General features: G+C 55.9%; 429 protein-coding genes, 8 tRNA genes, 3 pseudogenes, 1 riboswitch and 1 other annotated feature (1 of these 442 cut by a window edge). Of the genes and pseudogenes, 265 read left to right on the top strand and 175 right to left on the bottom strand.

Translation table 11 applies throughout. The annotated features are described in order from the left end of the window. Window positions 1-622: the 3' portion of an MFS transporter gene (locus A3466_RS09780; protein WP_063450419.1), read on the top strand. Its footprint begins 557 nt before the window's first position; only the last 622 of its 1179 coding nucleotides appear in the window; the start codon falls outside the window, past its left edge; it ends in the stop codon at window positions 620-622. 89 nt (window positions 623-711) lie between these two features. Here A3466_RS09780 and flk read toward each other — a convergent pair whose 3' ends face one another. Next, window positions 712-1716 carry a flagella biosynthesis regulator Flk gene (gene flk / locus A3466_RS09775; protein ID WP_063450418.1) on the bottom strand — a complete coding sequence of 335 codons (1005 nt, stop codon included), beginning with the start codon at window positions 1714-1716 and terminating at the stop codon, window positions 712-714. Window positions 1717-1827: 111 nt separating this feature from the next. Here flk and pdxB point away from each other — a divergent pair, with 111 nt between their 5' ends. The 15 genes from pdxB (at window position 1828) to hisP (ending at window position 15896) form a co-directional block, all read left to right on the top strand. Then, complete coding sequence (pdxB, locus tag A3466_RS09770; protein ID WP_063450417.1) at window positions 1828-2964, top strand: 4-phosphoerythronate dehydrogenase PdxB; 1137 nt, start codon at window positions 1828-1830, stop codon at window positions 2962-2964. Window positions 2965-3028: 64 nt separating this feature from the next. Continuing rightward, window positions 3029-4042 (top strand): aspartate-semialdehyde dehydrogenase, encoded by a 1014-nt coding sequence (locus A3466_RS09765; protein WP_063450416.1) that lies wholly within the window; start codon window positions 3029-3031, stop codon window positions 4040-4042. Next, on the top strand, window positions 4042-4854 hold the full coding sequence (gene truA, locus A3466_RS09760) for a tRNA pseudouridine(38-40) synthase TruA (protein WP_063450415.1): 813 nt from the start codon (window positions 4042-4044) through the stop codon (window positions 4852-4854). Before A3466_RS09765 ends, truA begins: the two co-directional genes overlap by 1 nt. A gap of 28 nt (window positions 4855-4882) precedes the next feature. Further along, complete coding sequence (locus A3466_RS09755; RefSeq protein ID WP_063450414.1) at window positions 4883-5542, top strand: DedA family protein; 660 nt, start codon at window positions 4883-4885, stop codon at window positions 5540-5542. A 154-nt stretch (window positions 5543-5696) separates the two neighbouring features. After that, a complete protein-coding gene (accD, locus tag A3466_RS09750) occupies window positions 5697-6602 on the top strand; it encodes an acetyl-CoA carboxylase, carboxyltransferase subunit beta (RefSeq protein ID WP_003861408.1) in 906 nt (301 codons plus the stop codon). A gap of 70 nt (window positions 6603-6672) precedes the next feature. Further along, window positions 6673-7941, top strand: a complete 1269-nt coding sequence (gene folC, locus A3466_RS09745) for a bifunctional tetrahydrofolate synthase/dihydrofolate synthase (protein ID WP_063450413.1) — start codon at window positions 6673-6675, stop codon at window positions 7939-7941. After that, on the top strand, window positions 7931-8626 hold the full coding sequence (dedD, locus tag A3466_RS09740; RefSeq protein WP_063450412.1) for a cell division protein DedD: 696 nt from the start codon (window positions 7931-7933) through the stop codon (window positions 8624-8626). The genes folC and dedD overlap by 11 nt, the downstream gene beginning before the upstream one ends. 223 nt (window positions 8627-8849) lie before the next feature. After that, window positions 8850-9338: a colicin V production protein gene (gene cvpA / locus A3466_RS09735; protein WP_063450411.1), complete on the top strand. Its 489-nt coding sequence runs from the start codon at window positions 8850-8852 to the stop codon at window positions 9336-9338. A 33-nt stretch (window positions 9339-9371) separates the two neighbouring features. Then, window positions 9372-10889 carry an amidophosphoribosyltransferase gene (purF, locus tag A3466_RS09730; protein ID WP_008502595.1) on the top strand — a complete coding sequence of 506 codons (1518 nt, stop codon included), beginning with the start codon at window positions 9372-9374 and terminating at the stop codon, window positions 10887-10889. Between the two features lie 89 nt (window positions 10890-10978). Then, the gene (locus A3466_RS09725) at window positions 10979-11548 is read left to right on the top strand and encodes a UbiX family flavin prenyltransferase (protein ID WP_063450410.1); all 570 of its coding nucleotides are present in this window, start codon (window positions 10979-10981) and stop codon (window positions 11546-11548) included. Between the two features lie 290 nt (window positions 11549-11838). Next, a complete protein-coding gene (gene argT, locus A3466_RS09720; protein WP_006811405.1) occupies window positions 11839-12621 on the top strand; it encodes a lysine/arginine/ornithine ABC transporter substrate-binding protein ArgT in 783 nt (260 codons plus the stop codon). Window positions 12622-12845: 224 nt separating this feature from the next. Then, window positions 12846-13628, top strand: a complete 783-nt coding sequence (gene hisJ / locus A3466_RS09715; RefSeq protein ID WP_063450409.1) for a histidine ABC transporter substrate-binding protein HisJ — start codon at window positions 12846-12848, stop codon at window positions 13626-13628. Between the two features lie 88 nt (window positions 13629-13716). Next, complete coding sequence (locus A3466_RS09710; RefSeq protein WP_006811404.1) at window positions 13717-14403, top strand: histidine ABC transporter permease HisQ; 687 nt, start codon at window positions 13717-13719, stop codon at window positions 14401-14403. Next, complete coding sequence (locus A3466_RS09705; RefSeq protein WP_063450408.1) at window positions 14400-15113, top strand: ABC transporter permease; 714 nt, start codon at window positions 14400-14402, stop codon at window positions 15111-15113. The genes A3466_RS09710 and A3466_RS09705 overlap by 4 nt, the downstream gene beginning before the upstream one ends. A 9-nt stretch (window positions 15114-15122) precedes the next feature. Next, a complete protein-coding gene (hisP, locus tag A3466_RS09700; RefSeq protein ID WP_063450561.1) occupies window positions 15123-15896 on the top strand; it encodes a histidine ABC transporter ATP-binding protein HisP in 774 nt (257 codons plus the stop codon). 87 nt (window positions 15897-15983) lie between these two features. On the opposite strand, the gene A3466_RS09695 is transcribed toward hisP, so the two are convergent. From A3466_RS09695 to yfcG, 4 genes are all read right to left on the bottom strand, one after another. Beyond that, window positions 15984-16493: a GNAT family N-acetyltransferase gene (locus A3466_RS09695; protein ID WP_063450407.1), complete on the bottom strand. Its 510-nt coding sequence runs from the start codon at window positions 16491-16493 to the stop codon at window positions 15984-15986. A gap of 44 nt (window positions 16494-16537) precedes the next feature. Beyond that, window positions 16538-17431 (bottom strand): TIGR01777 family oxidoreductase, encoded by an 894-nt coding sequence (locus tag A3466_RS09690; RefSeq protein ID WP_063450406.1) that lies wholly within the window; start codon window positions 17429-17431, stop codon window positions 16538-16540. Window positions 17432-17444: 13 nt separating this feature from the next. Then, window positions 17445-17813 carry a dihydroneopterin triphosphate 2'-epimerase gene (gene folX, locus A3466_RS09685; RefSeq protein ID WP_003861432.1) on the bottom strand — a complete coding sequence of 123 codons (369 nt, stop codon included), beginning with the start codon at window positions 17811-17813 and terminating at the stop codon, window positions 17445-17447. Between the two features lie 75 nt (window positions 17814-17888). Then, on the bottom strand, window positions 17889-18518 hold the full coding sequence (yfcG, locus tag A3466_RS09680; RefSeq protein WP_063450405.1) for a GSH-dependent disulfide bond oxidoreductase: 630 nt from the start codon (window positions 18516-18518) through the stop codon (window positions 17889-17891). A 140-nt stretch (window positions 18519-18658) separates the two neighbouring features. Between yfcG and yfcF the strand changes: the two genes are divergently transcribed. The 3 genes from yfcF to yfcD are packed head-to-tail and all read left to right on the top strand — an operon-like array spanning window position 18659 to window position 20533. Next, the gene (yfcF, locus tag A3466_RS09675; RefSeq protein WP_063450404.1) at window positions 18659-19303 is read left to right on the top strand and encodes a glutathione transferase; all 645 of its coding nucleotides are present in this window, start codon (window positions 18659-18661) and stop codon (window positions 19301-19303) included. 56 nt (window positions 19304-19359) lie between these two features. Next, window positions 19360-19911: a phosphodiesterase gene (gene yfcE / locus A3466_RS09670; RefSeq protein ID WP_063450403.1), complete on the top strand. Its 552-nt coding sequence runs from the start codon at window positions 19360-19362 to the stop codon at window positions 19909-19911. A gap of 55 nt (window positions 19912-19966) precedes the next feature. Then, window positions 19967-20533, top strand: a complete 567-nt coding sequence (gene yfcD, locus A3466_RS09665) for an NUDIX hydrolase YfcD (RefSeq protein ID WP_063450402.1) — start codon at window positions 19967-19969, stop codon at window positions 20531-20533. A gap of 3 nt (window positions 20534-20536) precedes the next feature. On the opposite strand, the gene A3466_RS09660 is transcribed toward yfcD, so the two are convergent. Next, on the bottom strand, window positions 20537-21556 hold the full coding sequence (locus A3466_RS09660) for a LacI family DNA-binding transcriptional regulator (protein WP_063450401.1): 1020 nt from the start codon (window positions 21554-21556) through the stop codon (window positions 20537-20539). Window positions 21557-21791: 235 nt separating this feature from the next. Here A3466_RS09660 and A3466_RS09655 point away from each other — a divergent pair, with 235 nt between their 5' ends. The 5 genes from A3466_RS09655 to A3466_RS09635 all read left to right on the top strand — a co-directional run bounded on the left by A3466_RS09655 (window position 21792) and on the right by A3466_RS09635 (window position 25773). After that, window positions 21792-22235, top strand: a complete 444-nt coding sequence (locus tag A3466_RS09655; protein WP_063450400.1) for a PTS sugar transporter subunit IIA — start codon at window positions 21792-21794, stop codon at window positions 22233-22235. A gap of 79 nt (window positions 22236-22314) precedes the next feature. Further along, a complete protein-coding gene (locus A3466_RS09650) occupies window positions 22315-22587 on the top strand; it encodes a PTS sugar transporter subunit IIB (RefSeq protein ID WP_063450399.1) in 273 nt (90 codons plus the stop codon). Window positions 22588-22608: 21 nt separating this feature from the next. After that, window positions 22609-24000 (top strand): PTS ascorbate transporter subunit IIC, encoded by a 1392-nt coding sequence (locus A3466_RS09645; RefSeq protein ID WP_063450398.1) that lies wholly within the window; start codon window positions 22609-22611, stop codon window positions 23998-24000. After that, window positions 23997-24827, top strand: a complete 831-nt coding sequence (locus A3466_RS09640; protein WP_063450397.1) for a transketolase — start codon at window positions 23997-23999, stop codon at window positions 24825-24827. The genes A3466_RS09645 and A3466_RS09640 overlap by 4 nt, the downstream gene beginning before the upstream one ends. Further along, window positions 24820-25773, top strand: a complete 954-nt coding sequence (locus A3466_RS09635; RefSeq protein WP_063450396.1) for a transketolase family protein — start codon at window positions 24820-24822, stop codon at window positions 25771-25773. The genes A3466_RS09640 and A3466_RS09635 overlap by 8 nt, the downstream gene beginning before the upstream one ends. 112 nt (window positions 25774-25885) lie before the next feature. On the opposite strand, the gene pta is transcribed toward A3466_RS09635, so the two are convergent. Both pta and ackA read right to left on the bottom strand, forming a co-directional pair. After that, window positions 25886-28027, bottom strand: coding sequence for a phosphate acetyltransferase (gene pta / locus A3466_RS09630; RefSeq protein WP_063450395.1), 2142 nt, complete (start codon window positions 28025-28027; stop codon window positions 25886-25888). A gap of 75 nt (window positions 28028-28102) precedes the next feature. Further along, a complete protein-coding gene (gene ackA / locus A3466_RS09625) occupies window positions 28103-29305 on the bottom strand; it encodes an acetate kinase (protein ID WP_063450394.1) in 1203 nt (400 codons plus the stop codon). A 336-nt stretch (window positions 29306-29641) separates the two neighbouring features. Here ackA and yfbV point away from each other — a divergent pair, with 336 nt between their 5' ends. From yfbV to A3466_RS09605, 4 genes are all read left to right on the top strand, one after another. Continuing rightward, window positions 29642-30097, top strand: coding sequence for a terminus macrodomain insulation protein YfbV (gene yfbV, locus A3466_RS09620; protein WP_059312846.1), 456 nt, complete (start codon window positions 29642-29644; stop codon window positions 30095-30097). A gap of 92 nt (window positions 30098-30189) precedes the next feature. Then, window positions 30190-30684 carry a YfbU family protein gene (locus A3466_RS09615; protein WP_023617380.1) on the top strand — a complete coding sequence of 165 codons (495 nt, stop codon included), beginning with the start codon at window positions 30190-30192 and terminating at the stop codon, window positions 30682-30684. Window positions 30685-30695: 11 nt separating this feature from the next. Further along, window positions 30696-31355 carry a sugar phosphatase gene (locus A3466_RS09610; protein WP_063450393.1) on the top strand — a complete coding sequence of 220 codons (660 nt, stop codon included), beginning with the start codon at window positions 30696-30698 and terminating at the stop codon, window positions 31353-31355. A 75-nt stretch (window positions 31356-31430) separates the two neighbouring features. After that, window positions 31431-33263 carry an SLC13 family permease gene (locus A3466_RS09605; protein WP_063450392.1) on the top strand — a complete coding sequence of 611 codons (1833 nt, stop codon included), beginning with the start codon at window positions 31431-31433 and terminating at the stop codon, window positions 33261-33263. 77 nt (window positions 33264-33340) lie between these two features. Here A3466_RS09605 and yfbR read toward each other — a convergent pair whose 3' ends face one another. Both yfbR and alaA read right to left on the bottom strand, forming a co-directional pair. Next, window positions 33341-33940, bottom strand: a complete 600-nt coding sequence (yfbR, locus tag A3466_RS09600; RefSeq protein WP_063450391.1) for a 5'-deoxynucleotidase — start codon at window positions 33938-33940, stop codon at window positions 33341-33343. A gap of 117 nt (window positions 33941-34057) precedes the next feature. Continuing rightward, window positions 34058-35272, bottom strand: a complete 1215-nt coding sequence (alaA, locus tag A3466_RS09595) for an alanine transaminase AlaA (protein WP_003861471.1) — start codon at window positions 35270-35272, stop codon at window positions 34058-34060. Between the two features lie 936 nt (window positions 35273-36208). On the opposite strand from alaA, the gene lrhA reads away from it, so the two are divergent. The 14 genes from lrhA to nuoN all read left to right on the top strand — a co-directional run bounded on the left by lrhA (window position 36209) and on the right by nuoN (window position 52720). After that, the gene (gene lrhA, locus A3466_RS09590; RefSeq protein WP_063450390.1) at window positions 36209-37147 is read left to right on the top strand and encodes a transcriptional regulator LrhA; all 939 of its coding nucleotides are present in this window, start codon (window positions 36209-36211) and stop codon (window positions 37145-37147) included. Between the two features lie 631 nt (window positions 37148-37778). Beyond that, window positions 37779-38219 carry an NADH-quinone oxidoreductase subunit NuoA gene (gene nuoA / locus A3466_RS09585; protein ID WP_003861475.1) on the top strand — a complete coding sequence of 147 codons (441 nt, stop codon included), beginning with the start codon at window positions 37779-37781 and terminating at the stop codon, window positions 38217-38219. Between the two features lie 15 nt (window positions 38220-38234). Continuing rightward, complete coding sequence (gene nuoB / locus A3466_RS09580) at window positions 38235-38909, top strand: NADH-quinone oxidoreductase subunit NuoB (RefSeq protein WP_003861482.1); 675 nt, start codon at window positions 38235-38237, stop codon at window positions 38907-38909. Between the two features lie 89 nt (window positions 38910-38998). Then, window positions 38999-40801: an NADH-quinone oxidoreductase subunit C/D gene (nuoC, locus tag A3466_RS09575; RefSeq protein ID WP_003861484.1), complete on the top strand. Its 1803-nt coding sequence runs from the start codon at window positions 38999-39001 to the stop codon at window positions 40799-40801. Window positions 40802-40803: 2 nt separating this feature from the next. Then, window positions 40804-41304, top strand: coding sequence for an NADH-quinone oxidoreductase subunit NuoE (nuoE, locus tag A3466_RS09570; protein ID WP_006176513.1), 501 nt, complete (start codon window positions 40804-40806; stop codon window positions 41302-41304). Next, a complete protein-coding gene (nuoF, locus tag A3466_RS09565) occupies window positions 41301-42638 on the top strand; it encodes an NADH-quinone oxidoreductase subunit NuoF (RefSeq protein WP_063450389.1) in 1338 nt (445 codons plus the stop codon). Before nuoE ends, nuoF begins: the two co-directional genes overlap by 4 nt. A 55-nt stretch (window positions 42639-42693) precedes the next feature. Beyond that, complete coding sequence (gene nuoG, locus A3466_RS09560) at window positions 42694-45417, top strand: NADH-quinone oxidoreductase subunit NuoG (protein ID WP_063450388.1); 2724 nt, start codon at window positions 42694-42696, stop codon at window positions 45415-45417. Continuing rightward, window positions 45414-46391 carry an NADH-quinone oxidoreductase subunit NuoH gene (gene nuoH, locus A3466_RS09555; RefSeq protein ID WP_048219735.1) on the top strand — a complete coding sequence of 326 codons (978 nt, stop codon included), beginning with the start codon at window positions 45414-45416 and terminating at the stop codon, window positions 46389-46391. The genes nuoG and nuoH overlap by 4 nt, the downstream gene beginning before the upstream one ends. Before the next feature lie 14 nt (window positions 46392-46405). After that, window positions 46406-46948 (top strand): NADH-quinone oxidoreductase subunit NuoI, encoded by a 543-nt coding sequence (gene nuoI / locus A3466_RS09550; RefSeq protein WP_002913152.1) that lies wholly within the window; start codon window positions 46406-46408, stop codon window positions 46946-46948. 10 nt (window positions 46949-46958) lie between these two features. Next, window positions 46959-47513: an NADH-quinone oxidoreductase subunit J gene (nuoJ, locus tag A3466_RS09545; protein ID WP_063450387.1), complete on the top strand. Its 555-nt coding sequence runs from the start codon at window positions 46959-46961 to the stop codon at window positions 47511-47513. Beyond that, window positions 47510-47812: an NADH-quinone oxidoreductase subunit NuoK gene (gene nuoK, locus A3466_RS09540; RefSeq protein ID WP_003861496.1), complete on the top strand. Its 303-nt coding sequence runs from the start codon at window positions 47510-47512 to the stop codon at window positions 47810-47812. The genes nuoJ and nuoK overlap by 4 nt, the downstream gene beginning before the upstream one ends. After that, on the top strand, window positions 47809-49650 hold the full coding sequence (gene nuoL, locus A3466_RS09535; protein WP_063450386.1) for an NADH-quinone oxidoreductase subunit L: 1842 nt from the start codon (window positions 47809-47811) through the stop codon (window positions 49648-49650). Before nuoK ends, nuoL begins: the two co-directional genes overlap by 4 nt. Window positions 49651-49726: 76 nt before the next feature. Next, window positions 49727-51256, top strand: coding sequence for an NADH-quinone oxidoreductase subunit M (gene nuoM, locus A3466_RS09530; RefSeq protein WP_063450385.1), 1530 nt, complete (start codon window positions 49727-49729; stop codon window positions 51254-51256). A 6-nt stretch (window positions 51257-51262) separates the two neighbouring features. Next, window positions 51263-52720: an NADH-quinone oxidoreductase subunit NuoN gene (nuoN, locus tag A3466_RS09525; protein WP_063450384.1), complete on the top strand. Its 1458-nt coding sequence runs from the start codon at window positions 51263-51265 to the stop codon at window positions 52718-52720. Window positions 52721-52819: 99 nt separating this feature from the next. Here nuoN and A3466_RS09520 read toward each other — a convergent pair whose 3' ends face one another. Beyond that, complete coding sequence (locus tag A3466_RS09520) at window positions 52820-53824, bottom strand: chemotaxis protein (RefSeq protein ID WP_063450383.1); 1005 nt, start codon at window positions 53822-53824, stop codon at window positions 52820-52822. 64 nt (window positions 53825-53888) lie between these two features. Further along, window positions 53889-54806 carry a ribonuclease BN gene (gene rbn, locus A3466_RS09515; RefSeq protein WP_063450382.1) on the bottom strand — a complete coding sequence of 306 codons (918 nt, stop codon included), beginning with the start codon at window positions 54804-54806 and terminating at the stop codon, window positions 53889-53891. Window positions 54807-54877: 71 nt separating this feature from the next. On the opposite strand from rbn, the gene A3466_RS09510 reads away from it, so the two are divergent. From A3466_RS09510 to menE, 8 genes are all read left to right on the top strand, one after another. Beyond that, window positions 54878-55342 carry a GNAT family N-acetyltransferase gene (locus A3466_RS09510; RefSeq protein ID WP_063450381.1) on the top strand — a complete coding sequence of 155 codons (465 nt, stop codon included), beginning with the start codon at window positions 54878-54880 and terminating at the stop codon, window positions 55340-55342. Window positions 55343-55392: 50 nt separating this feature from the next. Further along, window positions 55393-55698 (top strand): stress response protein ElaB, encoded by a 306-nt coding sequence (gene elaB, locus A3466_RS09505; RefSeq protein WP_063450380.1) that lies wholly within the window; start codon window positions 55393-55395, stop codon window positions 55696-55698. Window positions 55699-55784: 86 nt separating this feature from the next. Next, window positions 55785-57080, top strand: a complete 1296-nt coding sequence (gene menF, locus A3466_RS09500) for an isochorismate synthase MenF (protein WP_063450379.1) — start codon at window positions 55785-55787, stop codon at window positions 57078-57080. Between the two features lie 88 nt (window positions 57081-57168). After that, window positions 57169-58839: a 2-succinyl-5-enolpyruvyl-6-hydroxy-3-cyclohexene-1-carboxylic-acid synthase gene (gene menD / locus A3466_RS09495; RefSeq protein ID WP_063450378.1), complete on the top strand. Its 1671-nt coding sequence runs from the start codon at window positions 57169-57171 to the stop codon at window positions 58837-58839. Next, entirely contained in the window at window positions 58836-59612 is a 777-nt protein-coding gene (gene menH, locus A3466_RS09490) for a 2-succinyl-6-hydroxy-2,4-cyclohexadiene-1-carboxylate synthase (protein ID WP_063450377.1), read from the top strand. Before menD ends, menH begins: the two co-directional genes overlap by 4 nt. Further along, window positions 59609-60466, top strand: coding sequence for a 1,4-dihydroxy-2-naphthoyl-CoA synthase (gene menB / locus A3466_RS09485; RefSeq protein ID WP_013098093.1), 858 nt, complete (start codon window positions 59609-59611; stop codon window positions 60464-60466). Before menH ends, menB begins: the two co-directional genes overlap by 4 nt. Beyond that, window positions 60466-61431, top strand: coding sequence for an o-succinylbenzoate synthase (menC, locus tag A3466_RS09480; RefSeq protein ID WP_063450376.1), 966 nt, complete (start codon window positions 60466-60468; stop codon window positions 61429-61431). The genes menB and menC overlap by 1 nt, the downstream gene beginning before the upstream one ends. After that, window positions 61428-62789 carry an o-succinylbenzoate--CoA ligase gene (gene menE, locus A3466_RS09475; RefSeq protein WP_063450375.1) on the top strand — a complete coding sequence of 454 codons (1362 nt, stop codon included), beginning with the start codon at window positions 61428-61430 and terminating at the stop codon, window positions 62787-62789. The genes menC and menE overlap by 4 nt, the downstream gene beginning before the upstream one ends. Here menE and A3466_RS09470 read toward each other — a convergent pair whose 3' ends face one another. From A3466_RS09470 to A3466_RS09460, 3 genes are read right to left on the bottom strand one after another with little or no spacing between them, the layout of a single operon-like run. After that, window positions 62790-64304, bottom strand: coding sequence for a tripartite tricarboxylate transporter permease (locus A3466_RS09470; RefSeq protein WP_063450374.1), 1515 nt, complete (start codon window positions 64302-64304; stop codon window positions 62790-62792). Window positions 64305-64315: 11 nt separating this feature from the next. After that, window positions 64316-64747 carry a tripartite tricarboxylate transporter TctB family protein gene (locus A3466_RS09465; protein WP_063450373.1) on the bottom strand — a complete coding sequence of 144 codons (432 nt, stop codon included), beginning with the start codon at window positions 64745-64747 and terminating at the stop codon, window positions 64316-64318. 11 nt (window positions 64748-64758) lie between these two features. Beyond that, on the bottom strand, window positions 64759-65739 hold the full coding sequence (locus A3466_RS09460) for a Bug family tripartite tricarboxylate transporter substrate binding protein (protein WP_063450372.1): 981 nt from the start codon (window positions 65737-65739) through the stop codon (window positions 64759-64761). Window positions 65740-65891: 152 nt separating this feature from the next. Between A3466_RS09460 and tctD the strand changes: the two genes are divergently transcribed. The 4 genes from tctD (at window position 65892) to A3466_RS09440 (ending at window position 69925) form a co-directional block, all read left to right on the top strand. Beyond that, window positions 65892-66566, top strand: coding sequence for a transcriptional regulator TctD (gene tctD / locus A3466_RS09455; RefSeq protein ID WP_063450371.1), 675 nt, complete (start codon window positions 65892-65894; stop codon window positions 66564-66566). Further along, window positions 66553-67962 (top strand): sensor histidine kinase, encoded by a 1410-nt coding sequence (locus A3466_RS09450; RefSeq protein WP_063450370.1) that lies wholly within the window; start codon window positions 66553-66555, stop codon window positions 67960-67962. The genes tctD and A3466_RS09450 overlap by 14 nt, the downstream gene beginning before the upstream one ends. Window positions 67963-68091: 129 nt before the next feature. Further along, a complete protein-coding gene (locus tag A3466_RS09445; RefSeq protein WP_063450369.1) occupies window positions 68092-68631 on the top strand; it encodes a YfaZ family outer membrane protein in 540 nt (179 codons plus the stop codon). 94 nt (window positions 68632-68725) lie between these two features. Next, window positions 68726-69925, top strand: a complete 1200-nt coding sequence (locus A3466_RS09440; RefSeq protein WP_063450368.1) for a nicotinamide mononucleotide deamidase-related protein YfaY — start codon at window positions 68726-68728, stop codon at window positions 69923-69925. Window positions 69926-69956: 31 nt separating this feature from the next. Here the strand turns inward: A3466_RS09440 and glpC are convergent, their stop codons facing one another. From glpC to glpA, 3 genes are read right to left on the bottom strand one after another with little or no spacing between them, the layout of a single operon-like run. Beyond that, window positions 69957-71147, bottom strand: coding sequence for an anaerobic glycerol-3-phosphate dehydrogenase subunit GlpC (glpC, locus tag A3466_RS09435; RefSeq protein ID WP_063450367.1), 1191 nt, complete (start codon window positions 71145-71147; stop codon window positions 69957-69959). Continuing rightward, on the bottom strand, window positions 71144-72361 hold the full coding sequence (gene glpB, locus A3466_RS09430; RefSeq protein ID WP_063450366.1) for a glycerol-3-phosphate dehydrogenase subunit GlpB: 1218 nt from the start codon (window positions 72359-72361) through the stop codon (window positions 71144-71146). The genes glpC and glpB overlap by 4 nt, the downstream gene beginning before the upstream one ends. After that, window positions 72351-73979 (bottom strand): anaerobic glycerol-3-phosphate dehydrogenase subunit A, encoded by a 1629-nt coding sequence (gene glpA, locus A3466_RS09425; RefSeq protein WP_063450365.1) that lies wholly within the window; start codon window positions 73977-73979, stop codon window positions 72351-72353. The genes glpB and glpA overlap by 11 nt, the downstream gene beginning before the upstream one ends. A gap of 250 nt (window positions 73980-74229) precedes the next feature. Between glpA and glpT the strand changes: the two genes are divergently transcribed. Next, window positions 74230-75582 (top strand): glycerol-3-phosphate transporter, encoded by a 1353-nt coding sequence (glpT, locus tag A3466_RS09420; protein WP_039274182.1) that lies wholly within the window; start codon window positions 74230-74232, stop codon window positions 75580-75582. 11 nt (window positions 75583-75593) lie between these two features. Further along, complete coding sequence (gene glpQ, locus A3466_RS09415) at window positions 75594-76646, top strand: glycerophosphodiester phosphodiesterase (RefSeq protein WP_063450364.1); 1053 nt, start codon at window positions 75594-75596, stop codon at window positions 76644-76646. A 23-nt stretch (window positions 76647-76669) separates the two neighbouring features. Here glpQ and yfaE read toward each other — a convergent pair whose 3' ends face one another. The 4 genes from yfaE to ubiG form a co-directional block, all read right to left on the bottom strand. Next, on the bottom strand, window positions 76670-76924 hold the full coding sequence (yfaE, locus tag A3466_RS09410) for a class I ribonucleotide reductase maintenance protein YfaE (RefSeq protein ID WP_063450363.1): 255 nt from the start codon (window positions 76922-76924) through the stop codon (window positions 76670-76672). Further along, window positions 76924-78054, bottom strand: coding sequence for a class Ia ribonucleoside-diphosphate reductase subunit beta (gene nrdB / locus A3466_RS09405; protein ID WP_063450362.1), 1131 nt, complete (start codon window positions 78052-78054; stop codon window positions 76924-76926). Before nrdB ends, yfaE begins: the two co-directional genes overlap by 1 nt. An 81-nt stretch (window positions 78055-78135) precedes the next feature. Continuing rightward, complete coding sequence (gene nrdA, locus A3466_RS09400; RefSeq protein WP_063450361.1) at window positions 78136-80421, bottom strand: class 1a ribonucleoside-diphosphate reductase subunit alpha; 2286 nt, start codon at window positions 80419-80421, stop codon at window positions 78136-78138. A 348-nt stretch (window positions 80422-80769) separates the two neighbouring features. Beyond that, a complete protein-coding gene (ubiG, locus tag A3466_RS09395; RefSeq protein ID WP_063450360.1) occupies window positions 80770-81498 on the bottom strand; it encodes a bifunctional 2-polyprenyl-6-hydroxyphenol methylase/3-demethylubiquinol 3-O-methyltransferase UbiG in 729 nt (242 codons plus the stop codon). 146 nt (window positions 81499-81644) lie between these two features. Between ubiG and gyrA the strand changes: the two genes are divergently transcribed. Together gyrA and rcsC are read left to right on the top strand one after the other, a co-directional pair. Then, window positions 81645-84281: a DNA topoisomerase (ATP-hydrolyzing) subunit A gene (gene gyrA / locus A3466_RS09390; RefSeq protein WP_063450359.1), complete on the top strand. Its 2637-nt coding sequence runs from the start codon at window positions 81645-81647 to the stop codon at window positions 84279-84281. Window positions 84282-84415: 134 nt separating this feature from the next. After that, a complete protein-coding gene (gene rcsC / locus A3466_RS09385; RefSeq protein WP_063450358.1) occupies window positions 84416-87259 on the top strand; it encodes a two-component system sensor histidine kinase RcsC in 2844 nt (947 codons plus the stop codon). An 87-nt stretch (window positions 87260-87346) separates the two neighbouring features. Here the strand turns inward: rcsC and rcsB are convergent, their stop codons facing one another. After that, window positions 87347-87997: a response regulator transcription factor RcsB gene (gene rcsB, locus A3466_RS09380; RefSeq protein WP_003859405.1), complete on the bottom strand. Its 651-nt coding sequence runs from the start codon at window positions 87995-87997 to the stop codon at window positions 87347-87349. A gap of 16 nt (window positions 87998-88013) precedes the next feature. Continuing rightward, window positions 88014-90686, bottom strand: coding sequence for a phosphotransferase RcsD (rcsD, locus tag A3466_RS09375; protein WP_063450357.1), 2673 nt, complete (start codon window positions 90684-90686; stop codon window positions 88014-88016). Between the two features lie 746 nt (window positions 90687-91432). Between rcsD and A3466_RS09370 the strand changes: the two genes are divergently transcribed. The 6 genes from A3466_RS09370 (at window position 91433) to mgtE (ending at window position 98772) form a co-directional block, all read left to right on the top strand. After that, entirely contained in the window at window positions 91433-92524 is a 1092-nt protein-coding gene (locus A3466_RS09370; protein WP_063450356.1) for a porin OmpC, read from the top strand. A gap of 114 nt (window positions 92525-92638) precedes the next feature. Beyond that, complete coding sequence (gene apbE, locus A3466_RS09365; RefSeq protein WP_063450355.1) at window positions 92639-93694, top strand: FAD:protein FMN transferase ApbE; 1056 nt, start codon at window positions 92639-92641, stop codon at window positions 93692-93694. A 72-nt stretch (window positions 93695-93766) separates the two neighbouring features. Continuing rightward, window positions 93767-94825, top strand: coding sequence for a bifunctional DNA-binding transcriptional regulator/O6-methylguanine-DNA methyltransferase Ada (ada, locus tag A3466_RS09360; RefSeq protein ID WP_063450354.1), 1059 nt, complete (start codon window positions 93767-93769; stop codon window positions 94823-94825). Then, a complete protein-coding gene (alkB, locus tag A3466_RS09355; protein WP_063450353.1) occupies window positions 94825-95475 on the top strand; it encodes a DNA oxidative demethylase AlkB in 651 nt (216 codons plus the stop codon). Before ada ends, alkB begins: the two co-directional genes overlap by 1 nt. A 76-nt stretch (window positions 95476-95551) precedes the next feature. Then, window positions 95552-97195: a multidrug ABC transporter permease/ATP-binding protein gene (locus tag A3466_RS09350; RefSeq protein WP_063450352.1), complete on the top strand. Its 1644-nt coding sequence runs from the start codon at window positions 95552-95554 to the stop codon at window positions 97193-97195. A gap of 140 nt (window positions 97196-97335) precedes the next feature. Then, window positions 97336-98772 (top strand): magnesium transporter, encoded by a 1437-nt coding sequence (gene mgtE / locus A3466_RS09345; RefSeq protein ID WP_063450351.1) that lies wholly within the window; start codon window positions 97336-97338, stop codon window positions 98770-98772. Here mgtE and A3466_RS09340 read toward each other — a convergent pair. After that, window positions 98735-99976 (bottom strand): SulP family inorganic anion transporter, encoded by a 1242-nt coding sequence (locus A3466_RS09340; RefSeq protein ID WP_063450350.1) that lies wholly within the window; start codon window positions 99974-99976, stop codon window positions 98735-98737. The genes mgtE and A3466_RS09340 overlap by 38 nt on opposite strands. Before the next feature lie 241 nt (window positions 99977-100217). Between A3466_RS09340 and mqo the strand changes: the two genes are divergently transcribed. Beyond that, window positions 100218-101867, top strand: a complete 1650-nt coding sequence (gene mqo, locus A3466_RS09335; RefSeq protein WP_058646988.1) for a malate dehydrogenase (quinone) — start codon at window positions 100218-100220, stop codon at window positions 101865-101867. Between the two features lie 43 nt (window positions 101868-101910). On the opposite strand, the gene eco is transcribed toward mqo, so the two are convergent. Beyond that, complete coding sequence (eco, locus tag A3466_RS09330; RefSeq protein ID WP_063450349.1) at window positions 101911-102420, bottom strand: serine protease inhibitor ecotin; 510 nt, start codon at window positions 102418-102420, stop codon at window positions 101911-101913. A gap of 203 nt (window positions 102421-102623) precedes the next feature. On the opposite strand from eco, the gene A3466_RS09325 reads away from it, so the two are divergent. Next, complete coding sequence (locus A3466_RS09325) at window positions 102624-102884, top strand: DUF2534 family protein (RefSeq protein WP_063450348.1); 261 nt, start codon at window positions 102624-102626, stop codon at window positions 102882-102884. 67 nt (window positions 102885-102951) lie between these two features. Here the strand turns inward: A3466_RS09325 and A3466_RS09320 are convergent. The 3 genes from A3466_RS09320 to A3466_RS09310 all read right to left on the bottom strand — a co-directional run bounded on the left by A3466_RS09320 (window position 102952) and on the right by A3466_RS09310 (window position 105109). Next, window positions 102952-103028, bottom strand: a tRNA-Pro gene (locus A3466_RS09320). 73 nt (window positions 103029-103101) lie between these two features. After that, the gene (yejM, locus tag A3466_RS09315; RefSeq protein WP_063450347.1) at window positions 103102-104862 is read right to left on the bottom strand and encodes an LPS biosynthesis-modulating metalloenzyme YejM; all 1761 of its coding nucleotides are present in this window, start codon (window positions 104860-104862) and stop codon (window positions 103102-103104) included. A gap of 19 nt (window positions 104863-104881) precedes the next feature. Beyond that, window positions 104882-105109, bottom strand: a complete 228-nt coding sequence (locus tag A3466_RS09310) for a YejL family protein (RefSeq protein WP_063450346.1) — start codon at window positions 105107-105109, stop codon at window positions 104882-104884. A gap of 134 nt (window positions 105110-105243) precedes the next feature. Between A3466_RS09310 and yejK the strand changes: the two genes are divergently transcribed. After that, window positions 105244-106251, top strand: coding sequence for a nucleoid-associated protein YejK (yejK, locus tag A3466_RS09305; protein WP_028016284.1), 1008 nt, complete (start codon window positions 105244-105246; stop codon window positions 106249-106251). Between the two features lie 51 nt (window positions 106252-106302). On the opposite strand, the gene rplY is transcribed toward yejK, so the two are convergent. Together rplY and A3466_RS09295 are read right to left on the bottom strand one after the other, a co-directional pair. Then, on the bottom strand, window positions 106303-106587 hold the full coding sequence (rplY, locus tag A3466_RS09300; RefSeq protein WP_063450345.1) for a 50S ribosomal protein L25: 285 nt from the start codon (window positions 106585-106587) through the stop codon (window positions 106303-106305). A gap of 125 nt (window positions 106588-106712) precedes the next feature. Next, on the bottom strand, window positions 106713-108473 hold the full coding sequence (locus tag A3466_RS09295) for a DEAD/DEAH box helicase (RefSeq protein WP_063450344.1): 1761 nt from the start codon (window positions 108471-108473) through the stop codon (window positions 106713-106715). Between the two features lie 151 nt (window positions 108474-108624). Between A3466_RS09295 and rsuA the strand changes: the two genes are divergently transcribed. From rsuA to A3466_RS09280, 3 genes are all read left to right on the top strand, one after another. Continuing rightward, window positions 108625-109332 (top strand): 16S rRNA pseudouridine(516) synthase RsuA, encoded by a 708-nt coding sequence (gene rsuA / locus A3466_RS09290; protein WP_063450343.1) that lies wholly within the window; start codon window positions 108625-108627, stop codon window positions 109330-109332. Window positions 109333-109347: 15 nt separating this feature from the next. Beyond that, window positions 109348-110547 carry a Bcr/CflA family multidrug efflux MFS transporter gene (locus A3466_RS09285; RefSeq protein WP_063450342.1) on the top strand — a complete coding sequence of 400 codons (1200 nt, stop codon included), beginning with the start codon at window positions 109348-109350 and terminating at the stop codon, window positions 110545-110547. A 276-nt stretch (window positions 110548-110823) separates the two neighbouring features. Next, complete coding sequence (locus tag A3466_RS09280; protein ID WP_003859372.1) at window positions 110824-111168, top strand: YejG family protein; 345 nt, start codon at window positions 110824-110826, stop codon at window positions 111166-111168. A gap of 3 nt (window positions 111169-111171) precedes the next feature. Here the strand turns inward: A3466_RS09280 and yejF are convergent, their stop codons facing one another. The 9 genes from yejF to A3466_RS09235 form a co-directional block, all read right to left on the bottom strand. Continuing rightward, window positions 111172-112761 (bottom strand): microcin C ABC transporter ATP-binding protein YejF, encoded by a 1590-nt coding sequence (gene yejF, locus A3466_RS09275; protein WP_063450341.1) that lies wholly within the window; start codon window positions 112759-112761, stop codon window positions 111172-111174. Between the two features lies 1 nt (window position 112762). Beyond that, window positions 112763-113788 (bottom strand): microcin C ABC transporter permease, encoded by a 1026-nt coding sequence (locus A3466_RS09270; protein WP_063450340.1) that lies wholly within the window; start codon window positions 113786-113788, stop codon window positions 112763-112765. Further along, window positions 113788-114882, bottom strand: coding sequence for a microcin C ABC transporter permease YejB (locus A3466_RS09265; RefSeq protein ID WP_063450339.1), 1095 nt, complete (start codon window positions 114880-114882; stop codon window positions 113788-113790). Before A3466_RS09265 ends, A3466_RS09270 begins: the two co-directional genes overlap by 1 nt. Before the next feature lie 9 nt (window positions 114883-114891). Continuing rightward, on the bottom strand, window positions 114892-116697 hold the full coding sequence (locus A3466_RS09260; protein ID WP_063450338.1) for an extracellular solute-binding protein: 1806 nt from the start codon (window positions 116695-116697) through the stop codon (window positions 114892-114894). 75 nt (window positions 116698-116772) lie between these two features. Next, window positions 116773-118326 (bottom strand): cyclic di-GMP phosphodiesterase, encoded by a 1554-nt coding sequence (locus A3466_RS09255; RefSeq protein ID WP_063450337.1) that lies wholly within the window; start codon window positions 118324-118326, stop codon window positions 116773-116775. Window positions 118327-118454: 128 nt separating this feature from the next. Next, window positions 118455-119024 (bottom strand): bifunctional murein DD-endopeptidase/murein LD-carboxypeptidase, encoded by a 570-nt coding sequence (mepS, locus tag A3466_RS09250; RefSeq protein ID WP_003859364.1) that lies wholly within the window; start codon window positions 119022-119024, stop codon window positions 118455-118457. Window positions 119025-119439: 415 nt separating this feature from the next. After that, on the bottom strand, window positions 119440-120153 hold the full coding sequence (locus A3466_RS09245; RefSeq protein ID WP_063450336.1) for a phosphatase PAP2 family protein: 714 nt from the start codon (window positions 120151-120153) through the stop codon (window positions 119440-119442). A 33-nt stretch (window positions 120154-120186) separates the two neighbouring features. Beyond that, window positions 120187-121173 (bottom strand): CobW family GTP-binding protein, encoded by a 987-nt coding sequence (locus tag A3466_RS09240; protein ID WP_063450335.1) that lies wholly within the window; start codon window positions 121171-121173, stop codon window positions 120187-120189. 123 nt (window positions 121174-121296) lie between these two features. After that, window positions 121297-122763: a mannitol dehydrogenase family protein gene (locus A3466_RS09235; RefSeq protein ID WP_063450334.1), complete on the bottom strand. Its 1467-nt coding sequence runs from the start codon at window positions 122761-122763 to the stop codon at window positions 121297-121299. A 205-nt stretch (window positions 122764-122968) separates the two neighbouring features. Here A3466_RS09235 and uxuA point away from each other — a divergent pair, with 205 nt between their 5' ends. Then, on the top strand, window positions 122969-124159 hold the full coding sequence (uxuA, locus tag A3466_RS09230; protein WP_063450333.1) for a mannonate dehydratase: 1191 nt from the start codon (window positions 122969-122971) through the stop codon (window positions 124157-124159). A gap of 116 nt (window positions 124160-124275) precedes the next feature. On the opposite strand, the gene yeiP is transcribed toward uxuA, so the two are convergent. Beyond that, window positions 124276-124848 (bottom strand): elongation factor P-like protein YeiP, encoded by a 573-nt coding sequence (gene yeiP / locus A3466_RS09225; RefSeq protein ID WP_014884579.1) that lies wholly within the window; start codon window positions 124846-124848, stop codon window positions 124276-124278. Window positions 124849-125013: 165 nt separating this feature from the next. Between yeiP and A3466_RS09220 the strand changes: the two genes are divergently transcribed. After that, window positions 125014-125268 carry a YkgJ family cysteine cluster protein gene (locus tag A3466_RS09220; protein WP_063450332.1) on the top strand — a complete coding sequence of 85 codons (255 nt, stop codon included), beginning with the start codon at window positions 125014-125016 and terminating at the stop codon, window positions 125266-125268. Here A3466_RS09220 and setB read toward each other — a convergent pair. Beyond that, window positions 125265-126446: a sugar efflux transporter SetB gene (gene setB / locus A3466_RS09215; protein ID WP_063450331.1), complete on the bottom strand. Its 1182-nt coding sequence runs from the start codon at window positions 126444-126446 to the stop codon at window positions 125265-125267. The genes A3466_RS09220 and setB overlap by 4 nt on opposite strands. Before the next feature lie 358 nt (window positions 126447-126804). Here setB and fruB point away from each other — a divergent pair, with 358 nt between their 5' ends. Genes fruB through fruA form a run of 3 tightly spaced genes read left to right on the top strand, consistent with a single transcriptional unit; the run spans window position 126805 to window position 130575 of the window. Beyond that, window positions 126805-127935, top strand: coding sequence for a fused PTS fructose transporter subunit IIA/HPr protein (gene fruB, locus A3466_RS09210; protein WP_063450330.1), 1131 nt, complete (start codon window positions 126805-126807; stop codon window positions 127933-127935). After that, on the top strand, window positions 127935-128873 hold the full coding sequence (gene fruK, locus A3466_RS09205; RefSeq protein ID WP_063450329.1) for a 1-phosphofructokinase: 939 nt from the start codon (window positions 127935-127937) through the stop codon (window positions 128871-128873). Before fruB ends, fruK begins: the two co-directional genes overlap by 1 nt. A gap of 16 nt (window positions 128874-128889) precedes the next feature. Next, window positions 128890-130575 (top strand): PTS fructose transporter subunit IIBC, encoded by a 1686-nt coding sequence (gene fruA / locus A3466_RS09200; RefSeq protein WP_063450328.1) that lies wholly within the window; start codon window positions 128890-128892, stop codon window positions 130573-130575. Window positions 130576-130649: 74 nt separating this feature from the next. Here the strand turns inward: fruA and nfo are convergent, their stop codons facing one another. Continuing rightward, window positions 130650-131507, bottom strand: coding sequence for a deoxyribonuclease IV (gene nfo / locus A3466_RS09195; protein WP_063450327.1), 858 nt, complete (start codon window positions 131505-131507; stop codon window positions 130650-130652). Between the two features lie 64 nt (window positions 131508-131571). Beyond that, window positions 131572-132618, bottom strand: coding sequence for a YeiH family protein (locus tag A3466_RS09190; RefSeq protein WP_063450326.1), 1047 nt, complete (start codon window positions 132616-132618; stop codon window positions 131572-131574). A gap of 97 nt (window positions 132619-132715) precedes the next feature. Here A3466_RS09190 and yieE point away from each other — a divergent pair, with 97 nt between their 5' ends. After that, complete coding sequence (gene yieE / locus A3466_RS09185) at window positions 132716-133582, top strand: DNA-binding transcriptional regulator YeiE (RefSeq protein WP_063450325.1); 867 nt, start codon at window positions 132716-132718, stop codon at window positions 133580-133582. Window positions 133583-133762: 180 nt separating this feature from the next. Continuing rightward, the gene (locus A3466_RS09180) at window positions 133763-135232 is read left to right on the top strand and encodes an amino acid permease (RefSeq protein ID WP_063450324.1); all 1470 of its coding nucleotides are present in this window, start codon (window positions 133763-133765) and stop codon (window positions 135230-135232) included. A 54-nt stretch (window positions 135233-135286) separates the two neighbouring features. Here the strand turns inward: A3466_RS09180 and A3466_RS09175 are convergent, their stop codons facing one another. Together A3466_RS09175 and fghA are read right to left on the bottom strand one after the other, a co-directional pair. Then, window positions 135287-137272 carry a ligand-gated channel protein gene (locus tag A3466_RS09175; RefSeq protein WP_063450323.1) on the bottom strand — a complete coding sequence of 662 codons (1986 nt, stop codon included), beginning with the start codon at window positions 137270-137272 and terminating at the stop codon, window positions 135287-135289. Between the two features lie 268 nt (window positions 137273-137540). Next, a complete protein-coding gene (gene fghA, locus A3466_RS09170) occupies window positions 137541-138368 on the bottom strand; it encodes an S-formylglutathione hydrolase (RefSeq protein ID WP_063450322.1) in 828 nt (275 codons plus the stop codon). A gap of 137 nt (window positions 138369-138505) precedes the next feature. On the opposite strand from fghA, the gene A3466_RS09165 reads away from it, so the two are divergent. From A3466_RS09165 to mglC, 7 genes are all read left to right on the top strand, one after another. Beyond that, on the top strand, window positions 138506-139654 hold the full coding sequence (locus A3466_RS09165) for a YbfB/YjiJ family MFS transporter (RefSeq protein WP_063450321.1): 1149 nt from the start codon (window positions 138506-138508) through the stop codon (window positions 139652-139654). 102 nt (window positions 139655-139756) lie between these two features. Further along, a complete protein-coding gene (folE, locus tag A3466_RS09160; RefSeq protein ID WP_063450320.1) occupies window positions 139757-140425 on the top strand; it encodes a GTP cyclohydrolase I FolE in 669 nt (222 codons plus the stop codon). Window positions 140426-140443: 18 nt separating this feature from the next. Further along, a complete protein-coding gene (gene yeiB, locus A3466_RS09155) occupies window positions 140444-141601 on the top strand; it encodes a DUF418 domain-containing protein YeiB (protein ID WP_063450319.1) in 1158 nt (385 codons plus the stop codon). A 155-nt stretch (window positions 141602-141756) separates the two neighbouring features. Then, window positions 141757-142779: an HTH-type transcriptional regulator GalS gene (gene galS / locus A3466_RS09150; RefSeq protein ID WP_063450318.1), complete on the top strand. Its 1023-nt coding sequence runs from the start codon at window positions 141757-141759 to the stop codon at window positions 142777-142779. A 294-nt stretch (window positions 142780-143073) separates the two neighbouring features. Then, complete coding sequence (mglB, locus tag A3466_RS09145; protein ID WP_063450317.1) at window positions 143074-144072, top strand: galactose/glucose ABC transporter substrate-binding protein MglB; 999 nt, start codon at window positions 143074-143076, stop codon at window positions 144070-144072. Window positions 144073-144151: 79 nt separating this feature from the next. After that, window positions 144152-145672 (top strand): galactose/methyl galactoside ABC transporter ATP-binding protein MglA, encoded by a 1521-nt coding sequence (mglA, locus tag A3466_RS09140; RefSeq protein WP_063450316.1) that lies wholly within the window; start codon window positions 144152-144154, stop codon window positions 145670-145672. A gap of 15 nt (window positions 145673-145687) precedes the next feature. Beyond that, on the top strand, window positions 145688-146698 hold the full coding sequence (gene mglC, locus A3466_RS09135) for a galactose/methyl galactoside ABC transporter permease MglC (RefSeq protein ID WP_003859318.1): 1011 nt from the start codon (window positions 145688-145690) through the stop codon (window positions 146696-146698). 127 nt (window positions 146699-146825) lie between these two features. Here the strand turns inward: mglC and sanA are convergent, their stop codons facing one another. The 4 genes from sanA to A3466_RS09115 form a co-directional block, all read right to left on the bottom strand. Further along, a complete protein-coding gene (gene sanA, locus A3466_RS09130; protein WP_063450315.1) occupies window positions 146826-147536 on the bottom strand; it encodes an outer membrane permeability protein SanA in 711 nt (236 codons plus the stop codon). Between the two features lie 126 nt (window positions 147537-147662). Next, window positions 147663-148547, bottom strand: coding sequence for a cytidine deaminase (gene cdd, locus A3466_RS09125; protein WP_063450314.1), 885 nt, complete (start codon window positions 148545-148547; stop codon window positions 147663-147665). Window positions 148548-148675: 128 nt separating this feature from the next. After that, the gene (locus A3466_RS09120; RefSeq protein ID WP_063450313.1) at window positions 148676-149371 is read right to left on the bottom strand and encodes a CidB/LrgB family autolysis modulator; all 696 of its coding nucleotides are present in this window, start codon (window positions 149369-149371) and stop codon (window positions 148676-148678) included. Then, window positions 149368-149763 (bottom strand): CidA/LrgA family protein, encoded by a 396-nt coding sequence (locus A3466_RS09115; RefSeq protein WP_063450312.1) that lies wholly within the window; start codon window positions 149761-149763, stop codon window positions 149368-149370. The genes A3466_RS09120 and A3466_RS09115 overlap by 4 nt, the downstream gene beginning before the upstream one ends. A gap of 168 nt (window positions 149764-149931) precedes the next feature. On the opposite strand from A3466_RS09115, the gene dusC reads away from it, so the two are divergent. The 3 genes from dusC to A3466_RS09100 all read left to right on the top strand — a co-directional run bounded on the left by dusC (window position 149932) and on the right by A3466_RS09100 (window position 153434). Then, window positions 149932-150867 (top strand): tRNA dihydrouridine(16) synthase DusC, encoded by a 936-nt coding sequence (gene dusC / locus A3466_RS09110; RefSeq protein WP_063450311.1) that lies wholly within the window; start codon window positions 149932-149934, stop codon window positions 150865-150867. Window positions 150868-151200: 333 nt separating this feature from the next. After that, window positions 151201-152619: a multidrug resistance outer membrane protein MdtQ gene (gene mdtQ / locus A3466_RS09105; RefSeq protein ID WP_063450310.1), complete on the top strand. Its 1419-nt coding sequence runs from the start codon at window positions 151201-151203 to the stop codon at window positions 152617-152619. Between the two features lie 50 nt (window positions 152620-152669). Further along, window positions 152670-153434: an SDR family oxidoreductase gene (locus A3466_RS09100; RefSeq protein ID WP_074160988.1), complete on the top strand. Its 765-nt coding sequence runs from the start codon at window positions 152670-152672 to the stop codon at window positions 153432-153434. Window positions 153435-153484: 50 nt separating this feature from the next. On the opposite strand, the gene A3466_RS09095 is transcribed toward A3466_RS09100, so the two are convergent. Next, a complete protein-coding gene (locus A3466_RS09095) occupies window positions 153485-154057 on the bottom strand; it encodes a DedA family protein (RefSeq protein WP_063450308.1) in 573 nt (190 codons plus the stop codon). 157 nt (window positions 154058-154214) lie between these two features. Here A3466_RS09095 and A3466_RS09090 point away from each other — a divergent pair, with 157 nt between their 5' ends. Next, on the top strand, window positions 154215-154802 hold the full coding sequence (locus A3466_RS09090) for a Yip1 family protein (RefSeq protein ID WP_063450307.1): 588 nt from the start codon (window positions 154215-154217) through the stop codon (window positions 154800-154802). Between the two features lie 167 nt (window positions 154803-154969). Then, the gene (pbpG, locus tag A3466_RS09085) at window positions 154970-155893 is read left to right on the top strand and encodes a D-alanyl-D-alanine endopeptidase (protein WP_063450306.1); all 924 of its coding nucleotides are present in this window, start codon (window positions 154970-154972) and stop codon (window positions 155891-155893) included. Window positions 155894-155992: 99 nt separating this feature from the next. On the opposite strand, the gene A3466_RS09080 is transcribed toward pbpG, so the two are convergent. Beyond that, window positions 155993-156547 carry a GNAT family N-acetyltransferase gene (locus A3466_RS09080; protein WP_063450305.1) on the bottom strand — a complete coding sequence of 185 codons (555 nt, stop codon included), beginning with the start codon at window positions 156545-156547 and terminating at the stop codon, window positions 155993-155995. Window positions 156548-156649: 102 nt separating this feature from the next. Beyond that, window positions 156650-158407, bottom strand: coding sequence for a D-lactate dehydrogenase (dld, locus tag A3466_RS09075; RefSeq protein ID WP_063450304.1), 1758 nt, complete (start codon window positions 158405-158407; stop codon window positions 156650-156652). 189 nt (window positions 158408-158596) lie between these two features. Between dld and bglX the strand changes: the two genes are divergently transcribed. The 5 genes from bglX to A3466_RS09050 all read left to right on the top strand — a co-directional run bounded on the left by bglX (window position 158597) and on the right by A3466_RS09050 (window position 164782). Then, on the top strand, window positions 158597-160894 hold the full coding sequence (gene bglX / locus A3466_RS09070) for a beta-glucosidase BglX (protein ID WP_063450303.1): 2298 nt from the start codon (window positions 158597-158599) through the stop codon (window positions 160892-160894). Between the two features lie 136 nt (window positions 160895-161030). After that, the gene (gene osmF, locus A3466_RS09065) at window positions 161031-161948 is read left to right on the top strand and encodes a glycine betaine ABC transporter substrate-binding protein OsmF (protein ID WP_063450302.1); all 918 of its coding nucleotides are present in this window, start codon (window positions 161031-161033) and stop codon (window positions 161946-161948) included. A gap of 12 nt (window positions 161949-161960) precedes the next feature. Then, a complete protein-coding gene (locus A3466_RS09060; RefSeq protein ID WP_063450301.1) occupies window positions 161961-163118 on the top strand; it encodes an ABC transporter permease in 1158 nt (385 codons plus the stop codon). Continuing rightward, window positions 163111-164061 (top strand): ABC transporter ATP-binding protein, encoded by a 951-nt coding sequence (locus A3466_RS09055; protein ID WP_063450300.1) that lies wholly within the window; start codon window positions 163111-163113, stop codon window positions 164059-164061. The genes A3466_RS09060 and A3466_RS09055 overlap by 8 nt, the downstream gene beginning before the upstream one ends. After that, window positions 164045-164782 carry an ABC transporter permease gene (locus A3466_RS09050; RefSeq protein WP_063450299.1) on the top strand — a complete coding sequence of 246 codons (738 nt, stop codon included), beginning with the start codon at window positions 164045-164047 and terminating at the stop codon, window positions 164780-164782. The genes A3466_RS09055 and A3466_RS09050 overlap by 17 nt, the downstream gene beginning before the upstream one ends. Here A3466_RS09050 and A3466_RS22290 read toward each other — a convergent pair. Both A3466_RS22290 and mlrA read right to left on the bottom strand, forming a co-directional pair. Further along, entirely contained in the window at window positions 164757-164870 is a 114-nt protein-coding gene (locus A3466_RS22290; protein ID WP_017383372.1) for a protein YohO, read from the bottom strand. The genes A3466_RS09050 and A3466_RS22290 overlap by 26 nt on opposite strands. A 69-nt stretch (window positions 164871-164939) precedes the next feature. Continuing rightward, a complete protein-coding gene (mlrA, locus tag A3466_RS09045) occupies window positions 164940-165680 on the bottom strand; it encodes an HTH-type transcriptional regulator MlrA (RefSeq protein ID WP_063450298.1) in 741 nt (246 codons plus the stop codon). Between the two features lie 218 nt (window positions 165681-165898). Here mlrA and A3466_RS09040 point away from each other — a divergent pair, with 218 nt between their 5' ends. From A3466_RS09040 to A3466_RS09030, 3 genes are read left to right on the top strand one after another with little or no spacing between them, the layout of a single operon-like run. Next, window positions 165899-167584 (top strand): sensor histidine kinase, encoded by a 1686-nt coding sequence (locus A3466_RS09040; RefSeq protein ID WP_063450297.1) that lies wholly within the window; start codon window positions 165899-165901, stop codon window positions 167582-167584. Continuing rightward, the gene (gene btsR / locus A3466_RS09035; protein ID WP_063450296.1) at window positions 167578-168297 is read left to right on the top strand and encodes a two-component system response regulator BtsR; all 720 of its coding nucleotides are present in this window, start codon (window positions 167578-167580) and stop codon (window positions 168295-168297) included. Before A3466_RS09040 ends, btsR begins: the two co-directional genes overlap by 7 nt. 46 nt (window positions 168298-168343) lie before the next feature. Beyond that, complete coding sequence (locus tag A3466_RS09030) at window positions 168344-168814, top strand: DUF1456 family protein (protein WP_063450295.1); 471 nt, start codon at window positions 168344-168346, stop codon at window positions 168812-168814. A 108-nt stretch (window positions 168815-168922) separates the two neighbouring features. On the opposite strand, the gene metG is transcribed toward A3466_RS09030, so the two are convergent. Next, window positions 168923-170956, bottom strand: coding sequence for a methionine--tRNA ligase (metG, locus tag A3466_RS09025; protein ID WP_063450294.1), 2034 nt, complete (start codon window positions 170954-170956; stop codon window positions 168923-168925). A gap of 137 nt (window positions 170957-171093) precedes the next feature. Between metG and apbC the strand changes: the two genes are divergently transcribed. Next, window positions 171094-172203: an iron-sulfur cluster carrier protein ApbC gene (apbC, locus tag A3466_RS09020; RefSeq protein WP_022648674.1), complete on the top strand. Its 1110-nt coding sequence runs from the start codon at window positions 171094-171096 to the stop codon at window positions 172201-172203. A gap of 95 nt (window positions 172204-172298) precedes the next feature. Here the strand turns inward: apbC and A3466_RS09015 are convergent, their stop codons facing one another. Then, complete coding sequence (locus A3466_RS09015) at window positions 172299-172775, bottom strand: GNAT family N-acetyltransferase (RefSeq protein WP_063450293.1); 477 nt, start codon at window positions 172773-172775, stop codon at window positions 172299-172301. Beyond that, window positions 172726-173058, bottom strand: a complete 333-nt coding sequence (locus tag A3466_RS09010; protein WP_063450292.1) for an RcnB family protein — start codon at window positions 173056-173058, stop codon at window positions 172726-172728. The genes A3466_RS09015 and A3466_RS09010 overlap by 50 nt, the downstream gene beginning before the upstream one ends. 455 nt (window positions 173059-173513) lie before the next feature. Between A3466_RS09010 and A3466_RS09005 the strand changes: the two genes are divergently transcribed. The 3 genes from A3466_RS09005 to A3466_RS08995 are packed head-to-tail and all read left to right on the top strand — an operon-like array spanning window position 173514 to window position 177291. Beyond that, complete coding sequence (locus A3466_RS09005; RefSeq protein ID WP_063450291.1) at window positions 173514-174644, top strand: polysaccharide export protein; 1131 nt, start codon at window positions 173514-173516, stop codon at window positions 174642-174644. Further along, window positions 174644-175093, top strand: coding sequence for a protein tyrosine phosphatase (locus A3466_RS09000; protein ID WP_063450290.1), 450 nt, complete (start codon window positions 174644-174646; stop codon window positions 175091-175093). Before A3466_RS09005 ends, A3466_RS09000 begins: the two co-directional genes overlap by 1 nt. After that, the gene (locus A3466_RS08995) at window positions 175093-177291 is read left to right on the top strand and encodes a polysaccharide biosynthesis tyrosine autokinase (RefSeq protein ID WP_063450289.1); all 2199 of its coding nucleotides are present in this window, start codon (window positions 175093-175095) and stop codon (window positions 177289-177291) included. Before A3466_RS09000 ends, A3466_RS08995 begins: the two co-directional genes overlap by 1 nt. 44 nt (window positions 177292-177335) lie before the next feature. On the opposite strand, the gene A3466_RS08990 is transcribed toward A3466_RS08995, so the two are convergent. The 6 genes and pseudogenes from A3466_RS08990 to A3466_RS08970 all read right to left on the bottom strand — a co-directional run bounded on the left by A3466_RS08990 (window position 177336) and on the right by A3466_RS08970 (window position 182180). Then, on the bottom strand, window positions 177336-178802 hold the full coding sequence (locus A3466_RS08990) for a pyridoxal phosphate-dependent decarboxylase family protein (RefSeq protein WP_063450288.1): 1467 nt from the start codon (window positions 178800-178802) through the stop codon (window positions 177336-177338). Window positions 178803-178820: 18 nt separating this feature from the next. Beyond that, a complete protein-coding gene (locus A3466_RS08985; protein ID WP_014884533.1) occupies window positions 178821-180197 on the bottom strand; it encodes a diaminobutyrate--2-oxoglutarate transaminase in 1377 nt (458 codons plus the stop codon). A 316-nt stretch (window positions 180198-180513) separates the two neighbouring features. Continuing rightward, a pseudogene (locus A3466_RS23810) lies at window positions 180514-180809 on the bottom strand (hypothetical protein); the annotation flags it as partial. 62 nt (window positions 180810-180871) lie between these two features. Further along, window positions 180872-181318, bottom strand: a complete 447-nt coding sequence (locus A3466_RS08975; RefSeq protein WP_063450286.1) for a hypothetical protein — start codon at window positions 181316-181318, stop codon at window positions 180872-180874. 2 nt (window positions 181319-181320) lie between these two features. Next, on the bottom strand, window positions 181321-181686 hold the full coding sequence (locus A3466_RS22285) for a tlde1 domain-containing protein (RefSeq protein WP_074160987.1): 366 nt from the start codon (window positions 181684-181686) through the stop codon (window positions 181321-181323). Beyond that, entirely contained in the window at window positions 181686-182180 is a 495-nt protein-coding gene (locus tag A3466_RS08970; RefSeq protein WP_063450285.1) for an Hcp family type VI secretion system effector, read from the bottom strand. Before A3466_RS08970 ends, A3466_RS22285 begins: the two co-directional genes overlap by 1 nt. A gap of 358 nt (window positions 182181-182538) precedes the next feature. Further along, window positions 182539-182635, top strand: a riboswitch (TPP riboswitch). A 35-nt stretch (window positions 182636-182670) separates the two neighbouring features. Between A3466_RS08970 and thiM the strand changes: the two genes are divergently transcribed. The 3 genes from thiM to A3466_RS08955 are packed head-to-tail and all read left to right on the top strand — an operon-like array spanning window position 182671 to window position 185027. Further along, entirely contained in the window at window positions 182671-183441 is a 771-nt protein-coding gene (thiM, locus tag A3466_RS08965; protein WP_063450284.1) for a hydroxyethylthiazole kinase, read from the top strand. Further along, a complete protein-coding gene (thiD, locus tag A3466_RS08960) occupies window positions 183438-184238 on the top strand; it encodes a bifunctional hydroxymethylpyrimidine kinase/phosphomethylpyrimidine kinase (protein WP_063450283.1) in 801 nt (266 codons plus the stop codon). The genes thiM and thiD overlap by 4 nt, the downstream gene beginning before the upstream one ends. A gap of 42 nt (window positions 184239-184280) precedes the next feature. Continuing rightward, complete coding sequence (locus A3466_RS08955; protein ID WP_063450282.1) at window positions 184281-185027, top strand: GntR family transcriptional regulator; 747 nt, start codon at window positions 184281-184283, stop codon at window positions 185025-185027. On the opposite strand, the gene A3466_RS08950 is transcribed toward A3466_RS08955, so the two are convergent. The 3 genes from A3466_RS08950 to A3466_RS08940 are packed head-to-tail and all read right to left on the bottom strand — an operon-like array spanning window position 185001 to window position 188229. After that, window positions 185001-185954, bottom strand: a complete 954-nt coding sequence (locus A3466_RS08950) for a PfkB family carbohydrate kinase (protein WP_063450281.1) — start codon at window positions 185952-185954, stop codon at window positions 185001-185003. The two genes, A3466_RS08955 and A3466_RS08950, sit on opposite strands and share 27 nt — an antisense overlap. Beyond that, window positions 185951-186955 (bottom strand): ADP-ribosylglycohydrolase family protein, encoded by a 1005-nt coding sequence (locus tag A3466_RS08945; protein ID WP_063450280.1) that lies wholly within the window; start codon window positions 186953-186955, stop codon window positions 185951-185953. The genes A3466_RS08950 and A3466_RS08945 overlap by 4 nt, the downstream gene beginning before the upstream one ends. Beyond that, window positions 186952-188229 carry a nucleoside permease gene (locus A3466_RS08940; RefSeq protein ID WP_063450279.1) on the bottom strand — a complete coding sequence of 426 codons (1278 nt, stop codon included), beginning with the start codon at window positions 188227-188229 and terminating at the stop codon, window positions 186952-186954. Before A3466_RS08940 ends, A3466_RS08945 begins: the two co-directional genes overlap by 4 nt. 248 nt (window positions 188230-188477) lie before the next feature. On the opposite strand from A3466_RS08940, the gene fbaB reads away from it, so the two are divergent. The 7 genes from fbaB (at window position 188478) to A3466_RS22830 (ending at window position 196197) form a co-directional block, all read left to right on the top strand. Beyond that, complete coding sequence (gene fbaB, locus A3466_RS08935; protein WP_022648654.1) at window positions 188478-189530, top strand: class I fructose-bisphosphate aldolase; 1053 nt, start codon at window positions 188478-188480, stop codon at window positions 189528-189530. 311 nt (window positions 189531-189841) lie between these two features. After that, window positions 189842-190996, top strand: coding sequence for a mandelate racemase family protein (locus A3466_RS08930; protein WP_063450278.1), 1155 nt, complete (start codon window positions 189842-189844; stop codon window positions 190994-190996). Between the two features lie 33 nt (window positions 190997-191029). Next, window positions 191030-192646, top strand: a complete 1617-nt coding sequence (locus tag A3466_RS08925; protein WP_063450277.1) for an ABC transporter substrate-binding protein — start codon at window positions 191030-191032, stop codon at window positions 192644-192646. Continuing rightward, window positions 192643-193680, top strand: a complete 1038-nt coding sequence (locus A3466_RS08920; protein WP_063450276.1) for an ABC transporter permease — start codon at window positions 192643-192645, stop codon at window positions 193678-193680. Before A3466_RS08925 ends, A3466_RS08920 begins: the two co-directional genes overlap by 4 nt. Continuing rightward, window positions 193677-194582, top strand: coding sequence for an ABC transporter permease (locus A3466_RS08915; protein ID WP_063450275.1), 906 nt, complete (start codon window positions 193677-193679; stop codon window positions 194580-194582). The genes A3466_RS08920 and A3466_RS08915 overlap by 4 nt, the downstream gene beginning before the upstream one ends. Continuing rightward, window positions 194554-195414 (top strand): ABC transporter ATP-binding protein, encoded by an 861-nt coding sequence (locus tag A3466_RS22835; RefSeq protein WP_063450560.1) that lies wholly within the window; start codon window positions 194554-194556, stop codon window positions 195412-195414. Before A3466_RS08915 ends, A3466_RS22835 begins: the two co-directional genes overlap by 29 nt. A gap of 9 nt (window positions 195415-195423) precedes the next feature. Beyond that, the gene (locus A3466_RS22830) at window positions 195424-196197 is read left to right on the top strand and encodes an ABC transporter ATP-binding protein (protein ID WP_063450274.1); all 774 of its coding nucleotides are present in this window, start codon (window positions 195424-195426) and stop codon (window positions 196195-196197) included. A gap of 48 nt (window positions 196198-196245) precedes the next feature. On the opposite strand, the gene yegS is transcribed toward A3466_RS22830, so the two are convergent. From yegS to yegD, 9 genes are all read right to left on the bottom strand, one after another. Continuing rightward, window positions 196246-197145: a lipid kinase YegS gene (gene yegS, locus A3466_RS08900; RefSeq protein WP_063450273.1), complete on the bottom strand. Its 900-nt coding sequence runs from the start codon at window positions 197143-197145 to the stop codon at window positions 196246-196248. A gap of 248 nt (window positions 197146-197393) precedes the next feature. Continuing rightward, window positions 197394-198755: a tRNA 5-hydroxyuridine modification protein YegQ gene (gene yegQ, locus A3466_RS08895; protein ID WP_063450272.1), complete on the bottom strand. Its 1362-nt coding sequence runs from the start codon at window positions 198753-198755 to the stop codon at window positions 197394-197396. A gap of 168 nt (window positions 198756-198923) precedes the next feature. Continuing rightward, window positions 198924-199646 (bottom strand): two-component system response regulator BaeR, encoded by a 723-nt coding sequence (baeR, locus tag A3466_RS08890; RefSeq protein WP_063450271.1) that lies wholly within the window; start codon window positions 199644-199646, stop codon window positions 198924-198926. Further along, entirely contained in the window at window positions 199643-201046 is a 1404-nt protein-coding gene (gene baeS / locus A3466_RS08885) for a two-component system sensor histidine kinase BaeS (RefSeq protein WP_063450270.1), read from the bottom strand. The genes baeR and baeS overlap by 4 nt, the downstream gene beginning before the upstream one ends. After that, a complete protein-coding gene (locus A3466_RS08880; RefSeq protein WP_063450269.1) occupies window positions 201043-202458 on the bottom strand; it encodes an MFS transporter in 1416 nt (471 codons plus the stop codon). Before A3466_RS08880 ends, baeS begins: the two co-directional genes overlap by 4 nt. After that, a complete protein-coding gene (gene mdtC / locus A3466_RS08875) occupies window positions 202459-205536 on the bottom strand; it encodes a multidrug efflux RND transporter permease subunit MdtC (protein WP_063450268.1) in 3078 nt (1025 codons plus the stop codon). Next, window positions 205537-208659 carry an MdtB/MuxB family multidrug efflux RND transporter permease subunit gene (locus A3466_RS08870; protein ID WP_063450267.1) on the bottom strand — a complete coding sequence of 1041 codons (3123 nt, stop codon included), beginning with the start codon at window positions 208657-208659 and terminating at the stop codon, window positions 205537-205539. Next, entirely contained in the window at window positions 208659-209861 is a 1203-nt protein-coding gene (locus A3466_RS08865; RefSeq protein WP_063450266.1) for an MdtA/MuxA family multidrug efflux RND transporter periplasmic adaptor subunit, read from the bottom strand. Before A3466_RS08865 ends, A3466_RS08870 begins: the two co-directional genes overlap by 1 nt. A gap of 209 nt (window positions 209862-210070) precedes the next feature. After that, the gene (gene yegD, locus A3466_RS08860; RefSeq protein WP_063450265.1) at window positions 210071-211423 is read right to left on the bottom strand and encodes a molecular chaperone; all 1353 of its coding nucleotides are present in this window, start codon (window positions 211421-211423) and stop codon (window positions 210071-210073) included. 130 nt (window positions 211424-211553) lie between these two features. Here yegD and alkA point away from each other — a divergent pair, with 130 nt between their 5' ends. Beyond that, entirely contained in the window at window positions 211554-212426 is an 873-nt protein-coding gene (gene alkA, locus A3466_RS08855; RefSeq protein WP_063450264.1) for a DNA-3-methyladenine glycosylase 2, read from the top strand. Here alkA and A3466_RS08850 read toward each other — a convergent pair. Next, window positions 212391-215720, bottom strand: coding sequence for a diguanylate cyclase (locus A3466_RS08850; RefSeq protein ID WP_063450263.1), 3330 nt, complete (start codon window positions 215718-215720; stop codon window positions 212391-212393). The two genes, alkA and A3466_RS08850, sit on opposite strands and share 36 nt — an antisense overlap. 342 nt (window positions 215721-216062) lie before the next feature. Between A3466_RS08850 and udk the strand changes: the two genes are divergently transcribed. The 3 genes from udk to asmA all read left to right on the top strand — a co-directional run bounded on the left by udk (window position 216063) and on the right by asmA (window position 219251). Next, window positions 216063-216704, top strand: a complete 642-nt coding sequence (udk, locus tag A3466_RS08845; protein ID WP_000130320.1) for a uridine kinase — start codon at window positions 216063-216065, stop codon at window positions 216702-216704. A gap of 91 nt (window positions 216705-216795) precedes the next feature. After that, window positions 216796-217377 carry a dCTP deaminase gene (gene dcd / locus A3466_RS08840; protein ID WP_006811250.1) on the top strand — a complete coding sequence of 194 codons (582 nt, stop codon included), beginning with the start codon at window positions 216796-216798 and terminating at the stop codon, window positions 217375-217377. Between the two features lie 23 nt (window positions 217378-217400). Beyond that, window positions 217401-219251: an outer membrane assembly protein AsmA gene (asmA, locus tag A3466_RS08835; RefSeq protein ID WP_063450262.1), complete on the top strand. Its 1851-nt coding sequence runs from the start codon at window positions 217401-217403 to the stop codon at window positions 219249-219251. 90 nt (window positions 219252-219341) lie between these two features. On the opposite strand, the gene A3466_RS08830 is transcribed toward asmA, so the two are convergent. Next, a complete protein-coding gene (locus A3466_RS08830) occupies window positions 219342-220925 on the bottom strand; it encodes a TerC family protein (RefSeq protein ID WP_063450261.1) in 1584 nt (527 codons plus the stop codon). A 693-nt stretch (window positions 220926-221618) separates the two neighbouring features. Here A3466_RS08830 and A3466_RS08825 point away from each other — a divergent pair. The 30 genes from A3466_RS08825 (at window position 221619) to ugd (ending at window position 255096) form a co-directional block, all read left to right on the top strand. Then, window positions 221619-222755 carry a polysaccharide export protein gene (locus tag A3466_RS08825; RefSeq protein WP_003862079.1) on the top strand — a complete coding sequence of 379 codons (1137 nt, stop codon included), beginning with the start codon at window positions 221619-221621 and terminating at the stop codon, window positions 222753-222755. A 6-nt stretch (window positions 222756-222761) separates the two neighbouring features. Next, entirely contained in the window at window positions 222762-223205 is a 444-nt protein-coding gene (gene wzb, locus A3466_RS08820; protein ID WP_063450260.1) for a low molecular weight protein-tyrosine-phosphatase Wzb, read from the top strand. 2 nt (window positions 223206-223207) lie between these two features. Then, complete coding sequence (gene wzc, locus A3466_RS08815) at window positions 223208-225370, top strand: tyrosine-protein kinase Wzc (RefSeq protein ID WP_063450259.1); 2163 nt, start codon at window positions 223208-223210, stop codon at window positions 225368-225370. Between the two features lie 89 nt (window positions 225371-225459). Then, the gene (gene wcaA / locus A3466_RS08810; protein ID WP_063450258.1) at window positions 225460-226302 is read left to right on the top strand and encodes a colanic acid biosynthesis glycosyltransferase WcaA; all 843 of its coding nucleotides are present in this window, start codon (window positions 225460-225462) and stop codon (window positions 226300-226302) included. Beyond that, entirely contained in the window at window positions 226302-226793 is a 492-nt protein-coding gene (wcaB, locus tag A3466_RS08805; protein WP_063450257.1) for a colanic acid biosynthesis acetyltransferase WcaB, read from the top strand. The genes wcaA and wcaB overlap by 1 nt, the downstream gene beginning before the upstream one ends. Beyond that, window positions 226790-228007 (top strand): colanic acid biosynthesis glycosyltransferase WcaC, encoded by a 1218-nt coding sequence (wcaC, locus tag A3466_RS08800; RefSeq protein WP_063450256.1) that lies wholly within the window; start codon window positions 226790-226792, stop codon window positions 228005-228007. Before wcaB ends, wcaC begins: the two co-directional genes overlap by 4 nt. Further along, a complete protein-coding gene (gene wcaD / locus A3466_RS08795) occupies window positions 227982-229202 on the top strand; it encodes a colanic acid polymerase WcaD (protein WP_063450255.1) in 1221 nt (406 codons plus the stop codon). Before wcaC ends, wcaD begins: the two co-directional genes overlap by 26 nt. Before the next feature lie 16 nt (window positions 229203-229218). Next, window positions 229219-229965 (top strand): colanic acid biosynthesis glycosyltransferase WcaE, encoded by a 747-nt coding sequence (wcaE, locus tag A3466_RS08790; RefSeq protein WP_063450254.1) that lies wholly within the window; start codon window positions 229219-229221, stop codon window positions 229963-229965. A gap of 16 nt (window positions 229966-229981) precedes the next feature. Then, window positions 229982-230536 carry a colanic acid biosynthesis acetyltransferase WcaF gene (gene wcaF / locus A3466_RS08785; protein WP_063450253.1) on the top strand — a complete coding sequence of 185 codons (555 nt, stop codon included), beginning with the start codon at window positions 229982-229984 and terminating at the stop codon, window positions 230534-230536. Between the two features lie 21 nt (window positions 230537-230557). Further along, the gene (gene gmd / locus A3466_RS08780) at window positions 230558-231679 is read left to right on the top strand and encodes a GDP-mannose 4,6-dehydratase (RefSeq protein ID WP_063450252.1); all 1122 of its coding nucleotides are present in this window, start codon (window positions 230558-230560) and stop codon (window positions 231677-231679) included. Window positions 231680-231681: 2 nt separating this feature from the next. After that, complete coding sequence (gene fcl, locus A3466_RS08775; RefSeq protein ID WP_063450251.1) at window positions 231682-232647, top strand: GDP-L-fucose synthase; 966 nt, start codon at window positions 231682-231684, stop codon at window positions 232645-232647. 2 nt (window positions 232648-232649) lie between these two features. After that, on the top strand, window positions 232650-233129 hold the full coding sequence (locus A3466_RS08770) for a GDP-mannose mannosyl hydrolase (protein ID WP_074161004.1): 480 nt from the start codon (window positions 232650-232652) through the stop codon (window positions 233127-233129). After that, window positions 233126-234349 (top strand): colanic acid biosynthesis fucosyltransferase WcaI, encoded by a 1224-nt coding sequence (wcaI, locus tag A3466_RS08765; protein ID WP_063450249.1) that lies wholly within the window; start codon window positions 233126-233128, stop codon window positions 234347-234349. Before A3466_RS08770 ends, wcaI begins: the two co-directional genes overlap by 4 nt. A 3-nt stretch (window positions 234350-234352) precedes the next feature. Further along, on the top strand, window positions 234353-235789 hold the full coding sequence (gene cpsB / locus A3466_RS08760; protein WP_063450248.1) for a mannose-1-phosphate guanyltransferase: 1437 nt from the start codon (window positions 234353-234355) through the stop codon (window positions 235787-235789). Between the two features lie 109 nt (window positions 235790-235898). Continuing rightward, window positions 235899-237269, top strand: coding sequence for a colanic acid biosynthesis phosphomannomutase CpsG (gene cpsG, locus A3466_RS08755; RefSeq protein ID WP_063450247.1), 1371 nt, complete (start codon window positions 235899-235901; stop codon window positions 237267-237269). A 114-nt stretch (window positions 237270-237383) separates the two neighbouring features. After that, window positions 237384-238778 (top strand): undecaprenyl-phosphate glucose phosphotransferase, encoded by a 1395-nt coding sequence (wcaJ, locus tag A3466_RS08750; RefSeq protein WP_063450246.1) that lies wholly within the window; start codon window positions 237384-237386, stop codon window positions 238776-238778. Between the two features lies 1 nt (window position 238779). Beyond that, a complete protein-coding gene (gene wzxC, locus A3466_RS08745; protein ID WP_063450245.1) occupies window positions 238780-240258 on the top strand; it encodes a colanic acid undecaprenyl disphosphate flippase WzxC in 1479 nt (492 codons plus the stop codon). Between the two features lie 15 nt (window positions 240259-240273). Next, complete coding sequence (gene wcaK, locus A3466_RS08740) at window positions 240274-241554, top strand: colanic acid biosynthesis pyruvyl transferase WcaK (RefSeq protein ID WP_063450244.1); 1281 nt, start codon at window positions 240274-240276, stop codon at window positions 241552-241554. Continuing rightward, the gene (gene wcaL, locus A3466_RS08735) at window positions 241551-242771 is read left to right on the top strand and encodes a colanic acid biosynthesis glycosyltransferase WcaL (protein ID WP_063450243.1); all 1221 of its coding nucleotides are present in this window, start codon (window positions 241551-241553) and stop codon (window positions 242769-242771) included. Before wcaK ends, wcaL begins: the two co-directional genes overlap by 4 nt. Before the next feature lie 12 nt (window positions 242772-242783). Next, a complete protein-coding gene (wcaM, locus tag A3466_RS08730; RefSeq protein ID WP_063450242.1) occupies window positions 242784-244175 on the top strand; it encodes a colanic acid biosynthesis protein WcaM in 1392 nt (463 codons plus the stop codon). 174 nt (window positions 244176-244349) lie between these two features. Continuing rightward, window positions 244350-245246 carry a GalU regulator GalF gene (gene galF, locus A3466_RS08725; protein WP_048244533.1) on the top strand — a complete coding sequence of 299 codons (897 nt, stop codon included), beginning with the start codon at window positions 244350-244352 and terminating at the stop codon, window positions 245244-245246. Between the two features lie 332 nt (window positions 245247-245578). After that, complete coding sequence (locus A3466_RS08720; RefSeq protein WP_063450241.1) at window positions 245579-246856, top strand: WzyE family oligosaccharide polymerase; 1278 nt, start codon at window positions 245579-245581, stop codon at window positions 246854-246856. Further along, window positions 246834-247895, top strand: coding sequence for a glycosyltransferase family 4 protein (locus A3466_RS08715; protein ID WP_245167741.1), 1062 nt, complete (start codon window positions 246834-246836; stop codon window positions 247893-247895). The genes A3466_RS08720 and A3466_RS08715 overlap by 23 nt, the downstream gene beginning before the upstream one ends. After that, complete coding sequence (locus A3466_RS08710) at window positions 247886-249106, top strand: hypothetical protein (protein ID WP_063450240.1); 1221 nt, start codon at window positions 247886-247888, stop codon at window positions 249104-249106. The genes A3466_RS08715 and A3466_RS08710 overlap by 10 nt, the downstream gene beginning before the upstream one ends. Further along, window positions 249090-249590 carry a PssD/Cps14F family polysaccharide biosynthesis glycosyltransferase gene (gene pssD / locus A3466_RS08705; protein WP_063450239.1) on the top strand — a complete coding sequence of 167 codons (501 nt, stop codon included), beginning with the start codon at window positions 249090-249092 and terminating at the stop codon, window positions 249588-249590. The genes A3466_RS08710 and pssD overlap by 17 nt, the downstream gene beginning before the upstream one ends. Then, window positions 249587-250054 (top strand): PssE/Cps14G family polysaccharide biosynthesis glycosyltransferase, encoded by a 468-nt coding sequence (pssE, locus tag A3466_RS08700; RefSeq protein WP_063450238.1) that lies wholly within the window; start codon window positions 249587-249589, stop codon window positions 250052-250054. The genes pssD and pssE overlap by 4 nt, the downstream gene beginning before the upstream one ends. A 173-nt stretch (window positions 250055-250227) precedes the next feature. After that, entirely contained in the window at window positions 250228-251634 is a 1407-nt protein-coding gene (gndA, locus tag A3466_RS08695) for an NADP-dependent phosphogluconate dehydrogenase (protein WP_063450237.1), read from the top strand. 88 nt (window positions 251635-251722) lie between these two features. After that, window positions 251723-252808, top strand: coding sequence for a dTDP-glucose 4,6-dehydratase (gene rfbB / locus A3466_RS08690; RefSeq protein ID WP_063450236.1), 1086 nt, complete (start codon window positions 251723-251725; stop codon window positions 252806-252808). Continuing rightward, window positions 252809-253690 (top strand): glucose-1-phosphate thymidylyltransferase RfbA, encoded by an 882-nt coding sequence (gene rfbA / locus A3466_RS08685; protein WP_063450235.1) that lies wholly within the window; start codon window positions 252809-252811, stop codon window positions 253688-253690. It abuts the gene before it with no gap. Window positions 253691-253929: 239 nt separating this feature from the next. Further along, window positions 253930-255096: a UDP-glucose 6-dehydrogenase gene (gene ugd, locus A3466_RS08680; RefSeq protein WP_063450234.1), complete on the top strand. Its 1167-nt coding sequence runs from the start codon at window positions 253930-253932 to the stop codon at window positions 255094-255096. 47 nt (window positions 255097-255143) lie between these two features. Here the strand turns inward: ugd and A3466_RS08675 are convergent, their stop codons facing one another. Continuing rightward, complete coding sequence (locus A3466_RS08675; RefSeq protein WP_063450233.1) at window positions 255144-256148, bottom strand: NAD-dependent epimerase; 1005 nt, start codon at window positions 256146-256148, stop codon at window positions 255144-255146. Between the two features lie 191 nt (window positions 256149-256339). Here A3466_RS08675 and wzzB point away from each other — a divergent pair, with 191 nt between their 5' ends. Beyond that, on the top strand, window positions 256340-257320 hold the full coding sequence (gene wzzB / locus A3466_RS08670) for an LPS O-antigen chain length determinant protein WzzB (protein ID WP_063450232.1): 981 nt from the start codon (window positions 256340-256342) through the stop codon (window positions 257318-257320). Window positions 257321-257358: 38 nt separating this feature from the next. On the opposite strand, the gene hisIE is transcribed toward wzzB, so the two are convergent. The 9 genes from hisIE to hisL all read right to left on the bottom strand — a co-directional run bounded on the left by hisIE (window position 257359) and on the right by hisL (window position 264575). Next, window positions 257359-257970 carry a bifunctional phosphoribosyl-AMP cyclohydrolase/phosphoribosyl-ATP diphosphatase HisIE gene (gene hisIE, locus A3466_RS08665; RefSeq protein ID WP_063450231.1) on the bottom strand — a complete coding sequence of 204 codons (612 nt, stop codon included), beginning with the start codon at window positions 257968-257970 and terminating at the stop codon, window positions 257359-257361. Continuing rightward, window positions 257964-258740 carry an imidazole glycerol phosphate synthase subunit HisF gene (gene hisF / locus A3466_RS08660; protein ID WP_063450230.1) on the bottom strand — a complete coding sequence of 259 codons (777 nt, stop codon included), beginning with the start codon at window positions 258738-258740 and terminating at the stop codon, window positions 257964-257966. The genes hisIE and hisF overlap by 7 nt, the downstream gene beginning before the upstream one ends. Further along, window positions 258722-259459: a 1-(5-phosphoribosyl)-5-[(5-phosphoribosylamino)methylideneamino]imidazole-4-carboxamide isomerase gene (gene hisA, locus A3466_RS08655; RefSeq protein WP_063450229.1), complete on the bottom strand. Its 738-nt coding sequence runs from the start codon at window positions 259457-259459 to the stop codon at window positions 258722-258724. Before hisA ends, hisF begins: the two co-directional genes overlap by 19 nt. Continuing rightward, window positions 259459-260049, bottom strand: a complete 591-nt coding sequence (gene hisH / locus A3466_RS08650; protein WP_063450228.1) for an imidazole glycerol phosphate synthase subunit HisH — start codon at window positions 260047-260049, stop codon at window positions 259459-259461. Before hisH ends, hisA begins: the two co-directional genes overlap by 1 nt. Then, on the bottom strand, window positions 260049-261116 hold the full coding sequence (hisB, locus tag A3466_RS08645) for a bifunctional histidinol-phosphatase/imidazoleglycerol-phosphate dehydratase HisB (protein WP_063450227.1): 1068 nt from the start codon (window positions 261114-261116) through the stop codon (window positions 260049-260051). Before hisB ends, hisH begins: the two co-directional genes overlap by 1 nt. Next, the gene (gene hisC / locus A3466_RS08640) at window positions 261113-262174 is read right to left on the bottom strand and encodes a histidinol-phosphate transaminase (protein ID WP_063450226.1); all 1062 of its coding nucleotides are present in this window, start codon (window positions 262172-262174) and stop codon (window positions 261113-261115) included. Before hisC ends, hisB begins: the two co-directional genes overlap by 4 nt. Continuing rightward, window positions 262171-263475, bottom strand: coding sequence for a histidinol dehydrogenase (gene hisD / locus A3466_RS08635; RefSeq protein WP_063450225.1), 1305 nt, complete (start codon window positions 263473-263475; stop codon window positions 262171-262173). The genes hisC and hisD overlap by 4 nt, the downstream gene beginning before the upstream one ends. Before the next feature lie 5 nt (window positions 263476-263480). After that, window positions 263481-264380, bottom strand: coding sequence for an ATP phosphoribosyltransferase (hisG, locus tag A3466_RS08630; RefSeq protein ID WP_006811208.1), 900 nt, complete (start codon window positions 264378-264380; stop codon window positions 263481-263483). A gap of 45 nt (window positions 264381-264425) precedes the next feature. Further along, window positions 264426-264549: a sequence feature (His leader region), on the bottom strand. After that, window positions 264525-264575 carry a his operon leader peptide gene (gene hisL / locus A3466_RS23120; protein WP_099516347.1) on the bottom strand — a complete coding sequence of 17 codons (51 nt, stop codon included), beginning with the start codon at window positions 264573-264575 and terminating at the stop codon, window positions 264525-264527. Its footprint overlaps the feature before it by 25 nt. A gap of 173 nt (window positions 264576-264748) precedes the next feature. Between hisL and A3466_RS08625 the strand changes: the two genes are divergently transcribed. The 4 genes from A3466_RS08625 to plaP all read left to right on the top strand — a co-directional run bounded on the left by A3466_RS08625 (window position 264749) and on the right by plaP (window position 268174). Then, a complete protein-coding gene (locus A3466_RS08625; RefSeq protein WP_063450224.1) occupies window positions 264749-265573 on the top strand; it encodes an SDR family oxidoreductase in 825 nt (274 codons plus the stop codon). 41 nt (window positions 265574-265614) lie between these two features. After that, window positions 265615-266544 carry a LysR substrate-binding domain-containing protein gene (locus A3466_RS08620; protein WP_063450223.1) on the top strand — a complete coding sequence of 310 codons (930 nt, stop codon included), beginning with the start codon at window positions 265615-265617 and terminating at the stop codon, window positions 266542-266544. 219 nt (window positions 266545-266763) lie between these two features. After that, window positions 266764-266826: a membrane protein YoeI gene (yoeI, locus tag A3466_RS23115; protein ID WP_099458931.1), complete on the top strand. Its 63-nt coding sequence runs from the start codon at window positions 266764-266766 to the stop codon at window positions 266824-266826. After that, window positions 266816-268174, top strand: a complete 1359-nt coding sequence (gene plaP, locus A3466_RS08615) for a putrescine/proton symporter PlaP (protein ID WP_003859499.1) — start codon at window positions 266816-266818, stop codon at window positions 268172-268174. The genes yoeI and plaP overlap by 11 nt, the downstream gene beginning before the upstream one ends. Window positions 268175-268296: 122 nt before the next feature. On the opposite strand, the gene sbcB is transcribed toward plaP, so the two are convergent. Further along, complete coding sequence (gene sbcB / locus A3466_RS08610) at window positions 268297-269733, bottom strand: exodeoxyribonuclease I (RefSeq protein ID WP_414627565.1); 1437 nt, start codon at window positions 269731-269733, stop codon at window positions 268297-268299. 191 nt (window positions 269734-269924) lie between these two features. Here sbcB and dacD point away from each other — a divergent pair, with 191 nt between their 5' ends. The 4 genes from dacD to A3466_RS08590 all read left to right on the top strand — a co-directional run bounded on the left by dacD (window position 269925) and on the right by A3466_RS08590 (window position 273321). After that, window positions 269925-271097: a serine-type D-Ala-D-Ala carboxypeptidase DacD gene (gene dacD / locus A3466_RS08605; RefSeq protein ID WP_165602752.1), complete on the top strand. Its 1173-nt coding sequence runs from the start codon at window positions 269925-269927 to the stop codon at window positions 271095-271097. Window positions 271098-271214: 117 nt separating this feature from the next. Continuing rightward, window positions 271215-271688: a DNA gyrase inhibitor SbmC gene (gene sbmC, locus A3466_RS08600; RefSeq protein ID WP_063450220.1), complete on the top strand. Its 474-nt coding sequence runs from the start codon at window positions 271215-271217 to the stop codon at window positions 271686-271688. A 91-nt stretch (window positions 271689-271779) separates the two neighbouring features. Further along, complete coding sequence (locus A3466_RS08595) at window positions 271780-272838, top strand: FUSC family protein (protein ID WP_063450219.1); 1059 nt, start codon at window positions 271780-271782, stop codon at window positions 272836-272838. Between the two features lie 147 nt (window positions 272839-272985). Continuing rightward, window positions 272986-273321: a DUF496 family protein gene (locus A3466_RS08590; RefSeq protein WP_063450218.1), complete on the top strand. Its 336-nt coding sequence runs from the start codon at window positions 272986-272988 to the stop codon at window positions 273319-273321. A 139-nt stretch (window positions 273322-273460) separates the two neighbouring features. Here A3466_RS08590 and A3466_RS08585 read toward each other — a convergent pair. After that, window positions 273461-273536, bottom strand: a tRNA-Asn gene (locus A3466_RS08585). Window positions 273537-273726: 190 nt separating this feature from the next. Between A3466_RS08585 and emmdR the strand changes: the two genes are divergently transcribed. Continuing rightward, the gene (gene emmdR, locus A3466_RS08580) at window positions 273727-275181 is read left to right on the top strand and encodes a multidrug efflux MATE transporter EmmdR (RefSeq protein ID WP_245167743.1); all 1455 of its coding nucleotides are present in this window, start codon (window positions 273727-273729) and stop codon (window positions 275179-275181) included. Window positions 275182-275284: 103 nt separating this feature from the next. Then, window positions 275285-275360: transfer RNA gene (locus A3466_RS08575), tRNA-Asn, on the top strand. 122 nt (window positions 275361-275482) lie between these two features. Here A3466_RS08575 and A3466_RS08570 read toward each other — a convergent pair. After that, the gene (locus A3466_RS08570; protein ID WP_063450216.1) at window positions 275483-276937 is read right to left on the bottom strand and encodes an AMP nucleosidase; all 1455 of its coding nucleotides are present in this window, start codon (window positions 276935-276937) and stop codon (window positions 275483-275485) included. Between the two features lie 81 nt (window positions 276938-277018). After that, entirely contained in the window at window positions 277019-278329 is a 1311-nt protein-coding gene (gene shiA, locus A3466_RS08565; RefSeq protein WP_063450215.1) for a shikimate transporter, read from the bottom strand. A gap of 256 nt (window positions 278330-278585) precedes the next feature. Between shiA and pagP the strand changes: the two genes are divergently transcribed. Beyond that, a complete protein-coding gene (gene pagP, locus A3466_RS08560; RefSeq protein ID WP_063450214.1) occupies window positions 278586-279161 on the top strand; it encodes a lipid IV(A) palmitoyltransferase PagP in 576 nt (191 codons plus the stop codon). Here the strand turns inward: pagP and A3466_RS08555 are convergent. From A3466_RS08555 to A3466_RS08545, 3 genes are read right to left on the bottom strand one after another with little or no spacing between them, the layout of a single operon-like run. After that, window positions 279158-280081 carry an acyltransferase gene (locus A3466_RS08555; protein ID WP_165602751.1) on the bottom strand — a complete coding sequence of 308 codons (924 nt, stop codon included), beginning with the start codon at window positions 280079-280081 and terminating at the stop codon, window positions 279158-279160. The two genes, pagP and A3466_RS08555, sit on opposite strands and share 4 nt — an antisense overlap. 38 nt (window positions 280082-280119) lie before the next feature. After that, on the bottom strand, window positions 280120-283182 hold the full coding sequence (locus A3466_RS08550) for an efflux RND transporter permease subunit (protein WP_063450212.1): 3063 nt from the start codon (window positions 283180-283182) through the stop codon (window positions 280120-280122). Then, the gene (locus A3466_RS08545) at window positions 283182-284267 is read right to left on the bottom strand and encodes an efflux RND transporter periplasmic adaptor subunit (protein ID WP_063450211.1); all 1086 of its coding nucleotides are present in this window, start codon (window positions 284265-284267) and stop codon (window positions 283182-283184) included. Before A3466_RS08545 ends, A3466_RS08550 begins: the two co-directional genes overlap by 1 nt. A 473-nt stretch (window positions 284268-284740) precedes the next feature. On the opposite strand from A3466_RS08545, the gene A3466_RS08540 reads away from it, so the two are divergent. The 3 genes from A3466_RS08540 (at window position 284741) to ldtA (ending at window position 288900) form a co-directional block, all read left to right on the top strand. Then, window positions 284741-285172, top strand: a complete 432-nt coding sequence (locus tag A3466_RS08540) for a universal stress protein (protein WP_063450210.1) — start codon at window positions 284741-284743, stop codon at window positions 285170-285172. A 47-nt stretch (window positions 285173-285219) separates the two neighbouring features. Next, a complete protein-coding gene (locus A3466_RS08535) occupies window positions 285220-287913 on the top strand; it encodes a cation-transporting P-type ATPase (RefSeq protein WP_063450209.1) in 2694 nt (897 codons plus the stop codon). A gap of 63 nt (window positions 287914-287976) precedes the next feature. Then, window positions 287977-288900 carry a L,D-transpeptidase gene (gene ldtA / locus A3466_RS08530; protein WP_063450208.1) on the top strand — a complete coding sequence of 308 codons (924 nt, stop codon included), beginning with the start codon at window positions 287977-287979 and terminating at the stop codon, window positions 288898-288900. Between the two features lie 85 nt (window positions 288901-288985). Here ldtA and A3466_RS08525 read toward each other — a convergent pair. Continuing rightward, a tRNA-Asn gene (locus A3466_RS08525) sits at window positions 288986-289061 on the bottom strand. Window positions 289062-289381: 320 nt separating this feature from the next. Here A3466_RS08525 and nac point away from each other — a divergent pair. Beyond that, on the top strand, window positions 289382-290299 hold the full coding sequence (gene nac / locus A3466_RS08520) for a nitrogen assimilation transcriptional regulator NAC (RefSeq protein ID WP_063450207.1): 918 nt from the start codon (window positions 289382-289384) through the stop codon (window positions 290297-290299). Window positions 290300-290395: 96 nt separating this feature from the next. Continuing rightward, the gene (gene cbl / locus A3466_RS08515) at window positions 290396-291346 is read left to right on the top strand and encodes an HTH-type transcriptional regulator Cbl (protein WP_063450206.1); all 951 of its coding nucleotides are present in this window, start codon (window positions 290396-290398) and stop codon (window positions 291344-291346) included. Window positions 291347-291445: 99 nt separating this feature from the next. On the opposite strand, the gene A3466_RS08510 is transcribed toward cbl, so the two are convergent. From A3466_RS08510 to A3466_RS08485, 6 genes are all read right to left on the bottom strand, one after another. Further along, window positions 291446-291521: transfer RNA gene (locus A3466_RS08510), tRNA-Asn, on the bottom strand. Between the two features lie 167 nt (window positions 291522-291688). Further along, the gene (locus tag A3466_RS08505) at window positions 291689-293878 is read right to left on the bottom strand and encodes a TonB-dependent siderophore receptor (RefSeq protein WP_063450205.1); all 2190 of its coding nucleotides are present in this window, start codon (window positions 293876-293878) and stop codon (window positions 291689-291691) included. 26 nt (window positions 293879-293904) lie between these two features. Further along, the gene (locus A3466_RS08500) at window positions 293905-295230 is read right to left on the bottom strand and encodes a lysine N(6)-hydroxylase/L-ornithine N(5)-oxygenase family protein (protein ID WP_063450204.1); all 1326 of its coding nucleotides are present in this window, start codon (window positions 295228-295230) and stop codon (window positions 293905-293907) included. Then, complete coding sequence (iucC, locus tag A3466_RS08495; RefSeq protein WP_074160985.1) at window positions 295227-296969, bottom strand: IucA/IucC family protein; 1743 nt, start codon at window positions 296967-296969, stop codon at window positions 295227-295229. The genes A3466_RS08500 and iucC overlap by 4 nt, the downstream gene beginning before the upstream one ends. Then, entirely contained in the window at window positions 296966-297913 is a 948-nt protein-coding gene (locus A3466_RS08490; RefSeq protein WP_063450203.1) for a GNAT family N-acetyltransferase, read from the bottom strand. Before A3466_RS08490 ends, iucC begins: the two co-directional genes overlap by 4 nt. After that, window positions 297913-299655, bottom strand: coding sequence for an IucA/IucC family protein (locus A3466_RS08485; RefSeq protein ID WP_063450202.1), 1743 nt, complete (start codon window positions 299653-299655; stop codon window positions 297913-297915). The genes A3466_RS08490 and A3466_RS08485 overlap by 1 nt, the downstream gene beginning before the upstream one ends. Before the next feature lie 138 nt (window positions 299656-299793). Between A3466_RS08485 and A3466_RS08480 the strand changes: the two genes are divergently transcribed. After that, window positions 299794-300993 carry an MFS transporter gene (locus tag A3466_RS08480; protein WP_063450201.1) on the top strand — a complete coding sequence of 400 codons (1200 nt, stop codon included), beginning with the start codon at window positions 299794-299796 and terminating at the stop codon, window positions 300991-300993. A gap of 3 nt (window positions 300994-300996) precedes the next feature. Here A3466_RS08480 and mtfA read toward each other — a convergent pair whose 3' ends face one another. After that, entirely contained in the window at window positions 300997-301794 is a 798-nt protein-coding gene (mtfA, locus tag A3466_RS08475; protein WP_003859539.1) for a DgsA anti-repressor MtfA, read from the bottom strand. 265 nt (window positions 301795-302059) lie between these two features. On the opposite strand from mtfA, the gene A3466_RS08470 reads away from it, so the two are divergent. Then, window positions 302060-302962 carry a LysR family transcriptional regulator gene (locus A3466_RS08470; protein ID WP_063450200.1) on the top strand — a complete coding sequence of 301 codons (903 nt, stop codon included), beginning with the start codon at window positions 302060-302062 and terminating at the stop codon, window positions 302960-302962. Here A3466_RS08470 and A3466_RS08465 read toward each other — a convergent pair. The 3 genes from A3466_RS08465 to A3466_RS08455 all read right to left on the bottom strand — a co-directional run bounded on the left by A3466_RS08465 (window position 302934) and on the right by A3466_RS08455 (window position 306587). Next, the gene (locus A3466_RS08465; protein ID WP_063450199.1) at window positions 302934-303725 is read right to left on the bottom strand and encodes a substrate-binding domain-containing protein; all 792 of its coding nucleotides are present in this window, start codon (window positions 303723-303725) and stop codon (window positions 302934-302936) included. The genes A3466_RS08470 and A3466_RS08465 overlap by 29 nt on opposite strands. Before the next feature lie 3 nt (window positions 303726-303728). Continuing rightward, complete coding sequence (locus tag A3466_RS08460; RefSeq protein WP_063450198.1) at window positions 303729-305030, bottom strand: MFS transporter; 1302 nt, start codon at window positions 305028-305030, stop codon at window positions 303729-303731. Window positions 305031-305291: 261 nt separating this feature from the next. After that, on the bottom strand, window positions 305292-306587 hold the full coding sequence (locus tag A3466_RS08455; protein ID WP_063450197.1) for a serine hydrolase domain-containing protein: 1296 nt from the start codon (window positions 306585-306587) through the stop codon (window positions 305292-305294). A 107-nt stretch (window positions 306588-306694) separates the two neighbouring features. Between A3466_RS08455 and A3466_RS08450 the strand changes: the two genes are divergently transcribed. Beyond that, window positions 306695-307588, top strand: coding sequence for a LysR family transcriptional regulator (locus A3466_RS08450; RefSeq protein WP_063450196.1), 894 nt, complete (start codon window positions 306695-306697; stop codon window positions 307586-307588). Here the strand turns inward: A3466_RS08450 and fumA are convergent. Together fumA and A3466_RS08440 are read right to left on the bottom strand one after the other, a co-directional pair. Next, window positions 307577-309226 carry a class I fumarate hydratase FumA gene (gene fumA / locus A3466_RS08445; protein WP_063450195.1) on the bottom strand — a complete coding sequence of 550 codons (1650 nt, stop codon included), beginning with the start codon at window positions 309224-309226 and terminating at the stop codon, window positions 307577-307579. The genes A3466_RS08450 and fumA overlap by 12 nt on opposite strands. Before the next feature lie 55 nt (window positions 309227-309281). After that, window positions 309282-310790 (bottom strand): anion permease, encoded by a 1509-nt coding sequence (locus A3466_RS08440; RefSeq protein ID WP_074160984.1) that lies wholly within the window; start codon window positions 310788-310790, stop codon window positions 309282-309284. Window positions 310791-311394: 604 nt separating this feature from the next. On the opposite strand from A3466_RS08440, the gene A3466_RS08435 reads away from it, so the two are divergent. Together A3466_RS08435 and A3466_RS08430 are read left to right on the top strand one after the other, a co-directional pair. After that, complete coding sequence (locus A3466_RS08435) at window positions 311395-314175, top strand: flavocytochrome c (protein WP_063450194.1); 2781 nt, start codon at window positions 311395-311397, stop codon at window positions 314173-314175. A gap of 58 nt (window positions 314176-314233) precedes the next feature. Beyond that, window positions 314234-315196, top strand: a complete 963-nt coding sequence (locus A3466_RS08430) for an FAD:protein FMN transferase (protein ID WP_063450193.1) — start codon at window positions 314234-314236, stop codon at window positions 315194-315196. On the opposite strand, the gene dcuR is transcribed toward A3466_RS08430, so the two are convergent. Together dcuR and A3466_RS08420 are read right to left on the bottom strand one after the other, a co-directional pair. Continuing rightward, window positions 315177-315896, bottom strand: coding sequence for a two-component system response regulator DcuR (dcuR, locus tag A3466_RS08425; RefSeq protein WP_006811173.1), 720 nt, complete (start codon window positions 315894-315896; stop codon window positions 315177-315179). The two genes, A3466_RS08430 and dcuR, sit on opposite strands and share 20 nt — an antisense overlap. Continuing rightward, window positions 315893-317509 (bottom strand): sensor histidine kinase, encoded by a 1617-nt coding sequence (locus A3466_RS08420; protein WP_063450192.1) that lies wholly within the window; start codon window positions 317507-317509, stop codon window positions 315893-315895. The genes dcuR and A3466_RS08420 overlap by 4 nt, the downstream gene beginning before the upstream one ends. A 153-nt stretch (window positions 317510-317662) precedes the next feature. On the opposite strand from A3466_RS08420, the gene A3466_RS08415 reads away from it, so the two are divergent. Continuing rightward, the gene (locus A3466_RS08415) at window positions 317663-318526 is read left to right on the top strand and encodes an N-acetylmuramic acid 6-phosphate etherase (protein WP_063450191.1); all 864 of its coding nucleotides are present in this window, start codon (window positions 317663-317665) and stop codon (window positions 318524-318526) included. A 40-nt stretch (window positions 318527-318566) separates the two neighbouring features. Here A3466_RS08415 and ompC read toward each other — a convergent pair whose 3' ends face one another. Next, complete coding sequence (ompC, locus tag A3466_RS08410) at window positions 318567-319733, bottom strand: porin OmpC (RefSeq protein WP_063450190.1); 1167 nt, start codon at window positions 319731-319733, stop codon at window positions 318567-318569. A gap of 283 nt (window positions 319734-320016) precedes the next feature. Here ompC and A3466_RS08405 point away from each other — a divergent pair, with 283 nt between their 5' ends. The 3 genes from A3466_RS08405 to A3466_RS08395 are packed head-to-tail and all read left to right on the top strand — an operon-like array spanning window position 320017 to window position 322667. Continuing rightward, complete coding sequence (locus A3466_RS08405) at window positions 320017-320718, top strand: phosphohydrolase (protein WP_063450189.1); 702 nt, start codon at window positions 320017-320019, stop codon at window positions 320716-320718. 43 nt (window positions 320719-320761) lie between these two features. Further along, a complete protein-coding gene (locus tag A3466_RS08400; protein WP_102751002.1) occupies window positions 320762-322195 on the top strand; it encodes a DNA cytosine methyltransferase in 1434 nt (477 codons plus the stop codon). Further along, window positions 322176-322667 (top strand): very short patch repair endonuclease, encoded by a 492-nt coding sequence (locus tag A3466_RS08395; protein WP_063450187.1) that lies wholly within the window; start codon window positions 322176-322178, stop codon window positions 322665-322667. The genes A3466_RS08400 and A3466_RS08395 overlap by 20 nt, the downstream gene beginning before the upstream one ends. Here the strand turns inward: A3466_RS08395 and yedA are convergent. Next, on the bottom strand, window positions 322639-323553 hold the full coding sequence (yedA, locus tag A3466_RS08390) for a drug/metabolite exporter YedA (protein ID WP_063450186.1): 915 nt from the start codon (window positions 323551-323553) through the stop codon (window positions 322639-322641). The genes A3466_RS08395 and yedA overlap by 29 nt on opposite strands. 175 nt (window positions 323554-323728) lie before the next feature. On the opposite strand from yedA, the gene A3466_RS08385 reads away from it, so the two are divergent. The 3 genes from A3466_RS08385 (at window position 323729) to dgcQ (ending at window position 326688) form a co-directional block, all read left to right on the top strand. Then, the gene (locus tag A3466_RS08385; protein WP_432416607.1) at window positions 323729-324643 is read left to right on the top strand and encodes a DUF808 family protein; all 915 of its coding nucleotides are present in this window, start codon (window positions 323729-323731) and stop codon (window positions 324641-324643) included. Window positions 324644-324721: 78 nt separating this feature from the next. After that, window positions 324722-324904, top strand: a complete 183-nt coding sequence (locus tag A3466_RS08380) for a YodC family protein (protein WP_063450184.1) — start codon at window positions 324722-324724, stop codon at window positions 324902-324904. Between the two features lie 83 nt (window positions 324905-324987). Continuing rightward, window positions 324988-326688, top strand: a complete 1701-nt coding sequence (gene dgcQ, locus A3466_RS08375; RefSeq protein WP_063450183.1) for a cellulose biosynthesis regulator diguanylate cyclase DgcQ — start codon at window positions 324988-324990, stop codon at window positions 326686-326688. Here dgcQ and A3466_RS08370 read toward each other — a convergent pair. Both A3466_RS08370 and yodD read right to left on the bottom strand, forming a co-directional pair. After that, window positions 326673-327473 carry a mannosyl-3-phosphoglycerate phosphatase-related protein gene (locus A3466_RS08370; RefSeq protein WP_063450182.1) on the bottom strand — a complete coding sequence of 267 codons (801 nt, stop codon included), beginning with the start codon at window positions 327471-327473 and terminating at the stop codon, window positions 326673-326675. The two genes, dgcQ and A3466_RS08370, sit on opposite strands and share 16 nt — an antisense overlap. A 297-nt stretch (window positions 327474-327770) precedes the next feature. Further along, a complete protein-coding gene (gene yodD / locus A3466_RS08365) occupies window positions 327771-327998 on the bottom strand; it encodes a YodD family peroxide/acid resistance protein (RefSeq protein WP_017383339.1) in 228 nt (75 codons plus the stop codon). A 128-nt stretch (window positions 327999-328126) separates the two neighbouring features. On the opposite strand from yodD, the gene dsrB reads away from it, so the two are divergent. Further along, the gene (gene dsrB / locus A3466_RS08360) at window positions 328127-328315 is read left to right on the top strand and encodes a protein DsrB (protein ID WP_003859583.1); all 189 of its coding nucleotides are present in this window, start codon (window positions 328127-328129) and stop codon (window positions 328313-328315) included. Window positions 328316-328414: 99 nt separating this feature from the next. Here dsrB and rcsA read toward each other — a convergent pair whose 3' ends face one another. From rcsA to fliF, 14 genes and pseudogenes are all read right to left on the bottom strand, one after another. After that, window positions 328415-329038 (bottom strand): transcriptional regulator RcsA, encoded by a 624-nt coding sequence (rcsA, locus tag A3466_RS08355; protein WP_006811161.1) that lies wholly within the window; start codon window positions 329036-329038, stop codon window positions 328415-328417. Window positions 329039-329325: 287 nt separating this feature from the next. Continuing rightward, a pseudogene (gene fliR / locus A3466_RS08350) lies at window positions 329326-330121 on the bottom strand (flagellar biosynthetic protein FliR). A 6-nt stretch (window positions 330122-330127) separates the two neighbouring features. Then, window positions 330128-330397, bottom strand: coding sequence for a flagellar biosynthesis protein FliQ (gene fliQ, locus A3466_RS08345; RefSeq protein WP_003859587.1), 270 nt, complete (start codon window positions 330395-330397; stop codon window positions 330128-330130). A 10-nt stretch (window positions 330398-330407) separates the two neighbouring features. Then, entirely contained in the window at window positions 330408-331145 is a 738-nt protein-coding gene (fliP, locus tag A3466_RS08340; protein ID WP_003859589.1) for a flagellar type III secretion system pore protein FliP, read from the bottom strand. Then, the gene (gene fliO, locus A3466_RS08335; RefSeq protein WP_063450180.1) at window positions 331145-331519 is read right to left on the bottom strand and encodes a flagellar biosynthetic protein FliO; all 375 of its coding nucleotides are present in this window, start codon (window positions 331517-331519) and stop codon (window positions 331145-331147) included. The genes fliP and fliO overlap by 1 nt, the downstream gene beginning before the upstream one ends. Window positions 331520-331521: 2 nt before the next feature. Then, window positions 331522-331935, bottom strand: coding sequence for a flagellar motor switch protein FliN (gene fliN / locus A3466_RS08330; protein ID WP_003859592.1), 414 nt, complete (start codon window positions 331933-331935; stop codon window positions 331522-331524). Then, window positions 331932-332936 carry a flagellar motor switch protein FliM gene (gene fliM, locus A3466_RS08325; RefSeq protein WP_063450179.1) on the bottom strand — a complete coding sequence of 335 codons (1005 nt, stop codon included), beginning with the start codon at window positions 332934-332936 and terminating at the stop codon, window positions 331932-331934. Before fliM ends, fliN begins: the two co-directional genes overlap by 4 nt. Before the next feature lie 4 nt (window positions 332937-332940). Then, window positions 332941-333411, bottom strand: coding sequence for a flagellar basal body-associated protein FliL (gene fliL, locus A3466_RS08320; RefSeq protein ID WP_032103821.1), 471 nt, complete (start codon window positions 333409-333411; stop codon window positions 332941-332943). 106 nt (window positions 333412-333517) lie between these two features. Continuing rightward, window positions 333518-334732 (bottom strand): flagellar hook length control protein FliK, encoded by a 1215-nt coding sequence (fliK, locus tag A3466_RS08315; protein WP_063450178.1) that lies wholly within the window; start codon window positions 334730-334732, stop codon window positions 333518-333520. Beyond that, window positions 334729-335172, bottom strand: a complete 444-nt coding sequence (gene fliJ, locus A3466_RS08310; RefSeq protein ID WP_006811155.1) for a flagellar export protein FliJ — start codon at window positions 335170-335172, stop codon at window positions 334729-334731. Before fliJ ends, fliK begins: the two co-directional genes overlap by 4 nt. A 21-nt stretch (window positions 335173-335193) precedes the next feature. Continuing rightward, entirely contained in the window at window positions 335194-336564 is a 1371-nt protein-coding gene (fliI, locus tag A3466_RS08305) for a flagellar protein export ATPase FliI (protein ID WP_063450177.1), read from the bottom strand. Then, a complete protein-coding gene (gene fliH, locus A3466_RS08300; RefSeq protein WP_063450176.1) occupies window positions 336564-337271 on the bottom strand; it encodes a flagellar assembly protein FliH in 708 nt (235 codons plus the stop codon). The genes fliI and fliH overlap by 1 nt, the downstream gene beginning before the upstream one ends. Next, a complete protein-coding gene (fliG, locus tag A3466_RS08295; RefSeq protein WP_003859608.1) occupies window positions 337264-338262 on the bottom strand; it encodes a flagellar motor switch protein FliG in 999 nt (332 codons plus the stop codon). The genes fliH and fliG overlap by 8 nt, the downstream gene beginning before the upstream one ends. Next, window positions 338255-339937: a flagellar basal-body MS-ring/collar protein FliF gene (gene fliF, locus A3466_RS08290; RefSeq protein WP_063450175.1), complete on the bottom strand. Its 1683-nt coding sequence runs from the start codon at window positions 339935-339937 to the stop codon at window positions 338255-338257. The genes fliG and fliF overlap by 8 nt, the downstream gene beginning before the upstream one ends. Window positions 339938-340165: 228 nt before the next feature. Here fliF and fliE point away from each other — a divergent pair, with 228 nt between their 5' ends. Together fliE and yedD are read left to right on the top strand one after the other, a co-directional pair. Then, the gene (fliE, locus tag A3466_RS08285; RefSeq protein WP_063450174.1) at window positions 340166-340480 is read left to right on the top strand and encodes a flagellar hook-basal body complex protein FliE; all 315 of its coding nucleotides are present in this window, start codon (window positions 340166-340168) and stop codon (window positions 340478-340480) included. A gap of 75 nt (window positions 340481-340555) precedes the next feature. Continuing rightward, on the top strand, window positions 340556-340969 hold the full coding sequence (yedD, locus tag A3466_RS08280) for a lipoprotein YedD (protein WP_063450173.1): 414 nt from the start codon (window positions 340556-340558) through the stop codon (window positions 340967-340969). An 81-nt stretch (window positions 340970-341050) separates the two neighbouring features. Here yedD and amyA read toward each other — a convergent pair whose 3' ends face one another. The 4 genes from amyA to fliD form a co-directional block, all read right to left on the bottom strand. After that, window positions 341051-342559, bottom strand: a complete 1509-nt coding sequence (amyA, locus tag A3466_RS08275; protein ID WP_063450172.1) for an alpha-amylase — start codon at window positions 342557-342559, stop codon at window positions 341051-341053. Window positions 342560-342657: 98 nt separating this feature from the next. After that, entirely contained in the window at window positions 342658-343029 is a 372-nt protein-coding gene (gene fliT / locus A3466_RS08270; protein WP_006811148.1) for a flagella biosynthesis regulatory protein FliT, read from the bottom strand. Continuing rightward, complete coding sequence (gene fliS / locus A3466_RS08265) at window positions 343029-343439, bottom strand: flagellar export chaperone FliS (RefSeq protein WP_063450171.1); 411 nt, start codon at window positions 343437-343439, stop codon at window positions 343029-343031. Before fliS ends, fliT begins: the two co-directional genes overlap by 1 nt. Window positions 343440-343469: 30 nt before the next feature. Then, window positions 343470-344882 (bottom strand): flagellar filament capping protein FliD, encoded by a 1413-nt coding sequence (gene fliD, locus A3466_RS08260; RefSeq protein WP_063450170.1) that lies wholly within the window; start codon window positions 344880-344882, stop codon window positions 343470-343472. A gap of 269 nt (window positions 344883-345151) precedes the next feature. Here fliD and A3466_RS08255 point away from each other — a divergent pair, with 269 nt between their 5' ends. The 8 genes from A3466_RS08255 (at window position 345152) to sdiA (ending at window position 352451) form a co-directional block, all read left to right on the top strand. Beyond that, window positions 345152-346600 carry a flagellin gene (locus tag A3466_RS08255; RefSeq protein WP_063450169.1) on the top strand — a complete coding sequence of 483 codons (1449 nt, stop codon included), beginning with the start codon at window positions 345152-345154 and terminating at the stop codon, window positions 346598-346600. Window positions 346601-346763: 163 nt separating this feature from the next. Then, on the top strand, window positions 346764-347483 hold the full coding sequence (locus A3466_RS08250; RefSeq protein WP_003859623.1) for an RNA polymerase sigma factor FliA: 720 nt from the start codon (window positions 346764-346766) through the stop codon (window positions 347481-347483). 54 nt (window positions 347484-347537) lie between these two features. Continuing rightward, window positions 347538-348089, top strand: a complete 552-nt coding sequence (fliZ, locus tag A3466_RS08245) for a flagella biosynthesis regulatory protein FliZ (protein WP_063450168.1) — start codon at window positions 347538-347540, stop codon at window positions 348087-348089. 86 nt (window positions 348090-348175) lie between these two features. Continuing rightward, complete coding sequence (gene tcyJ, locus A3466_RS08240; RefSeq protein WP_063450167.1) at window positions 348176-348976, top strand: cystine ABC transporter substrate-binding protein; 801 nt, start codon at window positions 348176-348178, stop codon at window positions 348974-348976. 103 nt (window positions 348977-349079) lie between these two features. Then, entirely contained in the window at window positions 349080-350066 is a 987-nt protein-coding gene (dcyD, locus tag A3466_RS08235; protein WP_063450166.1) for a D-cysteine desulfhydrase, read from the top strand. A 21-nt stretch (window positions 350067-350087) separates the two neighbouring features. After that, on the top strand, window positions 350088-350756 hold the full coding sequence (gene tcyL / locus A3466_RS08230; RefSeq protein ID WP_003859632.1) for a cystine ABC transporter permease: 669 nt from the start codon (window positions 350088-350090) through the stop codon (window positions 350754-350756). After that, on the top strand, window positions 350753-351505 hold the full coding sequence (gene tcyN, locus A3466_RS08225) for an L-cystine ABC transporter ATP-binding protein TcyN (RefSeq protein ID WP_063450165.1): 753 nt from the start codon (window positions 350753-350755) through the stop codon (window positions 351503-351505). Before tcyL ends, tcyN begins: the two co-directional genes overlap by 4 nt. A 223-nt stretch (window positions 351506-351728) precedes the next feature. After that, the gene (gene sdiA / locus A3466_RS08220; protein WP_063450164.1) at window positions 351729-352451 is read left to right on the top strand and encodes a transcriptional regulator SdiA; all 723 of its coding nucleotides are present in this window, start codon (window positions 351729-351731) and stop codon (window positions 352449-352451) included. 64 nt (window positions 352452-352515) lie between these two features. Here the strand turns inward: sdiA and A3466_RS08215 are convergent, their stop codons facing one another. Together A3466_RS08215 and A3466_RS23805 are read right to left on the bottom strand one after the other, a co-directional pair. After that, the gene (locus A3466_RS08215) at window positions 352516-352740 is read right to left on the bottom strand and encodes a DUF2594 family protein (RefSeq protein WP_003859644.1); all 225 of its coding nucleotides are present in this window, start codon (window positions 352738-352740) and stop codon (window positions 352516-352518) included. Next, window positions 352727-352807 carry a hypothetical protein gene (locus tag A3466_RS23805; protein ID WP_418235935.1) on the bottom strand — a complete coding sequence of 27 codons (81 nt, stop codon included), beginning with the start codon at window positions 352805-352807 and terminating at the stop codon, window positions 352727-352729. Before A3466_RS23805 ends, A3466_RS08215 begins: the two co-directional genes overlap by 14 nt. A 397-nt stretch (window positions 352808-353204) precedes the next feature. Here A3466_RS23805 and uvrY point away from each other — a divergent pair, with 397 nt between their 5' ends. The 7 genes from uvrY to A3466_RS08180 all read left to right on the top strand — a co-directional run bounded on the left by uvrY (window position 353205) and on the right by A3466_RS08180 (window position 357922). Next, window positions 353205-353861: a UvrY/SirA/GacA family response regulator transcription factor gene (uvrY, locus tag A3466_RS08210; RefSeq protein ID WP_063450163.1), complete on the top strand. Its 657-nt coding sequence runs from the start codon at window positions 353205-353207 to the stop codon at window positions 353859-353861. Then, window positions 353858-355690 (top strand): excinuclease ABC subunit UvrC, encoded by a 1833-nt coding sequence (gene uvrC, locus A3466_RS08205; protein ID WP_063450162.1) that lies wholly within the window; start codon window positions 353858-353860, stop codon window positions 355688-355690. The genes uvrY and uvrC overlap by 4 nt, the downstream gene beginning before the upstream one ends. Window positions 355691-355746: 56 nt before the next feature. Next, window positions 355747-356295: a CDP-diacylglycerol--glycerol-3-phosphate 3-phosphatidyltransferase gene (gene pgsA, locus A3466_RS08200; RefSeq protein WP_003859652.1), complete on the top strand. Its 549-nt coding sequence runs from the start codon at window positions 355747-355749 to the stop codon at window positions 356293-356295. A 152-nt stretch (window positions 356296-356447) separates the two neighbouring features. Further along, window positions 356448-356523: transfer RNA gene (locus A3466_RS08195), tRNA-Gly, on the top strand. 51 nt (window positions 356524-356574) lie between these two features. After that, window positions 356575-356648 (top strand) — tRNA-Cys (locus A3466_RS08190). An 11-nt stretch (window positions 356649-356659) separates the two neighbouring features. Continuing rightward, window positions 356660-356746 (top strand) — tRNA-Leu (locus A3466_RS08185). A gap of 249 nt (window positions 356747-356995) precedes the next feature. Next, window positions 356996-357922 (top strand): LysR substrate-binding domain-containing protein, encoded by a 927-nt coding sequence (locus A3466_RS08180; protein WP_063450161.1) that lies wholly within the window; start codon window positions 356996-356998, stop codon window positions 357920-357922. A 5-nt stretch (window positions 357923-357927) separates the two neighbouring features. Here the strand turns inward: A3466_RS08180 and A3466_RS08175 are convergent, their stop codons facing one another. From A3466_RS08175 to A3466_RS08150, 6 genes are all read right to left on the bottom strand, one after another. Continuing rightward, window positions 357928-358398 carry a hypothetical protein gene (locus tag A3466_RS08175; RefSeq protein WP_063450160.1) on the bottom strand — a complete coding sequence of 157 codons (471 nt, stop codon included), beginning with the start codon at window positions 358396-358398 and terminating at the stop codon, window positions 357928-357930. Between the two features lie 162 nt (window positions 358399-358560). Further along, window positions 358561-359277 carry an ABC transporter ATP-binding protein gene (locus A3466_RS08170; protein ID WP_063450159.1) on the bottom strand — a complete coding sequence of 239 codons (717 nt, stop codon included), beginning with the start codon at window positions 359275-359277 and terminating at the stop codon, window positions 358561-358563. Further along, window positions 359274-360149, bottom strand: a complete 876-nt coding sequence (locus tag A3466_RS08165) for an ATP-binding cassette domain-containing protein (RefSeq protein WP_063450158.1) — start codon at window positions 360147-360149, stop codon at window positions 359274-359276. The genes A3466_RS08170 and A3466_RS08165 overlap by 4 nt, the downstream gene beginning before the upstream one ends. Beyond that, window positions 360146-361420: a high-affinity branched-chain amino acid ABC transporter permease LivM gene (livM, locus tag A3466_RS08160; RefSeq protein WP_063450157.1), complete on the bottom strand. Its 1275-nt coding sequence runs from the start codon at window positions 361418-361420 to the stop codon at window positions 360146-360148. The genes A3466_RS08165 and livM overlap by 4 nt, the downstream gene beginning before the upstream one ends. Window positions 361421-361431: 11 nt before the next feature. Then, window positions 361432-362346: an ABC transporter permease subunit gene (locus tag A3466_RS08155; RefSeq protein WP_063450156.1), complete on the bottom strand. Its 915-nt coding sequence runs from the start codon at window positions 362344-362346 to the stop codon at window positions 361432-361434. A 68-nt stretch (window positions 362347-362414) separates the two neighbouring features. Continuing rightward, the gene (locus A3466_RS08150) at window positions 362415-363536 is read right to left on the bottom strand and encodes a branched-chain amino acid ABC transporter substrate-binding protein (RefSeq protein ID WP_063450155.1); all 1122 of its coding nucleotides are present in this window, start codon (window positions 363534-363536) and stop codon (window positions 362415-362417) included. Between the two features lie 411 nt (window positions 363537-363947). Between A3466_RS08150 and A3466_RS08145 the strand changes: the two genes are divergently transcribed. After that, window positions 363948-364616, top strand: a complete 669-nt coding sequence (locus A3466_RS08145; protein ID WP_063450154.1) for a YecA family protein — start codon at window positions 363948-363950, stop codon at window positions 364614-364616. A 28-nt stretch (window positions 364617-364644) separates the two neighbouring features. Here A3466_RS08145 and tyrP read toward each other — a convergent pair whose 3' ends face one another. Further along, complete coding sequence (gene tyrP, locus A3466_RS08140) at window positions 364645-365856, bottom strand: tyrosine transporter TyrP (RefSeq protein ID WP_063450153.1); 1212 nt, start codon at window positions 365854-365856, stop codon at window positions 364645-364647. 191 nt (window positions 365857-366047) lie between these two features. Here tyrP and A3466_RS08135 point away from each other — a divergent pair, with 191 nt between their 5' ends. Continuing rightward, window positions 366048-366284: a YecH family metal-binding protein gene (locus tag A3466_RS08135; protein ID WP_063450152.1), complete on the top strand. Its 237-nt coding sequence runs from the start codon at window positions 366048-366050 to the stop codon at window positions 366282-366284. 37 nt (window positions 366285-366321) lie between these two features. On the opposite strand, the gene ftnA is transcribed toward A3466_RS08135, so the two are convergent. Next, entirely contained in the window at window positions 366322-366819 is a 498-nt protein-coding gene (gene ftnA, locus A3466_RS08130; RefSeq protein ID WP_063450151.1) for a non-heme ferritin, read from the bottom strand. Window positions 366820-367019: 200 nt separating this feature from the next. Then, on the bottom strand, window positions 367020-367358 hold the full coding sequence (gene yecR / locus A3466_RS08125) for a YecR family lipoprotein (RefSeq protein ID WP_063450150.1): 339 nt from the start codon (window positions 367356-367358) through the stop codon (window positions 367020-367022). 245 nt (window positions 367359-367603) lie between these two features. On the opposite strand from yecR, the gene A3466_RS08120 reads away from it, so the two are divergent. Beyond that, window positions 367604-368242, top strand: coding sequence for an RpiB/LacA/LacB family sugar-phosphate isomerase (locus tag A3466_RS08120; RefSeq protein WP_003859680.1), 639 nt, complete (start codon window positions 367604-367606; stop codon window positions 368240-368242). Between the two features lie 43 nt (window positions 368243-368285). Here A3466_RS08120 and A3466_RS08115 read toward each other — a convergent pair whose 3' ends face one another. After that, complete coding sequence (locus tag A3466_RS08115) at window positions 368286-369704, bottom strand: MFS transporter (protein ID WP_063450149.1); 1419 nt, start codon at window positions 369702-369704, stop codon at window positions 368286-368288. A 214-nt stretch (window positions 369705-369918) separates the two neighbouring features. Between A3466_RS08115 and azuC the strand changes: the two genes are divergently transcribed. Continuing rightward, window positions 369919-370002, top strand: a complete 84-nt coding sequence (gene azuC, locus A3466_RS23110) for a stress response protein AzuC (protein WP_003859682.1) — start codon at window positions 369919-369921, stop codon at window positions 370000-370002. Window positions 370003-370108: 106 nt separating this feature from the next. Continuing rightward, window positions 370109-370360: a DUF2766 family protein gene (locus A3466_RS08110; RefSeq protein WP_003859683.1), complete on the top strand. Its 252-nt coding sequence runs from the start codon at window positions 370109-370111 to the stop codon at window positions 370358-370360. Window positions 370361-370440: 80 nt separating this feature from the next. On the opposite strand, the gene A3466_RS08105 is transcribed toward A3466_RS08110, so the two are convergent. Then, a complete protein-coding gene (locus tag A3466_RS08105) occupies window positions 370441-371784 on the bottom strand; it encodes an anaerobic C4-dicarboxylate transporter (RefSeq protein ID WP_063450148.1) in 1344 nt (447 codons plus the stop codon). A gap of 141 nt (window positions 371785-371925) precedes the next feature. Next, on the bottom strand, window positions 371926-372429 hold the full coding sequence (locus tag A3466_RS08100) for a non-heme ferritin-like protein (RefSeq protein WP_063450147.1): 504 nt from the start codon (window positions 372427-372429) through the stop codon (window positions 371926-371928). A gap of 504 nt (window positions 372430-372933) precedes the next feature. Here A3466_RS08100 and A3466_RS08095 point away from each other — a divergent pair. The 6 genes from A3466_RS08095 (at window position 372934) to otsA (ending at window position 379734) form a co-directional block, all read left to right on the top strand. Further along, the gene (locus A3466_RS08095; protein ID WP_063450146.1) at window positions 372934-373491 is read left to right on the top strand and encodes a DJ-1/PfpI family protein; all 558 of its coding nucleotides are present in this window, start codon (window positions 372934-372936) and stop codon (window positions 373489-373491) included. A 316-nt stretch (window positions 373492-373807) separates the two neighbouring features. After that, a complete protein-coding gene (gene araF, locus A3466_RS08090; protein WP_063450145.1) occupies window positions 373808-374797 on the top strand; it encodes an arabinose ABC transporter substrate-binding protein AraF in 990 nt (329 codons plus the stop codon). A 71-nt stretch (window positions 374798-374868) separates the two neighbouring features. Continuing rightward, complete coding sequence (araG, locus tag A3466_RS08085) at window positions 374869-376383, top strand: L-arabinose ABC transporter ATP-binding protein AraG (protein WP_063450144.1); 1515 nt, start codon at window positions 374869-374871, stop codon at window positions 376381-376383. 14 nt (window positions 376384-376397) lie between these two features. After that, complete coding sequence (gene araH, locus A3466_RS08080; RefSeq protein WP_063450143.1) at window positions 376398-377378, top strand: L-arabinose ABC transporter permease AraH; 981 nt, start codon at window positions 376398-376400, stop codon at window positions 377376-377378. 153 nt (window positions 377379-377531) lie between these two features. Beyond that, entirely contained in the window at window positions 377532-378335 is an 804-nt protein-coding gene (gene otsB / locus A3466_RS08075) for a trehalose-phosphatase (RefSeq protein ID WP_063450142.1), read from the top strand. Further along, the gene (gene otsA, locus A3466_RS08070; RefSeq protein ID WP_063450141.1) at window positions 378310-379734 is read left to right on the top strand and encodes an alpha,alpha-trehalose-phosphate synthase; all 1425 of its coding nucleotides are present in this window, start codon (window positions 378310-378312) and stop codon (window positions 379732-379734) included. Before otsB ends, otsA begins: the two co-directional genes overlap by 26 nt. Before the next feature lie 15 nt (window positions 379735-379749). Here the strand turns inward: otsA and uspC are convergent, their stop codons facing one another. Then, window positions 379750-380178 carry a universal stress protein UspC gene (gene uspC, locus A3466_RS08065; RefSeq protein WP_063450140.1) on the bottom strand — a complete coding sequence of 143 codons (429 nt, stop codon included), beginning with the start codon at window positions 380176-380178 and terminating at the stop codon, window positions 379750-379752. A 797-nt stretch (window positions 380179-380975) separates the two neighbouring features. On the opposite strand from uspC, the gene flhD reads away from it, so the two are divergent. The 6 genes from flhD to cheW all read left to right on the top strand — a co-directional run bounded on the left by flhD (window position 380976) and on the right by cheW (window position 386381). After that, on the top strand, window positions 380976-381326 hold the full coding sequence (gene flhD, locus A3466_RS08060) for a flagellar transcriptional regulator FlhD (RefSeq protein WP_003859693.1): 351 nt from the start codon (window positions 380976-380978) through the stop codon (window positions 381324-381326). Window positions 381327-381328: 2 nt separating this feature from the next. Beyond that, on the top strand, window positions 381329-381907 hold the full coding sequence (gene flhC / locus A3466_RS08055; RefSeq protein WP_003859695.1) for a flagellar transcriptional regulator FlhC: 579 nt from the start codon (window positions 381329-381331) through the stop codon (window positions 381905-381907). 123 nt (window positions 381908-382030) lie between these two features. Then, window positions 382031-382918, top strand: a complete 888-nt coding sequence (gene motA / locus A3466_RS08050; protein ID WP_063450139.1) for a flagellar motor stator protein MotA — start codon at window positions 382031-382033, stop codon at window positions 382916-382918. Continuing rightward, on the top strand, window positions 382915-383844 hold the full coding sequence (gene motB, locus A3466_RS08045; RefSeq protein WP_022648511.1) for a flagellar motor protein MotB: 930 nt from the start codon (window positions 382915-382917) through the stop codon (window positions 383842-383844). Before motA ends, motB begins: the two co-directional genes overlap by 4 nt. A gap of 4 nt (window positions 383845-383848) precedes the next feature. Next, window positions 383849-385858, top strand: coding sequence for a chemotaxis protein CheA (cheA, locus tag A3466_RS08040; protein ID WP_063450138.1), 2010 nt, complete (start codon window positions 383849-383851; stop codon window positions 385856-385858). A gap of 19 nt (window positions 385859-385877) precedes the next feature. Next, window positions 385878-386381, top strand: coding sequence for a chemotaxis protein CheW (cheW, locus tag A3466_RS08035; RefSeq protein WP_003859699.1), 504 nt, complete (start codon window positions 385878-385880; stop codon window positions 386379-386381). Between the two features lie 97 nt (window positions 386382-386478). On the opposite strand, the gene A3466_RS08030 is transcribed toward cheW, so the two are convergent. Beyond that, the gene (locus A3466_RS08030; RefSeq protein ID WP_063450137.1) at window positions 386479-387738 is read right to left on the bottom strand and encodes a dicarboxylate/amino acid:cation symporter; all 1260 of its coding nucleotides are present in this window, start codon (window positions 387736-387738) and stop codon (window positions 386479-386481) included. 426 nt (window positions 387739-388164) lie between these two features. Here A3466_RS08030 and A3466_RS08025 point away from each other — a divergent pair, with 426 nt between their 5' ends. The 11 genes from A3466_RS08025 (at window position 388165) to cheZ (ending at window position 399784) form a co-directional block, all read left to right on the top strand. Next, window positions 388165-388737 (top strand): spore coat protein U domain-containing protein, encoded by a 573-nt coding sequence (locus A3466_RS08025; protein ID WP_063450136.1) that lies wholly within the window; start codon window positions 388165-388167, stop codon window positions 388735-388737. 7 nt (window positions 388738-388744) lie between these two features. Further along, window positions 388745-389293, top strand: a complete 549-nt coding sequence (locus A3466_RS08020; RefSeq protein ID WP_063450135.1) for a Csu type fimbrial protein — start codon at window positions 388745-388747, stop codon at window positions 389291-389293. Between the two features lie 16 nt (window positions 389294-389309). Further along, the gene (locus A3466_RS08015; protein ID WP_063450134.1) at window positions 389310-390071 is read left to right on the top strand and encodes a fimbrial biogenesis chaperone; all 762 of its coding nucleotides are present in this window, start codon (window positions 389310-389312) and stop codon (window positions 390069-390071) included. Next, window positions 390047-392431 carry a fimbria/pilus outer membrane usher protein gene (locus A3466_RS08010; RefSeq protein ID WP_063450133.1) on the top strand — a complete coding sequence of 795 codons (2385 nt, stop codon included), beginning with the start codon at window positions 390047-390049 and terminating at the stop codon, window positions 392429-392431. The genes A3466_RS08015 and A3466_RS08010 overlap by 25 nt, the downstream gene beginning before the upstream one ends. After that, window positions 392428-393390, top strand: coding sequence for a Csu type fimbrial protein (locus tag A3466_RS08005; RefSeq protein ID WP_063450132.1), 963 nt, complete (start codon window positions 392428-392430; stop codon window positions 393388-393390). Before A3466_RS08010 ends, A3466_RS08005 begins: the two co-directional genes overlap by 4 nt. Before the next feature lie 86 nt (window positions 393391-393476). Next, the gene (gene tar, locus A3466_RS08000) at window positions 393477-395144 is read left to right on the top strand and encodes a methyl-accepting chemotaxis protein II (RefSeq protein WP_063450131.1); all 1668 of its coding nucleotides are present in this window, start codon (window positions 393477-393479) and stop codon (window positions 395142-395144) included. A 44-nt stretch (window positions 395145-395188) separates the two neighbouring features. Then, entirely contained in the window at window positions 395189-396790 is a 1602-nt protein-coding gene (tap, locus tag A3466_RS07995) for a methyl-accepting chemotaxis protein IV (protein ID WP_063450130.1), read from the top strand. A 19-nt stretch (window positions 396791-396809) separates the two neighbouring features. Next, window positions 396810-397676, top strand: a complete 867-nt coding sequence (gene cheR / locus A3466_RS07990; protein ID WP_063450129.1) for a protein-glutamate O-methyltransferase CheR — start codon at window positions 396810-396812, stop codon at window positions 397674-397676. Continuing rightward, window positions 397673-398722, top strand: a complete 1050-nt coding sequence (locus tag A3466_RS07985) for a protein-glutamate methylesterase/protein-glutamine glutaminase (protein ID WP_003859716.1) — start codon at window positions 397673-397675, stop codon at window positions 398720-398722. The genes cheR and A3466_RS07985 overlap by 4 nt, the downstream gene beginning before the upstream one ends. A 17-nt stretch (window positions 398723-398739) precedes the next feature. Continuing rightward, window positions 398740-399129 (top strand): chemotaxis response regulator CheY, encoded by a 390-nt coding sequence (cheY, locus tag A3466_RS07980; protein WP_000763862.1) that lies wholly within the window; start codon window positions 398740-398742, stop codon window positions 399127-399129. A 10-nt stretch (window positions 399130-399139) separates the two neighbouring features. Then, window positions 399140-399784, top strand: a complete 645-nt coding sequence (gene cheZ, locus A3466_RS07975; RefSeq protein WP_063450128.1) for a protein phosphatase CheZ — start codon at window positions 399140-399142, stop codon at window positions 399782-399784. A 42-nt stretch (window positions 399785-399826) separates the two neighbouring features. On the opposite strand, the gene A3466_RS23535 is transcribed toward cheZ, so the two are convergent. Both A3466_RS23535 and A3466_RS07965 read right to left on the bottom strand, forming a co-directional pair. Next, the gene (locus A3466_RS23535; protein ID WP_209445938.1) at window positions 399827-400579 is read right to left on the bottom strand and encodes a hypothetical protein; all 753 of its coding nucleotides are present in this window, start codon (window positions 400577-400579) and stop codon (window positions 399827-399829) included. After that, complete coding sequence (locus A3466_RS07965; RefSeq protein ID WP_063450126.1) at window positions 400542-401990, bottom strand: deoxyguanosinetriphosphate triphosphohydrolase family protein; 1449 nt, start codon at window positions 401988-401990, stop codon at window positions 400542-400544. The genes A3466_RS23535 and A3466_RS07965 overlap by 38 nt, the downstream gene beginning before the upstream one ends. Window positions 401991-402226: 236 nt before the next feature. On the opposite strand from A3466_RS07965, the gene flhB reads away from it, so the two are divergent. The 7 genes from flhB (at window position 402227) to A3466_RS07930 (ending at window position 409846) form a co-directional block, all read left to right on the top strand. Beyond that, the gene (gene flhB, locus A3466_RS07960) at window positions 402227-403375 is read left to right on the top strand and encodes a flagellar biosynthesis protein FlhB (protein WP_063450125.1); all 1149 of its coding nucleotides are present in this window, start codon (window positions 402227-402229) and stop codon (window positions 403373-403375) included. Further along, window positions 403368-405446 carry a flagellar biosynthesis protein FlhA gene (gene flhA, locus A3466_RS07955; protein WP_063450124.1) on the top strand — a complete coding sequence of 693 codons (2079 nt, stop codon included), beginning with the start codon at window positions 403368-403370 and terminating at the stop codon, window positions 405444-405446. Before flhB ends, flhA begins: the two co-directional genes overlap by 8 nt. Next, entirely contained in the window at window positions 405446-405838 is a 393-nt protein-coding gene (flhE, locus tag A3466_RS07950) for a flagellar protein FlhE (protein ID WP_063450123.1), read from the top strand. Before flhA ends, flhE begins: the two co-directional genes overlap by 1 nt. Window positions 405839-406099: 261 nt before the next feature. Continuing rightward, window positions 406100-407683: an MFS transporter gene (locus A3466_RS07945; RefSeq protein ID WP_063450122.1), complete on the top strand. Its 1584-nt coding sequence runs from the start codon at window positions 406100-406102 to the stop codon at window positions 407681-407683. Between the two features lie 4 nt (window positions 407684-407687). Further along, window positions 407688-408827 (top strand): glycoside hydrolase family 88/105 protein, encoded by a 1140-nt coding sequence (locus A3466_RS07940; RefSeq protein ID WP_063450557.1) that lies wholly within the window; start codon window positions 407688-407690, stop codon window positions 408825-408827. 242 nt (window positions 408828-409069) lie between these two features. Continuing rightward, complete coding sequence (locus A3466_RS07935) at window positions 409070-409360, top strand: hypothetical protein (RefSeq protein ID WP_028013637.1); 291 nt, start codon at window positions 409070-409072, stop codon at window positions 409358-409360. Window positions 409361-409405: 45 nt separating this feature from the next. Next, window positions 409406-409846, top strand: coding sequence for a DUF3421 domain-containing protein (locus A3466_RS07930; protein WP_063450121.1), 441 nt, complete (start codon window positions 409406-409408; stop codon window positions 409844-409846). Between the two features lie 45 nt (window positions 409847-409891). Here the strand turns inward: A3466_RS07930 and argS are convergent, their stop codons facing one another. After that, window positions 409892-411625 (bottom strand): arginine--tRNA ligase, encoded by a 1734-nt coding sequence (gene argS, locus A3466_RS07925; RefSeq protein WP_063450120.1) that lies wholly within the window; start codon window positions 411623-411625, stop codon window positions 409892-409894. A gap of 237 nt (window positions 411626-411862) precedes the next feature. On the opposite strand from argS, the gene A3466_RS07920 reads away from it, so the two are divergent. Continuing rightward, window positions 411863-412423 (top strand): VOC family protein, encoded by a 561-nt coding sequence (locus tag A3466_RS07920; protein ID WP_063450119.1) that lies wholly within the window; start codon window positions 411863-411865, stop codon window positions 412421-412423. Window positions 412424-412492: 69 nt separating this feature from the next. Further along, complete coding sequence (gene cutC, locus A3466_RS07915; protein ID WP_063450118.1) at window positions 412493-413236, top strand: copper homeostasis protein CutC; 744 nt, start codon at window positions 412493-412495, stop codon at window positions 413234-413236. A gap of 175 nt (window positions 413237-413411) precedes the next feature. On the opposite strand, the gene cmoB is transcribed toward cutC, so the two are convergent. Genes cmoB through A3466_RS07890 form a run of 5 tightly spaced genes read right to left on the bottom strand, consistent with a single transcriptional unit; the run spans window position 413412 to window position 416992 of the window. Beyond that, window positions 413412-414383 (bottom strand): tRNA 5-methoxyuridine(34)/uridine 5-oxyacetic acid(34) synthase CmoB, encoded by a 972-nt coding sequence (gene cmoB / locus A3466_RS07910; protein WP_063450117.1) that lies wholly within the window; start codon window positions 414381-414383, stop codon window positions 413412-413414. Then, window positions 414380-415123, bottom strand: coding sequence for a carboxy-S-adenosyl-L-methionine synthase CmoA (gene cmoA, locus A3466_RS07905; RefSeq protein ID WP_063450116.1), 744 nt, complete (start codon window positions 415121-415123; stop codon window positions 414380-414382). The genes cmoB and cmoA overlap by 4 nt, the downstream gene beginning before the upstream one ends. Before the next feature lie 40 nt (window positions 415124-415163). After that, complete coding sequence (locus A3466_RS07900) at window positions 415164-415559, bottom strand: MAPEG family protein (RefSeq protein WP_063450115.1); 396 nt, start codon at window positions 415557-415559, stop codon at window positions 415164-415166. 51 nt (window positions 415560-415610) lie between these two features. After that, a complete protein-coding gene (locus A3466_RS07895) occupies window positions 415611-416429 on the bottom strand; it encodes a DUF72 domain-containing protein (RefSeq protein ID WP_063450114.1) in 819 nt (272 codons plus the stop codon). Beyond that, the gene (locus tag A3466_RS07890; RefSeq protein ID WP_063450113.1) at window positions 416426-416992 is read right to left on the bottom strand and encodes a hydrolase; all 567 of its coding nucleotides are present in this window, start codon (window positions 416990-416992) and stop codon (window positions 416426-416428) included. Before A3466_RS07890 ends, A3466_RS07895 begins: the two co-directional genes overlap by 4 nt. A gap of 263 nt (window positions 416993-417255) precedes the next feature. On the opposite strand from A3466_RS07890, the gene aspS reads away from it, so the two are divergent. The 6 genes from aspS to ruvB all read left to right on the top strand — a co-directional run bounded on the left by aspS (window position 417256) and on the right by ruvB (window position 422512). Beyond that, on the top strand, window positions 417256-419028 hold the full coding sequence (gene aspS / locus A3466_RS07885; RefSeq protein WP_063450112.1) for an aspartate--tRNA ligase: 1773 nt from the start codon (window positions 417256-417258) through the stop codon (window positions 419026-419028). A gap of 1 nt (window position 419029) precedes the next feature. Beyond that, the gene (nudB, locus tag A3466_RS07880; RefSeq protein ID WP_063450111.1) at window positions 419030-419473 is read left to right on the top strand and encodes a dihydroneopterin triphosphate diphosphatase; all 444 of its coding nucleotides are present in this window, start codon (window positions 419030-419032) and stop codon (window positions 419471-419473) included. Window positions 419474-419500: 27 nt separating this feature from the next. Next, on the top strand, window positions 419501-420241 hold the full coding sequence (locus A3466_RS07875; protein WP_006176049.1) for a YebC/PmpR family DNA-binding transcriptional regulator: 741 nt from the start codon (window positions 419501-419503) through the stop codon (window positions 420239-420241). A gap of 34 nt (window positions 420242-420275) precedes the next feature. Continuing rightward, entirely contained in the window at window positions 420276-420797 is a 522-nt protein-coding gene (gene ruvC, locus A3466_RS07870) for a crossover junction endodeoxyribonuclease RuvC (RefSeq protein WP_003859749.1), read from the top strand. A gap of 81 nt (window positions 420798-420878) precedes the next feature. After that, window positions 420879-421493, top strand: a complete 615-nt coding sequence (gene ruvA / locus A3466_RS07865) for a Holliday junction branch migration protein RuvA (protein WP_023312236.1) — start codon at window positions 420879-420881, stop codon at window positions 421491-421493. Between the two features lie 8 nt (window positions 421494-421501). Then, complete coding sequence (gene ruvB / locus A3466_RS07860; RefSeq protein ID WP_003859753.1) at window positions 421502-422512, top strand: Holliday junction branch migration DNA helicase RuvB; 1011 nt, start codon at window positions 421502-421504, stop codon at window positions 422510-422512. A 64-nt stretch (window positions 422513-422576) separates the two neighbouring features. On the opposite strand, the gene znuB is transcribed toward ruvB, so the two are convergent. Both znuB and znuC read right to left on the bottom strand, forming a co-directional pair. Further along, entirely contained in the window at window positions 422577-423362 is a 786-nt protein-coding gene (gene znuB, locus A3466_RS07855) for a zinc ABC transporter permease subunit ZnuB (RefSeq protein WP_063450110.1), read from the bottom strand. After that, the gene (gene znuC / locus A3466_RS07850) at window positions 423359-424114 is read right to left on the bottom strand and encodes a zinc ABC transporter ATP-binding protein ZnuC (RefSeq protein ID WP_063450109.1); all 756 of its coding nucleotides are present in this window, start codon (window positions 424112-424114) and stop codon (window positions 423359-423361) included. Before znuC ends, znuB begins: the two co-directional genes overlap by 4 nt. Window positions 424115-424191: 77 nt before the next feature. Here znuC and znuA point away from each other — a divergent pair, with 77 nt between their 5' ends. From znuA to lpxM, 3 genes are all read left to right on the top strand, one after another. Continuing rightward, window positions 424192-425136 carry a zinc ABC transporter substrate-binding protein ZnuA gene (gene znuA / locus A3466_RS07845; RefSeq protein ID WP_063450556.1) on the top strand — a complete coding sequence of 315 codons (945 nt, stop codon included), beginning with the start codon at window positions 424192-424194 and terminating at the stop codon, window positions 425134-425136. Between the two features lie 15 nt (window positions 425137-425151). Beyond that, a complete protein-coding gene (gene mepM, locus A3466_RS07840; protein ID WP_006811031.1) occupies window positions 425152-426471 on the top strand; it encodes a murein DD-endopeptidase MepM in 1320 nt (439 codons plus the stop codon). Window positions 426472-426590: 119 nt separating this feature from the next. Further along, window positions 426591-427562: a lauroyl-Kdo(2)-lipid IV(A) myristoyltransferase gene (gene lpxM / locus A3466_RS07835; protein ID WP_063450108.1), complete on the top strand. Its 972-nt coding sequence runs from the start codon at window positions 426591-426593 to the stop codon at window positions 427560-427562. Between the two features lie 35 nt (window positions 427563-427597). On the opposite strand, the gene pyk is transcribed toward lpxM, so the two are convergent. Continuing rightward, window positions 427598-429040, bottom strand: coding sequence for a pyruvate kinase (pyk, locus tag A3466_RS07830; protein ID WP_010432595.1), 1443 nt, complete (start codon window positions 429038-429040; stop codon window positions 427598-427600). A gap of 114 nt (window positions 429041-429154) precedes the next feature. After that, on the bottom strand, window positions 429155-430024 hold the full coding sequence (locus tag A3466_RS07825; protein WP_063450107.1) for a MurR/RpiR family transcriptional regulator: 870 nt from the start codon (window positions 430022-430024) through the stop codon (window positions 429155-429157). Window positions 430025-430380: 356 nt separating this feature from the next. Here A3466_RS07825 and zwf point away from each other — a divergent pair, with 356 nt between their 5' ends. The 3 genes from zwf to kdgA all read left to right on the top strand — a co-directional run bounded on the left by zwf (window position 430381) and on the right by kdgA (window position 434579). Then, window positions 430381-431856: a glucose-6-phosphate dehydrogenase gene (zwf, locus tag A3466_RS07820; RefSeq protein ID WP_003859771.1), complete on the top strand. Its 1476-nt coding sequence runs from the start codon at window positions 430381-430383 to the stop codon at window positions 431854-431856. Window positions 431857-432086: 230 nt separating this feature from the next. Further along, window positions 432087-433898, top strand: a complete 1812-nt coding sequence (gene edd, locus A3466_RS07815) for a phosphogluconate dehydratase (protein WP_063450106.1) — start codon at window positions 432087-432089, stop codon at window positions 433896-433898. A 39-nt stretch (window positions 433899-433937) separates the two neighbouring features. Further along, on the top strand, window positions 433938-434579 hold the full coding sequence (kdgA, locus tag A3466_RS07810; protein WP_063450105.1) for a bifunctional 4-hydroxy-2-oxoglutarate aldolase/2-dehydro-3-deoxy-phosphogluconate aldolase: 642 nt from the start codon (window positions 433938-433940) through the stop codon (window positions 434577-434579). Between the two features lie 42 nt (window positions 434580-434621). Here kdgA and purT read toward each other — a convergent pair whose 3' ends face one another. After that, window positions 434622-435800 carry a formate-dependent phosphoribosylglycinamide formyltransferase gene (gene purT / locus A3466_RS07805; RefSeq protein ID WP_063450104.1) on the bottom strand — a complete coding sequence of 393 codons (1179 nt, stop codon included), beginning with the start codon at window positions 435798-435800 and terminating at the stop codon, window positions 434622-434624. A gap of 170 nt (window positions 435801-435970) precedes the next feature. On the opposite strand from purT, the gene A3466_RS07800 reads away from it, so the two are divergent. Then, on the top strand, window positions 435971-436621 hold the full coding sequence (locus A3466_RS07800) for a tellurite resistance TerB family protein (protein ID WP_063450103.1): 651 nt from the start codon (window positions 435971-435973) through the stop codon (window positions 436619-436621). A 75-nt stretch (window positions 436622-436696) separates the two neighbouring features. Next, window positions 436697-438772 carry an oligopeptidase B gene (ptrB, locus tag A3466_RS07795; RefSeq protein ID WP_063450102.1) on the top strand — a complete coding sequence of 692 codons (2076 nt, stop codon included), beginning with the start codon at window positions 436697-436699 and terminating at the stop codon, window positions 438770-438772. On the opposite strand, the gene exoX is transcribed toward ptrB, so the two are convergent. From exoX to A3466_RS07780, 3 genes are all read right to left on the bottom strand, one after another. Further along, window positions 438754-439416 carry an exodeoxyribonuclease X gene (exoX, locus tag A3466_RS07790; protein ID WP_063450101.1) on the bottom strand — a complete coding sequence of 221 codons (663 nt, stop codon included), beginning with the start codon at window positions 439414-439416 and terminating at the stop codon, window positions 438754-438756. The genes ptrB and exoX overlap by 19 nt on opposite strands. A 24-nt stretch (window positions 439417-439440) precedes the next feature. Further along, a complete protein-coding gene (locus A3466_RS07785; RefSeq protein ID WP_063450100.1) occupies window positions 439441-440091 on the bottom strand; it encodes a carbon-nitrogen hydrolase family protein in 651 nt (216 codons plus the stop codon). A 111-nt stretch (window positions 440092-440202) separates the two neighbouring features. After that, entirely contained in the window at window positions 440203-440433 is a 231-nt protein-coding gene (locus A3466_RS07780) for a DNA polymerase III subunit theta (protein WP_003859784.1), read from the bottom strand. Between the two features lie 137 nt (window positions 440434-440570). Between A3466_RS07780 and yobA the strand changes: the two genes are divergently transcribed. From yobA to A3466_RS07765, 3 genes are read left to right on the top strand one after another with little or no spacing between them, the layout of a single operon-like run. Beyond that, window positions 440571-440942: a CopC domain-containing protein YobA gene (gene yobA / locus A3466_RS07775; RefSeq protein ID WP_063450555.1), complete on the top strand. Its 372-nt coding sequence runs from the start codon at window positions 440571-440573 to the stop codon at window positions 440940-440942. 1 nt (window position 440943) lies between these two features. Further along, complete coding sequence (gene copD / locus A3466_RS07770) at window positions 440944-441813, top strand: copper homeostasis membrane protein CopD (protein ID WP_063450099.1); 870 nt, start codon at window positions 440944-440946, stop codon at window positions 441811-441813. 16 nt (window positions 441814-441829) lie between these two features. Beyond that, window positions 441830-442168: a YebY family protein gene (locus tag A3466_RS07765; RefSeq protein WP_063450098.1), complete on the top strand. Its 339-nt coding sequence runs from the start codon at window positions 441830-441832 to the stop codon at window positions 442166-442168. A 374-nt stretch (window positions 442169-442542) separates the two neighbouring features. Here the strand turns inward: A3466_RS07765 and A3466_RS07760 are convergent, their stop codons facing one another. From A3466_RS07760 to A3466_RS23435, 6 genes are all read right to left on the bottom strand, one after another. Further along, a complete protein-coding gene (locus A3466_RS07760) occupies window positions 442543-443622 on the bottom strand; it encodes a tyrosine-type recombinase/integrase (protein ID WP_063450097.1) in 1080 nt (359 codons plus the stop codon). Next, the gene (locus A3466_RS07755) at window positions 443600-443860 is read right to left on the bottom strand and encodes an excisionase (RefSeq protein ID WP_063450096.1); all 261 of its coding nucleotides are present in this window, start codon (window positions 443858-443860) and stop codon (window positions 443600-443602) included. Before A3466_RS07755 ends, A3466_RS07760 begins: the two co-directional genes overlap by 23 nt. A gap of 53 nt (window positions 443861-443913) precedes the next feature. Continuing rightward, complete coding sequence (locus A3466_RS07750; RefSeq protein WP_131797713.1) at window positions 443914-444216, bottom strand: hypothetical protein; 303 nt, start codon at window positions 444214-444216, stop codon at window positions 443914-443916. Then, window positions 444206-446314 carry a hypothetical protein gene (locus A3466_RS07745; protein ID WP_063450094.1) on the bottom strand — a complete coding sequence of 703 codons (2109 nt, stop codon included), beginning with the start codon at window positions 446312-446314 and terminating at the stop codon, window positions 444206-444208. Before A3466_RS07745 ends, A3466_RS07750 begins: the two co-directional genes overlap by 11 nt. Window positions 446315-446554: 240 nt before the next feature. Continuing rightward, window positions 446555-446830 (bottom strand): hypothetical protein, encoded by a 276-nt coding sequence (locus A3466_RS23100; RefSeq protein ID WP_131797712.1) that lies wholly within the window; start codon window positions 446828-446830, stop codon window positions 446555-446557. Window positions 446831-446850: 20 nt separating this feature from the next. Beyond that, window positions 446851-447003, bottom strand: coding sequence for a hypothetical protein (locus A3466_RS23435; protein WP_165602749.1), 153 nt, complete (start codon window positions 447001-447003; stop codon window positions 446851-446853). Window positions 447004-447387: 384 nt separating this feature from the next. Between A3466_RS23435 and A3466_RS22270 the strand changes: the two genes are divergently transcribed. Then, window positions 447388-447642 carry a hypothetical protein gene (locus tag A3466_RS22270; RefSeq protein WP_074160979.1) on the top strand — a complete coding sequence of 85 codons (255 nt, stop codon included), beginning with the start codon at window positions 447388-447390 and terminating at the stop codon, window positions 447640-447642. Here the strand turns inward: A3466_RS22270 and A3466_RS23345 are convergent. Beyond that, window positions 447614-447814 carry a hypothetical protein gene (locus tag A3466_RS23345; RefSeq protein WP_032620621.1) on the bottom strand — a complete coding sequence of 67 codons (201 nt, stop codon included), beginning with the start codon at window positions 447812-447814 and terminating at the stop codon, window positions 447614-447616. The two genes, A3466_RS22270 and A3466_RS23345, sit on opposite strands and share 29 nt — an antisense overlap. 264 nt (window positions 447815-448078) lie before the next feature. Further along, window positions 448079-448474 carry a hypothetical protein gene (locus A3466_RS23680; RefSeq protein ID WP_023311188.1) on the bottom strand — a complete coding sequence of 132 codons (396 nt, stop codon included), beginning with the start codon at window positions 448472-448474 and terminating at the stop codon, window positions 448079-448081. 94 nt (window positions 448475-448568) lie between these two features. On the opposite strand from A3466_RS23680, the gene A3466_RS07720 reads away from it, so the two are divergent. The 13 genes and pseudogenes from A3466_RS07720 (at window position 448569) to A3466_RS07665 (ending at window position 455275) form a co-directional block, all read left to right on the top strand. Next, complete coding sequence (locus A3466_RS07720; RefSeq protein WP_023311189.1) at window positions 448569-448826, top strand: transcriptional regulator; 258 nt, start codon at window positions 448569-448571, stop codon at window positions 448824-448826. Beyond that, a complete protein-coding gene (locus A3466_RS07715; protein WP_062936211.1) occupies window positions 448826-449278 on the top strand; it encodes a hypothetical protein in 453 nt (150 codons plus the stop codon). The genes A3466_RS07720 and A3466_RS07715 overlap by 1 nt, the downstream gene beginning before the upstream one ends. 22 nt (window positions 449279-449300) lie before the next feature. After that, window positions 449301-450218: a helix-turn-helix domain-containing protein gene (locus A3466_RS07710; RefSeq protein WP_082830920.1), complete on the top strand. Its 918-nt coding sequence runs from the start codon at window positions 449301-449303 to the stop codon at window positions 450216-450218. Window positions 450219-450220: 2 nt separating this feature from the next. Further along, window positions 450221-450961 carry an ATP-binding protein gene (locus A3466_RS07705; RefSeq protein WP_063144598.1) on the top strand — a complete coding sequence of 247 codons (741 nt, stop codon included), beginning with the start codon at window positions 450221-450223 and terminating at the stop codon, window positions 450959-450961. A gap of 17 nt (window positions 450962-450978) precedes the next feature. Further along, on the top strand, window positions 450979-451635 hold the full coding sequence (locus A3466_RS07700) for a DUF1627 domain-containing protein (protein WP_063450091.1): 657 nt from the start codon (window positions 450979-450981) through the stop codon (window positions 451633-451635). A 201-nt stretch (window positions 451636-451836) separates the two neighbouring features. After that, a pseudogene (locus tag A3466_RS07695) lies at window positions 451837-452175 on the top strand (class I SAM-dependent methyltransferase); the annotation flags it as partial. Window positions 452176-452641: 466 nt separating this feature from the next. Continuing rightward, window positions 452642-452998: a hypothetical protein gene (locus A3466_RS07690; protein ID WP_063450089.1), complete on the top strand. Its 357-nt coding sequence runs from the start codon at window positions 452642-452644 to the stop codon at window positions 452996-452998. A gap of 90 nt (window positions 452999-453088) precedes the next feature. Further along, window positions 453089-453223 (top strand): hypothetical protein, encoded by a 135-nt coding sequence (locus tag A3466_RS23780; RefSeq protein WP_280730296.1) that lies wholly within the window; start codon window positions 453089-453091, stop codon window positions 453221-453223. 192 nt (window positions 453224-453415) lie between these two features. Further along, the gene (locus A3466_RS22815; RefSeq protein ID WP_063450088.1) at window positions 453416-453739 is read left to right on the top strand and encodes a hypothetical protein; all 324 of its coding nucleotides are present in this window, start codon (window positions 453416-453418) and stop codon (window positions 453737-453739) included. 175 nt (window positions 453740-453914) lie between these two features. Further along, window positions 453915-454133 (top strand): hypothetical protein, encoded by a 219-nt coding sequence (locus A3466_RS07680; protein ID WP_063450087.1) that lies wholly within the window; start codon window positions 453915-453917, stop codon window positions 454131-454133. A gap of 144 nt (window positions 454134-454277) precedes the next feature. After that, window positions 454278-454574, top strand: a complete 297-nt coding sequence (locus A3466_RS07675; protein WP_063450086.1) for a Ref family recombination enhancement nuclease — start codon at window positions 454278-454280, stop codon at window positions 454572-454574. Beyond that, window positions 454567-454935, top strand: a complete 369-nt coding sequence (locus A3466_RS07670) for a RusA family crossover junction endodeoxyribonuclease (RefSeq protein ID WP_063450085.1) — start codon at window positions 454567-454569, stop codon at window positions 454933-454935. Before A3466_RS07675 ends, A3466_RS07670 begins: the two co-directional genes overlap by 8 nt. Continuing rightward, window positions 454928-455275, top strand: coding sequence for an antiterminator Q family protein (locus A3466_RS07665; RefSeq protein ID WP_063450084.1), 348 nt, complete (start codon window positions 454928-454930; stop codon window positions 455273-455275). Before A3466_RS07670 ends, A3466_RS07665 begins: the two co-directional genes overlap by 8 nt. Here the strand turns inward: A3466_RS07665 and A3466_RS07660 are convergent. The 3 genes from A3466_RS07660 to A3466_RS07650 are packed head-to-tail and all read right to left on the bottom strand — an operon-like array spanning window position 455264 to window position 457408. Then, entirely contained in the window at window positions 455264-455902 is a 639-nt protein-coding gene (locus A3466_RS07660) for a hypothetical protein (protein WP_063450083.1), read from the bottom strand. The genes A3466_RS07665 and A3466_RS07660 overlap by 12 nt on opposite strands. Further along, window positions 455895-456323, bottom strand: coding sequence for a hypothetical protein (locus A3466_RS23095; RefSeq protein WP_063450082.1), 429 nt, complete (start codon window positions 456321-456323; stop codon window positions 455895-455897). The genes A3466_RS07660 and A3466_RS23095 overlap by 8 nt, the downstream gene beginning before the upstream one ends. Then, on the bottom strand, window positions 456320-457408 hold the full coding sequence (locus A3466_RS07650) for a hypothetical protein (protein ID WP_063450081.1): 1089 nt from the start codon (window positions 457406-457408) through the stop codon (window positions 456320-456322). Before A3466_RS07650 ends, A3466_RS23095 begins: the two co-directional genes overlap by 4 nt. Window positions 457409-457958: 550 nt before the next feature. Here A3466_RS07650 and A3466_RS07645 point away from each other — a divergent pair. From A3466_RS07645 to A3466_RS07630, 5 genes are all read left to right on the top strand, one after another. Next, window positions 457959-458363: a putative holin gene (locus tag A3466_RS07645; RefSeq protein ID WP_063450080.1), complete on the top strand. Its 405-nt coding sequence runs from the start codon at window positions 457959-457961 to the stop codon at window positions 458361-458363. Further along, window positions 458360-458656 (top strand): phage holin family protein, encoded by a 297-nt coding sequence (locus A3466_RS07640; RefSeq protein WP_044489029.1) that lies wholly within the window; start codon window positions 458360-458362, stop codon window positions 458654-458656. Before A3466_RS07645 ends, A3466_RS07640 begins: the two co-directional genes overlap by 4 nt. After that, on the top strand, window positions 458653-459285 hold the full coding sequence (locus tag A3466_RS07635; protein WP_063450079.1) for a glycoside hydrolase family 19 protein: 633 nt from the start codon (window positions 458653-458655) through the stop codon (window positions 459283-459285). Before A3466_RS07640 ends, A3466_RS07635 begins: the two co-directional genes overlap by 4 nt. A gap of 82 nt (window positions 459286-459367) precedes the next feature. Continuing rightward, a complete protein-coding gene (locus A3466_RS23430) occupies window positions 459368-459505 on the top strand; it encodes a hypothetical protein (protein ID WP_165602748.1) in 138 nt (45 codons plus the stop codon). 22 nt (window positions 459506-459527) lie between these two features. After that, window positions 459528-459800 (top strand): hypothetical protein, encoded by a 273-nt coding sequence (locus A3466_RS07630; protein ID WP_063450078.1) that lies wholly within the window; start codon window positions 459528-459530, stop codon window positions 459798-459800. Window positions 459801-460261 lie beyond the last annotated feature (461 nt).

Below are 460261 nucleotides of genomic sequence, written 5' to 3'. Positions count from 1 at the left end.
TTTACCGCTGCTGGCGTGGGCGTTTAACGGTTCGGTACGTAAGGTGCCCGCCCATAAAGGCGAACGTCCTTCGCTGTGGAGCGTGGTGGGGCAAATCTGGCAGCCAGGGATGGGGCTGGCGCTTCAGGGAGTAGGCTTCGCGGTTATTGGCACCTTCGTCTCTCTCTATTTTATGAGCCGCGGCTGGGCGATGGCGGGCTTTACGCTGACGGCCTTTGGTGGCGCGTTTGTATTAATGCGCGTGCTGTTTGGCTGGATGCCGGATCGCTTTGGCGGCGTGAAGGTGGCCGTGGCGTCACTGGTTATTGAGACGGTAGGTCTGGTGCTGCTGTGGCAGGCTCCGTCCGCCTACGTTGCGCTACTGGGTGCGGCATTAACCGGCTGCGGCTGCTCGCTGATCTTCCCGGCGCTGGGCGTTGAGGTGGTGAAGCGTGTCGCACCGCAGGTGCGCGGCACGGCGCTGGGCGGCTATGCGGCGTTTCAGGATATCTCCTACGGAATAACCGGACCGCTGGCGGGCGTGCTGGCGACGTCGTTTGGCTATCCTTCCGTATTTCTCGCCGGCGCGGTTTCTGCGGTGGTGGGGATCGTGGTGACGCTGGTGGCGTTTCGCAGAATTTAACTGTTGTTGCCGGGTGGCGGCTGCGCCTTACCCGGCCTACGGTTCGAGCCGTTGTAGACCCGGTAAGCGTAGCGCCACCGGGCAAATCCTCAGGCAACCAGCCAGAAAATCGCCAGCGCAATCATCAGCGCGATAAACATCAATCCCGGACGGGCAGAGAGCGTTTTATACGTGTCGACGATCGGGGCAAACAGCGGGCTGTAGATGGGCTGAACGTTACGCACTTCCGGCACGCCGCCTTCCCGCTCGGCGCGGCGAATAAAGATTTGATTCAGTAAATCCTGTACCTGCGCGGTGGTCAGCACCGTTTGCGGCGTGGCCTGCCAGGCCTGCTGGGCATATTCCCGAACAGCTTCAAATTCTTGCCGCTCAAGCGGCTGCTTAAGCGACGCCTGCACCGTATGCAGCGTCGGGGCAGTCTGGGCACTGAGCGTCTGACGCGCCTGGAGCCAGGTGACCAGATGGGTAAACTGTTTTGCCGGGATCAGCTCGCCCGCTTTCACGCCGGAAAGTTCCAGCATGGATTGCCAGATGAGCTTTGTCGGTTCGCCAGTGGCGGCAGCCAGCTTTGTGACCATCTGCTTGAGCGTATTATGCTCCGCTGGCTGCAATGGCCGTTCTGTCGACGGGCGCTGTTGCGGCTGCGGAATTGAAAGCTGGTTGCTTTGCAGCAGGGTCAGCACGGTTTTCAGCTGTTCCGGCGAAAGCTGGCTCAGGGCGGTATGACCGTACTGTTGACGGATAAAATCACTCACCGCCTGGCGATTATTCCCCTGTCCCAACAGCTCGGTCAGCTGCGAGACAATCTGGCGGGTAGTATGTTGCTGCTGTGCGCTGGTAAGACGCTGGTTCAGGTTTTGTTCAGCGGCAGGGAAATGGCGCGACTGGAGCGGCGCATCGTTTCTGACGCCCAAATCGTGCTTAACGCCGGCCCATACCTCTGCGTTTTGCTGCGAGGTCAACGCAATAAGGCGCGTGATCAGACGCTCCAGCACGGTGCGCTGTTGCGTGGAGAGCGGCTGTTCGCCTGGCGTGTTGGGCGCTACGGGGCCTTCACCCGGAGGGCGCGGAGGCGTACCTGAAATGGGCTGCATCGTCAAAAATCCTTAAAGTCAAACTCTGCGTAACCGGGCGGAGATATATGCCCGGCGGCGAGATTATGGCACACTTGGCAGGTTTACTTCCTCTCAAACAGGTACTCAGACGTGAAAATCCTCGTTGATGAAAATATGCCTTACGCCCGTGAGCTGTTCAGCCGCCTGGGCGAGGTTAAGGCTGTCCCTGGTCGCCCGATTCCGGTCAGCGAACTGGACGATGCAGACGCCCTGATGGTGCGCTCGGTGACCAAAGTAAATGAGGCACTGCTCACCGGCAAAGGGATTAAATTTGTCGGGACGGCAACGGCCGGGACCGATCATGTGGATGACCAGTGGCTTAAGCAGGCAGGGATTGGTTTTTCAGCGGCGCCAGGTTGTAACGCCATTGCCGTCGTGGAATACGTGTTTTCCGCATTATTGATGCTGGCCGAGCGCGATGGGTTTACGCTGAAAGACCGCACCGTAGGTATTGTTGGCGTAGGCAACGTCGGCGGACGTCTGCAAAAGCGTCTGGAAGCCTGGGGCGTTCGCACCTTGCTGTGCGATCCGCCGCGCAAGGATAACGGCGATGAAGGCGATTTCCGCACGCTGGACGAACTGGTCGACGAGTGCGACGTCATCACCTTCCACACGCCGCTTTTCAAAGAGGGGCTGTACCGGTCTCTGCACCTGGCCGACGAGACGCTAATCCGCCGTCTGAAGGCTGGCACTATTCTGATAAATGCCTGCCGCGGTCCGGTGGTGGATAACACGGCGCTGCTGAAATGTCTCGACGAGGGACAAGATCTGAACGTTGTGCTGGACGTCTGGGAGCCCGAGCCGGATCTTAACGTCGCATTGCTGAATAAGGTGGACGTGGGGACCGCGCATATTGCGGGCTATACCCTCGAAGGCAAGGCGCGCGGCACGACTCAGGTATTTGAGGCCTACAGCGCCTTTATCGGCCATCCGCAACAGGTGGCGCTGGATACGCTGCTTCCCGCACCGGAATTTGGTCGCATCACCCTTCATGGCCCGCTGGATGAGGCAACGCTAAAAAGACTGGTGCATTTGGTGTATGATGTGCGCCGCGATGACGCGCTGCTGCGTAAAGTGGCGGGTATTCCGGGTGAGTTTGACAAGCTGCGCAAAAATTACCTTGAGCGCCGCGAGTGGTCCTCCCTGTATGTGATGTGCGATGACGCCCCCGCGGCGGCGCTGCTGCATCAGCTGGGATTTAACGCCGTTCACCACCCGGCACGTTAATGTCTTTCTGCTCCCTGTTGGAAACGCCGACAGGGACGCGTTTTTATTTCTGGAGTAAACCACCATGTCTGAAGGCTGGAACATTGCCATTTTGGGCGCCACTGGCGCCGTGGGCGAAGCCCTGCTTGAAACCCTTGCTGAGCGCCAGTTCCCGGTGGGCGAAATTTACGCGCTGGCGCGTACCGACAGCGCGGGTGAACATCTGCGTTTCGGCGGAAAATCCGTGATGGTGCAGGATGCCGCCGCATTTGACTGGACCCAGGCTCAGCTGGCGTTTTTTGCCGCAGGTGCAGAGGCGACGGCGTCTTACATTGAAGAGGCGACCAATTCAGGCTGTCTGGTGATCGACCTGAGCGGCCTGTTCTCCCTTGAGCCGGATGTGCCGCTGGTGGTGCCGGACGTTAACCCGTTTGTGCTGGCTGATTACCGCAACCGCAATATCATTGCGGTACCAAACAGCCTCACCAGTCAGCTGCTGACCGCGCTGAAGCCGCTGATTGACGACGGTGGCCTGTCGCGCATTACCGTGACCAGCCTGCTGTCGGCTTCGGCAAATGGCAAAAAAGCCGTAGACGCGCTGGCAGGGCAGAGCGCGAAGCTGCTGAACGGTATCCCGATCGACGAAGATGATTTCTTTGGCCGCCAGCTGGCGTTCAACATGCTGCCGCTGCTGCCGGATCGTGAAGGTTCGGTGCGCGAAGAGCGTCGTATCGTCGATGAAGCGCGCAAAATTTTGCAGGATGACGGGCTGATGATCTCCGCGAACGTCGTACAGTCTCCGGTCTTTTACGGCCATGCGCAGATGGTCGGCTTTGAAGCCCTGCGTCCATTGGCGGCTGAAGAAGCGCGCGACGCGTTTGGCCGCGGCGAGGACATTGTCCTTTCCGAAGAGAGCGAATTCCCGACGCAGGTGGGCGATGCCACCGGCAGCGCGCATCTCTCCGTGGCCTGCGTGCGTAACGATTACGGTATGCCGGAGCAGGTGCAGTTCTGGTCCGTTGCCGACAACGTGCGTTTTGGCGGCGCGCTGATGGCGGTCAAAATCGCGGAAAAACTGGTGCAGGAGTATCTGTACTGATGTCAGACGTGGAGCAAAAGCCGGTCCACAGAATTGCCCTCGGCATTGAGTACGATGGCAGTAAATACTATGGCTGGCAGCGTCAGAATGAGGTGCGCAGCGTCCAGGAAAAACTGGAAAAAGCGCTCTCTCAGGTAGCGAACGAACCGATCAGCGTCTTCTGCGCGGGCCGCACCGATGCCGGGGTTCACGGCACGGGGCAGGTGGTACACTTTGAAACCTCTGCGGTGCGCAAAGATGCGGCCTGGACGCTGGGTGTAAATGCGAATTTACCTGGTGACATTGCCGTGCGTTGGGTGAAAGCTGTGCCGGATGATTTTCACGCGCGCTTCAGCGCGACGGCGCGGCGCTACCGTTATGTCATCTACAACCAGCGCCTGCGCCCGGCCGTGTTAAGCCAGGGCGTGACGCATTTTTATGAACCGCTGGATGCAGAACGTATGCATCGCGCGGCGCAGTGCCTGATTGGAGAAAATGATTTTACGTCGTTTCGTGCGGTGCAGTGTCAGTCCCGTACGCCGTGGCGTAACGTCATGCACATTAACGTCAGTCGTTATGGCGCGTATGTGGTGGTGGATATCAAAGCCAATGCCTTTGTACATCATATGGTGCGGAATATCGTGGGCAGCCTGATGGAAGTGGGCGCCGGACACCAGCCGGAGAGCTGGATTGCAGAACTGCTGGCGGCGAAGGACAGAACGCTTGCGGCAGCAACGGCGAAAGCGGAAGGGCTGTATCTGGTTTCGGTGGATTATCCGGACCGGTTCGACCTGCCAAAACCGCCAATGGGCCCGCTGTTTTTAGCGGACTAAACAAAGGCGCAATTAAGGCTTAGACAATATGGACGTAATACGTTTTCTGATTGATTTCATCCTGCACATTGATGTTCACCTGGCGGAGCTGGTCGCGCAGTACGGCGTCTGGGTATACGCCATTCTGTTCCTCATTCTGTTCTGTGAAACCGGCCTTGTGGTTACGCCGTTCCTGCCGGGAGATTCACTGCTGTTCGTGGCCGGTGCGTTATCTGCACTGCCAACCAATGACCTGAACGTCCATCTGATGGTCGTCCTGATGATCGTCGCGGCGATTGTTGGCGATGCGGTCAACTACACCATCGGGCGGGTGTTTGGCGAGCGGTTGTTCAGTAATCCGGACTCGAAGATTTTCCGCCGCAGTTATTTAGACAAAACCCATGCGTTCTATGAACGTCATGGCGGAAAAACCATTATCCTTGCCCGTTTTGTGCCTATTGTGCGCACATTTGCACCGTTTGTGGCGGGAATGGGCCACATGTCCTATCGTCATTTTGCAATGTACAACGTGGTGGGTGCACTGCTTTGGGTGTTGCTCTTTACCTATGCGGGCTACCTGTTTGGCGATCTGCCTGTGGTTCAGGAAAACCTTAAGTTACTGATTGTAGCGATTATTGTGCTTTCCGTTCTGCCGGGTGTTATCGAAATCATTCGTCACAAACGCGCGGCAGCAAAACAAGCGAAGTAAATGCACGCTGGCGGTTCGACCACTTTTTTATCCAAAGTTTCGGGCTGTTATGTTTTAATGTGCAACATTCATGGTCTGTTGGAGGCAAAAATGGCATTATTCGCCTCTTACAGCAAAACTGGCATACGACCAGGTTCAGGCAGAAAGGTTATCAATGAGCTGGATTGAACGAATTAAAAGCAACATTACCCCGACGCGTAAAGCGAGCATTCCTGAAGGGGTATGGACGAAGTGTGATAGCTGCGGCCAGGTTCTGTATCGTGCAGAGCTGGAACGCAATCTTGAGGTGTGTCCTAAGTGTGACCACCACATGCGTATGTCGGCGCGCAACCGCCTGCATAGTCTGCTGGATGAAGGTTCTCTGGTAGAACTGGGCAGCGAACTGGAGCCAAAAGATGTGCTCAAGTTCCGCGACTCCAAAAAATACAAAGATCGTCTGGCCTCTGCACAGAAAGAGACCGGCGAGAAAGACGCGCTGATCGTCATGAAGGGCACCCTGCATGAAATGCCGGTGGTTGCCGCTGCGTTTGAGTTCTCCTTTATGGGCGGCTCAATGGGCTCCGTGGTCGGCGCGCGTTTCGTGCGTGCCGTTGAGCAGGCGCTGGAAGACAACTGCCCGCTGATCTGCTTCTCCGCCTCCGGTGGTGCGCGTATGCAGGAAGCGCTGATGTCCCTGATGCAGATGGCGAAAACCTCCGCTGCGCTGGCGAAAATGCAGGAGCGCGGTCTGCCGTATATCTCGGTACTGACCGACCCAACCATGGGTGGCGTCTCCGCAAGCTTCGCGATGCTGGGTGACCTGAACATCGCCGAGCCAAAAGCGCTGATCGGCTTTGCCGGTCCTCGCGTTATCGAACAGACCGTACGTGAGAAACTGCCGCCGGGCTTCCAGCGCAGTGAGTTCCTCATTGAGAAAGGCGCTATCGATATGATCGTCCGCCGTCCGGAAATGCGCCTGAAACTGGCCAGCATTCTGGCGAAGCTGATGAATCTGCCAGCGCCTAACCCGGACGAGCCGCGCGAAGGCGTGGTCGTACCGGATCAGGAACCCGAGGCCTGATAACTGAAAAGGGCAGGGCCGAATGGCGCTGCCCTTTTGCTTTCTAAACCGTTAATGACAACCGGGCATCATGGAAAATAAAAGTATTCCTCAAGCCACGTCGCCCCTGGCCGCGTGGCTTTCTTATCTGGAAAACCTGCACAGTAAAACCATCGACATGGGCCTTGAGCGCGTAAGCCAGGTTGCCGCGCGTCTCGACGTGCTGAAACCCGCGCCGTTCGTGTTTACCGTCGCCGGCACTAACGGGAAAGGCACCACCTGCCGCACGCTGGAATCTGTCCTGATAGCTGCCGGCTATAAGGTCGGCGTTTACAGCTCTCCGCATCTGGTGCGCTATACCGAGCGCGTGCGGGTGCAGAACGCCGAGCTGGCGGAATCTGCCCACACGGCATCGTTTGCCGCTATTGAAGCGGCGCGCGGCGAGACTTCACTAACCTATTTCGAATACGGCACCCTGTCGGCGCTGTGGCTGTTTAAGCAGGCACAGCTGGACGTGGTGATCCTGGAAGTCGGGCTGGGTGGGCGACTGGACGCGACAAACATGGTGGATGCGGATGTCGCGGTTGTGACCAGCATCGCGCTGGATCACACCGACTGGCTGGGGCCAGACCGCGAAAGCATTGGCCGCGAGAAGGCCGGTATTTTCCGGGTGAATAAGCCCGCCGTGGTCGGCGAGCCTGACATGCCTCACACCATTGCCGACGTGGCGAAAGAGAAGGGCGCCCGGCTGCTGCGTCGTGGCGTGGACTGGCAGTATGAGGTTCAGGGTCACAGCTGGCGCTTTAGCGATGCGCAGGGCGTGCTGGAGAATCTGCCGCTGCCGCAGGTGCCACAGCCTAACGCAGCGACCGCGCTGGCCGCACTGCGCGCCAGCGGATTAATGGTGAGCGAGCAGGCGATCCGCGACGGTATTCAGAACGCGCTGCTGCCAGGGCGTTTCCAGATTGTGAGCGAGTCACCGCGTCTGATCCTGGATGTGGCGCATAACCCGCACGCGGCGGCGTACCTCGCAGGATGTCTCAAATCGTTACCAAAAACCGGGCGGGTGCTGGCGGTTATCGGTATGCTTCATGATAAAGATATCGGCGGCACGCTGGCCTGCATGGAGAGTGTGGTCGATAGCTGGTATTGTGCTCCTCTGGAGGGGCCGCGTGGCGCGACTGCTGAGCAATTAATGGAACATCTCGGCAAAGGCGAAATCTACGACAGCGTGGTTTCGGCCTGGCGCGCCGCGATGGCGGAAGCTAAACCAGAAGATACCGTGCTGGTGTGTGGGTCATTCCACACGGTGGCACATGTCATGGAAGTGATGGAGGCGGGGAGAACCGGTGGCGAGTAAGTTTCAGAACCGTTTAACAGGAACCATTGTGCTGGTCGCGCTCGGGGTGATTATTCTCCCGGGTCTGCTCGACGGGCAGAAAAAGCATTACCAGGATGAATTTGCGGCTATTCCGCTGGTGCCGAAACCGGGCGACCGCGACGAGCCCGACATGCTGCCCGCGGCAACGCAGGCGCTACCTGCCCAGCCGCCTGAAGGCGCAGCGGAAGAGGTGCGTGCAGGCGATGCAGCCGCGCCGTCTCTAGACCCGTCGCGTCTGGCTGCGAACAATAACGTTGAAATCGATCCCGTACCGGTAGAGCAACCTAAACCGGTTGAAAAACCGAAGCCGGTAGAGAAAACGCAGCCTAAACCGCAGCGTGACAAAGCGGACGAGCAACTGGCGGCGGCAACGGAAACACCACCACCGGCCAGACAGGCCCAGCAGGAGCCTGCCCCGACGGGCAAAGCCTATGTCGTTCAGCTGGGTGCGTTGAAAAATGCTGATAAGGTCAATGAGATCGTGAGTAAACTGCGCGGCGCGGGATACCGTGTTTATACTTCACCCACCACGCCGGTGCAGGGTAAAATTACCCGTATCCTCGTGGGGCCGGATGCGTCTAAAGATAAGCTCAAAGGTTCGCTTGGCGAGCTGAAGCAGATCTCCGGCCTGAGCGGCGTGGTGATGAACTACAGCGCAAACTGATAAGATCTTCCCCCCTCACCCCGGCCCTCTCCCCAAAGGGGAGAAGGTTTGGGTGAGGGGGAATGGCAGACGTCCAAAGAGACGTAATAAGCCAACGGCGTTGAGCATTTTTTCAGCGCCTTTTTTATTTACGCATGGGAAGGAAATCCCTACGCAAACGTTTTCTTTTTCTGTTAGAATTCGCCCCGAACTGGATGACAGGGCGTTAAATCGTGGGACACATATGGTCTGGATTGATTACGCCATCATTGCGGTGATTGGTTTTTCCTGTCTGGTTAGCCTGATCCGTGGCTTTGTTCGTGAAGCGTTATCGCTGGTAACCTGGGGTTGTGCTTTCTTTGTTGCCAGTCATTACTACACTTACCTGTCTGTCTGGTTCACGGGCTTTGAAGATGAACTGGTCCGAAACGGAATCGCTATCGCGCTGCTGTTTATCGCGACGCTGATTGTCGGCGCTATCGTCAACTATGTGATAGGCCAGCTGGTCGAGAAAACCGGTCTGTCAGGGACGGACAGGGTGCTCGGCATCTGTTTCGGTGCGTTGCGAGGCGTGCTGATTGTGGCCGCGATCCTGTTCTTCCTGGATACCTTTACCGGGTTCTCCAAAAGTGAAGACTGGCAGAAATCGCAGCTCATTCCAGAGTTCAGCTTCATCATCAGATGGTTCTTTGACTATCTGCAAAGCTCGTCGAGTTTCTTGCCCAAGGCATAAACCCTGAGATGTGGCTTAACGAGGAAAAGACGAATGTGCGGTATTGTCGGTATCGCCGGTTTCATGCCGGTAAACCAGTCGATTTATGACGCGTTAACGGTGCTTCAGCACCGTGGGCAGGATGCTGCGGGTATCATCACCATTGATGCAAACAACTGCTTCCGTTTACGTAAGGCGAACGGCCTGGTAAACGATGTGTTTGAAGCCCGCCATATGCAGCGTCTGCAAGGTAATATGGGGATCGGTCACGTTCGTTATCCTACTGCTGGCAGTTCCAGCGCCTCTGAGGCTCAGCCTTTTTATGTTAACTCCCCGTATGGCATCACGCTTGCCCACAACGGCAACCTGACCAATGCCCACGAGCTACGTAAAAAGCTGTTTGAAGAGAAACGTCGCCACATTAACACCACCTCTGATTCTGAAATCCTGCTCAATATCTTTGCCAGCGAGCTGGATAACTTCCGCCATTACCCGCTGGAAGCCGATAACATCTTTGCCGCCGTTGCCGCGACGAACCGCCAGATCCGCGGCGCGTACGCCTGCGTGGCGATGATTATTGGTCACGGCATGGTGGCCTTCCGCGATCCAAACGGGATCCGCCCGCTGGTGCTTGGCAAGCGCGACCTCGGCGATGGCCGTTCTGAATACATGGTGGCCTCCGAAAGCGTGGCGCTGGATACGCTGGGCTTCGAGTTCCTGCGTGACGTTGCGCCGGGCGAAGCGGTTTACATCACCGAGAAGGGCCAGCTGTTTACCCGCCAGTGCGCCGACAACCCGGTGAGCAACCCGTGCCTGTTCGAATACGTCTACTTCGCTCGTCCGGACTCGTTCATCGACAAGATTTCCGTTTACAGCGCGCGCGTCAACATGGGCACGAAGCTGGGCGAGAAGATTGCCCGCGAGTGGGACGATCTCGACATCGATGTGGTTATTCCGATTCCGGAAACCTCCTGCGACATCGCGCTGGAGATCGCCCGCATTCTGGACAAGCCGTACCGTCAGGGCTTCGTGAAAAACCGCTACGTTGGCCGTACCTTCATCATGCCGGGCCAGCAGCTGCGCCGTAAGTCCGTACGTCGCAAGCTCAACGCTAACCGTGCCGAGTTCCGCGACAAGAACGTGCTGCTGGTGGATGACTCCATCGTGCGCGGCACGACGTCTGAGCAAATCATCGAGATGGCGCGCGAAGCCGGCGCGAAGAAAGTGTATCTCGCCTCTGCGGCACCGGAAATCCGCTTCCCGAACGTGTACGGTATTGATATGCCAACCGCCAACGAGCTGATTGCTCACGGTCGTGAAGTGGACGAAATCCGTCAGATCATCGGGGCCGACGGCCTGATTTTCCAGGATCTGAACGATCTGATCGACGCGGTGCGCGCCGAGAACCCGGACATCCAGCAGTTCGAATGCTCGGTGTTCAATGGGATCTACGTGACGAAAGACGTTGACCAGCAGTATCTCGACTACCTTGATTCGCTGCGTAACGACGATGCGAAAGCCGTCCAGCTGCAAAACGATCTCGAAAGCTTAGAGATGCATAACGAAGGTTGATGCCTGTGCAAGTGAGGGCGCTCGCCCTCACTTGCAACTCCCCGTAAAATCCTGCACAGTCTGCCCTGAAATCAGCAAGGGCAAAAATCATGAAACGACTCATTGTAGGGATCAGCGGCGCCAGCGGCGCGATTTACGGCGTCCGGCTGTTACAGGTGCTGCGTGACGTTGCAGGCGTAGAAACTCATCTGGTCATGAGCCAGGCGGCGCGCCAGACCCTCTCTCTTGAAACCGATCTCTCTCTGCGCGACGTTCAGGCCCTGGCTGACGTTGTGCACGATGCTCGCGATATTGCCGCCAGCATCTCTTCAGGCTCGTTTAAAACGGCCGGCATGGTTATTTTACCCTGTTCGATCAAAACCCTTTCCGGCATTGTAAACAGCTATACCGACACGCTGGTGACGCGTGCGGCAGACGTGGTGCTGAAAGAGCGTCGCCCTCTGGTGCTGTGCGTGCGCGAAACCCCGCTGCACCTGGGACATCTGCGCCTGATGACGCAGGCAGCCGAACTGGGCGCCGTGATTATGCCCCCGGTTCCTGCGTTCTATCATCGCCCGCAGACGCTGGACGATGTCATCAATCAGACCGTTAACCGCGTACTGGATCAGTTCGATATTGACCTGCCTGAAGATCTCTTTGTCCGCTGGCAGGGGACGTGAAGCCGTGCACAACCAGGGTGCATGAAAAGCCAATTTGCCCTGTTTCAGGGCAAATCTGCAACCGCGATCATATCCTCGACATTTAATTCGCTTTTTCCCTTTTTCTCTTTCCGGTTCGTTCGGCAGACCTGCTATCTTTCACCATTAAGGCAGTATCGCAACGTTTTATTAACATATTTAACGTCGTAGTCTTGACCCGACGACAATGTGGCATAAGACCTGCAAGAGCAGCCTGCAACACAACACACAACATAAACCATAATAAAATCACGGTTCTTGAGGGTAAATGTATGAAGAAGACGGTTCTGGCTCTGTCTTTGCTCGTGGGCTTGAGTGCAGCAGCAGGCAGCTATGCAGCGCTTCCACAGACGGTTCGTATCGGTACAGACGCAACCTACGCGCCATTCTCATCCAAAGATGCGAAGGGCGATTTCGTGGGGTTTGATATCGATTTGGGAAATGAGATGTGCAAACGCATGGAAGTGAAGTGCACATGGGTGGGCAGTGACTTTGACGCGCTGATCCCGTCGCTGAAAGCCAAGAAAATTGATGCCATTATCTCTTCTCTCTCCATCACGGAAAAACGTCAGCAGGAGATCGCCTTCTCTGAGAAGCTCTACGCTGCCGATTCACGTCTGATTGCCGCTAAAGGCTCTCCAATCCAGCCGACTATCGACTCGCTGAAAGGTAAGCATGTTGGCGTGCTTCAGGGCTCAACCCAGGAAGGCTACGCGAACGCCAACTGGCGCGAGAAGGGCGTCGATGTGGTCGCCTACCAGAACCAGGATCTGATCTACTCTGACCTGGCGGCGGGCCGTCTGGATGCCGCGTTCCAGGATGAAGTTGCCGCGAGCGAAGGCTTCCTGAAGCAGCCAGCGGGTAAAGAGTACGCCTTTGCTGGCCCGTCGGTTAAAGACAAGAAATACTTTGGCGACGGCACCGGTATTGGCCTGCGTAAGGATGATACCGAGCTGAAAGCCGCCTTCGACAAAGCGTTTAACGAGCTGCGTAAAGACGGTACCTACGACAAACTGGCGAAGAAATACTTCGATTTCAACGTCTACGGTGATTAATGCCTGAACGGGGTGCACTGATGTGGTGCATCCCACGAGCTAATGTTCCAGTATGGTGCGGAGAGTGCACCGTATTGGATCGCTGTGTGCATAGTTAAGCATTCAAAATGCAAAAATTCCCGTTCAGAGGCATTAATCTTTGCCTGAATGAGGGAATTAATGGCACATTAACGGCACCCCGTGGTCGTAAAATCTCGTATTAAGACAGTTTGTTGAGGACAGATATGAAAAAACTGGTGTTGTCACTTTCTCTGGTACTGGCCTTTTCCAGCGCCACCGCGGCATTCGCAGCAATTCCGCAGAAAATTCGTATTGGAACTGATCCAACCTATGCCCCTTTTGAATCGAAGAATGCGAAGGGGGAACTGGTCGGTTTTGACATCGATCTGGCTAACGAGCTGTGCAAACGCATTAAAGCGCAATGTACCTACGTTGAAAACCCGTTGGATGCGCTGATCCCGTCCCTGAAAGCGAAAAAAATCGACGTGATCATGTCCTCCCTTTCTATCACTGAAAAACGTCAGCAGGAGATTGCCTTCACCGACAAACTCTACGCGGCTGATTCACGTCTGGTGGTGGCGAAATCCTCTGACATTCAGCCAACCCTTGAGTCTCTGAAAGGCAAGCGCGTAGGCGTGTTGCAGGGGACCACGCAGGAAATCTACGGCAACGAGCACTGGGCGCCTAAGGGCATTGAAATTGTCTCTTATCAGGGCCAGGAAAATATCTACGCAGACCTGACGGCAGGCCGCATTGATGCCGCATTCCAGGATGAAGTGGCGGCAAGCGAAGGCTTCCTGAAGCAGCCTGTGGGTAAAGATTACAAGTTTGGCGGTCCGTCCATTAAGGATGAAAAACTCTTTGGGGTGGGCACCGGTATGGGCCTGCGTAAAGAAGACAACGAACTGCGTGAAGCCCTGAACAAAGCGTTCGCCGAGATGCGCGCGGACGGCACCTACGACAAGCTGGCGAAAAAGTACTTCGATTTTAACGTCTACGGCGGCTAATCGCCCCGTCTGATAACGTGCGGCCCCTCCCCTTGCGGGAGGGGAAAAGACACGGTTCCACCACTCACGAGACGACAGGGCACGCGGTATGCTGTACGGATTTTCTGGCGTTATTTTACAGGGCGCGCTTGTCACCCTTGAGCTGGCCATCAGCTCCGTGGTGCTGGCGGTGCTGATAGGCCTGGCGGGCGCGGGGGCAAAGTTATCCGCCAACAGACCGCTGGCGCTGATCTTTGAAGGCTATACCACGCTGATTCGCGGCGTGCCTGACCTGGTGCTGATGCTGCTGATCTTTTACGGCCTGCAAATCGCGCTCAACGGCGTGACGGACGCCATCGGCATGGATCAGATCGATATCGACCCGATGGTGGCCGGTATCATCACCCTTGGTTTTATCTACGGCGCCTACTTCACCGAGACCTTTCGCGGCGCGTACATGGCCGTGCCGAAGGGACACATTGAAGCGGCGACTGCCTACGGTTTTACCTCCTCACAAACGTTTCGCCGGATCATGTTCCCGGCCATGATGCGTTACGCGCTGCCGGGTATCGGCAACAACTGGCAGGTTATTCTCAAGGCGACGGCGCTGGTCTCCCTGCTGGGTCTGGAAGACGTGGTGAAGGCCACGCAGCTGGCGGGTAAGAGCACCTGGGAACCGTTCTACTTTGCGGTGGTTTGCGGCGTGATTTATCTGGTCTTTACGACCGTCTCCAATGGTGTGCTGCTTCTGCTCGAACGTCGCTACTCCGTGGGTGTGAAGAGGGCTGACCTGTGATTGATATTATTCAGGAGTACTGGAAATCCCTGCTGTGGACGGACGGCTACCGCTTCACGGGCGTGGCGATCACGCTGTGGCTGCTGATTTCCTCGGTAGTAATGGGCGGCATTCTGGCGGTGTTTTTGGCCATTGGCCGCGTGTCGAACAATAAATTTATCCAGTTCCCGATCTGGCTGTTTACCTACGTGTTTCGCGGTACGCCGCTGTACGTACAGCTGCTGGTGTTCTATTCGGGGATGTACACGCTTGAGATCGTGAAAGGCACCGAGATGCTGAACGCGTTCTTCCGCAGCGGCCTGAACTGTACGGTGCTGGCGCTGACGCTCAATACCTGCGCCTATACCACCGAGATCTTCGCCGGTGCCATTCGTTCCGTGCCGCACGGAGAGATCGAGGCGGCGCGCGCGTACGGCTTCTCCTCCGTGAAGCTTTACCGCTGTATTATTCTGCCTTCAGCGCTGCGTATTGCGCTGCCGGCGTACAGCAACGAAGTGATTTTAATGCTGCATTCAACGGCACTGGCCTTTACCGCCACGGTACCGGATCTGTTAAAGATTGCGCGCGATATTAACTCTGCGACCTATCAGCCGTTTACGGCGTTTGGCATTGCGGCAGTGCTCTATTTGATCATTTCTTACGTCCTGATCAGCCTGTTCCGTAAGGCTGAAAAACGCTGGTTGCAGCATATAAAACCGTCGACGCACTGAGAATTTATGATGGCTGAGAACAAATTAAACGTAATTGATTTGCACAAGCGCTACGGCGAACATGAAGTGCTGAAAGGGGTGTCGCTGGAAGCTAACGCGGGCGACGTGATCAGTATTATCGGTTCATCAGGTTCGGGTAAAAGTACCTTCCTGCGCTGCATCAACTTCCTCGAAAAGCCGAGCGAAGGTTCGATTGTGGTGAGCGGACAGAACATTAATATGATTCGCGATAAAGATGGGCAGCTTAAAGTGGCGGATAAAAACCAGCTGCGCCTGCTGCGTACGCGCCTGACGATGGTATTCCAGCACTTCAACCTCTGGAGCCACATGACGGTGCTGGAGAACGTGATGGAAGCGCCGGTTCAGGTGCTCGGCTTAAGCAAGCAAGAGGCCCGCGAGCGTGCGGTGAAATACCTTGCGAAAGTAGGTATTGACGAGCGTCAGCAGATCAAGTACCCGGTGCACCTGTCAGGTGGTCAGCAGCAGCGCGTCTCCATCGCCCGCGCGCTGGCGATGGAGCCGGAAGTTTTGCTGTTTGACGAACCGACCTCCGCGCTGGACCCGGAACTCGTTGGCGAAGTGCTGCGCATCATGCAGAAGCTGGCTGAAGAGGGCAAAACGATGGTGGTGGTGACGCATGAGATGGGCTTCGCCCGTAACGTCTCGAACCACGTTATCTTCCTGCATCAGGGCAAAATTGAGGAGCAGGGGCATCCTGACGAGGTGCTGGCGAACCCGCAAAGCCCCCGCTTGCAGCAGTTCCTGAAGGGATCTCTGAAATAAAGAGGGCATCATACGGCGGTGCAGCTTAATCGCCCGGTGGCGCTTCGCTTACCGGGCCTACAAAAACCGTAGGCCGCCGCCACGCATTCAGGGCGCAACACGCTCCAGCCGGTACACCCAGTCGTCATACCGCACCCCGTTAATCTCGTATGCCTTCTCCAGCACCTGCGTGCGCACAAAACCGGCCTTCTCCAGCACGCGTACCGAACCGCCGTTATCCGCCAGTACATACGCATTAATCGCCTTCACGCCGATCTGGTTAAAGGCGTAATCACATATCGCATGCAGCGCCTCGCTGGCAATACCTTTTCCCTGCGCGGCAGGCACCACGGTATAGCCAATATCCGCCTCTTCACGGTTCGCCGCGCTGATTTGCAGCCCGATATCTCCGAGCGGCGTATCGTCATTATGCAGACGGATCACGAAGACATGCTCCGCCATCAGGCGTGCGGCAAATACGCGGCGCGTCTCTTTTTCCGGCGTGATGGCAGCCATGTAGCGCATGACGGTGGGATCTTCACGCAGTGAGCGGAAGAACGCCCAGTCAGAGGGTTTGAAAGGAGAGAGGTGAAGCCGGGTTGTGGTGAGGGTTGCCATAGTTACGCCATATCATCCAGACATGGCGTATGACTGTAACATATTCACCGCACTACATCCCCCAGCGCCTCTTCTAAATCATACCAGCGGAACGTAAATCCGGCCGCTTCCAGCCGTTTTGGCAGCGCGCGCTGGCCGCCCAGCACCAGCACCGACGATTCACCCATCAGCAGCCGAATCGCCGTTGCAGGCACGCGCAGCACCGCCGGGCGATGCAGGGCATGACCCAGAGCATGAGCAAACTGCTCATTACGTACCGGATACGGAGACACCATGTTAAACGGCCCGCGCAGGTCGTTATCCAGCAGCCAGAGAATGCCGTTGACCATATCGTCGATATGGATCCACGCCAGATACTGCCGTCCGTTACCGATAGGACCGCCAAGCCCCATTTTAAACGGCGGCAGCATTTTACCGAGGATACCGCCTTTCGGGGCAAGCACCACGCCGGTGCGCAGCAGGCAGACGCGTGTCTTATCGCTCTGCGCCGCGCAGGCGATACGCTCCCACTGGGCGCAGAGTTTATGGGTAAACTCGTTGTGCGGTGGCTCCTCTTCGGTCACCACCACTTCACCAAGATCGCCATAGTAGCCTGTAGCAGAACCGGAAATCAGCACCGAAGGCGGCGTCTCGCTGTTGCGAATCAGCTCAACCAGCTTTTCGGTCATGTTCCAGCGGCTGCTGCATAAACGCTGCTTTTGCTCTTCGGTCCAGCGTTTATCGGCAATAGGTTCACCCGCGAGATTAATGACGGCGTCAAAGCCGTCCAGATTCTGCCGTTCCGCCAGGCCTTTCCAGATCTCAACGCCGGCACCCAGCACCTGACGGGCTTTATCCGGACTGCGCGTAACCACGGTGATGTCGTGATGCAACGCCTGCAAGCGTGGAATGAGATGGCGACCAATCAGGCCCGTACCGCCGGTGAGCAGAATCTTCATACAACCTCCAGGTTTACGCCTGGCGCTGCCAGCTTAACGTCATCGAGACGGAGTCGGCGTAGCGCAGGGCGTGAAGTTTATCGATCTCTACTTCAGCATAAGTGACCCAGTGGTGTTCGCGTGCGATATCGAGCACATCCTGAGTTAATTTTTCCAGTAGCGCAAAACGGTTGTTCTCAACGTACTGGATGATGCTTTTGGTGATCGTGCGATAGTTCAGCGCGTCGTTGATATCCTCGCTGGCGCGCGCCTTGTCTGCCGGGTAATGGATCACCACATTCACCACGATATCCTGGCGATTAGCGATCTCCTCCTCTTTAATACCGATGAACGTGCGTAAGCGTAAGTTTTTTATACGAATAATAGCGTCATGCTGGGACATTGCAGGTCTTCTCCGTGTCAGTATTTCTGCCTCATCATACATGAGGAGAACACCTGTACCCAACGGGGCGCAGGCTCAAATCTGATGGATTTTTTGCATCGCGCGTTCGGTGGCCGGTCGGGTCCTGATGCGCTCAAACCAGTTGTTCACCGCCGGATAAGAGGCCAGGTCGATCCGGTGGCGTTCGTGGGTGTTAATCCATGGCCAGCAAGCGATATCGGCGATGCTGTAATGCTCACCACCGAGCCACGGTGATTTTTCCAGCCGACGGTTCAGAACACCGTACAGACGCTGGGTTTCGACCTGATATCGCTCAATGGCGTAAGGGATAGTCTGCGGCGCATAGGCGGTAAAGTGGTGGTTCTGCCCCAGCATGGGCCCCAGGCCGCTTGACTGCCAGAATAGCCACTGAAGGGTCTGGTGACGCTCGCGCAGTTCACCGCTCAGGAGCTTGCCGGTTTTCTCCGCCAGATAGAGCAATATCTCTCCGGACTCAAACAGGCTTAACGGTTTGCCGCCGTCAGAGGGCAGGTTATCAATAATGGCCGGAATTTTATTGTTGGGCGATATGGCCAAAAAAACGGGGCGGAACTGGTCCCCTTTACTGATATCCACGCGAACGATCCGGTACTCCACTTCGGCTTCTTCGAGAAAGAGGGTGATCTTATGGCCATTCGGGGTGGGGGCATAATAGAGATCGATCATTCTCAACTCCTGTCAGTGTGAAGAGTGTTGCCATGAAAAAACAGTATAGGTGCTGGCAGAAAATCGTGAGTTTTCATCAGGTGACAGCGAGGCAAAGAGATTATATGTTGAGTGAAAACCAATCAGTTAATGAGGATGTCATGAGCCAGCCTGTAATAACGTTGTGGTCCGATGCGAACTTCTTTTCTCCTTATGTTATGAGCGTTTACGTGGCGCTGGCTGAAAAGGGGCTCGCCGTGAGTCTGAAAACTATTGACCTGGACAGCGGCGAACATCTGAAGCCCCAGTGGCAGGGCTACGCGCTTACCCGACGGGTTCCCGTGCTGGAGATTGACGGCTTTGAGCTGAGCGAATCCTCGGCGATTGACGAGTACCTGGAAGATCGCTTTGCTCCGCCAGAGTGGGAACGCATCTATCCTCACGATTTGCAAAAGCGCGCCCGCGCCCGTCAGATCCAGGCGTGGCTGCGCAGCGATCTGGTGCCGATTCGCGTCGAGCGCTCCACGGACGTGGTCTTCGCCGGCGTCAAAAAGCCGGCGCTCAGCGCGGAGGGAGCAGCCAGCGCGCAAAAGCTGATTGAGACGGCCTCCTCGCTGCTGGCTCACGGCAGTCCGAACCTGTTTGGCGAGTGGTGTATTGCCGACGCCGATCTGGCGCTGATGCTCAATCGCCTGATCCTCAACGGGGATGCCGTCCCGCAGCTGCTGGTGGATTATGCCGGGTTCCAGTGGCAACGCGCCTCGGTGCAGCGCTATGTGGCACTCTCCGCTAAGCGCGCGGGCTGATCGGACGGGGCGCTTGAGGTATGATAGGGGCAGTCTGATTGTCGGAGGAGTAACTGATGAAACTGATGTTTGCGTCGGATATCCATGGATCGCTGCCCGCGACCGAACGCGTGCTTTCGCTGTTTGCCCAAAGCGGGGCGCAATGGCTGGTCATCCTGGGTGATGTATTAAACCATGGCCCGCGCAATGCGCTGCCGGAAGGCTATGCCCCGGCGCAGGTGGCGGAAAAATTGAATCAGCACGCTTCGCGCATCATTGCCGTGCGCGGCAACTGTGACAGTGAAGTTGACCAGATGCTGCTGCACTTTCCCATCACCGCTCCCTGGCAGCAGGTGCTGATGGAAAACAGCCGTTTGTTCCTGACCCATGGGCACCTGTTCGGCCCGGATAACCTGCCGTCACTCGCTGCTGGCGATGTCCTGGTTTCTGGCCATACTCATATTTCGGTGGCGGAAAAACGTGAAGGCATTTATTACTTCAACCCCGGGTCCGTCAGCATTCCAAAGGGCGGTTACCCGGCAAGCTATGGCATGTACGAAGATGGTACATTAAGCGTTATAGCACTTAATGATCAGCAAGTTATTGCACAGATAGCGATTAATCCGTAAGTTACACCTCAACTGCAAACGCGCCGAAAGAGCGCTTAGACGAGAAGGTTTCCCGATGGTGGAGCAGAATCATTTGGCAAGTACTGAATGGGTTGACATTGTCAGCGAAGAAAATGAAGTGATCGCGCAGGCCAGCCGCGAACAAATGCGTGCGGAGCGTCTGCGTCACCGCGCGACGTACATCGTTGTTCATGACGGCATGGGCAAGATTCTGGTTCAGCGTCGCACCGACACCAAAGATTTTCTTCCTGGTATGCTGGATGCCACAGCGGGTGGCGTCGTGCAGGCCGATGAAGTGCTGCTGGATTCCGCGCGTCGTGAAGCGGAAGAAGAGTTAGGTATCGCTGGCGTGCCGTTTGCCGAGCACGGCCAGTTTTATTTTGAAGATGAGCATTGCCGCGTCTGGGGCGGGCTGTTTAGCTGCGTTTCCCATGGGCCTTTCGCCTTGCAGGAAGAGGAAGTGAGCGAAGTCAGCTGGATGACGCCGGAAGAGATCACCGCGCGTTGCGACGAGTTCACGCCGGATTCCTTAAAAGCACTGGCGCTGTGGATGACCCGCAACGCCAAAAACGAATCCGCTAAACCGGAAAATAGAGCGGAGAAAGAGGAAGAGGCTGAGTAAGCCTCAACAGCTTTCCCGCAGGCACAGGCTGGACGCGATGGGCTTATGGTCGCGCCAGCCCCCGTCGTTCAGTCGTTCCAGTAACGCTTTCCCGGCTTCAATACCAATCTTGCGATGCGGCACCGCCATCGTCGTCAGCGGCGGCTGACAGACGCGGCTGACGTCGCTATCGCCAAAGCCCACCACCGCTAAATCGTCCGGCACTTTGATGCGCCGACGCTGGCACTCATACAGCGCGCCGCAGGCCAGCTCATCGGACACGCACACCAGCGCGTCCAGCTCTGGCCACGCCAGCAGGAACTCGGGCAGTTGCGCCGCGCCGGTAGAGAAGTTTGGCGGCATGGCGGCATTAATCACCCTGTTCGGCGACATGTGGTGGCGCAGCATCGCCTTGTACCAGCCCTGCAAATGCTGCTGAAAAATCCACTGCTCCTGGTTGGCACACAGCAGGCCGATATTCTGGTAGCCGCGCTGGATCACCATTTCTGTGAGTTCATACATGGCGGCGACATTATCAATCCCGATATTCATATCAATCGGATCGGCACGCATCGCACCCATTTCCATCACCGGGATAGAGGCGTTTTTAAGCCAGTGCCGCACGGTATCGGAGTGTTCAACGCTGAGCAATATCGCCGCGGCGATGTTCGATGCCAGCAGCGTTTCGAGCAGTTTCTCTTCCTGTTCAAGCCGGTGCTGAGATTCCGCCAGCATGATCTGGTAGCCCGCAGGCTGGAGCACCTGCTGTAGCCCGGCGAACATCTCGGAACATCCAGCTTCGGAAAGATTGGGAACAACCATCGCAATCGTCCATGACGACGCAGATGCCAGGGCGCTGGCGGCAAGATTGGGCATGTAACCCAGCTCCTGCACCGCAGCTTCAATTTTTTCACGCAGTTTATCGGAAACTTGTTCGGGCGTGCGGAGAGCACGGGAAACGGTCATCGTGCCTACGCCGGCAAGCTGCGCGACATCCGCGAGCGTTACTTTTCCGGTACTACGGCGTTTTCGGGTTAAAGACATACATCTTCCTGCTGACAGGCCGTGAGTCAGTTTCATCCTTATTTTACGTGACAGGCAGTATACGCCTTAAATCCCTTTTTTTGCTGTGATTTCACACCATGATAGCAAATTGATAGCGCTATCACAGTTCTGCATGTTAGTCATTGGTAGCGCTATCTTTGTGATCGCGATCGCAGTCATTGATTGATGGGTTGAATAGAGTTTGCCCATGTCTGGGCTTTAGCGGGAGTGAAAAGTGCTCAAAAAGTGGATATATGATACAACCATAACGCTACAGGATAGCGTTGAAAACTGGCCTCAGGCGCTGGAACTTTGCGCGAAACCGCTGCTGGATTTGCAGGTGATTGTGCCGGAATACGTCACGGCGATCATCGAGCAGCACCACGCGCTAGGACCCTACTATGTACTGGCTCCCGGCCTGGCAATGCCGCATGCAAGGCCGGAAGAGGGGGCGAAAGGTCTCGGTCTGTCCTTATTAAAACTGAAACAGGGCGTCTCTTTTGGTGCCGGTGAGTTTGACCCCGTCGATGTGATTGTAATGCTGGCGGCGCCGGACAAACATAGTCATATCGAAATGATTTCGGCGTTAGCGGAATTATTTTCCAGCGACGAGGATATGGCTGAATTACACCGGGCGAACACGCTGGAGGAGATAAAAATCATCATCGACCGCTTCTGATTTAATTTTTTAATCCGTTTCATCTCAACATTACGCGCCAGCGTGATGGGACGTACTCTACTCAAAAAAGGGGATAACAATGAAAATTATGGCTATTTGCGGCTCCGGCCTGGGCAGCAGTTTTATGGTCGAAATGAATATTAAAAAGGTGCTCAAAAAACTGGAGGTTGAGGCCGAGGTGGAACACTCCGACCTCTCCTCGGCCACGCCGGGCGCGGCGGACCTGTTTGTGATGGCGAAAGACATTGCGGCCAGCGCCAGCGTGCCGGAAAGCCAGCTGGTGGTCATCAACAATATTATCGATATCAACGAACTCGAAGCGCAGCTGCGCGCCTGGTTCGAAAGACAATAATCCTGATTAGGCGAGGTGGATATGTTTATCCTTGAAACGCTGAATTTCGTTGTTGATATTTTAAAAGTCCCTTCAGTCCTGGTAGGGTTAATTGCCTTAATTGGTCTTGTCGCGCAAAAAAAAGCCTTTTCTGATGTGGTAAAAGGCACGATTAAAACCATTCTTGGCTTTATTGTACTGGGCGGTGGCGCCACCGTGCTGGTAGGCTCTTTAAATCCGTTAGGCGGTATGTTTGAGCACGCTTTTAATATTCAGGGCATTATTCCCAACAATGAAGCGATTGTATCCATTGCCCTGGAAAAATACGGTGCCTCGACTGCGCTAATTATGGCCTTCGGGATGGTGGCGAATATTATCGTCGCGCGCTTTACCCGCCTGAAGTATATCTTCCTGACCGGGCACCACACCTTCTACATGGCGTGCATGATCGGCGTGATCCTGACGGTCGCAGGCTTCGAGGGAGTAGGGCTGGTCTTTACCGGTTCGCTGATCCTCGGCCTGATTATGGCCTTCTTCCCGGCGATTGCGCAGCGCTATATGAAGCGTATTACCGGCAACGATGAGATCGCCTTCGGTCATTTCGGTACGCTGGGCTACGTGCTGTCCGGCTGGATTGGCAGCAGGGTCGGCAAAGGCTCGCGCTCCACCGAAGAGATGAACCTGCCGAAGAACCTCAGCTTCCTGCGTGACAGCTCGATCTCAATTTCCCTGACCATGATGATTATCTACCTGATCATGGCGGTGAGCGCCGGGCGCGAGTACGTGGAGTCCACCTTCAGCGGCGGGCAAAACTACCTGGTGTACGCCATTATCATGGCGATCACCTTCGCAGCAGGCGTATTCATCATCCTGCAAGGCGTACGCCTGATTCTGGCGGAAATCGTCCCGGCCTTTACCGGCTTCTCTGAAAAACTGGTGCCGAACGCGCGGCCTGCGCTGGACTGCCCGGTGGTCTACCCGTATGCGCCTAATGCGGTGCTGATTGGCTTCCTGTTCAGCTTCCTCGGGGGAATTGTGGGCTTGCTGATATGCGGCCAGTTTAGCTGGGTGCTGATACTTCCGGGCGTGGTGCCGCATTTCTTCACCGGTGCGACGGCGGGCGTGTTTGGGAACGCCACCGGCGGACGTCGTGGGGCGATGATTGGCGCGTTTGCCAACGGCCTGCTGATCACCTTCCTGCCGGTACTCCTGCTGCCTGTTCTGGGCGCGATTGGCTTTGCGAATACCACCTTCTCGGACGCTGATTTTGGTGCGGTCGGGATTGTGCTCGGCAATCTTGCGCGCTTCCTGTCGCCGCTTGCCATCACCGGACTGGTTGTTGTGTTGTTCGCGCTGCTGGTGGCTTACAACATCTTCGCTAAAAACAAACCTGCGGGCGGTAACGCGCAGGAAAACCCCGGAGCCAAATCATGAATGAGAATGAGATAACCGAACTGGCGCGTCAGATCCGTCTTGAGACCCTGAAATCCCTGACGCAGCTGGGCTTTGGCCACTACGGCGGCAGCATGTCAGTCGTTGAAACGCTGGCGGTACTGTACGGCGCGGTGATGAAAATAGACCCGGCCGACCCGGACTGGCCAGAGCACGATTACTTTGTGCTGTCGAAAGGCCATGCGGGCCCGGCGCTCTACAGCACGCTGGCGATTAAGGGCTACTTCCCGGTTGAAGAGCTGAGCACGCTGAACCAGAACGGAACGCGTCTGCCCAGCCACCCGGACCGCCTGAAAACCCGCGGCGTGGATGCCACCACCGGTTCGCTGGGGCAGGGGATCTCGATTGCGGGCGGCATGGCGCTGTCGCACAAGCTGGCAGGAAGGCCAAACCGCGTGTTCTGCATCGTCGGTGACGGGGAGCTAAACGAAGGCCAGTGCTGGGAAGCCTTCCAGTTTATCGCTCACCATCGACTGAACAACCTGACCGTGTTCGTGGACTGGAACAAACAGCAGCTCGACGGTGAACTGGACGAAATCATCTGTGCCTTCGACCTTGAGGGCAAATTCCGCGCCTTTGGCTTTGACGTGGTGACGGTCAAAGGGGATGACATTCCGGCACTGCTGAAGGTGACTTCACCGATCCCTGAGGCCGATGCGCGTCCGCGGGTGGTGATCCTCGACAGCATCAAAGGGCAGGGGGTGCCGTACCTGGAACAGCTCAGTAATTCGCATCACCTGCGATTAACCGAGGAGAGCAAAGCGGCGCTCAACGAGACGATTCGCCAACTGGAGGCTTCACATGATTAAGGTTGCACCGGCAGGACAGAAAGATTCGGTTGAGATGCGTAAGGTCTACGCGGGCTTTGTGGCCAGGCAGATTGAGGCCGGGAGCGAGATCGTTGCGCTCGAGGCGGACCTGATGAGTTCGATGGCGATGGACGGCGTAGCGCGGGATTATCCACAGCACGTCATCAACTGCGGCATTATGGAGGCCAACGTGATCGGAACGGCCGCCGGGCTGTCGCTCACCGGCCGTAAGCCGTTCGTGCACACCTTTACCGCCTTCGCCAGCCGTCGCTGCTTCGATCAGCTGTTTATGTCCCTGGACTACCAGCGCAATAACGTGAAGGTGATTGCCTCGGATGCGGGCGTGACGGCCTGCCACAACGGCGGGACGCATATGTCGTTCGAGGATATGGGCATCGTGCGCGGTCTGGCGCACTCCGTGGTGCTGGAGGTGACCGACGCGGTGATGTTCGAGAACGTGCTGCGTCAGCTTATCGACCTGGAAGGCTTCTACTGGGTGCGTACCATCCGCAAGCAGGCGCCGAGCGTCTATGCCCCTGGGTCAACCTTCACCATCGGCAAGGGCAACGTGCTGCGCGAGGGAAGCGATATCACCCTGATTGCCAACGGCATCATGGTGGCGGAAGCGCTGGAGGCGGCGCGTCAGCTCGAACAGGAGGGGGTAAGCGCAGCGGTCATCGACATGTTTACCCTGAAGCCCATCGATCGGATGCTGGTGAAAAACTATGCAGAGAAAACCGGGCGTATTGTGACCTGCGAAAACCACAGCATTCATAACGGGCTGGGATCGGCAGTGGCGGAAGTGCTGGTGGAAACCTGTCCGGTGCCTATGCGTCGGGTAGGTGTGAAGGAGCGTTATGGCCAGGTGGGCACGCAGGACTTCCTGCAAAAAGAGTACGGCCTGACGGCGCATGACATTGTGTCGGCGGCGCGGGAGCTGCTGTAATAAAAAAAGGCGACCGGTTACGTGGTCGCCTTTCTTGCCGGATGGCGCTTCGCTTATCCGGCCTACAAAACCGTAGGCCCGGTAAGCGCTAGCGCCACCGGGCTTTTTAACATTACTGCTGCTGCGAAGACTGGATCGCCGTCAGCGCGATGGTGTAGACGATATCGTCAACCAGCGCGCCACGGGACAGGTCGTTCACAGGTTTGCGCATACCTTGCAGCATTGGCCCGATGGAGATCAGGTCTGCTGAACGCTGTACCGCTTTATAGGTGGTGTTACCGGTGTTCAGATCCGGGAAGATGAACACGGTAGCGCGACCTGCAACCGGAGAGTTTGGCGCTTTGGATTTCGCCACGTCAGCCATGACGGCAGCATCGTACTGGAGCGGACCGTCGATCATCAGATCTGGACGTTTTTCCTGCGCAATGCGGGTTGCTTCACGGACTTTCTCAACGTCGCTGCCTGCACCAGAGGTACCGGTGGAGTAAGAGAGCATCGCTACGCGCGGTTCAATACCAAAGGCAGTTGCGGAGTCCGCAGACTGGATAGCGATTTCTGCCAGCTGCTCTGCGGTTGGATCCGGGTTGATCGCGCAGTCGCCGTAAACGTAAACCTGTTCAGGCAGCAGCATGAAGAACACGGAGGAAACCAGAGAGCTGCCCGGTGCGGTTTTGATCAGCTGCAACGGTGGACGGATGGTGTTCGCGGTGGTGTGAACCGCACCGGAAACCAGACCGTCAACTTCGTCCTGCTCCAGCATCAGCGTGCCCAGCACGACGTTGTCTTCCAGCTGCTCGCGCGCAACGGCTTCGGTCATGCCTTTGTTCTTACGCAGCTCAACCAGACGGGCAACGTAGCTTTCGCGCACCACTTCCGGGTCAACGATTTCGATGCCAGCACCCAGCTCAACGCCCTGAGACGCCGCAACGCGGTTGATCTCGTCCGGGTTACCCAGCAGCACACAGGTCGCGATACCGCGCTCTGCACAGATGGCCGCCGCTTTAACGGTACGTGGTTCGTCGCCTTCTGGCAGAACCACGCGTTTGCCCGCTTTACGCGCCAGCTCGGTCAGCTGGTAGCGGAAGGCTGGAGGAGACAGACGACGGCTGCGCTCGGAGGTCGCAGTCAGGGATTCAATCCAGTCTGCGTCGATGTAGCCCGCAACGTATTCCTGAACCTTCTCAATACGCTCGTGGTCATCAACCGGCACTTCCAGGTTGAAGCTTTGCAGGCTCAGGGAGGTCTGCCAGGTGTTGGTGTTCACCATGAAGACCGGCAGGCCGGTCGCGAACGCACGTTCGCACAGCTTGCTGATACGCGCGTCCATTTCATAGCCGCCGGTCAGCAGAATTGCACCGATTTCCACGCCGTTCATCGCCGCCAGGCAGGCAGCAACCAGCACGTCCGGACGGTCTGCGGAGGTCACCAGCAGGGAACCTGCGCGGAAGTGCTCCAGCATGTGCGGAATGCTGCGCGCACAGAAGGTCACCGACTTCACGCGGCGGGTGTTGATATCGCCTTCGTTGATCACGGTAGCGTTCAGGTGACGCGCCATATCGATTGCGCGGGTGGCAATCAGATCGAAGCTCCATGGCACCGCGCCCAGAACAGGCAGTGGGCTGGAATCTTGCAGTTTAGCCGGGTCAACCTTGATAACTTTCGCTTTGGATGAGTCGTCAAAGATTTCGGACAGGTCAGGACGCGTACGGCCCTGTTCATCAACCGGTGCGTTCAGTTTGTTAACGATAACGCCGGTGATGCTGGTATTTTTCGCACCGCCGAAGCTGCTGCGCGTCAGTTCGATACGCTCTTTCAGCTGCTCTGGGGTATCAGTACCCTGGGACATCACGAAAACGATCTCTGCGTTCAGGGTTTTCGCGATTTCAAAGTTCAGGGACTGGGCAAACTGGTGTTTACGGGTCGGGACCAAGCCTTCAACCAGCACCACTTCCGCGTCCTGCGCGTTAGCGTGGTAGTTGGCAATGATCTCTTCCATCAGCACGTCTTTCTGGTTGCTGGAGAGCAGAGACTCAACGTGGCTCATCTTCAGCGGTTCAGCCGCAGGAAGATTGGAATTCTTACGCACAATGGTGGTGGTCTGGTCTGGCGCATCGCCACCGGCACGAGGCTGGGCGATAGGCTTAAAGACGCTCAGACGAACGCCTTTGCGTTCCATAGCGCGGATCACGCCGAGGCTGACGCTGGTCAGGCCGACGCTGGTTCCGGTAGGGATCAGCATAATAGTACGGGACACGGTTTATCCTCTTTCGTTACCGCCGCGTTGGGCGGGCTACAAAACAGCACCGCCAGCATTGCTGGCGGTGTGGAATCAGGCAGTCAGGCGGCACGCGTCTTGCGCGATGACCAGCTCTTCGTTAGTTGGGATAACGATAGCCGGGCGGGTGCCTTCTTTGTTGATGAAGCCAGACTTGCCGAAACGGGCAGCCAGGTTACGCTCGTGATCGACTTCGAAGCCCAGTACGCCCAGTTTGCCCAGGGACAGCTCACGTACCATTGCCGCGTTCTCACCGATGCCGCCGGTGAAGATAACCGCGTCCAGACGACCGTCCATCAGCGCGGTGTAAGAACCGATGTACTTCGCCAGACGGTGGCAGTAAACGTCCATTGCACGCTTAGCGTCTTCTTTGCTGTCGTAGTTGTCTTCAACGTAACGGCAGTCGCTGGTGACTTCGGTCAGACCCAGCAGGCCAGACTCTTTGGTCAGCATTTTGTTGATGTCGTCAACGCTCATGCCCAGAGTGTCGTGCAGGTGGAAGATGATCGCCGGGTCGATGTCACCGGAACGGGTACCCATCACCAGACCTTCCAGCGGGGTCAGACCCATTGAGGTGTCAACACACTTGCCGTTGCGGATAGCAGAAACAGAACCACCGTTGCCCAGGTGGCAGGTGATGATGTTGACTTCTTCAACCGGCTTGTTCAGTACTTTTGCGGCTTCCTGAGTCACATAGAAGTGGCTGGTGCCGTGTGCGCCGTAGCGACGTACGCCGTGCTCTTTGTACAGGCTGTATGGCAGGGCATAGAGGTAAGACTCTTCCGGCATGGTCTGATGGAACGCGGTGTCAAATACGGCCACGTTTTTATCTTTCAGATGCGGGAAGGATTTCAGTGCTTCAGCGATACCGATCAGGTGAGCCGGGTTATGCAGCGGTGCGAAAGACGCAGAGTCTTTGATGCCCTGGATCACAGAGTCGTCAATCACCACGGAACTGGTGTATTTTTCGCCGCCGTGGACGATACGGTGACCAATCGCAGTCAGCTGAGCAGACAGTTCTGGTTTTTGTGCCAGAATAGTGTTAACGATAAAGTTCAGCGCTTCACTGTGAGCGGCGCCTGCACCTAAAGCCGCTTCTTGTTTGCTGCCGTCCATCTTCCACTTGATACGTGCTTCAGGCAGATGGAAACATTCGGCCAAACCAGAGAGGTACTCGTCACCGTTGAGCGCATCGATGATGGCGAATTTCAGTGAAGAGCTACCGCAGTTCAGAACCAGTACTAACTTACTCGACATGGAAGTACCTATAATTGATACGTGGCTAAAAAAACGTCAATGAGCCTAAAAGCGTAACGCAAGCTGACCCAGACGTTTATGATTAACATCATGCCAAACGAACATTCTGGCAGGATGGAAGAAATACCTATGATTTTAAGCCATTTTGAACATTTTTCAGACAATGGCATAATATGCGATAATTTGACGAGTTAACGCTTCTCGTCTACGGCCTATCAGGCTGGCACAGGATACCCGATACGGGGTAGCGATGACAAAATATTTTGAACGTTGTCATAGCCTGTTGTGGTTTTGCACGAAAATTTTAATTTTTATATGTGAAGTTGAGGTACAGCCATGTCGACACCCGAAATCCCGTCCGTAAATTTTTTTAGTCTGTTTCGTCGGGGACAGCATTACGCTAAGACGTGGCCGATGGAAAAGCGCCTGGCACCGATGTTTATTGAGAACCGTACCATCCGCGCCACGCGCTATGCGATCCGCTTTATGCCTCCTGTTGCCGTCTTTACCCTGTGCTGGCAGATAGCTTTAGGTGGACAGCTTGGGCCTGCCGTCGCGACAGCGCTCTTTGCGCTAAGCCTGCCGATGCAGGGGTTGTGGTGGTTAGGCAAACGTTCCGTCACGCCACTTCCGCCTTCTATTTTACACTGGTTTTATGAAGTGCGTGGAAAACTGGAGGAGGCCGGGCAGGCGCTCGCCCCGGTTGAAGGCAAGCCGGACTATCAGGCGCTGGCGGACACGTTAAAGCGCGCGTTTAAACAGCTTGATAAAACATTCCTCGATGACTTGTGATTGATCATCGAAACGACGATCAAAAGAAGGCACAGTAACAGTCAGTTACCGTGTCTTTTTTTTACAGTGCAATGCGCTACAGGAGTCGAAAGATGGAAATGACCCATGCTCAACGTCTGATTTTGTCTAACCAGTACAAGATGATGACTATGCTTGATCCCGATAACGCTGCGCGCTACAGCCGCCTGCAAACCATTGTCGAACGTGGCTTTGGCTTGCAAATGCGCGAACTGGATCGCGAATTTGGCGAGCTGAAAGAGGAAACCTGCCGTATCGTTATCGACATCATGGAGATGTACCACGCGCTGCATGTGTCCTGGACCAACCTGAAAGATCGGCAATCCATTGACGAGCGCCGCGTGACATTCCTGGGCTTTGATGCCGCGACGGAAGCGCGCTATCTGAGCTATGTGCGCTTTATGGTGAATACCGAAGGGCGCTATACCCATTTTGATGCGGGTACGCACGGCTTCAACGCCCAGACTCCCATGTGGGATAAATATCAACGTATGCTGAGCGCGTGGCACGCCTGTCCGCGTCAGTACCATTTAAGCAGCAACGAAATTCAACAAATCATTAATGCCTGACGGAGGTGCGTGTGCAGTGTAAAGGTTTTCTGTTTGATCTGGACGGTACGCTGGTGGATTCGCTGCCGGTGGTGGAACGCTCATGGTGCCACTGGGCCGACCGGCACGGCATCGACCATCAGGACGTACTGAATTTTATCCATGGCAAACAGGCCATTACCTCATTGCGCCACTTCCTGGCGGGACGTTCTGAGGAAGAAATTCAGGCGGAGTTCAGCTATCTGGAGCAGATAGAAGCCACCGACACCGACGGCATTACCGCGCTGCCCGGTGCGCGCGAACTGCTTGAGCACCTGAATGAAGCGCAGATCCCGTGGGCTATCGTCACCTCCGGCTCGATTCCCGTCGCGCATGCCCGTCATAAGGCGGCCGGTTTACCGACGCCGGACGTGTTCATTACCGCTGAGCGCGTGAAGCGCGGCAAGCCTGAACCGGATGCGTTTCTGCTCGGCGCTGAACTGCTGGGCCTTGCCCCTGCGGAGTGCGTGGTGGTGGAAGACGCGGCGGCAGGCGTTCTGGCCGGTCTGAATGCCGGGAGCCACGTCATTGCCGTTAACGTGCCGGCGGGTTCCCCCCGGCTGGAGGAGGCGGATTTTGTGATTAACACCCTGACCGCCATCGACGTCTCGAAGGCCTCTGACGGAATCGTAACCGTCTCGCTAAAAATGTAATCCCATGATTTAGCCCCGCATTACCGGGGCTTTTTTTATGGCAGAATGGCTTCTCTCCACTGACAAGGACATGTTGTGAACGGTGAACTGATTTGGGTCCTGAGCCTGCTGTTAATCGCCATCATTCTGTTTGCTACGGGCAAGGTGCGCATGGATGCCGTCGCCCTGTTTGTGATCGTTGCGTTTGTTCTGAGCGGTACGCTATCCCTGCCGGAAGCCTTTTCCGGGTTTAGCGACCCCAACGTCATTCTGATTGCCGCCCTGTTTATCATTGGCGACGGGCTGGTCCGCACCGGCGTAGCGACGATGATGGGGGCGTGGCTGGTTAAAGTAGCGGGCAGCAGCGAAACCAAAATGCTGATTTACCTGATGCTGACGGTTGCCGGGCTGGGCGCGTTTATGAGCTCAACGGGCGTTGTGGCCATCTTTATTCCGGTAGTGCTGAGCGTCTGCATGAGAATGCAGATCTCTCCGTCGCGGCTGATGATGCCGTTAAGCTTCGCCGGGCTCATCAGCGGCATGATGACGCTGGTCGCGACGCCGCCGAACCTCGTCGTGAACAGCGAGCTGATCCGTGAGGGGCTTGAAGGATTTAGCTTTTTCAGCGTCACGCCGATCGGCCTGGTGGTGCTGGTGATGGGCATTATCTATATGCTACTGACCCGTTTCGCGCTGAAAGGGGAGAAGCAGGACAAAGCCAAAGAGGGCTGGAAGCGGCGCTCTTTCCGCGATCTGATTAAAGAGTACCGTCTGACCGGGCGCGCCCGGCGTCTGGCCATCCGCCCGGGGTCGCCGATGGTGGGGCAGCGGCTGGATGACCTCAAGCTACGCGAACGCTACGGCGCGAACGTCATCGGGGTTGAGCGCTGGCGTCGTTTTCGTCGGGTGATCGTTAACGTGAACGGGGTATCGGAGTTCCGCGCGCGTGACGTCCTGCTGATTGATATGTCCACTGCGGACGTGGATCTGCGGGAGTTCTGTAGCGAAAAGTTGCTGGAACCGATGGTGCTGCGCGGAGAGTATTTCTCCGACCAGGCGCTGGATGTGGGCATGGCCGAAGTTTCACTGATCCCCGAATCAGAATTATTGGGCAAAACCGTGCGCGAAATCGGCTTTCGTACCCGCTACGGGTTGAACGTGGTGGGCCTGAAGCGCGATGGCGTGGCCCTTGAAGGGGCGGTCGTGGACGAGCCGATCCTGCTGGGAGATATCTTCCTCGTGGTCGGCAACTGGAAGCTGATTAGCCAGCTCGGGCAGAAAGGCCGCGACTTTGTGGTGCTGAATATGCCGATTGAAGAGAGCGATGCATCCCCGGCGCACAGCCAGGCGCCCCACGCGATTTTTTGTCTGGTGCTGATGGTCGCGCTGATGCTGACCGACGAGATCCCTAACCCGGTGGCGGCGATTATTGCCTGTCTGCTGATGGGCAAATTCCGCTGTATCGACGCCGAAAGCGCTTACAAGGCGATTCACTGGCCGAGCATTATTCTTATTGTCGGGATGATGCCGTTTGCCCTGGCGCTTCAGAAAACCGGCGGGGTCGATCTGATCGTTAAAGGCTTGATGGATGCGGGCGGGGGATATGGCCCGTACCTGATGATGATTTGCCTGTTCGTCATGTGTGCCACCATTGGTTTGTTCATCTCCAATACCGCCACGGCGGTGCTGATGGCGCCTATTGCGCTGGCGATGGCGAAATCCATGGGCGTTTCGCCGTATCCGTTTGCGATGATGGTGGCGATGGCGGCGTCCGCGGCGTTTATGACGCCGGTCTCTTCTCCGGTCAATACCCTGGTGCTGGGGCCGGGGAACTATAAGTTCAGCGACTTCGTGAAGATTGGCGTGCCGTTCACCGTGCTGGTGATGCTGGTATGCGTGGTGCTGATTCCGGTGTTATTCCCGTTCTGAGCGCCGGGTGGCGGCTACGCCTTACCCGGCCTACGTGATTCGTAGGCCCTGCAAGCGCAGCGCCTCTGGGCGAAAAACTACAGCGGCGAATCCTGGCTAATCTCATCCAGCGACAGATGGAAGCTTGGCACAAACACGCGCATAAAGTAGTCCATCTCCTCGCTGCGGCGGGATTCCAGCGTTTTCTCCAGGCGCGATTTGGCCAGCAGAAACTCATTATTCCCGGCGGACAGCTCTTCCAGACATTTCAGGTAGGCGCACAGCGCATCGGCCTGCTTGACCAGGGATTTTTCCTCATCCGTGTACTGATTCTCGTCGATCAGCGGCTCGAAGATATCGCGCAGCTCTTCGGGTACCATGTCGATCAGCTTCTGCTGGGCAATCTTCTCGATGGCCTTATATTCCTGCGCAATCTGTGAGTTGAAGTATTTTACCGGCGTGGGCAGATCCCCGGTCAGCACTTCCGAGGCGTCGTGGTACATCGCCAGCAGGGCGATACGCTCGGCATTCACCTGCCCGTTGAATTTGCGGTTTTTAATCGCGGCCAGCGCGTGCGCGACCATGGCAACCTGCAAACTGTGCTCTGATACGTTTTCAGTACGTACGTTGCGCATCAGCGGCCAGCGGTTGATGAGTTTCAGGCGGGAGAGGTGGGCAAAAAAATGACTCTGACTCATAGGTTACCTTATGTCTTCACTGCGACAGACTTCATTGTGCTGGGAGGGGAGGGAAGATGCAAATGTGCGGATGGTGCAGGCCGGGCAGGCGCAGCGCCACCCGGCAGAACGGCAACGTTACTGATGATACCCGGAGAGGAAGCGCCCGAAGCGGCTGATGGCCATCTCAAGATCGTCTTCGCGCGGCAGGGTCACGATACGCACGTGATCCGGCCACGGCCAGTTAAACGCCGTACCCTGAACCAGCAGCACTTTTTCCTGCAACAGGAAGTCGAGCACCATTTTCTGGTCGTCGTGAATATTAAAGCGCTTCGCGTCGATTTTCGGGAACATATACAGCGCGCCGTTAGGCTTCACGCAGGAGACGCCCGGAATATCGTTAATCAGTTCCCATGCGCGGTTGCGCTGTTCATACAGACGGCCGCCCGGGACGATGAACTCGCTGATGCTTTGATAGCCACCGAGCGCCGTCTGGATCGCATGCTGTGCTGGTACGTTGGCGCAAAGACGCATCGACGCCAGCATCTCCAGCCCTTCAATATAGCCTTTTGCGTGCTTTTTCGGGCCGTTCAGCACCATCCAGCCCTGACGGAAACCGGCCACGCGGTAGGTTTTAGACAGTCCGTTAAAAGTGACGGTCAGCAGATCGGGTGCCAGCGCGGCGATAGAGTGGTGCTGCGCCGCGTCGTACAGGATCTTGTCGTAGATTTCATCAGCGAAGATGATCAGGTTGTGCTGGCGGGCGATCTCGACGATCTCCATCAGCAGCTCTTTTGAATAGACCGCGCCCGTCGGGTTGTTCGGGTTGATGATCACAATCCCACGCGTGCGAGGCGTGATTTTCGCGCGAATGTCGTCCAGATCCGGGAACCAGTCAGAGGATTCGTCGCAAAGATAATGTACCGCTTTACCGCTGGAGAGCGATACGGCAGCGGTCCACAGCGGATAGTCCGGCGCGGGAACCAGCATTTCGTCACCGCTGTTCAGCAGCGCCTGCATCGCCTGAACGATCAGTTCCGAGACGCCGTTGCCAATGTAGATATCTTCAACGGTGACGTCGCGCATTCCACGAGCCTGATAGTGCTGCATAATGGCTTTGCGAGCGGAGTAAAGGCCTTTTGAATCACAATAGCCTTGTGCCGTTGGCAGGTTACGGATCACATCCACCAGGATCTCATCCGGCGCTTCAAAACCAAATGGCGCGGGGTTGCCGATGTTGAGTTTCAGAACCTTATTGCCTTCCTCTTCAAGGCGTTTTGCCTCTTTGAGTACCGGGCCACGGATGTCGTAACAGACGTTGTCGAGCTTGCTGGATTTTTCGATAGGGGACATGAACCTTTAACCTTTTCGCTATTATTGCCACTTCCTGCCGTGGAAGCAGCACGGAACAATGTACTCCCACCGCGCCTCGTTTTGAAGGGCACACAGAAGAAGATTTTGTCCAGCCGGGCAGCGCCGCTGCGATCGCTTAATCTAATAACGGAGTGATTTTGTGCCTGAAATCACCGTGATTGCGGTTATTAATGGGTTTTTTATGCTGAAAGTATCATGTAAGTGTCAATATTATTCTGAGGTAAATAAAAAGACGATCCGGGCTGAGGCAGTAGTCCCCCTGAGTGACCATTCGTAAAACCTGAATGCTCAGATACAGATTGCCATATTAGCAAAGCCAGGTTAAAAGTTACTCATGTGAAATTAATGTTAAGGGTTATTAATGATTGGCCTGAATCTAAATTAAACTTTATTTATTATTAACGACGAAAATGCAACTTTCGTTAATTTTAATAAAAAGAGTGTAGTTGCTTATCATTGGCGTTAAATCCGTATTAGTGCAATAAGACTTATAAATATAGTGGATTTGGGTTAAGATGTGATTCAGGAATGCAGCAGAGCGATAGGCCTGTTACGTATATCGGATTCTGCTTTCCTGTATTAATCGATTGTTATTGTTAAAGTTATCTCTGGCCGATTGGGTAAGTCACATCTTGCGACGTTGGCAACGCTGCGATATAGATGGCAGAAAACATGTCTTACTCTTTATGGAATTTACATCTACCTGCACACAATGAAATAACCTGAACGCAAGAGAATAAAAATAACGTCATGAAACGTGATTTCTGACTGTTGATATACCACAGTACAATAACTATCTGTCAGGCAGTCTGCCGGGCCGGGATGCGAGGGAAACACTTCAGAAGGAATTGCTTAACCGTTACACACAGCTTCAACCCGGGCAGCTCCGCACGAGCAACCTGAAAGTGAAAAGATATGATAAATGCAAATCGTCCGATAATGAATCTCGACCTCGATCTGCTGAGAACGTTTGTTGCGGTCGCCGATCTCAACACTTTTGCAGCAGCTGCTGCCGCAGTATGCCGTACCCAGTCCGCCGTAAGTCAGCAAATGCAGCGACTGGAACAACTGGTTGGTAAAGAGCTTTTTGCGCGCCATGGACGTAATAAGCTTTTAACAGAACATGGTATTCAGCTTCTGGGTTATGCCAGGAAGATACTGCGCTTTAATGATGAAGCCTGTATGTCATTAATGTTTAGCAACCTTCAGGGAGTGTTAACATTAGGGGCGTCAGATGAATCAGCAGATACCATTTTACCTTTCCTTCTCAATCGAATTAGCTCGGTTTATCCGAAGCTTGCCCTGGACGTTAGCGTTAAACGCAATGCCTTCATGGTTGAGATGCTGAAAGAGAATGAGGTTGACCTGGTGGTCACCACGCATCGACCCGGCCTGTTTGACTGCCTGACGCTGCGTACTTCTCCTACGCACTGGTACTGTGCCGCGGAGTACGTATTGCAACAAGGTGAGCCAATACCCCTGGTTCTGCTGGACGATCCCAGTCCGTTCCGCGATATGGTGCTGGCTGCCCTCAACGAGGCCAGTATCCCCTGGCGTCTGGCGTACGTGGCGTCCACGTTGCCCGCAGTGCGAGCGGCGGTGAAGGCCGGGCTTGGCGTAACGGCCCGTCCGGTTGAGATGATGAGCCCCGACCTGCGCGTGCTGGGCAAATCAGAGGGGCTTCCCTCGCTACCGGATACGGAGTACATGCTGTGCCATAACGCCGGCAGCAACAACGAGCTGGCAAAGGTGGTATTCGAAGCAATGGAAAACTACCACAATCCATGGCAGTACGCGCATGTTACTCCTGAAGGAGGGGATGACTCGCTGATCGTGGAAGGGGATTTTGAGTGATCGTTTCCTCAAAATTCTCGTAACAAAATGTAAGTGTAAAAAAGAGCCACTCGCATGATTTTTTCATGCGAGTGGTTTTTTTTGCTATTCATAACCGCGAAAGGAGTGTGGATAAGTGAAATAGTGCTTATTTATCAATGAGCCAAATGCTTTTGATTAATATGTGAACAATAGCTGTTCTATCTTCCCTCATACCCTGCCGATGTTAAAAAAACAGGAAATATGTTGCTGTTTTTTTGATTGAATTAACAAAAGCGTGTCTCAGATCAAGAAAATACTCCTATTTAGGGGGAGGAATCGTTGGCAAATCCTGTCAAAATAGGAGGGTTATTTTTTTTACTTCCAAAACGGACACGATTCAACAAGATGCATTTGACGTAAAGTCACCTGGCCACCAGGGTTAAAGGGCACCAAATGTTAATGAGAATCGCTCGATGTAATTTAATGTGAAGAAACCTTTGTTAAAGTTGACAAAAGGTTATAGATAGGAGTAAAAAAACCCATCATTTTGCTGTCTATGTCTCATTTCTGACAGTTAGTGTAAGGTTATTTTGTTCCTCCCCATGAATCGATGTGATGCCCATCTGCCAGCAAGAGCAGTGTCGTCGGTATCACTTTTGATGAGTAAGCAATGAGTATGTCAACATCCACAGAAGTCATCGCTCATCACTGGGCATTCGCAATCTTTCTTATTGTAGCCATTGGCCTGTGCTGCCTGATGTTAGTCGGCGGCTGGTTCCTGGGCGGTCGCGCCCGCGCAAGGCACAAAAACACACCTTTCGAATCAGGTATTGATTCCGTAGGTACCGCTCGCTTACGCCTGTCTGCCAAGTTCTACCTGGTAGCCATGTTCTTCGTCATTTTTGACGTGGAAGCGCTTTACCTCTTCGCGTGGTCTACCTCCATTCGCGAAAGTGGTTGGGTGGGCTTTGTCGAGGCCGCAATTTTCATTTTAGTGTTACTGGCCGGTCTGGTTTATCTGGTGCGTATTGGCGCGCTGGACTGGACACCTGTGCGTTCACGTCGTGAACACATCAACCCGGAAAACAGTATCTCTAATCGTCAGCAGTAACAGCGAGGCAATAAGATGGATTATACGCTCACCCGCATAGATCCTAACGGTGAGAATGACCGTTACCCCCTGCAAAAACAGGAGATCGTAACTGACCCCCTGGAGCAAGAAGTCAACAAAAGCGTGTACATGGGCAAGCTCGAGCATGCCATGCACGATATGGTCAACTGGGGTCGTAAGAACTCCATCTGGCCCTACAACTTTGGCCTTTCTTGCTGCTACGTTGAAATGGTGACGTCATTCACTGCGGTGCATGACGTTGCGCGTTTTGGGGCCGAGGTACTGCGTGCTTCTCCACGTCAGGCTGACCTGATGGTGGTGGCCGGGACCTGCTTTACCAAAATGGCACCGGTTATTCAGCGTCTTTATGACCAGATGCTGGAGCCAAAATGGGTTATCTCCATGGGTGCATGTGCAAACTCCGGCGGTATGTACGACATTTATTCCGTTGTGCAGGGCGTTGATAAGTTCATTCCGGTGGACGTTTACATCCCGGGCTGCCCGCCGCGTCCAGAGGCCTACATGCAGGCGCTGATGCTGCTCCAGGAGTCAATCGGTAAAGAACGCCGCCCACTTTCATGGGTTGTTGGCGATCAGGGTGTCTATCGCGCGAACATGCAGTCCGAGCGCGAGCGTAAACGTGGTGAACGAATTGCCGTCACCAATCTGCGTACGCCTGACGAAATTTAATTTGCGCCTGTGGGCCTGGAGAACACCTTCGCATATCACTACTCAAATAGCGCGAAGCCAGGCTTAACAGTCACCACGGACCATTTGCAATGGTGAACAATATGACCGACTTAACCGCGCAAGAAGCTGCCTGGCAGACCCGGGATCATCTCGATGACCCCGTCATTGGCGAACTGCGCAACCGTTTTGGGCCGGATGCCTTTACTGTTCAGGCCACCCGCACCGGGGTACCCGTTGTTTGGGTGAAGCGTGAGCAATTACTGGAAGTTGTCGATTTCCTCAAGAAATTGCCAAAACCTTACGTCATGCTGTTTGACTTACACGGCATGGACGAACGTCTGAGAACGCACCGCCAGGGCCTCCCTGCTGCGGATTTTTCCGTTTTCTACCACCTGATATCAATAGACCGCAACACGGATATTATGCTCAAGGTGGCATTGTCTGAAAACGACATGCATCTGCCGACGATCACCAAACTTTTCCCTAACGCTAACTGGTACGAGCGTGAAACCTGGGAAATGTTCGGCATGACCTTTGACGGCCACCCGCACCTGACGCGCATCATGATGCCGCAGACCTGGACCGGCCACCCGCTGCGTAAAGACTACCCGGCACGTGCCACCGAATTCGACCCGTTTGAGTTGACCAAAGCCAAGCAGGATCTGGAGATGGAAGCGCTGACCTTCAAGCCGGAAGACTGGGGCATGAAGCGCGGTACCGAAAACGAGGACTTCATGTTCCTCAACCTTGGTCCGAACCACCCGTCTGCGCACGGTGCATTCCGTATTATTCTTCAGCTTGACGGCGAAGAGATTGTCGACTGCGTCCCTGACATCGGCTACCACCATCGTGGTGCTGAGAAGATGGGCGAGCGTCAGTCCTGGCACAGCTACATTCCGTATACCGACCGTATCGAGTACCTCGGCGGCTGCGTAAACGAAATGCCATACGTGCTGGCCGTTGAGAAACTGGCAGGCATCACCGTACCGGATCGCGTTAACGTGATCCGCGTGATGCTGTCAGAACTGTTCCGTATTAACAGCCACCTGCTGTACATCTCCACGTTCATTCAGGACGTCGGCGCGATGACCCCGGTCTTCTTCGCCTTTACCGATCGTCAGAAAATCTACGATCTGGTGGAAGCGATTACCGGCTTCCGTATGCACCCGGCCTGGTTCCGTATCGGCGGTGTGGCGCACGATCTGCCGCGCGGCTGGGACCGCCTGCTGCGTGAATTCCTCGACTGGATGCCGAAACGTCTGGCGTCTTACGAGAAAGCCGCGCTGCGTAACTCCATCCTGAAGGGCCGTTCCCAGGGCGTTGCGGCCTACGGTGCGAAAGAAGCACTGGAGTGGGGGACCACGGGTGCAGGCCTGCGCGCGACCGGTATTGACTTCGACGTGCGTAAAGCCCGTCCTTACTCTGGCTACGAGAACTTCGATTTTGAAGTCCCGGTGGGCGGCGGCGTTTCCGACTGCTACACCCGCGTGATGCTGAAAGTGGAAGAGCTGCGCCAGAGCCTGCGCATTCTTGAGCAGTGCCTCAACAACATGCCGGAAGGCCCGTTCAAGGCGGATCACCCGCTGACGACGCCGCCACCGAAAGAGCGCACGCTGCAACATATCGAAACCCTGATCACCCACTTCCTGCAAGTTTCCTGGGGCCCGGTCATGCCGGCACAAGAATCCTTCCAGATGATTGAAGCGACCAAGGGTATCAACAGCTACTACCTCACCAGTGACGGCAGCACCATGAGCTACCGTACCCGCGTGCGTACGCCAAGCTTCGCGCACTTGCAGCAGATCCCGGCCGCCATTCGCGGCAGTCTGGTCTCCGACCTGATTGTGTATCTGGGTAGTATCGATTTTGTTATGTCAGATGTGGACCGCTAATTATGCACGAGAATCAACAACCACAAACCGAGGCTTTTGAGCTGAGTGAAGCAGAGCGTGCCGCCATTGAGCACGAGATGCACCACTACGAAGACCCGCGTGCGGCGTCCATTGAAGCGCTGAAAATCGTACAGAAACAGCGTGGTTGGGTGCCGGATGGGGCGATCTACGAGATCGCAAAAGTGCTGGGCATTCCGGCAAGTGACGTAGAGGGAGTAGCCACGTTCTACAGCCAGATCTTCCGTCAGCCGGTAGGCCGCCATGTGATCCGCTACTGTGACAGCGTCGTCTGCCACATTACCGGCTATCAGGGCATTCAGGCTGCGATTGAGAAAAAGCTCAATATCAAGCCGGGCCAGACCACGTTCGATGGACGCTTTACTCTGCTGCCAACCTGCTGCCTGGGTAACTGCGACAAGGGGCCGACCATGATGATTGATGAGGACACTCACAGCCATCTGACGCCGGAAGCGATTCCTGACCTGCTGGAGCAGTACAAATGAAAACTGTAATTCGTACTGCTGAGACGCATCCGCTGACCTGGCGTCTGCGCGATGATAAACAGCCGGTATGGCTCGACGAATATCAGAGCAAAAACGGCTACGCCGGCGCGCGTAAGGCCCTTGGCGGCATGGCGCCGGATGAGATCGTAAACGCAGTAAAAGACGCTGGCCTGAAAGGGCGAGGCGGTGCGGGCTTCTCCACTGGTCTGAAGTGGAGCCTGATGCCCAAAGATGAATCCATGAACATCCGTTACCTGCTGTGTAACGCCGATGAAATGGAGCCGGGCACCTATAAAGACCGTCTGCTGATGGAGCAGCTGCCGCACCTGCTGGTGGAAGGCATGCTGATTTCCGCGTTCGCGCTGAAAGCGTACCGTGGCTACATCTTCCTGCGCGGTGAGTACATCGAAGCGGCTGAAAACCTGCGTCGCGCCATTGCCGAAGCCACCGAAGCCGGCCTCCTGGGTAAAAACATCCTGGGTACCGGGTTTGACTTCGAACTGTTCGTGCACACCGGTGCCGGGCGTTATATCTGCGGGGAAGAAACCGCGCTGATTAACTCCCTGGAAGGTCGCCGTGCGAACCCGCGTTCCAAGCCACCTTTCCCGGCAAGCTCCGGCGTGTGGGGTAAACCGACCTGTGTCAACAACGTCGAAACCCTGTGTAACGTCCCGGCTATCCTCGCGAACGGCGTGGAGTGGTATCAGGGCATCTCCTCAAGCAAAGATGCCGGTACCAAGCTGATGGGCTTCTCCGGGCGCGTGAAGAACCCTGGCGTCTGGGAACTGCCGTTTGGCACCACCGCACGCGAAATTCTTGAAGACTACGCAGGCGGCATGCGCGATGGACTGAAATTCAAAGCCTGGCAGCCGGGCGGGGCGGGGACGGACTTCCTGACCGAAGCCCACCTTGATCTGCCGATGGAGTTCGAAAGCATCGGTAAAGCAGGCAGCCGTCTGGGGACGGCGCTGGCGATGGCCGTCGACCACGAGATTGGCATGGTATCGCTGGTGCGTAACCTGGAAGAGTTCTTCGCCCGTGAGTCCTGCGGCTGGTGTACACCGTGCCGTGACGGTCTGCCGTGGAGCGTGAAGATCCTGCGTGCTATCGAGCGTGGCGAAGGTCAGCCGGGCGATATCGAGACACTTGAGCAACTGTGTCGATTCCTGGGGCCAGGTAAAACCTTCTGCGCCCACGCACCGGGTGCCGTCGAGCCACTGCAAAGCGCGATTAAATATTTCCGCGACGAATTCGAAGCAGGCATCAAGCAGCCGTTCAGCAATACCCATTCGATCAATGGTATTCAGCCGAACCTGCTGAAAGCGCGCTGGTAACGACAAGAATTTTGATTAACGCTCGGTTTCGACTGAGCCAACTGGAAGCATGCTAATGGCTACGATTCATGTAGACGGCAAAGAATACGAAGTCAACGGGGCGGACAACCTGCTGGAAGCTTGTCTGTCGCTTGGCCTCGATATTCCGTACTTTTGCTGGCATCCGGCGCTGGGCAGCGTCGGTGCTTGCCGCCAGTGTGCGGTGAAGCAATATCAAAACGCGGAAGACACGCGTGGTCGCCTGGTGATGTCCTGTATGACGCCAGCCGCCGAAGGTACCTTTATTTCGATTGATGACGAAGAAGCCAAACAGTTCCGTGAAAGCGTGGTGGAGTGGCTGATGACCAACCACCCGCACGACTGTCCGGTTTGTGAAGAGGGCGGTAACTGCCACCTTCAGGATATGACCGTGATGACCGGTCACAGCTTCCGTCGCTATCGCTTTACCAAGCGTACCCACCGTAACCAGGATTTGGGGCCGTTCATCTCGCACGAAATGAACCGCTGCATCGCCTGCTACCGCTGCGTGCGTTACTACAAAGACTACGCAGACGGTCAGGATCTGGGCGTGTATGGCGCGCACGACAACGTCTACTTCGGTCGTCCGGAAGACGGTACGCTCGAGAGCGAATTCTCCGGTAATCTGGTAGAAATCTGTCCGACCGGCGTATTCACGGATAAAACCCACTCCGAGCGCTACAACCGCAAATGGGACATGCAGTTTGCGCCAAGCATCTGCCAGCAGTGTTCCCTCGGCTGTAACACCAGCCCGGGCGAGCGTTACGGCGAACTGCGTCGTATCGAAAACCGTTACAACGGTACCGTTAACCACTACTTCCTCTGCGACCGCGGTCGTTTCGGCTATGGCTACGTGAACCTGAAAGACCGTCCGCGTCAGCCGGTTCAGCGCCGTGGCGACGACGTCATCACCCTCAACGCCGAGCAGGCGATGCAGGGCGCGGCAGATATTCTGCGCCAGTCGAAGAAAGTGATCGGCATCGGCTCCCCGCGCGCCAGCATCGAAAGCAATTTCGCTCTGCGCGAGCTGGTGGGTGCGGAAAACTTCTATACCGGTATCGCTCAGGGCGAGCAGGAACGTCTTCAGCTGGTGCTGAAGGTGCTGCGTGAAGGCGGCGTTCATACGCCAGCGCTGCGCGAAATCGAATCCTATGATGCGGTTCTGGTGCTGGGTGAAGACCTGACGCAGACCGGCGCCCGCGCGGCTCTGGCGGTTCGTCAGGCGGTGAAGGGTAAAGCACGTGAAATGGCAGCGGCGCAGAAAGTGGCTGACTGGCAGATTGCGGCGATTCTGAACATCGGCCAGCGCGCGAAACATCCTCTGTTTGTGACTAACGTCGACAACACCCGTCTGGACGATATCGCCGCGTGGACCTACTGCGCGCCGGTGGAAGACCAGGCGCGCCTGGGCTTTGCCATTGCCCACGCGCTGGACAGCAACTCTCCGGCCGTTGAACTGGATCGCGACCTGCAAAACAAGGTCGACGTGATTGTTCAGGCCCTTGCAGGTGCGAAGAAACCGCTGATCATCTCCGGTACCAACGCCGGTAGCGCTGAAATCATTCAGGCCGCCGCGAACGTTGCCAAAGCCCTGAAAGGCCGCGGCGCTGACGTCGGTGTGACCATGATTGCCCGTGCTGTAAACAGCATTGGTCTGGGCATGATTGGCGGCGGCTCGCTGGAAGAAGCGTTAAGCGAACTGGAATCCGGTGCCGCTGACGCCGTTGTGGTGCTGGAAAATGACCTGCATCGCCACGCGTCTGCCGCACGCGTTGACGCAGCGCTCTCCAAAGCGCCGCTGGTGATGGTCATTGACCATCAGCGCACCGCGATCATGGACAAAGCGCACCTGGTACTCTCTGCGGCAAGTTTTGCAGAAAGTGACGGTACGGTTATCAATAACGAAGGCCGCGCACAGCGTTTCTTCCAGGTTTATGACCCGGCGTACTACGACAGCAATACCGTGATGCTGGAAAGCTGGCGCTGGCTGCACTCCCTGCACAGCACCGTGCAGAGCCGTGAAGTGGACTGGACGCAGCTCGACCACGTTATCGACGCGGTTGTTGAGAAACTGCCTCAGCTGGCGGGCATTAAAGACGCCGCGCCTGACGCAAGCTTCCGCATTCGCGGTCAGAAACTGGCGCGTGAACCGCACCGCTACAGCGGTCGTACCGCGATGCGCGCAAACATCAGCGTGCACGAACCGCGTCAGCCGCAGGATAAAGACACCATGTTTGCCTTCTCGATGGAAGGGAACAACCAGCCGTCTGCGCCGCGTTCGCAAATCCCGTTTGCATGGGCACCGGGCTGGAACTCCCCGCAGGCATGGAACAAGTTCCAGGCTGAAGTGGGTGGCCACCTGCGCCACGGCGATCCGGGTGTACGTCTGATTGAAGCCTCCGAAACCGGGCTGGACTTCTTCACCACCGTTCCGGCGAGCTTCCAGGCTCAGGAAGGTCAGTGGCGTATTGCGCCGTACTACCACCTGTTCGGTAGCGATGAAATGTCTCAGCGTTCTCCGGTATTCCAGCAGCGTATGCCGCAGCCGTACATCAAGCTCAACCCGGCGGATGCTGCGAAGCTTGGCGTGAACGCGGGTGCGAACATTGCCTTTAGCTACGACGGCCAGACCATCAGCCTGCCGCTGATTATCTCTGAACGTTTGTCAGCAGGGCAGGTGGGTCTGCCGATGGGGATGCCTGGCATCGCGCCGGTTCTGGCGGGTGCGCATCTTGATAACCTTCAGGAGGCAAAAGCATGAGTTGGTTAACGCCGGATCTTATCGATATCCTGCTGAGCATTCTGAAAGCGGTTGTGATTCTGCTGGTAGTCGTCACCTGCGGCGCGTTCATGAGCTTTGGTGAACGTCGTCTGCTTGGTCTGTTCCAGAACCGTTACGGACCGAACCGCGTGGGCTGGGGTGGTTCACTCCAGCTGGTGGCGGACATGATCAAGATGTTCTTCAAAGAGGACTGGGTTCCGCGCTTCTCGGACCGCGTGATCTTTACGCTGGCACCGATGATCGCCTTCACCTCGCTGCTGCTGGCGTTTGCTATTGTTCCCGTCAGCCCGACCTGGGTTGTCGCTGACCTGAACATCGGCATTCTGTTCTTCCTGATGATGGCAGGCCTCGCGGTTTACGCGGTGCTGTTTGCAGGCTGGTCCAGTAACAACAAATACTCGCTGCTGGGCGCGATGCGTGCTTCCGCGCAGACGCTGAGCTACGAAGTGTTCCTGGGGCTCTCCCTGATGGGCGTGGTGGCGCAGGCCGGTTCATTTAACATGACCGACATCGTCAACAACCAGGCCGACATCTGGAACGTTATCCCGCAGTTCTTTGGTTTTGTGACCTTTGCTATCGCGGGCGTGGCGGTGTGTCACCGTCACCCGTTTGACCAGCCGGAAGCCGAACAGGAACTGGCCGACGGTTACCACATTGAATATTCCGGCATGAAGTTCGGTCTGTTCTTCGTGGGTGAGTACATCGGTATCGTCACCATTTCCGCGTTGATGGTAACGCTGTTCTTCGGTGGCTGGCATGGCCCGTTCTTACCGCCGTTCATCTGGTTCGCGCTGAAAACCGCGTTCTTCATGATGATGTTCATTTTGATTCGCGCAGCGTTACCGCGTCCACGTTATGACCAGGTAATGTCCTTCGGCTGGAAAGTGTGCCTGCCGCTGACGCTCGTCAACTTGTTGGTAACGGCGGCTGTCATTCTCTGGCAGCAGCCATAAGGGGCTTTGAGATCATGACCTTAAAAGAATTATTGGTAGGTTTCGGCACCCAGGTACGCAGTATCTGGATGATCGGCCTGCACGCGTTTGCTAAACGCGAAACCCGGATGTACCCGGAAGAGCCGGTATATTTACCGCCGCGCTACCGTGGCCGTATCGTGCTGACGCGCGACCCGGACGGTGCCGAGCGCTGCGTTGCCTGTAACCTGTGTGCGGTAGCGTGTCCGGTGGGCTGTATCTCTCTGCAAAAAGCGGAGACGGTAGACGGCCGCTGGTATCCGGAATTCTTCCGCATTAACTTCTCACGCTGCATTTTCTGCGGTCTGTGTGAAGAAGCGTGCCCAACCACGGCGATTCAGCTGACTCCGGACTTCGAGCTGGGTGAGTACAAGCGTCAGGATCTGGTGTACGAGAAAGAGGATCTGCTGATTTCCGGTCCGGGCAAATACCCGGAATATAACTTCTACCGGATGGCGGGTATGGCAATCGACGGCAAAGATAAAGGCGAAGCAGAGAACGAAGCTAAGCCTATCGACGTCAAGAGCCTGTTACCGTAAGGAGAGGGCAATGGAATTCGCTTTTTATATCTGTGGCCTTATCGCCATCCTGGCTACGCTGCGAGTGATCACGCACACCAATCCGGTGCATGCGCTGCTGTACTTAATCATTTCGCTGCTGGCCATTTCCGGGGTGTTCTTTGCGCTGGGCGCGCACTTCGCCGGTGCGCTGGAAATCATCGTCTACGCCGGGGCCATCATGGTGCTGTTCGTGTTTGTGGTGATGATGCTGAACCTGGGCGGCTCTGAAATTGAGCAGGAACGTCAGTGGTTGAAACCGCAGGTGTGGATCGGCCCGGCAATTTTGTCGGCCATTATGCTGGTGGTCATTGTTTACGCCATTCTGGGCGTTAACGACCAGGGGATCGACGGGACGCCAATCAGCGCGAAAGCCGTGGGTATCACCCTATTTGGTCCGTACGTTCTGGCGGTTGAGCTGGCCTCAATGCTGCTGCTGGCGGGTCTGGTTGTGGCCTTCCACGTTGGCCGCGAAGAGCGTGCTGGCGAGGTGCTGAGCAACCGCACTGACGACCGCGCGAAAAGAAAAACGGAGGAACGCGCATGATCCCCTTAACACATGGACTGATCCTCGCTGCGATTTTATTCGTTCTGGGCTTAACCGGTCTGGTTATCCGCCGCAATCTGCTGTTTATGCTGATCGGTCTGGAAATCATGATCAACGCTTCCGCGCTGGCCTTCGTGGTCGCCGGCAGCTACTGGGGCCAGACCGATGGTCAGGTGATGTACATTCTCGCCATCAGCCTCGCGGCTGCTGAAGCGAGTATTGGCCTGGCGCTGTTGCTACAGCTCCATCGTCGCCGCCAGAACCTGAACATCGATTCAGTAAGTGAGTTGCGTGGATGAACATGCTTGCCTTAACCATTATTTTTCCGCTGATTGGCTTCGTGCTGCTGGCATTTTCTCGCGGCCGCTGGTCTGAGAATCTGTCCGCGACCGTAGGCATTGGCGCTATCGGCCTGTCGGCGCTGGTCACAGCGTATGCGGGTATCGACTTCTTTAACAACGGGCGTCAGGCCTACAGCGTACCGCTGTGGAACTGGATGTCGGTCGGTAACTTCAACATCGGTTTTAACCTGGTGCTGGATGGTCTGTCTCTGACCATGCTCTCCGTGGTCACCGGCGTGGGCTTCCTGATCCACATGTTCGCCTCCTGGTATATGCGCGGTGAAGAGGGATACTCCCGCTTCTTCGCCTACACCAACCTGTTTATCGCCAGCATGGTCGTTCTGGTGCTGGCCGATAACCTGCTGCTGATGTATCTGGGCTGGGAAGGCGTGGGCCTGTGCTCTTACCTGCTGATCGGTTTCTACTACACCGATCCGAAGAATGGCGCAGCGGCCATGAAAGCGTTCGTCGTGACCCGCGTGGGTGACGTGTTCCTCGCTTTCGCGCTGTTCATTCTCTACAACGAACTGGGCACGCTGAACTTCCGCGAAATGGTGGAACTGGCGCCGGCGCACTTCGAAGCAGGCAACAACATGCTGTGGTGGGCAACGCTGATGCTGCTGGGCGGCGCTGTGGGTAAATCCGCGCAGCTGCCGTTGCAGACATGGCTTGCCGACGCGATGGCGGGTCCAACCCCTGTCTCCGCGCTGATCCACGCCGCGACCATGGTTACCGCCGGTGTCTACTTGATTGCGCGTACCCATGGCCTGTTCCTGATGACCCCGGAAATTCTGCATCTGGTGGGTATCGTCGGTGCGGTTACGCTGGTGCTGGCAGGCTTTGCCGCGCTGGTGCAGACCGACATCAAACGCGTTCTCGCGTACTCCACCATGAGCCAGATTGGTTACATGTTCCTGGCGCTGGGCGTTCAGGCGTGGGACGCAGCCATTTTCCACCTGATGACACACGCGTTCTTTAAAGCGCTGCTGTTCCTCTCATCCGGTTCGGTGATCCTGGCCTGCCACCACGAGCAGAACATCTTCAAAATGGGCGGACTGCGTAAGTCCATCCCGCTGGTCTATGTCTGCTTCCTGGTGGGCGGCGCGGCGCTGGCGGCACTGCCGCTGGTTACCGCGGGCTTCTTCAGTAAGGACGAAATCCTTGCGGGCGCCATGGCGAATGGTCATATCAATCTGATGGTTGCGGGTCTGGTCGGTGCGTTCATGACCTCCCTGTACACCTTCCGTATGATTTTCATCGTCTTCCACGGTAAAGAACAAATTCACGCTCATGCAGGGAAGGGCATCACCCATCACCTGCCGCTGATTGTGCTGCTGGTCCTCTCCACCTTCGTTGGCGCGATGATTGTGCCACCGTTGCAGGGCGTACTGCCGGCGACAACCGAGCTTGAGCATGGTCGCGTTCTGACGCTTGAAATTACCTCTGGCGTGGTCGCAATTGCGGGCATTCTGATTGCCGCATGGCTGTGGCTGGGCAAACGCACGCTGGTGACGGCCGTTGCCAACAGCGCGCCGGGCCGTCTGCTGGGCACCTGGTGGTACAACGCGTGGGGCTTCGACTGGCTGTACGACATGATCTTCGTGAAGCCGTTCCTGGGCATTGCGTGGCTGCTGAAGCGCGATCCCCTGAACAGCCTGATGAATATCCCGGCGATCCTCTCTCGCTTTGCAGGTAAAGGCCTGCTGTTCAGCGAGAACGGTTATCTGCGCTGGTATGTGGCGTCCATGAGCATCGGTGCGGTTGTTGTACTGGCGCTGCTGATGATGTTGCGTTGATCGTTAAGTGAATTTTATTCGAATTCGTTGAAAATCAGGCCCCTGCTGGGGGCCTTAAAAAGGAATGTAAATCGCCATGTTACTACCCTGGCTAATATTAATTCCCTTCATCGGCGGCTTCCTGTGCTGGCAGACTGAACGCTTTGGCGTGAAGATGCCGCGCTGGATCGCGCTGATCACCATGGGATTGACGCTCGCGCTTGGCCTGCAACTGTGGTTGCAGGGCGGTTACTCATTGACCCAGTCTGCGGGCCTTCCGCAGTGGCAGTCTGAGTTCATTCTGCCGTGGATCCCCCGTTTCGGTATCACGATCCACCTTGCGATTGACGGTTTGTCGCTGCTGATGGTGGTACTGACCGGTCTGCTCGGCGTTCTGGCGGTACTGTGTTCCTGGCGAGAAATCGAAAAATACCAGGGCTTCTTCCACCTGAACCTGATGTGGATCCTGGGCGGCGTAATCGGCGTGTTCCTGGCCATCGACATGTTCCTGTTCTTCTTCTTCTGGGAGATGATGCTGGTGCCGATGTACTTCCTGATCGCGCTGTGGGGCCACAAGGCCTCCGACGGTAAAACGCGTATCACGGCGGCCACCAAGTTCTTCATCTATACCCAGGCGAGTGGTCTGGTGATGCTGATTGCCATCCTGGCGCTGGTGTTTGTGCATTACAACGCCACCGGCGTCTGGACCTTCAACTATGAAGATCTGCTGAAGACCCCGATGTCCCACGGCGTGGAATACCTGCTGATGCTGGGCTTCTTCATCGCCTTCGCGGTGAAAATGCCGGTAGTACCGCTGCACGGCTGGCTGCCGGACGCGCACTCACAGGCGCCAACGGCGGGTTCCGTTGACCTGGCGGGTATCTTGCTGAAAACCGCGGCCTACGGTTTGCTGCGCTTCTCCTTGCCGCTGTTCCCGAATGCCTCAGCAGAGTTCGCGCCGATTGCCATGTGGCTGGGCGTGATCGGTATCTTCTACGGCGCGTGGATGGCCTTCACGCAGTACGACATCAAACGTCTGATTGCGTACACCTCCGTTTCCCACATGGGCTTCGTGCTGATTGCCATCTACACCGGCAGCCAGCTGGCGTACCAGGGCGCGGTGATCCAGATGATAGCGCACGGCCTGTCCGCAGCCGGTCTCTTCATCCTGTGCGGTCAGCTCTACGAGCGTCTGCATACCCGCGACATGCGCATGATGGGCGGCCTGTGGGGCAAAATGAAATGGCTGCCTGCGCTCTCCATGTTCTTCGCGGTGGCAACGCTGGGTATGCCGGGTACCGGTAACTTCGTCGGCGAGTTTATGATCCTGTTCGGCAGCTTCAAGGTGGTTCCGATGATTACCGTCATCTCTACCTTCGGTCTGGTGTTCGCTTCCGTGTACTCACTGGCGATGCTGCACCGCGCGTACTTCGGTAAAGCGAAGAGCGAAATTGCTGCACAAGAACTGCCGGGGATGTCGCTGCGCGAGCTGTTCATCATCCTGCTGCTGGTCGTACTGCTGGTGCTGCTGGGCTTCTATCCGCAGCCGATTCTGGATACCTCGCACTCCGCGATGGGTAACATCCAGCAGTGGTTTGTTAATTCTGCTTCTACTACAAGGCCGTAATTCGCCATGACAATAACTCCACAACAACTGATCGCGCTGCTACCGCTGCTGATCGTCGGATTGACGGTGGTGGTTGTGATGCTCTCCATTGCGTGGCGACGCAATCACTTCCTGAATGCGACCCTGTCCGTTCTGGGTCTGAACGCTGCGTTAGTCTCCCTCTGGTTTGTTGGCCAGGCGGGCGCGATGGACGTCACCCCGCTGATGCGCGTTGACGGCTACGCCATGCTCTACACCGGTCTGGTGCTGCTGGCGAGCCTGGCAACCTGTACCTTTGCCTACCCGTGGCTCGAAGGTTACAACGACAACAAAGAAGAGTTTTACCTGCTGGTACTGATTGCCGCGCTGGGCGGCATTCTGCTGGCGAACGCGAACCACATGGCCGCGCTGTTCCTCGGTATTGAGCTGATCTCACTGCCGCTGTTCGGCCTGATTGGCTACGCCTTCCGCCAGAAACGCTCGCTGGAAGCGGCAATCAAGTACACCATTCTGTCTGCTGCCGCGTCGTCGTTCCTGCTGTTCGGTATTGCGCTGCTGTACGCGCAGACGGGTAACCTCTCGTTCATGGCGCTCGGCAAGAGCCTGGGCGACGGCATGATGCACGAGCCGCTGCTGCTGGCAGGTCTGGGCATGATGATTGTTGGTCTTGGCTTCAAGCTTTCTCTGGTGCCGTTCCACCTGTGGACGCCAGACGTATACCAGGGTGCGCCTGCACCGGTCTCTACCTTCCTGGCGACGGCGAGTAAAATCGCTATCTTCGGCGTGGTTATGCGTCTGTTCCTGTACGCGCCGGTGGGTGACAGCGAAGCGGTTCGCGTGGTGCTGGGCATTATCGCGTTCGTGTCCATCATCTTCGGTAACCTGATGGCGCTGAGCCAGACCAACATCAAGCGTCTGCTGGGCTACTCCTCTATCTCCCATCTGGGCTACCTGCTGGTGGCGCTGATTGCGCTGCAAAGCGGTGAGATGTCGATGGAAACCGTGGGTGTATATCTGGCCGGTTACCTGTTTAGCAGCCTAGGCGCCTTCGGCGTGGTGAGCCTGATGTCCAGCCCGTACCGTGGCCCGGATGCCGATTCCCTGTTCTCCTACCGTGGTCTGTTCTGGCACCGTCCGATCCTGTCGGCGGTAATGACCGTGATGATGCTCTCGCTGGCGGGTATTCCGATGACGCTGGGCTTTATCGGTAAGTTCTACGTGCTGGCCGTCGGTGTGCAGGCGGGTCTGTGGTGGCTGACTGCCGGTGTCGTTATCGGCTCCGCGATTGGTCTCTATTACTACCTGCGCGTAGCGGTAAGCCTGTACCTGAGCGCGCCTCAACAGCTCAACCGCGATGCACCATCCAACTGGCAGTACAGCGCCGGCGGGATTGTGGTGCTCATCTCCGCGCTGCTGGTGCTGATCTTCGGTATCTATCCGCAGCCGCTGATTGAGATTGTTCAGCGCGCGATGCCCCTGATGTAAAAACAAAAAACCCGCCTCGGCGGGTTTTTTATTGCCCAGCGGCGCTACGCTTGCAGGGCCTACGGGTTTTGTAGGTCGGGTAAGCGTAGCGCCACCCGACTAAGCCAGCTGCTTCCGGCTAATCAACGGCCCGTCAATTTTCTTCATCGACCGCTCCAGCACTTCTTCAATCACCGACGACAGCTCGTTCAGCTCAAACTTCGCCACATAGCCGTCCGCCTTCACTTTGCGAATATGATCTTCGTTGGCGTTGCCGGAAAGGGACGAGTGGATCACCACCGGAATATCTTTCAGTACCGGGTCGGTTTTGATTTTGCGCGTCAGCGTAAAGCCATCCATCTCCGGCATTTCGAGGTCGGTTAATACCAGAGCGATCTTGTCGGTGACGGGGACGCCCTCAGCCTGCGCCTGCGCGGCCAGCTGGGTGATTTTCTCCCATGCGTCTTTGCCGGTGATATGCAGCTGAGCCGGGATCTCCATCGCCTGCAATCCCTTCTCCAGCATCGAACGCGCCACCTTTGAGTCTTCTGCAACAATCGCAACAGAGCCTGGCTTGATGTTGAATGTGGTGGTTTCCAGATGGGTGGCGTGCAGATCGTGATTCGCCGGGGTGATGTCATACAGGATCTGTTCCACGTCCAGCACCATCGCCAGATCGTTGGTGTCGGTCTTGTCATCCAGGCAGGCAATGCTGGTGATGTAGCGACCACTGACGGCGGTTTCGGCGGCGTGCACCTGCTTCCAGTCCAGACGCATGATGTTCTCCACCGATTCCACTGCGAAGGCCTGCACGCTGCGGGCATATTCGGTGATCAGCAGAATGTTCAGCCCGGTGGTTGGCTTGCAGCCAGCGACGGCGGCCAGATCGATCACCGGGATCACCTGGTCGCGAATGTTTACCATCCCCATTAGCGGCGACTTCATGCCCGCCGGTTTGGTGAAGGTCGGCATCGGCACAATTTCGCGCAATTTGAACACGTTGATGCCGAACAACTCGGATTTATTTTCGTTCAGAGAGGTGCCAAGACGGAACAGCAACAGTTCAAAACGGTTGGACAGGGTGAGATTCGCCCTGTCATCAATATCTTTCTGGAAATTATCCATTCTACCCTCAAGAGAAATGCTGGCCTTTTAATCGTTATCGGCATCCTGAGGGAAAAATAAAGGACTAAACGCTGACCTGAGCGAAATCTTCCGCCAGCTCGCAGGCGGGAAACACTTCCCGACACTCTGCCAGCAGGCTTTCACAGCCGCGGACGTCATAGCGTGAACTGACGTGCGTGACAATCAATTTCCCAACGCCAGCCTCACGCGCCAGCCGTGCCGCCTGACGCGTTGAGCTGTGCCCCCGGCTGTTGGCTTTCTCTTCCATCGCCGCTTCCAGCGTCGCCTCGTGCACCATCACGTCCACGCCCCCGGCAAGCCGAAGCGCCGAAGGGCAGGGGGCGGTATCACCAAAAATAGCCAGTTTCTTGCCCGGCTGCGGCGGCGCGAGGTAATCCTGACCGTTAATGACGCGCCCGTCTTCCAGCGTGACGGTTTCACCAAGCTTAAGGCGCTGGAACAGCGGGCCGGGCCTGACGCCATCGGCCCGCAACGCGGCGGCGTTCAGCGCGCCGGGCTTATCGTGCTCCTCAATGCGATAGCCGTAGCATTCCACCGGATGGTTAAGCGGGTAAGCGTGCACCCGATAATCACCGTCGTCGAACACCTGGCCTTCGGCTATCTCAGTCACCTCCAGCGGATAGTCGGTCCACGAGCCGCTCAGGCGCAGCGTGGTTTCAACAAATTCCTGAATGCCCGCAGGGCCATAAATCGTTAGCGGGTTGGCGTTACCCGCCATTGAACGGCTGCACAACAGGCCCGGCAGGCCGAAAAGATGATCGCCGTGCAGATGCGTAATAAATATTTTATCCACTTTCCCCGGGTGATATGAGGTGTGCAGCAGCTGGTGCTGCGTGCCCTCACCGCAGTCAAACAGCCACAGCCCACCCCGGGTAGGATGCTTAAGATCCAGCAGAATTGCCGTCACGTTTCGTGAGCGGGTTGGCACGCCGGCGGACGTACCCAGAAAAATCAGTTCCATAACGCAATCAGCCCTTTGCCCGATGGGAAGAGGTTTAGTATAACGTGATGAACCCCAGGAAGGAGAAACACATGATCCAGTGGCAAGATCTACACCACAGCGAACTGACCGTGCAGTCACTCTACGCCCTGCTCAAACTGCGCTGTGAAGTCTTCGTGGTTGAACAAACCTGCCCGTATCAGGATATCGACGGCGATGACTTAATCGGCGAGAACCGGCACATCCTCGGCTGGCGGAATAACGAGCTGGTGGCGTATGCGAGGATTCTGAAAAGCGACGACGACTTTGACCCTGTCGTCATTGGCCGCGTCATCGTCAGCGGCAGCGCGCGCGGTGAAAAGCTGGGCTATCAGCTGATGGACAAAACGCTGGAAGCATGCCAAAAACAGTGGCCGGACAAGGCGTTATACCTGGGCGCACAGGCGCATTTGCAATCTTTCTATGCCCATTTTGGCTTTAGCGCGGTCACCGGGGTTTATGACGAAGATGGCATCCCCCATGTCGGCATGGCGCGCGAAGCGAAACAGGCGCAATAGCGAGACGTTGTCTATAGTTATCGGACTGGTGTACTAACATGGAGAAAAATATGTCATTTCAATCCTGGGAAACCCGAGCAGACGACGACCTGACGCTGCTAAGCGAAACGCTGGAAGAAGTGCTTCGCTCTTCAGGCGATCCTGCCGATCAGAAGTACATTGAGCTCAAAGCTCGCGCCGAGCAGGCGCTGCATGACGTCAAAAACCGCGTCAGTAACGCGTCCGACAACTACTACTACCGCGCCAAACAGGCGGTGTATCGTGCCGACGATTATGTGCATGAAAAACCGTGGCAGGGTATTGGCGTCGGTGCAGCCGTAGGGCTGGTGCTGGGTCTGCTGCTAGCCCGCCGTTAAGCCGCTAAACCCCTCCCTACACGTGGGTACTGCTATTTATTGTCAGTACCCCGTATAATATAAGGTTTTAACAGGGAGAGGTTCGCGTGCACTCGATTTTCCTCGCGCTGCAAAGCCTGCGCACCCAGCTTGCGCAAGCGTTGCCTGATACACCCGGTTTCCGTCATTTCGACGTCTCTTTCCCGTTAAACGATGCCTTCGATCCCCTGGCCTGGCTGGGTGCGCAGCGAAGCTATCCCCAGTTTTACTGGCAACAGCGCAGCGGTGATGAAGAACTTGCCGCGCTCGGAAGCCTCGTCCATTTTGATTCTCTGGCCTCGGCTTCCCGGTTCCTGCACACCCATGCCGTGGCAAATGACACCCGTATCTGCGGCCTGAACGCCTTCAATCCGACTCAGGGCTCGCTGTTTTTACCGCGTCTTCTCTGGCGACGGTCTGCCGGGGTCGCCACGCTGCGCCTGCAACTATGGAGCGAAACCTCGCTGCGCGAAGATGCCCGTGTGGCATTGTATTTTGTCGATAACCTGCGCGATGCCGCGCCGATCCGCCCGCTGTCCGTTCAGATTGAGCAGGAAACTCATCAACCAGAAAAACCGGAATGGCTGGCGCTGATCCGTCAGGCAACGGATACCATTGCTCGCGGCGACGTCGAGAAAGTGGTGCTCGCACGCGCCACCGATGTGCAGTGCCGGCAGCCCGTGGACGCCATTGCGCTGATGACCGCCAGCCGCGCGCTGAACCTCAACTGCTACCATTTTTGCATGGTCTTCGATGCCGACAACGCGTTTCTTGGCTCGACCCCCGAGCGCCTGTGGCGGCGACGCGGCACGCTGCTGCGCACCGAAGCGCTGGCAGGCACCGTTGCCAGCCATTCTGACGATAAGCAGGCCCAGCGTCTGGGGGACTGGCTGATGAACGACGACAAAAATCAGCGGGAAAATATGCTGGTGGTGGAAGATATCTGCCAGCGTCTTCAGCACCAGACCCGGACGCTGGAAATCCTGCCTGCGCAGGTGCTGCGTCTTCGCAAGGTGCAGCATTTACGCCGCTGTATCTGGACCGAACTCAAACACGCTGACGACGAGCAGTGTTTGCATATTCTGCAACCGACGGCGGCGGTGGCCGGGCTGCCGCGTCAGGCGGCGCGAGAATTTATTGAGAAAGTGGAGCCGTTTGACCGGGAGTGGTACGCGGGATCGGCGGGCTATTTGTCGGTCGATCAAAGTGAATTCTGCGTGGCATTACGCTCCGCCCGCGTTCACGACGCCGCGCTGCGTCTTTATGCGGGGGCGGGCATCGTCAGCGGCTCCGATCCGGAACAGGAGTGGCAGGAGATCGAAAACAAAGCCGCCGGGCTGCGTTCCCTTCTCCTGAAGGATTAATACTGATTCGTGCAATCCCGATTCATATCAAAATTCTGACTTTTTCTATTATTTATACTGTGTCGTATTCTTGATACTGGACAATCTCATGTCAGTAAGTTCTTTTAACCGACGCTGGGCGACGGTGATCCTTGAAGCCCTGACCCGGCATGGCGTCAGGCACGTGTGTATTGCCCCGGGCTCTCGCTCCACGCCGCTCACCCTTGCTGCGGCGGAAAACCGGGCTTTTATTCATCACACCCATTTTGACGAGCGTGGACTCGGTCATCTGGCGCTCGGCCTGGCGAAAGTCAGCAAAGCGCCCGTGGCGGTGATAGTCACCTCCGGCACGGCGGTGGCGAACCTCTATCCGGCGCTGATTGAAGCGGGGTTAACCGGCGAAAAGCTGATTTTACTCACCGCCGATCGTCCTCCTGAACTTATTGACTGCGGCGCTAACCAGGCGATTCGTCAGCCCGGCATGTTTGCCTCGCATCCGTCACGGACGGTTTCGCTGCCGCGCCCCACGCAGGATATTCCCGCCAGTTGGCTGGTCTCCACCCTCGACCACGCCATGAACGCGCTTCGCAGCGGCGGGCTGCACATCAATTGCCCGTTTGCCGAGCCGCTGTACGGCGAAATGAACGATACCGGCCTCGCCTGGCAGCAGCAGCTCGGCGACTGGTGGGAAAGCGAAAAACCGTGGCTGCGTGAGCAGACGCATCTGGAAAGCGCGAAACAGCGCGACTGGTTCTTCTGGCGTCAGAAGCGCGGCGTGGTCATTGCCGGGCGGATGAGCGCGGCGGAAGGCAGGCTGGCGGCAGAGTGGGCACACACGCTTGGCTGGCCGCTGATTGGCGACGTGCTTTCCCAGACGGGCCAGCCGCTGCCCTGTGCAGACCTCTGGCTGGGGAACGCGAAAGCGGTCACCGAGCTTGCGCAGGCGCAGATTGTCGTCCAGCTGGGATCGAGCCTGACGGGCAAGCGCCTGCTCCAGTGGCAGGCCACCTGCACGCCGGAAGAGTACTGGCTGGTGGATCCGCTCGAAGGACGCCTTGACCCGGCGCACCATCGCGGTCGCAGGCTGGTCAGCGACGTAGAGCGCTGGCTGGAGCTTCATCCGGCAGAAAAACGTAAGCCCTGGGCGGTTGAGATCCCCGAACTTGCGCGTCAGGCGTGGGAGCTCACCAAAGCGCAGTGCGAGACGTTTAGTGAAGCCGGTCTGGCGCACCGTATCCGCAAATACCTTCCCGAGCAGGGGCAACTTTTTGTCGGCAATAGCCTGGTGGTGCGCCTGATTGACGCCTTCTCGAAGCTGCCGACGGGATATCCGGTGTACAGCAACCGGGGGGCGAGCGGCATTGACGGTCTGATCTCCACCGCGGCGGGCGTACAGCGGGCCAGCGCGAAATCCACGCTGGCGATAGTGGGCGATCTCTCAGCCCTCTACGATCTCAATGCGCTGGCGCTCCTGCGTCAGGCGTCGGCCCCTTTTGTGCTGATTGTGGTTAACAACAACGGCGGGCAGATTTTCTCCCTGCTGCCGACGCCGCAAAGCGAACGTGAGCGCTTCTATCTGATGCCGCAAAACGTGCAGTTCGAACACGCCGCCGCCATGTTCAGCCTTAAGTACCATCGCCCGGAAAGCTGGGACGCGCTGGAAACGGCGCTGAACGCCGCCTGGCGACAGCCCGGCGCAACGCTGATTGAGCTGGTGGTTAACGATTCGGACGGCGCGCAGAAGCTGCAACATCTGCTGGCGCAGGTGAGCCACCTGTGATCCTCGCAGGCGTCACTCAGCGCGGAAAACCAGGCTACCCCTGGCTGGTTTTCCTGCACGGCTTTTCCGGCGACTGTCACGAGTGGCAGACCGTTGGGGCGTCGCTGGATGACTATCCCCGGCTCTACCTTGACCTGCCCGGACACGGTGGTTCAGCGGAGACGGGCGTGGCGGGGTTTGCAGAGATGAGCCAGTTGCTCATGCATACTCTTATTAGTTACAACATACTAAACTACTGGCTGGTGGGGTACTCCCTCGGCGGCCGCATTGCGATGTTTCATGCCTGCCAGCACCCTGCGGGGTTAGACGGGGTGATTGTGGAAGGTGGACACCCGGGCCTGCAAGATATCGATGCGCGTCAGGCGCGACAGATCTCTGACCGACGCTGGGCGTCACGTTTTCGCAGTGAGCCGCTGGAAACCGTCTTTGCCGACTGGTATCAACAGCCGGTCTTTGCCTCTCTTACGGAGGAACAGCGCAAGGTGCTGATCGCGCTGCGCAGCCGGAACAACGGCCCGAGGCTGGCTGATATGCTGGAAGCCACCTCGCTTGCCGTTCAGCCTGATTTACGTCCCGCGCTCACCGCGCGTGATTTTCCTTTTTACTTTCTCTATGGCGAACGTGATGAGAAGTTCAAAGCCCTTGCCGCTGAACTCAACGCCACGCGCCATGCTATACCCCATGCCGGACACAACGCCCACCGGGAGAACCCGGATGCGGTTGCCGCGAGTCTGGCTCAGATACTGCGTCATCGAACAAAGGACACGCTATGATCTATCCTGATGAAAACATGCTCTACGCGCCGGTTGAATGGCAGGACTGCTCCGAAGGCTACACCGACATTCGTTACCACAAATCCGCCGACGGTATCGCTAAAATCACCATCAACCGTCCGCAGGTGCGCAACGCGTTTCGTCCTCTGACCGTCAAAGAGATGATCCAGGCGCTGGCGGATGCCCGCTACGACGACAATATCGGCGTTATCGTTCTGACCGGTGAAGGCGAGAAAGCCTTCTGCTCCGGCGGCGATCAGAAAGTGCGTGGCGACTACGGCGGATACCAGGATGATGCGGGCACGCACCACCTGAACGTGCTGGATTTCCAGCGCCAGATCCGCACCTGTCCGAAACCGGTCGTGGCGATGGTGGCAGGGTATTCCATCGGTGGCGGTCACGTGCTGCACATGATGTGTGACCTGACTATCGCGGCGGAAAATGCCATCTTCGGCCAGACCGGCCCGAAAGTGGGCTCTTTCGACGGCGGCTGGGGCGCTTCCTACATGGCGCGCATCGTCGGCCAGAAAAAAGCCCGCGAAATCTGGTTCCTGTGCCGTCAGTACAACGCCCAGGAAGCGCTGGATATGGGGCTGGTTAACACCGTGGTGCCGATCGCCGATCTTGAAAAAGAGACCGTGCGCTGGTGTCGCGAAATGCTGCAAAACAGCCCAATGGCGCTGCGCTGCCTCAAGGCGGCCCTGAACGCGGACTGTGACGGTCAGGCGGGTCTTCAGGAGCTGGCGGGTAACGCCACCATGCTGTTCTACATGACCGAAGAGGGTCAGGAAGGGCGCAACGCGTTCAACGAAAAACGCCAGCCAGACTTCAGCAAATACAAACGGAACCCGTAATGCGTCGCGCGCAGGTTTACCGCTGGCAGATACCGATGGACGCGGGCGTGGTGCTGCGTGAACGGCGGTTAAAAACCCGTGACGGCCTTTTTGTGCATCTCCGGCAGGGCGAGCGGGAAGGGTGGGGCGAAATCGCCCCGCTTCCGGGCTTTAGCCTGGAAACGCTGGACGAGGCGCAGGCGGCGCTGATGGCCTGGATGCACCAATGGCGCGAGGGGGTGGCTCCGGCACTGCCGGACGTTCCTTCCGCCGCGTTCGGCATCAGCTGTGCGCTGGCAGAGCTGGACGGCAGTTTGCCGGACGCGGCGAACTATCGCGCCGCGCCGCTCTGTACCGGCGATCCGGATGAACTCTTCGCGCTGCTCTCCGCGATGCCGGGCGAGAAGGTGGCGAAAATTAAGGTCGGCCTGTACGAAGCGGTGCGCGATGGGATGGTCGTCAACCTGCTGCTGGAGGCCTTTCCCGATCTTCACCTGCGCCTGGACGCCAACCGCGCCTGGACGCCGCTGAAGGCGCAGCAGTTTGCGAAGTACGTCAATCCGGCGTACCGCAGCCGCATCGCGTTTCTCGAAGAGCCGTGCAAAACGCGCGACGAGTCCCGCGCCTTTGCCCGGGAAACCGGCATTGCTATCGCCTGGGATGAGAGCCTGCGCGAAGCCGATTTCACGTTTGCCGCCGAGCCGGGCGTCAGCGCCGTGGTGATTAAGCCAACGCTGACCGGCAGCCTCGGCAAGGTGCGCGAGCAGGTTGCAGCGGCCCATGCGCTGGGGATGACGGCGGTGATCAGCTCGTCCATTGAATCGAGCCTCGGGCTGACGCAGCTGGCGCGCATTGCCGCCTGGTTAACGCCCGAGACTGTACCTGGCCTTGATACGCTGAGCCTGATGCAGGCGCAGCTTCTTCGCCCGTGGCCGGACAGCACCTTACCGTGCCTTGACGTCGGGGCGCTGGAGCCGTTGCGATGAGCTTTAACGACTGGCCGTGGCGTCACTGGCGCGCCCGGAGTGGTGATAAACCCGCGCTGCGTTTAGACGATGTCACGCACAGCTGGTCTCAGCTGTGCGAGCGTATCGATCGTCTTACCGCCGGTTTTCAGGCTCAGGGCGTCAGGGAGGGCGACGGCGTCATGCTCCTCGCGCACAACCATCCGCGGACGCTGCTGGCCTGGCTGGCCCTGCTTCAGTGCGGCGCCCGCATTTTGCCGGTAAACCCTCAGCTTCCCCGTCCGCTGCTGGACGTTCTCCTGCCGCAAATGACGCTGCGCTTTGCGCTGGTGCTTAACGGTGAGTATGACGGTCTGCCCGCGCTGGCGCTGAGAGAGGGCGAGGAGCTTGCCAGCGTGACGTGGCGGGCTGAACGTCTGGCCTCAATGACGCTCACCTCCGGCTCCACCGGCCTGCCAAAAGCGGCGGTGCACACCTGTGCCGCCCACCTTGCCAGCGCACGAGGCGTGCTGTCCCTGATGCCTTACGGCGGTGATGACGACTGGCTGCTGTCCCTGCCGCTGTTTCACGTCTCCGGTCAGGGGATTCTGTGGCGCTGGTTGCAGGGCGGAGGCCGCCTCACCGTACGCGAAAAACAGCCCCTGGAGCAGGCGCTCCAGGGCTGCACCCACGCCTCGCTGGTGCCGACGCAGCTGTGGCGGCTGCTCAATTCACCCCATCCCGTCGCGCTGAAGGCCGTGCTGCTCGGGGGGGCGGAAATCCCCGTTGAGCTGACCGAACAGGCGCGCGAGCAGGGTATTCGCACCTACTGCGGCTATGGCCTGACCGAGTTCGCCTCCACCGTCTGCGCCAAAGAGGCCGACGGCGCGCCGGACGTGGGCCGCGCGCTGCCGGGCAGAGAGGTGCAGGTGGTGAACGGTGAAATCTGGATCCGGGCAGAAAGCATGGCGGCGGGCTACTGGCGGGACGGCGCCTTACTGCCGCTGGTCAACGAGCAGGGCTGGTTCGCCACCCGCGATCGCGGTGAGTGGCATAACGGCCGCCTGGCCGTTCTGGGCCGCATGGACAATCTCTTTTTCAGCGGCGGAGAAGGGATCCAGCCGGAAGCGCTGGAGCGCGTCATCGTTACGCATCCGCAGGTAAGCCAGGCGTTTGTCGTTCCGCTGGACGATGCCGAGTACGGGCAGCGGCCGGTGGCGGTAGTGGAATGTGAGCCGGGCACGGATATCACGCTGTTGCCAGAGTGGGTTCAGGGCAGGTTGGCGCGCTTTGAGCAGCCGGTGCACTGGCTGGCGCTGCCGTCAGAACTGAAAACTGGCGGGATTAAAATCTCCCGCCAGGCGTTAAAGCAGTGGGTCAATGCCCTGTTGAGGGGGTAATCAGCCGATATCCGGCTGCGGTTTGTGCTGGCGTCGACGGACCCAGCGCAGTACCGGCGGCACGACAATCACCATAATCGCCATTGCCAGCAGGATCTTCGTCACGTTGCTCTCCCACAGGATCGCCATGTTGCCGTTACTGATGGAGAGCGCGCGGCGCAGGTTCTGCTCCAGCATTTCCCCCAACACAAACCCTAAAATCAGCGGCGACATCGGGAAGTGCATCTTGCGCAAGATGTAGCCCAGGATCCCCAGCAGCACCATCAGCACCAGGTCGAAGGTGGTGCTGTGCACCGCGTACACCCCAACCGCAGAGACGGCGGCGATGGCAGGAACCAGGAACCACAGAGGAATGGTCAGCATGCGCGTAAACAGGCCGATCAGCGGGATGTTCATCACCAGCAGCATCACGTTGGCGATCAGCAGTGCCGCAATCAGGCCCCAGACGATATCCGGCTGCTCGGTGAACATCGCCGGACCCGGGGTGATGTTATAGAGCGTAAGCGCGCCCATCATCACCGCTGTGGTGCCCGAACCCGGCACGCCGAGGGTCAGCATCGGGATGAACGACCCACAGGCCGAAGCGTTATTGGCCGCCTCCGGCGCCGCCACGCCGCGAATATCGCCTTTGCCGAAGCCGTCGCTGTTACCGCTCAGCTTCTTCTCGGTCATGTAGGTGATGGCGCTGGCGATGGTTGCCCCGGCGCCTGGCAAAATGCCGACAAAGAAACCGATCACCGACGACCGCAGTGTGGCACCCACGCACTGCGCCCCCTCTTTGGCATTGAACAGCATACGTCCGGTTTTACGCACCAGCGTTTGCCCGCTGCTGGTATGCTCCAGCATCAGCAAGATTTCTGAGACGGAGAACAGACCAATCACCACGACGATAAACTGCACGCCGTCGGAGAGGTGAACGCTGTCGAAGGTAAAGCGGTAAACCCCGGTGTTGGCATCCACGCCGACGGTGGCTAACCCCAGGCCAATCAGCGCCGACAAAAACGACTTCAGCGGGTTTTGCGCCATCATGCTGCCAAGGCAGGCAATGGCGAACACCATCAGCGCGAAATACTCGGCAGGACCAAACGCCAGCGACCACTGGGCCAGCGCCGGCGCGAACAAAATGATGCCGCCAATGGCGATCAGGGAGCCAAAGAACGAGCTGACGGCGGAAATTGAGAGCGCCACGCCGCCGCGTCCCTGCTGCGCCATCGGGTAGCCGTCCAGCGCGGTCATAATGGCGGCGGCATCGCCGGGCACGTTAAGCAGTATCGACGATATTCGTCCGCCGTACTCGCAGCCGATATACACCGTCGCCAGCAGGATCAGCGCCGACTCCGCAGGCAGGTGCAGGGCAAAGGCCAGCGGCAGTAAAATCGCCACGCCGTTGATCGGGCCAAGGCCCGGCAGCAGGCCGACGATGGTCCCGACGAAGCAGCCGATCAGGGCGATCACCAGGTTTTCCGGGGTCATCGCTACCGCGAACCCCTGAGAGAGATAGATCCAGGTATCCATAGCGTGCTCCGTTAGTTAAACCATGCGCCAAGCGGCAGCGTCACGTCCAGCAGGCGGTCGAAGGCGTACCAGAGCAAAATGCCCAGTACGACCCCAGAGATCCCCGCCGCGGGCAGCGAGGCGTTAAACAGCATGCCAATCACCATCGTCAGCAGGGCAGTGGCAATCGGGAAGCCGAGCCACTCAAAGCCCCACGCGTACATCAGCAGGACAATCACCATCACCAGCAGACGTTGCAGGGTGCGGCGTGGCGGCCACTCTACAGTATCCGGATGGCGCAGCAGTAGCGCCACCGAGCAGAGCAGCATCAGGCCGACAATGCCGACGGGGAAGGGGCGTGGCCCTACGGGTTCATAGCTGTATTCGCTGTGGATCTGCCAGGCGACGAACAGCCCGCCAATGCAGAGCAGCAGCCATATCCCGGCAAAAATGCGATCGCTCATAGCGCCTCCGGTTATTTCGCCAGGCCAAAGGCTTTCGCCTGTTCGCGGTAGTCATTCACCTGTTTTTTCACGTACTCGTCCAGCTGCTTGCCGTTCAGGTTGAACTCAAACAGCCCGCGCAGATCGCGCTGTTTTTTGAACTCGTCGGTTTGCTGGAGTGTTGTGAAGGTATCCACCCACCACTGGTACTCGGCGTCGGTCACTTTTGGCCCGACGAAGAAGCCGCGGATGATCGGCCAGACCAGGTTATAACCCTGCTCTTTGGCGGTTGGGACGTCTGCCAGCTGGCCCGGCAGACGGTTTTCCGAGAAGACCGCCAGCACGCGGATCTTATCTCCGCTCAGGTAGGGCACCATTTCGCTGAGATCGCCCGATACCGCCTGCACGTGATTGCCCATCAGCGCCGTCACCGGCTCGCCGCCGCCTTCAAAGGCCACGTAGCGCATCTTATGCGGATCCACTTTGGCCTGCTGCGCGAGCAGCGCGGCTTTCATCCAGTCCTGGCTACCGATAGACGCGCCCGCGCCAATCACCACGCTGTTCGGATCTTTTTCCATGGCGGTCAGCAGATCTTTCAGGGACTTCCAGGGAGAGTCGGCGCGAACGGCAATCATGCCGTAATCGGTGCCTACGGTGGCGAGCCAGCGCACATCATCCACGTCATAACGACCAAATTTCCCCTGCGACAGGTTCAGCAGCGAGCCGCCGGAGAAGGCCACGACGGTACCGGGTTCGGCAGGGCGCTGCGCGACAATGGCGTTATAGGCTACCGCGCCCACGCCGCCGGGCATGTAGGTGACGCGCATCGGTTTTTCGATGGCCTTCGTCTCCAGCAGGCTGACCTGAATCAGCTTGCAGGTCAGGTCGAAGCCGCCGCCGGGTTTGGCCGGGGCGATACATTCGGTGCGGGACGGCGCCTCCTGCGCCTGCACGACAGAGGCACTCAACAGCAATACGCTTGCAGCAACAGTAGAAAGTAGTTGTTTTTTCATCGTTTATCCTCACGCCGGAGAACCGGGAGTACGGGTACGGGTGTCTTTTTTCTGATTATGTGAACCACCTTGTAGCGGTTCCGTTGCGTGATTGTTAAAACAATAACCTTTCATTTCCCTTTCACTGCGACACCAACTTTACAGGATGTGATATGCGTCTCTTACTGGCGGAAGATAATCGTGAGCTGGCTCACTGGCTGGAGAAAGCGCTGGTACAGAACGGATTTGCCGTGGATTGCGTCAATGACGGGCGGGCAGCCGACCACCTTTTGCAGGGGGAAAACTATGCCGTCGCCATTCTTGATATCGGCATGCCCGGCTTCGACGGGCTGGAGGTGGTATATCGCCTGAGAAAGCGCGGGCAGACGCTTCCCGTGCTGTTTCTTACCGCCCGCAGCAACGTGGCGGACAGGGTGAAAGGGCTGAATGCTGGGGCGGATGACTATCTGCCGAAGCCGTTCGAGCTGGAAGAACTTGATGCCCGCCTGCGCGCGCTGCTGCGCCGCAGTGAAGGGCGAACCCAGGAGCGCCAGCGGCTGGGGGAGCTGGAATACGATGATGAAGGCTTTTTTCTGCTGCGCGATGAACCCCTTTCCCTCACGCCGCGCGAGCTCTCCCTGCTAAAGGTGCTGATGCACCGCCGGACCCGTCCCGTTTCCCGACAGCAGCTCTTCGACCAGGTGTTCAGCCTGAACGACGACGTGAGCCCCGAGAGCATCGATCTCTATATTCACCGCCTGCGCAAGAAGCTGACCGGCAGCGGCGTGCGGATCACCACGCTCCGTGGGCTGGGCTACGTGCTGGAGTGCGGCGATGAAGTGGGTTAAGCCGCAGTCGCTTTACCTGCAACTTTTGCTCTTTCTGGGGTTGCCGCTGCTGCTGTTATGGGGGCTGTCGGCCTTTAACAGCTACGTTAGCGCGCTACAGGCGGCAACGCAGGCCTATGACCGTACGTTGTTATCCTCGGCGCGCACGGTGTCAGAGCGGCTGGTGGTACACAACGGCAAGCTCCAGGTGAACGTGCCCTGGGTGGTGCTCGACAGCTTTGAGCTGAACATGAACGATCGCCTCTATTACAAGGTCGTTGATCCTGACGGGCGGACGATCTCCGGCTATGACGATCTGCCGAAAATGCCACCCTCCACGTCGCGCACCACCCACTATCCTGCGCTGGCCTGGTTTTATCATACCGAGTATCGCGGGCAGGCGATCCGCGTGGCGAAGCTGCTCCAGCCGGTTAACGAAGACAGCGTGTTCGGCATGGCGGAGATATACGTCGCCGAAACCTTGCAGTCGCGGCGCTATCTCGCCACTCAGCTATTGTTTTCCTCGCTCGTGTCGCAGGGGCTGCTGGTGCTGCTGACGCTGATCTTAACCGCCTGGCTGCTTCGCCGCGTGCTGCGCCCGATGCGCCAGCTCTCCTCGCTGATGGTGCGCCGTGAGCCCGGGCTGCTGACCCCGCTGCCGGAGCTGTTGCCCTGGTCGGAAACGCGGCTGCTGATTGTGGCATTTAACCGCTATATCGACAGGTTACGCGGCGTACTTTCGCGGCAGGCGCGATTCAATGCCGATGCCTCACACCAGCTCAAAACGCCGCTGGCGGTGCTGAAAACCCAGGTCTCCGTTGCCCTGACGCGTAACGATCCGGCGCTATGGCAGGAAAGTTTACGGGCAATGAACGTGACGCTGGATAACACCATCGTGCTGACCGAGAGGCTGCTACAGCTTTCAGCGGTGAAGCGAAAAGAGCAGGGTGAGCGACAGTTTGCCCCTGTCGATCTGGTTCAGGTGGTGCAAAACAGCTGCTTTTCCCGGCTGGCGCAAGCGCGTAGCAAGGCTATTGACCTCGGTTATGACGGCGTACAGCAGCCGGTAATGATTGAGGGAGATGACGTGCTGCTGGGCGAACTCTGCGCCAACCTGCTGGAGAACGCGATCAAATACACGCCGGAGCAGGGCATCGTCACGGTGTACCTGCGCACGGATAACGATGCCGTTGAGCTGAGCGTGGAGGATAGCGGACCGGGGATTGCCGAAGATCAGATCTCGCAGGCCATGCTGCCGTTTCATCGGCTGGATAACGTGGGCGATGCCGCCGGGTCCGGCATTGGTCTGGCGCTGGCCAACGACATTGCCCGTCTTCACCGCAGCCATCTCCAGCTGATGCCCAGTGAAAATCTGGGCGGGCTGTGCGTGAAAATGCGCTTTTTGTTGATGATGTAAATGTCGATATTATCAAATCGTTACAAACTAATTGCCCGACGCACGCAGAGTCCATTGATCCCCCTGAAAGTCAGGTTAAAATCTCGCGGTTTTTGGACATCTCTGAATAAATTGTGCGGGATCACGACAATGAAAAAAGTGGCATTAATGGGCTTAGGCCTGATGTGTGTATCGGCGGCGGCCAACGCTATTTCCTTCAACGGCTCGGCGGGCGAGGACTATACCCACCTGGGCTTCGGTCTTGGCACGGACAGCGCAGGCCTGGCAATGACCGGCGGCTGGACGCATAACGACGACGACGGCGATGCGGCAAGCCTGGGTCTCGGCTTCAACGTTCCTCTCGGCCCGTTCCTGGCGACCGTCGGCGGTAAAGGGATCTACACCAACCCGAACGACGGTGACGAAGGTTACGCGGCGGCAGTGGGCGGCGGCTTGCAGTGGAAAATTGGCGACAGCTTTGGCCTGTTCGGTGAGTACTACTACTCTCCGGATTCCCTCTCCAGCGGTATCGACAGCTATCAGGAAGCTAACGCCGGCGCGCGCTGGACCATCATGCGTCCGATCACCATCGAAGCGGGCTATCGCTATCTGAACCTGGCCGGTAAAGACGGCAACCGCGACAACGCCCTGGCAGACGGCCCGTACGTTGGCGTTAGCGCAGGTTTCTGATCCTCTCGGCGCGGCGTTCTGTCGCGCCAGTTTCTCTCTTCCCCCGGTCTTCTATTGCGCTATAGTGTTTTGACCATTGAAATGGGAGAACACAATGATAAACGTGGAAATGTTATCCACTGGCGACGAAGTGCTGCATGGGCAAATCATCGATACCAATGCCGCCTGGCTCGCCGATCTCTTCTTTGAGCAAGGATTACCGTTAACGCGCCGCAACACCGTGGGTGACAATCTTGAGTCGCTGGTCAACGTTCTGCGCGAGCGCAGCGAACGCTGCGACGTGCTGATTGTGAACGGCGGGCTGGGACCGACCAGCGACGATCTCAGCGCGCTGGCTGCCGCCACCGCCAAAGGCGAAGGCCTGGTTCTCCACGACGCGTGGCTGACGCAGATGGAGCGTTTCTTCTCCGATCGTGGCCGCGTGATGGCCCCCAGCAACCGCAAGCAGGCCGAGATCCCCGCCAGCGCGGAGCTGATTGATAACCCGGTCGGCACCGCCTGCGGGTTTGCCGTTCAGCTGAACCGCTGCCTGATGTTCTTCACCCCGGGCGTGCCGTCGGAATTTAAGGTGATGGTCGAGCAGCAGATCCTGCCGCGCCTGCGCGCGCGCTTCACCCTACCTGAACCGCCGCTGTGCCTGCGTCTGACCACGTTTGGCCGCTCGGAGAGCGATCTGGCCCAGAGCCTGGATCATCTGCAATTGCCTCCCGGCGTGTCGATGGGCTATCGCTCCTCCATGCCGATTATTGAACTGAAGCTGACCGGACCGGCGACGGAGAAAGCCGCCATGCTGGCGCTGTGGCCCGAGGTGCAGCGCGTCGCCGGGGAAAGCCTGATTTTCGAAGGCACGGAAGGGCTGCCGGCGCAGATCGCCCGGCATTTGCAGTCTCGTCAGCTGAGCGTGACGCTAAGCGAGCAGTTTACCGGCGGGCTGCTGGCGCTCCAGTTGACCCGGGCGGGTGCGCCGCTGCTGGCCAGCGAAGTGGTGCCATTCCAGCAGGAGACGCTCGCGCAGACCGCGCGCTGGGCGTCCGAGCGCAGAGTGAAGCATTTCGCGGGGCTGGCGCTGTTTGTTGGCGGGCTGGATGAAGAGCATCTCAACTTCGCCCTGGCAACTCCGGAAGGAACGCACGCCCTGCGGGTGAAGATGAGTATTACCCGCCACAGTCTGGCCGTGCGTCAGGAGGTGTGCGCGATGATGGCCCTGAATATGCTGCGCCGCTGGCTGAACGGCAAAGAGGTCGCCAGCGAGCACGGCTGGATCAACGTCGTCGAGTCGCTGTTCGTGGAATGAGAGACTGCCGGGGCGGTGGCCCCGGCAACGGTTACGCCAGCGCGTTTGCCAGCAGGGTAATGGGATGTTCGCAGCGTTTGCTGGTGGACATCTCAATCTGCCATTTACAGGTTTCACAGTCGGTCACGACGATATCCGCGCCGCTCTCTTCAATTTGCCGGAACAGCGGCGCGCCAATTGCCTGTGACGTTGGGTAGTTTTCGCGCTTAAAGCCGTAGGTGCCTGCGATGCCGCAGCAGCGTGAATCCAGCACCGTCAGCTCCAGCCCCGGGATCAGCCGCAGTAGCTCAAGCGTATAGAGCGACCAGCCCATCTTTTCCATATGACATGGCGTGTGATAGACCACTTTCAGCGGCAATTTGCCCAGCGGTAACGCCTGCCCGCCGTCCAGTTTGCGCCAGAGAAAACGGGTCGCCAGCTCAATGTGCTCGCGCAGGACGGTGTTATCCACATCCAGCAGATGCGGATATTCATCGCGCAACGTGAAGGTGCAGGTTGACGAAGTTGCCAGTACCGGTATGCCTTTGTCGACGATCGCTTCGCGTAAAGCGGTGACGTTGCTTTTCGCTTGCCTGCGCGCTTTGTCGGTAAAACCGTTGGCAATCAGCGGAACGCCGCAGCACTTCTCTTTGCTCAGCAGCTGAACGCCCGTTCCCATGGCGTTCAGCACTTTCAGCAGATCTTTCCCCAGCTGCGGATGGTTGTAGTTCACGTAGCAGCCGTGGAAGAAGGCGACCTGCTCGGCGAACCGCGCCTGTTCTGCCGCCACGGATTTATACCAGCGGCGGAAAGTGCCGTGAGAATATTTCGGCAGGCTGCGGTGATGGTCGATTTTGAGCGTTGCATCCAGCAGCTTGCGCACCGGCTTCAGGGCGGTGGCGGCATTGACGACCGGCGCGAAAGGGGTCGAGATGCTGCCCATCAGATCGGTATGGCTCAGTATCGCGTCACGCAGCGTCGGTTTCTGCGTGCTGTAGCGCGCGCGGGCGCGCTGGATGATATCGCCAATTTTCACGTCCGACGGGCAGGCAACTTCGCAGCGCTTGCAGTTGATACAGTATTTCAGCGCCTCGTCGTAAAGCGCTCCGTCCTTCAGGCGCAGACGTTCTCCGTCGGGACCGGCCTGCTTCGGGCCGGGATAGCGCGGATCGACGCCGCTGACCGGGCAAACCGTGGTACAGACCGTGCATTTGATACAGTTTTCAAACCGGGTGTCGTTCATTGTGCTGCCTCCCTGCGCTGAATAATCTGCTCCGCAACGTGCAGCGCGGTGACGGCGCAGACGCCGCCGCCGCAGCCCTGCGCCACGGGATCGTACCCGCCCAGAACCGAGCCGATGGCATAAAGGTTTTCATTCGGTTGCCCGTTCAGCCGTGGGCGCAGCTGGGCGTCGACAATCACCCCGAACTGCTGCCAGGGCTGCGGAGTGAAAAAATCGCTCTGATACCAGTCCGCGCGGGAGGCGCTTTGCCGGACGTCCAGCCCGAGGATCGCCTCACGCACGCCCTCCCGACTGCTCAGCAGACCGTTACTGAAGAAGCTGCCGCTTGCCAGCACCGTATAGCGTGCGCGAAGCGGGATGTCGCCGTGGTTGCGGGTCCAGATTTCGCTTGCCGCGCCTTCTGCCAGGGTGATTTTTTTCACCTCGTCGCCTGCCATCCAGACGCCACCCTGGGCGACAAACTGACGCTGAAGCTGGGTATGCAGACGGATGCCGGGCACGGAAGGGGGAAGCGTCGGCAGTAAACCGAGCGAACAGGGCAGACGCACCGAGAGCCAGCGCCAGAGCCGGTTATCCGTTAAGCCAAAGCAGGCGGGCATAAACAGGGCGTCGCAGGTCTCGCCGAGCGGTCGAAGCGCCGCGTACAGCTGCGGCCAGTAACGTTCATTATCCAGCAGGCGGGCAATGTTCACCGCCCGAAACTCGCTGGGGTTTTCGCGCAGCACGTCGAGTTCAGGGAGGTCAATCTCCGCGGTATCTGTCTGAACACCCTGTTGCCTGAGAGATGCGGCGGCCAGATGCGGCTGAAAGTCGAGGAATCCGCTGATCCCCACCACCAGCACGCGTTCCGCAGTGATGGGGGCGACAGGCACCTCTTCCGGGCTAAGCCAGGCGGCGCGCAGGGTGCCGAGCGGCGTGACGCGCTGATGGTTTTGCTCCGCGTCACCCTGCATGTGTGCGCCGCAGGTGATTAGCAGATATTCAGTTTCACAGGCAAAGCGGGCCATATTCTCTGCGCCCGTCAGCCGGTAGGGATGTTCAGGCGGCAGATCTTCGAACGTCAGCGCGCCCAGTAAATCCAGCGATCCGGAGGAGAAGTGGAGGGCGCTCTGACCACGAGTCACAATGGCGCAGCGCAGACCGCGCTGCGTCAGCTTAATGCCGCACAGCAGGCTCGCCAGCCCACCGCCGACAATCACGGTATCAAATTTCATGGGTGTGCTCCTTCTCCAGACCGCAAAGCCCCTGATAGACCCAGCGGGTAAACTCGCTTTCGCGCAGGGCATCGCCCCAGGCGACGGGCTGAATGCCTTTCCAGCGCTCGTTTAAAAAATCGCTGAGCTGGGCAAGCGACTGGGTTGACGTGGTGGCGTGAAAACGTTGCAGCAGCCCGGCGGCACGGCAGGCGCACAGCTCCCCCTGACAGGTGCCCATCCCGACGCGCGTGCGGCGGCGTAAATCAAGCAGGCTGTTCACCGTCAGGTTTTCCACGGCATATTGCACCTCGCCTGCGGTCACGGCTTCGCATTCGCACACCAGGCTTCGGCTGAGTCGCCCTTCGCCAAGCCAGGTCGGAGTGCGGTCGCCGTGGCGGTAAATCGCCGAGCCGCGAAGCGGTGCGGGGAGCGAGATGATTTTGTGCAGCGTTTTTTCTGTCGAGTGCTGCGAGCCGGGCAGGGCCCGCTCCGCCGTCACGCACGGCGTGGTATTGCCGAGCTTACGGCAGACGGCATCCGTGGCCCACTGCGCCATCAGCCGGTAGGTCATCAGCTTGCCGCCGGTAATGGTGATAAACCCGTCCATGCCGTCACGTTCGGCGTGATCGAGCAGCACGATGCCGCGGCTGACGTTACGCCCGCTCGGATCGTTATCGCTGGCGACGAGGGGACGCACGCCCGCGTAGGCACGCAGGATACGGGTCTGCGCCATCACCGGGGCCAGCTTTTCCCCTTCGCGCAGCAGAATATCCACCTCTTCGGCGGTAACCCGGTTGACGTCAATGTCGCTGTAGTCGACGTGCGTTGACGTCGTACCGATGAGCGAAATGGTGTCGCCCGGCACCAGAATGTCGGCATCGGACGGTTTGCGGCAGCGGTTGATGACGTGGTTATTGATGCGGTGATCGAGGATCAGCAGCGAACCTTTGGCCGGGAACATGCGGATGGATAAATCGGCATATTCCGCGATGCGCTGGCCCCAGATCCCCGCCGCGTTAATCACCACGGCGGCATACAGCTCGCGGTGTTCGTTGTACTGCGCATCAAACACGCGCACGCCGCGCACGGTATTGCCTTCACGAATAAGCCCGGTAACGTGGTGCCCGGTCAGGATATGCGCCCCGTGTTCCCGCGCGTCGAGCATATTGGCGGCGGTCAGGCGGAAGGGATCAACGGTTCCGTCAGGCACCTTCACCGCGCCAAGTAACGCCGGGTTCACCGAGGGTTCAATACGGCGCGCCTGCGCCGGATCGATCGCCTCAGCCTGAATGCCTGCCGCCGTGCAGGCGGTGATAAAGGTTTGCTGAAAGTCGAGGTCGTCTTCGGGAAGGGTGATAAAAAGGCCGTTGGTGGGTTCAACGCAGTGGCGGGCGATGCGCCTGAGGATCTGGTTTTCAGCGATACATTCGCGCGCGGATTCAGCGTCAGTGACCGCATAGCGGGCGCCGCTGTGCAGCAGGCCGTGGTTACGCCCCGTCGCGCCAGTGGCGATATCGTGGCGTTCCAGAAGCGTGACGCTCAGCCCCCGCAGGGCGCAGTCGCGTGCGATGCCGGCACCCGTCGCGCCACCGCCAATGATAATCACATCGCTAGAGCGTGGATCGTGAATTGTCATTGCCTTTCCTCTATGTTCGTTTTTTAGCATTTAGCCACAGCGATCGTGTGGTTTGTTTGATTTCGAACATAAACGCGCGAAATTCGAAAATGAAACGTGATTTCATGCGCTTTTTTGCGCATCCTGTCATATTTCTGTAACAATCTGTGCGTTGATTCACAGTAACATTCACCGTGATTTCTTAACATCGCCGCCTCTGTAGCCGGGCGCGAGATGCCCGGTCATTATTTGAAAGGCCACGGAGGCTGTTATGCTCAGTATCTTTAAACCTGCGCCACACCGGGCGCGACTGCCAGAGGCAGAGATCGATCCTCTCTACCGCCGTCTGCGTTGGCAAATCTTCCTCGGGATCTTCTTCGGGTATGCGGCGTACTATCTGGTACGTAAAAACTTTGCGCTCGCCATGCCGTATCTGGTGGAGCAGGGCTTCTCTCGCGGCGATCTGGGGTTCGCGCTGTCGGGGATCTCCATCGCGTACGGTTTTTCGAAATTCATTATGGGATCAGTGTCGGATCGTTCGAATCCGCGCGTATTCCTGCCTGCCGGTCTGATCCTCGCGGCGGCGGTTATGCTGTTTATGGGTTTCGTGCCATGGGCGACTTCCAGCATTGCCATCATGTTCGTGCTGCTGTTCCTCTGCGGCTGGTTCCAGGGGATGGGGTGGCCGCCGTGCGGACGCACCATGGTTCACTGGTGGTCACAGAAGGAGCGTGGCGGCATTGTGTCGGTCTGGAACTGCGCGCATAACGTCGGCGGCGGGCTTCCGCCGCTGCTGTTCCTGTTGGGGATGGCCTGGTTCAACGACTGGCATGCCGCGCTCTATATGCCGGCCTTTGGGGCGATCCTGGTGGCGATTATCGCCTTTGCGCTGATGCGCGACACGCCGCAGTCCTGCGGCCTGCCGCCAATCGAAGAGTACAAAAACGACTACCCGGATGATTACAGCGAGAAGCACGAGGAAGAGCTGACGGCAAAGCAGATCTTCATGAAGTACGTGCTGCCAAACAAGCTGCTGTGGTACATCGCGGTGGCGAACGTCTTCGTTTACCTGCTGCGCTACGGCATCCTCGACTGGTCGCCGACCTACCTGAAAGAGGTGAAGCACTTCGCGCTGGATAAGTCCTCCTGGGCCTACTTCCTGTATGAATACGCGGGCATTCCCGGCACGCTGATCTGCGGCTGGATGTCGGATAAAGTGTTCAAAGGTAACCGTGGCGCGACGGGCGTGTTCTTTATGACCCTGGTGACCATCGCGACGGTCGTTTACTGGCTTAACCCGCCGGGTAATCCAGGAGTAGACATGGCCTGTATGATCGTTATCGGCTTCCTGATTTACGGTCCGGTGATGCTGATTGGCCTGCACGCGCTGGAGCTGGCGCCGAAGAAAGCGGCAGGCACGGCGGCTGGCTTTACCGGTCTGTTTGGCTACCTCGGCGGTTCAGTGGCGGCAAGTGCCATCGTCGGTTACACCGTCGACTTCTTCGGCTGGGACGGCGGCTTTATGGTGATGATTGGCGGCAGCGTGCTGGCGGTTCTGCTGTTGATCGTCGTGATGATCGGTGAAAAACGTCACCACGCTGAAGTGCTGGCGCGTCGTCAATAAGGAGCCTTGTCATGAAATTCACTCAACGTGCAGCTTGCCTGCTGCTGGCCGGTGTGATGACCGGCTCCGCGCTGGCGGCGGATAAAATCGTGATTGCCCATCGCGGCGCCAGCGGCTATCTGCCTGAGCATACGCTGCCAGCGAAGGCGATGGCCTATGCGCAGGGCGCGGATTATCTGGAGCAGGATCTGGTGATGACGAAGGATGACCGGCTGGTCGTTCTGCATGACCACTATCTTGACCGCGTCACGGACGTGGCGGAACGCTTCCCGGATCGCGCCCGTAAAGACGGTCGTTATTACGCCATCGACTTTACGCTGGAGGAGATCCGCTCGCTGATGTTTACCGAGGGCTTCGAGATTGAAAACGGCAAGAAGGTGCAGGTCTATTCGGGACGTTTCCCGATGGGCAAATCTGACTTCCGAATTCACACCTTCGAAGAGGAGATCGAGTTTGTTCAGGGGCTGAACCACTCGACTGGCAAAAATATCGGTATCTATCCGGAAATCAAAGCGCCCTGGTTCCACCATCAGGAAGGAAAAGACATCGCCGCTAAGACGCTGGAGGTGCTGAAAAAGTATGGCTACACCAGCAAGCAGGACAAGGTTTTCCTGCAATGTTTCGATGCGGCGGAGCTGAAGCGCATCAAAACCGAGCTGGAGCCGAAGATGGGGATGGATCTCCATCTGGTGCAGCTGATTGCCTACACCGACTGGAACGAAACCCAGGAGAAACAGCCGGACGGGAAGTGGGTGAACTACAGCTACGACTGGATGTTCAAGCCGGGCGCGATGAAGCAGATTGCGCAGTACGCCGACGGCATTGGGCCGGATTATCACATGCTGGTGGCGGAAGGCTCAACGCCGGGTGACGTGAAGCTGACGGCGATGGTGAAAGAGGCGCACGCGAGCAACATGCAGGTGCATCCGTACACGGTGCGTGCAGACCACCTGCCGCCATATGCCACCGATGTGAATCAGCTTTACGAGGTGTTGTATAAGCAGGCGGACGTGGACGGGCTGTTTACGGATTTCCCGGATAAAGCGGTGACGTTCTTAAAATAGAAAAAGGGCCGTAAGGCCCTTTTTTACATCTCGATCTCTATATCGCCTCTTGCCCGGCAGCAGCAGGGCAAAATTTCCCCTTCACTGATAAAGGCCAGCGGTTCGGTCAGCCAGTCCACCTGGCCTGCGACCAGACGGCAGCGGCAGGAGCCGCAATAGCCTTCACGACACTGGTACTCTACCTCCACCTGATGCGCTTCAAGCGCCACCAGCAGGGAAGGGTGCTCTTCCTGGCACAGCACTTCGGTGCCAGAAAGGCTCAGCGTTACGCGCGTCATCAGAGCTGGAAGTCGCTCAGGTCGTCGGTGTTGACTTCAGAGTCAATCTGACCGACCAGATACGAACTCACTTCCACTTCCTGCGGCGCCACCTGCACGTTATCGGACACCAGCCAGGTGTTGATCCACGGAATCGGGTTAGAGCGCGTCTGGAACGGCAGGTCCAGACCAACCGCCTGCATGCGGATGTTGGTGATGTACTCAACGTACTGGCAGAGAATATCTTTGTTCAGGCCAATCATGGAGCCGTCGCGGAACAGGTAGTCTGCCCACTCTTTCTCCTGCTGAGCCGCCAGCACGAACAGGTCGTAGCACTCCTGCTTGCACTCTTCGGCGATTTCCGCCATTTCCGGATCGTCCGTACCGCTGCGCAGCAGGTTCAGCATGTGCTGGGTGCCGGTCAGGTGCAGGGCTTCGTCACGAGCGATCAGACGGATGATTTTGGCGTTGCCTTCCATCAGTTTGCGCTCGGCAAAGGCAAAGGAGCAGGCGAAGCTCACGTAGAAGCGGATTGCTTCCAGGGCGTTGACGCTCATCAGGCACAGATAGAGCTGTTTTTTCAGCGCGCGCAGGTTCACGGTGACGGTTTTGCCGTTTACGGTGTGCGTACCTTCGCCCAGCAGATGCCAGTAGCTGGTCATCTCGATCAGCTCGTCGTAGTAGTGCGCAATGCCTTCGGCGCGCTTCTGGATCTGCTCGTTGGTAACGATATCGTCAAACACCACCGCCGGATCGTTCACGATGTTGCGGATGATGTGGGTATAAGAGCGGGAGTGGATCGTTTCAGAGAACGCCCAGGTTTCTACCCAGGTTTCCAGCTCAGGAATCGAGATCAGCGGCAGCAGCGCCACGTTCGGGCTGCGACCCTGAATGGAGTCCAGCAACGTCTGATATTTTAGGTTGCTGAGGAAGATGTGCTTTTCGTGTTCCGGCAGCGCCTGGAAATCGATACGGTCGCGGGAAACGTCCACTTCTTCCGGACGCCAGAAGAAGGAGAGTTGCTTTTCAATCAGCTTTTCGAAGATGTCATATTTTTGCTGATCGTAGCGTGCCACGTTGACCGGCTGGCCGAAGAACATCGGCTCTTTGAGCTGGTCGTTTTTCGTCTGTGAAAAGGTGGTATATGCCATGAGTGTGTCCTGTGAGAGATTTTGTCAATCGGGCAAACAAAATCGTAGGCCGGGTAAGCGGAGCGCCACCCGGCATTTACATTAGATCTTACATGCGCCGCTTTCGCAGCCGTCGTCCTGAATTGACGGGGCCAGGTCGTCCTGTGCGTCTTCCGCACCGTCACGGGTGTTGTGATAGTACAGGGTCTTCACGCCAAATTTGTAGGCGGTGAGCAGGTCTTTCAGCAGTTGCTGCATCGGAACCTTGCCTGACGGGAAGCGCGTCGGGTCGTAGTTAGTATTGGCAGAGATCGACTGGTCGATAAACTTCTGCATGATACCCACCAGTTGCAGGTAGCCGTCGTTGTTTGGCATTTCCCACAGCAGCTCGTAGTTATTGCCCAGCGTTTCGTAGTCCGGCACTACCTGACGCAGCACGCCATCTTTCGACGCTTTGATGCTGACGTGGCCGCGCGGTGGCTCAATACCGTTGGTGGCGTTGGAGATCTGCGAAGAGGTCTCGGACGGCATCAGGGCAGAGAGCGTGGAGTTACGCAGGCCGTGCGTTTTAATGGACTCGCGCAGGCCTTCCCAGTCGAGGTGCAGCGGCTCGCTGACGATCGCATCCAGGTCTTTTTTGTAAGTGTCGATCGGCAGAATGCCTTTCGCGTAGGTGGTTTCGTTGAACCACGGGCACGCGCCTTGCTCTTTCGCCAGCTCGTTGGAGGCTTTCATCAGGTAGTACTGAATCGCTTCGAACGTCTGGTGGGTCAGGTTGTTGGCGCTGCCGTCGGAGTAACGCTTGCCGTTTTTCGCCAGCCAGTAGGCGAAGTTGATCACGCCGATACCCAGGGTACGACGGCCCATTGCGCCGCGTTTTGCTGCCGGGATTGGGTAATCCTGGTAGTCCAGCAGGGCGTCGAGCGCGCGAACCGCCAGCACGGCCAGCTCTTCCAGCTCGTCCAGGCTCTTAATCGCACCCAGGTTGAACGCGGAGAGCGTACACAGGGCGATTTCGCCGTTTTCGTCGTTCACATCGTCCAGCGGTTTGGTCGGCAGGGCGATCTCCAGGCACAGGTTGGACTGGCGCACTGGCGCAACGACCGGGTCGAACGGGCTGTGGGTGTTGCAGTGGTCAACGTTCTGGATGTAGATACGACCGGTAGAGGCACGTTCCTGCATCATCAGGGAGAACAGGTCTACCGCCTTCACGCGCTGCTTGCGAATGCTGTCGTCTTTTTCGTATTTGGTGTACAGACGCTCGAACTCGTCCTGATCGGCGAAGAACGCGTCGTACAGGCCCGGGACGTCGGACGGGCTGAACAGGGTGATGTCTTCCCCTTTCAGCAGACGGGTGTACATCAGCTTGTTGATCTGCACGCCGTAGTCCATGTGACGCACGCGGTTGCCTTCAACGCCACGGTTGTTCTTCAGCACCAGCAGACTTTCCACTTCCAGGTGCCACATTGGATAGAACAGGGTGGCTGCGCCGCCGCGCACGCCGCCCTGAGAGCAGGATTTTACCGCCGTCTGGAAGTGCTTGTAGAACGGAATACAGCCGGTGTGGAACGCTTCGCCACCGCGGATCGGGCTGCCCAGCGCGCGGATACGGCCAGCGTTAATGCCGATACCGGCACGCTGGGAAACGTATTTTACGATGGCGCTGGAAGTGGCGTTGATGGAATCCAGGCTGTCACCACACTCGATCAGAACGCAGGAGCTGAACTGACGGGTAGGGGTGCGCACGCCAGACATGATTGGCGTAGGCAGAGAAATTTTGAACGTTGATACCGCATCGTAGAAACGCTTCACGTAGTCCAGACGGGTGTCGCGCGGGTAGTTTGAGAACAGGCAGGCGGCCACCAGAATATAGAGGAACTGGGCGCTCTCGTAGATTTCGCCCGTCACACGGTTCTGAACCAGGTATTTGCCTTCGAGCTGCTTCACCGCCGCGTAGGAGAAGTTCATGTCGCGCCAGTGATCGATAAACCCGTTCATCTGCTCGAACTCTTCTTCCGTATAGTCTTCCAGCAGATGCGTGTCGTATTTGCCCAGCTCGACCATTTTCACCACGTGATCGTAAAGCTTCGGCGGCTCGAACTGGCCGTAGGCTTTCTTGCGCAGGTGGAAAATCGCCAGACGTGCAGCGAGGTACTGATAATCCGGTGCGTCGCGGGAGATCAGATCCGCCGCTGCTTTGATAATGGTTTCGTGGATATCAGACGTTTTAATGCCGTCGTAGAACTGAATGTGAGAACGCAGTTCAACCTGGGAGATAGATACGTTGTTCAGTCCTTCTGCTGCCCAGTCGAGAACTCGATGGATTTTGTCCAGATTGATACGCTCGGTGGTACCGTCGCGCTTTGTCACCAGCAGACTCTGATTCATGTGGGTTTTTACCTGTCCGTGAAATAAAAAATATCCCCCGCTTATCCACAGATCCGTCTTGTGACTAACTCTGTGGATAAATACTACATATAGGGGTTTTGCGATAAGAATAACGCTATATGGTGAGTATTCTAGTAAGGATTCTTTTCAGTACAAGGGTTGATTTTGACGTTAAATTGAGGTTGTGAAAGGGTAAAAAAGGCTAAGTCCTCGTGCCATAAGGCCTGGAAGAGATGTCAATATTCCAGAAAAAAAATTCAAAATTTGATCGAGTGCTGATTTCTTCAACGGGAGGTCAGAATTGCGCAACATGATGTCGCGCAATCATTATAAGAATAACGGATGACGTTAGTCGTTTTTGGCGGTTGTATGCAACATATAGTTAACATCCACGCCCGGGGCAAGTTTGAATTTATCCGTTAGCGGGTTGTAGTGCAGGCCGGTGATGTGCTGCTCTTTAAGCCATGTCTGGTCAACCCAGCCCAGCAGTTCGGCAGGCTTGATAAACTTCTTCACGTCGTGCGTCCCTTTCGGCACCATGCGCAACACATATTCCGCGCCCACCACGGCCATCAGCCAGGCTTTGCCGTTGCGGTTGATGGTCGAGAAGAAGACCTGGCCGCCCGGCTTCACCAGTTTTGCACAGGCGTTGACCACCGACTGCGGATCGGGAACGTGCTCCAGCATCTCCATGCAGGTCACCATGTCGTACTGGTGCGCATGGTTTGCCGCGTGCTCTTCCACGGTTTCCTGAACGTATTCTACCTGTACGCCCGACTCGAGCGCGTGAAGACGGGCAACCTGTAGGGGTTCGAAGCCCATGTCCAGGCCGGTGACGGTGGCCCCTTCGCGCGCCATGCTTTCCGCCAGGATGCCGCCGCCGCAGCCGACGTCGAGCACTTTTTTACCGAACAGACCGCCGGAACGCTCCGCGATATAGCCCAGACGCAGCGGGTTAATACGATGCAGAGGTTTGAACTCACCTTCGAGATCCCACCAGCGGGACGCCACCGCTTCAAATTTGGCAATCTCTTCGTGGTCAACGTTGTGAGCCACCGGGGATTTTTCGGCATTCATGGGCGCTTTTACTCCTTATTTAGCAAGACAAATGAGTATATCAGGCAATCCCTGTGAATAAAGCGTATAGGTTTACCTGTATCACCGCGGCTGTGTTATAATTTGCGACCTTTGAATCCGGGATACAGTAGAGGGATAGCGGTTAGATGAGCGACCTTGCGAGAGAAATTACACCGGTTAACATCGAGGAAGAGCTGAAAAGCTCCTATCTGGACTATGCGATGTCGGTCATTGTTGGCCGTGCGCTGCCGGACGTCCGCGATGGCCTGAAGCCGGTACACCGTCGCGTACTATACGCCATGAACGTATTGGGCAATGACTGGAATAAAGCCTACAAAAAATCTGCCCGTGTCGTTGGTGACGTAATCGGTAAATACCATCCCCATGGTGATTCCGCGGTGTACGACACCATTGTCCGTATGGCGCAGCCGTTCTCGCTGCGTTACATGCTGGTAGATGGTCAGGGTAACTTTGGTTCTATCGACGGCGACTCCGCCGCGGCAATGCGTTATACGGAAATCCGTCTGGCGAAGATTGCCCATGAGCTGATGGCCGACCTGGAAAAAGAGACGGTTGATTTCGTTGATAACTACGACGGCACGGAAAAAATTCCTGACGTTATGCCAACGAAGATCCCAAACCTGCTGGTGAACGGTTCGTCCGGTATCGCCGTCGGTATGGCAACCAACATTCCGCCGCATAACATCACGGAAGTGATCAACGGCTGCCTGGCCTACATCGACGATGAAGACATCAGCATTGAAGGGCTGATGGAACACATCCCGGGCCCGGACTTCCCGACGGCGGCGATCATCAACGGTCGTCGCGGTATTGAAGAAGCGTACCGCACCGGTCGCGGCAAGATTTACATCCGTGCCCGCGCCGAAGTGGAAGCGGACGCCAAAACCGGCCGTGAAACCATCATTGTTCACGAGATCCCGTATCAGGTGAACAAAGCGCGTCTGATTGAAAAAATCGCCGAGCTGGTAAAAGAAAAACGCGTTGAAGGCATCAGCGCGCTGCGTGACGAGTCTGACAAAGACGGTATGCGCATCGTGATTGAAATCAAGCGCGACGCGGTAGGTGAGGTAGTGCTGAACAACCTGTACTCCCAGACTCAGCTTCAGGTCTCCTTCGGTATCAACATGGTTGCGCTGCACCACGGTCAGCCGAAGATCATGAACCTGAAAGAGATCCTGAGCGCGTTCGTGCGTCACCGCCGTGAAGTGGTGACTCGCCGTACCATCTTTGAACTGCGCAAAGCGCGCGATCGTGCTCATATTCTTGAAGCACTGGCCGTTGCGCTGGCGAACATCGACCCGATCATCGAGCTGATCCGCCGTGCGCCAACCCCGGCAGAAGCGAAAGCCTCGCTGGTTGCGCGTCCATGGGATCTGGGCAACGTGGCGGCGATGCTGGAACGTGCCGGCGACGACGCCGCGCGTCCTGAGTGGCTGGAACCGGAATTCGGCGTGCGTGACGGTCAGTACTACCTGACTGAACAGCAGGCCCAGGCGATTCTGGATCTGCGTTTGCAGAAACTGACCGGCCTTGAGCATGAAAAACTGCTCGACGAGTACAAAGAGCTGCTGGAACAGATTGCCGAGCTGCTGCATATCCTGGGCAGCGCAGAGCGCCTGATGGAAGTGATCCGCGAAGAGCTGGAGCTGGTTCGCGATCAGTTCGGCGACGAGCGTCGTACCGAAATCACGGCCAACAGCTCTGATATCAACATTGAAGATCTGATCAACCGCGAAGACGTGGTAGTGACCCTGTCTCACCAGGGCTACGTGAAGTATCAGCCGTTGACCGACTACGAAGCACAGCGTCGTGGCGGTAAAGGCAAATCTGCGGCACGTATTAAAGAAGAAGACTTCATTGACCGTCTGCTGGTGGCTAACACCCACGACACGATCCTCTGCTTCTCCAGCCGGGGCCGTCTGTACTGGATGAAGGTCTATCAGCTGCCGGAAGCGAGCCGTGGCGCGCGGGGACGTCCAATCGTCAACCTGCTGCCGCTGGAAGCGAACGAACGTATCACCGCCATCCTGCCGGTACGCGAGTACGAAGAGGGCGTGAACGTCTTTATGGCGACCGCGAGCGGTACCGTGAAGAAAACCGCACTGACCGAGTTCAGCCGTCCACGTTCCGCCGGGATTATCGCGGTGAACCTGAACGAAGGCGACGAACTGATCGGCGTGGATCTGACGTCCGGTTCTGATGAAGTGATGCTCTTCTCTGCGGCCGGTAAAGTGGTGCGCTTTAAAGAGAACGCCGTTCGCGCCATGGGCCGTACGGCGACCGGCGTGCGTGGTATCAAGCTGGCGGGTGAAGACACCGTTGTTTCCCTGATCGTTCCTCGTGGCGAAGGCGCAATCCTGACCGTCACCCAGAACGGCTACGGTAAGCGTACGGCGGAAAGCGAATACCCGACCAAATCACGCGGCACGCAGGGCGTTATCTCCATCAAGGTCACCGAGCGCAACGGTTCCGTTGTGGGCGCGGTGCAGGTGGACGACGCGGACCAGATCATGATGATCACCGATGCCGGTACGCTGGTGCGTACGCGCGTGTCTGAGATCAGCGTGGTGGGTCGTAACACCCAGGGCGTTATCCTCATCCGTACGGCGGAAGATGAAAACGTTGTCGGTCTGCAACGCGTTGCTGAGCCGGTGGATGACGAAGAGCTTGACTCTATCGACGGCAGCGTCGCGGAAGGGGATGACGAAATCGCCCCGGAAGCGGACACCGATGATGACGCAGCAGACGACGCTGACGAGTAACGTCTCCTGACGCATAAAGGGCCGGTTTCCGGCCCTTTTGTTTTGCGTAAGCAGACAAGTGAACGTTGCGACAAGCCGCGTTTACCGCTACCTTAACCACATTCTTTTTTCCCCGATGGCGGAGCCTCGCCCCTTTGAAATACCTCGTTTCCTTTCGTACCACGCTAAAAGTCTCTCGCTATCTGTTTCGGGCGCTTGCGCTGCTGCTCTGGTTGCTGGTGGCGCTGCTCTCGGTGTTTTACATCGTTAACGCGCTGCACCAGAAAGAAGCGGAGATCCGTCAGGAGTTTAACTTAAGCTCGGATCAGGCTCAGCGCTATATCCAGCGCACGTCTGACGTGATGAAAGAGCTTAAGTACATTGCCGAAAATCGACTGACGGCGGAGAACGGCATTCTGGCCCTTCGTGGACGAGATGAAAAAACCGAAGTACCTGATTTCGAACCGCTCTTCCCGGACTCCGATTGTTCAGCCATGGGCAAAGCCTGGCGTGGCTCGCTGGAGTCGCTTTCATGGTTTATGCGCTACTGGCGCGATAACTTTTCCGCCGCCTACGATCTGAACCGCGTCTACCTGATTGGCAACGAAAACCTCTGCATGGCGGATTTCGGCCTGCGGGATATGCCCGTCGAACGCGAAGACGCGCTGAAAAGCCTGCATGAGCGCATCGTGAAATACCGTAATGCGCCTCAGGAAGAGCGTGGAAACAACATCTTCTGGATAAGCCAGGGGCCGCGCATGGGCGTCGGCTATTTCTATGCCCTGACTCCGGTTTATCTCGGCAACCGCCTGCAAGCGCTGCTGGGTATTGAACAAACCATCCGCATGGAAAACTTCTTCACGCCGGGCAGCCTGCCGATGGGGGTGACCATTCTGGATGAAAACGGCCACCCGCTCATCTCCCTTGCCGGGCCTGAAAACCGCCTGAAGGTGGAGCCCAGCTGGATGCAGGAGCGGTCATGGTTTGGCTATACCTCCGGTTTCCGCGAGCTGGTGCTGAAGAAAAGTTTGCCGCCGTCGTCGCTGAGCATCGTCTACTCGCTGCCGGTGGACAAGGTGCTGGAGCGCATTCGCATCCTGATCCTTAACGCCATTTTGCTGAACATCGCGGTAGGCGTGGCGCTGTTTATGCTGGCGAGAATGTATGAGCGGCGGATCTTTATTCCGGCGGAAGCGGATGCGCAGCGTCTGGAGGAGCACGAGCAGTTTAACCGTAAGATTGTCGCCTCGGCGCCAGTGGGGATCTGTATCCTGCGTACTCAGGACGGGACGAATATCCTCAGTAACGAGCTTGCCCATAACTACCTGAACATGCTCACGCATGAAGACCGCCAGCGGTTAACGCAGATCATCTGCGGTCAGCAGGTTAACTTTGTGGACGTGCTGACCAGTACCCACACCAATCTGCAAATCAGCTTCGTCCATTCGCGCTACCGCAATGAAAACGTGGCGATTTGCGTGCTGGTGGATGTTTCTGCGCGCGTGAAGATGGAAGAGTCATTGCAGGATATGGCGCAGGCGGCGGAGCAGGCCAGTCAGTCCAAGTCGATGTTCCTCGCGACCGTTAGCCATGAGCTGCGTACGCCGCTGTACGGCATTATCGGTAACCTCGATCTGCTTCAGACCAAGGAGCTGCCGAAAGGGGTCGACCGGCTGGTGACGGCCATGAACAACTCCTCCAGCCTGCTGCTGAAAATCATCAGCGATATTCTCGACTTCTCTAAAATTGAGTCTGAGCAGCTGAAAATAGAACCGCGTGAGTTCTCCCCGCGCGAGGTGATGAACCATATCAGCGCCAACTATCTGCCGTTGGTGGTGCGCAAGCAGCTGGGGCTGTACTGCTTTATTGAGCCGGATGTGCCGCTGACGCTGCATGGCGATCCGATGCGTCTGCAACAGGTCATTTCGAACCTGCTGAGCAACGCCATCAAATTCACCGATATCGGCTGTATTGTGCTGCATGTCTGTCGGGCAGGGGAGTACCTGACCATTCGCGTGCGCGACACGGGGGTCGGCATCCCGGCGAAAGAGGTTGTTCGCCTGTTCGATCCGTTCTTCCAGGTGGGAACGGGCGTACAGCGCAACTTCCAGGGGACCGGGCTGGGCCTGGCGATCTGTGAGAAGCTGATCAGCATGATGGACGGGGATATCTCCGTCGATACCGAGCCGGGTATGGGCAGCCAGTTCACCATCCGTATTCCGCTCTATTCGGCACACTATCCGGCGAAAGCCACGGTCGACGGGCTGAGCGATAAGCACTGCTGGCTGGCGGTGCACAACGCCTCCTTACACGATTTCCTGACCTCGATGCTGACCAGCAGCGGCGTGCGGGTCTCACGCTATGAAGGCCAGACGCCGGACGCGGATGACATGCTGATCACCGACGTTGAGCCAGACCAGGCGTGGGCGGGACGCGGGGTGGTGATGTTCTGCCGCCGCCATATCGGTATTCCGATTGAGCGTTCGCCTGGGCTGTGGGTGCACAGCGTGGCGACACCGCACGAGCTGTTGGGCCTGCTGGCACGCATTTACAGCGTACAGCTTGAGGACAGCGATGGCGCGACCGCGCTGGCCTCCCCTGATGAGCTGGCGTCGGTGAACGACGATATGATGATTCTGGTTGTCGACGATCATCCGATTAACCGTCGTCTGCTCGCAGACCAGCTTGGCTCTCTGGGCTATCAGTGTAAAACGGCCAATGATGGCGTGGATGCCCTGAACGTTTTAAGTAAGAACCATATTGATATTGTGCTCAGCGATGTGAACATGCCTAACATGGACGGCTACCGTCTGACACAGCGTATCCGACAACTGGGGCTGACGCTGCCGGTGGTCGGGGTGACAGCCAACGCCCTGGCAGAGGAGAAACAGCGCTGTCTGGAGTCCGGGATGGACAGCTGTCTGTCGAAGCCGGTCACGCTGGATGTCCTGAAGCAGACCCTATCCGTGTATGCGGAGCGGGTACGAAAAGCGAGATAATAAAAAAGGCCCGAAAGGGCCTTTTTTATTTCTCCGGCGGCTGTAGGCCGGGTAAGCGCGAGCGCCACCCGGCGTAAACAGCGAAGATCAATCTTTGTCCGTTGCGCTCAGCGTCACGGAAGAGAGATAGTTCAGAAGGGCGATATCGTTATCCACACCCAGCTTCATCATCGCGGATTTTTTCTGGCTACTGATGGTTTTAATACTGCGGTTCAGCTTCTTGGCAATTTCAGTGACCAGGAAACCTTCAGCAAACAGACGCAGAACCTCACTCTCTTTTGGCGAAAGACGCTTGTCGCCATAGCCACCCGCGCTGATTTTTTCGAGCAGGCGTGAGACGCTTTCAGGGGTGAATTTCTTCCCTTTCTGTAGCGCCGCCAGCGCTTTTGGCAGATCGGTAGGTGCGCCTTGTTTCAGTACAATCCCTTCAATATCGAGATCCAGAACGGCGCTCAGGATCGCCGGGTTATTGTTCATGGTCAGAACAATGATCGAAATGTCCGGGAAGTGGCGCTTAATGTATTTGATGAGCGTAATGCCGTCACCGTATTTATCTCCAGGCATGGAGAGATCGGTAATGAGCACGTGCGCATCAAGTTTAGGCAGGTTGTTAATGAGAGCTGTGGAATCTTCAAATTCACCGACTACATTCACCCACTCGATTTGCTCAAGTGATTTGCGAATACCGAACAGTACAATCGGATGGTCATCGGCAATAATTACGTTCATATTGTTCATGTATAAGGCTACCTTGCTACAGCAAGCTCTTGACGTAAGCGTCAATGTCGCTGATGTATTTTTCAATGCCAGAGGCATCTTTCTCACGAATTAGATGTTCCAGCGTTTCACATAACTGCTTGCCGGGAACCAGATTAAGCATGGCAAACACCCCTTTAAGCCGGTGTGCTGTCTGTGCCAGCGCTGCAAAATCCTGCGCAGCGGACTCAGTATACAACCGCTTAACATCATCTGGTACTGTATCAACGAAGAGCGAATAATATCCGCTGGCATGGAGTTCTGCATTTTCATCGCCGCCTAACGGTGACTCCAGGATCTCTTCCTGCGCCAGATTCTCTTCAATCAGTTGTAATACAGCTTCCTGCATTGCATTGCTCATATTAAAGTTGACGCGCAGCTGCCCAGGGCCAATTTTCCGCACGCCTGGCTCATCATCGCTTAAAAGCAAGCCTGAGGCAGTAAGATTAGACGGATTATCAGTTAAAAATAGATCAAATTCTTGACTCGCGAGCCTTTCGTCCGGGGTGATGCAGGACGCGCCCCAGTTTTCTAACTGACGAACGACGATATTACGGATCTCGCTGGAGGTCACATCCACCATCACGACCACATCATCCAGCAGACGCTCTTCATCCTCTTCCTGTGGATTCGCCGCCATTTTGACGTGTAAGGAGTAGCGGGTACCGAGGGATTCACGGGCCTTGATGTTCAGATGACCGCCCAGCTTGCGCGCCAGCTGATCGCAGAGCCAGAAGGTGAGGGCATTCGCCTTACCGTAGTGATCACGCTGGGTATCGTTCAGGAACGGGAAGTGCAGGTTATCGATTTCGCTGACGGTCACGCCTTCGCCCGTATCCAGAATGCGGAACGTCAGGCGATCGTCGGTGGATTCATCGGTGCTGACTTCAAGGGTAATCTTGCCGATCTGCGTTGTGGTGACGGCATACTGGATCAGCATCATCAGAATGCGGCGCAGGGCGTCACGATCGCCGTGACGCTCGTCGTTGGCCGGCAAATGGTTGTTGATCAACAGCTGGAGTCCCTTGCGCTTGATCACCGGCAGCACTTCCGGTACCACCTCATCAATCAGATCCTGGATAGAGAAGAGCGTCGGGGTGCCCTTCCAGATGTCGTTCTCCAGCATATTCGCCAGCTGGATTTCGTCTACCAGACGAACCAGCGAGTCGGCCTGGCTGCTCAGCTGTCGGCTTTCCGGCGTGCTTAAATCAGCAATCTGCGTGGCGAGTGACTTCAGCGGTTGTTTAAAGGCATCGCCGATATTTTGCATAAACGCGGCGCGGCCGTGCTGGTTCTTCTCGTACAGCCTTTGCGCCTGCTTGAGCTTTTTATTTACCAGCACTTCGCGGTCCTGATCGCGAATGATGAAGATTTGCGTGCGCGAGGCGACCTGACTGCGGAACTGACGGATCTCATACAGTTCATTATTAATGGTGGCCTGGATAACGCCCTGATGCTGGTCCGCCATGGCCGTAATATTTTGCAGGTTAAGGTGCGGCAGAAGGTGGTCGGCAATTTTATTGCTCATGACCGTGCGGTTTGCTTCCTGATCGTGAACGAGCACCCCCAGCGGCAGCACGGAAATAATCTCTTCGTTTAAGGCACGCAGGACGCGCAGTTCGTTGCTGGTTCCTGAGGATACCGATGTCGAGTCGCTCTGGCGGCCCGACTGGAAACGGAAGGTGCTGTAGCCAAACAGCGCCAGCGCCAGCAGGCCGATATTCAGCAGCAGCGGCAGGAGAATGTTTTGCAGGGTATCAAGCATCAGGGTGCCAAAAGGCACCTGCCACACCAGCCGCATACCGGTTGAATTGAGCGATGAGGCAATCTCAATTTTTGAGCCATTGAAGGAGATCGCGACGCTGTCCGCGCCTTCTTTGTCCGACGGCGTGCGCATATTCTGGGTGCTGTTGTCTGGCTCCAGACGGAAACTGTCCAGCGGCATATCCGGCGGGATGAGATCGTTAATAGGCAGATCGAAGGCAACCACGGTCGCCAGATGGCCCGGCTGGTTAAAGGTGGTGCGCAGCGTAAAGTAATGGCCGTTCTGCCAGGCCAGGCGGCGTAGCGAAGAAAAACTTTCGCGTTCGTCCAGCGCGTTGGCCTGTTGCAACATTTCTGCCCGACGGGAATCCACAATACTGCCAACGGTGGTCTCTTTAAAGCCGGACGAGAGATCCTTAAGCGGCAGGGTAGAGACCAGGATCATGCTGTTGTCCTGGCCGTTCAGGTAATACATGGACCACGGTACGGTCTCGGCGCCCCACAGGGTGTCCAGATAGGAGGAGATCCGCTGCGTCATCTCCAGCGTTGCGCTGTCGTGCGAACCGAAAATCAGGGCTTCAGTTTTGCGCTGCGGTTTTTCAAGGTAATAAACATCCTGCTTAAGGCGCGTTTCCTGCAATCCTTCGCCTGACGAGGTGGCAGGCGCGGCGGCGATATTGTCGTAGATTTGCCAGGTCGCATAGCGCCACGTATCAATGCGCTTATGCACCGCGTGGGTGATATCGACAATTTGATAGCTTTTATCTTTAAGCCAGGTGTTCACGGCGCTCTGGACCATCACCCCCATTGTGACTAACAGCACAACGATCAACAGAAGAAAGAAACGGGTGATGCTGCCCGGTAGAAGGGAGAATTTGCTCGGGGCGGTAGTTTCTGTCTGACTCATTGATGTGTTTAACCCGTAATGGCCGCGCGGTAATGGGATAGGGCAGTATAAAGGGTAATAACCGAATTTCCAGCGTCGTTATCGGCATGACCTTGACTTTTTATCTGTCGCAACCCGCTTCAACGACATCCGGGTAAAAGATGTACAAAACCCAGTCAAATGTACAAATACGCCGTCACAACGGCTGAAAAATAGCACGAATTAACAAGAAATTAATTGCGGCTACAAAAAGAGGAATTCTGTAAACGCCAACGCTGAATTTAGTTAATAGTCGTTATCATTACAGGCGGGTAGCACATAAAATGTCTGCTGACGTAAAGAAAGGTAAAAAAAAACCGAATGCGAAGCATCCGGTTCAATTAGGGATAAACAGACATTCAGAACTGAATGACGGTAATAAATAAAGTTAATGATGATAGCGAGAGTTATTTTAGTGGTGTTGACGGGAATTTTTTTGTCATTCAGTGCGGTACTGTTTTTTAAGTTAATATATTGAAATTTATACGATATATTTTTGTTTTGATTATCTGTGCTATATTTTTAAACTTTTTGATGCTCTGTGAAAGTTCCTTGATATTTACAAACTGAAACATCTTGATGGTAAAGTGAAACATCTTCAAAGTTTTCGTATCATATTCCTGTTGGATTATTCTGCATTTTTGAGGAGAATGAACTTGCCGACTGGTTAAGAGGGTTGACCAGTAAGCAGTGGTAAATAATAAGGCATATAACAGAGGGTTAATAAAATGAAAGTTAAAGTACTGTCCCTCCTGGTACCAGCTCTGCTGGTGGCAGGCGCAGCAAATGCGGCTGAAATTTATAACAAAGACGGCAACAAATTAGATCTGTACGGTAAAGTGGATGGCCTGCACTATTTCTCCGATGACGACGGTGCAGACGGCGACCAGACCTACATGCGTCTGGGCTTCAAAGGCGAAACTCAGGTTAACGATCAGCTGACCGGTTACGGCCAGTGGGAATACCAGATCCAGGGCAACTCTGGCGAAAACGAAAACAACTCATGGACGCGTGTAGCGTTCGCTGGTCTGAAATTCGCTGATGCGGGTTCATTCGACTACGGTCGTAACTACGGCGTTGTTTACGATGTCACTTCCTGGACCGACGTTCTGCCGGAATTCGGCGGTGACACCTACGGTTCTGACAACTTCATGCAGCAGCGCGGTAACGGCTTCGCGACCTACCGTAACCAGGACTTCTTCGGTCTGGTTGATGGCCTGAACTTTGCGTTACAGTACCAGGGTAAAAACGGCAGCCCAAGCGGTGAAGGCCAGACCAATAACGGTCGTGACGCGCTGCGTCAGAACGGTGACGGCTACGGCGGCTCTCTGACCTACGATCTGGGCGAAGGCTTCGCACTCGGTACGGCTGTCACCAGCTCTAAACGTACTGATGACCAGAACGCGCCAAACTACTTCGGTAACGGCGATCGTGCTGAGACCTACACCGGCGGTCTGAAATACGACGCGAACAACATCTACTTGGCTGCACAGTATTCTCAGACCTACAACGCGACCCGCGTTGGCGATCAGGGCTGGGCTAACAAAGCACAGAACTTTGAAGTGGTTGCTCAGTATCAGTTCGACTTCGGTCTGCGTCCATCCGTGGCTTACCTGCAATCTAAAGGTAAGGACATCGAAGGCTATGGCGATCAGGATATCCTGAAGTATGTTGACGTGGGCGCGACTTACTACTTCAACAAAAACATGTCCACCTACGTTGATTACAAAATCAACCTGCTGGATGAAAACGACTTCACTCGCCGCACCAGTATCAGCACCGACGATATCGTAGCGCTGGGTCTGGTTTACCAGTTCTAATTGCTCATACTGCAACAAAGGGGCCATCAGGCCCCTTTTTTCATGCTTTTTTAGGGTCTTACAAATACGCTGTTTTAGTGTACTCTTGCCGCCCTGGCATGAGGATAATAACCAATGGAAATGACTTTTTTGCGCGCCAGCTTTCTGGCGACTGTTTTACTCCTGACCGCGTGTGACTCTTCTACGCAGCCCGCAAAAATCGAGGCGCCAGCCGCGACGGTGCTGGAAGGGAAAACCATGGGGACCTTCTGGCGCGTCAGCGTGATGGATATTGATAAATCCCGCGCTGAAGAATTACGCGGAAAAATTCAGGCGCAGCTGAATGCCGACGATCAGCTGCTCTCGACGTATAAAAATGACTCAGCGCTGATGCGTTTCAATCGCTCCAGCAGCACCTCTCTGTGGCCGGTGAGCGAAGCGATGGCCGATATCGTCACGGAATCTATGCGCGTGGGCTACAAAACCAACGGCGCAATGGATGTGACCGTGGGGCCGCTGGTCAATCTGTGGGGATTTGGCCCTGACAAACAGCCGGTGGCTACCCCCGATCAGGCCGCCATCGACGACGCCCGCGCCCGTACAGGGTTACAGCATCTGTCGGTGATCGGCCAGTACGGTCAGCAATACCTGCAAAAAGATATTCCCGATCTGTTTGTGGATCTCTCTACGGTAGGCGAGGGGTATGCGGCGGACCATCTTGCGGCCCTGATGGCGCAGGAAGGCATTCCCCGCTACCTGGTTTCCGTAGGGGGCGCGCTTGTCAGCCGGGGCATGAACGCCAGCGGCAGGCCGTGGCGGGTGGCTATCCAGAAACCAACCGACCAGCAGAACGCGGTGCAGGCGATTGTCGACATCAACGGGCACGGTATCAGCACCTCCGGCAGCTACCGCAATTATTACGAACTGGACGGCAAACGTATTTCGCACGTTATTGATCCGCAAACCGGACGCCCCATTACCCACAATCTGGTGTCCGTTACGGTGATAGCCCCAACCGCGCTGGAAGCGGACGCCTGGGATACCGGACTGATGGTGCTCGGCACGGAGAAAGCGAAAGAAGTGGTGCGACAGGAAGGGCTGGCCGTCTATATGATCACCAAAGAGGCTGACGGGTTTAAAACCTGGAGTTCTCCGCAGTTTAACAGCTTCCTGGTGAGCGAGAAAAATTAAAAAGCAAGGTTGCGGGTTTTTGTTCGGTGGCGTTCAGGCAGGCTGGGCGTATGCTTGTAAGAGGAGCCGATGATGAAAAACACAACCTATCTCACCGATGAGGATCGCTGGCAGGCCGTTCTCGCCCGCGATCCTCAAGCGGATAACCAGTTTGTCTTTGCCGTGCAGACGACCGGCATTTATTGCCGCCCGTCCTGCCGCGCCCGCCACGCGCTGCGTAAAAATGTCTGCTTCTATCCTGATGCTCACCAGGCCGGGCTGGCGGGCTACCGTCCCTGTAAGCGCTGTTTGCCGGACCAGGACGATCCTATGGCGCAGAAAAAGGCCCGCATTGCGCTGGCCTGCCGGCTGCTTGAGCAGGATGCCGCGCTGAACCTTGACGCGCTGGCGCAGCAGGTTGCCATGAGTCCGTTCCATTTCCACCGCTTGTTTAAATCCGTTACCGGCATGACGCCGAAAGCCTGGCAGCAGGCCGCGCGAGAACAACGCCTGCGCAGCACGCTGGCGCAGGGCGGTAAAATCACCGATGCCGTTCTGGCCGCCGGGTTCCCGGACAGCAGCAGCTACTACCGTAAAGCCGATGGCGCGCTGGGCATGACGGCCAGACAGTACCGCAACGGGGATGCCGCGGTTCGCTATGCGATCAGCGACTGCTCGCTGGGCCGCTGTCTGGTGGGGGAAAGCGAGCGCGGGATCTGCGCGATACTGCTGGGGGATGACGACGCCGCGCTGACGGCCGAACTGCTTTCACTGTTTCCGCTTGCCGTCCGTGAACCGATGGAAGGCGCGTTTGCCGGGCGGATCCGTCAGGTGATTACCTCTGTCGACAGTCGCGCGACGCCCCTGACGCTGCCGCTGGATATTCGCGGTACCGCCTTCCAGCAGCAGGTCTGGCAGGCGCTACGGGCTATCCCCTGCGGTGAGACGGCAAGCTATCAGCAGGTGGCAAAGGCCATTGGCAAACCCAACGCCGTGCGCGCCGTGGCGGGGGCCTGCGGCGCCAATAAACTGGCGATTGTGATCCCCTGTCACCGCGTGGTGCGTAACGACGGTGCGCTCTCGGGCTATCGCTGGGGGGCAGCGCGTAAGATACTATTATTAAAACGTGAGGCGAATAAACAGGAGGGATAATGCTCGATCTTTTTGCGGAGGCTGAACCCTGGCAGGAGCCGCTCGCGCCCGGGGCGACGATCCTGAGACGCTTCGCGCTTTCCCGCGCGGCGGCGCTGTTCGACGGTATTGATGCCGTCACCGCCCGTTCGCCGTTTCGCCATATGGTTACGCCGGGCGGGTATACCATGTCCGTGGCGATGACCAACTGCGGCGAACTGGGATGGGCGACGAATGCGCGGGGCTATTTATATGCGCCGAACGATCCGCTGACGGGTCAGCCGTGGCCCCCAATACCGGAGGTGTTTCAGGCGCTATGCCATGATGCCGCCGTCGCGGCCGGCTATCCTGATTTTCGACCCGACGCCTGTCTCATCAACCGCTATGCCGTCGGGGCAAAACTCTCCCTGCACCAGGATAAGGACGAGCCGGATCTGCGCGCGCCGATTGTCTCGGTATCCCTTGGGCTGCCCGCTGTCTTTCAGTTTGGCGGGCTGCGGCGCAACGACCCGCTAAAACGGCTGATGCTGGAGCATGGCGATGTGGTGGTCTGGGGCGGTGAGTCACGGCTTTTTTACCATGGTATTCAGCCGCTTAAAAATGGCGAACACCCGGTGGCGGGGGCGTTTCGCTACAACCTCACGTTCCGGCAGGCAGCGTACAAAGAATAAAAATAAGAATTATTCTTGATGTGTGTGAAAGGCAGTTTACACTGCTGGCTGATTTTTCTTGTCCGGATTGCTCTGCATGCAACTACTTCTTCTTGTCTGGCGGCAGTACCGCTGGCCTTTTATCGCGGTAATGGCGTTAAGCCTTGCCAGCGCGGCGCTGGGGATTGGCCTGATTGCCTTCATTAATGTGCGTTTGATCGAAATGGTCGACACGTCACTCTCCGTCCTGCCGGAATTTCTGGGATTACTGCTGCTGCTGATGGCGGTCACGCTCGGATCGCAGCTGGCGCTGACTGCGCTCGGCCACCATTTCGTTTTCCGTCTGCGCAGTGAATTCATCAAACGTATTCTCGACACCCAGGTTGAGCGCATCGAACAGCTGGGAAGCGCCTCTCTGCTGGCGGGGCTGACCAGCGACGTGCGCGCCATTACCATCGCGTTTGTACGCCTGCCGGAGCTGGTGCAGGGGATCATCCTGACCTTTGGCTCGGCGGCCTATCTCGCCTGGCTCTCCAGCAAAATGCTGGCCGTGACGGCGCTGTGGATTGCCATCACCATCTGGGGCGGGTTCCTGTTGGTTTCCCGTGTCTATAAGCACATGGCGGTGCTGCGCGAAACGGAAGACAAGCTCTATAACGACTACCAGACGGTGCTGGAAGGGCGCAAAGAGCTGACGCTAAACCGCGAGCGCGCCGAGCACATCTTCAACAACCTCTATATTCCTGACGCGCACGAATATCGTCATCATATTATTCGCGCCGATACCTTCCACCTGAGCGCCGTGAACTGGTCCAACATTATGATGCTGGGCGCCATTGGCCTGGTGTTCTGGATGGCGAATAGCCTGGGGTGGGCGGATACCAACGTGGCGGCCACGTATTCCCTTACGCTGCTGTTTTTACGCACGCCGCTGCTGTCGGCCGTTGGCGCACTGCCGACGCTGCTGAGTGCTCAGGTCGCCTTTAACAAGCTGAAGAAGTTTGACCTTGCGCCGTTTAAGGCTGAGTTCCCGCGTCCGCAGGCCTTCCCGAACTGGCAAACGCTTGAGCTGCGTAACGTTACCTTCCGCTATCAGGAGAGCGCGTTCTCCGTAGGGCCGATAAACCTGACCCTTCACCGTGGCGAGCTGCTGTTCCTTATCGGCGGCAACGGCAGCGGCAAATCCACTCTGGCGATGCTGTTGACGGGGCTCTATCAGCCGCAGTCGGGTGAAATTTTGCTGGATGGCAACGCGCTGAGCGCGGAGAAACCGGAGGACTACCGCAAGCTCTTCTCGGCGGTATTTACCGACGTCTGGCTGTTCGATCAGCTGCTGGGTCCGGAAGGGCAGCAGGCCGATCCGGCGCTGGTGGAGAAGTGGCTTGCGCACCTGCAAATGTCACACAAGCTGGAGCTACAGGACGGCAAAATCCTCAATCTCAGGCTGTCGAAAGGGCAGAAGAAACGCGTGGCGCTGCTGCTGGCGCTGGCCGAAGAGCGTGACATCATCCTGCTGGACGAGTGGGCAGCCGATCAGGACCCGCACTTCCGCCGCGAGTTTTATCAGGTGCTGCTGCCGCTGATGCAGGCGATGGGGAAAACCATTTTTGCCATCAGCCATGACGATCACTACTTCATTCACGCCGACCGTCTGCTGGAGATGCGCGACGGCAAGCTGAGCGAGCTGACCGGCGACGAGCGCGATGCTGCGTCACGGGATGCGGTGGCGCGTACGGCCTGAGTGCGATTGTGCCGGGTAGCGCCCGGCACGCTAATTTTTCATATATGCCGATTTTTTCTCCATCCCGACACGCCGTTTATTCTTATTTACATATCCCCGCGCTATGCTTAAAGCCAACCTATTTCATGGATTTATGATTAATGTCGTTATTAAAGAAAAACAGCGCAAGGCAGCGTGACCAGGAGCGTGCGCGCCTCATCTGGCTCCTGACGACCGATAAAGCGGTGACGTCAACGTTATTGGGTAAGCTGACCCTGGCTGAGCAATATGATGTCGGCACGCTGGCCGACGATATTGCTGAGGTAGGTGCGCTGGTAGCACATTTACCACCTCCGGATCTGGCGGATACGCTGGAGGCACTGCCTTCCGAGGAGCGCCACGCCCTGTGGCGGCTGGTGCAGGATCACGAGCGCGGTCAGGTGCTGCTTGAAGCCTCTGAAAACGTCTGGGATGACCTTATCGATGAAATGAGCGACCGGGACATTCTCGACGCCCTGCAAACGCTGGATATCGACGAGCAGATCTACCTTGTACAGCACCTTCCGCGAAACCTGACCGGTCGCCTGCTGGCTTCCCTGCCAGCCGAGGAACGGGCGCGCGTGCGTCAGGTGATGCACTACGAGAAAAACAGCGTCGGCGCAATCATGGAGTTTGGCGTCATCACCGTGCGTCCGGACGTCACCCTGGGCACGGTGCAGCGCTACCTTCGTCGGCTCGGCAGCATGCCGGACAACACCGACAAACTGTTTGTCACCTCGCGGGACAAAACCCTGCTCGGCGAGCTGGAGCTTAAAACGATCCTGCTGAACAGCACCCAGCAGCGGGTGAGTGAGGTGATGGAAACCGAGCCGATGGTGTTTTCGCCGGAAGACGATGCCGAAAAAGCGGCGCGTACCTTCGAACGTGATGACCTGGTGAGCGCCGCGGTGGTGGATTCTGTGGGCAAACTGATGGGGCGTCTGACCATCGATGAGATCGTTGATGTGGTCTATGAAGAGACCGATAACGACCTGCGAGCCCTTGGTGGGATCAGTGCCGAAGATGACGTTCACGCCTCCGTCGGCAAGGCCGTCAAAACGCGCTGGGCGTGGCTCGCCATCAATTTATGCACCGCGTTTGTCGCCTCCCGCGTCATCGACGGCTTCGAACATACCATTTCCCAGCTGGTAGCACTGGCTTCTCTGATGCCTATTGTGGCGGGGATCGGGGGGAATACCGGTAACCAGACTATCACCATGATCGTTCGCGCCCTGGCGCTGGAAAATATTCAGCCGGGTAATTTTTCGTGGCTGATCTTCAGGGAGATGGGCGTTGCGCTGATTAACGGCCTGGTCTGGGGCGGCATCATGGGCGGCATCACCTGGTGGCTGTACGATGATATGGCGCTCGGCGGGGTCATGATGCTGGCGATGGTGCTGAACCTGCTGGTGGCGGCGATGATGGGCGTGATTATCCCGCTGACGATGACCCGTCTGGGGCGCGACCCCGCAGTGGGGTCGAGCGTGATGATCACTGCTATTACCGATACCGGCGGTTTCTTTATTTTTCTTGGACTGGCGACGATTTTTCTTCTGTAGCCAGCGCCTTTTGCTTCAGTCGGGCAGGGAGGATGAACATCATCGCAATCCCGCCCAGCACGCCAATCGCCAGGTTACCGGTGGAAACCGTTGCCACAACCGTCACCAGCATCACGACGGTTTCCGCCACCGGCGCGTTTTTCAGCGTTCCGGGCTGAACGCTATGCCAGCTAAAGGTCTTGACGGCCACAATTGCCATAATACCCGCCAGTACCGCCATCGGGATTTTAGCCATTACCTCGCTGAGTGCCGTGACCAGTACCAGCAGCACAACGCCTGCCGCAAGGGTGGAGATACGGCTTCTGCCTTTGCCCATCTCCACGTTAACGATGGTCTGCCCAATCATCGCGCAGCCCGCAATGCCGCCGTAAAACCCGGCCATGATATTTCCTACGCCCAGCCCGATGCTCTCGCGGCGCTTGCTTGAAGGGGTCACGGTTAGTTCATCCACCAGCTTAGCCGTCAGTAGCGATTCCAGCAGGCCAACGAAGGCGATACTCAGCGCGCACGGCCAGATGATGCTCAGCGTCTCCAGGTTGAGCGGCACCAGCAGTTGCGTAAAGCCAGGCAAACCGCCGCTCATGGAGCCTTCATCACCCACCGTTGGCAGAACTTGTCCGCTGGTGACGGTAAACAGCGTCAGCACCACAATGGCAATCAGCGGGGAGGGGACGCTTTTGATGTAGCGTGGCACCCACAGCACAATCAGCAGCGTCAGCACGAACAGGCCCACAATCAGCGGGCTTCGGCTCCAGAAATGGGGAACCTGGGCAAAGAAAATCAAAATGCCAAGGGCGTTAACAAACCCGGTCATCACCGACTGGGGAATAAAGCGCATCAGCCGCGCCATACCCAGCGCGCCGAACAGGATCTGAATCACGCCCGCCATCACTACCGCAGGCAGAATGTACTGTACGCCATGTTGATGAACCATCGGACCAATAACCAGCGCGACGGATCCCGCCGCCGCCGTCACCATGGCCGGACGCCCGCCGAGCAGGGAAAGGGCAAAGCAGAGCACCACGGAGGCGATAAGGCTCACTTTCGGGTCCACGCCCGCAACCACGGAAAAGGAAATCACTTCCGGGATCAGCGCCAGCGCGGTAATCACGCCGGCCAGGGTTTCGCGCATCAGACGTTGAGGCGAACGTAAAACGGTGGCGACGTGGCCTTCGTGGGGTACAGACGAGTGGGGTAATGACATAAGAATTCGCTAGTTGGGGCAGGCTTCCGTGCGCGCGATCACAAAGTGCAGCATAATAGCCAGGAAAATCGCCTGGTGCCAGCCTGCCTGTCAAAACCCCACAAACAATCCATCATTAAATTTCACAATTACAATAATTTCGTAACCTTTAAACAATATTTAAAAGTTGTTACCGTGCCCCCGCAGCGTGTTTCACCTGTAATTTCTACGCATCAAGCACTATTCAACTAAGGCATAAATGATGAAAAAAATGACTGCCGTGCTCTTTTCACTGGCCGTGGGGCTGAACGCCGTCTCGCTGGCGGCGAAAGCTGACGCACCAAAAGAGCAGGAAACGGATGTCCTTTTAATTGGTGGCGGCATCATGAGCGCTACGCTGGGCACGTATCTTCAGGAATTAGAGCCGAACTGGTCCATGACCATGGTCGAGCGCCTTGATGGCGTGGCGCAGGAAAGCTCTAACGGCTGGAATAACGCCGGGACGGGGCACTCGGCACTTATGGAACTGAACTATACGCCGCAGAAAAAGGACGGTTCCATTAGTATCGAGAAGGCGGTAGAGATCAACGAAGCGTTCCAGATCTCACGCCAGTTCTGGTCTCACCAGGTGAACAGCGGCGTGTTGCACAATCCGCACTCCTTCATCAACACCGTACCGCACATGAGCTTTGTGTGGGGCGATCAAAACGTCAATTTCCTGCGCGCGCGCTACGCTGCCTTGCAACAGAGCACGCTGTTCCGCGGAATGAAATATTCTGAAGATCACGCTCAAATCAAAGAGTGGGCACCGCTGGTCATGGAAGGACGCGATCCGAACCAGAAAGTGGCGGCGACCCGCACTGAAATTGGTACTGACGTTAACTACGGTGAAATCACCCGTCAGCTGGTGGCCTCTCTGAAGAAAAAAGAGAACTTCAACCTGCAACTCAGCTCTGAAGTGCGTGGTTTTAAGCGCAACGCCGATAACAGCTGGAGCGTGACCGTTGCCGATCTGAAAAACAACGAAGCCGAGCATGTCATTAAGGCGAAGTTCGTGTTTATCGGTGCGGGCGGCGCGGCGCTGAAACTGTTGCAGGAGTCCGGTATTCCGGAAGCTGACGACTACGCGGGCTTCCCGGTCGGCGGCCAGTTCCTGGTATCGGAAAACCCGGAAGTGGTTAACCGTCATCTGGCTAAAGTGTACGGTCAGGCCTCCGTTGGTGCGCCACCGATGTCGGTTCCCCATATCGACACCCGTATGCTGGACGGTAAGCGCGTGGTGCTGTTCGGGCCGTTCGCTACCTTCTCTACCAAGTTCCTGAAAAACGGTTCCCTGTGGGATCTGCTTAGCGCGACCACGACGTCGAACGTCAAACCCATGATGGACGTTGGGCTGGATAACTTTGATCTGGTGAAATACCTGATTAGCCAGGTGATGCTCTCGGATGAAGAACGCTTCGAGGCGCTGAAAGAGTACTATCCGCAGGCGAAGAAAGAAGACTGGCGTCTGTGGCAGGCGGGTCAGCGTGTACAGATCATCAAGCGCGATCCGAAAGAGGGCGGCGTACTGCGTCTGGGTACCGAAGTGGTGAGCGATAAGGATGGCACCATTGCCGCGCTGCTGGGGGCATCCCCGGGTGCGTCTACCGCTGCGCCAATCATGCTGCACCTGATGGAAAAAGTGTTTAAGGATAAAGTGTCCAGCCCGGAATGGCAGGCGAAGCTGAAAACCATTATTCCATCTTACGGTACGAAGCTGAACGGTAACGTTGACGCCACGGAACAAGAGCTGGAATACACCAGCCGCGTTCTGCAACTGCAATACGTCAAACCGCAGGCTGCGGATGCGGCTCCTAAGGCAGAGCTGAAGCCTCAGGCGGAAAACAAGCCGGTAGCGGATATCGCGCTGTAGCGTAAAAAAGCCGGGTAAGCGTGAGCGCCACCCGGCTTTTTTTTTAACGAACTACCGCCTGCCCGACAGTCTCATCTGCCTTCCACACGCGATATTTCACATCTACGTTTTCCGGCGTATAGACGACAATTGGCAGCTTGCTGTTATAGCGCAGCAGACTGTTATCACCCAGATACGCGGTAATAAATTTCTTCTCTTTCTTGCCGTCCGGACACGCCATCATGGTGGAGACCGGCGACGTTACTTTGTCGAAGACATAGTAGTCATAACCCCAGCCTTCCAGCGTTTTGCTTTCCAGCTTTCCACCCAGACGATGCTGGTTGCAGTCCACCTCCAGCGTCTGGCCGATTAACAGCTCAACTTTGAAATTTGCTTCATCCTGCTGGGCCGGGAGCTGAATAACCTGGCGCTTCATCCCTTTGTCCGCTTGCGGATACGGGGCAACTTTTTCCAGCGGCTGCTCTTTCTGGGTTTCGCTGGCAAAAGCGCTGGTGCTGGCGCACGCAGCGGCGAGGAGGGCGATGGCAAATTTAGGTGCGTTTTTCACTGTCATTCCTTTTTTGTCAAAACGATCCGGTAAAGACTAACATAATGTACGTGAATGGTTGGCGCAATTTACTCATGTTTTCAATTTAAATGGAGTAATGCACTGCTTTAGTGTTCTTTTTGTGGTGTTTAATTCTGCGTTGGAGTCGGGGCGGCGATCGTGTTATTTTACGCGTTAATTATTGTTATTTATCTGTAAAGGGAGGAGAGATGGTAGGGGAAAAACTGAAGACACCTGAAGGCCGCAAGTTCCTGCTGGCGTTACTGGTTGTATTTATGATTGCTGCCGCATGCGTGGGGCGAGCAACCATTGTCGGTGTGATTGAGCAGTACAACATTCCGCTCTCTGCGTGGACAACCAGCATGTTTGTCCTGCAATCGGCGATGATCTTTGTTTACAGTCTGGTGTTCACCGTCCTGCTTGCAATTCCGCTGGGGATTTTCTTTCTCGGTGGGCGTGATAAGCACTGACCCTGCTGCATGTGGGTACAGGCAATAAAAAACCAGCCATAAGCGGCTGGTTTTTTTTGTGTATTTTTGGTCGGCACGAGAGGATTTGAACCTCCGACCCCCGACACCCCATGACGGTGCGCTACCAGGCTGCGCTACGTGCCGACGCATAAAAGGAATACTACTCGATTCCTTTTTGATTGCAAGGGGAAAGCAGCGCTAACTGATTCATAAATAATCAGTTAGCGATAAAGCGCTTCTCGTCTGTCAGCACCTGCAACAGCAAGCTGAGCTGCGGTTTCTGATCTTTCAGCTTCTCACCTTCGAGATTATACGTCTGGTAATTTCCGTTGCTGTTCAGCACCAGGGACAGCGTCGGCGTGGTCACTACCAGCGTATTTCCGCCGGCAGCCGTGACCCAGTTATGACGGCGCGTGGCGCTAAAGAGGTCCTGTCCCTGCGAGTACTCATTCGCCGGCGTGCTGACGTGCAGCAGCCGTTGCATTAGTGTGGTCATGACGTCTTTATGGTCGGTCAGCATGTTGATGCGCTGCGCGGGCGTGCCCGGCCAGTGGATCACCAGGGGAACATGCAGGTTGGGACGCGACCATTCCATGCCCTTCGCCTCGTCGCCGAGCGGCACGCCGTGTCCCGCCGTGATAATGACGACCGTATTGTCCAGCTTGCCCGCGTCGCGCAGGGCGGTCAGTACGCGGCCGATCTGCGCATCGACGTCACCCGCCGCACGGCTATAGCGGCGCGCGAAGCCTTTCTGATTGCTGTCATCAAGCGTTGTGCCGTTAAACGCAACCCAGGAGAACCAGCGGTTATCTTCCTGCGCATAGCGCTTCAGCCAGTCTATCCACTGGTCAGCGGTCCGATCGTCAGACTGGCTCTGCGCGGCAGGCAGTGAGAAATCAGACAGCAGCGCCTGGCGGTACAGCGAGCTGTTGAAGCCATCGGAGGCGAACAGTCCCAGCTGGTAGCCCTGCTGATTAAGCCCGGTAATCAGCGCGGCCGGAATACGGGCAGACAGCACGCCGTCCATATAGCTTGGTGAAATGCCGTAGAACAGGCCAAAAATACCCGCGTCGGTTGAATTACCGGAGCTCATATGCTGAGTGAATGCGATGTTGTTCTGCGCGAATTCAGCCAGGGCTGGCATCTGTTTCTCATAGCGAGAATAGTTCAGGCCATCAACGGTAATCAGCAGCACGTTCTGACCGCGGCCCATGTCGCGATATTTCAGATCGCTCAAAGGATACTGCACGCTAACCGCTTCCGGATTACCCTGTTCCACCAGACGACGCTGGTACTCCTGCGCATCCAGCAGGCCGTGTTTTTCCAGGAAACGACGCGCCGTCATCGGATAGGAGAGCGGCAGATTCGCGCGCTGCATGGTAATCGGGCGGTAGAAGTTCGCATCTGCCCAGATATACATCAGATGCGAACCGATAAATGAGGCGAAAAAGAGCGCCGCGACGGGCTTCGCGTAATGGCGGCGTCGGGTCAGACTGCGGAGCTTTTGCCAGCTCCACGTGGCGAACAGCATTTCAATCAGCAGGATAATCGGCACGCTGATAAACATCAGCTGCCAGTCGCGCGCGGTCTCGTTCTGATCCGGGTTAATCACCAGCTCCCAGACGATAGGGTTCAGGTGCAGGTGGAACCGGGTGAAGACTTCGCTGTCGATAAGCAACAGGGTCATGCCCGCCGTCGCAAGGATAGCGGACAGGAAGCGCATCAGCCGTTGCGACATGACGATAAACGTCAGAGGGAACAGGATCAGCAGATAGGTGGCGAAAACCAGAAAGCTAAAGTGACCAACAAGGCTCATCCACGAGTAGACTCGCCCGGTTAACGTGGTTGGCCAGTCCGCCACGAACAGATAACGGCAGCCGAGCACCATCGCCAACAGAATGTTGAACAGGGCAAACCAGTGCCCCCAGCTGACCATCTGGGAGACTTTTTCACGGTAGCGCTGACGATTCGTCACCATAAACTGTTGTTCGTTTCCCTTAGTGTGCCTGGTCGTCGCTAACGGAGGACTGCAATGCCTGGGCGAAAGATTTGGCGATCGCCTGACGCTGAGCCGGAGCAACGCTGGTATTAATCAGATTGGTAACCATATTTCCCAAAACCATCAGGGAGAGATCGGTTGGCGTTTTATGTTTTTCCAGTACGTTGACCAGCTCACCGAGCAGTTGTTCAACGTGTTCGTCACTGTAGCGGGAATGTTGTGGCATAAATCAAAATCAGTTTGTTGAGAGAAGGGCGACATATTACCGTAGCAACAGCTTTTTTTCCCCTTTTTTATCTTCTGTTGCACACATGCGTTGGTGGTGGTTGAATACCGCCCGGTCTAAAAGGAGAGTTTATCATGAGTCTGGAAATCAACCAGATTGCCTTGCACCAGCTTATCAAGCGTGATGAGCAAACCCTTGAAGTGGTGCTGCGCGATTCGTTACTGGAACCAACGCCTACCGTTGTCGAGATGATGGCGGAGCTGCATCGCGTCTACAGCGCGAAAAATAAAGCCTATGGCTTGTTCAGCGAAGAGAGCGAGCTGGCGGATAGCCTGCGCCTGCAACGTCAGGGCGAAGAGGATTTCCTGGCGTTCAGCCGCGCTGCCACGGGCCGTCTGCGTGACGAACTGGCGAAATATCCCTTCGCCGATGGCGGTATCGTCCTGTTCTGCCACTACCGTTATCTGGCGGTAGAGTATCTGCTGGTGACCGTGCTGAATAACTTAAGCAGCATGCGCGTGAACGAGCAGCTGGATATCAGCTCAACGCACTATCTGGATATCAACCATGCGGATATCGTGGCGCGTATCGATTTAACCGAATGGGAAACCAACCCGGAATCGACGCGCTACCTGACCTTCCTCAAAGGCCGCGTGGGCCGCAAAGTGGCGGATTTCTTTATGGACTTCCTCGGCGCCAGCGAAGGGCTGAACGCCAAAGCGCAGAACAAAGGTCTGCTCCAGGCGGTGGATGACTTTACGGCTGAGGCGCAGCTTGATAAGTCTGAGCGTCAGAACGTGCGTCAGCAGGTTTACAGCTACTGCAACGAGCAGTTACAGGCCGGGGAAGAGATTGAGCTGGAGTCGCTATCCAAAGAGCTGGCGGGCGTCAGCGAAGTCAGCTTCCAGGAATTTACTGCGGACAAAGGCTATGAGCTGGAAGAGAGCTTCCCGGCGGATCGCAGCACCCTGCGTCAGCTGACGAAATTTGCCGGCAGCGGCGGTGGGTTAACCATTAACTTTGATGCCATGCTGCTCGGGGAACGTATCTTCTGGGATCCGGCCACCGACACGCTGACCATTAAAGGCACGCCACCGAACCTGCGCGATCAGCTCCAGCGTCGCACCTCAGGCGGTAAATAACGGCCATAAAAAAACCCCGCAGAAGCGGGGTTTTTCTCGACAGGTTTGCGATTACGCGCGAACGAAGTCGATGTGAGACAGTTTTGGCTTGAACGGGTGACGCTGAACAGCCTGAACTTTCACTTTTTCTTCTTTACCGCCAACAACGATGGTCAGAACTTCGCTGTAGAATTCAGCTTTAGTCTGCATGTTCCATACTTTGTCGTGATCCAGTTCGATAGCAACTGGAGCAGCTTCGCCACCGTAAACGATAGCCGGGAACTTGTTAGCGGTACGCAGGCGGCGGCTCGCACCCTTACCCTGCACGTTACGTACTTCTGCTTCGATAGTGAACATTGATTTCTCTCTGTATTTAAAACCCTGCTACAGGCGACCCAGCAGCAGGTGAGTGTTCTGCCTCACGGATGTGAAGCGGGCGGCATTTTATACTCAAATGGCGCGCGCATCAACGAAAAGTCCCGCTAACCGCGTAATTCGTTTGCCCGCCGGAAGCGCCCTTCATAGTCAAAGACCTTCTCACGCACCTGCCAGAACTGGCCTTTTTTGCGGGCGACAACGAAATCGGGATGGCGCAGCAGCACCTGCTGGTGCACGATATCCGCCACGGTTATCCAGCGCAGCGGCACGCCGGGCGTGCGGGTATGCGGGCGGATAAAAAGCTGTTCGAACGCGGTTCGCTGGGCGGGCGTCTGAACCCTGAACCGCTCGCTGACGTCTGCGCCGTCCTCGTCGTAATAGGTAATCTTTAGCCACTCGCCTTTTTCATCCGCGCCGGGCTGTAGCGCCATGCCGGAACAGCGCAGCACCAGCGCATCCTTCAGCTTCAGCGCCGCTTTCAGCATGTCGTCCGGGTCGACCAGCACCGTGTCACACTCCCGACAACGGCGGGCAGCGATGTCGTTCTCGGCGTTGCACTGCGGGCAGTTTTTGAAGCGGAAGCGGAAGTCGCACTGCTCGCGATGACCGTCGTCGTCTTCAAACCAGCCCTGACAGCGGCGGCCAAAGTGCTCAATCAGCGTGCCGTCGGCGGTGGTTTTGCCCCAGAAGGTGTTGGCAAACCCGCAGGCCGGGCAAAATACCTGTACCGGCACGTTGTCGCTTTTGCCTTTTGGCGTGCCCACTTCCGGGGAGTAGAGATCGTGCGGGTTACCGGCGTAATCGAGGATCAGGCAGTCGGTTTTGCCCGGCGCCAGGCGCAGCCCGCGCCCGACAATCTGCTGATACAGGCTGACGGATTCGGTCGGGCGCAGAATCGCAATCAGGTCGACGTGCGGGGCGTCAAACCCGGTGGTTAATACGGAGACATTCACCAGGTAGCGGAACTGCTGGGCTTTGAAGGCCTCAATCAGGCTGTCGCGCTCCGGCCCGGGGGTTTCACCGGTAATTAACGCCGCGTCGTCGGCGGGCAGCAGCCCCGTGATTTCGCGCGCGTGTTCGACGGTGGCAGCAAAAATCATCACCCCTTTACGCGTTTGCGCGAACTCTTCAATCTGGCTGATGATATGCGGCGTGATACGCTTCTGTTTTTTCAGCTCATGGTTAAGATCCGCCTCGCTGAACAGCCCGTTGCTCTGCGCCTGTAAGCGGCTAAAATCGTACTGCACGACCGGCATATCCAGCCGCTCCGGGGGCGTCAGGTAGCCGTGTTTGATCATGTAGCGCAGCGGAAGCTCATAGATACAGTCGCGGAACAGGGCCTTTTCGTCGCCACGCACCATCCCGTGATAATGGAACTGATAAATCCAGCCCTTGCCCAGACGAAACGGCGTGGCGGTCAGGCCGAGCAGGCGTAAGTGAGGGTTCACCTCTTTCAGGTGAGTAAGGATTTGCTGATACTGGCTGTCATCGTCATCGCTGATGCGGTGACACTCGTCGACAATCAGCAGGGAAAACTCGCTGCGAAACAGGTCCAGGTTGCGGGCCACCGACTGTACGCTGCCAAACACCACTTTTCCGTGGCTCTCTTTGCGCTTCAGCCCGGCGGCAAAAATGTCGGCCTCCAGGCCGAGCGCACAATATTTGGCGTGGTTTTGCGCCACCAGCTCTTTGACGTGCGCCAGCACCAGCACGCGCCCGCGGGCCAGGCGCGCCAGTTCGGCGATCACCAGGCTTTTACCTGCTCCGGTCGGGAGCACGATGGCGGCGGGTTCCCGGTGTTTGCGAAACCAGGCGAGGGTGGCATCAACGGCTTCCTGCTGATAGGGGCGTAGTGTGAAAGTCATGGCTTCTCTATTCAGTTAACTCGCATATAGTATGCCACGAAACTTTTTCCCTTGAGTGGCGCAACCAGACCATTATACTGAACTGTTTCTGACTGCTTCTTTTTCGGACGCGTAGTCCGACTTCCAGCACCATTAAGGCTAAAAAGATTTCATGCGACTTGATAAGTTTATCGCTCAGCAACTCGGCGTAAGCCGCGCTATTGCCGGGCGTGAAATTCGCGCCAGCCGCGTAACCGTGGACGGCGACATTGTGAAAGACAGCGCTTTTAAACTCCAGCCCGACCACGAGGTGGAGTATGACGGCAACCCGCTGACCCAGCAGAATGGCCCGCGCTACTTCATGCTCAACAAACCGGAAGGGTACGTCTGTTCAACGGACGATCCGGATCACCCGACGGTGCTCTACTTCCTGGATGAGCCTGTGGCGCACAAGCTGCATGCGGCAGGGCGTCTGGATATTGATACCACCGGCCTGGTGCTGATGACCGACGACGGGCAGTGGTCGCACCGCATCACCTCCCCGCGCCATCACTGTGAGAAAACCTATCGGGTGACGCTGGAGTCGCCGGTCTCGGATGACACGGCAGAGCAATTCGCGAAAGGCGTTCAGCTGCATAATGAAAAAGATCTGACCAAACCAGCGGTGCTGGAAGTCATCACCCCAACAGACGTCCGTCTGACCATCAGTGAAGGCCGCTACCACCAGGTGAAACGTATGTTTGCCGCCGTGGGCAACCACGTGGTGGGGCTGCATCGTGAACGTATCGGCGCGATTGAGCTCGATCCAGACCTTGAGCCAGGGGAATATCGCCCGCTGACGGTAGAAGAGATCGCCAGCGTCGGGCTGCCTTCACGCTAAATTCAGGAGAACCCTGTGACCACCAGGCCACACTCGTCGTTTAAAATTGTGTTTATCCTTGGCCTGCTGGCCATGCTGATGCCGCTGTCTATCGATATGTATCTGCCCGCGCTGCCAGTGATTTCCGCGCAGTTTGGCGTACCGGCAGGCAGCGCGCAGATGACGCTCAGCACCTACATTCTTGGTTTTGCCCTCGGTCAGCTCTTTTATGGCCCAATGGCCGACAGCCTGGGGCGTAAACCGGTTATCCTGGGCGGGACATTGATATTTGCCGCGGCGGCGGTGGCCTGTGCGCTGGCGCAGAGTATCGATCAGCTTATCGTGATGCGTTTCTTCCATGGCCTGGCGGCGGCTGCGGCAAGCGTGGTGATTAACGCGCTGATGCGCGACGTCTACCCGAAGGAAGAGTTCTCGCGCATGATGTCGTTCGTCATGCTGGTCACGACCATTGCGCCGCTGGTCGCCCCCATGGTGGGCGGGGCGGTGCTGGTGTGGTTCAGCTGGCATGCGATTTTCTGGATCCTGGCGATTGCTGCGCTGCTGGCCTCGGTGATGATCTTCGTCTTTATCGATGAAACGCTGCCGGTCGAGCGCCGTCAGAAGTTTCACGTCCGCACCACGCTTGGCAACTTTGCCTCGCTGTTTCGCCACAAGCGCGTGCTGAGCTATATGCTGGCCAGCGGCTTTAGCTTTGCCGGGATGTTCTCGTTTCTGAGCGCGGGGCCGTTTGTGTACATCGAACTGAACCACGTGTCACCTCAGCACTTTGGCTACTATTTCGCGCTGAATATCGCGTTCCTGTTTGTGATGACCATTATCAACAGCCGCTTTGTGCGGCGGGTCGGGGCGCTGAATATGTTCCGCGCCGGGCTGTGGATCCAGTTCGTGATGGCTATCTGGCTGGTATTGAGCGCGTTGCTGGGCGTCGGCTTCTGGGCGCTGGTGGTGGGCGTGGCGGCGTTTGTCGGCTGCGTGTCGATGGTTTCATCCAACGCGATGGCGGTGATCCTCGACGAATTCCCGCATATGGCGGGCACCGCCTCGTCGCTGGCAGGGACGTTCCGTTTCGGAATTGGCGCGATAGTCGGAGCGCTGCTCTCAATGGCGACGTTTAATACCGCCTGGCCGATGCTGTGGGCGATCGCCCTCTGCGCGACCAGCTCCATCCTCTTCTATCTGTATGCCAGTCGGCCGCGTAAGACGGCGCATAAATGACCACTTAAGGCCCGAGACGGGCCTTTTTGTTGACCCATATCAACCAACCCTTCGTTCGTTTACCCTGTGTTTGTTTCTTTTATGTAAAATCTATTTATGTAAAAAGTCACATCATTGTATTTAAAAAGGTTGAGTTAGATCGCAGAAACGGGTACATATAGCGCCGACGTGAGCCTGCAACGCCTATAAAATCCGCTAAACAGTGCAGGTTGGCGATGATGTGTTACTATAAATGTAAATAAATTGTGAAGTAAATTTGCTTCCGGGGATCTGAACGTGAATACATTACAACTCTCCATTGTCCATCGCTTGCCCCAGAGCTATCGCTGGTCGACGGGTTTTGCAGGTTCGAAAGTTGAACCGATTCCGCAAAGCGTTGCCGGGGAGGATAATTGTCTGGTGGCGCTCAAGCTGCTCAGCCCGAGCGATGAAAACGCGTGGCCGGTTATGGAACGTCTCAGCCAGGCGCTGACGGACATCGAAGTAGACAGCTCCGTTCTGGAATGCGAAGGTGAGCCGTGCCTGTTTGTTAACAGCCAGGATGAATTTGCCGCGACCTGCCGCCTGAAAAACTTCGGCGTGGCCATTGCCGAGCCGTTCTCTGGTCAATATCCTTTCTGAGTGCTAGTCAGCGGACAATAGCTGGCGCGTGTAATCCTGCGTCGGCGCGGTAAATACGCGCTGGCACTCTCCTTGCTCAACAACCTCTCCCTGCCGCAATACCACTACCTGATGGCAAAGCGCACGCACCACCTGTAAATCGTGGCTGATAAAGATATAGGCCAGCCGATGCTTTTCCTGTAGCCCCTTCAGCAGCGTCAGGATCTGCGCCTGTACGGTGCGGTCCAGCGAGGACGTCGGCTCGTCCAGCACGATCAGCTCCGGTTTCAGGATCAGCGCGCGGGCAATCGCGATACGCTGGCGCTGACCGCCTGAAAACTCTGCCGGGTAGCGGTGGCGGGTTTCGGGATCTAACCCGACTTCCGCCAGCACCCGCTTCACCTCACTTTCGCGCTGCTGTGCCGTCAGCGCGGGCTGGTGGACGCGCAGGCCCTCCTCGACAATCTGCAACACGCTTAGCCGCGGGTTCAGCGAAGAGTTCGGATCCTGAAATACCACCTGCATGCGCGGGCGGACGGGCAGCATTTGGCGGCGGCTCAGGTTTTGCAGCGGCATGCCGTCAAAGAGAATGTCTCCCTGCGAGGCAATCAGGCGAAGCAGGGCCAGGCCGGTGGTGCTTTTGCCCGAGCCGGATTCGCCCACAAGCCCAAGCGACTCACCCGCACGCAGAGAGAAGCTCATGTTTTTCAGGACATGATTATGATCAACCACGCGGCGCAAAATGCCCTTGCGGATCGGGAATAACACCGACAGCCCCTCAACCTTCAGCAACGGCGCGCTGTCGGCGTTAAGCGGAACCGGGTCGCCAGAAGGTTCGCTGTCCAGCAGGCGCCGGGTATACGGGTGCTGAGGCGCGCTCAGCAGGGCGGATGCCCAGTTCTGTTCCACGCAGCGGCCGTTTTGCATCACGGCCACCGCGTCAGCGAGCTTTTTCACGATGCTCAGGTTGTGCGTAATAAACAGCAGGCTCATGTTCAGCTCGTCGCGAAGCTCGCGCAGCAGTTGCAGAATTTGCGCCTGCACCGTGACGTCCAGCGCAGTGGTGGGTTCATCCGCAATCAACAGCTCGGGGCGCGTCAGCAGGGCCATCGCGATCATCACGCGCTGGCGCTCGCCGCCGGAAAGCTGGTGCGGGAAATCGTTCAGTCGTTTCGCCGCATGACGAATGCCGGTGCGCTCCAGGCAGTCCAGAATTTCTCCCCGCGCCGCCTCTTTACGCATCCCCCGATGAAGTGACAGCACTTCATAAAGCTGTTTTTCCAGCGTATGCAGTGGGTTAAGCGACACCATCGGCTCCTGGAAAATCATGGCAATTTTATTGCCGCGAATGCCGCGCAGGGTTTGCTCATCCGCATTCAGCAGCGATTGCCCATGGAACAGAATGTCTCCCTGCGGATAGCTGACCGGCGGGGAAGGGAGCAGGCGCAGCACCGAAAGCGCCGAGACGCTTTTACCGGAACCGGATTCCCCGACCAGCGCCAGCGTCTCTCCGCGTTGGATCTGCAACGATAAATCCGTCACTACCGTGCGGGATTCGCCCTGCTTTGAAAACGCAATCGACAGGTTTTCTATGCTCAGAAGAGGCCGGGTCATGTCATACCGCCTTGTTGGGATCGAAGGCATCGCGCACGGCTTCGCCAATAAAAATCAGCAGGGAAAGCAGCACCGCCACGGAAAGGAATGCGGCGATGCCCAGCCAGGGGGCCTGAAGGTTGTTTTTGCCCTGTAACAGCAGTTCGCCAAGAGACGGTGAGCCCAACGGCAAACCGAAGCCCAGAAAATCGAGCGACGTCAGGGTGGTGATGGAGCTACACAAAATAAACGGCAGGAAGGTGAGGGTCGCTACTACCGCATTGGGAAGCATATGGCGGAAGATGATTGCGCGATCGCTCACGCCTAACGCCTGTGCGGCGCGAATATAGTCGTAATTTCGCGTGCGCAGAAACTCCGCGCGCACCACGCCGACCAGCGCCATCCAGCCGAACAGGACGGTGATCCCGAGCAGCCACCAGAAGCCAGGCTGAACCACGCTGGAAAGCAGGATTATCAAAAACAGCGTCGGCATACCGGACCAGACTTCAATCACGCGCTGCCCCCACAAATCGATTTTTCCACCGTAATAGCCCTGCACGGCGCCCGCTACGACGCCCATGATGCTGGAAAAGAGCGTCAGCATCAGTCCAAACAGGAGCGAGATGCGGGTGCCGTAAAGAATGCGCGCCAGCACATCGCCGCCGTTCGCGTCCGTTCCCAGCCAGTTCTGCGAGGAAGGTGGGGAAGGGAAGGGGGTGGAGGTGGCATAGTTTATGCTGTTCGCGCCAAAGCGAATCGGTGCCCAGAGCGCCCAGCCGTGCTGCGCGATCTGTTCACGCAGCCAGGGATCCTGATACTCGGCTGGCGTCGCAAACGGGCCGCCAAAATCGCTTTCGCTATAGGTAGTAAGTACCGGCACGTACCAGCGGTCTTTGAAATGCACCAGCAGGGGTTTATCGTTGGCAATCAGTTCCGAACACAAACTTAAGACGAACAGGACGGCGAAGATCCACAGCGACCAGTAGCCGCGACGGTTGTGGCGAAAGCGAGCCCAGCGGGCCTGATTGACGGGGCTTAAACGCGACATCAGCGGCCCTCAAAATCGATACGGGGATCGACCAGCGTATAGCTGATATCGCTGATGATATTCAGCAGCAGGCCGATCAGGGTGAAAATATACAGTGTGCCAAACATCACCGGATAATCACGGGAGACGGTGGCCTCATAGCCCAGCAGCCCTAATCCGTTGAGAGAGAACATCACTTCTATCAGCAGCGAGCCGGTAAAAAACATACTGATGAACGTGGCGGGAAAACCGGCAATCACCAGCAGCATGGCGTTGCGAAAAACGTGCTTCCACATAATCTGCTTTTCACCGACGCCTTTGGCGCGGGCGGTGACCACGTACTGTTTGCGGATCTCATCGAGAAAGGCGTTTTTGGTGAGCATCGTAAGCGCCGCAAAGCCACCAATAACCGTCGCCAGCACCGGAAGCGTGATATGCCAGAAGTAGTCGGTGATTTTTTGATACCACGGCAGCGTGCTGAAATCCGCGGAGACCAGTCCGCGCAGCGGGAAGAGGTCGAAATAACTGCCGCCGGCAAAAAAGACAATCAGCAGCACGGCAAACAGAAACGCCGGGATAGCGTAGCCAATAATAATGAACGTGCTGCTCCAGATATCGAAACGGCTTCCGTTGTGGACCGCTTTGCGGATCCCCAGCGGAATGGAGACCAGATAGATTATCAGCGTTCCCCACAGCCCGAGCGTAATGGACACCGGCAGGCTTTGTTTGATCAGGGTTAACACCGAGGCGCTGCGAAACAGGCTGTCGCCAAAATCGAAACGGACGTAATCCCAGAGCATGTAGAAATAACGCTCGTGCAGCGGCTTATCGAAACCATAGCGGTGGGTGATCTCGGCGATCACCTCCGGATCCAGTCCACGGCCGCCCCGGTAGTGGCTTTCGCTGATATTGCCCACGCCCGTCCGGGCATGGCTGGCGCCCATCCCTTCGCCGCCGCCGCCCGGCATGCCGCCAGCGTGACCAAATTCTATTGCCGCAATCGCCTGGTCCACCGGGCCGCCGGGAGCAATCTGCACGATAAAAAAGTTAATGGTGATGATGGCCCACAGGGTTGGGATCACCAGCAGCAGTCGGCGGATAAGATAAGCGCCCATCGTCACTCCTTAACGCCGCGCTGCGGGCAGTTTTGCGGCTTTATTCACGTCATACCACCACGTATCAAAACCAAGCGTATAAACCGGGCGAACGGCGGGCAGGGAGAATTTGTCCCAGCGGGCCACGCGATCTTCACCCATGTACCACATCGGCAGCATGTAATAGTTCCAGGTTAACACCCGATCAAGCGCGCGCCCGAGCGGCAGAAGTTTCTCTTTATCGCCCTGAGCGGCCACGATTTTCGCAATCAGCGCATCAATCACCGGGCTCTTGACACCCGGTGCGTTGTAAGAGGAGTTGATATAGCCCGATGCCCAGGAGATTTGCAGATCGGAGCTCGGCCACGGCTGCGCGGCCCACAGGCTCTGCATCATGTCGTAATCGCGGCTGCGCTTGCGGTTGGTAAGCTGCGCGATATCCACCTGGCGAATATTCATGATCACCCCAAGCCGGGCAAGGTTCTTCTTAAAGGGCAGCACCCACTGGTCGTTCGCGCCGGAGGCAATCAGCAGTTCGAAGATCAGGGGTTTACCGGTTTTGGCATTGACCCGCTGCTGGTTTTTCAGCACCCATCCGGCGTCATCCAGCAGCTTGCTGGCTTTCAGCAGATTTTCACGGTCGAACCCGTTTCCGTCGGATTTGGGCGGTTCAAATACACGGGTGAACACCTCCGGCGGTAGCTGCGCTTTCATCGGAGCCAGCAGAACCAGTTCATCCGCGTGGGGATAATCACGGGCGGCGTATTCGGTATTCTGGAAATAGCTGTTTGCCCGGCTGTAGGCTCCGTAGAACAGCGCTTTGTTCATCCATTCAAAATCAAACGCCAGGGTAATGGCTTCACGCACCCGACGATCGGAAAACACCGGACGCTGGATGTTAAATGCCAGCCAGCGCGTATCCTGCGCAGATTCATTTTTGTGTTCGTCTTTAACGATATAGCCTTTCGCGAAGTTTTTTCCGATATACCGGGTAGCCCAGTTTTTGGCGCTGTTCTCGACACGTAAATCAAACGCGCCTGCCTTAAACGCCTCGAAGGCCACGTTGTCATCAAGGTAGTAGTCGTAGCGGAGGCTATCGAAATTCCAGCGGCCACGGTTTACCGGCAGTGAGGCAGCCCAGTAATCTTTTACGCGGGAATAGATCACATACTGGCCCATGCGCCAGGCAGTAATGCGATACGGTCCTCCGGCCAGCGGCGGGGTAGAAAGGGGATCGCTCAGCTTATGGTTTTTCCAGAACGATTCAGGCATGACGGGCAGGGAGAACAGGCTTAGCATGCTCTCTTTGTTTGGCTCACTCAGTTCGATTCGCACGGTCAGCGGGGCGATGGCTTTCACCGTGGTGCCCTTGTACACCAGACGAAACTGCGGCACGCCCTCGGTCATAAATTTATGAAAGGTGAACGCCACGTCGCGGGCGCTAACCTGGGATCCGTCATGAAAACGCGCCTGCGGATTGATCGCGATTTCTGCCCAGCTAAAATCATCGGCGTAACGCACGTTCTCGGCAACCAGGGGATAATAGCTGCCGGGCTCGTCGTCGGAGGTGACGAACAGCGTGTCATAGAGGGATTCGGTTCGGGCTGCCGCCACGCCGCGAAGGGCAAAGCGGTTAAAGTTATCAAACGTTCCCGTGGCGGAAAGCGTCACGTTCCCGCCTTTAGGTGCGGCGGGGTTCACGTAATCGTAGTGAGTAAAGTTGACCGCGTATTTCGGCTCGCCTATGACGGCAAAGGCCGTGCTTTCTTTGATGGACTGCGCCTGGCTCGATAGACTCACCAGCGCAAACAGCATCACTACAACGCGCATAATCATCGTGCGGCGGATCCCTTTGTTCACAGGCAGGCTCGGTTGAGGAGAATAATAAGTGACTGCGCTGCGATTGTGAAATTATTCCCCGAGCGTGACGTCGGGCTGCCACGTCTTAAACTCCTCCAGCGGCATCGGGCGACCGATCCAGTAGCCCTGAAGATAGTTCACGCCATGCTCGCGCAGCCACGTCGCCTGCTCAGGCGTTTCAACGCCCTCGGCGACGGTTAACATATTCAGGCGTCCCGCCAGCGTTAGCACCGCATCAAGCACCGGCGAGGTGACGGTCTCCGTCCCGATGGCGTTCACGAAACCGCGATCTATTTTCAGGTAATCCATGGTGAAGCGTTCAAGATAGATCAGCGCGCTGTGGCCGGTGCCAAAATCATCGATGGCAATTTCAAAACCTTCATCGTGCAGCCATTCGAACAGCTGATTAGCCTCGCGGTGGTTAATCATGTCGCGCTCGGTTATTTCCAGCACTATCTGGAAGTGATCGGGCGGCAGGGCAGCGGCAAAGGCGAGCATATCCTCTTTAAAGCTTTCCGCATGCAGATGACCGGGCGCAATGTTTATCCCGAACTTGGCGCCGGGCGGAAGCCGCGTTTGCAGAACCGGGGCATCGCGAACGATCAGGTCAAAAAGGTGCAGCGTCAGCGGAACAATAAGTTTCTGCGCTTCGGCGAAGGTGATAAAAGCATCCGGTGGGATTTCACCCATCACCGGATGCTTCCAGCGCATCAGGACTTCCAGCCCGGTCATTTTGAGCGACTGCGCATTCACAACGGGTTGATAGACCACGTAAAACTGGTCGCGCTTGATGGCCGTGAGGATCTCTTTCCCAGGATTCAGACGGATAGTGAGGATATAAAAGTTCAACAGACCCGCCGCGATGCCGCAGACCAGACCGAAAAATACGGCGTATAGCACCTCATCAGTCGTCCATGCCTGCGCATAGACGTTAACGGTCAGAGGAATATTTTTCAGCGTGGCGGTGCGGGCAGGGACGTCAGGCAAATCACTCGCCTGAACCAGCATTTCGGACCGGGTGGATAACGCAGAATCGCCTATGACGATGGCAATGCCGGCAAACTCATCCTGGCGCGAGGTGTAGAGAAGGTATGGCGACAGGTTGAGGTTGACGGAGGTAAACACGCCGCCGTCTTTCACCAGCGGATTGCGATACCAGATGGCAATCGCGGGCTTATCCGGCAGCATGGGCGTGCCCGGCAGGAGCGCGATATCAACAGGTTTGCTGATATGTAATTGAGGAATAAGCGTTTCCATCGGGGTATTCATCGGACCTGTTGCCGAAGAGCAGAAGGCCTGTTTATCCCTGACCAGCAAAAAGGCGCGCACGTTAATGCTGAAGGCCGCGCGTGAGGTCAGCGCCGCGCTGACTTCGTCACAGCTGTTCAGCGTGAGCGGCTGGAGCGTATCAATAGAGGTTTTGAGCTCGTCAAAATAGCCCTCCATATAGACGCTTAAATCCGTAATGAGGGTATCGAACCTGACTTCTCGCTTGTGATAACTCCAGTAAAACTGTAACGCACCCAGAAGCAGGGCGGTGAATAACCCCGTAAGAAAACTGAGAAACAGTATCTTACGGTTGCTGGAGAAGTAGCGGGTAAACATAGATGTCGTAATTCCTGAAATGCCGCTGGATGTCTATCAGTGTAACGGGCAAAAAAAAACACTGCCGGAGCAGTGCTTTTTTTTATCGTATCGCCAGCCAAGGGATAACCCACGATACGACAGCAAGATTAACTACGGCTCAGAACGCGGCGAGCTTCGTTGTAGCGCTTTTTCCAGTAAGGTTCGTTCATGCTGGAAATCGTCACGCCGCTGCTGGTGGAAGCATGGACAAACTGATCGTTACCGATATAGATGCCAACGTGCCGACCGGTTGAACCCGCTCTGAACAGGACTAAATCTCCCGTGCGCAGTTTAGTACGCGAAATGGACTTGCCCATTTCCTGCTGTTCATAAGTAGAACGCGGAAGGTCTAACCCAAACTGCTCGCGGAACGTACGCTGTACGAACGCAGAACAATCGATGCCTTTCTTGGTGCTGCCGCCCAGACGGTAACGCACGCCTTTCCAGTCAGCATACTGATCCATAATGCGCGACTTAACGTCGAGATTACGTACCATATTTTCAAATTCATCCTGAGAGGCTTGCAGTGAAGAGGAATCTTCCATTCCCACAACACGCGTCTCAGGATGCATATTCTTCGCGGTGTTCGTTGTGCTACATGCCGAAAGCAGAACCGCCACTGCAATCGCCGGGATCCCCCGCAAGATATATCTCAAGATTGGTTGAGATTTGACCATTTTGTTTGTTTTCCCTTGAAGTCCTTAACGAAAATATCGTTATAAAAATGCCAACCGTGACGAGACTAATTATCTGTTCACAATGAGACAATTCTTTATAGTGAAAACTGTGGCGCAACGCACAAAATTATTTACCACGATAATAATTGTCTCAGTGGGGCAAAACGAGTTCGAGGTTAACCGATTGCTCAGGGTATTGCGAGCAAAAAAGTCCGTTTTTTTATAAGAAATTGTGATACACAACGTTACAGCGTGGAAATGCTCAAAACGCCGCCATTCCTGACGCTAATCCCTGCAATTGCTTCATTTTTATCACGAATAGAATGACGGGATGATGACAGGGGGGAATGGCGCCGGTAAGAAGGGAGACAGGGATCGAAAACAATCCCTGATGAATGGTGTTAATTTGCGTTATTTATTTGTTTCCGACTTGTTTAAATTTGCCGGGAAGATAGCGATCAAAAATACCTATTAAGCGATCGCTCAACGGGGTCATCAGTACCCAGGGTAAGCCAATCAACACCGCCGTGAATGAACCCACGGCGATATCGGTCAGCCAGTGCGCGCCAATCATTACCCGCGGGAATGCGAATACCACAACAATAACCAGGGCAATGGCGAAGGCTTTTTTACCGAAATAGCGCAGCATAAAGCCAGCAAAAATCAGCAGCATCATACCGTGGTCGCCCGGGAAACTGTCCTTCGAGGCATCTTTGGTTGGAATATGCAGCAGCTCGCTGACGCGGTTAATGTTCGGGAAAGAGAGCGACGGACTGGCGCGTTTAACCGGCATCAGATGCTGCGCCAGCTGGTTGATAATCACAGCGGTCAGCAACATCACCAGGCCGATAATCAGAATACGGCGACGACCCGTTTTGTCTTCTTTCAGCCAGAAGGAGAGCATCAGGCAGCCCATTGCCAGCAACGAACAGCCGTCAAAGGCGCGGTTGTTGGTGATCGCGACCAGCCACAGGAAGGCCTCGCTCTTCGCCAGCGCCTGATTAAAGAAGTGGAAAAGACCGGAATCCAGCGGGAACCAGAAACCGTGATCCACCGGAAGATACCAGGAGAAAAAGATCGCCAGGCCGGCAGCATTAAGCAATAAAATAGCAGGAAGTCGAGTCGTCATAGTCTTCAGCACTGAATAAAACCAGCGGCAACGTTAGCCGCCCAAACTTAAACGAAGCTTCAACAGGCTTGACTGGAGGGCATTCCAGTCGGTATTAACCGCACTAATTAACTCTATCCGGCTGTCGGGCGGTGCGACGTTCTGGGTTTCTATGAAGAAATCCTCGCCCTGACGGTTAATGCGAACCAGACCATCCGGGGTGCGCATGATCCCTTTTACCCGCTCAACCGGAGCCAGTCTCGACCACTCCAGTATACCAATGGTGTCGAAAACCGTATCGGCATCGAAGATCCATCCGCACGCCTGGTGCCCCTGGCCGCTGTTCAGGTTTCGGCGCCAGCGCTGATGTTCCGGCAGGCTCAGTGCAGCCAGTCCTTGCTTCGCGCCGTGGCTGTGCGAATGCTCTGCGCTGGCGGGCAGTTGCGTCTGGTTGAGGCGGGGAAAGTCTAGCAGGGCGCCGTCAATATTGCCCTGGGTGGTCTGAACATACCGACGACCACCGCCAGCCTGCTGCCACCAGGACTCGAACGCGGCCTGGCTCTCGGCCGTCGCACGATCGGATTTATTCGCCACGATAATGTCTGCCGAGGCGAGCTGATCGCGGAAATTGTCGTTACCGATCGCTTTTTCATCCAGCAGCTGGCGGGGATCAAGCAGGCAAAGCGTCGCACGCAGCTCAAGCCATGGCTCGTATACTGGAGCGGTCAGTAGATCAAGGATTTGCTTCGGATGACCCAGGCCGGTGGGCTCAATCAGCAGACGGTCCGGCTTGCCCTGGCGCAGCAGCGTATTCAGGCCGACCTGCATCGGCAGACCATTCACGCAGCACATGCACCCGCCCGGGATCTCTTTCACCATTGCGCCGCTGTCGGCGAGCAACGCGCCGTCGATCCCCACTTCGCCAAATTCGTTGACCAGCACGGCCCACTTTTCCGCCGGATCTTTATTGGCCAGCAAATGCAGAATGGACGTAGTTTTACCGCTGCCGAGAAAACCGGTGATCAGGTTGGTTTTGGTCACGTGCGCTCCGATAGATAATTGTGATGTCGTAACAATTATCTATCATCCTGACGAAAAAAACGGGCATTGAGAAGAGGGAGGGCGAACGGAGCGCATAACCGTTCGCTTTAAACGCAATAATCGCTAAATTTTTAACGTTTCGATAACGGCCTGACGCGCGCCGAGCCGGACGAGGCGCTGGTACGCTTCGGTTATCGCCTCGACAAAGGCCGGATTTTGCGGCAGGTCATCGCCAAAGATTTCTTTAAGCGCCAGCAGGGCGTTAACGCGTTCCGCGTCGCTGCTGGCTTCAGCAAGCGCGTGAAATTTTTCGTTCAGAGGGTCGCGCACGTCAATGGCGTTGCCCTGTTCATCCGTACCGCTGACGTAGCGCATCCAGCCCGCCACCCCCAGCGCCAGAAGTGGCCAGGCGGTCTTACGTTCAAGATGGACGCGGATCCCATCCAGCATGCGTTGAGGCAGCTTCTGGCTGCCGTCCATGGCGATTTGCCATGTACGGTGTTGTAGCGCCGGGTTGGCGAAGCGGTCAAGCAGGCTGTCGGCATACGCCGTCAGATCGACGTTGGTGATGCGTAGCGTAGGGGCCTGCTCATTCAGCATCAGTCTGCGGGCTGCCTCGCGGAAACTGTCGTCCTGCATGCATTCATTAATGTGTGCGTAACCGGCAAGGTAGCCCAGATAAGCGAGGAAGGAATGGCTGCCGTTCAGCATCCGCAGCTTCATCTGCTCCCAGGGCAGGACGTCGTCAACCATCTGTACGCCTGCAACCTCCCACTCCGGACGCCCGGCGACAAAGTTATCTTCCACCACCCACTGAATGAACGGTTCACAGCTGATGGCGCAGGGATCGTCAACCCCCAGCTCCCGGGTGATTTCCGCGAGCGAGGCGTCGGTGGCGGCGGGCACGATTCGGTCGACCATGGTGCCGGGGAAGCTCACGTGCGTCTCTATCCATTCGGCCAGCTCTGCGGAACGCTTTGCGGCCATGCCGAGTACGGCGTTTTTCACTACATGACCGTTATCGGGGATATTATCGCAGGAGAGCACGGTAAACGCCGGCAGGCCCCGTTCGCGGCGGCGATCAAGTGCTTCGACCAGAATTCCCGGCGCGGAATGCGGCTCAGACGGGTGCTCCAGATCGTGAAGGATGCGGCTGTTTTGCATATCCAGCTTTCCCGTCGCCGGATCGATGCAGTAGCCTTTTTCGGTTATGGTGAGGGAGACAATTGCTACCTGCGGTTCGCAGAACTTCTCAATAATGGCCGCCAGCGAGTCGAGTTTTGCGTTCAGGCACGCTTTTACCGCACCAATAATAATCGGCTGGTTGCCTTCGGCACCTTTCTCCAGCACGGTAAAAAGATGATCCTGCGCCCGGAGCTGGCTCATGAGGACATCGCCGCTAAAGAGGCTAATCTCACATATTCCCCAGTCGCCCCCTTTGGCGTTCAGCACCCGGTTTGTTAACAACGCCTGATGCGCCCGGTGGAACGCGCCAAAGCCGAAATGGACGATGCGGGAGCGTAACTGCTGGCGATCGTAGCGGGGCTGCTGGACATGAGCAGGAAGCGCGGTGGAGGCAATAGTCTTCATGTAGTACACACCTGATTAACCATTAATTAACAACGCCAGTGTAAAGTTATATGACAACAAATTAAATTGGTAAGCCGTAAATATCCCCGTTATGTGAGTTTGATCAATCAATGTCGCGCGCTGTGTTGACCACTCCAATTAAACATGTATGGTAGTCGTCATTGTGTTAACTTGTATTGGTATAACAACTTGAGAGGGTGGGGCAATGGAACAAACCTGGCGTTGGTACGGGCCGAACGATCCGGTTTCTCTTGATGATGTGCGTCAGGCTGGCGCAACGGGTGTGGTCACGGCGCTGCATCATATTCCGAACGGTCAGGTGTGGCCGGTTGAGGAAATTCAAAAGCGTCAGGCACAGCTGGCTGAGAAGGGGTTAACCTGGTCTGTCGTGGAAAGTATTCCGGTTCACGAAGACATTAAAACCCGCTCCGGCGAGTGTGAAACCTGGATTGCGAATTATCAGCAGAGCATTCGTAACCTGGCGGCCTGCGGTATTGATACCGTCTGCTATAACTTTATGCCGATTCTGGACTGGACGCGTACCGACCTGGAATATGAAATGGCCGATGGTTCGAAAGCGCTGCGCTTCGATCAAATCGCGTTTGCGGCTTTCGAGCTGCATATTCTGAAGCGTCCAGGCGCGGAAGCCGACTATACCGCCGAAGAGCAGCAGCAGGCGCTGGCGTGGTTTAAAGCCGCCAGTGAAGCGGACGTAGACAAGCTGGTCCGCAATATTATCGCGGGCCTGCCGGGGGCGGAAGAAGGATACACCCTCGACCAGTTCCGCGCGCGCCTGGCGGAATACGGCGATATCGATAAAAACCAGCTGCGTGAAAACATGGCGCACTTCCTGCGCGCTATCGTGCCGGTGGCCGAAGAAGCGGGCGTGCGCCTGGCGGTCCATCCGGACGATCCTCCGCGCCCTATCCTTGGTCTGCCACGTATCGTGTCGACAATCGACGATATGCAGTGGCTGAAGGAGACGGTGGATAGCATCTACAACGGCTTTACCATGTGTACGGGCTCTTATGGTGTGCGTGCGGATAACGATCTGGTGAGGATGATCGAAACCTTCGGCGATCGCATTCACTTTACCCACCTGCGCGCAACCTGCCGGGAAGAGAACCCGAAAACCTTCCACGAAGCCGCGCATCTTGGCGGTGACGTGAATATGGTTGCAGTGGTAGATGCCATTCTGGCTGAAGAAGTACGGCGTAAACAGGCGGGCGATGTGCGTCCTATCCCGTTCCGTCCGGATCACGGGCACCAGATGCTGGACGATCTGCGCAAGAAAACGAATCCGGGCTATTCGGCGATTGGTCGTCTGAAGGGCATGGCGGAAGTGCGCGGTATTGAGCTGGCGCTGAAAATGACGAAATATCCTGAGCTTCTGTAGACGGAATTACCCGGTGGCGCTCCGCTTACCGGGCCTACGAAAAACCGGCTCTGAAGCCGGTTTTTGTGTATTTGTAGGCCGGGTAAGGCAAAGCCGCCACCCGGCAAACGCCACTATCAGTCAGCGCGACCCATATAGCGTTTTTCTTCGATATGGATGCGGATCTTCTCGCCCGCTGACAGGTATTCAGGCACCTGTACGACCAGACCGGTCGTCAGGGTTGCCGGTTTGTTCCGCGCGCTTGCAGATGCGCCTTTGATGCCAGGCGCCGTTTCCACGATTTCCAGATCAACGGTCTGCGGCAGCTCCAGCGCCAGCAGCACGCCATCCCAGGTCAGCACCTGCATGTCCGGCATTCCACCTTCAGGAATAAACAGCAGCTCTTCTTCGATCTGGTCTTTGGTGAAGATATACGGGGTGTAATCTTCTTTATCCATGAACACGTATTCGTTACCGTCGACATACGAGAAATCAACGTAGCGGCGAGTCAGGGTCACGGTATCCACGATATCGTCACCTTTGAAACGTTCTTCCACTTTCAGGCCGGTACGGACGTCGGCGAAACGCATTTTATACAGCGTTGCTGCGCCACGGGCGCTTGGGGCCTGAATGTCGATATCTTTCACAATCAGCAGTTTGCCGTTGTAATTCAGTACCATACCTTTCTTAATTTCGTTCGCTCTTGGCATTGCAGTAATCCTGTATACGGGAGGTAAAAAATATCGCGCCAAATTACTCGCGCGCGGCCTTTCAGGCAAGCGGAATTCGTGGCTTTTGCTATCAATACATAAAAGGTGTTACTGTGCGCGCAAATGCCCGACCGCGCGGGCATTTGCCACCCACAGAGAGCATGTATGGATTGTCGTTCCGATTGTGGCGCGTGCTGTACCGCACCGTCCATCTCAAGTCCCATTCCAGGCATGCCGGACGGCAAGCCTGCCAATACCCGCTGCGTTCAGCTCTCGGAATCCAACCTGTGCATGATCTTTGGTTCGCCGTTACGCCCGAAGGTGTGCTCCGGGCTACAGCCAACCGCCGAAATGTGCGGCAGTACGCGCCAGCAGGCCATTACTTATCTGCTTGAGCTGGAAGCGCTCACCGCGCCTTAAACATCTTTTATGCGCGTCAGGCAGCTCAGCGTCAGGACGCACATCACCAGCGCAATCCAGAACACCGTGTGATAGTTCCAGATTTCAGCCACCACGCCCGCCAGCGAGCCTGCAATAATCCAGCCCACGCGGGTGGTATTCGTATAAAGGGTGGTGGCAGAGCCCGCCTGACCCGGCATCAGATCCTGGAAATAGAGCATGCCTATACCGGCCAGAATGCCAATGTAAATAGCGTTCAGCAGCTGTAAAGCAAGAAGCAGCGCTGGCGTATGGACCGTCAGCATACCGACATAAAACAGCAGCCCGGCAGCGGCGGCGATGCGCATCAAAAAGCGCTTGCCGAAGCGCTTCGCGTAATAGCCCGCAATCAGCATGGTTGGGATTTCAAGCCCTGCGGCGGTTCCCATCATGATCCCGGCCAGCTTCTCCGGCAGATGCAGCTCATCAATAATAAACAGCGGCATATTAATGATATAGAGGCTGTTCGTTCCCCACATCAGGGTACAGATAATGAATAACAGCAGCGCGTCGCGCCGGTTACGTCGCGGTGCCTCCAGCGTGCCGGTCGCCACTTTCGGCTCTTTACGCATGGAGGGCAGGAAGAACCAGACCATCGCGCCGCATACCACGAAGGCCACGGCTGCGCTCAGGTACATCACCGTAAAGCCAAAACCCATCGCCAGCGCGTAGGCGAGCGGGGGGCCAATTACCCAGGCCAGCGACACCTGAGCACGCAGTATTGAGCTGAACATCACCGCTTCCCGCCCGGTGCGGTCCGCGTGCTCGCGGGCAAGGGCGAACATCTGCGGGTTGGCGGTAGAGCCGAAGCTGCTCAGGAAGACGCCCACAAACAGCAAAATGAAGTAGTTACGGTTCCAGGCAAACAGCAGACAGGCAAACACCCCGAGCAGGCAGCAAAAAACGATCAGGCTTTTGCGATCGCCTTTTCTGTCCGAGCGACCGGCAAGAAACTGGCTGACGAAAATGCCAATGATGGCGCTCCCGGTAAAGAAGAAGCCGACCATCGCCGGACGGGCGTGAACTTCGTTGGTCAGAAACAGGCTCAGCGTAGGCGTTTGTAACGCACCGGCAATACCGGTGAGGAAAGCAACAATCAAAAACGCCGTTGACGTCAAATCAAAGGGCTTTGGTGAGGCGGCAGCGGGGGTGTTATGCATGTTCAGTCTTTGCGAGTAACAGAGAGAGGCGGAGTTTACGCCGCCCGTCATTAAATAAACAGAGGGTAAAGTCAAGATTGCTACAAAAAATCAAAATGGCATTTCACTTTCACGCCGCCTCGCTGAAGCGTGCTGAACCTGTTTACTGAACATCAGCAAAATCCCCTGAGCTGAAGAAGAAATGTGCTGCACTTCTAAATTCTGCAACAAGAAATGTAACTTTTCTTGCAACCTGTTGTAGAAAAGACAAGACTTCTTGAAACGTTTCAGCGCTATCTTGCACGTCGAGATGATGCAGTTTAGCGCTTATTTTCTCAGTTAAGCTGAAACGATTCAATTTCAGCAGGAGAGGAGAATCATGTTCCAGTTATCTGTTCAGGATATCCACCCGGGCGAACAGGCCGGGAATAAAGAAGAGGCTATTCGCCAGGTTGCTGCTGCGCTCGTGCAAGCAGGCAACGTGGCTGACGGCTACGTCAACGGCATGCTGGCGCGCGAGCAGCAGACGTCCACGTTCCTCGGTAACGGTATTGCTATCCCACATGGCACCACCGACACCCGCGATCAGGTGCTGAAAACCGGCGTGCAGGTCTTCCAGTTCCCGCAGGGCGTACTGTGGGGCGAGGGTCAGGTGGCTTACGTGGCGATCGGCATCGCGGCCAGCGGTGATGAACACCTGGGCCTGCTGCGTCAGCTGACGCACGTGCTGAGCGATGATGCCGTGGCGGAACAGCTTAAATCTGCGACCACGGCTGAAGAGCTGCGTGCTTTGCTGATGGGCGAAAAACAGAGCGAAGCGCTGAAACTGGACAATGAAACCCTGACGCTGGACGTCGTGGCGTCCGATCTGGTGACGCTCCAGGCGCTGAACGCGGCTCGCCTGAAAGAGGTGGGGGCGGCGGATACCGCTTTTGTGACGCGCACCATCAATGATAAGCCTTTAAACCTGGGGCAGGGCATCTGGCTGAACGACAGTGCTGAAGGCAACCTGCGTAGCGCTATCGCCGTCAGCCGGGCGGCTGTTGCCTTTGAGACAGCCGGCGAGCGCGCCGCGATGCTGGTGACCGTCGCCATGGCTGACGACCAGCCGGTTGCCGTGCTGAAGCGTCTGAGCGATCTGCTGCTGAACAATAAAGCTGAAAAACTGCTGAACGCCGACGCGGCGACGGTGCTGGCCCTGTTGACCAGCGACGATGCGCTGACGGACGACCTGCTGAGCGCAGAGTACGTGGTGCGTAACGAACACGGCCTGCATGCCCGTCCGGGCACCATGCTGGTGAATACCATCAAACAATTTGAAAGTGAGATCACCGTGACCAATCTGGACGGTTCGGGTAAACCTGCCAACGGGCGCAGCCTGATGAAAGTTGTCGCGCTGGGCGTGAAGAAAGGCCATCGTCTGCGTTTCACCGCGCAGGGTGCAGATGCTGAACAGGCGCTGAAGGCAATTGGTGATGCCATCGCGGCCGGTCTGGGGGAGGGCGCATAATGAGCAGACGTGTTGCAACCATTACGCTGAACCCGGCTTACGATCTGGTGGGCTTCTGCCCGGAAATTGAGCGTGGCGAAGTCAACCTCGTTCGGACTACCGGCCTGCATGCCGCAGGGAAAGGCATTAACGTGGCGAAAGTGCTGAAAGATCTCGGCATCGACGTCACCGTTGGCGGCTTCCTCGGCAAAGATAACCAGGACGGCTTTCAGCAGCTGTTCAGCGAGTTGGGTATCGCCAACCGTTTTCAGGTTGTGCAGGGCCGTACCCGCATCAACGTTAAGCTGACCGAGAAAGACGGTGAAGTGACCGATCTGAACTTCTCCGGCTTCGAAGTGACGCCGGCTGACTGGGAGCGCTTCGTTGCCGATTCCCTGAGCTGGCTGGGCCAGTTTGACATGGTGTGCGTCAGCGGCAGCCTGCCGTCCGGCGTCAGCCCGGAAGCGTTCACCGACTGGATGACGCGCCTGCGCAGCCAGTGCCCGTGCATTATTTTCGACAGCAGCCGCGACGCGCTGGTCGCCGGTCTGAAAGCCTCTCCGTGGCTGGTTAAGCCTAACCGCCGTGAACTGGAGATCTGGGCGGGCCGTAAGCTGCCAGAATTAAAAGATGTGATTGAAGCTGCCCATGCGTTGCGCGAGCAGGGTATTGCTCACGTGGTAATTTCGCTTGGCGCAGAAGGTGCCCTGTGGGTGAACGCCTCCGGGGAGTGGATTGCCAAACCGCCGTCAATGGAAGTGGTCAGCACCGTGGGTGCCGGGGATTCGATGGTTGGCGGCCTGATCTATGGCCTGCTGATGCGCGAATCCAGCGAACACACCTTACGTCTTGCTACCGCCGTGGCGGCCCTGGCCGTGAGCCAGAGCAACGTGGGCATTACCGATCGTACCCAGTTAGCCGCGATGATGGCGCGCGTTGACTTAAAACCTTTTAACTAACAGCAGGAGAGGAATAATGAAAACGCTGCTGATCATTGACTCCGGTCTCGGACAGGCTCGTGCCTACATGGCGAAGACCCTGCTGGGCGCGGCGGCACAAAAAGCGCACCTGGATATCATTGATAACCCGGGTGATGCCGAAATGGCGATTGTTCTGGGTGACAAAATCCCCGCTGACAGCGCCCTGAACGGCAAAAAGGTGTGGCTGGGCGATATTAATCGCGCGGTGGCTCACCCTGAACTGTTTTTGAGCGAAGCAAAAGGCCATGCGACGGTTTACAGCGCCCCCGTTGAGGCGGCGCCGGTTGCAGCCACTGGCCCGAAACGCATTGTCGCGGTGACGGCGTGCCCGACAGGCGTGGCTCATACCTTTATGGCGGCTGAAGCCATTGAAACCGAAGCGAAAAAACGCGGCTGGTGGGTGAAGGTTGAAACCCGCGGCTCCGTGGGTGCAGGCAATGCCATCACGCCGGAAGAGGTGGCAGAAGCCGATCTGGTGATTGTGGCGGCCGATATCGAAGTGGATCTGGCGAAGTTTGCCGGTAAGCCGATGTACCGCACCTCTACCGGCCTGGCGCTGAAGAAAACCGCGCAGGAGTTTGATAAAGCGCTGGCGGAAGCCAAACCTTATCAGGCAACCGGTGCGGCAAAAACGCCGACCGAAGGCAAGAAAGAGTCTGCCGGTGCCTATCGTCACCTGTTAACGGGCGTGTCTTACATGCTGCCGATGGTAGTGGCGGGCGGCCTGTGCATTGCGCTCTCCTTCGCCTTTGGTATCGAGGCGTTTAAAGAGCAGGGCACGCTGGCGGCAGCGTTGATGCAGATTGGCGGCGGCTCCGCGTTCGCGCTGATGGTGCCGGTGCTGGCGGGCTTTATCGCCTTCTCCATTGCTGACCGTCCGGGCCTGACCCCGGGTCTTATCGGCGGTATGCTGGCCGTGAGCACCGGTTCTGGCTTTATCGGCGGTATCATTGCCGGTTTCCTTGCGGGTTACGTGGCGAAGCTGATCAGCTCGAAGCTGAAGCTGCCGCAGAGTATGGAAGCGCTGAAACCTATCCTGATCATTCCGCTGATCTCCAGCCTGGTGGTGGGCCTGGCGATGATCTACCTGATTGGTAAACCGGTCGCGGGCATTCTGGAAGGCTTGACCCACTGGTTGCAAACCATGGGAACGGCGAACGCGGTTCTGCTGGGCGCTATCCTCGGCGGTATGATGTGTACCGACATGGGTGGTCCGGTAAACAAAGCGGCATATGCCTTTGGCGTTGGCCTGTTGAGTACCCAGACCTACGCGCCGATGGCGGCGATCATGGCGGCAGGTATGGTGCCACCGCTGGCGCTCTGCCTGGCGACACTCATTGCCCGTCGTAAGTTCGATAAAGCGCAGCAGGAAGGCGGCAAAGCGGCGCTGGTGCTGGGCCTGTGCTTCATCACCGAAGGCGCAATCCCGTTTGCGGCGCGCGATCCAATGCGCGTTCTGCCCTGCTGTATCGTGGGCGGCGCGGTCACTGGCGCTATCTCCATGGCGGTTGGCGCGAAGCTGATGGCACCGCACGGCGGTCTGTTCGTTCTGCTGATCCCTGGTGCGATTACTCCGGTACTGGGTTATCTGCTGGCGATTGTCGCCGGTACGCTGGTGGCGGGTCTGTCTTACGCGGTGCTGAAGCGTCCGGAAGCGGAAGCGGTAGCAAAAGCAGCCTGAATGAGGTGTCGGGTGGCGGCTTCGCCTTACCCGACCTACAAAAAAGCCGGGTCGCGTTAAGCGCCCGGCTTTTTTTATGCCGCCTGTTCAGCGGTTTGCTGGGCCTTCAGCCAGGCAATCTCTTCCGCCCAGATGTCCGGATTGATGGTTTCCAGCACCATCGGAATGCCGTCGAAGCGGGCGTCCTGCATGATGAAGCGGAACGCATCGTGGCCGATATTGCCTTCGCCCAGGCTGTGGTGACGGTCAACGCGGCTGCCGAATGCACTTTTCGCATCGTTTAAGTGCATACCGCGAAGATATTTAAAGCCAACAACGCGCTCGAACTCCTCGAAGGTATTTTTCGTGGCCTCGGTGGTGCGCAGGTCATACCCGGCGGCAAACGCGTGGCAGGTATCAATGCACACGCCCACGCGGGATTTATCTTCCACGCCGTCGATGATCGCCGCCAGATGCTCAAACTTAAAGCCGAGGTTGCTACCCTGACCGGCGGTATTCTCGATCACCGCCGTCACGCCCTGGGTTTTATCCAGCGTCATGTTGATGGATTCGGCAATGCGCGCCAGACAGGCGTCTTCGTCGATTTGCATCAGATGGCTTCCGGGATGGAAGTTCAGCAGCGTCAGCCCGAGCTGTTCGCAGCGCTGCACTTCATCAAGGAACGCCTCGCGGGATTTATCCAGCGCTTCCTGAACCGGATGCCCAAGGTTGATCAGATAGCTGTCGTGGGGAAGGATTTGGCCCGGCCCGTAATGGTATTTTTCACAGGCGGCTTTGAAATCGTCAATCACCTCGGGGGTGAGCGGCGCTGCGCGCCACTGGCGCTGATTTTTGGTGAACAGGGCGAAAGCGGTCGCCTCGATTTCGGCGGCGCGAATGGCGGCATTCGCAAGGCCACCGGCAGCGCTAACGTGCGCTCCAACATATTTCATGAAAAGACTCCTGTTAACCCGAAACGCCTATGATAACGGGTTAACAGGAGAAGGACGAGATGGTTTATGCCATCAGGCTGTGCACGGCAAGGTTAATCGCGCCGCCGCCCACAATCAGCCAGATGAAGAGCACCAGCGCCATCAGCAGCGGTTTCGCACCGGCTTTTTTCAGCGCGCTGACGTGAGTGGTCACCCCCAGCGCCGCCATCGCCATCGCCAGCAACACCGTATCGAGCGTCACCAGCATCTCCACCACCGCGTTTGGCAGCAGGTGGAAGGAGTTGAAGATAGCGACCACGATGAACAGGATCGCAAACCAGGGGATGGTGATTTTGCTTTTCTCGCTGCCGCCTGCCGGAGCCAGTTGCTTAACCCGCGCCGCGAGGAAAATCAGGAACGGAGCCAGCATCATCACGCGCAGCATTTTGGCGATGACCGCCGCGTTTTCCGCTTCCGGATTGATGGCGTGACCTGCCGCCACCACCTGCGCCACTTCGTGCATGGTTGAACCAATATAGATGCCGTAGGTTTCCGGGCTGAACCAGTGCGCCACCAGCGGGTACATGGCCGGATAGAGGAAGATCGCCAGCGTACCGAAGATGACCACCGTTGCGACGGCGACCGTCACTTTACTGGCTTCAGCCTTAACGACCGGCTCCGTCGCCAGCACCGCGGCGGCGCCGCAGATGCTGCTGCCCGCACCGATCAGCCAGCTGGTCTGTTTGTCCAGCCCAAAGATCTTCTGGCCAATGAAGCACGCCAGTAAAAAGGTGCTCGTAAGGGTCAGGACGTCAATGGCAATCCCGCTGACGCCCACGTCCGCAATCTGCGAAAAGGTGAGACGGAAGCCGTAAAGGATAATACCGAGACGTAATAAATGCTGCTTGGCGAAAATCACGCCGCCGTCGCAGGATTTCCAGAGGTGCGGATAAACGGTATTCCCCACCACCATGCCGAGCAGAATGGCCAGCGTTAAGGCGCTGAACCCTGCGCCGGCAACCGCCGGTATACTGCCGCCCCATAAGGCAACCCCGGTAACCACGGCGCTGAGCGCGAGACCCGGCACGAAGTGCCACACTGTACGATGATGTTGTAAGGTGATTTCTGACATAACCTTCTCCTTTGTCTGGCTAAAGGTTACGGCGCTCTGGCTTAAAAATAAAATTGATTATATATTTATAATCAATCTTTATAAGTGGTAAGCAACCATGCACATTACATTGCGTCAGCTGGAAGTTTTTGCCGAAGTGCTCAAAAGCGGCTCGACGACCCAGGCGTCACAAATGCTGGCGCTCTCGCAGTCTGCCGTCAGTGCGTCCTTGACCGATCTGGAAGGACAGCTGGGCGTCCAGCTTTTCGACAGGGTAGGGAAGCGGCTGGTGGTGAACGAACATGGCCGACTGCTGTACCCGCGCGCGCTGGCGCTGCTGGAGCAGGCGACGGAGATCGAGCAACTGTTCCGCGAGGACAACGGCGCTATTCGCGTTTTTGCCAGCAGCACGATCGGTAACTACATTCTGCCGGAAGTGATAGCCCGCTACCGCCGTGATTTTCCGACCCTGCCGCTGGAGATGAGCGTCGGCAACAGCCAGGACGTCATTAACGCGGTCATTGATTTCCGCGTGGACATCGGGCTTATCGAAGGGCCATGCCACAACGTGGATATCATTGCGGAACCCTGGCTGGAGGATGAGCTGGTGGTATTCGCTTCCCCGGCCTCTTCTCTGTTACAGGGCGAGGTCACGCTGGAACGGCTGGCGCAGGCCCAGTGGATCCTGCGCGAGCAGGGCTCCGGTACGCGTGAAATCGTCGATTATCTGCTGTTGTCCCATCTGCCGCAGTTCCAGCTGGGGATGGAGCTAGGTAACTCGGAGGCCATCAAGCACGCCGTGCGTCATGGTCTGGGCATCAGCTGTCTCTCCCGTCGGGTGATTGCCGAACAGCTGGAAACCGGCTCGCTGGTTGAGATCCCCGTTCCGCTGCCGAAGCTGGTGCGTACGCTGTGGTGCATCCATCATCGTCAGAAACACCTTTCCAGTTCGCTCCAGCGTTTTCTGCGCTACTGCGCCATTTAACATTTCCCGGTGGCGCTTCGCTTACCGGGGCTACGTGCGCTTACCACCCCACATTTTTATGCTTTACTTATAATCCTGGCCGAGTCATGAAGCTCTCTTATAACTGAGCATTTCTGCCGGAAGGAACGCGGATCGTCTGCTACAATCGCGCCTCATTTATTGAATGGACAGCATTTTCACATGGTTTCAGAAACTAAAACCACAGAAGCGCCCGCGCTACGTCGCGAACTCAAGGCGCGTCACCTGACGATGATCGCCATTGGCGGCTCCATCGGTACAGGTCTTTTCGTTGCCTCTGGCGCAACGATTTCGGCAGCCGGCCCGGGTGGGGCACTATTCTCTTATATCCTGATTGGCCTGATGGTTTACTTCCTGATGACCAGCCTGGGCGAACTGGCGGCCTACATGCCGGTATCGGGGTCGTTTTCGACCTATGGACAAAAATACGTTGAGGAAGGCTTCGGCTTCGCGCTGGGCTGGAACTACTGGTACAACTGGGCGGTGACTATCGCCGTGGACCTCGTCGCCGCACAGCTGGTGATGACCTGGTGGTTCCCGGACACGCCAGGCTGGATCTGGAGCGCGCTGTTCCTGGCCGTTATCTTCCTGCTGAACTACATCTCCGTGCGCGGGTTCGGCGAAGCGGAATACTGGTTCTCTTTGATTAAAGTGGCAACCGTCATCATCTTTATCGTCGTCGGTGTGGCGATGATCGTTGGTATTTTCAAAGGGGCCGAACCGGCGGGCTGGAGTAACTGGACCATCGGCGACGCGCCGTTTGCCGGGGGCTTCTCGGCGATGATTGGCGTGGCGATGATTGTCGGCTTCTCCTTCCAGGGCACGGAGCTGATTGGTATTGCGGCCGGTGAATCCGAAAACCCGGAGAAGACCATACCGCGCGCGGTGCGTCAGGTGTTCTGGCGTATTCTGCTGTTCTACGTGTTCGCGATCCTGATTATCAGCCTGATCATTCCGTATACCGATCCAAGCCTGCTGCGTAACGACGTGAAAGACATCAGCGTCAGCCCGTTCACCCTGGTCTTCCAGCATGCGGGCCTGCTCTCTGCGGCTGCGGTGATGAACGCGGTGATCCTGACGGCGGTACTGTCTGCGGGTAACTCCGGCATGTACGCCTCCACCCGTATGCTCTATACCCTGGCCTGCGACGGCAAAGCGCCGCGTATTTTCTCGAAACTGTCTCGCGGTGGCGTGCCGCGCAACGCGCTGTATGCGACCACGGTGATTGCGGGTCTGTGCTTCCTGACCTCCATGTTCGGCAACCAGACGGTGTACCTGTGGCTGCTTAACACCTCCGGTATGACGGGCTTTATCGCCTGGCTGGGCATTGCCATCAGCCACTACCGTTTCCGTCGCGGCTACGTCATGCAGGGTCATGACCTGAATAACCTGCCGTACCGTTCAGGGTTCTTCCCGCTGGGGCCGATTTTCGCCTTCGTTCTGTGCCTGATCATTACTCTGGGTCAGAACTATGAGGCCTTCCTTGCGGACACCATTGACTGGGGCGCCGTTACGGCCACCTACATTGGTATCCCGCTGTTCCTGCTCATCTGGTTTGGCTACAAGCTGACGAAAGGAACACGCTTCGTTCGCTACAGTGAAATGGATTTCCCGGAACGATTTAAGCAATAACCGTACTTCCTCTCTTTAAGCCCGCTCAACCGAGCGGGCTTTTTTATGGGCAGATCAGAAGCTGTAGGTCATGCCAACCGTATAGCGACGCCCGTCCAGCACGGTGTCATACGTGTCGTAGTCAATCTGCTTATCCAGCACGTTATACACACCGGCGGTAACCAGCAGGTTTTTGTTCGCGTTGTAGCGCAGACCGACATCAACCTGAGTGTAGGACGGTGTGCCCTGGGACATTGACGTGCGGCTCAGGTACTCAGACGTTTTACCGCGAAGGTTCAGACGGCTCCAGAAACCGACGTCGGGCGTCGCCTGCCAGTCCAGGGTGGTGTTGAACATGTGCTTCGGCATCTTGTTCAGCGGCTTGCCTGAGAACTGACCGCTCTTCTGCTCAGATTCGGTATAGGTATAGTTTGCGGTCCAGTTTACATCGCGCGAGATTTTCCAGCCGAAGGAGGACTCCACGCCGCGCATGTTGGCTTTGTCCACATTAACGCGGTCGCTCACAAAATCATAGCTGTGATCGCCAATCGTACAGGCGGGATCGGCGCTGCTGTTACAGCGGCGAACTTCCGTAATCTTGTCCTTGAAGTCGGTATTAAACAGCGTCACGCCGGCATTCAGGTTATCGTTGTTATCCCAGAGCAGGGCGAGCTCTTCGCTCAGGCTCTTCTCTGGTTTCAGATCCGGGTTGCCGACGATGATACCGTCAAGACGGCCGCCACCCGTTACCTGGCCCCAGCTGGCAGACGACTGACGCAGATCCGGCGCACGATAGCCAGCCGAAACCCCGCCCTTCAACGTCCAGTGATCGGCCAGGTGCCATACGCCGTAACCGCGCGGCGTCCAGTTCGTCCCGTAGTTTTGGTCTTTGTCCATACGCAGGCCGCCGGTCAACGTAAAGCTTTCCGTCATTGACCATTCATCTTCGGCAAACAGGGCCCAGCTCCAGCGCGTCAGTTTGTTCAGGCCGTCCGCCGCTTCCAGCTGATTGCCCTTGTCGCGCAGTTTCTCATACCGATACTGTCCGCCGAGGGTCAATGTATGATCGCCGAGGAAAATCTGGTTCTGGTTGTTGAAGGTGGTGTTATAGGAGCGCATTTCGCGACCTGGATTATTGGTCTCTTCCTGCTGGATATAGCTGGTGGTATTGAAGTCGTCGTAATACCCGCTGTGGGTTAACGAGTAGGTCGTGTGCTCATAGCGCGAGTCGCTTTTGGTATTTGGCGTACAGGTTGTTCCCCGGCAGGTTTCAGCCGCTTTCGACATCCCTGGCGTGCTGTTTCTGTCCTGAAGCTCGCGAGCAAAGTCGAGGTCGAAATCGTTCTTCTCGTCCGGCGTGAAGTTCAGGGTAATGCCACCGTTACGCATTTTCTGCTCGTTATACCCGTTCACGATTTTATCTTCGGCGCGGCGTGACAACAGCCCCGTCACTTTTGCGCCAAGCAGACCGTCAATCAGGGGACCAGAAGCGTAGGCGTTGGTCTGGAAGATATCGCCGGAATCATGGTTTTCCTGGAAGGTTGCATCGCCGTGCAACGAACCGGTCCAGGCTTTAGTGTTTGAGGCTTTTTTGGTAATGACGTTGATGACGCCACCCATCGCATCGGAGCCGTAAAGTGAGGACATCGGGCCGCGGATAACCTCAATGCGCTCAATGGACTCCAGCGGCGGCAGCCAGCCTTGTTCTATACCCGAGTTGTCGCTGTTTGGGCGGGTGCTACGCGTACTGACGCGTTTGCCGTTCACGAGGAACAAGGTGTACTGAGATGCCATGCCGCGAATGCTGATATCACTGCTACTCCCGCCGCCGGTGACGACCACGCCCGGGACGTCTCTTAGGGCATCGGTAACATCACGGTAGGCTTTATCTTCAATCTGCTGTTTCGAAATAACAGAGATGGAGGCGGGGGCATTCTGGATCTTTTGTTCAAAACCCGTCGCGGTGACGACAACGGTGTCCTGATCGGCTGCGTGAACGAGAGGGGTGAATGTGGCAGCGCCAACGGCGACGGCCAGGAGCTTAATGCGGGGTATTGTCATTTGTACATTCCGTATAAAAATGAATAAAACTCCATCGGGATAACCCTGAGAACTGTATGTTTTTGTCTTTTAAGAACTCTTTAAGATGGAGAAGAGCCTGGAATTGTACAAAAGAATGTAGAATTGTAAACACAAATGATAATTGAAATCATTTTTGTTTGACGAAGATGAAAGGAAACCAGCCTGGATTCAAGCGGATAGAATTATGTAAATGAGGGGGAGGGGAAAGGCCCGGTATGCAGGAGGCTACCGGGCAAAAAGGCTGAACTTACCTGAACAGATGTTCCGCGTGGAAGCGGAGATGATCTTCAATAAAGGACGCCATAAAGTAATAGCTGTGATCGTATCCCGCCTGAATGCGCAGCGTCAGCGGCCAGTCCTTCTGGCGCGCCGCTTCCGCCAGAACCGCAGGCTGTAACTGTCCGGCGAGGAACTGATCCGCATCACCCTGGTCGATAAGCATCGGAATCGCATCTTCCGTCCGGCTTGCCAGCATCAGCGCGCAGCTATCCCATTCCTGCCATTTTTGACTGTCGTCACCCAGATAGTGTGTGAAGGCTTTTTGCCCCCACGGCACCTGCGTTGGGTTCACAATCGGTGCGAATGCCGACACGCTGACGTACTTACCCGGATTTTTCAGCGCCATGATCAGCGCGCCGTGGCCGCCCATCGAATGCCCGCTTATCGCGCAGCGCTCGCTGACCGCAAACTGAGACTGCACCAGCGCCGGCAGTTCGTCGCGAATGTAGTCATACATGCGGTAATGGCTCGCCCACGGCTGCGCGGTGGCGTTGAGATAGAATCCGGCACCTTTACCCAAATCGTATCCGGCATCGTCGGCCACGTCATCGCCACGCGGGCTGGTGTCTGGCATCACCAGGGCAATGCCCAGCTCAGCGGCAATACGTTGTGCTCCCGCTTTGGTGGTGAAGTTTTCGTCGTTACAGGTCAGGCCTGAAAGCCAGTACAGCACCGGTGGATTTTCCGCAGGGGGCAGGAAAATGCTGAACGTCATTGCACAATTCAGCGTGGTGGAGTCGTGCCGCCAGCGCTGCTGTCGACCTTCAAAACAACGATGCTCTTCGAGCAGTTCCATGCAGGGCTCCTTAAAGGTAAGACGATTCATTAAACGCATAATACAGCGTTTTCATTGACCTGTGAGCAACTTTCACTTTCGCAGGACGACGAGATGTTGCATCATAAATTTACTTTTCTTTAACAATTGGAGCGATCATGGCGCTGCGTATCGCGCTCAGCGGATTTGTGGTTCTGGTCGTGGCAATGGGGATAGGGCGCTTTGCCTTCACGCCTCAGGTGCCGCTGATGATTGCCGCCGGGCAACTCACGCTCACCAGCGCGGGTCTGGTGGCGGCGATGAACTATCTGGGCTATCTGGTCGGCGCATGGGATGCCATGCGCGCCCATCGCTTCGTTGAAACGCGTCTCTGGCTGGGGATTGTCGGCGCGGTGGCGCTGACGCTGCTCTCCGCAGCGGCAGATAACGCCGTCGTTCACGGCCTGCTGCGCTTCGTGATTGGCTGCATGAGCGGCTGGTCGATGGTGCTGATTGCCGCCTGGACCAACGAGCGGCTGGGGCAGTTGGGCAAGCCGGGGCTCAGTGCGGCGGTCTTTGCCGGACCCGGTGCAGGCATCGCGCTGAGCGGCCTGCTGGCGGTCTATATTCAGGCCAAATCCCTGTCCGCCGGGGCGGCATGGCAAATCTACGGCGTCCTCGCGCTGGTGCTGATTGCGCTGGTGGCGCGGTATCTTCCGCGCGCGGGTCAGCTTCATCGCCCGGGGTCCGCTCCTGAGCCGCTGCTGCTAACCGCAGATTTAAGGCGTCTGGTCTGGAGCTACAGCCTGGCGGGTTTTGGCTATATCCTCCCGGCGACCTTTTTATCGCAAATGGCGGCGGTGCGTTTTCCCGGCAGCCTGTTTGCGCAGTTTGTCTGGCCGATATTTGGCGCCGCTTCAGTGGTGGGAATTGTGCTCAGCATTGCCCTGCGGCATACGTCAAGCGCTAACCGCAGGCTGGCGATTGTCCTTTGGCTACAGGGGATTGGCGTGCTGGCGGCCTGGCTGCTGCCGGGCATTGGCGGTTTGCTGACGGGGGGGATGCTGGTGGGCGGCGGGTTCCTCTGCGCCGTGCAGCTCTCTCTGCTTTACGGTCGCGAGCTGGCGCCCGACCACGCGCGCTATATGGCGGGACTGCTCACTACTGGTTATGCCATTGGTCAGTTGGTGGGGCCGGTCACGTCGGCGCTGTCAACCTGGCTCACGCACCGGCTGGAACCTGCGCTGGGGCTGGCGGGGATCGCGCTGTTCATTGGCGGGGCGTTAGTCTGGAACCGTCAGGCTGAAAGGCAACAGCAATTGCAATAATTATCGTCGTGAATACTGGATTATGTGCGTCGCCTCACGCACAATGAGCGCACACTTTTGCCACAACGAGGGCAAAAGACGCCACACCTGCAGGAGAAAAGAATGCCATCACTCAGTAAAGAAGCAGCCCTTGTCCATGAAGCGCTGGTTGCGCGCGGTCTTGAAACGCCACTGCGCCCGCCCGTGCAGGAGATGGACAATGTCACCCGCAAAAGCCTGATCGCCGGCCATATGACGGAGATCATGCAACTGCTGAATCTCGATCTGAGCGACGACAGCCTGATGGAGACGCCGCACCGCATCGCGAAAATGTACGTCGACGAAATTTTCTCCGGCCTGGATTACGCGAACTTCCCGAAAATTACCGTCATTGAAAACAAGATGAAGGTCGATGAGATGGTGACGGTACGCGATATCACGCTGACCAGCACCTGCGAGCATCACTTTGTGACGATCGACGGTAAAGCGACGGTGGCCTACATTCCAAAAGATACGGTTATTGGCCTGTCCAAAATCAACCGCATCGTGCAGTTCTTCGCCCAGCGTCCGCAGGTGCAGGAACGTCTGACGCAGCAGATCCTGATCGCGCTACAAACCCTGCTGGGTACCAACAACGTGGCGGTGTCCATCGACGCGGTGCACTACTGCGTGAAAGCGCGCGGTGTGCGTGATGCCACCAGTGCGACCACCACCACCTCGCTGGGCGGCCTGTTCAAATCGAGCCAGAACACCCGCCAGGAGTTCCTGCGCGCCGTGCGTCACCACAACTAATCAGACAGGGCAGGGACCATGGAGCGAAACGTCACGCTCGATTTTGTTCGCGGCGTCGCCATTCTCGGTATCCTGCTGCTGAATATCAGCGCCTTCGGTCTGCCGAAGGCCGCCTATCTGAATCCTGCGTGGTATGGTGACATCACGCGCAGCGATGCCTGGACGTGGGCAATTCTCGACCTCTTCGCTCAGGTGAAATTCCTGACCCTCTTTGCGCTCCTTTTTGGCGCGGGACTTCAGCTTCTCCTCAAACGCGGTACGCGCTGGATCCAGTCGCGCTTAACGCTGCTGGTTATCCTCGGCTTTATTCACGGGCTGCTTTTCTGGGACGGCGATATTCTGCTCGCGTATGGCCTGGTAGGCCTTATTTGCTGGCGGCTGATCCGCGACGCGCCCGGCGTAAAAAGCCTGTTTAATACCGGCGTGATGCTCTATGTCATGGGGCTGGCCGTGCTGCTGCTGCTCGGCATGATTGCCGATGACGCCACCAGTCGTTCGTGGATCCCGGATGCGGCCAACCTGCAATATGAGCAGTTCTGGAAGCTGAAGGGCGGCATGGAGGCGATCGGCAACCGGGCCGATATGCTCGGCGATAACCTGCTGGCGCTGGGCGCGCAATACGGCTGGCAGCTGGCGGGAATGATGCTGATGGGCGCAGCCTTAATGCGCACCGGCTGGCTGAAAGGGGAGTTTAGCCTGCGACACTATCGTCGAACGGGGGCAGGGCTGGTGCTGCTCGGCGTGATCGTCAACCTCCCGGCGGTAATTATGCAGTGGCATCTTCACTGGGATTACCGCTGGTGCGCGTTCCTGCTTCAGGTGCCGCGCGAGCTGAGCGCGCCGTTCCAGACTATCGGCTATGCGGCGCTGATTTACGGCTTCTGGCCGCGACTCTCCCGCCTGTGGATCGTCAGCGCGGTGGCCTGCGTTGGACGGATGGCGTTAAGCAATTACATTCTGCAAACCCTGATCTGCACCACGCTTTTCTACCGATTCGGCCTGTTTATGAAATTCGACCGCCTGACGCTGCTGGCGTTTGTTATTCCGGTCTGGATTGTTAACGTGGTGTTTTCCGTTGTCTGGCTGCGCTATTTCCGCCAGGGCCCGCTGGAGTGGGCATGGCGCCAGTTAACCGCCCTTGCGTCGGGCGCATCATTACGTAAAACATCCAGATAACGATCTGGATCACAATCATTAACAAAACGGATGTAAGCGTTTTCATCTGTGTGAGCTTCTTCACGTAGTCTCCTCTCTCTCGCTGCCAGAATAGCCACCTTGCTAAACACAGGGGGTGTCTGTGAGTTGCTGCAATCCTTTAAAGGATGGTGAATATGATCACCATTCGTGACGTCGCCCGCCAGGCGGGTGTTTCTGTTGCTACCGTCTCCCGCGTGCTGAACAACAGCGCGCTGGTCAGCCCTGAAACGCGTGAAACCGTAATGAAAGCCGTGACCCAGCTGGGGTACCGGCCAAACGCCAACGCGCAGGCGCTGGCGACGCAGGTCAGCGATACCATTGGCGTAGTGGTGATGGACGTGTCGGACGCCTTCTTCGGTGCGCTGGTCAAAGCGGTGGACGTTGTTGCCCAGCAGCACCAGAAATACGTGCTGATTGGCAACAGCTATCACGAGGCTGAGAAAGAGCGCTATGCCATTGAGGTACTGATCCGCCAGCGCTGTAACGCCCTGATTGTGCACTCTAAAGCCCTGAGCGATGAGGAGCTGGCCGGGTTTATGGAGCAGATCCCCGGTATGGTGCTGATCAACCGCATCGTCCCCGGTTACGCGCATCGCTGCGTTGGTCTGGATAACGTCAGCGGCGCAATGATGGCGACGCGGATGCTCATCAGTAACGGCCATCAGCGCATTGGCTATCTGGCTTCCAGCCACGGTATTGAAGACGACATGATGCGCCGTGAAGGCTGGCAAAATGCCCTGAAAGAGCAGGGCATTGCTCCCCTGGAGAGCTGGGTAGGCACCGGTTCGCCGGACATGCAGGGCGGTGAAGCGGCAATGGTTGAACTGCTGGGGCGTAACCTTCAGCTATCAGCCGTGTTTGCCTATAACGACAGCATGGCGGCAGGTGCGCTTACCGCGCTGAAAGACAATGGCATTGCGGTGCCACAGCATTTATCGCTGATCGGTTTTGATGATATCCCCATTGCCCGTTACACCGATCCGCAGCTGACAACGGTACGTTATCCCATTGCGTCGATGGCGAAACTGGCGACAGAGCTGGCGTTACAGGGGGCGGCCGGGCTGTTAGATCCTGACGCAACGCATTGTTTTATGCCGACTTTAGTACGCCGCCATTCGGTCGCTATTCGGCAAACTGTGGCTCCGATCACTAACTGATAACATCACGTGATGTAACCGTTTTCAATCTGTGAGTAAATTCACAGTATCTTAACAAGCCGCTGTCTATGATGTCAGCGTTTTAGGGGCTGAAACTCAATGTAACGGTGATTATTCACTTTTACCGTTGCCATAACGCCTCAGACAACGAATAAAACGCATTTCTGGAGCGTTACCGAACACGGAAGCTGGACATTTTATAAGTGAACGTCGGCGATCAGTAACGTTTTATTAACATCTGCCCGCCTGCCGTTTTTCACCAGAACTACCCTGCATAAAAAAACCGGAGATACCATGAATAAGAAGGTGTTGACTCTGTCTGCTGTCATGGCAAGCATGCTTTTTGGCGCAGCAGCCCACGCTGCGGATACCCGTATTGGCGTGACTATCTATAAATACGACGACAACTTTATGTCCGTTGTGCGCAAAGCAATTGAAAAAGATGCTAAATCAGCGCCAGACGTACAGCTGCTGATGAATGACTCCCAGAACGACCAGTCCAAACAGAACGATCAGATTGACGTTCTGCTGGCAAAAGGCGTGAAAGCGCTGGCTATTAACCTGGTTGACCCGGCCGCAGCAGGCACGGTTATCGAGAAAGCGCGCGGCCAGAACGTGCCAATCGTCTTCTTCAACAAAGAACCTTCCCGTAAGGCGCTGGACAGCTACGATAAAGCGTATTACGTGGGGACTGACTCCAAAGAGTCCGGTATTATCCAGGGCGATCTGATTGCGAAACACTGGGCGGCAAACCCGAACTGGGACCTGAACAAAGACGGTCAGGTGCAGTTCGTTCTGCTGAAAGGCGAGCCAGGCCACCCGGATGCTGAAGCCCGTACCACTTACGTCATCAAAGAGCTGAACGACAAAGGCCTCAAAACCCAGCAGCTGGCGTTAGATACCGCGATGTGGGACACCGCTCAGGCGAAAGATAAGATGGACGCGTGGCTCTCTGGCCCGAACGCGAACAAAATTGAAGTGGTCATCGCCAACAACGACGCGATGGCTATGGGCGCCGTTGAAGCGCTGAAGGCACACAACAAATCCGCCATTCCTGTCTTCGGCGTGGATGCTCTGCCAGAAGCGCTGGCGCTGGTGAAATCTGGCGCAATGGCCGGTACTGTGCTGAACGATGCTAACAACCAGGCGAAAGCCACCTTCGATCTGGCGAAAAACCTGGCCGATGGTAAAGGTGCCGCTGACGGAACCAACTGGAAAATTGAAAATAAAATCGTTCGCGTTCCTTACGTGGGCGTAGACCAGTCCAACCTGGCTGAGTTTATCGGTAAATAAGATTTTCGTTTTGTCTTCACTGGGCGCAATTCGTTGCGCCCTTTTATAACGCGATATGCGAGGCCAACAAGGTATAATTATGGTCAGCACAACTACTCAGCCGTCCGGTGAATACTTACTGGAAATGACCGGTGTCAACAAGTCATTCCCCGGGGTTAAGGCACTCGATAATGTTAATTTAAAAGTTCGTCCTCACTCTATTCATGCGTTAATGGGTGAAAACGGTGCGGGTAAATCAACATTATTAAAATGCCTTTTTGGGATCTATCAAAAAGATTCTGGCAGTATTCTTTTTCAGGGAAAAGAGATCGATTTCCATTCAGCGAAAGAAGCGCTGGAAAACGGTATTTCAATGGTTCACCAGGAATTAAACCTGGTTCTGCAACGTTCGGTTATGGATAATATGTGGTTGGGGCGCTATCCAACCAAAGGTGTCTTTGTCGATCAGGATAAAATGTATCGCGACACCAAAGCCATTTTTGATGAGCTGGATATTGATATCGACCCGCGCGCACGCGTCGGGACATTATCGGTTTCCCAGATGCAGATGATCGAAATTGCCAAAGCGTTCTCCTATGATGCAAAAATCGTGATCATGGATGAACCGACGTCGTCATTAACGGAAAAAGAGGTTAATCACCTTTTTACCATTATTCGTAAACTGAAAGATCGCGGCTGCGGCATTGTCTATATCTCACACAAAATGGAAGAGATCTTCCAGCTGTGCGATGAAATCACCATTCTGCGCGACGGCCAGTGGATTGCTACCCAGCCGCTGGAAGGGCTGGACATGGACAAGATCATCGCCATGATGGTCGGTCGTTCTCTGAACCAGCGCTTCCCGGATAAAGAAAACAAGCCAGGCGAAGTGATACTGGAGGTGCGTAACCTGACCTCGCTGCGTCAGCCGTCCATTCGTGATGTCTCTTTCGATCTGCACAAGGGCGAGATACTGGGCATCGCAGGGCTGGTAGGCGCGAAGCGCACCGATATCGTAGAAACCCTGTTTGGTATCCGTGAAAAGTCGGGCGGCACCATTACGCTTCACGGCAAGAAAATTAATAACCACAACGCTAACGAAGCCATTAATCATGGTTTTGCGCTGGTGACGGAAGAGCGCCGCTCGACCGGCATTTATGCGTATCTCGATATTAATTTTAACTCGTTGATTTCGAATATCCGTAACTATAAAAGTAAAATCGGCCTGCTGGATAATTCCCGTATGAAGAGCGATACCCAATGGGTTATTGACTCCATGCGCGTGAAAACGCCGGGGCACCGGACGCAAATCGGTTCACTCTCGGGAGGGAACCAGCAGAAGGTCATTATCGGCCGTTGGTTATTGACCCAGCCTGAAATCCTGATGCTGGATGAACCTACGCGCGGTATCGATGTTGGTGCAAAATTTGAGATTTACCAGCTGATCGCGGAGCTGGCCAAAAAAGATAAAGGGATCATTATTATTTCTTCCGAAATGCCGGAATTGTTAGGGATCACAGACCGTATTCTGGTTATGAGCAATGGTCTCGTTGCCGGTATTGTTGACACCAAAACGACAACGCAAAACGAAATTTTGCGTCTTGCGTCTTTGCACCTTTAAGATCAGGGGCTCCTCATGAGTGCGTTAAATAAAAAAAGTTTTCTCACTTATCTGAAAGAAGGCGGTATTTACGTTGTTCTTTTAGTCTTGCTGGCAATTATTATTTTCCAGGACCCTACGTTCTTGAGTCTGCTGAACTTGAGTAACATTCTGACCCAGTCTTCCGTACGTATTATTATCGCGTTGGGCGTGGCGGGGCTTATCGTTACCCAGGGGACTGACCTTTCGGCAGGGCGCCAGGTCGGTCTGGCGGCGGTCATTGCGGCGACCCTGTTGCAGTCGATGGAAAACGCCAACAAGGTGTTCCCGGAGATGGCGACCATGCCGATTTTCGTGGTGATCCTGATTGTGTGCGCCATCGGCGCAGTGATCGGCCTGATTAACGGCATCATCATTGCTTACCTGAACGTGACGCCATTTATCACCACGTTGGGTACGATGATCATCGTTTACGGTATTAACTCCCTCTACTACGATTTCGTCGGCGCGTCCCCGATCTCTGGCTTCGACAGCGGCTTCTCGACCTTCACGCAGGGGTTTGTTGCGCTGGGCAGCTTCCGCCTTTCTTATATCACCTTCTATGCGCTGATTGCGGTGGCGTTCGTCTGGATCCTGTGGAACAAAACCCGCTTCGGTAAAAACATTTTCGCCATCGGCGGCAACCCGGAAGCGGCGAAAGTCTCCGGGGTCAACGTTGCGCTGAACCTGCTGATGATTTATGCCCTGTCCGGTGTGTTCTACGCCTTCGGCGGGATGCTGGAAGCGGGCCGTATCGGCTCTGCGACCAACAACCTCGGCTTTATGTACGAACTGGATGCGATTGCGGCCTGCGTGGTCGGCGGCGTCTCCTTCAGCGGCGGCGTGGGCACCGTGCTGGGCGTGGTAACCGGTGTGATCATCTTCACCGTAATCAACTATGGCCTGACCTACATCGGCGTGAACCCGTACTGGCAGTACATTATCAAGGGCGCGATCATCATCTTCGCGGTTGCCCTGGATTCACTGAAGTACGCGCGTAAGAAGTAAGTTTTTCAGAATGAAAAGGCCCGCTCACGTAGCGGGCCTTTTTTTGCCCGGTGGCGCAATGCTTACCGGGCCTACAAAATCGCGATCGTAGGTCGGGTAAGGCGAAGCCGCCACCCGACATCAGTTATTACTTCTTCTGCATTTCCAGCAGCTGCTCCGGCGTCACCGCCGGATAACCTTGCGCATTCTCAGGCACTTCATGCATCGCCGGGATTGGCACCAGCGGGCCTAAGAAGCGCGGTTCACGCTTGAACAGGTACAGGTCAGCCAGCGCGCCAAAACGGGCGCCAAACTCACGTACGCGTACGCTCAGCATATCTTTTGGCGACGGCACGGCGTAGCACTGGGCCTGTATCCCCATATGGAGGGCGATAAACAGCGCCCGCTCGCAGTGGAAACGCTGGGTGATGATGATGAAATCGTTGGTGTCGAACACCTTGCGGGTACGCACGATGGAATCAAGGGTGCGGAATCCGGCGTAGTCGAGCACGATATCGGCCGGGTCGACGCCTGCGGCAATCAAATCTTTGCGCATCGTCACCGGTTCGTTATAGCTTTGCAGGGCGTTATCGCCGCTCAACAGCAGATAGTTCACCTTACCGCTGTTATAGGCGTTCAGTGCGCCCTGAATACGATATCGGTAATACTGATTGATGACGCCGGTGCGGTAATACTTGGCGGTACCAAGCACGACGCCAACCTGACGGTAGGGGAGGTCCTGAAGATCGTCAAAAATGTAGGGGGCTGTTTTCCAGCTCATCCAGCGGTCGAGACCCAGCACGATCAACAGCAGTATGCCGACCAGGACAGACAGGCTGTAAAACACGCGCTTTAACATGCAGATGGCTCGTACCGATGATGAAATTTCCCTCAGGCTACTGTACCCGCCTGGTTAGCGCAAGAAACAGCGAATCAACTGAGGGGTTTTTCGTCAGACTGGCGGGCATTTTGCCCGCCGGGACGATCAGGCAAGCAGCACGCGGTCGATGGTTGTACAGCCCAGCGCTTTCAGCGTGGCTGCGGTTGCGTCCCACTGGATCAGCGGCGCATCAGCAATTTCAGCCAGGATCGCGCGCTGAATATCCGGATAGTCATACCCGTTCAGGCTGAGCAGGTTCAGTGCGCCCTGTAGCGGAGGCAGCGTCGGGTTGAACGCGGCATTCTCAGCATAGCTTCCGGTGAAGATGCGACCGTCGCGGCACTGAAGGGCGACGCCGCTTGGGGATTTACTGTACGGCGTGTGGCTTTTGTTGGCGGCAGCAATGGCCGCTTCGCTGAGCGCATCCCCAGAGAGCGCATAACCGTGATCCTGCTCGTCCATCAGCAGGGTTTTGATCTCAAGATCTTTCGGGCCGAAAGCGTCGGGCAGGTAATCGCCCAGCGTATGCGGCGCGCGGCCCGGCAGGTTGATACGCAGTTCCAGTCCGCTGTTCAGCTCATTCATAAACTGGCGGCAGTGGCCGCAAGGGGTGTAGTTGACGGTGATGGCGCGCAGGGCTTTTTCACCGCGCAGCCAGGCGTGACTGATAGCGCTCTGCTCCGCGTGAACGGTTTGCTGCATGGTCGCACCGAGAAACTCCATATTCCCGCCGAAGTACCAGGTCCCGCTTACGCCGCGCGCAATCGCGCCTACGTTAAAATGGGAAAGGTCAGCGCGGGCGCAGGCAGCCGCCAGCGGCAGCAGGGCGAAAGCCAGCGCGTCTTCGTCCAGCCCCGTTGCCTGCTTAAGCGTCGTGACCTGATCTGCCATCAGCAGGGCGGGGAAATGCGCATCCGCCAGAACCGGAGCCAGGGCTGATTGCAAATTCTCTGCAAGCTGAGAGAAAGCAGCTTGAAAACGTGGATGCATGACGTTGCCTCATCAAGGTTAATGGATCGGTAGTGTACGGAGCCGAACGGCCTTTATATGTGATCCAAATCTCATTATGTGTGCAACTTATGAAATGAAAATGAAATTTGCGCGACGCATCGCAAATTTTAGCCCATTACGGCCAGAATAATCGGGAAGATGAACGGCGCGACCAGGGAGGTAATAATCCCGCAAATCACCAGCGCCAGCGAGCTGAATGCCCCTTCCTGATAATCCAGTTCCGCACAGCGCGCGGTGCCCAGCGCGTGCGAGGCGGTACCCATCGCCAGACCGCGCGCCGCTTTGGTGCGTATTTTCATGATGTTCAGCAGCGTATGCCCAAACACCGCCCCCAGGATGCCGACAAAAATCACGCATACGGCGCTAATGGCCGGAATGCCTCCGATGCTGCCGCCCACGGCCATGGCGATCGGCGTGGTCACGGATTTCGGCAGGATAGAGGCGGCAATCTGCGGCGACGCGCCCATCAACAGGGCCACTGACGTGCCGGTGATCATCGCCACCAGGCTACCCACAAAGCAGATGGTGATGATGGACTTCCAGCGCGCGCGGATCTGATGCAGTTGCTCATATAAAGGAAACGCCAGCGCCACCACGGCAGGCTGCAATAAATCGTTGAGGATTTTGCTCCCGGCGAAGTAACGTTCATAAGGAATGCCGGTGAACAGCAGAAAAGGAATGATCACCACCATGGCGACCAGCAGCGGGTTCAGCAGCGGCATTTTAAAACGAACCGCAAGCTTACGGGCAGCGAAGAACACTGCCAGGGTTAACGGCAGGGACCACCAGATATTTTCCATCATTTTTTTGTTTTCTCCCCAACCACTTTACGTTCGCCATGCACAATATGTGAGCTCCAGCTGACCACCAGAAAAACCACCAGCGTACTGATGGCGCAGGAGACGACTATCGGGCCGAATTGCGCTTTAAGCACATCGTAATACTGCATAACCCCAACGCCGATAGGCACAAAAAGCAGGGCCATATAGCGAATGAGAACGAAGCATCCCGGGTTGACCCATTTCGCGGGCAGCACCTGTAATGCCAGCAGCACAAAGAGGATCAGCATGCCGATAATGCTGCCGGGTATGGTAATCGGCAGCAGCGACGCGATAAAAATGCCGGCGTACAGGCAGGCATAAATCAGGACGAAGGCCCGAAGGTATTGCCAGAGAGTATTCAGTGATTTGCTCATGGTGAAAGTCCTTGCTGAGACGTATTCATCATACAATTAAACCTGAAAATGTGCCACGGATCACAACATGAATTTTGAGCATAACAGACATTCCTGAATGGAACGCCGGGCTTTCCACAGTCATAGAGAGCAGCTACTATAGCGCGTCTTTTTTCACAGGTACTCAGAATGCGTGTTTTACTGGCCCCGATGGAAGGCGTGCTCGACTCGCTCGTGCGCGAGCTGCTGACCGAGGTGAACGATTACGATCTCTGCGTGACGGAGTTCTTGCGCGTGGTCGATATGTTGCTGCCAGAAAAATCATTTTATCGCCTCTGTCCGGAGCTGCATCGGCAGAGCCGCACCCCCTCCGGTACGCTGGTGCGCATTCAGCTGCTCGGTCAGTATCCGGAGTGGCTGGCTGAAAACGCCGCCCGCGCGGTCGCGCTTGGCTCGTACGGCGTCGACCTTAACTGCGGCTGTCCGTCAAAGCTGGTTAACGGCAGCGGCGGCGGGGCAACGTTGCTAAAGGATCCGGAGCTGATTTATCGCGGCGCAAAGGCCATGCGTGAGGCGGTGCCATCGCATCTGCCGGTGACGGTCAAAGTGCGTCTGGGATGGGACAGCGGGGATAAGCAGTTTGAAATTGCCGATGCGGTGCAGCAGGCGGGCGCCACCGAGCTGGTGGTGCACGGGCGTACCAAAGAGGATGGCTACAAAGCCGAGCGCATTAACTGGCAGGCGATTGGCGAGATCCGCAAACGTCTTACCATTCCCGTTATCGCCAACGGCGAAATCTGGGATTACGAGAGCGCGCAGGCGTGCCTGAAAGCCACCGGCTGCGATGCGGTGATGATTGGACGCGGCGCGCTGAACGTGCCGAACCTCAGCCGGGTGGTGAAATATAATGAGCCGCGTATGCCGTGGGCTGAGGTGGTGAAACTCCTGCAAAAATACACGCGGCTGGAAAAGCAGGGCGATACCGGGTTGTATCACGTTGCGCGTATTAAACAGTGGCTGAGCTATTTGCGCAAAGAGTACGGCGAAGCGCTGGGGTTATTTCAGGAGATCCGTACGCTACAGACGTCTGCGGATATTGCCCGCGTCATCCAGTCGAAGGGCTGAGCCAGGCGTGAATACCTATGCCCGGCGCGCAGCCGGGCAGAAGAATCAGAAAATCATCTTGAATACGCCGGTTACCACCAGCAGCCCTATCAGAAATATAATCAAAATAACCCACAATAATATTTTCATTCGCCTCTCCTGCGTATGTCTGTCGTGAGTAAGTGTAGCAGCCAATTCATAATTAGCTTGAATGCATGAAATTAAATCATTGTCTTGGGGAATAAATTTCCGGATATGAAAATGTATAACATTATGCGGATTGCCACGCGTTACTAAAAAACGGAACGCCAGTAAGCGTAAGTTGCGCCTTTATTTTTTTGAGTGCATGGCGTAATGAAACGTTCCCTTACTTTATCTCTGAGTGCTCCCCTGATTTTTATGCTGGCCGCCTGTGCGCCAGAACATGCCACGGTGTCACCAATTAAAACGCAAGCCACCGCCGCCGCTGTAAATACCCAGCTGAACCATGCCGACTGGCCGAAAAGCGAATGGTGGAAAGATTATAATGACCCCCAGCTCAACTCGCTTATCGCCAAAGCGATAGCGGATGCGCCGGATATGGAAATTGCCCGGCAGCGTATCACCCTGGCGGAAGCGCAGGCGAAAGCCGCTGTCGCCGCTGATGGCCCACAGCTGGACTTTTCCGCAGATGTTGAACGGCAAAAGATGTCGGCAGAGGGGCTGATGGGACCGTTCGCCCTGACCGACCCGGCGGCGGGGACAACCGGCCCCTGGTATACCAACGGCACCTTTGGCCTGACGGCGGGTTGGGATCTGGATTTATGGGGGAAAAATCGCGCCCAGATTGAGGCCCGCATCGGTAAAGTGAATGCGCAAAAAGCGGAGCTGGAGCAGACCCGCCAGCTTCTCGCCAGCAGCGTCGCGCGGCTGTACTGGGAATGGCAGACCAAGGCCGCCGTGGGTGATGTGCTCGCGCAGATCAAACAGGAGCAGGAAAATATCATCGGCGCCGATCGTGAACTCTATCAGCACGGGATCACCTCCTCCGTAGAGGGCGTTGAAACGGATATCAATGCCAGCAAAACCGATGAACAGCTCGCTGACGTGCACGGCAAAATGAAGGCCATTGAAGCGCGTCTGAATGCGTTGACCAATACCCCTTCGATCACGCTCGCCCGGCATGCACTACCTGACGTAGAGGCGTCGCTGCCGTCAACGCTCGGCTATGAGCTGCTGGCTCGCCGCCCGGATTTGCAGGAGGCGCACTGGTATATCGAAGCGTCCATGAGCGAAGTAGAGGCCGCCAAAGCTGCGTTCTATCCCGACGTCAATTTGATGGCGTTCTTGCAGCAGGATGCGTTGCACCTGAGCGATCTGTTCCGCTCTTCCGCGCAGCAAATGGGCGTGACCGCGGGTCTGACCCTGCCAGTCTTTGACAGCGGTCGGTTAAATGCGAACCTGGATATCGCCCAGGCGCAGAACAACCTCTCCGTGGCGAACTACAACAAGGCCGTGGTGGAGGCGGTAAACCAGGTCGCCCGGACGGCGAGTGAAGTGGAAACCCTGACCGCCAAAAATCAGCACCAGCGGAAGGTCGAAAAAGACGCCGCACGCGTCGTTGGACTGGCGCAGGCGCGCTTCAGCGCGGGGATCATTGCCGGCTCCCGGGTGAGTGAAGCAAAAATTCCGGCGCTGAAAGAACAGATTGCCGGATTAATGCTGCAAGGCCAGTACGTGGACGCCACGCTACAGCTCACGTCCGCGCTGGGCGGTGGATATCACCACAGCTAAAATCGCGCATTATCTATACTTACCTCTTTGCAGATTTTCAGGAGGTGAGTATGACGCGAGTCGCAATTGTTACCGCATCGGATTCAGGTATTGGTAAAACGACGGCCCTGATGCTGGCCGAACGCGGGTTTGATATCGGGGTGACCTGGCATTCAGATGAAAAAGGGGCGCTGGAAACCTGCCGTGAGGTTGAAGCGCGCGGTCAGCGTGCCGAGGCCATCCATCTCGACCTGGGTGCTCTGCCGGAAGGCGCAAAGGCCATTGAAACGCTGATTTCCCGCTTCGGGCGGCTGGACGTGCTGGTTAACAATGCCGGGGCGATGAACAAAGCGCCTTTTCTGGAACTGTCATTTGATGACTGGCGAAACATTTTCACCGTTGACGTGGACGGCGCGTTTCTCTGCTCGCAAATCGCGGCGCGTCAGATGGTGAAGCAGGGGGAAGGGGGGCGAATCGTGAACATCACCTCGGTTCATGAACATACGCCGCTGCCGGATGCCAGCGCCTACACCGCCGCAAAGCACGCTCTGGGCGGGTTAACCAAATCAATGGCGCTGGAACTGGTGCAGCATAAGATCCTGGTGAACGCCGTCGCCCCCGGTGCGATTGCCACGCCGATGAACGATATGGACGACAGTGAAGTAAAAGAGGGAGCTATGCCGTCAATTCCGCTGGCGCGCCCCGGCCACACCAAAGAAATTGCCAGCCTGGTGGCCTGGCTATGCGACAGCGACGCCAGCTATACCACCGGACAGTCGTTTATCGTCGATGGGGGTTTTATGCTGGCGAACCCGCAGTTTAAGCCAGCGGAATAAGCATTCCCTTCACCCCGGGAGAGGGCCGGGGTGAGTACCGCAGGCCGCACTCACCCTTCATCCCGGCGCTTTTCACGATGCTTCAGCCACAGCCGCACCCCAATCACCGCCACAACCACCAGGATCAACCACGCCCAGTGCTTCAGGTGCTGGTCAAGATTATGCAGCCATGGGCCAATCACTTCGCCACCCGCGTAGCCAAGCGTGGTGAAAATCAACGCCCAGGCAATTGCCCCGATAATGTTCAGAGGCAGGAAAATTTTCGGCGGTAAGCGGCTCGCGCCAATCAGTATCGGCCCAATGATGCGAAAACCGTACATAAAGCGGGTGCCAATCACAAACAGATAAGGATGTCGCTGGATCAGCCGCTGGGCGCGGCGAATTTTCTTCTGATGTTTAGCAAAACGGTGCAAAATCGTCGGGCCAAAACGCAGCCCCAGAAAATAGAGCAGCTGATCGCCAATCATACCGCCTAATGCGACAGCGGCGACCACCAGCGGAAATTTCAGCAATCCCTGATGTGCGGCCACCCCGCCCAGCAGCGTGATGGTTTCGCCCTCTGCCACGCTGCCGATCACCAGCGCGGCGTATCCATATTGTTCAATAAGACCGTTGATATCCATTAAGTAAACGTCGTCTCCCTTACTGTGCCTGCGTTAATCATATACCCCATCCATCAACCGCGCGGCAATCAACGGAAATTTCCCACTGTACATAAAATAATCTAAAGCCTGCATTATACTTAAGCTATTGCTGACGGGCCGACAACAAGGGGGCGTTATGAACCATGTCTGGGGACTTTTCTCCCATCCCGATCGTGAAATGCAGGTGATCCGTAACGAGAACGAAACGGTCGCGCATCACTATACCCACCATGTCCTGCTGATGGCAGCGGTGCCGGTGGTTTGCGCGTTTATAGGTACTACGCAAATCGGCTGGAACTTTGGTGACGGCACCGTGGTTAAGCTTTCCTGGTTTACCGGACTGTGCATGGCCATTCTGTTCTATGGCCTGATGCTGGCCGGGGTAGCGGTGATGGGGCGGGTCATTCACTGGATGGCGCGTAACTATCCGCAGCGCCCGTCGCTGGCACACTGTATGGTCTTCGCCGGATACGTCGCGACCCCGCTGTTCTTAAGCGGTATTGTCGCGCTCTATCCACTGGTCTGGCTGTGCGCGCTGATCGGTACGGTAGCCCTCTTTTACACCGGTTATCTGCTGTACGTGGGGGTTCCCACCTTCCTGAATATCAATAAAGAAGAGGGCCTGAGCTTCTCCAGTTCAACGCTTGCCATCGGCGTGCTGGTCCTGGAGGCGCTACTGGCCCTGACGGTTATTCTCTGGGGTTATGGATACCGTCTCTTCTGAGTTCCCTGCATTGCTGGCGTAAATGCCAGCAATGCAGCATCTGGTCACGATTCTCCGCTGGCGACAACGCACAGTGGCCGCTATGATGCCAAAGCCAGCCTGCGTTTATACGTCGACGCAGGCGGTGTACGTCATCACGTGCGTGAATCATTATCAGAAGTCTCATCATGCTGAAATTCCGAGTGTCACTCCTTAGTCTTGCGCTACTGTTCGGCGTGTCCCCTACCGCGCCAGCCATCGCCAAAACGCCCGCAGTCGCAACAACCGCTGCGCAACCCCAGATTGCCTCCGGCAGTGCGATGATCGTTGATCTGAACACCAACAAGGTCATTTACGCCAGCCACCCGGATCTGGTGCGCCCGATAGCTTCCATAACCAAAGTCATGACCGCGATGGTGGTGCTGGATGCACGACTGCCGCTGGACGAAAAGCTGAAAGTGGATATCAGCCACACGCCAGAGATGAAAGGGATCTACTCTCGCGTGCGACTGAACAGTGAAATCAGCCGTAAAAATATGCTGCTGCTGGCGCTGATGTCCTCAGAGAACCGCGCGGCGGCGAGCCTCGCCCACCATTATCCAGGCGGCTACGACGCGTTTATCCGCGCGATGAACGCGAAAGCGAAATCGCTGGGGATGAAAAATACCCATTTCGTGGAGCCAACCGGCCTGTCGATCCATAACGTCTCGACGGCGCGTGATTTAACAAAGCTGTTGATCGCCAGTAAGCAATACCCGCTGATTGGTCAGCTCAGCACCACGCGTGAGGAGATGGCGACCTTCTCAAGCCCGGCGTATACGCTGCCGTTCCGCAACACTAACCATCTGGTGTATCGCGATAACTGGAATATTCAGCTAACCAAGACCGGATTCACCAATGCCGCAGGGCACTGCCTCGTGATGCGCACCGTGTTTAACGGTAAGCCGGTGGCGCTGGTGGTGATGGATGCCTTCGGCAAATACACCCACTTTGCGGATGCGAGCCGCCTGCGAACCTGGATTGAAACCGGGAAAGTGCAGCCGGTGCCGGCTTCAGCGCTGGCGTATAAGAAGCAGAAAGCGGAACAGATGGCGACGGCGCAGAACGACTGAGCCATTAGCGTGTGCCGGGTGGCGGCTTCGCCTTACCCGGCCTACAGCGGCCTCGACACGTAGGCCCGGTAAGGCGAAGCGCCACCGGGCGAAAGCGCCTTACTCAGGCAGCGTCCAGTCACCGTCGTTGAGCGGGCGCTGCATCATCACCGTATCCCGCCAGTCGCCTTTTTTATATCCCACACTTCTGAGCTGACCCACAATGTCGAAACCGTGCTTTTTATGCAGCCGCAACGACCCGGGGTTATTTTGCCCGTCGCCGACCACGGCAATCATCTGCCGCCACGGTCCTTGTTCACACCGGGCGATCAGCGCCTGGAGTAAGATCGAACCAAACCCGCGGCCGGTAGTGCTGGCATCCACATAAATGGATTCTTCAAGGGTATATCGATAAGCCTGGCGCGGACGATAAAACGTGGCGTAGCAGTAGCCGACGACGATGCCGCGATATAGCGCGACCAGCCACGGTAACCCGCTGTCGGTCACGTTTTTTATCCGCTGGCGCATCTCATCGACGGTTGGTGGAACTTCCTCAAAGGAGGCACGTCCATGAAGCACGTGCCAGGCGTATATTGCTGAGATAGCATGCGCATCGTCAGGAAGGGCGTCGCGCACCTCGATTTCGGTTTCGGGTAAAATTTCTACAGCCGACATGTTCTGCCCGCTCCTCGTTTGGCAAGCCAGAGAAACGTTTCTCTGGCAATAAGCCGTTACTCTAGTACGTTTGAGGAGCGCTTAACAATCTCTTAATTTTGGCTAGAGGCGTTCATCAGAGGATGGCGTAATGTGCTGCGCTGGTTCGGGATTCTCTTTCCAGTATTTCTTCCGCGTTGTCTTACCAATGCCGGGGTTCATACTGTTTGTCGGGTCATTTTTGCGATAAAACTGTGTAAGCGTCTCCGGCGCTTTATACAGATGCCCCACGTTGTGCTCGGCAGGATACTGTGCGCCACGCGCGTGCAGCAGCGCGAGCATCTGCTCTTTCAGCGCATGCGCATCAACGCCTTTTTTGACGATGTAATCCTGGTGGAAGACATAGCACATAAAGTGGCCGTAGTAGAGCTTATGCACCAGCTTGCTGTCGATCTCCGGCGGCAGGTGTTCAAACCACTCGGTGTCGTTGCGACGCAGCGCGATATCCAGCGCCAGAATATCTTCCACCTCTTCAGAATGGACGGCCTGATAACGGATAGCGGCACCCGCCGCGGCGAAGCGATGCAGGAAGGCTTTGCTGCCTTCTTCCGGCGTACAGGCGAAGAAATCCCCGTCGGCGGTTTTGAAGAACTCGGTAAGCCAGCTCTGCGCTTCGGCAATGCCGTCCCCGGCCATTTTCAGCAGCAGGTGGTGCTCATACTTGTCGCGCCAGGTCTTCATCCGCTCAGGTAAATGCGCCGGGAAGACGTTGCCCAGCTTCTGCATAAAGCGGTCGGTAAAGTGCGGCTTGAACAGCGACACTTTCTCCAGCATCGCGTCGGTGCGGCCCTTCATGGTGAAGAAGAATGGCATTTTGTCGGTGCCGAGCTTGTCGATCATCAGGAAGGTGTCTTTGCCGTAGCGTTCGGCGATGTCGTAAATGTCCCGGTGCATATACTCGCCCGCCACCGGCAGGTGCGTGAATTCGGCCAGAATATGACGGCGGATCTCCGTCAGCACCTCCGGCTGATTGGTGCCGATGTAAAACACCTGCTGCTTTTTCTCTGCCGGGAAGGTATCAAGGCGCACCGCAAACACGGCCAGCTTGCCCGCGCAGCCGGAGGATTCAAACAGGCGATCCGGATCGGCGTTATAGCGCGCCGGCGTATCGGCGTCGATATCACGCACACGGGTGATGTAATCGTGGTCATGCGCGTGGCGGCCATCGTGCTGAACGTCTTCATCCCTCACGCGGTCATCGTCGAGCTTGCTGAGGATCTGCTCTGGCGTTACGCCCAGATCGATGCCCAGATGGTTTACCAGCGTCAGCTTGCCGTTTTCATCGATACGGGCAAAGAGCGACATTTCCGTGTACGCCGGGCCGCGCTGCACCAGCGAGCCGCCGGAGTTGTTGCAGATCCCGCCGATCACCGAGGCGCCAATGCACGACGAGCCGATCACTGAGTGCGGTTCGCGTCCCAGCGGCTTAAGCGCTTTTTCCAGCGAGTAGAGCGTGGTGCCGGGGAAGGCGAGCACCTGTTCGCCTTTGTCCAGCAGGTGCAGCTTGTCGAGGCGCAGGGTGCTAATAATCACGATGTCACGATCGTAATCGTTGCCGTTGGGCGTGGAGCCTTCGGTCAGGCCGGTATTCGCAGCCTGCATTAAAATAATCTTGTCTGCCGCAACGCAGGCGCTCAGCACGCGCCACAGTTCGAGCAGCGTGCCGGGGAAGACCACCGCCAGCGCGTCGCCCTGTCCGGAGCGAAAGCCCTTACGGTAGCGGGCGGTTTTGGCCGGGTCGGTAAGCAGGTGAGAGTGACCCACCAGGCGCGACAGTTCGTTAATAAAAGTAGTGTTATCGTCAGTTCGAACAGAAGACATCTTCCACTCCTTGTGGTGGGGCAAATTTCTCGCTGTAAAGCATAGCGCGATTAGCCGTTAAGCGGTCGGGTATTCATGAGAAAAATCAGAGAATAACCCTGCACGGGTTTACGGGTTTGTGGCACACTGCGATTTTCGTACGGTCTGGCCGGGTGCTTCCCGCGGTTATTGATGAGAGAGAATAACAACATGAAATGGCTATGTTCTGTAGGTGTCGCCGTCAGCCTGGCGCTGCAACCTGCGATGGCAGAGGATTTGTCTGGTAATCACCCGCTCACGCCTGAAGCCCGCGACGCCTTTGTCACGGATTTACTCAAAAAGATGACGGTCGATGAGAAAATCGGCCAGCTGCGCCTGATCAGCGTCGGCCCGGATAACCCGAAAGAAGCGATCCGCGAGATGATCAAAGAGAGCCAGGTCGGAGCGATTTTTAACACCGTTACCCGTCAGGATATCCGCGCCATGCAGGATCAGGTGATGCAGCTCAGCCGCCTGAAAATTCCTCTCTTCTTCGCCTATGACGTCGTGCACGGCCAGCGTACCGTCTTCCCGATCAGCCTTGGCCTGGCCTCCTCGTTTAATCTTGATGCGGTGAAAACCGTCGGGCGCGTATCGGCATATGAAGCCGCAGACGACGGCCTGAACATGACCTGGGCGCCGATGGTTGACGTCTCTCGCGATCCGCGCTGGGGCCGCGGCTCGGAAGGCTTTGGTGAAGATACCTTTTTAACCGCTACGATGGGCAAAACCATGGTGGAAGCGATGCAGGGCAAAAGTCCGGCAGATCGTTACTCGGTGATGACCAGCGTCAAGCATTTCGCCGCCTACGGCGCGGTGGAGGGCGGCAAAGAGTACAACACCGTCGACATGAGCCCACAGCGTCTGTTCAACGACTATATGCCGCCGTATAAAGCGGGGCTGGACGCGGGCAGCGGCGCGGTGATGGTGGCGCTGAATTCCCTCAACGGTACGCCTGCGACCTCCGATTCCTGGCTGCTGAAAGACGTCCTGCGGGACCAGTGGGGCTTTAAGGGCATCACCGTTTCCGACCACGGCGCGATTAAAGAGCTAATCAAGCACGGCACGGCGTCCGATCCGGAAGACGCCGTGCGCGTGGCGCTCAAGTCCGGCATCAACATGAGCATGAGCGACGAGTACTACAGCAAATACCTGCCGGGGCTGGTGAAGAGCGGCAAGGTAACGATGGCGGAGCTGGACGATGCCGCGCGCCACGTGCTGAACGTGAAATATGACATGGGGCTGTTTAACGATCCGTACAGCCACCTGGGGCCGAAAGATTCTGACCCGGTGGATACCAATGCCGAAAGCCGCCTGCACCGCAAAGAAGCGCGCGAAGTGGCGCGCGAAAGTCTGGTGCTGCTGAAAAACCGTCTCGAGACGCTGCCGCTGAAAAAATCCGGCACCATTGCCGTGGTCGGCCCGCTGGCCGACAGCAAGCGTGACGTGATGGGGAGTTGGTCTGCTGCGGGCGTGGCCGATCAGTCCGTCACGGTGCTGACCGGCATCAAGAGCGCCGTCGGTGAAAACGCCAAAGTGGTGTACGCCAAAGGGGCGAACGTCACCGATGATAAAGACATCGTTACCTTCCTTAATCAGTATGAGGAAGCGGTGAAGGTCGATCCGCGCACGCCGAAGGAGATGATTGACGAAGCGGTAAACGCCGCGAAGCAGTCTGACGTGGTGGTCGCCGTGGTGGGGGAAGCGCAGGGGATGGCGCACGAAGCCTCCAGCCGTACCGACATCACCCTACCGCAAAGCCAGCGCGACCTGATCGCGGCCCTTAAAGCCACCGGCAAGCCGCTGGTGCTGGTGCTGATGAACGGTCGTCCGCTGGCGCTGGTGAAAGAAGACCAGCAGGCTGATGCCATTCTGGAAACCTGGTTCGCCGGTACCGAAGGGGGTAACGCCATCGCCGACGTGCTGTTTGGCGATTACAACCCGTCAGGCAAGTTGCCGATGTCCTTCCCACGCTCCGTCGGGCAGATCCCGGTTTACTACAGCCACCTGAACACCGGCCGCCCGTACAACGCCGACAAGCCGAACAAGTACACGTCTCGTTATTTCGATGAGGCGAACGGCCCGCTGTATCCGTTTGGCTATGGCCTCAGCTACACTACGTTTAAGGTCTCTGACGTGAAAATGTCGGCTCCGACCCTGAAGCGTGATGGCAGCGTGACCGCCAGCGTGGATGTGACCAACAGCGGCAAGCGCGAAGGCGCGACGGTGATCCAGATGTACGTGCAGGACGTTACGGCCTCCATGAGCCGTCCGGTGAAACAGCTGCGCGGCTTCGAGAAGGTCAACCTGAAGCCGGGCGAAACCAAAACGGTCAGCTTCCCGATTGACGTGAATGCGCTGAAGTTCTGGAATCAGCAGATGAAATACGATGCCGAGCCGGGCAAATTTAACGTCTTCATCGGCGTGGATTCCGCCCGCGTGAACAAAGCCGAATTCGAACTGCAATAATCCTACCTTCCTTCCCATCCCCCGCCCGGCGGGGGATGCCTCTCATCTTGTACTAAAAACGGTTAAATTCCCTATTTTAAGCTACGCTTTTCTCTCAAGCCTATGAAAAAGGCCGCAAAATAATGAGGAAAGTAGAATGACGATGATTAAGGGGATAACAGGATCGGCAGTGATTCTGGCGGCGCTAAGCCTGCCGCTACAGGCCGCAGAGCCGGTTAAAGTGGGGTCCAAAATTGATACCGAAGGCGCGTTGCTCGGCAATATCATTTTGCAGGTGCTCGACAGTCACGGCGTAAAAACGATCGATAAAGTTCAGCTTGGCACCACCCCTGTCGTGCGCGGTGCCATCACTTCCGGCGAGCTGGATATCTACCCCGAATACACCGGCAATGGGGCATTCTTCTTCAAGGATGAAAATGATCCGGCCTGGAAAAATGCCAAAGCCGGGTACGAAAAAGTCAAAAAGCTGGATGCGGAAAAAAACAGGCTGGTCTGGCTCACGCCGGCACCCGCTAACAACACCTGGACCATCGCGGTGCGCAAAGATATCGCCGAGAAAGGCAAGCTCACCTCGCTTGACGATCTCAGCCGCTACCTGAAAGAGAAGGGCGAATTTAAGCTCGCGGCCTCGGCCGAGTTTATCGAGCGCGCGGATGCCCTGCCGGCGTTTGAAAAAGCCTATGATTTCAAGCTCGATCAGGCGCAGCTGCTCTCCCTGGCGGGCGGCGACACGGCGGTAACCATTAAGGCCGCAGCGCAGCAAACCTCCGGCGTCAACGCGGCGATGGCCTACGGCACCGACGGCCCGGTCGCGGCGCTTGGCCTGCAAACCTTAACCGACCCGAAAGGCGTTCAGCCGATTTACGCCCCAACCCCGGTCGTGCGTGAGGCGGTCCTGCAAGCCTACCCGGATATCGACAAATGGCTGAAACCGGTGTTTGAAAAACTGGATGCGAAAACGCTGCAACAGCTGAATGCCAGCATTGCCGTTGAGGGGCTGGATGCCAAAAAAGTGGCCGCCGACTTCCTGAAACAACAAGGGCTTGTGAAGTAACGGGATAAGGCTGTGCCAATAAAATGTCATAACCGCGTTCTGCTGCTGTTGGCCTGCGTGGCCATCGCGGCGGTCGCGTTACCTTTTGTCAATGTCGCACCAAACCGCCTGGTGTCAGGCGAACCGCACGCGCTCTGGCAGATGTGGTCGTTTACGCCGCTGCTGCTGGGCGCGGCGCTGGCGAGCGCGCTGGTATTATCGTTCTCGCCAGGACGTGCCGCACTCTGGCTGACGCTGCTTCTCTGTGAAGCGTTGTTTATCGTGCTGTTCTGGAGCGCAGGGCAGGCGGCAACGCTGATGGCCTCGGTTGAAAGCCCGCTTGCGCGCACGTCGATTGGCAGCGGCCTGTGGCTGTGGCTGGCGCTCTGCCTGCTGGCCTGTAGCGACGCCATTCGCCGTCTGACGCCGCAGCCCGTCTGGCGCTGGCTGCTGAATGCGCAATTCTGGATTATTCCTCTGCTGATCCTCTTCAGCGGCGATCTGAATCAGCTCTCGCTGTTAAAAGAGTACGTCAACCGCCAGGAGGTGTTTGACAACGCGCTGGTGCAACATCTGACGATCCTGTTCGGGACGCTGATCCCGGCCCTGCTGCTGGGCGTGCCGTTGGGCATGTGGTGCTACCGGCATCCCAGCCGTCAGGGCGCCGTCTTTACCGTCCTCAACGTGATTCAGACCATCCCCTCCGTTGCCCTGTTTGGCCTGCTGATTGCCCCCCTTGCCGGTCTGGTGAAATCCTTCCCGGCGTTGGCCGCGGCGGGCATTGCCGGAACCGGGCTGACGCCAGCGCTCATCGCCCTTGTGCTGTATGCGCTATTGCCGCTGGTGCGCGGGGTGGTGGCGGGGTTAAGCCAGGTCCCGCCCGACGTGCTGGAAAGCGCCCATGCGATGGGGATGAGTGCGCGCCAGTGTTTCTGGAAAATTCAGCTGCCGCTTGCGCTTCCGCTGCTGGTGCGCAGCCTACGGGTAGTGACGGTGCAAACCGTAGGGATGGCGGTGATTGCAGCGCTGATCGGTGCGGGCGGTTTTGGAGCACTGGTCTTCCAGGGGCTGCTCAGCAGCGCGCTGGATCTGGTGTTGCTGGGCGTCGTACCCACGATTGCGCTGGCGGTTGTGCTGGATGCCTTATTTGCCCTGTGGCTCGCGCTGCTCGGGAGAAGAGCCAATGATTGAATTTCATGATGTCAGTAAAACCTTTGCGGGCCGTCCGGCGGCAAGCCACCTTAATCTGCACTTTGCCGAAGGGGCGTTCTCGGTACTGATCGGGACGTCGGGGTCGGGAAAATCCACGACGCTGAAGATGATCAACCGGCTGGTGGAACACGACAGCGGGACGATTCGCTTTGCCGGAGAGGAGATCCGCAGCCTGCCGGTGCTGGAGCTGCGGCGTCGTATGGGCTACGCCATTCAGTCCATCGGCCTGTTTCCCCACTGGACGGTGGCGCAGAACATTGCCACCGTGCTACAGCTGGAAAAATGGTCCCGGGCGAAAATCAACGCGCGCGTCGACGAACTGATGGCGCTGCTGAGCCTGGACACGTCGCTTCGCGACCGCTACCCGCACCAGCTTTCCGGCGGGCAGCAGCAGCGAGTCGGGGTGGCGCGCGCGCTGGCCGCTAACCCGCAGGTCCTGCTGATGGATGAGCCCTTCGGCGCGCTGGATCCGGTCACCCGCGGCGCGCTTCAGGCCGAGATGAGCCGCATCCACCGCATTCTTGGGCGCACGATCGTGCTGGTGACGCATGATATCGACGAGGCGCTGCGGCTGGCCGATCGCCTGGTGCTGATGGATCACGGTGAAGTCGTCCAGCAGGGTACGCCGCTTGAACTGTTAACGTCACCGGCAAACGATTTTGTACGTGAGTTTTTTGGCCGCAGCGAGCTGGGCGTCAGGCTGCTTTCTCTGCGCACCGTCAGAGATTATATGCGTCCGCAGGATGGGCCGGTCAACGGCGAACCGCTGCACGATGGGATGAGCCTGCGCGATGCCCTGTCGGCGTTTGTCGCCCGGCAGTGCGAAGTATTACCCGTAGCGGACGGGCAGGGAACGCCTTGCGGGACGATCCATTTTCGCGATCTGCTGGCGGGGGAGGTGACGCGTGAAGTGGGTTCGTGATCCGTTACTCTGGCTGACAGGGCTGTTTATCGCCTTACTCTACCTGATGCCGCACAGCGCGGCGCTGTTTAATACGCTCTTCCCTGGGCTACCGCGTCCGGTATACCAGCAGGAGAGCTTTGTTAATCTCACCCTGGCACACTTCTGGCTGGTGGCGGTGTCAAGCGTGATTGCCATCGTGCTCGGCGTTGGCGCCGGTATTGCGGTGACACGGCCAGCGGGCAGGGAGTTTCGCCCGCTGGTGGAGACCATCGCCGCAACGGGGCAGACCTTCCCGCCGGTGGCCGTGCTGGCGATTGCCGTACCGGCGATCGGTTTTGGGCAGGAGCCTGCCATCATTGCGCTGATTTTGTACGGCGTGTTGCCGATTCTGCAAGGGACGCTGGCGGGCATTGCGGCGGTGCCGGCATCGGTGCTGAGCGTAGCGGAAGGGATGGGGATGAGCGCCTGGCAGCGGCTGGTTAAGGTAGAACTGCCGCTGGCCGCACCGGTGATTATCGCTGGCGTACGCACGTCCGTGATTATCAACATTGGTACGGCAACCATCGCCTCGACGGTCGGGGCGAACACGCTGGGGACGCCGATCATCATCGGACTAAGCGGATTTAATACGGCTTACATTATTCAGGGTGCGGTGCTGGTTGCGCTGGCGGCGATTGTGGTGGATCGCCTGTTTGAACGCCTGGCTGGATACCTCAGCCAACACCGCCGCGAACAATAAAGGAATACCCTGCCAGCATAACGCCACCGATACCGCTGATGGCCATCAGTGCAAAAAGGGTAATTACGGCCAGTTTCGTTGCCTTCATCATGTGCTCCTCTTGTTAACGGAACAATTATACGGTGAAGCGCAGCTGTTAATGAACCATTAAATGCCTTTACGACGCATTTGGCCCCAGCGGGTAAACGGGATAACCGTGTTCGCGCCATTCCGTCAGGAGCTGCTGCTGGGAAGCGGAGGGGGCTTCGCCGCACCAGACCAGCAGCGTCTGTCCCTCAAACAGTTCCGGCCTGAGCTGGGCCAGCGAGTGGGCGAGGACGTCAACCCGCCAGCCCTGCTGGGTGGCAATCCAGGCTTCGAGCCACAGCCTGGTGGTATCGTGCACGTTCCAGCCGATCACCAGCGCGTCTTTACCGTTTTTATTCCGCGCCGAGGAAAGACAGACGGAAATATAGTTAATCAGCACGCCGTCAAGCATGCTGAGTAGCGCCTGTAAGGTGGTTTGCTGACACTGGAGCCGGCGCCGTAAGGGGATAAAAAGATGGGCGATCAGGGTTTGTGCGGGGTAGACGCGACCCTGTTCTTTGATCCAGCCGCGCAGACGCTGCACATTGCCGGTCTGCAATAGCCTAAGCAGCGTTTCCTGCCGCTTGCGCCAGATATGCTGGATGTCAGGATCGTCCTCGCACAGAAGCGATTTTACCTTGCCGACCTGCACGCCGTTGTCGATCCAGCTTTTGATCTCGCGGATCCGGTCAATGTCTGCATCGTTAAACAGGCGGTGCCCGCCGTCCGTTCTTTGCGGTTTAAGCAATCCGTACCGTCGCTGCCACGCCCGTAGCGTAACGGGATTGACATCACACAGGAGTGCCACTTCACCTATCGTGTAAAGCGCCATTTTCGCCCCCAGGCTTGCGCGTGCCCAGCTTAACTTTAGACCCACTTTGCTGAACCGGGAAAATTTGATTCTTTTTCGTACAGATTATGGGAGGAACAGCTTATCTCCGGCAAAAGGTGTGATGGCGGGCACGAATTATCGCTTTTATGGCACGTTTCAAAGAAAGTTAAACGCCATCAGTGTATGTTACGCGTTTTTAGAATATGCGGTTTGTGAGTATGTACGAGTTTAATCTGGTGCTGCTGTTGCTTCAGCAGATGTGCGTGTTCCTGGTCATCGCCTGGCTGATGAGCAAAACGCGCCTGTTTATTCCGCTGATGCAGGTTACCGTACGTTTACCGCACAAGCTGCTCTGCTACGTCACCTTCTCCATTTTCTGCATTATGGGCACCTATTTTGGTCTCCATATCGAAGACTCTATCGCCAATACGCGCGCCATCGGCGCGGTCATGGGCGGGCTGCTCGGTGGCCCGGTCGTGGGCGGTCTGGTGGGGTTAACCGGCGGCCTGCATCGTTATTCCATGGGCGGTATGACGGCGCTGAGCTGCATGATTTCCACCATTGTCGAAGGGCTGCTGGGTGGCCTCGTCCACAGCTATATGATTAAGCGCGGTCGCCCGGATAAAGTGTTCAGCCCCTTTACCGCCGGGGCGATCACCTTCGTGGCGGAAATGGCGCAGATGGCGATCATCCTGCTGATTGCGCGCCCGTTTGACGATGCGTTACACCTCGTCAGCAACATTGCCGCACCGATGATGGTGACCAATACCGTAGGCGCCGCGCTGTTTATGCGCATTCTGCTCGACAAGCGCGCCATGTTCGAAAAATACACCTCGGCTTTTTCTGCCACCGCCTTAAAAGTTGCGGCGTCGACGGAAGGGATCCTGCGCCAGGGATTCAACGAAGAGAACAGTATGAAGGTGGCGCAGGTGCTGTATAAAGAGCTGGATATCGGGGCCGTGGCGATTACCGATCGCGAAAAGCTGCTGGCGTTTACCGGCACCGGCGACGACCACCATCTGCCGGGTAAACCCATCTCCTCGACCTATACCCTGCGCGCCATTGAAACGGGTGAAGTGGTGTATGCCGACGGGAATGAGGTGCCGTACCGTTGTTCCCTGCATCCGCAGTGCAAACTCGGCTCGACGCTGGTCATTCCCCTGCGGGGTGAAAACCAGCGCGTGATGGGCACCATTAAGCTTTACGAAGCCAAAAATCGCCTGTTCAGCTCCATCAACCGCACGCTGGGGGAGGGGATCGCCCAGCTGCTTTCGGCGCAAATCCTTGCGGGGCAGTATGAACGGCAAAAAGCGCTGCTGACGCAGTCAGAAATTAAGCTCCTGCACGCCCAGGTGAATCCGCATTTCCTGTTTAACGCGCTCAATACGCTGAAAGCGGTGATCCGCCGCGACAGCGATCAGGCCGCGCAGCTGGTGCAGTTTCTGTCGACGTTTTTCCGCAAAAATCTGAAGCGGCCTTCGGAGATCGTCACCCTCGCGGACGAGATTGAACACGTCAACGCCTATCTGCAAATCGAGAAAGCGCGCTTCCAGTCACGTTTACAGGTGTCATTATCCGTCCCGGGCGAGCTGGCGTATCAGCATCTTCCGGCCTTTACCCTGCAACCGATTGTAGAGAATGCCATTAAGCATGGGACATCGCAGCTGCTGGGCACGGGGGAGATTGTGATTTCCGCGTCCCGTTTTAACCACCATCTGGTGCTGGATATTGAAGATAACGCGGGGCTGTATGAAGCCTCTGCGTCAGGCGGTCTGGGCATGAGCCTGGTGGATAAACGCCTGCGCGCGCATTTCGGAGACGACTGCGGAATAACCGTGGCCTGTGAGCCAGACCGCTTTACCCGAATTACCTTACGATTGCCGCTAGAGGAGAACGCATGTTAAGAGTGCTGATTGTTGATGATGAGCCGTTAGCACGGGAAAACCTGCGTGTCCTGTTGCAGGAGCAGAGTGACATTGAGGTCGTGGGTGAATGTGCCAATGCGATTGAAGGCATCGGCGCGGTGCATAAGCTGCGTCCGGACGTCGTATTCCTTGATATTCAGATGCCGCGCATCAGCGGGCTGGAGATGGTCGGCATGCTCGACCCGGAGCACCGTCCCTATATCGTTTTTCTGACGGCCTTTGACGAGTACGCCGTAAAGGCGTTTGAAGAGCACGCGTTCGATTATCTCCTGAAACCGATTGAGGAGAAACGGCTCGAAAAGACCCTGCTCCGTTTGCGGCAGGAACGTACCGTACAGGATGTGTCGCTCCTGCCGGACCATCAGCAGCCCCTGAAGTTTATCCCCTGCACCGGACACAGCCGGATTTACCTCCTGCAAATGGACGACGTTGCCTTTGTCAGCAGCCGTCTGAGCGGGGTGTACGTTACCAGTGCCGAAGGCAACGAAGGTTTTACCGAGCTGACGCTGCGCACGCTGGAGAGCCGCACTCCGCTGATCCGCTGCCACCGTCAGTATTTGGTGAACATGGCGCACCTGAAGGAGATCCGTCTGGAAGATAACGGCCAGGCCGAGCTGGTGCTGCGCGCCGGACAGACCGTGCCCGTCAGCCGTCGCTATCTGAAAAGTTTGAAAGAGGCGATTGGCCTGTAAAACTGGTACACTGCGCGCCATTGCATCATCGACATTCGAAGGCTCTATGCTAAGTAACGATATTCTTCGTAGCCTGCGCTACACCCTGAAGGCGAACAACAATGACATGGTGCGCATACTTGCGCTTTCCGATATGGAATCCACGTCCGCCAGTTTCGACACCTGGATGACCAAAGAAGATGAAGAGGGCTTCGTTCGCTGCCCGGACATTATTCTGTCGGGCTTTCTGAATGGCCTGATTTACGACAGGCGCGGTAAAGATGCGTCTGCGCCCGAGCTGGCGCTGGAGCGTCGGGTGAACAACAACACGGTGCTGAAAAAACTGCGTATTGCGTTCTCTCTGAAAACTGACGACATCCTGGCGATCGTGACCGAGCAGAAATTTCGCGTGTCGATGCCGGAAATCACCGCCATGATGCGCGCGCCGGATCATAAGAATTACCGCGAGTGTGGGGATCAGTTTCTGCGCTATTTCCTGCGTGGGTTGACGCAGCGGATGCACAGCACGAAGGCGTGATTTTAGCCGGGTGGCGGCTTCGCCTTACCCGCCCTACATAACCCGTAGGCCCGTGCAAGCGTAGCGCCGCCGGGCAAAAAAAAGCCGGATTCTCATCCGGCTTTTTTATTATTTCACCTGCTGACCCGGCTTCGCGCCTTCGTCAGGGCTTAACAGGAAGATGTCTTTTCCGCCCGGGCCTGCGGCCATCACCATCCCCTCAGAGATGCCGAAGCGCATTTTACGCGGCGCCAGGTTTGCCACCATCACGGTCTGACGACCAATCAGCACCTGCGGGTCAGGATACGCGGAGCGAATGCCGGAGAAGACGTTACGCTTCTCACCGCCCAGATCCAGCGTCAGACGCAGCAGTTTGTCAGAACCTTCCACGAACTCCGCGTTTTCGATCAGCGCCACGCGCAGGTCGACCTTGGCGAAATCATCAAAGGTGATGGTCTCCTGAATCGGATCGTCAGCCAGCGGGCCGGTCACCGGTGCGGCGGCCGCTTTCACCTCTTCCTTAGAGGCTTCCACCAGGGCGTCAACCTGCTTCATCTCAATGCGGTTGTACAGCGCCTTGAAGGTATTCACCTTGTGGCCGAGCAGCGGCTGCTGGATGGCATCCCAGGTTAATTCGGTATTCAGGAACGCTTCCGCGCGGGCTGCCAGCTGCGGCAGAACCGGCTTCAGCCAGGTCATCAGCACGCGGAACATGTTCAGACCCATGGTGCAGATCGCCTGCAAGTCGGCGTCGCGGCCTTCCTGTTTCGCCACCACCCACGGTGCCTGCTCGTCTACATAGCGGTTGGCCACGTCTGCCAGCGCCATGATTTCGCGAATGGCTTTACCGAATTCACGGCTTTCCCAGGCTTCGCCAACCGCTGCGGCGGCGTCGGTGAAGGTTTTGTACAGTTCAGGATCGGCCAGCTCGGCAGAGAGCACGCCGTCAAAGCGTTTGGCAATAAAACCCGCGTTACGTGACGCCAGGTTCACCACCTTGTTGACGATGTCCGCGTTCACGCGCTGGACGAAATCTTCCAGGTTCAGGTCGATATCGTCGATGCGGGAAGAGAGCTTCGCGGTGTAGTAGTAGCGCAGGCTGTCCGCGTCAAAGTGATTCAGCCAGGTGCTGGCCTTAATAAACGTCCCGCGAGATTTAGACATCTTCGCGCCGTTCACCGTGACGTAACCATGTACGAACAGGTTAGTCGGCTTGCGGAAGTTGCTGCCTTCCAGCATCGCTGGCCAGAACAGGCTGTGGAAGTAAACGATGTCTTTGCCGATGAAGTGGTAAAGTTCGGCATCGGAATCTTTCTTCCAGTATTCGTCGAAGCTTACCGTGTCGCCGCGCTTGTCACACAAGTTCTTGAACGAACCCATGTAGCCGATTGGCGCATCCAGCCAGACGTAGAAATATTTGCCCGGCGCGTTCGGGATTTCAAAGCCAAAGTAGGGCGCATCGCGGGAGATATCCCACTGTTGCAGACCGGACTCGAACCACTCCTGCATTTTGTTCGCAACCTGTTCCTGCAACGCACCGCTGCGGGTCCACGCCTTCAGCATTTCACTGAAGGACGGCAGGTCGAAGAAGAAGTGCTCGGAGTCACGCATCACCGGCGTCGCGCCGGAAACCACGGATTTCGGTTCGATAAGCTCGGTCGGGCTGTAGGTCGCGCCGCACACTTCGCAGTTATCGCCGTACTGGTCCGGGGATTTACATTTCGGGCAGGTGCCTTTGACGAAACGGTCCGGCAGGAACATGCCTTTTTCCGGATCGTACAGCTGAGAAATGGTGCGGTTTTTAATGAAACCATTCTCTTTCAGACGGGTGTAGATCAGCTCCGACAGCTCGCGGTTTTCGTTGCTGTGCGTGGAGTGATAATTGTCATAGCTGATGTCAAAGCCAGCGAAATCGGTCTGATGCTCCTGACTCATTTCGGCGATCATCTGCTCCGGGGAGATCCCCAACTGCTGTGCTTTCAGCATGATCGGCGTGCCGTGGGCATCGTCCGCACAGATGAAGTTCACCTCGTGGCCGCGCATTCGCTGGTAACGGACCCAGACATCAGCCTGGATATGCTCCAGCATGTGGCCGAGGTGGATTGAGCCGTTGGCGTACGGCAGGGCGCACGTTACCAGAATTTTCTTCGCGACTTGAGTCATAGTAGGCATTACTTCTTTTAACTGTGAAAAGGGTTTTCGATATTACCAAAAGGGGCATTATTAAGTAAGCACAAACCGCGGCCTTTCAGGTAAACTTGTTGGCCTAAGGTCTTATTCACAAGAACAAAGGAGTCGGGATGAGTTCTCAATCCCAGGCCAAATCACCGGAAGCCTTACGAGCAATGGTCGCCGGGACGCTGGCTAATTTTCAGCATCCAACCCTGAAGCACAATCTCACGACGCTGAAAGCGCTTCACCACGTCGCATGGCTGGACGATACGCTGCACATCGAGCTACAGATGCCGTTCGTCTGGACCAGCGCTTTTGATGCCCTGAAAGAGCAAACCAGCTCTGAGCTGCTGCGCATAACCGGGGCAAAAGCGATTGACTGGAAGCTGAGCCACAGCATCGCCACGCTCAAGCGCGTGAAAAATCAGCCGGGGGTTAACGGGGTGAAGAACATCATCGCCGTGAGCTCTGGCAAGGGTGGGGTGGGTAAATCCTCAACCGCCGTTAACCTGGCGCTTGCGCTGGCGGCAGAGGGGGCGAAGGTCGGCATTCTGGATGCAGATATTTACGGCCCGTCCATCCCTAACATGCTGGGGGCGGAAAACCAGCGTCCAACGTCGCCGGACGGCACCCACATGGCGCCGATTGTAGCGCACGGCCTGGCGACCAACTCCATTGGTTACCTGGTGACGGACGATAACGCGATGGTCTGGCGTGGCCCGATGGCCAGCAAAGCTCTGCTACAAATGTTGCAGGAGACAATGTGGCCTGACCTTGATTATCTGGTGCTGGACATGCCACCGGGCACCGGTGATATCCAGCTGACGCTGGCGCAGAATATTCCGGTCACCGGCGCCGTGGTGGTCACCACGCCGCAGGATATCGCCCTAATCGACGCCAAAAAAGGCATTGTCATGTTTGAGAAAGTGGAGGTGCCGGTCCTGGGCATCGTCGAGAACATGAGCATGCACATTTGCAGCAACTGCGGTCATCACGAGCCTATCTTTGGCACCGGCGGTGCGGAAAAGCTGGCGGCGCAGTACCATACGCAGCTGCTTGGGCAACTGCCGCTGCACATCACGCTGCGTGAAGATCTCGATAGCGGCAAACCGACGGTGGTCAGCCGTCCGGACAGCGAATTTACGGAAATCTATCGCCAGCTGGCAGGGCGCGTTGCGGCGCAGCTGTACTGGCAGGGTGAAGTGATCCCGAGCGAGATTGCCTTCCGCGCGGTGTAAATCCTTCGCGTCGAATTGCCGGGTGGCGCTTCGCTTACCCGGCCTCCAAATGGCACCATCATGCAGGTCGGGTCCGGTGAAGCCGCGACCCGACGTTAACCCAACCGATAGTGCATCAAATAATACTCTCCATCCGGAGAATCCCCCGTCGCCTCAATGTGCCAGCCGTGGCGTTGGTAAAACGCAACCGCCCGCGCATTCTTCACCAGACACTTCAGAGCGCCTGTACTGGTAAACGTCTTCTGAACCTGTTCAAGAAGCCGACTCCCAACCCCGAGACGTTGATACTGCGGGTCGACAAACAGGTTGTGCAGAAAATTATCGTTTACCCAGACGGAGGCAAAACCCACTCTGTGACCGTCGTGGATCGCAACCCAGATCTGCTCGTCACGCGTTGCGGCGTCAAAATCCTCAAGCTGCCATTCAGAACCGTCCAGCCATGGCCAGGCAGCGCGTCGTGCATGCAGGTACAGCGTGCGCAGAAACGGCCAATCGTCTTCCTGCCAGGGCCGGATCATCGTATCAGCGGTGATAGAAGATATCTCCGTTATAAGCTTTATGGATTTTTCCATCCGCATCGCCAATCAGAACGTAGTTCTCGCCCATATAGGTCCAGTGCGTACCAGCTTCCGGCGCGGGAAGGTTACGCAACTGGTACTGTTTGATGGTGTACTCAGGCGTCTGATATTGCGCGGGCGCCGTATCGCCAATCTTAAATTTGGTGAAGTCGGCGATGAACTCCTGCTCTTCATAAGCCTTAATACCGGAAGGCGCGGTGGCCGTTTGCGGGGCTGCGAATGCGGAGCCCGCCAGAGACAGTAATACACCCAGAAGCACCAATTTACGCTTAGCCATTTTTTCTCCAGTGATATCGTTACGGATACGCTTGTCTGCGGGGGACAGTGCGGCAGACAGCCCATTTTAAGTATCAAAACAGGGTGTGTTTGAAAAAAAATGTAACAAAAGTGAACGGTTTTGTGTAGTGCCAGCAGTAGTGAGTATTATTGATATGAATACATGCTGGTGGGAATAATTCATTGTAATTATCGTTTTGCTGAATTAATTCTGAAAATACATTTTTGCCGTAATTTTATAAACTGTAGATCGTGCATTTTTTTACAGCAGGCTTTAAGATTTTCAGGAAGATTATATTTTAATTAATTGCCCGTTACGGACCGGGCAATTCGTTACTTCACTTTTAGATTACGTTTAAGTATTCCCTTGAAAAGACAGTTATTTCAAGTGTGGGTTAGCGCAGAGCTGCGCCCCGTCGGGCGTTCGGCACGAGCAGGGATGATAAGTTTATATAAATGAAAAACACAACAGCATTATCTGTAATATTCTTAGCAATAAGTCAGTTGGCGGGATGCGTAATTTCTCCTGGCCAAACGTTAAGTTCCGCAGGCAAAAAAATAATCGCACCGGCCGACCTCAATAATAGCTTAGATAAACAAATCGAAATTTATCCACTTACGCCCGGATTGATTGAGAAACTGCGTCCCGCAGCGGCTAAATCTCAGGCAAATCCTAATCTTGATGAGCAGGTTAAAAACTGGGAATACCGTATTGGAATCGGTGACATCCTGACGGTCACCGTCTGGGATCACCCGGAGCTTACTACGCCCGCAGGACAATATCGCAGCGCAAGCGATGCTGGAAACTGGGTCAATGCCGACGGCACGGTCTTTTATCCTTACGTGGGTAAACTGCACGTGGCGGGAAAAACGGTTTCCGAAGTGCGCGAGGAGATCACCGCGCGTCTGGATAACGTCATAGAAAGCCCCCAGGTGGATGTCAGCGTTGCTGCTTTCCGTTCGCAAAAAGCCTACGTTACGGGAGAAGTGGCGAAATCTGGCCAGCAGGCCATTACCAACATTCCGCTGACGGTAATGGACGCCGTCAATGCCGCAGGTGGGCTTACTGCCGATGCGGATTGGCGGAACGTGGTGCTGACTCACAACGGTCAGGATTCCCGAATTTCCCTGTACGCCCTGATGCAGCATGGCGATTTAACCCAGAATAAGCTGCTCAACCCTGGCGACATCCTTTTTATTCCCCGCAACGATGCGCTGAAAGTATTTGTGATGGGCGAGGTTGTTAAACAGAGCACGCTGAAGATGGATCGCAGCGGCATGACGCTGGCCGAAGCGCTCGGCAATGCCGGTGGCCTGGACCAGAATATGGCCGATGCCACGGGTATTTTTGTTATCCGCTCGGTACGCGAGTCCGGGAAAATCGCGAATATCTATCAGCTGAATGCAAAAGACGCTTCGGCCATGGTGCTGGGCACAGAGTTTCAGCTTGAGCCTTATGACATTGTATATGTCACTACCGCACCACTCTCCCGCTGGAATCGCGTGATAACACAGCTTGTACCAACGATTAGCGGGGTGCATGACCTTACCGAAACGGTTCGTTACATCAGATCGTGGCCGCAATAATGTTCAGATCAATACTGGTGGTTTGCACCGGAAATGTCTGCCGTTCCCCAATTGGAGAACGGCTTTTACGCCAGTCCTTGCCCGACAGACACATCACCTCGGCGGGAATATTCGGCCTTGAGGGCTGCCCGGCAGATGACTGTGCCCAGGACGTAGCCCGGCGACACGGAATTTCCCTGGACGGCCATGTGGCACGCAAGTTGACGCCCGGCCTGATGCAGGGATCCGATCTCATTCTGGTTATGGAGCCGAAACACCTTCACTTTATTTCCGCCATGGCACCGGAGATCAGGGGCAAGTCGCTGCTATTCGGGCAGTGGCTGGAGCCGCAGGATATCCCCGATCCCTACCGTAAAAGCCGTGAAGCGTATGAATATGTGTTCGGACTCTTGGGTAAAGCCAGCCAGGAATGGGCACGTCGATTGGGTCAGAAAGGAATGAAGCATTAATGTCGTCTTACACAACAGACAATTATGGTGCAGCGGCACCGCAACAAAGTGAAATCGATCTTGTTCGATTGCTCGGCGAAATGATCGACCACCGTGCGATGATTATGTGCGTGACTTTCATTTCCATCTTATGCGCAGGCCTCTATGCCTGGGTTACGCCACCTGTTTATCAGGCGGATGCCATGGTGCAAATAGAAAGCAAACAGGATAACAGCCTGCTCAAAGGGTTGAGCCAGCTGGGCTCCGCTGTTTCACCGGATGTTGCCCCTGAAATTTTACTGCTGAAATCACGCATGATCCTCGGCGAGACCGTCGACAAATTAGGTCTGACGTTCCAGGCAAATCAGCGCGTTTTGCCTGTAGTAGGGCGACTCTGGCAACGCCTGCAAGGGCGGGAGGAGGGCAAAATAACCTTAGGCGAACTCCAGATCCCGCAGGTGGAGGGCAAAGCGCAAGAACTCATGCTGACCGTACAGGAAGCGGGAAGATATCACCTGACGGGTGATAACATTGACGCTGATGGTTCGGTCGGGAAAATGCTCGTTACGCAAGGGATCGTTTTGCTGGTGACCTCGATTGAGGCGGAGCCAGGCACGCAGTTTTCGCTAAAGACGCTGACGCGCCTGGAGACGATCACTGCGCTGAAGAAGAGCCTCACGGTTGTGGAGTCGGAGAAACAGAGCGGTATCGTAACCTTAACCCTGACGGGCGAAGATCCTGACAAAATTGCCAGGGTGCTGAATACGATTACTGAGAATTATCTCCAACAAAATATCGCCCGTCAGGAGGCCCAGGATTCTCGTAGTCTGGCTTTTTTACAGGAGCAGTTGCCGAAAATCAGAACGGAACTGGATCAGGCTGAAGCGCGGCTGAATGCCTACCGGGCGCAGCGCGACTCGGTGGACCTGTCTTTAGAGGCAAAATCCATACTGGATCAGGTTGTGAACGTTGAGAATCAGCTAAATGAGCTGACGTTCCGTGAGGCAGAAATCTCCCAGCTCTTTAAAAAGAATCACCCCACCTACCGTGCATTGCGTGAAAAGAGACAAACCCTTGAGCGGGAACGCGAACGTCTTAATCAGCGGGTATCAGCAATGCCTTCCACGCAGCAGGAGATTTTACGCCTGAGCCGGGACGTTGAGTCGGGCCGCACGATCTATTTACAACTACTGACGCGCCAGCAGGAGCTGAATATTTCCCGCTCCAGCGCTATCGGGAACGTGAGGATCATTGATAAGGCGGTAACGCTCCCGGATCCAATAAAGCCGCGAAAAGCGTTAATCATCGTCCTGGGCACGCTGTTTGGGCTCATGCTCTCAATGGGCGGAGTGCTGGTACACATGGCGTTCAAACGTGGGATCATGCTTTCCGAACAGCTGGAAATGTATGGGATCCCGGTTCTGGCTACGTTGCCTCGTTCCCAGTGGCTGTGGAAAAAAACGCATCTGCGCAGAAAAATTCCGTTTACCCCTCACTGGAAGCACAAAACGCTGGACGTGCCGTTCCTGCCTGTCGATCGGCCTGCTGATATGTTTGTCGAAGCGGTTCGGGGGCTGCGCACCAGCTTGCATTTCTCCATGATGGAGGCTGAGAATCGTATCGTGATGATTTCTGGCCCGACTCAGGACTGCGGTAAAACGCTGGTGGGGACGAACCTGGCGGCCATTGCCGGACAGAGTGGCCAGCGGGTGCTGTTTATCGATGCGGATATGCGTCAAGGCTATGTTCATAACATTTTTGGCCTGGATAACCGCCATGGGCTGTCCAGCGTGCTTGAAGGTAAATGCGACTGTACAGAGGTAATTCAGCGCTTTGAGAAGGGGGGAATCGACGTCATTACCTGCGGCCCGGAACCCGCGCGACCGCTGGAGATGCTGTTAAGCGAACGGTTCCAGGCCGTTATGTCATGGGTTAACGAGCATTATGACATCGTCATCATCGATACTCCGCCAGTGCTGGCCGTCACCGATGCAGCGCTGGTTGCCAGAGCAGCCGGAACGACGCTGATGGTGGCCCGTTTCGATAAAACCAGCGTGAAAGAGATGGAGAATACCATTAAACGTCTGCATCGCGTTGGCGTAAAGGTCAGCGGAACCATTCTTAACGATATTGTTAAGTCCGCAGCGCTGTTTTACGGCTCTGAGTGTAGCCAGTATGAATATGGTTATGGTTCGAAGAAAAAGCGGGGCGAGCATTAAGGCAGGGAAAATAATCCCTCTCCCGGGCGGGAGAGGGAGACGTATTATTTAGCCAGGACTTCCTCTGCGGTACGCTCAACCAGAGACAGCAGGACTTTGATGTCCTCCAGCGTCACGGTTGGGTTCAGCAGGGTCAGCTTCAGGCAGGTGACGCCGTTATGCTCGGTCACACCGACGTTTGCACGGCCAGACTCCAGCAGCGCGTCACCAATTTTCTGGTTCAGCAGGGCGATACCCGCATCGTCCATCTGCACCTGTCCACGGAAGCGGAACAGAACGCTTGCCAGCTGAGGCTGCATCACCAGTTCCAGAGCAGACTGCTCTTTCACGTAAGCCGCAACCTGCTGTGCCAGCGTCACGCCGTGATCGATGATGGCCGCGTATTGCTCCTGACCCAGCGCTTCCAGGCTCATCCACAGTTTCAGCGCGTCGAAACGGCGCGTGGTTTGCAGAGATTTGGAGACCAGGTTAGGCACACCCGCTTCTTCATCGAACTCAGAGTTCAGATAAGCCGCCTGATAGCGCATCAGCTCATAGTGACGCGCTTCTTTCAGCAGGAACGCGCCGCAGCTGATGGTCTGGAAGAACTGCTTGTGGAAGTCCAGGGTTACGGAATCCACCAGCTCAATGCCGTCCAGGTAGTGGCGATACTGCTCAGACATCAGCAACGCGCCGCCCCAGGCCGCATCAACGTGCACCCAGATATTCTGCTTCGCCGCCAACTCAGCAATGGCTCGCAGCGGATCGATAGCGCCCGCATCGGTCGTGCCGGCGGTGGCTACAATCGCCAGGATCTGCTCGCCGTTCGCGTTGCACTGCTCAATTTTCGCCGCCAGATCGGAGAGATCCATGCGGGAGAATTCGTCCGTTTTCACCTGCACCACGGACTGGTAGCCCAGCCCCATCAGCGCCATGTTTTTCTGCACGGAGAAGTGTGCGTTTTCCGAGCACAGCACGCGGATTTTACGCAGATCGCCTACCAGACCGTCCTGCTGAACCGAATGGCCCTGACGGGCGAAGAACGCGTCGCGCGCCAGCATCAGGCCCATCAGGTTGCTCTGGGTGCCGCCGCTGGTGAAGACGCCCGCGTCGCCAGCCTGATAACCCACGCGGGTACGCAGCCATTCGATCAGTTTGATCTCAATAATGGTTGCGGACGGGCTTTGATCCCAGGAGTCCATACTCTGGTTGGTGGCGTTAATCAGCACTTCCGCCGCCTGGCTAACCACCAGGCTTGGGCAGTGCAGGTGCGCCACGCATTGCGGGTGATGAACGGACAAACTGTCTTTCAGGAAGAACTCCACAGCGCGTTCAATCGCCGCTTCGTTGCCCAGCCCTTTCGGGTTGAAATCCAGCTTAATACGGTCGCGCAGCTCCGCGACCGTTTTGCCCTGATACATCTCAGGCTGTTTCAGCCACTGCATCACAGCCTGAGTGCTTTGTTCAACCGCCTGCTGGTAAGCTTCAATGCTCTGCGCAGAGGAGAACAAAATTGGGTTTGAATCAGACATCGTATTCAACAACTCCGGTTACGCCGGGCGAACGCCCGCAGCAAGCAGTGCCTGCTCGAATTTATCCAGGAAGATTTTCAGCTCTTCGTCGCTGATCAGCAGAGAAGGCAGCAGACGCAGAACGATACCGTTACGGCCGCCACGCTCCAGAATCAGCCCGGCTTCGAAGCACTTCTTCTGGATCAGCGCAGACAGTTCGCCGTCGCCCGGGAAGCAGCCCATGTGGTCAGCGGCTTCATGTGGCTTAACGATCTCGATACCGATCATCATGCCCAGACCGCGAACGTGGCCGATGACCGGATAACGTTTCGCCATCTCTTTCAGCTGGCCCTTCAGCCATTCGCCCTGTGCGGCCACTTTGCCCGCGATGTTCTGGTCTTTCAGGATCTTCAGCGTCGTCAGGCCAGTTGCCATTGCCAGCTGGTTACCGCGGAAAGTGCCGGTGTGGTGACCAGGCGCCCATGCATCGAACTGCTTCTTGATGCCAAGTACAGCCAGTGGCAGACCGCCGCCAACCGCTTTAGACATCACGATGATGTCTGGCTCGATGCCTGCGTGTTCGAAGGCGAAGAATTTACCGGTACGGGCAAAGCCAGCCTGAACTTCGTCGAGGATCAGCAGAATGCCGTGTTCCTGAGTCACTTTACGAATGCGCTGCAACCACTCAGCCGGAGCCGGGTTCACGCCGCCTTCACCCTGAACGGCTTCCAGGATCACCGCAGCAGGTTTACGCACGCCGCTTTCGACGTCGTTAATCAGGTTATCGAAGTAGTAGGTCAGCGCCTTCACGCCCGCTTCACCACCGATACCCAGCGGGCAGCGGTACTCGTGCGGGTAAGGCATGAACTGGACTTCAGGCATCATGCCGTCAACCGCTTCCTTCGGAGAAAGGTTACCGGTGACGGACAGTGCGCCGTGGGTCATACCGTGGTAACCACCAGAGAAACTGATGATACCGCTACGACCGGTCACTTTTTTCGCCAGCTTCAGCGCCGCTTCAACGGCGTCAGCGCCGGATGGGCCAGTGAATTGCAGGCAGTACTCTTTGCCCTGACCAGGCAACAGAGAGAGAAGATATTCTGAAAACGCGTCTTTCAACGGCGTGGTCAGATCCAGGGTATGTAACGGCAAGCCGCTGGTAATGACATTTTGGATGCTTTTCAGCACATCAGGATGATTGTGGCCAAGCGCGAGGGTGCCTGCGCCTGCTAAACAGTCAAGGTATTCTTTATTATCTGCATCGGTGATCCACACGCCTTCTGCTTTCGTGATGGCTAAAGGCAGTTTGCGCGGATAACTCCTGACGTTAGATTCAAACTCGGCCTGACGGGCCAGATAGGTTTCGTTGCTTTTGTGGGCATCTACGGTGTCAATACGGACTTTATCCGTCATCATATCACTCCTACAACCGCCGCTTCGTTATGAGCAACGATTGAATAAAAAGTTAAAAAACAGATGGGGCCTGAAAAAAACGCCGCCAATATAGAGCCTTTTGTCACCGGGCTCAATGGTTAATTTGTTTACTGTTTTGTGACACAGGGCACAGGGGAGGGGGTAACCTCATTTTCTGGCAAAAATTTGCAGTTTATAGCGAGTAAAAACAGCAGCTTAGGTATGAATTGTCAGCATTGTAAAATCAGACAAAAGAGTGTGGCAAATTGTGCGACTGGCAGGCTAAAAGGAGGCGGGGAGCCTCTTTACGCTGTTTATTTCTGGCTAACGCTAAAACGCCGTGTTCGCGTCCCTTCGTTTTATTCCACGACGCGTCCGTAATGCCGTTTTCATCCAGGCTAAGCGATAACACAAAACCATTACCGTGAATCTCATAAAAATTGGCGTTCAGGCGTTTAACGCTGGCTTTTGTGCCGCATTTTCCGCTTTGGTTTTGCTGATACCACATGAGCCATTGCCAGCGCTCATTTGCGTGCACCCCGAGCGCTCTAACTGAGCACGATAGTATGCGTTAATGGCGTGTGCAGGCGAAACTGCCTTTAAAGACTTATGCATAGTCAGGAAGTTGTTTTATGAAGTATAGAGTTTAGAAGAGGGGCCATGATAGCCCCTAAGGCTTAGAATTGTCGTGAGAGAATGATGTAACCGTTAAATCTAATGCTACATTCATCCTTGTTCATTAAACTGGATGCAATGAATACATCCTTTTTAGCATCCTTATTGATATATGTGTATTTTGCTGTAATTGTTTTCACGTTGTTTTCAAAATAACTGGATAAGTAAATTTTTTTATATATAGCTAATGTTTTCTCCTTGTTATGATCTTTAGCATAATCAATTTTTGCTAAAGATTCTGCATAAATTTTTGAGGCTGGGGAAATGTCTATCAGTTCTACCTTTGCTTTGGTTTCATCAACAGTACTTGTATCAATTTTTAACTCATTTGATAGAGCATTAAACAAGGTTGATTCCATAAACAAGCCAATTGCAGCACAACCAGGAGATTTGGCATGGACTAAAATAGGTAGTAACATTAATGAAAATATTAACTGTTTTTTGAACATAGTTAATCTTCCACTACTATTTTATCTTTGCTTGCTGCAATAATTTTTCTGTACGGAAGATTTAAAACGATACAACCATCTGAGGCTTCTCCCGGATGCGCTGAGCTATCGCCGTGTATCATGAACCCATCACGCCCACACATCTGATTTTCTACATAGGGTGTAAGTCTCATTCTCCAGCCTTTGGTTTTGCGGTGATAGAAAGCCGATCCGATGGTATACGTGCCCCTGGGTAATGGACCTTTTCCCTTAACACATTCTGTAGTCGAGTCATCCTTAAAACCCGGTCTGCCTGAATAGTTTGCATTGAACTGATGAGTACCATTTAAATAAAAACTATGTGTGCTTACTTTATAAACCCATGTCATTATGCAGCCTCCTTTTTGCGATTCCATGAATCAGAATGAACTATATTTCCATCAAGATAGTGCCAGGTGATTTTTTCATAAGCTAAATAAAAAGCTTCAAGGTGATTATGCTTTTCAAATGTGGGATGCTTGATATCAAACATGAAAGGTTCAATTTCATTTATTCTGACATTATCCATTGTTACACGGAAATATTCCTCCTTCTGTCCATTGTAATTGATGCGATAAAATTTCAAAACGGCTTGCTTAAATTTTCTGCCAGTCGAAACACCATGATAGAGGTAAGGAGAGGAACAGTCTAACTCTTTGATTAGAGCATAATCTCCGTGATGGCATTTGCTAGTATTCTTGCCTGTAAGATCATCCGTTGGTAATTCTACATTATGCATAAGTTCTATGATTTCAATCGAACCCTCCCGATCTTTTACATCAACAGAGCCTTTAATCTTATTTCCAGTATCGTCTGTTAACCATAGATAAACAGGTACAGCCATTTAAAATTCCTCTTGCTTTGTATTGATATTAAACGCCAATCGTACAGCGCGTGACAGAAGGGAGGAAGTAATTTATTCAGGAAAGCATTTAAAATCAAAAGAATGGCTGAATATATCAAGCTTCGATTTAGATCATAAATTGAATAGGCCGAGAAGTAAGGTTAAGTGAATAAGTAAACGATAAAGGACATGCATTAAATACTTTCAACAATATTTTAGTACATTGTTATATGTTTTAATTATCTATCGCATCCTAACTGCCTTGCGTAAATCATTTCAAAAAATCTTGCACCCTACCTGCGGCCCCGGTTACACTAAACACCTAAAATTATTTATGATTAAATGATTGTTTTATAAGTAATTTGACTCGGGGTGCCCTTCTTTGTGAAGGCTGAGAAATACCCGTATTACCTGATCTGGATAATGCCAGCGTAGGGAAGTCAGATGCCTACCCGGTCATCGCTTCTTCACGTACGGCAGGAGCGAAACCATGCAGCCTGACCTGCTCGATTCACACGTTTTATATCAATTCCGAACCCGTTCCCCGCTCACGCACTGTATGACTAACGATGTCGTGCAGGCCTTCACCGCCAACGTTCTGCTCGCGCTCGGTGCGTCCCCGGCAATGGTGATCGAAGCCGAGGAAGCGGAACCGTTCGCCGCGCTTGCCGATGCTCTGCTCATCAACGTTGGCACGCTCACCGCGCCGCGCGCCGAGTCGATGCGTCGGGCCATTGAAAGTGCGGTTGCTGCGGGCACCCCCTGGGTTCTGGACCCGGTCGCGGCTGGCGCGCTTACGTTCCGCACCCGTTTTTGCCAGCAAATCGTATCGCTTAAACCTGCGGCCATTCGCGGCAATGCCTCCGAAATCCTGGCCCTTGCCGGGATGAGTGCGGGCGGTCGCGGGGTCGACACTACCGATACGGCTGTAAGCGCCTTGCCCGCCGCGCAGGTGCTCGCCCGCCAGACCCACGCCGTTGTGGTGGTCACAGGGGAAGTGGATTACATCACCGACGGGCAGCGAACCCGTACGGTCGCGGGCGGCGACCCGCTGATGACCCGCGTGGTGGGAACAGGCTGCGCGCTCTCGGCGGTCGTCGCCGCCTGCTGCTCATTGCCTGGCGACAGGCTTGATAACGCGACGGCAGCCTGCCGCTTTATGAAGCGTGCAGGATCGGCGGCTCTGTCTCAGAGCCGGGGGCCCGGCAGCTTTGCCTCTGCGTTTCTGGATGCGCTTTACGCGCTGGAGGCACAGGCATGATACGCATCAATGCCCTGACTATTGCGGGAACCGATCCAAGCGGCGGAGCGGGGATCCAGGCAGACCTGAAAACTTTCTCTGCACTCGGCGCTTACGGCTGCTCGGTTATCACCGCGCTGGTGGCGCAAAACACGCGCGGCGTACAGTCGGTGTATCGCATTGAGCCGGATTTTGTCGGCGCGCAGCTGGATTCGGTATTCAGCGACGTACGTATCGACACCACCAAAATCGGCATGCTGGCAGAAGCAGACATTGTTGAAGCGGTTGCTGAACGTCTTAAACATTACCGGATAAAAAACGTAGTGCTCGATACCGTAATGTTAGCCAAAAGCGGCGATCCGCTGCTCTCCGCTTCTGCTGTCGACACGCTGCGAAAAAAGCTGCTGCCGCAGGTGGCGCTGATCACGCCAAACCTGCCCGAAGCCGCGGCGCTTCTGGAAGCGCCGCACGCGCACAACGAACGTGAAATGAAAGAGCAGGGGAATGCGCTGCTGGCGATGGGGTGTAGCGCGGTGCTGATGAAAGGCGGTCATCTTGATGATGTCGAAAGCCCGGACTGGCTCTTCACCCGCGATGGCGCGCAACGTTTCACCACGCCGCGCATACAGACTAAAAACACTCACGGCACGGGCTGTACGCTCTCTGCCGCGCTGGCGGCGCTGCGTCCCCGTCACGCGAACTGGGCGGATACGGTGCAGGAAGCGAAGGTCTGGCTCTCGGGCGCGCTGGCAAAAGCCGATTCTCTGGAAGTGGGTCACGGTATTGGGCCGGTTCACCATTTTCATGCATGGTGGTAAGCCGTATACTGGCATGAAACCTCATGCCAGAGAAAAACAGAGATGGAACAATCGCATACCCGGTTAATTGCCCAGCTCAAGGAACGAATTGCCGCACCGGACAACACGCCGCTGTATCTGAAATTTGCCGAAACGGTCAAAAACGCGGTGCGCAGCGGCGTGCTCGCTCACGGGAATATTTTGCCCGGCGAACGTGACCTGAGCCAGCTTGCCGGCGTATCGCGCATTACGGTGCGTAAAGCGATGCAGGCGCTGGAGGAGGCCGGGGTCGTCACCCGGGCGCGCGGCTACGGCACGCAAATCAACAATATCTTTGAATATTCGCTGAAAGAGGCTCGGGGGTTTTCCCAGCAGGTGGTGCTGCGGGGCAAAACGCCCAACACGCTGTGGGTGAATAAACGCGTGGTGAAGTGCCCGGAAGAGATCGCCCGCCATCTTTCCCTAGCGCCGGAAAGCGACGTGTTTCTGCTTAAGCGCATCCGCTATGTGGACGACGATGCGGTATCCATTGAGGAGTCCTGGGTACCGGTAGGGTTAATTCCCAACCCGGACGATATTGGCGTCTCGCTTTATGATTACTTTCGCAGCCAGAATATCTTTCCGCAGCGCACCCGTTCCCGCGTTAGCGCCCGGATGCCGGACAGCGAGTTTCAGACGCATATAAAGATGGACGATAAGATACCGGTGCTGGTGATCAAGCAGGTCGCGCTCGATCAACAGCACCGTCCCATTGAGTACAGCATCAGCTACTGCCGCAGCGATCTATACGTCTTTGTGTGCGAGGAGTAGTGCGTCGCGCGTGGGGGCGCAGTCTCCACCGCGATGGCTGACGACCCAGGCGGCTACGGCATTGCCAAGCTGCACCGACTCCGGCAGTGACCATCCCGCTGCCAGTCCGGCAAGGGTGCCTCCCGCATGGCTGTCACCCGCGCCGATGGTATCGACCACGTCAGCAGGAAACGCCGGAACGTGTCCGGAGGCGTCACCGTCATACCAGATCGCACCGTCTTTATCCTGGCGCACGATCAGCGCAGCGCTAAAACGCTGCTGCCACTGTGTGCCAAGCTGCTCCACGTTCACGCCAAGCCATTCAGCGGCAAGCTCTGCCTCCTGACGATTAAGCGAGACAATCGGTTTGCAGGCCATCATCCGCGCCATCAGCGGGTCGGGGATATCCGCAATACGCGGACCGAAATCAATAAAGAGCGTCACATCCTGAAGACTTTCCACCCAGGCCGTCAGCAACTCGCCGCTGGGCGACGCCAGCTGGTAGCCGGACAAATAGATCAGGCTTTTTTCCGGCACGCTTAACCCGTCCAGCCAGCGCTGCTGCCACTGATTCTCCACTCCGCTGAACGACATAAAGGTGCGTTCACCGTCAGGCTCCACCAGCGCCAGACACCAGCCGTTATCGCCCGTTTCCGCTTCCACGGTGCTGTGCAGGTCCTGCTTCGCCATGGCGTTACGGATAATATCGGCCCATACGCCGTGGCCCACGGGAAGCGCGTTTTGCGCAGCAATGCCGAGCCGCTTGAGGGCGATGGCGATATTCAGCGCGCAGCCGCCAATATTCACGCCCTGTTGCTTCAGCTGGATATCACATCCGCGCCAGGGCAGGGCATAGGCGTCGGCAATCACGTCGATCACCGCCGCGCCCAGCACCGTTACCGGACGCGTGGCGTGAAGCGTTTCAAGACGGTGGGCAAAAGCACTCATACACCCTCCCTTTGCTCCCGGAAGTGCAGCAGCTTGTCGCAGTAGTGGCCGAAATCAAGCCGGTTGACGGCATCCAGTTCGCGCCTGAGCGCCGGGTCAATGGCCTGTATACCGTGCAGCGCGCCGCAGATGGCGGTTGCCATCGCGCCGATAGTGTCGGTGTCACCCCCCAGGTTGGCGCATAAAAACGCGCAGCGGTTCGGGTCGGTTCCCGCCAGTTCGACCATCGCAATGGCCGCCGGAACGGACTCCAGGGTACTCGTGCCCGCGCCAATAAGCTGATAGATCTGCTCGCTGGCGGATTCCGTACCGTTGGCTTCGCGCACGGTTTTCAGGGCCAGCTCAATGCGTGCCGAAAGCGATGCGCTGAAGGTGGTCGTGTTGGCTTCCTGCGCTGCGCGGGCAATACCCGGCAGGGCATCAGCGATGTTCTGCCAGCGCTCGCCGTCGATAGCGCGCGAAACCGCCCACGCGATGACCACCGCACCGGCGATGGCGAGATCCGATTTATGGGTCGGGCTGGAGGCTAACGCAACCTGTTCCACAAAGTGCGTCAGACGCGTAGCCGGCAGCAGGCAGCCCAGCGGGGAGGCGCGCATCGCGGCCCCGTTGGTGACGCCGTTATTTTCCAGCTCGCTCACCGGCCTGCCGTCACGGATGGCGTTCAGGGCAATTTTGGAGGTCGGGCCAAGCACATTCTTATTGAACGCGTCGAAATCCAGCGCCCAGTTCAGAATATGCTTACCGATAACGTCAGGATTTATGTCCCCGTCGCATTCGATAATCGCATCGGCCAGGCACAGCGCCATGGATGTATCATCGGTAAACTCCGCCTGCCTGAAGTAGCAGGCGGCATTATTCTCGGCCGGGCCGGGTAAGAAACGGTCGATCCAGCCGAAGTGTGCTTTTACCCGCTTGCGCGGCCACAGCTCCGACGGCATTCCCATCGCATCCCCTAACGCCTGCCCGTAAAGGGCACCGAGAATACGGTCTTGTTTCATTTAACTTCCCCTCGTGTCAGCGCGGTATCGCCATCAACCACCTCAATTGCGGTGATCTCTTTATCCGATTCGCGGAAAAACAGCATAAACAGCACGGCAATCACCACAATCATGATTGCACCAAACGTCCACATTCCGGCCCAGTTGAAGGTCAGCCCATTCACCGGCTCTTTATATGCGAACATTTTTTCCATCATCACGCCGCCGAGACGGTAACCCAGCAGGCTACCAAAGCCCTGACAGCACAGCGTGATCAAACCCTGCGCCGCGTTGCGCATATGCACCGGCGCTTTTTTATCCACGTAGATGTACGCGGTGACGTAATAGAAGTCATAGCTCACGCCGTGCAGCAGAATGCCGAGGAACAGCAGGGCGTAGGTGAAGTATTGCTCGGCACCACCGTAGACAAAGAAGCCGTAGCGAATGGCGGCGGTGATCAGGCCGAGCAGTAAGACCTTCTTAATACCAAAGCGTTTGGTAAAGAACGGCAGGGCGAGCATGAAGAAGATTTCAGAGAACTGGCCGAGGGTCATCCAGCCGGTAGCGTTTTTCATCCCCACTTCGGTGAGATAGCCGTTGGCAAAGATGTAGTAGAAGGCCAGCGGCATGGCGAACAGGAACGAGCAGAAGAAGAACACCAGAAAGTTTTTGTCGCGCAGCAGGATCAGCGCGTCCAGCCCCAGCATGACTTTGAAATCCAGCTTGCCGGTGCTCTTCGGCGGGGTATTCGGCAGGAACAGCGCGAAGATGCCGAGCAGAAGGGAGCTGGCTGCGGTCATCAGCAGGGGAATATTGGTATCGGAGATGTCGCTATAGCCCATCATCTGCGGCAGGAAGCCGCATGCCAGGCCGGAGGCAATCCAGCCGATGGTGCCCATCACGCGGATGCGCGGAAAATCGGCCTCCACGTCATCGACGTTCGCGAAGGCGATACTGTTGGTCAGCGCGATGGTCGGCATATAGGTCAGGGAGTAGGCCAGCAGCAGCGGGAAGAAGGTGCTGAACTGGCTTTGCTGTGCGGCGAAGTACATCAGGATCGCGCCGGCGAACATCAGCACCGCCAGCACCTTCTGGGCGGCGAAGAAGCGGTCCGTCAGCGAGCCGACCAGGATGGGCGAGAGGATCGCGGCGATGGCGGTACAGGCATACGACCAGCCGATTTCGCCGGCAGTAAACCCGCTCTTGCTCAGCCACAGCCACAATGGCACAAACCACGCGCCCCAGATAAACCATTCAACGAACATCATGAATGACAGTTGGACTTTCGTTTTCATTTTTTAATCCTGCATGTCAGAGGTACGCGGTTAACATACCATGTGATAATACCTTTTAAATACCTTTAAGGCGATTGTTTGATCAGTGTAACAAAAATGTTGTACACGAAACGAGCCAGCAGATTGTGCTTAAAAAAGTTGCAAATGGTGGAAAATAGAGTAAGTCGGTACCAGGCTTAGTCTGCCTGCAAAAACGTGGGTTTGGATCACACGCTCCGACATCAAGTCGGACTTACGGGAGCATCACTATGACTGATATTGCGCAGTTGCTTGGCAAAGACGCCGACAGCCTTTTACAGCATCGTTGTATGACCATTCCAGCCGACCAGCTTTACCTGCCTGGCCATGACTACGTTGACCGCGTCATGGTCGACAACAACCGTCCGCCTGCCGTACTGCGAAACATGCAGACGCTTTATAATACCGGACGCCTGGGCGGAACCGGGTACCTCTCTATTCTGCCCGTTGACCAGGGCGTTGAACACTCTGCGGGGGCGTCGTTTGCCGCGAACCCGCTCTACTTCGATCCGAAAAACATCGTCGAGCTGGCGATTGAGGCGGGCTGTAACTGCGTGGCCTCCACCTACGGCGTGCTGGCTTCCGTGTCGCGTCGCTATGCCCACCGCATTCCGTTCCTCGTCAAACTGAACCATAACGAAACCCTGAGCTACCCAACCGAATACGACCAGACGCTGTACGCCAGCGTCGAGCAGGCGTTCAATATGGGCGCAGTGGCGGTCGGGGCGACGATCTATTTCGGCTCTGAACAGTCGCGTCGTCAGATAGAGGAGATCTCCGCAGCGTTTGAGCGCGCCCACGAGCTGGGCATGGTGACCGTGCTGTGGGCCTATCTGCGCAACGGGTCGTTCAAGAAAGACGGCGTGGATTACCACGTGTCTGCGGATCTGACCGGTCAGGCCAACCACCTGGCAGCGACCATCGGCGCGGACATCGTGAAGCAGAAAATGGCCGAGAATAACGGCGGCTATAAGGCGGTGAATTTTGGCTATACCGACGACCGGGTCTACAGCAAGCTGACCAGCGATAACCCGATCGATCTGGTGCGTTACCAGTTGGCGAACTGCTACATGGGCCGCGCCGGGCTGATTAACTCCGGCGGTGCGGCAGGCGGTGAAACCGACCTGACCGATGCGGTGCGCACGGCTGTGATTAACAAGCGCGCAGGCGGCATGGGGCTGATCCTCGGCCGTAAGGCGTTCAAAAAATCCATGGCCGACGGCGTGAAGCTGATCAACGCGGTTCAGGATGTCTATCTGGACAGTAAAGTCACGATCGCTTAAGTCTTTTTCCCCTCACTCTAACCCTCTCCCCAAAGGGGAGAGGGGACCGTAAGGTGCGAGCCCCCTCGCCCTTTTGGGAGGGGCCGGCGTCAGGGGTGTTCATACCCGCAGTTTGTTTCTCCCGATCCACCTCACACTTCCTCCCTCTTTTGTGAAAACTGTCACTCTTCCCCGTGCATATGCACAAAAAATGGTCAGTGCTTAGCGGAATTTGTCTAAGGCTACGGATGAATTTTGAGCTTAAAGTTAGTTTCGAAACGGCTTTTCAAAATACACGCTGCTTTGAACTTTCGTAGCGCTAAGGACTGATAATGAAAATTGAATCTGTAAACGTCAGTGTTTTCCAGTACCCGACGCGTCGGGTTTCCGACAGCGCCGGGCATTCGCATCCGGGGCCGGAGAGCCTGGCAAAAATGGCGATGCTCACCATCACGGCTGACGATGGCACGCAAGGGTACGCGTTCGCGCCGCCGGAGGTGGTGCGCCCCTTCGTGGTCAACACCTTCTTTCGCAAGGTGATGGTCGGCCAGGACGCGTTTAACCGCGAGCGCATCTGGCAGGAGCTGGCTCACTGGCAGCGGGGAAGCGCACATCAGCTGACCGAGCGGGCGCTGGGCTTCGTTGAACAGGCGCTGTGGGATCTGATTGGCCGCAAGCTCAACCTGCCGGTCTGGAAACTGCTCGGCGGCTATCGTGATAAGGTTCCGGCCTACGGCAGCACCATGTGCGGCGACGATCTGCCGGGCGGGCTGTCCACGCCGGACGAGTACGCCAGCTTTGCCGAGACGCTGGTGGCGCGCGGCTATAAGGCCATCAAGCTGCACACCTGGATGCCCCCGGTCTCGTTCGCGCCCAACCCAAAAATGGACGTCAAAGCCTGCGCCGCCGTGCGTGAGGCGGTAGGGCCGGATATCGACCTGATGATTGACGGATACCACTGGTACAGCCGTACCGAGGCGTTGTACATCGGTAAAGAGCTGGAAAAACTCAATTTCGCCTGGTTCGAAGAGCCGATGGAAGAGGAGAGCATGGCCTCCTACGCGTGGCTGGCCGAAAACCTGTCGATTCCGGTTATCGGGCCGGAAAGCCTCGGCGGGAAACACCACAGCCGTGCGGACTGGATCAAGGCCGGGGCGTGCGACATCCTGCGCGCCGGGTCGAACGGCGTAGGCGGCATCTCGCCGACGCTGAAGGTAGCGAACCTGGCGGAATCGTTCGGCATGGACTGCGAAATCCACGGCAACGGCGCGGCAAGCCTGGCGGTTATCGGCGCGATCAAAAACTGCCGCTGGTACGAGCGCGGCCTGCTGCATCCGTTCCTCGACTACGACGAACCGGCGGCGTACCTCAACAGCCTGGTGGACCCGATGGACGAAAACGGCATGGTCAGCCTGCCGACCCGCCCGGGGCTGGGCGAAGACATTAACTTTGCATATATCGAAGCCAATACCGTCAGCCACGACTGACAACTAAAAACGTACCCTACAGGCGATATATACATGAAACGATCTCCCTTGGCCGGGGCGTGCTTGCTCGCGCTCTCGCTGATGATGGGGAGCGGTGCGGCGTACGCAAAAACGCCGCCCGACCAGCTCATCATCGGCATGAATATGAATAACCTCTTGTCCCTCGATCCGGCGGCCATGACCGGTAACGAAGTGGTTGGCATTGTGGTGAATCTTTACGACTCGCTGGTGGAGCTCGACCCGAACGAGTTGACCAACGTCAGGCCCGCGCTGGCGACGTCCTGGGATATTTCTCCGGATCGTAAAACCCTGACCTTCCACCTGCGCGACGACGTGAGATTTCATTCCGGTAACCCGCTGACGGCGGAGGACGTGATCTGGTCGATGCGGCGCCTGCTGCACCTTAACCTCGCCCAGGCCTCGGTGTGGAAGTCGTATGGTTTTTCTAAGCAAAACATCGACAGCCTAATCAGCGCGCCGGATGCGTACACGGTACAGATTGTTCTGCCTAAGCCTAACGATCCGCAGCTGGTGATTTACTCCCTCGGCGCGCTCGGCAACCTCGGGGTGCTCGACAGCAAAACGGTGCAGCAGCATGCGGTCAATAACGACTGGGGCAACCGCTGGCTCACCACCAACGAGGCTGGCTCCGGCCCGTTTAAGCTGGAAACCTGGCAGGCAAAGGACGTGCTGCGCATGCAGCGAAATCCGCATTACTGGCGGGATGCACCGAAGATGAACCGCGTGGTGCTGCGCCATTTTCAGGAGTCGCAAACCCTGCGCCTGATGATTGAGAAAGGCGACCTCGATATCGCTAACAACATGGCAGTGTCGGACATTAACGCTCTGCGCAACGATCCGCAGCTCACCGTCGAAGCCGTGCAGAAGGGGACAGTTTACTACGTGGCGATGAGCATGAAGGAGCCGCATTTCGCCAACCCGAAGGTGCGCGAAGCGGTGCGCTATCTGATTGACTATCAGGGCATCAATAAAGCGCTGATGCCAGGCTACGGTGTGCTGCACCAGCGCCCGATCAAGGCCGGTATGCCGTCCACGCTGCCGGACCCGGGCTATAAGCTCGATATCCCGCGCGCCAGAAAGCTGCTGGCGGAGGCGGGCTACCCGGACGGGTTTGATACCACCCTGCGGGTGCTGGCGGATCAGCCGTTCCTCAATATCGCAATCGCCGTACAGTCGACGCTGATGCAGGCGGGCATTAACGCCAAAATCATCACCGGCACCGGCAACCAGATTTACGGCGCTATGCGCGAGCGGAAGTTCGACATGCTGGTGGGGCGCGGCGGAAGCGGGGTAGAGCCGCACCCGCACTCCAGCCTTCGTGCGCTGGTCTACAACCCTGACAACAGCGACCAGGCGCGGCTGACCAACTTCCAGGGCTGGCGCACCAGCTTCTACGACAGGCCGCTCAACGAGATGATCGACAGCGCCCTGCTGGAGCGCGACCCCAAAAAACAGATCGCCGATTACCAGCAGATCCAGCTCCGCTACGACGCGCTGATCCCGGCGATGATCCCCCTGTCGCAGATGGTCGATTCAGTGGTGGTGCGCAACGAAGTGAAGAATTTCCAGTCGCACCCGTCAGCCACTACTTTCCTGCGCGATGTCTACAAAACCGGAGGTGAACAATGAGCGTGGCGATCCTCGCGCCCGGCTCCCGGACACGGCGCTTCTCGAAGCGGTTAACGCAGGTGGTGGTGACGCTGTTCGGCCTGCTGCTGCTGACCTTTTTTATTGGCCGCGTGATGCCCGTCGACCCGGTGCTGGCGATTGTCGGGCCGGATGCCGACCACAGCACCTACCAGCAGGTGTATCACCAGCTGGGGTTCGATCGGTCTCTGCTGGCCCAGTTCGGCATCTACCTCAGCAATTTGCTGCACGGCGATCTGGGTAACGCCCTGCTGACCGGCAAGCCGGTCATCGACGACATCCTGCGCGTCTTCCCGGCGACGCTGGAGCTGGCGACGATGGCGATTATCGTGGGCGCGGGCTTGGGCATTCCGCTGGGCGTGCTGGCGGCGGCGCGGCGTAACAGCGTTTCCGACTATGTCGTGCGTATCATCAGCCTGGCGGGCTACTCCACGCCTATCTTCTGGGTCGGGATGATGGGGCTGCTGCTGTTCTACGCCTGGCTCGGCTGGGTGGGCGGGGCTGGCCGTCTGGATCTGGGGCTCGACGGTCTCGTGCCGCGCCGTACCGGGCTGATGACCGTCGATGCGCTGTTGGCCGGCAACAGCGCCGTGTTCTGGAACGCCATTAACCATCTGGTGCTGCCCGCGTCGCTGCTTGGCTTCCATTCTCTGGCCTACATCAGCCGCATGACCCGCAGCTTTATGCTGGCGCAGCTGTCCCAGGAGTTCATCCTCACCGCGCGGGTGAAGGGCTTAACCGAGCGGCAGGTGATCTGGAACCACGCGTTTCGCAACATCCTCGTGCAGCTCCTGACGGTGGTGGCGCTGGCCTACGGTTCGCTGCTGGAAGGGGCGGTGTTGATTGAAACCGTCTTTTCCTGGCCGGGCTTCGGCTCGTATCTCACCGGCAGCCTGCTGCTCGGAGATATGAACGCGGTGATGGGCTGCGTGCTGCTGGTGGGGATCATCTTCGTGATGCTCAACCTGCTCTCCGACATGCTGTATCAACTCTTTGACCCGAGGACGAAATCATGACCGTTTCTCTGGATACGCCGCTGGGGGCGAGGCACGCCGAAACCCGCCAGCGTATCAGACGCACGCTGGGCCGTGCCGCTGGCTTTATCGGCAAGATGGCGCGCAATCCACTTACCGCCATCGGCGGCGGGATCGTTCTGTTGCTGCTGGTTGTCGCAGCCTTCGCCCCGCTAATTGCGCCATATAACCCCCTGGTACAGGACCTCAACAACGCGCTGGCCGCTCCGAACGCACAGCACTGGTTCGGCACCGACGAGTTTGGCCGGGATATCTTCAGCCGCCTGGTATACGGCGCGCGCATCACGCTCTACATCGTGCTGCTGGTTTCCGTGACCGTAGGTCCGCTCGGGCTGCTGCTGGGCGTAACCGCAGGGTATTTTGGCGGTAAGGTTGATGCGGTACTGATGCGCGTCACAGATATCTTTATCTCCTTCCCGAGCCTGGTGCTGGCGCTCGCGTTTGTCGCGGCGCTTGGCCCGGGGCTGGAGCACGTGGTGATTGCGATTACGCTCACCGCGTGGCCGCCGATTGCCCGTCTGGCGCGCGCCGAAACGCTCTCCCTGCGCCAGGCTGATTTTATCTCCGCCGTGCGTTTGCAGGGGGCGTCGCCCGCACGCGTGCTGTGGCGTCACATCGTCCCACTGTGCCTGCCGTCGGTGATCATCCGTATCACCATGAACATGGCCGGGATCATTCTCACCGCCGCCGGGCTTGGCTTCCTCGGCCTTGGCGCGCAGCCGCCTGAGCCGGAGTGGGGGGCGATGATCTCCAGCGGTCGCACCTACATGATGGAGTGCTGGTGGGTGGTAACTATTCCGGGGCTGGCGATCCTGATCAACAGCCTGGCGTTCAATTTCTTAGGAGATGGCCTACGTGACATCCTCGATCCTCGCAGCGAATAACCCCCTGCTCGACGTGTGCGATCTCCACGTCGATTTTATCAACGGCGGCGCGGTCACGAATGCGGTGCGCGGCGTCTCTTTCCAGCTAGGGCGGGAAAAGCTGGCGATTGTTGGCGAATCCGGCTCCGGTAAATCCACCGTCGGGCGGGCGCTGCTGCGCCTGCACCCGGCTAAAGCGCAAATCCGCGCCGCGCGGATGCAGTTTTGCGACGTCGATTTACAGGCCGTCAGCGAGGCGCAGATGCGCGGCATTCGCGGCAAGCGCATCTCGATGATCATGCAGGACCCGAAGTACTCCCTCAATCCGGTGGCCTGCGTGGGGGATCAGATTGCTGAAGCCTGGCTGACCCATCACCCCGGGCGCAAGGCTGAAGCGAAAGCGAAGGTGCTGGAGATGCTCGACGTGGTGCGCATCCGCCAGCCGGAGCGGGTTTACCATCTTTACCCGCACGAGATATCCGGCGGGCAGGGGCAGCGTATCATGATCGCCATGATGCTGATCACCGATCCGGAGCTGGTCATTGCCGATGAACCGACCTCGGCGCTGGACGTGTCGGTGCGTTTGCAGGTACTGGGGCTGCTCGACGATTTGGTGCAGTCTCGCGGGCTGGGGCTGATTTTTATCAGTCACGACATCAACCTGGTGCGCAGCTTCTGCGACCGGGTGCTGGTGATGTACGCCGGAAGAGTGGTGGAGTCGATTGCCGCGAAAGATCTGCACAACGCGAAGCATCCCTATACCCAGGGCTTAATCAACGCGCTGCCGGAAATCAACCATCGCCGCCCGACGCTGCCGGTATTACAGCGTCAGGCCAGCTGGCTCACCGAGTAAGGAGCAGAGATGATCGAGATAAACCACCTCAACCTGACGTTTGGCGAGGGCGAGAAGCGCAGTCAGGTGCTGAACGACGTGAACATTCGCGTGGCGGAAGGGGAGATTTTCGGCCTGGTGGGGGAGTCCGGCTCGGGCAAAACCACGGTGCTGAAATGCCTTGCCGGGCTGTTTACCCACTGGGAGGGCGAGCTGGCGATTGACGGCAAGCCGCTGGACAAGCGAATCAGCCAGGCGCGCTGCCGCCTCGTGCAGATGGTGTTTCAGGATCCGTACGGCTCGCTGCATCCGCGGCATACCATTGGCGATATTCTGGAAGAGCCGCTGCACATTCACGGTATAAAAGATCGGGATCGGCGCGTTCACGCCCTGCTGGATAAAGTGGGGCTGAACCGGGCATTTCGCGATCGCTATCCGCACCAGCTGTCCGGCGGCCAGCGCCAGCGCGTGGCGATTGCCAGGGCGCTGATTCTGGAGCCGCAGGTGCTGCTGCTGGATGAACCCACCTCGGCGCTGGACGTCTCCGTACAGGCGGAAATCCTTAACCTGCTGGCGGAACTTCAGCGAGAGTCGAACCTGACCTACCTGATGGTGACCCACGATCTGGGCGTGATTGCTCATCTATGCCAGAAGGTGGCGGTAATGCAGTATGGCAAAATCCTTGAAACCCTGACGGTGGACGAGCTGGTCGCCGGGAAAGCGAAGACCGACTATACGCGGATGCTGGTCAACGCCTCGCAGCAGTATTCCCGTGAGATGGCGCGGGAGGTGTCGGTGTATTAAAGAGGGCGATACTGTAGGCCGGGTAAGCGAAGGCCACCCGGCAATACATCAGCGCAAAAGTTGACAGTCCGGCGGCAACCGGCACTGTAACGCGCCGGGCAAAACTTCGATGCGGAATCGCTCGCCGCTGAGCGGCTCTCCGTCAAGATTAAAGGTCATGCCGTGGGGGGCGATCACCTCAAACCACGCGGAGGTGCCGTCGATGATGTTAGGGCTCTCCTCCGGCTGCGTCAGCGTCGTAAACAGTGCGGGCAGCAGCCCGTCGCCGGTAAAAATGCGCAGCTGTAGCTGACCGTCATTAATCAATGCTTCCGGGCAAAGCTGCTGTCCGCCGCCCGCCTGCCGCCCGTTGCCGATGCCAATCACCAACGCATTGCCCTGCCAGTGGAAGTTCTCACCGTTGATTTCACAGCTGTCGGGCTTGAGCGTGTCCATGCGCATCAGGCCGTGTATGAGATACGAGACGCCGCCCAGCGCGGCCTTCAGCTTTTCCGGTGTTTCGCTGGTGATCCGCGTGCCGAAACCGCCCGTCGCCATATTGATAAAGCAGGTTTTTTCATTCACCTGAGCGATATCGACGGGGGTCGCTTTACCGAGGATGGCCAGTTGCAGCGCTTTTCCTAAATCCTCAGGTATGCCGGCGCTGGTGGCAAAATCATTGGCAGTACCGAGCGGTAAAATGCCCATCACCGGGCGTTCTGCTGTGTTGAGATCAATCAGCGCGCCGGCGATTTCGTTGATCGTTCCGTCGCCGCCGCCGGAAATAATGGTTTCAGCGCCTAACCTGATGCCCTCGTCGATATAGCGTGCTGCATCGCCTTTTTCAAAGGTCACCCGCACGTGAATGCGCGCGCCATCTTCACGCAATTCGGTAATCGCCTGGCGCAACAGATCGTTGCCTGCACTTTTGCCGTTGAGAATTAATAAACTGTCTGGATAGGTTGCCATCCGGTTTGCTCCCTTTTTTAACTATAGAAAGAGTGTATCCCAGAGAAGAACAAAGCGGGTAAGAACAGGATGAAAGGCAAAAAATAAGCCCGCGTAAGGGAGATTACGCAGGCTAAGGAGGTGGTTCCTGGTACAGCTAGCATTTATGGGTTATGTTTTTCAGCGGGGGGATAATACCCGTATTGAACGAAGCGGTATGTGATCCGATTCTAAGAATTATCCCAGCGTGAAAAAATCCCGTTGATTGACTATTTGCCGTGTGGATTTCGGGTATTTTCACCTTCAAAATTACGCATCAGCAGCGCAAACTCCAGCTCTACCTCTTCAGGAACCGGCAGCCAGACCACATGGCCATCGCCCGGTGCGACCTCAATCGCCTCACCTTTTTTGTTTTCCAGGTGCTCCAGGCGGAAGTTCATGTTGCCCTGCGGCGTCATCAGCTCCAGGCTGTCGCCTTTGTTGAATTTGTTTTTTACGGCGACGGCAGCCAGCGGGCCTTTACGCTCGCCGGTGAAGTCACCGACAAACTGCTGGCGTTCAGAAATCGAGTAGCCATGCTCGTAGTTCTGGTAGTCGTCGTGGGTGTGACGACGCAGGAAACCTTCGGTATAGCCGCGATGCGCCAGGCCTTCAAGCGTTTCCAGCAGGCTGGTGTCGAACGGTTTACCGGCGGCGGCATCGTCGATGGCTTTGCGATATACCTGCGCGGTACGGGCGCAGTAGTAGTAGGACTTGGTGCGGCCTTCGATTTTCAGGGAGTGCACGCCCATCTGGGTTAAACGCTCCACGTGCGCGATGGCGCGCAAATCCTTCGAGTTCATGATGTAGGTGCCGTGCTCGTCTTCAAAGGCGGTCATGTACTCGCCCGGACGTTTGGCTTCTTCAATCATAAACACGCTGTCGGTCGGCGCACCGATACCCAGCGTTGGCTCAACGTTGGTGACCGGGATCGGCTCGTGTTTATGCACGATGTTCCCAATCTCATCCTCTTTGCCTTCCTGAACGTTATATTCCCAGCGGCAGGCGTTGGTGCAGGTGCCCTGGTTCGGATCACGCTTGTTGATATAGCCAGAGAGCAGGCAGCGGCCGGAGTAGGCCATGCACAGCGCGCCGTGGACGAAGATTTCGATCTCCATATCTGGCACCTGGGTGCGGATCTCTTCGATCTCTTCGAGAGACAGCTCGCGAGACAGAATGACGCGGGTCAGCCCCATCTGCTTCCAGAATTTCACCGTTGCCCAGTTGACGGCGTTAGCCTGCACCGAGAGGTGAATGTCCATCTCCGGGAAGTTCTCCCGAACCAGCATGATTAAACCCGGGTCCGACATGATCAGCGCGTCCGGCCCCATCTCCACGACCGGCTTCAGGTCGCGAATGAACGTTTTCAGCTTGGCGTTGTGCGGCGCGATGTTCACCACCACGTAGAATTTTTTGCCCAGGGCATGCGCTTCGTTAATGCCGAGCTGAAGATTCTCGTGGTTGAATTCGTTATTACGCACGCGCAGCGAGTAGCGCGGCTGGCCCGCGTAGACGGCGTCGGCGCCATAGGCGAAAGCGTAACGCATATTTTGCAGCGTTCCCGCCGGGGAAAGAAGTTCCGGTTTAAACATGTTTGTTCTCGTTCTGATGACAGGTCAGATCCGCATACACCTGGTGCAGCGGTAAGGGGAGATCCCCCACTTTAAGGGCGGGCATTGTAGCGCTGCGGGGCGGGGAGGTAAAGTTCTTGTGCCGTGTGACGGTTTCGCCTTACCCGGCCAGTATTGTCCCGCAGCTGACTAGGCAATCCTGCACGCGTCCGCTTCCCACCGATACCCCACGCCGTACACCGCACGAATAAACGACTGGTCGGCATCCAGCGACTCCAGCTTGCGGCGCAGGTTTTTGATGTGGCTGTCGATGGTGCGGTCCGTCACCACGCGGTAATCGTCATACAGATGATTGAGCAGTTGTTCGCGGGAAAACACTTTCCCCGGCTCGTGGGAGAGCGTTTTCAGCAGGCGGAACTCCGCAGGGGTGAGGTCCAGCAGCTTGTTGCGCCAGCTCGCCTGGAAGCGGCTTTCGTCGACAATCAGCGGGCTTTGCGCATCCAGCACCTGCAATTCACGCTGCGGCTTGCAGCGGCGGAGGATAGTTTTCACGCGAGCAACCACTTCGCGGGGGCTGTAAGGCTTGCAGATATAATCGTCGGCGCCGATTTCAAGCCCCAGCAGGCGGTCGATCTCTTCGATTTTGGCCGTCACCATCACGATGGGTACGTCGGAGAAGCGACGAATTTCACGGCACAGGGTCAGGCCGTCAGTACCCGGGAGCATCAGATCCAGCAGGATCAGATCCGGCGGCGTCTGGCGCACGTAGGGCAGCACCTGGTCGCCGTGGCTGATAAGCGTTGGCGCGTAGCTCGCGGTACGCAAATAGTCGATCAGCAGTTGCCCCAGTTTAGGCTCGTCTTCCACGATCAAAATGCGCGGTGTGTTGTCGTCAATCGGTAACTCGGTCATGCTTCCCTCGATAAATCCCGTTCCAGAGGTAACTCTACTGTAATGCTAACCCCGCCAAAAGGCGAATGAGCGGCGCGGATGGTGCCGCCGTGGGCTTCCACTATGTTAACGCAAATCGCCAGCCCAAGGCCGGAACCGCCGCTGGCGCGGTTGCGGGAACCTTCGGTGCGATAGAAGCGCTCGAACAGTTTTTCCAGCTGCGCATCCTTCACGCCAGGGGCGGAGTCCGCGAAGGTCAGGGCAAAGCGCCCGTTTTCCTGCTTGCCGGAGATATGCAGCGCGCCGCCGCCGTCGGTATAGCGAAGGCTGTTCTCCAGCAGATTATTGAATAGCTGCATCAGGCGATCTTTGTCGCCAAACACCACCGCGCTGTCCGGCAGCGAGAGGTTGATTTTCAGGTCACGGCTGGCGAAGCGTTCGCGGAATGCGCCGGTCACGACTTCAAGAATATTGATCACGTCGATTGGGGCTTTCTGGTAGGCCAGGGCGCCTTCGTCGGACATGGAAAGCTGATGCAGATCGTCCACCAGCTTGGTCAGCGTACCGACTTCCGCCTGTAGCGAGGCCACGGACTCGGGAGTGAACTGCCGCACGCCGTCCTGAATCGCCTCCAGCTCGCCGCGCAGCACCGCCAGCGGGGTGCGCAGCTCGTGCGAAATGTCGGCCATAAAGTCGCGGCGCATCTGCTGGTTTTTCTCCAGCGTGCTGGCGAGCTGGTTAAAGTCCTGCGCCAGCTTGCCCAGCTCGTCCTGGCTGCGGGTGTCCACGCGGGTCGAGAAGTCACCCGCCGCCAGCTTGTGTGTGCCCTCAACAAGGCGCTTAACCGGCGCCAGCAGGCCCCGTGCCAGCGGGAAGGTGGCGAGCGCGGCAAGCAGGGTTGAGAGCGCGACAATCAGCCAGCTGGTCTGACGCTGCTGGCGGTCAAAGTTGATGTCGGTGTTGCGCGTCAGCCGCTCGACCGGCGAGGCGATAACCCAGCCCACCGTGGCGCCGTTCGAGGTGATGGCGCGCTTTGTGCCGTCCGGCGGTACCGGCGAGCGTGGGCCAACGAGCACGCGCATCTCCTGATCAATCACCCAGAACTGGGTGCGCCAGCCGTGCGGCGGCATGCCCGGCCCCGGGCGGTCGTCGTCATTATCGTGCTCCAGCGAGCGCAGGATTTGAAATATAAAGCGGTCATTATTGCGCAGAAAACGCCAGTTACCGTGCAGGCTGTACTGCTCGCCCAGCGCGTCGCTTAAGCCCTGTAAGCGTTGTTCGTTACCATGCTTGATGTAATCAATAAAACCGCGCTCAAAACTGACCCGCACCGCCCAGTGCATGGTTATCAGCAGGACAATACAGGTGGCGAAAATCGCCACAAAAAGCTTACCGGTGATCCCCGGACGCCAGAATTTCATGGTGCACTCCTTTTGCCGCGTCGGAGCACGACATTTTTGGTCGTGTCATTCGGTACTCTGGCAAAGATAAAAGCGGGCAGGGCGACGATCGCCGCCATGCTGAGGTAAGTGTATAAAAAGACCTGATGCGCGACGGGGGTGTCGACGCTGAGATGGTGCTGGCCGTACATGCCGAGCAGCAAGCCGGCCACCGTGACCCCTACGCTCATGGAGAGCTGCATGATCATCGACAGCAGGCTGTTACCGCTGCTCGCCAGCTCGTCCGGCAGATCTTTCAGCGTGAGGGTGTTCATCGACGAGAAGCGCATGGAGTTGACGATCCCCTGGCAGAACAGCACCAGCGGCAGGACGTAGTACCAGCCCATCAGCGCCACGGTCATAAACAGCAGGGTGACGAGCGCCAGCCCGAGCGTGGCGGCCACCAGCACGCGGCGGTAGCCAAAGCGGTTTACCACCTGCACCACTATACGCTTCATCCCCATGCTGCCGAGCACCATCGGGATCATCATCAGCCCCGCGTGGAACGGCGAAAAGCCCATCCCAATCTGTAAAAATACCGGCGTCATAAACGGCAGCATGCCGCTGCCGATACGTCCGGCGAAGCTGCCCAAAAGCCCCAGACGGTAGGTTGGTGTGTTAAACAAGTTCAGGCTGAACAGCGCCCTGTCGTTGCCTCTGGCATGCCAGAGATACCAGAGAATAGCGGTGACACCCAGCGCCACCAGCAGAGCGAGCGACAGGGACGAAATCCCCAGCCCTTTTTGCCCGTCCAGCGCCAGGGTGAGCGTCGCCATGCCGGCGGCCAGCAGGATGAAGCCAAAGAAATCAAAGCGTCGGGTCTGCATTTTATAGTTCGGCATCAGCGTCAGGGTGGCAATCGCGCCGATGATACCGACCGGCAGGTTAATCAGGAAGATCCAGTGCCAGGAAGCGTACTCCACCAGAATACCACCCAGCGCCGGGCCAAGCAGCGGGCCGACCTGACCGGGCAGGGTGACAAAGGTCATCGCCGCCATATACTGCGCGCGCGGAACAATTTTCATCACCGTTAGCCGCCCGACGGGCACCATCATTGCGCCGCCGACGCCCTGTAGCACGCGCGCCATCACCAGCTGGTCAAGAGTATTGGCCTGAGCGCAAAACAGAGACCCGGTGGTAAACAGCACGATGGCGGTGAAGAAGATGTTCCGCACGCCGACCTTATCCGCCAGCCAGCCGCTGGCGGGCAGCATCACGGCGACCGTCAGCACGTAGGCGACAATCACCATATGCATGTGCAGCGGGCTCTCCCCCAGGCTTTTTGCCATTGAGGGGAGGGCGGTGTTCACGATAGTCGTGTCCAGCGACTGCATAAAGAAGCCGAACGCGACTATCCACAACTGCCAGCGAACGTTACCGGGAAGGTCGGTCATTTACTCGGTCACCGTGGTTCTCTTTTTACGTGAAAAACGCAGCCGCAGCCGGTCAAAGAACAGATAGACCACCGGCGTGGTGTAGAGCGTCAGGAGCTGGCTCATTACCAGGCCACCGACGATCGTGATCCCCAGCGGCTGGCGCAGTTCAGAGCCGTCACCGCCGGAAATGACCAGCGGCAGCGCGCCGAAGAGTGCGGCCAGCGTGGTCATCATGATCGGGCGAAAACGCAGCAGACAGGCCTGGAATATCGCCTCGTCCGGCGTCAGGTTGCCGTTGCGCTGGGCGTCCAGCGCAAAGTCGACCATCATTATCGCGTTTTTCTTCACGATGCCAATCAATAGCATGATCCCGATGAGCGCGATAAGACTGAATGGGGCACCGAACAGCTCCAGCGCCAGCAGCGCCCCCACGCCCGCAGAGGGCAGCGTGGAAAGAATGGTCAACGGATGCACGTAGCTTTCATACAGCACGCCCAGCACGATGTAAACCGTGGCAATGGCCGCCAGAATCAAAATGACCTGCGAATTCATGGTGTCCTGGAACACCTGCGCCGTACCGGCAAAACTGCCGCGCACGGAGGAGGGCACCCCGAGCTGGGTCATGGCGCGGTTAATGGCATCGCTGGCCTCAGACAGCGACGAGCCGGTTGCCAGGTTAAACGAGACGGTCGAGGCGGCGGAAAGCCCCTGGTGGTTCACCGACAGCGGGGCGTTCGACGGCTGCCAGCTGGCGAAGTACGACAGCGGAATCGCCTTACCGTCATCATTGATCACAAACATCTTGTCCAGCGCGCTGATGTCCTGGGTGTAGCGCGGATCCACCTCCATCACCACCTTGTACTGGTTCATCGGCTGATAGATGGTAGAGACTTCACGCTGCCCGAAGGCGTTGTTCAGCAGGCTGTTGGCCGCCTCCACGTTAATGCCCAGGCGGGCCATGGTTTCACGATCGTAGGTGAGCGCCATCTCCGCACCGTTGTTTTGGCTGTCAGAGTTCACGTCAGCCAGCTGCGGCAGAGCGGCCAGCGCTTTTCGGATCTTCGGCTCCCACTCGCGCAGGGCAGCTAAATCGTCCGAGAGCAGGGTGTACTGATAGCTGGCGTTGGCCTGTCGTCCGCCGACGCGGATATCCTGAACGGCCATCAAAAAAAGGTTTGCCCCCGGCTCTTTGGCGAGCTTCACCCGCAGGCGGTCAATGATTTGCTGCGCCGTTTCGTGACGTTCACCGCGCGGCTTAAGGGTAATAAACATCATCCCGCTGTTAACGCGCGAGCCGCCGGTAAAGCCGGTGACGTTGTCCACGGCCGGATCCTCACGGATGATTTTCATAAAGTCCTGAAGCTTGCCGCGCATCGCCTGGAACGAAATGCTCTGGTCCGCCTGAATACCCCCCATCAGCACGCCGGTATCCTGCTCCGGGAAAAAGGTTTTCGGGATGGTGATGTACATCCAGACGTTGAGCACGATGGTGCCCATCAGCACCAGCCCGACAATACGCGTGTGGTTCAGCACCCATTTCAGCGATTTGCCATAGCCTGACTGCATTGCCATCAGGACGCGACCAAAGCCTTTCCGGCGCGGCTGCGAGTGCGGCTGGCTGCGCTTGAGCATCCAGCCGCACATCATTGGCGTCAGCGTCAGCGAAATCACCAGTGAGATACCAATGGCGACGGAAAGCGTGACGGCAAATTCGCGCAGCAGTCGTCCCGGCAGGCCGCCCATCAGCAGCAGCGGCAGGAACACCGCCACCAGCGACAGGCTCATGGACAGTACCGTAAAGCCCACTTCACGCGTACCCTGAAGCGCCGCCTGGAGCGGCTTCATGCCCGCTTCCAGATGGCGCGAGATATTTTCCAGTACTACGATGGCGTCATCCACCACAAACCCGGTGGCAATTGTCAGCGCCATCAGCGACAGGTTGTTAAGGCTGAAGCCGCACAGGTACATGGCGGCAAAGGTGCCAATCAGCGACACCGGGACCGCCACCGCCGGGATCAGCGTGGCGCGACCCGATCGCAGGAACAGGAACACCACCAGGATCACCAGCGCGACGGAAATAATCAGCGTTTGCTCCACCTCTTCGAGCGAGGCGCGGATGGTAGGGGAGCGGTCCTGCGCAATCTGGAGATCGATTGCCGCCGGAATGGTTTCCTGAAGCTCCGGCAGCCGCTCGCGGATGCTGTTCACCGTCTGGATGATGTTGGCTTCCGGCAGCTTGCGGATCATCAGCAAAATGGCCGGTTTGGCATTGGTCATCCCGGCGTTGCGCACATCCTGCACCGAATCGGTAACGCTGGCGACGTCGCTCAGGCGCACCGCCGCGCCGTTGTTGTAGTGAATAATCAGCGGCTGATACTCGGCGGCGGTTTTCAGCTCGTCGTTGGTCTGGATCTGCCAGCGGTGGCTGCTGTCCTCAATCGCCCCCTGCGGTTTACGCACGTTGGCGTTACTGATGGCGGAACGCACGTCGTCGAGCGATACGCCCTGGTTAAACAGCGCCTGCGGATTCAGGCCCACGCGCACGGCGGGCAGGGAGCTCCCGCCGACGTCTACGTCGCCCACGCCGTCAATCTGGGCAATGGTCTGCGCCAGCTGCGTGGAGGCAAAATCGTACAGCTCGCCCTGAGAGTAGGTCTCCGACGTGAGCGTCAGGATCATGATCGGCGCATCGGACGGGTTGGCCTTGCGGTAGGTCGGACGGCTCGGCATGCCGCTCGGCAGCAGGCTTTGGGCGGCGTTAATCGCGGCCTGCACGTCACGCGCCGCGCCGTTGATGTCCCGGTCGAAGTTAAATTCCAGAATAATGCGCGTGCTGCCCAGTGAACTGCTGGAGGTCATCTCGTTAACCCCGGCAATTCGCCCAAGCGATCGCTCAAGCGGCGTCGCCACCGATGAGGCCATGGTTTCCGGCGATGCGCCCGGCAGCGAGGCGCTGACCATGATCACCGGGAAATCCACCTGCGGCAGTGGCGCCACCGGCAGCAGGCGGAAGCCCAGCACGCCGCACAGGGTGATGGCGACGGAGAGTAAAATCGTCGCCACCGGACGGTAAATGAAGAGGGCGAAAAACTTCACTTACGCCTCCTCTTCACGTTTCGGGAAGCGGCTTTTCGTCCACAGCGCCAGACGGTCGAACAGCAGGTAGATTACGGGCGTGGTAAACAGCGTCAGCACCTGGCTGACCAGCAGGCCGCCCACCATGCCGATACCCAGCGGACGGCGCAGCTCTGCCCCCACGCCGGTGCTCAGCATCAGCGGCAGGGCGCCTAACAGGGCAGCCAGGGTGGTCATCAGGATCGGACGAAAACGCAGCAGGCAGGCCTGGTAAATGGCCTCGCGCGGCGCCATACCCTGCTCGCGCTCGGCGGCCAGCGCAAAGTCGATCATCATGATGGCGTTTTTCTTCACGATCCCGATAAGCAGGATGATGCCAATTATTGCAATCACGTCCAGCTCGCTCCCCGCCAGCATCAGCGCCAGCAGCGCCCCCACGCCCGCCGTCGGCAGGGTGGAGAGGATGGTGATCGGGTGGATAAAGCTTTCATACAGCACGCCAAGCACGATATACATCGCCACCACCGCCGCGACGATCAGCCAGACGGTGCTGCCCAGCGCGGCCTGGAACGCCAGCGTACTGCCCTGGAACTGGGTCTGAATATCGGACGGGAAGCTCAGTTCCTTCTCCGCGCCCAGAATGGCCTCCACCGCTTCGCCCAGGGAATAGCCGTCCGGCACGTTGAACGAAATGGTGGTGGACGGGAACTGATCGAGATGGTTAATCGACAGCGGGGCGTGGCGCTCTTCCACCGTAGCAATCGCACTGAGCGGAACAATACCGCCGTCTTTGCTGGTCAGGCGCACCGAGTCCAGGGCAGCCAGCCCCGGCGTGTTCTCGGTGTTGTGTTCCAGCACCACGCGATACTGGTTCGCCTGGGTGTAAATGGTGGAGATCAGACGCTGGCCAAAAGCGTTATACAGCGCATTATCCACGTCGGACATGGTAATGCCCAGACGGCTGGCGGTGTCGCGGTTGACGTTTACGTACGCCGCCAGCCCTTTGTCCTGCCAGTCGCTGCTGACGTCAGAAACCTGCGGCAGCGCTTTCAGCTTGTCCACCAGCTGCGGCACCCAGGTGCTGAGCGCATCAAGCGAGGTGGCCTGGAGGGTGAACTGGTACTGCGTGCGGCTCACCTGCGTATCAATGGTTAAATCCTGAATCGGTTGCAGGTACAGCTCAATGCCCGGCACGCGCGCCACGGCGCGTTGCAGGCGCACGATCACCGCGTTGACGCGATCGTCGCGGTCATCAAGCGGTTTGAGGTTAATTTGCAGGCGGGCGCTGTTGAGCGATGGGTTGGTGCCGTCCACGCCCACGTAGGCGGTCAGGCTTTCCACCGCCGGATCTTTCATGATGATCTCCGACACCTGCTGCTGGCGCTGCGCCATATTTGCGAAGGAGACCGACTGCGGTGCCTGGAGCGTGCCCTGAATAATGCCGTTGTCCTGAATCGGGAAGAAGCCTTTCGGAATGAAAATCCACAGCATGACGCTGAGCGCCAGCGTGCCGAGGGCCACGCCGAGCGTCGCCCACGGATGGTTCAGCACTTTTGCCAGCACGCGACCGTAGGCGGCAATGATGCGCTCGAACATCCGCTCGGAGGCGCGGGAGAAGCGGTTTTGCTTGCGCAAGGATTCGTGGCTCAGCATGCGGGCGCACATCATCGGCGTCAGCGTCAGCGACACCACGGCAGAGATCAGAATGGCGACGGCCAGCGTCACGGCAAACTCGCGGAACAGGCGCCCGACGATATCGCCCATAAACAGCAGCGGGATCAGCACCGCAATCAGCGAGAAGGTCAGCGAGATGATGGTAAAGCCAATTTCTCCCGCGCCCTTCAGCGCGGCGGCTAACGGCTTTTCACCTTTTTCGATATAGCGCGAGATGTTCTCGATAACCACGATGGCATCGTCCACCACGAAGCCGGTGGCGATGGTGAGCGCCATCAGCGTCAGGTTGTTGATCGAAAAGTCGAGAAATACCATTACCGCGAACGTTCCCACCAGCGAGAGCGGCACGGCAACGGCGGGAATGATGGTTGCCGGAACGTTGCGCAGGAACAGGTAGATAATCATAACCACCAGAGCAATCGCCAGCATCAGCTCGAACTGCGTGTCCGATACCGAGGCGCGAATGTTGGTGGTGCGATCCGAAAGCACCTTCACGCTGACCGATTTCGGCAGGCTTTCCACCAGCTGCGGCAGCATGGTGCGAATGCTGTCGGCGGTATCAATAATGTTCGCGCCCGGCTGGCGCTGAACGTTCATGACGATCGCCTGCTGCTTATTGGCCCACGCCCCGAGCCAGCTGTTTTCAGCCCCTTGCTCAACGGTGGCAACGTCGCCGAGGCGGATCGGCGCACCGTTTTGATAGGCCACAATCAGCTGGCGGTATTCATCGGCGGACTGCATCTGGTCGTTGGCGGAGAGGGTGACCGCGCGGGTTGGGCCGTCCAGCGAGCCCTTCGCTGAGTTAACGTTGGCGCTGCTGATGGCGGTGCGAATAGTTTCGCTGGTTAACCCCAGTGCGGCAATGGCCTGGGCATTGAGCTTAACGCGCACGGCGGGGCGTTGTCCCCCTGCGAGCGTTACCAGCCCGACGCCGGTCACCTGCGAAATCTTTTGCGCCACGCGGGTTTCGACCATGTCTTCCACCTGCGTCATCGGCATGGCGGACGATGTCACGGCAAGGGTCATGATCGGCGGATCTGCCGGGTTCACCTTGCTGTAAACCGGCGGGTTCGGCAGGTCAGACGGCAGCAGGTTGGTGGCAGCGTTAATGGCGGCCTGCACCTCCTGTTCTGCGACGTCCAGCGACAGCGCGAGCTGGAACTGAAGCGTGACGACCGAGGCGCCGCCCGAGCTTTGGGAGGACATCTGCTTCAGGCCAGACATCTGGCCGAACTGCCGCTCCAGCGGGGCGGTGATTGCGGACGTCACCACGTCCGGACTGGCGCCCGGATAGAGGGTGACAACCTGAATCGTCGGGTAGTCTACTTCCGGCAGCGCCGACACGGGCAGAAAACGGTAGCCAATGATCCCGGCCAGCAGGATCGCCACCATCAACAGGGTCGTCGCAACCGGACGTAAAATGAACAGGCGTGATGGCCCACCTGTAGAGCTCGGCGGCATCACCTGCATCAGGCTTTTGCTCCTGTAGTCTGAGCTTCCACCACCTCGACCTGCGCCCCTTCGGTCAGACGGTCAATACCGTCGGTCACGACGCGGTCGCCTGCGGACAGTCCGGCGTCGATCACCACCGTCTGGCTGTCCTGGATGCCGGTTTTCACCAGGTGTTTGCTGACCTTGTTTTCACTGTTCAGCACCCAGACAAAGTTGCCTTCACTGCCCATTTGCAGAGCCGCCGTCGGGATCACCACCGCATTTTCTTCGGTCGCGACCAGCATACGCGCGTTGACGAACTGATTCGGAAACAGGGCATCGTCCTGATTGTTGAAGCGCGCCTTCAGCTTGATGGTGCCGGTGGTGGTGTCGATCTGGTTATCCAGGCTCAGCAGCGAACCTTCGCTCAGTTTCTGCTTGTTGGTGCGATCCCAGGCCTCCACGACCAGCCCTTTACCGGCTTTCTGCGCCTGGACCACCGTCGCAATGTCGCTTTCCGGCAGGGTAAAGACGAGATCGATAGGGTGCGTCTGGGTGATCACCACAATGCCCGTGGTGTCGCCGCTCGAGATTTGGTTGCCGATGTCCACCTGCCTGAGGCCGACGCGCCCGTCGATGGGGGCAACGATCCGGCTCCAGTCCAGCTGGAGCTGGGCGCTGGCGACCGCGGCTTCGTCGGCTTTAATGGTGCCCTGCGATTCGCTGACCAGCGACTGCTGGGTATCCAGCTCCTGGCGCGACACGAGGTTGGTTTTTACCAACTGCTGATAGCGGGCTAAATCGCGGCGGGCGTTGGCGAGGGTGGCTTTGTCTTTTGCGAGCTGCCCCTGCGCCTGCGCCAGGGCCACCTTAAACTGGCTTGGGTCGATTTCCGCCAGCAGATCGCCGGCTTTGACCTGCTGCCCTTCCTGGAAATGAATGGCCATCAGCTGACCGTCCACGCGGCTGCGCACCGTCACGGTGTTGGCGGCGGTGATGGTTCCCAGCCCGGAGAGATAACGAGGTACCGCTTTAGTCACCGCCGTTGCCGCCTGTACCGGCGCCAGCGCGCCGCCGCGCATGCCGTGGCGACCACTGCCCGCAGGGCGCTGTGAGGAGCTACTGGCGCCAGCCGGTGCCGGGGAATTCGCAGACTGGCTGTGCCAGTACCAGGCGGCGGCAAGGACCACCACAATCAGACCAGCGGCGATTGCCCAGCGGGATTTGTTACTGCCTTTCATCGTTATACGTTCTCATCCTGAAACTCTTTCGGGGAATGATACTAGTTTAGTCAGCTAACACAGCGGAAAAATGAAGGAAATATGGAAGACTGTCAGGAATGGTCTGAGTGTGGCGCGCTGTTTCGCCGGGTGGCGGCTTCGCTTTACCCGGCCTACAAGATCCTCGAACCGTAGGCCGGGTAAGCGCAGCGCCACCCGGCACAACCGCATTAGCTAAACACCACCTGCGCCCAGCGCGCCAGCCCTGCCGTAACGGAGCCAAAGTCATCGCCGCCGGCAATGGGGATCCCCGGCAGTTGTTCCGCCAGCGCCTTCTTGATCAGCGGTGAACGAGCGCTACCGCCGGTCAGGTAAATCACGTCCGGTTTCTCTTTGCCGTTCTCCAGCGCCAGCTGTACCTGCTCCAGAATACGCTGTAGCGGCTGGGCCAGCGCCAGTTCCAGCCCTTCCCGGGTAATGGTCGTTGCCAGATTGTCGCTAATAAACGGCAATGAAACGGCCTGCTCCGGACGATCGGAAAGGGCAATTTTGCTCTCTTCGGCGGTGCGCACGACCCGATAGCTCAGGCGCTGGCGCCACACTTTATAGAGCAGGGCGACTTTCCCGGCATCCTGTGCGTCGCGCACCAGATCGTTGAGGAAACGGCCATTTGCGGTGCTGTAAAAATCACTCTGCGCAGGGACGTCGTTGATGGCAATCGCGTTCCACCACGGCAGGATCGGCAGGGCGATGCCTTTCTCGGTTTGTCCGCCCATGCCGAGCAGCGGCATCAGGCTCTTGAACGCCAGGGCAATATCCAGATCGTTACCGCCGACGCGGCAGCCGCTGTGCCCCAGCAGGCTGTTTTCACGATCGCGACGGTGATGCCATTGCGGCCCCATCAGCAGCAACGAACAGTCCGTCGTACCGCCGCCGATGTCCACTACCAGCACCCGCTTCTCTTCCGTCAGCGTGGCTTCAAAATCCAGCCCCGCCGCAACCGGCTCATACTGGAACACCACGTCGCTAAAGCCCGCCCGGTGCGCCGCACGCTCGAGGATCCCCTGCGCCTGCTGGTTGGCTTCATCACCGCCCAGCCCCTGGAAGTTGATCGGGCGACCAATCACCGCCTGGGTGATGGTCTCCGGCACCTGCGACTGCGCCTGATTACGGATATGCAGCATCATCGCGCAGACCAGATCTTCAAACATCGCCACCTGCTGCGGCTTCAGGCCGCTGGCGCCGAGGAAGGATTTAGGCGATTTAACGAAGTAAACCTCTTCCGGATCGTCAATGTACTGCCCGAGCGAAGCGAGTCCGAACTGCACGCTGGAAGGGATAACGTCGATATCTTCCTCGCGGTTAAAACTGACCGCACGGCGCAACAGCGCCTGCGATTCTGCCGCCGTGGCCGGAACCTGATGATGGCGGAACAGCCACTCGCTCACCGCTTCACGCGTGGGCGCACAGAGCATTGACGGCAACAGCGTACTGCCGTTTTCCATTTTCAGGAGCTGCGGTTGTCCGTTTTGCATTATCGCAACCGAGCAGTTTGCGGTGCCGTAGTCGAATCCAATAAACACAATAAATCCCCATGCCGGTGAGAAGGGGCGAGACTTTAGCGAAATGTCTGCCAGGCGACAACAGGAATATGAAAGCAAGGCGCAACGCTATCTTTCGGTTTATGCTGAGATAAATAAAAAAGGAGAGACAATGTACACCCTGAACTGGCAACCGCCCTACGACTGGCAGTGGATGTTTGGCTTTCTTGCCGCGCGTGCGGTCACCGGGGTAGAGACCGTCACGGAGGATTACTACGAGCGCAGTTTTGGCTATGCGGGGCAGCAGGGCGTTTTTCGGGTTACGCCGGACAGCGCAACCCATACGCTGGCGGTGTCGCTCAGCCCTGGCCTGATCCCGGTGGCGGACATCTGCCTCGACCGCATCGCCCGCCTGTTCGATCTTGATTGCGATCCGCAGCAAATTGCGCAGACGCTGGGCGATCTCGGCGCGGCGCGTCCGGGGTTACGTTTGCCGGGGGCGATGGATGCATACGAACAGGGCGTACGCGCCATTCTCGGGCAGCTGGTGAGCGTGGCGATGGCGGCAAAACTGGCGTCACGGGTGGTGGCGCTGTGCGGTGAACCCATCGAGGATGCGCCGGGCTACCTGTGCTTTCCTCCGCCAGACGTGCTGGCCGCGGCGGATCCGCTGGCGTTAAAAGCCCTCGGGATGCCGCTCAGGCGTGCGGAGTCGCTGATTCATCTGGCGCAGTCGGTGGTGGACGGTGAATTCCCGCTGTTCCCGCCTGCGGACGTGGAGGCCGGGATGAAGGCGCTACAGCAGCGGCCCGGCATCGGACGCTGGACCGCTAACTATCTGGCCCTGCGCGGCTGGCAGGCAAAGGACGTTTTCCTGCCGGATGATTACCTGATTAAGCAGCGTTTTGCCGGCATGACGCCCGCGCAGATCCGTCGCTATGCCGAGCGCTGGCAGCCGTGGCGCTCGTACGCGCTATTACATATCTGGTACACCGACGGCTGGTCGCCGTCAGTTGATGGCGAAATAGCTGGTATTCAGCAGTAAATCGAGCGGCTGGGCTTCCCCGATGGTATCGCCGTAAATAAAGTCAACGCCGATGCCCGACAGCGTATCCATCATGATCGACTGGTGGCACGGCCCGGCAATGGTTTTTAATCCCAGACGCCGGGCGTGGCCCTGGATGATGGTCACCATCATCTCGTCCATCAGATTGCCGTGGACGTTGGTCACCACGTCTGCATCCAGCAGCAGATAATCAGCGGTGGTGGCGCTGAGCTGACTGAAGACGTTCATGTCGCGTCCGACGCGGGTCAGCACCACGCGGCAGCCGGCATGACGAAGCTTTTGCAGACCCTGCTGCACGTTTTCGTCCGTGTTGTTCAGCACATCGACGGCGATCGCCAGATGCAGCAGCCGCGCCGGCAGCGGGCCTTTGGTAATCAGGTCGAGCAGTTCATCCACCAGCGTGACGCTGGCTAACCCTGCCTCTGAGAGCGGCAGCGCGACACCCATACCTTTGGCCGCCACCTGTGCGGCATAGGCACGGAAAAACTCGCTGAATATCCGTCGGTCAAGGGCGTGCAGCAGCTCCGCTTCTCCGAGCCCGGCGCGGAAGGCATGCTCCTCCAGCACTTCCCCCTGGCTGGTCCACAGCCGCAGGGAAATCAGCCAGAAGCTGCTGCTCTCGGGAATGCGCGGCGAGGCGACGCTGCGGGCGATCATCAGCAGATGATTATCTTTAATCATGTGCCACTGCTCATCCAGCGACATCATGCTGCGCGTGCTGTGGATCCGCTCCTGCTGGGGTTCATAGACGGTGACCACGCCGCGCCCGCTGTTTTTCGAGGCGTAACAGGCAATGTCGGCCTGAGACATCACTTCCGCAGCCTGATAATTGCTGTCGTCAATCAGCGTGATCCCCGCGCTGGCGCCAATACGGTGCAGGCGTCCTTCCCAGGAAAAATGGTAACTGTTGATGGCGTCAATCAGCCGGCCCGCAATGTAGCGTGCGCTTTCGACGTTGCAGTCCGGCAGTAGCAGGCCAAACTCATCGCCGCCCAGACGCGCCAGCACGTCGCTGGAGCGCAGCATGGTCAGCATTAGCGAAGAAAGCTCGCGCAGGAGAGCGTCGCCCGCCGCGTGTCCTGCCGTATCGTTCACCGCCTTAAAGCGGTCAAGGTCGATAAGGACCAGCGCGTGACGCTGATGGGTCTCCTGGACCATCTGCAACAGGCGCTTCAGGTGATTTTCGAAGCTGACGCGGTTCGCCAGGTGGGTAAGGGCGTCATGGGAGGCGCTGTAGCTCAGCTGGCGCAGCATTTTTCGTGATTCGGTTACATCCTGAATCACCAGCACCGAGCCGATAGTATGACCGTCCAGGGTGCTGAGCGGGGTAATGCTGTAATGAATGTCGAAACTGCCACCGTTCCGGCAGTTAAGCACCACGTCCTGTTCGATATCGGTACGGGACATGTCGCCGCTGTGGATGTTTTCCATTAACGGTCCCTTCTCGCCGAAGGTAATGTGCAGCACCTCCAGAACGGGCTGACCCAGCGCTTCGCTTTGCGACCAGCCGCTCATCTTCTCGGCGACCGGGTTCATAAAGGTGATGTTCATGTCGACGTCGGTACACAGCACCGCTTCGCCGATGGAGTCGAGGGTGATATGCAGGCGCTCTTTTTCCTGGAACAGCGCCTCGTTCAGCTGCTTCACCTCGGTCATATCCATGTTGATGCCTAACAGCCGCTCCACTTCGCCCTGTTTGTTCAGCACCCGGTTTGCCAGGGAACGAATGTGGCGAATGCCATCCTTGACGCGAATGCGAAATTCCAGCTTGAAGGGCACCCTGGCCTGGAGTGATTCACGCAATACCCGTTCGGCGTTCGCGCGATCTTCAGGCACGATGGCGTCATGCCAGAGCTGCCAGGAGGGCTTTATGTGCGCAGGGATCTCGTACAGCTCAAACATTCGTTTATCCCAGCTAATCACGTCTGGCTCAAGATCCCACTCCCAGATGCCAATCCCACCGGCTTCGTTAGCGAGAGTGATACGCTCCATCAGGCGCTTATTCACCCACTCGGTCTGCTTCAGGTCGTTGATGTCTTCAATCTGAGCAATAAAGTAGAGCGGCGTACCGTCGGCATGACGCACGACGGAGACGGCCAGCAGCGCCCAGACCACCTCGCCGTTGCGGGTGTAGTAGCGTTTTTCGAGGCTGTAGGTGTTAATCTCGCCGTGGATCAGCTGTTCGAGCTGTTCCAGGTCGGTATTTAAATCTTCCGGCCAGGTTAACTGCTGGAACGTGAGCGACTGGAGCTCCGACTGGCTGTAACCGAGGAAATTGCACAGCGCCTTGTTGGCCTGAAGCCACTGGCCCTCAATGCTCACCAGCGCCATGCCTATCGCGGAATATTCCATCGCATTACGAAAACGCTCTTCGCTTTCCGTGATGTGTTTACGCTCGGCCCGGAAGGCATACATCACCATCGTCATAATGTTGGCGGGGAGCAGCATCATCAGGAAGGGAAGCCACGGTGCGTTGAAGGTGACGATCATGCTGGAGGGCGTCATGGAAAGCGGGTTTCGCGCCATCATCAGGGACACCATCATGATGGTGAATAAAAAGATCAGGAATGCTTCCATACGCGGCAGGCGCACCGCGCTCCACATCAAAAGAACGATGATGCAGGTGAACGGCCACGGCAGCCAGGTAATTGCTGTCCAGCTCAGAACCAGCGTAACGACCAGGGTCAACAGCGTTTCCAGCAGCAGTTTCGGGTTGCGATGGCGCAGCAGATAATGCGGCTTAAACAGCAGACCTAACGGCACCAGCGCCAGTGCGCCAATGGATTCTGACAGAACCCAGAAAAGAAAATTACGCAGCGGCTCCGCGCTCGGCACCAGAAAATGCACCAGAATGCCGCCCACCAGCGGCGGCACCACGGCACTGCCGAGGGCGAGTCGGACCCAGTCGTTGAGGTTTTGCAGCGGGTTATACCACGGGAGAAGCTTACGCAGTAACAGCGCGCCGATTGTGGCCTCAATGATATTGATCGCCGTGTAGGTGATGCTGATCGATTCCCATGAGAACAGCATCCACGAGGCAAAAATATTGCCAAAGGAGCAGGCGAGCGCAATGCCGGGCCACATTTTTCCCGCGTGGCGGTAAAACGCCACCATCATGATCGAGGTCGGAAACCACAATGGCGCCAGCAGCGTACCGAAGCGAGTCAGCTCAAGGGAAAATAAGGTGAAGACGAACGTGACCAGACCCAGACAGACAAGCCGCAGTAAAGGATGTGGGGTAGTGACCAAAACCCGCTGGTATTGTTTATTCATTACCGCTCTATCCAGGGACGCCGTGTTGTCAGGAGCCAGGTCCGGACGCGTAAAAGTAATAATTTGGTTTATGCTAGTACAAACATTTTACAATTCATATGCTGAGTGCTCAGATTTTGACTTCATAGACTTATAAAATAGTGACTCTGCGAAGAAGGGTGTGGAAATGGCGAAAAAGCGCGCATAAAAATTTCGCTATAGGCGAGAAGGGGCGCTTTTCAGCCCGCCTCGCATAAGCTGCGCATTCGACTGGTATCACGCCCCCGAAATCCCTATAATTGCCGCGTTTGACGCTCCGGCGTCGTCCTTCCTTACATCCAGGTTAATCAGGTCGCTAAATTTATGACTGATAAGTCTCATCAGTGCGTCATCATAGGCATCGCCGGCGCATCGGCTTCAGGTAAAAGTCTTATTGCCAGTACGCTTTATCGCGAACTGCGTGAACAAGTGGGTGATGAGCATATCGGTGTTATTCCCGAAGACAGCTATTACAAAGATCAATCCCATCTTTCGATGGAAGAGCGCGTAAAAACTAACTATGACCATCCCAGTGCGATGGATCACAGCCTGCTGTTCCAGCATCTGGAAGCGCTGAAGCGCGGCGAGGCGATTGAACTGCCCGTGTACAGCTACGTGGAACATACCCGCACTCAGGAAACGATCCGCATCGAGCCCAAGAAAGTGATTATCCTTGAAGGGATTTTGCTGCTCACCGACGCCCGTCTGCGCGAATCAATGAACTTCTCGATTTTCGTCGACACCCCGCTGGATATCTGCCTGATGCGGCGTATCAAACGCGACGTTAACGAACGCGGCCGCTCCATGGACTCGGTGATGGCGCAGTATCAGAAAACCGTTCGCCCGATGTTCCTGCAATTTATTGAGCCTTCAAAACAATACGCCGATATTATTGTTCCTCGCGGCGGTAAAAACCGTATTGCCATTGATATCTTAAAAGCGAAAATCAGTCAGTTTTTTGAATAAGCCGCGTGAATTGTGTACCGTTCAGAGATAACCTGGTTTTGCCCTGACGCCGTAAAGCTTCAGGGCGCGATGCACGAAAGGAGAAAGTGCCATGCGTCTTTGTGACCGCGATATAGAAGCCTGGCTGGATGAAGGCCGCCTGTCTATCACCCCGCGTCCGCCGGTTGAGCGTATCAACGGCGTGACCGTCGATGTGCGTCTGGGGAATAAATTCCGCACCTTCAGCGGCCACACGGCACCGTTTATCGACCTCAGCGGGCCGAAAGACGAAGTCAGTGCGGCGCTGGATCGCGTCATGAGTGACGAAATCGTCATTGAAGAAGGCGAGGCGTTTTATCTCCATCCTGGCGAACTGGCGCTGGCGGTGACCTTTGAGTCCGTCACCCTGCCGGCGGATCTGGTGGGCTGGCTTGACGGACGCTCTTCCCTGGCGCGTCTGGGCCTGATGGTGCACGTTACCGCGCACCGTATCGATCCGGGCTGGTCTGGCCGTATCGTGCTGGAGTTCTTTAACGCCGGTAAACTGCCTCTGGCGCTTCGCCCGGGAATGATGATTGGTGCGTTGAGCTTCGAACCGCTGACCGGCCCGGCAGACCGTCCTTATAACCGCCGTCAGGACGCAAAATATCGCGACCAGCAGGGTGCGGTTGCCAGTCGTATCGATAAAGACTGATCTGTGAGGTCACTGAGGAAGCCATGAGAAGAGTTCTGACAACGCTGATGATTTTGCTGGTGGTGCTGGTGGCTGGCCTTTCAGCGTTGGTGCTGCTGGTTAACCCGAACGACTTCCGGGCCTATATGGTGCGACAGGTTGAAGCGCGCAGCGGGTATGAACTCAAGCTGGACGGGCCGCTGCGCTGGCACGTCTGGCCTCAGCTCAGCATTCTCTCCGGGCGCATGTCACTTACCGCGCCGGGCGCCGCGCAGCCGCTGGTGACCGCGGATAACATGCGTCTTGATGTCGCGCTCATCCCGCTCTTATCCCATCAGCTCCAGGTCGAACAGGTGATGCTGAAGGGCGCGGTGATCCAGCTTACGCCACAAACTGAAGCCGTTCGTCAGGCGGATGCCCCGGTCGAACCGCATGAAAATACCTTGCCTGACGTCCCGTCTGACGCTGGCTGGTCGTTCGATATTGGTAGTCTGAAGGTCGCTGACAGCGTGCTGGTTTTCCAGCATGAGGACGACGAGCAGATCACCGTACGCAATATCAACCTCAGGATGGAGCAGGACGCCAGCCATCACGCCACCGTGGAGTTCTCCGGGCGGATCAACCGCAATCAGCGCGATCTCAACCTGTCGATGAACGCGAACGTAAACGCTTCGGACTACCCGCATCAGCTGACGGCTGATATTCAGCAGCTCAACTGGCAGCTTACCGGCGCGGATTTACCCACAAAAGGGATCGCTGGCCAGGGTACGATGCAGGCGGTCTGGCATGAAGAGCGCAAACAGCTGGAACTGAACGCGCTAAACCTCCAGGCAAACGACAGTACTCTTAAAGGACAGGCGAGCGTCACGCTTGATGAAAAACCTAAGTGGGTGCTGGATCTGCAATTCGACAGGCTTAACCTTGAGAATCTGCTTCCGTCGCAACCGGTGAACGCAGCCGATGAGGGGGTCACGCAGGTAGGGCAAAGCCAGGTTACTCAAACGCGTCCGGTGATCTCCTCCAATCTCGATCGGCCTGACTACAACGGCCTGCGAGGCTTTACCGCCGACATCTTGCTGAAAGCGAACAGCGTGCGCTGGCGTGGGATTGATTTTACCGACGTCAGCAGCCAGATGTTCAACCACAATGGCCTGCTGGTTATCTCTGAGCTCAGCGGAAAAATGGGGGCAGGGAATCTCTCCCTGCCGGGCACGCTGGACGTACGCAAAGACGTTGCCAGCGCCGCGTTCCAGCCGCGTCTGGAAAACGTTGAGATTGGCACCATCCTGAAAGCCTTTAACTATCCGATTGCCCTGACGGGGCAACTGTCGCTGGCGGGGGATTTCTCCGGCACGAAGATTGATGCGGACGCCTTCCGCCGGAGCTGGCAGGGGCGGGCGCACGTTGAGCTGAACGATTCGCGCATGGAAGGGCTGAACTTCCAGCAACTGGTGCAGCAGGCGGTAGAACGCAGCAGCAGCGTGAAGGCGAAAGAAAACTACGACAGCGCCACCCGCCTCGACAGCTTTACCAGCGAGCTTGCCCTCGACAACGGTCAGCTCTCGCTCGACGAGATGCAGGGAACCTCGTCTCTGCTGGCGCTGACCGGAAACGGTGCGCTGGATCTGGTGAAAGAGACGGCTGATACCCGCTTTAACGTCCGCGTGAAGGCCGGCTGGGAAGGTGAAGGCCAGCTTGTTGAGTTCCTGAAAGAGACGCCAATACCGCTGCGCGTCTACGGAAAGTGGCAGGCGCTGAATTACAGTTTGCAGGTCGATCAGATCCTCCGTAAGCATCTTCAGGATGAAGCGAAACGTCGGCTGAATGACTGGGCGGACCGCAATAAAGAGTCCCAGTCAGGTAAAGACGTAAAAAAACTGCTCGATAAGCTCTGATGCCTGTTGTGCCGGGTGGCGGCTTCGCCTTACCCGGCCTACAAAAGCCAGACACCGTGGGCCGGGTAAGCGAAGCATTACCCGGCTTTTTTACACCTCAAAATCTATCTCATCGTCACCGCGCAGCGGGATCAGCTGCACCTTCTGCACGCGATGGCTCTCCACCTGCAAGGTTTTAATCATATAATCCCCCACCTGAACCTCTTCGCCCGGCTGCGGGATACGTTGCAGATATTCCATCAGCAAACCGGCGATGGTGTGGTATTCGCGCTTCTCGTCCAGCGGAAGCGGAACGAACTGCACCAGATCTTCAAGCGGCATGTGGCCGTTAGCGGTCCAGCTGCCGTCGGCGTTTTTCTGAATATCGTGGCGCGCGTCGATCTCATCCACCTCATTAGGCAGATTCCCGGCGATGGTTTCCATAACGTCGCTGAGCGTCACCAGCCCTTCCACAGAGCCAAATTCATCCACGACAAACGCGAAGTGGGTACGCGCGTTACGGAACTGCTCCAGCGCGGAGAGCAGCGGCAGCGCTTCCGGGAAAACCAGCGGCTGGCGCACCAGCGCGCGCAGGTTGAGCGGCTCACCGTGCAGCTGCTGTTGCAGCAGGTCGATCACGTGCACCACGCCCAGCAGCTCTTCTTCCTCGTCCCCGCCGGTGACGACCACGCGGGTGTGCTGGTTTTTATCCAGCAGGGCGCGGATCTGCTCTTCCGGCGCCGTCAGGTCTATATGCTCAATGTCGTGACGGGAGGTCATGATGCTGCTGACGGAGCGCTGGTTGAGATTGAGCACGCGCTCTATCATCCGGCGCTCCTGCGGGTTGAAGATCTGCCCGTCGCTGTGGTCGGCAAGCATCGCCGCGGACTCGGCGTCCAGCTCGGCATCCTCTTTCCTGCCGCTCAGCAGGCGCATCACCGTATCGGCTGTGCGCTGTCGCAGCGTCTGGTTCGCGGAGAGAAAACGGCGGCGGTTGAAGATGGCCAGCTGGTTGAGGAACTCAATCAGCACCGAGAAGCCAATCGCGGCGTACAGATAGCCTTTCGGGATATGGAAGCCGAAGCCATCCGCAACGAGGCTAAAGCCAATCATCAGCAGGAAGCTGAGGCACAGGATCACGATGGTCGGGTGGCTGTTTACAAACCGCGTCAGGGCCTTGCTGGCGAGCACCATCAGGGTGATGGCGATGATCACGGCGGCCATCATCACGGCCAGGTGGTCAACCATCCCGACGGCGGTGATCACCGAGTCGAGAGAGAAGACGGCGTCCAGCACCACGATTTGCGCGACCACCGGCCAGAACTTAGCACCGCGTCGCTGGGTGGGATTTTCGCTGTCTTTCCCCTCCAGCCGCTCGTTAAGCTCAACGGTGGCCTTGAACAGCAGGAACAGCCCGCCGAAAAGCATGATCAGATCGCGGGCGCTAAAGCTCAGGCTCTGAACGGTGAAGAGGGGTTTGGTCAGCGTGACCAGCCAGGATATAGAGGCCAGCAGCAGCAGACGCATCACCATGGCGAGCAGAAGGCCCGTCACGCGGGCGCGGTCGCGCTGCGAGGGAGGCAATTTATCCGCAAGGATGGCGATAAACACCAGGTTATCAATCCCGAGCACTAATTCAATGACGACGAGCGTCACCAGCCCGGCCCAGATTGATGGATCGGCAATCCATTCCATAGTAAACGCAATACCTTCTGTTATATGACGAATGTCACACTTCGATCATGGATAAAGCCGACGAAAATTGCAATGCCGGGGTGAGATTTCTCTTAATGCTACACTGAGGTAAAACCGATTTAGGGCGCGCTGTAAATAAGTTAATTGCGAAGATTTAATTACACTGAACGATATTTAGGATATATCGCAGGAAATGGTTTGGCGCGCAATTTTGTCAATATAAAGAAAATCCGAAAACCTCAAAACTTTGCTCTTAATATTAATCTTAAAAACGAATATTAGGACGGTTGTCTCCTTGCCTGCTATTAGGTTAGCTGCAACAATTCTCCCAGCATCAAATGTTAAATTTCCTTGTTGCTATTTTTGTTTCGGTCTTTAGTGAAGGTAATTCATTATCAACCGTGCCTTTGACGTGGTTGATATATTCTACAAAAGGCCATGTTCAGAAGGGTGTCTATCCATAACGCATTGTTTAGTCAGTGTATTGGTAACTGAAAGCCAAGGGCGGTAGCGTGCCTGAAAGCGTGTGAATCAGCCTCAATTATTCTGTCAATAGCCAACAGATGAATAAGCTTACTTTAGGACTGATGCCAGTTATATTGCTAAATGATTAACTGCATTCTGATTGTCACCACGACCCGCGCTTATTTAAATTGCACAGGATAATTACTCTGCCAAAGTGATAAATAATCAATGATGAAATCCAAAATGAAATTGATGCCATTATTGGTGTCTGTGACCTTGATGAGTGGTTGCACGGTCTTTCCCGGCAGCAATATGTCAACAATGGGTAAGGATGTGATTAAGCAGCAGGACGCTGATTTTGATCTCGACAAAATGGTGAATGTTTACCCATTAACCCCACGTCTGGTAGAACAATTGCGCCCGCGTCCAAACGTTGCTCAGCCAAATATGTCGCTGGACCAGGAAATTGCCTCTTACCAGTACCGCGTGGGGCCGGGTGACGTTATTAACGTGACCGTCTGGGATCACCCGGAACTGACCACGCCTGCGGGCCAATACCGCAGCTCAAGCGACACCGGTAACTGGGTCCAGTCCGATGGCACCATGTTCTATCCGTACATTGGTAAAGTGCACGTTGCGGGCAAAACGCTTGCTGAGATCCGTAGTGATATTACCGGCCGCCTGGCGCAGTACATTGCTGACCCGCAGGTGGACGTTAATATCGCCGCGTTCCGCTCCCAGAAAGCGTATATCTCCGGTCAGGTTAACAAATCCGGCCAGCAGGCTATCACCAACGTACCGCTCACCGTTCTGGACGCGATCAACGCCGCGGGTGGTTTAACCGACGGCGCCGACTGGCGCAACGTGGTGCTGACCCACAACGGCAAAGAGCAGCGCATTTCGCTTCAGGCGCTGATGCAAAACGGCGACCTGACCCAGAACCGCCTGCTTTATCCGGGCGATATTCTTTACGTGCCGCGCAATGACGATCTGAAAGTGTTCGTGATGGGCGAAGTGAAGAAACAGAGCACCCTCAAGATGGACTTCAGCGGTATGACCCTGACCGAAGCGCTGGGCAATGCGGAAGGCATCGATCTGACCGCCTCCAACGCCAGCGGCATCTTCGTGATCCGTCCAATCAAAGGCGAGAACGCGAAGGGCAAGATTGCCAATATCTACCAGCTGGATATGTCCGACGCGACGTCTCTGGTCATGGCAACGTCGTTCCGTCTCCAGCCGTACGATGTGGTCTACGTCACCACCGCACCGGTTGCCCGCTGGAACCGTCTGATCAACCAGTTGCTGCCTACCATCAGTGGCGTTCGCTACATGACGGATACGGCGAGCGACGTTCATAACTGGTAAGCCGCGATGTTTAACAAAATTCTGGTGGTGTGCGTGGGGAACATTTGCCGTTCCCCCACGGCTGAAAGGCTGCTGAAAAATTACCAGCCTGCGTTAACGGTCGACTCCGCAGGGCTGGGCGCGCTGGTTGGAAAAGGTGCCGACGAGCGTGCTTCAAGCGTAGCCCTTGAACATAACCTCTCACTCGACGGGCACGTTGCCCGTCAGGTCTCCGGCCGGATGTGCCGGGAATATGACCTGATCCTCGCGATGGAAAAACGCCACATTCACGCGCTGTGCGATATCGCACCGGAGATGCGCGGCAAGGTGATGCTGTTTGGTCACTGGGATGGTGAGCGCGAAATTCCCGATCCGTATCGCAAGAGCCGCGAGGCCTTTGAGGCGGTATACACCTTACTAGACCAGTCTGCCCGCCAGTGGGCGCAGGCACTGAAAGCTCAGCAGGGATAACAATGACAGAAAAAACAAAACCTTCTGCCGCCCCGATGTCGGGCAGTGATGAAATCGATATCGGTCGCCTTGTCGGGACCGTTATTGAAGCGAAATGGTGGGTGCTGGGTATTACCGCCATTTTTGCCGTGGCGGCGATCGTTTATACGCTGTTCGCGACGCCGATTTACAGCGCCGATGCGCTGGTGCAGATCGAACAAAACACCGGTAACTCACTGGTTCAGGATATCGGCTCGGCGCTGGCCAATAAGCCACCGGCGTCGGAAGCCGAAATTCAGCTGATCCAGTCGCGCCTGGTTCTGGGCAAAACGGTTCACGATTTGGGGCTGGATATTGCGGTCACCAAAAATACCTTCCCGGTGTTTGGCGCAGGCTGGGATCGCCTGATGGGGCGCAGTAACGATACGGTAAAAGTCACCGACTTCGTGATTCCCAAAGGGGCAGGGGATCAAACCTTTACCCTGACCGTGCTGGGACCGAAACAGTATCAACTGACCAGCGACGCGGGCTTGAGCGTGCGCGGTGAGGTGGGGCAGATGCTGACCAAAGACGGCGTGAGCATCAGGGTTGGCGCCATCCACGCGCACGAGGGCGGTGAGTTTACAGTCACCAAGTTCTCCACGCTCGGGATGATCAACAATCTGCAAAACAACCTGACCGTTACCGAAAACGGCAAGGACACCGGCGTTCTGAGCATGACCTTCACCGGTGAAGATAAGGATCAAATCCGCGACATCCTGAACAGCATCACCCGCAACTATCTTGAGCAGAATATCGAGCGCAAGTCTGCGGAAGCCGCGAAAAGCCTGGCGTTCCTCAGTAAACAGCTGCCGGAAGTGCGCGCCCGTCTGGACGACGCCGAGAACAAGCTGAACGCGTACCGTCAGGATAAAGACTCCGTCGACCTGCCGCTGGAGGCGAAATCGGTTCTCGACTCCATGGTCAATATCGACGCGCAACTGAACGAGCTGACCTTCAAAGAGGCGGAAATTTCCAAGCTCTACACCAAGCGTCACCCGGCGTACCGCACGCTGCTCGAGAAACGCCGCACGCTGGAAGAAGAGAAGGCGAAGCTGAACGACCGCGTGACCGCGATGCCGAAGACGCAGCAGGAAATCGTGCGCCTGACGCGTGACGTGGAATCTGGCCAGCAGGTGTATATGCAGCTGCTGAACAAACAGCAGGAGCTGAAAATCACCGAAGCCAGCACCGTCGGCGACGTGCGTATCGTTGACCCGGCGATCACCCAGCCGGGCGTGCTGAAGCCGAAGAAGGCGCTGATTATCTTCGGCAGCATTATTCTCGGCCTGATGCTCTCCATCGTCGGCGTGCTGCTGCGCTCCCTGTTCAACCGCGGTATCGAAAGCCCGCAGGTGCTGGAAGAGCACGGTATCAGCGTTTACGCCAGCATCCCGCTTTCCGAGTGGCAGAAGTCGCGTGACAACGTCAAAACCGTTAAGGGCGTGAAGCGTTACAAACAGAGCCAGCTGCTGGCCGTGGGTAACCCGACCGACCTGGCGATTGAAGCGGTGCGCAGCCTGCGTACCAGCCTCCACTTCGCCATGATGCAGGCCAAAAACAACGTCCTGATGATGACCGGCGTGAGCCCGTCAATCGGTAAAACCTTCGTCTGCGCCAACCTGGCGGCGGTGGTGAGCCAGACCAACAAGCGCGTGCTGCTGATCGACTGCGATATGCGTAAGGGCTACACCCATGAGCTGCTGGGGACCAACAACGTTAACGGCCTGTCCGAAATCCTGCTCGGGAAAGGGGAAATCAGCGAGAGCGCCAAGCCGACGTCGATTCCAAAATTTGACCTGATCCCGCGCGGTCAGGTGCCGCCGAACCCGTCTGAACTGCTGATGAGCGAGCGCTTCACGCAGCTGATCGAGTGGGCGAGCAAAAACTATGACCTGGTGCTGATCGATACCCCGCCAATTCTGGCCGTCACCGACGCCGCCGTCGTGGGGCGTCATGCGGGCACCACGCTGATGGTTGCACGCTATGCGGTGAACACCCTGAAGGAAGTGGAAACCAGCCTGAGCCGCTTCGAGCAGAACGGCATCGAGGTGAAAGGGGTCATCCTGAACTCCATCTTCCGCCGCGCGACCGGGTATCAGGATTACGGCTATTACGAGTACGAATACAAGTCTGACTCTAAATAACAAAACACACCCCACACCCCACACTCCTCACCCCGGTCCTCTCCCCTCAGGGGGAGGGTTAGGGTGAGGGGTGGGGGCAGGAGGAATACATGAGCACACAACGCCCTTTGATTTCTATCTATATGCCGACATGGAATCGTCAGCAGCTGGCGATCCGCGCGATTAAATCGGTCCTGCGTCAGGATTACGATAACTGGGAACTGATTATCGTGGATGACTGTTCCTCCGCTTACGAACAGCTGCAAAAATTTGTTGAAGACCTTAACGATCCGCGCGTGGTGTACACGCACAACGCCATCAACTCCGGGGCGTGCGCGGTGCGCAATCAGGCGATTATGCAGGCGAAAGGGCAGTATCTCACCGGTATCGACGACGATGATGAATGGACGCCAAACCGTCTGTCGATCTTTCTGTCGCACAAGGCGCAGCTGGTGACCCACGCGTTTCTCTATGCCAACGACTACGTCTGTCAGGGCGAGGTGTATTCGCAGCCGGCCAGCCTGCCGCTGTATCCGAAATCACCCTATTCCCGCCGCCTGTTCTACAAGCGCAACATTATCGGTAATCAGGTGTTTACCTGGGCCTGGCGCTTTAAGGAGTGCCTGTTCGATACCGAGCTGAAGGCCGCGCAGGATTACGACATCTTCCTGCGCATGGTGGTGGAGTACGGCGAGCCGTGGAAGGTGGAAGAGGCCACGCAGATCCTGCACATCAACCACGGGGAGATGCAGATCACCTCGTCACCGAAAAAATTCTCGGGCTACTTCCATTTTTACCGCAAGCACAAGGACAAGTTTGACCGTGCCAGCCGGAAGTATCAGCTCTTTACCCTCTATCAGATCCGCAATAAGCGCATGAACTGGCGCACGCTGCTGACGCTGCTGTCGGTGCGTAACGGCAAGCGTCTGGCTGACGGGCTTCGGGGGAAATAATGTTTCTGGAAGATTGCCGCGCAAACAGCTGGAGCCTGCGTCCGTGCTGCATGGTTCTGGCCTACCGTATTGCGCACTTTTGCTCGGTGTGGCGCAAGAAAAACGTACTGAACAATATCTGGGCCGCGCCGGTGCTGGTGCTGTATCGCATCATCACCGAATGCTTTTTTGGCTATGAAATTCAGGCCGCTGCCACCATTGGTCGCCGCTTTACCATTCATCACGGCTATGCGGTCGTCATCAACAAATTCGTGGTCGCGGGTGATGATTTCACCATTCGCCACGGGGTGACGATCGGCAACCGCGGGCCGGACAACCTGGCCTGCCCGGTCATCGGCAATAACGTCGAGCTGGGGGCGAACGTGGTGATGATTGGCGATATTAGCGTAGGCAATAACGTGACGATTGGCGCAGGCAGCGTGGTGCTGGACAGCATTCCGGACAACGCGCTGGTGGTGGGTGAAAAAGCCCGCGTGAAGGTGATTAAATGAACATTCTGCAATTTAACGTGCGCCTCGCAGAGGGCGGGGCGGCAGGCGTAGCGCTGGATCTGCACCAGCGTGCGCTGCAAAAAGGACTCCAGTCGCGCTTCGTTTACGGTTACGGCAAGGGCGGCAAGAAAAGCGTCAGCCATGATAACTATCCGCAGGTGCTGAAGCAGACGCCGCGTCTGACCTCCATCGCCAATATTGCGCTGTTCCGCCTGTTTAACCGCGATCTGTTTGGCAACCTGAATAATCTTTACCGCACCGTCACCCGCACCAGCGGCCCGGTTGTGCTGCACTTCCACGTGCTGCACAGCTACTGGCTGAATCTGGATGAGGTGGTGGCGTTTTGCGGCAAGGTGAAGGCGCACAAGCCGGATACCCGGTTCGTCTGGACGCTGCACGACCACTGGAGCGTGACCGGACGCTGCGCGTTCACCGACGGATGCGAGGGCTGGAAAAACGCCTGTCAGAAATGCCCTACGCTCAGCAACTACCCGCCGGTGAAGGTGGATCGCGCGCATCAGCTGGTTGAGGGCAAGCGTCAGCTGTTCCGCGACATGCTCTCGCTCGGCTGCACGTTTATCTCTCCAAGCCAGCACGTGGCGGATGCTTTCAATAGCCTTTACGGGGCAGGGCGCTGCAAGATCATCAACAACGGTATTGATGTGGCGACGGAAGAGATCCTGGCCGAACTGACGCCCGTGGCCGTTACCGCCGGCAAGCCGAAAATTGCGGTCGTCGCCCATGACCTGCGCTACGACGGCAAAACCAACCAGCAGCTGGTGCGCGACATGATGGCGCTCGGCGACAAAATCGAACTGCATACCTTTGGCAAATTCTCGCCGTTCGAAGGCGCTAACGTGGTGAATCACGGGTTTGAAACCGACAAGCGCAAGCTGATGAGCGCCCTCAACGGCATGGACGCGCTGGTGTTCAGCTCCCGCGTGGATAACTACCCGCTGATCCTGTGCGAAGCGCTCTCCATTGGCGTGCCGGTGATTGCCACCCACAGCGACGCGGCGCGTGAAGTGCTGGAGAAATCGGGCGGTAAAACGTTCGCAGAGCAGGAGGTGCTGCCGCTGGTGCAGCTGTCGAAGGCCGACATTGCGCAAGCCGTTTTTGGCACGGACCTGGAATCGTTCCGCAACCGCAGCCGCAAAGCATACAGCGGACAACAGATGCTGGAGGAGTATGTCTCGTTCTATCAGAATCTGTAGTTATCTGCTACTGCCGCTGATCTACCTGCTGGTCAACGTTAAGATTGCCCAGCTCGGTGAAAGCTTCCCGATCACCATCGTCACCTTCCTGCCGGTTCTGCTGTTGCTGTACGTTGACAAGCTTAACCTCAAAAAGCTGATGATTGCGCTGGGGATCGGGTTTGGCCTGACGGCGTTTAACTACATCTTTGGTCAGTCGCTGGATGCCAGCAAATATGTCACCTCCACCATGCTGTTTGTTTATATCGTTATCATTATTGGCATGGTATGGAGTATTCGCTTTAAAACTATTTCTCCGCACAATTATCGGAAAATCCTCAGGTTCTTTTATATTGCCGTTGGGCTGATTGTTATGCTTGCGGCAATGGAGATGGCGCAAATTATTCTCACGGGCGGCAGTAGCCTGATGGAAATAATTTCGAAATATCTTATATACAGTAACAGCTATGTACTGAACTTCATTAAGTTTGGTGGCAAGCGTACTACCGCGCTCTATTTTGAACCGGCGTTTTTTGCTCTGGCATTAATCTCAATTTGGCTCAGCATCAAACAGTTCGGTATCAAAACCCCCAAGACCGATGCTATGATTCTTGCAGGAATCGTTCTGTCTGGGTCGTTCTCAGGGGTAATGACGTTTATCCTGTTTTACCTGCTTGAATGGGCGTTCCAGTACCTGAACAAAGAGGCGATTAAGAAAAAACTGCCGCTGGCGATAATCTCTCTGACGGTATTTTTAGTGGGCGTCATATTCGCGTTTCCGTACATTTCAGAACGTCTGGGTGATTTGGGAACGGAAGGTTCGTCGTCCTATTATCGCATCGTGGGTCCACTGGTGATGGTGGGTTATTCCTTAACCCATATTGATGGCGTAGTAAGATTCGGCTCACTTTACGAATATGTTGCATCATTCGGAATCTTTAACGGTGCGGACGTCGGAAAAACCATAGACAATGGTTTGTATCTGTTAATTATTTATTTTTCCTGGTTCGCCGTACTATTGACACTGTGGTATCTGTTTAAAGTTTTCAAAATGATGATTAACGCGTTTGGTGATAACCAGAACTTTCGCGTGCAACTTTATCTGTTCACACCGGTGTCGCTGTTTTTTACCGGGTCAATATTTAGCCCGGAATATGCTTTCTTAATTGTCTGTCCGTTTATTTTGCGCAAAGCGCTCAATATTACGCGCGTATGACGAAATGAGGTGATTTATGTTTCTTAGCGTCATTACTGTCGCCTTTCGTAACTACGAAGGGGTGGTAAAAACCTGGCGCTCGCTGCGCAACCTGGCGCGCGATCCGAGCCTCACGTTTGAGTGGATCGTGGTCGATGGCGGCTCGAACGACGGCACGGCGGAGTTCCTGGAAAAACTCAACGGTGAATTTAACTTACGTTACATCAGCGAGAAAGATAAAGGCATTTACGATGCGATGAATAAAGGCATCAGCATGGCGCAGGGGCGCTACGCCATCTTCCTCAATTCCGGCGACGTGTTCCATGAGGATGTGGCGCTGTTTGCCCGCCAGCTGGCGCGCCAGAAAGAAGATGCGATGTTTATCGGCGATGCGTTGCTTGATTTCGGTGAAGGAAAAAAAGTGCTGCGCGGCGCGAAGCCAGGCTGGTATATCTACCACAGCCTGCCGGCCAGCCATCAGGCTATTTTCTTCCCGATGAGCGGCCTGAAAAAACAGCCTTACGATTTGCGCTATAAAGTGTCATCAGATTATGCCCTGGCCGCCAGCCTGTACAAATCCGGCTACCCGTTCCGTCGAATTAAAGGACTGGTATCTGAATTTTCAATGGGCGGCGTGTCAACTTCAAATAATCTGGAATTGTGTCAGGATGCCAAAAACGTGCAGCGTAAAATATTACGCGTGCCGGGGTTCTGGGCGGAATTATCTTATTTCTTACGTCTGAAAACGACGGGTAAAGCGAAAGCCTTATATAACAAAGCCTGAGATATAAGGAAACGTAATGCAGGAATTAAATGGATTCTCCGTGCCGAAAGGTTTTCGGGGCGGGAGCGGTATTAAGGTTCAACTGTGGTGGGCCGTTCAGGCAACGTTATTTGCCTGGTCCCCGCAAATACTGTACCGCTGGCGCGCATTTTTACTGCGCCTGTTTGGGGCAAAAATAGGAAAAAACGTAGTCATTCGTCCTTCGGTGAAAATTACCTATCCCTGGAAATTAACGCTTGGGGATTACGCCTGGGTAGGGGATGACGCAGTGTTATATACCCTTGGCGAGATTACGATTGGCGCAAATTCGGTGGTGTCACAGAAGTGTTATTTGTGCACCGGCAGCCACGATTTTATGAGCCCGCATTTTGATATTACCGCTACGCCTATTGTAATCGGTGAAAAATGCTGGCTGGCAACGGATGTTTTTGTTGCACCCGGTGTTTCTGTTGGCGATGGCACGGTAGTCGGTGCCCGCAGCAGCGTTTTTAAATCGCTACCGGCAAATAAAGTTTGCCGTGGCAACCCCGCAGTGGTGATACGCGAACGCGTTGAAACTGAAAAACTTTGATAAGTACAGAGGAATATAAACATGTCTAAAGTCGCTCTCATCACCGGCGTTACCGGACAAGATGGTTCTTACCTGGCAGAATTGCTGCTGGAAAAAGGGTATGAAGTTCACGGTATTAAGCGTCGTGCCTCTTCATTCAACACCGAGCGTGTCGATCACATTTACCAGGATCCGCATGCGGCAAACCCGAAATTCCATCTGCATTACGGCGACCTGACCGATACCTCCAACCTGACCCGCATCCTGCAAGAAGTGCAGCCGGATGAAGTGTACAACCTGGGGGCGATGAGCCACGTTGCGGTTTCTTTCGAGTCCCCGGAATACACCGCCGACGTGGATGCGATGGGTACGCTGCGTCTGCTGGAAGCGATTCGCTTCCTCGGTCTTGAGAAGAAAACCCGCTTCTACCAGGCATCCACCTCCGAGCTGTACGGCCTGGTGCAGGAAATCCCGCAGAAAGAGACCACACCGTTCTACCCGCGTTCCCCGTACGCTGTGGCGAAACTGTACGCTTACTGGATCACCGTGAACTACCGTGAATCCTACGGCATGTACGCCTGTAACGGCATTCTGTTTAACCATGAATCTCCGCGTCGCGGCGAAACCTTCGTGACCCGCAAAATCACCCGCGCAATCGCCAACATCGCTCAGGGCCTGGAGTCTTGCCTGCACCTCGGCAACATGGATTCCCTGCGTGACTGGGGCCATGCAAAAGACTACGTGAAAATGCAGTGGATGATGTTGCAGCAGGAGCAGCCAGAAGACTTCGTGATTGCGACCGGCGTGCAGTACTCCGTTCGTCAGTTCGTTGAGATGGCTGCGGCACAGCTGGGCATCAAGCTGCGCTTCGAAGGCACCGGCGTGGAAGAGAAGGGCATCGTTGTTTCCGTGACCGGCCACGACGCACCGGGCGTGAAGCCAGGCGACGTGATTGTCCAGGTTGATCCGCGCTACTTCCGTCCTGCTGAAGTGGAAACCCTGCTGGGCGACCCAACCAAAGCGCACGAGAAGCTGGGCTGGAAACCAGAAACCACCCTGCAAGAAATGGTATCCGAGATAGTGGCCAAAGATCTTGAAGCAGCGAAAAAACACTCCCTGCTCAAGTCTCATGGCTACGAGGTTGCCATCGCGCTGGAGTCCTGAGAATGACAAAACAACGTATTTTTGTCGCCGGTCATCGCGGAATGGTGGGTTCCGCGATTGTTCGCCAGCTGGAACAGCGCGGCGACGTCGAGGTGATTGTTCGCACCCGCGACGAGCTGAACCTGCTTGACAGCAAAGCGGTGGAGGATTTCTTCGCCAGCGAACGTATCGACCAGGTGTATCTGGCGGCGGCGAAGGTGGGCGGCATTGTCGCTAACAACACCTACCCGGCGGATTTCATCTACGAGAACATGATGATTGAGAGCAACATCATTCACGCGGCGCATCTGCACAACGTGAACAAGCTGCTGTTCCTCGGTTCATCCTGTATCTACCCGAAGATGGCGAAGCAGCCGATTGCCGAAAGCGAACTGTTGCAGGGCACGCTGGAAGCCACTAACGAGCCGTATGCGATTGCCAAAATTGCCGGGATCAAGCTGTGTGAATCCTACAACCGTCAGTATAACCGCGACTATCGCTCGGTGATGCCGACCAACCTGTACGGACCGCACGATAACTTCCACCCGAGCAATTCCCACGTGATCCCGGCGCTGCTGCGTCGCTTCCACGAGGCGACTGCCGAAAACGCCCCGGACGTGGTGGTGTGGGGCAGCGGGACGCCAATGCGCGAGTTCCTGCACGTGGACGACATGGCGGCTGCCAGCATTCACGTGATGGAGCTGGATCGCGAGGTGTGGCAGGAGAACACCGAGCCGATGCTGTCGCACATTAACGTCGGGACCGGCGTGGACTGCACCATTCGCGAGCTGGCGCAGACCATCGCGCAGGTGGTGGGCTACAAGGGCCGCGTGGTGTTTGACGCGACCAAACCGGACGGCACGCCGCGCAAGCTGCTGGACGTGACCCGTCTGCATCAGCTGGGCTGGTATCACGAGGTCTCACTGGAGCAGGGGCTGGCCAGCACCTACCAGTGGTTCCTGGAAAACCAGCACCGCTTCCGGGGGTAATGATGTTTTTAAGTCAGGAAGATTTTGCCACGGTGGTGCGTTCCACTCCACTCATCTCAATTGATTTGATCGTGGAGAACGAACGCGGCGAGTTCTTGCTGGGGAAACGAACCAATCGTCCTGCACAGGGCTTCTGGTTCGTGCCCGGCGGGCGCGTGCAGAAGGATGAGACGCTGGCAAATGCCTTCGGGCGTCTCACTCTGGCGGAACTGGGCCTGCAACTGCCGATGGCAGCGGGCCAGTTTTACGGGGTTTGGCAGCACTTCTATGACGATAACTTTTCGGGCACCGGGTTCAGCACGCACTACGTCGTGCTGGGGTTCCGCCTGAAGGTGAGTGAGGCAGACCTGCGTCTGCCTGATTCTCAGCATGACGATTACCGCTGGTTAATGCCAGAGGCGCTGCTGGCAAGCGACAACGTTCACGACAACAGTCGGGCGTATTTCCTCGCGGAACGTCAGGCCGAGGTGCCAGGCCTATGAAAATCCTCGTCTACGGAATTAACTACTCGCCGGAATTAACCGGTATCGGGAAATACACCGGCGAGATGGTCGAGTGGATGGCGAGCCAGGGACATGACGTGCGGGTGATTACCGCCCCGCCGTACTATCCGGAGTGGAAGGTAGGCGAACGCTATTCCAGCTGGCGCTATCGCCGCGAAGAGGGGGCCGCGACCGTCTGGCGCTGCCCGCTCTACGTGCCGAAACAGCCCTCGACGCTGAAACGTTTAATTCATCTGGGCAGCTTTGCCCTGAGCAGTTTCTTCCCGCTGATGGCGCAGCGTCGCTGGAAGCCGGATCGCATCATTGGCGTGGTGCCGACGCTGTTCTGCACGCCGGGCATGCGCCTGCTGGGAAAACTCTCCGGCGCGCGCACCTTGCTGCATATTCAGGATTATGAAGTGGACGCTATGCTCGGTCTGGGTATGGCCGGAAAAGGCAAGGGCGGCAAGGTGGCGAAGCTCGCCAGCGCCTTTGAGCGCAGCGGCCTGCACAACGTGGATTATGTTTCGACCATCTCGCGTTCGATGATGAACAAGGCGCAGGAGAAGGGCGTCCCGGCGGAAAAGGTGATCTTCTTTCCGAACTGGTCCGAAGTGGCGCGCTTCCGCGATGTAACAGAACACGATGCGCAGGCGCTGCGCGCGCAGCTCGGCTTGCCTGCGGAACAAAAAATCATTCTTTACTCAGGCAACATCGGTGAAAAACAGGGGCTGGAGAGCGTGATTGACGCCGCGCTTCAGCTGAGCGAACACCCGTGGATGTTTGTGATTGTCGGGCAGGGCGGCGGTAAGGCGCGGCTGGAGAAAATGGCCAGCGAGCGCGGACTGACCAACATCCGCTTCTTCCCGCTTCAGTCTTATGACGCGCTGCCCGCGCTGCTGAAAATGGCGGATTGCCATCTGGTGGTGCAAAAACGCGGCGCGGCGGATGCGGTACTGCCGTCCAAGCTGACCAATATTCTGGCAGTGGGCGGAAACGCGGTGATTACGGCAGAAGCCGGAACAGAATTAGGCCAGCTGTGCAACAGCTACCCGGGCATTGCCGTTTGCGTGGAGCCGGAATCGGTCCCTGCGCTGGTAACCGGAATTGAGCAGGCACTCGCCATGCCAAAAGAGAACACGGTGGCACGTGAATATGCCGAACGCACGCTCGAGAAAGAGAACGTGCTGAGCCAATTTATTGCAGATATACGGGGATAAATCATGAGTCAAACCACTTTGTATCCGGTCGTAATGGCGGGTGGATCCGGGAGCCGGTTGTGGCCACTGTCCCGCGTGCTTTATCCAAAACAATTTCTGTGCCTGAAGGGCGACCTCACCATGCTGCAAACGACGGTTAACCGTCTGCACGGCGTGGAGTGCGAAAGTCCGGTGGTGATCTGCAACGAACAGCACCGCTTTATCGTTGCCGAGCAGCTGCGCCAGCTGAACAAACTGACCGAAAATATCATTCTGGAGCCTGCCGGACGTAACACCGCGCCCGCTATCGCCCTTGCGGCGCTGGCGGCGAAACGCAGCAGCCCGGACTGCGACCCGCTGATGCTGGTGCTGGCGGCTGACCACGTTATCCAGCAGGAAGACGCCTTCCGCGACGCGGTTCGGGCGGCCATTCCTTATGCAGAAGACGGCAAGCTGGTGACCTTTGGCATCGTGCCGGACCTGCCGGAAACCGGCTATGGCTACATTCGCCGCGGCAGCGTAACGCCGGGCGAGGGCGACAGCGTGGCCTTTGACGTGGCGCAGTTTGTCGAGAAGCCTAATCTGGAAACCGCGCAGGCGTACGTGGCCAGCGGTGAATACTACTGGAACAGCGGCATGTTCCTGTTCCGCGCCGGGCGCTATCTGGAAGAACTGGAAAAATACCGTCCGGATATCTTAAGCGCCTGCGAAAAAGCGATGGCGGTGGTGGATCCGGATCTTGATTTTATCCGCGTGGATGAAGACGCCTTCCTCGCCTGTCCGGAAGAATCCATCGACTATGCGGTGATGGAACGCACGGCAGATGCGGTAGTGGTGCCGATGGATGCGGGCTGGAGCGACGTTGGCTCCTGGTCATCACTGTGGGAGATCAGCGCACACACCCCGGAGGGTAACGTCCATCACGGTGATGTCATCAGCCACAAAACGGAAAACAGCTACGTTTACGCCGAGTCTGGCCTCGTCACCACGGTCGGGGTGAAAGATCTGGTCGTGGTGCAGACCAAAGACGCGGTGCTGATTGCCGACCGTAACGCCGTGCAGGACGTGAAAAAAGTGGTGGAGCAGATCAAGGCCGACGGCCGTCACGAGCACCATATCCACCGGGAAGTCTACCGTCCGTGGGGGAAATATGACTCCATCGACGCGGGCGAACGTTACCAGGTGAAGCGCATCACCGTGAAGCCGGGTGAGGGGCTGTCGGTGCAGATGCACCATCACCGCGCCGAACACTGGGTCGTTGTGGCGGGTACCGCCAAAGTGACCATCGACGGTGAAGTGAAGCTGCTCGGCGAAAACGAGTCCATTTATATTCCGCTGGGGGCAACGCACTGCCTGGAAAACCCGGGGAAAATTCCGCTCGACTTAATTGAGGTGCGCTCCGGCTCCTATCTGGAGGAGGACGACATCATCCGCTTCCAGGATCGCTACGGGCGCGTGTAGCACTCCGCATCATGCCCGGTGGCGCTGCGCTTACCGGGCCTACGAATGACAAAAATAAATTTGGCCATTAATTGGTCAGGGCCAACTGTTGCCTGAAAAAGGGGTCATCATGGAAAAATTAACCTGTTTTAAAGCCTACGACATTCGCGGCAAGCTGGGCGAAGAGCTGAATGAAGACATTGCGTGGCGCATCGGCCGCGCCTACGGCGAATACCTGAAGCCACAAACTATCGTGCTGGGCGGCGACGTGCGTCTGACAAGCGAATCCCTGAAGCTGGCGCTGGCGAAAGGGCTACAGGACGCGGGCGTGGACGTGCTGGACATCGGCCTTTCCGGTACCGAAGAGATCTATTTTGCCACCTTCCACCTCGGCGTGGACGGCGGTATCGAAGTGACGGCCAGCCATAACCCGATGGACTACAACGGCATGAAGCTGGTGCGCAAGGGCGCGCGTCCTATCAGCGGCGACACCGGCCTGCGCGATGTGCAGCGTCTGGCCGAGGCCAACGACTTCCCGCCGGTGAATGAAGCCAGCCGCGGCAGCTATAAGCAGATCAACCTGCAAAAAGAGTACATCGACCACCTGCTGGGCTACATCAACGTGGCAAACCTCAAGCCGCTGAAGCTGGTGATCAACTCCGGCAACGGCGCGGCAGGCCCGGTTGTCGATGCACTTGAAGCCCGCTTCAAGGCGCTGAACGTGCCGGTAACGTTCGTCAAAGTGCACAACACGCCTGACGGCAACTTCCCGAACGGTATTCCTAACCCGCTGCTGCCGGAGTGCCGCGACGACACCCGCAACGCGGTGATCGAGCACGGTGCCGATATGGGTATCGCCTTTGACGGCGACTTCGACCGCTGCTTCCTGTTCGACGAGAAAGGGCAGTTTATCGAAGGCTACTACATCGTTGGTCTGCTGGCGGAAGCGTTCCTTGAGAAAAACCCGGGCGCGAAGATCATTCACGATCCGCGTCTTTCCTGGAACACCGTTGACGTGGTGAAGGCCGCGGGCGGCGAGCCGGTGATGTCCAAAACCGGTCACGCGTTTATCAAAGAGCGCATGCGCGAGGAAGACGCCATCTACGGCGGCGAGATGAGCGCGCACCACTATTTCCGTGATTTTGCCTACTGCGACAGCGGGATGATCCCGTGGCTGCTGGTGACCGAACTGCTGTGCCTGAAAGGGCAGAGCCTGGGTGAGCTGGTGCGCGACCGCATGGCGGCATTCCCGGCCAGCGGCGAGATCAACAGCAAGCTGGCACAGCCCGCCGAGGCCATCGCCCGCGTTGAACACCACTTTGCCCTTCACGCGCTGGAGATTGACCGTACCGACGGTATCAGCATGGCGTTCCCGCAGTGGCGCTTCAACCTGCGCTCCTCAAACACCGAGCCGGTGGTGCGCCTGAACGTGGAATCCCGCGCTGACACGGCGCTGATGGAAGCCCGAACGAAGGACATTCTGGCGCTGTTGAATCAGTAAAAACTGCCCCTCACCCCAGCCCTCTCCCCAAAGGGGAGAGGGTGTTCAAGTTCCCTCTCCCCTTTGGGGAGAGGGGTAGGGTGAGGGGAAAGGTTTAGAACTAAAGGAACAACGATGACAAATCTAAAAAAGCGCGAACGAGCGAGAACGAATGCATCGTTAATCTCAATGGTGCAGCGTTTTTCTGATATCACCATCATGGTCGGCGGACTGTGGGCGGTGTGTTGGGTCAGCGGGCAGTCGTTCTTCTACATGCATTTGCTGATGGCGTTGATCGCGCTGGTGGTGTTTCAGATGATTGGCGGCATGACCGATTTCTATCGTTCATGGCGCGGCGTCAAAATGACCACCGAACTGATGCTGCTGCTCCAGAACTGGACCTTAAGCCTGATTTTCAGCGCAGGCCTGGTGGCGTTCAGCCATGATTTTGATAACCGCCTTGTGACCTATCTCTGCTGGTATCTGTTGACCAGCGTTGGCATGGTGGTTTGCCGCTCGCTGATCCGCTTCGGCGCGGGCTGGCTGCGCAACCGCGGCTATAACCGCCGCTTCGTTGCCGTGGCGGGGGATCTGCCGGTCGGGCATGTGCTGCTCGACAGCTTCCGCAAAGAGCCATGGTTAGGTTTTGAAGTGGTCGGGATTTATCACGACGCGAAGCCCGGCGGTGTGCCGTCCGACTGGGCGGGTAACTACGAACAGCTTATTGACGACGCCAAAGCCGGCAAAATTCATAACGTCTACATCGCCATGCAGATGAAGGATGAATCCCGCATCAAGAAACTGATGCGCGAGCTGGCGGATACCACCTGCTCGGTGATCCTCATCCCGGACGTGTTCACCTTCAACATTCTCCACTCCCGTATTGAAGAGGTAAACGGGGTGCCGGTTGTACCGCTGTATGACACGCCGCTGTCGGGGATCAACCGCGTGCTGAAGCGCGTGGAAGACATTGTGCTGTCGTCCCTGATCCTGCTGCTGATCTCCCCTGTGCTGTGCTGCATTGCGCTGGCGGTGAAGATCAGCTCGCCGGGGCCGATCATCTTCCGTCAGACCCGCTACGGCATGGACGGTAAGCCGATCATGGTGTGGAAGTTCCGCTCCATGAAGGTAATGGAGAACGACAAGGTAGTGACCCAGGCGACGCAGAACGATCCGCGCGTCACCCGCGTGGGCAACTTCCTGCGCCGTACCTCGCTGGATGAGCTGCCGCAGTTCATCAACGTATTCACCGGCGGGATGTCCATCGTCGGGCCACGTCCTCACGCCGTTGCCCATAACGAGCAGTACCGTACCCTGATTGAAGGCTACATGCTGCGCCATAAGGTGAAGCCAGGCATTACCGGCTGGGCGCAGATCAACGGCTGGCGCGGCGAGACCGACACGCTGGAAAAAATGGAAAAACGCATCGAGTTCGACCTGGAGTACATCCGCGAGTGGAGCCTCTGGTTCGATATCAAGATTGTTTTTCTGACCATTTTCAAAGGCTTCGTGAATAAAGCGGCGTACTAAGATGAGCTTACGAGAAAAAACCATCAGCGGCGCGAAATGGTCAGCCATGGCCACCATCGTCATCATCGGCCTCGGGCTGGTGCAGATGACGGTGCTGGCGCGCATAATCGATAACCACCAGTTTGGCCTGCTGACCGTCTCGCTGGTGATTATCGCGCTGGCCGATACGCTGTCTGACTTCGGTATCGCCAATTCCATTATCCAGCGCAAAGAGATCAGCCATCTGGAGCTGACCACGCTCTACTGGCTGAACGTCGGGCTGGGCATCTTCGTCTTTGTGCTGGTCTTCCTTCTGAGCGACGTGATTGCCAACGTGTTGCATAACCCGGACCTGGCGCCGCTGATGCGCACCCTGTCGTTTGCTTTTGTGGTGATCCCGCACGGGCAGCAGTTCCGCGCGCTGATGCAAAAAGAGCTGGAATTCAACAAGATCGGCATGATTGAAACCAGCGCCGTGCTGGCGGGCTTTACCTTCACCGTGGTTAGCGCTCATTTCTGGCCGCTGGCGATGACCGCCATTCTTGGCTACCTCGTTAACTCTGCCGTGCGCACGCTGCTGTTTGGCTTCTTTGGCCGCAAGATTTATCGCCCGGGGCTGCACTTCTCGCTGGCGTCTGTTTCGTCCAATCTGCGCTTTGGCGCATGGCTGACGGCAGACAGCATCATCAACTACGTGAATACTAACCTCTCCACGCTGGTGCTGGCGCGCATTCTGGGCGCGAGCGTCGCGGGCGGTTATAACCTGGCGTACAACGTCGCGGTTGTCCCGCCGATGAAGCTCAACCCAATCATTACCCGCGTGCTTTTTCCGGCGTTTGCCAAGATTCAGGACGATACCGAGAAGCTGCGCGTGAATTTTTACAAGCTGCTCTCCGTGGTGGGGATCATCAACTTCCCGGTGCTGCTGGGGCTGATGGTGGTCTCCAGCAATTTCGTGCCGCTGGTGTTTGGCGAGAAGTGGAACAGCATTATCCCGATCCTGCAACTGCTGTGCGTCGTGGGGCTGCTGCGTTCGGTGGGGAACCCGATTGGTTCGCTGCTCATGGCGAAAGCGCGCGTGGATATCAGCTTCAAGTTCAACGTGTTTAAAACCTTCCTGTTTATTCCGGCAATTATTGTGGGCGGTCACACGGCGGGCGCCATTGGCGTGACGCTCGGCTTCCTGCTGGTGCAGATCGTCAATACCGTGCTGAGCTACTTCGTGATGATCAAACCGGTGCTGGGCTCCAGCTACCGTCAGTACATTCTCAGCCTGTGGCTGCCGTTTTATCTCTCATTACCGACGCTTGCGGTGAGCTACGGTCTGGGCGTGGTGCTCAATGGGCATCTGCCGCTGGCGGCGCTGCTGGCGGTGCAGGTAGCAGCAGGCGCGCTGGCGTTCGGCGTGATGATTGTGTTGTCACGCAATGCGCTGGTGGTCGAGATGAAGCGCCAGTTTTGCCGTAACGAAAAAATGAAAACGCTGCTTCGCGCAGGCTAATTTTACGAGGCCATTATGAAATTACTTATTCTTGGCAACCATACCTGCGGCAACCGTGGCGACAGCGCCATCCTGCGCGGTTTACTGGATGCAATTAACACCCTTAAGCCTGAGACAGAAGTGGATGTGATGAGCCGTTATCCGGTCAGCTCATCCTGGTTACTCAACCGCCCGGTGATGGGCGACCCGCTCTACAGCCAGATGAAACAGCACAACAACGCTGCGGGCGTGATGGGGCGCGTGAAGAAAGTGCTGCGTCGTCGCTACCAGCACCAGGTGCTGCTTTCCCGCGTCACCGATACCGGCAAGCTGCGCAACATTGCCATCGCGCAGGGCTTTACCGATTTCGTGCGTCTGCTGTCCGGCTATGACGCCATTATTCAGGTGGGCGGCTCGTTCTTCGTCGATCTGTACGGCGTGCCGCAGTTTGAGCATGCGCTTTGCACCTTTATGGCGAAAAAACCGCTGTTTATGATCGGCCACAGCGTCGGGCCGTTCCAGGATCCGCAGTTTAACCAGCTGGCCAACTATGTCTTCGGCCACTGCGACGCGCTGATCCTGCGTGAATCGGTCAGCCTCGACATGATGAAGCGCAGCGAAATCGACACCACCAAAGTGGAGCACGGCGTAGACACCGCCTGGCTGGTGGATCATCAGGATGACAGCTTCCAGGCCAGCTACGCGGTGCAGCACTGGCTGGACGTGGCGGCACAGCAGAAAACCGTCGCTATTACCCTGCGTGAACTCGCCCCGTTTGATAAACGCCTCGGCACGACCCAGGCGGCGTACGAAAAAGCCTTTGCCGACGTAGTCAACCGCGTGCTGGACAGCGGTTACCAGGTGCTGGCGCTTTCCACCTGTACCGGTATCGACAGCTACAACAAGGATGACCGCATGGTGGCGCTGAACCTGCGCAACCTGGTGAACGATCCGTCCCGCTATCACGTGGTGATGGACGAGCTGAACGACCTGGAGATGGGCAAGCTGCTCTCCGCCTGCGACCTGACCGTGGGCACGCGTCTGCACTCGGCGATTATCTCGATGAACTTCGGCACGCCGGCCATCGCCATCAACTACGAGCACAAGTCCGCGGGCATTATGCAGCAGCTCGGTATGCCGGAAATGGCCGTTGATATTCGTCATCTGCTGGACGGATCGCTGGGTGCAATGGTGGGCGACACGCTCGGCCAGCTGCCTGCGATCAACGCGCGTCTGGCGGTGGCGGTAAAAGCCGAACGCGAAAAAGGCATTGGGATGGTGAAATCCGTCCTCGACCGCGTCCGGGAGGGGAAATGAAGGTTGGTTTCTTCTTACTGAAATTCCCGCTGTCGTCTGAAACTTTCGTGCTGAACCAAATCACCGCGTTTATCGATATGGGATATGACGTGGAGATTATCGCCCTGCAAAAGGGCGATACGCAGAACACCCATGCAGCGTATACCCAGTATGGGCTGGAGGCGAAAACCCGCTGGTTGCAGGACGAACCCGCCGGACGGATGAACAAACTGCGCCATCGCGCCGGCCAGACGCTGCGCGGCCTGCATCGCGCGTCGACCTGGCGGGCGCTGAATATGTCGCGCTACGGGGCGGAGGCCCGCAACCTGATCCTCTCCGCCATTTGCGGGCAAACGGCCCAGCCTTACCGCGCCGACGTATTTATCGCCCACTTCGGACCGGCAGGCGTAACCGCCGCGAAACTGCGTGAGCTGGGGGTGATTGAGGGCAAAATCGCCACCATTTTCCACGGTATCGACATCTCCAGCCGGGAAGTGCTGAACCACTACACGCCGGAATATCAGCAGCTGTTTCGCCGTGGCGACATGATGCTGCCGATAAGCGATCTGTGGGCCGGACGCCTGAAAACCATGGGCTGCCCGAGCGAGAAAATCACCGTTTCACGCATGGGCGTGGACATGGAACGCTTCACCCAGCGACCGGTCAAGGTGCCGGGCAAGCCGCTGCAAATTATCTCTGTGGCCCGTCTGACCGAAAAGAAAGGGCTGCACGTGGCCATCGAGGCCTGTCGCCAGCTGAAGGCGCGCGGCGTGGACTTCCACTACCGCATCCTGGGTATCGGACCGTGGGAGCGTCGTCTGCGCACGCTGATTGAGCAGTATCAGCTGGAAGACGTGGTCGAGATGCCCGGCTTTAAGCCGAGCCACGAAGTGAAGGCCATGCTTGATGACGCGGATGTGTTTCTGCTGCCCTCCGTAACCGGTGCCGACGGTGATATGGAAGGCATTCCCGTGGCGTTGATGGAGGCGATGGCGGTCGGCATTCCGGTGGTTTCGACGCTGCACAGCGGGATACCGGAGCTGATCACCTCTGAGCATTCCGGCTGGCTGGTCCCCGAAAACAACGCGCTGGCGCTGGCGGACCGTCTGGCCGCGTTCAGTAATATCGATCGGCAGACGCTGATCCCCGTGCTGGAAAATGCGCGGCAAAAAGTTGAAGCAGAATTCAATCAGCAGGTGATTAATCGCCAGTTAGCGAGCCTGCTGCAAACGCTGTAACGCTGAGGTTGTATGCTGAAAAAGATTACCCGACGCCGATTTGTCTCGTCTTTATCCGTCCTGGCCGCCATGCCGCTGTTGTCGCCCCGCGCTGCGCGGGCGGCGATCGGGAGGACGGTTTCTGTCGATCGCTACAACAATCACGACTGGATCGCCGCCTTTAAGCAGGCCTTTACCGAGGGCGATACCGTTGTTGTTCCCGCCGGGTTAACCTGTGAAAACATCAATACCGGCATCTTTATTCCTGATGGCAAAACTCTGCTGATCCGCGGCGCGCTGAAGGGCAACGGGCGCGGGCGGTTTGTGCTCCAGGAAGGCTGCAAGGTTATTGGGGAAGGAGAAGGGCGCACGCATAACATCACGCTGGACGTGCGTGGCTCCGACTGCGTCATTAAAGGGCTGGCGATGAGTGGCTTCGGCCCCGTCACCCAGATCTACATTGGCGGCAAAAAGCCGAGAGTGATGCGTAACCTGCTTATCGATCGCCTCACCGTCAGCCAGGCGAACTACGCCATTCTGCGGCAGGGATTCCATAATCAGGTGGACGGCGCGCGCATTACCAACAGTAAGTTCAGCCACTTGCAGGGTGATGCGATAGAGTGGAACGTGGCCATTAATGACCGCAACATCCTGATCTCTGACCATGTCATCGATAACATCAACTGTACCAACGGCAAGATCAACTGGGGCATAGGTATTGGGCTTGCCGGCAGCACCTACGATAACGACTATCCGGAAAAACAGACCGTTAAAAACTTTGTGGTGGCAAATATCACCGGCAGCAACTGTCGGCAGCTTGTCCATGTCGAAAACGGTAAACATTTTGTGATCCGCAATATCAAGGCCAGCAATATCACTCCTGACTTCAGTAAAAAGGCCGGAATTGATAACGCGACGGTAGCTATTTATGGCTGTGATAATTTCGTTATTGATAATGTCGATATGGTAAACAGCGCCGGAATGTTAATCGGGTATGGCGTGATTAAGGGCGATTATCTGTCGATACCGCAAAACTTCAAGCTTAACGATATTCGCCTGGATAACCGACAGCTTGCCTATAAGCTGCGCGGGATCCAGATTTCTTCAGGCAATGCCACGTCGTTTGTCGCCATTACCAACGTTGAGATGCAACGGGCCACGCTGGAACTGCACAACAAGCCGCAGCACCTTTTCTTGCGGAACATCAAGGTGATGCAGGAGTCGACAACGGGCCCCGCTCTGAAGATGAACTTCGACTTGCGCAAAGACGTGCGCGGGAAGTTTATGGCTAAAAACGATACGCTGCTGTCGCTCGCGAACATTCACGCGGTTAATGAAAAGGGGCAGAGCTCAGTGGATATTGATCGGGTCGATCAACATGTGGTGAATACGGAACGGTTGAATTTTGCGCTGCCGCACAGGTAATCACACAGACTATTTTGCGACTATTCCTGGAACAGAATCGCGATCTATTCAGATTACAACTACTGTAATTTGTGGTGGGGTGACCTAGGATTACGTCATATTTACGGCAAAACATGCTGGCGAAAACAGGTTTAAAAGCTATAATTCGTCAACCATTTTAAGGTGGAAGAAATAATGATTAATTTGAAAGCAGTCATACCGGTAGCGGGTCTGGGCATGCACATGTTGCCCGCCACAAAGGCCATTCCTAAAGAGATGCTGCCGATCGTTGACAAGCCGATGATTCAGTACATCGTCGACGAGATTGTTGCTGCGGGGATCAAAGAAATCGTTCTGGTAACGCACTCTTCTAAGAATGCGGTAGAGAACCACTTCGACACCTCTTATGAACTCGAAGCGCTGCTTGAGCAGCGCGTTAAGCGTCAGCTTCTGGCGGAAGTTCAGTCTATCTGTCCTCCAGGCGTGACCATCATGAACGTGCGTCAGGCACAGCCGCTGGGCCTGGGACACTCCATCCTGTGCGCGCGCCCGGTGGTGGGTGATAACCCGTTCATTGTGGTTCTGCCGGATATCATCATTGATACCGCCTCTGCCGATCCGCTGCGTTACAACCTGGCGGCAATGGTGGCACGCTTCAACGAAACGGGCCGCAGCCAGGTGCTGGCGAAACGTATGAAGGGCGATCTCTCTGAGTACTCTGTCATCCAGACTAAAGAGCCGCTGGAGACGGAAGGGCAGGTGAGCCGTATCGTTGAGTTTATCGAAAAACCCGATCAGCCGCAGACCCTGGACTCCGACCTGATGGCGGTAGGCCGTTATGTGCTGAATGCGGATATCTGGGCTGAGCTGGAAAAAACCGAGCCGGGCGCCTGGGACCGTATCCAGTTGACCGATGCGATTGCCGAGCTGGGGAAAAAGCAGTCCGTTGATGCCATGCTGATGACCGGTGACAGCTATGACTGTGGTAAGAAAATGGGGTATATGCAGGCGTTTGTGAACTACGGTCTGCGTAACCTGAAGGAAGGGGCGAAGTTCAGAAGCCGGATTGAGAAGCTGCTTAAAGAGCACTAAACCTTCGGTATACTCCCGCATAGTATGAATCTAAGGTGGTAAGCGTTCGGAATGGATAGAACGCTACCACCTTTTAATGTTTCTGACACAGGCAAGGGCGTTTTAGTACGATCGTCTATAACTTTTTGCTTGTTTCTAAACGAGATACGTCAGACAATTATCCGCATATTTTTAGGAACCGAAACTGCGTATTCGGCGTTCAAAAATTTGTTATAGAATATAAGCATGTTGGTAGCTTAGGAGCCAAGGGCGGTAGCGTGGCCCGACCATGTTGAGCGTTGTGGCTCATTCCCTTTATTAGTAATGCTAATATTTTACCTAAAGGCAGATTGATGGCATCTCTGTATTTTTTACTTCCACTTTTATATATTATTTGCACCATATACTTTATAAAAGGCGTATATATTCGCGTTTTTACTATTTTCTACTTTGTGGTGAATTTTGTATATTATCTTTCTGTCTGGATACAGGGTATTCCGCTGGAGGAGGGATATACTCAGGTATTCTGGTTCTCATTCTTAAGCTTATTCGCAATCCATTTATCGTATTTTATAACACCAATAAAAGTGTCCTCACGGTATAATAATCATTCAGATGACTTATCTAACTTATGGTTCAAAAGCATTAACTCAAGAATATTTGTCGTTTGTGGTCTGATTTTATATATTTTTGCATTGATGATCTATGTGAAAAATAATGGTGTAGCATTTGGCGGTGGTTACGAAGCTCGTCTTGAACAAAATTCTGGTGGCGGCCTTTCGATTATTCTAATGTACGCATTTGTGCCTTCCTCAATTGTATTCTTTCTTCGTAAGCCATCTAAGCTACGTTTTATATTGGCAACCGCATTGGCTATTTTCTGCGGTTCTGTTTATTACTACGTTATAGGCGGCTCAAGAAATGTAATGGGCGCAGCGGTTCTTGCTATAACTTATTTTGCCTATGAGAGAAAAGTACTTCGTATAAATGAAATAGCAATACTATCAGCATGTTGCTGTGTAGCTTTAATTGTATTAGGTGCTTTACGTTATGGGTCCAGTCTTGATGATGTCATTAGTATGATCCTGTCTGGTTCATCGGTCATGATTTCATTCGCGCTGGATTCTTTCTCTCCGATTTATGCAATAAAAGATATTATTGAATATATTGATAAAACAGGGAATATTCAGTACTTTTCCACCTTCTTCAATGAGTTTGCGATTATTGTTCCTCGTTTTTTATGGGAGTCAAAACCGATTAACTTTTTGAATAACGGCTATTTTTATACAACCTATATCCTGAATATGGATACGCAGTTGACCATATCACCAACGATTGTAGGTAGCTTTATCATTATGTTTGGCACAACTTGGTTTTGGCTTTGGGGACTTATTACAGGAAGTACATTAAAACTCATTGACGCAGTAACCAAAAAAACCAGGATGATTACGATAAAGATCACCTTTATAACCTGCATTGGCTACTGCTTCTTTTGGGTGCGTGACGGTTTAGAAGTGTTTATGTATATCTCATTTAAATTCTTTTTATGCGTAATGATCATTAAAGCGATTAGCACTATAGTTGGTTGTTTATTGAAAAGGCCTTCGAATGAAAATTTTGCTCATAAGTAATATGTATCCTGGTCCGGATACGCCATATCTTGGCGGGTTCGTTAAAAACGCAGCTGATTCGTTGCGTAATAATGGACATGAGATTGAATTATGTGTTCTTAATAAAATTTCTAAAAGCAAATTTACTAAAATTTATAACTACCTTATTTTTTATATCTCCATTTTGACTAAAGTTCTTTTGACCAAAAGTGATTGTCTTTATTTACACTATGCGTCTCATTGCTATCTGCCGGTAAAAATTGGAAATTGCGTAAGAAGAAAAAAAGTTGTGGTGCACGTCCACGGTGGTGACGTTAAGCGGCTTAACGGAACCAGCGGCATTTTCTTTCGTATAAAGAAGGCAATTGTTTCCAACGCGTTGAAAAATGCGGTAAAGATAGTGTTTCCCTCAAAGTCTTATCTGGACTTTACCAAAAAAGAGTATCAACTCGATGAACTTAAATGTGCAATAAGCCCCTCTGGCGGCGTTAATACCCAACTCTTTACGTTCAAAAACCGTGAATTCGGTGTTCCACTTAAACTGCTTTTTGCTGGACGACTCATCAAGAGTAAACGTGTGGATCTGGCAATACAGGCAATCGAAAACCTGTCCGACGACGATAAAGGGAAAATTCACTTAACTGTTGTTGGTGATGGTCCAGAACTGAGTTCGTTAGTGAAAAGTGCAGCTCATTTACCAAATATTCAATTTTCGCCTGCCGTAGGGCACGTTCGCTTGGCTGAAATTTTTCAGGAACATGATGTGCTGATCTATCCTTCAGAAAGTGAAAGCCTCGGATTGGTTCCTTTAGAGGCGATGGCTACGGGGATGATTCCACTTTTAAGTAATATCCCCTCTTTCAACGAGTTTGTCGATAATAACCAAAATGGTTTTATTGTTTATGAGGAGGGACACTATAAAAATAAAATTGAGCAAATGCTCAATATGTCATCACAAACGCTTCAAGAGATGTCTCATCAGGCTCAGCAAACTGTCTTAAACAGCTATACGAAAGAAATAGCGCAAACAAAGCTGCTTGAGGCGTTTAAATGTCTGTAATTAATAAATTGATTTGGCTTGGATATACTGTATCTTCTGGAGCAGCAAGAGTTGTAATCTTCTTCTTATTGACTCTTGTGTTTGTCCAAAAAGACATCGCGCTCTTTGCCGTTTACTATTCATTTTTAACTGTTGCAGTGATTTTCCTCGGCCAGGGACTTGGTACAACGCTTATTAAAGACGGCTCTGAAGTGAGCATGAAATACTTTAATTACGTTTTACTCCTTACTATTGCAGCAGCCTCTATTATTACCTTAGCGTTGGCGACTCCAACGCTAGGCTTAAATTCAATTGATACTTTAATATTTGCGGGCTCTCTTGCATGTCTGGCTATCAACCAAATCTATCGTTATTATTATATTTATTATAAAAAAGCACTGCCTGGCTTAATTTATGATTCGCTAGCGTTGGTTCTTTTCGCGGCAGGAATGCTGCTATGCAAACTACATCTTGTCTCTTTAAAACCTCTTGATATTTTCTTCCTGGCTTACTTCATCGCGACAATCATTAATCAAATTATTTACCATGTATATGTTAAGCGAGCGTGGATAACCGTATCTGATAGCAAGGCTTTTAATGGACTGGAATGGAAGTTCTCCCTAAATGTTGGCTTCGTGGGGCTCATTTCTACAGGAATCGTTTTTCTATTACCTTACTTTTCGCGAGAGATACTTCCCGATGAATTAATGTCGGTTTTGGGTCTTACTATTAGCATAATTGGGATTATATCTGTCTTTTCACGCGCATACATGAACTACTTTTATCGAGAGTTGGTGGAGTGTGCTAAGTCCAAAGAAGAAAAAGTTTATCAAGCGATCAATAAAAAAGTTATCATCATATCAGCGCTTGTATGCTTTGGTAGTATTCTGCCATTAATCTTTTATGTTAAATTATCGCTTTCCTACGTAACCTTTAATGAAATATTGGCAATCGTTGTGCCTGTAATGCTTTTTACTCTCTCTTCACAACTATCATTAGTTCAGTCGAATATAATCTTATTCCTTGGCAAAGAAAAAATCTCATTGATATTTAACTTTTTTGTATTTATTGTGATTTTGTCATTGTTTTTAGTATGGCAGTACTTCATTAGTATTTCGGTGATGTATCTTATCCCAATAATGTCTTTATTCCTAATGGTTTTATATTTAATCAGATACGCTTATTTTAAAACCCTGATCAGGACGGCTTTTAAGAATGGAGAAGCAGTTTAACATGAACAAAGAGGATAGCGCTTTATTCATTTATGGCGAGGGAGGACACCGAGCCCAGATGAATAGATTGATGAAAAGAATTGGTGAAGACATAAATAAAAATAAAATCAGTCTCTCAGATTATAAAATTAAGGAAGAGTGGTCTGATAAGCATTATGTCACTCGTGAATTTAGAAATAAATACTCAACGTTCACTAGTGTGCTTCGCTTCAATCAGTTACATCAGATCAAGGTCTGCCTACAGATCCACAAAACTCATCGGATAAAAGTGGTTGTTTCAACGGGACCCGGTGTAGCTCTTATTCCCGCTTTTTATTTTAAATATATCGTCGGCGCAAAAATAATTCATCTCGAAACATGGTCCAGATTCGAAACGAAGTCCTTCACTGGTAGAATCATGTCTTTAATTGCGGATGAGTTTTATGTGCAGCATAAGACGCTTTTAAAACAGTATAAAAAAGCCAAATTTTCCGGAGTGCTATGAAAATTTTAGTGACCGTAGGCACGACTCGGTTTGATAAACTTATCAAGCAAATTGCATCAATTTCAGCGCTTCCACATATGGCCAATCATTTTTTTATGTGTCAAAAGGCGAATGGCCTGTCAAACCCGGAAACCAAAAATTACAAGGAAGTTGAATTTATTCAGTCTATTGAAAATGAATATTCTAAATACGATCTTGTAATCAGTCATGCAGGCGCTGGATCAATATTTTCTCTATTAGATCATGAGAAAAAAATCATCATTGCCCCAAATTTAGATCGTTTAGATAAGCATCAGTCTGATATTGCTAAGTATATGGGTGAAAAGGAGTTTGCAATGATTTGTTGGGATATCGAAGATCTCGAAAATCTAATCATTAATGCAAGTTTCTTCCAGCCAAAGAAATTTGAATTAGTGCGATTTTTCAAGAATGATGAGTTTATTGACCATATAAATAACGCGTGATAGTGCTCGTTCGCTACAGCCATTTAATAAAATTTGCAGGTAACTTTTGATCATAAAAAATAGTTAATGCTTTTTGAAATTATTTGATAACGACTTTAGTATTGTTTAGAGTTATGAGAAGTGATTCCCAAGCCGCTATCATTCGCGGCGACCACACCTGACAGGAGTATGTAATGTCCAAGCAACAGATCGGCGTTGTCGGTATGGCAGTGATGGGGCGCAACCTGGCGCTCAACATCGAAAGCCGTGGTTATACCGTCTCCGTTTTCAACCGCTCCCGTGATAAGACCGAAGAAGTCATCGCTGAGAATCCAGGCAAGAAACTGGTTCCATTCTATACGGTTAAAGAGTTCGTTGAGTCTCTGGAAACACCTCGTCGTATCCTGTTAATGGTGAAAGCGGGTGCAGGTACCGATGCAGCCATCGACTCCCTTAAACCTTATCTGGATAAAGGCGACATCATTATTGATGGCGGTAACACCTTCTTCCAGGACACTATTCGTCGTAACCGTGAACTGTCTGCTGAAGGCTTCAACTTCATTGGCACCGGTGTATCCGGCGGTGAAGAGGGCGCTCTGAAAGGTCCATCCATCATGCCTGGCGGTCAGAAAGAAGCGTACGAACTGGTCGCGCCAATCCTGACCAAAATCGCGGCAGTTGCTGAAGATGGCGAGCCGTGCGTAACCTACATCGGTCCTGACGGTGCTGGTCATTATGTGAAGATGGTTCACAACGGCATCGAATACGGCGATATGCAGCTGATTGCTGAGGCATACTCCCTGCTGAAAGGTGGCCTGAATCTCTCCAACGAGGAACTCGCAGAGACCTTCACCGAGTGGAATAAAGGCGAGCTGAATAGCTACCTGATCGACATCACCAAAGATATCTTCACCAAGAAAGATGAAGAGGGTAAATACCTGGTTGATGTGATTCTGGATGAAGCGGCGAACAAAGGCACCGGTAAATGGACCAGTCAGAGCTCTCTGGATCTGGGCGAGCCGCTGTCCCTTATCACGGAATCCGTCTTCGCGCGTTATATCTCTTCTCTGAAAGAGCAGCGCGTTGCGGCATCCAAAGTGCTGTCCGGCCCGCAGGCTAAACCCGCTGGTGATAAAGCGGAGTTCGTAGAAAAAGTCCGTCGTGCACTGTACCTGGGTAAAATCGTCTCTTACGCGCAGGGCTTCTCTCAGCTGCGCGCAGCGTCAGATGAGAACAACTGGGATCTGAACTACGGTGAGATCGCGAAGATCTTCCGTGCCGGCTGCATCATTCGCGCACAGTTCCTGCAAAAAATCACCGATGCGTATACTGAGAATGCGGGCATCGCCAACCTTCTGCTGGCGCCTTACTTCAAGCAGATTGCAGACGACTATCAGCAGGCGCTGCGTGATGTTGTTGCGTACGCCGTGCAGAACGGTATTCCGGTTCCGACCTTCTCCGCTGCGGTGGCGTACTACGACAGCTATCGTGCTGCCGTACTGCCAGCAAACCTGATTCAGGCACAGCGCGACTACTTCGGTGCGCACACCTATAAGCGTACCGATAAAGAAGGTGTGTTCCACACCGAATGGCTGGATTAATATACGGTTAGCCATGCCATCAAGCCCGGTAGCGATACCGGGCTTTTTTATCTTGCCTGTCCACCTACTGTTTAATGGAATAGATTGCGTGAAAATTCTCGTTACTGGAGGCGCCGGTTTTATCGGTTCCGCGGTTATCCGACATATTATTAGCAATACTCGGGATAGCGTTGTTAACGTTGATAAATTGACCTATGCCGGTAATCTGGAATCCTTGCATGAAGTGAGCGATAGCGAGCGCTATGTTTTTGAGCATGCAGATATATGTGATAAAGAGGCAATGGCGCGTATTTTTGCTACCCATCAGCCTGATGCGGTAATGCACTTGGCTGCCGAGAGCCATGTCGATCGTTCTATTACCGGGCCCGCTGCGTTTATTGAAACCAATATCGTTGGCACGTATATCCTGTTAGAAACAAGCCGTGCTTACTGGTCTTCACTGGACGAGGCAGCAAAATCTACCTTCCGTTTCCATCACATTTCAACTGATGAAGTTTACGGCGATCTGCCTCATCCCGATGAATGTCATGATTCTTCCCCTTTACCGCTGTTTACCGAAAAAAGTGCATACCAGCCAAGTAGCCCTTATTCAGCGTCAAAAGCGTCCAGCGATCATTTAGTTCGTGCCTGGATACGCACCTATGGTTTACCCGGGATTGTAACGAATTGTTCAAATAACTACGGACCCTTCCACTTTCCTGAAAAGCTGATTCCTCTCGTCATTTTGAATGCGCTGGAAAATAAATCATTACCGATTTACGGTAAGGGCGATCAGATCCGTGACTGGTTATACGTTGAGGATCATGCTCGTGCGCTGTATACAGTTCTGACCAAGGGTAAACCGGGAGAAACGTATAATATCGGCGGCCATAACGAGAAAAAAAATATTGAGGTCGTCGAGACCATTTGCGATCTGTTAGACGAAATGGTACCGAAAGAAACATCTTACCGCGCGCAAATTACCTATGTGGCGGACCGTCCTGGACACGACAGACGTTATGCAATTGATGCCCATAAAATTAGCGACGAGCTCGGATGGACTCCTGTGGAAACCTTTGACAGCGGCATTCGTAAAACGGTTGAGTGGTATTTGAATAACCAGGAGTGGGTTTCGAACGTGAAAAGCGGCGCCTATAAGAGCTGGATTGAGCAAAATTATGGGGAGCGGAACTGAATGAAGAAACGTAAAGGTATTATATTAGCTGGCGGATCGGGTACACGTCTTTATCCCGTCACAATGGCCGTAAGTAAGCAATTGTTGCCAATTTACGATAAGCCAATGATCTATTATCCGCTCTCTACGCTCATGCTGGCAGGTATACGGGATATTCTGATTATCAGCACGCCTCAGGACACTCCCCGTTTTGAGCAACTGCTCGGAAACGGTAGCCAGTGGGGATTGCATATCCAGTACAAAGTGCAGCCGAGCCCGGATGGCCTTGCTCAGGCGTTTATTCTGGGTGAAGAGTTCATCGGTGAGGATAATTGTGCGTTGGTATTAGGCGATAACATTTTCTACGGACATGATCTTCCTCGCCTGCTTGAAGGCGCTGCAAGCCAGCAAGAGGGGGCGACCGTCTTCGCCTATCACGTCAGCGACCCCGAACGCTATGGCGTCGTTGAGTTTGATAAAGACGGTACCGCGATTGGCCTTGAGGAAAAACCTCAACAGCCCAAGAGTAATTATGCAATAACCGGTCTCTATTTTTACGACAACGATGTTATTGAGATGGCCAAAAGTTTAAGCCCGTCCGATCGTGGTGAACTGGAAATTACCGACATCAATCGCATCTATATGCAGCAGGGACGATTGTCCGTCGCGATGATGAGACGCGGTTACGCCTGGCTGGATACCGGAACGCATCAAAGTATGATCGAGGCGAGCAATTTTATTGCCACTATCGAAGAGCGACAGGGTCTCAAGGTTTCTTGCCCTGAAGAGATCGCATTCCGTCGAGGTTTTATCAATGCTGAACAACTTCGTGTGCTTGCTGAGCCACTGAAGAAGACCGGATATGGTCAATATTTGCTGAATCTGACCAAGGGATTAGTCTGATTTGACGCAGTAAGCATTATTCATTTGATGACTGCCAAGTGTCCTTTAAGGTCTTATTGTCGCTGAAAAACAGGTGCTTTGTTTAGTGTGGCGATAAGCCGTTTTGGTGAGCAAAAACATTTTTCAAAAATCCTGAAACCTTGACAGTGAATGAGTATTAGCGCTAAAAAACTCCTAGTTAATCATTGTGGTGGCCGTTTTATGGCTATCAAAAACTCAAACGTGTAGAAGTCAAACAAATGAAAATAACCATCTCCGGAACAGGCTATGTTGGTCTTTCAAACGGTATCCTGATTGCACAGAACCATGAAGTGGTTGCGCTGGATATCGTGCAGGCAAAAGTGGACATGCTTAACCAAAAAAAGTCCCCAATCGTCGATAAAGAGATTGAAGAATACCTGGCGACCAAATCGCTGAACTTCCGCGCTACCACGGACAAAGAAGACGCATACCGCGATGCGGATTTCGTCATCATTGCCACCCCTACAGACTACGATCCTAAAACCAACTACTTCAATACCTCTACCGTTGAAGCGGTGATTAAAGACGTTACGGAAATCAACCCTAACGCAGTGATGATCATCAAGTCGACGATTCCAGTGGGCTTCACCAAATCGATTAAAGAAGAGTTGGGTATTGATAATGTCTTCTTCTCGCCGGAATTTCTCCGCGAGGGCAGGGCGTTATACGATAACCTGCACCCATCCCGTATCGTGATTGGCGAGCGTTCCGAGCGTGCGGAGCGTTTTGCTGCATTACTTCAGGAAGGCGCAATCAAAAAAGATATTCCGGTGCTGTTCACCGATTCCACTGAGGCAGAGGCGATTAAGCTTTTCGCTAATACCTATCTGGCCATGCGCGTGGCTTACTTCAACGAGCTGGACAGCTATGCTGAGAGCTTAGGTCTGAACACCCGTCAGATCATCGAAGGCGTGTGTCTTGACCCGCGTATCGGTAACCATTACAACAACCCTTCATTTGGCTACGGCGGTTACTGCCTGCCAAAAGATACCAAGCAGCTGCTGGCAAACTATCAGGCGGTCCCGAACAACCTGATTTCTGCTATTGTAGACGCGAACCGCACGCGTAAAGATTTCATCTCGGATTCCATTCTCGCGCGTCAGCCGAAAGTGGTGGGCGTGTATCGCCTGATCATGAAGAGCGGTTCCGATAACTTCCGCGCCTCTTCCATTCAGGGGATCATGAAGCGTATTAAGGCGAAGGGCGTGCAGGTCATTATTTATGAACCGGCGATGCAGGAAGACGAGTTCTTCCACTCTCGCGTCATTCGCGATCTGGATGCGTTCAAGAAAGAAGCGGACGTGATTATCTCTAACCGCATGGCGGAAGAGCTCGCGGACGTGAAAGATAAAGTCTATACGCGCGATTTGTTCGGCAGTGACTGAGTAAAACGGTGATACAAAAAACCCGGCATTTTGCCGGGTTTTTTGTTTTAAACGTTATAGAAGTTGCGGTACCAGTCGACGAAGTTTTTCACGCCTTCTTTCACGGAGGTCTGTGGTTTAAACCCAATGACGTCGTACAGCGCTTTAGTATCCGCACTGGTCTCCAGTACGTCACCCGGCTGGATCGGCATCATATTTTTCACCGCTTCTTTGCCCAGCGCCTCTTCAAGCGCGGTGATGTAATCCATCAGTTCGACAGGTGAACTGTTACCGATGTTATATACGCGATACGGGGCAGAGCTGGTTGCCGGCGAACCGGTTTCGACTGTCCAGTCGGCATCGGCCTGAGGAATGACGTCCTGCAAGCGAATAATTGCCTCTGCAATATCATCGATATAGGTGAAGTCACGTTTCATCTTACCGTAGTTGTATACGTCGATGCTGTTGCCTTCAATCATGGCTTTGGTGAATTTGAACAGCGCCATATCCGGGCGTCCCCACGGGCCGTAGACGGTAAAGAAGCGCAGGCCAGTGGTCGGCAGGTTGTACAGATGCGAATAGGTATGCGACATCAGCTCGTTAGCTTTTTTGGTTGCCGCATACAGGGATACCGGGTGGTCCACGGAGTCGTCAGTAGAAAACGGCATCTTACGGTTGAGCCCGTATACAGAGCTGGATGACGCATACAGAAGATGTTGAACCTTGTTGTGGCGACAGCCTTCCAGCACGTTCAGGTGACCTACCAGGTTAGCATCCGCGTAGGCATGCGGGTTTTCCAGCGAGTAACGCACGCCCGCTTGGGCGGCAAGATGGATCACGCGATCAAATTTCTCAGTAGCGAAAAGCGCAGCCATGCCTTCGCGGTCCGCTAAGTCCAGCTTGTGGAAGGTGAAATTCTCGGATTTGAGCAGTTCGAGGCGAGCGAGCTTGAGGTTAGGGTCATAATAATCATTCAGGTTATCAATTCCAACAACCTTATGTCCTGCATCAAGCAGGCGCTTGCTGACATGAGAACCGATAAAGCCCGCCGCGCCAGTTACCAGAATTTTCATAGCTTCCCTCATTCACAGTGTTCTTGTTGATGCCCCAGACATCAGAATCCGACTATGATAGCGCGTCGCCTTGAACTTACATAACCCATCTTTCCGATATAACTCATCGGATTCTTATAGAAAATTCCGCAGCAACAGATACACTAAGGGAACAAGATTATTTTTGCCCTTTTTCATCTGTTAGGGATTGTATGACGCAAAACAACAATAACCTGGTCGCACGTAACAATGACCCGGAGCAAATTGATTTACTTGATGTAATGTTACAGCTGTGGCGTGGTAAGTGGGTGATAGGGGCTTTTATTGCTGCTTTTATCGTTCTTGCTGGGGTTTACATCACTGTAGCTAAAGAGAAATGGACGTCATCTGCCATCATAGCCCAGCCTGATGCGGCTCAAATTGCCACCTATGCCAATGCATTGAATATCCTTTATGGCGGGGCAGCTCCTTCAATGTTGGACATTCAGAATCGTGCTATTGGACGTTTCAATTCCTCTTTCTCGGCATTAGCTCAGGCGCTGGAGAATCAGGAAGATCCGGAAAAACTGACTATTGAACCTACCGTTAAAGGACAAAGTTTGCCTTTAACCGTAAGCTATCAAGGTGAATCCGCTGAAGCCGCTCAAAAGCAGTTGGCTCAGTACATTCAGCAGGTTGACGAGCAGACGGCAAAAGAATTGACGCTTGACCTCAGAGATAACCTCAAGCAGCAGATCACCACCTTGAACGACTCCCTCCAGAACCAGGAGAAAGTCGCTCAGGAGCAAAAAGACCTGCGTATCAAGCAGATTACCGAGGCGCTGAAGAACGCAGAAGCTGCGAAGATCAGCACACCGCAGCTTCAGCAGACTCAGGATGTTACTCAGGAAACCATGTTCCTGTTAGGTACCGTAGCGCTTAAATCAATGGTTGATAACGAAGCGTCTCGCCCGCTGGTGTTCTCAGGCGCTTACTACCAAACCAAACAGAATTTACTGGATATTCAGAACCTCAACGTTAACCCAGAGACTATTCACGTCTATCGTTACGTTATGAAGCCAAATCTGCCTATCCGACGCGACAGCCCGAAAATTGCTATTACCCTCATCCTTGCCGTTCTCCTCGGTGGGATTATCGGTTCTGGTGTCGTCCTTGGCCGTAACGCGCTGAGAAACTACAAACCAAGAGCCTGATTTACACACAAAAAAAGACCGGGTTTCCCCGGTCTTTTTTATTTATGCCGTTTCCGCAAATTCTCAATCACCGTCGTTAAATCCAGCTCCTGGTCCTGAAGCAGCACCAGCAGATGATACATCAAATCAGACGCTTCGTTCGTCAGCTCCTCACGGTCATGCACGGTGGCCGCCAGCGCCGTTTCAACGCCTTCCTCACCCACTTTCTGCGCAATCCGTTTGGTGCCGCTGGCGTACAGCTTCGCCGTATAGGAGCTCTCAGGATCCGCAGATTTACGCTCTGCCAGCAATTGTTCCAGCTGATAGAGGAACAGCCACTGGTGGCTCGCCTCGCCGAAGCAGCTGCTGGTGCCTTTATGGCAAGTTGGCCCAATCGGGTTGACCAGTACCAGCAGGGTGTCGTTGTCGCAATCTGGCGTCATGCTGACCACGTTCAGGAAGTGACCCGAGGTTTCCCCTTTCGTCCACAGGCGCTGTTTGGTGCGCGAGAAAAACGTCACCTTGCCGCTGTCGATGGTTTTCGCCAGCGCCTCCTGGTTCATGTATCCCAGCATCAGCACTTCGCCTGAGACGGCATGTTGTACAACCACCGGCAGTAATCCGTCAGTTTTTTCCCAGTCCAGCTGCGCCTGTTGTTGCTCTGTTAGCATACCCTGATCTCCACGCCCTGGTCGGCCAGGTACGTTTTTAACTCACCAATATTGATAATCTGTTTGTGGAACACGGAGGCCGCCAGCGCGCCGTCCACGTTCGCATCGCGGAAGGCTTCCAGGAAGTGTTCCATGGTGCCCGCGCCGCCGGAGGCAATCAGCGGCACCTGGCACACCGCACGCACTTTTTTCAGCTGCTCCAGGTCGTAACCGTTACGTACGCCGTCCTGGTTCATCATGTTCAGCACAATCTCACCCGCGCCGCGTTGTTGCACTTCCTGCACCCAGTCCAGCGTCTCCCACTGGGTTACGCGCGTGCGGCTTTCGTCGCCGGTGTACTGGTTGACGTGATATTTGCCCGTCGCGGCATCAAACCAGGTGTCGATCCCCACGACGATGCACTGCACGCCAAAGCGATCCGCCAGACGCGTAATCAGCTCCGGGTCGGCCAGGGCAGGGGAGTTAATGGAAATTTTGTCTGCACCGAAAGAGAGAATTTTCGCCGCATCGTCAGCGGATTTAATCCCGCCCGCCACGCAGAAGGGAATATCAATTACCTCTGCCACGCGCGCCACCCAGCTTTTGTCCACCACGCGGCCATCGCTGGAGGCGGTGATATCGTAAAATACCAGCTCGTCTGCGCCTTCATCGGCATAGCGTTTAGCCAGCGGAACAATGTCGCCAATGATCTCGTGGTTGCGGAACTGCACGCCTTTCACAACCTGACCGTCGCGCACGTCCAGGCAGGGAATTATCCGTTTTGCCAGCATTGAATCGCCTCCTTCACCGTAAATTTGTCTTCAAGCAGCGCACGGCCTACGATCACGCCGCGCACGCCGGTTCCGCGCAGAGCGGCGATATCCGCCAGGTCGCCGATACCGCCAGAGGACTGAAACGCCACCTGCGGATAACGCGCGCAAACCTCTTCATACAGCGAGACGTTCGAGCCTGCGAGCGTACCATCGCGTGAAATATCCGTGCATAGCACGTGCTTCAGCCCCACGGGGAGATAAATTTCGACCAGCTCTTCCAGCGTGACGCCGGAGTTTTCCTGCCAGCCGCTGACCGCGACCTGCTTGTTGCCCTGCTCGTCGATGCGCACATCCAGCGCCAGCACCAGCGCATCCGCACCGAAGCGGCGGAACCAGCCCTTGACCATTTCAGGATCTTTTACGGCAGTCGAGCCGACCACCACGCGCGCTACGCCCGCGTCCAGTAAAGCTGCAACATCGGCTTCCGTACGTACGCCGCCGCCCACCTGCACCGGGACGTCGACGCCAGCCACCAGCTTTTTGAGCAGTGGGATCTGGCGCTTCGCCGGATCTTTCGCGCCGGTGAGATCGACCAGGTGCAACACCTCAGCGCCCTCGGCGGCGTAAGCCTGTAATCGCGTCAGCGGGTCGTTGCCGTAGTCGCGCTGCTGCCCGTAATCGCCCTGATGGAGACGAACAACCGTGCCGTCAATCAAATCTAAAGCGGGAATTATCATCACATCTCCAGGAAATTTTTCAGCAGCTGCGCGCCGGCGGCGCCAGAGCGTTCCGGGTGAAACTGCACGCCGTAAAAGTTATCTTTTTGCACCGCGGCGGTGAACGCCTCGCCGTAATTGCACTGGGCGATGGTGTAGGTATTCACGGGCATGGCGTAGCTGTGGACGAAGTAGAAGTACGCGCCGTCTTCAATACCCTGGAACAGCCTGTTGCCCGCCTTCGGGTAAACGCGGTTCCAGCCCATGTGCGGCAGTGGCAGGCCGTGGTCGGTCATTTTCGGCACGTCTTCTTCTATAATGCCCAGCAAATCAACGCCGTTGTTCTCTTCGCTGCGGCGACCAAGCAGCTGCATGCCGAGGCAAATGCCCAGCACCGGTTGAGTACAGGCTTTGATGAGATCCACCAGCTCGCGCGCGTGGATCTGATCCATTGCCGCCTGAGCGGTGCCCACGCCCGGCAGAAAAAGTTTATCCGCGCGCAGCACCACGTCCGGGTCACGGCTCACTACCGGCTCGTAGCCGTGGCGCATAATCGCCGACCGTACGGAGTTCAGGTTGGCGCATCCGGTATCCAGAATCACCACGTTCATTACAGCACTCCTTTCGACGAGGGAAGGGCATCACCTTCAACGCGGATCGCCTGGCGCAGGGTACGGCCAAAGGCTTTGAACAGGCTCTCGACGCGGTGGTGATCGTTTTTGCCTTTGGTTTTCAGGTGCAGCGTCAGGCCCATGGTGTAAGAAAGCGAGCGGAAGAAGTGCTCCACCATTTCGGTGCTGAGATCGCCCACGCGCTGGTAGGTAAAGTCGGCTTTGTATTCCAGGTGCGGACGCCCGGAGATATCCATCGCGCAGCGCGCCAGGCATTCGTCCATCGGCAGGACAAATCCAAAGCGGTTGATGCCGCGCTTGTCGCCGAGCGCCAGCTTCAGGGCTTCGCCCAGCGCCAGGCCGGTATCTTCTACGGTGTGGTGATCGTCGATATACAGGTCGCCCTTAACGGCGATCTCCATGCGGAAGCCGCCGTGGGTGGCGATTTGATCCAGCATGTGGTCGAAGAAACCGACGCCGGTGTGGATCTTGCTACCGCCTTCGCGATCGAGCCAGACCTTCACGTCGATCTGCGTCTCTTTCGTGTTGCGTTCCACGTGCGAATAGCGGTCGCGTTTGGTCAGCTGCTCGCCAATCATCGCCCAGCTAAGCGCGTCCCGGCTGTAGCGCAGGCCCGCAATGCCCATATTTTCCGCCAGCGTGATGTCCGTGACGCGATCGCCAATCACATAGCTGTTGGCTTTATCCAGCGCCTCTTCCGCCAGATAGCGCTCAACAAGCTTCACTTTTGGCTTACGGCAGTCGCATTCGTCGGCAGGCATGTGCGGGCAGATCAGGACCTCGTCGAAGGCGATGCCCTGAGAGGTCAGTACCTGCATCATCAGGTTGTGCGGGCCGTCAAAGTCTGCCTGCGGGAAACTGTCGGTGCCCAGACCATCCTGGTTGGTGATCATCACCAGCTTATAGCCCGCTTGCTGAAGCTTCAGCAGCACCGGGATCACGTCGGGTTCAAACGCCAGCTTGTCGAAACGATCGACCTGATAATCGCTGGGTGGCTCCGATATGAGGGTGCCGTCACGATCGATAAAGAGATACTTCTGACTCATACTTTCTCCGCTTTCAGGGCGTCAATCACGCGCTGGCTCTCCGCGCGGGTGCCGACGGTAATACGCAGGCAGCCGCTCAGGGTAGGTTGTTTATTCTGGTCTCGTAAGATAATGCCCTGATCCCACAACGATTTAAATATCGCGCTTGAGGCGGTGAAGCGTACCAGGATGTAGTTGGTTTCCGACTCGAACACCTGCTCCACGCACGGAATCGCTTTCAGGGCATCAACAAGATACTGACGCTCTTCCAGGATCTGCGCCACCCGCTCGCGCATCGCGCTGATGCCCTGCGGGGCCAGCGCCTGTGCCGCAATATCGGCAACCGGCGTCGAGAGCGGATACGGGGCGATCACTTTCAGCAGCAGGTCGATAACCGCTTTATTCGCCAGCGTAAACCCGCATCGAAGGCCTGCGAGGGCGAATGCTTTCGACAGGGTACGCAGCACGACGAGATGCGGATACTCTTCAAGCCAGCCAGCAAGCGTGGCCTGCGGACAGAACTCAATATAGGCTTCGTCGGCCACGACCAGCGCTTTGCCGCGCGTCATTTCCAGCAGGGCACGAATATCCTGCGGATTGATAATCTGCCCGGTCGGGTTGTTCGGGCTACAGACAAACACCACCTTCACCCCGTCGAGGTTATTGGCGATGCCCTGCAAATCCAGCTGCCAGTTGTCCAGGGCCTGCACGTTGCGGCAGGCCACGCCGAAGGTTTCGGCGCTGACGCTGTACATGCCGTAGGTCGGCTGGCAGTACATCACCGCATCTTTACCCGGCTCGCAGAACGCGCGTATCAACAGCTCGATCCCTTCATCCGCCCCGCGGCTGACCAGCACCTGCTCAGGCTTCACGCCCGCGTACTGCGCGTAGTTCTCGATCACCGTTTTCGGCTGACACTCCGGGTAGCGGTTCAGCGTCTGCTGCGACAGCTCAAAGGCCACCGCCGTGGGATATTCGTTGGCGTTCAGCCAGACGTCGCCGTTCCCGCCCAGACGACGCGCAGACTGATAGGGCGTCAGGCGACGGACATTTTCGCGGGCTAATTCTTCGATGTTCATGCTTGCTCCTTCAGGGCGGCAACGCGCAGCGTCACGGCATTTTTGTGGGCAGCCAGGCGCTCGGCGGCGGCAAGGGTTTCAATGGTCGACGCCAGCGAGGCAAACCCTTCGCGGGAGAGTTCCTGCACGGTCATGCGCTTCTGGAAATCCGCCAGCCCCAGGCTGGAGCAGGTTGAGGTATAGCCATACGTCGGCAGCACGTGGTTGGTGCCGGAGGCGTAATCCCCGGCCGATTCCGGCGACCAGTCGCCGAGGAATACCGAGCCTGCGCTGGTAATGCTGTCGACCAGATCGCGCGCGTTGCGGGTCTGAATGATCAGGTGCTCGGGGCCGTACTGATTAGAGATGGCGATGCACTGGTCGAGATCGCGGGCCACAATCAGGCGGCTGGCAGACAGCGCCTGACGCGCTGTTTCCGCGCGGGGCAGGTCGGCTAGCTGGCGCTCAACGGCTTCGCCCACGCGTTTTGCCATGTCGGCATCCGGCGTCAGTAAAATCACCTGTGAGTCCGGCCCGTGCTCGGCCTGCGAGAGCAGGTCAGAGGCGACGAAATCCGGCGTGGCGCCGCTGTCGGCAATCACCAGCACCTCAGACGGACCGGCAGGCATATCAATGGCCGCGCCGTCCAGACGCTGGCTGACCTGGCGCTTCGCTTCGGTCACATACGCGTTGCCCGGACCAAAAATTTTGTCGACTTTTGGAATGGATTCGGTCCCAAACGCCAGGGCGGAAATCGCCTGCGCGCCGCCGACTTTATACACCGCCTGCACGCCGCAGAGTTTTGCCGCGTATAAGATCTCATCGGCGATCGGTGGCGGAGAGCAGAGCACCACGTTCTGACAGCCGGCAATGCGCGCCGGGGTAGCCAGCATTAATACGGTCGAAAACAGTGGGGCGGAGCCGCCGGGAATATACAGGCCGACGGACGCCACCGGGCGCGTCACCTGCTGGCAGCGCACGCCGGGCAGGGTTTCCACATCCACCGTCTGCAATGTCTGCGCGGTGTGGAAGGTATCTATATTTTTCACCGCGACGGCCATCGCCTGCTTGATGTCATCACCCAGACGATTGCTGGCATCAATGATTTCCTGCTCGGTAACCTGTAAAGCGCCGACTTCCGTCTTGTCAAACTTCGCGCTGTATTCACGCAGGGCGTCATCGCCACGGGCCTTGACGTTATCGAGGATCTCCGCCACGGTGCGGGTGATGCTCTCCGAGGCGGAGATGGCCGGGCGCATCAGCAGTTCGCGCCGTTGCGCGTCGCTACAGCTATTCCAGTCGATGATTGTGTTAAAGCTCATGGTCGTTACTCCATCATCTTCTCAATTGGCAGCACCAGAATGGAGCTTGCGCCCAGCGCCTTCAGTTTTTCCATGGTTTCCCAGAACAGGGTTTCGCTGCTGACCATGTGCATCGCCACGCGCTGCTGGTCACCCGCCAGCGGCAGAATGGTGGGGCGCTCTGCGCCCGGCAGCAGGGCAATGACTTCCTCGAGACGCTCGGTTGGCGCATGCATCATGATGTATTTGGATTCACGCGCCTGAATCACGCCCTGAATGCGGGTCAGCAGTTTATCGATGAGCTGCTGTTTGGCCTCTGCCATCTCACCGTCGCGCTGGATAAGGCACGCTTTGGAGCGGTAAATCACCTCCACTTCGCGCAGGCCGTTCGCTTCCAGCGTGGCACCGGTAGAGACGAGGTCACAGATGGCATCGGCCAGGCCCGCGCGCGGCGCCACTTCAACGGAGCCGTTCAGCAGACAGGATTTGAACTGCACGCCTTTTTGATCGAGGTAACGCTTCAGCAGGTGAGGATAAGAGGTGGCGATACGTTTGCCGTTCAGCGCGGCCGGGCCGTCCCAGGCTTCATCGACCGGCGTGGCCAGCGACAGGCGGCAGCCGCCGAAGTCCAGACGACGCAGGGTAAAGTAGCGCGGATCTTCGCCCTGCGCGCGGCGGGTTAATAGCTCTTCTTCCAGTACGTTTTCGCCGATGATACCGAGGTCAACGACGCCATCCATCACCAGGCCCGGGATATCGTCATCACGTACGCGCAGAATGTCGATCGGCATATTTTCAGCCAGGGCAATCAGGCGCTGGGTGTGCAGGTTGATTTTAATCCCGCAGCGTGCCAGCAGTTCGCGTGAATCGTCGCTTAAACGGCCTGATTTCTGAATAGCTATGCGTAAACGTGAGTTATCTAACATTCTGTGTTCCTCGTTAACCTGTTTTAACCTGTCTGAATGCGGTCCAAAAAAAAGCCCCCGGAAGATGATCTTCCGGGGGCTTTTTCATGCGTTCATGCACCACTGGAAGATCCAAACGTCTTCCAGCACACATCGCCTGAAAGACTAGTCAGGATGATGGTGATGATGGTGGTTTTTAAAAGGAACGCGTGTCATATAAATTCTCGTTGAATGCTTATGCATTTGATGTCTTTTAACCTAAACCAGTTATACGCCATAAAGCAAGGGCTTTTTTTGATCATTAATTCATTTCATATTGATGGTATGAATTGTGCGTTCCACCAGGCTGGCGTAGCCTTATAACAGGGGTAGTTAAGCGGAGAATGTACATGAAAAAGGTCGCGATTGTCGGGTTAGGGTGGTTAGGAATGCCGCTGGCGATGTCATTAGCCGCGAAAGGCTGGCAGGTGACAGGGAGTAAGACCACCCGAGATGGGGTTGAAGCGGCACGCATGTGCGGCATTGACGGTGTCGAGCTGCGCCTCGAACCCGAGCTTATCTGCGATACCGACGAGCTGGACGAACTGATGAATGTGGATGCGCTGGTCATAACCTTACCGGCGCGACGCAGCGGGCCGGGCGAGACGTTTTACTTGCAGGCGGTGCAGGAGATTGTCGACAGTGCCCTGGCGCATCATATTCCGCGTATCATTTTTACCAGCTCGACCTCCGTCTATGGCGATATCGACGGTACGGCGAAGGAGAACACCGAGCGCCGTCCGGTGACCGCCAGCGGTCGGGTACTGAAAGAGCTGGAAGACTGGCTGCACAATCTGCCCGGCACGCAGGTGGATATTTTACGTCTGGCCGGGCTGGTGGGACCGGGGCGCCATCCGGGGCGCTTCTTTGCCGGTAAATCCGCGCCGGATGGTCAGCACGGGGTTAACCTTGTGCATCTTGAAGATGTTGTCGGCGCAATAGAACTGCTTTTACAGGCTCCGAAAGGGGGGCACATCTATAATATATGTGCGCCTTCGCACCCGCCGCGCAGCACCTTTTATCCGCTGATGGCCCGCCAGCTTGGCCTGGCGCCGCCGGTGTTCAGTGATGCGCAGGGGGAACGCAAAGGCAAAATTATTGATGGCAATCGTATTTGCCATGAACTGGGATTTGAGTATCAGTATCCCGATCCGCTGGTTATGCCCATGGAATAACTGCATCAGCGGAGACAGTCGCACACCGCAAGGGGGCGAAGATGAAACCGCTGCTGGATGTTCTTGTTATTCTGGATGCGCTTGAAAAAGAGGGGAGCTTTGCCGCCGCCTCGGCGAAGCTCTATAAAACGCCTTCGGCTCTGAGCTATACCGTGCAAAAGCTTGAGAGCGATCTTAATATCCAAATCCTTGACCGTTCCGGGCATCGCGCGCGATTCACCCGTACAGGGCAGATGCTGCTGGAAAAAGGGCGTGACGTGCTGCATGCGGTGCGCGAGCTGGAAAAGCAGGCCGTTAAGCTTCACCAGGGCTGGGAAAACGAGCTGGTGATTGGGGTTGATGATACTTTCCCATTTTCACTGCTTACCCCGCTTATCGAGGCGTTTTATCAGCGCCATAGCGTCACGCGCCTGGTTTTTATCAACGGCGTGCTGGGCGGTTCATGGGACGCCCTGACCCAGGGCAGGGCGGATATTATCGTTGGAGCCCTGCACGAGCCTCCTCAGCTGAGTGAATTTGGTTTCGCCCGGCTGGGCGTACTGGAGCAAATTTTTGCCGTTGCGCCTCATCATCCGCTGGCAAATGAACCGGAGCCAGTGTCAAGACGCGTCATCAAAAACCATCGCGCCATTGTGGTGGGCGACAGCGCTCGTCCCGAGTGCGGTATTTCATCGCAGCTTCTGGATGAGCAGGAGGCCATCACCGTTTTTGATTTTAAAACCAAGCTGGAGCTGCAAATAAGCGGCCTCGGGTGCGGTTACCTTCCCCGTTATTTAGCCCAGCGGTTTATTGAAAGCGGCGCGCTGGTGGAAAAAAAGGTTTTAGCGCAGAGCAGTAACGAATCGGTATGGGTAGGCTGGAATGAACAGACCGCCGGGCTTGCCAGCGCCTGGTGGCGAGACGAAATTTTAGCAAATAGTGCTATCGCGACAGTTTACACTCAGGCAGATGATGGTAAATCAACCAGTTAGAAAAATTATTTTATGGGCTCGTTTCTCAATGTATTGCCTTTTGTATCTTGAATAGGGCAAAATGCCGCCGCTGCAAACAAATAAATAATCGACGATATAAAAGGCGTCGGTTATTTTTTTTTGCATGTACGAAACGAAACTAAAAACCAAGAGGCCGGGCTTCGTACCGGATAGATACTTACTAAAATCCGACAGTTGTTGTCGCTGAGGAAGAAAGAAATGGGGCAATTTTTCGCTTACGTGGCGGTTATCACCGTAAAGGAGAATAACTATGTCGCATAACGCAACTCCAAACACCTCTCGCGTGGAATTACGTAAAACGCTTACGTTGATTCCGGTTGTCATGATGGGCCTTGCCTATATGCAACCGATGACGCTGTTCGATACATTCGGTATCGTATCAGGCCTCACGGACGGTCATGTGCCGACGGCTTACGGCTTTGCACTGATTGCGATCCTCTTTACCGCGCTCAGCTACGGTAAACTGGTGCGCCGCTATCCGTCTGCCGGTTCCGCCTACACCTATGCCCAGAAATCCATCAGCCCGACGGTCGGCTTTATGGTGGGCTGGTCTTCGCTGCTCGACTATCTGTTCGCGCCGATGATCAACATTCTGCTGGCAAAAATCTATTTTGAAGCGCTGGTGCCATCGATTCCATCCTGGATGTTCGTCGTGGCGCTGGTGGCCTTTATGACGGCCTTCAACCTGCGCAGCATCAAGTCCGTTGCCAACTTTAACTCCGTTATCGTTGTGCTTCAGGTTGTATTGATTGCCGTGATCCTCGGCATGGTGATTTACGGTGTGTTCCACGGCGAAGGCGCGGGCACTCTGGCGAGCAGCAAGCCGTTCTGGTCTGGTGATGCGCATGTGATCCCGATGATTACCGGGGCGACGATTCTGTGCTTCTCCTTTACCGGTTTTGACGGTATCAGCAACCTGTCTGAAGAAACGAAAGATGCAGAGCGCGTGATTCCGCGTGCAATCTTCCTGACGGCGCTGATTGGTGGCCTGATCTTTATTTTCTCGACCTATTTCCTCCAGCTGTACTTCCCGGATATCTCTCGCTTCAAAGATCCGGATGCTTCTCAGCCGGAAATTATGCTCTATGTGGCGGGTAAAGCGTTCCAGGTCGGCGCGCTGATCTTCTCCACCATCACCGTACTGGCGTCCGGTATGGCCGCGCATGCAGGCGTTGCGCGTCTGATGTACGTTATGGGCCGCGATGGCGTATTCCCGAAAAGCTTCTTCGGCTACGTGCATCCAACATGGCGTACCCCGGCGATGAACATCATTCTGGTCGGTGCGATCGCGCTTCTGGCGATTAACTTTGACCTGGTGATGGCAACGGCGCTGATTAACTTTGGTGCGCTGGTGGCGTTCACCTTTGTTAACCTGTCGGTGATCTCTCAGTTCTGGATCCGTGAAAAGCGTAACAAGACGCTGAAAGACCACTTCCAGTATCTGTTCCTGCCGATGTGTGGTGCTATGACCGTGGGCGCGCTGTGGGTTAACCTGGAAGAGAGTTCAATGGTGCTTGGCCTGATTTGGGCAGGTATCGGCCTGGTTTACCTGGCCTGTGTGACGAAGAGCTTCCGCAACCCGGTTCCTCAGTACGAAGACGTCGCGTAAGTCTGTGTCGGGTGGCGGCTACGCCTTACCCGACCTGAATACCCTGTAGGCCCGCGTAAGCGAAGCGCCACCGGGCAAAAAAAACCGGAGACGATGGTCTCCGGTTTTTTTATCTCTGCATTTCAGACGAGCTCTTGCGCGTACTGGAACAGGGATTTCAACAGCGCCTGTTTCTCAGGATTCCCTTCATACTGGCCGTAAAGCATCTCCAGCTCCTGAGCGTAGCTGTTGAGAAACTCCGGGGTAAAGACGTTGCGTCGATGCTGTAGCCAGCGCTCCTGCTCAGCCTCATCCAGCGTACCGGGATAGTTGCGCGCACGGTAGTTAAACAGCAGCTTCTCAATGCGCGTGTCCGCAAAGGTGATATCCAGCGCGGGCAGATTACGCGGGTCGGTTTGCAGCACGATATTCATCGCCGCGCGGTCGGCGTCGCTGAAGAAGCCGTTATAAAGCTGCGCATCCACGTTTTCAGACGGCACGAACGGCTCTGCTTCGGCAAAAATGGCGACAACTTTCTCGCGCACCTGTGGGTTCTCACGCAGTACTTTCAGGTTGTCGAGGCAGTGTTGACGGTTAATCCCCAGCCGGTCGGCGTCTTCCGGGCGCAGCGTATTGGCCTGGGCAAGCACCGGACATTTATTAATATGCACCAGTTTAACCGGTACAGCGGGCAGGTCACCCAGCGCCTCTTTCGGCGTATACAGCCGTTCACGCAAGGTGTCGCTGTCAAGCTCAAGCAGCGGGGAGATATCCCCGGCAAGGTCCACCATGATGACGGCGTTACGGTTATCCGGGTGCCAGGCGAGGGGCGCCACCCAGCTCGTGTTCCCGCGCCACGCCCCGAACATCCCTGAAATATGCACCAGCGGTTTCATCTGTGGCACATCAATCAGCGTCATCAGCTTCTGCTTGCTGCGGTGGCTCAGCAGATACTCAAACAGGCGCGGCTGCGCGGTTTTAACGAGTTTCGCCATAGCGATGGTCGCGTAAACGTCAGCCATCGCGTCGTGGGCATTGCTGTGCTCGATGCCGTTGGCGCGCGTCAGGTGCTCGAGCCTGAAGCTCGGCAATCCATCGTCGTTCTCCGGCCAGTTAATCCCTTCCGGGCGCAGCGCATAACAGGCGCGCATAATATCCAGCAAATCCCAGCGTGAATTGCGGTTCTGCCAGCTCCAGGCGTACGGATCGTAGAAGTTGCGGTAGAAGATATTACGCGTCACTTCATCGTCAAAGCGGATGTTGTTGTAACCCACCACGCAGGTATTGGGCACCGTGAACAGATCGTGGATGCGACGGGCAAATTCCGCTTCGCTGACGCCTTTATCCCGCGCTTCCTGAGGCGTGATGCCTGTCACCATCACCGCGCCCGGCTGCGGCAGATAGTCATCGGCGGGCTTGCAGTAAAATACCTCGGGTTCGCCGATGATGTTAAATTCGTCATCGGTACGGATAGCCGCAAACTGCGCCGGTCGGTCCAGCGCCGGATGGGTGCCAAAGGTTTCGTAATCGTGGAACAAAAAAGTCGGGCGCGCGGCAGAGTCAGACACCAGTAATCTCATCCTGTTAAAAATTGACGTCTCTATGGTAAACGATTGGGGTGAGCAGTCCGAATAAAAAGCACGGTCAGGAAAGAAATTTGCGAGATTTGTTCCAGAAAAATTTGCGCGTTGTCACATTTTTTTGCAATTAAGGCAGGTAACGACATCAGAACTGCCGTAAAAAGGTCATCGATTTTTACTGACCTGAGGATATACCGTTGAAACGCCGTCTGTTTATTGCTGTTTCTTTACTCGCTTCGAGTATTTCATCCGCGCTGGCCGCCGAGCCGCTGGATTTTTCACCTCAGCCGCCTGCCATTCAGGCAGGATCCTGGGTACTGATGGATTACACCACGGGTCAAATTTTAACGGCGGGCAACGAACATCAGCAGCGCAATCCGGCGAGCCTGACCAAACTGATGACGGGGTACGTTGTCGATCGCGCCATTGACAGCCACCGTATCAGCCCCGATGACATTGTGACGGTCGGACGTGACGCCTGGGCAAAAGGCAATCCGGTCTTTGACGGTTCATCGCTGATGTTTCTGAAGGAGGGCGACCGGGTTTCCGTGCGCGATCTCAGCCGCGGCCTGATTGTTGATTCCGGCAATGATGCCTGCGTAGCGCTGGCGGATCACGTGGCGGGCGGTCAGCCGCAGTTCGTCAGGATGATGAATGACTACGTCGAAAAGCTGAACCTGCGCGATACCCACTTCGAAACCGTACACGGGCTGGATGCACCGGGTCAGCACAGCTCCGCTTACGATCTCGCCGTGCTTTCCCGTGCCATCATTCACGGCGAACCTGAGTTCTACCACATGTACAGCGAGAAAAGCCTGACCTGGAACGGCATTACCCAGCAGAACCGTAACGGGCTGCTGTGGGATAAGACCATGAATGTGGATGGCCTGAAAACGGGGCACACATCGGGCGCGGGCTTCAACCTGATTGCCTCCGCGGTGGACGGTCAGCGTCGGCTGATTGCGGTGGTGATGGGCGCAGACAGCCCGAAAGGGCGTGAAGATCAGGCGCGCAAGCTGTTGCACTGGGGACAGCAAAATTTCGATACGGTGCAGATCCTGCATAACGGCAAAAAAGTAGGTACTGAACGCATCTGGTACGGCGATAAAGAGCAGATCGCACTGGGCACGGATCAGGACTTCTGGCTGGCACTGCCCAAAACGGAAGTGCCGAATATTAAGGCAAAATACGTGATGGATAAAAAAGAGCTGGAAGCGCCAATTGCCGCGCACCAGCGGGTAGGGGAGATCCAGCTGTACGATCGCGACAAGGTGGTTGCGCACTGGCCTCTGGTTACGCAGGAAAGCGTTGAAAAGGGCGGCCTTTTCTCCCGTCTCGGTGATTATCTGCATCATAAGCTCTAACCTTTCGGGCAGACTGGCAGTGTTGCGAGTCTGCTCGCATAATAAACACTCCCGGTTTGCCGATAATCGCGATTCTGTTTTATGGTGTATGTATATACAGTGATAAACGGAGGCAGCATGGACTACAGCGTCAGGCAGCAACAGAAACGTAAAATTGCAGGTTTTCATCTCGTGGGGCCGTGGGAAAAAACGGTCAAGCAGGGGTTCGAACAGCTTGTCATGTGGGTAGACGGGCGTCATATTCAGCCGCAGGAATGGGTAGCCGTTTATTACGACAACCCGGATGACGTGCCGGCGGAAAAGCTCCGCTGCGATACCGCCGTCACGGTCCCTGATGATTTCACTGTACCTGAGAACAGCGAAGGGGTGATGATGACCGAAATCGCTGCCGGGGATTATGCTATCGCCGCTGCCCGTGTGGAAAATCATGATTTTGCCACCCCCTGGAACCAGTTCTTCAACTCCCTTCTCCAGGACAACGCCTACCAGATTGCGCCAAAACCGTGCTTCGAACGTTATCTGAATGATGGCAATGCAGACGGCTACTGGGACATTGAGATGTTTGTACCGGTAGAACACAAGGTGGGATAAACCTGCGAAACGCAGGGTTTTTGAGGCGGGTGCGATCCACCCGCCTCAAAACACAGTACAATTGTGGTTTGCCGTAAAGCTGGAGACGGGTGTGCGCCCCGACAAGTCATTAACCCCATTTGAAATTCGGTTATACAAACATTATCGCGTGGTGCACGGTTGCCGCATTGCGCTGGCGTTTGTGTTGACCTTCGTACTGGTTCGTTTGCTGGATATCCCGGAAGGAACGTGGCCGCTGATCACGCTGGTGGTGGTGATGGGGCCGATCTCATTCTGGGGGAACGTGGTTCCTCGTGCCCTCGAACGCATAGGCGGCACCGTTTTAGGCTCGGCGCTTGGGCTTATCGCCCTGAAGCTGGAGCTGATTTCATTCCCGATCATGTTGCTATGGTGCGCGGGGGCGATGTTTCTTTGTGGGTGGCTGGCGCTGGGCAAGAGGCCGTATCAGGCGTTGTTGATTGGCATTACGCTTGCTGTTGTGGTCGGCGCGCCGGCGGGTGATATGACCACCGCACTGTGGCGAAGCGGGGACGTTATCCTCGGCTCGTTGCTCGCCATGCTGTTTACCGGCATCTGGCCGCAGCGCGCCTTCCTGCACTGGCGCATTCAGATGGCAAACTACGTCACGGCATTTAACCGCGTCTACCAGGCCGGGTTTTCGCCGAATCTGATCGAACGCCCGCGGCTGGAAAAGCACCTGCAAAAAATCCTCAATGACGTGGTCAAAATGCGCGGGTTGATTACCCCGGCAAGCAAAGAAACGCATATCCAGAAAGCCATTTTTGAAGCCATTCAGACGGTCAGCCGTAATCTGGTCTGTATGCTTGAACTGCAAATCAATGCCCACTGGGCTTCACGCCCCAGTCACTTTCTGATGCTCAACGCGCATACGCTGAAAGAGACGCAGCAGATGACGCAGCAAACCCTGTTGACCATCGCCCATGCGCTCTACGAAGGGAATCCACAGCCGATACGGGCAAACAGCGAGCGGCTGAACGAAATCGTCGCCGAGCTGAAACAGCTGATGAATGAGCGTCAGGCCGACAATGTGGCGGAAACGCCGATCCACGGCTATGTCTGGCTGAGTATGGAGCTGGCACGACAGCTGGAATTATTATCGCAGCTGATTTGCCGGGCACTGCGCAAATAAAAAGCGTACGTGATGCCTGCTGCTTCGATTCAGCAGCAATTAGGGTTATGATGGTTTTAAACGATATACTCATTGTCATTCGCAGCCGCTGTCTGTTAAAACGGTTGCCTTAACGAATCCGAATCTCACATTATCAGGGGTGTAAAAATGGAAACTATTAAGCCTTCGTTCCAGGATGTTCTGGAGTTCGTCCGCCTGTTCCGCCGTAAAAACAAGCTACAGCGTGAAATCCAGGACGTAGAGAAGAAGATCCGTGACAACCAGAAACGTGTCCTGCTGCTGGACAACCTGAGCGACTACATCAAGCCGGGGATGAGCGTTGAAGCTATTCAGGGCATCATCGCCAGCATGAAGAGCGATTACGAAGATCGCGTTGATGACTACATCATCAAAAATGCTGAGCTGTCCAAAGAGCGTCGCGATATCTCCAAAAAGCTGAAGGTGATGGGCGAAATCAAAAACGTCGACGCTAAAGGCGAGTAATCGCGCAATCTGTTGCCCGGTGGCGTTGCGCTTACCGGGTCTGCGATTCCGTAGGTCGGGTAAGGCGTAGCCGCCACCCGACAATTTTACCGAACGCAGAAAAGCAAAAAGCCTGCTTTGAAAGCAGGCTTTTTAAATGTGGCTCCTCTGACTGGACTCGAACCAGTGACATACGGATTAACAGTCCGCCGTTCTACCGACTGAACTACAGAGGAATCGTTGTGGAGGCTTATCTTAGCGGCGAAAAAACTTTTGTCAAACCTCATCTTAGGCAAAAGTGACTGATTGATGATTCTGTCGTCATTTTGTTGCCATTTCAGACATAATTTAATGGAAAATACTTTGCAGGATATGCATTTCTGCCCCATCATTTGAAATGGAGTTTCAACTTTCTCGCTAAGGTCCATTTTGAACGTCACCGCACCCATACGCCAGGCGATTATGCGCACGCCCTGGTATGCCAAACGTAAAAGTTATCGAGTTCTGTTCTGGCGTGAAATCACCCCCCTTGCCGTGCCTATTTTCCTGGAGAATACCTGTGTCCTGCTGATGGGCGTTCTCAGCACCTTCCTGGTGAGCTGGCTCGGCAAAGAAGCGATGGCCGGGGTAGGGCTGGCGGACAGTTTCAACATGGTGGTGATGTCCTTCTTTGCCGCCATCGATCTTGGGACGACGGTTGTGGTAGCGTTTAGCCTCGGCAAACTCGATCCGAAACGCGCCCGGGAAGCGGCCAGACAGTCGCTGATGATCATGACGATTTTCTCGATCGTTCTTGCGGCTGTTATTCATTACTACGGGAAAGAGATCATCGATATCGTCGCCGGCGAAGCGACCGGTGAGGTGAAGGCGCTGGCGCTCACCTACCTTGAACTGACGGTGCTAAGCTATCCGGCGGCAGCCATCGCGCTGATTGGCAGCGGCGCGCTTCGTGGTGCGGGCAATACCAAAATTCCGCTGCTGATAAACGGTGGGATGAACATCCTGAACATTATCATCAGCAGTATTTTGATTTACGGCGTCTTCTCCTGGGATGGCCTGGGCTTTGTCGGTGCCGGTTTAGGGCTGACGATTTCCCGCTATATTGGTGCGGCGGCGATAATTGGCGTCCTGATGGCAGGCATCACGCCGTCGCTGCGCCTGACGCTAAAAAGCTATTTCCGTCCGCTTAATTTCGCCATTATCTGGGAAGTGATGGGTATTGGGATCCCAGCCAGCATCGAATCCGTGCTGTTTAACGGCGGGAAACTGCTGACGCAGATGTTTGTTGCCGGGATGGGCACGGACGTCATCGCCGGCAACTTTATAGCCTTCTCCATCGCCTCGCTGATTAACCTGCCGGGTAACGCGCTGGGCTCGGCGTCGACCATTATTACCGGTAAACGCCTCGGCAAGGGGCAGATAGGGCAGGCGGAACGGCAGCTTCGCCACGTCTTCTGGCTTTCAACCATCGGGCTGACCGCGATTGCGTGGGGCACCGCGCCGTTTGCCGGACTGATGGCCTCGTTTTATACCCACGAAAACGACGTAAAAGAGGTCGTGAAGGTGCTGATTTGGCTCAACGCGGCGTTTATGCCGATCTGGGCCGCGTCCTGGGTACTTCCTGCCGGGCTGAAAGGGGCGCGCGACGCCCGCTTTGCCATGTGGGTCTCTATGCTCGGCATGTGGGGCTGCCGCGTCGTGGCGGGCTATACGCTGGGGGTGATGCTAGGCATGGGCGTGGTCGGCGTCTGGCTGGGAATGTTCCTTGACTGGGCCGTGCGCGGCGCGCTGTTCTACTGGCGCATGGTGAGTGGACGCTGGCTGTGGAAATATCCGCGAAAAAAAGCAGAACAGGCGGTTTCGGAAAGCGCAAACGCCTGACAAATGCGCGAAGTGGAGAATAAATCGGCAAACGATTGAAAATCTGCATTCACCCTTTGACATCCTCAGGGCGCATCGATAATATGCGCCCCGTTCACACGATTCCTCTGTAGTTCAGTCGGTAGAACGGCGGACTGTTAATCCGTATGTCACTGGTTCGAGTCCAGTCAGAGGAGCCAAATTTGAAAAGCCTGCTTTTATAGCAGGCTTTTTGCTTTTCTGCGTTCGGTAAGTTTGTCGGGTGGCGCTCCGCTTACCCGACCTACGAATCCCAGGCCGGGTGAGTGGTGTGTCCTTGTTATCAGCGGAACGGTGGCTCATTAAAGGTGCGCAGCTTGCGGGAGTGCAGTTTATCGCCCTCGGCACGCAGTAAATCTATAGCGCGAATACCAATCTGAAGATGCTCTGAGATCGCCCCTTCATAAAAACGGTTCGCCTGGCCCGGCAGCTTGATCTCGCCGTGCAGCGGTTTATCGGACACGCACAGCAGCGTGCCGTAAGGCACGCGGAAGCGGTAGCCCTGCGCCGCAATGGTGGCACTTTCCATATCGATCGCCACCGCGCGGCTGAGGTTAAAGCGCAGGGCGGAGGCGGAATAACGCAGCTCCCAGTTACGATCGTCGGTAGTGACCACCGTGCCGGTGCGCAGGCGCTGCTTCACCTCTTCACCCGGCATACCGCTCACCTCTTTAGTGGCGTCATACAGGGCGCGCTGGACTTCTGCGATGCTCGGGATAGGAATGTCCGGCGGCAGAACCGCGTCAAGGACGTGGTCGTCGCGCAGGTACGCGTGGGCGAGAACGTAATCCCCAATCAGCTGGCTTTCTCGCAGGCCGCCGCAGTGGCCAATCATCAGCCAGACGTCCGGGCGCAGAACCGCCAGGTGGTCGCAGATGGTTTTCGCGTTCGACGGCCCAACGCCAATATTAATCAGCGTAATGCCCTGGCCGTCGGCGGTGATCAGGTGCCAGGCCGGCATCTGGTGCTTTTTCCACGCCAGGTCAGAAATGGCCTGCTCCGGCGCTTCGGTTTCAGCGGTGATCCAGATCCCGCCCGCGCAGGAGAGGGCGACGTAAGGGCTGTCCGGATCGAGGATCTGGCTACAGCCCCAGCGAACAAACTCGTCCACGTAGCGGGTGTAGTTGGTAAACAGCACGAACGGCTGGAAATGCTCGGCTGGGGTGCCGGTGTAGTGGCGCAGGCGCGCCAGCGAAAAATCCACGCGGCGGGCGTCAAAGTGTGAGAGCGGCGAGAATTCTGCCGGGTGATAAATTCCGTCCGCCGTCTCGTCGCCAATCTGCGAAAGCTCGGTGGTCGGGAAGTGGCGCGTCAGCCCCGCGCTCATGGAGCGGTCCAGCGTCAGCGCCGAGCCGTCAATCACGTACGGGTAAGGGATTTCGTGCAGCGACGGTTCCACGGATATATGCGCGCCGTAATCCTGATACAGCAAAGTGAGCTGTTCTTCCAGGTAGGGGCGGAACAGCGCAGGGCGCGTGATGGTCGTGCTGTAACAGCCGGAGTGGGTAAAACGTGCATAGGCGCGGGTTTTCGGATTGCTGCTGGCGCTGCCGTCCCAGGTGACAGAGAGCGATGGATAAACGAAAAGGCCCTGAGTTCTGGCCTTTTCATCGGGAAGTTTCCCTGTTTCGATATATTCACTGATGGCGCTGCGCAGTGCGTTGACGGACTGCTCATACAGCGCGTCGAGTTTTTCCAGCGCCTGAGCCGGGGTCAGGCTGGAGCCCTTATTATTCATGTCTGTCTCCTTGTTCCACAGGTGTGCGGCGATACCCGATAGTATGTCACACGCCCGTGAAACTAAAGTGAGGAGATCTGTCTAGCGCGTTTCCTTCATGAACAAAGCGGTCGCGGCGGAGAGCAGGCAGCCTGCCAGCAGATAAATCGCCACGCTGTGCCAGTTCCCGCCGGAGAAGGTGACCAGCGCGGCGGCGATAAACGGCGTAAACCCGCCGCCGACCACGCTCGCCACCTGATATCCCACGCCCGCGCCGCTGTAGCGGTAGCTGGCGCCGAACAGCTCGGTAAACATCGGCTGCTGCACGCACACCACCATATCGTGGGCGATGTTGGCGAGCATGATGGCGAAGAAGACGATCCAGAACACCGACTGCGCCTCCAGTGCCATAAAGAACGGCCAGGCGCTGAGCGTGCCGATAAGCGCGCCCGTGATGTAAACCCGGCGGCGGCCAAACCGGTCCGCGAGCCAGGCGAAGCAGGGGATGGTCAGGCAGCTGATCCCGCCCACCACCAGGCCAATGTTCAGAAACAGCTCACGCGGCAGGCCGAGGTTCTGGGTGGAGTAGTTCAGGGCGAAGGCGGTGACGATATACATGGTCAGCAGTTCGCACAGGCGCAGGGCGATGATTTTCAGAAAAGCGCCAGGGTGCTGCACCAGCGCTTCCATCACCGGCAGCCTTTTTTTCGCGACCGGTTTTTCGCGCTGCTGCTGCTCAAACTCAGCCGACTCTTCCATGCCATTGCGGATCCACAGGGCCGCGATGACCAGCACAATGCTGAAAATAAACGGAATGCGCCAGCCCCAGCTCAGGAACTGCTCGTCTGTCGTGAGCTGGCTAATGAGCGACACCAGGCCGGTGGAAAGCAGTAGCCCCACGCCATAACCCACCTGCACGCCGCTGCTGTAAAACGCTTTCCTGTGCTTCGGCGCGCTTTCCACGGACAGCAATGCCGCGCCGCCCCATTCACCGCCGACGGCAAAGCCCTGAATGGCGCGCAATGTCACCAGCAACACCGGGGCCCACCAGCCAATCGACGCAAATGAAGGCAAAATACCGATAAGTGCGGTGGCAATGCCCATCATCCAGACGGTGAGCATCAGCATCCGTTTCCGGCCAAGGCGGTCACCGAAGTGTCCGAAAATAATTCCTCCCAGCGGACGAAACAGAAAACCGACGCCAAAGGTGGCAAACGCGGCGAGCGTGCCCATGGCGGGGCTAATCTGGGGGAAAAATTCGCGGTTAAATACCAGCGCAGCGGTAATACCGTAGAGCAGAAAGTCATACCAGTCGACGACGGCGCCTGCGAAGCTACCTAAGGCGGCGCGACGGGCGCGGTTCAGCGAAGGCGTCTCCTCGCTGCGGCGAGTGGAGATGAGGGTGGAGTCCATAGTTGTCCTGTCTGTACTGATTTTTAATTATTGGTATAAGAAAAGGTCACTCACATTGCGGCCGTCATCGTGACGGAAGGTATGAGACTACCGCGACGGGCGGCCAGAGAAAACGTTTTTATCTTTCCTGAAAGCGCTGAATAAATAAATTTCATCTTAACCGGGCCCAATATAAATCAGCTTGTTTGGCTCCGGTTAGGGCTGAATGGTTTACAGTAATAGTGATCGCTACGTGACGTAAGCTGAGGGAATAACGATGAAACGCCTCTTTCCTGCACTCTGGGTAGTCCTGTTTTTGGTGGCTTCGCCGCTGCATGCGGAGCCGAAAGTCTATGGCGAACAGCGCATTCACCGCTGGTGGGATGCGATAACGGACGATATTTCCCAGACCTGGGAACAGCCAGAGCGTTACGATCTCTACCTGCCTTTTCTGAGCTGGCACGCCCGCTTCATGTATGACAAAGAGAAAACGGACAACTACAACGAAATGCCGTGGGGCGGAGGGCTGGGCGTGTCTCGTTACAACGATGAGGGCAACTGGAGCGCACTCTTCGCCATGATGTTTAAAGATTCCCACAACGAGTGGCAGCCCGCGATGGGCTACGGCTGGGAGAAGGGCTGGTATATGGATAACGCGAAAGATTTCCGTCTGGGGCTGGGCGCCGCGGCGGGGATCACCGCGCGCGACGACTTTGCTAACTACGTACCGCTGCCGTTTATCTTCCCCCTGTTCTCAGCCGGATACAAGCGCGTTACCGTCCAGTTCACCTATATCCCCGGCACCTACAACAACGGCAACGTGCTGTTTGCCTGGCTGCGCCTGGGCTTTTAAAGGGTAATGACCTTTTTGGCCACCGCGTTGGAGAGGATGAGCAACGAAAACAGGACCGACGTAATAAAGGTGAGCACAATCAGGGCCAGCTTGATGCTCAGAGACGTCACCGGAATGAGCGCCGTCAGCAGGTGAAACACCGAATAGTGCATAATATAGACCCCGGTCATCGTTTTGCTAATGGCGGCCAGCACGGACTCCTTAAACTCCGCATTGCGGCGAAAGCGCACGCCGTTGGCCGCAATCACCAGGGCGATAATCAGAATGTAGATTTGCGATCCGGTGAGGATAAAGGCGTTTCTGTCCGCTTTAAACAGGGCGAAAAAGAAGTGCCGCTCATAAAACCACGTGAACAGATAGATAAACGGGATGGCAATCACCGCTGCCCTGACCACGTTTTTGCGGCCGATCCACGCCGCGATGTGCGGATCGCAAAAGAGTTGTCCCGTCAGATAAAACAGCAGCCACGTCCACAGGCGATACTGCGGCGACAGCGAAAGGAGATGAACGTCAGGATAGAGCGCTGACAGCAAATCGTACCCATAGGAGAAAAGCAGCAGGGCGGCAATCACCCCAACGAAAAGCGTTCGCCGCTGGCTGAGCCACTCCACCACCGGATGAAATGTGTAAATCACGATAAACGCGAACACGAACCAGGGCTGGATCAGATACCCGCGCTGATAGGGCTCCCACAGGTAATAAATGGTCACCCAGAACAGAAAGACGATCACCAGGCTTTTGATCTTATCAAGCTGCCAGCGGGTGCCATGGCGGGATTGTCCATCCAGATAGCCCGCCACTACAAAAAACAGCGGCGTGGCAATGGTCGAGATAAACGTTAAAAAGCCGAGGATCCAGTGATAGTCATAATCGTACCGATCCCAGGTATTGTAGATGGTGAAGAAGGTCACCGCCGTCATACAGCCCAGCGTCTTGATGATGTTCAGCCCTGTCGCATTCATTGTTGTTCAGCTTCGTCCTTACGATGGAAACACGCGTAAATTACCGGGAGTACCAGCAGCGTCAGGATTGTAGCAAACCCAAGTCCAAACATAATCACAACGGCCATGCTCTGGAAGAACACATCCAGCAGCAGAGGAGCGAGCCCGAGCACGGTGGTAAAGGCGGTGAGCAGGATGGGGCGCAGGCGCGAGGTGGCGGCGTAAACAATCGCGCTGTGCTGATCCTGCTGCGTTTTCTGCTGTTCTATCTCCTCTACCAGCACAATGCCGTTGCGGATCAGCATCCCGCTCAGGCTCAACAGGCCAATCAGCGCCATAAAGCCAAAGGGGATCCCTGTCAGTAAAAACCCCGGCGTCACGCCGATCAGCGTCAGCGGCACGGTTAGCCAGATAGCGACAGCGTTTTTCACCGAGCTGAACATCAGCACCGTGATCACAAACATCACCAGATAACCGAGCGGCAACGTGGTAAACAGCCCCTGCTGCGCTTCGCTGGAGTTCTCCGCGTCCCCGCCCCACTCGATGCTGTAACCGTGGGGCAGGGGGAGCGCATCAATTTGCGGCTTGACCCGGCCGAGAATATCGCCGGAGGTTTGCTGGCTTAGCGGGTCGGGATCGGTCTGCACGGTCAGCACGCGGGAGCGGTCGCGGCGCAGGATCAGCGGATCTTCCCACTCCAGCGCGAAGCCGCTGACGACGTTGCTCAGCGGGATATACTGCTGCCGGGTCTGGCTCCAGACCAGGACGTTATTCAGGTGATTGGCGTCCAGCCGCTCGCTTTCCGGCGGGCGCACCACCACGGGCAGCAGATCGCTGCCTTCACGGTACAGCCCCGCCCGACTGCCGGAGAAATTCATCTCCAGTGCGTTATCCACGTCCTGCTTATCCACGCCAAGCTCGCGGCCCAGTGCGGTAACGTACTGCGGGCGGATCACTTTGCTGCGGTTTTGCCAGTCGTTCCTGACGCTGTCCGTGGCCGGATCGCGCGTGAGGATGTTGTCTACCTGGCTGGCGATCAGGCGCAGCCTGTCCGGGTCAGGGCCTTTAATACGCACTTCAATAGCGCTGTCGCCGGAAGGACCAAACATCACCCGTTTCGTGCTGGCGTTAACCTGCGGATAGTTCCGGGCGATGTACTCATCAACGTGGCGGGTCAGGGCAGAGATGTTACGCTGGTCGTCCATCCGCACCATGATTTGCGCATAGTTGCTGTACTGGCGCTGTCCGCTGTAGGTCAAAATAAAACGCATACTTCCCTGACCGATCGTCGAGACCGTGGTTTCCACGCCTGGCTGGCCGTTGATGGTTTTCTCGATATCGGCGGTCATCTTCTCGGTCCATTTAATGTCGGTACCGTAAGGGAGCCAGAGGTCGACGAAGAAAATCGGCGTGCTGGAAGAGGGGAAGAAGTTCTGCCGCACCGAGCCAAAGCCCCAGATGGCGGCTGCCAGCAGTGCGGCCATTACCACCAGCGTTGGCGCTTTGCGCCGCAACAGCGCGCTGAGCAAACCCTGGTAAATGCGATAGATGCGTTTGTTGTAGGGGTCCGTTTTGTCGGCCTCTGGCGGCGCAGCGTCGTGTTTAAACAGCCACCATTTAATCAGCACCGGCGTAATGGTGAGGGCAGAGAACCAGCTCAGCATGAGCGAAATCAGCAGAACCTGAAACAGGGACTTACAGTATTCGCCAGTGGAGTCCTGCGACAGCCCGACGGGCGCGAAGGCCAGAATGGCGATGACCGTCGCCCCCAGCAGCGGCAGCGCAGAACGGCGAATAATGTGGTTAATGGCGCTCAGCAGGGGCGAGCCTTGCTGCCGGGCGATCAGTACCCCTTCGACAACCACGATGGCATTGTCGACCAGCATGCTGAGGGCGATGATCAGCGCCCCCAGCGAAATGCGCTGAAGTTCAATGCCCCAGAGATACATGATCAACAGCGTGCCCAGCACGTTGAGCGCGAGGGAAAAGGCGATAATGATCCCGCTGCGTACGCCCATAAAGATCAGCAACACACCGACGACAATCGCCAGCGCCATCAGGAAATTAATGATAAATCCGTTAACGGAATCACCGACCTCCGCCGCCTGATCGTAAAACAGGTCAATATGGATGCCTGCCGGCTTTTCGGCTGACATCTGCTCAAGCTTCGCCTCCAGCGCATGCCCCACGTCGATCACGTTTACGCCGGGGATAAAGGAGACGCCCATGGTGACGGCTTTTCTGCCGTTGGCATGGTAGATGCTGGAAGGGGAGGCATCCAGCCCGCGCGACAGGGTGGCAATATCCCGCAAGCGGGTAGCCGCCCCAGCGCCGGGCGGGGTCACGATAAGATCGGCAAGCTCGTCAATACTCTCGAATTCCCCGGTAGGATGCAGGCGAATGGACTCGGTCCCGGCGGGAATGTCTCCGGCGCTGGAGACCACGTTCAGCCTGCTCAACAGGCCGGAAAGCTGGTTCAGCGTTATCCCGCGGGCGGCCATTTTGGTCAGAGAGATGTCCACGTTAATCTGCTGGGTGATGGCACCCCCAATGGCGACTTTGCCCACGCCCGGCACAAGAACCAGCTCCCGGCGCAGCTGCTCGGCATACCGCACCAGTTCCGGATTGCTGAATTCATCCCCGGAAATGGCAAAGAAAAAGCCGAACACGTCGCCAAAATCGTCATTCACAAACGGGGCGACTACGCCCGGCGGAAACTGTCGGGCGGCATCTCCCACCCGGCGACGCAGCTCATCCCAGATTTGCGGTAGCTCATCTGAGTGGTAGCGCGAGGCAATATTGACCGTGATCTGCGACAGGCCGTTGGAAGAGATGGAGCTGACGTTGTCGAGGTAAGGGAGTTGCTGAAGCGCGTTTTCCAGCGGCAGGGTGACCTCTTCCTCAACCTGCTGCGCCGACGCGCCCGGATAATGGGCGATCACCACCGCAGTTTTGATGGTAAACGCCGGATCTTCCAGCCTGCCGATATTCAGCAGGGCAATAATGCCGCCCACGCCCAGCAGCAGAATAGTCAGCCAGACGCGAACCGGATTACTGATAAACTGACGAGAGATATCCATTACAGTCCCCGTTCACGCGTCCAGATGCGTACCGGCTGGTTGGCGTGTAGCTCGCCAACGCCTGCGGCCACCACGCGTTCACCGGCCTTAAGCCCGTCGACGACGACGATGCCCTCAGCGCTAACTTGCCCCACGCTGACCTTTCGATCTTCCAGGTGCAACGTTTCGCCTTCGCCCGTTACCACCCAGACGTGCGGCTCATTGCGCGGCTGGTTATCCGGGCTAAAGACCGCCTCAACCGGCACCACCAGCGCCTCGCTGCCCACGCCCGCCGGAAGGTCGGTTAAATTGACGGTGACCGTCCCGCTGACGCCGCCCACAACGGGAAAATCATCCGGGCGGGGCATGGTTAAAATCACCTGCCAGGTCAGCGTGTTGCTGTCGCTACTGCCCGAGTGTTCTTTGTAAACTGCGGTGAACTCACGCCCGGGCAGGGCATTAATCCTCACCACCGGTCTGTACTGCGCATTGCGGATATCGAAGGTTTTGAACAGATTTTCTGGAAGGTTGAACACCACGTCCAGCAGGTCTGTACGGGTCAATGTGACGACGGGCTGGCCGGCTGACACGACCTGATGATTTCGCACATGGACGCTGGCCGCTGTCCCGCTAAAGGGGGCGACGAGCGTCATCTGGCTCAATTCTTCTCGCGCAATCTGTAGCGCGGCGTTTGCAGAATCGCGGCTGGCGCGCTGGACATCCATCTCGGCCTTCGACACGGCCTGACGTCCCGCCAGCGTCTGGAAGCGGTCGAATTGCCTCTGCGCCAGGGTTGCCGCCGTTTGCCTGTCGTTCAGACGCTGCCGGGCTTCGCGATCGTTAAGACCGGCGAGCCGTTGCCCCTGTTTGACAACGGCACCCTGGCGAATGTCCAGGATCTCAATCTGCCCTGCACGTTTGAACGCGAGATCCGTAGCGTCGCCGGATTCGATACGGGCGGGAAAGACGCGCTGCTGCGCGTTGCCGGCCTTCACCACCTCTGCGACTTTTACCATTTTCGGCAGGGGTGCGGCGCGATCGGGTTTAGGATCGCACGCCGTCAGCAGTAATAACACAGCGGGCAGAAGAGAGACGTAGCGCTTCACAGTATTCCCCTGATAGTAATTGTTTTATTTATTTCGTCATCAATGCTGGGGTGGCGCTATTCTGCCAGGGCCGAGACGACCACATAGGTAAATAAACCGATTGCTGTGCTGGCGATAATGGCAAGCGCGATAAACAAACCAAGGCGAATCAGGCTTAAACCGTACATGCATTCCTCCATGAGGTAGAAGGTGGCACAGGGTAAATATGAATGAATGTATTGCATGTCTGACTATGAGCATAGTCGGTGAATAAATAAATGTTAAATAACCATTATTAGTGGCGTGGCAGGCTAAGGCGAAACACGTGTGACGATAGCGTATTCGCTTTGAATAACAACCTGATATTCCTGTGCTACGTTTAATAGCATTCATCCCTTTTTTCCGTAAAAGGCCTGCGCGCATATACCCCCTGGTTTGATGCGATCTCTCCTGATTCACTCACAGCTGTGTTGGTTATAAAAAGGATGCTTGATATGTATAAAACGATTCTGGTGCCGGTGGATGTTTACGAAACAGCGCTGTCAGATAAAGCGCTACAGCATGCCCAGTTCCTCGCGCAAAGCGCATCGGGTGCCGTTCATCTGCTGTACGTTATGCCAAAGTTCTCGGCTGAACTGACTCGCGGTTTTATTGCAGACGCGAGAAAGATGGATGAATATATGGTTAATAATGCTAAAGAAAAACTTGCTGCGCTGGTAAAAAAAATCAACCTGCCGGAAGAAAACGTTCATCTTCACGTTCGCAGCGGGAATATACGTGATGAGGCGATCAAACTGGCGGACGAACTTAACGCCGGCGCAATTATTGTGGGGTCGCGCAATCCAAATATTCAAACCCACTTATTAGGGTCAGAGGCGGCGAGTATCGTTCGTTATGCGCATGTTCCTGTTTTCGTTATTCGTTAATGGCATGAAAGCAAGGTGATTTCTGAAAAGAACCCGAGGAAGGAACGATGATAACAGAAAAGCCTCACCGTCCGTATTATCAACAGACCGTTGATGAAACCCTGACGAATATCCAATCCAGCCTGGACGGACTTAGCAGTGCGGAAGCCACCGTCAGGCTGGACAAATATGGTGAAAATGCCTTACCGCAAAAACCGGGTAAACCCGGCTGGCTGCGTTTTCTGGCCCATTTCAACGATGTTCTCATTTACGTTCTGCTGGTGGCAGCGCTGCTGAAGCTGATAATGGGACACTGGGTGGATATGTTTGTCATTCTCGGGGTGGCAGTCATTAACGCCCTGATTGGCCATATTCAGGAGAGCAATGCGGAGAAATCGCTGCAAAGTATTCGCAATATGCTCTCCAGCGAGGCGGTGGTCATCCGGCAGGGCAGCCATGAAACCATCCCCACCACGGCGCTGGTTCCGGGAGACATCGTGGTTATACGCGCCGGAGATCGCATTCCTGCCGACCTTCGCGTGATAGAGGCGCACAACCTGCGGGTGGAAGAGGCTATCCTCACCGGCGAATCCACCGTGGTGGAGAAAAGCAGCGATGCGCTCAGCGGCGAACTGCCGTTAGGCGACCGTTACAATCTGCTGTATTCCGGCACCACGGTCAGCTCCGGCGGCGGGAAAGGGCTGGTGGTAGCGACCGGCGGCGAGACCGAGCTCGGCCATATCAACCAGATGATGTCGGACATCGAAAAACACCGTACCCCGCTGATGGTGCAAATGGACAAGCTCGGCAAGACCATTTTCATCACCATTCTGGTCATGATGCTGGCGCTGTTTGTTTTCAGCCTCATCTTCCGCGATATGCCCGTTTCAGAGCTGGTGCTGTCGCTGATTAGCCTGGCGGTGGCGGCGGTGCCGGAAGGATTACCGGCCATTATCTCGATCATCCTCTCGCTGGGCGTGCAGGCGATGGCGCGCCGCAAGGCGATTATTCGCAAGCTGCCTACCGTGGAAACCCTGGGGGCAATGACGGTTATCTGCTCGGATAAAACCGGCACCCTGACCATGAATGAGATGACGGTAAAAGCGGTGATTACCGCGGACACCACCTACCGCGTGGAGGGCGACAGCTACGAGCCGGTGGGCACTATTCACCCTGTCGACGATCCGACGCCAGTCAGCGTGACCCAGGGATCTGTGCTAGAGCGCTATCTGCGCACCGTCGATCTCTGTAATGACAGCCAGCTAATCAAAGATGAACAGGGGTTATGGAAAATCACCGGCGGCCCCACCGAAGGCGCGCTGAAGGTGCTGGCGGCCAAAATTCCGCTTCCAGCAGTTGATGCCGAGTTGCGCAGTAAAATCCCATTCGATTCGCAGTACAAATACATGTCCACCCTGTATCGTCTGGGCCACGAAGAGGTAATGTTAATCACCGGTGCGCCGGACGTCCTTTTCCGTCTTTGTCAGCACCAGCAGACCCATAGCGGGCTCGAGCCGTTCAACCTGCACTACTGGGAAGAGAAGATTGAAGAGTATGCGCGCGAAGGGTTGCGCATGGTGGCTGCGGCCTGGAAGCCGGCCGCCAGCGGCCAGCGCGAGCTAACCCATGCCGACCTGCAAGAGGGCGTTATTCTGCTCGGCATCGCGGGCATGATGGATCCCCCGCGCCCGGAAGCCATTACGGCCATTGCCGACTGCCTACAGGCGGGCATTCGCGTGAAAATGATCACCGGGGATCATCCGCAAACGGCGATGAGCATTGGGCAGATGTTGGGTATTGGCAACGCGGCGAGCGCCATCACCGGGCGCGAGCTGGAGGCGATGGACGACCATCAGCTGGGCGAGGCGGCGCAAAAATACGATATCTTTGCCCGTACCAGCCCGGAAGATAAATTCCGCCTGGTGCAGGCGTTGCAAAGTAAACAGGAAGTGGTCGGGATGACCGGGGACGGCGTGAACGATGCGCCGGCGCTGAAGCGGGCGGATGTTGGCATCGCGATGGGGATAAAAGGTACTGAAGTCACCAAAGAAGCCGCCGACATGGTGTTAACGGACGATAACTTTGCCACCATTGCCCGGGCGGTCCATGAAGGGCGCCGGGTCTACGACAACCTGAAAAAGACCATTCTGTTCGTGATCCCCAGCAACATCGCCCAGGCTCTGCTGATCATTATTGCCCTGCTGGCGGGGAACCTGATCCCGCTAACACCGGTACTGATCCTGTGGATGAACATGGCAACCTCGGCAACGCTGTCGTTTGGCCTGGCGTTTGAAGCGGGTGAGAAGGACATCATGAACCGGCCGCCGCGTAAGTCTAACCTGCATGTGATGGACGGTTACGCCATCTGGCGCGTGGTGTTTGTCGGCCTGATGATTGCCATAAGCGCCTTTGTGCTGGAGGCCTGGCTGCAACCGCGCGGCTACTCGCCGGAGTTCATTCGCACGGTGTTGCTGCAAATGCTGGTGACTGCCCAGTGGTTTTACATGCTCAACTGCCGCGTCACCGACGGCTTCTCCCTGAGTAAAGGTCTGCTGGCTAACAAGGGGATATGGATTGTGAGCGGCGTGCTGCTGGCGCTTCAGCTTCTGATCGTCTATGCGCCGTTCATGCAAATGCTGTTCGGTACCGAAGCGCTGCCGTTCCGCTACTGGATCATTACTTTCCTGGTCGGGTTTGCGATGTTCATGATCGTTGAAGCGGAAAAAGTCCTTACCCGGAGATGGCGCACGACGAAAAAGTGATTGTGTGAGTATGATAAGCCTGCCCACCGGCAGGCTTTCTCTTTTGGATGAGTACAGAACACTATGATTCGATTTGCCGCGTTCGTTTTTACGCTTTGTATGCTGGTTCCCGCTGCATCTGCTGTCACTTACCCGTTACCTCCCGAGGGGAGCCGCCTGGTGGGAGCGCCGATAACCGTCACCGTACCTGAAGGCAATACCCTGCCGCTCGAAGCGTTTGCAGCGCAGCACGGGCAGGGGTTGAGCAATATGCTGGAAGCTAACCCGGGGGTAGATCCGTTTTTACCGCGTGCCGGTACACAGCTGGTAGTGCCGCAGCAGTTAATTTTGCCGCCAACGGTGCGCGAGGGGATTGTGGTGAACGTCGCGGAGATGCGTCTTTACTATTATCCACGCGGCAGCAATACGGTTGAGGTCCTGCCTATTGGCATTGGTCAGGCGGGGCGCGAGACGCCGCGTAACTGGGTAACCGCCGTTGAGCGCAAGCAGGAAGGCCCAACCTGGTCACCGACGCCCAACACGCGGCGCGCTTACGCAAAAGAGGGGAAAACGTTGCCCGCGTTCGTCCCTGCCGGGCCGGATAACCCGATGGGGCTGTATGCTCTCTATATCGGCAGGCTGTACGCGATTCACGGTACCAACTCGAATTTCGGCATCGGTCTGCGCGTCAGCCAGGGCTGCATTCGCCTGCGTAATAACGATATCAAATACCTGTTCGATAACGTTTCGGTGGGGACGCGGGTACAGCTTATCGATCAGCCCGTAAAAGTGACCACCGAGCCAGACGGCAGCCGCTGGGTGGAAATTCATGAGCCATTATCACGTAATCGCGCAGAATTTGAATCGACAAACAAGGTGCCGCTGCCCATTACGGCTGCACTGCGGTCGCAGCTCGTGAGCGAGGGCGCGGCCGCTGAGCTGGAACGGCGATCGGGGATGCCGGTGAAGCTTGCTATGCCCGGTGGCGCTGCGCTTACAGGACCGTAGGTCGGGTAAGGCGCAGCCGCCACCCGACAAACTTACCGAACGCAGAAAAGCAAAAAGCCTGCTTTAAAAGCAGGCTTTTCAAATTTGGCTCCTCTGACTGGACTCGAACCAGTGACATACGGATTAACAGTCCGCCGTTCTACCGACTGAACTACAGAGGAATCGTGTGAACGGGGCGCATATTATCGACCTGCGTACGCCTTGTCAAAGGATGGATCGCTGACTTTTAACTGTTTGCTGACAAAACCAGCAAAGTGACGTTTTTGCCAACGGAATGCACCCTTTTTGTGCAGACATACCCCGAATGGGGCAGATCGGAAACCACTGTCCCGGTCTCAAAACTGGCGTCAGCGATTGGCTTTCCTTATTTTCAGCCGCTTAGCGCAGATATTTTCCCGCCGCCAAAAACTGGCATCCATATTGCAAAACCTGTTTAACAACACAGCCGTTACCGGCACGCTATTTTCGAACAGGGGGCAACATGAACTTAAGACGACTGAAATACTTCGTAAAAATCGTCGATATCGGCAGCCTGACCCAGGCGGCTGAAGTGCTGCATATCGCGCAGCCTGCGCTGAGCCAGCAGGTCGCGACTCTGGAAGGCGAAATGGACCAGCAACTGTTGATCCGCACCAAACGCGGCGTAACGCCTACCGAAGCGGGAAAAATTTTATACACCCACGCCCGCACGATCCTGCGTCAGTGCGAACAGGCGCAGCTGGCCGTTCATAATGTGGGGCAGACCCTGAGCGGGCATGTCTCCATCGGCCTGGCGCCGGGAACGGCCGCATCGTCTGTCACCATGCCGCTGCTTCAGGCGGTGCGCGCTGAGCTACCGGAAGTGCTGGTTTATCTGCATGAGAACAGTGGTTCCGTGCTCAATGACAAACTGCTCAACGGTCAGCTGGATATGGCCGTGCTGTACGACCGCTCACCGGTTGCCGGGATCACCAGCCAGCCGCTGCTGAAGGAAGATCTTTATCTGGTCGGGACCCGGGATTGCCCCGGCCAGAGCATTGATTTAACCGCCGTGGCGGAGATGAATCTATTCCTGCCGCGCGACTATAGCGCCGTGCGCGTGCGCGTCGACGAAGCGTTCTCGCTGCGCCGTCTGACGGCGAAAATTATCGGAGAGATTGACTCCATCTCCACGCTGACTGCCGCCATTGCCAGCGGTATGGGGGTTACGGTACTGCCCGAGTCTGCCGCACGTTCACTGTGCAGCGCGGCGAACGGCTGGATGGCCCGCATCACTACGCCATCCATGAGCTTACCGCTCTCTTTGAATATGTCCGCGCGCGGCTCACTGACACCGCAGGCGCAGGCGGTTAAAGAGATCCTGATGTCTCTGGTCAGTAAGCCGTCGCTGGAAAACCGCGAGCTGCAACTGGTCAGCTGATATTCCAAATAAGCATAAGATGCTGGTTTTTATTATTTGTTCTACAGCCCGGCTGACTCTAACAATAGCCTTATGTCAGATGCGCCGGAGTGAATCGTGAATTTCCAGCAACTTAAAATTATTCGTGAGGCGGCCAGGCGGGATTACAACCTGACCGAAGTCGCCAACATGCTCTACACCTCCCAGTCGGGCGTCAGCCGACATATCCGCGAGCTGGAGGAGGAGTTAGGCATTGAGATTTTTATCCGTCGTGGCAAGCGCCTGCTGGGCATGACGGAGCCAGGCAAGGCATTGCTGACCATCGCTGAGCGCATTCTCAACGAGGCCAGCAACGTTCGCCGTCTGGCAGATCTCTTTACCAACGACGCTTCGGGGATGCTGACCATCGCCACCACCCATACGCAGGCGCGCTACAGCCTTCCGACGGTGATCAAAGCCTTTCGTGAAATCTTTCCTGACGTACGGCTCGAGCTCATCCAGGGCACGCCGCAGGAAATCGAAGTGCTGCTGCATAACGGTGGGGCAGATATCGGTATCGCCAGCGAGCGGCTGAGCAACGACCCACTGCTGGTGGCATTCCCGTGGTTCCGCTGGCATCACAGCCTGCTGTTACCCGCCGACCACCCCCTGAACCAGGTTTCGCCATTGACGCTGGAAGAGATCGTCAAATGGCCGCTGATTACCTACCGGCAGGGCATCACCGGACGCTCGCGCATTGATGAAGCGTTCAAGCGTAAAGGGCTCACGCCGGACGTGGTGCTGAGCGCGCAGGATTCAGACGTGATCAAAACCTACGTTGAGCTAGGGCTGGGGATTGGTCTGGTGGCCGAGCAGTCTGGCGCAGAGCGTGAAGCCGATAATCTGGTGCGTCTGGATACGCGTCACCTGTTCGACGCGAACACCGTCTGGCTGGGGCTGAAGCGCGGGCAACTTCAGCGCAACTACGTGTGGCGATTTATCGAGCTCTGCAATGCGGGACTTTCCGTGGATGAGATCAAACGCCAGGTGATGGCGCCGGAAGAAGTGGCGATTGATTATCAGATTTAGTCACTAATCCGTATGCCGGGTAAGGCGCAGCCGCCACCCGGCAAATTTACCGAACCTACAAAAGCAAAAAGCCTGCTATAAAAGCAGGCTTTTCAAATTTGGCTCCTCTGACTGGACTCGAACCAGTGACATACGGATTAACAGTCCGCCGTTCTACCGACTGAACTACAGAGGAATCGTGTGAACGAGGCGAATATTATCGACCTGCGTGCGCCTTGTCAAAGGGGAAAACGACGTTTTTGTTCGTTTGCCGAGAATTTCAGCAAACCGATGATTTAATAGCAGATTTGCTTTCAAATTGCACAGCGAATTGCGCCGCCCGCTGGCAGGCGGCGCGAAGGATCAGAACAGAACGGAGTAGTTCAGACCAAACGTACGTCCACGGCCTTTGTAAGTATACAGACCCGGTGCGCCGTAGGTTGGGCTATACAGCCCCGGTGCGCGCTGGCCCCAGACGGTGGTGTAGTCTTTGTCCAGCAGGTTTTCCACGCTGAAGCTGACTTTCCCTACCGGCAGGGCGTAGCTGCCGAGGAAATCAATGGTGTTATAGCCATCGATCTTCTTACCGTCGGCATCCGACACGTCGAAGGTTTGTGTGCTCTGCACGCGCAGGGCCCAGTCGCCCGGCGCCCAGTTGACCCATGCGCTGGCTTTCGACGGGCTGGCGCTGTCGACCGTCAGCTTCTCCCATTTCCCGTTTTCACGCGTTTCGGACTTGATGGCGTTAAAGTTTGCCCCGGTGCTCCAGTCGCTGTCGGTGAAGAAATAGTCTACCTGGCCTTCAACCCCGTAGATACGACGTTTGTCGTCTTCCAGATTGATGGTCATGTCGCTCTTGTTGATGGTGATGGTTTTATCCGAGAGCGAGTAGTAGGCCGCCACCTGCGTACGCAGGTTATCACCGGTGAAGCGCCAGCCCAGCTCGTAAGCGTTGACCTTAATCCCGTCCAGCGTCGAGTCGTTCACGTTCACGCTGTTTTGCAGACGATAGTGACCATCCACCAGCTGATAGGTGCCGGAACCGTAGTACTTCGCCAGATCCGGGATCTCAAAGCCCTGGGAGAAGTTAAACCACAGCTGCTGCTGTTCGGTCAGACGTCCAAGGATCCCGGCGTTAAACAGGAAGTTGTTGTAATCGGTTTTCCCGCCCGGCACCGCGTCTGCGGAGGTCGCTTTGCCCGTGGCGATGGCCTGCTGCTGGGCGTAACCGACAAAATCATCCACCTTGTTTTCGGTGTACTGGTAGCGCACGCCGCCGCTCAGGGTGATGGCGTCAATGTCATAGCTGGCTTGCAGGAATGGCGCGAGGTTAGTAATGCTGTAACCCGGATAACGGCCCACGTTGTAGGCGTTGTCCAGCTCCATGCCGCCGCTCGCTGCCGCTTTGCTTAAGTCGAAGAACTGCTGGTTGGCGTCGAACGTTTCATGGTCGGCATCCACGCCCCAGGTAAGGGTCAGATCGTCCATCGGCTTGCTGTTCAGCGTCAGCTTGCCGCCGTAAAAATCGGTTTTCTGCTGGGATGCGCCAATGCTGGTTACCGCGCCTTTGCTCAGCGTCGGGAACGGGTAGTAGGTCAGGCTCTCATCACGGTAGTAAATTTGCGCAACCAGATCCTGGCCCCAGAAGTCGGTGTTGGAGTATTGCAGATTAATCAGGTGACGCTCTGTGCCAGGGATACGGTCAGAGTTCAGATTGTCTTTGTTATAGGCTTTGGCATCGCCCGTGACCGCAGCAAAATTCTCCTCGAGGAACAGGCCATGTTTCCCGTCGGATTCGCTCTTGTAGTACTGCGTGGTTAACTGAAGCTGCTGATGATCGTCGATGTTGATGGTGCCTGTTCCCATCACGTCGATACGGTCAGAATACTGCAAGCCGGTCTGGGTGTTATCGATAATCACTTCGTCGCCGTTGCCGTCATACCAGCCGCCGTAGCGCTGATACGAGACCGACAGACGGCCAGACGCGTTATCGTTGCCGCCGCTCACGGCGGCAGAGACGTTCTCATCATGGTCGTTATGGCTGTTAAATCCGCTTTTTGCCCCGGTCTGGAACTCGACTTCGGTCTCCGGCTGGCCTTTTTTGGTGACGATGTTCACCAGCCCGCCGGTACTGCCGCCGCCGTAGAGCGAGGTGGCGCCGGAGATCACTTCGATGCGGTCAATGTTGAACGGATCGATAGAGTCGAGCTGGCGGCTGTCGCTGCGGGAAGAGTTCAGGCGCACGCCGTCCACCATCACCATCATGGAGCGACCGCGCAGGTTCATGCCGTAGTTGGTACGCCCCTGACTGCTGACGTCCATGCCGGGGATCAGCTGGGCCAGCACGTCTTTAATCTCTTTCCCGCCCTGGACCTGCTGCTCAATTTCCGCCCGCTCAATAACCCAGGTGGTCTGTGCCATCTCGGCCACGCTGCGGTGGGCACGGCTGGCGGAGACCACAATATCTTCTTCCTTTTGTTCTTCCGCCCACGCAGAGGTAGAAAGCATGGCAAGCAGGCACGGATTTAAAACCCAAAGATGAGAACGTTTCATTGTTATGTTGATCCTGAATGTGTGTGTCAGTACTCGGTGGTCTTCATTAATGATTTAAAAACCTGGCTATTCTCCGGGCTAGTGGTGCTTCGCCAGTGGATAACGCCGGGGGTGGTTGCCAGTTCAAACGGCTCGTCATCGTGAGCGCGATTCAGAATTCGCGCCGCGCGCCAGGCCATCAGGCTGAGCTGGGGTTCGGCAATACCGAGACGGTGCATCCCGGCGTTGACGGCAAACAGGCGGTTGCGCTGCGGGCCGTCCCATTCAAGGGTGAAATCATTGTTAATGCAGAAGGCGTCATCCTCATCCAGACGCAGTCGGGATGAGAGCGGGGCCAGAAACGCGGGCTGCACGGCGCGGTAGCCGGTGGCGAAAATCACCACGTCGCTCTCCAGCTGTTCATGCCCGCCGTCGAGATGATGCTGTATGCTCAGGCGCTGCCCGTTTTCCAGGCGCGTCAGCGCCGTCACCGAGCGGGACGGCATCAGGTGCGCCCAGGGTTTTTCGCGCAACACTTCGAAACGGTGGTACATGGCGCGGTAAATGGCCAGTAACGACTCCGTGGTGATCCCGTCGGAGGTCATCTTCTGTTCCTGCAACATCTGACGACGCGCGTCGTCACCGAGCGTGGAGAAGCTGTCCACATACTCCGGCGTGAAATACTCGTTAGCAAACGCGGCCTCATCCAGCGCGTTGTAATTGTTGCGGCGCGATACCCAGTTGAGGCTCAGCGGCTGGCCCCATTCCCCTCGGAAGATATTCAAAAACAGATCCGCGCCGCTCTGGCCGCCGCCGACAACGGTGACGCGTTTTCCCGCTAAATCCGGCGCGCGCAGCATCATTTCGCTGGCGTGGAAGCAGGTATCATCCTGCGCGGTGACGCACTCGGGCAGATTGATCTGCTTACCAATCCCCACGCAGACGTGGCGCGCAAGGAAGCGATCCCGCTGGGTCACCACCTCAAACAGGCCGTTTTGCTCATCAAAGCTGACCTGCTGCACCTGCTGGCTGAAGGCCAGATTCGTCAGGTTATCCGCCGCCCAGCACAGGTAATCGGCAAACTCCTCGCGAGAGACGGTGCGCTGCTCGGTGGTCAGAAAACGGTAGAACTTCTTACGCAGAACGAGGTAGTTCAGGAAACTGTGGCGGTTGGTCGGCTCCACGGCGCTGACCAGATCCTTCAGGAAGCTGGTCTGCATATGGCAGTCCGGCACCATCATCCCCGGGTGCCAGGAGAAGTGCGGCTTGCGTTCAAGAAACAGCGAGCTAAAACCGTCCAGCCCCTCTGCCAGCGCGGCGATGCTGAGGTTGAACGGACCGATACCGATGCCGATGAAATCATACGTTTTCATTGCGCTGACTCCTGGGAGACCAGAAAAAGAGGGTTATCAAGATCGCAGACGTAGTTCGGCAGCATGCGGCTGCCGCCGTCGTGTTCAGAGAAGGTCAGTTTGACCGGGTTGAGGATCACGCGAATAATCTGCGGTTTAAACAGGTCGAACTTCGCGAAGCGCGCCGCAAGATCCGGATGGGCGGCCATATAGCGGTGCAGCACCTGTGCCAGGATCTGATAGAAACGCGTTTCGCTCACGCCGCATTGCAGGGTGAGGCGCGAAATAAAGCGCAGCACGGTGACAAAGTTGCCGGTTTGCAGGTCGTGGATGATGTAATCCGCACTGAGGCGCGCGGTGACGGCTTTTACCTGTTCCGGCAGGCTCTGCGCCTGGGGGAAATCTTCGTCTACCAGGCGCATATCGCCCTGAAAATCCTTCAGCAGGATGCGCTGTGGAACGTCGTCTTTCATCACCAGCGTGACATTCTGGCCGTGGGCGATCAGCGCCACGCCGTAGCGGCAGAGCAGGTGATAGAAGGGGATCACCGTCGCCTCAAACAGCCTGTCCAGCCATGCGTCAGCGGTTAATCCCGAGCGTTTGATCCACGCGTCAATCAGCGGGCGCCCCTGGTTGTCGGTTTCCATCAGCGCCGCCATCAGCACCGCCTGTTCGCCGTCCTGTAAATAGCAGGATGGGTTCTCACGCCAGATCACGCCCAACATCTCCTGATAGCGGTACGGCGCCTCAGGCAATGCGGCATAACCCGGATGGGACAGATAGCCGGCTGCGGGTTCGCCAAGCACCTGCGCCCCGGAGCGAATCAGCGTGGCATCGCTGGCGAACTGCTGCTGTAGCCAGCGCGAGGCCAGCGGACCGGCGGCAATGTACTTGCCCGGAATACCGCGGTAGCAGGAGGTGTTGTAGATGGTCAGCGGCAGCTTGATGTCATACGGTGCGCGACGGCTGGCGTTAGTTAGCGTGCGCAGGGACTGCTGCGCCAGATACTCATCGCCAAACTCGCCCAGCTCGACCATTTCGCCGCGCGCGAGCTGCGCCAGGAAATGAATGGCAATTTTTTGCTGCCACTGCCACGGATGCAGCGGCACGGGCAGCCAGTGATCGTCCAGTTCCAGCGCCTGCCAGCGGGCGTCGAACCGGGCGCGCTCGGCATCGTCCATGGCGCTGGCGAGCAGGGCGTTAATGTCGCAATCGGCGTCGCTGCTCCAGACCAGACGCTCGCGCTGCACGGCTACCCAGTGCAGGCGAAAGCGACCGCGATATTCCGGCGCGTACTGGCGTAGCGCATCCAGCCCCCAGCCGCGGCGTCCCTTGTTGAAGATAAACTTTGGGTGACCGCGCATCAGGCACTGTAATTCGTCCGGGTCGAGCTGGATCAGCGCATCGGCGTCCAGCGCTTCACGCGCCTGCACCAGCTGCATGTCGCCGCGCAGCGTGGCATAAAGATCTTCCATGTGCTCCGCCGTTTGCGCGTCGCTCATCTCCAGCACGGTGGCGAGTTGCAGCAGCGCGCTTTCCGCTTCGACCGCCGCGCCGCTGGCGGTGGTCAGGGTGTCCGGATTGATATGCAGCCAGCCCCAGATCCCACGCGTGGCGCGAAACTGCCATGACGCGTTGCCCATGGCGATGCGCCAGCCGTCCGCCGAAACCGGCTCGGCGCGCAGGGTGCGTTCGTATTCCAGTTCAGCAAGGATTTTCGCCACCATCTCGCGGTTCACTTTCTGCCAGAGCGCGTTCACAGTTCCACCTCATGAAAGAAGCGGTGACGCTCGCTCATGATCAGACGAGAGCGCTTGTGCGGGAAGTCGAACTCCTTCACCGTGTCGAAACCGGCGGACGCCAGGTGGCGGAACAGACGCTGGTTGTCGAAGTGCGGCTCGGCGACAATACGCGCCGTGCGCGGTTCATCGAGATACAGATAGTGGCTCAGCCCGCGCAGCCAGCTGCGAATATACTGCGCCCCGCGCCAGCTCTCTTCCCCGACCAGCATGTGCAGCCCACGGTCAAAGGGCTGCCAGCGGTAGTGGCGGCCAATACGGTCTTCTGGCGCCCAGTAGAGTTCAAAATAGCCGAACGGCTCATCGTCAAAGCAGCCGATCACCGGATAGCAGTACGACGAGTCGAGCTGACGACGCAGGTAATTTTCCTGTTCGGCCTGCGGGCCGGCCATCTCCCAGAAGGCGTTCACGCGCGGGGTGTTCATCCAGCGGGTAAAACGCTCGCCGTCCAGCGCCACGTCCGCCACGCGGAAACTCAGGGTACGCTTAATCTGCGGATCGTAACGGCGATAGACTTCACCCTGCGGGCGGTGAGGGCGCAGCGGGAAATAAAGCTGGCGGCTTTCGTCAAACTGCATGCCGCCGCTCGGCTGCGGACGTTCGCCTTTCAGCCACAGCGGCAGTTGCCAGAAACGTTCACGCGCCAGATAATCTCCGCTTACGAGGCTAAACAGCGCCTGCGCCTGGGGTTCATCCTGCCAGGCGGCCCACGGCAGGGTAATGCCCGTCAGGGCGGGCGCGGCTACAAACAGCTGGTCGAGCGCCTCCACCAGCCAGCCGTCCGGGATCCCGGCCAGGCGCTCCAGGACCGCGCTGCCGTCAAGACCCAGGGTCAGCGGCAGGTTTTTTTCCGTGGACGTGCAGCGGAAGCCGTAGCCGGAATGGACGATATTCGCAATGGCCATCACGCCTTCTCCTTATAAAACGGGTTGCTAAAGTCGAAATAGATCACCGCCGGATCGGCGATGGTGTTTTCGTTGCGATCGTGCAGGTAGCAGAAGAAGTTGCCCTTACAGTTCCAGGTCGGGCTGTCGAGCACGTAATCGAGGCAGCGGGTCTGCTTCGCCGTCTTGCGCAGGTCGGCCAGCGCGTCCCGCACGCGGGACATCAGGCTCTCTTCACTGTCGAAGCCGGCAGCGGCGAGGGCGGCGGTCACGGCAAGGGTGGAGTTCAGTAGCAGGTAGTACGGGAAGTAGCGCAGCAGCTGGCTGTCGCCAAAGCGGTTTTCCACGTCGGTTTCGCCCGCTTCTTTAAGCCACGCGTCGGCCCCTTCGGTCCATGCGCTGCCCTGGCAGTCACGGTAGATAAGCCCGACGGGAAAATCCTGCTGCATCTCAACAAGGATATTTTGCTGGTGCGCCAGCAGCACCAGACCGTAGTCCGCTTCGGCGCTGAACAGCGGGAGTAATACGCGGTCGCAGTAGGCATCCAGCCAGCAGCGCGCGGCCTGGGCGAGCGGGAGATCCAGACGTTCGCTCAGCCGGCGAATCGCCGCCGCCAGCAGGCTGTCGCCGCCGTCCGGTGCGGCCTGCGTCAGGCTTACCAGCACGTTGGTTTGCGTTTCAGGGGCAGGGAACAGCAGGTTGACGCGCAGGGCCATCAGGCTCTCTTCCTGAACGACGCCGTGCTCGTCGCACAGGCCCGCCCAGCCGTCTTCCTGCATTACGCGCATGGTCGGGTAGCGCGCCTGTAGCCCCTGCCAGCGTTCCGTTTTCGCCAGTCGCGCCAGGCGCATTCCGCGCTCAACCTCTTTCACCGACAGCGTGCGCACGGAGTTGGTCAGGCGCACGCTCAGGGAGAACTTAATCATGTCACTGTTGGTTTCGCTGTACAACGAGCGGGAGGAGCTGGTGGGCAGCCACTGCGCTCCCGCTTCGCCCAGGTCCTGAAGGGCACCTTTTTCGACCAGACGCTGGCACCAGGGCTGTTCCAGCAGACAGTCAGCCTGCCACGGGTGCATCGGCAGCAGCCAGCGGGTATCGGTGAAGTGGCCAAGCAACGCCGGGGCGCTTTGCGCCGCGAAGCGCAGCAGCCGCTCCCGCAGGGAGACATTCAGGCTATCGCCGGTAATCTGCTTACTCTCAACCGCGAACCAGCGCAGCGGGAAGCGGGAGGCAAAATCCGGCAGATAGCGGCGCGCCTCAGCGTCGTTAAACGGCTCGTGCGACTTAGGTGCCGGGTGAAAGGCGTGGCCGACCAGCAGCGCTTGTTCCGCTTCGGCAAAGGTCAGCGGCCTGGCGCGGAGGTTGGCCCAGTTATGGCGTAAATCAATGGCCTGCCAGGTATGCGTATGGCTTTCCAGCACGCGCTGCGTAAAGCGCGCCAGCGTATCGGCATCCAGAGATCCTTTGACCGACGGTTTTTGCAGAATGAAATCAATCAGTTGATGAAATGTGACCGCGTCACCACCGTCGCTGTCGGCCTGAATTAGCGTGGCCGGGAAACAATACTGGTGATGCTGCGTGGGGGAGAAATAGCGTACTGGAACCCGAATGGCCTGGGTTGGGGAGAGCGGGATATGAATCTGCGATAACTCATCCGCACGGGTTGCGGGAAGATAATGCCAGTCCTTCGTTTCGCGCAGCAGCGCGTTCAAAAAACACTGGGCCGCAACATCTGTACCGGCAGAGCGGGGCAGAGCACGCATAAATGTACCTCATTCCATGACTGATAATAATTCTCGTTATGATATTCATTCTGTTTACAGTCGCAACTATTTTTGCAATATTTGTTTTCATAAACTTCATAATTTCCACACATTTATTGACATTATCTTCACAATTCTATGCGCGCCTCTATTGATAATTTGACTGATGATATTGCCCCGAAGGCCAACTGGCCCCTGGCCCTGGGCGCCGGTTTACTGGGCATCGGACAAAACGGTTTGCTGGTCATGCTGCCGCAGCTGGTATCAATGACCGGTTTTTCGCTCTCCGTCTGGGCCGGGCTGTTGATGTTCGGCTCGATGCTCTTTTTACCCGCATCGCCCTGGTGGGGACGCCAGAGCGAGCGGCGCGGCTGTAAGATCGTTATGCTGGCCTCGTTAGGCGGCTATCTGGTGAGCTTCGTGGTGATGGCGCTGGTGGTCTGGGCGATGGCGAACGGTGCGCTGAATGCCTTCTGGGGAATGGCGGGCCTGATTCTGTCGCGCATGCTGTACGGCCTGACGGTCTCGGGGCTGGTGCCTGCGGCCCAGACGTGGGCCATTCAACGTGCCGGGCTGGATAAAAGAATGGCGGCGCTGGCGACGATAAGCTCTGGCCTTAGCCTCGGGCGTCTGCTGGGGCCGCCGCTGGCCGCGCTGATGCTCAGCCTCAGTCCGGTCGCACCGCTCTGGCTGATGGCGCTGGCACCGCTTATCGCACTGCTGCTGGTGTTGCGCGAGGCTGCGGATCCGCCGCTGCCGCCGGTGGCGCATCAGTCGACGCGGTTACAGGCCTCGATGCTGCCTTTCCTGGCGCTGGCGCTGCTGCTGGCGGCGCTGGTCAGCCTGATGCAGCTTGGCTTATCGCCTCATCTCCACCCGTTATTCAATGGCGATGCCGTGCAAATCAGCCATCATGTCGCGATGCTGCTGAGCCTGGCCGCGCTGGCGACCCTTGCGGCACAGTTTCTGGTGGTGCGCCCGCAGCATTTTAGCCCGAGGGTTTTACTCTTCATTGCCGCAGTTTTGATGGTGGCGGGGCTTGGGCTGATGTGCCTCGCAAGCGTAGCCCTGTTTTACGTGGGCATTGTCATCACCTCGCTGGGTGCCGCCATGGCCACGCCGGGATACCAGCTTTTGCTCAACGATCGGCTGACGACGGGCAAAGGCGCAGGGGTCATTGCCACCAGCCATACGCTGGGGTACGGGGCGAGCGCGCTGCTGGTGCCCGTGGTGACGCGCTTGTACGGTGAGCAGTTCTTGATTACTGCCGCATGGGGTATGGCGGTGCTGTTTCTCGCGGTGAGCGTGTGGGTACGATCAACCGATCGTACCCCTTAAACATTAGTGGAACGGATGTGAGGACGTGCTCGCAGCGTCCTCGCTTTGCCGCAGACGCTGGAGCGGATCCTGCTGGTAAAACTGGCAAAAACGCTGCCACAACGCCGGGAAGCGAGGGGCGAAAAGCTCGGGTGCGCTAAAGAAATACTCGGACAGTACCGCAAAGCACTCGGCGGGATCGGTCGCTGCGTAGGCATCAATGCTGGCCGCACTCTCACCCACCAGGTCTATCTCATCCTGAATGTTTTCCATCGCCGCGTGAAGGTCATGCTCCCAACCTGCGACTTCACGCAGCGGGATCAGCGGCACGCCGCTGGCGCGATCGCCGTTGCGGGTATCCAGCTTATGCGCCACTTCGTGAATAATCAGGTTGAAACCCGAGGCATCGAACGAGTCCTGAATGTCCAGCCAGTTGAGGATGATCGGCCCTTGCTGCCAGCTTTGTCCGGACTGCACCATACGCTGGTTATGCACCAGGCCAATGTCATCCTCCCACTCGTCATCAACGATAAACGGTGCCGGGTAGATCAGCACTTCGTGGAAGCCATCCAGCCATTCGATGCCCAGCTCCAGCACCGGCAGGCAGAAGAGCAGGGCGATGCGCGAATTTTTAAGCGGGTCGAGCTCGAAGCCCTGTAGCGGTACCAGACGTTTTTGCTGTAAAAAACGCTCTGCCAGCTGAATCAGCTTTGATTGCTCTTCAGGCAAGAGATTCGCCAGCACGGGGATCGCCAGAGCCTCATCCCAGGGCAGCGCCATATTTCGACCAGCGTCGTTCGTTTTCCAGGGCCACTTAATCATCGCTTTGCTCGTTACTCGCACGTGAACAAAATGGAAAGGTCAGGGGCTGTTAGCATGCCAACATACTCTGTATAGCAGTATGACACTCCTCTTCGGCAGTTTGCAGACGGGCAGCCTGTTTAAGAGGAATCCAGCCCGCATAAACTATCACTATGTGCCGTCTGGTTGATAGCGCTTTAGGGGTATCCCCTTCATTTTGTGAAGTATGTCGTGCGCGGCTATGATAAATCTCTTCATACCCTATGTGCTTAAGGATCCCGTCCGTATGCCCGTCAATTTTGACCTCAACGATCTCTACGCCTTCCGCGCGCTGCTGGAATACGGCAATTTCCGCCTTGCGGCAGAGTCTATCTGCCTTTCCCAGTCGGCACTGAGTCGCAGAATTGAAAAGCTGGAGGCGGCGCTGGGGGCAAAGCTTTTCGACAGAACCACCCGGCGCGTCACGCTGACCCTGTATGGTCAGACCTTTGCCGACCGGTGCGGGCAACTGCTTGCCGACGTGGAGTCCATGCTTTCGGATATCGATAAAGCCAGCGAGGAGCGCACGGGGCTGATCACCGTGGCGACCGTGCCGTCAGCCGCGTGTTACTTTATGCCGGACGTGATCCGTCGCTTTCAGTCTCGCTACCCCCGCGTACGCATAAAGCTGATAGACAGCAGCGCCGGGAATGTTATTGAGGCCGTCACCCGCGGACAGGCGGATTTTGGTATCTGCTTCGCCCAGAATTTGCAGCCCGACATCGAATGTGTCCCGCTGGTGGAGGACGTCTACGTCGCCGCCTGCCGGCGCGACAGCCCGCTTGCCAAAAGAAAAAGCCTGACGTGGCAGGCTTTTTATCAGCAGGATTATATCGGTCTGGATAAGACGTCCGGCAACCGCAATCTTCTCGACCAGCGGGTCGGGCATATTCGTCCCGAGCGCCCCAGCATCTGCGAAACGCGGCACGTGACGACCATGCTGGGGATGGTTGAAGCCGGGATCGGCATTGCCGCCGTTCCCGCGATGTCGATGCCCCGCGCCGAGTATTCGCTCCTGACGTCGGTCCCTTTAACCGAGCCCGAAGTCAGGCGGACCGTGGGGCTGATTCGCCGTCGCGGGCGGATCCAGTCCTATATTGCTGCCGAACTGGAAGCGCTGATCACCGAGCAGTATCGCGATCTGCGCTAACGGGCTGTAGGCCGGTTGCCGTCACGATCGGTGCTGCATCCGGGGAAGAGAGAAAGGCCAGCAGCGCTTTCCCCCGTTCAGGATGGTCGGCGCTCTGCGTTACGGCGCCGGCAAAGCGGGTTATGTACTGCATGTCGTCAGGCAGCTTGCCCACAAACGTCACACCTGGCACCGGCAGAAGTTCGCTGACCTGCTGAAAGCCGAGGTCGTATTTCCCTTTCGCTACCTCAGACGCCACCGGGATGCGTTCAACCCGGTGCGCTTTACCGTGAACCTGGCCGTCGATGCCCAGTTTCCCGAACAGCTCGCGCTCGACATACCGGCCGCTGGCGCTGTCGGAATACGCCATGGATTGGGCCTTCAGCAGCGTTTGTCGAAGGGCAGCCACCGTACTGATATCCGGCACCGGCGCGCCCGCTTTAACGACCATCCCGACGGGCGAATCCGCCAGCTCCACGCGGGAACCCGGCGCCGTCCAACGATCCTGTTCAAGCTTCTCCAGCGCATCGCCAACCATAATCACCACATCCGCTTTTTCGCCCCGGGCGAGCCGGGCCGGAATAGCCTGCGGCGTTTTGCCCATCGACGGGCCGGAGATCAAAATGAGCCTGTCGCCGCTTTTGGCCTCATACTGGGGCGCCAGCTTCTCCAGCGCCGCTCTGAAGCCGCCTGAAATCATCACTGTAACGTCTTCGGCAAGCGCGCCCGCGCTGAGGGTGGCGAAGGTCAGGGCGGCAATTACCGTTCTGAATTTAAGCATCATCAATCACTCCTCAACGGCGGTGTGCAGGGCTAACGTACGGCGACGATAGAGATAGAGCGTTGCCAGCAGGGCGCAAACGGCGGCAAAGCTCATCCAGTAGCCCGGAGAGGCTTTGTCCCCGGTGTACTCAATCAAGGCGGTCGAGATCACCGGTGTGAAGCCGCCAAAGACGGCGGTCGCCAGGCTGTAAGCCAGCGAGAAGCCCGCCACGCGAACTTCTGTTGGCATGATCTCCGTCAGGGCCGGGATCATCGCGCCGTTATACAGGCCATAGAGGAAAGAGAGCCACAGCAGTACGGTCAGCATCATGGAGAAGCTCGGGGCGGCGGCGAGCATCGTCAGCGCCGGATAGCTGGTTGCCAGCGCCAGCAGCGTCATGGCGATCAGCACCGGCTTCCGTCCGAAGCGGTCCGAAAGCGCGCCGCCGATCGGCAGCCAGATAAAGTTGGACACCGCCACCAGCAGCGTGACCAGCAGGCTGTCCGACGCGCTCAGCATCAGCACTTTTTTACCGAAGGTCGGCGCATAAACGGTGATCAGGTAAAAGGCGGTGGTGGTCATCGCCACCATCAGCATGCCCGCGACGACAACCTGCCAGTTGGCGAGCAGCGTTGTGAAGACCTGACGCATCGCCAGATGGTGGCGACGGGCGCTGAACTCCTCGGTCTCCTCCAGCTTGCGGCGCAGGAAAAAGATGAACGGCACAATCAGACAGCCAAACAGGAACGGGATACGCCAGCCCCACTCGCGAATGGCGCTCTCTTCCAGCACCACGTTCAGCGCGAAGCCCATCGCCGCCGCGACCATAATGGCGACCTGCTGGCTGCCCGACTGCCAGCTGGTGTAAAAACCCTTGCGGCCCGGCGTGGCGATCTCCGCCAGATAAACCGAGACCCCGCCCAGCTCAGCGCCTGCCGAAAAACCCTGCAACAGGCGGCCGGTCAGCACCAGCAGCGGCGCCCAGAGGCCAATGCTTTGATAGGAAGGGATCAGCACAATCAGAAACGTTCCGGCGGCCATAATCGACAGGGTGACGATCAGCCCTTTACGGCGGCCCACTTTATCAATGTAAGCCCCGAGGACAATGGCCCCGATCGGACGCATCAGAAAGCCCGCGCCGAAGACAGCGAAGGTCATCATCAGCGAGGCAAATTCACTGCTGGCCGGGAAGAACGTGTGGGCGATGTAGGTGGCGTAAAACCCGAACAGAAAGAAGTCGAATTGCTCAAGAAAGTTGCCCGACGTGACGCGGAAAATCGCGCCGGCTTTCGCCCGGACGGTAGCAGGTGAGGTTGAGGAAACCATGGTTATCTCCAGTTTTTATAGCGACGTTATGCTCGTCTGTTTCTGAAAACTGGATCAGGATGTGAAAATTAATAAGCGCAAATAGCGCATGAATTGATGCGTGCGGCGCATGAATGACAATGTGTTGACCAGGATTTACATAGGCAACAATAACTTAACATTTGAGTGATCTTTTATTTACCTGTTTTCGCTAAGTTGCTGAAATCGCTGTTTTGTGACGTCGCGCAGAGGTGAAGCCAGGCAAAGCCTGGCTTCGGTAATTTAGCGCAGCGCGTTGGCAATGGCGCTAAACATCAGCGACGCTTCCAGCGGCTGGGCGCTGAATGACGGCTCCGCCTGTGGCCAGGTGGACCACTGGACAATCACCAGGTTTTCCTTCTGATTGACCATAATCATCTGGCCGAAAATACCCAGCGCCCAGAGGGAGTCCTTCAGCGAATCCTCGACCTTTGGCGCTACGTTTGTGGCGTTGGCCGGCACCTCATTGTTCCACCACTGATAGCCGTAAAGGCCTTTCGGATGCGCGGCGGAGACAGAACCTTTTGCCTGCGTCCACTCGGAGGACTGCTTCACCCAGCCGTCAGGGAGGATCTGCTTCCCGTCCGGCAGCGTACCGTTATGCAGGATAAATTCCCCGAAGCGTCCCCAGTCTTCCAGGGTTGCGTTAAATCCGTGCGCGCCCACGTCGTGCTCGCCTTTGCTGTAGGCATGCCATACGCCGTCGCTGGCCATGCCGTACGGCTGCCAGATGCTTTTCTCCAGATACGCGGCGAGCGTCATGCCGGTGGCGCGTTCAAGCACATCGCCTAACAGCCACGCGCCGCCCGAGGAATAGGACCAGTTTTCCCCCGCCGGATGTTCGCGGCGTAATCCTTTCACCAGCGTGCGCACGCAGTCGTACGTGCCCGGCTTCGCTTCGCATTCGGTAAGCCGGGCGAAGTCTGACTGCGGGTTGGTGTAATCTTCATTCCACGCCACGCCGGAGGTGTGGGTGATGAGCTGCTTCAGCGTGACGCCGTCCCAGGCGGTGCCTTTTAAATCCGGTTCGTATTGGGTGACAAGGTCGTCCAGGGAGTGGATTTTACCCTCTTTGATCGCCACACCCACCAGCGCGGAGACCACGGATTTGCCCACGGATCGTGACGTCCAGAGCGTTGAGTCGGTATTGCCTTCTGCCAGATATTTATAGGCCACTTTGCCATTTTTCAGCACCAGCATGCCGCTGACGTTCTGGCGCTTCAGGTAATCATGAAGATCATAGCTCTTGCCATTCACCTGATAGCGGGCATCTGTGAGCGGTTTTTCTGCGGCGAGCAGCGGCGAGGCGTTGCCGTGGCGGAATACATCGCCTGCGTAGTTGCGGTAGTCATTGCGAAAGCCCACCACGCGGTCGGCCTGGCTCCAGGTGAGCATCGTATGGGCGTTTGGGAGTTTGGCATCGAAAGGCGCCGGACAGGTCGTGAGGTCGGTGCCGCCACAGGCGGCCATAGCGGCAGGCGAGACCAGACTACCGACGACAAGCGCCGCGAGCAGCGTGCGATTGGTTTTGTTTTTCATATTTATCTCGTTTGGCTCAGGAAGGACTTCAGTTTAAGAACCCGCGCCCTATAATAAAAAGCGCGTTATGGGGGAAAATCCCCCGTAAAAATCGCGGGGAGAATGACGTGGCAAACCTGATCTACTCTTTTGCTCAGCTTGAGGCGTTCACCGCCGTCGCTGAGCACGGCAGCCTGATGAAGGCGGCCAGTAAACTCGGCAAAGATCGTACTACCCTGCGCGATCTGATCGATTTTCTTGAGGATGGACTAGGCTACGCGCTGTTCCTGCGGGAAGGGCGCAGCCTGCGCCTGACGCCGGAAGGGGAGCAGCTTCAGCGGCAGGCGCACCTGCTGATGCGGCAGGTGAAAGCGTTTGAGGCGTTTGCCCGTACGGTGCCGGACAGCGCCACGCAGGACATTGCCCTCGTTTACGATCCGTTCACCCCCAGAGCCTTTTTGCAGGCGCTGATTGCCACGCTGGCGACGCAAAAAATTCGCCTGAGCCTGACCAGCGCATCGCGCGATGAGGCGGAAGCCATGCTGGCGAGCGGTCAGGCCGATCTGGGCGTCTGCCAGGCGCGCAACCGCAGCGTGGGCAATGAGATGGAGTGGCGGGCATTAGGGGCAATCGAAATGGATTTTTACGCCGCAACGGCGCTTTTTGCGGAGGTGGCATCGCCGGTGTCGCTGCTCGATCTCTCCCTGGTGCCACAGGTGATTATGCATGCCGCATCCGACGAGCCGGTTGCGCGTCGCCTGCAAATTTCAGGGCACACCCTTTTCACTAACGAACTGGAGATGCTGCGCGGCCTGCTGGAGCAGGGATGCGGCTGGGGCTTTTTGCCGACCCATCTTCACGCGGCGCGGTGGAAAAATGTAAAAAGGCTGCCCACCGAAGTGGGCAGCCAGGGGATAAGTCAGACGATGGTCACCATCTGGAAGCCGGGCAGCGACAAGCGCGGGCTTATCAACGATACGCTGACGCTGCTGCCGGCATTATGGAAACGCTCAGCGCTGTGAGCACCCTTTGCACTGTTTGTTCTGGATCTGCTGGAAGAAGTCGTTGCCTTTGTCATCCACCAGGATAAACGCCGGGAAGTTCTCCACTTCAATTTTCCAGATCGCTTCCATTCCCAGTTCCGGATACGCCACGCACTCCAGGCTCTTGATGCTGTTTTGCGCCAGCACCGCCGCCGGGCCGCCGATGCTGCCGAGGTAGAAGCCGCCATGCTTATGGCAGGCGTCGGTGACCTGCTGGCTGCGGTTACCTTTTGCCAGCATAATCATGCTCGCACCGTGGGATTGCAGCAGGTCTACATAGGAGTCCATACGCCCCGCGGTGGTTGGGCCGAGTGAGCCAGACGCATATCCTTCCGGGGTTTTGGCCGGGCCGGCATAGTAGATCGGGTGATCTTTCACGTACTGCGGCAGCGCTTCGCCGTTATCGAGCAGTTCCTTCAGCTTCGCATGAGCGATGTCGCGTGCCACGATGATGGTGCCGTTAAGGGACAGCCGGGTAGAGACCGGATGCGCGGAAAGCTGTGCCAGGATCTCTTTCATCGGTTTGTTGAGATCAATGCTCACCACGTCGCCTTCACCCTGCTGGCGCAGGGATTCAGGAATATACTGGCCCGGGTTGTGCTCCAGCTTCTCAATCCAGATCCCATCGCGGTTAATCTTCGCTTTGATGTTGCGGTCAGCGGAGCAGGAGACGCCCATGCCGATTGGACAGGAGGCTCCGTGGCGCGGCAGGCGGATCACGCGAATATCGTGGGCGAAGTATTTTCCGCCGAACTGCGCGCCGAGGCCGAGGTTTTGCGCTTCCTGAAGCAGCTCCTGTTCGAGCTGAACGTCGCGGAACGCCTGGCCGTGCGCGTTGCCTTCGGTTGGCAGTTCATCGTAGTAGCGCGCAGAGGCGAGCTTGACGGTTTTCAGCGTGGCTTCTGCGGAGGTGCCGCCGATAACAAAGGCAATATGGTACGGCGGGCAGGCTGCGGTGCCGAGGGTCCGCATCTTCTCAACCAGATAGTTTTTCAGCTTCGCCGGGGTTATCAGCGCCTTGGTTTCCTGGTAGAGATAGGTTTTGTTGGCAGAGCCGCCGCCTTTCGCCATGCACAGGAATTTATACTCGTCGCCATCGACGCTGTAGAGGTCAATCTGTGCGGGCAGGTTGGTGCCGGTGTTTACCTCTTTATACATATCCAGCGCCGCATTCTGCGAGTAGCGCAGGTTATCTTCAATATAGGTGTTATACACCCCCTGGCTCAGCGCCGCTTCGTCACCGCCGCCGGTCCAGACGCGTTGGCCTTTCTTACCCATAATGATTGCCGTGCCGGTATCCTGACAGGTTGGCAGCACGCCTTTCGCCGCGATGTCCGAGTTGCGCAGGAATTGCAGGGCCACGTATCGGTCGTTCTCGCTGGCCTCCGGGTCGCTCAGAATAGCCGCAACCTGCTTCTGGTGAGAGGTGCGCAGCATAAACGCGGCGTCGTGGAAGGCCTGCTGTGCCAGCAGGGTCAGCGCTTCGGGCTCCACCTTCAGCACTTCCTGACCGTCAAACTCGGCAACGGAGACGTGCTCTTTGGTCAGCAGATAGTATTCGGTGTCGTCATGCGCGAGCGGGAAGGGGTTCTGGTAGAAAAACGGTTTGTTTGACATAGCGTATTGCTCCACAAAAATAAAACCGCCGGAGGAGAAGTCCGGCGGTCAGGAATCAGAACATCATGGACATCCACGGATAGCCAATCAGCAGCAGGGCCGCCAGGAAGATGGCGCCGAAGATGGTGCCGAGGCGCCAGTAGTCTTTGGTTGGCAGGTAACCGCTACCGTAGTAAATCGGGCTTGGACCAGTACCGTACGGGGTGATGATCCCCATCACGCCCAGCGAGGTCACCATCAGCAGGACGAACACTTCCATATTCATGCCCGGAATGGTGGAGGCGATGGTCAGCATCGCCGGCAGCAGCGCCGTGGTGTGCGCGGTGGTGCTGGCAAACAGGTAGTGCAGCAGGTAGAACGCCAGCAGCAGGACGATGGTCGCCACGCCCGGAGAGATACCGCTCATCAGCAGGCCGCCTTCTTTACCCAGCCAGCTGATAAAGCCGGTGGAGGAGAGGCCATCCGCCAGCGCCACCAGGGTGGCGAACCACACGAAGGTGTTCCAGGCGGCTTTGTTGCCGGTGATGTCGTTCCACTCCAGTACGCCGGTCCACAGCATCAGGCCGACGATAAGCAGGGCAGCCATTGCGGGCTCAATCCATGCGGCGGCGAAGATCCACATCAGCAGCGCGCAGCATACGAACACCAGCAGCAGGATCTCATTGCGCGACAGCTTGCCCAGTTTTTCCAGCTCACGGGTCGCCCACAGCGGCACTTCGTTGTTCACCTTCACTTCCGGCGGGTAGAACCAGTAGGCCAGCAGCGGCATGGTCAGGATCAGCAGGATGCCCAGCGGCAGGAAGGCGAGGAACCAGGTGCCCCAGGAGATATCAATCCCAACGGTGCTTTTCACCAGCGCCAGCGCCAGCAGGTTCGGCGCGAGCGCAGAGAGGAACATGGAGCTGGTGATACAGGCCGCGGTAATGGCCACCCACATCAGATACGAACCGATTTTACGCGCGCTTGGGTCGTTCGGTTTTGAACCGTACAGCGGCGGCAGGTTAGCGATAATCGGGTAGATGGTCCCACCGCTGCGCGCGGTATTGGACGGGGTAAACGGTGCCAGCAGCAGGTCCGCGAAGGTAATCGCGTAACCGAGCGTCAGGCTGCGACGGCCCAGATATTTCACCAGAATCAGCGCCAGGCGGCGGCCGAAGCGGGTTTTGTCGTAGCCCGCGGCAAACATAAAGGCACCGAAGATCAGCCACACGGTGGAGTTACCAAACCCGCTCACCGCCCATTTAAAGGAGGCGCCCGCCAGCTTGAATTTCGGGTCAGCCAGCTGTTCGGGGCTAAAGAGCACCCACTGGCTGCACAGCGCAATCGCCACCACGCCGGTGAGGCCGATTACGGCGCCCGGCAGAGGTTCGAAAATCAACCCGACGATGACGCCAACAAAGATGGCGAAGTAGTGCCACGCATAAGGCGGCAGCCCTTCAGGAACGGGGACAAACAGCAGCAGGACGGCAACGATGATGGGCAGGGCCATCATCAGCAGGCGTTTTGCTGTTCCATTTGATGCCAGATTCGCCGCAGGAGGCGTTACAGCAGTTTTTGTTTTCATAGTTTCACGTCTTAAGTTGTCAAAAATTCGTCGTACAGCGAAAACACAAATTCGATTACTTTATTCATTTTGCTTTTTTTAGTTATTTAAGGTGCGTTTTTGTGTTTTCAGTAATAGCGATTTAACGCATTTTTGTTTACGCTAAATAAAAAATGATGATGTTTTTATATTGCGCCTTTGGATGCCATTACTATTGATCGCGATCAAAAAAATAGAATTATGAGCGTATTTTTATACTTTTTATAATAACCACTCTGAGTAGTGTGGTTATTCGCTGGTTTTACGCATTTTATGTATCAAATTTATAACATATTAAAATTGGTATTTATGTTATTGTTTGATTTATATGGATTTCTATTGGTGTAGGTGTATTGGTTTGACCTTTGCTTATTTAACTTTTTTTAAATTAATGTGAATGAGTGAAACATTCCTTCTAACACCAATGTGTTATTAATGTTACCGCAGGGATTAAATAGTTTATTAACTAACGTAATAGCTTTGGAAACTAAAAAAAGCATTATATTACTTCCATGACATCGGCAAAAATACGAAATAAAACGATCCCGATACCGAATTCTTAATTTTAAAGTTTGGAGTTTCTATTATGAGCACTAACGAACGAATTTTAAGCCCCTTCACATTACCGAATGGTACTGAACTCAAAAACCGTTTGTTAATGGCCCCAATGACAACCTGTACCGGTTATTACGATGGCACCGTGACCAGCGAGCTGGTGGAGTACTATCGCGCCCGCGCTGGCAGTATCGGCACCATTATCGTTGAGTGCTGTTTTGTTGACGATCTCGGCCTGGCGTTCCCGGGCGCAATTGGGATTGATAACGACGAGAAAATCGCAGGGCTGGCGAAAATCGCTGACGCTATCAAGTCCAAAGGCTCTAAAGCCCTTCTGCAAATTTACCACGGCGGCCGTATGGTCGATCCAAAACTGATTGGGGGTCGCACGCCGGTTGGCCCAAGTGCGGTTGCTGCGCCGCGTGACGGTGCCGCGACGCCGGTTGCCCTGACCTCGGAAGAAGTGGAAGGCATGATCGGCAAGTTTGGCGACGCCGTACGCCGCGCGATTCAGGCTGGCTTTGACGGCGTCGAAATTCACGGGGCGAATACCTATCTGATCCAGCAGTTCTACTCCCCGAATTCAAACCAGCGCGACGACGAGTGGGGCGGCAGCCGCGAAAATCGCGCGAAATTCCCGCTGGCGGTGCTGGACATCACCCACAAGATGGTGCGCCAGTACGCGGACGACGCGTTCATCATTGGCTACCGTTTCTCTCCGGAAGAGCTGGAAGTCCCGGGCATTCGCTTCGAAGACACCCTGTATCTGCTGGAAAAACTGGCCGCACGCGGGGTGGATTATCTTCACTTCTCCCTTGGCGCCGCCCTGCGTCCTTCTATCGTCGACACGCAGGATCCGACGCCGCTTATCGAAAAATACTGCGCGATGCGTTCTGACACGCTGGCACAGGTACCGGTAATGGGCGTCGGCGGCGTGGTGAATGCTACCGATGTGAATGAAGCGCTGGATCATGGCTACGACCTGATTGCCGTAGGCCGCGCCACTATCGCCTACCCGGACTGGACCGATCGCATCGCGGCGGGCGAAAGCCTTGAGCTGTTTATGGACAATACCCGACGCGAAGAGCTGAACATCCCGGAACCGCTGTGGCGCTTCTCGCTGGTAGAAGCGATGATTCGCGACATGAGCATGGGTGAATCGAAATTCAAACCGGGCACCTTCGTTGAAAAAGTACAGGACGATGCCAACGAGCTGGTGATCAACGTCAGTCTCGAAACCGATCGCATTGCTGATATCGAGCTGGCGTCAGGCCCGAGCGAAGACGTGGAGTTTGTCACCAGCTTCGAAGAGATCCGTACCCGCATTCTGGATGCTAATACCCCGCACGTGGACGCCATCACCGGCGCAACCAGCCAGAGCGAGGCGGTGAAAAAAGCGGTCTCGAAAGCGATGCTGAAATCCAGCAAAGCGCTGGCGGCAGAAGAGGGTGCAGACCCGAATGAAACCAGAAACGTCGACGTGGTCGTGGTCGGCAGCGGCGGTGCAGGGCTGGCGGCGGCGATCCAGGCGCATGACGAAGGCGCGAGCGTGCTGATCGTTGAGAAAATGCCAACCATCGGCGGTAACACCATCAAAGCCTCGGCAGGGATGAACGCGGCAGAGACCCGCTTCCAGCGCGTGAAAGGTATCCAGGACAGCAAAGAGCTGTTCTACCAGGAAAGCCTGAAAGGCGGCGGCAACAAAAACAACCCTGAACTGCTGCGTCGCTTTGTCGAGAACGCGCCGGAGGCGATTGAGTGGCTGGCCACGCGCGGCATTATGCTGAACGACATCACCACCACCGGCGGGATGAGCATTGACCGTACGCACCGTCCGAAAGACGGTTCCGCGGTAGGCGGGTATCTGATCAGCGGCCTGGTGCGTAACGTCAACAAACGCAACATCGAAGTGATGCTGGATACCTCCGTCAGCGACATCATCTTCGAAAATGGCGAAGTCACCGGCGTACGTCTGACCACCGAAGAGAACGAAACCCTTACCGTGGCAACCAAAAGCGTGATTGTCGCAACGGGCGGCTTCAGCGCCAACAGCCAGATGGTGGTGAAATACCGTCCGGACCTGGAAGGGTTCGTGACGACTAACCACAAAGGCGCAACCGGCGGCGGTATCGCGCTGCTGGAACGTATTGGCGCGGGCACCGTGGATATGGGCGAAATTCAGATCCACCCAACCGTGGAGCAGAAAACGTCGTACCTGATTTCCGAATCCATCCGTGGCGGCGGGGCGATTCTGGTCAACCAGCAGGGGAACCGCTTCTTCAACGAAATGGAGACCCGCGATAAAGTTTCGGCGCAAATCATCGCGCTGCCGGAGAAATACGCTTACATCGTCTTTGACGAGCATGTCCGGGCTAAAAACAAAGCGGCGGATGAGTACATCGCGAAAGGCTTCGTGACCAGCGCCAGTTCGCCAAAAGCGCTGGCGGAAGCGCTCGGTATGGATCACCACGCTTTCCTGGCGACCCAGGAACGCTACAACGGTTTTGTGGAAAAACAGCACGACGATGATTTCGGCCGCACCACCGCGCTGCGCGCGCCAATCAACGAAGGGCCGTTCTACGCCATTCAGATTGCTCCGGGCGTACACCACACCATGGGCGGTGTGACCATCAATACCGATACCTGCGTGCTGGACAGCAACCACAACGTATTGCCAGGGGCGTTTGCTGCGGGTGAGGTTGTCGGGGGCATCCACGGCGGTAACCGCATCGGCGGTAACGCGGTGGCAGATATCATTATTTTTGGTACGCTTGCAGGACATCAGGCGGCTATGCGTTCGAAAACACGGTAAGGCTCCTGTTTCCCCGGCGGCGCGGTGCCTGCCGGGGCTACATATGAGGACTCATGCAATGCCTGATAGCCATCGCGTTTACAGCTACTCCGCCGTTCTGATGGGCTCGCCCATCCTCCTGAAACTCTTTTCCCACGACGAAGCGCTCGCCTCCCGCGTGTTTCGCCTGATCAAACAGTACGAAGATCTGCTTACCGTTAACCGCGCGCATTCGCAGGTGATGGACGTTAATCATGCTGCCGGTCAGCATCCGGTTGCCGTCAGTCGCCCGGTGTTTGACCTGATCCGCTGTGCGAAAGCGGCCAGCCAGATGGAAGACAGTGCGTTTAATCTGGCGATCGGCCCGCTGGTTAAACGCTGGAAAATTGGCTTTAAGGGTGACGCCGTGCCGCCCGCAGACGAGATCGCTGCCTTGCTGAACATCACGCATCCTGCGGACGTGGTGCTGGATGAAGCCAGCAGCAGCGTATTTCTCACTCGCCCGGGAATGGAGATCGACCTGGGCGCAATCGCCAAAGGCTATATCGCTGACAGGGTCCGGGACCTTCTGCGCAAAGAGGGGGTTGAGCTGGGGTTAATTAATCTCGGCGGCAACATCCAGACGTTAGGCTCGCCGGAGGGCGGCTGGCGCGTCGGCCTGAAAAAACCGTTTGCCGAAGACGCGTTGATTGGGACGATGACGGTAGAGAACCGGTCGGTCGTGACGTCAGGCACCTATGAGCGCTACTTCGAGCAGAACGGCAAACGCTATCATCACATTCTTGACCCGCGCACCGGCTACCCGCTGGATAACGAACTGGACAGCGTGACGATTGTGTCGAAAGACTCCATCGACGGCGATATCTGGACCACGCTGATCTACGGCATGGGCGTGGAGAAGGGGTGTGCCGCGCTGCGTTCGCGCCCCGATATTGAAGCCATCTTTGTCACCAAAACAAAAGAAGTGGTGATCTCCTCGATGCACCACTTCCGCTTTACCCTTCTGGACGACAGCTACCGCATTACTGGCAGTACTGTTTGAGCAGCCCGACCTGTTCCGGCTGCAAACGGTAGCGATACACCGGTCTGCCGGTCGCGCCGTAGTGAATGCTGGTAAACAGGATATTAATTTGCGCCAGCCAGATCAGGTATTTGCGGCAGGAAACGCGCGAAATGTTGACCGCATTCGCCAGATCGTCAGTGGAAAATTCCATTTCCGGATGGCTGTCGATCCACTGGCAAATCGTGCGCAGCGTCTGTGGGGTTAATCCTTTCGGTAATTTTTTGCTGTCGGCCAGCTCCGGCGCGCCGCCGTGGATCAGCCTGTCGACGTCGGCCTGTTCATAATACTGATGCGATCCCATCAGGCTGCGCTTGGCCTTCCAGCCGTTCAGCGCCTCTTCAAAACGCGGGAACTGGAACGGCTTAATCAGGTAATCCACCACGCCATAGTGCATCGACGTCTGGATCGTCGCGGCGTCGGACGCCGACGAGATCATGATGACGTCGATCGGGCGGCCCGACGCGCGGATGATGGGCAGCAGATCCAGCCCGTTATCCTGCTGCATATACACATCCAGCAGCACCAGATCGATCGGCTGGCCAGGGTTTGCGATCAGCGCCTCGGCCTGGTTGAGCGTGGACGCGACGCCGCAGCAGCTAAAACCCTCAACGCGGTTTACATACAGACGGTTGAGGTCGGCTACCATGGCGTCATCATCGACAATTAACACATTTATCACGCGATATTCCTCTCGCTATCCCAGGGGATCTGAACAAAAAATTGGGTAAATACGCCAGGCTCCGACTCGACGGTAATATCGCCGCCCAGGTTCTGGATCTGCTGACGTGCAAGGAACAGCCCAACGCCGCGGTTTTCACCTTTTGTTGAGTAGCCCTTTGTAAAAATAGCCTCCAGCCGCTCGGGATCAATCCCGGGGCCGTCATCGCTGACCTCTCCGCTCAGCCAGCCGTTCTGGTAATGGAGTAGCAGGCCGATCTCGCCTTCCGGCTGACCTTCCATCGCATCCAGGGCATTTTCGATTAAATTGCCCAGCACGGTGATCAGCACCGCAACCTGCTCTTCATTGGTGGAGTCTGGAAGCTGGCTCTCCTCCGCCAGCGTCAGGGTCACCCCGGCCTCTTTGGCGCGGTTAATTTTACCCAACAGGAAACCCGCAATGATCGGTGATTTAACCTTGCGCTGTATCGCGCCAATATCAGTCTGATAATTCTGCGCGGTCTGGATGATGTACTCCTCCAGCTTATCGTAGCGCTTCATGTGCAGCAGGCCGAGGATCACGTGCAGTTTGTTCATAAACTCATGCGTATGCGAGCGCAGGGCATCAACATAATTGACCATGCCATCAATACGCTGCATTAGCTGGCTGATTTCGGTTTTATCGCGGAACGTGCTAATTGCCCCGATTACCTGATTCTGGCTTTTCACGGGGACCATGTTGCACAGCAGCAGCCGTCCGTTACAGCCGATCTCCTGGTCCTGGCGAGCGATGCCGGTTTTTGACACTTCCCGGAGGCTGGCCAGCAGCGGTTCACTGCTGCTCTCGGAGTGCTGGCCCGAGGTCAGGAGTAAAATTTCTCTGGCGGTGTGGTTAATCATCGTCACGCGACCGTGCATATCCACGGCCATCACGCCTTCTCGCAGGGACTGTAACATGGCCTGACGCTGCTCAAAGAGGGCGGAGATCTCGTAAGGCTCCAGCCCGAAGAGGATACGCTTCAGCACCCGGACCAGGCCCCATATCGCCAGTGAACTCATCAGAACGCTGAACAGGATGGTCCACACGGCGTTGAGCCGTCCGCGGGCAATCTGATCTTCCACCTTATTCAGCGAAATCCCTACCACCACTACGCCGATCTGGTCGTGCCGATCGTCATACACGGGCGTAAAGACGCGCAGCGCTTCCGCAAGCGCGCCGCGGTTAACGGAGACATTCTCTTTCCCTTCCAGGGCAGGCGTCAGATCGTCGCCGATAAAATGCAACCCTAACAGCGCTTCATTGGGGTGGGAATAACGAACACCGCGCAGATCGGTGACCACGGTAAACAGCAGGTCGTTGCGCTTCGTCACCGCCTGGGCAATCGGCTGGATGATGCCGGCCTGGGGTGAGGCCATCAGGCCACGCTTGATATCGGGGCTGTCGGCCAGCGTTCGGGCAATACCCAGCGCGGTATCCTTCACGTCATCGCGCGTGGCGCGGGTGATCTGCACGGAGTACAGCGCGAACACTACCAGCAGCACAGAGCCGATAATGGCGCACACCATCAGCGTAACCAGCGTATTCAGCTTCATAGGACGCTTGCGCATCGGGGGGAAGGGCCGCAAATCGCTCATTAACACTCCGCGATAAAAAAGAAAGGGCTAATTATCGCTGATGAAGGCCATTTCATAAAGCCATGTAAAGAGAGGCGTTTCGTGAGCCTCCTCTCAGGTGACCTATATAAAACACTTTATAGTGTGTGGGTACTCATAATAAGGAGGCAGTTTATGAGCATTATGCTTACCGGTACGGCCAGGGAAAGACGGCAGGCCAGCACGACGAACATCGACAGATTATCCACGCTGGATATGCTTAACGTCATTCATCAGGATGACGCGCAAATCGCTTCTGCACTTACCCCCCACATGACGATGCTGGCCCGCGTGGTAGATAACGCGGCGGCGACGCTGAGTCACGGCGGACGTCTGATTTTGACCGGCGCGGGCGCGTCCGGACGCGTGGCGGAGCAGGCGGCAGAAGCGTTCGCGCCGGGAAAACATCCCGTTATTGCGATCACAGCAGGCGATAACGCCGGAAGCTACGCGCTCGGCGTTGCCGATCTCCAGACCATTGATTTTGGTGAGCACGACATGATGCTGGCGCTGTCCGTCAGCGGCAAAACGCCCTGGGTGTGGGGTGCGATGCGTCATGCGTGGTCTCTGGGCTCAACGGTCGCGCTCATTACGGAGGATGCGCAAAGTGAAGCGGCGCAGCTGGCGAGCATGGTCATTGCGCCCGAGCTGGGGGCTGACGTGGTTGCCGGGTATGCCAACACCAAAGCGGGCATTGCGCAAAGCATGATTATGCATATGGTTACCACCGGTCTGGCGGTACGGACCGGACGGGTGTACAGCAACCTGCGCGTCGATCTGGAAGCAAGCAGCACCAAATGGGCCGAGCGACAGATAGCCATTGTGATGGAAGCCGGGGGATGTTCCCGGGCGCAGGCGAAGGCCGCGCTGGAAAGCTGTAACCACCAGTGTAAAACGGCGGTACTGATGGTGCTGACGGGTCTGGATGCGTGGAAAGCCCATGAGCTGCTGGTGCAGAATAACGGGTTTATTCGCCTGGCCTTGCAGGAAGCGCCGTAAATAAAAAAGCCCGCATTGCGGGCTTTACTGTTTGCGCGGATTAGAACTGATAGATCATGCCGACGCCAACGATGTCATCGGTTGCAATACCGTTGTCATTGTAGAAGGCGTCATCTTCGTCCAGCAGGTTGATTTTATAATCAACGTAGGTGGAGAAGTTCTTGTTGAAGCTGTAGGTCATGCCTACGTCAATGTAGTTAACCAGATCCTGGTCAACGTAGTCATAGCCGTTGCCTGGGTGATAATCGTTACCGCCCAGGTCAATGCCTTTTGAATAGACCCACGCCAGGGATGGACGCAGACCGAATTCAAACTGGTATTGCGCTACGGCTTCAAAGTTCTGCGTTTTGTTGGCGATGCCGTCACTGCCGTACGGCGTCATGTTGCGGGTTTCCGCATACATCATGGCCAGGTAGACATCATTCGCATCGTATTTTGCGCCAACTGTCCACGCTTCCGCGCGTTCACCGCCCGCATATTTGCTGAAGCGGTTGTAGCGGCCATTACCAGCTGCGACCTGGTCGTTGGTACGGTCAGAGGAAGAATACGCCGCACCTAGCGTCAGGCCGAAATCGAAATCATAGGTGGAAGACATGCCGAAGCCGTCGCCGTTCTGGAAACGAACGTCATCATGGCCGTTCTTAGTGCCTTCCTGATCTTCGTTTGCATTGGCGCCTTCATTTGCGCCCTGGTATTGCAGCGCAAAATTAAGACCGTCGACCAGACCATAGAAATCATTATTACGGTAGGTCGCCACGCCGTTAGTACGGCCAACCATATAGTTGTCGGTCCAGGTGTAGGAATCACCACCAAATACCGGCAGCATATCGGTCCAGGCTTCAACGTCATACACCACGCCGTAATTACGGCCGTAATCAAACGAGCCGAAATCGCCATATTTCAGGCCCGCGAACGCCAGACGGTTAAAAGAGGTATCGCCAGCGTCTTCGGTGTCGTTTGCGTAGGTTTTATATTCCCACTGGCCGAAGCCGACCAGATCGTCAGTAATCTGCGTTTCGCCTTTGAAACCAATCTGAACGTAGGTTTCATCGCCGTCGTCGCCCGCGTTGTCTGAGAAGGTGTGGCGCGCATCAACCTTGCCGTACAGGTCGACCTTGTTGCCATCTTTGTTGTACATCTCAGCCGCACTGGCTGCGCCAGCCATTAATAAAGCGGGTACAAGCATTGCCAGAACTTTTCTTTTCATTATATATTCCCTTTAAATATAATTTCTCTGAATATATGTAACTACTCTCCGTAATTACATGGCTGATACTATTCTATGGATTGTTATTTAGGTTCAAAAATAAATGTAATTAAAATAGTAAAGATATTACAAAATATTTCTTTTTATCTCTTTATTTTTCACGTGAATTAATGCTTTGAATATATAACGGGTAATTATTATTAAGTATTTCGCAATTCTATTTTTTAAAGCCTTTTATTTGGATATATTATAATTTCACGCTTTCGAACTACAGGACGTCATAATGGAACATGCGCAGTGGCAGCACCGCTTTGAACGCTGGCTCAATGAAAATCATTCTACCGAGGACGCGGCGCATGATATTGCGCATTTCCGCCGCGTCTGGATGACCGCGCAGACCATCATGGCCGGGGAGGGCGCCGATCCGCTGGTCGTGCTGGCCGCCTGCTACTTCCACGACATTGTCAGCCTGCCGAAAAACCATCCCGAGCGGAGTCAGTCCTCGCGGCTGGCGGCGCGCAAAACGCGCGAGATCCTGAGCGGCGCGTTTCCGGACTTTCCGGCAGAACGCTATGCAGCAGTTGAGCACGCTATCGAGGCGCACAGCTTCAGTGCGGGCATTGCGCCGCAGAGTACAGAGGCGAAAGTCGTGCAGGACGCTGACCGGCTGGAGGCGCTGGGCGCCATTGGCCTGGCGCGTGTGTTTGCCGTGTCGGGGGCGCTGGGCGTCGCGCTGTTTGACGCCGACGACCCGTTTGCCGGGGCGCGAGCGCTGGATGATAAAACCTTCGCGCTCGACCACTTTCAGACCAAACTCCTGCGCCTGCCGGACACCATGCAAACCGCGCGAGGCCGGGAGCTTGCGCGTCACAATGCTGATTTCCTGATCCAGTTTATGGCGAAGCTGAGTGCCGAATTACAGGGGGATTACCTCGGAACAGATAGCCAGGTGCTGAACCATTTCCGTCGCAGTCTGCGATCCTGAACTGTGGTACTCTGTTTTCTGTCTTTATTGCCCGGTTAAGAGAATGCAGGAAAATCCATCAGTGACTGTGCCCGCGCCCGAGCGGGTTGAGAAATCAACGGCAGCCGTGCAGGCACTCCTGCGTCAGCTGCTGGAAATGTATGATGCTAAAACGCTGGCAAACCAGCTGGAGGCCCATGGCGAGAGCCACTGGAGCCCGGCGATACTCAAACGGCTGCTGATAAGCGACAGGGCAGGACACCGCCTCAGCGACGGCGAGTTCCGCTACCTGCAAAATTTGCTGCCGCGTCCTCCTGCGGCGCATCCGAATTATGCTTTTCGCTTTATCGATCTCTTTGCCGGCATCGGCGGCATTCGCCATGGCTTTGAAGCCATTGGCGGGCAGTGCGTGTTCACCAGCGAATGGAACAAACATGCTGTGCGAACCTATAAAGCGAACTGGTACTGCGACCCCGACGCGCACCAGTTCAATGCGGATATTCGTGACGTCACCCTGAGCCACAAAACCGGCGTCAGCGACGAAGAGGCCGCCGAACACATCCGCAACACCATTCCGGCGCACGATGTGCTGCTGGCCGGTTTCCCGTGCCAGCCGTTCTCGCTGGCTGGCGTATCGAAGAAGAACGCGCTGGGGCGCGCGCACGGCTTTGCCTGCGATACGCAAGGCACGCTGTTCTTTGATGTTGCCCGGATTATTGATGCCCGTCGCCCGGCGATTTTTGTGCTCGAGAACGTTAAGAATTTAAAGAGCCATGACGGGGGCAAAACCTTCCGCATTATCATGCAAACTCTGGATGAACTGGGCTACGACGTGGCGGATGCAGAAGATATGGGGCCGGACGATCCGAAAATTATCGACGGCAAACACTTCCTGCCACAGCACCGCGAACGCATCGTGCTGGTGGGTTTCCGCCGCGATCTCAATCTGAAAGGCGACTTTACGCTGCGTGATTTGCCCTCGCTCTATCCGGCGCGTCGTCCGACGGTGGCCGAGCTGCTGGAGCCCGCCGTCGATGCAAAATTTATTCTGACGCCGGTGCTGTGGAAATACCTCTATCGTTATGCCAAAAAGCATCAGGCAAAAGGCAACGGCTTTGGGTTTGGCATGGTTAATCCGCTTAATCCCGACAGCGTGACGCGCACGCTGTCGGCGCGCTACTACAAAGATGGCGCGGAAATTCTTATCGATCGCGGCTGGGATAAGGCGCTGGGTGAAAAAGATTTCGACGATCCGCAGAATCAACAGCACCGGCCAAGGCGCTTAACCCCGCGCGAGTGCGCCCGCTTAATGGGGTTTGAGACGCCGCAGGGCTACCGTTTTCGCATCCCGGTGTCGGACACCCAGGCCTACCGCCAGTTTGGCAACTCGGTGGTGGTGCCGGCTTTCGCCGCCGTCGCAAAACTGCTGGCCTCTCGCATCAGCAAGGCTGTTCAGCTTCGTCAGAGTGAGGCCGTCAATGGCGGACGTTCACAATAAGGCCACGCGCAGCAAGAACATGCGCGCCATCGGCACGCGTGATACCGCGATTGAAAAACGGGTCGCTGGCCTCCTGACCGCCGTCGGGTTTGAATTCAGGGTTCAGGATGCCACGCTTGCGGGGCGTCCTGATTTCGTGATCGACGCGTACCAGTGCATCATCTTTACTCACGGCTGTTTCTGGCATCATCACGACTGCTATCTGTTTAAAGTTCCGGCGACGCGCACCGAGTTCTGGCTGGAGAAGATTGGCAGGAACGTCGAGCGGGATAAACGCGACGTTTCGCAGCTTTACGCCCAGGGCTGGCGGGTGCTGATTGTCTGGGAGTGCGCGCTGCGCGGAAAAATGAAGCTGAATGATGTGGAACTGACGGAACGGCTGGAAGAGTGGATCTGCGGCGGCGGTCAGGCCGCGCAGATCGACACCCAGGGCATTCACCCGATCACGGTTTTTCCACCCCACACGGCGTGACAATTGGCTTCGCGGGCAGCAGATATTTACCCAGCGTGACCAGCACCACGGCAAAAACAATCACACCCAGCGCCAGCCATTCAATTGGCGACAGCACTTCGCCAGCGAAACCGGTACCCAGCAGCACGGCAACCACCGGGTTAACGTAGGCGTAGCTGGTGGCAACCGCCGGGGAGACGTTACGGATCAGGTACATATAGGCGTTAATGGCAATAATCGAGCCAAACAGCGCCAGATACCCGACGGCCAGGAAACCAGAGAGGCCTGGCATCGCCGTCAGTTTTTCACCCGCCAGAGTGGAGGCAATCAGCAGCACGATCCCTGCCGCGAGCATCTCAATGGCACCCGCCATCATTCCGGAGGGCAGCTCAATGCGGGAGCCGTAGACCGAGCCGAAGGCCCAGCTCATGGAGCCGATCATGATCATCACCGCAGCCCACGGATTCCCGCTCAGGTTACCGCCGCTGTTAAGCATGATGATGCCCGCAAGCCCAATCGCGATGCCCAGCCATTCGAGCTTGCGGGTGCGGATCCCAAACAGACGACTAAAGCAGAGCGTAAACAGCGGCACGGTCGCGACAACCACCGCGGCGATCCCCGACGGCACGTTCTGGTGTTCAGCAACGGTTACTGCACCGTTGCCCACCGCCAGCAGCAGCAGGCCGATCAGGGCGGCGTTAAGCAGGGGGCGCAGCGGCGGAAGCTTATGGCCGCGCAGCAGCAGAAACGTCAGCAGCAGCACGCCGGCCGCAAGGAAGCGAACGCCTGCCATCATCAGCGGGGGCCAGCTCTCCACGCCAATGCGAATGACAAAATAGGTGGATCCCCAGATGATATACAGGGAGAAAAGCGCTCCAATGAGCGGTAATAAATGCCGGAAACGCATAGTCCCTCACGACGGAATAAAAAGGTCGCTCATAGTTAACGCCAAAACTATCTCGCTGGCGAGCGCTTTAATTGGGCTGCATATGTGAAATTTTTGTTGACGCGAGGTGCCAGTTTCCGGGCGGTGAGTTTTGTTCCATACTATTCACTTAATTAGCAAAAAAAGAAGGATAGAGATTTTGGCAGGAAGTAGCTTATTAACATTACTGGACGATATCGCCACCTTGCTGGATGACATTTCGGTGATGGGAAAACTGGCGGCGAAAAAAACCGCCGGGGTACTGGGAGACGATCTGTCGCTGAACGCGCAGCAGGTGACCGGCGTGCGGGCGAACCGTGAGCTGCCGGTGGTGTGGGGGGTAGCGAAGGGGTCCTTTATTAATAAGGTGATCCTCGTTCCGCTGGCGCTGCTCATCAGCGCCTTTATTCCCTGGGCCATTACGCCTCTGCTGATGATTGGCGGGGCGTTCCTGTGCTTCGAGGGCGCCGAAAAGGTGCTGCATATGCTTGCGGCGCGCAAAGAGAAAGACACCCCCGAGATGCGCCAGCAGCGTCTGGAAGCGCTGGCCGCGCAGGATCCCAAAACCTTTGAGCGCGATAAAATCAAAGGCGCGGTTCGTACCGATTTCATCCTCTCGGCCGAAATTGTGGCGATTACGCTTGGGATCGTCTCCGAAGCACCGCTGATAAATCAGGTACTGGTGCTTTCGCTGATTGCCATTCTTGTCACGGTTGGGGTGTATGGCCTGGTCGGGCTGATCGTCAAGCTGGATGATATTGGCTTCTGGCTGGAAAAAAAATCCAGCGCCATTGCACGCGGTATCGGCAAAAGCCTGCTGGTGCTGGCCCCGTGGCTGATGAAAAGTTTGTCGATAGTGGGAACCCTGGCGATGTTCCTGGTCGGCGGCGGTATTATCGTGCACGGCGTGGCCCCGCTGCATCATGCTATTGAACATCTGGCGTCAGGATATGGTTCGGCGATCGCCGCCATTCTGCCGACGCTGCTTAATCTCGTGCTGGGCTTCATCGTCGGTGTCATTGTGGTGGCAGTGGTTAAGCTGATTGGAAAAGTACGCGGCACAGCGCATTAATTATTGATGCGCTGCGGATGCAAAAAGGCTATTCCTCGTCTAAATTGAAAACGTTTCACCCTGATACAGGAGGCAGGTATGGTCTTTTTGGTCAGTGATGAAGTTAAGCCTAAAAGTGGTGGTCCAGGCATGATTGTCACCGGTTATTCCAGCGGAATGGTGGAGTGTCGGTGGCATGACGGATACGGCATTAAGCGTGAGGCTTTTCGAGAAGACGAGCTTCAGCCTGCGAATAACCGGCAAGAGCGCGACAAGGCTTAATCACACAACGCCCGGCCATGCCGGGCGTTTTACTGGCAGAAGACGTATCCTGTCGGATAGCGGGCGACAATCAGGGAGTGGGTGTGCAACACGATACCTTTGTTGAAAAACAATCTTTGTTGCAGTGGCTGCATAAGCGTAGCAATCCCGGTTTGATTGTTAATCTCTGTTTTATTGTTGTCCTGATCTTTTCCACCCTCCTGACCTGGCGCGAAGTCGTGGTGCTGGAGGAGGCCTACATCTCCAGCCAGCGTAACCATCTGGAAACGGTGGCCAGCGCGCTGGACAGACAGCTCCAGTTTAGCGTCAATAAAATGCTCTATTTTCGCCACAGCATGCTTGATGCGCTGGAGACGCCGCTGGCGTTTGGGGTTCTGCAAGAGGCGGTAAAGCGGTTTGAACGCGTGAGGCGTTCTCCCGTCTGGCAAATCGCGGTCGATCCAAAACGCACGTTACCGATTAACGGCGTTTCGGATGCGTTTGTTGAACAAACAACGCTGCTCAACCGCGATGACGATTACCTGGATAAAGAGATTTCCGCCGCCCTCGAAGTGGGCTATTTGCTACGCCTGGCATCCACGAATTCACGTCACGAGGAGCGGATATTATACGTTTCTCGCGCGGGTTTTTTTCTGGAAACGGATACGCCTCCCCATCACAGTGATATTGCACAGCGCTATTACCATCTGGTAACGCAGCCCTGGTTTACGCAGCAGACCGATCGTGAAAACCGGGCGCGAGGGGTTCGGTGGTTTATCTCTCCTCCCTCGGCCTTTGCCGGAAAACAGCCGCTTATTACGGCCAGCGTGCCGGTTTATTACAAGCATGTCTGGTATGGCGTGGTAGCGATGGATTTTACCTTTGCCACCATGCGCGAGCTGCTGGTGGAGGCGATGGACGACCACACGGAAGGGGAGTACCAACTGTATGACAGCCGCCTCAACATGCTCGCGACCACCGAGAGGCCAGCGGACGAGGTGAATCACTTCGATGAGCTGGAATTAGCGCAAATCGCGCACGCTGTAGAACTGGACACCGTGGGCGGTATTCGCCTGGGAAGCCGCTTTATCAGCTGGGCGCGCCTCGATCATTTCGACGGCCTCGTCCTGCGGGTCCATACGCTGGATGAGGGTGTGCGCGGAGATTTCGGCAGCATCAGCATTGTTTTGGCCCTGCTTTGGGCGCTGTTCACCGCGATGCTGCTGATCTCATGGCTGGTGATCCGGCGCATGGTCAGTAATATGTATTCGATGCAGAACTCGCTGCAATGGCAGGCCTGGCACGATCCGCTGACCAGGCTGAATAATCGTGGGGCGCTCTTCGAGCAGGCAAAAAGGCTGGCGAAGCAGTGTGAACAGCAGTCGCTGCCGTACTCGGTCATTCAGATCGATCTCGACTGCTTCAAGAGCATCAATGACCGGTATGGACATCAGGCGGGTGATAAGGTGTTGTCCCACGCCGCCGGGCTGATTGCCAGTACCCTGCGCGCGAATGATATTGCCGGACGCGTCGGTGGCGAAGAGTTCTGCGTCGTGTTGCCCGGCCTGACGATTGAAGAGGCGGCAGACGTCGCAGAGCAGATCCGCGAGCGTATCAACAGCAAAGAGATCCTGATTAAGAAAAGTACGACCCTGCGCGTCAGCGCGTCGTTTGGCGTTTCCTGCGCCCAGGAGAAGGGCGATTACCACTTCGAAAATCTGCAATCCTCCGCCGATGCGCGGCTGTATGAGGCGAAACAGCGCGGGCGTAACCGGGTCGTCTGGCAGGCTCACGACAAAAAGTGATCGAGTCCTTCACGCCAGCCGGCCGGTCCGGTGTGCTGAGTATGGTAGACCCGCGCGGGATCGTTATTTTTAAGGCTGACACCCTCCCGGTTGAAGCCTTTCACCACCACGGCGAAGCCTACGCTGTCCAGCAGCGGCGCATCGTTAGGGCCGTCGCCCAGGCCCAGCGTCGTCGGCTCTTTTCCCTCGTGCAGGCGATACTGGCCCACAAGCCAGTGAACCGCCATGTCTTTGCCGCAGGAGTCGTCCAGAATGTGCCAGAAGCGTGCTCCCTGGACGATATTCAGCCCCTGCCGGGCCAGTTCGGTTGCGAAGCGCGTCATCTGTTCATCACCGTCACGCCAGATAAGCGTCACGGACGCCTCATGTTTGCGTGCCAGCGCCGAACGTGGGCGGCTCAGCCCGGTCCATTCGGCGACCACGCGCTCATCCACATCATCAAAGGTGGTAAATTTCAGGTGCAATTCCTGACGAACCCGGTCAATAAACTGCCGGATTTCGTCATGCTTTTTTTCTGAGATGAACCGGGCGGCGTTTTCCCACCGTACGTCAGGCTGGATCACCGCGCCGTTTTCCGCAATGTAAGGTAGCCCGACAAGCCCAAGCTCCTGCTGGATGTCCTGCATCTCGGACGCGGTTTTGCTGCTGCACAGAATGACCGGTATCTGCTCATCCTGTAATCTCTCCAGCCAGGGGGCGGCAGGCTGCCAGTCAAACGTGTGAAAATCCAACAGCGTGCCGTCGAGGTCAGTAAAGACCAGCAGCGTCTCCTGAAGCGAAGGCATAAACTCTCCTGGAAGATGGCGCGTTTTATGAGAAAATTCTTAAAAAAGAGAGGCGTTGTCACCCCGTTGAACCGGTAACGATCCCGACAAACCCACACCGCACGCAGGTTTATACTCATAACAAAAATTCACATGTATAAAATATTATATTCGCTCAGAGAATATATGCTTGTAAGAAAATTCCGTTGGGGATAATGTCTTACCTGCATCAGATTTCCTGGTGTAACGAATTTACAAGTGCTTCTTGCATAAGCAAGTTTGATCCCGGTCATCCCCATGACCGGGATTTTTTTCGCCTTAGCGGTTCGTCTCCGAGACGCTAAAGTCATGGATATCCAGCTCGAACGCTTCGGCCAGCTCGCGGTAGGTATGGTAATCCCGACCGTTGACCACGACGCGGTCTGAATTATCCTCCGCACGATGAACTTCGGACTCACTGATTTCATTGATGGCGGCAAGCAGGGCATCGACGTCCACCTCAACCTCACGCTTAATGGTGTCGCTGTACTCTTTGTCGGTCTTCATTTCGGGCTCCTCATTTAACCGTCTCCACAGCTAAGTATAGACCGCACACAAAAACGCCATTCGCGCCGGGCGGCGATGCCAGAGAAGGTAATTTGTTCTACACTGGCTCAAAACCACAGGAGAAATGTATGAAGGTCAACGATCGGGTAACCGTCAAAACGGACGGGGGGCCGCGCCGCCCGGGTGTGGTGCTGGCGATAGAAGAGTTTAATGAAGGCACGATGTATCTGGTGTCGCTGGAAGATTACCCGCTCGGCATCTGGTTCTTTAACGAACTGGGCCACCCGGATGGGATCTTTGTCGAAACGGCGGAATAGGGCGGCGTCGGGGGCGTTGTCTCCCCGGCTTCGGCTGCTGAAAAGCAAAATCTCTGGCCAGGCCAGAGATCAAGGTAGGGTACAACATGGCCGTGCAACTTAGCGCATATTAACGAAAATCCCATTCGTCACATTATCTGTCAGGCGTACGACATGATAAATCACTTGCTTATTATGCGTTTTAATTTTCCTTTTAATATTTCCTTTGTGTGACGATACTGTTTTTGCCTTGATATTCATCTGGTCTGAGATCTGAATTGTCCCTTGTCCTGCCATCCACATTCTTAACATACTTGATTCAGTTCTGCTTAATGATAGGGTGGGTAAGTTAATCGCACCTACATTCTTTACTTCTTTATTCAAATAATCGCCCAGAATGTCGTCAAGCGACTCTGGTTTAATCGATTTCGAACTGATTAATAAGTTTTTACGCACCAGCAAATACTCATCGAAATGAATATTGGCGATTGCCATAAAAACAATAAACAAGGTCTTAGGATGCTGATTAATGATCTGCTTAATGTGCTGACTGTTAGCGGGGTCGTGAATGAAACAGTCCTCATTAATAAACACCACGCCTGGCTTGTGGACGTCACAAGCGGCTGCGAGTTCTTCAACGGTGTGCGCATCGTTGATGTCTCTCTTTCTTACCCCTCTGCTTGCTAAGTACCCGGTTAACCCTAGCCGGGTGTAGCTGCATAAATCCATAATGATCGTTGACATGGCATACCCTCACTCAATGCGTAACGATAATTCACCATCTGCCTGAGAGCTCATAAACAGCCATACGGGATGGAAAAAAGCTAATAAAACCTGTGAGCATGACAAAGACTTTCAGGCGAACTCACTATCCCGTAAAGTTACGTATAATTTGCCAGGAATCATCTTAAAGTAAAGTAAATATTAAGTATTGTGAGGTGGTTAGAAACATTTAAACCGCGTCAGATATATCCTGGTAGATGTTTTTCGAGATTATTTTTAGGAATATCCTCAGAAAGACATTGCAAACGCTAGGGGTTATTATTTGCGTGGAAGTTCGCTGACAATATCCGCTAACAGATTGAATATCTCGCTGAATAAATGTTCGCAGAAGGGGGCGATAAGAGGCATCAATAATGACATTAATAAAAGGCCAACCGTCAATGTCACCGGAAAACCGATGACGAAAACCGACAGCTGCGGGGCCATTCGGTTGAGTAAACCTAATGCGAGGTTAACCGTGAGCAGCAGGGTAATGATCGGCAACGCCAGCATCAGCCCGTTGAGGAAAATGAGTCCGGCAGCCCGCACCAGCGCCAGAAAGGCGTTACTGTTTACCGGGTTGTCACCAATCGGCAGCGTATGGAAAGTATCCACCAGCATAGAGATCAGCCACAGGTGGCCGTTGAACGAGAGAAACAACAGCATTGCCAGCAGGTCGATAATGCGCGCCAGCACGGGCATATTCAGATGGCTGCCGGGATCAACGAACGTGGCGAAGGAGAGACCCATTTGCAAGCCGATCAGTTCCCCCGCCGTTCGTACCGCGGCAAAGGCGAGCTGCATCGTGAACCCGACCGCCACGCCAATCATCACCTGTTGCAGGGCAATCCAGATCGCATTCGGGGAAAAAATGGGAATATCCACCGCCGGCAGGGAAGGGGCTACGATAACGGTGATAACGATGCCCAGCCCAATTTTAACGCGTTTAGGCACCGACTTTTCACTGAGAATGGGGGCGGTGGAAATCAGCGCCATGATGCGCAGCATCGGCCAGAAATAGATCCCGAGCCACTGGACAAACTGATCGCTGGTGAAATGCAGCATCGTTCGTCAGCCGATGATGTAAGGCAGATTGGTGAACAGGTTGCGCATATAGTCCAGCAGCAAATTCAGCATCCATGGCCCGGCGACGATAATCGCCACGAAGACGGCAATGATCTTAGGGATGAACGACAGGGTCATTTCGTTAATCTGCGTGGCGGCCTGGAGAATACTGATAATCAGACCGGTTACCAGCGCTACCAGCAGCAAGGGCGCGGCCACGGCAATCGCAACTTTCATCGCCTCCGTGCCCATCATCATGACCGATTCAGGCGTCATTGCGCGCTCCTCAACTGTAGAAACTCTGCGCCAGCGAGCTGACCAGCAGTTGCCAGCCGTCGACCAGCACGAACAGCATGATCTTAAAGGGCAGGGCAATGGTCGCGGGCGGAACCATCATCATCCCGAGCGCCATCAGGACGCTGGCGATCACCAGGTCGATAATCAGGAACGGAATGAAAATGGTGAAGCCAATCTGGAACGCGGTTTTCAGCTCGCTGGTGACATACGCTGGCAGCAGGATGCGCATCGGCACCGCTTCCGGCCCCTGTAGCTCCCCCGTGTTCGCGAGACGGGCAAACAGGGCTAAATCCGCTTCGCGCGTCTGGCGAAGCATAAATTCACGTAATGGCTGAGCCCCCTTTTCCAGGGCGACCTGCATGGAAATTTTATCTTCGCTGAACGGCTGATACGCCTCGGTGTAAATCTTGTCGATCACCGGCGACATAATGAAAAAGGTCAGGAACAGGGCTAAGCCCAGCAGCACCTGATTGGGCGGCGCGGACGGCGTGCCGAGCGCGTTGCGCAACAGGCCAAACACGATGATGATGCGGGTAAAACTGGTCATCATCAGCAGGATCGCCGGGATAAAGGTCAGCGAGGTGATGAACACCAGCGTCTGCACGGACAGGGACCAGCTTTGACCCCCGTTTGCCAGCGGCGTGGAAACCAGTCCCGGCAGTTGTGCATACACGGAAGGCGCGAACAGGCCCAGGCCTGCCAGCGTAAGGAATAACAGACGACGCATCAGGATCTCCCGGAACGCTTGAACAAACTCTTCATAACGGACTGGAAATCCGCAGGGGCCGGGGCGTTTGCTTCTACCGCGGCAGGCGCAGGGGGCAGCGTGTGCAGAACGTTGATGCTGGAGGCGGTCACGCCCAGCACCAGTCGCGCATCTTCCACTTCCACAATGACCACGCGTTCGCGTGGCCCGAGCGTGGTGCTGGCGCAGACCTTCAGCCCGCGCGTACCGGCCGTTTTCCCCGCCAGACCGAAACGCTTCGCCAGCCAGGCGGCGAGAAGGATAAAGGCAATAATACCGAACAGCGCGCCGCTCACCTGAAGCAGCGGTGAGCCGGGTACGGCGGAGGGCGCGGACATTGTTGCCTGGGTTTTCATGCTTAACGGCTCAGACGACGCATACGTTCGGAAGGAGTAATGATATCGGTGATACGCACGCCGTATTTATCGGCCACCACCACCACTTCGCCTTGGGCAATCAGGTAGCCGTTGATCAGAATATCCAGCGGCTCACCGGCTAAACCGTCCAGCGCCACCACGGAACCCTGCGTCAGGCGCAGCAGCTCTTTAATGGTCATCCGGGTGCGGCCCAGCTCAACGGTCAGCTTGACCGGAATGTCCATAATCAGGTCAATGTCCTGCAACGTGCCGCTGACGTCACCGCCGCCTAACTGCTGGAATACCGCGTCTGCCGCGCTTTTCGTCGGCGTCGTTTTTTGCTCGTTTAACGCGTCAGCCCACAGATCGTCCAGTGCTCCGCTGTTTTCATCGGACGGATTGTTCATGTCACTCATTTGGGCTGTTCCTCATTCAGCGAATTCAAAATCGGGTTGATCAAGTGCTCAACGCGTAACGCATACTGGCCGTTAATCGTGCCGTACTGGCTTGTCAGCACGGGTACGCCATCCACATGGGCAATAATGCGGTCGGGTTTATCTATCGGCAAAACGTCGCCGGGTTGTAATTTCAGGATCTGCGATAACCGCATGGAGATGTCGGCGAAGTTGGCCACCAGCTCCAGCTGCGAATGCTGCACCTGACGCACCAGGTTCTCACGCCAGTTCTGATCTTCATGGCGTGAGTTCTCCAGCGGCGGGTTCACCAGCAGTTCGCGCAGCGGTTCAATCATGCTGAACGGCAGACAGATGTTGAACTCGCCCGTCAGGTTGCCGATCTCCACGTGGAACGGGGTATTCACGACGATGTCGTTAGGGGAGGTGGTGATGTTGGTAAACTTCACCTGCATCTCGGAACGCACGTACTCCACTTCCAGCGGGTTAATCGCTTTCCACGCGTCGCTGTAGGATTCCAGCGCCAGCTTCAGCATGCGGTTAATCACCCGCTGTTCGGTATGGGTAAACTCGCGGCCTTCCACTTTGGTCGGGAAACGACCGTCGCCACCGAACAGGTTATCCACCGCGATGAACACCAGGCTTGGCGAGAACACGACCAGACCGGTACCGCGTAGCGGCTTGAGATGGATCAGGTTAAGGTTGGTTGGCACCGGCAGGTTGCGGGCAAACTCATGATACGGCTGAATGCGGATCGCCCCGACGGTGATATCCGGGCTACGACGCAGCAGGTTAAACAGCCCCATACGGAACTGACGTGCAAAACGTTCGTTGATGATCTCCAGCGCCTGTAATCGCTCGCGCACCACGCGACGCTGGGTATTGGGATCGTAGGGACGAACATTATCGTCGCCGGTTAAACTCGGCTTCGGATCGTCACTCTTATCGCTGTCGCCGTTGAGCAGCGCATCGATTTCTGCCTGAGAAAGAATACTGTCGCCCATGTCGTTACCGCAGAATGAAGGCTGTATACAGAACGTCAGTGACTTCCTGCTTAGGTTGGCCGTTGACCAGCGGGGTCGCCAGCGTCTGTTTGATGGCATCGACCAGCTTTTGCTTGCCTACATCGGTGGCGAGCGCGGAGGCGTCCTGACGAGAAAACAGCAGCAGCAGGCGGCTACGTACTTCTGGCAGGTAGTCGTTCAGACGTGCACGGGTCGCTTCATCTTTCAGGCGCAGCGTAATGCCCACGTACAGCACGCGATCCGCATCGCCCAGGTTAACGGTGAATGTATCCAGCGGAAAGAAGACCGGCGCCGGCGGAGGCGGCACGTCAGCTTTGGCGGCTGCGCCGGAGGGCTCCTGCTGCATACGCCAGTAACTGTAGCCTGCGGTGGCGCAGGCCGCGAGGGTAATCAACACCAGCAGCGGGATCCAGATGGAACGCTTGCTTTTTTTGGTGATAGCGGAGTCTGTCATCTGATACGAGCTTCCTGTTTCGGTACAGCCTAATACGGTGATTATCCCGTGTCCGGCTTAGGTCAAAGCGTGGAAAAGACGGAGATAATCACGTTACCTCTGGCGTTTAGGCAAAGATGTCTACGGCACGGCTGCCGCGCGCGGCTGATTGCAGGGCGGAAGGGGTTGGCAATAACTCTTCGCTCTCATCGTTAAACCCGGCGGGCTGGCCGGAGCGCGAAGCGTGCTGTTGCTGCCCGGATGAAGACTGCTGCTGCCCGGCAAAGCCCTCGCTGCTGACGCTGCTTTGTGAAAGCTGAATACCGTTTTCCGCAAGCTGCGTGCGCAGGATCGGCAGGGCCGCTTCCAGCGCCGCGCGAACGTGGCTGTGGGGCGAAACCATCTGCAACTGCGCCTGGTTGTCATCCAGCTTAAGCGAAATTTGTACCTGACCCAGATCCTCCGGGTGCAGACGCAGCTCCGCGGTCTGCTGTCCCTGCTTTGTGAACAGGGTGATGTGCTGGCTCAGATTCTGCTGCCATTCGTGCGTGCCCAGCGGCTGGCTTAACACCGGTGCTGTCGCAACGGTTGCGGCAGGCTGGGATGCAGGCAGATGACTGACGACCGGGGCCAGCGTTGCGGTTGGGCTGGAGGCTGGCGACGCCGTGCTCGCTACGTCCTGCTTCTCCACGACGGCGGCGACAGCTGGCGTAACGGATGCCGTGGCGGGCAGCGACGTATCGCTATCCTGAACCGGCATTTTTTCCTGACCCGGTAACGCGTGGCTAAGCGGCTGTTGCTGGCCGTTATCCGTCTGGGCTATCGCAGAGGCGAGGGCGGCGCGGGGCGCAATCCCCGTCGTACTTGCAGGCGTCGTCACCACCGGGGTGGCGATTTGCTGGTGCGGTAACATCGCCATCAGCGCGCTTAACCCGGCCAGCTCTTCCTCTTCGGTTGCGGTGTCGCTGCTTGCCTTCGCGTCCGTCTGAGTCAGCACCTTCAGCGCGTCCGTATTCGCTGTGGGCTTCAGGCCAGAGACGAGACTTTGCAGGGAGAGGGCAGTTTCCTCTCCGGTCAGCGACTCCTGGCGGGAGAGCAGCTCGGCGATTTTGGCCTGGAGCGTGGTATCACCGCTTTTTTCCCGTGCCGCTGTCGACAGCTTGCTGCCCGCAGCTTTCAAATCGGCCAGCGTCAGCGGGGCATCTTTACCTTTACCGGTGGTCTCCGTTAGCGCACCAGCCAGCAGAGAGAGAAAATCCTGCGCGCCCTCAGCGACTTTTCCGGCCAGCGTGCCGCCGGACGGGTCGCTGTCGGTCATCAGCAGTTGTTGCAGTGTGATCATTCTGGTTTCCTCATTGATGCGCGCTGGGCAAACTCATCCATTTTTTTCTGATCCAGACGGTTTTCCGCCAGGGTCGAGGCTGCAATTTGCCGGTCCTGTAAGGTTTGCCAGGCCTGCAACCGCTGTTTTTTCTCGCGCCAGAAGTTCAGCGCGGTATCGACTTTTTGCGTCCACTGGTTGAGCTGCTGGCGATGCTGCTCAATCGCCTTTTCCAGCGTCTGGATAAACTGCTGATAGTTGATCCAGCGCTGGCTACCAATGCCCTGCGTCATGTCGGTGTTAAGGTTGGTGCGGTATTCATGCTGATAGTCGATTAACATCTTCAACTGTTCTTCAGCCTGCTGGCACCCGCGCCGCATTGCGCCAAGCTGCAATGCGGCATCATCAACTTCTTTTTCAGCCAGATCTTTCAGCGTTGATAACGCGCTGTTTTGCGCCATGACCTTCGCCCTCCACCTGTGTTACACCTGCGGGAAAATCAACTCCAGTGCCTGGAGGGAATCTTCCCAGTCAGCGCGTTCAAAAATACCTTGTTGCAGAAACGCCTCCAGCTGCGGCCACAGGGCGATCGCTTTATCGAGCATCGGATCGCTGCCTTTAGCGTACGCCCCGACGCTCACCAGATCGCGGTTGCGCTGGAAGCTGGAGAGCAGTTGTTTGAAGTTACGCACGCGGGCGTAGTGCTTCTCGGTAATCAGCGCCGTCATCGCACGGCTGATCGAGGCTTCAATATCAATGGCCGGGTAGTGCCCGGCTTCGGCCAGACGGCGCGACAGCACGATATGGCCGTCGAGGATCGCCCGCGCGGAGTCGGCAATCGGATCCTGCTGGTCATCGCCTTCGGTCAGTACCGTATAGAACGCGGTGATGGAGCCGCCGCCGCTGATGCCGTTCCCCGCGCGTTCCACCAGCGCGGGCAGTTTGGCAAATACCGACGGCGGGTAACCTTTGGTGGCCGGCGGTTCGCCGATGGCGAGCGCAATCTCACGCTGCGCCATCGCGTAACGGGTCAGGGAGTCCATGATCAGCAGCACGTGCTGGCCCCGGTCGCGGAAATCTTCCGCGATCCGCGTGGCGTAGGCGGCGCCCTGCATACGCAGCAGCGGCGACACGTCGGCAGGCGCGGCGATCACCACCGAGCGGGCGCGTCCCTCCGCACCCAGAATGTTTTCGATAAAATCTTTAACTTCGCGTCCACGCTCACCGATCAGGCCGACAACGATCACGTCCGCCTGGGTATAACGCGCCATCATGCCGAGCAGGACGGATTTACCCACGCCGGAGCCGGCGAACAGGCCCATACGCTGGCCGCGTCCCACCGTGAGCAGGGCGTTAATCGGCCGCACGCCGGTATCCAGCACGTGCTCTATAGGGGTACGTTGCAGCGGGTTGAAGGGTTGAGTGATGAGCGCGCCGGTTTCGGTGGTATCGGGGGAGGGCAGGCCATCGAGCGGTTTGCCGCTCCCGTCAAGCACGCGGCCCAGCAGTGCCGGACCGAGCGGCAGCTGTTTTCCGCTTTGCAGGCCGTCGCCGCTGATGTTTTTCGCGTAGACGCGGGCGCCGGGTAAAATCCCTTCCACCTCTTCAAGGGGCATCAGGAACAGGCGATGACCGTTAAACCCGACCACTTCGCTTTCCACTTCGCGCGTGTCGCCCCCGTCCTGACGCTCAATCACGCAGGTGGCGCCGAGCGGAAGTTGCAGCCCCGTGGCTTCCAGCACCAGTCCGGTGGCGCGCGTCAGGCGTCCATAACGACGAACGGACGGCAGCTGCGCCATCTTCGTTTCAAAATTATCGAGCGTATTAAGCCAGCGCGTCAGGCGAGCGGTCATCAGACGACTCCCGGTGCCGCCAGACGGCACAGTTCCTGCCAGCGGGTGGCGACGCTGGCATCCAGATCGCCTTCATCCGCCGAGACCTTACAGCCCCCGTGATGAAGTGACGGATCGCCGCGCAGCCGCCACCCGTGCAGGCTCAGCGTCGCGCCGAGACTCTCCTCCACGCGCTGCAAGTCATCAGGATGAACGCGCAGCTGCGGTTTGCCGCTGAACAGCGGCTCCTGCTGGAGCAGGGCCTGGATCTGCTTAATCAGCGCGGCGTTATCCACCACCGGCGTCTGGCCGATCACCTGACGGGCCGCCTCCAGCGCCATCTGCATCAGGCGTGAGGCAATCACGCTGTCCAGCGCATCCAGGGTATGCTGAAATTCGCTCACCAGCTGCTGCATGCGGGCATGTAGCGGCGCCTGCTGCTGGCGAGCCTGCTCGATGCCCTGCTCTAAACCTTTCGCCAGCCCTTCCTGATAGCCCTGCGCGTGCCCGGTCTGACGGCCTTCGTTCATCCCGGCGTTGAAGCCCTGCTCGTGCGCCTGCATTTGCATCTGGGCCAGCAGCTGGGCGCGCTGTTCCTCTTCACTCAGTTCCGGCACGCCCGCATCGGTATCGCCCTCGTCGGACGACTGCATGGCAGGGGTGAACTCTGCGGCAGGAGGGGAGAGGTCGTCAGGCGTCCAGCGCTTCCACGGCAGTTCATCAGACATAGGTGTCGTCTCCGCTGCCAATCACCATCTCGCCGGTTTCCGCCAGACGACGAACGATAAGCAGGATGGCTTTCTGTTCGTTTTCCACCTGAGACAAACGCACCGGGCCGCGGTTGGCAAGGTCGTCGCGCAGGATATCTGCCGCACGCTGGGACATGTTGCGCAGGAATTTCTCGCGCAGCGGTTGCTCGGCGCCTTTGAGGGCGATAAGCAGAGATTCTGAATCCACTTCCTGGAGCAGGCGCTGAATGCTGCGATCGTCCACTTCGACCAGGTTTTCGAACAGGAACATCTCGTCGATAATTTTCTGCGCCAGTTCGCCGTCGAACTCGCGTACCGCCGTAATAACCGCCTCTTCCTGCTGGGTTTTCATCAGGTTGATGATTTCCGCTGCCGTTCTCACGCCGCCCATTTTGCTGCGCTTGAGGTTCTGGCCGTCGAGCAGGTTGTTCAGCACTTCGGTCAGCTCCGCCAGCGCGGCAGGCTGGACGCCGCCGAAGGTGGCAATACGCAGCATCACGTCGTGGCGCAAACGCTCGTCGAACAGCGCCAGAATATCGGCCGCCTGGCCCCGTTTGAGGTGGACCAGAATGGTGGCGATAATCTGCGGGTGCTCGTCGCGAATAAGATCGGCGGCGCTTTGCGGCTCCATAAAGTTGAGCGTTTCGATCCCGCTGGCGGTATCGCGCGTTTCGAGAATGTCTTCCAGCAGGCTGGCGGCGCGCTCTTCGCCCAGCGCCTTAACCAGCACGGAGCGCAGGTATTCGTTGGCGTTGACGTTGAGTGCCGCAAACTGTTCTGCTTCCTGCTCAAACTCCGCCAGCACTTCGGTCAGTTGCTTGTTGGAGATCTGGCGCACGTTGGCCATCGCCGCACTGAGGATCTGCACTTCTCTCTGGGAGAGGTGTTTAAACACCTCCGCCGCGCGGTCTTCGCCAATGGTCATCAGCAGGATGACGCTCTTATCGGTGCCTGTAAGCGTATTACTCATGTTCGTTACCCATCCAACCGCGGATGACCAGCGCGACGACGCGCGGATCGTTATCTGACATTTCGCGAATGCGCTGGCTCATCACCTCTGCGCCCATGCGCTGGTTAGCACGGCGCTGCTGCATCTGTTCATCTTTGCTGAGACGAACCTCGACCGCTTCTTCCTCGTCCTGACGCGTGCTCTTCTGTTCCAGCGCGGCTTTCTCAGTTTCAGCACGACGCTGAAGCTGAGGACGGACGCCTTTACGCCACAGCAGCCACGCGACAATCAACACCAGCAGCCAGCGGCCTGCGGACATCAGCTGATCGAAGAACGCCTGCTGTTGCCAGAACGGCAGTTCACCACCGGTTTCATCCACCGGGTTGAACGGTGAGTTCACGACGTTGAGGGTATCGCCACGTTTTTCAGAGAAGCCCATCGCTTCGCGGGTCAGGTTTTCGATCTGCTTCATCTGCTCCGCCGTGAGCGGCAGCGGTTTACCGTCCGGCAGCGTTTTGTAGTTCACCACCACGGCCACGGAGAGGCGCTCGATATCGCCCGTGTTCAGTTTGGTATGGCGGATGGTCCGGTCGACTTCGTAGTTGGTCGTTTCGTTACGGCTGCTGTTACGCGGGCCGGCACTGTTCGCGGTCGAGGTCGTCTGCTGATTCGTTTGCTGACCGTTCTGCTGGTTTGCCGGCGGCGTGGAGATTGGCGCGGCGTTGGCAGGTGCAGGCTGGTTAGAGAGCGCACCCGGCACCCCGCCAGGATACTGGCCGCCGACCTGTTCCGTCTCATTGATCTGACGCGAGCGTAACACGGCGCGGGAGGCATCCCCGTTCGGAGCGTACTGCTCTTCGGTCTGTTCTTTATTCGAGAAATCAATCTGCGCGGTGACCTGCGCGTGCACGTTGCTGTTGCCCACCACCGGGCCCAGAATCGCTTCGATGCGACGCTGGAGACGGCCTTCCACATCGGCGGCATATTTCAGCTGGGCGTCGTTAAGATCGCGCCCGGCGGTGTTGGACTGCGTCAGCAGATGACCGCTCTGATCCACCAGCGTGACGTTACCCGGCGGCAGACCGGCTACCGCACTGGAGACCAGGTGCGTAACGGCGCTGATCTGCCCCTCATCCAGCGCGCGGCCAGGTTCGAGGTTAACGGTCACAGAGGCGGAAGGGGACTTTTGTTCGCGGACAAACAGGGACGGCTTAGGCATCGCCAGGTGCACGCGGGCACTTTTCACCGGGCCTAAGGTTTCAATCGTACGGGCCAGCTCGCCTTCCAGCGCGCGCTGGTAGTTAACCTGCTCGCTGAACTGGCTGATGCCGAATTTTTCCTGATCCAGCAGCTCAAACCCAACCGCGCCGCCTTTCGGCAGCCCCTGCTGGGCGAGACGCAGGCGAAGCTCGTGCACTTTATCTGCCGGCACTTCAAGCGCACCGCCGTTATCGGCAAAGCGATACGGGATGTTCATCTGGGTCAGCTGGGTGACGATGGCACCGCCATCCTGGTCGGAAAGGTTGCTGTAGAGCGTGCGGTAATCCGGGCTTTTTGCCCATAAGATCATCGCGACAATAATCGCAATGGCGGCAGCGCCTGCCACAATCAACGGGATCTTAGGGTTAGCGCGAAGGCGGTTCATCCACTCAAGTGATTTATTCTGCGGCGCTGTCGATGCTGCTGTCGCACTCATTGCGCACCTCTTAAATCCTGGTGGTTTACGTTATTCGTGTAGAGAAACAAAACTGACTCCCGGGTCGGCAAACACGACAAAAGTTCCATACTGATGGCCCAGCCATTATTTGATGATTCGGGATTTTCTATGCGTCAAATAACCTGGTTTTTTAACGCTATTTACCGCCTTTATCTTATTGACAAGCTGTTAGTCTTGACCCCGTAAAAAACCATCCAGGGGAGAGTCATGGCTATACAGGGCATTGAAGGGGTACTCAGTCAGTTACAGGCAACGGCGATGACGGCCCGCAACCAGAGCGTGGCTGACCAGCCGCCGGGCATTAGCTTCGCCGGTCAGTTGCATGCTGCGCTGGACCGGATCAGCGACAAGCAAAACGCGGCCCGTACCCAGGCTGAGAAATTTACCCTCGGTGAACCCGGCGTGGCGCTCAACGATGTGATGGCCGATCTGCAAAAAGCGTCGGTGTCGTTGCAGATGGGGTTACAGGTGCGGAATAAGCTGGTGTCGGCGTATCAGGAAGTCATGGGGATGCAGGTTTAAACATTACCTATCTTACGCTGGCAGCCTGATGGCTTTAATGCCACAATATTTTTTTCTTCGCATGCAGGAAAGATGATGAAAAAAGTAGCAATTGTGGCTGCGATGCTGACGTTAGCGGGATGCGTTCAGGTCGAAAACTATCAGGAAGTGGTTAAGCATCCGGCACCTTCGCATCTGGCAGGTTACTGGCAGTCGAAAGGGCCGCAGAGCGCGATGGTGAGCCCGGAGGCGATTGCCACGCTGGTGGTGACACAAGAGGGTGATACCCTGGACTGTCGTCAGTGGCAGCGCGTTATCGCGGTGCCGGGTAAGATCATGCTGCGTTCAGATGATTATTATAACGTGACCGAAAAACGGGACGTCTATCCGCTGGAGCGCGATGGATCCACGCTTGAGTATGACGGCATGGAGCTGCAAAAGGTTGACCGTCCAACGGTGGAGTGCGCAGATTTTCTGAGCAAGAATCCGCTGGAGAGTAAGCTTCCGTAGCGGTAAAAGCAAAACGGCAATCATATTGCCGTTTTTTGGGTTTGCTCCCTCTCCCTGTGGGAGAGGGGCGGGGTGAGGGCATCAGGCCGCCCCCTTCCCGTACCAGAGCGCGTCCTCAATCACCCACACGCTGACGCTTCCCCCGTTACAGAAGAACGTCCCTTCGCCATCCGCCGCCGTGGTTACGGTTTCCTCGCGATTGCCTAAAAAATCCCGCCATGTCTTATTGCCGTAATTCTCACCGAGGCAGATCGTCTTCTCGCCGTCATCACCATTCGACAGCACCACCACGCAGCCCGGGTGATCCTCTGTCCCGCTGCGGCTAAACGCAATGCAGTTTGGATGATCGAAAAAGAGCGTCTGCACGCCGTGGGCAAAACGCTGACGGGCGAGTATCAGCTCGTGGAGCTGTTCAATCACCGGCATATCAATGTGATACGTCTCGCCGTCACCCCCGGTGTCGTCATAGCTGGCGCCAAAAAGATCCGGGTAGAACACGCTCGGCACGCCGTTTTCACGCAGCAGGATGAGCGCGTAGGCCAGCGGTTTAAACCAGGCTTCAACCGGGGCTTCCAGCGCCTGCAAGGGCTGGGTGTCATGGTTGGCCACCAGCGTCACGGCATGGAACGGATCGGCTTCCACCAGCGTACCGGTGAAGATCTGGCTCATATCGTAGTCGCGGCCCTGGCGTGACGCCTCATGAAATTTCATTTGCAGCGGCGCATCAAACAGCATGGTCTTGCCGTCTACCTGATCGATGTAATGCTGCAATTTATCCACTTCGTGAGACCAGTATTCCGCCACGATAAACAGCGGCTGCGGGGCCACCTCCTGGACGTGCTCAATCCACTCTTTATAGAACCAGGCCGGGATGTGTTTTACCGCGTCCAGGCGGAAGCCGTCGCAGTGGGTTTGCTCCATCACCCAGCGCGCCCAGTATTTGATCTCTTCCGTCACCGCATGGTTGCGAAAATCAATATTTTCGCCCATCAGGTAATCGAAATTGCCCATCTCGTCGTCGACCTGATCGTTCCAGCCTTCGCCGGTGTAGTCGTTCACGATTTTGAAGATACCGTCCTCATTGGGGTTTTCAATGTGGTCGATACCGCTGAAGCATTTGTAATCCCAGACAAACTGCGAATACTGACCGGCACGAACGGGGAAGGTGTAGCGCGTCCAGGCTTCACATTCGATGATCTCATCGCTGATTTGAGTGCGATCCTGCGCATCCACGCGCTGGACGCGGACGGGTTCCTTTTCATCGGCACCCATTTTATGGTTGACTACCACGTCCAGAAGCACCGCAATCTGGTTGCTTTTTAAGGCGTTGATGGCCTCCAGCAGCTGGGCTTTATCGCCGTATTTGGTGGCAACGCTGCCTTTCTGGTCAAACTCACCGAGGTCGAAAAGATCGTAGGAGTCATACCCGACGGAATAGCCTCCGGACGCGCCTTTGTACGCCGGCGGTAACCAGACCATATTGATGGCGATTTCGTTCAGGTTGGGGGCTAATGCCGTGACTTCTTGCCACAATTCACCGCCGGTGGGGTAGTACCAGTGAAAACATTGTAAAAGTGTTGGGTTGCGCATGCACCATCTCCATGAGGTCGCGAAACTCAAGTATGGAGCAGGTTTGGCAGAAATGCCTGGCGAACGAAACGGTTAACGCTTGCCCGCCAGTTAAATAGCTAATTAATATCGCTATTACTTTGCGGAACCAGGACATGACCGCCCTGATTACCGTAGGTGGAGAGAACGGTTTTCTGGATAGAGGATTGCCCAACCAGTTTCGCCAGCTCATCCATTCTGGCTTGTAGCAATGTTTTTACCTGGCCTTCGTTGTCCAGGATCACCCGCAGCGTCGGGCGAAGCTGTTCCTGAATCTGCATCGAAGGTTCACTTTCCTGAGTGAGACGAGCCAGTGAGTGCACCGCATTAACATAGTCGGTTTCACAGATGATCAGATCATCCCATAGTCCCTGCCGGGCCAGTCGCAACATCAACTGGCTCTGCTCAAGGAGTTGCTGATAAAGGGCATAAAGTTGCGGTGCGTTACTCATTAGACGGCGTCCTGGACAAGAGTTGGAATACCTGCTGCCTCCTTCCAGCCATCCGCAATATTGCGCAGTAAATTCTCCACCTCTTCGATGGCACTGGCATCATTGCGAATGTTGGCCTGAAGCAGGCGACGAACCATATAGGCATAGAGAGCAATCAGGTTTTGTGTTAACTCATCTTTACTCTCATCATCCAATCCGACCTTCAGGCCATTTTCGATGATATTAATCGCTTTGGAGAGCGCCTGCCCTTTTGCCGGGATATTACCATCTGCCAGGAACAGACGCGCGCGTACCAGTGCGCTGAGGGCTCCGTCAAATAGCATGATAACCAGCTGCTGCTGGCTGGCGCTCATCACCGCGCTTTCAACTTCTATCTTTGCGTAGGCTTGCGTGCCTTTTGCGCCGTACATGTTATCCCCCTCGGGTCTGATTATCTTTTACTACTTGCTGGAAGACGTATTCTCGAACTGCTGTGTAAGGTAGCTGCTCGTAGAGTTCAGCGAGTTCATCATGACGTCCAATTGTGTAAACTGTTCTTTATAACGCGCTACCATGGTGTCGATACGCTCGCTGGCCGCGTTGTATTGCTTAGTTAAATTGTTCAGGGTTTTACTGACGCCATCTTTGGCAGCCTGAATGATGCCGGTGCTGGAGAGCCAACCAGTCAGATTCGTCCCTACAGTGGTAGTGATCCCCGATGTCTTCCCGTCGCCTACCAGCAGTTCCTTCATACCAGCAGAGTTTGTTTTCATTGCTGCGCTAAGTTTGTCATCATCCACTTTTAGTTTGCCGGTGCTTGGGTCGGTCGTAATGCCAGCTTGTGCCAGGGTCTTAATATTGGAACTGGTGTGAGGGTTATTCAGCACGCTTTTCAACTGAGTCTGAATGGTGCGTAGTGTACTGTCGCCTAACAACGCGCCGTTGCTGGTATTCTGTGCGTCTGAACCCGCATCCACGGCAGTATATTTTGTGAGGCTGCTGAAAGTATCTTGCAGAGAGTTATACGCCGTAACCCAATCGTTTATCGCTTTGGTTGCTTTAGTGTTATCGGTAGTGATTGTTAAGGTCTGATTACCGGTAGTCACGTCGTTCAGGTTGAGGGTGATATCTTCCAGCGCATCACTAATGGTATTGCTGCTGTTTTCAATATCAACGTTATTAACTTTCAACAGCGCATTTTGAGCCGTAACGCTTTCCAGCATGCCGTTAGCGGTGTCTGCGCTATTGCCGTTGTAGCCCATGAAGGACTGAAGTGCCGTATCGCCGCTGACACTAATCGTCATGGCATTGTCTTTACCGGTATCTTTCGACGTAATGGACAGACGATACTCACCATTTCCGACGTTAATAATGCTGGCACTTACGCCGGCATCCGCTTTGTTGATTGCATCTCGGATACCCGTTAGAGAACTGTTTTCTGCACTGATATTAATGGTGACAGGTTTCTTGTCACCACCTTGCTGAATGGTGATGGTGCTGTCTGCTGTCGCAATCGCCGTTTTATTATCGCTTTGCGTTTTTGCTGTTGTCAGGGTTTGCGCCTGCGCAAGCTGCGATACGTTAATGGTGTATTTACCCGCAATCGCACTGCCGCTGGTTGTGGCACTGAAGGCTGTGCTGCTGCTGGCGGTTGTGGTCGCTGTAAACAGATCGGCTTTGCTAAGTGCAGTATTTGCCGTCTGGAAGGATTCCAGTGCACTTTTCAGCGTGCCGTAGGCACTAAGTTTTGCTGTATAGGAAGTTTGCTGCTTAGAGATCGGCGTCAGCTGTGCTTTTTGTGCAGCGGTCAGACTGTCCAGAATGTCACCTAACTGCAAACCTGAACCGACTCCCAACGTAGAAATACTTGCCATATTTATTCCTTAATGTAACGACACGTAGAACGAATAGTGGGGTTATCGGCCTCAACTCAGGAAAGTTTACGATTATGTTCTTTTTTTTAATGGCGAGAATAACGTTAATAGAGAAGAGTATTTCTGTGGCTAAAAAAAATGACGCGATCCTGAAAAAAAATCTAAAGGTTGTTTTGGACCAGACGATAACACCATTGACGGCGATGAAGCCGAAGGGTGGAAACCCAAATCTAACCAAACAGATTTGATGAACAACAGGAAACGTAATCATGGCACAAGTCATTAATACCAACAGCCTCTCGCTGATCACTCAGAACAACATCAACAAGAACCAGTCGTCAATGTCTACCGCCATTGAGCGTCTGTCATCCGGTCTGCGTATCAACAGCGCGAAAGATGACGCTGCGGGCCAGGCGATTGCTAACCGCTTCACCTCTAACATCAAAGGCCTGACTCAGGCTGCACGTAACGCTAACGACGGTATCTCTGTTGCGCAAACCACTGAAGGCGCGCTGTCTGAAATCAACAACAACTTGCAGCGTATCCGTGAGCTGTCTGTGCAGGCTTCCACAGGCACCAACTCCGATTCTGACCTGGCATCTATTCAGGACGAAATTACATCTCGTCTGGATGAAATTGACCGTGTATCTGAACAGACTCAGTTCAACGGCGTGAACGTGCTGGCTAAAGACGGTTCAATGAAAATTCAGGTTGGCGCTAACGATGGCCAAACTATCGAAATCGACCTGAAAAAAATCGACTCTTCTACCCTGGGTCTTAAGGGTCTTAACATTCAGACTGCAAATGTTTCTACTGGTAAAGAGCTGACTACCGTTCCTACCAATGTGACTCTGGACACTACTGCGTTTGACACTGCTGTTGATGGTTTAGAAACGGGTAACACTACTGCTACTATCGTAAAAGGTGAAGATGGTAGTTATTTTGCAAAAGTAACAGGTGCGACTACTGATACAACCAAAAATGGTTATTACTCAGTAAGCATCGATAACGCTTCTGGTGCAGTGACTCTGGGTACCAAAGTCGCAGACCAAACTTCTGTGAAATCAGATGATGTTGCGCAGACCTCTGTAACCGTAGACAAAGCGATTAACATGAGCGATGCCTCTGTTACTGCTATTCCAGGTGCAAAACTGTATCAAGTGACCAATGCGGCGGGTGATAAAGCGTATGCATTAAAAGGTACCGACAACAAACTCTATGCTGCTGATGTTACCAACGGTGTTGTAACAGCAAAAACTATCAACTATACCGATGCAGACGGTACCGCTGTAACAGGTGCTAATGTAACGCTGGGCGGGACTAACGGCCTGACCGAAGTAGTAACCGTAGGTTCAGGTGAAAATGCCAAAACTTACAAATCCAGTGACCTTAGCGGTGCTAATCTCCAGACTCAAACTCTGTCTGCAATCAAAACGTCTACCAGCAATCCTCTGGCAGCGCTGGATGACGCGATTTCAAGCGTAGACAAATTCCGTTCTTCATTGGGTGCTATCCAGAACCGTCTGGATTCAGCTGTAACCAACCTGAACAACACCACTACCAACCTGTCTGAAGCGCAGTCCCGTATTCAGGACGCTGACTATGCGACCGAAGTGTCCAACATGTCTAAAGCGCAGATCGTTCAGCAGGCCGGTAACTCCGTGTTGGCTAAAGCTAACCAGGTTCCTCAGCAGGTTCTGTCTCTGCTGCAAGGCTAATCGCCTGATGACGCTTAAACCCCGCTTCGGCGGGGTTTTTTCTATCCACGCACACGCGTAACCCCCCAAATAACCCCTCATTTCACCCACTATTCACCCGATTAAAACCCCTCCAGAATCGGATAATCATGCCGATAACTCAACTAACGCAGGGCTGTTTATCGTGAATTCACTCTATACCGCTGAAGGTGTAATGGATAAACACTCGCTGTGGCAGCGTTATGTTCCGCTGGTGCGTCACGAAGCATTGCGCCTCCAGGTGCGTTTGCCGGCGAGCGTGGAACTGGACGATCTGCTACAGGCGGGCGGTATCGGGTTATTGAATGCAGTTGACCGGTACGACGCTCTGCAAGGAACGGCATTTACGACTTACGCAGTGCAGCGTATTCGTGGTGCGATGCTGGACGAGCTGCGCAGCCGCGACTGGGTGCCGCGCAGCGTTCGCCGCAACGCGCGCGAAGTGGCGCATGCGATGGGGCAGCTGGAACAGGAGCTGGGGCGCAACGCGACGGAAACCGAAGTGGCGGAGCGTCTGGGCATTCCTGTTGAAGAGTATCGTCAGATGTTGCTCGATACCAATAACAGCCAACTCTTCTCTTATGATGAGTGGCGCGAAGAGCATGGCGATAGCATCGAGCTGGTGACGGATGAACATCAGCAAGAAAACCCGTTACACCACTTACTGGAAGGGAATTTACGCCAGCGCGTGATGGAAGCCATTGAAGCTTTACCAGAACGTGAGCAACTGGTGTTAACCCTCTATTACCAGGAGGAGCTCAATCTCAAAGAGATTGGCGCCGTGCTGGAGGTGGGCGAGTCTCGGGTGAGCCAGCTGCACAGCCAGGCCATTAAACGCCTGCGCACCAAACTGGGTAAGTTATAGGTGAGTGATTCGCCTTGGTAATGCCGCACAACGTATTGACAACCAGGAGTTATCATGACGGTGCAGCAATCTAAAAGACGGCCTTTAAGCCGCTACCTGAAAGACTTTAAACACAGTCAGACGCATTGCGCCCACTGTAAAAAATTACTCGACCGAATCACGCTGGTTCGTCGCGGTGAAATCGTGAATAAGATTGCGATTTCCCGCCTCGACACGCTGATGGATGAAGCCGCCTGGCTTGAAGAGCAAAAAGAGTGGGTAGCGCTTTGCCGTTTCTGTGGCGATCTCCACTGCAAAGAGCAAAGCGACTTCTTCGATATTATCGGCTTCAAGCAGTTCCTGTTTGAACAAACTGAGATGAGTCACGGCACCGTGCGTGAATACGTGGTTCGCCTGCGCCGCCTTGGTCAGCATCTGACCGTGCAAAATATCTCCCGCGATCTGCTGACGACCGGCTACCTGGATGAAAATCTTGAGCCCTGGCTGCCCGCCACCAGTACCAACAATTACCGCATCGCGCTGCGTAAGTACGCGCAATATAAAGTCCAGATGCCGGGCGCCCTAAAGCAGAAAGTCCACGCCGGAACAACTTCTGATATATATTAAAAAAGAATAAGATGTAGCGCAGCCGCCTTTGACGTTGCAGGCGATTTCTCTACACTACTCAAAAATTCCACTGTATCGGAGTACTTATGAAATTAGCACTTCTGGGTCGTCAGGCGCTGATGGGGATGATGGCCGTTGCGCTGGTCGCGGGGATGAGCGTAAAAACGTTCGCGGCAGATAATCTGCTCAATAAAGTCAAAGAGCGCGGCACGCTGCTGGTTGGGCTGGAAGGTACCTATCCTCCGTTCAGCTTCCAGGGCGACGACGGTAAGCTGACCGGTTTTGAAGTGGAGTTTGCGCAAGAGCTGGCAAAACACCTCGGTGTAAAAGCCTCTCTGAAGCCGACCAAATGGGACGGTATGCTGGCGTCACTGGACTCCAAACGTATTGACGTGGTGATTAACCAGGTGACCATTTCTGACGAGCGTAAGAAGAAGTATGACTTCTCCACGCCGTACACCGTGTCCGGTATCCAGGCGCTGGTGAAGAAAGGTAACGAAGGCAGCATCAAATCCGCCGCGGATCTGAAAGGTAAGAAAGTCGGCGTCGGTCTGGGCACCAACTACGAAGAGTGGCTGCGCCAGAACGTGCAGGGCGTTGACATCCGCACCTACGATGATGACCCGACGAAATACCAGGATCTGCGCGTAGGCCGTATCGACGCCATTCTGGTTGACCGCCTGGCAGCGCTGGATCTGGTGAAGAAAACCAACAATACCCTGGCTGTTGCCGGCGATGCGTTCTCCCGTCAGGAATCCGGCGTGGCGGTGCGTAAAGGTAATGAAGATCTGCTGAAAGCCATTGACGGCGCCATTGCTGAAATGCAGAAAGACGGCAGCCTGAAGGCGCTTTCTGAGAAGTGGTTCGGCGCAGACGTGACTAAATAAGTCTCTGCTCGACAAAAAAAGGCGCTTTTAAAAGCGCCTTTTTTATTTCTCGCGCGTCTGCGTGCATAATGAAATAACAATTGTTTGCGTGACCGGAGGAACCATGTCACTACAGAATTTAACGCGCTTTCCCCGTCTGGAGTTTATCGGCGCACCCACGCCGCTGGAGTACCTGCCGCGATTTTCTGACTATCTGGGGCGCGATATATTCATTAAGCGTGACGATGTGACGCCCATGGCGATGGGCGGTAATAAGCTGCGCAAGCTGGAGTTTCTCGCCGCCGATGCCCTGCGCGAGGGCGCGGATACGCTGGTCACCGCCGGGGCCATTCAGTCTAACCACGTTCGCCAGACGGCGGCCGTGGCGGCAAAGCTGGGCCTTCATTGCGTAGCCCTGCTGGAAAACCCGATTGGCACGCAGGCTGAGAATTACCTGACTAACGGTAACCGCCTGCTGCTGGATCTGTTCAACGTGCAGGTTGAAATGGTTGACGCGTTGACCGACCCGGCTGCACAGCTTGATGAACTGGCGACGCGCCTGGAAGCGCAGGGCTTTCGTCCGTACGTCATTCCGGTTGGCGGCTCGAATGCGCTGGGTGCCCTCGGCTATGTTGAGAGCGCACTGGAAATCGCGCAGCAGTGCGAAGGTGCGGTGAGTCTGTCATCGGTGGTGGTGGCGTCCGGCAGCGCGGGTACTCATGCCGGTTTAGCGGTCGGGCTTGAGCAACTGATGCCCGACGTTGAGCTGATTGGCGTAACGGTTTCCAGAAGCGTTGCGGACCAAAAGCCGAAAGTCGTCACGCTGCAACAGGCGGTGGCTGAACAGCTTGCGCTTGAGGCGAAGGCGGAAATTATGCTGTGGGATGACTACTTTGCGCCCGGCTATGGCACCCCCAATGATGAAGGGATGGAGGCCGTTAAACTGCTGGCGCGTCTCGAAGGTATTCTGCTTGACCCGGTCTATACCGGCAAAGCAATGGCGGGCCTTATCGACGGCATTGCCCGGAAGCGCTTTAAGGATGAAGGACCCATTTTGTTTGTTCATACTGGCGGGGCGCCTGCGCTGTTTGCCTATCATCCTCATGTCTGAAAATCAGGTCGAAAAATAATAATGCAAGAAAGTATTCAACTGGTTATTGATTCGCTGCCGTTCTTACTTAAGGGCGCGGTGTTTACGTTACAGCTCAGTATCGGCGGGATGTTTTTCGGGCTGGTGCTCGGGTTTGTGCTGGCACTGATGCGCATGTCAAACATCTGGCCGGTGCGGTGGCTGGCGCGGTTTTACATCTCCGTGTTCCGCGGAACGCCGCTTATCGCCCAACTGTTCATGATCTACTACGGGCTGCCCCAGTTCGGTATCGAGCTGGACCCGATCCCGGCGGCGATGATTGGTCTGTCGCTGAATACGGCGGCGTACACCTCGGAAACGCTGCGTGCGGCGATCTCGTCCATCGATAAAGGGCAGTGGGAAGCGGCGGCCAGTATCGGGATGACCCCGTGGCAGACGCTGCGCCGGGCGATCCTGCCGCAGGCGGCGCGCGTGGCGCTGCCTCCGCTGAGCAACAGCTTTATCAGCCTCGTAAAAGACACCTCGCTTGCGGCGACCATTCAGGTGCCGGAGCTGTTCCGTCAGGCGCAGCTGATCACTTCGCGCACGCTGGAAGTGTTTACCATGTATCTGGCGGCCTCGCTGATTTACTGGGTGATGGCGACGGTACTGTCGGCCCTGCAAAACTATTTTGAAAACCAGCTTAACCGCCAGGAGCGAGATCCAAAATGAGTGCAATTGACGTCAAAAACCTGGTGAAAAAATTCCACGGGCAAACGGTGCTGCACGGCATCGACCTTGAGGTTGAGCAGGGCGAAGTGGTGGCCATTATCGGCCCGAGTGGGTCAGGGAAAACCACGCTGTTGCGCAGCATTAATTTGCTTGAGCAGCCCGAAGGCGGGACGATCCGCGTGGGCGATATCACCATTGATACCGGGAAATCTATCAGCCAGCAAAAAGGGTTGATTCGCCGCCTGCGCCAGCATGTCGGCTTCGTATTCCAGAGCTTTAACCTCTTTCCGCACCGAACGGTGCTGGAAAACATTATTGAAGGCCCGGTCATCGTCAAAGGTGAACCAAAGGAAGACGCGACGGCCCGCGCCCGCGAGCTGCTGGCGAAGGTTGGCCTGGCAGGGAAGGAGACGAGCTATCCGCGTCGCTTATCGGGCGGGCAGCAACAGCGTGTCGCCATTGCGCGCGCGCTGGCGATGCGCCCGGACGTGATCCTGTTCGACGAACCCACCTCCGCGCTCGATCCGGAGCTGGTCGGGGAAGTGCTGAACACCATCCGCCAGCTGGCGCAGGAAAAACGCACGATGGTGATCGTGACGCATGAAATGAGCTTCGCTCGCGATGTGGCCGATCGGGCCATTTTCATGGATCAGGGGCGAATAGTAGAGCAGGGCCCGGCTAAAGCGCTGTTTGCCAATCCGCAGCAGCCCCGCACCCGTCAGTTCCTTGAAAAGTTCTTAATGCAGTAGCATTTTTGCACTCAATTTGCTCCAGATGCCGCTTCTGGAGCAAATTATCCTCCCTTAAAGTCGGGTATGTTGCTTTTTTATTCCGGCCAATGTGGTTAAGCCTTCTTCAAATTAAAGATAATCTGCCCGTGGCCGATATTTTATATAAATAATCATGCTTTATGTGTTAGGTTATATTCACCATAATAATGATTATCTATTTCAGAGGCTTCATTCACTAAGTATGAGGGATATAGACTTTTTCACCTGGCGACGGGAATGCTTCCTTCGGTTTCAGGAAATGACCTGTGCTGACGAGGTATATCAGGAGCTTCAGCGACAAACGCAGGCGCTTGAATTCGATTATTATGCGCTTTGTGTTCGACACCCTGTGCCATTTACCCGCCCGCGAACCTCCGTCCATTCCAGTTATCCGCAACAATGGATGGCACAATATCAGTCCGAGAATTATTTCACCATCGATCCGGTACTGAAGCCGGAGAATTTCATACAGGGACATTTGCCCTGGACGGATGAATTATTCGTGGATGCCCAGCAATTATGGGACGGCGCCCGCGACCACGGTTTACGCAAGGGAATAACGCAGTGTCTGATGCTGCCAAATCATGCGCTCGGCTTCCTCTCCGTGTCACGGACCAGCATAGAAGCAAACGCCATCACCAAAGAAGAAGTTGAGCTGCGTTTGCAAATGCTGGTCCAGATGGCGCTCACAACCCTGTTGCGTTTTGAACATGAGACGGTGATGCCGCCGGAAATGAAATTCAGCAAGCGTGAACGGGAAATACTGAAGTGGACCGCAGAAGGGAAGACGTCGGCAGAAATTGCCATCATTCTATCCATTTCGGAAAATACCGTGAACTTCCATCAGAAGAATATGCAGAAGAAATTCAACGCGCCGAATAAGATCCAGATAGCGTGTTATGCCGCCGCGACGGGACTTATCTGACTGCTCTCACGTTCTGCGTGTCAGACGAGGAAAAGGCTGAATGCACTGCATCCAGCCTTTTTTGTTACTGGCGGTAGGCTTGTTTAATTTGCTTAACCGTATTGGCAAAAACAGCGGATTCCGCCTGGTCTTCCATCTGCGCGATCTGTTTTTCCATTTTAATGATCACACGTCCAGCATCAGCCTGGCCCATCGCTTGTAGCATAAGCGTCAGCAGCGACTTCAGGCAGTTAACTTCCTGTGCCAGTTCCTGGTTATTCTCGGCAGTGGCAAATTCAGGTGTGCTCATTTATTTTCCTCATTATAAAACAGCGCATGAGCGCGACGATGAAAGTTAAGGCGGCGGAGTATACCACAAGCTGCGGCAAAAAATGCAGTGGTTGTTTTTTATACTTTTCCGCGTATTGATTATTGGCTGGTGCGGATTATGAAGGTAATCTGTCCAATATGTTAGCGACAATTAAATGTTTATCGCCGGTACGTCATCCGTTAATTGTTGTTACAAAAAAATGAGGGCATTTTTTAGTTTACGTTAACAAATGTTTTGGTAGCTTTTTGAATGTTGGAGCCAAAAAATAGCGGTAAAGCCCAGCGTACAAGGGTTTTCTTTCCACTTACTGTACAGCCTAATTTCCAAAAACGAGACCCGAATCGTATAGCCGATTTTTTAGCGTTTTAATCTTGCATGGAAAACCGTTAATATAAACACAATTAGCAGTCAGTAGCGTTATCCCTATTCTGGAGACATTTCCTTTGATCAACGTCCTTCTTGTTGATGACCACGAACTGGTGCGCGCAGGGATACGACGCATTCTTGAAGATATAAAGGGTATTAAAGTTGCCGGCGAGGCATGCTGTGGTGAAGATGCCGTCAAATGGTGTCGTACTCACTCAGCAGATGTGGTGCTGATGGATATGAACATGCCCGGCATCGGCGGGCTTGAAGCCACGCGTAAAATCGCCCGCATGTTTGTTGATACCAAAGTCATCATGCTGACCGTACACACTGAAAATCCGCTGCCCGCCAGAGTTATGCAGGCAGGTGCCGCAGGATACCTGAGTAAAGGCGCCGCGCCGCAGGAAGTCGTCTATGCGATCCGTTCCGTACACGCAGGGCAGCGCTACATTGCTTCTGATATTGCTCAACAGATGGCGTTGAGTCAGATTGAACCGGAAAAAACGGAATCGCCGTTTGCCAGTTTGTCTGAGCGCGAATTGCAGATTATGCTGATGATTACTAAAGGTCAGAAGGTGAATGAGATTTCAGAGCAACTGAATCTCAGCCCGAAAACGGTCAACAGCTATCGTTATCGAATGTTCAGTAAACTGAACATTCATGGTGATGTCGAACTGACTCACCTGGCCATTCGCCATGGTTTGTGCAATGCGGAGTCGTTATTAAGTCAGTGAGTGAAGCGTTCGATTCAAAAGCATTTCTGAAAACCGTCACCAGCCAGCCGGGCGTCTACCGTATGTACGACGCTGGCGGTACGGTTATCTATGTCGGTAAGGCGAAAGATCTCAAAAAACGCCTTTCCAGCTATTTCCGCAGCAACCTTGCTTCTCGTAAAACCGAAGCGCTGGTCGCCCTCATACATAACATTGATGTCACCGTGACGCACACGGAAACGGAAGCGCTGCTCCTTGAGCACAACTACATAAAGTTGTATCAGCCGCGCTACAACGTTCTGCTGCGCGATGATAAGTCCTACCCGTTTATCTTCCTGAGCGGTGATACGCACCCGCGGCTGGCGATGCATCGTGGCGCTAAGCATGCGAAAGGGGAATATTTCGGCCCCTTCCCGAACGGTTATGCCGTACGGGAAACGCTGGCGCTATTGCAAAAAATCTTCCCCGTTCGCCAGTGCGAAAACAGCGTCTACCGCAACCGATCCCGACCGTGCCTGCAATATCAGATTGGCCGCTGTCTGGGGCCGTGCGTTGAAGGGCTGGTGAGCGAAGAAGAGTACGCGCAGCAGGTGGAATATGTACGCCTGTTTTTAGCCGGGAAAGACGATCAGGTGCTCACGCAGCTGATTGCCCGCATGGAAAAAGCCAGTGCGGGGCTGGAGTTTGAGGAAGCCGCTCGCATCCGCGATCAGATCCAGGCGGTGCGCAGGGTGACCGAGAAGCAGTTTGTTTCCAATACCGGCGACGATCTCGATGTTATCGGCGTAGCTTTTGACGCCGGTCTCGCCTGCGTTCACGTGCTGTTTATTCGTCAGGGTAAAGTGCTCGGCAGCCGCAGCTACTTCCCGAAGGTGCCTGGCGGCACCGAGCTGGGTGAAGTGGTGGAGACTTTCGTCGGCCAGTTTTATTTGCAGGGCAGCCAGATGCGTACGCTGCCCTCGGAGATCCTGCTCGACTTTATGCTTGACGATAAAACCCTGCTGGCGGATTCGCTTTCAGAGCTGGCAGGCCGCCGGGTGAATGTCCAGACGAAACCGCGCGGCGATCGCGCGCGCTATCTGAAGCTGGCGCGAACCAATGCCGCCACGGCGCTGACCACCAAACTTTCCCAGCAGTCGACCGTCAGCCAGCGTTTAACCGCGCTTGCGGCGCTGCTCAAGCTGCCGGAAGTGAAACGCATGGAATGTTTCGATATCAGCCATACGATGGGTGAGCAGACCGTGGCGTCGTGCGTAGTCTTTGATGCCAACGGTCCGCTGCGGGCAGAATATCGACGCTATAACATCACCGGCATTACGCCCGGTGATGATTACGCCGCCATGAACCAGGTGCTGCGTCGTCGCTATGGTAAAGCGATAGAAGAGAGCAAAATTCCTGACGTTATCCTTATTGACGGCGGGAAAGGGCAGCTGGGCCAGGCGAAGGCGGTGTTTGAATCGCTCGACGTGGAGTGGGACAAAAACCATCCGCTGCTGTTAGGGGTGGCGAAAGGTGCGGATCGTAAAGCGGGCCTGGAAACGCTGTTCTTTGAGCCGGAAGGCGAGGGGTTTAGCCTGCCGCCAGATTCCCCGGCGCTGCACGTGATCCAGCACATCCGCGATGAGTCGCACGATCACGCCATCAGCGGGCACCGCAAAAAACGGGCGAAGGTGAAAAATACCAGTACCCTCGAGACTATCGAAGGCGTTGGGCCAAAACGTCGCCAGATGCTGTTGAAGTATATGGGCGGATTGCAAGGATTACTCAATGCCAGCATGGAAGAAATTGCAAAAGTGCCGGGTATTTCGCAAGGGCTGGCAGAAAAGATCTACTACTCGTTGAAACATTGAGGGCTCTGTAGCAACATAGAGCTAAATTTTACTGACAACAGACAGTTACCGTCATCATGCGATTTAATATCCCTACGTTGCTCACCCTTTTTCGCGTTGTGCTCATTCCGTTCTTTGTACTGGCATTTTACCTGCCGGTCGTCTGGGCGCCTTTTGCCTGTGCGCTGATTTTCCTGATTGCCGCCGTGACGGACTGGTTTGACGGGTATCTGGCACGCCGCTGGAATCAGAGCACCCGCTTTGGCGCGTTCCTCGATCCGGTCGCGGATAAGGTGATGGTGGCGATCGCGATGGTGCTGGTGGCGGAGCATTATCATACCTGGTGGGTCACGCTGCCCGCCGCGACCATGATTGGCCGTGAAATTATTATCTCTGCCCTGCGCGAGTGGATGGCGGAGCTGGGGAAACGCAGCAGCGTGGCGGTATCCTGGATCGGTAAAGTCAAAACCACCGCACAAATGGCGGCGCTGGTGTGGATGCTGTGGCGTCCGAATGCCTGGGTCGAGTGGGCCGGCATTGGCCTGCTGTGGGTTGCGGCAGTGCTGACGCTGTGGTCAATGCTGCAATATTTGAACGCTGCGCGCGGTGATTTGCTTGAACAGTGATCGTTTCGGCTTAATTTTCAGCAAACGATCCTGAGATGCAAAAAATAACGTTGACTCAAAACGTCATATCAGTAGAATGCAACGCATCGAACGGCGGCACAGTTAGCCGGACGATAATGAAATCAAGTGGTTAGTAGTTAACTTGATAACATGCGGGAATAGCTCAGTTGGTAGAGCACGACCTTGCCAAGGTCGGGGTCGCGAGTTCGAGTCTCGTTTCCCGCTCCAGATTAAAGCATCGGCAGTTTGCGGGTGCGTGTCGAAAGACAAAAGATTTAAGGCGCGTTAGCAAAGCGGTTATGTAGCGGATTGCAAATCCGTCTAGTCCGGTTCGACTCCGGAACGCGCCTCCACTTTCTTCCCTGGCCGGATGGTGGAATCGGTAGACACAAGGGATTTAAAATCCCTCGGCGTTCGCGCTGTGTGGGTTCAAGTCCCACTCCGGCTACCATGGGAAACAAAGAATAATCAAAGCAATAAGCAGTGTCGTGAAACCACCGAAAGGTGGTTTTTTTGTGCCCGGCCTTCCGCTAATCATTCTCCTTCATCCCTGTTCTGCACTTAAAACACAGCGTTCCTTTCGCAACGGAATTAAACAGATACGCATTATGCTATCGTGTAGCGGGCGCGATATGCGGTTTGAACACGTGCACGTTTGCGACCCCGATTCCCCATCTCATCACGTTATGTAAGGGACGCTATGTCTTTACCGCCATTGTATGCACTGCGTGCGTTTGAAGTTGCTGCGCGGCTGAACTCCTTTAGTAAAGCCGCTGAAACGCTGAATATTACGCCGGGCGCGGTCAGCAGACATGTTCGTACCCTTGAACAATGGTTCGACTGCGAGCTTTTCAAAAGGCAAGGTCCTCGCGTGGAGGTCACTGAAGCCGGGCGGGTGCTTGCCGGACAGTTGAACGAAAGCTTCACGAGCATTGAATGGGCCTGCCGGGCATTTCGCAGTGAAAACCATCTGCTGCGGTTAAAAGCACCCAGCACCCTGACCATGAGATGGCTTCTCGACGTACTGCGATCTTTTCGCAACAACCATGCAAAACCACAGGTGGAAATTGCCAGCGTCTGGATGGACATTGACACCGTTGATTTCAATCTTGAGCCATACGACTGCGCCATTCTTCTCGGCAATGGCCGTTTTGGTGAGACAACGGAAAGCCAGCTGCTTTTTCATGAATGGCTTATTCCGGTTTGCACCCCATCGCTTCTCGAATCGGCCCGGAAGCAGCTTTCGAAATGCGATCTGATCCATCCTTCACCGGACAGACGGGACTGGAGGCGCTGGCTGCGAAGGACGGGCTTGTTCCCGGGGCTCGATATGAGCAGCGGCATGGTGTTTGACACCCTTGAACAGGGAAGTATCGCCGCGATGAACGGGCACGGCATCGCCATCGCCGACCTGCATCTCACGCTTGATGCGCTGAAAAGCGGCCTGCTGGGGCTGCCGTTCAGGGAAGCTATCGCGACGGGAGATGGCTACTACCTCGTCTGGCCAAAAAATTCGCTCAAAAGAGAGAGCATCCAGCACCTTCTGGCGTGGCTGCAAAACCATACCCCGGTCATTCCGGCTCTGGATATTCTTTATCTGGAATACGATGAAAGCCGGGTGTATTAATACCGTTATGAGTAAGAGATGTTTGCCATCTTTTTATAGCGTTCTGGCAAAGCGCTGTTCAGGCTGAGCACCTTATCGAGAATATAAAAAGCAGGGGTATTTTTTTGCTGCTCAGCCTCGATGATTGCGGCGCGTAATATCGTGGCGGCAGACGAAATCTTGTGAAAATATGCCTCGGACTCGGGCGTCTGAAATTCACCCGATGTGGCGTAACGCACATGCGGCCAGCCGGAGAAGTCGAGCAGCGGAAGGGGCTTTCCTGCTTCAGGATGACAGGCTGAAATCAGCGCAGCTGCTTGTTCAGGGTCGCGATGGGCAACGGAAAGCATGTACACGCGCTGCGAAAACGGTGACAGAGCTTCTGAGTGATGTTTCGTCGCCATAAGCATGGCCATAAAATCCTGTAAATCATTGGCTGAATCGGTGTCAGGTGGTAATACAGTTTTCATTAACTGATATAACGCATCTAGTGTCATGTTTGCCCCGGATCCTCTTATCATTATTATTCAGTTTACGGCTGAACGTTTATCGGCCCGCGCAAAGGCGGGTCGTGAGGATGATATTTGAATACGGCCGCATCAGAAAAACGATTAATAATGGAAATCATTGTGAGTTTTTCTCACTATAGCCTCCAGGCTTCACACGCCACCCAGATACGCCTTCCTCACCTCCGGATCCCTCAGCAACGCCTCGCCGCTGCCGCTCAAACGAATTTGCCCGTTAACCATCACATAGCCGCGATCGGACAACTTCAGCGCATGGTGCGCGTTCTGCTCTACCAGAAAAATCGTCATCCCGTTACGGGCCAGCTCGCGCAGCGTCTGGAAGATCTGCTTAACCACGATGGGCGCAAGACCGAGACTGGGTTCATCCAGCAGCAGAAGTTTGGGGCGGCTCATCAACGCCCGGGCGATAGCCAGCATCTGCTGCTCACCGCCGGAGAGGGTCATCGCCCGCTGGTTGCGTCGCTCCCTGAGGCGGGGAAACAGGTCAAACATGCTTTGCAGATCTGCCGCCGCATGGTGATTGCCGATGGGGATTGTCCCCATCAGCAGGTTCTCTTCTACAGACATATCCGGGAAAATGCGCCGCCCCTCAGGTGCCTGCGCGATGCCGCCGGTGGCCACGTAGTGGGTGGATTTTTGGCTGATATCCTCCCCGCAGAAGAGGATCTGCCCATTGCGGATCCGGGGCTGGCCAAAAACAGACATCAGTAATGTGGATTTCCCCGCGCCGTTAGCGCCAATCAGGGCCACGGTTTCCCCTTTATTCACCTCCAGCGAAACCTGCTTCAACGCCTGGATCGCCCCGTAGAACACGTCCACATCATGAAACTGAAGCATCGGTTCGCTCACAGATTTACCTCGCTTTCGTCGGTGCCCAGGTACGCGGCAATCACCTTTTCGTTGTGCTGGATCTCGGCGGGTTTACCTCTGGCAATAACGTCGCCGTGATCGAGCACAATAATGTCGTCCGAAATGTCCATCACCATCCCCATATCATGCTCAATCAGCAATACCGTGATGTCGTGGTGGTCGCGCAGGAACCGAATGATATCGCTCAGCTTGTGCGTCTCTACCGGGTTCAGGCCGGCAGCGGGTTCATCAAGACAAATCATCTCCGGGCCGGTACACATGGCGCGGGCGATTTCGAGGCGTCGCTGCTGGCCATAGGACATTTCACCGGCCAGACGGTTGGCGCAATCCACCAGATCCACCACCTCCAGCCAGTAAAACGCCCGGTCCAGCGCATCGTTCTCTGCCCGACGATACGCAGGGGTGTTCAGCACCCCCGCCAGCAGGTTACGGTTGACGCGCATATGCTGTGCCACCAGTAGGTTTTCCACCACCGACATCTCGCGGAACAGGCGGATGTTCTGAAACGTGCGCGCAAGACCCGCGCGGTTCACCAGATGCGTGCCGCCAAACATCTTATAGAACAGGCGTTGACCAAGCTGCGCCGGGTTGAGCCAGTCGCCGGGCTGGAATTTCTGTCCGAGCACCTGAATGACGTTGGTGGTTTTATGCCGGGCATTGAACAGAATGTTGCCGCCGGAGGCCCGGTAGAAACCGGTCAGGCAGTTAAAGACGGTCGTTTTCCCCGCGCCGTTAGGGCCAATCAGGGCGGTAATTGAACCGCGCAGCACCTCAAGATTGACGTCATTCAGGGCCTTGATCCCGCCGAAATGCATCATCAGATGTTCTACACGCAAAATCGTTGCGTTCATGGCGCCACTCCTTTCCGTACGGCAAATCCGCTGCGGTTGATGCGGATCAGACCGCGAGGACGCCAGATCATCATCACCACCATCAGCATGCCAAAGAGCAATACGCGGTATTCCGCAAAGCTGCGCAGCAGCTCAGGCGTGACGGTCAGCACAAAGGCGGCCAGCACAACGCCCACGGTAGAACCCATCCCGCCCAGAACCACGATCGCGAGGATCAGTGCCGATTCAAAAAAGGTAAAGGAGGTGGGGTTAACAAATCCCTGATAGGTGGCAAAAAACACCCCGGCAATACCTGCCGTTGATGCGCCCAGGGTGAAGGCCGAAAGTTTGACCAGAACGTGGTTAAGCCCCATGGAACGGCAGGCAATCTCATCCTCACGGAGCGCTTCCCACGCCCGTCCGATGGGCATTCGGGTCAGCCGGTGTTTAATGTACAGCACCAGCATGACCACCAGAAAAAGCACGGCATAGATGAAGATAAACTTCATGTTGGGGTTATAGGTCAGGCCGAAAAACTCGTGGAAGGGTACGCCGCCTTCTTTGGCCCGTCGGCCAAACTCCAGGCCAAAAAAGGTCGGGGCAGGGGCCGAAACGCCGTTTGGCCCGCCGGTGAAGGTGAGCCAGTTGTTCAGCACCAGGCGGATGATCTCGCCAAACCCGAGCGTGACGATGGCGAGATAATCCCCGTGCATGCGCAGCACCGGAAAGCCGAGCAGGGCACCCGCGCCTGCGGCCATCAGCGCCGCCAGCGGCAGCATACTCCAGAACCCAAGGCCCAGATACTGATATCCGAGCGCCAGGCCGTAAGCGCCAATGGCGTAAAAGGCGACGTAACCCAGATCCAGCAAACCCGCGAGCCCGACGACGATGTTCAGCCCAAGGCCGAGCAGAACGTAGATCAGCCCGAGAATAGCAACCGTCAGCACGTATTTGGTGGCAACAAACGGGAAGCAGATCGCCAGCGCCATAATCAGCGGAAGGATCCAGCGCAGGCGGCTTTTATATTCCGGTGGCCGGACATACACCCCCGTATTGTCGGATTCAAACCGCGCCTGTAAACGCTTTCCAGCCGCCGTGCCCGTGAAGGCGCTCAGCAAAAAGCGTCCCAGCATCACGATGCCAACAATCCACGCCAGACGCTGGCCGTCAAAGTTAAAGCTGTAACCATCCAGTATGACGCCCGCAATCGGGCCGAAAATAATCAGGGCGATCATTCCGGAAAAAATGGCGTCCAGAATGCAGCGCTTCAGGGAAAAACCGTCAGAGGTCATCGCGTTGTTCCTTACACTTTAGCCACGACAGGGCGGCCTAACAGCCCCTGAGGACGGAAGATCAGAATTAAGACCAGCAAACCAAACGAGAACACGTCTTTATAATCTGAGTTCACCATCCCGGAGAATTGTGCTTCTGCGACGCCCAGAATCAGCCCGCCGAGCATCGCCCCGGGCAGAGAGCCGATGCCGCCCAGCACCGCCGCCGTAAAGGCCTTAATGCCGATAACGAACCCGACGTAGAAATCAAAGGTGCCGTAATTCATGGTGATCAGCACGCCCGCCAGCCCGGCCATGGCTGCGCCGATAACAAACACCAGCGAAATAATTCTGTCGGTATTGATGCCCAGAATAGAGGCCATTTTGCGATCCTGCTGCACCGCACGGCACATCCGCCCCAGGCGGGTACGGTTGATAATCCAGGTCAGCACCAGCATGCCCGCGAACGAGGCGATGAGAATAAAGACTTTGGTATAGGTTATCTGAACAAACCCTTCGCCCAGGTGGAAACGCAGCACGCCATCCAGCAGGGTGGGCACGCCCTGCTGACGCGGACCCTGACTGAGCTGGGCGTAGTTTTGCAGTATCAGCGACATCCCGATAGCCGAAATCAGCGGCGCCAGACGCGTCGAATTGCGTAGCGGCTTATAGGCGATGCGCTCGATCGTCCAGCCGTAAACTCCGGTAACCACGATGGTGAAAACCAGCGTTCCCAGGATCAGCAGCGGAAAGGACTGAAGTCCAAAAAACGCCAGCAGGGCCAGGCCAATGGCCGAGAGATAGGCGGAAATCATATACACTTCGCCGTGGGCGAAGTTAATCATACCGATGATGCCGTACACCATGGTATAGCCGATGGCGATAAGGCCGTAGACCGAACCCAGCGTTAAGCCATTAATTAACTGCTGTAGGAAGAATGTACTCATTGTCGCGCACCTGAATAAAGGGTTACGCCGACAGGCAGACCTGCCGGCGCAGAGCAGATTCCGTCCCGTTATGGCACTTCTTTATATTTGCCTTTGTCGTCCCACTGGTAGACCACGTAGTCAGACACCTTGAGGTCACCTTTGCTGTCCCAGGCTTTTTTACCCATGACCGTGTCGACAGGGTTGGCCTTCAGCCACTCGCTGGCTTTCGCCGAATCCGTGCCTTTTGTGGCCTTGAAAGCCGCCGCGATAGCCTGCACGGAAGCGTAGGCGTAGAGGGTATACCCTTCTGGTTCAAATTTACCGGCGCGGAATTTATCAATCACGGCTTTTCCGTCGGGGATCATGCGCGGATCTTTACCGAACGTCATGTAAATACCGTTGGTGTATTGCGCTCCGCCGGCAGCGGTGACCATCTCTTCATTGACGATGCAGTCCCCAGAGAAGAACTTCGCCTGCACACCCTGCTCACGCATCTGGCGAACCAGCGGGCCCGCTTCCGGATGGCAGCCCCCGAAGAACACCACGTCCGGTTTTTGTGCGCCAATTTTGGTCACCAGTGCGTTAAAGTCTTTTTCCCCGCGCGATAATCCTTCGTACATCACATCCTTAACGCCGCGTTTCGCCAGCGCCGCCTTAGTGGCGTCCGCCAGCCCCTGACCGTAAGTGTCCTTATCGTGGATGATGACCACCCGTTTGGCCTTCAGCTTATCAAGAATAAAATCGCTGGCGACCTGGCCCTGCTGGTCGTCACGACCGCACATGCGGAACACATCGCTCATGCCGCGCTCGGTAATCAGCGGGTTCGTTGAGCCGGGCGTGATGGAAAGGATCCCGGCATCGCTATACACCTCGGAGGCGGGCATGGTCGACGAGGAGCAGAAGTGGCCGACGACCGCTTTCACCTTGTCCTGATCGACTAAGCGGTTGGCGACGGCAACGGCCTGTTTGGGTTCGCAGGCGTCATCGCCCTGAACCAGTTTGATTTTCTCACCGTTGATCCCGCCTGCTGCATTGATATCTTCCGCCGCCTGCGTAGCGCCATGCCAGTACTGATCGCCGTAGGTTGCGTTCGGGCCGGTAAACGGCCCGGCCACGCCGATGACGATATCGGCCTGCACGGAAAAGGCCGTCATCAGACAGCCGGCCAGCACCAGGGAGAGGGGAGTTTTGGTAAATTTCAGCGACATTATTATGTTCCTTAGCAAAGAGGTTTTTGCACCAGGTATAAACCCGAACGCCTGATGGCATTGTTAATCCAAAAACAAGAGCGAGAACAAAATGCACTTTAGAAGCAATCTTCTGCTTAATACGGCGAGGATCCCACGCACCGTGAAGCGCGCAGAACATTAAGCAAAAAGGTTGCCAGAATGGTTAATCCCTTGACCGGGGCACAACATGTTGAGTATAGAGTGCCGTTTTAAGCCGCTTTGCGGGATAAGATGAATTTTCAGCGGAGATCACATCTCCTTAACAACAAAGCCCATAAGTTGTGCAACGGTCACGATTTGCACGTTTTTGCAGCAGCAAAGACCTCAACTTGAGATAGGCACGGGCGGCGATATATGTCAGGATCGTTTTTTTTATCAGGAGTATCCGCAATGGCTGAAGGCCCATTAAATGAAAGCGAGATGGCGTGGCTGGAAGAGACGTTAATGTCTTACGGTCACGACGATGCATCCGTGATTGACGTGTCCGAACTGGACGGCATGCTTACCGCAGTACTTTCCGGTCCCGTTGTGGTGGAGCCCGACACCTGGCTGGTGGCGGTCTGGGGTGGTGAGAAGTATATTCCGCGCTGGAAAAACGATCGTGAAATGAACCGATTTATCGATCTTTGCTTTAAGCACATGAACGATATTGCCGAGCGTCTGAGCGAATACCCGGATCAGTTTGAACCGCTGTTTGGTTATAACGACGTTGACGGCCAGAGCTACACCGTGGTGGAAGAGTGGTGCTATGGCTACATGCGCGGCGTGGCGCTGACGGACTGGTCATCCCTGCCGGAAGCGCTGGAAGCGGATCTGGCGGTGATTGCCCTGCACGGCACGGAAGAGAACAGGGAGAAGCTGGATGCACTGACCGAAGAGGAGTATATGGCCAGCATCGAGAGCATTCAGCCTGCGGCGCTGCGTTTGTATAACTACTGGGTCGCTAACCCGCAGCAGCCGGAAGCGAAAAAGCCGATAATCAACGGGGCGAAAGTGGGGCGTAACGACCCATGCCCGTGCGGCAGCGGGAAGAAGTTCAAAAGCTGCTGCCTGCACTGAAAAAAGGGGCTATTCATAGCCCCTTTTTTTACCCCACTTCCGGCAGCATTCCCGCTGCAATCAGCACCTGCACCAGAATAATCACCACCCCACAACCAAACACCGCGCACAGCATTGGCGTACCGCCCGCCACGCGATACCCCTGTTGCGGATGCTGCTGGCGGCTTTTCCACGCCAGCAGAGAAGGCAATAGCAGGGCCAGAACCGATAACGCCACGCCGGCATACCCCAGCGCCATCACAAATCCGCGCGGGTAAAAGAGCGCGAAGGCCAGCGGCGGCAGGAAGGTCATCGCCCCCGTCTGTAAGCGTCCGGCAACGGTATTGCGACGCTGGAGCAGATCCGCCATATAGTCAAACAGGCCAAGCGCCACGCCGAGGAACGAGGTTGCCAGCGCCAGGTCCGCAAACAGATGTACCGCCAGCTCTACGTGTGAAGAGGCCACCACGTTACGCAGGGCAACCAGGAAACCATTCAGACCAGAATGCTCGGCCATCAGGCCAATAAAAGTGGTGGAATCGATGCTGCCCAGCGTCACCAGCTGCCAGAACAGATAGGCAATCAGCGGAATGGCGCTGCCAATGACAAAGACGCGGCGCAGCTTGCGTGTGTCGCCATTCATATAGCTCACGATGCTCGGCACGCTGCCGTGAAAACCGAACGAGGTAAAAATCACCGGGATGGCCGAAAGCGCCAGACCTTTCTCCAGCGGCATCGTCAGCAGGTTGATCTTATGAACGTGCGGGGCCAGCAGCACCAGCATCACAACAAGGAAGAGAATTTTGGCGCTGAATAAAAAGCGGTTAAACAGATCGACCAGCGACGTGCCCGCGCAAACCACGCCGCCACCGATCAGCGCAAAGACAATGGCGCCTGTTTCCGGTGAAACCGACGCCCCGAAGCCGTCATTGATACTTGACGCTATCAGTTCCCCGGCGCCGCTGATGTAAGCGGCAGTCAGCGCGTACATCAGGAACATCATGCTAAAACCGGTGATCCACTGCCCGTAGCGTCCAAGATAGCGTGCCGCCAGGGAGCCTAAGCCGGTATCGGCAGGGACGTGCTGATAAACCTCCAGCAACAGGAGCGCGGTGTAACACATCAGGGCCCACAACCCGCCAAGTAACAGTACGGTCACGCCAAATCCGACGCCGGCAGCCGCCAACGGCATAGCCAACATTCCTGCGCCAATTGTCGTTCCGGCGACGATAAAAATACTTCCCAGAGTTCTGTTCTTCACGCTTTCCTCTACATCCCTTCCATACCGCGACTCATTCTGCGGCGCAGAGTAAGGGAAAAGCACCATCTCGTCAAATCACCGTTACATAGGGTGTAATGATTAATTTACAAAAAGAAAAGGGGAACCTGCGCCAGCGCAAAGCGTGTCGTGGAGGGAGCGGTTAGTCTGCTTTTTATTTGCGAGACGTAACCATGTCAATTCACGGTCACGACGTGCTTAATATGATGATTGAGTCAGGTGAGCGCTATACGGAGCAGAGTCTGGTTGAGGCAATTCATGCCCGCTTTGGCGAAGCAGCGCGATTCCATACCTGTTCGGCTTCGGAGATGTCCGCCGCAGAGCTGGTGGCGTTTCTGGCGGCGCGCGGAAAATTCATTCCGGCAGAAGACGGATTTGCTACGCACGAAAGTAAAATTTGCCGTCATTAAAATAAAACGGTGCTGAAAAGTCAGCACCGTTTTGATATTAATTCTGAGTATCAAGAGTCGACAGCTCTTTATCGATGAAGTAAAGGCCTTCCCCGGATTTCCCCGCCAGCGATAATTTATCCAGCACGGATTTAAACAGCTTCTCTTCTTCGTGCTGTTCAGCCACATACCACTGAAGGAAATTAAAGGTTGGATAATCCTGGCCGGTCATGGCGGCATGAGCCAGTTCATTTATTTTCTGAGTGATCAGCTGTTCATGCTCATACGTAGCGCGGAACAATTCATCCAGAGAGCCGTACTCGGCGAAAGGCGATGCTACGTTATCAATGCGCGGCAGGCTGCCGGTATCCGTCAGATAATCAAACAGACGCTGCATGTGCGTCATCTCTTCCTGAGCATGACGACGCAGGAAGGCGGCGGCCCCTTCAAAGCTGTGATAGCTGCACCAGGCGCTCATCTGCTGATAAAGCAGGGAAGAAAAAAGCTCAAGATTCATTTGCGCATTGAGCTTGTCAATCATTTCAGTTTTTAGCATGGTGCAGCTCCGGTTTATTATTTCTGGTTCAGGATGAGCGACACTATAATTTGTTATTTAATTATTTGCAAAAAGTAAAATAAATATCTCTTTATTAAAAATACGAATGGGAATAAAACGCATTGTCGCTATTTATTTTTATTAATGAGAATTATTTTTGTTCTTATTAAATAAACTGCCAGTGTGACTGGCAGTACCGGTTAATACCACGGATTCTGGCTGCCGGCGGTTACGGCATAACCCTGACATTTATACTGAATGGTCACGCTTTCATTCAGACACAGCGAGCCGCTGATGAGCGTACAGGTTTTAATGGGCTGTCCGTAGGCTGACGCGGTGGCATAGCCCATGTTTTGACAGGCTTTTGTTGCCGTGCCGTTATTGACATAGTCATCAGACCAGGCGTTTTGCAGCATGGCCTGGCCATAGTCGAGGCGCACAATCCCGTTAGGGGCATCGGTACTGCTTACTTCTGCCTCACGGTTGATGCTGCACCCTGCGAGCAGCAGGATCGTTCCGGCGATGATTACACTTTTCATGGTTCACTCTGCGTGACGGGAAATATGCAATTGTAACCAACGCGATGGGACGCAATGGCTGGAATAGCCGGAGGATCTTACCCTTCACCGTGCAACGAGCCGGTCCAGCTTGCGAAATTGTGAGCGCCTCTTTGTTTTTTAAAACAAGTTTTCACTTAATTTGAAAGTGCGTTTGTTTGATAGTAAGGTTAAGTGGAAAAGGTATCCACAGCGGGATAGCCCGCCATGCATTCAGGAGAGACGAGATGAAAATTGCACTGATGATGGAAAACAGCCAGGCCGCTAAAAATCCCATCATCCTTAATGAGCTGAAAGCCGTTGCTGATGAAAAAGGTTTCCCGGTCTATAACGTCGGTATGAGTGATGAGAACGATCATCATCTCACCTATATTCACCTGGGCATCATGGCGAGCATTCTGCTGAACGCGAAAGCCGTCGATTTTGTTGTTACCGGCTGCGGTACCGGGCAGGGCGCATTGATGTCCCTGAACATTCATCCGGGCGTCATTTGCGGCTACTGCATCGATCCTGCGGATGCTTTCCTGTTTGCACAAATCAACAACGGTAACGCGCTTTCTCTGCCATTTGCGAAGGGCTTTGGCTGGGGGGCAGAACTGAACGTCCGCTTTATCTTTGAAAAAGCCTTTACCGGACGCAATGGCGAAGGCTACCCGCCAGAGCGTAAAGAGCCGCAGGTGCGGAACGCGGGGATCCTCAATCAGGTAAAAGCCGCCGTGGTGAAAGAAAACTATCTGGATACCCTGCGTGCAATCGATCCTGAGCTGGTTAAAACCGCCGTCTCGGGCCAGCGCTTCCAGCAGTGCTTCTTCGAAAACTGCCAGGACAAAGAGATCGAAGCCTTTGTGCGCGGTATTGTTGGCTAATGACGTTGTGCCGGGCGGCGCGTTGCCTGCCCGGCAAGAAGCCTTACTTTTTCGATGATACCGCGCTGCCTGCATCTTTGGTCAGGCGCAGCGTGTCAAACATCCCCACCAGGCAGATTAGCGCGATCGCCACAAATGCCAGCCGGAAGCTCATTCCCGGCATGTCGGTAAGCCCCATCGCCTCGCTGACTGTTTCCCCGATACGAATACCAATTGCCCCGAGTGAGATCCCAAGCCCCACGGCAAGCTGCGTTGCGGTTGAAAATAACGTATTGGCGTAGCTCATCTGCGCCGGGGGCACATCCGCAAAGGCCAGCGTACTGACCGCCGTAAACTGAACCGAGCGGAAAACGCCGCCCAGATAGAGGATCAGCATCACGAGCCACACCGGGGTCTGCGGAGTGAGAAACGCGCAGGCCAGCAATGCCACCACATTCAGCGCACCGTTAATCAGCAAAAGCCGCTTAAACCCCAGCCCGCGGATCAGGGGCGTCGTCGCGGGTTTAATGGTGAGATTGCCAACGAAAACGGCCAGTACCAGCAGGCCCGAATGGAACGCATTCATGCCAAAGCCGACCTGAAACATCAGCGGTAGCAGGAACGGGACCGCGCTGATGGAGGCGCGAAACAGCGATCCGCCGTACAGGGTGACGCGAAACGTCGGCACCTGCATCGCATCGAGACCGATCATCGGCCAGGCTGCACGTTTAAAATGACGCAGCGCCAGGCCCAACGCGACGAAACCGACGATGAACAGCGTGGCCGTTAATCCTGTCCGGAGAGGCTGTCTTCCCATCAACTCCATCGCGTACACCAGGCTTACCATGGCAAGGGTGGTGACAACAAAACCCGGCAAATCAAACGGCCGTCGCGTATCTTCATGCAGGTCAGGAATGATGCGCAGCGCAAGCAAAATGGCGATGAAACCCAGCGGCACGTTAATAAAGAAGATCCAGCGCCAGTCGGCATAGCTTGTGATGAACCCGCCCAGAGGCGGGCCGATGATTGGCGCAACCAGTGCAGGCCAGGTCAGGGTGGCGATTGCCGTGATGAGCTGGTGTTTTGGCGTTGTGCGTAACACGGCCAGGCGGCCAACGGGCACCATCAGCGCGCCGCCTATGCCCTGGAGCACGCGCATCGCCACGAACTGCTCAAGCGTGGTGGACAGGCCGCAAAATACCGAGGCAAGCGTGAAGATCGCCAGCGCGAGGGCGAACACTTTGCGTGCGCCGAAGCGGTCGGCAATCCAGCCGCTGGCGGGGATCAGCACGGCCAGGGTAATCAGATAGGCGCTGATACCAATATTCAGATCCACGGCCTGTACGCCAAAGCTCTTTGCCATATCCGGCAGCGCGGTGGCAATCACCGTCCCGTCCAGAAACTCCATAAAGAAAGCACCGGCCACCAGCAGCGCCGCAGGTGAGAGTCCACGGCCCTCTTTGCCGGTTAGGTTTTCACTCATTATCTTCCTGCCCGTTCAAAAAATTTTATAAAAATTTACTGGAATTTATAGGTCTGTAAGGTGCGGATTTATCTTGGCTTTTTTTAACAAACCAGCAGCACTGTGGGGTTAATAATCGTGATGCAGGTCACAAAACGGTTGATTTTTGTGATGGTGGTCATATTATAAGCGTATTGACAATAACACCTGCATAACACGTTACTGGAGCAACATAATGAAACTGCGCAAAATCCTGAAAAGCATGTGGGCGAACTACTGCACGACGTTCAAAGACGTCCCACCGGGTGCGATGTTCTGATAAAAAAACCTGCTTCGGCAGGTTTTTTTATGTCTGCGAACGACGAGAGGAAGATAGAAGGGCGTCTGTTTTGCTACTATGGCGGCCTTTCAATAAGGAGAAACCCATGTCACAAAACCTGAGCGCCGATCAGGAACTGGTATCAGACGTCGTCGCCTGCCAGCTGGTTATCAAACAAATCCTTGATGTAATTGACGTTATCGCGCCGGTAGAAGTGCGCGAAAAAATGTCGACCCAACTGAAAAACATCGATTTCACCAACCATCCTGCCGCGGCGGATCCGGTTACGCTCCGCGCGATCCAGAAAGCCATCGCGCTGATTGAACTCCGCTTCACGCCGCAGGGTGAGTCACACTAAAATAAACCGATGTTTTAAAATTAAAAACTGTTTTCTGATTTTACGTCGAAGGGCGACAGTGCCTGTCGCCCGCACTAAGGTCAGAAGAATGTCTGCACCAGCAGATAGCTCACCACGCAGGCGCAGCTGACGCCAATCAGCCCCGGCAGAATAAAGCTGTGGTTAATGATGAATTTGCCGATGCGGGTGGTGCCGGAGCGATCGAATCCGATACAGGCCAGATCGCTCGGATAGGTGGGCAGCACAAAGTAGCCGTATGACGCCGGGAAGAAGGCAACCAGCATTTTCGGATCGATGCCCAGCATCAACCCCATCGGGGCGACGGCGGTCAAGGCCGCGGCCTGGCTGTTGACCAGTTTTGAGACCAGAAACAGCACGATGGCATACGTCCAGGGATGGCTCTTCACGACCCCCTCCAGCGCCATTTTCAGCTCGCCGAGATGCGCCTGAAAAAAGGTATCGCTCATCCACGCCACGCCAAACACCGAGAAGATGGCGACCATCCCCGCCTTAAACACCGCCCCGTTTGAAATTGCCGACGCATTGACCTTGCAGGTCATCAGCATGACGGCCCCGGCGATCAACATCATCATTTGAATGACAAGATTCATCGACAGGGCCGTCATTTTACCTTTGATCTCAAAGGCCGGGCGTAGCGCTGGCACTGCCCCCAGCAGCACCACGACGGCAATACCGGCGAAGAAAATCCACGTTGACCAGTAGGCCTGTTTCGGGAAGCGCTGATCCATCAGCGTCTCTGTTCCCCCGTAGATAAACTCCCGCTGTTTCGGATCTTTCAGCTTTTCCTGAAACTCGGGATCGTCTGCCAGGTTCTTCCCGCGACGTAAGCTCCACAGCGCGGCGATAGCGACGCCACACAGCGAGGCCGGTACGGAGACGGCCAGGATTTCGAGGATCCCCCACGCGTGGCCGATGCCGTGCTGCGCACCCAGAATGGACACCAGCGACACGACGGCCACGGAAACGGGCGAGGCGGTGATCGCCATCTGAGATGCTACCGAGGCCACTGCCATTGGTCGTTCCGGACGTATGCCTTTTTTCAGGGCAATATCCGCGATAATGGGAAACATGGTGTAAACGACGTGGCCGGTCCCGCAGAGAAAGGTCAACGTCCAGGTGGTAAATGGCGCGAGAAGGGTGATGTGCTGGGGATGTTTACGCAGCAGACGCTCCGCGAACTGCATCATCACGTTCAGGCCACCCGCAGTCTGTAGCGTGGACGCGCAGCCGATAACCGCAAGGATCGTGAGCATCACGTCAACCGGGGGTTTACCGGGTTGCAGACCAAAGACAAAACTCAAAATAAACAGGCCGATGCCGCTTATCAGCCCCAGGCCCATACCGCCGAAGCGTGTGCCTATCAGCAGGCAGAGGATAATGACAATAAACTCAATGGTGATCATGATGCTCCCTCGTCAATGAATGTAATTAAACAAATCATTACACGATGTGTGGTTATTCATTGGGAGCAAGATCTGATTTGTTAAATGTCAGTAAAAGCAGAGAGTTGGTACCCACTCCCTGACGGGAGCGGGTGAAAGGGATTAGTGGTGCTGAACGGTGGCAATGTCCAGAACATGGCGGTCCGTCTGCTCCAGGCAAATACCCGCGCGCTTCGCGTTGCGGATTTCATCTGCGAGCGTTTTCAGCAGCATGCCATCCTGCTGTTGCTCTCTGTCCATATCTCGTAAAAACCTGAAGGTCGTGATGTCCTGTTGCGCTTTGGCTTCATCAGCCAGCTTGCTCAGCGTCGCACAGCGCTGCTCATACTCTTCGAGCGTTTTCTGGAACAGTTCTTCCAGAGAAGAGTAATTATCTTCAATCGTTTCAAGCTCTTTTACGGTGGGGTTTGCCCCGACGGCTTTTAAAAAGTTAAAGACACGCATCATGTGCGTGACGTTACTTTGCGCCTGAGTACGAAAGAAGGTGGCAGTGCCGTTGAGGCTTTTTCTGGAACACCACGCGCTCAAATGCAGATGCAGATTTGAAGCGTAAAACTCCAGGTTCATCTGGGCATTCAGTTTTTGCATCATCGTTTGGGTAGTCATACTCATATCCTTATTGACTGTGGGACTTGATGTCCGCTACTTAATCTGACCCGGCAGGCATTGACGATCGAAGGGCAGAAAAAGATTTCTGCAAGATAAAGAAACTCGAAAATTCACTTCCTGTGTTCGATTTAAATAAGCATACGCTTCTCTTTAAATTAAGAAAACTCTTAGTTGGGCTGTGTTTACCATACATTACAAATTAAAATATAGCGCAGAATAGAAAACAGGTAGCGAGATGGAACTATTCTTATTTGACTGATTTTATTGGTTTAAAAACGAATTGGGCTCATTTTTATCGTTTCAGTAAACCTTCTTTGGCGGGAAATTCTGCGAAAGCTATAAATGAGAAATAATATCTATAAATATATCCTGTTGTAGCAAATTTGAGCTAAATCAATTTTCCCGCAATATACGGTTCTGTGATCGCGTCGCAAGATTGTTATCTAACAAGATGTGAAAATGAAACAATGTTTTATATCGTTTCGTCCGATGAGGTTTATGATGACTAAAGTTGCGGTGCTGTTGGCACCAGGTTTTGAAGAAGCAGAAGCGATTATCACTATTGATATTCTGCGTCGCTTGCAGATTGAGGTGGAAACGCTGGCCTGCGCGGAGTCCCGTGCGGTAGTGAGTTACCACAATATTCCCATGGTGGCCGACAGTACGCTAACGGAGCGCAGTGAGACGCTTTATGATGCGGTGGTGTTACCTGGCGGGCCGCAGGGAAGCATTAGCCTCGCGGCTAACCGCGAGGTGATACGCTTTATTTCCGCGCACGATGAGCGCGGCAAGCTTATCTGTCCCATCTGCTCTGCGGCAGCGCGGGTTCTGGGCGGCAACGGATTGCTCAAGGGGCGCCGCTACGTCTGTTCCGGCGATCTGTGGGAAACCATTAATGACGGGGTTTATGTAGATGCGCCGGTCGTGGAGGATAACAACCTTATCAGCGGTAAGGGGCTGGGACACGCTTTTGACTTTGCGCTGACGCTCTCTGCTCGTCTGTTGGGCGACGACGCCCCCGTTCGCGATCATGCGGAACACATCTATTATCCCTGGTAATTTCTCTGCCGGGCGCCCAGGCGTCCGGATGACAGGGACGTCTTAGCTGACCTTATGGATAATTCTGCTTAATCCCTTCCCATTTGTAGGACAATTACGGCCTTTTTTATGTCATTTTTCGCTGAATTTATGTACGCAATTACTGTAATTCTGCGGTGTGATGGCGCTCTCTTATGGATGATTAATTTCCCGCTAAAACTATCTCCAGCAATAACGCTTATGACGAGGTAAGCGCTAATGCCTTGTTTTAAGTCCGATTAAATAAGCTGTTCGCCATTATTCCCTACAGATAAGAATACTTAAGCTGGAGTTTACCATGCACAAATTTACTAAAGCGCTGGCGGCCATCGGCCTGGCTGCCGTTATGTCACAATCCGCTATTGCTGAAAATTTAAAGCTCGGTTTTCTGGTCAAACAGCCTGAAGAACCGTGGTTCCAGACCGAATGGAAATTTGCTGATAAAGCCGGGAAAGATTTGGGATTTGAGGTGATTAAAATCGCAGTGCCTGACGGCGAGAAAACGCTGAACGCCATCGATAGCCTGGCGGCCAGCGGCGCGAAAGGGTTTGTTATCTGTACCCCGGATCCAAAACTGGGTTCGGCTATTGCTGCGAAAGCGCGTGGTTACGATATGAAAGTCATTGCCGTGGACGACCAGTTCGTGAATGCCAAAGGCAAACCGATGGATACCGTTCCGCTGGTGATGATGGCGGCCACCAAAATCGGTGAGCGTCAGGGTCAGGAACTCTATAAAGAGATGCAAAAACGCGGCTGGGATGTGAAAGAGACCGCCGTAATGGCCATTACCGCTGACGAGCTGGATACCGCCCGTCGTCGTACCACGGGCTCCATGGACGCGCTAAAAGCGGCCGGCTTCCCGGAAAAACAGATCTACAAAGTGCCGACCAAATCCAACGATATCCCGGGCGCCTTTGATGCGGCGAACTCCATGCTCGTCCAGCATCCGGAGGTGAAACACTGGCTGGTGGTGGGCATGAACGACAACACCGTGCTGGGCGGGGTGCGTGCAACGGAAGGTCAGGGCTTTAAGGGACCGGACGTGATTGGGATCGGCATTAACGGTGTTGACGCCGTGAGCGAACTGTCTAAAGCGCAGGCGACCGGGTTCTACGGCTCCCTGCTGCCAAGCCCGGATGTCCACGGCTATAAATCCAGTGAAATGCTCTACAACTGGGTGACCAAAGGGGTTGAGCCGCCGAAATTCACCGAAGTGACCGACGTGGTGCTGATCACCCGCGATAACTTCAAAGAGGAGCTGGCGAAAAAAGGACTGGGCGGTAAGTAATACGCTGTGGTTGCGCCCCTCACTCGCCGTGAGGGGCCAGACGTACACACTACAGGAATCACGGAGTCGTTATGCAACAGTCTGATCCGTATCTCTCTTTCCGCGGCATCGGTAAAACGTTCCCCGGCGTAAACGCGCTGACCGATATCAGCTTCGACTGCTATGCCGGCCAGGTTCACGCCCTGATGGGGGAGAACGGCGCGGGAAAATCCACGCTGCTAAAAATCCTCAGCGGCAACTACACGCCCACTACCGGTACGCTGGTCATTCGCGGCGAAGAGGTGGCCTTTGCCGACACCACGGCCGCGCTAAACGCAGGTGTCGCCATCATCTATCAGGAGTTGCACCTTATTCCTGAGATGACCGTGGCGGAGAATATTTATCTGGGCCAGCTTCCGCATAAAAGCGGCGTGGTCAACCGCTCGCTGCTCAACTATGAAGCGGGCTTGCAGCTTAAGCACCTTGGGCTGGATGTCGATCCGCAAACCCCCCTTAAGTATCTCTCCATCGGCCAGTGGCAGATGGTGGAAATTGCCAAAGCGCTGGCGCGTAACGCCAAAATCATCGCTTTCGATGAGCCAACCAGCTCGCTCTCCGCGCGCGAAATAGAAAACCTCTTTCGCGTGATCCGCGAGCTGCGCAAAGAGGGCCGCATCATTCTGTACGTTTCTCACCGTATGGAAGAGATTTTTGCCTTAAGCGATGCCATCACGGTGTTTAAGGATGGCCGCTACGTGCGCACCTTTACCGATATGCAGCAGGTCAATCATGATCAGCTGGTGCAGGCGATGGTCGGACGCGATCTGGGTGATATCTACCACTGGAAACCACGGGAATACGGCCCGGAGCGTCTGCGTCTGGATAACGTTAAAGCGCCCGGCGTTCGCACGCCCATCTCACTCTCGGTGCGTAGCGGCGAAATCGTTGGGCTGTTTGGCCTGGTGGGGGCAGGACGCAGCGAGCTGATGAAAGGGCTGTTTGGCGGTACGCGCATCACCCAGGGCCAGGTCTTCGTCGACGGGAAAAAGGTGGATATTCAGAAGCCTGCCCAGGCGATTAACGCGGGCATCATGCTCTGCCCGGAGGATCGAAAGGCCGAAGGCATTATTCCGGTACATTCGGTGCGCGACAACATCAACATTTCTGCCCGGCGCAAGTTCATCCGTGCGGGGTGCCTGATTAACGATGGCTGGGAGGCGAGCAACGCGGATCACCATATCCGTTCGCTGAACATCAAAACCCCCGGCGCTGAACAGCTGATCATGAACCTGTCCGGCGGCAACCAGCAGAAAGCGATTCTGGGCCGCTGGCTGTCGGAAGACATGAAGGTCATTTTGCTCGACGAGCCGACGCGCGGCATCGACGTCGGGGCGAAACACGAAATTTATAACGTCATCTATCAACTGGCAAAACGCGGCGTGGCGGTGCTGTTCGCCTCCAGCGATCTGCCCGAGGTGCTCGGCGTTGCCGACCGTATCGTTGTGATGCGCGAAGGCGAAATTGCCGGTGAATTGCTGCATGAACAGGCGAATGAACAACAGGCGTTGAGTCTCGCCATGCCTAAAGTTAGCCAGGCTGTCGCCTGAGTAAGGAGTTAATGATGTCCTCTGTTACTACATCCGGAGCGCCGAAGTCGGCCTTCAGCGTTGGCCGCATCTGGGACCAGTACGGCATGCTGGTGGTTTTTGCTGCCCTGTTCGTTGCGTGCGCGATTTTTGTGCCAAACTTCGCGACCTTCATCAACATGAAGGGGCTGGGGCTGGCGATCTCCATGTCCGGCATGGTGGCCTGCGGAATGCTGTTCTGTCTGGCCTCCGGCGATTTTGACCTGTCGGTCGCCTCGGTGATTGCCTGTGCCGGCGTCACCACCGCCGTGGTCATCAACATGACCGAAAGCCTGTGGATCGGCGTATTTGCCGGGCTGATGCTCGGCGTGCTGAGCGGCCTGGTGAACGGCTTCGTGATTGCGCGTCTGAAGATTAACGCCCTGATCACGACGCTGGCGACCATGCAAATCGTGCGCGGTCTGGCCTATATCATCTCTGACGGTAAGGCGGTGGGGATTGAAGACGAGCGCTTCTTTACGCTGGGCTATGCCAACTGGCTGGGCCTACCCGCGCCAATCTGGCTGACGGTCGCCTGCCTGATCCTGTTCGGTTTCCTGCTTAACCGTACCACCTTTGGCCGTAATACCCTGGCAATTGGCGGTAATGAGGAAGCGGCGCGCCTGGCAGGTGTGCCGGTTGTGCGCACTAAGATCATTATCTTCGTGCTTTCCGGGCTGGTATCGGCGGCGGCGGGGATTATTCTGGCGTCGCGCATGACCAGCGGCCAGCCAATGACCTCTATCGGCTATGAGCTGATTGTTATTTCAGCCTGCGTTTTGGGGGGCGTTTCCCTCAAGGGCGGCATCGGAAAAATCTCATATGTGGTGGCGGGGATCCTGATTCTGGGGACCGTGGAGAACGCCATGAACCTGCTTAATATTTCTCCGTTCTCTCAGTACGTCGTGCGCGGCCTGATCCTGCTGGCAGCGGTGATATTCGACCGTTACAAGCAAAAAGCGAAGCGTACTGTCTGATTTATTTTTAGCCACTAATATGCTCAACTATTAACCATAGTTGACCCCCTGACCGGCCCGCCAGTTTTGCTGACGGGCCGGTTGCTAAATGGCGAGCAGCGTCACACTGTCTATACTTACATGGCTGTTTTGCTAACCGTAAGGAGGATTAGGGTGGCTGACTTGTTAACCGCACCGCCTGTACTGCCCGGAAAATTTGCTTTCTTTTTTGACCTCGACGGGACGCTCGCCGGGATTGAACCGCATCCTGACGATGTCGTTGTACCGGATACGGTGTTAGAGAATTTGCAGCAGCTCTCACGACAAAACGAGGGGGCACTGGCATTGATTTCAGGGCGCTCAATGGCCGAGCTGGACGTGCTCGCCAGTCCTTATCACTTTCCGCTGGCCGGTGTACACGGAGCGGAGCGCCGCGATATCCATGATCAACTGCACATAGTTTCACTCCCCGATACGCTGATTCAGGCGCTGCATGCGCAACTCTCTTCGGCACTGGAACTGCTTCCCGGTACGGAACTGGAAGCCAAAGGCATGGCCTTTGCGCTGCACTACCGTCAGGCACCCCACCATGAGTCGGCGATCTTTACGCTGGCAAGAAGCGTGGCGGAAGCCCATCCGGAGCTGGCCTTACAGCCGGGTAAATGTGTGGTTGAGATTAAACCGACAGGCATTAATAAAGGCGCTGCCATTGCAGCGTTTATGGCGGAAGCACCGTTCAAAGGGCGTACGCCAGTCTTTTTTGGGGATGACCTGACCGATGAGGCCGGGTTCAGCGTGGTAAACCAGGCCGAGGGCATGTCTGTCAAGGTCGGGCCTGGTGAAACCATTGCCGGATGGCGTCTGGAAAATGTCGCCAGCGTCTGGCAGTGGATATCTGACGTCGCTAACCAGCAACAACAACAAATAGCGCAAAACAACGGGAGAAATCATTATGGGTCGCTTAGTCGTCGTCTCTAATCGCATCGCACCGCCGGATGATAAAAAAGCCAGTGCCGGTGGACTGGCGGTCGGGGTATTGGGTGCCCTCAAAGCCGCGGGTGGTCTCTGGTTTGGCTGGAGCGGTGAAATCAGTAATGATGAAAAACCGCTAAACAAGGTGTCGCGGGGCAATATCACGTGGGCCTCTTTCGCGCTCAGCGAAAAGGACTACGATGAATATTATTCCGAGTTCTCGAACGCTGTGCTGTGGCCTGCGTTCCACTATCGTCTGGACCTGGTGAAGTTCCAGCGTGAATCGTATGAAGGCTATATGCGCGTCAACGCGCTGCTGGCAGATAAACTGCTGCCGCTGATCGAAGAAGACGATATTTTATGGATCCACGATTATCACCTGCTGCCCTTCGCCAGGGAGCTGCGTAAACGTGGCGTGAATAACCGCATCGGCTTCTTCCTGCATATTCCCTTCCCGACTCCGGAGATTTTTACGGCGCTGCCGCAGCATGAAGAGATCCTGGAGGCGCTGTCCGATTACGACCTGCTCGGGTTCCAGACGGAAAACGACAGGCTGGCCTTCCTCGACAGCGTGTCGGGTAAAACGCGGCTGGTCACTCATGGCGGAAAATCTCACACCGCGTGGGGGCGAAATTTCCATACCGAAGTTTACCCGATTGGTATTGAGCCTGACGAAATTGCCGAGCAGGCCTCCGGCCCGCTGCCGCCGAAGCTTGCGCAGCTTAAGAACGAACTTAAGCACGTTAAGAACATCTTCTCGGTCGAGCGACTGGACTACTCCAAAGGGTTGCCGGAACGATTCCTTGCATACGAAACCCTGCTGGATAAATACCCGCAGCATCACGGCAAGATCCGCTATACCCAGATAGCGCCAACCTCGCGCGGTGAGGTTCAGGCCTATCAGGATATTCGTCACCAGCTGGAGACCGAGGCAGGGCGCATTAACGGACGTTACGGTCAGCTCGGCTGGACACCGCTTTTCTATCTGAATCAGCACTTTGAGCGCAAAATCCTGATGAAGGTATTCCGCTATGCTGACGTAGGCTTGGTCACGCCGCTGCGCGACGGGATGAATCTGGTGGCAAAAGAGTATGTTGCAGCACAAGATCCTGCTGACCCTGGGGTGCTGGTGCTGTCACAATTTGCCGGTGCGGCAAACGAGTTAACCTCAGCGCTGATTGTGAACCCTTACGATCGCGATGACGTGGCCAATGCCCTGAACCGCGCGTTAACCATGCCGCTTGCGGAACGTATTTCACGTCATTCGGAAATGATGGAGACCATCGTTAAGAATGATATCGACCGCTGGCAGGCGCGTTTTATTGACGATTTACGCGCGATCCAGCCGCAGAGTCAGGAAGGCGACCTGCAAAAAAAGATCGCGACATTCCCTAAACTCGCCTGATTTTCTCCGGGGGCATTAATTGCCCCCGAGAGGCACCAGCAGTACATCTACCCGGCTTGATGAAACAATGGATTTTGCCGAGCAAGCCGCACGAGAAAAAAAGCTCTGGTTATGATTCCCGCAAATAACCAGGTCAATATTCTCTTTCTGGCACATGTCGAGAATATGCGCGCTTAATTCACCCGTCGCGATGACGGTTTGATGAATCGGATAGTCTGCCTTCAGTGCCAGCTCTCGCAAAAATTGCTGCGTTTCCTCCTGTAACACCTCACGAATATCCTCCAGCATTGGCGCAGCCAGCTGATTATACATTTCGGGTTCGGCGGCCAGCGTGATCAGGCTGATGCGGGCGTTTGCGGGGCGGGCGATGGACACGGCTCGGGCGACAAGCTGATGGCTTTCGGGAGAAACAGCAACGGAAACAAGCAGATGGGAGTAACTCATCACGCACTCCTTTGATGTCAGAATGACAAGTTTCCCCAGCTTTACCGCGAAACTGACCTTACTGCAAGAGGTGAATGCGTCATTAGTGTGAAGCTTATCATAATTATTCATTAATTATTCTTATAAGAAGAATAACTGAAAAGTTGGGCTAAATGAAAATAATTAACAACTTAACGTAAATCACACATTTAAGCTTCCGGGCGGTTTACCCGGCTTGACGCAACGTCATCCCGACGAAGATCGTTACGCAACGAAACTGTTTTTTAGGTTACCAACGTTAACCTGCTGTTTTTACTTTATTAATTAAATGTCGTTTCAACGTGACGTTTTCCCCATAGCAGGTTATCGCGAATTTGCCCTGTTCTCGCCTTTCCCGGACCCAAATTTCCCGTCCGGATGCATGAGTATTCGTTGCTTAAGAATATAAACAAGCTTCGGTTGGGTGAAAAACACTCAAATTACAAGTCACGCTGATGGATTTATGGGTTACATTCGCGTAAATTATGTGACGCAGATCACATTTTTTTTAAATTCCAGGGGGGGCTGCATTGTATGTGTCAAAACTGACGAGTAGAGTTTGCGTCGAATTAGGAAAAATCTTAGTTATTTGTAAGAAAAGATAAAATGTGTAACCGACATTTTGGCCATGTTAGCCGGTCACGCGCTTTACGACGTACAAACCTAAATTCAACTATGCATTTGGCCTTTTCTTTTTTATACCGGGTGATTTCCCGGCGACATCACGGGGTGCGGTCTTTCCGCATAAAAATAATTGTTGGTTATTCGGGATGGGAAAAATGCATACATCCGAGTTGCTAAAACATATTTATGACATCAATTTGTCGTATTTATTGCTCGCGCAGCGTTTGATTAGTCAGGACAAACCGTCAGCGATGTTTCGTCTGGGTGTGAACGAAGAAATGGCAACCATGCTGGGCGGATTAACGCTTCCGCAGATGGTCAAGCTGGCGGAAACTAATCAACTTGTCTGCCAGTTCCGTTTTGATAATCCCCAGACCATTACGCGTCTGACTCAGGAATCCCGCGTGGACGATCTGCAACAGATCCACACCGGTATTCTTCTCTCCACCCGCCTGCTCAACGAAATCAGCCAGCCTGATGACGTAGCCCGGAAGAAAAGGGCTTAACAATGAGCGAAAAAAGCATTGTTCAGGAAGCCCGTGACATACAGCTGGCGATGGAGCTGATCACGCTGGGCGCGCGTTTACAGATGCTGGAAAGCGAGACGCAGCTGAGCCGTGGACGTTTGATCAAGCTGTACAAAGAGTTACGTGGAAGCCCGCCGCCGAAAGGCATGCTGCCATTTTCAACTGACTGGTTCATGACCTGGGAACAGAATATCCACGCTTCCATGTTCTGCAACGCCTGGCAGTACCTGCTTAAAACGGGCTTATGCAGCGGCGTTGACGCCGTGATCAAAGCCTACAAACTTTACCTTGAGCAATGCCCGCAGCAGGAAGAGGGTCCTCTGCTGGCGCTGACGCGCGCCTGGACGCTGGTGCGTTTTGTTGAAAGCGGAATGCTTGAATTGTCGCGCTGCAACTGCTGTGACGGCAATTTTATTACCCACGCGCACCAGCCTGCGGGCAGCTTCGCCTGTAGTTTGTGCCAGCCTCCATCCCGAGCCGTAAAAAGACGTAAACTTTCCCGGGATGCTGCCGATATTATTCCACAACTGCTGGATGAACAGATCGAACACGCTGTTTAACCCGAACCTGTGGGCAAGATTCCAGCAGCGGTAAGCCATTACCGCTGCTTTTTTTTACCCTGCGTTCCGGTCATGCGCTCGAGATGAACGTCCTGCCATAGTCACTAGCGGAAGGATGATGTCGTGCTTATCTTATTAGGTTACCTGGTAGTTCTCGGTACAGTTTTCGGCGGTTACATGATGACCGGCGGGCACCTTGGAGCACTCTATCAACCGGCTGAACTTGTCATCATCGGCGGTGCAGGGGTAGGGGCTTTTATTGTTGGGAACAACGGTAAATCGATCAAGGGCACGCTGAAGGCGATTCCGCTGCTGTTTCGCCGATCAAAATACACCAAAAGCATGTATATGGATCTGCTGGCGCTGCTCTATCGTCTGATGGCCAAGTCACGTCAGCAGGGAATGTTCTCGCTGGAGCGCGACATTGAAAACCCGAAAGAGAGCGAAATTTTCGCCAGCTACCCGCGTATTCTTGCCGATGCGATGATGCTCGATTTTATCGTCGATTACCTGCGCCTGATCATCAGCGGCAACATGAACACCTTCGAAATTGAAGCTCTGATGGATGAAGAGATCGAAACCCACGAAAGCGAATCTGAAGTGCCGGCCAACAGCCTGGCGCTGGTGGGCGACTCGCTTCCGGCCTTTGGGATCGTGGCGGCGGTCATGGGTGTTGTTCATGCCCTGGCCTCGGCGGATCGCCCGGCGGCAGAACTGGGGGCACTGATTGCCCACGCGATGGTGGGAACCTTCCTCGGTATTTTACTGGCCTACGGCTTTATCTCCCCGCTGGCGAGCGTGCTGCGCCAGAAGAGCGCCGAAACCACCAAAATGATGCAGTGCGTAAAAATTACGCTGCTCTCAAACCTCAACGGCTATGCGCCACCGATCGCCGTCGAATTTGGTCGTAAAACGCTCTACTCCAGCGAACGTCCGTCGTTTATCGAACTGGAAGAGCACGTACGGACGGTGAAAAACCCTAACCAACAGACGACAACCGAGGACGCATGAAAAACCAGTCCCACCCGATCGTCATCGTAAAAAAGCGCAAGCATAAGGGGCACGGGCACGGTTCTCACGGCTCCTGGAAAATCGCCTACGCCGACTTTATGACCGCCATGATGGCCTTCTTCCTGGTGATGTGGCTGATCTCCATCTCCAGCCCGAAAGAGCTTATCCAGATTGCGGAATATTTCAGAACGCCGCTGGCGACGGCGGTCACCGGCGGGCCGCGTATTTCGAACAGCGACAGCCCGATCCCCGGCGGCGGTGACGATTACACCCAGCAGCAGGGCGAAGTCAAAAAACAGCCTAATATCGACGAACTGAAAAAACGGATGGAGCAGGCGCGCCTGAAAAAACTGCGCGGCGACCTGGATCAGCTGATTGAAGCGGACCCCAAACTGCGCGCGCTGCGTCCGCATCTGAAGATCGACCTGGTACAGGAAGGGCTGCGCATTCAGATCATCGATAGCCAGAACCGGCCGATGTTCAAAACCGGCAGCGCCGACGTGGAGCCCTATATGCGCGATATTCTGCGCGCGATTGCACCGGTGCTGAACGGCATTCCTAACCGCGTTAGCCTGTCCGGTCACACGGATGATTTCCCGTACGCCACGGGGGAGAAAGGATACAGCAACTGGGAGCTTTCTGCCGATCGCGCCAACGCCTCGCGACGCGAGCTGGTGGCGGGTGGGCTTGATGATGGCAAGGTCCTGCGCGTGGTCGGCATGGCTGCAACCATGCGCCTTACCGACCGCGGACCGGATGACGCCATCAACCGTCGTATCAGTCTTTTAGTGCTGAACCAGCAGGCGGAGCAGGCCATCCTGCACGAAAACGCCGAAAGTCAGAATGAGTCACTGGACGATTTAAAACAGCCTGGGGCCGTCCCTTCGGCTGCCGTTCCAACATCGCCACCAGCCAATCCGAGGTGATAGCGTGAGCATGGATATTACCGATTTTTACCAGACATTTTTTGATGAAGCCGACGAACTGTTGGCCGATATGGAGCAACATTTGCTGGATCTGGTGCCCGAAGCACCGGACTCAGAACAGCTCAATGCCATCTTCCGTGCGGCGCATTCCATTAAAGGCGGAGCCGGCACGTTTGGATTTACCATTTTGCAGGAAACGACCCATTTAATGGAAAACCTGCTGGATGAAGCACGACGCGGTGAGATGCAGCTCAATACCGACATTATCAACCTGTTTTTGGAAACGAAAGATATTATGCAGGAACAGCTCGACGCCTATAAAAGTTCGGCAGAGCCTGATGCCGCCAGCTTTGAATACATCTGCAACGCGCTGCGTCAGCTCGCGCTGGAAGCCAAAGGTGAGGCGTCTGCGCCCGTTGTTCCTGCGGCAAAACTGAGCGTTGTTGACGCCGTTGCTGAGCCAGATACGGCTCCTGAAGCGCCCGCAGGGAAACTGCGCGTGGTGCTGTCACGCCTGAAAGAGAGCGAGGTCAACCTGCTGGAAGAGGAGCTGGGCAACCTGGCGACGCTCAGCAACGTGGTGAAGGGCAAAGACAGCCTGGCCGCGACCCTCGACGACGGGATCGGCCAGGACGACATTGTGGCGGTGCTGTGCTTCGTTATTGAAGCGGATCAGATTGCTTTTGAAACCGACGCTGCGGCGGTTGAAGCGCCCGCTGCGGAAGAAAAGGCCCCTGCGGTGGTCCCTGCTGCCCCTGCGCTGAAGGCCGTGCCTAAAGAGACGGCATCGCCGGCGCGCGGTGAAAAACCGGCGGCGCGTTCCAGCGAGTCCACGAGCATCCGCGTGGCGGTAGAAAAAGTGGATCAGCTGATCAACCTGGTCGGTGAACTGGTTATCACCCAGTCGATGTTGGCCCAGCGCTCCAACGAGCTGGACCCGGTGACCCACGGGGATCTCATCACCAGCATGGGCCAGTTACAACGTAACGCCCGCGATTTGCAGGAATCGGTGATGTCCATCCGCATGATGCCGATGGAGTATGTCTTCAGCCGCTTCCCCCGCCTGGTGCGCGACCTGGCCGGCAAGCTCAACAAGCAAATCGAACTCACGCTGATGGGCAGCTCTACCGAGCTGGACAAAAGCCTGATTGAACGCATTATCGACCCGTTAACGCACCTGGTGCGTAACAGCCTAGACCACGGCATCGAACTGCCGGAAAACCGCGTGGCCGCCGGGAAATCGCCGGTTGGCAACCTGATCCTCTCTGCGGAACATCAGGGCGGCAACATCTGCATCGAAGTGACCGATGACGGCGCGGGCCTGAACCGCGAGCGTATCCTGGCGAAGGCGATTTCGCAGGGGATGGCGGTCAACGAAAACATGACCGATGAAGAAGTGGGCATGCTGATTTTTGCCCCGGGCTTCTCAACCGCAGAGCAGGTCACCGATGTTTCCGGCCGTGGCGTGGGCATGGACGTGGTGAAACGTAACATTCAGGAGATGGGCGGTCACGTTGAGATCCAGTCTAAGCAGGGCGCGGGCACCACGATTCGTATCCTGCTGCCGCTGACGCTGGCCATTCTTGACGGTATGTCCGTTAAAGTGGCGGACGAAGTCTTTATTCTCCCGCTGAACGCGGTGATGGAATCCCTCCAGCCGCGTGAAGAAGATCTCCATCCGCTGGCGGGCGGCGAGCGCGTGCTTGAAGTGCGCGGCGAGTACCTGCCGCTGGTGGAACTGTGGAAAGTGTTCGAAGTGGACGGGGCAAAAACCGAGGCGACGCAGGGTATCGTTGTGATCCTGCAAAGCGCTGGACGCCGCTACGCGCTGCTGGTCGATCAGCTGATTGGTCAGCATCAGGTGGTGGTTAAGAACCTGGAAAGTAACTACCGCAAAGTGCCGGGGATCTCTGCTGCCACCATCCTGGGTGATGGTAGCGTCGCGCTGATCGTCGATGTATCGGCACTTCAGGGATTAAATCGTGAACAACGTGTGGCGAACACAGCCGCCTGATTAAGTAAAAGGTAATAACATGACCGGTATGAGTAACGTAACGAAACTGGCGGGCGAGCCATCTGGGCAGGAATTCCTGGTTTTCACTTTAGGGGATGAAGAGTACGGGATCGACATTCTGAAAGTGCAGGAAATTCGCGGTTACGATCAGGTAACGCGCATTGCGAACACGCCAGCGTTTATCAAGGGTGTGACCAACCTGCGCGGTGTGATTGTGCCTATCGTGGATCTGCGCGTGAAGTTCAGCCAGGGCGACGTGGAGTACAACGACAACACGGTGGTGATTGTCCTGAATCTGGGGCAGCGCGTGGTAGGGATCGTCGTGGACGGCGTGTCTGACGTGCTGTCGCTGACCGCCGATCAAATCCGTCCTGCGCCGGAGTTTGCGGTCACGCTGTCGACGGAATACCTGACGGGTCTGGGTGCGCTCGGCGAGCGTATGCTGATTCTGGTCAATATTGAGAAGCTGCTGAACAGTGAAGAGATGGCGCTGCTGGATATCGCGGCGAATCACGTGGCATAAAATTAAAGCCGGGCGGCGGCGTCGCCTTACCCGGCCTACACATGGCTCGAACACGGAGGCCGGGTAAGCGTCAGCTTCACCCGGCTCTTTTGTAGCCTTACGCCTCCTGTTCCACCAGCTCTGCCTCCGCTTCCCGCGCCCCTTCATTCTGCGACAGCATCGCCGTCGCGATCCCGTTCCCCAGCACGTTGATGGCCGATCGCCCCATATCCAGGAAATGGTCAATTCCCATCAGTAGCAGGATCCCGGCGACCGGAATGTTAAAGCTCGGAATGGTTGCCGCCAGCACCACCAGCGACGAGCGCGGTACGCCCGCAATACCCTTCGAGGCCAGCATCAGCGTGAGCATCAGCACCGTCACCTCGGTGAAACTCAGGTGAATATTGTACGCCTGGGCGATAAACATCGAGGCGAACGAGCAGTACACCATGGAGCCGACCAGGTTAAATGAATAGCCGATTGGCAGGACGAAAGAGGCGATATTACGTGAACAGCCGAAGCGCGCTAGCTGCTCCAGCGTTTTTGGGTATGCCGCTTCTGAACTGCTGGTGGTAAACGCCACCAGCACCGGATCCTTCAGCATCGCCACCAGACGGAAAACCTCTTTTTTCAGCACCATGTAACCGACCGCCAGCAACACCAGACAGGTCAGGAGGATCGCCACATAGTAACCACCAATAAACGAGGCATAGTTCAGCAAAATGCCCAGCCCCTGCGTGGCAATCACCGACGAAATCGCTGCAAAAATGGCCAGCGGCGCAACGTACATCACGTAGCCCGTCACTTTAAGCATAATGTGGGACACCACATCCAGCGCCGCGACCAGCGGGGCGTTGAATTTTTGGCCCAGCGACGCGCCGCCAATGCCGAAGAACATCGAGAAGACCACAATTTGCAGGATCTCATTGTTGGCCATCGCGCCGGCAATGCTGGTTGGAATGGTGTGTGACAGGAAGGCTTTCAGCGACATCCCGCTCACGGCCAGGCCGGTATCAACCGTCTCTGTAGGAATGCTCAGGTTCAGACCGCTGCCGGGTTGTTCAAGGGTAACGATAAAAAGCCCCACCAGAATGGAAAGCACGGACGAGCTGATAAACCATACCATCGCTTTACCACCGACGCGTCCAATCGTCGACGTTTCACCCAGCCTCATAATGCCCACCGTCAGGGTGCTGAACACCAGCGGGGCAATCACCATTTTAATCAGCCGCAGGAAGATATCGGTCAGTAGCGTAATGTTCTCCGACCAGGCCTTAATCACGTCGGGTGAAGCATATTCATGGATTGCCGCACCTGAAAGAATACCCGCCAACATGAAAATCACGATGAAGAGCGTGAGTTTATTTGCACTTGCCACAAAAAGATCCTCAATGCGCTAAAAGAGTTTCCTGCGTTAATGCATACAAAATTTTTATTTAAGCGCAGGAAAATATTCGGGGAATAAATTGAAGTAAAGCTGAGTGACTTACAACTTGTTTTTAATTTTTATGAAATTTGTTGTTTTACGCGTGACGATATATTGTGACGCAGATCACACTACAGGCGATATATCCTCAAGCTAAGCAAAAATAATGCCCCTCTTTTTTTGCTAACCCTTTGTAATGTTTGTTAATAGCCTGTTAATTATGGCGGAGTTGTCCTCTTTTTGATGAAAGTGGTTGAAGTGCTAACCATAAACTAAATTCTCAATAACCGCGCCGGGGAATGTTTTAGCGGGGCTAACATACTGAACAGTATGAATAAAATATGGCAAGCGAACCTATAATCTTCTGGAGAGTGGTAAATGAAAAGAAAACTTCTTTTTATCTGCGCGGGCACGCTTCTGACGGCGACAACGGTCGGTCAGGCTCTCGCGGTCACCAGTAGCGGCACTATCGGCGCGACGCTGACGCTGACCAACGGCTGCTTGATCAACGGCTCGCCAACGCAAAACGGCATTAACTTCGGGACGCTCGATTTCGGCACCCATCCTGCTACGTTTTCAACGCTGACAACCCAGTTAACCGGTGCCAGCGGAGGAAACACCTTTACCATTCAATGTACCACCGCCAGCTATACGGTGGCGATCACTGGGAACACCAACGCAACCGCACCCGGAACCGTCGTCGGCACCCCAGGTACGCCGGGCCGCTATTTGGTTAACACCGCCAATGCGGCGCAGGGCGTTGCCTACAGCCTGTTCAGCGATAGCGGTTACAACAACGTGGTTGCGAACAATGCCGCGCTGCCGGTTGCCTCTACGGCGGGCGGGGTGGATAGCTACACCCTTTACGCACGCATCACGGGCGGCGGCAATAGCGTAACGGTCGTACCGGGAACCTATACCGACACGATTAACGTCAGCGTCACCTACTGATTCAGCCATGAAGGCACTGTGTTTATGTCTGCGCGTCAGCGCAGAGGGCCTCGTGCACCCTTTTTTGGCCCTGTTCGTCGGGCTGGTGCTGCTTCCCGACGCCAGGGCGGTGACGTCCCAGTCATTCAGGGTGAGCGCGACGGTGGTACCCGGATGCTCGGTAAGCACCGGCACCGGCGGGCGTTTCGGTACGCTAAATTTCGGGACCCGCAGCGGTGTGGAAAGCGCGCCGGTCAGCACCAGCTTTGTCGCCGACGGCGCGTTGTCCATTGCCTGTACGCCGGGCGTGGCGCTAAGCATGAGCATTAACGGCGGGCAGAACTACAGCTCGGTGCGGCGGATGACCCGTTCAGGCGGGACGGAGGTGGTTGGATACCGCCTCTACAGCAGCAGCTCTCTGGCCGCAAACAGTGAAATTGGGGTTAACCAGGCCATACCAATTACCTATACCAACAGCAATAACATCGCGCTGCCGCTTTTTGGCGTCGCGCTGCTGACCGGGTTTAGTCCGTCAGGAACTTATTCAGATCAACTCACCGTGACCTTGTCATGGTAGGAAAGGGAGAGCATCGATGAAGGCATTATTCAGGCGGTCAGGCCTGATAAGTCTGTTGGGGGTAACGGCCCTCGCGGCGGTAAAGGCGCAAGCAGCGGCAACCATTCTTCTGTGGCCCATCGATCCGTGGCTTTCGGCAGAGGCCAAAGCCACTGAATTGTGGATCCAGAACCAGGGCAACAGCGCCACGACAATGCAGATACGTATTGTGCGCTGGAAACAGGAGGGCGGATATGAGCGTTACACTGCCCAGCAGGATGTGGTCGCCAGCCCGCCGATTGTGACCATCGCAAACGGCAGTAAACAGCTTATTCGCCTGATCAAGCAGGGGACGATCCCGTCGGGCGTCGAGCAAGCCTACCGCATTATCGTGGATGAAATTCCCCAGCCGGATGCCAAAGCGGAACCGTCCCTCGGCCTGAAACTGCAAATGCGCTACTCCATTCCTTTATTCGTCTACGGCCAGGGGATCCCCACTCTCAATGAAGGAGCGCATCACGCGCTGGCGAACACGCAGCAACTCAGCTGGCGGGTCATTCAGGAGGAAGGAAAACCCGCGCTTCAGGTCCGCAATCAGGGGAACGTTCACGTCAGGCTCAGCCAGGTTGCGGTTGAGCAGGGCGGGCAAAAACGCACGGTTGCCGAGGGGCTACTGGGTTACGTGCTGCCAGGCAGCACCCGAAGCTGGCCGCTTCCGGCAGGGATTTATCAGCCGAATCGGATGAGCGCGCAAATTAATGCCAGGGATACGCAATGGCAATCGACGCCCGACAGCTGAAACCGGCGATGATAATGCTGCTTTGCGTCAGTACCAGCGCCTTTGGCGAAACCGGCGACGACAGTTTACCGCCGCCGCCGGACGCGCAGACGATGAACGGTGAAGCAGTATTCCAGCTCGCCCTGGTGCTGAACCACTATGACACGGGTCTGGTGGTGCCGGTGACGCAGCGCGAGGGCGCCTGGTTTATTTCAGGGGCAGATTTGCTTCGCGCCGGGCTGCCGCCGGAGCATGTGCCTGCCGGAGAGGTGAACCTTTCAACGCTTTCATCGGTACGCGTGGAGTATGACAGCAGCGCCCAGCGGCTAATGCTGACGGTCCCCCGGGACTGGGTTGCGGCGCGGATCACCTCGTTTAACGGTCAGAGCGCGCAAAGCAAACCGCATTACGGCCGGGGTGCGCTGCTCAACTACGACGTTTATACCAACCATACCGAGCACACGGGCGGCCAGGCGTCGCTGTGGCATGAGTTCCGCTATTTCAACGAAGACTATTCGTTTTCTTCAACAGGGTACGCCCGACAGAATTTCGCCGGAAGCAGCGGGCAGCAGGAAGGGTACGTGCGTTATGACTCGACCCTGCTGATCACCAATGAAGAGGATGCCACCACATGGACCGTCGGGGACGTTATCAGCGATGCGCTGAGCTGGAGCACCAGCGTGCGCATGGGCGGGATCAGCTACGGGCGCGACTTCTCCCTGCGTCCGGATCTGGTGACGTGGCCGCTGCCGGAGTTTTCCGGTGAGGCGGCGGTGCCGACCTCGGTCGATCTGTTTATCAACGGCTACCGTTCAGGCTCCACCCGGCTTCAGCCGGGGCCGTTTACCCTCACGAATCTGCCGTATATCAACGGCGCGGGGGATGCGGTACTGGTTACCACCGACGCGCTGGGGCGTCAGGTGAGCACCACGCTGCCGTTTTACGTCAGCAGCGATGTGCTGAAGCAGGGGTTAAGCGACGGCGCCGTGACGCTGGGCAGCCTGCGGCGCAACTACGGTATAGACAATTTCGACTATGGCCCGGCGGCGGGCAGCGGATCGTATCGCTACGGGTTGACCGACTGGCTCACGCTGGAAGGGCACGCGGAAGGGGCGGAATCGCTGGCGCTCGGCGGCGCGGGCACGGTGGTGAAGCTCGGGCGTTTTGGCGTGGTCAATACCGCTTATACCCAAAGCCGGATGCGCGGCGACGAAGGGGGACAGATGAACTGGGGCTATCAGTACAGCACCAGCGAGTTTAGCGTAGCGACCCAGCATACCCGACGCGATCGCGGCTTCGGCAACCTCGCCCTGTACGATCAACCCACCGTTTATGATGAATATGATAACCCCATTGCCAGCCTGAGCCGCAATACCGACCAGTACTCCTTAACCTTTAACCTCGGTGATTACGGCAATATCGGCGCGGCGTGGATCGGCGTTGAGAGTTTTGACAGCCGCAAAACCGAGCTGCTTAACCTCTCCTGGAGCCGCAATTTGTGGGGCTCAAGCAGTATTTATCTGGCTGCCAGCCGTGACCAGCAGCGAGGCGACTGGACGGTTGCGCTGTCGTTGCAGGTTCCCCTCGGCGAACGTGACAGCGCCGCCGTCACCTTTGAAAACACGCCTGACGCAGGCAGCACGCAACGCATTAACTATAACCACTCGATGCCGTCTGACGGCGGCTTTAGCTGGAACATGGCGTGGGCCAACCAGTCGCGGTCGAGTAACTATCAGCAGGCCACCCTCGGCTGGCGCAATAACAACGTTGAGCTTCAGGGCGGCGGCTACGGCGAGAAGGGCATGATGACCTGGTGGGGCGAGGCGATGGGATCCATCGTGCTGATGGACGGTGAACTGTTTGCGGCGAATAAAATCAACGACGCGTTTGTGGTGATCAGCACCGACGGACACCCGGACGTACCCGTCAGCTACGAGAACCAGCCGGTGGGGAAAACCAATAACAAAGGCTACCTGCTGGTGAGCGGCGTTTCTGCCTACTATCCGGCAAGCTACCGCATTGATACCCTGAACCTTCCGGCAGATACCCGGCTGAAGGAGACCGAACGTCGGGTAGCGATTCGTCGGCATAACGGCTATCTGGTGGATTTCCCGATGGAGCAGGAGCGGGTTGCCAGCGTGATCCTCCACGACGCGCAGGGCTATGCGATCCCGGTGGGAAGCCAGGTCAAACGCGCGTCCCGCAGCAGCGCGGTTGTCGGCTATGACGGCCTCGCCTGGCTGGAAAACCTCAACGATGTGAATCCACTGGAGGTTATCACCCCGGACGGTAAACGCTGTACCGCAACGCTGACCGTGGGCGCAAACCCCGAGCATAAGCTGCAAACCTACGGTCCGCTGACCTGCCGGGAGGCGCCATGAAACGTTTGATGATAGCCATACTGCTGCTGTTCTCGGGCAGCAGCTGGGCGGCCTGCACCGTCAGTACGGTGAACGCCTCGTTTGGCAGCGTCACCTCGTTCGCCCTGAGCAGCACGGGGGAGGTGCAAACCACCGGCACGCTGGTGGTCTCCTGCGATACGGTCCTTAACCTCCTCACCAACGACTCGGTGACGCTGACCTACACCTCGGCATCGATAGCCGCCAACAGCCGCGCCACCATGAAACGAACCGATAACGCGGCTATCGCGGACGTTATCCCCACGCGCCTGTGCGGTGCCACTGGCTGTGGCGGAAACAGTGAAGTGCAAATCAGTAAATCCTATACCTGGAGCGGCAACACCCTGCTCGGGCTGCTGGGGTCCAGACGCTACAACATTCCCCTTTATTTCCGTACCGTGCCGGGGCAGAACGTCACGGCCGGGCCGTACCAGGTGTTGCTAACGTTCAGCATCAACTACAACGTGTGCGCCGTTGGCGCGGTCGGGGCGTGCCTGACCCCGCAAACCGGCACGGCAACCACTTCTATCCTCCTTAATATGACCGTCACCAACGATTGCAGCACCATGACCACGCCGGACGTGAACTTCAACAGCGCGCCGCTGGTGCAAAATTTCCCCACCGTTTCGCAGTCGATCGCCGTCACCTGTACCAAAGGCAGCACCTACACCATAGGGATTAACAATGGCGCAAACGCTCTGAACAACGTTCGTCGTATGGTTAGCGGCAGTAACTTTATGAGTTACGACATCTATAAAGAGGCGACCAGCAACCGCTGGGGCGGCAGCGGCAGCGAGCGCTGGGCCAGCGCCAGCTCGTCCCAGGTCAGTACCGACGGGCTCTTACGCACCTACAACTACACCGCTAAAGTCCTGACCAGCCAGGCCACGCCGCCTGCCGGAACCTACAGCGACACGCTGATTGTTGACGTCGCGTTCTGATCCTCCGCGCTTTTCCCTTTCGCAAATGTAAAGTTCCCGTGGCCCGTGCCGATAACACCGTTAATCAATCGATGAGAAGGTGTTGTATGTTGAACCGTATCCGCGTTGTCACAATGCTAATGATGGTGCTGGTCATTTTCGCACTTCTTCAGCTTATTTCTGGCGGCCTCTTTTTCTCGTCTTTAAAACAGAACCAGGACAGCTTCGCGGCCTCGAACGATTTGCGGATGCAGCAAAGTGAACTCACCACGACCTGGGATCTGATGTTGCAGACGCGTATCAACCTGAGCCGCTCGTCCGCCCGTATGATGATGGACCCGAACAACCAGCAGAGCAGCGCCAAAACGGAACTGCTGAAGAACGCACGCGCCACGCTGGCAGACGCGGCAAAACACTACCACGCCTTCAAAAAAATCGCCCCTCAGCCCGCAATGGCGCAGGTGAGCGCGAATATAGATGAAAAATATCAGGCCTACTTTGCCGGTCTGACGGAGCTGGTGCAGTTCCTGGAAAAGGGCAATATGGATGCCTATTTCGCTCAGCCGACCCAGGGCATGCAGAACGCCCTCGGCGCAGCGCTCGGCGAATACGCCAAAGCCAGCGGCGAGCTTTATCACTCGGCGTTTACGCAAAGCCAGAACGACTACCGTTTTGCGAAATGGCAGATGGCGGTTCTCGCCCTCGCGCTGGTCATCGTGCTGATGGCCGTCTGGTACGGCATTCGCCATATCCTGCTGAACCCGCTTGGCCGCGTCATTGCGCATATCCGTGACATTGGCCGGGGCGATCTCACTAAAACGCTGACCGTTTCTGGCCGCAACGAGATGACCGAGCTGGCGACCAGCGTCGACCATATGCAGCGTTCGCTGATTGATACCGTCGCCAACGTGCGTGAGGGGGCGGATGCCATCTACACTGGCACGAGTGAAATCGCGATGGGTAACAACGATCTCTCGTCCCGTACCGAACAGCAGGCGTCTGCCCTGGAAGAGACGGCGGCCAGCATGGAGCAGCTCACCGCAACCGTGAAGCAGAACGCCGATAACGCCCGCCAGGCGTCTCAGCTTGCAGAAAGTGCGTCCGATACCGCCCAGCGCGGCGGTCGCGTGGTCGACGGCGTGGTGAAAACCATGCACGACATTGCCGACAGCTCGAAGAAAATCGCCGACATCATCAGCGTTATCGACGGCATCGCCTTCCAGACCAACATTCTGGCGCTGAACGCGGCCGTTGAAGCGGCGCGAGCGGGCGAGCAGGGACGTGGATTTGCCGTGGTCGCCGGCGAAGTGCGCAACCTTGCCAGCCGCAGTGCCAACGCGGCAAAGGAGATCAAAGCCCTGATCGAAGACTCTGTTTCACGCGTGGATACCGGCTCGGTGCTGGTGGAAAGCGCGGGTGAAACCATGAATGACATCGTGAATGCCGTGACGCGCGTGACGGACATCATGGGTGAAATCGCCTCTGCATCGGACGAGCAGAGTCGTGGTATTGACCAGGTCGCCCTGGCGGTATCGGAAATGGATCGTGTGACGCAGCAAAACGCCGCCCTGGTGCAGGAGTCCGCTGCGGCGGCCGCTGCGCTGGAGGACCAGGCGAGCCGCCTGAAAATGGCCGTCTCGGCGTTCCGTCTTACTTCAAAAACAACAAATACGGTCAGCTCGCGGTCGGCGTACGGCGAAGCGGCTCCGGCGCCCGTGACAGCACGTACGCGCGCAGCGGTGACCGGACAAGATGAAAACTGGGAAACATTTTGACTGACAATTAAACCGCGGCTGCTTGCCGCTTGATGGGAGCGTGGATGTTAAATCGTATTCGTATCTCGACCACACTGTTTTTGATTCTGATCCTGTGTGGGGTTTTGCAGGTTGGCAGTAACGGGTTGTCTTTCTGGGCGTTTCGCGATGGCTATCAGAATTTGCAGGAAGTTGAGACGAGTAATCAGCAGCGCTCCGCACTGGCACAAACGCGTGCCGTGCTGTTGCAGGCAAGCACTGCGCTGAACAAAGCAGGGACCTTAACCGCGCTGAGCTATCCGCCGGATGATATTAAGACGCTGATGGTCGTGGCCCGCAGCAGCCTGAAGCAGGCTGACGCGCAGTTTAAGGCGTTTGCGGCGCAGGAGGCGGTGAGTGAGAAAGAGAAAGCGCTGAAGGTCGCCATGAAGAAGAACTTTGATGCGTGGTACGGCGATCTTGAGCATCAGGCGACGTGGCTTGAGAACAATCAGCTTTCTGACTTCCTGACCGCGCCGGTGCAGGCATCTCAGGCGGCGTTCGACGACAGCTTTAACGCGTGGCAGCAGGATATTAACCAGTTTGTGGCGCGTGCCGGCGCGGACAGCCGTACCAGCTACCGCATGTCAGGGATGATTTTTCTGACCATGGTGATCCTGGCGGCGTTGCTGACCGGCGGCTCGCTGTGGTGGTCGCGCAAAACGATCGTGCAGCCGCTGGCCATCATCAGCAGCCACTTCGACAGTATCGCAAAAGGCGAACTGGCGCGTCCGGTTGCCGTGTATGGCAAGAATGAAATATCGGCGATTTTTGCAAGCCTGAAGGCGATGCAGGGATCGCTGCGGGAAACGGTAAGCAACGTTCGTCAGGGCAGTTACGCCATGCACACCGGGATCTCAGAGATTGCGGCGGGCAATAACGATCTGTCGTCCCGCACCGAACAGCAGGCGGCATCGCTGGCGCAGACGGCGGCCAGCATGGAGCAACTGACCGCGACGGTAAGCCAGAACGCCGATAACGCGCGTCAGGCGTCCGACTTGTCCAGACAGGCGGCGATGACGGCGAAACGTGGGGGTGACCAGGCCTCGCACGTCGCCAGCACGATGCAGGAGATTGCCGCCAGTTCGCAGAAAATTGGCGACATCATTAGCGTCATCGACGGTATCGCGTTCCAGACCAATATTCTGGCGCTGAACGCTGCGGTGGAAGCGGCGCGTGCCGGGGAGCAGGGACGCGGGTTTGCGGTGGTTGCCGGTGAAGTCCGTAACCTCGCCAGCCGCAGCGCCAACGCGGCGAAAGAGATCAAAGGGCTGATTGAAGAATCGGTCTCCCGCGTCCAGCAGGGATCCGCGCTGGTGGATACCGCCGCGCAGACCATGCACGAGATTGTCACCTCCGTGACGCGGGTGAACGACATTATGGGCGAGATTGCCTCGGCGTCGGATGAACAGCGCCGCGGCATTGAGCAGGTGGCGCAGGCCGTCACGCAGATGGATCAGGTTACGCAGCAGAACGCCTCGCTGGTGGAAGAGGCGGCGTCGGCTGCCGATCAGCTGGCGAACCAGGCGGATCACCTTACCGGGTTAGTCGCCGTATTTAATGTGAAAGAGCACGTTGAAGCAGTAACAGAAGTCGGACGGTCACAGGCCGTGCCCGTTGTATCCTGAATGTGATTAAGAAGGCGCTATGACATCACCCATGCCCTCAGGGCAAACGTCATTATTGTTGCAGATGACACAGCGCCTCGCGCTGTCCGACGCGCATTTTCGTCGGATATGTCAGTTAATCTACCAGCGTGCGGGGATCGTGCTTGCTGACCATAAGCGAGACATGGTCTACAACCGGCTGGTGCGGCGCCTGCGCACGCTGGGGCTGGACGATTTTGGCCGCTATCTGAGCATGCTCGAAGCGAACCAGAACAGCGCCGAATGGCAGGCATTTATCAACTCATTAACCACCAACCTGACCGCGTTTTTCCGCGAGGCGCATCACTTCCCGGTGCTGGCGGAACACGCCCGTCGCCGTAGCGGAGAGTATCGCGTCTGGAGCGCGGCGGCCTCCACCGGTGAGGAGCCGTACTCGCTGGCCATCACCCTGGCGGACACCCTGGGCATGGCGCCGGGCCGCTGGAAAGTGTACGCCAGCGACATTGACACCGAAGTGCTGGAAAAAGCCCGCAACGGCGTTTATCGCCAGGATGAGCTGAAAACGCTGTCGCCTCAGCAGCTACAGCGTTATTTCATGCGCGGCACTGGCCCGCATGAAGGACTGGTGCGCGTACGCCAGGAGCTGGCGAACTGCGTGGAATTTGCCCCCGTGAATTTACTGGACAAGCAGTACAACGTGCCGGGGCCATTCGACGCCATTTTTTGCCGTAACGTGATGATCTATTTTGATAAAACGACGCAACAGGACATTCTGCGTCGCTTTGTTCCGTTGCTCAAGTCTGACGGTTTACTGTTTGCCGGGCACTCGGAAAACTTTAGCAACCTCGTGCGTGAGTTTAGCCTGCGTCGGCAAACGGTATATGCGCTGAGTAAGGAAAAAGCATGAGTAAAATCAGGGTATTGTCTGTCGATGATTCGGCGCTGATGCGTCAGATCATGACCGAAATCATCAATAGCCACAGCGATATGGAGATGGTGGCGACAGCGCCCGATCCGCTGGTCGCGCGGGATTTAATCAAAAAATATAACCCCGACGTGCTGACGCTCGATGTCGAAATGCCGCGCATGGATGGCATCGATTTTCTGGAAAAATTAATGCGCCTGCGACCGATGCCGGTGGTGATGGTCTCCTCCCTGACCGGGAAAGGCTCGGAGATTACCCTGCGCGCGCTGGAGCTGGGGGCGGTGGATTTTGTCACCAAGCCGCAGCTCGGCATTCGCGAGGGGATGCTGGCGTACAGCGAGATGATCGCCGAGAAGATCCGCACCGCATCCCGGGCGAAGCTCGCCGCGCACAAGCCGACGGCGGCCCCGGCAACGCTGAAGGCGGGGCCATTACTCAGCTCGGAAAAACTGCTGGTGATTGGCGCGTCAACCGGAGGAACAGAGGCAATTCGCCACGTACTCCAGCCATTGCCGCTCTCAAGCCCGGGTATCCTGATTACGCAACATATGCCGCCAGGCTTTACCCGCTCGTTCGCGGAGCGCCTGAATAAGCTGTGCCAGATTAGTGTGAAAGAGGCGGAAGACGGCGAGCGCGTGCTGCCGGGACACGCGTATATCGCTCCGGGTGACAAGCACATGGAGCTGGCGCGCAGCGGGGCGAACTATCAAATCAAAATTCATGACGGGCCGCCGGTTAACCGGCACCGTCCGTCGGTGGATGTGCTGTTTCATTCGGTGGCGAAACATGCGGGGCGCAACGCCGTAGGGGTGATCCTGACGGGGATGGGCAACGACGGCGCCGCCGGAATGCTTGCGATGCACCAGGCTGGCGCCTGGACCATCGCGCAGAATGAAGCAAGTTGTGTGGTGTTCGGCATGCCGCGCGAGGCCATCAATATGGGTGGCGTGAGCGAAGTGGTCGATCTTAGCCAGGTAAGCCAGCAGATGCTGGCGAAAATCAGTGCCGGACAGGCAATACGTATTTGACTCAGGAGTATTATTTTATGGCGGATAAAGAGCTTAAGTTTTTGGTTGTGGATGACTTTTCCACCATGCGTCGCATTGTGCGCAACCTGTTGAAAGAGTTGGGATTCAACAATGTTGAGGAAGCAGAAGACGGTGTGGATGCGCTGAACAAACTCCAGGCTGGCGGGTTTGGCTTTGTGATCTCCGACTGGAACATGCCAAACATGGACGGTCTCGAACTGCTGAAAACCATCCGCGCGGATGCGGGCATGGCCTCTCTGCCGGTACTGATGGTGACCGCAGAAGCGAAAAAAGAGAACATTATTGCTGCCGCACAGGCGGGCGCAAGCGGCTACGTGGTGAAGCCTTTTACCGCAGCGACTCTGGAAGAGAAGCTCGGGAAGATCTTCGAGAAACTGGGCATGTGAGGGTGTGGTGATGATGCAACCTGCTATGAAACCCGTTGAAGAACATTCGCCGAGCGACATTATCGCCCGCATTGGTAGCCTGACGCGCATGCTGCGCGACAGCCTGCGTGAACTGGGGCTGGACCAGGCGATCGCCGAAGCGGCGGAAGCCATCCCTGACGCCCGTGACCGTCTGGACTACGTGGTGCAGATGACCGCGCAGGCGGCCGAGCGCGCGCTGAACAGTGTTGAAGCTTCGCAGCCGCACCAGGACGCGATGGAGAAGGGTGCGAAAGCCTTGACCCAACGCTGGGACGCGTGGTTTGAAAACCCAATCGAGCTGGCCGACGCGCGCGAGCTGGTCACCGATACCCGCCAGTTCCTGGGTGACGTGCCGGGACACACCAGCTTCACTAACGCCCAGTTGCTCGACATTATGATGGCGCAGGATTTCCAGGATCTTACCGGCCAGGTAATCAAGCGCATGATGGATGTGATTCAGGAGATTGAGCGTCAACTGCTGATGGTGCTGCTGGAGAACATTCCTGAACCGGCCGCCCGTCCGAAACGCGAGAACGAAAGCCTGCTCAATGGGCCACAGCTCGACGCGAGTAAAGCGGGCGTGGTGGCAAGCCAGGATCAGGTGGACGATCTGCTGGACAGCCTGGGTTTTTAACGAAAAAAAACACCACCTCATTCAGGTGGTGTTTTCATTTGTTTAAATCCGAATTTTTTTATCTAATCCGGTTCGGGAATGACAGAGGGCTTCTTTAAGTTGCCGCAAATCCTCTACGCTGAAGGAAGAGGTGCGATAACTACCGAATTCATACTGCCTTAGCTGGTCAAAAGTGTGTTCTTGCAGAGCCTGTAACAGAAAATCGGTTAACTGTGGCCCAATGACCTGGACTCGCTTGTTATAAATTGTGCGTAAAATCTTGATAACAGAGCCCATTTCGTTTGGTGTTTTCTGTAAAACGAGTTCAAGCCGACGATGATGCAAGTCGTGGAGATAGTTATCAGGACTGATGACATGATTTTTCTTCACATCGTAAAGAATCGAATCCCATGACATTAGCGTTGTGTTCAACAAGCTATAGGTATCTTTAAACTCAACAATCCTGTTCTTAAAGGCCCATGTATCATTGATGCTCCAGATATCAAAATCCAGGCTCATGTAATGAAAGCGGATCCCACCCAGCTTATTAACACTGAAACGTTCGATGTCATGCTTGTTTAACGCGTTAATTAACTCTTCACGCGAAAGATCAATGACAAGATCGATATCCGAGTTAAAGCCACCACGCCCAAAAAGGCCGATATCGCGAATCATACCGCCAAAAATCCACGCGTGCGAGCGCTCAGCCAGAGCGTCAATGAGCGCTCTGGCTTGCTTTCGCTCTTCGCTAACGTCGAAAAAATCTTCGATTCTTAGCTTAAGGCGTTGATGGCTGGAGACGACTTTCATATTCATAAAGCGATTTTAGCTCATCGTGAAGGCGTATCAAATAACTGTCTGTCATCCCTGAAACAGCATCAGCGAGCAACTGCGCTTCTTTGTAGAGCGGAGGTAAAGTGTTCCCCTTATCATCGAACACACGACGGTAGTTTTCAGAAATACGACCATAAGCATAACGACCAAATGGCGTATCCCATTCTTTTCCACCGCTTTTACGACCCTTTATACCTACCCAGAGCATGTCCATAAGCCCCTGTATGTAGTTTGAGCCTTTCAGTTCAAGTTCAAGTACGGTTCGATGACGATAGCTACGGGTTTGATCGAATTTTTTCAAAGCTGAACAAAGTTCATTGCCATCACTAATACTAATGAGATCCTTAATATCGCACTCTGTGTTACAAAGTTGTTTGTGGCATTGTCGAAAGGCTTCAACAACACTCGTAATAAGAACATTCGTTCCGTGCACGCGGAACATTTGCATACTCATATCATTGATTTCGGCGGGGGAGAGTTCTTGCTTTCGATAGTCCCACTCCTGATTTTTATCCTGAACTTTTTTAACCAGGTGGTTAATGGTTTGGTCTGCTCCGTTTTTCCAGCTTGCCAGAAAACTCATCAGATCCTGATAGGACGCCAGCCCTTTTTTTATGGTGTCTTCCGCATCAAGAATTGAATACGCAATGTCATCACACGCTTCCATTAAGTAGGTGAAGGGATGCCTGAGGCCTTCAGAGAGTCCTGTTTCCTGCCAAATTTCATGTACCACTTTTTCTTCCGAGAACAGATACCCATGTTTACTCCATTTCTTGTTTTGGGTGTAGGAGGACTGAGGGTATTTGATCATGGCTGCAAGTGAAGCGTATGTAAGATTTAAACCATAATTATCATTGATGATTTGAAGTCTGGTCACAAGGCGTAGCGTTTGAGCGTTGCCGTCGAACTTCATGAAATCATTGAATATGTTACCGCTTTCTTCATCAATTTCTACAGCGATTAAGGGCGCCAAATTGCGACGGAACCACGCCGCCATTGCCGCTTCACCCTGGTGCCCAAACGGGGGATTACCTAAATCATGTGCTAGTCCAATCGTTGCCAACAGAGCGGGCACATCGCATTCAAGTATTAAGTGGTTACAGTCGCTTCCAAAAATTTCTTCTTTCATTTCAAAGGCGAGACGCATCCCGATGCCTCTCGCAAAATTTGCCACTTCGTGGGAATGGGTTAATCGGGTACGTACGCTGTCATTAAGATCCAGCGGGAAAACCTGTGTTTTATCCGCTAAACGACGGGTTGGTGCTGCGAAGAGTAAGCGGTCAAAATCTCTTTCAATCTCTTGCCTTCCGGCGGCGAGGTCGGACGTGTGTGAATCTGGCTTTTTCTCTTTATCTTTGCGTCTGCTGCTGTTTAACAACTTACTCCACTTCATAAAACATCCTTTTTATTGAGGTCTTTAAGGAAAACTATCAAACCCAGTTAGGGGTGACCAGACGGTCCAGAGTGAAAATTTGAAAACTGGAATGCGCTACGCAAGAAATGAAATCAAAGGCAAGCTTAGTGGTTGTTAAGGGATTAAATCGGCCCTTTTTATTAGTTTGTTTACGCGATTGCCACAGTAATTATTAGGCATGATACCCGTGAATTAATGGGCTGCGAGCAGGCACAGTGGCAGAAGAGAACGACGACAAAACAGAAGCCCCCACACCTCACCGACTTGAAAAAGCCCGTGAGGATGGGCAGATCCCCCGCTCCAGAGAGCTGACGTCCCTGCTGATCCTGGTGGTCGGCGTGTGCATCATCTGGTGGGGCGGGGAGATGCTTGCCCGCAGACTGGCGGGTATGCTCTCTGCTGGCTTACGTTTCGATCACAGCATGGTCAATGACCCCAATCTGATCCTCATTCAAATCATCAATCTTGTGAAAAGCGCGATGATCGCCTTGCTGCCGCTGATTGTGGGCGTGGTCATCGTGGCGCTTGTATCGCCGGTCATGCTCGGTGGCCTGGTGTTCAGCGCTAAATCGCTGCAACCGAAATTCTCTAAGCTCAACCCGCTGCCCGGTATTGCAAAAATGTTTTCCGCGCAAACGGGCGCTGAGTTGCTCAAAGCCATTCTGAAATCGCTTCTTATGGGCGGGACAGCCGGGTTTTTTCTGTGGCACTACTGGCCGGAAATGATGCGCCTGATCAGCGAATCCCCCATGACGGCGATGAAAAATGCCCTGAATCTGGTCGGATTATGCTCGCTGCTGGTGGTGCTCAGCATTATTCCGATGGTGGCGTTCGACGTTATCTTCCAGATCTTTTCCCATATCAAGAAGCTGCGAATGTCGCGTCAGGACATCCGCGATGAATATAAACAGATGGAAGGCGACCCGCACGTCAAGGGCCGTATCCGCCAGATGCAGCGTGCTGCCGCGCGTCGTCGCATGATGGAAGATGTGCCGAAAGCCGATGTGATCGTCACTAACCCGACCCACTACTCCGTCGCGCTACAGTACGACGAAAACAAAATGAGCGCGCCGAAAGTGGTGGCGAAAGGGGCCGGGCTGATTGCGCTGCGCATTCGTGAAATCGCCACGGAAAACCGCGTGCCGATCCTTGAAGCACCGCCGCTGGCCCGTGCGCTGTACCGCCACGCGGAAATTGGACAACAGATCCCGGGCCAGCTCTATGCCGCTGTCGCAGAGGTGCTGGCCTGGGTGTGGCAACTGAAACGCTGGCGTTTAGCAGGCGGTCAACGACCTGTAAAACCTGAGAACCTTCCGGTGCCTGAAGCACTGGATTTTTTGAACGAGAAGGACACTGATGGCTAATCTGGTGGCAATGTTGCGCCTGCCCGGCAACCTGAAAACGACGCAATGGCAGATCCTTGCCGGACCGATTCTGATCCTGCTAATTTTGTCGATGATGGTGCTGCCGTTACCGGCATTTATTCTCGACCTGCTTTTCACCTTTAACATTGCGTTGTCCATCATGGTGCTGCTGGTGGCGATGTTTACCCAGCGCACGCTGGAGTTCGCCGCGTTTCCAACGATCCTGCTGTTCACTACGCTGCTGCGCCTCGCGCTGAACGTTGCCTCCACGCGTATCATCCTGATGGAAGGGCACACCGGCGCGGCGGCGGCGGGCAAGGTGGTAGAAGCCTTCGGTCACTTCCTGGTGGGCGGCAACTTCGCCATCGGTATCGTGGTGTTCGTCATTCTGGTGATTATCAACTTTATGGTTATCACTAAAGGTGCAGGGCGTATCGCAGAAGTGGGCGCGCGCTTCGTGCTCGACGGGATGCCGGGCAAGCAGATGGCCATCGACGCCGACCTTAATGCCGGGCTGATCGCGGAAGATGAAGCGAAAAAACGCCGTGCCGAAGTGACCCAGGAGGCTGATTTCTACGGCTCGATGGACGGTGCGAGTAAGTTTGTGCGCGGTGATGCCATCGCGGGCATTCTGATTATGGTGATTAACGTCGTCGGCGGCCTGCTCGTCGGCGTGCTGCAACACGGAATGGACATGGGCCACGCGGCGGAAAGCTATACGCTGCTGACCATCGGTGACGGTCTGGTCGCGCAGATCCCGGCGCTGGTGATCTCCACCGCGGCGGGTGTGATCGTGACCCGCGTCAGCACCGACCAGGACGTAGGCGAGCAGATGGTGGGACAGCTGTTCAGCAACCCGCGCGTTATGCTGCTCTCCGCGGCGGTGCTGGGCCTGCTCGGGCTGGTGCCGGGCATGCCAAACCTGGTGTTCCTGCTGTTTACCGCTGGACTGCTGGGGCTTGCCTGGTGGATGCGTGGCCGTGAAACCCAGCCAGCGGCAGAGCCGGCCCCGGTCAAAATGCCTGAGAATACTCAGGCGGTGGAAGCGACCTGGAATGACGTTCAGCTTGAGGATTCGCTGGGGATGGAAGTGGGGTACCGTCTGATCCCGATGGTGGATTTCCAGCAGGATGGTGAACTGCTGGGTCGTATCCGCAGCATTCGTAAAAAATTCGCCCAGGACATGGGTTTCCTGCCGCCGGTGGTTCATATCCGTGACAACATGGATCTGCCGCCCGCGCGCTACCGCATCCTGATGAAAGGGGTGGAAATCGGCAGCGGCGACGCGTACCCCGGCCGCTGGCTGGCGATTAACCCCGGCACCGCCGCAGGCACGCTGCCGGGCGAGCAGACGACCGATCCGGCCTTTGGTCTGGCCGCTATCTGGATCGAAAGCGCGCTAAAAGAGCAGGCGCAGATTCAGGGTTATACGGTCGTTGAGGCCAGTACCGTGGTGGCGACGCACCTTAACCACTTGATTGGTCAGTTCTCTGCGGAGCTATTCGGGCGCCAGGAGGCGCAGCAACTGCTGGACCGCGTAACGCAGGAGATGCCGAAGCTGACCGAAGATTTAGTCCCGGGCGTGCTGACCTTAACCACGCTGCATAAAGTGCTGCAAAACCTGCTCGACGAGAAGGTGCCTATCCGCGATATGCGTACCATCCTCGAAACGCTGGCCGAGCATGCGCCGCTGCAAAGCGATCCGCACGAGCTGACGGCGGTAGTGCGCGTAGCGCTCGGACGCGCCATCACCCAGCAGTGGTTCCCGGGAACCGGCGAGGTGCAGGTGATTGGCCTCGACACGCCGCTTGAACGTCTGCTGCTTCAGGCCCTACAGGGCGGTGGCGGGCTGGAGCCAGGCCTGGCAGACAGATTACTGGCGCAAACTCAGGAGGCGCTGGCGCGTCAGGAGATGCTGGGCGCGCCGCCGGTGCTGCTTGTGAATCATGCGCTGCGTCCGCTGCTGTCGCGCTTCCTGCGCCGGAGCCTGAACCAGCTGGTGGTACTGTCGAACATGGAGCTGTCCGATAACCGCAATATCCGCATGACGGCGACCATCGGAGGAAAATAATGCATAAGTGGCTGTGGATCTTACTTTTTCCGCTGGCGGTGCAGGCCGCAGGCGAGGGGGCGTGGCAGGCCAGCAGTATCGGCTTAACGCTCAATCACCGGGGGGAGGCGATCTCCTCGCGTCCGCTGGCGGCCTCTGAGCCCGTTTCCGGGCAGATGACGCTGGTGGCCTGGAATTACACGCTGACGGGGCCCACGCCGGCCGGGTTACGTGTGCGGCTGTGCTCGCTTACCCGCTGCGCGGAAATCGAGGGGCAAAATGGCACAACCCAGGCCTTAAATGGGGTGTCTGCACAGGAACCTTTACGCTTTATCTGGGAAGTGCCGGGCGGTGGACGCCTGATCCCGGCGCTTAACATTCAGCGCAACGAGGTGCTCGTTAACTACCGCTAGCTGCCCGCCTTTTCGCCAGTCTTCAGGCATTTCTGAAGGCTGGCTCGCAAAATTGACCTTCCCTTTTGATACAAAAGAAACGCTGTTTTATAAATCAGTGACACGCGTATCGATACTCTTTGCATTTTTGCCATTTGCCACCCAGTGATGGCAGAAACAGAAAGGTTTCACCAGGTCGATACTTTTACTGTAGCCGTGTAAAAACTCCCGGACGAGGTTTGCTTACAGGGAGTCTCCCAAAACTGATTAGGGTTGACGGCAATGAAAACACGTAAAATTGGACTCGCAAATTATCTTGCTTACGGGTCAGGTGACTTCCTCGGGGCGGGGACTACCGCCCTGACGGCCGCCTGGCTTTTGTATTTTTATACCACCTTCTGTGGACTCACACCGATTGAAGCAACCTTTATCTTCGCCGCCGCAAGGGTGCTGGATGCGGTTGTCAGCCCGCTAATGGGCTTTTTAACCGATAACTTTGGTACCACCTGGCTGGGTAAGCGTTTTGGCCGTCGTAAGTTCTTTATTCTGCTCGGTATTCCCTGCGTGTTCAGCTACTCGCTGATGTGGGTAGGGGACATGAGCTTCTGGTACTACCTGCTGACTTATCTGATCTTCGATATCGTCTACACCATGATCCTGGTGCCGTACGAAACGCTGGTGCCGGAAATGACGGACGATTTCAAACAGAAAACCAAATTCTCCGGGGCGCGTATCTCCATGGCGCAGATGTCTGCCATTCTCGCCTCCTTCCTGCCGGGGATCCTGCTCACGCAATTTGGCAAAGACAACGCGATCTCTTTCTTCTATGCCAGCCTGGTCTTCTCCGTGCTGTGCGCCCTGATGCTCACTTTTGTCTGGTTCTTTACCTGGGAACGTCCGCGTGAAGAGTGGTCTGAAGCGGCCCTGCGCGCCGAAGAAGAGAAGAAAAAGCTGACCCTGGGGCAGAGCCTGAACCGTCTTTTTGTCGAATTAAGTTCAACGCTGCGTATTAAGATTTTCCGCCAGCACCTGGGCATGTATCTCGGCGGCTATATTGCTCAGGACGTGTTCAACGCCGTCTTCACCTATTACGTGGTGTTTGTGCTAATGCAGGAAGCGTCGATGGCGTCCAACCTGCTGGGCACGATGGCCATCTTCCAGTTCCTCGCCGTTATCGGGATGATTCCGCTGTGCATTCGCTTCGGTCCTGCACCGTCTTACCGCATGGTGGTCGTGCTGTTTGGCCTGGCTTCGCTCTCTTACGCGGTGCTTTACTACGCGGGTCTGAGCGACGTATACGCTCTGCTGTTGCTGATCTCTGCAATTGCCGGTCTTGGCCGCGGGGGTATCAACTATGTACCGTGGAATACCTACACCTACATTGCTGACGTGGACGAAGTGATCACTGGTCAGCGTCGCGAAGGGATCTTCGCGGGCATCATGACGTTGACCCGTAAAGCGTCTCAGGCCGGCGCGGTGATGCTGGTGGGTATCGTGATGCAGATGTCCGGCTTTGTCAGCGGTCAGAAAGTACAGCCTGCGGAAGTGAGCCATACCATTCTGATGATCCTGAGCGTGGGCACCATTCTGGTGCTGTTCTGCGGTTTCCTGGTCTCCCTGCGCTTCAGGCTCAATTTACACACCCACAGCACCCTGCGCGAAGAGACCGCGAAAATGCGCGAGTCCGGCCATGCGATGCCGGAGGCGGCGACCCCGCAGGCGCGCGCCACCGTGGAGATGCTGGCCGGTATGCCGTATGAATCCCTGTGGGGCAACAACAATATCGGTTATCTGAATCGCAATAAGCCGGCGGCCCCTTCGCTGAAGGATCGTGCGGTACTGAATTCGACATACAACAGAGGTTAAGATGATGAAAGTTTGGCCTGTCAAACATAGCCCGCTACTGCGTCAGCCTGAGCGCTTTATCGCCAGGGATGAGCTGAAATCGCTCATTCAGAAGGTGACGCATAACCTGGTCAATATCCACGACAAAACGGGTGAGTTTTTGCTGCGGCTGGACGACGGGCGCGTGATCGACACCAAAGGCTGGGCCGGATGGGAGTGGACGCACGGCGTCGGTTTGTACGGTATCTGGCAGTATTACTGCCAGACCGGTGACGAAGGCATGCGCGAGATTATCGACAGCTGGTTTGCTGACCGTTTCGCAGAAGGCGCAACCACCAAAAACGTGAACACCATGTCACCGTTCCTGACGCTGGCGTACCGCTACGAAGAGACCAAAAACCCGGCCTGGCTACCGTGGCTGGAAAGCTGGGCAGAATGGGCGATGAACGAGATGCCGCGCACCGAACATGGGGGCATGCAGCACATCACGCTGGCAGAAGAGAACCATCAGCAGATGTGGGACGACACGCTGATGATGACGGTACTGCCGCTGGCGAAAATCGGCAGGCTGCTGAACAAGCCGGAGTACGTAGAGGAGGCGATCTATCAGTTCTTGCTCCACGTGCAGAACCTGATGGACCGGGAGACGGGGCTGTGGTTCCACGGCTGGAATTACGAAGGTAATCACAACTTCGCCCGGGCCCGCTGGGCGCGCGGCAACAGCTGGCTGACTATCGTGATCCCGGACTTCCTTGAGCTGGTGGATCTGCCGGAAAACAACGCCGTTCGTCGCTATCTGGTGCAGGTGCTGAATGCGCAGATCGCCGCGCTGGCAAAAAGTCAGGACGAGAGCGGGTTGTGGCATACGCTGCTTGACGATCCTGATTCTTATCTGGAGGCGTCGGCCACGGCAGGGTTTGCCTACGGTATCCTGAAGGCCGTGCGCAAGCATTATGTCGGCACAGAGTATGCTGAGGTGGCGGAGAAAGCGATTCGCGGTATTGTGCAAAATATCTCGCCGGAAGGGGAGCTGCTGCAAACCTCGTTTGGGACGGGAATGGGCAGCGATCTTGATTTTTATCGTCAAATACCGCTGACGTCGATGCCGTATGGCCAGGCAATGGCGATTCTGTGCCTGACGGAGTATTTACGCAAATATTTCTGACGGCTGCTTAATATTTTCATTACTGCAAAGCCCCTCTAAAGGGGCTTTTTTTATAATAACGGCGGGTAAATATAACACGCCATAAATATGATGTTCTGCTTATATTTACGACGTGAATAATACAATTAAAATAAATTCAGGCTGTTGTTAAAGTGTGATTTTCTTCACAAAATGCATTCCGTATTTATCCTATTTTTTAATTGCTTTAAGACTCTTCCAATACACATTTAAGGAGTGATGCAATGGAAAATGCAATGGGCAGTATTGTTATTAATCCTTCTGTAAATATGCATGCTGATAAAATGTCGGATGAACATCTTCAAATGTTCGAATCGGTTTTCAATGATATCGACGGCGCGGGCTATACCCCGCTACTGTTTGTCGGTAGCCAGCTCGTGGCTGGCCAACTGCATACCTTTATTGCGCTTCGCCGTTTCATGCATGCAAAGGGACAGGAAAAATCACTGGTTAAGGTCATTATTTTTCAAAGCCTGAACAATGAGTTGGCTATTCATTCGATCTCAGAATTCTAATCATTTTATTTTCGGATAATTATTTAAACTGAAAAGGAAATCATTATGTGGAAATCGTCGAAAAGAGATGAATTTATTCCGTTGGACGCGCCTGTAGCCGGTTATGAAATTGGGGTGCCAGGTATCAAAGGACCTTCACCGTTGTTTGTTATTCGCGCGAAGCTGAATAATGGTATTCATCCGGGTAAATGGGTGTTCGGCAATACGGCTTGGGTCCCGTGGGGAGGAAGCGAGCACCTTTGTAGTGAATTTGAAATTTACGTGGGCGCGTTAAAATGGGTAGACGTTAAGGGGAAAAATTTCCCACCGAATATGGTTGAGGCGGGGCATGAAGCCAATGGTGCTAAGCTCTACGTTGCACGTGCAAAATTCGATAATGGCCTCTTTGTTGGTAAAGCAGGAAGCCACCTCAGCCGAGGATGCTGCATCGGCTATAACGGCAGAGAGTATGAACTAGATACCTTCCAGGTGCTCGTTCACGACTAACCGCAATCAGTCATAAAAAAACCCGGCGACCGCCGGGTTTCTTTTTTACATACGTTCTACGGTTTCGATACCCAGGGTCTCCAGACCCAGCTTCAGGGTTTTCGCCGTCAACTGCGCCAGCTTCAGGCGGCTGTTACGCACCGCTTCGCTCTCGGCAGAGAGGATAGGGCAGTGTTCGTAGAAGCCAGAGAACAGACCGGCCAGATCGTACAGGTAAGCACACATGACGTGCGGCGTACCGTCACGGGCGACCACGGAGAGCGTCTCTTCGAACTGAAGCAGACGTGCGGCCAGCTGTGCTTCCCGGTCTTCGGTAATGGTCACCGGGGCGTTCGCCAGCACGCTTTCGTCGATATTCGCTTTACGGAAGACGGAGAGCACGCGGGTGTAGGCATACTGCATGTATGGCGCCGTGTTGCCTTCAAATGCCAGCATGTTGTCCCAGTCGAAGATATAGTCGGTGGTACGGTTCTTGGAGAGATCCGCGTATTTCACCGCACCGATGCCCACGGCGTTAGCCAGTTTCTCCAGCTCGTCAGCAGGCATATCCGGATTCTTCTCGGCCACCAGGCGACGCGCGCGTTCCAGTGCTTCATCCAGCAGATCGGAAAGCTTCACGGTGCCGCCCGCACGAGTTTTGAACGGCTTACCGTCTTTACCCAGCATCATGCCGAACATGTGGTGTTCCAGCGGCACGCAATCCGGTACGTAGCCCGCTTTACGCACGATCGTCCACGCCTGCATCAGGTGCTGGTGCTGACGGGAGTCGATGTAATACAGCACGCGGTCCGCATGCAGGGTTTCATAGCGGTATTTCGCACAGGCGATATCGGTGGTGGTGTACAGATAGCCGCCATCCTTTTTCTGGATAATGACGCCCATCGGTTCGCCTTCCTTGTTTTTATACTCATCAAGGAATACCACCGTTGCGCCTTCGCTTTCCACCGCCAGATGTTTGGCTTTCAGGTCCGCCACAATGCCTGGCAGCATCGGGTTATACAGGCTTTCACCCATCACGTCGTCGCGGGTCAGGGTCACGTTCAGACGGTTATAGGTGAGCTGGTTCTGGGACATAGTGATGTCCACCAGCTTGCGCCACATCTCGAGGAAGTACGGGTCGCCGCCCTGGAGTTTGACCACGTAGCTGCGCGCGCGCTCGGCGAAGGCTTCGTCTTCGTCATAGTGTTTTTTGGCTTCACGGTAAAACCCTTCCAGGTCCGCCAGCGCCATTTCGCCCGCATTTTCCTGCTGCTGTTTTTCCAGATACGCGATCAGCATACCGAACTGAGTGCCCCAGTCGCCTACGTGGTTAGCGCGGATCACCTTGTGGCCCAGGAATTCCAGGGTACGTACGGCGGCATCACCAATGATGGTGGAGCGCAGGTGACCGACGTGCATCTCTTTCGCCACGTTTGGCGCAGAGTAGTCAACCACCACGGTCTGCGGCTCTGGCTGAGTCACGCCCAGACGGTCAGACTTCAGCGCCGCGTCAACATGGCTTGCCAGGAACGCAGGCTCAAGGAAAATGTTGATAAAGCCCGGACCGGCGATTTCGGTTTTGCTGGCGATGCCGGTGAGATCCAGATGCGTCAGTACCTGCTCAGCGAGCTGTCGCGGCGGCATGCCCAGTTTTTTAGCCACTGCCATCACGCCATTAGCCTGATAGTCGCCAAACTGTACTTTTGCTGACTGACGAACCTGTGGTTCGCAATCCGCAGGCGCGCCTGCGGCAATCAGTGCCTGACTGACTTTTTCTGAGAGAAGAGCCTGAATATTCACCTGGATACCTTACATTTTTGATGCGGGTAAAAACGCCCGCGCCAGTTTAAGAATTTAGGGCGGGAGTATACTGCAAATGCCTTCGGGCGTCAGCCCTGCCGGGGCCGAAGATTGTTCAGAATCCAGGCGAAGACGGTGTGCATAAACATGCAGTCGAAAAAACCGTGATTCTGCGGTTGGTCGAATGGGGGCAACAGAGTAAATTAGCGGCTTTGCGACACGAGACGAGACTGACCTATGGCGAACTGGCACACCCTTGACGAACTGCATGATATTTCCGCAGATTTACCGCGCTTCACCCAGGCGTTCACAGAACTTGCCACCCGTCTCGGGCTGGATATCGCGCCGCTTGACGCCGATCACATCGCTTTGCGCTGCCACCAGAACGCCACCGCCGAACGCTGGCGGCGTGGCTTTGAGCAGTGCGGTGAACTGCTCTCAGAGAATATCATTAACGGTCGCCCGATTTGCCTGTTCAAACTTCACGAGCCGGTAAGCGTGGCCCACTGGCAATTCACCGTTGTTGAACTGCCCTGGCCGGGAGAAAAACGTTATCCGCACGAAGGCTGGGAGCATATCGAAATCGTTCTGCCGGGGGAGCCAGAGACGCTGAACGCGCGTGCGTTGGCGCTGCTCTCTGACGAGGGCTTAAGCCAGCCGGGTATTTTTGTGAAAAGCAGCTCACCAAAAGGGGAGCGCGAACGTTTGCCAAACCCTACGCTTGCCGTTACGGACGGGAAAGTGACGGTGAAATTCCATCCCTGGACTATCGAGCAGATCGTCGCCAGCGAAGCGTGAGCGTTGATCCAGACAGGAATCGGGCAACGTGCCACGATGGTGCGTTGAGCGAAATTTAAGGAGGAAGATATGGCGCTGCTGGAAATTTGTTGTTACAGCGTGGAGTGTGCCGTCACTGCGCAACGGCAGGGGGCCGATCGCATCGAGCTTTGCGCGGCACCGAAAGAAGGTGGGTTAACCCCGTCCTCAGGCGTGTTGAAATCAGCCCGTGAGGCCGTCACCATTCCGGTGCACCCGATTATTCGCCCGCGCGGGGGTGATTTTTGTTATATGGCGGGTGAGTTTAGCGCCATGCTTGAGGATATTGCCCTCGTTCGTGATTCAGGTTTCCCGGGGCTGGTGACCGGCGTACTGGATGAAGACGGCAACGTCGATCTTCCGCGCATGCGCCAGGTTATGCGCGTTGCCGAGGGAATGGCGGTCACTTTTCATCGTGCGTTCGATATGTGTAAAGATCCGATGCAAGCCTTTGATACGCTGGCAGAACTGGGCGTGGCGCGCGTTCTGACGTCAGGCCAGCAGTCCTCGGCTGAAAAAGGACTGAAATTAATTACGGAACTAAAAGCACATTCCGGTGTTCCAATAATCATGGCGGGTGCGGGAGTACGCGCCAGCAATCTGGAACTGTTTTTAAACGCAGGGGTGGAAGAGCTGCACAGCTCGGCGGGTAAATGGATACCTTCGCCCATGCGTTATCGCAATACAGGGTTGTCAATGTCGACGGATGCTGAAGCGGATGAGTACTCGCGCTACGGTGTGGATGGAGAGTCGGTTGCGGTAATGAAATCGCTGATTGAGCGTCATCACGTGTAGCAACGTACCGATTTTTACCGCGCATCATGTCGCCCAATATGATGCTTGCTTGTACCAGGCCCCTGCAATTTCAACAGGGGCCTTTTTTTGTCCTGTGCCCGGTGGCGCTGCGCTTACCGGGCCTACAAAAGCGAGAGTCGGCCGGGTAAGGCGTAGCCGCCACCCGGCTAAAAGATTACGGCTTGGTCGCAATCAGCACCGCACGCATCGGGGCCGGATAACCTTCAATGGTTTTACTGTGATCGTCCGGGTCAAGGAACTGCTCCAGCGATTCGGTGATCATCCAGTCGGTGCGGCGCTGCTCCTCAACCGACGTCACGCACACATCGGCGATGCGCACATCGACAAAGCCACATTTCTCCAGCCAGTTCTTCAGCGCCAGCGCGGAAGGGATGAAGTAAACGTTGCGCATCTGCGCGTAGCGATCGCCCGGCACCAGAACCGCATGCTCATCGCCTTCGATAACCAGCGTTTCCAGCACCAGCTCGCCGCCGCTGACCAGCTGATCTTTCAGCTGCCACAGATGCTCCAGCGGGGAACGACGATGGTACAGCACGCCCATGGAGAATACGGTATCAAAGGCTTTCAGGGCCGGAAGTTGCTCGATGCCCAGCGGCAGCAGGTGCGCGCGCTGGTCGTTGCCGAGCAGCTTTCGCACGGCTTCAAACTGGCACAGGAACAGCTGCATCGGATCGATACCCACCACCAGATGCGCCCCCGCGCCGATCATGCGCCACATGTGATACCCGCTGCCGCAGCCCACGTCCAGAATGGTGCGCCCGCTCAGGTCGGACAGATGAGGCAGAACGCGATCCCACTTCCAGTCGGAACGCCACTCGGTGTTAATGTTCACGCCGTACAGCGAGAACGGCCCTTTGCGCCACGGCATCAGGTTACGCATCAGCGTTTCGATACGGTTAATCTGCCCGGCCGGGAGCGGCGCTTCGCTTTCTGCCGTCACGCTGTGCAGTAAATCCAGACGATGAGGTGTCAGTTCAGGCAGAAACTCCACGGCGTTTGACCACTGCTTCAGCAGGCCATGCTGCTGATCGCGCTGCCAGGTGGCAATTTGCGCAGGCAGGGTCTCCAGCCAGTGGGAGAGGTGGTTTTTGGCAATCAGCTGATAGAAATTACCGAACTCGATCATGCTGCGTCTCCGGCCTTCAGCGCTACCAGAGAGCCAAAGTTAAAGCACTGGAACCACAGTTCGCTGTGTTCGAATCCGGCTTTGTGCAGGCGCGCTTTGTGAGTTTCCACGGAGTCCGTCAGCATCACGTTCTCCAGCATGCTGCGCTTCTGGCTGATCTCCAGCTCGCTGTAGCCGTTCGCACGCTTGAAATCGTGGTGCATGTTAAACAGCAGCTCGCCCACGCTGGCGTCTTCAAAACTGAATTTCTCGGAAAGCACCAGCGCGCCGCCCGGGTTGAGGCCTTGATAAATTTTATCCAGCAGCCGCTGACGATCGTCCGGCGCCAGGAACTGCAAGGTAAAATTCAGTACCACCATCGAGGCGTTCTGGATGTCGATATCGCGAATATCGCCTTCTACTACCTCCACTGGCGTAGGGGCTTTATACGCGTCAATGTGTCGACGGCAGCGTTCAACCATAGCCGGAGAGTTATCGACGGCTACGATCTTGCAGCCTTCGTGATGAACGTTACGGCGGATGGACAACGTTGCCGCACCCAGCGAGCAGCCCAGGTCATAAACCTGCGTACCGGGTTGAACGAAGCGTTCAGCCAGCATGCCGATCATGGAAATAATATTGGAATAACCGGGAACAGAGCGCTGGATCATATCCGGGAAGACTTCGGCTACCCGTTCATCAAAGGTCCAGTCGCCCAGGCTGGCGATAGGCGCGGAAAAAAGCGTGTCGCGATCTGACATAACGTAAAAATCCGGGAAAAATAAAGGGGCATATTGTGCGCTAACGGAAGGAGAAAACCAACTCCCACGGCATATACCAAAGGTTAGCCAGCACCATCAGCAAAAGCGAGCACCAGGTCGCGCTCATGCCGGAACGACGCCAGCGTATAAGGCGTTGGTGAAAACCGTAATAATGCATTAAGCGGCCGGCAATCAGCAGCAGCCCACAGACGTGCACCATCCAGGTTTCTGCGCCATCCATCTCCATTAACAGCAGTAAAATTAACGCGACGGGGATGTACTCGACCGCGTTGCCGTGGATGCGGATTGCGCTTTGCAGTTCAGAAAAGCCCCCGTCACCGTAGGAGACGCGGTACTGCATTCTCAGGCGCACAACATCAAATGAAAATTTAATCAGCAGTAATGCACCTAACACCGCATACAGCGCGCTGACCATACTAACTCCCTGTTTTTGGCAGATGGCACGTCTCTATGATAGGGGGTGATGTCAGAAAAGAGAAGATTGTTGTGGGATGGAGGGGGCGGGGCCAACCGACGGAACCGCACGCTGCAAGGCCTGCCAGAGAGCATCGACCAGTTCAGGCGCCTGGGCAATATCCGGCGTATGTAAAAACAGGTACGGAGTGGTGGTCTGCTCCCATTTCGCGAGCGTTTGCAGCCAGACGGCGAACATCGCCTGGTTTTGCTGCATGTTATCGCTGCCGATAAACCGCACCATCGGGTTTTTTGCCGTCACGATCGCGTGGACGGGCACTTTCGGTTTTTTGCGCTGGGCATCAACAATGGCTTCGCTGTGCGGGATTGCGCTGTGTACGGGCCGGCTGTCGAGGATTGCCCGGTTGACAGAGCGTTCTAACAGACCGCGATTCAACGCTTTTTCCGCCTCGCCTTTGGCAAAGAATTCCGGATGCCTCACTTCCACGCCGTAGGTAAAGTCATGCGGCAACGCGTCGAGAAACTGCCAGAGAGCAGGCAGGTCGCGCGGGCCAAACGTAGCGGGAAGCTGGAGCCAGTACTGTCCTATCCGGCTGGCCAGAGGCGACATTCGGGTGAAAAACTCGTGGGTTAAATCATCGCAGTTGCGCAGCGCGGCGTTGTGGGAGATGGTCGCCGGGAATTTAAAGCAAAAGCGAAAGTCGTCGGTGGTTTGCTCGCGCCAGCGTTCGACGATCTCCGCGCGGGGCAGGGCGTACAGCGTGGTATTGCCCTCCACGCAGTTAAAGTGTCGGGCATACTCTTCAAGGCTGGTAATACCCAGGCGCACCCATTTCGGGTGCGACCACTGGGGCAGGCCCACGTACATCATAGCGCGCTCAGGATCTCATCCGTGCTGCGCACGCGACCGATACGCGGGAAGATATGGGTCATGCTGCCCTGATGCTGGTCCGCAGAGGCTGCGCTGCACGCGTCTTCCGCGATGACCAGGTTAAAGCCCAGCTCCCAGGCGTTACGGGCGGTGGATTCCACACCGATGTTGGTGGAGATCCCGCACAGAATGATCGTGTCGATTCCGCGACGGCGCAGCTGAAGCTCCAGATCGGTGCCGTAGAAGGCGCCCCACTGGCGTTTGGTGACTTCAATATCGCTGTCGCGTTTACCGAGCGAGACCGGATACGTCCACCAGTTGTCCGGCAGCGCCTGCGCCGGGGCCTGAGCATCAACCGGCTGTTTTAACGCTTCGGCAAAATCAGCGGACCAGCCGACGCGCACCATGACCACCGGCGCACCGCTGGCGCGGCATTTTTCCGCCAGACGCGCAGCGCGGCTTACGACATCGTCAGCGGTGTGCGGACCCCCGGCAAAAGGCAGGATCCCTTCCTGTAAATCAATGACCACGAGGGCGGTTTTGGTGGCATCAAGCGTCAACATTGTTACTCCAGTCAAATCAGTGGCTTTTCTACACCTTACGACGGTATGGCCTGTTATCGGTCGGATAATTTTGTTAATTTTTGTGAGAATAGGCAATAAGAGCACAGCAAACGCACGTCAGGCCGTGCTTCGCTCTTATCGTCCGGCAGAATTTCCAGTATAATAGCCGCCTTTTTTCATCCAGTTGTGACATACAGAAAGCTGCGACATCGTAGCCTGCAAGACAGGCAACAATCAGCCTGCGGCTAATTAAGGGATATCTCATGCGTACAGAATATTGCGGGCAGCTGCGTCAGTCCCACGTCGGGCAGCAGGTTACCCTGTGTGGTTGGGTCAATCGTCGTCGCGATCTTGGTAGCCTTATCTTTATTGATATGCGTGACCGCGAAGGTATCGTTCAGGTGTTCTTCGATCCGGATCGCGCTGATGCGTTGAAGCTGGCTTCTGAGCTGCGTAATGAGTTCTGCATTCAGGTGACGGGCACCGTACGTGCGCGTGACGAAAAAAACATCAACGCCGAGATGGCGACCGGCGCTATCGAAGTGCTGGCGTCCGATCTGGTGATTATCAACCGCGCGGAAGCGCTGCCGCTGGACTCCAACCACGTCAACACCGAAGAAGCGCGTCTGAAATACCGCTACCTGGATCTGCGTCGTCCGGAGATGGCTCAGCGCCTGAAAACCCGTGCGAAAATCACCAGCCTGGTGCGTCGCTTTATGGACGATCACGGTTTCCTCGATATTGAAACCCCGATGCTGACCAAAGCCACGCCGGAAGGCGCGCGAGATTACCTGGTGCCATCCCGCGTTCATAAAGGCAAATTCTACGCGCTGCCGCAGTCACCGCAGCTGTTCAAACAGCTGCTGATGATGTCCGGCTTCGACCGCTATTATCAAATCGTTAAGTGCTTCCGCGACGAAGACCTGCGCGCTGATCGTCAGCCAGAATTTACCCAGATCGATGTTGAAACTTCCTTCATGACCGCCGAACAGGTGCGTGAAGTGATGGAAGCGCTGGTGCGTAGCCTGTGGAACGACGTCAAGGGCGTTGAGCTGGGCGATTTCCCGATCATGACCTTCGCGGAAGCCGAGCGTCGCTACGGTTCCGACAAACCAGACCTGCGTAACCCGATGGAGCTGGTGGACGTGGCTGACCTGGTTAAAGACGTGGAGTTCGCGGTCTTTGCTGGCCCGGCTAACGATCCAAAAGGCCGCGTGGCTGCCCTGCGCGTACCGGGCGGCGCGTCCTTAAGCCGTAAGCAGATTGACGACTACGGCAACTTCATCAAGATCTACGGCGCGAAAGGTCTGGCCTATATTAAAGTGACCGAGCGCGCGAAGGGTCTGGAAGGCATCACCAGCCCGGTGGCGAAATTCCTGAACGCGGACATCGTGGAAGCGATCCTTGAGCGCACCGGTGCCCAGGACGGCGACATGATCTTCTTCGGCGCAGACAACAAGAAAGTTGTTGCTGACGCAATGGGCGCGCTGCGTCTGAAGCTCGGTAAAGACCTGAATTTGACCGACGAAAGCAAATGGGCGCCGCTGTGGGTTATCGACTTTCCAATGTTTGAAGACGACGGTGAAGGCGGCCTGACCGCGATGCACCACCCGTTCACCTCGCCAAAAGACATGACGGCGGCGGAGCTGAAGGCAGCACCGGAAGATGCGGTAGCGAATGCCTACGATATGGTTATCAACGGCTACGAAGTGGGCGGCGGCTCCGTGCGTATTCACAGCGGTGAAATGCAGCAGACCGTGTTCGGCATTCTGGGTATTAACGAGCAGGAGCAGCGCGAGAAGTTTGGCTTCCTGCTGGACGCCCTGAAATACGGTACGCCTCCGCACGCGGGTCTGGCCTTCGGTCTCGACCGTCTGACCATGCTGCTGACCGGCACCGACAACATCCGTGATGTTATCGCCTTCCCGAAAACCACCGCAGCGGCGTGTCTGATGACCGAAGCGCCAAGCTTTGCCAACCCGGCCGCGCTGGCCGAGCTGGGCATTGAGGTGGTGAAGAAGGAAGAGAAAAACTGATATGGCATACAAGCTTCCCGTTTCTGTCTTAGTTGTCATTTATGCCCTGGACACGAAGCGGGTGCTGATGTTGCAGCGGCGCGACGATCCTGATTTCTGGCAGTCGGTTACCGGCAGCCTCGAAGAGGGGGAGACCGCACCGCAGGCCGCCGCGCGTGAAGTAAAGGAAGAGGTCGCCATTGACGTTGCTCGCGAGCAACTGACCCTGAAGGACTGTCAGCGCACGGTGGAGTTTGAAATTTTTAGCCATTTACGTCATCGCTATGCGCCGGGCATTGAGCGCAATACGGAATCGTGGTTCTGCCTTGCGCTTCCCCATGAGCGGGAGATCGTGTTCACTGAACATCTGACCTACCGCTGGGTCGATGCGGCGGATGCCGCCGCACTGACCAAGTCATGGAGCAACCGGCAGGCGATTGAAGAATTTGTAATTAACGCTGCCTGAGAAGGCGCGATTTTTGGAGAACTTTTTATGGCAGGTCATAGTAAGTGGGCCAACACCAAACACCGTAAAGCGGCACAGGATGCCAAGCGCGGTAAAATCTTTACCAAAATCATTCGTGAGCTGGTAACAGCGGCGCGTCTGGGCGGCGGCGATCCGGCCTCTAACCCGCGCCTGCGTGCGGCGGTGGATAAAGCCCTGTCCAACAACATGACGCGTGACACCCTGAACCGCGCCATCGCACGTGGCGTGGGCGGTGACGAAGACGCGAACATGGAAACCATCATTTATGAAGGTTACGGCCCTGGCGGTACGGCGGTAATGGTTGAATGTCTGTCCGACAACCGTAACCGTACCGTTGCGGAAGTGCGCCACGCGTTCACCAAAACCGGCGGTAACCTGGGCACTGACGGCTCCGTAGCTTACCTGTTCAGCAAAAAAGGCGTCATCTCCTTCGAGAAAGGCGACGAAGACGTCATCATGGAAGCGGCGCTGGAAGCGGGCGCGGAAGACGTGGTGACCTACGACGACGGTGCGATTGACGTTTACACCGCGTGGGAAGAGATGGGTGCCGTGCGCGATGCGCTGGAGGCGGCTGGCCTTAAGGCGGATAACGCTGAAGTGTCCATGATCCCGTCCACTAAAGCGGATATGGATGCGGAAACCGCGCCTAAGCTGCTGCGTCTGATCGACATGCTCGAAGACTGCGACGACGTGCAGGAAGTGTATCACAACGGTGAAATCTCTGATGAGGTGGCTGCGACGCTGTAATGCGCCAGCCTGAACCGTTTACGGGAGACGCGTGATGTCGATTATCCTTGGGATTGACCCCGGCTCGCGCGTCACCGGCTATGGCGTTATCCGTCAGGTGGGACGCCAGCTAACCTACCTCGGCAGCGGCTGTATTCGCACTAAAGTGGACGATCTGCCGTCGCGCCTGAAGCTCATTTATGCGGGCGTGTCGGAGATCATCACCCAGTTCCAGCCGGACTATTTCGCCATCGAGCAGGTCTTTATGGCGAAGAACGCGGATTCGGCGTTAAAGCTTGGTCAGGCGCGCGGCGTGGCGATTGTTGCCGCCGTGAACCAGGACCTGCCGGTATTTGAGTACGCGGCCCGTCAGGTTAAGCAGACGGTAGTCGGCATCGGTAGCGCGGAGAAAAGTCAGGTGCAGCATATGGTGCGCACCCTGCTGAAGCTTCCCGCGAACCCGCAGGCCGACGCCGCGGATGCGCTGGCGATTGCGATTACCCACTGCCACGTCAGCCAGAACGCGATGCAAATGAGCGAGTCGCGGCTCAATCTGGCGCGAGGCAGGTTACGATAATAAGAAATCAGGCTGGATGTTTATCCAGCCTTTTTTTATTATGTCGCCAGTTAACACTTTTCCAGAACGCAGGAGCGTCACGTGATAGGCAGACTCAGAGGCATCATCATTGAAAAACAACCCCCGTTAGTGCTGCTGGAAGTGGGTGGCGTGGGCTATGAAGTCCATATGCCGATGACCTGCTTCTACGAGCTGCCCGACGCGGGCAAAGAGGCGATTGTTTTTACCCAGTTTGTCGTGCGTGAAGACGCTCAGCTGCTGTACGGCTTCAATAACAAACAGGAACGCACCCTGTTCCGTGAATTAATCAAAACCAACGGCGTCGGGCCGAAGCTGGCGCTGGCGATTTTATCCGGTATGTCAGCCCCGCAGTTTGTGAACGCCGTTGAGCGCGAAGATCCGGCTGCGTTGATTAAACTTCCGGGCATCGGCAAGAAAACCGCCGAGCGCCTGATCGTCGAGATGAAAGACCGCTTTAAAGGCCTGCATGGCGATCTGTTCACCCCGGCCGCCGATCTGGTGCTGACTTCACCGGGCGGGCCAGCGACGGATGACGATGCCGAACAGGAAGCGGTTGCCGCGCTGGTAGCGCTGGGATATAAACCTCAGGAGGCCAGCCGGATGGTGAGCAAAATCGCTAAACCGGATGCCAGCAGTGAAACCCTGATTCGTGAAGCGCTGCGCGCTGCATTGTGAGGTAAAGGATGATTGAAGCAGACCGCCTGGTATCGGCAGGCACCATTCAGCCAGATGACGTGGTGGATCGCGCGATCCGTCCAAAACTGCTGGATGAGTACATCGGCCAGCCGCAGGTTCGTTCCCAGATGGAGATTTTCATCCAGGCGGCAAAGCTGCGCGGCGATGCGCTCGATCACCTGCTGATTTTTGGTCCGCCGGGCTTAGGTAAAACCACCCTGGCAAACATCGTCGCCAACGAGATGGGCGTAAATTTACGTACCACTTCCGGCCCGGTGCTGGAAAAAGCGGGCGATCTGGCGGCGATGCTGACCAACCTTGAACCGCACGACGTGCTGTTTATCGATGAAATCCACCGTCTGTCGCCAGTGGTGGAGGAAGTGCTCTATCCGGCAATGGAAGATTACCAGCTGGATATCATGATTGGCGAAGGGCCGGCAGCGCGCTCCATTAAAATCGATCTGCCGCCGTTTACCCTGATTGGCGCCACGACGCGCGCCGGGTCGTTGACCTCTCCGCTGCGCGACCGCTTTGGCATCGTCCAGCGTCTGGAATTTTATCAGGTGCCCGATCTCCAGCACATTGTGGGCCGCAGCGCGCGCTACATGGGGCTGGATATGAGTGAAGAGGGGGCGTTTGAAGTGGCGAAGCGTTCCCGCGGTACGCCGCGTATTGCCAACCGCCTGCTGCGCCGCGTGCGCGACTTCGCCGAAGTGAAGCACGACGGCACCATATCGGCTGAGATTGCCGCCCAGGCGCTGGACATGCTGAACGTGGATGCCGAAGGCTTTGACTATATGGACCGCAAGCTGCTGCTGGCGGTGCTGGATAAGTTCTTTGGCGGGCCGGTAGGGCTGGATAACCTGGCGGCGGCGATTGGTGAAGAGCGTGAAACCATTGAAGACGTGCTGGAGCCGTATCTGATCCAGCAGGGCTTCTTACAGCGTACCCCGCGCGGTCGTATGGCGACGGTGCGAGCGTGGAATCATTTCGGGATAACGCCACCGGCGATGCCTTAAATCATGCCGGGTGGCGGAACGTTTTTGTAGCCCCGGTAAGCGAAGCGCTACCGGGGACATGCTGTTACTGCGCCGTCTTTTTCATCATACTGAAAACAAACAACACCGCCGCGCTCAATACCACCGACGGTCCTGCCGGCGTGTCATAAAACGCCGAGAAGGTTAGCCCGCCCGTGACGGCGATCATCCCGATAACCACCGCGATACCGGCCATTTGCTCTGGTGTACGTGCAAAACGGCGCGCCGTGGCGGCAGGGATAATCAGCAGCGACGTGATAATCAGTGCCCCGACAAACTTCATCGCCACGCCAATGGTTAATGCCGTGACCAGCATCAGCAGCAGCTTCACGCGCTGAAGCTTCACGCCGTCGACAAAGGCCAGATCCGGGCTGACGGTCATCGCCAGCAAATTTCGCCACTGCCACAGTAGTATGCCCAGCACCACTACTACGCCAATGGCAATGGAAACCAGATCCTCGGGCGTAACGGCAAGCAGATCGCCAAACAGATAGGCCATCAGATCAACGCGGATGTTTGACATCAGGCTCACCACCACCAGGCCCAGCGACAGGGCACTGTGCGCCATAATGCCGAGCAGGGTATCAATTGCGAGGTGAGGGCGTTTTTCCAGCCAGACCAGACCGGCGGCCAGCAGCAGCGTGACGACTATCACCGCATAGAACGGGTTCACGTCCAGCAGCAAACCAAACGCGACGCCCAGCAGGGAAGCATGGGCCAGCGTATCGCCGAAATAGGACATTCTGCGCCACACGACAAACGAGCCGAGTGGACCCGCGGCGCAGGCAAGCATAATCCCGGCCAGCCAGCCGGGCAGTAACAGTTCAATCATGAGTGTCCATTTCCCCGACGCAGGACAATTCGTCCCTGTAAATCATGGCGGTGATTGTGATTATGGCGATAAATGCCCAGCTGTTCGGCGCCACGATGGCCAAACATGGAGATAAATTCAGGATGCATTGACACCACTTCCGGCGTACCGGAACAGCAGATGTGGTGGTTCAGGCACAGCACTTCGTCGGTTTTCGCCATCACCAGATGCAGGTCATGGGAAACCATCAGCACCGCACAGTTCAGTTCACGGCGAAGCTGGTCGATGAGGTCGTACAGCGCAACCTGACCGTTAACGTCAACGCCCTGCGTCGGCTCGTCCAGCACCAGCAGCTGAGGGCTGCTGAGCAGGGCGCGGGCAAGCAATACGCGCTGGGTTTCCCCGCCCGAAAGCTTTTGCAGAGGGGCATCAACGAGGTGGCCCGCCTGAACGCGCTTCAGTGCCGGGAGGATATCCGCTTTTCGCGTACCGGGGCGCAGGCGCAGGAAGCGGCTCACCGTCAGGGGCAGCGTGGCGTCGAGATGCAGTTTTTGCGGCACATAGCCGATACGCAGCTTGTCTTCGCGGGCGATCAGCCCTTCATCAGGCGTGACCAGGCCTAGCACGACGCGCACCAGCGTTGATTTACCCGCCCCGTTAGGGCCGAGCAGCGTCAGTATTTTGCCGGGCTTCAGAACCAGCGACACGTCAGAAAGGACGCGGCGCTGGCCGAATGAGACCGACACATTTTCAAGAGAAACTAAAGTCGTCATGTCAATTTAAGCTTGCAGAAGTTATCGAATGTTATAATATCACATCCCACACATTCATTACGATGATTAGTCGCATTATGTTACAGAAAAATACGCTTCTTTTCGCTGCTTTATCCGCTGCACTTTGGGGTACAACCGCACAAGATGTTAACGCTGCCGTTGTCGCTTCGCTTAAACCGCTAGGCTTTATCGCCGCGGCCATCGCCGATGGGGTCACGGAGACCCAGGTTCTGCTGCCTGACGGCGCCTCCGAGCACGATTATTCCCTGCGCCCGTCCGACGTAAAACGCTTACAGAACGCGGACTTAGTTGTCTGGATCGGTCCTGAGATGGAAGCCTTCATGCAGAAAACGGCGAAACAGGTTCCCGCCACGAAACAGGTGGCGATTGGTGAGCTGTCCGGTGTAAAACCGTTGCTCATGAAAGGATCTGAGGACGACGGTCACGAACATGTCCACGGTCATGCTCACGACGAAAAAGGTGACGATCATCACCATCACGGCGAGTACAACATGCATCTCTGGCTTTCCCCAGAGATAGCGCGGCTTTCAGCGGTTGCAATCCACGACAAATTAGTAGAACTTATGCCGCAAAGTCGAGTCCAACTCGACGCCAACCTGAAGGATTTTGAGGCTCAGTTAGCCGTAACCGATAAACAGGTAGGTAACGAGCTCGCACCGCTTAAAGGAAAAGGGTACTTCGTTTTTCATGATGCTTACGGCTATTACGAAAAACATTACGGTCTGACCCCGCTGGGGCATTTTACCGTCAACCCTGAAATTCAGCCTGGTGCGCAGCGTTTACATGAAATCAGAACACAGTTGGTTGAGCAAAAAGCGACATGCGTTTTTGCTGAGCCACAGTTCAGGCCAGCGGTCGTAGAAGCCGTGGCCAGGGGAACATCCGTGCGCATGGGAACCCTTGACCCGCTAGGTACGAACATCCAGTTGAGCAAAGCGAGCTATTCGCAGTTCCTCAGCCAACTGGCGAATCAGTATGCGAGCTGCCTGAAAGGAGATTAACGAGGAAGTGAATACGTGCAACAGATAGCCCGCTCTGTCGCCCTGGCATTTAACAATCTGCCTCGACCCCACCGCGTTATGCTGGGGTCGCTTACAGTTCTCACCTTAGCGGTCGCCGTCTGGCGGCCCTATGTTTACCACCCGAGTTCTGCCCCTATCATCAAAACCATCGAACTGGAGAAGAGCGAAATCCGCTCTCTGCTGCCCGAGGCCAGCGAGCCTATCGATCAGGCCGCTCAGGAAGATGAAGCGATTCCCCAGGACGAGCTGGATGATAAAATCCAGAATGAAGCCGGCATTCATGAATATGTGGTCTCGACGGGCGACACGCTGAGCAGCGTGCTGAACCAGTACGGTATCGACATGGGCAACATCAGCCAGCTTGCCGCCTCCGATAAAGAACTGCGTAATCTGAAAATTGGTCAGCAGCTTTCCTGGACCTTAACCCCGGATGGCGATCTGCAACGTCTGACCTGGGAAATGTCCCGTCGCGAAACCCGCACCTACGATCGTACGGCAAACGGTTTCAAAATGACCAGTGAAATGCAGCAGGGCGACTGGGTGAATAGCGTCATGAAAGGGACCGTTGGCGGCAGCTTTGTTTCCAGTGCACGCGATGCCGGCCTGACCAGCGCTGAAATCAGCTCGGTGATCAAAGCCATGCAGTGGCAGATGGATTTCCGCAAACTGAAAAAAGGCGATCAGTTCTCTGTCCTGATGTCCCGCGAAATGCTGGACGGCAAGCGCGAGCAGAGCCAGCTGGTGGGTGTGCGTCTGCGTTCAGATGGCAAAGACTACTACGCCATTCGTGCGGAAGACGGTAAGTTCTATGACCGCAGCGGTACGGGCCTGGCAAAAGGCTTCCTGCGTTTCCCAACGGCTAAACAGTTCCGCGTCTCCTCCAACTTCAACCCGCGTCGTCTGAACCCGGTAACGGGCCGCGTAGCGCCGCACCGTGGCGTTGACTTCGCCATGCCGCAGGGTACGCCAGTGCTGGCGGTAGGGGATGGTGAAGTGGTGATGGCGAAACGCAGCGGCGCTGCTGGCTATTACGTTGCTATCCGTCACGGTCGTACGTACACCACCCGCTACATGCACCTGCGTAAACTGCTGGTCAAACCGGGCCAGAAAGTGAAACGTGGCGACCGCATCGCGCTGTCCGGGAACACTGGCCGTTCGACGGGCCCGCACCTGCACTACGAAGTGTGGATCAACCAGCAGGCGGTTAACCCGCTGACGGCGAAGCTGCCGCGCACCGAAGGGCTGACCGGAAAAGATCGCAAAGATTACCTGGCGCAGGTGAAAGAGGTGATGCCACAGCTGCGCTTCGACTAAGCTAACATCCTCAAAAATAAGCCGGCGTCAGTGTGCGCCGGCTTTTTCTTTTGTACGCGGACGGCTGCCTCGCTACACTATCTGAATATATTTTTGCGTCACCAGACCCTGGAACCCGCATGGAAACCAAAAAAAACAATATTGAGTACATTCCCGAGTTTGAAAAATCTTTTCGCCACCCGCGTAACTGGGGCGCCTGGCTTGGCGTATACGCGTTTGCTGGCATGGCGTTGCTACCTGCTTCCCTCCGCGATCCGGTGCTCGGCAAGGTAGGGCGACTGGCAGGCCGCTTAGGAAAAAGCGCGCGCCGTCGTGCGCAAATCAATCTTCTGTACTGCTTCCCGGATAAAACCGACGCCGAACGCGAAGCAATTATTGATGAGATGTATACCACCGCGCCACAGGCGATGGCGATGATGGCGGAACTGGCGCTGAAAGGGCCGGAGAAGATCGTTGACCGCGTTGACTGGAAAGGGCTGGAGATCATCGACGAGATGCGTCGCAATGATGAAAAGGTGATTTTCCTGGTGCCGCACGGCTGGGGAGTCGACATTCCGGCGATGCTGATGGCCTCGCAGGGCCAGAAAATGGCGGCGATGTTCCATAATCAGGGAAACAAAATCTACGATTTCGTCTGGAATACCGTTCGCCGTCGCTTTGGCGGACGTTTGCACGCCCGTAACGATGGCATCAAGCCCTTCATTCAGTCCGTGCGTCAGGGCTACTGGGGCTACTACTTGCCCGATCAGGACCACGGCCCTGAGCACAGCGAGTTTGTTGATTTCTTCGCGACCTATAAAGCAACGCTACCCGCGATTGGTCGCCTGATGAAAGTCTGTCGCGCCCGCGTGATCCCGCTGTTCCCGGTGTATGACGGTAAAACGCATCGCCTGAGCATTGAGGTACGTCCGCCGATGGACGATCTGCTGGCCGCAGACGATCGCACCATCGCGCGCCGTATGAATGAAGAGGTGGAAGTGCTGGTGGGGCCGCATAAAGAGCAATATACGTGGATCCTTAAGCTGCTCAAAACGCGTAAGCCTGGCGAAACGGAGCCGTACAAGCGTAAAGAGCTGTTCCCTAAGAAATAGGAAACCCTCTCCCTTAGGGGAGAGGGGATCGGGTCTTACTCTACGGTCAGTACGCGGGTGGTGTTGGTTGAGCCGATGGTGCTCATCACGTCACCCTGCGTCACGATAACGATATCGCCGGACACCAGGTAACCTTTGTCACGCAGCAGATTTACCGCATCGTGCGCAGCGGCCACGCCGTCGTTAGTGCTGTCGAAGTGCACCGGCGTCACGCCGCGATACAGCGCCGTCAGGTTCAGCGTACGCTCGTGACGGGACATGGCGAAGATCGGCAGGCCGGAACTGATGCGGGATGTCATCAGCGCGGTACGGCCAGATTCGGTCATAGTGATGATTGCCGTGACCCCTTTCAGGTGGTTTGCGGCGTACATCGCGGACATCGCAATCGCTTCTTCCACATTGTCGAACTGGATATCCAGGCGGTGCTTGGAGACGTTAATGCTTGGGATCTTCTCTGCGCCCAGGCAGACGCGCGCCATGGCGGCCACGGTTTCCGCCGGGTACTGACCGGCAGCGGTTTCGGCTGACAGCATCACCGCATCGGTACCGTCCAGCACGGCGTTGGCCACATCCATCACTTCCGCACGGGTCGGCATTGGGTTGGTGATCATGGATTCCATCATCTGGGTGGCGGTGATCACCGCACGGTTCAGCTGGCGCGCGCGACGGATCAGCGCTTTCTGGATGCCGACCAGCTCAGGATCGCCGATTTCTACACCCAGGTCACCACGGGCAACCATCACGACGTCAGACGCCAGGATCACATCATCCATCGCGTCCTGGTCGCAGACTGCTTCCGCGCGTTCAACTTTCGCAACGATTTTCGCATCGCAGCCCGCGTCGCGCGCCAGACGGCGAGCATAGTTCAAATCTTCGCCGCAGCGCGGGAAGGAGACGGCCAGGTAATCTACGCCGATCTGTGCTGCGGTCACGATATCCGCCTTGTCTTTATCGGTCAGCGCTTCGGCAGACAGGCCACCGCCGAGCTTGTTGATGCCTTTGTTGTTGGAGAGCGGGCCGCCGACGGTCACTTCCGTGAACACCTTCATACCCTGAACTTCCAGAACTTTCAGCTGTACGCGTCCGTCGTCCAGCAGCAGGATGTCGCCTGGCACAACGTCAGCAGGCAAACCTTTGTAGTCGATACCCACTTTCTCTTTATCGCCTTCACCTTTGCTCAGGTTGGCATCCAGCAGGAATTTGTCACCGATGTTGAGGAAGACTTTGCCTTCTTTAAAGGTCGATACGCGAATTTTTGGACCCTGAAGATCGCCGAGGATAGCAACGTGGCGGCCCAGTTTAGCTGCGATTTCACGCACTTTATCGGCACGTAATTTATGATCTTCTGGCGTACCGTGAGAGAAGTTCATACGCACCACGTTGGCACCTGCGGCGATAATCTTCTCAAGGTTATTATCGCGGTCAGTGGCCGGGCCTAAGGTGGTAACGATCTTGGTTCTGCGAAGCCTTCTGGACATGTAATACTCCGTTGACTGAAACAACTTTGGTGTTGCGTGAACATTGAATCGGACTTCATCTATTGCAAGGCAGTAGCGAGGGGACCGAATGCCGTAAATCGTACTTCGTCGTTATTAGGGAACATCGCTCTTTATAAGCAATTCTTTATCAAAACGCGATTCTTTCAGGGCTTCCTTGACCCGCTTCAAGTTATCCCGGAATTTTGCACCCCGGCGTAAGGTAAAACCGGTCGCCAGCACGTCAATGACCGTCAACTGCGCCAGGCGGGAGACCATCGGCATGTAAACGTCGGTGTCCTCCGGTACGTCCAGGGTAATGGCGAGCGTCGCTTCCCGGGCCAGCGGCGTACCCGCCGTCGTCAGGGCGATGACCATCGCATCGTTGTCACGCGCGAGCTGTGCCAGCTCAACCTGGCTCTTGGTGCGGCCCGTGTGGGAGATGAGGACCACGACATCATCTTCGCTACAATTCATACAGCTCATGCGTTGCAGCACAATGTCATCGGAATAAATCACCGGCACGTTGAAGCGAAAGAATTTATTCATGGCGTCATGCGCCACGGCAGCCGACGAGCCAAGGCCAAAGAAGGCAATCCGTTTGGCCTGAGTGAGCAAATCAACCGCGCGGTTCACCGAACTCATATCCAGAGACTGGCGCACGTGGTCGAGCGTCGCCATTGCCGATTCAAATATTTTCGCCGTGTAAGCATCTACGCTGTCGTCTTCGTCCACATTGCGATTAACATATGGGGTGCCGTTTGCCAGACTTTGTGCCAGATGCAGTTTAAAATCAGGAAAGCCGCGCGTGTCCAGACTACGACAGAATCGATTAACCGTCGGTTCGCTGACGCCCGATTCCTGTGCCAGAGCGGCGATGCTTGAATGAATCGCCTGAGCGGGGGCGGCGAGAATAACTTCAGCCACTTTGCGCTCGGATTTGCTAAGGTGTTCCAGTTGAAACTGGATTTTTTCCAGCATGTTCATTGTTAACAAGACGCTCATGAGGGCATAAACGATTTCATACCGAGATGAAACCCTGATTCGATTTAGCCGATATTACCCCCGGGACTCCCGAAAGGGTAACCGTCGACAAGAAATGTTGTTGTTTTTTTTCATTACTTGATCGACGTCGGGTTTTGCCCTGACTCCGTTGCGCAAAGAATCGACGTTTGTTGCGACATTAGACGGGCCTGGAGGCCCGGACGACGAAAAATCGCCGTATCGCACGTGACGTTAAGCGCTAATGGTTTCAGGAAATGCGTAAAAGCAGTACAGTGCATTGTAATAAAATTACAACGATACCTGGCAGAGTACCAGGCGATCTAACTGAGGAGAATGACATGGCGGTAACGCAAACAGCCCAGGCATGTGACCTGGTCATTTTCGGCGCGAAAGGCGATCTTGCACGCCGAAAATTGCTGCCTTCCCTGTATCAGCTGGAAAAAGCGGGCCAGATCCATCCTGACACCCGAATCCTTGGGGTAGGGCGCGCCGACTGGGATAAGGAAGCTTATACCAAAGTCGTGCGCGAGGCGCTCGAAACGTTCATGAAAGAAAAAATCGATGAAAGCCTGTGGGATAAACTGAGCGGGCGCCTCGATTTTTGCAACCTGGACGTCAACGATGTAGGCGCCTTTACCCGTCTGGGTGAAATGCTGGACCAGGAAAATCGCGTCACCATTAACTATTTCGCCATGCCGCCAAGCACCTTCGGCGCCATCTGCAAAGGTCTGGGCGAAGCGAAGCTGAACGCCAAACCGGCGCGCGTGGTGATGGAAAAGCCTCTGGGCACGTCGCTGGCAACCTCTCGTGAAATCAACGACCAGGTCGGCGAGTTCTTTGAGGAGTGCCAGGTTTACCGTATTGACCACTATCTGGGCAAAGAGACGGTTCTGAACCTGCTGGCGCTGCGCTTTGCTAACTCCCTGTTTGTGAACAACTGGGACAACCGCACCATCGACCATGTGGAAATTACCGTAGCGGAGGAGGTGGGTATCGAAGGCCGCTGGGGTTACTTTGACCAGGCCGGTCAGATGCGCGACATGATCCAGAACCACCTGCTGCAAATTCTGTGCATGATTGCCATGTCTCCTCCGTCGGATCTGACGGCCGACAGCATTCGTGACGCCAAAGTGAAAGTGCTGAAATCACTGCGCCGTATCGACCGCTCCAACGTGCGTGAGAAAACCGTTCGCGGTCAGTACACCGCAGGTTTTGCCCAGGGGAAAAAAGTTCCTGGCTATCTGGAAGAAGAGGGCGCGAACAAGTCCAGCAATACCGAGACGTTTGTGGCGATCCGCGTGGATATCGACGACTGGCGCTGGGCCGGCGTGCCGTTCTACCTGCGTACCGGTAAACGTCTGCCGGCAAAATGCTCCGAAGTGGTAGTCTACTTCAAAAACCCGGAACTGAACCTGTTCAAAGAATCCTGGCAGGAGCTGCCGCAGAACAAACTGACCATCCGTCTGCAACCGGACGAGGGTGTGGATATTCAGATCCTGAACAAAGTGCCGGGTCTTGATCACAAGCACAACCTGCAAACCACCAAGCTGGACCTGAGCTACTCTGAAACCTTCAACCAGACGCATCTGGCCGATGCTTACGAGCGTCTGCTGCTGGAAACCATGCGTGGTATCCAGGCGCTGTTCGTGCGTCGCGATGAAGTGGAAGAGGCGTGGAAATGGGTCGACTCCATTACCGAAGCGTGGGCTGCCGATCAGGATGCGCCAAAACCGTATCAGGCGGGAACATGGGGGCCTGTCGCCTCCGTTGCGATGATCACCCGCGATGGCCGCTCCTGGAACGAATTTGAGTAAAGCCCTCTAGCCCATAGGTGTTATTTTACCGGTAACATGATCTAACACAGCAAGTGGCATCATTTTTACTTTTTAAGCTCCGCGTGGATTCACCCGCGGAGCTTTTTTTATTACACTCCCCTTAGACATTTTGCCCCTGCGCTCCGGATAACAGGCGTTTCAGCGTTGTTAACAACCGTCAGAACCTGTGTAAACTCCCGAGCTCGGACAGATAAATTAGAGGAGCTTTTATGAATCCGATATTGTTACGCGTAACACAACGCATAATTGAGCGCTCGAAAGAGACCCGTTCTGCCTACCTCGCCCGCATCGAACAGGCGAAGAGCGAAACGGTCCACCGCTCGCAGCTGGCCTGCGGGAATCTGGCTCACGGCTTCGCCGCCTGTCAGCCTGGCGATAAAGACGCGCTGAAAAGCATGTTGCGTAACAACATCGCCATCATTACCTCCTATAACGACATGCTCTCTGCCCACCAGCCGTACGAGGTTTACCCGAACATCATTCGCAACGCGCTGCACAGCGTGAACGCGGTGGGCCAGGTCGCGGGCGGCGTGCCGGCCATGTGCGACGGCGTCACCCAGGGGCAGGACGGCATGGAGCTGTCGCTGCTGAGCCGCGAAGTGATCGCCATGTCTGCGGCGGTTGGCCTCTCGCATAATATGTTTGATGGCGCGCTCTATCTGGGCGTGTGCGACAAAATCGTCCCGGGGCTGGTGATGGCCGCGCTGTCGTTTGGCCATCTGCCAGCGATTTTTGTGCCGTCAGGCCCGATGGCAAGCGGTCTGCCAAATAAAGAAAAAGTGCGCATTCGCCAGCTGTATGCCGAAGGAAAAGCGGATCGTAAGGCGCTGCTGGAAGCGGAGGCCGCGTCCTACCACGCGCCGGGCACCTGTACATTCTACGGTACGGCCAACACCAACCAGATGGTGGTGGAGTTTATGGGGATGCAGCTGCCGGGCTCCTCGTTCATTCAGCCGGACGCGCCGCTGCGTAAGGCGCTGACCGAAGCCGCAGCCCGTCAGGTCACGCGCCTGACCGGTAACGGCAACGAATGGATGCCGATGGGCAAAATGGTGGATGAAAAGGTCATCGTCAATGGGATCGTTGCCCTGCTGGCAACTGGCGGTTCAACCAATCACACCATGCACCTGGTCGCAATGGCGCGCGCGGCGGGCATTCTGATTAACTGGGATGACTTCTCCGATATCTCCTCCGTGGTGCCGCTGATGGCGCGTCTGTACCCGAACGGTCCGGCGGACATCAACCACTTCCAGGCGGCGGGCGGCGTGCCGGTGCTGATGCGCGAGCTGCTTAAAGGCGGCCTGCTGCATGAGGATGTCAACACGGTGGCGGGCTTTGGCCTGCATCGCTATACCCTTGAGCCATGGCTGAACAACGGTGAGCTGGACTGGCGTGAAGGGGCGAGCGACTCGCTCGATCCGCAGGTCATTGCCACCTTCGAGAAACCGTTCTCTCCTCACGGCGGCACCAAAGTGCTGAGCGGTAACCTTGGGCGTGCGGTGATGAAAACCTCTGCCGTGCCGGAAGAGAATCAGGTAATTGAAGCTCCGGCCGTGGTGTTCGAAAGCCAGCACGACGTTTTACCTGCCTTTGACGCGGGTCTGCTGGATAAAGACTGCGTGGTCGTTGTGCGTCATCAGGGACCAAAAGCGAACGGGATGCCAGAATTACATAAACTTATGCCGCCGCTTGGTGTATTATTGGACCGCCGTTTCAAAATTGCGCTGGTCACCGATGGACGCCTCTCCGGGGCATCCGGTAAAGTGCCTTCAGCTATCCACGTCACCCCGGAAGCCTACGACGGTGGCCTGCTGGCGAAAGTCCGTGATGGTGACATGATCCGCGTTAACGGTCAGACAGGTGAGTTAACCCTGCTGGTGGATGAAGCAGAGCTGGCGGCACGTCAGCCACATATTCCTGACCTGAGCGCGTCGCGCGTGGGTACCGGACGTGAAATGTTTGGTGCGTTGCGCGAGAAACTCTCCGGTGCGGAGCAGGGCGCAACCTGTATTACGTTTTAAGACGACTTGATTTTAACGATCTGGCGAGAGAAAACTCTGATGAAAAACTGGAAAACAAGTGCAGAAGCAATCCTGACCACTGGCCCTGTCGTGCCGGTTATTGTGGTAAATAAACTGGAGCACGCTGTCCCGATGGCGAAGGCGCTGGTTGCGGGTGGCGTTCGCGTTCTGGAAGTGACCCTGCGTACTGCCTGTGCGATGGATGCGATCCGCGCTATCGCCAAAGAAGTGCCGGACGCGATCGTTGGTGCAGGTACGGTTCTGAATGCGCAGCAGCTGGCGGAAGTGACCGAAGCGGGCGCACAGTTTGCCATCAGCCCGGGTCTGACCGAGCCGCTGCTGAAAGCCGCGACCGAAGGCACTATTCCTCTGATCCCGGGTATCAGCACCGTTTCTGAACTGATGCTGGGCATGGATTACGGCCTGAAAGAGTTTAAATTCTTCCCGGCTGAAGCGAACGGCGGCACCAAAGCGTTGCAGGCGATTGCGGGTCCATTCTCGCAGGTGCGTTTCTGCCCAACGGGCGGTATCTCTCCGGCCAACTACCGCGACTACCTGGCGCTGAAAAGCGTGCTGTGCATCGGCGGCTCCTGGCTGGTTCCTGCGGATGCGCTGGAAGCGGGCGACTGGGATCGCATCACTAAACTGGCTCGCGAAGCGGTAGAAGGCGCGAAACAGTAAGCGATTCGCAGTAAGAAAAACGGGCCACGTGGCCCGTTTTTTTTATCCTGCAACGCTGACGTTCGCAGCCGCTCTTTTCGCTCTTGCAACGGCTTCGTCCACGTTATCCCCGGTTGCTAACGCCACGCCCAGACGACGGGTGCCGTCGATCTCCGGTTTGCCGAACAGTCGGACCTGCAAGCCTGCGCCAACTGCACCTTCGACGTTATCAAAGGTGACATTCTGGCTGGTCAGCTGCGGCAGGATCACCGCGGAGGCAGCCGGGCCGTACTGACGAATGCCGCCAACCGGCAGGCCGAGGAAAGCGCGCACGTGCAGCGCAAACTCGGAGAGATCCTGTGAAATCAGCGTGACCATCCCGGTATCGTGCGGGCGAGGGGAGACTTCGCTGAAAATCACCTCGTCGCCGCAAACAAACAGTTCCACGCCGAACAGGCCATAGCCGCCCAGCGCCAGCACCGTCTTGCCGGCGATCTCCTGCGCGCGCGCCAGCGCCAGCGCGCTCATCTGCTGCGGCTGCCAGGATTGGCGATAATCGCCGTCTTCCTGACGATGACCAATCGGGTCGCAGAAATAAACGCCGTCCACGGCGCTGACGGTAAGCAGGGTAATTTCGAAATCAAACTTCACCACGCCTTCCACGATGACGCGCCCGGCACCGGCACGACCGCCCTGCTGGGCATAGTCCCAGGCCTTGTCCAGCGTGCTGCTGTCGCGGATAAAGCTCTGCCCTTTGCCGGAGGAGCTCATTACCGGCTTAATGATGCACGGGTAGCTAATCTCTTCGACGGCCTGGAGAAACGCAGCTTTATCCCCGGCAAAACGGTAGCTTGACGTCGGGAGCTGTAATTCTTCTGCGGCCAGGCGACGAATGCCTTCCCGGTTCATGGTCAGTTTTGCCGCTGTGGCGCAAGGCACTACGTGCTGGCCTTCCTGCTCAAGGGCCACCAACACATCAGTGGCAATGGCCTCAATTTCAGGCACCACGAAATCCGGTTTTTCCTCGGCAATCAACGCCCGCAGGGCATTGCCGTCAAGCATATCGATGACGTGCGAGCGATGCGCGACGTGCATCGCTGGGGCGTTCGCGTAACGGTCCACCGCAATCACCTCTACGCCCAAACGCTGGCATTCAATGGCCACTTCTTTACCCAGTTCACCCGATCCCAACAGCATTACGCGCGTCGCGGCAGGGCGCAGCGCGGTTCCTAAACGAGTCATAAAATCCCCCTGAAAAAGTTGCGGGCAGTATAAACGAAAACGTTTGCGTCTGTCTTGTATGGGGATAGCCAGGGCAGGGGATAAATTTGCGCTTCTTTAGCACTGACAGACATTTCCTGACACCTGCTCGCTTAGGCTGTGAAAGTACGCACCGTAACGTGAGGAAAAATATGTCAGGCTGGATGAATCAACTGCAATCCCTGTTGGGACAAAAAGGCTCGTCGTCCGGCGAGCAGGGTCTAAGCAAGCTGCTGGTGCCGGGAGCGCTCGGCGGGCTGGCCGGTTTGCTGGTTGCCAATAAATCATCGCGGAAGCTGCTGACGAAATATGGCACCGGCGCGCTGCTGGCGGGCGGAGGAGCCATTGCGGGCAGCGTTTTATGGAATAAATACAAGGACAAAGTGCGCAACGCGCATCAGGATGAACCGCAGTACGGGAAGCAGGCGACGTCGCTAGACGTACGCACCGAGCGTCTGATCCTCGCGCTGGTGTTCGCGGCCAAAAGCGACGGGCATATCGATGCCAGTGAACGCGCCGCGATCGAACAGCAAATGCGGGAAGCGGGCGTCGAGGAGCAGGGCAGGGCGCTGGTGGCGCAGGCCATTGAACAGCCGCTCGATCCGCAGCGCCTGGCGCAAAGCGTGAAAAACGAAGAAGAGGCGCTGGAACTCTATTTTCTGAGCTGTGCCGCCATTGATGTCGATCACTTTATGGAGCGCAGCTACCTGAACGCCCTCGGCGATGCGCTGAAGATCCCGCAGGACGTTCGTGAGGGGATCGAGCAGGATATTCAGCAGCAGAAACAGACCCTCGCGGGATAGAAGGGCATGTTTCGCTTGCATCATACGCGCGTTTTGCCAACCTTATAGGATGTAAAACGAAAAAGTAAGAATGCCATGCCTCCAAAAGCCCGACGTACTCCTTATGCGATCGTCACGCATGGCGATACGCGTATAGATAACTACTACTGGCTGCGGGACGATTCTCGTTCCCGGCCAGAGGTGCTCGACTATCTGCACGAGGAAAACGACTATGGCCGAAAGGTCATGGCCAGCCAGCAGGCGCTTCAGGACAGGCTCCTGAGCGAAATGGTGCAACGTATTCCCCAGCGCGATGTCTCAGCCCCGTGGTGTAAAAACGGCTATCGCTATCGCCATATTTACGAGCCGGGAAACGAATATCCCATTTATCAGCGCCAGTCGGTGCTGAGTGCCGAGTGGGACGAATGGGATATCCTGCTTGATGCCAACAAACGTGCGGCCCACAGTGAGTTTTACACGCTGGGCGGCATGTCGATTTCTCCTGATAACGCTATTATGGCGCTGGCGGAAGATTATCTTTCCCGCCGGCAGTACGGTTTGCGCTTCCGCAATCTTGAAACGGGAAACTGGTATCCCGAAATGCTGGATAATGTTTCCCCCGATTTTGTATGGGGCAACGATTCAGAAACGGTTTACTACGTTAAAAAGCATGCCTCAACGCTGCTGCCTTATCAGGTCTGGCGCCACACGGTGGGGACCGACTCCGCCGACGACGAGCTGGTGTACGAGGAAAAAGACGAGACGTTCTACGTCAGCCTGCATAAAACCTCGTCTCGCCACTACGTGATTATCTTCCTTGCCAGCGCCACCACTTCTGAGGTGCTGCTGCTGGATGCCGAACTGCCGGATGCGCAGCCGCTGTGCTTCCTGCCGCGCCGTAAAGATCATGAGTACAGCCTGGATCACTTCCAGCACAGCTTTTACCTGCGTTCAAATCGCGAGGGCAAAAACTTTGGCCTTTATAAAACCAAAGTGCGCGATGAACGGAAGTGGGAAGTGTTAATTCCCGCGCGCGATCAGGTGATGCTGGAGGGGTTCACCCTGTTTACAGACTGGCTGGTGGTGGAAGAGCGTCAGCGCGGGCTGACCAGTATCCGCCAAATCAACCGCAAAACCCGCGAGGTGGTGGGTATTGCGTTTGATGACCCGGCTTACGTCACGTGGATTGGCTTTAACCCGGAACCGGAATCGTCCCGCCTGCGGTATGGCTATTCGTCGATGACTACCCCGGACACGTTGTTTGAACTTGATATGGACACCGGGCAGCGTCAGGTGATTAAACAGGCGGAGGTCCGGGGATTTGAGTCGGAGAATTATCGCAGTGAGCACCTGTGGGTGACCGCGCGCGACGGCGTCGAAGTCCCCGTGTCTCTCGTCTACCACAAGGATCACTTCAACAAAGGCAAAAACCCCATCCTCGTCTACGGTTATGGCTCCTATGGATCCAGCATGGACGCCGATTTCAGCAGCAGCAGGCTGAGCCTGCTCGACCGTGGCTTTGTTTATGCGATTGCCCATATTCGCGGCGGCGGCGAGCTCGGGCAGCACTGGTATGAAGACGGAAAATTTCTCAAAAAGAAAAATACCTTCAATGATTACCTGGATGTCTGCGATGCGCTGCTTGCCCAGGGGTATGGCGATCCGCAGCTCTGCTTTGGCATGGGGGGCAGCGCCGGAGGCATGCTAATAGGCGCTGTGATTAACCAGCGGCCTGAGCTTTTCAAAGGCGTTATCGCCCAGGTGCCGTTTGTGGACGTGGTGACGACCATGCTGGACGAGTCTATTCCGCTGACCACCGGTGAGTTTGAGGAGTGGGGGAACCCGCAGGATGAAACCTATTACCGGTACATGAAAGAGTACAGTCCGTACGATAACGTCGAGGCGAAAGCTTATCCGCATATGCTGGTGACCACCGGCCTGCACGATTCTCAGGTGCAGTACTGGGAGCCAGCGAAATGGGTGGCGAAGCTGCGCGAGTTGAAAACAGACGATAATCTGCTGCTGCTGTGTACCGATATGGACTCGGGGCACGGCGGGAAATCAGGGCGATTTAAATCCTATGAAGGGGTGGCGCTGGAATATGCCTTTTTGATTGGCCTGGCGCAGGATACGCTGCCAGGCCACGCGGGAACTCAGGCTTCGCCTAAATAATGCTTCAGCGTCAGGCGCAGTTCCGGGCTCATTCTGTCGAGGTTGTTGTACAGCCAGCGCAGGTAGCCCGGATCGTTGTCCGCCACTTCCGCTACCGGTTTCCCCCGATATTTACCGAACGTGAAGGTGGTCAGTAGTGCGGGGCGGCCGGTAATGGTCGCCATATCGTCTGGCGTCCAGCCGGATGTATTCATGATATCAATCAGGAGCGCCGCGGTGATGTAGCAGTCATACAAGGCGCGGTGATGATGCAGCCCTTCCGGCGTCCGCACGCTGAGTTTGCGCGACTTATACAGCGCCATATTGCTGTATTTGATCCCCGGCCACAGGCGGCGCGCCAGCTTCATGGTGCAAATCCATTCGCCGGGCATCTCCGGCAGCACACGGCGGTCAAAACTGGCGTTATGCGCGACGTACCACTGGCTGCCGTGGTAGAGAGGGATGATCTCTTCAATCCACGGCTTGTCCGCCACCATCGATTCCGTAATGCGATGAATGGCCATCGCCTGCGCACTGATGGGGCGATCCGGGCGCACCAGGTGGCTCATTGGGTTGACTATCTTTCCGTCAATCACGTCGACAGAAGCGACTTCCACAATTCCGCCCTGCAAATCGCAAGTTTCGGTATCAATAACGCGTAGCATTGATCGCTCCTGATCCTAAAAGGCTTAGCCTAATGGAATGATATCGCCTTGCCAACCCTGTCGACCTAAAGAACCGGTTAACAGCAGTTCGCCCTTGTCGGCACGCACGATCAGCTGACCTTTTTCATCCCATAATGCACTGCCGCTGCGCGCGTTCGCCATCAACACCGCGATGGCGTATTTATGCGCGAAGCGTTGTAACGAACCGATGGACTGCCGCCAGCGGTGCTCGCCCACCGCCAGGCTGCTGGTGAAAAGGGTTGCCTCCGGGTCCAGTTCCGGGGCGTCAGCCTGGTTATCAACGATGGATAGTCGTTTATCGCCAGGGATCACACCCGCACCGTTGCCCTGCGGATAACGCCGGATGGTCGACAGGCTGGGCGTGAAAAGCGCGAGTCCTTTCTTACGCTGGCCGTGTTGCTGGAGCGTAATACCGGCAATCACCGTGATGAAACGTGACTGCGCGGCGTGAAGGAGGGGAGCAAGCTGCAAATCGTCAGGCGGTGGGGGTAAAGTTGCCCCGCCAGGGCCGGTAAGGGAAAGCTCGGGAAAGACGACTAAATCGCAACCCTGGCAGGCCGCCTCGTCAATGAAGTGCAGGTGGTGTTTTACGTGCTCATCAACACAGTTGTGCCGCGGTGCATACTGGGCCGCGGCTATATTCCATCGTGACATCGTGACTTCCTTATACACTAAGTCGCTGGGATTTTAAGATTACACCTAAATTTATCAGGGTTTTCTTATCCTGCCACATAACACGTAAGGAAGTGTAACGAGACGTTAAGCTTATTTAACTTTAGGTTCGTACGGCAGGCGCGAGAGGTTGACGGAAGCGAGGCGATGCGCGATCAGACGTTCGCGGAACCAGTCGCGCAGATGCGCAGGCTGTTCACGCTCTACCACTTCAGCCACGACGGGCATATTGTAACGCTCTTTGAATGCGACACCCGCGGCGGCGAGATCGACATTCACTTTGTCCATCTCGTCCTGAGGAAGGGCGGCCAGGTTAACGTTCATTTCCTTCTCCTTTTTCTGCGGCGGCAACGTTACCGCGATTGTTCAACGATGACAAGGGAGCAAAGGATGTTCCTCGACTCGTTAATTATACAGAGTTATTCTTTAGCATTCAGGCATAACGAAAAGGAATGATTGTGATGCACTTTACCCCTTCCCGCGTCGCGTGCGCCCTGGTTTTTCTGCTCTCTTCAGCAACCGCGCCCTCAGCTCTGGCCCATGCGCACCTTAAGCAACAATCCCCGCAGGAGAATACCGTCGCGACGGCACCCGACGTCATTATCCTGAATTTCTCGGAAGGCATTGAGCCAGCCTTTAGCGGCGTTGTAGTGACGGACGCGCAGAAGCACACGATCCAGACCGGTGCGGTGAAGCGTGACGAGAAGGATAACGCAAAGCTAATCGTTCCTCTTGGGAAACCGTTGCCGACCGGCACCTACACGGTGGACTGGCACGTGGTCTCCGTGGACGGCCACAAAACCAAGGGCAGCTATCACTTTAGCGTGCAATAGTATGCTGGCCCTGAGCTACGTAGCGTTACGCTTTATCCATTTTGCTGCACTGTTGCTGCTTTTTGGCAATGCGCTTTACAGCGTCTGGTTTGCACCGTCTTCGTTGCAGCGCCTCATGACGCAGCGTTTCCAGCGCCAGCAGAAAATCGCGGCTTTAATCAGCCTGATGGCTGCTCTGCTGATGTTCGGCCTGCAAAGTGGGTTAATGGGTAACGGCTGGGGCGACGTCATTAGCCCGGCGGTCTGGCGCAGCGTGCTGGGAACGCAGTTTGGTGGCGTCTGGCTGTGGCAAATGGTTTTGGCCGCTGTGACCGTGGGCGCAGCATGGCTTACTCAGCAGAAAGGCTCGCGGCTGTTACTCCTTGCCATGGGGCAACTTGTGCTGCTGGCGGGCGTCGGACATGCCGCAATGAACGGCGGCGCACCGGGAGCGTTGCATCGTTTGAACCATGCGGTTCATCTACTGTGCGCCGCGACCTGGGTGGGCGGGTTACTGCCGCTGCTGTTCTGTATGCGTCTGGCGAAAGGCCGCTGGCAGCCAGCCGCTATCTTCACCATGATGCGCTTCTCCCGCGTGGGGCATTACGCCGTTGGCGGCGTGCTGCTGACCGGGATCATCAACACGCTCTTTATCGTGGGCATAGACGTGCCGTGGCAGGCGCCTTATGTACGGCTGTTGTTGTTCAAATGTGCGCTGGTCATCATGATGGTGGCAATTGCGCTGGCGAATCGGTATTTTCTTGTGCCACGCTTTCGCCCTGATGCCGGGCGGGAACAACAGATTTTTATCAGGATGACACAGGCAGAAGTGGTGCTGGGGGCGCTGGTACTGGCGGCCGTCAGCCTGTTCGCGACCTGGGAACCCTTCTGACAAGGTTAAATAACATATGAAAAAGACGCTGCTTTCTCTTTTACTTCTCACCTGTGCCAGCAGTGCGCTGGCCGCGCCGCAGGTCATCACCGTCAGCCGGTTCGAGGTGGGCAAGGACAACTGGGCTTTCAACCGTGAAGAGGTCATGCTCACCTGCCGTCCCGGCCACGCGCTGTACGTCATTAATCCCAGCACGCTCGTGCAGTATCCGTTAAATGACGTTGCGGAGCAGCAGGTTGCCAGCGGCAAAAGTAACGGACAGCCTGTCAGCGTGATCCAGGTCGAGGATCCGGCAAACCCCGGGCAGAAGAAGAGCCTGGCGCCGTTTATTGAGCGCGCTGAAAAACTCTGTTAGCAGTCAGGTTTCCAATAAAAAACCGCAGGTGCTTGTAAAAGCTCTGCGGTTTTTCACATTTAGTGATGTTTTAACGCTTTTTTTCAGGCCACTTTTACTGTGGACTGGAAAACCTGACGTCGTCATCTATTCTTAAAGGGCAAGGCGATTGAGCCTGCATTAATGCCAACTTTTAGCGCACGGCTCTCTCCCAAGAGCCATTTCCCTGGACCGAATACAGGAATCGTATTCGGTCTCTTTTTATCTACGTTCTATTTCAGTCACTTACGGCGCTCCGTCCGAAAATGTCCTAAAATTGTCCGAACTTCAATATCCGGCATTTCTCGTTATACCACACCGTTTTTAACATTCACAATTCATTTACACGCTAATTTTTAAATCATCATGAATTCTTTTTTTCTGCTGTCCAGGTACTTCGTTGTCATTTTTTCTGACTTGTGACCGAACAGCCGCTGAACAAACTCCTTTCCTAACTCCTTCTCGTACATCCTCCCCGACAGGCTTCGGATCTCATGAAATGAAGGTGGCCTGTCAGTAAACTCCAGTCCGGAAAAATTCCTCGCTTTCACAAAACCTTTCGTCAGGCTATCGAGATTTATACTGCCGTCTTCGCTGTTTTTGCGGATCCCCGGGCTTATCAAAAAATCGCACCGGCTAACCAGACGGCAGCGGTCGATCACGGTCGATAGCCGCAGGCCTGATGCTTTCAGCGTCAATGATAAGGGTATGGCCAGACAGGCCCCGGTCTTCTGCTGCTCGACGTACAGTCGATCGTCTCTGATGTCGGTGAAGCGCATCCGGGCGACGTCTTCGCGCCGCTGGGCGGTGACCAGCGCCAAATCCATCGCCAGGCCAAACCATGCCGGCATGCGTTCAGCACCTGCACGCACGGCCACAAACATTTCGTACTCGAGGCGTTCGCGCTGAACCTCAATCTTCGGTGCGCGGGTAGGGGTGACCGGATTCACGTCAACACGCCCCTCAACAACCGCTTCGCGGAAAACGTCAGACAATACTGAGCGCATGGTGCCCGCCATTGTAGTTTTGCCGCACGCCGTCCAACGTTCAAGAAATTCAGCAACATCCCGCGTTGTTATGCTGGCAAGTATCATCGGGCCGAAATGCTCACCAATAGTTGCCAACTGCCCGGCGCGAACCTTATACGTATTTGCAGCCAGCTTGCGGCGCTGAAGAATGACTTCGTACCGATCTATCCAGTTAGCCATTGTGTAGTCGTTGGTGCCTTTCAACTGCTCGAGCAAGGCGATCGGAGAGTAATTTTTTTCGATGTAGTGGTTTGCTTCAATGGCCTGGGCTATCGCATCCCTGCGAGAAATCTTGCCCAAGGGAATTTCTTTTCCGTCGATTGGATTACGCCAGGCGTAAGTTTTCCTGGCTTTGCGGTAGGTCAGATTTTTCGGCAGATTTGCATCATACTTTTCCGGCCTCGCCATCGATAATCCTCTCTATCAATCGCCCTTTTAACGGGTATCTGCTCTGATTTGTGTTAACGGTCTTACAGTATTTGTTTGGTCTGATAAAAATGGCATCGGGCCTGACTTTGTACTCTGTTCCCTCTTTTTCCGGTGGCGGGTAAATATTACCGTTGCGCGCCCATTTTCTGAGGGTTCCTATCTGCGGAGGCACTTCATAGCGTTCTTCCGCCCAGCGCTCGAGTGATAAAAGCTTCATATGCACCTCGATAGCCAGCTGCGATTATGCTCGATGCAGCTGGCTTTTACTGATTACTGAAAATCACCTAACTTTTTCTGAGCTCTGATCAGGGCTGATTCCATACGCTTCACGCAATCGCGGATCCGAGCCACCTGCACCTCCGGATAGGGACAGGTGCACATCTCCTCGACCGTTGCCCGCAGCTGTGGGTGCTGAATTCTGGAAATCATCACCCGGCCACCGGCACGCAGGGACTGCGGGACGCTGCGCTTTTCCCTGATAGCGAATGCCCGGTTAAGCCCGAGCGTTACCAGAACGTCGGGGAACTCAGCGAAGCGGCTGCATGCGATCGCCTCTCTGGCCTTACTCATCATCGTTCTCCTGCAGTTGGATAATGCCCGCGACAAGATCAGCGGCGATGGCTGGCAGGTCATCCAGGGCATTACCGTGCGCAGGGTTAGCGCACAGGCCATGCAGCGCGGCGATGGTCAGCTGCTGCTGGTAGGTGAGGGCTGTCGGCTGCATCACGTTCACCACCTGCTGAGGATTATGGTCATCAGCCTTTTTCGATTTGGCGGTGATAACTGGCGGATCGATAACGGCCGGTTGTGGCAACTCAGGCTCAGACCGATACTCCACGATGGCATCGGTGGCGATTTTCTCACGCTCAGCCTCCTTATCGGACCAGGCATCCAGAATGGTAGTGGCCACGTCGTGGATCTCTTCATTACTGAACGCTGGTGACAGACAGGATTCCGTCTTGATGATGGTATCCATCAACATTGGCATAATATGTGGGATCAGATGGCCGGTGCAGCTGACCACGCCCTCAGCTTCTTCTTTTGTCATTATTTCGGTGCGACCAGACAGCAGATCGTCAAGAGCGTAGACAACTTCAATCTGGCGCACCGTCATGTCCTGGCGATTATCCTCCGGAACATAGATGTTTTGATCTTTCGCGGCGGCGCTGGCCATCAGGTTATCGACGGAAAACACACCATCACCAATTTTCTCGATCTTTGTCTGATTGTCGCTCGCGGTACCATCGGCAAAAGCGTCGTTAAGCTCTTTCTCGAGCTGCGCGGCACGACCGGGACAGACGGCCGGCAGTTCCTTGTTGTCTGTGGCTGACCGCCCGGCATCATCTTTGTAGGTGCCTTTTTTGCGCGCCTGGTACTCCTCCTGGCTGATTTCAATGCATCCCTGAGACAGAACCTCTTCAAGTTTTGGCAATTTGTTAGCCCGGCCAATTTTGTCGCCGGTCGCTGAGCGGTAATAGAAGGGCCCCTGGCGCTCTGTTTCTACCTGTGGCGTAGTTTCCACCGTCCCCGCACCTGATTCATCGCCAGTGTGTTTCGTTCCCACTGAGCCAGCTTCTGTCGCTGAAGCATCCAGTGTGTCAGTTGCGGTTGTCTTTTCCTGCTCGGCTTCATTCTCGTAAACTCCATTTTTAGCCAGGAAGTTGCTGATGTACTCATTCAGCGCTACCGGGTTTTTATGAATATTTTCCGGTCGCTGCTGTACCAGGTCGCGAATGGTGAGGGGGTCGTACTTCAGAATGTGTTCTGTAGTGCGCAGCGCCATGGAGATTCGCTTCCAGTCCTCGCGGTCTTTTTCGATAACATCGCGTTTGGCCCAGCGGTAAACTTCACCATCGACGTTTCCGGGATTAACGTCGCCCGGCCACAGAGCGGTGGCCACTTCCTGATCCAGCGTCTGGTAGGTGTGCTTATAGGTTCGCTTCGGACGTTTCGCTGAATCAGCTGCGTCAGCCTTAGGCATCATTTTTTCCTGAGCTGCCTTTTCTCTGGCGATTTCAACGATCGATTTAGAAGGCGCGGACGGTTTGCGGTTCTCCTCCATACGCTTCTGCCATTTACGTAACTCTTTTTGAATATCGGGCCACTGGTCTCCAGGATCGCATTTTGCACCGACCCAGCCGATAGCGTGCTGGATACGCTCCGGATACATGCTCGCGATTTCCGGGGTTCTGCATATCGCCTCGACAACATGTCCTTCAAATGTGCCAGCTTCATCCTGGAAGAGGGCAAAGGCGGCAGGGAGATCGGCTTTCTGAATCTCTGTGGAGTCGTATTTAACAAGAACCGCAATACGCTGCTGTGTAGAAAGCGCGTCGAAATTTACCGGGCCTGCGTCACGCAGAATCGGATATCCAACTTCTTCGGTCCATTCGTAGGTGTATAAGAAATCAGTATCCCAGACACCGCGAGCAGGGCGATGGGCGATATGAGGCCCGTCTTCGCAAACAAGCATTTTGTAAGCGGCAGATTGGGCGTGTTCATATTCTTCCAGAAAAATTAAATTGCCTTTCGCTTTCGCATGCTCGATATTCTTCGCATTAATACTTGTTGCCACGCGTTTAATACCTTCCTGCTCAGATTCTGGATCAGGGAAATAACCTACGATATGAGGTTTTTGTTCATCAGTCTGAACTTTAATTTCTGTAGTCATGATGATTTACCATTTATTAAAGGAGTTATATTTTCGTGTCGACCTGCTTTTAGTAAGTAAGGCGGAAACTCTTTTTCTGTATCTGGTTTCGCAGTCTTTTCCTTTACAGAAGTATTTAATTTCGCGTTTAGTGCGAAATGGTATTTCTGCCGGATAAAGATCGCACGAATCCCCGCGCCCGTAGCATTCAGCGCAATAACATGTAGTTTTCATTTTGTAGTAGGCGTGTTGCCCGAAGAATTAATGCCTGGTCTGTACTTTCACAAAGTTACTTACCACATCCGTCATTTCGTAATCACGGGCGTGATAAACCACCTCAAACAATAAAGGAGAGTAATCACCCAGTGGATTTCCGCGACCATCCAGCAGGATCTGGACTTCATCGTCTTTAACAAGCTTATTGCAGTGCGCTGAGGAGAGGATGAGTTTTCCTCTGCGGGTCACTCCGGCCTTCCAGGTTCTGCCCTCATGACGCACCAGCATGCCCGGAACGACACAGAAACGTAGTACTTCCATTGTTCCGTAATGTTGACCTTTCATAGTTTAATTTTCCCTTCATTCATGTCTGCTTTGAAAATAACAAGCGCAGTATGTAAAACTCCGTCACATTCTTTGATATACTTACTGGCTAATTCTTTACTGGCTCCGGTACGGAGCATAAATAATTCGATGACCTGTAGCTGGTCCATATATTCACCATCAGATAAAAAGAATGCCCACCCTGAGATGGGCAAAGACTACACACAGCAATGAATATTGTGGTGCCGGGTGCCTCCCGGTGACGTTAACGAGTTAAAGAATTAACGCCGGCAACAATCCACCCAACCAGGTTGATTATTCAACTCTGCCGCACGCGCTTAGCTGCATTCACCACAACCGGAAGCGCACTCAATGGAATTTGGATTTAACGACAAAACTCAAAGAATAGAATTGAGTGCGCTTTCGTGTTGTATGGGAATTCTGAAAATCTCCTGTCAATAGATGCAGGTCAATAAAACGTGTGCCTGTCTTTTACAACCACTTCAGGCTCGGTGGTATTCTGGTTGCTCTCACACATCCAGAAGGAAACTGTCATGCGCGGAGTCGTCGTACATCATGAGCACCGCATTGGTTACATCGTTATCCGTGACCAATTCGGAGAATTCACGGTTGCTGAGCTTTCCGGCGGGTATGAGGTTGTAAAAGGTGACATCATCGAAGGAAATATTCATTCTGAAGGCGATGAAACCCTTTATAACTTGACCCAAGCAGAGCACCAAAAAGTCTACGTACAGGGACACGGAATGTCCGAGCAGGCATCTATTCTGATGATCCGAAGCACTCGTTGATCCATTCCCGGAACAGAGCGCAGTGCTTTAACGTTGTGTTGCAGTATTCGACTGAGACAATGTGGCCTTGTGTTAAATGAGGCTTAATCTCTTCGTTGAACTGCAACCCTCGTTTGGCTGCCAGCTCCAGACGAGCAATTTTTTCTAAAAGCGCTTCTAACTTCTCATCCATTGGCTTTCTCCATTTCACACTGGCGAATCATCCCGATCTTCATATGCCCCGGGCGGCTACTTCGTGGGCATCCTGCCTGTTCGCTCTGTTTACCCTTATCGCCGGGTAGGCGGAACGTTTACTGATTACTGCGTGTTTTGTTGGTCTAAGTTTATAAACAAATAAACCATAATGTAAAGTTAATAGTAAACAAAAAGACGTAAAAAAATGGATGTGGTTGAATTTGGAGAAAAAAAAGACCGCAACAGGCGGTCTCTAGGGAAGTTAGTCTATTTCGAGGTCTTTGAGCATCTGAAGGATTTCTTGTTTGCTCTTGCCTTTAAGCCTTGCCTTGAGCTCATTGTCTATGGAGTTAACTTGGGCCCTGAGATTTACCATGTGCTGCTCTTTTTCCCATTCAGCAAGACTGTCGAAAAGGTCTAGCAGTTCTTCATGGCGCGCGTCGAATGGGCGAGGGGATCTTATCTCTTCACCCATAGGTTCTTCATCAAGATAACCAGGAGCCATGCCGTAATCTCGTTCAATACGGCGCGCAGCTCTCTCGCCGAACGACGCTTTGCCGTTGATCAGCTGTGAAAGATAGCTCTTCTCTTTCTCCGGCAGGGTTCTGCTGGAAAACCATGCCGCTAGGCGCTTACGCCTGATTTCTTTTGTGTCCATGCAGTCATTTTGATTAGTAATTTCTAAATAAGCAAAAACTTGACATTAATGTTTAGTGGTTTATAAACTCACAGCTCAACACACAGGAGCAATTATGCAACTCAATGACTTTTTGAAAGCCGGTGGACCAAAGATCCGCAAGGCGCTGGAGCAACACCTTGGGATCTCGAAATCTTACCTCTCCCAACTTGCAACGGGGCGGGCTGCTATTTCGCCGAGTCGATGCATCGTTATCGAAACCTTTACCGATGGAAAGGTTTCTCGTTCTGACATGCGGCCAAGCGATTGGGCTGAAATTTGGCCTGATTACAAGCCAAAAAATAACACAACAGCTCAGGAGGATACTGACTGATGGAAATCAAAAAACTTGCATGCGAGCTGGAGTCCTGGGCGCAGGAAAAGGGCTGGAAGACAGTCACGCAGCTGATAACCCCGCATCACTTTGGCGATCTGCTTCAGCCATTGGATAACGTGACGGACCCTGATGAATACGCGCGCCGACTGCACAACAACAAGCAGATTATTCAGCGTGCATTCCGCAACGATACGCCTAATTACCTGAAACAGGCGGAAGCGCTGAGCTATGCCATCCGTACCGCCATTGATAACGAACTGGCGCAGAAAGACTGCATGCACTACCAGGCAGCCAGGGTTAACAAAGAGTGCATCGAAGCCACCAATGCGGTCTTCACTGGCAAACCGAAACCAGTAATCCGACGCGAAACTTTGGAAGCGATCGACGCGCTGGCGCAGATGGTCGGCGTCAAGGTGAAGCTGGTTTCGACTTGTTCGAACGCAGCCTAGTTCAGTTGTATTGAGGTGTTCTATGAGCATGGAACTGATGGTTCAGGCGATGAAGGTCAAGGTAGGAAATCCGCTTCGTAAGCTGGTCCTGCTTAAGCTGGCCGATAACGCAAGTGACCAGGGCGAATGCTGGCCGAGCTATCAGCATATCGCTGATCAGTGTGAGATCAGCCGTCGTTCCGTCATGAATCATGTTGCTGCGCTTTGCGAGTCTGGACTGATGCGAAAAGAGACCAGATCGGGGCCGAAAGGCAATGGCAGCAATTTCTACCGACTAACCCTGAGCGGTGCAAATACCAGTGCGAGGGTAGTGCAGGTGATTCACCAGGATGGTGAAGCAAATTCACCAGGGACTGGTGCAGGAGATTCACCAGATGGTGCAACACATTCACCAGGGGATAGTGAAGGAGATTCACCCAGAATCAGTCACTCTTCTGAACCAGTCAAAGAACCAGAAAATACTTCTTGTCCGGACGCTCCGCCGTCGGACGGAAAATTGACAAAAACCGATTTTTTAAAGCGCCACCCAGATGCGGTGGTCTGCAGCCCTGCAAAACGCCAGTGGGGCAGCCAGGAAGATTTGACCTGTGCGCAATGGATTTGGAAGCGCGTGCTGAAACTCTACGAGGAGGCCGCGACTTTTGACGGCGAGATCGTTCGTCCGAAAGAGCCGAACTGGACGGCCTGGGCGAATGATATTCGTCTGATGCGCACCCTTGATGGCCGTAGCCACAAGCAAATTTGTGAAATGTTCAAGCGCGTCCAGAGCGATACGTTCTGGGTTCGCCAGGTCAAATGCCCCGCCAAACTGCGCGAAAAATGGGATGACCTGATTATCCGCCTGTCGGCGCCGGGCACAGGGCATTACCAGGCTGGTGGACGGGATATCAATCAGATCTCCCGTCCCGATAACACCGTTCCGCCAGGATTCAGGGGGTAAGCATGCAAAACGCAGGTTCGATTCTCGATCGCCTTCGCCGTGTGATTCCGGCAGGCATTGAACCCAAATTCAAAAGTGCAGCTGAGTTAATGGCCTGGCAGCGCGAAGAAGGGCAAAAGCGCGCAGCTGAGATCGACAAGATCAACCAGCAGGCGCGGGCAGAGAAAATTTTCGGGCGATCCGGAATCCAGAACCTGCACCGCAGCTGCAGCTTCGCGAATTACACGGTGGAGGGCGACGGCCAGCGGCATGCTCTGAGTATGGCAAAGAGCTATGCGCAAAATTTTGGTACCGGGTTCGCCAGTTTCGTTTTCACCGGAAAGCCTGGTACTGGGAAAAATCACCTCTCAGCGGCGATTGGAAATTATCTGCTGAAACAGGGGCGAACGGTTCTGATTGTGACCGTGCCGGACCTGACCCTGCGCGCCAGGGCTTGTTATGACGAAGGGCGCTCTGAAGCCGCGCTGCTGGATGACCTCTGCAAAGTGGATTTGCTGGTGCTCGACGAAGTAGGCATTCAGCGCGACAGCCGCGGCGAGAAAGTTTTGTTGAACCAGATTATCGATCGCCGGCTGGCCGCTATGCGCCCCGTTGGCGTTCTGACCAACCTGAATTACGACGCGCTGGTAGAGACCCTGGGGGCAAGGGTCATCGATCGCCTGCGCATGGATAACGGCATTTGGGTGAATTTTGACTGGGAGAGCTATCGCGGAAACGTTAGCCACCTGAGACCTGTTAAGTGAATTTTGAGGAGAAAACTATGGAAACCGTATTGGATGCACTGAAAGCCATGAAAAAAGCAACATATCGCGAGGTTGCTGCCCGTCTGGATATCGAGCCCGTTGAAGCGCTGAAAATGCTGCGCGAGCAGAAAGAGCAGGGGTTATGTGATTTTGTGGATGGCGGCTGGTTCCTCGGTACCGCGACAGAGCAGAAGCCGAAGCGTATCAGACCAAAGCAGGTCTCGCCGCTGGTTGAGAGGGTGCTGCCAGCAATGCAGGGGCAGGGGGCCATGAGCGCCAATCAGGTCGCTGAAAAGCTGGGTAAAAGCCCTAGAGCCCTTAACGCTTCGCTGGGTGCAATGTGCAAGGACGGCCTGGTCCTGCGCCATGTGGACGGTAAAAACATCACCTGGAGTCTTGCGGGTGAACCGGCCACTAAGCCAGAACCGCAGGAACCAGCGCCAGAGGGTAGCGACCAAGCAGCTGCGCCAGACAGCAAATCCACTGCTGAAATTATTCGGGATATCCCGGCATTCGCAAGCCGTCCGGATGACCTGATCATTCCGTCTTCACGATATATCTCGACTGAAATCCGCCGCACGAAAGCGAAGCTGGCAAAGCTGCAGCGTCTGCAGGTGGCCGTTCGCGAGCTGCGCTGCCACAAGCATCTGCTGGAGGGGCTGGGAAATGACTGATTTACCTAAATGCCCTGTATGCGGCATGTCTCCTGCACTGAGGGTCCGCAGTCGGGGAATGAACTGGGGTTCGGCAGAGGTCCGTTGTTCGAACGGTTGTCCTGGCATCCGCGCGGGATTTTCGTTCCCGCCTGATGGAGAGGCTGCGGCCCGGCGATTACTTCAAGAAAAATGGAAAGAGTTAGTGGAGGCAAAGTGAGCATGTCTGAGCAAACAATCCTGGATATGTGCTGCGGTTCCCGCATGTTCTGGTTCAACAAACGCGATACGCGCACGCTCTTCGCCGATATTCGCAGCGAAGAGCACGAATTATGCGACGGCCGCCGCCTCGTTATCCGTCCTGATTTGATTGCAGACTTCCGCGCGCTGCCGTTCGCTGATGCGTCGTTCCCGGTTGTTGTGTTTGATCCTCCACATCTTGAGCGTGTCGGCCAAACAGCATGGATGGGGAAAAAATATGGTCGATTGAACAAAAAAACATGGCGTTCTGACTTGCGCGCCGGTTTCAAAGAGGCGTTCCGGGTGCTGCGGTCACAGGGCGAAGTTATGCTGGGCGGCGATGATTTCAGCTGCACCTAAGATCTGAAAAAAACCATATGTTGTATAGTTGAATTTTTAGACGAACGCCTGTTTAATAGTTTTATCCCCGCGAGAGATCCAGAAAGGAGGGCCTTATTTTGTCCGAGTTTTTGTATTCCCCCGCATGCCGCTGCAGAGCGCAACATCTGAGTGTCTGACCAGGGGATGGAACAAGATTGGATAGTGGGCAAAGAGTGGCGACGGAGGTTGTGCCGATGTCTACCAGTTCACCCTGGGGGTGTTCAGCTCTTGCCTTCAGTGTTGCGATTGAAGGTTAACCCATGAAAACCCGAGAGGTCAGACAACCAATTTGCCAGAGGAGCATGCCCGGATCTATTCCGGCCAGCCAACCGAAAGCGATGCGAAAAAGCATAAACTCGGCCCTCCAGTCGCCAACGCAAAACGATTTACTTAAAACGGCAACTCCATGGATACTTTACTTGTATGGATGGTAGAACGACTGCATGAGTGGAATAAAAATAAGTCCGAACTCAGGCTGAAAGCTATCAAGGGATTAACCAATGCAATTTCGCCTACAGTTGTATACACAGAAAAACTGAGACGTGGTGAGCCAAACGACACAGAACAGGAAGAGCATCTTTATAGACTTTGGTATGAAGCATCATCTGATGTTATTGATTATGATCGGGATCTGGCTAAGAGATGTTTAGAAAAGTCAGAGTACTGGCTTAACTCGAAGTTTTACAACACAGAAAAAGTTAAAGAATTAAACATTTCCTTGGTTGGCATGAAAGCCACTCTTGAACAAATCAAACATAACTAATAATTTTGATTTTCCATAATCATCCAGCCATAATCATGTCATCGGAGCCTGAACAACTTCGATGACTTCTGCGCATTTAAGGGGACTTAAATGCGACCACAATCTGAACTCCTCACCTTGTCACAGATGCAGAAATGCACCTGCGGTTTTCTGCATGCTGCGTTTTCCGTTACCCAATACTACAAGCACAAGCAACTGCGCGATAAGCACGAGGTAAAAACGTAAACCTGATGGAGCTGTCATTAGGGGCAGTATGGCTAGTTGTTTTAATACCTACTGGTGGTCCTGGCTATGAGAGCAATTGATTGTTAATTAAGCATTTACCCGCTACGGCGGGTTTTTTACGCCCAAAATCTTGACCCTAGTTTTTTTGGTGTTACTGTATAAATATACAGTTAATTATCAGGGGTGATTTTCATGGGTTTTCCATCACCAGCAGCAGACTATGAAGAACCGATACTCACTATCACCAGCCTTTGCGGCTATGACGGCAACTGCCGAACCATCGAAACATCAGCCGGGTACGCGATCATAAACGTCGCCAGAAAGCCGGAAGTGAGTGACACCGTCCTGATTTCGTTCTGTGGCAGTCTGGATTTCGCAAAAGTCCAGGGGAAGGCGCTGATCACTCAGGATGGAGAGGCTATCGAGGGCGATGCGCTGGACGATGCAACCGTAATGGGCGTGGTAACGCACCTCCTGAATCGTGTGACCGATACTGACAATCGGCCTGTGATTTAAAAAGGCTGGATCTGATTTCTGTGGCTTGAAAGCAGATCGGTTAGACAGGTCAATTACAGTTAATTGATCTTTCTAACCTATTAGACATCTGGTTAGCGGAAACCTTTATGAAATCAGTTCACAGGGAGAAAAGGACCGCCCCCGCAAGGGGAAATCCATTTTTAGGGATGTACCCATGAAATTGAACGAATTTGCTGCCGGTCTCACCAAAGACGGAATACTTGTTTTATGTCTTACTGATGGTGAAATAACGGATTACCTGGTGACCAGCAAGGCATTGCGCACACTGATTCGCCAGGAAGGAAAAGGGCTTTCAGCCCAGACTCTGGACGATGAAGATCGGATAATAAACTTAAAGTCCCTGCCAGAAGCACTTAAGGTTCTCAAGCCGTAAGTGTTGATTTATAATAATCAAACGGGCTGAACACCCACTGATTACTGCGCCAACCTGAGGAATCAAAATGGCGCAGAGCATTACTCTAAACAAGTCTCACCGCCCGTCTATGTGCGGTGTTTCTGCTTATGCTGGTGGTCCAGCATGAAGAAAGCAGATAGCCTCCATCTTTCGCGTGTGGCCGCACTGGGCTGTATGGTGTGCCGCAACCTGAACCTGGGCGAAACGCCTGCGGAAATCCACCACATCCGAACCGGGCAGGGCACAAGCCAGCGCGCTGACCATCGGAAATCACTTCCCCTGTGCCATATGCATCATCGCAACGGCGGTTATGGTGTGGCGATTCATGCTGGCCGTCGCGCCTGGGAAATGAAACACGGCACCGAATCAGAGCTGCTGGTGCAGGTTATCTATCTGCTAGGCGAGGGCGCCGATGCCTAAATACATCATCACTCCAGTCGGAAAACCCCGCATGACCCGCGCTGATAAGTGGAAGCAGCGCCCGCCGGTGATGCGCTACCGCATGTTCTGCGATGAAGCCCGCCTGCATGATATCCGCGTTCCGGAGTCCGGAGCCCATATTACCTACGTTCTGCCGATGCCGCAGAGCTGGAGCAAGAAAAAGCGCGCGGAGATGGACGGCCAGCCCCACCAGCAAAAACCCGATCTGGACAACTTAACAAAATCTCTGTTGGACGCCTTGTTTGAGGATGATTCCCACATTTGGGACGCCCGGACATCAAAAATATGGGGCGAAACCGGAATGATAATTATCGATGATATTGGAGAGAAAAATGCGTGACATGTACGAGGTAATGGACCGCTGGGGAGCCTGGGCTGCAGCTGATAGCAGTGGAGTCGACTGGCAACCCATCGCTGCTGGTTTTAAAGGATTACTGCCGCACGGTAAAAAGTCACGCCTGCAATGTGATGATGATGAAGGGATCATGATTGACGGCTGCGTAGCGCGTTTGCGAAAGTATATGCCAGAAGAGTATGAGCTTGTTATAGCTCACTTCGTGATTGGAATTTCACTGAGAACGATAGCCAAAAAGCGAAAATGTTCAGATGGGACAATAAGGAAAGACTTACAGACAGCTCTTGGGTTTATTGATGGGTGTATTGCGATGCTACTTTTCTAATTTTTTACCAGTATAATGATACAAAGACACCCCCATATGCCTGACATAGTATGGTAGATCTGTTGCGGGGTGTTTTGATACTGATTTGAAACGAAGTGGAATAGTCTCTGTCTCAAGAGTGACATCATCGACATTCGCAGAGAGATAATTTTTCCAGTCGTTAAATTTAACAGCAGATTTATCTGCTTTAATATAAATCAGCATTCCTCCATGGTCATCTCGACATGTACCTGTACCATATCGCTCAGTAAGCTGTATCCATCCATCATGAATATATTTGGGGCCATCCCATAGTTTAGCTTCGCCGATCCATTCAAATTTACCACGTTGATGTTTCACTAAAATATCAACGTGTCCTCCATGTTGTGTATCATGCTCAACATCGTATAAGCGACCTTTTAAAAACGTTATAATACAGGCGGTTAGCTCGTCCTCTCCCCATTTTTTATCTTGATAAAAATGTTTGTTGTTTTCTAAATCCTGAATAGCATCATCTAAATCAATATATAACTGATTAACAAAAATTTCTTTTGTGGCTGCAAGTTTTCTTTGAATTATTCCACGAAAATCTGTATCGAATTTCATTAACAATTCAATATCAGCCAGGCTGAAATCTTGTTCAACCATGGAGAGATTCCAAAAAATCGGACGGAGTGAAATAAGGATAAAGATACTTATTAAAATTATCGACAAGCTCACCTGTTTCAGGGTGATAAAATTTTCCCGTATCTAAAGCATGCGAAATTAAGTCATCATCGACAGCTATGGGCTCTTCCAGAGTATCATCAATATACTGAAAGTGCATATTCAAAAGATGAGCTTTATAACTTGAAAAATAATCTGTAGCCTTAATTATAAGTACATAGTCTTCAGGTGTAGTTACATCAAGTCCAGTACCATTAATTAGGGTTTTATAAGTGAAATGTTTTACCTTGCGAGCATTTTCGCTTGTTAAAAAAAGAAAAAGTGTGCGACATACATAACGAGCAGGATCCTTAAAATCCTGTTCGATCTGCCTAAAAATGTCGCACATCTCTATCTTTTTCATCTTCTTCCCGCTTGCTTCGCCTTTTTAGCTTCACAAGATTTAACTGATTCCAGAATTCTTTCAACAATAAAAACAATGGAGTCAATATTATTACAATTACTGGCTATAGCTTCATACAACCGCTGTTTAGGGTTGTCAAGCATTGTACGCTTGCCGGGTAATGTTAGTTCGACAGACAGGATTTGTGAAGCGCTTTGCTTAAGATCCCAAATCTTACCCAACTTAAACTTTGTCAGAATCGGACTAGCAGCTTCACCTCCATGGTGATAACTGTCACGTCGTAAACACTGTTGGCTAGGCTTTAGCTTTAACGAGCTAGTGTTGCCATCGGCTGTAATGAACGAAACGTGAGAAACACGACCATCAATTTTTTCGTATAAATCCTGTATGGAGCCAAAAAGCTCTATGGGTTTGTTCAGATTGATGCCAGCATGCTCCTTCACGAATTTATGTACTAAATGTTGCTGATATTGGGATTCTGAGCGAGGCAAAACTGACAGATCAACTGTCTGTATGAGGAGTTTTTCGGATGGAAGAAGCATTACGCTGTTAAAACATTGTGTAACTTGCCGTGTTTTGCATTTTATCTCCCCTCCGTTGGCGCGCAGCTCCATTCCTGCATCGCTCAGATGGGTCTGATCAAGCTCAATTACCTCGGTGTAATATGCTTTGGAAACCAGAACTGCAGTTTCAATTTGTTTTTCATTGATGATATCGAGTTTTAACTCAGCAAAATGTATGTCGGTATCCGCGGCTAAAAGCTCTTCTTTTGATAGAGGGGCCGGATAGGCTTTAAGAAAGCTACTCTCGTCCTTTTTTAACAAGGAAAAAGCTGACTGAATCTTTGCGACATCGTTATCCTCAAGACGGTACATAGTCAGCAATCTCGTGCCGCTGAAGATAAGACCCTTCCAGAATTCATCAATCACTAATTTCAGTGCTGCATCCTGTTGGACTGCATGATTCATACGTTCAATAAATGGCGCTAAACCAGCTGCTGTAATGCCTAAGGAAGAGCCAAGCAGTTTCCTTGTGTTTCTCCAGCCAAACCTTGAATTGATGTTTCTGACAGTTTGCTCAAGCATTAAATACACCTTAATCCCATTAAAATATGACTAAAACCCTGTACTTTCTGAGTTTACACAAAATGCTAACGCGTACGCAAAAACTATCGTAACCTGTTAAGAGTGGTCTCTAAGCAACCGACTTAATCATCTGTTTTACCTCTCAAAAATCGATCTATGTCAATGTTCTATCCATTGCTCTTTGCTATTGCTAATTTTTAGCTAAGAGAAGGAGTAGTTCTATGAGAGGCTGTGCTGTCTGTGAATGTTCTCTAAACGATTCGCAAGAAGCTGTGCATAACGATATTGAATATAAGTCTTGTCCAAAGTGTTCAGCAGATGCTGGCGTTCATGTGTTTTATAAAACTGAAGACTTTGGGTACAGGGATATGGGCGATGGTAGGCACATTGTTCAATCTTGGTGTCCTTCTTGCCGTTCAGGGGAAAACCCATCTATACCTGAAGCGTTCAGATGTAAGTGACTAGTTTAATTTTCAAAAGGCTGCCATTAGGCGGCCTTTTTTGTTTCCCCTCGATTTTGAGAGGATCCACAGCAATAAGAGGGGGCTAAATGTCCGCAGAACCAATAACTGCAACGGTAACGGCAGGCGTGGCTGCTGGTACAACCGGAATCACCTTCGCCACGCTTTTCCCAGAGGCTACGCCCGCAGTGATGGTATGCTCCCTCGCAGGGGCGGCGCTGTATATCCTCAGTTCTGAGGACCACAAAATCTGGAAGCAGATTATTTTTGCGCTGATTTCTTTCATCGGTGGCGTTTATTGTGCCGGTACTGCTTCAGAGATTATCGCCGCCCTTATCAACGCCGGACTGAATCAGCTTAGCTCGCCTGTCAGCATAAAAGTTTCACCTGCGATTGGCGCGCTGGCGGCATCCACTGTTTCAGTGACTGTCCTGCTCAGGGGGCTCAAGCGCTCACGGACCGGAAACTTACCCGGTCTGAAGGGGGAAGAATGACGTGGCTAATGCAGAACTTCCCATGGCTGCTGCTTCACCTTAACGCAGTGGCCTGCATCATGATCCCGATACGTCTGATGTTCTTCAGGAAACGGGGTATGCGGCGTCGGCGGCTAATGGAGCTCCTCGCTTACGCCCTCATTCTGGCACCAGCCTATACAGCCTTTCGAATCTGGCATGGTGACTACGTTCAGGTCGATTACGGTGAAATTCTCATCAATGTTGTTGTCTGCGTTGCTGTCTGGCGTGCGGGCGGCAATATCGCTCGTATTACTGGAGAGAGCACAACGTGAATCAAACACAATTTCAGAGGGCGGCTGGTATCAGCGCCGGGTTAGCTACGCGCTGGTTTCCGCATATCGACGCCGCTATGAAGGAATACGGCATCACCGCACCGCTTGATCAGGCCATGTTTATTGCCCAGATGGGGCATGAAAGCACCAGATTCACCCGGCTGGTGGAGAACCTGAATTACGCGGCTGAAAACTTAGTACCGACGTTCGGAAGCCACCGCATCACTCAACAGCAGGCCGCCGCGCTTGGCAGAACGGCAACGCAACCGGCAAACCAGAAAGCGATCGCCAATCTTGTATACGGTGGTGAGTGGGGAAAAGAACACCTGGGCAATCAGGTTGCCGGTGATGGCTGGAGATATCGCGGTCGCGGGCTGAAACAGGTTACCGGCCTGAGCAACTATCGCAGTTGTGGCCACGCGTTGAAACTGGACCTTGTTACCCACCCGGAGCTGCTTGAACAGGATGAATACGCCGCGCGCTCAGCTGCATGGTTCTATGCATCCCGCGGTTGCCTGCTTCATTCCGACGATGTTGAGCGCGTTACGCTGCTTATCAACGGTGGTCGAAACGGGTTGGATAAGCGCCGCGCTCTGTTTAATCTGGCGAAATCAGTGCTGGTAATTTAGTCCAACCCATAAAGCAAAAACCCCGATTGCGCCAACAGTCGGGGTTTTCTGTTTCTACACCTGAGTGAGGCAGGGAGAAGCTGTGATTGATTTTAGCAAACTGATACGGGAGTTGCGAGAGATGGCTGAAAAATTGCCCAACTGGAAATTCCTTCTTATCTGGTCGGTGTTGTTCATTCTGTCAGTCGGTTATTTCATCGGGCAGGTGCGCTGGTGGTGACCATTAATATGACGAGGTGGCTATGAGTATCATCGAAATGATTTTGGGCGGTCTTGCTGCGCTGGTGGCCGTCGCATTCAGCGGTTTTGTTGCTGGCAATATTCGCGGCAGCGGAAAGGCAGAGGCAAAAGCCAGGCAGCAGCGCACCGAAGAGAACGCAGCGGCGGCCGTTACGGCGGCAGAACGTAAAGCTGAAGTCACTAAAGAGGCCAGCAATGTACAGCAGACTGTTAACCATATGCCTGGCGACGATGTTGATCGCGAGCTGCGGGACAACTGGACCCGTAAGAGTTGAGGTGGTGGACACGGCTTGCGACTGGGTTAAACCTCTCTACGGTACAGCGCACGACTGGGATGTACTGGACAGGCAGACGAAGCGCGACATCCTGGCGCATAACAAAGCCTGGCAAGCAAATTGCGGGAAAATTGAGCCTCATCCCTGAGGTTCGGACACAGTCTCTCCTCTGGACTTTAACCGTAGCAAAAACTGAGGATTCCGTTAAACGAATCGACAACTCTTTGGGGGGAGGCAGATGATTAATTGGCAGGGAGAAGCTTGAACAAATCAGGGGGGCTCATCCTTGAGCACACGGGTAGTCCTGAACGACGACTTCACCTGACATAGCAAAGTCTATGTAAGAGTCTAGAAAACAATGAGTATTTATCAAGGCGGGAAAGGAAAAAAGTCCCTTCCGAAATGAAATCCTGCAATTCGGAAGGGAGACCAAAGGGGTCATCATTACAAGAGAATGTAAA

This window comes from Enterobacter genomosp. S, assembly GCF_001631805.1.
Classification (GTDB): domain Bacteria; phylum Pseudomonadota; class Gammaproteobacteria; order Enterobacterales; family Enterobacteriaceae; genus Enterobacter; species Enterobacter quasihormaechei.
The sequence above is the reverse complement of the archived record's forward strand: the minus strand, read 5'-3'. Positions and strand labels throughout refer to the sequence as shown.

What these genes read in the sequence shown, in the direction of transcription:
- flk (WP_063450418.1), bottom strand. Translation starts at nt 1,716, where the DNA reads ATGCAGCCCATTTCAGGTACGCCTCCGCGCCCTCCGGGTGAAGGCCCC.
- A3466_RS09765 (WP_063450416.1), top strand. Translation starts at nt 3,029, where the DNA reads ATGTCTGAAGGCTGGAACATTGCCATTTTGGGCGCCACTGGCGCCGTG.
- truA (WP_063450415.1), top strand. Translation starts at nt 4,042, where the DNA reads ATGTCAGACGTGGAGCAAAAGCCGGTCCACAGAATTGCCCTCGGCATT.
- A3466_RS09755 (WP_063450414.1), top strand. Translation starts at nt 4,883, where the DNA reads ATGGACGTAATACGTTTTCTGATTGATTTCATCCTGCACATTGATGTT.
- accD (WP_003861408.1), top strand. Translation starts at nt 5,697, where the DNA reads ATGAGCTGGATTGAACGAATTAAAAGCAACATTACCCCGACGCGTAAA.
- folC (WP_063450413.1), top strand. Translation starts at nt 6,673, where the DNA reads ATGGAAAATAAAAGTATTCCTCAAGCCACGTCGCCCCTGGCCGCGTGG.
- cvpA (WP_063450411.1), top strand. Translation starts at nt 8,850, where the DNA reads ATGGTCTGGATTGATTACGCCATCATTGCGGTGATTGGTTTTTCCTGT.
- purF (WP_008502595.1), top strand. Translation starts at nt 9,372, where the DNA reads ATGTGCGGTATTGTCGGTATCGCCGGTTTCATGCCGGTAAACCAGTCG.
- A3466_RS09725 (WP_063450410.1), top strand. Translation starts at nt 10,979, where the DNA reads ATGAAACGACTCATTGTAGGGATCAGCGGCGCCAGCGGCGCGATTTAC.
- argT (WP_006811405.1), top strand. Translation starts at nt 11,839, where the DNA reads ATGAAGAAGACGGTTCTGGCTCTGTCTTTGCTCGTGGGCTTGAGTGCA.
- hisJ (WP_063450409.1), top strand. Translation starts at nt 12,846, where the DNA reads ATGAAAAAACTGGTGTTGTCACTTTCTCTGGTACTGGCCTTTTCCAGC.
- A3466_RS09710 (WP_006811404.1), top strand. Translation starts at nt 13,717, where the DNA reads ATGCTGTACGGATTTTCTGGCGTTATTTTACAGGGCGCGCTTGTCACC.
- hisP (WP_063450561.1), top strand. Translation starts at nt 15,123, where the DNA reads ATGGCTGAGAACAAATTAAACGTAATTGATTTGCACAAGCGCTACGGC.
- A3466_RS09695 (WP_063450407.1), bottom strand. Translation starts at nt 16,493, where the DNA reads ATGGCAACCCTCACCACAACCCGGCTTCACCTCTCTCCTTTCAAACCC.
- A3466_RS09690 (WP_063450406.1), bottom strand. Translation starts at nt 17,431, where the DNA reads ATGAAGATTCTGCTCACCGGCGGTACGGGCCTGATTGGTCGCCATCTC.
- folX (WP_003861432.1), bottom strand. Translation starts at nt 17,813, where the DNA reads ATGTCCCAGCATGACGCTATTATTCGTATAAAAAACTTACGCTTACGC.
- yfcG (WP_063450405.1), bottom strand. Translation starts at nt 18,518, where the DNA reads ATGATCGATCTCTATTATGCCCCCACCCCGAATGGCCATAAGATCACC.
- yfcF (WP_063450404.1), top strand. Translation starts at nt 18,659, where the DNA reads ATGAGCCAGCCTGTAATAACGTTGTGGTCCGATGCGAACTTCTTTTCT.
- yfcE (WP_063450403.1), top strand. Translation starts at nt 19,360, where the DNA reads ATGAAACTGATGTTTGCGTCGGATATCCATGGATCGCTGCCCGCGACC.
- yfcD (WP_063450402.1), top strand. Translation starts at nt 19,967, where the DNA reads ATGGTGGAGCAGAATCATTTGGCAAGTACTGAATGGGTTGACATTGTC.
- A3466_RS09660 (WP_063450401.1), bottom strand. Translation starts at nt 21,556, where the DNA reads ATGTCTTTAACCCGAAAACGCCGTAGTACCGGAAAAGTAACGCTCGCG.
- A3466_RS09650 (WP_063450399.1), top strand. Translation starts at nt 22,315, where the DNA reads ATGAAAATTATGGCTATTTGCGGCTCCGGCCTGGGCAGCAGTTTTATG.
- A3466_RS09645 (WP_063450398.1), top strand. Translation starts at nt 22,609, where the DNA reads ATGTTTATCCTTGAAACGCTGAATTTCGTTGTTGATATTTTAAAAGTC.
- A3466_RS09640 (WP_063450397.1), top strand. Translation starts at nt 23,997, where the DNA reads ATGAATGAGAATGAGATAACCGAACTGGCGCGTCAGATCCGTCTTGAG.
- A3466_RS09635 (WP_063450396.1), top strand. Translation starts at nt 24,820, where the DNA reads ATGATTAAGGTTGCACCGGCAGGACAGAAAGATTCGGTTGAGATGCGT.
- ackA (WP_063450394.1), bottom strand. Translation starts at nt 29,305, where the DNA reads ATGTCGAGTAAGTTAGTACTGGTTCTGAACTGCGGTAGCTCTTCACTG.
- yfbV (WP_059312846.1), top strand. Translation starts at nt 29,642, where the DNA reads ATGTCGACACCCGAAATCCCGTCCGTAAATTTTTTTAGTCTGTTTCGT.
- A3466_RS09615 (WP_023617380.1), top strand. Translation starts at nt 30,190, where the DNA reads ATGGAAATGACCCATGCTCAACGTCTGATTTTGTCTAACCAGTACAAG.
- yfbR (WP_063450391.1), bottom strand. Translation starts at nt 33,940, where the DNA reads ATGAGTCAGAGTCATTTTTTTGCCCACCTCTCCCGCCTGAAACTCATC.
- alaA (WP_003861471.1), bottom strand. Translation starts at nt 35,272, where the DNA reads ATGTCCCCTATCGAAAAATCCAGCAAGCTCGACAACGTCTGTTACGAC.
- lrhA (WP_063450390.1), top strand. Translation starts at nt 36,209, where the DNA reads ATGATAAATGCAAATCGTCCGATAATGAATCTCGACCTCGATCTGCTG.
- nuoA (WP_003861475.1), top strand. Translation starts at nt 37,779, where the DNA reads ATGAGTATGTCAACATCCACAGAAGTCATCGCTCATCACTGGGCATTC.
- nuoB (WP_003861482.1), top strand. Translation starts at nt 38,235, where the DNA reads ATGGATTATACGCTCACCCGCATAGATCCTAACGGTGAGAATGACCGT.
- nuoC (WP_003861484.1), top strand. Translation starts at nt 38,999, where the DNA reads ATGGTGAACAATATGACCGACTTAACCGCGCAAGAAGCTGCCTGGCAG.
- nuoE (WP_006176513.1), top strand. Translation starts at nt 40,804, where the DNA reads ATGCACGAGAATCAACAACCACAAACCGAGGCTTTTGAGCTGAGTGAA.
- nuoF (WP_063450389.1), top strand. Translation starts at nt 41,301, where the DNA reads ATGAAAACTGTAATTCGTACTGCTGAGACGCATCCGCTGACCTGGCGT.
- nuoG (WP_063450388.1), top strand. Translation starts at nt 42,694, where the DNA reads ATGGCTACGATTCATGTAGACGGCAAAGAATACGAAGTCAACGGGGCG.
- nuoH (WP_048219735.1), top strand. Translation starts at nt 45,414, where the DNA reads ATGAGTTGGTTAACGCCGGATCTTATCGATATCCTGCTGAGCATTCTG.
- nuoI (WP_002913152.1), top strand. Translation starts at nt 46,406, where the DNA reads ATGACCTTAAAAGAATTATTGGTAGGTTTCGGCACCCAGGTACGCAGT.
- nuoJ (WP_063450387.1), top strand. Translation starts at nt 46,959, where the DNA reads ATGGAATTCGCTTTTTATATCTGTGGCCTTATCGCCATCCTGGCTACG.
- nuoK (WP_003861496.1), top strand. Translation starts at nt 47,510, where the DNA reads ATGATCCCCTTAACACATGGACTGATCCTCGCTGCGATTTTATTCGTT.
- nuoL (WP_063450386.1), top strand. Translation starts at nt 47,809, where the DNA reads ATGAACATGCTTGCCTTAACCATTATTTTTCCGCTGATTGGCTTCGTG.
- nuoM (WP_063450385.1), top strand. Translation starts at nt 49,727, where the DNA reads ATGTTACTACCCTGGCTAATATTAATTCCCTTCATCGGCGGCTTCCTG.
- nuoN (WP_063450384.1), top strand. Translation starts at nt 51,263, where the DNA reads ATGACAATAACTCCACAACAACTGATCGCGCTGCTACCGCTGCTGATC.
- A3466_RS09520 (WP_063450383.1), bottom strand. Translation starts at nt 53,824, where the DNA reads ATGGATAATTTCCAGAAAGATATTGATGACAGGGCGAATCTCACCCTG.
- rbn (WP_063450382.1), bottom strand. Translation starts at nt 54,806, where the DNA reads ATGGAACTGATTTTTCTGGGTACGTCCGCCGGCGTGCCAACCCGCTCA.
- A3466_RS09510 (WP_063450381.1), top strand. Translation starts at nt 54,878, where the DNA reads ATGATCCAGTGGCAAGATCTACACCACAGCGAACTGACCGTGCAGTCA.
- elaB (WP_063450380.1), top strand. Translation starts at nt 55,393, where the DNA reads ATGTCATTTCAATCCTGGGAAACCCGAGCAGACGACGACCTGACGCTG.
- menD (WP_063450378.1), top strand. Translation starts at nt 57,169, where the DNA reads ATGTCAGTAAGTTCTTTTAACCGACGCTGGGCGACGGTGATCCTTGAA.
- menB (WP_013098093.1), top strand. Translation starts at nt 59,609, where the DNA reads ATGATCTATCCTGATGAAAACATGCTCTACGCGCCGGTTGAATGGCAG.
- menC (WP_063450376.1), top strand. Translation starts at nt 60,466, where the DNA reads ATGCGTCGCGCGCAGGTTTACCGCTGGCAGATACCGATGGACGCGGGC.
- menE (WP_063450375.1), top strand. Translation starts at nt 61,428, where the DNA reads ATGAGCTTTAACGACTGGCCGTGGCGTCACTGGCGCGCCCGGAGTGGT.
- A3466_RS09470 (WP_063450374.1), bottom strand. Translation starts at nt 64,304, where the DNA reads ATGGATACCTGGATCTATCTCTCTCAGGGGTTCGCGGTAGCGATGACC.
- A3466_RS09465 (WP_063450373.1), bottom strand. Translation starts at nt 64,747, where the DNA reads ATGAGCGATCGCATTTTTGCCGGGATATGGCTGCTGCTCTGCATTGGC.
- A3466_RS09460 (WP_063450372.1), bottom strand. Translation starts at nt 65,739, where the DNA reads ATGAAAAAACAACTACTTTCTACTGTTGCTGCAAGCGTATTGCTGTTG.
- tctD (WP_063450371.1), top strand. Translation starts at nt 65,892, where the DNA reads ATGCGTCTCTTACTGGCGGAAGATAATCGTGAGCTGGCTCACTGGCTG.
- A3466_RS09450 (WP_063450370.1), top strand. Translation starts at nt 66,553, where the DNA reads ATGAAGTGGGTTAAGCCGCAGTCGCTTTACCTGCAACTTTTGCTCTTT.
- A3466_RS09445 (WP_063450369.1), top strand. Translation starts at nt 68,092, where the DNA reads ATGAAAAAAGTGGCATTAATGGGCTTAGGCCTGATGTGTGTATCGGCG.
- A3466_RS09440 (WP_063450368.1), top strand. Translation starts at nt 68,726, where the DNA reads ATGATAAACGTGGAAATGTTATCCACTGGCGACGAAGTGCTGCATGGG.
- glpC (WP_063450367.1), bottom strand. Translation starts at nt 71,147, where the DNA reads ATGAACGACACCCGGTTTGAAAACTGTATCAAATGCACGGTCTGTACC.
- glpB (WP_063450366.1), bottom strand. Translation starts at nt 72,361, where the DNA reads ATGAAATTTGATACCGTGATTGTCGGCGGTGGGCTGGCGAGCCTGCTG.
- glpA (WP_063450365.1), bottom strand. Translation starts at nt 73,979, where the DNA reads ATGACAATTCACGATCCACGCTCTAGCGATGTGATTATCATTGGCGGT.
- glpT (WP_039274182.1), top strand. Translation starts at nt 74,230, where the DNA reads ATGCTCAGTATCTTTAAACCTGCGCCACACCGGGCGCGACTGCCAGAG.
- glpQ (WP_063450364.1), top strand. Translation starts at nt 75,594, where the DNA reads ATGAAATTCACTCAACGTGCAGCTTGCCTGCTGCTGGCCGGTGTGATG.
- yfaE (WP_063450363.1), bottom strand. Translation starts at nt 76,924, where the DNA reads ATGACGCGCGTAACGCTGAGCCTTTCTGGCACCGAAGTGCTGTGCCAG.
- nrdB (WP_063450362.1), bottom strand. Translation starts at nt 78,054, where the DNA reads ATGGCATATACCACCTTTTCACAGACGAAAAACGACCAGCTCAAAGAG.
- nrdA (WP_063450361.1), bottom strand. Translation starts at nt 80,421, where the DNA reads ATGAATCAGAGTCTGCTGGTGACAAAGCGCGACGGTACCACCGAGCGT.
- ubiG (WP_063450360.1), bottom strand. Translation starts at nt 81,498, where the DNA reads ATGAATGCCGAAAAATCCCCGGTGGCTCACAACGTTGACCACGAAGAG.
- gyrA (WP_063450359.1), top strand. Translation starts at nt 81,645, where the DNA reads ATGAGCGACCTTGCGAGAGAAATTACACCGGTTAACATCGAGGAAGAG.
- rcsB (WP_003859405.1), bottom strand. Translation starts at nt 87,997, where the DNA reads ATGAACAATATGAACGTAATTATTGCCGATGACCATCCGATTGTACTG.
- rcsD (WP_063450357.1), bottom strand. Translation starts at nt 90,686, where the DNA reads ATGAGTCAGACAGAAACTACCGCCCCGAGCAAATTCTCCCTTCTACCG.
- A3466_RS09370 (WP_063450356.1), top strand. Translation starts at nt 91,433, where the DNA reads ATGAAAGTTAAAGTACTGTCCCTCCTGGTACCAGCTCTGCTGGTGGCA.
- apbE (WP_063450355.1), top strand. Translation starts at nt 92,639, where the DNA reads ATGGAAATGACTTTTTTGCGCGCCAGCTTTCTGGCGACTGTTTTACTC.
- ada (WP_063450354.1), top strand. Translation starts at nt 93,767, where the DNA reads ATGAAAAACACAACCTATCTCACCGATGAGGATCGCTGGCAGGCCGTT.
- alkB (WP_063450353.1), top strand. Translation starts at nt 94,825, where the DNA reads ATGCTCGATCTTTTTGCGGAGGCTGAACCCTGGCAGGAGCCGCTCGCG.
- A3466_RS09350 (WP_063450352.1), top strand. Translation starts at nt 95,552, where the DNA reads ATGCAACTACTTCTTCTTGTCTGGCGGCAGTACCGCTGGCCTTTTATC.
- mgtE (WP_063450351.1), top strand. Translation starts at nt 97,336, where the DNA reads ATGTCGTTATTAAAGAAAAACAGCGCAAGGCAGCGTGACCAGGAGCGT.
- A3466_RS09340 (WP_063450350.1), bottom strand. Translation starts at nt 99,976, where the DNA reads ATGTCATTACCCCACTCGTCTGTACCCCACGAAGGCCACGTCGCCACC.
- mqo (WP_058646988.1), top strand. Translation starts at nt 100,218, where the DNA reads ATGAAAAAAATGACTGCCGTGCTCTTTTCACTGGCCGTGGGGCTGAAC.
- eco (WP_063450349.1), bottom strand. Translation starts at nt 102,420, where the DNA reads ATGACAGTGAAAAACGCACCTAAATTTGCCATCGCCCTCCTCGCCGCT.
- A3466_RS09325 (WP_063450348.1), top strand. Translation starts at nt 102,624, where the DNA reads ATGGTAGGGGAAAAACTGAAGACACCTGAAGGCCGCAAGTTCCTGCTG.
- yejM (WP_063450347.1), bottom strand. Translation starts at nt 104,862, where the DNA reads ATGGTGACGAATCGTCAGCGCTACCGTGAAAAAGTCTCCCAGATGGTC.
- A3466_RS09310 (WP_063450346.1), bottom strand. Translation starts at nt 105,109, where the DNA reads ATGCCACAACATTCCCGCTACAGTGACGAACACGTTGAACAACTGCTC.
- yejK (WP_028016284.1), top strand. Translation starts at nt 105,244, where the DNA reads ATGAGTCTGGAAATCAACCAGATTGCCTTGCACCAGCTTATCAAGCGT.
- rplY (WP_063450345.1), bottom strand. Translation starts at nt 106,587, where the DNA reads ATGTTCACTATCGAAGCAGAAGTACGTAACGTGCAGGGTAAGGGTGCG.
- A3466_RS09295 (WP_063450344.1), bottom strand. Translation starts at nt 108,473, where the DNA reads ATGACTTTCACACTACGCCCCTATCAGCAGGAAGCCGTTGATGCCACC.
- rsuA (WP_063450343.1), top strand. Translation starts at nt 108,625, where the DNA reads ATGCGACTTGATAAGTTTATCGCTCAGCAACTCGGCGTAAGCCGCGCT.
- yejF (WP_063450341.1), bottom strand. Translation starts at nt 112,761, where the DNA reads ATGACCCGGCCTCTTCTGAGCATAGAAAACCTGTCGATTGCGTTTTCA.
- A3466_RS09270 (WP_063450340.1), bottom strand. Translation starts at nt 113,788, where the DNA reads ATGTCGCGTTTAAGCCCCGTCAATCAGGCCCGCTGGGCTCGCTTTCGC.
- A3466_RS09265 (WP_063450339.1), bottom strand. Translation starts at nt 114,882, where the DNA reads ATGGGCGCTTATCTTATCCGCCGACTGCTGCTGGTGATCCCAACCCTG.
- A3466_RS09260 (WP_063450338.1), bottom strand. Translation starts at nt 116,697, where the DNA reads ATGATTATGCGCGTTGTAGTGATGCTGTTTGCGCTGGTGAGTCTATCG.
- A3466_RS09255 (WP_063450337.1), bottom strand. Translation starts at nt 118,326, where the DNA reads ATGTTTACCCGCTACTTCTCCAGCAACCGTAAGATACTGTTTCTCAGT.
- mepS (WP_003859364.1), bottom strand. Translation starts at nt 119,024, where the DNA reads ATGGTCAAATCTCAACCAATCTTGAGATATATCTTGCGGGGGATCCCG.
- A3466_RS09245 (WP_063450336.1), bottom strand. Translation starts at nt 120,153, where the DNA reads ATGACGACTCGACTTCCTGCTATTTTATTGCTTAATGCTGCCGGCCTG.
- A3466_RS09235 (WP_063450334.1), bottom strand. Translation starts at nt 122,763, where the DNA reads ATGAAGACTATTGCCTCCACCGCGCTTCCTGCTCATGTCCAGCAGCCC.
- uxuA (WP_063450333.1), top strand. Translation starts at nt 122,969, where the DNA reads ATGGAACAAACCTGGCGTTGGTACGGGCCGAACGATCCGGTTTCTCTT.
- yeiP (WP_014884579.1), bottom strand. Translation starts at nt 124,848, where the DNA reads ATGCCAAGAGCGAACGAAATTAAGAAAGGTATGGTACTGAATTACAAC.
- A3466_RS09220 (WP_063450332.1), top strand. Translation starts at nt 125,014, where the DNA reads ATGGATTGTCGTTCCGATTGTGGCGCGTGCTGTACCGCACCGTCCATC.
- setB (WP_063450331.1), bottom strand. Translation starts at nt 126,446, where the DNA reads ATGCATAACACCCCCGCTGCCGCCTCACCAAAGCCCTTTGATTTGACG.
- fruB (WP_063450330.1), top strand. Translation starts at nt 126,805, where the DNA reads ATGTTCCAGTTATCTGTTCAGGATATCCACCCGGGCGAACAGGCCGGG.
- fruK (WP_063450329.1), top strand. Translation starts at nt 127,935, where the DNA reads ATGAGCAGACGTGTTGCAACCATTACGCTGAACCCGGCTTACGATCTG.
- fruA (WP_063450328.1), top strand. Translation starts at nt 128,890, where the DNA reads ATGAAAACGCTGCTGATCATTGACTCCGGTCTCGGACAGGCTCGTGCC.
- nfo (WP_063450327.1), bottom strand. Translation starts at nt 131,507, where the DNA reads ATGAAATATGTTGGAGCGCACGTTAGCGCTGCCGGTGGCCTTGCGAAT.
- A3466_RS09190 (WP_063450326.1), bottom strand. Translation starts at nt 132,618, where the DNA reads ATGTCAGAAATCACCTTACAACATCATCGTACAGTGTGGCACTTCGTG.
- yieE (WP_063450325.1), top strand. Translation starts at nt 132,716, where the DNA reads ATGCACATTACATTGCGTCAGCTGGAAGTTTTTGCCGAAGTGCTCAAA.
- A3466_RS09180 (WP_063450324.1), top strand. Translation starts at nt 133,763, where the DNA reads ATGGTTTCAGAAACTAAAACCACAGAAGCGCCCGCGCTACGTCGCGAA.
- A3466_RS09175 (WP_063450323.1), bottom strand. Translation starts at nt 137,272, where the DNA reads ATGACAATACCCCGCATTAAGCTCCTGGCCGTCGCCGTTGGCGCTGCC.
- fghA (WP_063450322.1), bottom strand. Translation starts at nt 138,368, where the DNA reads ATGGAACTGCTCGAAGAGCATCGTTGTTTTGAAGGTCGACAGCAGCGC.
- A3466_RS09165 (WP_063450321.1), top strand. Translation starts at nt 138,506, where the DNA reads ATGGCGCTGCGTATCGCGCTCAGCGGATTTGTGGTTCTGGTCGTGGCA.
- folE (WP_063450320.1), top strand. Translation starts at nt 139,757, where the DNA reads ATGCCATCACTCAGTAAAGAAGCAGCCCTTGTCCATGAAGCGCTGGTT.
- yeiB (WP_063450319.1), top strand. Translation starts at nt 140,444, where the DNA reads ATGGAGCGAAACGTCACGCTCGATTTTGTTCGCGGCGTCGCCATTCTC.
- galS (WP_063450318.1), top strand. Translation starts at nt 141,757, where the DNA reads ATGATCACCATTCGTGACGTCGCCCGCCAGGCGGGTGTTTCTGTTGCT.
- mglB (WP_063450317.1), top strand. Translation starts at nt 143,074, where the DNA reads ATGAATAAGAAGGTGTTGACTCTGTCTGCTGTCATGGCAAGCATGCTT.
- mglA (WP_063450316.1), top strand. Translation starts at nt 144,152, where the DNA reads ATGGTCAGCACAACTACTCAGCCGTCCGGTGAATACTTACTGGAAATG.
- mglC (WP_003859318.1), top strand. Translation starts at nt 145,688, where the DNA reads ATGAGTGCGTTAAATAAAAAAAGTTTTCTCACTTATCTGAAAGAAGGC.
- sanA (WP_063450315.1), bottom strand. Translation starts at nt 147,536, where the DNA reads ATGTTAAAGCGCGTGTTTTACAGCCTGTCTGTCCTGGTCGGCATACTG.
- cdd (WP_063450314.1), bottom strand. Translation starts at nt 148,547, where the DNA reads ATGCATCCACGTTTTCAAGCTGCTTTCTCTCAGCTTGCAGAGAATTTG.
- A3466_RS09120 (WP_063450313.1), bottom strand. Translation starts at nt 149,371, where the DNA reads ATGATGGAAAATATCTGGTGGTCCCTGCCGTTAACCCTGGCAGTGTTC.
- A3466_RS09115 (WP_063450312.1), bottom strand. Translation starts at nt 149,763, where the DNA reads ATGAGCAAATCACTGAATACTCTCTGGCAATACCTTCGGGCCTTCGTC.
- dusC (WP_063450311.1), top strand. Translation starts at nt 149,932, where the DNA reads ATGCGTGTTTTACTGGCCCCGATGGAAGGCGTGCTCGACTCGCTCGTG.
- mdtQ (WP_063450310.1), top strand. Translation starts at nt 151,201, where the DNA reads ATGAAACGTTCCCTTACTTTATCTCTGAGTGCTCCCCTGATTTTTATG.
- A3466_RS09100 (WP_074160988.1), top strand. Translation starts at nt 152,670, where the DNA reads ATGACGCGAGTCGCAATTGTTACCGCATCGGATTCAGGTATTGGTAAA.
- A3466_RS09095 (WP_063450308.1), bottom strand. Translation starts at nt 154,057, where the DNA reads ATGGATATCAACGGTCTTATTGAACAATATGGATACGCCGCGCTGGTG.
- A3466_RS09090 (WP_063450307.1), top strand. Translation starts at nt 154,215, where the DNA reads ATGAACCATGTCTGGGGACTTTTCTCCCATCCCGATCGTGAAATGCAG.
- pbpG (WP_063450306.1), top strand. Translation starts at nt 154,970, where the DNA reads ATGCTGAAATTCCGAGTGTCACTCCTTAGTCTTGCGCTACTGTTCGGC.
- A3466_RS09080 (WP_063450305.1), bottom strand. Translation starts at nt 156,547, where the DNA reads ATGTCGGCTGTAGAAATTTTACCCGAAACCGAAATCGAGGTGCGCGAC.
- dld (WP_063450304.1), bottom strand. Translation starts at nt 158,407, where the DNA reads ATGTCTTCTGTTCGAACTGACGATAACACTACTTTTATTAACGAACTG.
- bglX (WP_063450303.1), top strand. Translation starts at nt 158,597, where the DNA reads ATGAAATGGCTATGTTCTGTAGGTGTCGCCGTCAGCCTGGCGCTGCAA.
- osmF (WP_063450302.1), top strand. Translation starts at nt 161,031, where the DNA reads ATGACGATGATTAAGGGGATAACAGGATCGGCAGTGATTCTGGCGGCG.
- A3466_RS09055 (WP_063450300.1), top strand. Translation starts at nt 163,111, where the DNA reads ATGATTGAATTTCATGATGTCAGTAAAACCTTTGCGGGCCGTCCGGCG.
- A3466_RS22290 (WP_017383372.1), bottom strand. Translation starts at nt 164,870, where the DNA reads ATGAAGGCAACGAAACTGGCCGTAATTACCCTTTTTGCACTGATGGCC.
- mlrA (WP_063450298.1), bottom strand. Translation starts at nt 165,680, where the DNA reads ATGGCGCTTTACACGATAGGTGAAGTGGCACTCCTGTGTGATGTCAAT.
- A3466_RS09040 (WP_063450297.1), top strand. Translation starts at nt 165,899, where the DNA reads ATGTACGAGTTTAATCTGGTGCTGCTGTTGCTTCAGCAGATGTGCGTG.
- btsR (WP_063450296.1), top strand. Translation starts at nt 167,578, where the DNA reads ATGTTAAGAGTGCTGATTGTTGATGATGAGCCGTTAGCACGGGAAAAC.
- A3466_RS09030 (WP_063450295.1), top strand. Translation starts at nt 168,344, where the DNA reads ATGCTAAGTAACGATATTCTTCGTAGCCTGCGCTACACCCTGAAGGCG.
- metG (WP_063450294.1), bottom strand. Translation starts at nt 170,956, where the DNA reads ATGACTCAAGTCGCGAAGAAAATTCTGGTAACGTGCGCCCTGCCGTAC.
- apbC (WP_022648674.1), top strand. Translation starts at nt 171,094, where the DNA reads ATGAGTTCTCAATCCCAGGCCAAATCACCGGAAGCCTTACGAGCAATG.
- A3466_RS09015 (WP_063450293.1), bottom strand. Translation starts at nt 172,775, where the DNA reads ATGGAAAAATCCATAAAGCTTATAACGGAGATATCTTCTATCACCGCT.
- A3466_RS09010 (WP_063450292.1), bottom strand. Translation starts at nt 173,058, where the DNA reads ATGGCTAAGCGTAAATTGGTGCTTCTGGGTGTATTACTGTCTCTGGCG.
- A3466_RS09005 (WP_063450291.1), top strand. Translation starts at nt 173,514, where the DNA reads ATGAAAAACACAACAGCATTATCTGTAATATTCTTAGCAATAAGTCAG.
- A3466_RS09000 (WP_063450290.1), top strand. Translation starts at nt 174,644, where the DNA reads ATGTTCAGATCAATACTGGTGGTTTGCACCGGAAATGTCTGCCGTTCC.
- A3466_RS08995 (WP_063450289.1), top strand. Translation starts at nt 175,093, where the DNA reads ATGTCGTCTTACACAACAGACAATTATGGTGCAGCGGCACCGCAACAA.
- A3466_RS08990 (WP_063450288.1), bottom strand. Translation starts at nt 178,802, where the DNA reads ATGTCTGATTCAAACCCAATTTTGTTCTCCTCTGCGCAGAGCATTGAA.
- A3466_RS08985 (WP_014884533.1), bottom strand. Translation starts at nt 180,197, where the DNA reads ATGATGACGGATAAAGTCCGTATTGACACCGTAGATGCCCACAAAAGC.
- A3466_RS08975 (WP_063450286.1), bottom strand. Translation starts at nt 181,318, where the DNA reads ATGTTCAAAAAACAGTTAATATTTTCATTAATGTTACTACCTATTTTA.
- A3466_RS22285 (WP_074160987.1), bottom strand. Translation starts at nt 181,686, where the DNA reads ATGACATGGGTTTATAAAGTAAGCACACATAGTTTTTATTTAAATGGT.
- A3466_RS08970 (WP_063450285.1), bottom strand. Translation starts at nt 182,180, where the DNA reads ATGGCTGTACCTGTTTATCTATGGTTAACAGACGATACTGGAAATAAG.
- thiM (WP_063450284.1), top strand. Translation starts at nt 182,671, where the DNA reads ATGCAGCCTGACCTGCTCGATTCACACGTTTTATATCAATTCCGAACC.
- thiD (WP_063450283.1), top strand. Translation starts at nt 183,438, where the DNA reads ATGATACGCATCAATGCCCTGACTATTGCGGGAACCGATCCAAGCGGC.
- A3466_RS08955 (WP_063450282.1), top strand. Translation starts at nt 184,281, where the DNA reads ATGGAACAATCGCATACCCGGTTAATTGCCCAGCTCAAGGAACGAATT.
- A3466_RS08950 (WP_063450281.1), bottom strand. Translation starts at nt 185,954, where the DNA reads ATGAGTGCTTTTGCCCACCGTCTTGAAACGCTTCACGCCACGCGTCCG.
- A3466_RS08945 (WP_063450280.1), bottom strand. Translation starts at nt 186,955, where the DNA reads ATGAAACAAGACCGTATTCTCGGTGCCCTTTACGGGCAGGCGTTAGGG.
- A3466_RS08940 (WP_063450279.1), bottom strand. Translation starts at nt 188,229, where the DNA reads ATGAAAACGAAAGTCCAACTGTCATTCATGATGTTCGTTGAATGGTTT.
- fbaB (WP_022648654.1), top strand. Translation starts at nt 188,478, where the DNA reads ATGACTGATATTGCGCAGTTGCTTGGCAAAGACGCCGACAGCCTTTTA.
- A3466_RS08930 (WP_063450278.1), top strand. Translation starts at nt 189,842, where the DNA reads ATGAAAATTGAATCTGTAAACGTCAGTGTTTTCCAGTACCCGACGCGT.
- A3466_RS08925 (WP_063450277.1), top strand. Translation starts at nt 191,030, where the DNA reads ATGAAACGATCTCCCTTGGCCGGGGCGTGCTTGCTCGCGCTCTCGCTG.
- A3466_RS08920 (WP_063450276.1), top strand. Translation starts at nt 192,643, where the DNA reads ATGAGCGTGGCGATCCTCGCGCCCGGCTCCCGGACACGGCGCTTCTCG.
- A3466_RS08915 (WP_063450275.1), top strand. Translation starts at nt 193,677, where the DNA reads ATGACCGTTTCTCTGGATACGCCGCTGGGGGCGAGGCACGCCGAAACC.
- A3466_RS22830 (WP_063450274.1), top strand. Translation starts at nt 195,424, where the DNA reads ATGATCGAGATAAACCACCTCAACCTGACGTTTGGCGAGGGCGAGAAG.
- yegS (WP_063450273.1), bottom strand. Translation starts at nt 197,145, where the DNA reads ATGGCAACCTATCCAGACAGTTTATTAATTCTCAACGGCAAAAGTGCA.
- yegQ (WP_063450272.1), bottom strand. Translation starts at nt 198,755, where the DNA reads ATGTTTAAACCGGAACTTCTTTCCCCGGCGGGAACGCTGCAAAATATG.
- baeR (WP_063450271.1), bottom strand. Translation starts at nt 199,646, where the DNA reads ATGACCGAGTTACCGATTGACGACAACACACCGCGCATTTTGATCGTG.
- baeS (WP_063450270.1), bottom strand. Translation starts at nt 201,046, where the DNA reads ATGAAATTCTGGCGTCCGGGGATCACCGGTAAGCTTTTTGTGGCGATT.
- A3466_RS08880 (WP_063450269.1), bottom strand. Translation starts at nt 202,458, where the DNA reads ATGACCGACCTTCCCGGTAACGTTCGCTGGCAGTTGTGGATAGTCGCG.
- A3466_RS08870 (WP_063450267.1), bottom strand. Translation starts at nt 208,659, where the DNA reads ATGCAGGTGATGCCGCCGAGCTCTACAGGTGGGCCATCACGCCTGTTC.
- A3466_RS08865 (WP_063450266.1), bottom strand. Translation starts at nt 209,861, where the DNA reads ATGAAAGGCAGTAACAAATCCCGCTGGGCAATCGCCGCTGGTCTGATT.
- alkA (WP_063450264.1), top strand. Translation starts at nt 211,554, where the DNA reads ATGTACACCCTGAACTGGCAACCGCCCTACGACTGGCAGTGGATGTTT.
- A3466_RS08850 (WP_063450263.1), bottom strand. Translation starts at nt 215,720, where the DNA reads ATGAATAAACAATACCAGCGGGTTTTGGTCACTACCCCACATCCTTTA.
- udk (WP_000130320.1), top strand. Translation starts at nt 216,063, where the DNA reads ATGACTGATAAGTCTCATCAGTGCGTCATCATAGGCATCGCCGGCGCA.
- dcd (WP_006811250.1), top strand. Translation starts at nt 216,796, where the DNA reads ATGCGTCTTTGTGACCGCGATATAGAAGCCTGGCTGGATGAAGGCCGC.
- asmA (WP_063450262.1), top strand. Translation starts at nt 217,401, where the DNA reads ATGAGAAGAGTTCTGACAACGCTGATGATTTTGCTGGTGGTGCTGGTG.
- A3466_RS08830 (WP_063450261.1), bottom strand. Translation starts at nt 220,925, where the DNA reads ATGGAATGGATTGCCGATCCATCAATCTGGGCCGGGCTGGTGACGCTC.
- A3466_RS08825 (WP_003862079.1), top strand. Translation starts at nt 221,619, where the DNA reads ATGATGAAATCCAAAATGAAATTGATGCCATTATTGGTGTCTGTGACC.
- wzb (WP_063450260.1), top strand. Translation starts at nt 222,762, where the DNA reads ATGTTTAACAAAATTCTGGTGGTGTGCGTGGGGAACATTTGCCGTTCC.
- wzc (WP_063450259.1), top strand. Translation starts at nt 223,208, where the DNA reads ATGACAGAAAAAACAAAACCTTCTGCCGCCCCGATGTCGGGCAGTGAT.
- wcaA (WP_063450258.1), top strand. Translation starts at nt 225,460, where the DNA reads ATGAGCACACAACGCCCTTTGATTTCTATCTATATGCCGACATGGAAT.
- wcaB (WP_063450257.1), top strand. Translation starts at nt 226,302, where the DNA reads ATGTTTCTGGAAGATTGCCGCGCAAACAGCTGGAGCCTGCGTCCGTGC.
- wcaC (WP_063450256.1), top strand. Translation starts at nt 226,790, where the DNA reads ATGAACATTCTGCAATTTAACGTGCGCCTCGCAGAGGGCGGGGCGGCA.
- wcaD (WP_063450255.1), top strand. Translation starts at nt 227,982, where the DNA reads ATGTCTCGTTCTATCAGAATCTGTAGTTATCTGCTACTGCCGCTGATC.
- wcaE (WP_063450254.1), top strand. Translation starts at nt 229,219, where the DNA reads ATGTTTCTTAGCGTCATTACTGTCGCCTTTCGTAACTACGAAGGGGTG.
- wcaF (WP_063450253.1), top strand. Translation starts at nt 229,982, where the DNA reads ATGCAGGAATTAAATGGATTCTCCGTGCCGAAAGGTTTTCGGGGCGGG.
- gmd (WP_063450252.1), top strand. Translation starts at nt 230,558, where the DNA reads ATGTCTAAAGTCGCTCTCATCACCGGCGTTACCGGACAAGATGGTTCT.
- fcl (WP_063450251.1), top strand. Translation starts at nt 231,682, where the DNA reads ATGACAAAACAACGTATTTTTGTCGCCGGTCATCGCGGAATGGTGGGT.
- A3466_RS08770 (WP_074161004.1), top strand. Translation starts at nt 232,650, where the DNA reads ATGTTTTTAAGTCAGGAAGATTTTGCCACGGTGGTGCGTTCCACTCCA.
- wcaI (WP_063450249.1), top strand. Translation starts at nt 233,126, where the DNA reads ATGAAAATCCTCGTCTACGGAATTAACTACTCGCCGGAATTAACCGGT.
- cpsB (WP_063450248.1), top strand. Translation starts at nt 234,353, where the DNA reads ATGAGTCAAACCACTTTGTATCCGGTCGTAATGGCGGGTGGATCCGGG.
- cpsG (WP_063450247.1), top strand. Translation starts at nt 235,899, where the DNA reads ATGGAAAAATTAACCTGTTTTAAAGCCTACGACATTCGCGGCAAGCTG.
- wcaJ (WP_063450246.1), top strand. Translation starts at nt 237,384, where the DNA reads ATGACAAATCTAAAAAAGCGCGAACGAGCGAGAACGAATGCATCGTTA.
- wzxC (WP_063450245.1), top strand. Translation starts at nt 238,780, where the DNA reads ATGAGCTTACGAGAAAAAACCATCAGCGGCGCGAAATGGTCAGCCATG.
- wcaK (WP_063450244.1), top strand. Translation starts at nt 240,274, where the DNA reads ATGAAATTACTTATTCTTGGCAACCATACCTGCGGCAACCGTGGCGAC.
- wcaL (WP_063450243.1), top strand. Translation starts at nt 241,551, where the DNA reads ATGAAGGTTGGTTTCTTCTTACTGAAATTCCCGCTGTCGTCTGAAACT.
- wcaM (WP_063450242.1), top strand. Translation starts at nt 242,784, where the DNA reads ATGCTGAAAAAGATTACCCGACGCCGATTTGTCTCGTCTTTATCCGTC.
- galF (WP_048244533.1), top strand. Translation starts at nt 244,350, where the DNA reads ATGATTAATTTGAAAGCAGTCATACCGGTAGCGGGTCTGGGCATGCAC.
- A3466_RS08720 (WP_063450241.1), top strand. Translation starts at nt 245,579, where the DNA reads ATGGCATCTCTGTATTTTTTACTTCCACTTTTATATATTATTTGCACC.
- A3466_RS08715 (WP_245167741.1), top strand. Translation starts at nt 246,834, where the DNA reads ATGAAAATTTTGCTCATAAGTAATATGTATCCTGGTCCGGATACGCCA.
- A3466_RS08710 (WP_063450240.1), top strand. Translation starts at nt 247,886, where the DNA reads ATGTCTGTAATTAATAAATTGATTTGGCTTGGATATACTGTATCTTCT.
- pssD (WP_063450239.1), top strand. Translation starts at nt 249,090, where the DNA reads ATGGAGAAGCAGTTTAACATGAACAAAGAGGATAGCGCTTTATTCATT.
- pssE (WP_063450238.1), top strand. Translation starts at nt 249,587, where the DNA reads ATGAAAATTTTAGTGACCGTAGGCACGACTCGGTTTGATAAACTTATC.
- gndA (WP_063450237.1), top strand. Translation starts at nt 250,228, where the DNA reads ATGTCCAAGCAACAGATCGGCGTTGTCGGTATGGCAGTGATGGGGCGC.
- rfbA (WP_063450235.1), top strand. Translation starts at nt 252,809, where the DNA reads ATGAAGAAACGTAAAGGTATTATATTAGCTGGCGGATCGGGTACACGT.
- ugd (WP_063450234.1), top strand. Translation starts at nt 253,930, where the DNA reads ATGAAAATAACCATCTCCGGAACAGGCTATGTTGGTCTTTCAAACGGT.
- A3466_RS08675 (WP_063450233.1), bottom strand. Translation starts at nt 256,148, where the DNA reads ATGAAAATTCTGGTAACTGGCGCGGCGGGCTTTATCGGTTCTCATGTC.
- wzzB (WP_063450232.1), top strand. Translation starts at nt 256,340, where the DNA reads ATGACGCAAAACAACAATAACCTGGTCGCACGTAACAATGACCCGGAG.
- hisIE (WP_063450231.1), bottom strand. Translation starts at nt 257,970, where the DNA reads ATGCTAACAGAGCAACAACAGGCGCAGCTGGACTGGGAAAAAACTGAC.
- hisF (WP_063450230.1), bottom strand. Translation starts at nt 258,740, where the DNA reads ATGCTGGCAAAACGGATAATTCCCTGCCTGGACGTGCGCGACGGTCAG.
- hisA (WP_063450229.1), bottom strand. Translation starts at nt 259,459, where the DNA reads ATGATAATTCCCGCTTTAGATTTGATTGACGGCACGGTTGTTCGTCTC.
- hisH (WP_063450228.1), bottom strand. Translation starts at nt 260,049, where the DNA reads ATGAACGTGGTGATTCTGGATACCGGATGCGCCAACCTGAACTCCGTA.
- hisB (WP_063450227.1), bottom strand. Translation starts at nt 261,116, where the DNA reads ATGAGTCAGAAGTATCTCTTTATCGATCGTGACGGCACCCTCATATCG.
- hisC (WP_063450226.1), bottom strand. Translation starts at nt 262,174, where the DNA reads ATGAACATCGAAGAATTAGCCCGCGAAAATGTCCGTCGCCTGACGCCC.
- hisD (WP_063450225.1), bottom strand. Translation starts at nt 263,475, where the DNA reads ATGAGCTTTAACACAATCATCGACTGGAATAGCTGTAGCGACGCGCAA.
- hisG (WP_006811208.1), bottom strand. Translation starts at nt 264,380, where the DNA reads ATGTTAGATAACTCACGTTTACGCATAGCTATTCAGAAATCAGGCCGT.
- A3466_RS08625 (WP_063450224.1), top strand. Translation starts at nt 264,749, where the DNA reads ATGAAAAAGGTCGCGATTGTCGGGTTAGGGTGGTTAGGAATGCCGCTG.
- A3466_RS08620 (WP_063450223.1), top strand. Translation starts at nt 265,615, where the DNA reads ATGAAACCGCTGCTGGATGTTCTTGTTATTCTGGATGCGCTTGAAAAA.
- plaP (WP_003859499.1), top strand. Translation starts at nt 266,816, where the DNA reads ATGTCGCATAACGCAACTCCAAACACCTCTCGCGTGGAATTACGTAAA.
- sbcB (WP_414627565.1), bottom strand. Translation starts at nt 269,733, where the DNA reads ATGAGATTACTGGTGTCTGACTCTGCCGCGCGCCCGACTTTTTTGTTC.
- sbmC (WP_063450220.1), top strand. Translation starts at nt 271,215, where the DNA reads ATGGACTACAGCGTCAGGCAGCAACAGAAACGTAAAATTGCAGGTTTT.
- A3466_RS08590 (WP_063450218.1), top strand. Translation starts at nt 272,986, where the DNA reads ATGGAAACTATTAAGCCTTCGTTCCAGGATGTTCTGGAGTTCGTCCGC.
- A3466_RS08570 (WP_063450216.1), bottom strand. Translation starts at nt 276,937, where the DNA reads ATGAATAATAAGGGCTCCAGCCTGACCCCGGCTCAGGCGCTGGAAAAA.
- shiA (WP_063450215.1), bottom strand. Translation starts at nt 278,329, where the DNA reads ATGGACTCCACCCTCATCTCCACTCGCCGCAGCGAGGAGACGCCTTCG.
- pagP (WP_063450214.1), top strand. Translation starts at nt 278,586, where the DNA reads ATGAAACGCCTCTTTCCTGCACTCTGGGTAGTCCTGTTTTTGGTGGCT.
- A3466_RS08555 (WP_165602751.1), bottom strand. Translation starts at nt 280,081, where the DNA reads ATGACGGCGGTGACCTTCTTCACCATCTACAATACCTGGGATCGGTAC.
- A3466_RS08550 (WP_063450212.1), bottom strand. Translation starts at nt 283,182, where the DNA reads ATGGATATCTCTCGTCAGTTTATCAGTAATCCGGTTCGCGTCTGGCTG.
- A3466_RS08540 (WP_063450210.1), top strand. Translation starts at nt 284,741, where the DNA reads ATGTATAAAACGATTCTGGTGCCGGTGGATGTTTACGAAACAGCGCTG.
- A3466_RS08535 (WP_063450209.1), top strand. Translation starts at nt 285,220, where the DNA reads ATGATAACAGAAAAGCCTCACCGTCCGTATTATCAACAGACCGTTGAT.
- ldtA (WP_063450208.1), top strand. Translation starts at nt 287,977, where the DNA reads ATGATTCGATTTGCCGCGTTCGTTTTTACGCTTTGTATGCTGGTTCCC.
- nac (WP_063450207.1), top strand. Translation starts at nt 289,382, where the DNA reads ATGAACTTAAGACGACTGAAATACTTCGTAAAAATCGTCGATATCGGC.
- A3466_RS08505 (WP_063450205.1), bottom strand. Translation starts at nt 293,878, where the DNA reads ATGAAACGTTCTCATCTTTGGGTTTTAAATCCGTGCCTGCTTGCCATG.
- A3466_RS08500 (WP_063450204.1), bottom strand. Translation starts at nt 295,230, where the DNA reads ATGAAAACGTATGATTTCATCGGCATCGGTATCGGTCCGTTCAACCTC.
- A3466_RS08490 (WP_063450203.1), bottom strand. Translation starts at nt 297,913, where the DNA reads ATGGCCATTGCGAATATCGTCCATTCCGGCTACGGCTTCCGCTGCACG.
- A3466_RS08485 (WP_063450202.1), bottom strand. Translation starts at nt 299,655, where the DNA reads ATGCGTGCTCTGCCCCGCTCTGCCGGTACAGATGTTGCGGCCCAGTGT.
- A3466_RS08480 (WP_063450201.1), top strand. Translation starts at nt 299,794, where the DNA reads ATGCGCGCCTCTATTGATAATTTGACTGATGATATTGCCCCGAAGGCC.
- mtfA (WP_003859539.1), bottom strand. Translation starts at nt 301,794, where the DNA reads ATGATTAAGTGGCCCTGGAAAACGAACGACGCTGGTCGAAATATGGCG.
- A3466_RS08470 (WP_063450200.1), top strand. Translation starts at nt 302,060, where the DNA reads ATGCCCGTCAATTTTGACCTCAACGATCTCTACGCCTTCCGCGCGCTG.
- A3466_RS08465 (WP_063450199.1), bottom strand. Translation starts at nt 303,725, where the DNA reads ATGATGCTTAAATTCAGAACGGTAATTGCCGCCCTGACCTTCGCCACC.
- A3466_RS08460 (WP_063450198.1), bottom strand. Translation starts at nt 305,030, where the DNA reads ATGGTTTCCTCAACCTCACCTGCTACCGTCCGGGCGAAAGCCGGCGCG.
- A3466_RS08455 (WP_063450197.1), bottom strand. Translation starts at nt 306,587, where the DNA reads ATGAAAAACAAAACCAATCGCACGCTGCTCGCGGCGCTTGTCGTCGGT.
- fumA (WP_063450195.1), bottom strand. Translation starts at nt 309,226, where the DNA reads ATGTCAAACAAACCGTTTTTCTACCAGAACCCCTTCCCGCTCGCGCAT.
- A3466_RS08440 (WP_074160984.1), bottom strand. Translation starts at nt 310,790, where the DNA reads ATGAAAACAAAAACTGCTGTAACGCCTCCTGCGGCGAATCTGGCATCA.
- A3466_RS08435 (WP_063450194.1), top strand. Translation starts at nt 311,395, where the DNA reads ATGAGCACTAACGAACGAATTTTAAGCCCCTTCACATTACCGAATGGT.
- A3466_RS08430 (WP_063450193.1), top strand. Translation starts at nt 314,234, where the DNA reads ATGCCTGATAGCCATCGCGTTTACAGCTACTCCGCCGTTCTGATGGGC.
- A3466_RS08420 (WP_063450192.1), bottom strand. Translation starts at nt 317,509, where the DNA reads ATGAGCGATTTGCGGCCCTTCCCCCCGATGCGCAAGCGTCCTATGAAG.
- A3466_RS08415 (WP_063450191.1), top strand. Translation starts at nt 317,663, where the DNA reads ATGAGCATTATGCTTACCGGTACGGCCAGGGAAAGACGGCAGGCCAGC.
- ompC (WP_063450190.1), bottom strand. Translation starts at nt 319,733, where the DNA reads ATGAAAAGAAAAGTTCTGGCAATGCTTGTACCCGCTTTATTAATGGCT.
- A3466_RS08405 (WP_063450189.1), top strand. Translation starts at nt 320,017, where the DNA reads ATGGAACATGCGCAGTGGCAGCACCGCTTTGAACGCTGGCTCAATGAA.
- A3466_RS08400 (WP_102751002.1), top strand. Translation starts at nt 320,762, where the DNA reads ATGCAGGAAAATCCATCAGTGACTGTGCCCGCGCCCGAGCGGGTTGAG.
- A3466_RS08395 (WP_063450187.1), top strand. Translation starts at nt 322,176, where the DNA reads ATGGCGGACGTTCACAATAAGGCCACGCGCAGCAAGAACATGCGCGCC.
- yedA (WP_063450186.1), bottom strand. Translation starts at nt 323,553, where the DNA reads ATGCGTTTCCGGCATTTATTACCGCTCATTGGAGCGCTTTTCTCCCTG.
- A3466_RS08380 (WP_063450184.1), top strand. Translation starts at nt 324,722, where the DNA reads ATGGTCTTTTTGGTCAGTGATGAAGTTAAGCCTAAAAGTGGTGGTCCA.
- A3466_RS08370 (WP_063450182.1), bottom strand. Translation starts at nt 327,473, where the DNA reads ATGCCTTCGCTTCAGGAGACGCTGCTGGTCTTTACTGACCTCGACGGC.
- yodD (WP_017383339.1), bottom strand. Translation starts at nt 327,998, where the DNA reads ATGAAGACCGACAAAGAGTACAGCGACACCATTAAGCGTGAGGTTGAG.
- dsrB (WP_003859583.1), top strand. Translation starts at nt 328,127, where the DNA reads ATGAAGGTCAACGATCGGGTAACCGTCAAAACGGACGGGGGGCCGCGC.
- rcsA (WP_006811161.1), bottom strand. Translation starts at nt 329,038, where the DNA reads ATGTCAACGATCATTATGGATTTATGCAGCTACACCCGGCTAGGGTTA.
- fliQ (WP_003859587.1), bottom strand. Translation starts at nt 330,397, where the DNA reads ATGACGCCTGAATCGGTCATGATGATGGGCACGGAGGCGATGAAAGTT.
- fliP (WP_003859589.1), bottom strand. Translation starts at nt 331,145, where the DNA reads ATGCGTCGTCTGTTATTCCTTACGCTGGCAGGCCTGGGCCTGTTCGCG.
- fliO (WP_063450180.1), bottom strand. Translation starts at nt 331,519, where the DNA reads ATGAAAACCCAGGCAACAATGTCCGCGCCCTCCGCCGTACCCGGCTCA.
- fliN (WP_003859592.1), bottom strand. Translation starts at nt 331,935, where the DNA reads ATGAGTGACATGAACAATCCGTCCGATGAAAACAGCGGAGCACTGGAC.
- fliM (WP_063450179.1), bottom strand. Translation starts at nt 332,936, where the DNA reads ATGGGCGACAGTATTCTTTCTCAGGCAGAAATCGATGCGCTGCTCAAC.
- fliL (WP_032103821.1), bottom strand. Translation starts at nt 333,411, where the DNA reads ATGACAGACTCCGCTATCACCAAAAAAAGCAAGCGTTCCATCTGGATC.
- fliK (WP_063450178.1), bottom strand. Translation starts at nt 334,732, where the DNA reads ATGATCACACTGCAACAACTGCTGATGACCGACAGCGACCCGTCCGGC.
- fliJ (WP_006811155.1), bottom strand. Translation starts at nt 335,172, where the DNA reads ATGGCGCAAAACAGCGCGTTATCAACGCTGAAAGATCTGGCTGAAAAA.
- fliI (WP_063450177.1), bottom strand. Translation starts at nt 336,564, where the DNA reads ATGACCGCTCGCCTGACGCGCTGGCTTAATACGCTCGATAATTTTGAA.
- fliH (WP_063450176.1), bottom strand. Translation starts at nt 337,271, where the DNA reads ATGTCTGATGAACTGCCGTGGAAGCGCTGGACGCCTGACGACCTCTCC.
- fliG (WP_003859608.1), bottom strand. Translation starts at nt 338,262, where the DNA reads ATGAGTAATACGCTTACAGGCACCGATAAGAGCGTCATCCTGCTGATG.
- fliF (WP_063450175.1), bottom strand. Translation starts at nt 339,937, where the DNA reads ATGAGTGCGACAGCAGCATCGACAGCGCCGCAGAATAAATCACTTGAG.
- fliE (WP_063450174.1), top strand. Translation starts at nt 340,166, where the DNA reads ATGGCTATACAGGGCATTGAAGGGGTACTCAGTCAGTTACAGGCAACG.
- yedD (WP_063450173.1), top strand. Translation starts at nt 340,556, where the DNA reads ATGAAAAAAGTAGCAATTGTGGCTGCGATGCTGACGTTAGCGGGATGC.
- amyA (WP_063450172.1), bottom strand. Translation starts at nt 342,559, where the DNA reads ATGCGCAACCCAACACTTTTACAATGTTTTCACTGGTACTACCCCACC.
- fliT (WP_006811148.1), bottom strand. Translation starts at nt 343,029, where the DNA reads ATGAGTAACGCACCGCAACTTTATGCCCTTTATCAGCAACTCCTTGAG.
- fliS (WP_063450171.1), bottom strand. Translation starts at nt 343,439, where the DNA reads ATGTACGGCGCAAAAGGCACGCAAGCCTACGCAAAGATAGAAGTTGAA.
- fliD (WP_063450170.1), bottom strand. Translation starts at nt 344,882, where the DNA reads ATGGCAAGTATTTCTACGTTGGGAGTCGGTTCAGGTTTGCAGTTAGGT.
- A3466_RS08255 (WP_063450169.1), top strand. Translation starts at nt 345,152, where the DNA reads ATGGCACAAGTCATTAATACCAACAGCCTCTCGCTGATCACTCAGAAC.
- fliZ (WP_063450168.1), top strand. Translation starts at nt 347,538, where the DNA reads ATGACGGTGCAGCAATCTAAAAGACGGCCTTTAAGCCGCTACCTGAAA.
- tcyJ (WP_063450167.1), top strand. Translation starts at nt 348,176, where the DNA reads ATGAAATTAGCACTTCTGGGTCGTCAGGCGCTGATGGGGATGATGGCC.
- dcyD (WP_063450166.1), top strand. Translation starts at nt 349,080, where the DNA reads ATGTCACTACAGAATTTAACGCGCTTTCCCCGTCTGGAGTTTATCGGC.
- tcyL (WP_003859632.1), top strand. Translation starts at nt 350,088, where the DNA reads ATGCAAGAAAGTATTCAACTGGTTATTGATTCGCTGCCGTTCTTACTT.
- tcyN (WP_063450165.1), top strand. Translation starts at nt 350,753, where the DNA reads ATGAGTGCAATTGACGTCAAAAACCTGGTGAAAAAATTCCACGGGCAA.
- sdiA (WP_063450164.1), top strand. Translation starts at nt 351,729, where the DNA reads ATGAGGGATATAGACTTTTTCACCTGGCGACGGGAATGCTTCCTTCGG.
- A3466_RS08215 (WP_003859644.1), bottom strand. Translation starts at nt 352,740, where the DNA reads ATGAGCACACCTGAATTTGCCACTGCCGAGAATAACCAGGAACTGGCA.
- pgsA (WP_003859652.1), top strand. Translation starts at nt 355,747, where the DNA reads ATGCGATTTAATATCCCTACGTTGCTCACCCTTTTTCGCGTTGTGCTC.
- A3466_RS08180 (WP_063450161.1), top strand. Translation starts at nt 356,996, where the DNA reads ATGTCTTTACCGCCATTGTATGCACTGCGTGCGTTTGAAGTTGCTGCG.
- A3466_RS08175 (WP_063450160.1), bottom strand. Translation starts at nt 358,398, where the DNA reads ATGACACTAGATGCGTTATATCAGTTAATGAAAACTGTATTACCACCT.
- A3466_RS08165 (WP_063450158.1), bottom strand. Translation starts at nt 360,149, where the DNA reads ATGAACGCAACGATTTTGCGTGTAGAACATCTGATGATGCATTTCGGC.
- livM (WP_063450157.1), bottom strand. Translation starts at nt 361,420, where the DNA reads ATGACCTCTGACGGTTTTTCCCTGAAGCGCTGCATTCTGGACGCCATT.
- A3466_RS08155 (WP_063450156.1), bottom strand. Translation starts at nt 362,346, where the DNA reads ATGAGTACATTCTTCCTACAGCAGTTAATTAATGGCTTAACGCTGGGT.
- A3466_RS08150 (WP_063450155.1), bottom strand. Translation starts at nt 363,536, where the DNA reads ATGTCGCTGAAATTTACCAAAACTCCCCTCTCCCTGGTGCTGGCCGGC.
- A3466_RS08145 (WP_063450154.1), top strand. Translation starts at nt 363,948, where the DNA reads ATGGCTGAAGGCCCATTAAATGAAAGCGAGATGGCGTGGCTGGAAGAG.
- A3466_RS08135 (WP_063450152.1), top strand. Translation starts at nt 366,048, where the DNA reads ATGTCAATTCACGGTCACGACGTGCTTAATATGATGATTGAGTCAGGT.
- ftnA (WP_063450151.1), bottom strand. Translation starts at nt 366,819, where the DNA reads ATGCTAAAAACTGAAATGATTGACAAGCTCAATGCGCAAATGAATCTT.
- yecR (WP_063450150.1), bottom strand. Translation starts at nt 367,358, where the DNA reads ATGAAAAGTGTAATCATCGCCGGAACGATCCTGCTGCTCGCAGGGTGC.
- A3466_RS08120 (WP_003859680.1), top strand. Translation starts at nt 367,604, where the DNA reads ATGAAAATTGCACTGATGATGGAAAACAGCCAGGCCGCTAAAAATCCC.
- A3466_RS08115 (WP_063450149.1), bottom strand. Translation starts at nt 369,704, where the DNA reads ATGAGTGAAAACCTAACCGGCAAAGAGGGCCGTGGACTCTCACCTGCG.
- azuC (WP_003859682.1), top strand. Translation starts at nt 369,919, where the DNA reads ATGAAACTGCGCAAAATCCTGAAAAGCATGTGGGCGAACTACTGCACG.
- A3466_RS08110 (WP_003859683.1), top strand. Translation starts at nt 370,109, where the DNA reads ATGTCACAAAACCTGAGCGCCGATCAGGAACTGGTATCAGACGTCGTC.
- A3466_RS08105 (WP_063450148.1), bottom strand. Translation starts at nt 371,784, where the DNA reads ATGATCACCATTGAGTTTATTGTCATTATCCTCTGCCTGCTGATAGGC.
- A3466_RS08100 (WP_063450147.1), bottom strand. Translation starts at nt 372,429, where the DNA reads ATGACTACCCAAACGATGATGCAAAAACTGAATGCCCAGATGAACCTG.
- A3466_RS08095 (WP_063450146.1), top strand. Translation starts at nt 372,934, where the DNA reads ATGACTAAAGTTGCGGTGCTGTTGGCACCAGGTTTTGAAGAAGCAGAA.
- araF (WP_063450145.1), top strand. Translation starts at nt 373,808, where the DNA reads ATGCACAAATTTACTAAAGCGCTGGCGGCCATCGGCCTGGCTGCCGTT.
- araG (WP_063450144.1), top strand. Translation starts at nt 374,869, where the DNA reads ATGCAACAGTCTGATCCGTATCTCTCTTTCCGCGGCATCGGTAAAACG.
- araH (WP_063450143.1), top strand. Translation starts at nt 376,398, where the DNA reads ATGTCCTCTGTTACTACATCCGGAGCGCCGAAGTCGGCCTTCAGCGTT.
- otsA (WP_063450141.1), top strand. Translation starts at nt 378,310, where the DNA reads ATGGGTCGCTTAGTCGTCGTCTCTAATCGCATCGCACCGCCGGATGAT.
- uspC (WP_063450140.1), bottom strand. Translation starts at nt 380,178, where the DNA reads ATGAGTTACTCCCATCTGCTTGTTTCCGTTGCTGTTTCTCCCGAAAGC.
- flhD (WP_003859693.1), top strand. Translation starts at nt 380,976, where the DNA reads ATGCATACATCCGAGTTGCTAAAACATATTTATGACATCAATTTGTCG.
- flhC (WP_003859695.1), top strand. Translation starts at nt 381,329, where the DNA reads ATGAGCGAAAAAAGCATTGTTCAGGAAGCCCGTGACATACAGCTGGCG.
- motB (WP_022648511.1), top strand. Translation starts at nt 382,915, where the DNA reads ATGAAAAACCAGTCCCACCCGATCGTCATCGTAAAAAAGCGCAAGCAT.
- cheW (WP_003859699.1), top strand. Translation starts at nt 385,878, where the DNA reads ATGACCGGTATGAGTAACGTAACGAAACTGGCGGGCGAGCCATCTGGG.
- A3466_RS08025 (WP_063450136.1), top strand. Translation starts at nt 388,165, where the DNA reads ATGAAAAGAAAACTTCTTTTTATCTGCGCGGGCACGCTTCTGACGGCG.
- A3466_RS08020 (WP_063450135.1), top strand. Translation starts at nt 388,745, where the DNA reads ATGAAGGCACTGTGTTTATGTCTGCGCGTCAGCGCAGAGGGCCTCGTG.
- A3466_RS08015 (WP_063450134.1), top strand. Translation starts at nt 389,310, where the DNA reads ATGAAGGCATTATTCAGGCGGTCAGGCCTGATAAGTCTGTTGGGGGTA.
- A3466_RS08010 (WP_063450133.1), top strand. Translation starts at nt 390,047, where the DNA reads ATGGCAATCGACGCCCGACAGCTGAAACCGGCGATGATAATGCTGCTT.
- A3466_RS08005 (WP_063450132.1), top strand. Translation starts at nt 392,428, where the DNA reads ATGAAACGTTTGATGATAGCCATACTGCTGCTGTTCTCGGGCAGCAGC.
- tar (WP_063450131.1), top strand. Translation starts at nt 393,477, where the DNA reads ATGTTGAACCGTATCCGCGTTGTCACAATGCTAATGATGGTGCTGGTC.
- tap (WP_063450130.1), top strand. Translation starts at nt 395,189, where the DNA reads ATGTTAAATCGTATTCGTATCTCGACCACACTGTTTTTGATTCTGATC.
- cheR (WP_063450129.1), top strand. Translation starts at nt 396,810, where the DNA reads ATGACATCACCCATGCCCTCAGGGCAAACGTCATTATTGTTGCAGATG.
- A3466_RS07985 (WP_003859716.1), top strand. Translation starts at nt 397,673, where the DNA reads ATGAGTAAAATCAGGGTATTGTCTGTCGATGATTCGGCGCTGATGCGT.
- cheY (WP_000763862.1), top strand. Translation starts at nt 398,740, where the DNA reads ATGGCGGATAAAGAGCTTAAGTTTTTGGTTGTGGATGACTTTTCCACC.
- cheZ (WP_063450128.1), top strand. Translation starts at nt 399,140, where the DNA reads ATGATGCAACCTGCTATGAAACCCGTTGAAGAACATTCGCCGAGCGAC.
- A3466_RS23535 (WP_209445938.1), bottom strand. Translation starts at nt 400,579, where the DNA reads ATGAATATGAAAGTCGTCTCCAGCCATCAACGCCTTAAGCTAAGAATC.
- A3466_RS07965 (WP_063450126.1), bottom strand. Translation starts at nt 401,990, where the DNA reads ATGAAGTGGAGTAAGTTGTTAAACAGCAGCAGACGCAAAGATAAAGAG.
- flhA (WP_063450124.1), top strand. Translation starts at nt 403,368, where the DNA reads ATGGCTAATCTGGTGGCAATGTTGCGCCTGCCCGGCAACCTGAAAACG.
- flhE (WP_063450123.1), top strand. Translation starts at nt 405,446, where the DNA reads ATGCATAAGTGGCTGTGGATCTTACTTTTTCCGCTGGCGGTGCAGGCC.
- A3466_RS07945 (WP_063450122.1), top strand. Translation starts at nt 406,100, where the DNA reads ATGAAAACACGTAAAATTGGACTCGCAAATTATCTTGCTTACGGGTCA.
- A3466_RS07940 (WP_063450557.1), top strand. Translation starts at nt 407,688, where the DNA reads ATGAAAGTTTGGCCTGTCAAACATAGCCCGCTACTGCGTCAGCCTGAG.
- A3466_RS07935 (WP_028013637.1), top strand. Translation starts at nt 409,070, where the DNA reads ATGGAAAATGCAATGGGCAGTATTGTTATTAATCCTTCTGTAAATATG.
- A3466_RS07930 (WP_063450121.1), top strand. Translation starts at nt 409,406, where the DNA reads ATGTGGAAATCGTCGAAAAGAGATGAATTTATTCCGTTGGACGCGCCT.
- A3466_RS07920 (WP_063450119.1), top strand. Translation starts at nt 411,863, where the DNA reads ATGGCGAACTGGCACACCCTTGACGAACTGCATGATATTTCCGCAGAT.
- cutC (WP_063450118.1), top strand. Translation starts at nt 412,493, where the DNA reads ATGGCGCTGCTGGAAATTTGTTGTTACAGCGTGGAGTGTGCCGTCACT.
- cmoB (WP_063450117.1), bottom strand. Translation starts at nt 414,383, where the DNA reads ATGATCGAGTTCGGTAATTTCTATCAGCTGATTGCCAAAAACCACCTC.
- cmoA (WP_063450116.1), bottom strand. Translation starts at nt 415,123, where the DNA reads ATGTCAGATCGCGACACGCTTTTTTCCGCGCCTATCGCCAGCCTGGGC.
- A3466_RS07900 (WP_063450115.1), bottom strand. Translation starts at nt 415,559, where the DNA reads ATGGTCAGCGCGCTGTATGCGGTGTTAGGTGCATTACTGCTGATTAAA.
- A3466_RS07895 (WP_063450114.1), bottom strand. Translation starts at nt 416,429, where the DNA reads ATGATGTACGTGGGCCTGCCCCAGTGGTCGCACCCGAAATGGGTGCGC.
- A3466_RS07890 (WP_063450113.1), bottom strand. Translation starts at nt 416,992, where the DNA reads ATGTTGACGCTTGATGCCACCAAAACCGCCCTCGTGGTCATTGATTTA.
- aspS (WP_063450112.1), top strand. Translation starts at nt 417,256, where the DNA reads ATGCGTACAGAATATTGCGGGCAGCTGCGTCAGTCCCACGTCGGGCAG.
- nudB (WP_063450111.1), top strand. Translation starts at nt 419,030, where the DNA reads ATGGCATACAAGCTTCCCGTTTCTGTCTTAGTTGTCATTTATGCCCTG.
- A3466_RS07875 (WP_006176049.1), top strand. Translation starts at nt 419,501, where the DNA reads ATGGCAGGTCATAGTAAGTGGGCCAACACCAAACACCGTAAAGCGGCA.
- ruvC (WP_003859749.1), top strand. Translation starts at nt 420,276, where the DNA reads ATGTCGATTATCCTTGGGATTGACCCCGGCTCGCGCGTCACCGGCTAT.
- ruvB (WP_003859753.1), top strand. Translation starts at nt 421,502, where the DNA reads ATGATTGAAGCAGACCGCCTGGTATCGGCAGGCACCATTCAGCCAGAT.
- znuB (WP_063450110.1), bottom strand. Translation starts at nt 423,362, where the DNA reads ATGATTGAACTGTTACTGCCCGGCTGGCTGGCCGGGATTATGCTTGCC.
- znuC (WP_063450109.1), bottom strand. Translation starts at nt 424,114, where the DNA reads ATGACGACTTTAGTTTCTCTTGAAAATGTGTCGGTCTCATTCGGCCAG.
- znuA (WP_063450556.1), top strand. Translation starts at nt 424,192, where the DNA reads ATGTTACAGAAAAATACGCTTCTTTTCGCTGCTTTATCCGCTGCACTT.
- lpxM (WP_063450108.1), top strand. Translation starts at nt 426,591, where the DNA reads ATGGAAACCAAAAAAAACAATATTGAGTACATTCCCGAGTTTGAAAAA.
- pyk (WP_010432595.1), bottom strand. Translation starts at nt 429,040, where the DNA reads ATGTCCAGAAGGCTTCGCAGAACCAAGATCGTTACCACCTTAGGCCCG.
- A3466_RS07825 (WP_063450107.1), bottom strand. Translation starts at nt 430,024, where the DNA reads ATGAACATGCTGGAAAAAATCCAGTTTCAACTGGAACACCTTAGCAAA.
- zwf (WP_003859771.1), top strand. Translation starts at nt 430,381, where the DNA reads ATGGCGGTAACGCAAACAGCCCAGGCATGTGACCTGGTCATTTTCGGC.
- edd (WP_063450106.1), top strand. Translation starts at nt 432,087, where the DNA reads ATGAATCCGATATTGTTACGCGTAACACAACGCATAATTGAGCGCTCG.
- kdgA (WP_063450105.1), top strand. Translation starts at nt 433,938, where the DNA reads ATGAAAAACTGGAAAACAAGTGCAGAAGCAATCCTGACCACTGGCCCT.
- purT (WP_063450104.1), bottom strand. Translation starts at nt 435,800, where the DNA reads ATGACTCGTTTAGGAACCGCGCTGCGCCCTGCCGCGACGCGCGTAATG.
- A3466_RS07800 (WP_063450103.1), top strand. Translation starts at nt 435,971, where the DNA reads ATGTCAGGCTGGATGAATCAACTGCAATCCCTGTTGGGACAAAAAGGC.
- ptrB (WP_063450102.1), top strand. Translation starts at nt 436,697, where the DNA reads ATGCCTCCAAAAGCCCGACGTACTCCTTATGCGATCGTCACGCATGGC.
- exoX (WP_063450101.1), bottom strand. Translation starts at nt 439,416, where the DNA reads ATGCTACGCGTTATTGATACCGAAACTTGCGATTTGCAGGGCGGAATT.
- A3466_RS07785 (WP_063450100.1), bottom strand. Translation starts at nt 440,091, where the DNA reads ATGTCACGATGGAATATAGCCGCGGCCCAGTATGCACCGCGGCACAAC.
- A3466_RS07780 (WP_003859784.1), bottom strand. Translation starts at nt 440,433, where the DNA reads ATGAACGTTAACCTGGCCGCCCTTCCTCAGGACGAGATGGACAAAGTG.
- yobA (WP_063450555.1), top strand. Translation starts at nt 440,571, where the DNA reads ATGCACTTTACCCCTTCCCGCGTCGCGTGCGCCCTGGTTTTTCTGCTC.
- copD (WP_063450099.1), top strand. Translation starts at nt 440,944, where the DNA reads ATGCTGGCCCTGAGCTACGTAGCGTTACGCTTTATCCATTTTGCTGCA.
- A3466_RS07765 (WP_063450098.1), top strand. Translation starts at nt 441,830, where the DNA reads ATGAAAAAGACGCTGCTTTCTCTTTTACTTCTCACCTGTGCCAGCAGT.
- A3466_RS07760 (WP_063450097.1), bottom strand. Translation starts at nt 443,622, where the DNA reads ATGGCGAGGCCGGAAAAGTATGATGCAAATCTGCCGAAAAATCTGACC.
- A3466_RS07755 (WP_063450096.1), bottom strand. Translation starts at nt 443,860, where the DNA reads ATGAAGCTTTTATCACTCGAGCGCTGGGCGGAAGAACGCTATGAAGTG.
- A3466_RS07750 (WP_131797713.1), bottom strand. Translation starts at nt 444,216, where the DNA reads ATGATGAGTAAGGCCAGAGAGGCGATCGCATGCAGCCGCTTCGCTGAG.
- A3466_RS07745 (WP_063450094.1), bottom strand. Translation starts at nt 446,314, where the DNA reads ATGACTACAGAAATTAAAGTTCAGACTGATGAACAAAAACCTCATATC.
- A3466_RS23100 (WP_131797712.1), bottom strand. Translation starts at nt 446,830, where the DNA reads ATGGAAGTACTACGTTTCTGTGTCGTTCCGGGCATGCTGGTGCGTCAT.
- A3466_RS23435 (WP_165602749.1), bottom strand. Translation starts at nt 447,003, where the DNA reads ATGGACCAGCTACAGGTCATCGAATTATTTATGCTCCGTACCGGAGCC.
- A3466_RS22270 (WP_074160979.1), top strand. Translation starts at nt 447,388, where the DNA reads ATGCGCGGAGTCGTCGTACATCATGAGCACCGCATTGGTTACATCGTT.
- A3466_RS23345 (WP_032620621.1), bottom strand. Translation starts at nt 447,814, where the DNA reads ATGGATGAGAAGTTAGAAGCGCTTTTAGAAAAAATTGCTCGTCTGGAG.
- A3466_RS23680 (WP_023311188.1), bottom strand. Translation starts at nt 448,474, where the DNA reads ATGGACACAAAAGAAATCAGGCGTAAGCGCCTAGCGGCATGGTTTTCC.
- A3466_RS07720 (WP_023311189.1), top strand. Translation starts at nt 448,569, where the DNA reads ATGCAACTCAATGACTTTTTGAAAGCCGGTGGACCAAAGATCCGCAAG.
- A3466_RS07715 (WP_062936211.1), top strand. Translation starts at nt 448,826, where the DNA reads ATGGAAATCAAAAAACTTGCATGCGAGCTGGAGTCCTGGGCGCAGGAA.
- A3466_RS07710 (WP_082830920.1), top strand. Translation starts at nt 449,301, where the DNA reads ATGAGCATGGAACTGATGGTTCAGGCGATGAAGGTCAAGGTAGGAAAT.
- A3466_RS07705 (WP_063144598.1), top strand. Translation starts at nt 450,221, where the DNA reads ATGCAAAACGCAGGTTCGATTCTCGATCGCCTTCGCCGTGTGATTCCG.
- A3466_RS07700 (WP_063450091.1), top strand. Translation starts at nt 450,979, where the DNA reads ATGGAAACCGTATTGGATGCACTGAAAGCCATGAAAAAAGCAACATAT.
- A3466_RS07690 (WP_063450089.1), top strand. Translation starts at nt 452,642, where the DNA reads ATGGATACTTTACTTGTATGGATGGTAGAACGACTGCATGAGTGGAAT.
- A3466_RS23780 (WP_280730296.1), top strand. Translation starts at nt 453,089, where the DNA reads ATGCGACCACAATCTGAACTCCTCACCTTGTCACAGATGCAGAAATGC.
- A3466_RS22815 (WP_063450088.1), top strand. Translation starts at nt 453,416, where the DNA reads ATGGGTTTTCCATCACCAGCAGCAGACTATGAAGAACCGATACTCACT.
- A3466_RS07680 (WP_063450087.1), top strand. Translation starts at nt 453,915, where the DNA reads ATGAAATTGAACGAATTTGCTGCCGGTCTCACCAAAGACGGAATACTT.
- A3466_RS07675 (WP_063450086.1), top strand. Translation starts at nt 454,278, where the DNA reads ATGAAGAAAGCAGATAGCCTCCATCTTTCGCGTGTGGCCGCACTGGGC.
- A3466_RS07670 (WP_063450085.1), top strand. Translation starts at nt 454,567, where the DNA reads ATGCCTAAATACATCATCACTCCAGTCGGAAAACCCCGCATGACCCGC.
- A3466_RS07665 (WP_063450084.1), top strand. Translation starts at nt 454,928, where the DNA reads ATGCGTGACATGTACGAGGTAATGGACCGCTGGGGAGCCTGGGCTGCA.
- A3466_RS07660 (WP_063450083.1), bottom strand. Translation starts at nt 455,902, where the DNA reads ATGGTTGAACAAGATTTCAGCCTGGCTGATATTGAATTGTTAATGAAA.
- A3466_RS23095 (WP_063450082.1), bottom strand. Translation starts at nt 456,323, where the DNA reads ATGAAAAAGATAGAGATGTGCGACATTTTTAGGCAGATCGAACAGGAT.
- A3466_RS07650 (WP_063450081.1), bottom strand. Translation starts at nt 457,408, where the DNA reads ATGCTTGAGCAAACTGTCAGAAACATCAATTCAAGGTTTGGCTGGAGA.
- A3466_RS07645 (WP_063450080.1), top strand. Translation starts at nt 457,959, where the DNA reads ATGTCCGCAGAACCAATAACTGCAACGGTAACGGCAGGCGTGGCTGCT.
- A3466_RS07640 (WP_044489029.1), top strand. Translation starts at nt 458,360, where the DNA reads ATGACGTGGCTAATGCAGAACTTCCCATGGCTGCTGCTTCACCTTAAC.
- A3466_RS07630 (WP_063450078.1), top strand. Translation starts at nt 459,528, where the DNA reads ATGAGTATCATCGAAATGATTTTGGGCGGTCTTGCTGCGCTGGTGGCC.